The 448,865-nt window shown below is 64.1% G+C and carries 428 protein-coding genes, 6 tRNA genes, 3 other RNA genes and 2 pseudogenes (2 of these 439 only partly in view); 207 read left to right on the forward strand and 232 right to left on the reverse strand.

What is annotated here, in order from left to right; genetic code table 11:
• The 3 genes from BN69_RS01695 to BN69_RS01705 form a co-directional block, all read right to left on the reverse strand.
• Window positions 1–435: the 5' end (the start) of a pyruvate dehydrogenase complex E1 component subunit beta gene (locus BN69_RS01695; protein ID WP_014889808.1), read on the reverse strand. It extends 1,038 nt beyond the left edge of the window; only the first 435 of its 1,473 coding nucleotides appear in the window; the start codon lies at window positions 433–435; its stop codon lies off the left edge, out of view.
• A 12-nt stretch (window positions 436–447) separates the two neighbouring features.
• On the reverse strand, window positions 448–1,452 hold the full coding sequence (gene pdhA / locus BN69_RS01700) for a pyruvate dehydrogenase (acetyl-transferring) E1 component subunit alpha (protein WP_014889809.1): 1,005 nt from the start codon (window positions 1,450–1,452) through the stop codon (window positions 448–450).
• 96 nt (window positions 1,453–1,548) lie between these two features.
• Window positions 1,549–2,325 (reverse strand): DUF1499 domain-containing protein, encoded by a 777-nt coding sequence (locus BN69_RS01705; RefSeq protein WP_014889810.1) that lies wholly within the window; start codon window positions 2,323–2,325, stop codon window positions 1,549–1,551.
• A gap of 230 nt (window positions 2,326–2,555) precedes the next feature.
• Between BN69_RS01705 and BN69_RS01710 the strand changes: the two genes are divergently transcribed.
• Window positions 2,556–2,768 carry a hypothetical protein gene (locus BN69_RS01710; protein ID WP_014889811.1) on the forward strand — a complete coding sequence of 71 codons (213 nt, stop codon included), beginning with the start codon at window positions 2,556–2,558 and terminating at the stop codon, window positions 2,766–2,768.
• Between the two features lie 292 nt (window positions 2,769–3,060).
• Window positions 3,061–3,366 (forward strand): TonB-dependent receptor plug domain-containing protein, encoded by a 306-nt coding sequence (locus tag BN69_RS01715; RefSeq protein WP_014889812.1) that lies wholly within the window; start codon window positions 3,061–3,063, stop codon window positions 3,364–3,366.
• A gap of 47 nt (window positions 3,367–3,413) precedes the next feature.
• Here the strand turns inward: BN69_RS01715 and BN69_RS01720 are convergent, their stop codons facing one another.
• From BN69_RS01720 to BN69_RS01735, 4 genes are all read right to left on the reverse strand, one after another.
• On the reverse strand, window positions 3,414–3,983 hold the full coding sequence (locus BN69_RS01720; protein ID WP_014889813.1) for an NUDIX domain-containing protein: 570 nt from the start codon (window positions 3,981–3,983) through the stop codon (window positions 3,414–3,416).
• 106 nt (window positions 3,984–4,089) lie between these two features.
• Window positions 4,090–5,280 (reverse strand): elongation factor Tu, encoded by a 1,191-nt coding sequence (tuf, locus tag BN69_RS01725; RefSeq protein WP_014889814.1) that lies wholly within the window; start codon window positions 5,278–5,280, stop codon window positions 4,090–4,092.
• A 94-nt stretch (window positions 5,281–5,374) separates the two neighbouring features.
• Window positions 5,375–5,986 carry a hypothetical protein gene (locus BN69_RS01730; protein ID WP_014889815.1) on the reverse strand — a complete coding sequence of 204 codons (612 nt, stop codon included), beginning with the start codon at window positions 5,984–5,986 and terminating at the stop codon, window positions 5,375–5,377.
• A complete protein-coding gene (locus BN69_RS01735; RefSeq protein WP_014889816.1) occupies window positions 5,983–6,186 on the reverse strand; it encodes a hypothetical protein in 204 nt (67 codons plus the stop codon). The genes BN69_RS01730 and BN69_RS01735 overlap by 4 nt, the downstream gene beginning before the upstream one ends.
• A 132-nt stretch (window positions 6,187–6,318) precedes the next feature.
• Here BN69_RS01735 and BN69_RS18315 point away from each other — a divergent pair, with 132 nt between their 5' ends.
• Entirely contained in the window at window positions 6,319–7,428 is a 1,110-nt protein-coding gene (locus BN69_RS18315) for a DUF3611 family protein (RefSeq protein ID WP_014889817.1), read from the forward strand.
• Window positions 7,429–7,540: 112 nt separating this feature from the next.
• On the opposite strand, the gene pyrC is transcribed toward BN69_RS18315, so the two are convergent.
• Entirely contained in the window at window positions 7,541–8,842 is a 1,302-nt protein-coding gene (gene pyrC, locus BN69_RS01745) for a dihydroorotase (protein ID WP_014889818.1), read from the reverse strand.
• A gap of 135 nt (window positions 8,843–8,977) precedes the next feature.
• Here pyrC and BN69_RS01750 point away from each other — a divergent pair, with 135 nt between their 5' ends.
• The 5 genes from BN69_RS01750 to BN69_RS01770 all read left to right on the forward strand — a co-directional run bounded on the left by BN69_RS01750 (window position 8,978) and on the right by BN69_RS01770 (window position 13,636).
• A complete protein-coding gene (locus BN69_RS01750) occupies window positions 8,978–10,087 on the forward strand; it encodes a two-component system sensor histidine kinase NtrB (protein WP_014889819.1) in 1,110 nt (369 codons plus the stop codon).
• Window positions 10,088–10,341: 254 nt separating this feature from the next.
• Window positions 10,342–11,004: a cell division ATP-binding protein FtsE gene (gene ftsE / locus BN69_RS01755; protein ID WP_014889820.1), complete on the forward strand. Its 663-nt coding sequence runs from the start codon at window positions 10,342–10,344 to the stop codon at window positions 11,002–11,004.
• Between the two features lie 16 nt (window positions 11,005–11,020).
• On the forward strand, window positions 11,021–11,980 hold the full coding sequence (locus BN69_RS01760; RefSeq protein WP_014889821.1) for a cell division protein FtsX: 960 nt from the start codon (window positions 11,021–11,023) through the stop codon (window positions 11,978–11,980).
• 147 nt (window positions 11,981–12,127) lie between these two features.
• Entirely contained in the window at window positions 12,128–12,781 is a 654-nt protein-coding gene (locus BN69_RS01765) for a YdcF family protein (protein WP_014889822.1), read from the forward strand.
• Between the two features lie 66 nt (window positions 12,782–12,847).
• Window positions 12,848–13,636 (forward strand): lysophospholipid acyltransferase family protein, encoded by a 789-nt coding sequence (locus BN69_RS01770; protein ID WP_014889823.1) that lies wholly within the window; start codon window positions 12,848–12,850, stop codon window positions 13,634–13,636.
• A 25-nt stretch (window positions 13,637–13,661) separates the two neighbouring features.
• Here BN69_RS01770 and BN69_RS01775 read toward each other — a convergent pair whose 3' ends face one another.
• From BN69_RS01775 to BN69_RS01785, 3 genes are read right to left on the reverse strand one after another with little or no spacing between them, the layout of a single operon-like run.
• Complete coding sequence (locus tag BN69_RS01775; RefSeq protein ID WP_014889824.1) at window positions 13,662–13,946, reverse strand: hypothetical protein; 285 nt, start codon at window positions 13,944–13,946, stop codon at window positions 13,662–13,664.
• A gap of 25 nt (window positions 13,947–13,971) precedes the next feature.
• Window positions 13,972–14,541 (reverse strand): RNA 2',3'-cyclic phosphodiesterase, encoded by a 570-nt coding sequence (gene thpR, locus BN69_RS01780; protein ID WP_014889825.1) that lies wholly within the window; start codon window positions 14,539–14,541, stop codon window positions 13,972–13,974.
• Between the two features lie 30 nt (window positions 14,542–14,571).
• The gene (locus tag BN69_RS01785) at window positions 14,572–15,195 is read right to left on the reverse strand and encodes an arylesterase (protein ID WP_244435011.1); all 624 of its coding nucleotides are present in this window, start codon (window positions 15,193–15,195) and stop codon (window positions 14,572–14,574) included.
• Between the two features lie 98 nt (window positions 15,196–15,293).
• On the opposite strand from BN69_RS01785, the gene BN69_RS01790 reads away from it, so the two are divergent.
• Both BN69_RS01790 and BN69_RS01795 read left to right on the forward strand, forming a co-directional pair.
• On the forward strand, window positions 15,294–15,983 hold the full coding sequence (locus tag BN69_RS01790) for an ABC transporter ATP-binding protein (protein WP_014889827.1): 690 nt from the start codon (window positions 15,294–15,296) through the stop codon (window positions 15,981–15,983).
• Window positions 15,980–18,535, forward strand: coding sequence for an ABC transporter permease (locus BN69_RS01795; RefSeq protein ID WP_014889828.1), 2,556 nt, complete (start codon window positions 15,980–15,982; stop codon window positions 18,533–18,535). Before BN69_RS01790 ends, BN69_RS01795 begins: the two co-directional genes overlap by 4 nt.
• Here the strand turns inward: BN69_RS01795 and BN69_RS01800 are convergent.
• On the reverse strand, window positions 18,532–18,912 hold the full coding sequence (locus BN69_RS01800) for a copper resistance CopC family protein (RefSeq protein ID WP_014889829.1): 381 nt from the start codon (window positions 18,910–18,912) through the stop codon (window positions 18,532–18,534). The two genes, BN69_RS01795 and BN69_RS01800, sit on opposite strands and share 4 nt — an antisense overlap.
• 282 nt (window positions 18,913–19,194) lie before the next feature.
• Here BN69_RS01800 and BN69_RS01805 point away from each other — a divergent pair, with 282 nt between their 5' ends.
• The 3 genes from BN69_RS01805 to BN69_RS01815 all read left to right on the forward strand — a co-directional run bounded on the left by BN69_RS01805 (window position 19,195) and on the right by BN69_RS01815 (window position 22,569).
• Window positions 19,195–20,181, forward strand: coding sequence for a DUF2232 domain-containing protein (locus BN69_RS01805; protein ID WP_014889830.1), 987 nt, complete (start codon window positions 19,195–19,197; stop codon window positions 20,179–20,181).
• Window positions 20,182–20,233: 52 nt separating this feature from the next.
• On the forward strand, window positions 20,234–20,797 hold the full coding sequence (gene rplI / locus BN69_RS01810) for a 50S ribosomal protein L9 (protein ID WP_014889831.1): 564 nt from the start codon (window positions 20,234–20,236) through the stop codon (window positions 20,795–20,797).
• Between the two features lie 266 nt (window positions 20,798–21,063).
• The gene (locus BN69_RS01815; RefSeq protein ID WP_014889832.1) at window positions 21,064–22,569 is read left to right on the forward strand and encodes a replicative DNA helicase; all 1,506 of its coding nucleotides are present in this window, start codon (window positions 21,064–21,066) and stop codon (window positions 22,567–22,569) included.
• 148 nt (window positions 22,570–22,717) lie between these two features.
• Here the strand turns inward: BN69_RS01815 and BN69_RS01820 are convergent, their stop codons facing one another.
• From BN69_RS01820 to BN69_RS01850, 7 genes are all read right to left on the reverse strand, one after another.
• Window positions 22,718–23,209, reverse strand: a complete 492-nt coding sequence (locus BN69_RS01820) for a PRC-barrel domain-containing protein (RefSeq protein WP_014889833.1) — start codon at window positions 23,207–23,209, stop codon at window positions 22,718–22,720.
• A gap of 141 nt (window positions 23,210–23,350) precedes the next feature.
• Window positions 23,351–23,770 (reverse strand): PRC-barrel domain-containing protein, encoded by a 420-nt coding sequence (locus BN69_RS01825; RefSeq protein WP_014889834.1) that lies wholly within the window; start codon window positions 23,768–23,770, stop codon window positions 23,351–23,353.
• Between the two features lie 75 nt (window positions 23,771–23,845).
• Window positions 23,846–24,262, reverse strand: a complete 417-nt coding sequence (locus BN69_RS01830; protein WP_014889835.1) for a PRC-barrel domain-containing protein — start codon at window positions 24,260–24,262, stop codon at window positions 23,846–23,848.
• 48 nt (window positions 24,263–24,310) lie between these two features.
• Window positions 24,311–25,369, reverse strand: coding sequence for a MaoC family dehydratase (locus tag BN69_RS01835; RefSeq protein ID WP_014889836.1), 1,059 nt, complete (start codon window positions 25,367–25,369; stop codon window positions 24,311–24,313).
• Window positions 25,370–25,372: 3 nt separating this feature from the next.
• A complete protein-coding gene (locus BN69_RS01840; protein ID WP_014889837.1) occupies window positions 25,373–25,717 on the reverse strand; it encodes a DUF167 family protein in 345 nt (114 codons plus the stop codon).
• Window positions 25,710–26,006: a YggT family protein gene (locus BN69_RS01845; protein ID WP_014889838.1), complete on the reverse strand. Its 297-nt coding sequence runs from the start codon at window positions 26,004–26,006 to the stop codon at window positions 25,710–25,712. The genes BN69_RS01840 and BN69_RS01845 overlap by 8 nt, the downstream gene beginning before the upstream one ends.
• Before the next feature lie 92 nt (window positions 26,007–26,098).
• The gene (locus BN69_RS01850; RefSeq protein WP_014889839.1) at window positions 26,099–29,086 is read right to left on the reverse strand and encodes a type 1 periplasmic-binding domain-containing protein; all 2,988 of its coding nucleotides are present in this window, start codon (window positions 29,084–29,086) and stop codon (window positions 26,099–26,101) included.
• Window positions 29,087–29,426: 340 nt separating this feature from the next.
• Between BN69_RS01850 and BN69_RS01855 the strand changes: the two genes are divergently transcribed.
• From BN69_RS01855 to BN69_RS01875, 5 genes are all read left to right on the forward strand, one after another.
• Window positions 29,427–29,502, forward strand: a tRNA-Ala gene (locus BN69_RS01855).
• A 136-nt stretch (window positions 29,503–29,638) separates the two neighbouring features.
• Entirely contained in the window at window positions 29,639–30,073 is a 435-nt protein-coding gene (locus BN69_RS01860; RefSeq protein WP_014889840.1) for a universal stress protein, read from the forward strand.
• A 182-nt stretch (window positions 30,074–30,255) separates the two neighbouring features.
• On the forward strand, window positions 30,256–30,456 hold the full coding sequence (locus BN69_RS01865) for a hypothetical protein (RefSeq protein WP_014889841.1): 201 nt from the start codon (window positions 30,256–30,258) through the stop codon (window positions 30,454–30,456).
• 336 nt (window positions 30,457–30,792) lie between these two features.
• On the forward strand, window positions 30,793–31,275 hold the full coding sequence (locus BN69_RS01870) for an SH3 domain-containing protein (RefSeq protein WP_014889842.1): 483 nt from the start codon (window positions 30,793–30,795) through the stop codon (window positions 31,273–31,275).
• Between the two features lie 70 nt (window positions 31,276–31,345).
• Window positions 31,346–32,275 (forward strand): MBL fold metallo-hydrolase, encoded by a 930-nt coding sequence (locus tag BN69_RS01875; RefSeq protein ID WP_014889843.1) that lies wholly within the window; start codon window positions 31,346–31,348, stop codon window positions 32,273–32,275.
• Here the strand turns inward: BN69_RS01875 and BN69_RS01880 are convergent.
• The 5 genes from BN69_RS01880 to BN69_RS01900 all read right to left on the reverse strand — a co-directional run bounded on the left by BN69_RS01880 (window position 32,272) and on the right by BN69_RS01900 (window position 36,289).
• A complete protein-coding gene (locus tag BN69_RS01880) occupies window positions 32,272–32,601 on the reverse strand; it encodes an FtsB family cell division protein (RefSeq protein ID WP_014889844.1) in 330 nt (109 codons plus the stop codon). The two genes, BN69_RS01875 and BN69_RS01880, sit on opposite strands and share 4 nt — an antisense overlap.
• Before the next feature lie 36 nt (window positions 32,602–32,637).
• Window positions 32,638–33,237, reverse strand: coding sequence for a PopZ family protein (locus tag BN69_RS01885; protein ID WP_244435013.1), 600 nt, complete (start codon window positions 33,235–33,237; stop codon window positions 32,638–32,640).
• 207 nt (window positions 33,238–33,444) lie between these two features.
• Window positions 33,445–34,914 (reverse strand): TolC family outer membrane protein, encoded by a 1,470-nt coding sequence (locus tag BN69_RS01890; RefSeq protein WP_014889846.1) that lies wholly within the window; start codon window positions 34,912–34,914, stop codon window positions 33,445–33,447.
• Between the two features lie 112 nt (window positions 34,915–35,026).
• Window positions 35,027–35,731 carry a protein-L-isoaspartate O-methyltransferase family protein gene (locus BN69_RS01895; RefSeq protein WP_014889847.1) on the reverse strand — a complete coding sequence of 235 codons (705 nt, stop codon included), beginning with the start codon at window positions 35,729–35,731 and terminating at the stop codon, window positions 35,027–35,029.
• Between the two features lie 75 nt (window positions 35,732–35,806).
• Window positions 35,807–36,289 (reverse strand): RrF2 family transcriptional regulator, encoded by a 483-nt coding sequence (locus tag BN69_RS01900; RefSeq protein WP_014889848.1) that lies wholly within the window; start codon window positions 36,287–36,289, stop codon window positions 35,807–35,809.
• 168 nt (window positions 36,290–36,457) lie between these two features.
• On the opposite strand from BN69_RS01900, the gene BN69_RS01905 reads away from it, so the two are divergent.
• Together BN69_RS01905 and cysK are read left to right on the forward strand one after the other, a co-directional pair.
• Complete coding sequence (locus BN69_RS01905) at window positions 36,458–37,261, forward strand: sulfite exporter TauE/SafE family protein (RefSeq protein ID WP_014889849.1); 804 nt, start codon at window positions 36,458–36,460, stop codon at window positions 37,259–37,261.
• Between the two features lie 30 nt (window positions 37,262–37,291).
• Window positions 37,292–38,275 carry a cysteine synthase A gene (cysK, locus tag BN69_RS01910; RefSeq protein WP_014889850.1) on the forward strand — a complete coding sequence of 328 codons (984 nt, stop codon included), beginning with the start codon at window positions 37,292–37,294 and terminating at the stop codon, window positions 38,273–38,275.
• A 201-nt stretch (window positions 38,276–38,476) separates the two neighbouring features.
• Here the strand turns inward: cysK and BN69_RS18320 are convergent, their stop codons facing one another.
• The 3 genes from BN69_RS18320 to BN69_RS01925 form a co-directional block, all read right to left on the reverse strand.
• A complete protein-coding gene (locus BN69_RS18320; RefSeq protein WP_014889851.1) occupies window positions 38,477–39,850 on the reverse strand; it encodes a pentapeptide repeat-containing protein in 1,374 nt (457 codons plus the stop codon).
• 184 nt (window positions 39,851–40,034) lie between these two features.
• A complete protein-coding gene (locus BN69_RS01920; RefSeq protein WP_014889852.1) occupies window positions 40,035–40,448 on the reverse strand; it encodes a hypothetical protein in 414 nt (137 codons plus the stop codon).
• A 35-nt stretch (window positions 40,449–40,483) separates the two neighbouring features.
• The gene (locus tag BN69_RS01925; RefSeq protein WP_014889853.1) at window positions 40,484–41,434 is read right to left on the reverse strand and encodes an aspartate carbamoyltransferase catalytic subunit; all 951 of its coding nucleotides are present in this window, start codon (window positions 41,432–41,434) and stop codon (window positions 40,484–40,486) included.
• A 242-nt stretch (window positions 41,435–41,676) separates the two neighbouring features.
• Between BN69_RS01925 and nadA the strand changes: the two genes are divergently transcribed.
• The 5 genes from nadA (at window position 41,677) to BN69_RS01950 (ending at window position 46,733) form a co-directional block, all read left to right on the forward strand.
• Window positions 41,677–42,777 carry a quinolinate synthase NadA gene (gene nadA / locus BN69_RS01930; RefSeq protein ID WP_014889854.1) on the forward strand — a complete coding sequence of 367 codons (1,101 nt, stop codon included), beginning with the start codon at window positions 41,677–41,679 and terminating at the stop codon, window positions 42,775–42,777.
• Between the two features lie 38 nt (window positions 42,778–42,815).
• Window positions 42,816–43,436: a DUF4202 domain-containing protein gene (locus BN69_RS01935; RefSeq protein WP_014889855.1), complete on the forward strand. Its 621-nt coding sequence runs from the start codon at window positions 42,816–42,818 to the stop codon at window positions 43,434–43,436.
• Window positions 43,437–43,442: 6 nt separating this feature from the next.
• Complete coding sequence (locus BN69_RS01940; RefSeq protein WP_014889856.1) at window positions 43,443–44,987, forward strand: L-aspartate oxidase; 1,545 nt, start codon at window positions 43,443–43,445, stop codon at window positions 44,985–44,987.
• The gene (gene nadC, locus BN69_RS01945) at window positions 44,984–45,835 is read left to right on the forward strand and encodes a carboxylating nicotinate-nucleotide diphosphorylase (RefSeq protein ID WP_014889857.1); all 852 of its coding nucleotides are present in this window, start codon (window positions 44,984–44,986) and stop codon (window positions 45,833–45,835) included. Before BN69_RS01940 ends, nadC begins: the two co-directional genes overlap by 4 nt.
• 187 nt (window positions 45,836–46,022) lie before the next feature.
• Window positions 46,023–46,733, forward strand: a complete 711-nt coding sequence (locus tag BN69_RS01950) for a class I SAM-dependent methyltransferase (protein WP_041926759.1) — start codon at window positions 46,023–46,025, stop codon at window positions 46,731–46,733.
• Here BN69_RS01950 and BN69_RS01955 read toward each other — a convergent pair.
• Window positions 46,727–47,611 (reverse strand): ChbG/HpnK family deacetylase, encoded by an 885-nt coding sequence (locus BN69_RS01955; RefSeq protein ID WP_014889859.1) that lies wholly within the window; start codon window positions 47,609–47,611, stop codon window positions 46,727–46,729. The two genes, BN69_RS01950 and BN69_RS01955, sit on opposite strands and share 7 nt — an antisense overlap.
• 91 nt (window positions 47,612–47,702) lie before the next feature.
• Between BN69_RS01955 and BN69_RS01960 the strand changes: the two genes are divergently transcribed.
• The 3 genes from BN69_RS01960 to murJ all read left to right on the forward strand — a co-directional run bounded on the left by BN69_RS01960 (window position 47,703) and on the right by murJ (window position 50,846).
• Window positions 47,703–48,665: a glycosyltransferase family 2 protein gene (locus BN69_RS01960; protein ID WP_014889860.1), complete on the forward strand. Its 963-nt coding sequence runs from the start codon at window positions 47,703–47,705 to the stop codon at window positions 48,663–48,665.
• Window positions 48,666–48,858: 193 nt separating this feature from the next.
• On the forward strand, window positions 48,859–49,275 hold the full coding sequence (locus BN69_RS01965) for a hypothetical protein (RefSeq protein WP_014889861.1): 417 nt from the start codon (window positions 48,859–48,861) through the stop codon (window positions 49,273–49,275).
• A 41-nt stretch (window positions 49,276–49,316) separates the two neighbouring features.
• Window positions 49,317–50,846 (forward strand): murein biosynthesis integral membrane protein MurJ, encoded by a 1,530-nt coding sequence (gene murJ, locus BN69_RS01970; RefSeq protein ID WP_014889862.1) that lies wholly within the window; start codon window positions 49,317–49,319, stop codon window positions 50,844–50,846.
• A 3-nt stretch (window positions 50,847–50,849) separates the two neighbouring features.
• Here the strand turns inward: murJ and BN69_RS01975 are convergent, their stop codons facing one another.
• The 3 genes from BN69_RS01975 to BN69_RS01985 all read right to left on the reverse strand — a co-directional run bounded on the left by BN69_RS01975 (window position 50,850) and on the right by BN69_RS01985 (window position 53,109).
• Entirely contained in the window at window positions 50,850–51,230 is a 381-nt protein-coding gene (locus BN69_RS01975; RefSeq protein ID WP_014889863.1) for a DUF2267 domain-containing protein, read from the reverse strand.
• A gap of 133 nt (window positions 51,231–51,363) precedes the next feature.
• Window positions 51,364–51,795, reverse strand: a complete 432-nt coding sequence (locus BN69_RS01980; protein WP_014889864.1) for a hypothetical protein — start codon at window positions 51,793–51,795, stop codon at window positions 51,364–51,366.
• Between the two features lie 81 nt (window positions 51,796–51,876).
• Window positions 51,877–53,109: an aspartate kinase gene (locus BN69_RS01985; protein ID WP_014889865.1), complete on the reverse strand. Its 1,233-nt coding sequence runs from the start codon at window positions 53,107–53,109 to the stop codon at window positions 51,877–51,879.
• 263 nt (window positions 53,110–53,372) lie between these two features.
• Between BN69_RS01985 and ubiG the strand changes: the two genes are divergently transcribed.
• Together ubiG and BN69_RS01995 are read left to right on the forward strand one after the other, a co-directional pair.
• Window positions 53,373–54,143: a bifunctional 2-polyprenyl-6-hydroxyphenol methylase/3-demethylubiquinol 3-O-methyltransferase UbiG gene (gene ubiG, locus BN69_RS01990; RefSeq protein ID WP_014889866.1), complete on the forward strand. Its 771-nt coding sequence runs from the start codon at window positions 53,373–53,375 to the stop codon at window positions 54,141–54,143.
• Between the two features lie 75 nt (window positions 54,144–54,218).
• Window positions 54,219–54,860, forward strand: coding sequence for an invasion associated locus B family protein (locus tag BN69_RS01995; RefSeq protein WP_014889867.1), 642 nt, complete (start codon window positions 54,219–54,221; stop codon window positions 54,858–54,860).
• Here BN69_RS01995 and BN69_RS02000 read toward each other — a convergent pair whose 3' ends face one another.
• The gene (locus tag BN69_RS02000; RefSeq protein WP_014889868.1) at window positions 54,861–55,409 is read right to left on the reverse strand and encodes a cupin domain-containing protein; all 549 of its coding nucleotides are present in this window, start codon (window positions 55,407–55,409) and stop codon (window positions 54,861–54,863) included. It abuts the gene before it with no gap.
• A gap of 303 nt (window positions 55,410–55,712) precedes the next feature.
• On the opposite strand from BN69_RS02000, the gene BN69_RS19550 reads away from it, so the two are divergent.
• From BN69_RS19550 to BN69_RS18325, 6 genes are all read left to right on the forward strand, one after another.
• Window positions 55,713–55,877 carry a hypothetical protein gene (locus BN69_RS19550; RefSeq protein ID WP_014889869.1) on the forward strand — a complete coding sequence of 55 codons (165 nt, stop codon included), beginning with the start codon at window positions 55,713–55,715 and terminating at the stop codon, window positions 55,875–55,877.
• 134 nt (window positions 55,878–56,011) lie between these two features.
• Window positions 56,012–56,086 (forward strand) — tRNA-Gly (locus tag BN69_RS02005).
• 48 nt (window positions 56,087–56,134) lie between these two features.
• Entirely contained in the window at window positions 56,135–57,001 is an 867-nt protein-coding gene (locus BN69_RS02010) for a 4-(cytidine 5'-diphospho)-2-C-methyl-D-erythritol kinase (RefSeq protein ID WP_014889870.1), read from the forward strand.
• A complete protein-coding gene (locus tag BN69_RS02015) occupies window positions 56,998–57,810 on the forward strand; it encodes a TrmH family RNA methyltransferase (RefSeq protein WP_014889871.1) in 813 nt (270 codons plus the stop codon). The genes BN69_RS02010 and BN69_RS02015 overlap by 4 nt, the downstream gene beginning before the upstream one ends.
• Window positions 57,811–57,916: 106 nt before the next feature.
• Window positions 57,917–57,992, forward strand: a tRNA-Thr gene (locus BN69_RS02020).
• A gap of 67 nt (window positions 57,993–58,059) precedes the next feature.
• Entirely contained in the window at window positions 58,060–59,550 is a 1,491-nt protein-coding gene (locus BN69_RS18325; RefSeq protein WP_014889872.1) for a rhomboid family protein, read from the forward strand.
• A 265-nt stretch (window positions 59,551–59,815) separates the two neighbouring features.
• Here BN69_RS18325 and BN69_RS02030 read toward each other — a convergent pair whose 3' ends face one another.
• From BN69_RS02030 to BN69_RS02040, 3 genes are read right to left on the reverse strand one after another with little or no spacing between them, the layout of a single operon-like run.
• Window positions 59,816–61,399, reverse strand: a complete 1,584-nt coding sequence (locus BN69_RS02030) for an efflux transporter outer membrane subunit (RefSeq protein WP_244435014.1) — start codon at window positions 61,397–61,399, stop codon at window positions 59,816–59,818.
• Window positions 61,396–64,563 carry an efflux RND transporter permease subunit gene (locus tag BN69_RS02035; RefSeq protein WP_014889874.1) on the reverse strand — a complete coding sequence of 1,056 codons (3,168 nt, stop codon included), beginning with the start codon at window positions 64,561–64,563 and terminating at the stop codon, window positions 61,396–61,398. The genes BN69_RS02030 and BN69_RS02035 overlap by 4 nt, the downstream gene beginning before the upstream one ends.
• Window positions 64,556–65,722, reverse strand: coding sequence for an efflux RND transporter periplasmic adaptor subunit (locus BN69_RS02040; protein WP_041927091.1), 1,167 nt, complete (start codon window positions 65,720–65,722; stop codon window positions 64,556–64,558). The genes BN69_RS02035 and BN69_RS02040 overlap by 8 nt, the downstream gene beginning before the upstream one ends.
• A 1,397-nt stretch (window positions 65,723–67,119) precedes the next feature.
• On the opposite strand from BN69_RS02040, the gene BN69_RS02045 reads away from it, so the two are divergent.
• Complete coding sequence (locus tag BN69_RS02045; RefSeq protein WP_014889878.1) at window positions 67,120–67,938, forward strand: hypothetical protein; 819 nt, start codon at window positions 67,120–67,122, stop codon at window positions 67,936–67,938.
• Window positions 67,939–67,995: 57 nt separating this feature from the next.
• Here the strand turns inward: BN69_RS02045 and BN69_RS02050 are convergent, their stop codons facing one another.
• The gene (locus tag BN69_RS02050; protein WP_014889879.1) at window positions 67,996–68,268 is read right to left on the reverse strand and encodes a YccJ family protein; all 273 of its coding nucleotides are present in this window, start codon (window positions 68,266–68,268) and stop codon (window positions 67,996–67,998) included.
• 170 nt (window positions 68,269–68,438) lie between these two features.
• Between BN69_RS02050 and BN69_RS02055 the strand changes: the two genes are divergently transcribed.
• The 4 genes from BN69_RS02055 (at window position 68,439) to BN69_RS02075 (ending at window position 71,020) form a co-directional block, all read left to right on the forward strand.
• Complete coding sequence (locus tag BN69_RS02055; protein WP_148277000.1) at window positions 68,439–68,846, forward strand: hypothetical protein; 408 nt, start codon at window positions 68,439–68,441, stop codon at window positions 68,844–68,846.
• A 203-nt stretch (window positions 68,847–69,049) separates the two neighbouring features.
• Complete coding sequence (locus BN69_RS02060; RefSeq protein WP_014889880.1) at window positions 69,050–69,712, forward strand: arylesterase; 663 nt, start codon at window positions 69,050–69,052, stop codon at window positions 69,710–69,712.
• A gap of 757 nt (window positions 69,713–70,469) precedes the next feature.
• A complete protein-coding gene (locus BN69_RS02070; protein WP_014889882.1) occupies window positions 70,470–70,742 on the forward strand; it encodes a hypothetical protein in 273 nt (90 codons plus the stop codon).
• A gap of 188 nt (window positions 70,743–70,930) precedes the next feature.
• A tRNA-Ser gene (locus BN69_RS02075) sits at window positions 70,931–71,020 on the forward strand.
• Window positions 71,021–71,134: 114 nt separating this feature from the next.
• Here the strand turns inward: BN69_RS02075 and BN69_RS02080 are convergent.
• The gene (locus BN69_RS02080) at window positions 71,135–71,518 is read right to left on the reverse strand and encodes a YidH family protein (RefSeq protein WP_014889883.1); all 384 of its coding nucleotides are present in this window, start codon (window positions 71,516–71,518) and stop codon (window positions 71,135–71,137) included.
• 116 nt (window positions 71,519–71,634) lie between these two features.
• Here BN69_RS02080 and hflK point away from each other — a divergent pair, with 116 nt between their 5' ends.
• The 3 genes from hflK (at window position 71,635) to BN69_RS02095 (ending at window position 75,248) form a co-directional block, all read left to right on the forward strand.
• Window positions 71,635–72,774 carry an FtsH protease activity modulator HflK gene (gene hflK, locus BN69_RS02085; RefSeq protein ID WP_244435015.1) on the forward strand — a complete coding sequence of 380 codons (1,140 nt, stop codon included), beginning with the start codon at window positions 71,635–71,637 and terminating at the stop codon, window positions 72,772–72,774.
• Window positions 72,771–73,697 carry a protease modulator HflC gene (hflC, locus tag BN69_RS02090; protein WP_014889885.1) on the forward strand — a complete coding sequence of 309 codons (927 nt, stop codon included), beginning with the start codon at window positions 72,771–72,773 and terminating at the stop codon, window positions 73,695–73,697. Before hflK ends, hflC begins: the two co-directional genes overlap by 4 nt.
• 63 nt (window positions 73,698–73,760) lie before the next feature.
• The gene (locus BN69_RS02095) at window positions 73,761–75,248 is read left to right on the forward strand and encodes a Do family serine endopeptidase (RefSeq protein WP_014889886.1); all 1,488 of its coding nucleotides are present in this window, start codon (window positions 73,761–73,763) and stop codon (window positions 75,246–75,248) included.
• A 63-nt stretch (window positions 75,249–75,311) separates the two neighbouring features.
• Here the strand turns inward: BN69_RS02095 and serB are convergent, their stop codons facing one another.
• Window positions 75,312–76,214 (reverse strand): phosphoserine phosphatase SerB, encoded by a 903-nt coding sequence (serB, locus tag BN69_RS02100; protein ID WP_041926761.1) that lies wholly within the window; start codon window positions 76,212–76,214, stop codon window positions 75,312–75,314.
• 27 nt (window positions 76,215–76,241) lie between these two features.
• Here serB and miaA point away from each other — a divergent pair, with 27 nt between their 5' ends.
• Entirely contained in the window at window positions 76,242–77,183 is a 942-nt protein-coding gene (gene miaA, locus BN69_RS02105) for a tRNA (adenosine(37)-N6)-dimethylallyltransferase MiaA (RefSeq protein WP_014889888.1), read from the forward strand.
• Here the strand turns inward: miaA and BN69_RS02110 are convergent.
• A complete protein-coding gene (locus tag BN69_RS02110) occupies window positions 77,146–77,970 on the reverse strand; it encodes an RMD1 family protein (protein ID WP_041926762.1) in 825 nt (274 codons plus the stop codon). The genes miaA and BN69_RS02110 overlap by 38 nt on opposite strands.
• 121 nt (window positions 77,971–78,091) lie before the next feature.
• Here BN69_RS02110 and fdxA point away from each other — a divergent pair, with 121 nt between their 5' ends.
• The gene (fdxA, locus tag BN69_RS02115) at window positions 78,092–78,430 is read left to right on the forward strand and encodes a ferredoxin FdxA (RefSeq protein WP_041926763.1); all 339 of its coding nucleotides are present in this window, start codon (window positions 78,092–78,094) and stop codon (window positions 78,428–78,430) included.
• 289 nt (window positions 78,431–78,719) lie between these two features.
• Here the strand turns inward: fdxA and BN69_RS19010 are convergent, their stop codons facing one another.
• Entirely contained in the window at window positions 78,720–79,418 is a 699-nt protein-coding gene (locus tag BN69_RS19010) for a hypothetical protein (RefSeq protein WP_041926764.1), read from the reverse strand.
• Here BN69_RS19010 and BN69_RS19015 point away from each other — a divergent pair.
• Window positions 79,369–80,244, forward strand: a complete 876-nt coding sequence (locus tag BN69_RS19015; protein WP_244435016.1) for a CarD family transcriptional regulator — start codon at window positions 79,369–79,371, stop codon at window positions 80,242–80,244. The genes BN69_RS19010 and BN69_RS19015 overlap by 50 nt on opposite strands.
• A gap of 43 nt (window positions 80,245–80,287) precedes the next feature.
• Here the strand turns inward: BN69_RS19015 and BN69_RS02130 are convergent, their stop codons facing one another.
• From BN69_RS02130 to BN69_RS02140, 3 genes are all read right to left on the reverse strand, one after another.
• Window positions 80,288–81,169 (reverse strand): RNA polymerase factor sigma-32, encoded by an 882-nt coding sequence (locus BN69_RS02130; protein WP_173370385.1) that lies wholly within the window; start codon window positions 81,167–81,169, stop codon window positions 80,288–80,290.
• 114 nt (window positions 81,170–81,283) lie between these two features.
• Window positions 81,284–82,756 carry a M48 family metalloprotease gene (locus BN69_RS02135; protein WP_014889893.1) on the reverse strand — a complete coding sequence of 491 codons (1,473 nt, stop codon included), beginning with the start codon at window positions 82,754–82,756 and terminating at the stop codon, window positions 81,284–81,286.
• On the reverse strand, window positions 82,734–83,537 hold the full coding sequence (locus BN69_RS02140) for a hypothetical protein (RefSeq protein ID WP_014889894.1): 804 nt from the start codon (window positions 83,535–83,537) through the stop codon (window positions 82,734–82,736). Before BN69_RS02140 ends, BN69_RS02135 begins: the two co-directional genes overlap by 23 nt.
• 146 nt (window positions 83,538–83,683) lie before the next feature.
• Between BN69_RS02140 and ybgF the strand changes: the two genes are divergently transcribed.
• The 3 genes from ybgF (at window position 83,684) to ftsH (ending at window position 87,831) form a co-directional block, all read left to right on the forward strand.
• The gene (gene ybgF / locus BN69_RS02145; protein ID WP_014889895.1) at window positions 83,684–84,670 is read left to right on the forward strand and encodes a tol-pal system protein YbgF; all 987 of its coding nucleotides are present in this window, start codon (window positions 83,684–83,686) and stop codon (window positions 84,668–84,670) included.
• Window positions 84,671–84,704: 34 nt separating this feature from the next.
• Window positions 84,705–85,739 (forward strand): tRNA lysidine(34) synthetase TilS, encoded by a 1,035-nt coding sequence (gene tilS / locus BN69_RS02150; RefSeq protein WP_014889896.1) that lies wholly within the window; start codon window positions 84,705–84,707, stop codon window positions 85,737–85,739.
• A gap of 178 nt (window positions 85,740–85,917) precedes the next feature.
• A complete protein-coding gene (gene ftsH, locus BN69_RS02155; RefSeq protein ID WP_014889897.1) occupies window positions 85,918–87,831 on the forward strand; it encodes an ATP-dependent zinc metalloprotease FtsH in 1,914 nt (637 codons plus the stop codon).
• 56 nt (window positions 87,832–87,887) lie between these two features.
• Here ftsH and arsC read toward each other — a convergent pair whose 3' ends face one another.
• Window positions 87,888–88,250, reverse strand: a complete 363-nt coding sequence (arsC, locus tag BN69_RS02160) for an arsenate reductase (glutaredoxin) (RefSeq protein WP_014889898.1) — start codon at window positions 88,248–88,250, stop codon at window positions 87,888–87,890.
• A gap of 174 nt (window positions 88,251–88,424) precedes the next feature.
• Here arsC and glmM point away from each other — a divergent pair, with 174 nt between their 5' ends.
• Window positions 88,425–89,771, forward strand: a complete 1,347-nt coding sequence (glmM, locus tag BN69_RS02165) for a phosphoglucosamine mutase (RefSeq protein ID WP_014889899.1) — start codon at window positions 88,425–88,427, stop codon at window positions 89,769–89,771.
• A gap of 185 nt (window positions 89,772–89,956) precedes the next feature.
• Entirely contained in the window at window positions 89,957–90,190 is a 234-nt protein-coding gene (locus tag BN69_RS02170) for a hypothetical protein (RefSeq protein ID WP_148277001.1), read from the forward strand.
• Between the two features lie 79 nt (window positions 90,191–90,269).
• Here the strand turns inward: BN69_RS02170 and chrA are convergent, their stop codons facing one another.
• Complete coding sequence (gene chrA / locus BN69_RS02175; RefSeq protein WP_014889901.1) at window positions 90,270–91,490, reverse strand: chromate efflux transporter; 1,221 nt, start codon at window positions 91,488–91,490, stop codon at window positions 90,270–90,272.
• Window positions 91,491–91,696: 206 nt separating this feature from the next.
• Between chrA and xseA the strand changes: the two genes are divergently transcribed.
• A complete protein-coding gene (gene xseA / locus BN69_RS02180; protein ID WP_014889902.1) occupies window positions 91,697–93,274 on the forward strand; it encodes an exodeoxyribonuclease VII large subunit in 1,578 nt (525 codons plus the stop codon).
• A gap of 1 nt (window position 93,275) precedes the next feature.
• On the opposite strand, the gene BN69_RS02185 is transcribed toward xseA, so the two are convergent.
• Entirely contained in the window at window positions 93,276–93,725 is a 450-nt protein-coding gene (locus BN69_RS02185) for a hypothetical protein (protein WP_041927097.1), read from the reverse strand.
• 393 nt (window positions 93,726–94,118) lie between these two features.
• On the opposite strand from BN69_RS02185, the gene pal reads away from it, so the two are divergent.
• The 4 genes from pal to BN69_RS02210 all read left to right on the forward strand — a co-directional run bounded on the left by pal (window position 94,119) and on the right by BN69_RS02210 (window position 97,553).
• Window positions 94,119–94,643: a peptidoglycan-associated lipoprotein Pal gene (pal, locus tag BN69_RS02190; protein ID WP_014889904.1), complete on the forward strand. Its 525-nt coding sequence runs from the start codon at window positions 94,119–94,121 to the stop codon at window positions 94,641–94,643.
• 74 nt (window positions 94,644–94,717) lie between these two features.
• Window positions 94,718–94,793: transfer RNA gene (locus tag BN69_RS02195), tRNA-Trp, on the forward strand.
• Between the two features lie 751 nt (window positions 94,794–95,544).
• Window positions 95,545–96,117: an isochorismatase family protein gene (locus BN69_RS02205; protein WP_014889906.1), complete on the forward strand. Its 573-nt coding sequence runs from the start codon at window positions 95,545–95,547 to the stop codon at window positions 96,115–96,117.
• 107 nt (window positions 96,118–96,224) lie between these two features.
• On the forward strand, window positions 96,225–97,553 hold the full coding sequence (locus BN69_RS02210) for a nicotinate phosphoribosyltransferase (RefSeq protein WP_014889907.1): 1,329 nt from the start codon (window positions 96,225–96,227) through the stop codon (window positions 97,551–97,553).
• 100 nt (window positions 97,554–97,653) lie between these two features.
• Here BN69_RS02210 and BN69_RS02215 read toward each other — a convergent pair whose 3' ends face one another.
• Together BN69_RS02215 and BN69_RS02220 are read right to left on the reverse strand one after the other, a co-directional pair.
• A complete protein-coding gene (locus tag BN69_RS02215) occupies window positions 97,654–97,902 on the reverse strand; it encodes a hypothetical protein (RefSeq protein ID WP_014889908.1) in 249 nt (82 codons plus the stop codon).
• 61 nt (window positions 97,903–97,963) lie between these two features.
• The gene (locus BN69_RS02220) at window positions 97,964–98,368 is read right to left on the reverse strand and encodes a BLUF domain-containing protein (protein ID WP_014889909.1); all 405 of its coding nucleotides are present in this window, start codon (window positions 98,366–98,368) and stop codon (window positions 97,964–97,966) included.
• Window positions 98,369–98,786: 418 nt separating this feature from the next.
• Between BN69_RS02220 and BN69_RS02225 the strand changes: the two genes are divergently transcribed.
• The 8 genes from BN69_RS02225 to BN69_RS02260 all read left to right on the forward strand — a co-directional run bounded on the left by BN69_RS02225 (window position 98,787) and on the right by BN69_RS02260 (window position 106,932).
• Entirely contained in the window at window positions 98,787–99,062 is a 276-nt protein-coding gene (locus tag BN69_RS02225) for a hypothetical protein (RefSeq protein ID WP_148277002.1), read from the forward strand.
• A gap of 33 nt (window positions 99,063–99,095) precedes the next feature.
• Window positions 99,096–99,671: a DUF2585 domain-containing protein gene (locus BN69_RS02230; protein WP_041926765.1), complete on the forward strand. Its 576-nt coding sequence runs from the start codon at window positions 99,096–99,098 to the stop codon at window positions 99,669–99,671.
• A 96-nt stretch (window positions 99,672–99,767) separates the two neighbouring features.
• Entirely contained in the window at window positions 99,768–100,898 is a 1,131-nt protein-coding gene (gene proB, locus BN69_RS02235; protein WP_014889912.1) for a glutamate 5-kinase, read from the forward strand.
• 166 nt (window positions 100,899–101,064) lie between these two features.
• Complete coding sequence (locus BN69_RS18650) at window positions 101,065–102,687, forward strand: DUF262 domain-containing protein (protein ID WP_014889913.1); 1,623 nt, start codon at window positions 101,065–101,067, stop codon at window positions 102,685–102,687.
• 40 nt (window positions 102,688–102,727) lie between these two features.
• Window positions 102,728–103,507, forward strand: coding sequence for a PIN-like domain-containing protein (locus BN69_RS02245; protein ID WP_014889914.1), 780 nt, complete (start codon window positions 102,728–102,730; stop codon window positions 103,505–103,507).
• Window positions 103,508–103,662: 155 nt separating this feature from the next.
• Window positions 103,663–104,094, forward strand: a complete 432-nt coding sequence (locus BN69_RS02250; RefSeq protein ID WP_014889915.1) for an Rrf2 family transcriptional regulator — start codon at window positions 103,663–103,665, stop codon at window positions 104,092–104,094.
• Between the two features lie 93 nt (window positions 104,095–104,187).
• The gene (hcp, locus tag BN69_RS02255; protein WP_014889916.1) at window positions 104,188–105,852 is read left to right on the forward strand and encodes a hydroxylamine reductase; all 1,665 of its coding nucleotides are present in this window, start codon (window positions 104,188–104,190) and stop codon (window positions 105,850–105,852) included.
• A gap of 51 nt (window positions 105,853–105,903) precedes the next feature.
• Entirely contained in the window at window positions 105,904–106,932 is a 1,029-nt protein-coding gene (locus BN69_RS02260; protein ID WP_014889917.1) for a 2Fe-2S iron-sulfur cluster-binding protein, read from the forward strand.
• A gap of 50 nt (window positions 106,933–106,982) precedes the next feature.
• Here the strand turns inward: BN69_RS02260 and BN69_RS02265 are convergent, their stop codons facing one another.
• Complete coding sequence (locus tag BN69_RS02265) at window positions 106,983–108,296, reverse strand: DUF2254 domain-containing protein (RefSeq protein ID WP_014889918.1); 1,314 nt, start codon at window positions 108,294–108,296, stop codon at window positions 106,983–106,985.
• 174 nt (window positions 108,297–108,470) lie between these two features.
• Entirely contained in the window at window positions 108,471–110,171 is a 1,701-nt protein-coding gene (locus BN69_RS02270) for a bifunctional metallophosphatase/5'-nucleotidase (protein ID WP_014889919.1), read from the reverse strand.
• 118 nt (window positions 110,172–110,289) lie between these two features.
• Here BN69_RS02270 and BN69_RS02275 point away from each other — a divergent pair, with 118 nt between their 5' ends.
• Window positions 110,290–110,952, forward strand: a complete 663-nt coding sequence (locus BN69_RS02275) for a response regulator (RefSeq protein WP_014889920.1) — start codon at window positions 110,290–110,292, stop codon at window positions 110,950–110,952.
• On the forward strand, window positions 110,949–112,301 hold the full coding sequence (locus tag BN69_RS02280) for an ATP-binding protein (RefSeq protein ID WP_014889921.1): 1,353 nt from the start codon (window positions 110,949–110,951) through the stop codon (window positions 112,299–112,301). Before BN69_RS02275 ends, BN69_RS02280 begins: the two co-directional genes overlap by 4 nt.
• A 102-nt stretch (window positions 112,302–112,403) precedes the next feature.
• Here the strand turns inward: BN69_RS02280 and BN69_RS02285 are convergent, their stop codons facing one another.
• A complete protein-coding gene (locus tag BN69_RS02285; protein WP_014889922.1) occupies window positions 112,404–113,315 on the reverse strand; it encodes a LysR family transcriptional regulator in 912 nt (303 codons plus the stop codon).
• 96 nt (window positions 113,316–113,411) lie between these two features.
• On the opposite strand from BN69_RS02285, the gene BN69_RS02290 reads away from it, so the two are divergent.
• The 5 genes from BN69_RS02290 to BN69_RS02310 all read left to right on the forward strand — a co-directional run bounded on the left by BN69_RS02290 (window position 113,412) and on the right by BN69_RS02310 (window position 119,801).
• Window positions 113,412–114,590, forward strand: coding sequence for a TDT family transporter (locus BN69_RS02290; RefSeq protein ID WP_014889923.1), 1,179 nt, complete (start codon window positions 113,412–113,414; stop codon window positions 114,588–114,590).
• A 316-nt stretch (window positions 114,591–114,906) separates the two neighbouring features.
• The gene (locus tag BN69_RS02295) at window positions 114,907–116,901 is read left to right on the forward strand and encodes a hypothetical protein (protein WP_014889925.1); all 1,995 of its coding nucleotides are present in this window, start codon (window positions 114,907–114,909) and stop codon (window positions 116,899–116,901) included.
• 145 nt (window positions 116,902–117,046) lie between these two features.
• Window positions 117,047–117,781: a DUF2076 domain-containing protein gene (locus BN69_RS02300; RefSeq protein ID WP_014889926.1), complete on the forward strand. Its 735-nt coding sequence runs from the start codon at window positions 117,047–117,049 to the stop codon at window positions 117,779–117,781.
• A 139-nt stretch (window positions 117,782–117,920) separates the two neighbouring features.
• A complete protein-coding gene (locus BN69_RS02305; protein ID WP_014889927.1) occupies window positions 117,921–118,268 on the forward strand; it encodes a hypothetical protein in 348 nt (115 codons plus the stop codon).
• Window positions 118,269–118,289: 21 nt separating this feature from the next.
• Window positions 118,290–119,801 carry a L,D-transpeptidase family protein gene (locus BN69_RS02310; RefSeq protein ID WP_014889928.1) on the forward strand — a complete coding sequence of 504 codons (1,512 nt, stop codon included), beginning with the start codon at window positions 118,290–118,292 and terminating at the stop codon, window positions 119,799–119,801.
• On the opposite strand, the gene BN69_RS02315 is transcribed toward BN69_RS02310, so the two are convergent.
• The 6 genes from BN69_RS02315 to BN69_RS02340 form a co-directional block, all read right to left on the reverse strand.
• Window positions 119,802–120,518, reverse strand: coding sequence for an HD domain-containing protein (locus BN69_RS02315; RefSeq protein WP_014889929.1), 717 nt, complete (start codon window positions 120,516–120,518; stop codon window positions 119,802–119,804). It abuts the gene before it with no gap.
• A 49-nt stretch (window positions 120,519–120,567) separates the two neighbouring features.
• Window positions 120,568–122,784 carry a CHASE2 domain-containing protein gene (locus BN69_RS02320; RefSeq protein ID WP_014889930.1) on the reverse strand — a complete coding sequence of 739 codons (2,217 nt, stop codon included), beginning with the start codon at window positions 122,782–122,784 and terminating at the stop codon, window positions 120,568–120,570.
• Window positions 122,785–122,848: 64 nt separating this feature from the next.
• Window positions 122,849–124,213 carry a FecR family protein gene (locus BN69_RS02325; RefSeq protein ID WP_014889931.1) on the reverse strand — a complete coding sequence of 455 codons (1,365 nt, stop codon included), beginning with the start codon at window positions 124,211–124,213 and terminating at the stop codon, window positions 122,849–122,851.
• Window positions 124,214–124,225: 12 nt separating this feature from the next.
• A complete protein-coding gene (locus tag BN69_RS02330; protein ID WP_244435017.1) occupies window positions 124,226–125,545 on the reverse strand; it encodes a tetratricopeptide repeat protein in 1,320 nt (439 codons plus the stop codon).
• Window positions 125,546–125,849: 304 nt separating this feature from the next.
• Window positions 125,850–126,251 carry a hypothetical protein gene (locus BN69_RS02335; RefSeq protein ID WP_014889933.1) on the reverse strand — a complete coding sequence of 134 codons (402 nt, stop codon included), beginning with the start codon at window positions 126,249–126,251 and terminating at the stop codon, window positions 125,850–125,852.
• Between the two features lie 105 nt (window positions 126,252–126,356).
• Window positions 126,357–127,046, reverse strand: coding sequence for a Crp/Fnr family transcriptional regulator (locus BN69_RS02340; protein WP_014889934.1), 690 nt, complete (start codon window positions 127,044–127,046; stop codon window positions 126,357–126,359).
• A 105-nt stretch (window positions 127,047–127,151) separates the two neighbouring features.
• On the opposite strand from BN69_RS02340, the gene BN69_RS02345 reads away from it, so the two are divergent.
• Complete coding sequence (locus tag BN69_RS02345; RefSeq protein WP_014889935.1) at window positions 127,152–128,117, forward strand: endonuclease/exonuclease/phosphatase family protein; 966 nt, start codon at window positions 127,152–127,154, stop codon at window positions 128,115–128,117.
• Between the two features lie 47 nt (window positions 128,118–128,164).
• Here the strand turns inward: BN69_RS02345 and BN69_RS02350 are convergent, their stop codons facing one another.
• Window positions 128,165–128,485, reverse strand: coding sequence for a hypothetical protein (locus BN69_RS02350; protein WP_014889936.1), 321 nt, complete (start codon window positions 128,483–128,485; stop codon window positions 128,165–128,167).
• 398 nt (window positions 128,486–128,883) lie between these two features.
• On the opposite strand from BN69_RS02350, the gene BN69_RS20010 reads away from it, so the two are divergent.
• From BN69_RS20010 to BN69_RS02365, 3 genes are all read left to right on the forward strand, one after another.
• The gene (locus tag BN69_RS20010; RefSeq protein ID WP_051013220.1) at window positions 128,884–129,123 is read left to right on the forward strand and encodes a DUF938 domain-containing protein; all 240 of its coding nucleotides are present in this window, start codon (window positions 128,884–128,886) and stop codon (window positions 129,121–129,123) included.
• Window positions 129,124–129,252: 129 nt separating this feature from the next.
• The gene (locus tag BN69_RS02360; protein ID WP_014889938.1) at window positions 129,253–129,696 is read left to right on the forward strand and encodes a four-helix bundle copper-binding protein; all 444 of its coding nucleotides are present in this window, start codon (window positions 129,253–129,255) and stop codon (window positions 129,694–129,696) included.
• A gap of 31 nt (window positions 129,697–129,727) precedes the next feature.
• Window positions 129,728–130,105 (forward strand): copper-binding protein, encoded by a 378-nt coding sequence (locus BN69_RS02365; protein WP_014889939.1) that lies wholly within the window; start codon window positions 129,728–129,730, stop codon window positions 130,103–130,105.
• On the opposite strand, the gene BN69_RS02370 is transcribed toward BN69_RS02365, so the two are convergent.
• Window positions 130,102–131,169, reverse strand: a complete 1,068-nt coding sequence (locus BN69_RS02370) for a M14 family metallopeptidase (protein WP_014889940.1) — start codon at window positions 131,167–131,169, stop codon at window positions 130,102–130,104. The two genes, BN69_RS02365 and BN69_RS02370, sit on opposite strands and share 4 nt — an antisense overlap.
• The gene (locus tag BN69_RS02375) at window positions 131,166–132,566 is read right to left on the reverse strand and encodes a glutamate-cysteine ligase family protein (protein ID WP_014889941.1); all 1,401 of its coding nucleotides are present in this window, start codon (window positions 132,564–132,566) and stop codon (window positions 131,166–131,168) included. The genes BN69_RS02370 and BN69_RS02375 overlap by 4 nt, the downstream gene beginning before the upstream one ends.
• 206 nt (window positions 132,567–132,772) lie before the next feature.
• Here BN69_RS02375 and BN69_RS02380 point away from each other — a divergent pair.
• Window positions 132,773–133,638: pseudogene (locus tag BN69_RS02380) on the forward strand (D-amino-acid transaminase).
• On the opposite strand, the gene BN69_RS02385 reads toward BN69_RS02380, so the two are convergent.
• Window positions 133,635–134,300, reverse strand: coding sequence for a DUF6629 family protein (locus BN69_RS02385; RefSeq protein ID WP_014889944.1), 666 nt, complete (start codon window positions 134,298–134,300; stop codon window positions 133,635–133,637). The pseudogene BN69_RS02380 and the gene BN69_RS02385 sit on opposite strands and share 4 nt — an antisense overlap.
• 153 nt (window positions 134,301–134,453) lie before the next feature.
• On the opposite strand from BN69_RS02385, the gene BN69_RS18655 reads away from it, so the two are divergent.
• Window positions 134,454–134,627, forward strand: coding sequence for a DUF1328 domain-containing protein (locus BN69_RS18655; protein ID WP_014889945.1), 174 nt, complete (start codon window positions 134,454–134,456; stop codon window positions 134,625–134,627).
• A 64-nt stretch (window positions 134,628–134,691) separates the two neighbouring features.
• On the opposite strand, the gene BN69_RS02395 is transcribed toward BN69_RS18655, so the two are convergent.
• From BN69_RS02395 to BN69_RS02405, 3 genes are all read right to left on the reverse strand, one after another.
• Window positions 134,692–136,725 carry an NAD(+) synthase gene (locus BN69_RS02395; protein ID WP_014889946.1) on the reverse strand — a complete coding sequence of 678 codons (2,034 nt, stop codon included), beginning with the start codon at window positions 136,723–136,725 and terminating at the stop codon, window positions 134,692–134,694.
• Between the two features lie 144 nt (window positions 136,726–136,869).
• On the reverse strand, window positions 136,870–137,250 hold the full coding sequence (locus tag BN69_RS02400; protein WP_014889947.1) for a type II toxin-antitoxin system death-on-curing family toxin: 381 nt from the start codon (window positions 137,248–137,250) through the stop codon (window positions 136,870–136,872).
• Window positions 137,247–137,465 (reverse strand): hypothetical protein, encoded by a 219-nt coding sequence (locus tag BN69_RS02405; RefSeq protein WP_014889948.1) that lies wholly within the window; start codon window positions 137,463–137,465, stop codon window positions 137,247–137,249. Before BN69_RS02405 ends, BN69_RS02400 begins: the two co-directional genes overlap by 4 nt.
• A gap of 203 nt (window positions 137,466–137,668) precedes the next feature.
• On the opposite strand from BN69_RS02405, the gene BN69_RS02410 reads away from it, so the two are divergent.
• Window positions 137,669–138,067, forward strand: a complete 399-nt coding sequence (locus tag BN69_RS02410; protein ID WP_014889949.1) for a nuclear transport factor 2 family protein — start codon at window positions 137,669–137,671, stop codon at window positions 138,065–138,067.
• Between the two features lie 110 nt (window positions 138,068–138,177).
• On the opposite strand, the gene BN69_RS02415 is transcribed toward BN69_RS02410, so the two are convergent.
• The 9 genes from BN69_RS02415 to glyA form a co-directional block, all read right to left on the reverse strand.
• Window positions 138,178–138,822, reverse strand: a complete 645-nt coding sequence (locus BN69_RS02415) for a glutathione S-transferase family protein (protein ID WP_014889950.1) — start codon at window positions 138,820–138,822, stop codon at window positions 138,178–138,180.
• A gap of 83 nt (window positions 138,823–138,905) precedes the next feature.
• Window positions 138,906–141,086 carry a sodium-translocating pyrophosphatase gene (locus BN69_RS02420; protein ID WP_041927101.1) on the reverse strand — a complete coding sequence of 727 codons (2,181 nt, stop codon included), beginning with the start codon at window positions 141,084–141,086 and terminating at the stop codon, window positions 138,906–138,908.
• 186 nt (window positions 141,087–141,272) lie between these two features.
• Entirely contained in the window at window positions 141,273–142,223 is a 951-nt protein-coding gene (thiL, locus tag BN69_RS02425) for a thiamine-phosphate kinase (protein ID WP_014889952.1), read from the reverse strand.
• Window positions 142,224–142,330: 107 nt separating this feature from the next.
• Entirely contained in the window at window positions 142,331–142,783 is a 453-nt protein-coding gene (nusB, locus tag BN69_RS02430) for a transcription antitermination factor NusB (protein WP_014889953.1), read from the reverse strand.
• Window positions 142,780–143,262 carry a 6,7-dimethyl-8-ribityllumazine synthase gene (gene ribH / locus BN69_RS02435; protein ID WP_014889954.1) on the reverse strand — a complete coding sequence of 161 codons (483 nt, stop codon included), beginning with the start codon at window positions 143,260–143,262 and terminating at the stop codon, window positions 142,780–142,782. Before ribH ends, nusB begins: the two co-directional genes overlap by 4 nt.
• 224 nt (window positions 143,263–143,486) lie before the next feature.
• Window positions 143,487–144,089 (reverse strand): riboflavin synthase, encoded by a 603-nt coding sequence (locus BN69_RS02440; RefSeq protein ID WP_014889955.1) that lies wholly within the window; start codon window positions 144,087–144,089, stop codon window positions 143,487–143,489.
• On the reverse strand, window positions 144,089–145,219 hold the full coding sequence (gene ribD / locus BN69_RS02445) for a bifunctional diaminohydroxyphosphoribosylaminopyrimidine deaminase/5-amino-6-(5-phosphoribosylamino)uracil reductase RibD (protein ID WP_014889956.1): 1,131 nt from the start codon (window positions 145,217–145,219) through the stop codon (window positions 144,089–144,091). The genes BN69_RS02440 and ribD overlap by 1 nt, the downstream gene beginning before the upstream one ends.
• A complete protein-coding gene (gene nrdR / locus BN69_RS02450) occupies window positions 145,216–145,716 on the reverse strand; it encodes a transcriptional regulator NrdR (protein ID WP_014889957.1) in 501 nt (166 codons plus the stop codon). The genes ribD and nrdR overlap by 4 nt, the downstream gene beginning before the upstream one ends.
• 166 nt (window positions 145,717–145,882) lie before the next feature.
• Entirely contained in the window at window positions 145,883–147,157 is a 1,275-nt protein-coding gene (glyA, locus tag BN69_RS02455; protein WP_014889958.1) for a serine hydroxymethyltransferase, read from the reverse strand.
• A gap of 372 nt (window positions 147,158–147,529) precedes the next feature.
• Here glyA and BN69_RS02460 point away from each other — a divergent pair, with 372 nt between their 5' ends.
• The 3 genes from BN69_RS02460 to BN69_RS19365 all read left to right on the forward strand — a co-directional run bounded on the left by BN69_RS02460 (window position 147,530) and on the right by BN69_RS19365 (window position 149,017).
• On the forward strand, window positions 147,530–148,138 hold the full coding sequence (locus tag BN69_RS02460; protein ID WP_014889959.1) for a hypothetical protein: 609 nt from the start codon (window positions 147,530–147,532) through the stop codon (window positions 148,136–148,138).
• Between the two features lie 11 nt (window positions 148,139–148,149).
• Entirely contained in the window at window positions 148,150–148,797 is a 648-nt protein-coding gene (locus tag BN69_RS02465; protein ID WP_014889960.1) for a TetR/AcrR family transcriptional regulator, read from the forward strand.
• A 76-nt stretch (window positions 148,798–148,873) separates the two neighbouring features.
• Window positions 148,874–149,017, forward strand: coding sequence for a hypothetical protein (locus BN69_RS19365; protein ID WP_158491289.1), 144 nt, complete (start codon window positions 148,874–148,876; stop codon window positions 149,015–149,017).
• Window positions 149,018–149,239: 222 nt separating this feature from the next.
• Here BN69_RS19365 and BN69_RS18330 read toward each other — a convergent pair whose 3' ends face one another.
• On the reverse strand, window positions 149,240–149,752 hold the full coding sequence (locus tag BN69_RS18330; protein ID WP_158491290.1) for an SH3 domain-containing protein: 513 nt from the start codon (window positions 149,750–149,752) through the stop codon (window positions 149,240–149,242).
• Between the two features lie 430 nt (window positions 149,753–150,182).
• Between BN69_RS18330 and BN69_RS02475 the strand changes: the two genes are divergently transcribed.
• Window positions 150,183–151,016 (forward strand): intradiol ring-cleavage dioxygenase, encoded by an 834-nt coding sequence (locus BN69_RS02475; protein ID WP_014889962.1) that lies wholly within the window; start codon window positions 150,183–150,185, stop codon window positions 151,014–151,016.
• A 155-nt stretch (window positions 151,017–151,171) separates the two neighbouring features.
• Window positions 151,172–151,312, forward strand: coding sequence for a hypothetical protein (locus tag BN69_RS19370; protein ID WP_158491291.1), 141 nt, complete (start codon window positions 151,172–151,174; stop codon window positions 151,310–151,312).
• On the opposite strand, the gene BN69_RS19695 is transcribed toward BN69_RS19370, so the two are convergent.
• Together BN69_RS19695 and BN69_RS02485 are read right to left on the reverse strand one after the other, a co-directional pair.
• Window positions 151,299–151,745 carry a DJ-1/PfpI family protein gene (locus tag BN69_RS19695; protein WP_014889963.1) on the reverse strand — a complete coding sequence of 149 codons (447 nt, stop codon included), beginning with the start codon at window positions 151,743–151,745 and terminating at the stop codon, window positions 151,299–151,301. The two genes, BN69_RS19370 and BN69_RS19695, sit on opposite strands and share 14 nt — an antisense overlap.
• Before the next feature lie 322 nt (window positions 151,746–152,067).
• Entirely contained in the window at window positions 152,068–153,651 is a 1,584-nt protein-coding gene (locus BN69_RS02485; RefSeq protein WP_014889964.1) for a peptide chain release factor 3, read from the reverse strand.
• 261 nt (window positions 153,652–153,912) lie between these two features.
• On the opposite strand from BN69_RS02485, the gene BN69_RS02490 reads away from it, so the two are divergent.
• Both BN69_RS02490 and BN69_RS02495 read left to right on the forward strand, forming a co-directional pair.
• Window positions 153,913–155,706, forward strand: coding sequence for a family 1 glycosylhydrolase (locus BN69_RS02490; protein WP_148277003.1), 1,794 nt, complete (start codon window positions 153,913–153,915; stop codon window positions 155,704–155,706).
• 49 nt (window positions 155,707–155,755) lie between these two features.
• Window positions 155,756–156,232: a hypothetical protein gene (locus BN69_RS02495; RefSeq protein ID WP_148277004.1), complete on the forward strand. Its 477-nt coding sequence runs from the start codon at window positions 155,756–155,758 to the stop codon at window positions 156,230–156,232.
• A 36-nt stretch (window positions 156,233–156,268) separates the two neighbouring features.
• Here the strand turns inward: BN69_RS02495 and BN69_RS02500 are convergent, their stop codons facing one another.
• The 7 genes from BN69_RS02500 to BN69_RS02530 form a co-directional block, all read right to left on the reverse strand.
• The gene (locus BN69_RS02500; protein ID WP_014889967.1) at window positions 156,269–156,859 is read right to left on the reverse strand and encodes a DUF3501 family protein; all 591 of its coding nucleotides are present in this window, start codon (window positions 156,857–156,859) and stop codon (window positions 156,269–156,271) included.
• A gap of 151 nt (window positions 156,860–157,010) precedes the next feature.
• Window positions 157,011–158,357, reverse strand: a complete 1,347-nt coding sequence (locus tag BN69_RS02505; RefSeq protein WP_014889968.1) for a heterodisulfide reductase-related iron-sulfur binding cluster — start codon at window positions 158,355–158,357, stop codon at window positions 157,011–157,013.
• 151 nt (window positions 158,358–158,508) lie between these two features.
• Window positions 158,509–158,928 (reverse strand): rubrerythrin family protein, encoded by a 420-nt coding sequence (locus tag BN69_RS02510; protein ID WP_014889969.1) that lies wholly within the window; start codon window positions 158,926–158,928, stop codon window positions 158,509–158,511.
• A 156-nt stretch (window positions 158,929–159,084) separates the two neighbouring features.
• Entirely contained in the window at window positions 159,085–160,095 is a 1,011-nt protein-coding gene (locus tag BN69_RS02515) for a methyltransferase (protein WP_014889970.1), read from the reverse strand.
• A gap of 42 nt (window positions 160,096–160,137) precedes the next feature.
• Window positions 160,138–161,538: a ribosome biogenesis GTPase Der gene (gene der / locus BN69_RS02520; protein ID WP_014889971.1), complete on the reverse strand. Its 1,401-nt coding sequence runs from the start codon at window positions 161,536–161,538 to the stop codon at window positions 160,138–160,140.
• Between the two features lie 37 nt (window positions 161,539–161,575).
• Complete coding sequence (locus BN69_RS02525) at window positions 161,576–162,361, reverse strand: tetratricopeptide repeat protein (protein WP_014889972.1); 786 nt, start codon at window positions 162,359–162,361, stop codon at window positions 161,576–161,578.
• Window positions 162,362–162,447: 86 nt separating this feature from the next.
• Window positions 162,448–163,782 carry a PQQ-dependent sugar dehydrogenase gene (locus tag BN69_RS02530; RefSeq protein WP_014889973.1) on the reverse strand — a complete coding sequence of 445 codons (1,335 nt, stop codon included), beginning with the start codon at window positions 163,780–163,782 and terminating at the stop codon, window positions 162,448–162,450.
• A 164-nt stretch (window positions 163,783–163,946) separates the two neighbouring features.
• Between BN69_RS02530 and BN69_RS02535 the strand changes: the two genes are divergently transcribed.
• Window positions 163,947–164,756 (forward strand): DUF72 domain-containing protein, encoded by an 810-nt coding sequence (locus BN69_RS02535; protein WP_014889974.1) that lies wholly within the window; start codon window positions 163,947–163,949, stop codon window positions 164,754–164,756.
• Here the strand turns inward: BN69_RS02535 and BN69_RS02540 are convergent.
• Both BN69_RS02540 and BN69_RS02545 read right to left on the reverse strand, forming a co-directional pair.
• Window positions 164,753–165,865, reverse strand: coding sequence for an endonuclease/exonuclease/phosphatase family protein (locus BN69_RS02540; protein ID WP_014889975.1), 1,113 nt, complete (start codon window positions 165,863–165,865; stop codon window positions 164,753–164,755). The genes BN69_RS02535 and BN69_RS02540 overlap by 4 nt on opposite strands.
• 162 nt (window positions 165,866–166,027) lie before the next feature.
• Window positions 166,028–167,623 (reverse strand): MFS transporter, encoded by a 1,596-nt coding sequence (locus BN69_RS02545; protein WP_371212424.1) that lies wholly within the window; start codon window positions 167,621–167,623, stop codon window positions 166,028–166,030.
• A gap of 157 nt (window positions 167,624–167,780) precedes the next feature.
• On the opposite strand from BN69_RS02545, the gene BN69_RS02550 reads away from it, so the two are divergent.
• The 4 genes from BN69_RS02550 (at window position 167,781) to BN69_RS02565 (ending at window position 170,768) form a co-directional block, all read left to right on the forward strand.
• Window positions 167,781–168,359 carry a TetR/AcrR family transcriptional regulator gene (locus tag BN69_RS02550; protein ID WP_244435019.1) on the forward strand — a complete coding sequence of 193 codons (579 nt, stop codon included), beginning with the start codon at window positions 167,781–167,783 and terminating at the stop codon, window positions 168,357–168,359.
• Window positions 168,356–168,847, forward strand: a complete 492-nt coding sequence (locus tag BN69_RS02555; protein WP_014889978.1) for a hypothetical protein — start codon at window positions 168,356–168,358, stop codon at window positions 168,845–168,847. The genes BN69_RS02550 and BN69_RS02555 overlap by 4 nt, the downstream gene beginning before the upstream one ends.
• An 81-nt stretch (window positions 168,848–168,928) precedes the next feature.
• Window positions 168,929–170,119: a dual-specificity RNA methyltransferase RlmN gene (rlmN, locus tag BN69_RS02560; protein ID WP_014889979.1), complete on the forward strand. Its 1,191-nt coding sequence runs from the start codon at window positions 168,929–168,931 to the stop codon at window positions 170,117–170,119.
• A gap of 25 nt (window positions 170,120–170,144) precedes the next feature.
• Window positions 170,145–170,768: an SGNH/GDSL hydrolase family protein gene (locus tag BN69_RS02565; RefSeq protein WP_014889980.1), complete on the forward strand. Its 624-nt coding sequence runs from the start codon at window positions 170,145–170,147 to the stop codon at window positions 170,766–170,768.
• Window positions 170,769–170,780: 12 nt separating this feature from the next.
• On the opposite strand, the gene BN69_RS02570 is transcribed toward BN69_RS02565, so the two are convergent.
• On the reverse strand, window positions 170,781–171,284 hold the full coding sequence (locus tag BN69_RS02570) for a disulfide bond formation protein B (RefSeq protein ID WP_014889981.1): 504 nt from the start codon (window positions 171,282–171,284) through the stop codon (window positions 170,781–170,783).
• Between the two features lie 17 nt (window positions 171,285–171,301).
• Entirely contained in the window at window positions 171,302–171,880 is a 579-nt protein-coding gene (locus BN69_RS02575) for a YqaA family protein (RefSeq protein WP_014889982.1), read from the reverse strand.
• Between the two features lie 132 nt (window positions 171,881–172,012).
• Here BN69_RS02575 and BN69_RS02580 point away from each other — a divergent pair.
• Window positions 172,013–172,097, forward strand: a tRNA-Leu gene (locus BN69_RS02580).
• A gap of 5 nt (window positions 172,098–172,102) precedes the next feature.
• On the opposite strand, the gene BN69_RS02585 is transcribed toward BN69_RS02580, so the two are convergent.
• The 3 genes from BN69_RS02585 to BN69_RS02595 form a co-directional block, all read right to left on the reverse strand.
• Window positions 172,103–175,744 carry an HAD-IC family P-type ATPase gene (locus BN69_RS02585; RefSeq protein WP_014889983.1) on the reverse strand — a complete coding sequence of 1,214 codons (3,642 nt, stop codon included), beginning with the start codon at window positions 175,742–175,744 and terminating at the stop codon, window positions 172,103–172,105.
• Window positions 175,745–175,913: 169 nt separating this feature from the next.
• A complete protein-coding gene (locus BN69_RS02590) occupies window positions 175,914–176,324 on the reverse strand; it encodes an ArsC/Spx/MgsR family protein (RefSeq protein ID WP_014889984.1) in 411 nt (136 codons plus the stop codon).
• A 133-nt stretch (window positions 176,325–176,457) separates the two neighbouring features.
• Window positions 176,458–177,180 (reverse strand): SIMPL domain-containing protein, encoded by a 723-nt coding sequence (locus BN69_RS02595; RefSeq protein ID WP_014889985.1) that lies wholly within the window; start codon window positions 177,178–177,180, stop codon window positions 176,458–176,460.
• Between the two features lie 132 nt (window positions 177,181–177,312).
• On the opposite strand from BN69_RS02595, the gene BN69_RS02600 reads away from it, so the two are divergent.
• From BN69_RS02600 to thiD, 8 genes are all read left to right on the forward strand, one after another.
• Window positions 177,313–177,996 (forward strand): glutathione S-transferase family protein, encoded by a 684-nt coding sequence (locus tag BN69_RS02600; protein ID WP_014889986.1) that lies wholly within the window; start codon window positions 177,313–177,315, stop codon window positions 177,994–177,996.
• Window positions 177,997–178,123: 127 nt separating this feature from the next.
• The gene (locus BN69_RS02605) at window positions 178,124–179,329 is read left to right on the forward strand and encodes a sensor histidine kinase (protein ID WP_014889987.1); all 1,206 of its coding nucleotides are present in this window, start codon (window positions 178,124–178,126) and stop codon (window positions 179,327–179,329) included.
• 28 nt (window positions 179,330–179,357) lie between these two features.
• Complete coding sequence (gene queG / locus BN69_RS02610) at window positions 179,358–180,512, forward strand: tRNA epoxyqueuosine(34) reductase QueG (RefSeq protein ID WP_014889988.1); 1,155 nt, start codon at window positions 179,358–179,360, stop codon at window positions 180,510–180,512.
• 130 nt (window positions 180,513–180,642) lie between these two features.
• Complete coding sequence (locus BN69_RS02615) at window positions 180,643–181,872, forward strand: hypothetical protein (RefSeq protein WP_014889989.1); 1,230 nt, start codon at window positions 180,643–180,645, stop codon at window positions 181,870–181,872.
• A 2-nt stretch (window positions 181,873–181,874) separates the two neighbouring features.
• On the forward strand, window positions 181,875–182,879 hold the full coding sequence (locus tag BN69_RS02620) for a WD40 repeat domain-containing protein (RefSeq protein ID WP_014889990.1): 1,005 nt from the start codon (window positions 181,875–181,877) through the stop codon (window positions 182,877–182,879).
• A gap of 89 nt (window positions 182,880–182,968) precedes the next feature.
• Entirely contained in the window at window positions 182,969–183,199 is a 231-nt protein-coding gene (locus tag BN69_RS02625) for a hypothetical protein (protein WP_014889991.1), read from the forward strand.
• A gap of 223 nt (window positions 183,200–183,422) precedes the next feature.
• Window positions 183,423–184,136: a DUF4336 domain-containing protein gene (locus BN69_RS02630; RefSeq protein WP_014889992.1), complete on the forward strand. Its 714-nt coding sequence runs from the start codon at window positions 183,423–183,425 to the stop codon at window positions 184,134–184,136.
• Window positions 184,137–184,168: 32 nt separating this feature from the next.
• Window positions 184,169–184,972: a bifunctional hydroxymethylpyrimidine kinase/phosphomethylpyrimidine kinase gene (gene thiD / locus BN69_RS02635; RefSeq protein ID WP_014889993.1), complete on the forward strand. Its 804-nt coding sequence runs from the start codon at window positions 184,169–184,171 to the stop codon at window positions 184,970–184,972.
• Between the two features lie 103 nt (window positions 184,973–185,075).
• Here thiD and BN69_RS02640 read toward each other — a convergent pair whose 3' ends face one another.
• Window positions 185,076–185,525 carry a GatB/YqeY domain-containing protein gene (locus BN69_RS02640; RefSeq protein WP_014889994.1) on the reverse strand — a complete coding sequence of 150 codons (450 nt, stop codon included), beginning with the start codon at window positions 185,523–185,525 and terminating at the stop codon, window positions 185,076–185,078.
• Between the two features lie 199 nt (window positions 185,526–185,724).
• On the opposite strand from BN69_RS02640, the gene carA reads away from it, so the two are divergent.
• Window positions 185,725–186,915 (forward strand): glutamine-hydrolyzing carbamoyl-phosphate synthase small subunit, encoded by a 1,191-nt coding sequence (gene carA, locus BN69_RS02645; protein ID WP_014889995.1) that lies wholly within the window; start codon window positions 185,725–185,727, stop codon window positions 186,913–186,915.
• On the opposite strand, the gene BN69_RS02650 is transcribed toward carA, so the two are convergent.
• On the reverse strand, window positions 186,912–187,574 hold the full coding sequence (locus BN69_RS02650) for a hypothetical protein (protein ID WP_014889996.1): 663 nt from the start codon (window positions 187,572–187,574) through the stop codon (window positions 186,912–186,914). The two genes, carA and BN69_RS02650, sit on opposite strands and share 4 nt — an antisense overlap.
• 85 nt (window positions 187,575–187,659) lie before the next feature.
• On the opposite strand from BN69_RS02650, the gene BN69_RS02655 reads away from it, so the two are divergent.
• From BN69_RS02655 to BN69_RS02665, 3 genes are read left to right on the forward strand one after another with little or no spacing between them, the layout of a single operon-like run.
• On the forward strand, window positions 187,660–188,229 hold the full coding sequence (locus BN69_RS02655; protein ID WP_041927107.1) for a DUF2975 domain-containing protein: 570 nt from the start codon (window positions 187,660–187,662) through the stop codon (window positions 188,227–188,229).
• Complete coding sequence (locus tag BN69_RS02660; protein ID WP_014889998.1) at window positions 188,229–188,447, forward strand: helix-turn-helix domain-containing protein; 219 nt, start codon at window positions 188,229–188,231, stop codon at window positions 188,445–188,447. Before BN69_RS02655 ends, BN69_RS02660 begins: the two co-directional genes overlap by 1 nt.
• A 15-nt stretch (window positions 188,448–188,462) precedes the next feature.
• Complete coding sequence (locus BN69_RS02665) at window positions 188,463–189,335, forward strand: hypothetical protein (protein WP_014889999.1); 873 nt, start codon at window positions 188,463–188,465, stop codon at window positions 189,333–189,335.
• Here BN69_RS02665 and BN69_RS02670 read toward each other — a convergent pair.
• From BN69_RS02670 to BN69_RS02680, 3 genes are all read right to left on the reverse strand, one after another.
• Window positions 189,332–189,652 carry a type II toxin-antitoxin system PemK/MazF family toxin gene (locus BN69_RS02670; RefSeq protein WP_041926767.1) on the reverse strand — a complete coding sequence of 107 codons (321 nt, stop codon included), beginning with the start codon at window positions 189,650–189,652 and terminating at the stop codon, window positions 189,332–189,334. The genes BN69_RS02665 and BN69_RS02670 overlap by 4 nt on opposite strands.
• Window positions 189,646–189,879: an AbrB/MazE/SpoVT family DNA-binding domain-containing protein gene (locus tag BN69_RS02675; RefSeq protein ID WP_051013222.1), complete on the reverse strand. Its 234-nt coding sequence runs from the start codon at window positions 189,877–189,879 to the stop codon at window positions 189,646–189,648. The genes BN69_RS02670 and BN69_RS02675 overlap by 7 nt, the downstream gene beginning before the upstream one ends.
• A gap of 79 nt (window positions 189,880–189,958) precedes the next feature.
• Window positions 189,959–190,711 carry a GyrI-like domain-containing protein gene (locus BN69_RS02680; protein ID WP_014890002.1) on the reverse strand — a complete coding sequence of 251 codons (753 nt, stop codon included), beginning with the start codon at window positions 190,709–190,711 and terminating at the stop codon, window positions 189,959–189,961.
• A 140-nt stretch (window positions 190,712–190,851) separates the two neighbouring features.
• Here BN69_RS02680 and dapF point away from each other — a divergent pair, with 140 nt between their 5' ends.
• Both dapF and BN69_RS02690 read left to right on the forward strand, forming a co-directional pair.
• Window positions 190,852–191,715 carry a diaminopimelate epimerase gene (gene dapF, locus BN69_RS02685; protein ID WP_014890003.1) on the forward strand — a complete coding sequence of 288 codons (864 nt, stop codon included), beginning with the start codon at window positions 190,852–190,854 and terminating at the stop codon, window positions 191,713–191,715.
• Window positions 191,712–192,890 carry a MiaB/RimO family radical SAM methylthiotransferase gene (locus tag BN69_RS02690; RefSeq protein ID WP_014890004.1) on the forward strand — a complete coding sequence of 393 codons (1,179 nt, stop codon included), beginning with the start codon at window positions 191,712–191,714 and terminating at the stop codon, window positions 192,888–192,890. The genes dapF and BN69_RS02690 overlap by 4 nt, the downstream gene beginning before the upstream one ends.
• Here BN69_RS02690 and BN69_RS02695 read toward each other — a convergent pair.
• Together BN69_RS02695 and BN69_RS02700 are read right to left on the reverse strand one after the other, a co-directional pair.
• Window positions 192,871–194,040, reverse strand: a complete 1,170-nt coding sequence (locus tag BN69_RS02695; protein WP_014890005.1) for a PQQ-dependent sugar dehydrogenase — start codon at window positions 194,038–194,040, stop codon at window positions 192,871–192,873. The genes BN69_RS02690 and BN69_RS02695 overlap by 20 nt on opposite strands.
• Before the next feature lie 101 nt (window positions 194,041–194,141).
• On the reverse strand, window positions 194,142–194,582 hold the full coding sequence (locus BN69_RS02700; RefSeq protein WP_014890006.1) for a PRC-barrel domain-containing protein: 441 nt from the start codon (window positions 194,580–194,582) through the stop codon (window positions 194,142–194,144).
• Window positions 194,583–194,803: 221 nt separating this feature from the next.
• Between BN69_RS02700 and BN69_RS02705 the strand changes: the two genes are divergently transcribed.
• Window positions 194,804–195,502 (forward strand): TerC family protein, encoded by a 699-nt coding sequence (locus BN69_RS02705; protein WP_014890007.1) that lies wholly within the window; start codon window positions 194,804–194,806, stop codon window positions 195,500–195,502.
• 63 nt (window positions 195,503–195,565) lie between these two features.
• Here the strand turns inward: BN69_RS02705 and BN69_RS02710 are convergent, their stop codons facing one another.
• Both BN69_RS02710 and rpsU read right to left on the reverse strand, forming a co-directional pair.
• A complete protein-coding gene (locus BN69_RS02710; RefSeq protein ID WP_014890008.1) occupies window positions 195,566–196,441 on the reverse strand; it encodes a tetratricopeptide repeat protein in 876 nt (291 codons plus the stop codon).
• Window positions 196,442–196,561: 120 nt separating this feature from the next.
• Window positions 196,562–196,786, reverse strand: a pseudogene (rpsU, locus tag BN69_RS02715) (30S ribosomal protein S21); the annotation flags it as partial.
• 266 nt (window positions 196,787–197,052) lie between these two features.
• Between rpsU and BN69_RS19375 the strand changes: the two are divergent.
• The 5 genes from BN69_RS19375 to BN69_RS02735 all read left to right on the forward strand — a co-directional run bounded on the left by BN69_RS19375 (window position 197,053) and on the right by BN69_RS02735 (window position 200,986).
• Window positions 197,053–197,220: a hypothetical protein gene (locus BN69_RS19375; protein ID WP_158491292.1), complete on the forward strand. Its 168-nt coding sequence runs from the start codon at window positions 197,053–197,055 to the stop codon at window positions 197,218–197,220.
• Window positions 197,190–198,002 (forward strand): metal ABC transporter ATP-binding protein, encoded by an 813-nt coding sequence (locus tag BN69_RS02720; protein ID WP_473086665.1) that lies wholly within the window; start codon window positions 197,190–197,192, stop codon window positions 198,000–198,002. The genes BN69_RS19375 and BN69_RS02720 overlap by 31 nt, the downstream gene beginning before the upstream one ends.
• Window positions 197,992–198,861, forward strand: coding sequence for a metal ABC transporter permease (locus BN69_RS02725; RefSeq protein ID WP_014890011.1), 870 nt, complete (start codon window positions 197,992–197,994; stop codon window positions 198,859–198,861). Before BN69_RS02720 ends, BN69_RS02725 begins: the two co-directional genes overlap by 11 nt.
• Window positions 198,862–198,865: 4 nt before the next feature.
• The gene (locus BN69_RS02730) at window positions 198,866–199,741 is read left to right on the forward strand and encodes a metal ABC transporter substrate-binding protein (RefSeq protein WP_014890012.1); all 876 of its coding nucleotides are present in this window, start codon (window positions 198,866–198,868) and stop codon (window positions 199,739–199,741) included.
• Between the two features lie 90 nt (window positions 199,742–199,831).
• Window positions 199,832–200,986, forward strand: coding sequence for a CobW family GTP-binding protein (locus BN69_RS02735; protein ID WP_014890013.1), 1,155 nt, complete (start codon window positions 199,832–199,834; stop codon window positions 200,984–200,986).
• Here BN69_RS02735 and BN69_RS02740 read toward each other — a convergent pair.
• Window positions 200,977–201,507 carry a DUF6101 family protein gene (locus BN69_RS02740; RefSeq protein ID WP_014890014.1) on the reverse strand — a complete coding sequence of 177 codons (531 nt, stop codon included), beginning with the start codon at window positions 201,505–201,507 and terminating at the stop codon, window positions 200,977–200,979. The two genes, BN69_RS02735 and BN69_RS02740, sit on opposite strands and share 10 nt — an antisense overlap.
• A gap of 218 nt (window positions 201,508–201,725) precedes the next feature.
• On the opposite strand from BN69_RS02740, the gene BN69_RS02745 reads away from it, so the two are divergent.
• From BN69_RS02745 to lpxK, 4 genes are all read left to right on the forward strand, one after another.
• Window positions 201,726–202,547 carry a 3'(2'),5'-bisphosphate nucleotidase CysQ gene (locus tag BN69_RS02745; RefSeq protein WP_244435020.1) on the forward strand — a complete coding sequence of 274 codons (822 nt, stop codon included), beginning with the start codon at window positions 201,726–201,728 and terminating at the stop codon, window positions 202,545–202,547.
• On the forward strand, window positions 202,544–202,804 hold the full coding sequence (locus BN69_RS02750; protein ID WP_014890016.1) for a DUF4170 domain-containing protein: 261 nt from the start codon (window positions 202,544–202,546) through the stop codon (window positions 202,802–202,804). The genes BN69_RS02745 and BN69_RS02750 overlap by 4 nt, the downstream gene beginning before the upstream one ends.
• Window positions 202,805–202,926: 122 nt before the next feature.
• Window positions 202,927–204,207, forward strand: a complete 1,281-nt coding sequence (locus BN69_RS02755; protein ID WP_014890017.1) for a 3-deoxy-D-manno-octulosonic acid transferase — start codon at window positions 202,927–202,929, stop codon at window positions 204,205–204,207.
• Between the two features lie 27 nt (window positions 204,208–204,234).
• Window positions 204,235–205,239, forward strand: a complete 1,005-nt coding sequence (gene lpxK / locus BN69_RS02760) for a tetraacyldisaccharide 4'-kinase (RefSeq protein ID WP_014890018.1) — start codon at window positions 204,235–204,237, stop codon at window positions 205,237–205,239.
• Here lpxK and BN69_RS02765 read toward each other — a convergent pair.
• From BN69_RS02765 to BN69_RS02775, 3 genes are all read right to left on the reverse strand, one after another.
• Window positions 205,236–205,457, reverse strand: a complete 222-nt coding sequence (locus tag BN69_RS02765; protein ID WP_014890019.1) for a DUF2093 domain-containing protein — start codon at window positions 205,455–205,457, stop codon at window positions 205,236–205,238. The two genes, lpxK and BN69_RS02765, sit on opposite strands and share 4 nt — an antisense overlap.
• Window positions 205,458–205,653: 196 nt before the next feature.
• Entirely contained in the window at window positions 205,654–207,552 is a 1,899-nt protein-coding gene (locus BN69_RS02770; protein WP_244435021.1) for an OprO/OprP family phosphate-selective porin, read from the reverse strand.
• A gap of 374 nt (window positions 207,553–207,926) precedes the next feature.
• On the reverse strand, window positions 207,927–209,585 hold the full coding sequence (locus BN69_RS02775) for a hypothetical protein (protein ID WP_014890021.1): 1,659 nt from the start codon (window positions 209,583–209,585) through the stop codon (window positions 207,927–207,929).
• A 1,029-nt stretch (window positions 209,586–210,614) separates the two neighbouring features.
• Between BN69_RS02775 and BN69_RS02780 the strand changes: the two genes are divergently transcribed.
• Window positions 210,615–211,265, forward strand: a complete 651-nt coding sequence (locus tag BN69_RS02780; RefSeq protein WP_014890022.1) for a Fe2+-dependent dioxygenase — start codon at window positions 210,615–210,617, stop codon at window positions 211,263–211,265.
• Window positions 211,266–211,527: 262 nt separating this feature from the next.
• Here BN69_RS02780 and BN69_RS02785 read toward each other — a convergent pair whose 3' ends face one another.
• The 3 genes from BN69_RS02785 to BN69_RS02795 form a co-directional block, all read right to left on the reverse strand.
• On the reverse strand, window positions 211,528–213,291 hold the full coding sequence (locus BN69_RS02785) for an OprO/OprP family phosphate-selective porin (protein WP_014890023.1): 1,764 nt from the start codon (window positions 213,289–213,291) through the stop codon (window positions 211,528–211,530).
• Between the two features lie 285 nt (window positions 213,292–213,576).
• Entirely contained in the window at window positions 213,577–217,350 is a 3,774-nt protein-coding gene (locus BN69_RS02790; protein ID WP_014890025.1) for an AAA family ATPase, read from the reverse strand.
• Entirely contained in the window at window positions 217,347–218,552 is a 1,206-nt protein-coding gene (locus BN69_RS02795) for an exonuclease SbcCD subunit D (protein ID WP_014890026.1), read from the reverse strand. The genes BN69_RS02790 and BN69_RS02795 overlap by 4 nt, the downstream gene beginning before the upstream one ends.
• A 375-nt stretch (window positions 218,553–218,927) precedes the next feature.
• Between BN69_RS02795 and BN69_RS02800 the strand changes: the two genes are divergently transcribed.
• From BN69_RS02800 to BN69_RS02815, 3 genes are all read left to right on the forward strand, one after another.
• Window positions 218,928–219,500 (forward strand): HNH endonuclease, encoded by a 573-nt coding sequence (locus BN69_RS02800; protein ID WP_173370386.1) that lies wholly within the window; start codon window positions 218,928–218,930, stop codon window positions 219,498–219,500.
• A gap of 27 nt (window positions 219,501–219,527) precedes the next feature.
• Window positions 219,528–220,040, forward strand: a complete 513-nt coding sequence (locus tag BN69_RS02805; protein ID WP_041926770.1) for a hypothetical protein — start codon at window positions 219,528–219,530, stop codon at window positions 220,038–220,040.
• Window positions 220,041–220,403: 363 nt separating this feature from the next.
• Entirely contained in the window at window positions 220,404–221,594 is a 1,191-nt protein-coding gene (locus BN69_RS02815) for a hypothetical protein (protein ID WP_014890030.1), read from the forward strand.
• A gap of 38 nt (window positions 221,595–221,632) precedes the next feature.
• Here BN69_RS02815 and BN69_RS02820 read toward each other — a convergent pair whose 3' ends face one another.
• From BN69_RS02820 to hemN, 3 genes are all read right to left on the reverse strand, one after another.
• Window positions 221,633–222,727: an ATP-dependent DNA helicase gene (locus tag BN69_RS02820; protein WP_014890031.1), complete on the reverse strand. Its 1,095-nt coding sequence runs from the start codon at window positions 222,725–222,727 to the stop codon at window positions 221,633–221,635.
• 72 nt (window positions 222,728–222,799) lie between these two features.
• Window positions 222,800–223,189 (reverse strand): hypothetical protein, encoded by a 390-nt coding sequence (locus tag BN69_RS02825; RefSeq protein WP_014890032.1) that lies wholly within the window; start codon window positions 223,187–223,189, stop codon window positions 222,800–222,802.
• Window positions 223,190–223,213: 24 nt separating this feature from the next.
• A complete protein-coding gene (hemN, locus tag BN69_RS02830; RefSeq protein WP_014890033.1) occupies window positions 223,214–224,560 on the reverse strand; it encodes an oxygen-independent coproporphyrinogen III oxidase in 1,347 nt (448 codons plus the stop codon).
• A 174-nt stretch (window positions 224,561–224,734) separates the two neighbouring features.
• On the opposite strand from hemN, the gene BN69_RS02835 reads away from it, so the two are divergent.
• Entirely contained in the window at window positions 224,735–225,121 is a 387-nt protein-coding gene (locus tag BN69_RS02835) for an AprI/Inh family metalloprotease inhibitor (protein ID WP_014890034.1), read from the forward strand.
• A 122-nt stretch (window positions 225,122–225,243) separates the two neighbouring features.
• Here BN69_RS02835 and BN69_RS02840 read toward each other — a convergent pair whose 3' ends face one another.
• Window positions 225,244–225,639, reverse strand: a complete 396-nt coding sequence (locus tag BN69_RS02840) for a hypothetical protein (RefSeq protein ID WP_014890035.1) — start codon at window positions 225,637–225,639, stop codon at window positions 225,244–225,246.
• Window positions 225,640–226,195: 556 nt separating this feature from the next.
• Between BN69_RS02840 and BN69_RS02845 the strand changes: the two genes are divergently transcribed.
• Entirely contained in the window at window positions 226,196–226,672 is a 477-nt protein-coding gene (locus BN69_RS02845; protein ID WP_014890036.1) for an integration host factor subunit alpha, read from the forward strand.
• A gap of 97 nt (window positions 226,673–226,769) precedes the next feature.
• On the opposite strand, the gene BN69_RS02850 is transcribed toward BN69_RS02845, so the two are convergent.
• Complete coding sequence (locus BN69_RS02850) at window positions 226,770–228,278, reverse strand: acetate--CoA ligase (RefSeq protein WP_014890037.1); 1,509 nt, start codon at window positions 228,276–228,278, stop codon at window positions 226,770–226,772.
• Window positions 228,279–228,443: 165 nt separating this feature from the next.
• Between BN69_RS02850 and BN69_RS02855 the strand changes: the two genes are divergently transcribed.
• Window positions 228,444–228,956: a DUF1697 domain-containing protein gene (locus BN69_RS02855; protein ID WP_014890038.1), complete on the forward strand. Its 513-nt coding sequence runs from the start codon at window positions 228,444–228,446 to the stop codon at window positions 228,954–228,956.
• 123 nt (window positions 228,957–229,079) lie between these two features.
• On the opposite strand, the gene BN69_RS02860 is transcribed toward BN69_RS02855, so the two are convergent.
• Window positions 229,080–230,012 carry a ribose-phosphate pyrophosphokinase gene (locus BN69_RS02860; RefSeq protein WP_041927112.1) on the reverse strand — a complete coding sequence of 311 codons (933 nt, stop codon included), beginning with the start codon at window positions 230,010–230,012 and terminating at the stop codon, window positions 229,080–229,082.
• 247 nt (window positions 230,013–230,259) lie between these two features.
• On the opposite strand from BN69_RS02860, the gene mnmA reads away from it, so the two are divergent.
• From mnmA to BN69_RS02880, 5 genes are all read left to right on the forward strand, one after another.
• Window positions 230,260–231,492, forward strand: a complete 1,233-nt coding sequence (gene mnmA, locus BN69_RS02865) for a tRNA 2-thiouridine(34) synthase MnmA (protein ID WP_014890040.1) — start codon at window positions 230,260–230,262, stop codon at window positions 231,490–231,492.
• A complete protein-coding gene (locus BN69_RS02870; RefSeq protein WP_014890041.1) occupies window positions 231,489–232,211 on the forward strand; it encodes a class I SAM-dependent methyltransferase in 723 nt (240 codons plus the stop codon). The genes mnmA and BN69_RS02870 overlap by 4 nt, the downstream gene beginning before the upstream one ends.
• Window positions 232,212–232,264: 53 nt before the next feature.
• Window positions 232,265–232,419, forward strand: a non-coding RNA gene (gene ssrS, locus BN69_RS18660) — 6S RNA.
• 26 nt (window positions 232,420–232,445) lie between these two features.
• Window positions 232,446–233,048 carry a 5-formyltetrahydrofolate cyclo-ligase gene (locus BN69_RS02875; protein ID WP_014890042.1) on the forward strand — a complete coding sequence of 201 codons (603 nt, stop codon included), beginning with the start codon at window positions 232,446–232,448 and terminating at the stop codon, window positions 233,046–233,048.
• A 183-nt stretch (window positions 233,049–233,231) separates the two neighbouring features.
• Complete coding sequence (locus BN69_RS02880; RefSeq protein ID WP_014890043.1) at window positions 233,232–233,612, forward strand: hypothetical protein; 381 nt, start codon at window positions 233,232–233,234, stop codon at window positions 233,610–233,612.
• 90 nt (window positions 233,613–233,702) lie between these two features.
• Here the strand turns inward: BN69_RS02880 and BN69_RS02885 are convergent, their stop codons facing one another.
• The 4 genes from BN69_RS02885 to BN69_RS02900 form a co-directional block, all read right to left on the reverse strand.
• Window positions 233,703–234,659: a LysM peptidoglycan-binding domain-containing protein gene (locus BN69_RS02885; protein ID WP_014890044.1), complete on the reverse strand. Its 957-nt coding sequence runs from the start codon at window positions 234,657–234,659 to the stop codon at window positions 233,703–233,705.
• A gap of 87 nt (window positions 234,660–234,746) precedes the next feature.
• The gene (cobT, locus tag BN69_RS02890) at window positions 234,747–235,769 is read right to left on the reverse strand and encodes a nicotinate-nucleotide--dimethylbenzimidazole phosphoribosyltransferase (RefSeq protein WP_014890045.1); all 1,023 of its coding nucleotides are present in this window, start codon (window positions 235,767–235,769) and stop codon (window positions 234,747–234,749) included.
• An 86-nt stretch (window positions 235,770–235,855) separates the two neighbouring features.
• Window positions 235,856–237,298 (reverse strand): cryptochrome/photolyase family protein, encoded by a 1,443-nt coding sequence (locus BN69_RS02895; protein ID WP_014890046.1) that lies wholly within the window; start codon window positions 237,296–237,298, stop codon window positions 235,856–235,858.
• 146 nt (window positions 237,299–237,444) lie between these two features.
• On the reverse strand, window positions 237,445–238,908 hold the full coding sequence (locus tag BN69_RS02900; protein ID WP_041926771.1) for an amino acid permease: 1,464 nt from the start codon (window positions 238,906–238,908) through the stop codon (window positions 237,445–237,447).
• 271 nt (window positions 238,909–239,179) lie between these two features.
• Between BN69_RS02900 and BN69_RS02905 the strand changes: the two genes are divergently transcribed.
• The 3 genes from BN69_RS02905 to BN69_RS02915 all read left to right on the forward strand — a co-directional run bounded on the left by BN69_RS02905 (window position 239,180) and on the right by BN69_RS02915 (window position 242,473).
• Entirely contained in the window at window positions 239,180–239,413 is a 234-nt protein-coding gene (locus BN69_RS02905; RefSeq protein ID WP_014890049.1) for a hypothetical protein, read from the forward strand.
• A 99-nt stretch (window positions 239,414–239,512) separates the two neighbouring features.
• Window positions 239,513–241,096 carry an OpgD/OpgG family glucan biosynthesis protein gene (locus BN69_RS02910; protein WP_014890050.1) on the forward strand — a complete coding sequence of 528 codons (1,584 nt, stop codon included), beginning with the start codon at window positions 239,513–239,515 and terminating at the stop codon, window positions 241,094–241,096.
• A 27-nt stretch (window positions 241,097–241,123) separates the two neighbouring features.
• Window positions 241,124–242,473 carry a glycosyltransferase family 4 protein gene (locus tag BN69_RS02915; RefSeq protein WP_014890051.1) on the forward strand — a complete coding sequence of 450 codons (1,350 nt, stop codon included), beginning with the start codon at window positions 241,124–241,126 and terminating at the stop codon, window positions 242,471–242,473.
• Window positions 242,474–242,717: 244 nt separating this feature from the next.
• Here the strand turns inward: BN69_RS02915 and BN69_RS02920 are convergent, their stop codons facing one another.
• The 4 genes from BN69_RS02920 to BN69_RS02935 form a co-directional block, all read right to left on the reverse strand.
• Window positions 242,718–243,848 carry a glycosyltransferase family 4 protein gene (locus BN69_RS02920; protein WP_051013223.1) on the reverse strand — a complete coding sequence of 377 codons (1,131 nt, stop codon included), beginning with the start codon at window positions 243,846–243,848 and terminating at the stop codon, window positions 242,718–242,720.
• A 197-nt stretch (window positions 243,849–244,045) separates the two neighbouring features.
• Window positions 244,046–245,434, reverse strand: a complete 1,389-nt coding sequence (locus BN69_RS02925; protein ID WP_041926772.1) for a glycosyltransferase family 4 protein — start codon at window positions 245,432–245,434, stop codon at window positions 244,046–244,048.
• A 162-nt stretch (window positions 245,435–245,596) separates the two neighbouring features.
• Window positions 245,597–245,905 carry a hypothetical protein gene (locus tag BN69_RS02930; protein ID WP_244435022.1) on the reverse strand — a complete coding sequence of 103 codons (309 nt, stop codon included), beginning with the start codon at window positions 245,903–245,905 and terminating at the stop codon, window positions 245,597–245,599.
• Window positions 245,906–246,259: 354 nt separating this feature from the next.
• Window positions 246,260–247,552 carry an adenylosuccinate synthase gene (locus tag BN69_RS02935; RefSeq protein ID WP_014890055.1) on the reverse strand — a complete coding sequence of 431 codons (1,293 nt, stop codon included), beginning with the start codon at window positions 247,550–247,552 and terminating at the stop codon, window positions 246,260–246,262.
• Window positions 247,553–247,718: 166 nt separating this feature from the next.
• Between BN69_RS02935 and BN69_RS02940 the strand changes: the two genes are divergently transcribed.
• The 3 genes from BN69_RS02940 (at window position 247,719) to BN69_RS02950 (ending at window position 249,173) form a co-directional block, all read left to right on the forward strand.
• Window positions 247,719–248,192, forward strand: a complete 474-nt coding sequence (locus BN69_RS02940; protein WP_014890056.1) for a DUF2892 domain-containing protein — start codon at window positions 247,719–247,721, stop codon at window positions 248,190–248,192.
• A gap of 154 nt (window positions 248,193–248,346) precedes the next feature.
• A complete protein-coding gene (locus tag BN69_RS02945; RefSeq protein ID WP_244435023.1) occupies window positions 248,347–248,727 on the forward strand; it encodes a hypothetical protein in 381 nt (126 codons plus the stop codon).
• A gap of 14 nt (window positions 248,728–248,741) precedes the next feature.
• A complete protein-coding gene (locus tag BN69_RS02950) occupies window positions 248,742–249,173 on the forward strand; it encodes a hypothetical protein (protein WP_014890058.1) in 432 nt (143 codons plus the stop codon).
• A gap of 16 nt (window positions 249,174–249,189) precedes the next feature.
• Here the strand turns inward: BN69_RS02950 and rlmH are convergent, their stop codons facing one another.
• The 4 genes from rlmH to BN69_RS02970 all read right to left on the reverse strand — a co-directional run bounded on the left by rlmH (window position 249,190) and on the right by BN69_RS02970 (window position 252,265).
• The gene (gene rlmH / locus BN69_RS02955; protein ID WP_014890059.1) at window positions 249,190–249,669 is read right to left on the reverse strand and encodes a 23S rRNA (pseudouridine(1915)-N(3))-methyltransferase RlmH; all 480 of its coding nucleotides are present in this window, start codon (window positions 249,667–249,669) and stop codon (window positions 249,190–249,192) included.
• Between the two features lie 66 nt (window positions 249,670–249,735).
• Window positions 249,736–250,164 (reverse strand): ribosome silencing factor, encoded by a 429-nt coding sequence (gene rsfS / locus BN69_RS02960; protein ID WP_014890060.1) that lies wholly within the window; start codon window positions 250,162–250,164, stop codon window positions 249,736–249,738.
• 423 nt (window positions 250,165–250,587) lie between these two features.
• On the reverse strand, window positions 250,588–251,559 hold the full coding sequence (locus BN69_RS02965; protein WP_014890062.1) for a quinone oxidoreductase family protein: 972 nt from the start codon (window positions 251,557–251,559) through the stop codon (window positions 250,588–250,590).
• Entirely contained in the window at window positions 251,552–252,265 is a 714-nt protein-coding gene (locus tag BN69_RS02970; RefSeq protein WP_014890063.1) for a CDP-alcohol phosphatidyltransferase family protein, read from the reverse strand. Before BN69_RS02970 ends, BN69_RS02965 begins: the two co-directional genes overlap by 8 nt.
• Before the next feature lie 131 nt (window positions 252,266–252,396).
• Here BN69_RS02970 and BN69_RS02975 point away from each other — a divergent pair, with 131 nt between their 5' ends.
• Window positions 252,397–253,674 carry an FAD-dependent monooxygenase gene (locus BN69_RS02975; RefSeq protein WP_014890064.1) on the forward strand — a complete coding sequence of 426 codons (1,278 nt, stop codon included), beginning with the start codon at window positions 252,397–252,399 and terminating at the stop codon, window positions 253,672–253,674.
• 33 nt (window positions 253,675–253,707) lie between these two features.
• Here the strand turns inward: BN69_RS02975 and BN69_RS02980 are convergent, their stop codons facing one another.
• From BN69_RS02980 to BN69_RS03010, 7 genes are all read right to left on the reverse strand, one after another.
• Window positions 253,708–254,214 carry an Hsp20/alpha crystallin family protein gene (locus BN69_RS02980; protein WP_014890065.1) on the reverse strand — a complete coding sequence of 169 codons (507 nt, stop codon included), beginning with the start codon at window positions 254,212–254,214 and terminating at the stop codon, window positions 253,708–253,710.
• A 95-nt stretch (window positions 254,215–254,309) separates the two neighbouring features.
• Window positions 254,310–257,426, reverse strand: coding sequence for a bifunctional proline dehydrogenase/L-glutamate gamma-semialdehyde dehydrogenase PutA (gene putA, locus BN69_RS02985; RefSeq protein WP_014890066.1), 3,117 nt, complete (start codon window positions 257,424–257,426; stop codon window positions 254,310–254,312).
• A gap of 34 nt (window positions 257,427–257,460) precedes the next feature.
• A complete protein-coding gene (locus tag BN69_RS02990) occupies window positions 257,461–257,676 on the reverse strand; it encodes a hypothetical protein (RefSeq protein WP_014890067.1) in 216 nt (71 codons plus the stop codon).
• Window positions 257,677–257,738: 62 nt separating this feature from the next.
• A complete protein-coding gene (locus BN69_RS02995) occupies window positions 257,739–258,548 on the reverse strand; it encodes a formylmethanofuran dehydrogenase subunit C (RefSeq protein WP_014890068.1) in 810 nt (269 codons plus the stop codon).
• Window positions 258,545–259,453 carry a formylmethanofuran--tetrahydromethanopterin N-formyltransferase gene (fhcD, locus tag BN69_RS03000; RefSeq protein ID WP_041926773.1) on the reverse strand — a complete coding sequence of 303 codons (909 nt, stop codon included), beginning with the start codon at window positions 259,451–259,453 and terminating at the stop codon, window positions 258,545–258,547. The genes BN69_RS02995 and fhcD overlap by 4 nt, the downstream gene beginning before the upstream one ends.
• Entirely contained in the window at window positions 259,441–261,078 is a 1,638-nt protein-coding gene (locus tag BN69_RS03005) for a formylmethanofuran dehydrogenase subunit A (RefSeq protein ID WP_014890070.1), read from the reverse strand. Before BN69_RS03005 ends, fhcD begins: the two co-directional genes overlap by 13 nt.
• Window positions 261,069–262,169 carry a molybdopterin-binding domain-containing protein gene (locus BN69_RS03010; protein WP_014890071.1) on the reverse strand — a complete coding sequence of 367 codons (1,101 nt, stop codon included), beginning with the start codon at window positions 262,167–262,169 and terminating at the stop codon, window positions 261,069–261,071. The genes BN69_RS03005 and BN69_RS03010 overlap by 10 nt, the downstream gene beginning before the upstream one ends.
• A gap of 347 nt (window positions 262,170–262,516) precedes the next feature.
• On the opposite strand from BN69_RS03010, the gene pqqA reads away from it, so the two are divergent.
• Both pqqA and BN69_RS03015 read left to right on the forward strand, forming a co-directional pair.
• Window positions 262,517–262,594 carry a pyrroloquinoline quinone precursor peptide PqqA gene (gene pqqA, locus BN69_RS20015; protein WP_083481414.1) on the forward strand — a complete coding sequence of 26 codons (78 nt, stop codon included), beginning with the start codon at window positions 262,517–262,519 and terminating at the stop codon, window positions 262,592–262,594.
• A gap of 237 nt (window positions 262,595–262,831) precedes the next feature.
• A complete protein-coding gene (locus BN69_RS03015; protein WP_014890073.1) occupies window positions 262,832–263,791 on the forward strand; it encodes a cytochrome-c peroxidase in 960 nt (319 codons plus the stop codon).
• A 44-nt stretch (window positions 263,792–263,835) separates the two neighbouring features.
• Here the strand turns inward: BN69_RS03015 and BN69_RS03020 are convergent, their stop codons facing one another.
• Window positions 263,836–264,456 (reverse strand): response regulator, encoded by a 621-nt coding sequence (locus BN69_RS03020; protein ID WP_014890074.1) that lies wholly within the window; start codon window positions 264,454–264,456, stop codon window positions 263,836–263,838.
• Between the two features lie 109 nt (window positions 264,457–264,565).
• Here BN69_RS03020 and BN69_RS03025 point away from each other — a divergent pair, with 109 nt between their 5' ends.
• Entirely contained in the window at window positions 264,566–265,897 is a 1,332-nt protein-coding gene (locus tag BN69_RS03025; RefSeq protein ID WP_014890075.1) for an ATP-binding protein, read from the forward strand.
• Here the strand turns inward: BN69_RS03025 and BN69_RS03030 are convergent.
• Complete coding sequence (locus BN69_RS03030; RefSeq protein ID WP_014890076.1) at window positions 265,891–266,256, reverse strand: SpoIIAA family protein; 366 nt, start codon at window positions 266,254–266,256, stop codon at window positions 265,891–265,893. The two genes, BN69_RS03025 and BN69_RS03030, sit on opposite strands and share 7 nt — an antisense overlap.
• 326 nt (window positions 266,257–266,582) lie before the next feature.
• Between BN69_RS03030 and BN69_RS03035 the strand changes: the two genes are divergently transcribed.
• The 7 genes from BN69_RS03035 (at window position 266,583) to BN69_RS03065 (ending at window position 274,726) form a co-directional block, all read left to right on the forward strand.
• On the forward strand, window positions 266,583–267,311 hold the full coding sequence (locus tag BN69_RS03035) for a DUF1614 domain-containing protein (RefSeq protein WP_014890077.1): 729 nt from the start codon (window positions 266,583–266,585) through the stop codon (window positions 267,309–267,311).
• Between the two features lie 302 nt (window positions 267,312–267,613).
• Window positions 267,614–270,013 (forward strand): TonB-dependent receptor, encoded by a 2,400-nt coding sequence (locus tag BN69_RS03040; protein ID WP_014890078.1) that lies wholly within the window; start codon window positions 267,614–267,616, stop codon window positions 270,011–270,013.
• A 91-nt stretch (window positions 270,014–270,104) separates the two neighbouring features.
• The gene (locus tag BN69_RS03045) at window positions 270,105–270,506 is read left to right on the forward strand and encodes an EF-hand domain-containing protein (RefSeq protein WP_014890079.1); all 402 of its coding nucleotides are present in this window, start codon (window positions 270,105–270,107) and stop codon (window positions 270,504–270,506) included.
• A gap of 65 nt (window positions 270,507–270,571) precedes the next feature.
• The gene (locus BN69_RS03050; RefSeq protein WP_014890080.1) at window positions 270,572–271,750 is read left to right on the forward strand and encodes an ABC transporter substrate-binding protein; all 1,179 of its coding nucleotides are present in this window, start codon (window positions 270,572–270,574) and stop codon (window positions 271,748–271,750) included.
• Between the two features lie 131 nt (window positions 271,751–271,881).
• Complete coding sequence (locus BN69_RS03055) at window positions 271,882–272,835, forward strand: YVTN family beta-propeller repeat protein (protein ID WP_014890081.1); 954 nt, start codon at window positions 271,882–271,884, stop codon at window positions 272,833–272,835.
• Between the two features lie 145 nt (window positions 272,836–272,980).
• Window positions 272,981–273,727, forward strand: coding sequence for an ATP-binding cassette domain-containing protein (locus tag BN69_RS03060; protein ID WP_014890082.1), 747 nt, complete (start codon window positions 272,981–272,983; stop codon window positions 273,725–273,727).
• A 150-nt stretch (window positions 273,728–273,877) separates the two neighbouring features.
• Window positions 273,878–274,726 (forward strand): ABC transporter permease, encoded by an 849-nt coding sequence (locus BN69_RS03065; RefSeq protein WP_014890083.1) that lies wholly within the window; start codon window positions 273,878–273,880, stop codon window positions 274,724–274,726.
• A gap of 28 nt (window positions 274,727–274,754) precedes the next feature.
• Here BN69_RS03065 and BN69_RS03070 read toward each other — a convergent pair whose 3' ends face one another.
• The 6 genes from BN69_RS03070 to BN69_RS18335 form a co-directional block, all read right to left on the reverse strand.
• Window positions 274,755–274,955: a hypothetical protein gene (locus BN69_RS03070; protein ID WP_014890084.1), complete on the reverse strand. Its 201-nt coding sequence runs from the start codon at window positions 274,953–274,955 to the stop codon at window positions 274,755–274,757.
• Window positions 274,956–274,985: 30 nt separating this feature from the next.
• Window positions 274,986–275,711, reverse strand: coding sequence for a hypothetical protein (locus tag BN69_RS03075; protein ID WP_244435024.1), 726 nt, complete (start codon window positions 275,709–275,711; stop codon window positions 274,986–274,988).
• 242 nt (window positions 275,712–275,953) lie between these two features.
• Entirely contained in the window at window positions 275,954–276,481 is a 528-nt protein-coding gene (gene infC, locus BN69_RS03080) for a translation initiation factor IF-3 (protein WP_014890086.1), read from the reverse strand.
• Window positions 276,482–276,661: 180 nt separating this feature from the next.
• Window positions 276,662–277,537: an alpha/beta fold hydrolase gene (locus tag BN69_RS03085; protein WP_014890087.1), complete on the reverse strand. Its 876-nt coding sequence runs from the start codon at window positions 277,535–277,537 to the stop codon at window positions 276,662–276,664.
• Window positions 277,534–277,758 carry an FmdB family zinc ribbon protein gene (locus tag BN69_RS03090; protein ID WP_041927117.1) on the reverse strand — a complete coding sequence of 75 codons (225 nt, stop codon included), beginning with the start codon at window positions 277,756–277,758 and terminating at the stop codon, window positions 277,534–277,536. Before BN69_RS03090 ends, BN69_RS03085 begins: the two co-directional genes overlap by 4 nt.
• 37 nt (window positions 277,759–277,795) lie before the next feature.
• Window positions 277,796–278,350 (reverse strand): hypothetical protein, encoded by a 555-nt coding sequence (locus tag BN69_RS18335; protein ID WP_014890089.1) that lies wholly within the window; start codon window positions 278,348–278,350, stop codon window positions 277,796–277,798.
• A 128-nt stretch (window positions 278,351–278,478) separates the two neighbouring features.
• On the opposite strand from BN69_RS18335, the gene BN69_RS03100 reads away from it, so the two are divergent.
• Window positions 278,479–280,218, forward strand: a complete 1,740-nt coding sequence (locus tag BN69_RS03100) for an acyl-CoA dehydrogenase family protein (protein WP_014890090.1) — start codon at window positions 278,479–278,481, stop codon at window positions 280,216–280,218.
• Between the two features lie 176 nt (window positions 280,219–280,394).
• Here the strand turns inward: BN69_RS03100 and BN69_RS03105 are convergent, their stop codons facing one another.
• Both BN69_RS03105 and BN69_RS03110 read right to left on the reverse strand, forming a co-directional pair.
• Window positions 280,395–281,861: a glycerol-3-phosphate dehydrogenase gene (locus BN69_RS03105; RefSeq protein WP_014890091.1), complete on the reverse strand. Its 1,467-nt coding sequence runs from the start codon at window positions 281,859–281,861 to the stop codon at window positions 280,395–280,397.
• Between the two features lie 36 nt (window positions 281,862–281,897).
• Window positions 281,898–283,226 carry a DEAD/DEAH box helicase gene (locus BN69_RS03110; protein WP_014890092.1) on the reverse strand — a complete coding sequence of 443 codons (1,329 nt, stop codon included), beginning with the start codon at window positions 283,224–283,226 and terminating at the stop codon, window positions 281,898–281,900.
• Between the two features lie 307 nt (window positions 283,227–283,533).
• On the opposite strand from BN69_RS03110, the gene BN69_RS03115 reads away from it, so the two are divergent.
• Window positions 283,534–284,247, forward strand: coding sequence for an MgtC/SapB family protein (locus BN69_RS03115; protein WP_014890094.1), 714 nt, complete (start codon window positions 283,534–283,536; stop codon window positions 284,245–284,247).
• A gap of 175 nt (window positions 284,248–284,422) precedes the next feature.
• Window positions 284,423–286,045: an ABC-F family ATP-binding cassette domain-containing protein gene (locus BN69_RS03120; RefSeq protein ID WP_041926775.1), complete on the forward strand. Its 1,623-nt coding sequence runs from the start codon at window positions 284,423–284,425 to the stop codon at window positions 286,043–286,045.
• A 59-nt stretch (window positions 286,046–286,104) separates the two neighbouring features.
• Here the strand turns inward: BN69_RS03120 and BN69_RS03125 are convergent, their stop codons facing one another.
• Complete coding sequence (locus BN69_RS03125) at window positions 286,105–287,616, reverse strand: hybrid sensor histidine kinase/response regulator (protein WP_244435025.1); 1,512 nt, start codon at window positions 287,614–287,616, stop codon at window positions 286,105–286,107.
• Between the two features lie 62 nt (window positions 287,617–287,678).
• Window positions 287,679–289,166, reverse strand: coding sequence for a DUF7125 family protein (locus BN69_RS03130; protein WP_244435026.1), 1,488 nt, complete (start codon window positions 289,164–289,166; stop codon window positions 287,679–287,681).
• Between the two features lie 280 nt (window positions 289,167–289,446).
• Between BN69_RS03130 and BN69_RS03135 the strand changes: the two genes are divergently transcribed.
• Window positions 289,447–290,520 carry a DGQHR domain-containing protein gene (locus BN69_RS03135; protein WP_014890098.1) on the forward strand — a complete coding sequence of 358 codons (1,074 nt, stop codon included), beginning with the start codon at window positions 289,447–289,449 and terminating at the stop codon, window positions 290,518–290,520.
• Here the strand turns inward: BN69_RS03135 and BN69_RS03140 are convergent.
• Window positions 290,479–292,491, reverse strand: a complete 2,013-nt coding sequence (locus BN69_RS03140; RefSeq protein ID WP_014890099.1) for a glycosyltransferase family 2 protein — start codon at window positions 292,489–292,491, stop codon at window positions 290,479–290,481. The genes BN69_RS03135 and BN69_RS03140 overlap by 42 nt on opposite strands.
• A gap of 73 nt (window positions 292,492–292,564) precedes the next feature.
• On the opposite strand from BN69_RS03140, the gene BN69_RS03145 reads away from it, so the two are divergent.
• Complete coding sequence (locus BN69_RS03145) at window positions 292,565–293,461, forward strand: transporter substrate-binding domain-containing protein (protein WP_014890100.1); 897 nt, start codon at window positions 292,565–292,567, stop codon at window positions 293,459–293,461.
• On the opposite strand, the gene BN69_RS03150 is transcribed toward BN69_RS03145, so the two are convergent.
• A complete protein-coding gene (locus tag BN69_RS03150; protein WP_148277012.1) occupies window positions 293,428–293,868 on the reverse strand; it encodes an Hpt domain-containing protein in 441 nt (146 codons plus the stop codon). The genes BN69_RS03145 and BN69_RS03150 overlap by 34 nt on opposite strands.
• 268 nt (window positions 293,869–294,136) lie before the next feature.
• Here BN69_RS03150 and BN69_RS03155 point away from each other — a divergent pair, with 268 nt between their 5' ends.
• Complete coding sequence (locus BN69_RS03155) at window positions 294,137–300,175, forward strand: apolipoprotein A-IV repeat region-like domain-containing protein (RefSeq protein ID WP_014890102.1); 6,039 nt, start codon at window positions 294,137–294,139, stop codon at window positions 300,173–300,175.
• 8 nt (window positions 300,176–300,183) lie between these two features.
• Here BN69_RS03155 and BN69_RS03160 read toward each other — a convergent pair whose 3' ends face one another.
• Window positions 300,184–301,737, reverse strand: a complete 1,554-nt coding sequence (locus tag BN69_RS03160) for an FAD-dependent oxidoreductase (protein WP_014890103.1) — start codon at window positions 301,735–301,737, stop codon at window positions 300,184–300,186.
• Window positions 301,738–302,090: 353 nt separating this feature from the next.
• On the opposite strand from BN69_RS03160, the gene BN69_RS03165 reads away from it, so the two are divergent.
• Complete coding sequence (locus BN69_RS03165) at window positions 302,091–303,713, forward strand: outer membrane beta-barrel protein (protein WP_014890104.1); 1,623 nt, start codon at window positions 302,091–302,093, stop codon at window positions 303,711–303,713.
• Window positions 303,714–303,765: 52 nt separating this feature from the next.
• Here the strand turns inward: BN69_RS03165 and BN69_RS03170 are convergent, their stop codons facing one another.
• Window positions 303,766–304,758: a hypothetical protein gene (locus BN69_RS03170; RefSeq protein ID WP_014890105.1), complete on the reverse strand. Its 993-nt coding sequence runs from the start codon at window positions 304,756–304,758 to the stop codon at window positions 303,766–303,768.
• Between the two features lie 8 nt (window positions 304,759–304,766).
• Window positions 304,767–305,483 (reverse strand): aldolase/citrate lyase family protein, encoded by a 717-nt coding sequence (locus tag BN69_RS03175; RefSeq protein WP_148277192.1) that lies wholly within the window; start codon window positions 305,481–305,483, stop codon window positions 304,767–304,769.
• A gap of 124 nt (window positions 305,484–305,607) precedes the next feature.
• On the opposite strand from BN69_RS03175, the gene BN69_RS03180 reads away from it, so the two are divergent.
• Together BN69_RS03180 and BN69_RS03185 are read left to right on the forward strand one after the other, a co-directional pair.
• A complete protein-coding gene (locus BN69_RS03180; RefSeq protein ID WP_014890107.1) occupies window positions 305,608–308,736 on the forward strand; it encodes a type ISP restriction/modification enzyme in 3,129 nt (1,042 codons plus the stop codon).
• Window positions 308,737–308,784: 48 nt separating this feature from the next.
• Complete coding sequence (locus tag BN69_RS03185; RefSeq protein WP_014890108.1) at window positions 308,785–309,192, forward strand: hypothetical protein; 408 nt, start codon at window positions 308,785–308,787, stop codon at window positions 309,190–309,192.
• On the opposite strand, the gene BN69_RS03190 is transcribed toward BN69_RS03185, so the two are convergent.
• From BN69_RS03190 to ispH, 9 genes are all read right to left on the reverse strand, one after another.
• Window positions 309,193–309,492 carry a (2Fe-2S) ferredoxin domain-containing protein gene (locus tag BN69_RS03190; RefSeq protein ID WP_014890109.1) on the reverse strand — a complete coding sequence of 100 codons (300 nt, stop codon included), beginning with the start codon at window positions 309,490–309,492 and terminating at the stop codon, window positions 309,193–309,195.
• Between the two features lie 5 nt (window positions 309,493–309,497).
• Window positions 309,498–310,301 (reverse strand): NAD kinase, encoded by an 804-nt coding sequence (locus BN69_RS03195; RefSeq protein ID WP_014890110.1) that lies wholly within the window; start codon window positions 310,299–310,301, stop codon window positions 309,498–309,500.
• Between the two features lie 128 nt (window positions 310,302–310,429).
• Window positions 310,430–311,356 (reverse strand): ROK family protein, encoded by a 927-nt coding sequence (locus BN69_RS03200; RefSeq protein ID WP_014890111.1) that lies wholly within the window; start codon window positions 311,354–311,356, stop codon window positions 310,430–310,432.
• A complete protein-coding gene (locus BN69_RS03205) occupies window positions 311,353–312,132 on the reverse strand; it encodes a pentapeptide repeat-containing protein (protein WP_014890112.1) in 780 nt (259 codons plus the stop codon). Before BN69_RS03205 ends, BN69_RS03200 begins: the two co-directional genes overlap by 4 nt.
• 34 nt (window positions 312,133–312,166) lie before the next feature.
• Window positions 312,167–312,955 carry a hypothetical protein gene (locus BN69_RS03210; RefSeq protein WP_014890113.1) on the reverse strand — a complete coding sequence of 263 codons (789 nt, stop codon included), beginning with the start codon at window positions 312,953–312,955 and terminating at the stop codon, window positions 312,167–312,169.
• 21 nt (window positions 312,956–312,976) lie between these two features.
• Window positions 312,977–314,725, reverse strand: a complete 1,749-nt coding sequence (locus BN69_RS03215; protein ID WP_244435027.1) for an OmpA family protein — start codon at window positions 314,723–314,725, stop codon at window positions 312,977–312,979.
• Window positions 314,726–314,917: 192 nt separating this feature from the next.
• Entirely contained in the window at window positions 314,918–315,394 is a 477-nt protein-coding gene (rnhA, locus tag BN69_RS03220) for a ribonuclease HI (RefSeq protein ID WP_014890115.1), read from the reverse strand.
• Window positions 315,391–316,356 carry a homoserine kinase gene (gene thrB / locus BN69_RS03225; protein ID WP_014890116.1) on the reverse strand — a complete coding sequence of 322 codons (966 nt, stop codon included), beginning with the start codon at window positions 316,354–316,356 and terminating at the stop codon, window positions 315,391–315,393. Before thrB ends, rnhA begins: the two co-directional genes overlap by 4 nt.
• Before the next feature lie 29 nt (window positions 316,357–316,385).
• Complete coding sequence (ispH, locus tag BN69_RS03230) at window positions 316,386–317,354, reverse strand: 4-hydroxy-3-methylbut-2-enyl diphosphate reductase (protein ID WP_014890117.1); 969 nt, start codon at window positions 317,352–317,354, stop codon at window positions 316,386–316,388.
• 297 nt (window positions 317,355–317,651) lie between these two features.
• Between ispH and BN69_RS03235 the strand changes: the two genes are divergently transcribed.
• Both BN69_RS03235 and BN69_RS03240 read left to right on the forward strand, forming a co-directional pair.
• Entirely contained in the window at window positions 317,652–318,569 is a 918-nt protein-coding gene (locus tag BN69_RS03235) for a DUF937 domain-containing protein (protein ID WP_014890118.1), read from the forward strand.
• Window positions 318,570–318,766: 197 nt separating this feature from the next.
• Window positions 318,767–320,155, forward strand: coding sequence for a glutamate--cysteine ligase (locus BN69_RS03240; protein WP_014890119.1), 1,389 nt, complete (start codon window positions 318,767–318,769; stop codon window positions 320,153–320,155).
• Between the two features lie 39 nt (window positions 320,156–320,194).
• Here BN69_RS03240 and BN69_RS03245 read toward each other — a convergent pair whose 3' ends face one another.
• The gene (locus BN69_RS03245) at window positions 320,195–320,518 is read right to left on the reverse strand and encodes a hypothetical protein (RefSeq protein ID WP_014890120.1); all 324 of its coding nucleotides are present in this window, start codon (window positions 320,516–320,518) and stop codon (window positions 320,195–320,197) included.
• Between the two features lie 259 nt (window positions 320,519–320,777).
• Window positions 320,778–321,680 carry a 16S rRNA (uracil(1498)-N(3))-methyltransferase gene (locus tag BN69_RS03250; RefSeq protein ID WP_014890121.1) on the reverse strand — a complete coding sequence of 301 codons (903 nt, stop codon included), beginning with the start codon at window positions 321,678–321,680 and terminating at the stop codon, window positions 320,778–320,780.
• On the opposite strand from BN69_RS03250, the gene BN69_RS03255 reads away from it, so the two are divergent.
• Both BN69_RS03255 and ubiA read left to right on the forward strand, forming a co-directional pair.
• Complete coding sequence (locus tag BN69_RS03255) at window positions 321,679–322,122, forward strand: hypothetical protein (RefSeq protein WP_014890122.1); 444 nt, start codon at window positions 321,679–321,681, stop codon at window positions 322,120–322,122. The two genes, BN69_RS03250 and BN69_RS03255, sit on opposite strands and share 2 nt — an antisense overlap.
• On the forward strand, window positions 322,119–323,075 hold the full coding sequence (gene ubiA / locus BN69_RS03260; protein ID WP_014890123.1) for a 4-hydroxybenzoate octaprenyltransferase: 957 nt from the start codon (window positions 322,119–322,121) through the stop codon (window positions 323,073–323,075). Before BN69_RS03255 ends, ubiA begins: the two co-directional genes overlap by 4 nt.
• A 33-nt stretch (window positions 323,076–323,108) precedes the next feature.
• On the opposite strand, the gene BN69_RS03265 is transcribed toward ubiA, so the two are convergent.
• The 4 genes from BN69_RS03265 to BN69_RS03280 are packed head-to-tail and all read right to left on the reverse strand — an operon-like array spanning window position 323,109 to window position 326,461.
• On the reverse strand, window positions 323,109–323,312 hold the full coding sequence (locus BN69_RS03265) for a hypothetical protein (RefSeq protein ID WP_014890124.1): 204 nt from the start codon (window positions 323,310–323,312) through the stop codon (window positions 323,109–323,111).
• A gap of 49 nt (window positions 323,313–323,361) precedes the next feature.
• Window positions 323,362–324,549, reverse strand: a complete 1,188-nt coding sequence (locus BN69_RS03270; protein ID WP_014890125.1) for an ABC transporter permease — start codon at window positions 324,547–324,549, stop codon at window positions 323,362–323,364.
• Window positions 324,546–325,475 (reverse strand): ABC transporter ATP-binding protein, encoded by a 930-nt coding sequence (locus tag BN69_RS03275; RefSeq protein ID WP_014890126.1) that lies wholly within the window; start codon window positions 325,473–325,475, stop codon window positions 324,546–324,548. Before BN69_RS03275 ends, BN69_RS03270 begins: the two co-directional genes overlap by 4 nt.
• Complete coding sequence (locus BN69_RS03280; RefSeq protein WP_014890127.1) at window positions 325,472–326,461, reverse strand: HlyD family secretion protein; 990 nt, start codon at window positions 326,459–326,461, stop codon at window positions 325,472–325,474. Before BN69_RS03280 ends, BN69_RS03275 begins: the two co-directional genes overlap by 4 nt.
• A 177-nt stretch (window positions 326,462–326,638) precedes the next feature.
• Here BN69_RS03280 and BN69_RS03285 point away from each other — a divergent pair, with 177 nt between their 5' ends.
• Complete coding sequence (locus BN69_RS03285) at window positions 326,639–328,315, forward strand: electron transfer flavoprotein-ubiquinone oxidoreductase (RefSeq protein ID WP_014890128.1); 1,677 nt, start codon at window positions 326,639–326,641, stop codon at window positions 328,313–328,315.
• A gap of 42 nt (window positions 328,316–328,357) precedes the next feature.
• Window positions 328,358–329,149, forward strand: a complete 792-nt coding sequence (locus BN69_RS03290) for a YdcF family protein (protein ID WP_014890129.1) — start codon at window positions 328,358–328,360, stop codon at window positions 329,147–329,149.
• Window positions 329,150–329,237: 88 nt separating this feature from the next.
• Here the strand turns inward: BN69_RS03290 and BN69_RS03295 are convergent, their stop codons facing one another.
• Complete coding sequence (locus tag BN69_RS03295; protein WP_014890130.1) at window positions 329,238–330,023, reverse strand: response regulator transcription factor; 786 nt, start codon at window positions 330,021–330,023, stop codon at window positions 329,238–329,240.
• A 791-nt stretch (window positions 330,024–330,814) separates the two neighbouring features.
• Here BN69_RS03295 and BN69_RS03300 point away from each other — a divergent pair.
• Window positions 330,815–331,207 carry a DUF1190 domain-containing protein gene (locus tag BN69_RS03300; protein ID WP_014890132.1) on the forward strand — a complete coding sequence of 131 codons (393 nt, stop codon included), beginning with the start codon at window positions 330,815–330,817 and terminating at the stop codon, window positions 331,205–331,207.
• A 16-nt stretch (window positions 331,208–331,223) separates the two neighbouring features.
• Here the strand turns inward: BN69_RS03300 and BN69_RS03305 are convergent, their stop codons facing one another.
• A complete protein-coding gene (locus BN69_RS03305; RefSeq protein ID WP_014890133.1) occupies window positions 331,224–332,060 on the reverse strand; it encodes a DUF3108 domain-containing protein in 837 nt (278 codons plus the stop codon).
• 100 nt (window positions 332,061–332,160) lie between these two features.
• Entirely contained in the window at window positions 332,161–332,577 is a 417-nt protein-coding gene (locus BN69_RS03310; RefSeq protein ID WP_014890134.1) for a hypothetical protein, read from the reverse strand.
• Between the two features lie 93 nt (window positions 332,578–332,670).
• Between BN69_RS03310 and sseA the strand changes: the two genes are divergently transcribed.
• The 4 genes from sseA (at window position 332,671) to BN69_RS03330 (ending at window position 336,842) form a co-directional block, all read left to right on the forward strand.
• Complete coding sequence (sseA, locus tag BN69_RS03315; protein WP_014890135.1) at window positions 332,671–333,549, forward strand: 3-mercaptopyruvate sulfurtransferase; 879 nt, start codon at window positions 332,671–332,673, stop codon at window positions 333,547–333,549.
• 174 nt (window positions 333,550–333,723) lie between these two features.
• A complete protein-coding gene (locus BN69_RS03320) occupies window positions 333,724–334,062 on the forward strand; it encodes a P-II family nitrogen regulator (RefSeq protein ID WP_014890136.1) in 339 nt (112 codons plus the stop codon).
• A gap of 110 nt (window positions 334,063–334,172) precedes the next feature.
• Window positions 334,173–335,582 (forward strand): type I glutamate--ammonia ligase, encoded by a 1,410-nt coding sequence (gene glnA / locus BN69_RS03325; RefSeq protein WP_041927125.1) that lies wholly within the window; start codon window positions 334,173–334,175, stop codon window positions 335,580–335,582.
• A gap of 288 nt (window positions 335,583–335,870) precedes the next feature.
• Window positions 335,871–336,842 (forward strand): PstS family phosphate ABC transporter substrate-binding protein, encoded by a 972-nt coding sequence (locus BN69_RS03330; RefSeq protein ID WP_041926778.1) that lies wholly within the window; start codon window positions 335,871–335,873, stop codon window positions 336,840–336,842.
• Between the two features lie 29 nt (window positions 336,843–336,871).
• Here the strand turns inward: BN69_RS03330 and BN69_RS03335 are convergent, their stop codons facing one another.
• Complete coding sequence (locus tag BN69_RS03335; protein WP_244435028.1) at window positions 336,872–337,612, reverse strand: extensin-like domain-containing protein; 741 nt, start codon at window positions 337,610–337,612, stop codon at window positions 336,872–336,874.
• An 83-nt stretch (window positions 337,613–337,695) separates the two neighbouring features.
• Here BN69_RS03335 and BN69_RS03340 point away from each other — a divergent pair, with 83 nt between their 5' ends.
• The gene (locus BN69_RS03340; RefSeq protein WP_041926779.1) at window positions 337,696–338,049 is read left to right on the forward strand and encodes a polyhydroxyalkanoic acid system family protein; all 354 of its coding nucleotides are present in this window, start codon (window positions 337,696–337,698) and stop codon (window positions 338,047–338,049) included.
• Here BN69_RS03340 and BN69_RS03345 read toward each other — a convergent pair.
• Genes BN69_RS03345 through hisC form a run of 3 tightly spaced genes read right to left on the reverse strand, consistent with a single transcriptional unit; the run spans window position 338,024 to window position 340,802 of the window.
• Window positions 338,024–338,719 (reverse strand): class I SAM-dependent methyltransferase, encoded by a 696-nt coding sequence (locus BN69_RS03345; RefSeq protein WP_014890140.1) that lies wholly within the window; start codon window positions 338,717–338,719, stop codon window positions 338,024–338,026. The two genes, BN69_RS03340 and BN69_RS03345, sit on opposite strands and share 26 nt — an antisense overlap.
• Window positions 338,720–338,755: 36 nt before the next feature.
• Window positions 338,756–339,679 (reverse strand): prephenate/arogenate dehydrogenase family protein, encoded by a 924-nt coding sequence (locus BN69_RS03350; RefSeq protein WP_014890141.1) that lies wholly within the window; start codon window positions 339,677–339,679, stop codon window positions 338,756–338,758.
• On the reverse strand, window positions 339,672–340,802 hold the full coding sequence (gene hisC, locus BN69_RS03355) for a histidinol-phosphate transaminase (protein WP_014890142.1): 1,131 nt from the start codon (window positions 340,800–340,802) through the stop codon (window positions 339,672–339,674). Before hisC ends, BN69_RS03350 begins: the two co-directional genes overlap by 8 nt.
• A 143-nt stretch (window positions 340,803–340,945) precedes the next feature.
• Here hisC and BN69_RS18340 point away from each other — a divergent pair, with 143 nt between their 5' ends.
• Together BN69_RS18340 and BN69_RS03365 are read left to right on the forward strand one after the other, a co-directional pair.
• Window positions 340,946–341,455 (forward strand): DUF7662 domain-containing protein, encoded by a 510-nt coding sequence (locus BN69_RS18340; protein ID WP_014890143.1) that lies wholly within the window; start codon window positions 340,946–340,948, stop codon window positions 341,453–341,455.
• Window positions 341,452–341,877 (forward strand): type II toxin-antitoxin system VapC family toxin, encoded by a 426-nt coding sequence (locus tag BN69_RS03365; RefSeq protein WP_014890144.1) that lies wholly within the window; start codon window positions 341,452–341,454, stop codon window positions 341,875–341,877. Before BN69_RS18340 ends, BN69_RS03365 begins: the two co-directional genes overlap by 4 nt.
• A 6-nt stretch (window positions 341,878–341,883) precedes the next feature.
• On the opposite strand, the gene BN69_RS03370 is transcribed toward BN69_RS03365, so the two are convergent.
• Complete coding sequence (locus tag BN69_RS03370; RefSeq protein ID WP_014890145.1) at window positions 341,884–342,756, reverse strand: chorismate mutase; 873 nt, start codon at window positions 342,754–342,756, stop codon at window positions 341,884–341,886.
• A 114-nt stretch (window positions 342,757–342,870) separates the two neighbouring features.
• Here BN69_RS03370 and BN69_RS19030 point away from each other — a divergent pair, with 114 nt between their 5' ends.
• From BN69_RS19030 to BN69_RS03390, 4 genes are all read left to right on the forward strand, one after another.
• A complete protein-coding gene (locus tag BN69_RS19030; protein ID WP_148277014.1) occupies window positions 342,871–343,167 on the forward strand; it encodes a CopG family ribbon-helix-helix protein in 297 nt (98 codons plus the stop codon).
• Window positions 343,106–343,492: a type II toxin-antitoxin system RelE/ParE family toxin gene (locus BN69_RS20020; protein ID WP_198408145.1), complete on the forward strand. Its 387-nt coding sequence runs from the start codon at window positions 343,106–343,108 to the stop codon at window positions 343,490–343,492. The genes BN69_RS19030 and BN69_RS20020 overlap by 62 nt, the downstream gene beginning before the upstream one ends.
• 214 nt (window positions 343,493–343,706) lie before the next feature.
• On the forward strand, window positions 343,707–344,807 hold the full coding sequence (locus BN69_RS03385) for a DUF262 domain-containing protein (protein WP_041927128.1): 1,101 nt from the start codon (window positions 343,707–343,709) through the stop codon (window positions 344,805–344,807).
• Complete coding sequence (locus BN69_RS03390) at window positions 344,800–345,429, forward strand: MAE_28990/MAE_18760 family HEPN-like nuclease (protein WP_014890149.1); 630 nt, start codon at window positions 344,800–344,802, stop codon at window positions 345,427–345,429. Before BN69_RS03385 ends, BN69_RS03390 begins: the two co-directional genes overlap by 8 nt.
• A gap of 172 nt (window positions 345,430–345,601) precedes the next feature.
• Here BN69_RS03390 and recN read toward each other — a convergent pair whose 3' ends face one another.
• Window positions 345,602–347,281, reverse strand: a complete 1,680-nt coding sequence (gene recN / locus BN69_RS03395) for a DNA repair protein RecN (RefSeq protein WP_014890150.1) — start codon at window positions 347,279–347,281, stop codon at window positions 345,602–345,604.
• Window positions 347,282–347,394: 113 nt separating this feature from the next.
• Here recN and BN69_RS03400 point away from each other — a divergent pair, with 113 nt between their 5' ends.
• The gene (locus tag BN69_RS03400) at window positions 347,395–348,291 is read left to right on the forward strand and encodes an alpha/beta hydrolase (RefSeq protein WP_041927129.1); all 897 of its coding nucleotides are present in this window, start codon (window positions 347,395–347,397) and stop codon (window positions 348,289–348,291) included.
• Here the strand turns inward: BN69_RS03400 and BN69_RS03405 are convergent.
• The 19 genes from BN69_RS03405 to rsmH form a co-directional block, all read right to left on the reverse strand.
• A complete protein-coding gene (locus tag BN69_RS03405) occupies window positions 348,288–349,172 on the reverse strand; it encodes an outer membrane protein assembly factor BamD (RefSeq protein WP_041926780.1) in 885 nt (294 codons plus the stop codon). The genes BN69_RS03400 and BN69_RS03405 overlap by 4 nt on opposite strands.
• A 155-nt stretch (window positions 349,173–349,327) precedes the next feature.
• Entirely contained in the window at window positions 349,328–350,254 is a 927-nt protein-coding gene (gene lpxC, locus BN69_RS03410; RefSeq protein ID WP_041926781.1) for a UDP-3-O-acyl-N-acetylglucosamine deacetylase, read from the reverse strand.
• 175 nt (window positions 350,255–350,429) lie between these two features.
• A complete protein-coding gene (gene ftsZ, locus BN69_RS03415) occupies window positions 350,430–352,067 on the reverse strand; it encodes a cell division protein FtsZ (RefSeq protein ID WP_014890154.1) in 1,638 nt (545 codons plus the stop codon).
• A 147-nt stretch (window positions 352,068–352,214) separates the two neighbouring features.
• A complete protein-coding gene (gene ftsA / locus BN69_RS03420; RefSeq protein ID WP_014890155.1) occupies window positions 352,215–353,525 on the reverse strand; it encodes a cell division protein FtsA in 1,311 nt (436 codons plus the stop codon).
• Window positions 353,526–353,529: 4 nt separating this feature from the next.
• Entirely contained in the window at window positions 353,530–354,447 is a 918-nt protein-coding gene (locus BN69_RS03425; protein WP_148277015.1) for a cell division protein FtsQ/DivIB, read from the reverse strand.
• 62 nt (window positions 354,448–354,509) lie between these two features.
• Window positions 354,510–355,433, reverse strand: a complete 924-nt coding sequence (locus BN69_RS03430; protein WP_014890157.1) for a D-alanine--D-alanine ligase — start codon at window positions 355,431–355,433, stop codon at window positions 354,510–354,512.
• 309 nt (window positions 355,434–355,742) lie between these two features.
• Complete coding sequence (murB, locus tag BN69_RS03435) at window positions 355,743–356,663, reverse strand: UDP-N-acetylmuramate dehydrogenase (RefSeq protein ID WP_014890158.1); 921 nt, start codon at window positions 356,661–356,663, stop codon at window positions 355,743–355,745.
• A gap of 28 nt (window positions 356,664–356,691) precedes the next feature.
• Entirely contained in the window at window positions 356,692–357,156 is a 465-nt protein-coding gene (locus BN69_RS18350; RefSeq protein ID WP_014890159.1) for a type II toxin-antitoxin system VapC family toxin, read from the reverse strand.
• Between the two features lie 136 nt (window positions 357,157–357,292).
• On the reverse strand, window positions 357,293–357,643 hold the full coding sequence (locus BN69_RS03445) for a ribbon-helix-helix protein, CopG family (protein WP_148277016.1): 351 nt from the start codon (window positions 357,641–357,643) through the stop codon (window positions 357,293–357,295).
• 167 nt (window positions 357,644–357,810) lie between these two features.
• Window positions 357,811–359,217, reverse strand: coding sequence for a UDP-N-acetylmuramate--L-alanine ligase (gene murC, locus BN69_RS03450; protein ID WP_014890161.1), 1,407 nt, complete (start codon window positions 359,215–359,217; stop codon window positions 357,811–357,813).
• Window positions 359,214–360,329, reverse strand: a complete 1,116-nt coding sequence (locus BN69_RS03455) for a UDP-N-acetylglucosamine--N-acetylmuramyl-(pentapeptide) pyrophosphoryl-undecaprenol N-acetylglucosamine transferase (RefSeq protein ID WP_014890162.1) — start codon at window positions 360,327–360,329, stop codon at window positions 359,214–359,216. Before BN69_RS03455 ends, murC begins: the two co-directional genes overlap by 4 nt.
• 13 nt (window positions 360,330–360,342) lie before the next feature.
• Entirely contained in the window at window positions 360,343–361,497 is a 1,155-nt protein-coding gene (locus BN69_RS03460; RefSeq protein WP_014890163.1) for an FtsW/RodA/SpoVE family cell cycle protein, read from the reverse strand.
• Window positions 361,494–362,921, reverse strand: coding sequence for a UDP-N-acetylmuramoyl-L-alanine--D-glutamate ligase (gene murD / locus BN69_RS03465; RefSeq protein ID WP_014890164.1), 1,428 nt, complete (start codon window positions 362,919–362,921; stop codon window positions 361,494–361,496). Before murD ends, BN69_RS03460 begins: the two co-directional genes overlap by 4 nt.
• A 2-nt stretch (window positions 362,922–362,923) precedes the next feature.
• Complete coding sequence (mraY, locus tag BN69_RS03470) at window positions 362,924–364,006, reverse strand: phospho-N-acetylmuramoyl-pentapeptide-transferase (RefSeq protein ID WP_014890165.1); 1,083 nt, start codon at window positions 364,004–364,006, stop codon at window positions 362,924–362,926.
• Between the two features lie 9 nt (window positions 364,007–364,015).
• Window positions 364,016–365,434, reverse strand: a complete 1,419-nt coding sequence (locus BN69_RS03475; RefSeq protein ID WP_014890166.1) for a UDP-N-acetylmuramoylalanyl-D-glutamyl-2,6-diaminopimelate--D-alanyl-D-alanine ligase — start codon at window positions 365,432–365,434, stop codon at window positions 364,016–364,018.
• On the reverse strand, window positions 365,431–366,882 hold the full coding sequence (locus BN69_RS03480; RefSeq protein WP_014890167.1) for a UDP-N-acetylmuramoyl-L-alanyl-D-glutamate--2,6-diaminopimelate ligase: 1,452 nt from the start codon (window positions 366,880–366,882) through the stop codon (window positions 365,431–365,433). The genes BN69_RS03475 and BN69_RS03480 overlap by 4 nt, the downstream gene beginning before the upstream one ends.
• Complete coding sequence (locus tag BN69_RS03485) at window positions 366,882–368,657, reverse strand: peptidoglycan D,D-transpeptidase FtsI family protein (protein ID WP_014890168.1); 1,776 nt, start codon at window positions 368,655–368,657, stop codon at window positions 366,882–366,884. The genes BN69_RS03480 and BN69_RS03485 overlap by 1 nt, the downstream gene beginning before the upstream one ends.
• The gene (gene ftsL, locus BN69_RS03490; protein ID WP_014890169.1) at window positions 368,654–369,067 is read right to left on the reverse strand and encodes a cell division protein FtsL; all 414 of its coding nucleotides are present in this window, start codon (window positions 369,065–369,067) and stop codon (window positions 368,654–368,656) included. Before ftsL ends, BN69_RS03485 begins: the two co-directional genes overlap by 4 nt.
• Window positions 369,067–370,068, reverse strand: coding sequence for a 16S rRNA (cytosine(1402)-N(4))-methyltransferase RsmH (gene rsmH, locus BN69_RS03495; RefSeq protein WP_051013377.1), 1,002 nt, complete (start codon window positions 370,066–370,068; stop codon window positions 369,067–369,069). Before rsmH ends, ftsL begins: the two co-directional genes overlap by 1 nt.
• 245 nt (window positions 370,069–370,313) lie before the next feature.
• Between rsmH and BN69_RS03500 the strand changes: the two genes are divergently transcribed.
• Entirely contained in the window at window positions 370,314–370,862 is a 549-nt protein-coding gene (locus BN69_RS03500; RefSeq protein WP_014890171.1) for a GNAT family N-acetyltransferase, read from the forward strand.
• Here BN69_RS03500 and rnpB read toward each other — a convergent pair.
• Window positions 370,862–371,241, reverse strand: an RNA gene (gene rnpB / locus BN69_RS18600) — RNase P RNA component class A. The two genes, BN69_RS03500 and rnpB, sit on opposite strands and share 1 nt — an antisense overlap.
• Before the next feature lie 326 nt (window positions 371,242–371,567).
• Between rnpB and BN69_RS03505 the strand changes: the two genes are divergently transcribed.
• Window positions 371,568–372,827, forward strand: a complete 1,260-nt coding sequence (locus tag BN69_RS03505) for an NAD(P)/FAD-dependent oxidoreductase (RefSeq protein WP_014890172.1) — start codon at window positions 371,568–371,570, stop codon at window positions 372,825–372,827.
• A gap of 18 nt (window positions 372,828–372,845) precedes the next feature.
• Here BN69_RS03505 and BN69_RS03510 read toward each other — a convergent pair whose 3' ends face one another.
• Window positions 372,846–373,337, reverse strand: coding sequence for a hypothetical protein (locus BN69_RS03510; RefSeq protein WP_014890173.1), 492 nt, complete (start codon window positions 373,335–373,337; stop codon window positions 372,846–372,848).
• Between the two features lie 99 nt (window positions 373,338–373,436).
• Between BN69_RS03510 and BN69_RS03515 the strand changes: the two genes are divergently transcribed.
• Entirely contained in the window at window positions 373,437–375,680 is a 2,244-nt protein-coding gene (locus tag BN69_RS03515; protein ID WP_014890174.1) for a primosomal protein N', read from the forward strand.
• Between the two features lie 156 nt (window positions 375,681–375,836).
• On the opposite strand, the gene hrcA is transcribed toward BN69_RS03515, so the two are convergent.
• The 4 genes from hrcA to BN69_RS03535 all read right to left on the reverse strand — a co-directional run bounded on the left by hrcA (window position 375,837) and on the right by BN69_RS03535 (window position 380,598).
• A complete protein-coding gene (gene hrcA, locus BN69_RS03520) occupies window positions 375,837–376,922 on the reverse strand; it encodes a heat-inducible transcriptional repressor HrcA (RefSeq protein ID WP_014890175.1) in 1,086 nt (361 codons plus the stop codon).
• An 84-nt stretch (window positions 376,923–377,006) separates the two neighbouring features.
• On the reverse strand, window positions 377,007–377,780 hold the full coding sequence (locus BN69_RS03525) for an outer membrane protein (RefSeq protein ID WP_014890176.1): 774 nt from the start codon (window positions 377,778–377,780) through the stop codon (window positions 377,007–377,009).
• A gap of 158 nt (window positions 377,781–377,938) precedes the next feature.
• A complete protein-coding gene (locus tag BN69_RS03530) occupies window positions 377,939–379,216 on the reverse strand; it encodes a glycosyltransferase (protein ID WP_014890177.1) in 1,278 nt (425 codons plus the stop codon).
• Between the two features lie 104 nt (window positions 379,217–379,320).
• The gene (locus BN69_RS03535; RefSeq protein ID WP_014890178.1) at window positions 379,321–380,598 is read right to left on the reverse strand and encodes a glycosyltransferase; all 1,278 of its coding nucleotides are present in this window, start codon (window positions 380,596–380,598) and stop codon (window positions 379,321–379,323) included.
• 170 nt (window positions 380,599–380,768) lie between these two features.
• Here BN69_RS03535 and BN69_RS03540 point away from each other — a divergent pair, with 170 nt between their 5' ends.
• Window positions 380,769–381,662 carry a hypothetical protein gene (locus BN69_RS03540; protein WP_051013378.1) on the forward strand — a complete coding sequence of 298 codons (894 nt, stop codon included), beginning with the start codon at window positions 380,769–380,771 and terminating at the stop codon, window positions 381,660–381,662.
• 104 nt (window positions 381,663–381,766) lie between these two features.
• Window positions 381,767–382,933 (forward strand): LptF/LptG family permease, encoded by a 1,167-nt coding sequence (locus BN69_RS03545; RefSeq protein WP_014890180.1) that lies wholly within the window; start codon window positions 381,767–381,769, stop codon window positions 382,931–382,933.
• On the opposite strand, the gene BN69_RS03550 is transcribed toward BN69_RS03545, so the two are convergent.
• Both BN69_RS03550 and BN69_RS03555 read right to left on the reverse strand, forming a co-directional pair.
• Complete coding sequence (locus tag BN69_RS03550; protein WP_014890181.1) at window positions 382,912–383,673, reverse strand: ABC transporter ATP-binding protein; 762 nt, start codon at window positions 383,671–383,673, stop codon at window positions 382,912–382,914. The two genes, BN69_RS03545 and BN69_RS03550, sit on opposite strands and share 22 nt — an antisense overlap.
• Window positions 383,663–384,487, reverse strand: coding sequence for an ABC transporter permease (locus tag BN69_RS03555; RefSeq protein ID WP_014890182.1), 825 nt, complete (start codon window positions 384,485–384,487; stop codon window positions 383,663–383,665). Before BN69_RS03555 ends, BN69_RS03550 begins: the two co-directional genes overlap by 11 nt.
• Window positions 384,488–384,690: 203 nt before the next feature.
• Between BN69_RS03555 and BN69_RS03560 the strand changes: the two genes are divergently transcribed.
• Entirely contained in the window at window positions 384,691–386,190 is a 1,500-nt protein-coding gene (locus BN69_RS03560; protein WP_014890183.1) for an NAD(P)-binding protein, read from the forward strand.
• 5 nt (window positions 386,191–386,195) lie between these two features.
• On the opposite strand, the gene glmS is transcribed toward BN69_RS03560, so the two are convergent.
• Both glmS and glmU read right to left on the reverse strand, forming a co-directional pair.
• A complete protein-coding gene (gene glmS / locus BN69_RS03565) occupies window positions 386,196–388,025 on the reverse strand; it encodes a glutamine--fructose-6-phosphate transaminase (isomerizing) (RefSeq protein ID WP_041927134.1) in 1,830 nt (609 codons plus the stop codon).
• 96 nt (window positions 388,026–388,121) lie between these two features.
• Window positions 388,122–389,483: a bifunctional UDP-N-acetylglucosamine diphosphorylase/glucosamine-1-phosphate N-acetyltransferase GlmU gene (gene glmU, locus BN69_RS03570; protein WP_041927135.1), complete on the reverse strand. Its 1,362-nt coding sequence runs from the start codon at window positions 389,481–389,483 to the stop codon at window positions 388,122–388,124.
• A 249-nt stretch (window positions 389,484–389,732) separates the two neighbouring features.
• Here glmU and BN69_RS03575 point away from each other — a divergent pair, with 249 nt between their 5' ends.
• Genes BN69_RS03575 through BN69_RS03590 form a run of 4 tightly spaced genes read left to right on the forward strand, consistent with a single transcriptional unit; the run spans window position 389,733 to window position 394,931 of the window.
• Window positions 389,733–391,277 carry an OpgD/OpgG family glucan biosynthesis protein gene (locus tag BN69_RS03575; RefSeq protein WP_014890186.1) on the forward strand — a complete coding sequence of 515 codons (1,545 nt, stop codon included), beginning with the start codon at window positions 389,733–389,735 and terminating at the stop codon, window positions 391,275–391,277.
• Window positions 391,265–393,493 (forward strand): glucans biosynthesis glucosyltransferase MdoH, encoded by a 2,229-nt coding sequence (mdoH, locus tag BN69_RS03580; RefSeq protein WP_041926783.1) that lies wholly within the window; start codon window positions 391,265–391,267, stop codon window positions 393,491–393,493. The genes BN69_RS03575 and mdoH overlap by 13 nt, the downstream gene beginning before the upstream one ends.
• 32 nt (window positions 393,494–393,525) lie before the next feature.
• Window positions 393,526–393,870: a DUF952 domain-containing protein gene (locus BN69_RS03585; RefSeq protein WP_014890188.1), complete on the forward strand. Its 345-nt coding sequence runs from the start codon at window positions 393,526–393,528 to the stop codon at window positions 393,868–393,870.
• Complete coding sequence (locus BN69_RS03590) at window positions 393,867–394,931, forward strand: quinone-dependent dihydroorotate dehydrogenase (protein ID WP_014890189.1); 1,065 nt, start codon at window positions 393,867–393,869, stop codon at window positions 394,929–394,931. Before BN69_RS03585 ends, BN69_RS03590 begins: the two co-directional genes overlap by 4 nt.
• Window positions 394,932–394,959: 28 nt before the next feature.
• On the opposite strand, the gene BN69_RS03595 is transcribed toward BN69_RS03590, so the two are convergent.
• A complete protein-coding gene (locus tag BN69_RS03595; protein ID WP_148277018.1) occupies window positions 394,960–395,565 on the reverse strand; it encodes a hypothetical protein in 606 nt (201 codons plus the stop codon).
• 73 nt (window positions 395,566–395,638) lie between these two features.
• Between BN69_RS03595 and fae the strand changes: the two genes are divergently transcribed.
• The gene (gene fae, locus BN69_RS03600; protein WP_014890190.1) at window positions 395,639–396,181 is read left to right on the forward strand and encodes a formaldehyde-activating enzyme; all 543 of its coding nucleotides are present in this window, start codon (window positions 395,639–395,641) and stop codon (window positions 396,179–396,181) included.
• On the opposite strand, the gene BN69_RS03605 is transcribed toward fae, so the two are convergent.
• From BN69_RS03605 to BN69_RS03615, 3 genes are all read right to left on the reverse strand, one after another.
• Window positions 396,151–396,990, reverse strand: coding sequence for an HvfC/BufC N-terminal domain-containing protein (locus tag BN69_RS03605; protein ID WP_014890191.1), 840 nt, complete (start codon window positions 396,988–396,990; stop codon window positions 396,151–396,153). The genes fae and BN69_RS03605 overlap by 31 nt on opposite strands.
• Window positions 396,987–397,832 (reverse strand): MNIO family bufferin maturase, encoded by an 846-nt coding sequence (bufB, locus tag BN69_RS03610; protein ID WP_014890192.1) that lies wholly within the window; start codon window positions 397,830–397,832, stop codon window positions 396,987–396,989. The genes BN69_RS03605 and bufB overlap by 4 nt, the downstream gene beginning before the upstream one ends.
• A 90-nt stretch (window positions 397,833–397,922) precedes the next feature.
• On the reverse strand, window positions 397,923–398,153 hold the full coding sequence (locus tag BN69_RS03615) for a hypothetical protein (protein ID WP_014890193.1): 231 nt from the start codon (window positions 398,151–398,153) through the stop codon (window positions 397,923–397,925).
• A gap of 558 nt (window positions 398,154–398,711) precedes the next feature.
• Between BN69_RS03615 and rpsA the strand changes: the two genes are divergently transcribed.
• From rpsA to BN69_RS03645, 6 genes are all read left to right on the forward strand, one after another.
• Window positions 398,712–400,457, forward strand: a complete 1,746-nt coding sequence (rpsA, locus tag BN69_RS03620) for a 30S ribosomal protein S1 (protein ID WP_014890194.1) — start codon at window positions 398,712–398,714, stop codon at window positions 400,455–400,457.
• A gap of 186 nt (window positions 400,458–400,643) precedes the next feature.
• Window positions 400,644–401,579: a hypothetical protein gene (locus BN69_RS03625; protein WP_014890195.1), complete on the forward strand. Its 936-nt coding sequence runs from the start codon at window positions 400,644–400,646 to the stop codon at window positions 401,577–401,579.
• Between the two features lie 115 nt (window positions 401,580–401,694).
• Window positions 401,695–402,033: a hypothetical protein gene (locus BN69_RS03630; RefSeq protein ID WP_014890196.1), complete on the forward strand. Its 339-nt coding sequence runs from the start codon at window positions 401,695–401,697 to the stop codon at window positions 402,031–402,033.
• 280 nt (window positions 402,034–402,313) lie between these two features.
• On the forward strand, window positions 402,314–402,931 hold the full coding sequence (rpsD, locus tag BN69_RS03635; protein WP_014890197.1) for a 30S ribosomal protein S4: 618 nt from the start codon (window positions 402,314–402,316) through the stop codon (window positions 402,929–402,931).
• 277 nt (window positions 402,932–403,208) lie between these two features.
• Window positions 403,209–403,412: a hypothetical protein gene (locus BN69_RS03640; RefSeq protein WP_014890198.1), complete on the forward strand. Its 204-nt coding sequence runs from the start codon at window positions 403,209–403,211 to the stop codon at window positions 403,410–403,412.
• A gap of 94 nt (window positions 403,413–403,506) precedes the next feature.
• Window positions 403,507–404,160, forward strand: a complete 654-nt coding sequence (locus tag BN69_RS03645; protein ID WP_014890199.1) for a DsbA family protein — start codon at window positions 403,507–403,509, stop codon at window positions 404,158–404,160.
• A gap of 207 nt (window positions 404,161–404,367) precedes the next feature.
• Here BN69_RS03645 and recR read toward each other — a convergent pair whose 3' ends face one another.
• The 4 genes from recR to ffs all read right to left on the reverse strand — a co-directional run bounded on the left by recR (window position 404,368) and on the right by ffs (window position 407,489).
• Window positions 404,368–404,973 carry a recombination mediator RecR gene (gene recR, locus BN69_RS03650; RefSeq protein WP_014890200.1) on the reverse strand — a complete coding sequence of 202 codons (606 nt, stop codon included), beginning with the start codon at window positions 404,971–404,973 and terminating at the stop codon, window positions 404,368–404,370.
• 155 nt (window positions 404,974–405,128) lie between these two features.
• Window positions 405,129–405,452 carry a YbaB/EbfC family nucleoid-associated protein gene (locus BN69_RS03655; protein WP_041926785.1) on the reverse strand — a complete coding sequence of 108 codons (324 nt, stop codon included), beginning with the start codon at window positions 405,450–405,452 and terminating at the stop codon, window positions 405,129–405,131.
• The gene (locus BN69_RS03660; RefSeq protein ID WP_014890202.1) at window positions 405,449–407,317 is read right to left on the reverse strand and encodes a DNA polymerase III subunit gamma/tau; all 1,869 of its coding nucleotides are present in this window, start codon (window positions 407,315–407,317) and stop codon (window positions 405,449–405,451) included. Before BN69_RS03660 ends, BN69_RS03655 begins: the two co-directional genes overlap by 4 nt.
• A 75-nt stretch (window positions 407,318–407,392) precedes the next feature.
• Window positions 407,393–407,489: signal recognition particle sRNA small type (gene ffs / locus BN69_RS18670), an RNA gene on the reverse strand.
• 183 nt (window positions 407,490–407,672) lie between these two features.
• Between ffs and BN69_RS18675 the strand changes: the two genes are divergently transcribed.
• The 3 genes from BN69_RS18675 (at window position 407,673) to hisG (ending at window position 410,933) form a co-directional block, all read left to right on the forward strand.
• Window positions 407,673–408,680, forward strand: coding sequence for a hemerythrin domain-containing protein (locus BN69_RS18675; RefSeq protein WP_083858678.1), 1,008 nt, complete (start codon window positions 407,673–407,675; stop codon window positions 408,678–408,680).
• A 130-nt stretch (window positions 408,681–408,810) separates the two neighbouring features.
• On the forward strand, window positions 408,811–409,962 hold the full coding sequence (locus tag BN69_RS03670) for an ATP phosphoribosyltransferase regulatory subunit (RefSeq protein ID WP_051013227.1): 1,152 nt from the start codon (window positions 408,811–408,813) through the stop codon (window positions 409,960–409,962).
• The gene (gene hisG, locus BN69_RS03675) at window positions 409,962–410,933 is read left to right on the forward strand and encodes an ATP phosphoribosyltransferase (protein ID WP_014890205.1); all 972 of its coding nucleotides are present in this window, start codon (window positions 409,962–409,964) and stop codon (window positions 410,931–410,933) included. The genes BN69_RS03670 and hisG overlap by 1 nt, the downstream gene beginning before the upstream one ends.
• Window positions 410,934–411,055: 122 nt before the next feature.
• Here hisG and BN69_RS03680 read toward each other — a convergent pair whose 3' ends face one another.
• Window positions 411,056–412,075, reverse strand: a complete 1,020-nt coding sequence (locus tag BN69_RS03680) for a histone deacetylase family protein (RefSeq protein WP_014890206.1) — start codon at window positions 412,073–412,075, stop codon at window positions 411,056–411,058.
• Between the two features lie 127 nt (window positions 412,076–412,202).
• On the opposite strand from BN69_RS03680, the gene ada reads away from it, so the two are divergent.
• Window positions 412,203–413,273: a bifunctional DNA-binding transcriptional regulator/O6-methylguanine-DNA methyltransferase Ada gene (gene ada / locus BN69_RS03685; protein WP_014890207.1), complete on the forward strand. Its 1,071-nt coding sequence runs from the start codon at window positions 412,203–412,205 to the stop codon at window positions 413,271–413,273.
• Between the two features lie 9 nt (window positions 413,274–413,282).
• Here ada and BN69_RS03690 read toward each other — a convergent pair whose 3' ends face one another.
• Together BN69_RS03690 and BN69_RS03695 are read right to left on the reverse strand one after the other, a co-directional pair.
• Window positions 413,283–413,894 carry a hypothetical protein gene (locus BN69_RS03690; RefSeq protein ID WP_014890208.1) on the reverse strand — a complete coding sequence of 204 codons (612 nt, stop codon included), beginning with the start codon at window positions 413,892–413,894 and terminating at the stop codon, window positions 413,283–413,285.
• 55 nt (window positions 413,895–413,949) lie between these two features.
• A complete protein-coding gene (locus BN69_RS03695; protein ID WP_041927137.1) occupies window positions 413,950–414,438 on the reverse strand; it encodes a hypothetical protein in 489 nt (162 codons plus the stop codon).
• A 64-nt stretch (window positions 414,439–414,502) separates the two neighbouring features.
• On the opposite strand from BN69_RS03695, the gene hemW reads away from it, so the two are divergent.
• Both hemW and BN69_RS03705 read left to right on the forward strand, forming a co-directional pair.
• The gene (gene hemW, locus BN69_RS03700) at window positions 414,503–415,672 is read left to right on the forward strand and encodes a radical SAM family heme chaperone HemW (RefSeq protein WP_014890210.1); all 1,170 of its coding nucleotides are present in this window, start codon (window positions 414,503–414,505) and stop codon (window positions 415,670–415,672) included.
• A 36-nt stretch (window positions 415,673–415,708) separates the two neighbouring features.
• On the forward strand, window positions 415,709–416,212 hold the full coding sequence (locus BN69_RS03705; RefSeq protein ID WP_244435031.1) for a GNAT family N-acetyltransferase: 504 nt from the start codon (window positions 415,709–415,711) through the stop codon (window positions 416,210–416,212).
• Window positions 416,213–416,334: 122 nt separating this feature from the next.
• On the opposite strand, the gene BN69_RS03710 is transcribed toward BN69_RS03705, so the two are convergent.
• Complete coding sequence (locus tag BN69_RS03710; RefSeq protein WP_014890212.1) at window positions 416,335–417,108, reverse strand: methane monooxygenase/ammonia monooxygenase subunit C; 774 nt, start codon at window positions 417,106–417,108, stop codon at window positions 416,335–416,337.
• 379 nt (window positions 417,109–417,487) lie between these two features.
• Here BN69_RS03710 and BN69_RS19035 point away from each other — a divergent pair, with 379 nt between their 5' ends.
• Together BN69_RS19035 and BN69_RS03720 are read left to right on the forward strand one after the other, a co-directional pair.
• The gene (locus BN69_RS19035) at window positions 417,488–417,706 is read left to right on the forward strand and encodes a hypothetical protein (protein ID WP_148277019.1); all 219 of its coding nucleotides are present in this window, start codon (window positions 417,488–417,490) and stop codon (window positions 417,704–417,706) included.
• A 331-nt stretch (window positions 417,707–418,037) separates the two neighbouring features.
• Entirely contained in the window at window positions 418,038–420,884 is a 2,847-nt protein-coding gene (locus BN69_RS03720) for an AMP-binding protein (RefSeq protein WP_014890214.1), read from the forward strand.
• A gap of 42 nt (window positions 420,885–420,926) precedes the next feature.
• Here BN69_RS03720 and aroC read toward each other — a convergent pair whose 3' ends face one another.
• Window positions 420,927–422,009: a chorismate synthase gene (gene aroC, locus BN69_RS03725; RefSeq protein ID WP_014890215.1), complete on the reverse strand. Its 1,083-nt coding sequence runs from the start codon at window positions 422,007–422,009 to the stop codon at window positions 420,927–420,929.
• Between the two features lie 93 nt (window positions 422,010–422,102).
• Here aroC and polA point away from each other — a divergent pair, with 93 nt between their 5' ends.
• Window positions 422,103–425,096 carry a DNA polymerase I gene (polA, locus tag BN69_RS03730; RefSeq protein WP_014890216.1) on the forward strand — a complete coding sequence of 998 codons (2,994 nt, stop codon included), beginning with the start codon at window positions 422,103–422,105 and terminating at the stop codon, window positions 425,094–425,096.
• A 169-nt stretch (window positions 425,097–425,265) separates the two neighbouring features.
• On the opposite strand, the gene cysN is transcribed toward polA, so the two are convergent.
• Genes cysN through BN69_RS03765 form a run of 7 tightly spaced genes read right to left on the reverse strand, consistent with a single transcriptional unit; the run spans window position 425,266 to window position 431,455 of the window.
• Window positions 425,266–426,894 (reverse strand): sulfate adenylyltransferase subunit CysN, encoded by a 1,629-nt coding sequence (gene cysN, locus BN69_RS03735; protein WP_014890217.1) that lies wholly within the window; start codon window positions 426,892–426,894, stop codon window positions 425,266–425,268.
• 1 nt (window position 426,895) lies between these two features.
• Window positions 426,896–427,813 carry a sulfate adenylyltransferase subunit CysD gene (cysD, locus tag BN69_RS03740; RefSeq protein ID WP_014890218.1) on the reverse strand — a complete coding sequence of 306 codons (918 nt, stop codon included), beginning with the start codon at window positions 427,811–427,813 and terminating at the stop codon, window positions 426,896–426,898.
• Window positions 427,810–428,559: a phosphoadenylyl-sulfate reductase gene (locus tag BN69_RS03745; protein ID WP_014890219.1), complete on the reverse strand. Its 750-nt coding sequence runs from the start codon at window positions 428,557–428,559 to the stop codon at window positions 427,810–427,812. Before BN69_RS03745 ends, cysD begins: the two co-directional genes overlap by 4 nt.
• The gene (locus tag BN69_RS03750) at window positions 428,556–429,062 is read right to left on the reverse strand and encodes a DUF934 domain-containing protein (RefSeq protein ID WP_014890220.1); all 507 of its coding nucleotides are present in this window, start codon (window positions 429,060–429,062) and stop codon (window positions 428,556–428,558) included. Before BN69_RS03750 ends, BN69_RS03745 begins: the two co-directional genes overlap by 4 nt.
• Window positions 429,046–430,770 (reverse strand): nitrite/sulfite reductase, encoded by a 1,725-nt coding sequence (locus BN69_RS03755; RefSeq protein WP_014890221.1) that lies wholly within the window; start codon window positions 430,768–430,770, stop codon window positions 429,046–429,048. The genes BN69_RS03750 and BN69_RS03755 overlap by 17 nt, the downstream gene beginning before the upstream one ends.
• The gene (locus BN69_RS03760; protein WP_014890222.1) at window positions 430,767–431,084 is read right to left on the reverse strand and encodes a DUF2849 domain-containing protein; all 318 of its coding nucleotides are present in this window, start codon (window positions 431,082–431,084) and stop codon (window positions 430,767–430,769) included. Before BN69_RS03760 ends, BN69_RS03755 begins: the two co-directional genes overlap by 4 nt.
• Window positions 431,084–431,455 (reverse strand): 2Fe-2S iron-sulfur cluster-binding protein, encoded by a 372-nt coding sequence (locus BN69_RS03765; protein WP_014890223.1) that lies wholly within the window; start codon window positions 431,453–431,455, stop codon window positions 431,084–431,086. The genes BN69_RS03760 and BN69_RS03765 overlap by 1 nt, the downstream gene beginning before the upstream one ends.
• Before the next feature lie 275 nt (window positions 431,456–431,730).
• On the opposite strand from BN69_RS03765, the gene BN69_RS03775 reads away from it, so the two are divergent.
• The 4 genes from BN69_RS03775 to BN69_RS03790 are packed head-to-tail and all read left to right on the forward strand — an operon-like array spanning window position 431,731 to window position 434,869.
• Window positions 431,731–432,567 carry a hypothetical protein gene (locus tag BN69_RS03775; protein WP_014890225.1) on the forward strand — a complete coding sequence of 279 codons (837 nt, stop codon included), beginning with the start codon at window positions 431,731–431,733 and terminating at the stop codon, window positions 432,565–432,567.
• 37 nt (window positions 432,568–432,604) lie between these two features.
• Window positions 432,605–433,318: a hypothetical protein gene (locus BN69_RS03780; protein WP_014890226.1), complete on the forward strand. Its 714-nt coding sequence runs from the start codon at window positions 432,605–432,607 to the stop codon at window positions 433,316–433,318.
• A gap of 10 nt (window positions 433,319–433,328) precedes the next feature.
• Complete coding sequence (locus tag BN69_RS03785; protein ID WP_014890227.1) at window positions 433,329–434,378, forward strand: aldo/keto reductase; 1,050 nt, start codon at window positions 433,329–433,331, stop codon at window positions 434,376–434,378.
• Window positions 434,375–434,869, forward strand: a complete 495-nt coding sequence (locus BN69_RS03790) for a GNAT family N-acetyltransferase (RefSeq protein ID WP_014890228.1) — start codon at window positions 434,375–434,377, stop codon at window positions 434,867–434,869. The genes BN69_RS03785 and BN69_RS03790 overlap by 4 nt, the downstream gene beginning before the upstream one ends.
• Window positions 434,870–434,877: 8 nt before the next feature.
• On the opposite strand, the gene BN69_RS03795 is transcribed toward BN69_RS03790, so the two are convergent.
• Window positions 434,878–435,528 carry a YqgE/AlgH family protein gene (locus tag BN69_RS03795; protein WP_014890229.1) on the reverse strand — a complete coding sequence of 217 codons (651 nt, stop codon included), beginning with the start codon at window positions 435,526–435,528 and terminating at the stop codon, window positions 434,878–434,880.
• 95 nt (window positions 435,529–435,623) lie between these two features.
• Between BN69_RS03795 and BN69_RS03800 the strand changes: the two genes are divergently transcribed.
• Entirely contained in the window at window positions 435,624–436,430 is an 807-nt protein-coding gene (locus tag BN69_RS03800) for a protein-disulfide reductase DsbD domain-containing protein (RefSeq protein ID WP_014890230.1), read from the forward strand.
• A 19-nt stretch (window positions 436,431–436,449) separates the two neighbouring features.
• On the opposite strand, the gene BN69_RS03805 is transcribed toward BN69_RS03800, so the two are convergent.
• Genes BN69_RS03805 through BN69_RS03835 form a run of 7 tightly spaced genes read right to left on the reverse strand, consistent with a single transcriptional unit; the run spans window position 436,450 to window position 442,099 of the window.
• A complete protein-coding gene (locus BN69_RS03805; RefSeq protein WP_014890231.1) occupies window positions 436,450–437,745 on the reverse strand; it encodes a glycosyltransferase family 2 protein in 1,296 nt (431 codons plus the stop codon).
• Window positions 437,746–437,753: 8 nt separating this feature from the next.
• A complete protein-coding gene (locus BN69_RS03810; RefSeq protein ID WP_014890232.1) occupies window positions 437,754–438,914 on the reverse strand; it encodes a glycosyltransferase in 1,161 nt (386 codons plus the stop codon).
• Window positions 438,911–439,768 carry an SDR family NAD(P)-dependent oxidoreductase gene (locus BN69_RS03815; protein ID WP_041927140.1) on the reverse strand — a complete coding sequence of 286 codons (858 nt, stop codon included), beginning with the start codon at window positions 439,766–439,768 and terminating at the stop codon, window positions 438,911–438,913. Before BN69_RS03815 ends, BN69_RS03810 begins: the two co-directional genes overlap by 4 nt.
• Before the next feature lie 33 nt (window positions 439,769–439,801).
• Window positions 439,802–440,206: a MaoC family dehydratase gene (locus BN69_RS03820; protein ID WP_014890234.1), complete on the reverse strand. Its 405-nt coding sequence runs from the start codon at window positions 440,204–440,206 to the stop codon at window positions 439,802–439,804.
• Entirely contained in the window at window positions 440,203–440,598 is a 396-nt protein-coding gene (locus BN69_RS03825; RefSeq protein ID WP_014890235.1) for a hypothetical protein, read from the reverse strand. Before BN69_RS03825 ends, BN69_RS03820 begins: the two co-directional genes overlap by 4 nt.
• Window positions 440,588–441,823 carry a beta-ketoacyl-[acyl-carrier-protein] synthase family protein gene (locus tag BN69_RS03830; RefSeq protein ID WP_014890236.1) on the reverse strand — a complete coding sequence of 412 codons (1,236 nt, stop codon included), beginning with the start codon at window positions 441,821–441,823 and terminating at the stop codon, window positions 440,588–440,590. Before BN69_RS03830 ends, BN69_RS03825 begins: the two co-directional genes overlap by 11 nt.
• Window positions 441,824–442,099 (reverse strand): acyl carrier protein, encoded by a 276-nt coding sequence (locus BN69_RS03835; RefSeq protein ID WP_014890237.1) that lies wholly within the window; start codon window positions 442,097–442,099, stop codon window positions 441,824–441,826.
• Between the two features lie 285 nt (window positions 442,100–442,384).
• Between BN69_RS03835 and BN69_RS03840 the strand changes: the two genes are divergently transcribed.
• Window positions 442,385–444,250 (forward strand): methylmalonyl-CoA mutase family protein, encoded by a 1,866-nt coding sequence (locus tag BN69_RS03840; protein WP_041926789.1) that lies wholly within the window; start codon window positions 442,385–442,387, stop codon window positions 444,248–444,250.
• Entirely contained in the window at window positions 444,247–444,666 is a 420-nt protein-coding gene (locus BN69_RS03845) for a hypothetical protein (RefSeq protein WP_014890239.1), read from the forward strand. Before BN69_RS03840 ends, BN69_RS03845 begins: the two co-directional genes overlap by 4 nt.
• A gap of 10 nt (window positions 444,667–444,676) precedes the next feature.
• Here the strand turns inward: BN69_RS03845 and BN69_RS03850 are convergent, their stop codons facing one another.
• The 3 genes from BN69_RS03850 to BN69_RS03860 form a co-directional block, all read right to left on the reverse strand.
• Complete coding sequence (locus BN69_RS03850; protein ID WP_014890240.1) at window positions 444,677–446,023, reverse strand: L,D-transpeptidase family protein; 1,347 nt, start codon at window positions 446,021–446,023, stop codon at window positions 444,677–444,679.
• Between the two features lie 166 nt (window positions 446,024–446,189).
• A complete protein-coding gene (locus BN69_RS03855; protein WP_014890241.1) occupies window positions 446,190–446,933 on the reverse strand; it encodes an arginyltransferase in 744 nt (247 codons plus the stop codon).
• An 85-nt stretch (window positions 446,934–447,018) separates the two neighbouring features.
• Window positions 447,019–447,462, reverse strand: a complete 444-nt coding sequence (locus BN69_RS03860) for an RDD family protein (protein WP_041926790.1) — start codon at window positions 447,460–447,462, stop codon at window positions 447,019–447,021.
• A gap of 205 nt (window positions 447,463–447,667) precedes the next feature.
• Between BN69_RS03860 and BN69_RS03865 the strand changes: the two genes are divergently transcribed.
• Window positions 447,668–448,865: the 5' portion of a DUF2235 domain-containing protein gene (locus BN69_RS03865; protein WP_014890243.1), read on the forward strand. 1,334 nt of this gene lie beyond the right edge of the window; 1,198 of the gene's 2,532 nt are visible here — the first part of the coding sequence; its start codon is at window positions 447,668–447,670; its stop codon lies beyond the right edge, outside the window.

The raw sequence follows: 448,865 nt of genomic DNA on the forward strand, positions 1-448,865 counted from the left end.
GCTGGTCGCCTTGGGCGCGGGCGTCGCGGCTTTCACCGCGGCTTTGGTCTGCGCCTTATTGGCTTCGCCGGGCTCGTCCTGCGGCGCGGTCTGGCCTGGAACCGGCGGCGCCGCCTCGGCCTGTTTTTGCGCCTTGTCCTCTTCGCCGACGCGATCGTCCGGCGCATGGTCGGCGGTGTCGGCGACCTCTTCGCCCTCCTCGGCGATCACCGCGATCGGCGTGTTGACGGCGACATTCTCCGTCCCGCCCGGCACGAGGATGCGCGCCAGCACGCCTTCGTCGACGGCCTCGACCTCCATCGTCGCCTTGTCGGTCTCGATTTCGGCGATGACGTCGCCAGCTTTGACCGCGTCACCTTCGTTCTTGAGCCATTTGGCGAGCTTGCCCTGCTCCATCGTGGGCGACAGCGCGGGCATGAGGACATTCACGGTCATTCAATCAATCTCTCACGCCAGCACGTCCGTCCACAATTCGCTCGGATCCGGCTCCTTGTCCGCAGTGGCGAAATCTGCGGCTTCGGCGACGATCTTGCGCGCATTAGCGTCGATCTTCTTGAGTTCGTCTTCGCTCACGCCGTCGGCGATCAGCCGCGCGCGGACTTGCTCGATCGGATCATGCTCCTCGCGCATCTTCTGGACTTCTTCCTTGGAGCGATATTTCGCGGGATCGGACATCGAGTGGCCGCGATAGCGATAGGTCTGCGCCTCTATGAGATAGGGGCCGTTGCCGTTGCGGCACCAGTCGATCGCTTCGTCCGCCGTCGCCTTGACGATGCGCACGTCCATGCCGTCGATCTGCTTTCCGGGGATCGCGAACGCCGCGCCGCGTTTCGAAAAGTCGATCTGCGCGGAGGCGCGGGAGATCTCCGTGCCCATCGCATAGCGGTTGTTCTCGACGATGAAGACGACCGGCAGTTTCCACAGCGCCGCCATGTTGAAGGCCTCGTAAACCTGGCCCTGGTTGGAGGCGCCTTCGCCGAAAAACGTGAGGGACACGCGCCCGTCGCCGCGATAGGCGTTGGCGAAGGCCACCCCCGCGCCGATCGGCGCCGGCGCGCCGACGATGCCGTGTCCGCCATAGAAATTCGCTTCGCGCGAAAACATGTGCATCGAGCCGCCCTTGCCCTTGGAATAGCCGCCGCGTTTTCCGGCGAGTTCCGCCATGACGCGCCTGGGCTCCATCCCGGAAGCGAGCATATGTCCGTGGTCGCGGTAGCTCGTGGTGAACTGGTCGCCGTCGCGCGCCGCCATCTTGACGCCGACGACGACGGCTTCCTGGCCGATGTAGAGGTGGCAGAATCCGCCGATGACGCCCATGCCGTAGAGCTGTCCGGCCTTCTCCTCGAATCGCCGGATGAGCAGCATGTCGCGAAAGGCGGTGAGCTCCTGCTCGCGGGTGAAGGGGGGAATCGTGGGCGCGCTTGCTGGAACGACGCCGCTTTCCTCGACCATATTCACCGCTCCCGTCGCTAAGCTTTGCCGTGCAGACTAATCCAAGACGCCGCCGAAAACGAGCGCCTCGCGCTGCCGTTCAATTTGGGGAGCGCGTCAGCGCGTGTCGAGCTGCGATTGGAGTTCCTCGGCGAAGGCGGCGATTCTTTTGGCGTTCACGCCAAAGTCATGGCGTCCGTAGCGCGACGCCGAGCGCAGATCGATGCGCGTCTGGCCGGGCAGCGGCTTGAAGCGGACGGTGATGTCGTCGTCAAATCCCATGACGAGCGTCTTGTCGATGAAGTCGATATGACCGTCGCCGCTGCGTCCGCCCGGCGGCCGCTTGTCGACGAGCGTCCAGCCGCGGGCTTTGGCCGTTTTCAGCACCAGAGCAAAGGCCTCGTCCGTATCCAGATCGACGACGATCGGTTCGACGTCCGGATAGGCCGGCCGCTGCGTCTCCCGCGCGCGGGATGGGAGGCCAGGAGGCTGAAAGCCGCCGCGCGCCTCGAAGGCGGCTTTGGAAAAGGAGAAAAATGGCGGATCGGCGACGTCCGTCGAAATGTCGGAAAGCACCGGCAGCCGCACCGCCTCGAAGGCCAGATAGGCGGGGTAGCCCAGCGTCAACGCCGCGATGACGAACGCGGTCGCCGCGGCGCCGGCTCCGCGCCGTCCTGTCCGCCAAATCACGCTGCAAGCGGCGCAAAACAAAAGCAGCGCGATCAGCGCCAAGGCCATGGCCCCGCCAAGCGAGGCGAGCGCCGACGCCGGATCAAGGGCGCCAAGTCGCCCCAGCAGGATCGCCAAGATCGCCACAGTCGCGGCGAAAATCGCGAACCGTCGGCTCCAAAGCGCGACTTTCGACCAGGGCTCGGGCGGAAGATGACGTCGCATCGGTTCAATGACTCGCGTGACCGCCGCCAAGGGGCCAAGGGGCCAAGGGGCCAAGGGACGGCTCGGGCGCATTTTTCGCAATTTCACGGCGAATGCAACGGCTCTCGCGCATTTGAAAAAAAGTCGGGCGGGCGCCGCCTTCGGGCCGGTTCCTTAGCAGGTCGTTAACTTGCCCAGGACAATCCTAGGAATACGCCACTTGAGTTCCCCTCCTGTCGTCGAGCCCGCCCATGTCCGACAAGTATTCCGTCGAGTTTAACGAGCCCCAATCCGGCGGCCATCCCCATGACCTTCTCGCGCGGCTCTATCGCGAGATCGGCATTTCCGCCGTCGCCGCGGCGCTGGAGGTCGAGCAATTCGCTCAGCAGCCGACGGCCTCGATCGAGCGCCTCGACGAGCGCCGCCTGCCCGCGATGCTTCTGGGCGACGACCTCGCCGCCTGATCTGGCGCCAAGCACGGCGGCCAGCTTACACGGCCCTTTCGGCCGCCATTCGCCGGCAGGGGAATCGGGTGACGGATTGTTTTCCTCGCCCTCATCCTGAGGAGCCGCCGAAGGCGGCGTCTCGAAGGACGAGGGCAAAAAACTACGCGAAGGTGGGCTTCCTCGCCCTTCGAGACGCGTGCTACGCACGCTCCTCAGGATGAGGAAGCCCTTCACCCGATCGCCCTGCGTTCGCCGGCCTGCTTCCTTGTGACCCCGGATCCCTATATGCTTCGGGCAGGAGGACACCGCCATGCGCAAGGCTGTCGCCCTGTTCCTGCTCATCGTCGCCACGGTTGGTCTGACAAGCGCCGCCGCCGCCGACGTGCGGGTGCGCGGCGCGCACGCACGGGTTCATCGCGTCGCGCCGCCGCCGCAATATACTGACGACAGCTATTTCTCGGACTATGTGACCGGACCGACGGGGGCGCCGACGCCCGTCATGCAAGTGCCGGGCTCAACGAGCGTCGTCACGCGCAAGATGATGGACGACTTCCAGTCGCGCAGTCTCTGCGACGCGCTGCGGCTCGCGCCGGGGGTCAGCGGCGGAGGCTGCTAGCGTTCACCGTCATTCGCATGTGTCGGCTTACGCCGAGTCGATCTGCGTCAGTCGAAGAATTCAGGGCGGCGAAGACGCAGCGCCTGAACGAGGACCAGCGTCTTCATGTCGACGACGCCTTCCGCCGCCATCAGCGCGGCGAGTTCTTTGAGGCCCAATTCGACGACGCGAACCTCTTCATCTTCATGCGCGACGCCGCCGCCCTCGCCGACGCGATCCTCGGCCCGGTATTCGGCGAGATAAAGCGTCATGCGCTCGGTCGAGACGCCCGGCATCGACCAGGCGGTCGCGACATGTTCGAGCGCGCCGAGCCGCAATCCGCCTTCTTCGAGCGCCTCGCGTTTCGCCGTCGCGGCCGCATCGTCCTCACCCTCGACGCGACCGGCGATCGCTTCGAGCGACTGCGTCGCGCCGACGGCGATCAGCGCCGGGGCGCGCAGCTGCTCCACGAGCAGCGCCGTCCTGCGCGCCGGATCGTAGGGCAGCACGGCGGCCGCGCAGCCATGGTCCTCGACGTCGCGCTGGAAGGTTCTTCCGTCCGGCATGCGGATGGTCGCGATCGACATCGTCGCCCAGCGCTTGTGCGTGCGTTCAAATTTGACGACGGAAGGCTTCATGGCGGAGCTCAATCTCTTGCCGCGATCTAAATCGGGTCACTCCAAAAGCAAAGGGGCAAGAGCGCGGCTCCTGCCCCTCTGCTAAATTCTTAGCGCGCGTCAGCGGTCATTCGATGATGCTGGCGACGACGCCGGCGCCGACCGTTCTGCCGCCTTCGCGGATGGCGAAGCGCAGCTTCTCCTCCATGGCGATCGGCACGATCAGCACGACGTCCATCGTCACATTGTCGCCCGGCATCACCATCTCGACGCCGTCGGGAAGCGTGACGATGCCGGTCACGTCCGTCGTGCGGAAGTAGAATTGCGGACGGTAGTTGGTGAAGAACGGCGTGTGGCGGCCGCCCTCTTCCTTGGTGAGGATATAGGCCTCGGCCTTGAACTTGGTGTGCGGCTTCACCGAGCCCGGCTTGCACAGCACCTGGCCGCGCTCCACGTCCTCGCGCTTCGTGCCGCGCAGCAGGCAGCCGACGTTGTCGCCCGCCTCGCCCTGATCGAGGAGCTTGCGGAACATCTCGACGCCCGTCACCGTCGTCTTCGTCGTCGGACGGATGCCGACGATCTCGACTTCCTCGCCGACCTTCACCACGCCGCGCTCGATGCGCCCCGTCACCACCGTGCCGCGGCCCGAAATCGAGAACACGTCCTCGACCGGCATCAGGAAGGGCTGATCCTTCGGCCGCTCCGGCTGCGGAATATATTTGTCGACCTCCGCCATCAGCTTCAGGATCGCGTCATGGCCGATCTCGGGATTCTTGCCCTCGAGCGCGCACAGCGCCGAACCCTTGACGATCGGAATGTCGTCGCCCGGGAACTCATACTTGCTGAGCAGCTCGCGCACTTCGAGCTCGACGAGCTCCAGAAGCTCCGGATCGTCGACCATGTCGACCTTGTTCAAGAACACGACGAGCGCCGGCACGCCGACCTGGCGGGCGAGCAGAATATGCTCGCGGGTCTGCGGCATCGGGCCGTCGGCCGCCGAAACGACGAGGATCGCGCCGTCCATCTGCGCCGCGCCGGTGATCATGTTCTTCACATAGTCGGCGTGGCCGGGGCAGTCGACGTGGGCGTAGTGACGGTTCTGCGTCTCATATTCGACATGCGCCGTCGAAATGGTGATGCCGCGCGCCTTCTCTTCCGGCGCCTTGTCGATCTGGTCATAGGCCGTAAAGGTCGCCCCGCCCGTCTCCGCCAGAACCTTGGTGATCGCCGCCGTCAAAGACGTCTTGCCATGGTCGACGTGCCCAATCGTCCCAATGTTGCAGTGCGGCTTCGTGCGTGAAAACTTTTCCTTGGCCATGATCCTCGTTCCGAGTGGTCACGAGCCCGTCGCTCGCGCGCGGCGAGGCTTTAAGGGCAATGACGGCGGAGGGCAAGGGGTCGCGGCTCTCCGGTCACGGATCGCCGTTGTCCGCCACGATCCAGTTCGCGGCGAGCATATGAAAGTCCTTGAACGTCAATTCCTGCGGCTCCAGCTTCCGGACCCGCAATATGTCCGGCAAATCCGCTTGAAATCTTTTGAATTCGGCTGCTATCGCCCGACCCCCCGGGACGCGCGCATCCCCGGCCTCGTCCCGAAACCAAGTCGCGATCTCCTCGACAAGCCGGTCGATTTTCCCCTCATGCGCATGAATATCCTGCCCGGCGATGTCCGAGATGAATTGCTGATAGCGATATTTCTGTCGGTCGAAGATGAGCGCCTTCTTTCTCGAACGTTTAGGTCCGAAATTGCGCGCGCCCAGGAAAAGGCCCAGTTCAAGGGGCATGTTGAAGCGCGGTAAACCCGACGCCGCGTCCAGTTCAGTGTTGGAAATATCATGGACGCCATATCGGCATTCGCCAATAATGCGGCATATCTTCTCGATCCGCGCTTCGCCGCCATCGTCGTTTTCTCTAGCGCAACGCGGCGTATAGCCGGACCTCACGACAGTGAAGACGATGGCCTGAAAAAACTCTTCATAGTCCGGCGAAAACGGACAATTGATAAAAACGTCCTTATCCTTCATCCAGCCCGCTTGGCGGCGCGCACCATGGCGATGGCGTCGCGGATTTCCTTGGCCGAGAAATGCGTCGCCCCGCTTTTCGGCTTCAATATGCGCACGCCGTCTTTGGTCACGCCAAGAACCTTGGGCGTGTTTGTGAGCGCGCTGGCCGCAAGCTTGCGGACTTCGCTAGCGCCGAGGGTTTTCTTGGAGCCTTTCGCCATGAGGAGATAATGGCCCGCCTTCCCGCGCTTCGCAACCGGCCCCGCGCGGCCGCGACTAAAGCGCTGCGCGTTGAAATCGCCGCCGCGCGCGCCAACTGGTTGTGTGGCGGGGCCTAAATGCGGCGTTAGAAATTGCGCTACGATTTCTTTGACGATCCGGTCGATTGGGCGTTCGCCGCCCTCTTCGCCTTGCTCACCCTCGCCGCGTGGGGAGTGCGGCTTTGGGAGCCGTCGATCGGCGGTCCGTTCACACAACTGGCGCTGAACTTCGCCGCGCTGATCGTCATCCTGCTCGCCGCGCAATATCTGTGGCGCGCCTGGTTTCCGAATTACCCTTTTGGCGTCGGGCCGGCCTGGAGGCGGTTCGCCGCCTATCCGCTGCGCCAATTCATCTATGCGGCCGCGGGCCTGCTCGTCGTCAGCAGCGGAGTCGAAGCGATATTCAGCGGCGTTTCGTTTGACGTCATGGGCGTCTCGACAGGATCGCCGGGTCTGGCGGACGAAGGCTTCGCCGACGCCGCACGCGCGATGAACCGGATCGCCGCCTTCGCGCTCCCGGCCGGATTGGTCGCCTATCTGGGCTTCGTCGCTTTGGCCGGACCGGCGCGGCGCGCGACGTCCACGGCGCTTGTCGCCGCCGCGCCGCAACGGCGGGCGTTGGCGCTCTCGCCGGAGTCGGCTCTGGTCGGGCATGATCTTGGCCGTCGCATCCGCCTTATGGGTTGGATCGGATTCTGGCTGGATTTCATCCTGGCGTTCCTGACCGCCCCGCTCCTCGCCTTTGGCGCGGTAGGCCAATCCATCAGCTCCACCGTCTGGGTGAGCGATCCGATCCATTGGGGGTATTTCGGACTGGGACTCCTATTCGCTTCGCTGTTCCTGGATCTCTTTTCGACGATCGCCTCCGGCAGGCTGATGCGCGATCCGGCGAGCATGCTCGCCGCCGATCAGCCGGCGGCGCTCTGGTTTCTGGGCGCAAGTTCGCTCGTCAATGTGCTTGGCTCGGTGGTCTCGTTCATCGGCGTCGGCTTGAGCATCGCCCTGCTTGTCGCCAAGACCGTGTCGCAGCCGCCGGGGATCGCGATTACCGATCCGGACAGGATCGTGCGCGCGCTCGACGTCTTCATCTTAATGGCGAACTTTAACTTGCTTCTTGCTCATTTCATTGGAGCTGGGGCTGCGGTCTGGCTCAGCATGCAGGCGCTGAAGGCGCGGCACAAATTCGCTTTCGGACTGGGATGAGGAGCAAGCGACCGGCAAGAAAGCGCCCGACGGAGCCCCGATCGATCGCCGCGACTGAAGGCGAGCCGGGATTTAACGAAGGAGAGCATCCTGGCTCGCGCCCGCCTGGAGCCTATTCTTCGTAGACGACTGCGCCCCCGACGATGGTCGTCCTGACCACGCCCTGCAGCAGCGCCCCATCGAACGGGGTGTTCTTGGAGCGCGAGTGGAGCGCTCCGGGATCGACGACGAAGGGCGCGTCAGGATCGAAACGGATGATGTCCGCCGGGGCGCCTTTCTGCAGCCTGCCCTGCCGCAATCCCAGAATTTCCGCCGGGCGCGACGTCATCGCTTCGAGCAGACGCGTCAGCGGGACGTCGCCCGAATGCACGAGCCGAAGTCCCGCCGCGAGCATCGTTTCGAGGCCGATCGCCCCATATTCGGCTTCCGCGAAAGGCAGCCGTTTGGTTTCGACGTCCTGCGGGTCATGGTCGGAGACGATGACGTCGATCAGGCCTTCGCCCAGCGCGCCAACGAGCGCCTTACGTTCATCCTCATGGCGCAAGGGCGGTCGGAGCTTGAGGAAGGTGCGGTAGTCGCCGATGTCGTTCTCGTTCAGCGTCAGATGATTGATCGAGGTCCCGCAGGTGACGGCCAAGCCCTCGTCCTTGGCTCTGCGCAATGCGTCCAGCGCAAGCGTCGTCGTCACGATCGCCGAGTGATAGCGCGCGCCGGTCAGCGCGACGAGCCGCAAGTCGCGATCGAGCATGATCGCCTCCGCTTCACGCGGCGCGCCGGATAGGCCGAGCCGAAGCGCAAATTCGCCTTCGTTCATGACGCCGACGGAAAGGTCGGGGTCTTGGGCGAAATGAATGACGAGCGCATCGAAATCGCGCGCATAGGTGAGCGCGCGCCGCATGACGAGCGCGCTTCGCACCGAGCGCGCGCCGTCGCAGAAGGCCACCGCGCCCGCCTGCCGCAGCAGCCCCAGCTCGGCGATCTCCTTGCCCTCGCGGCCTCTGGTCAGCGCCGCCATCGGCGCGACGCGGACGCGCCCGGTGTCGCGCGCACGGCGCAAAACGAAATCGACGACGGCGGGGTCGTCGACGGGCGGCGCCGTCGCCGCGGTCGACACGATTGTCGTCACGCCGCCCGCCGCGGCCGCGAGAGTCGCGCTGGCGATGGTTTCGCGATGCTCCGCCCCCGGCTCGCCGACGAAGGCCTGCATGTCGATGAGGCCCGGCGCGACCACGTCGCCGGCGCAGTCGATGACGCGCGCGCCTTCGGGAGCGTCGCCCTGTCGAACGGATTCGCCGAGCTCCGCGATGACCCCGTTTATCGTCGCCAGACCGCCGCGCATTTGGCGACCCGAGCCGGGATCAATCAGCCTTGCGTTGAGAAGGAACAGCGGCGCTGGAGCTTGTGGCGGCGACATGGCGTCTGCTTAGGCCATTTCTCGGACGTTGAAAATGCGCCCGGGCCACGGGATATTGGGGTTGAACTCGTCCCGGCAGCGCCTAGCTACCGCGAGTTGGGGCTACGAGCGGCGCGTGCGCCCCTGGGAGAACGTATGCGTTCCCTCAGCCCTCCAGAATCTCCTCTCGCGCCAAATTTGGCGGGAGGCGAAGGACGCCCTGATCTTCCGGCGATGATGAACGCCGCCTTCGACGGAATCATCGCGCTCGACGAGCGCGGCGCGGTGCGCTCCATCAGCGCCGAGGCGGCGTCGCTGTTCGGCTACGCGCCTGGCGACGTCATCGGACGGGATTTCAGCATGCTGACGGCGGAGGCGAGCCAACGTCGCCGCGACGATCTGCGCCGGGGACCGCCAAGCATTCGCCGACGGATCGACGGCTTGCGCGAGGACGGCTCCGTCTTTCCCGTGGAGCTCGTCGTCAGCGAAGTCGCCTGCGACGGAGAACGGCTGTTTATCGCTTTGGTCCGCGATCTCAGCTCCAGGCGCAGCTTCGAGCAGGGGGTTCAGGAGCTTCAGGCCAACCGCCTTGAACTGATTGAGAATATGGCGGCCGGATTGGCGCATGAGCTGAAGCAGCCTTTGACGGCCATCGGCGCCTATCTCAATTTCGCGCGTCGGCGTCTGAACGAAAAAGTCCTCTCGATCGAGAAGGTCGAGGAGATGTTGGACAACGCCGATGCGCAAGTCTTTCGCGTCGCGGAAATCATGGACAATCTTCGCCAGTTCATCGCGCGCGGAGAAACCTCGAAAGCTCCCCAAAGTCTGAACGCCGTCATCCGAACCGCCTGCGAATTCACCGATGCGCTGGCCAAGGAACATCATGTCAAAACCGCGATCGACCTCGAAGCGTCGCCGGACACGGTGGTGATCAACAAAGTTCAGATTCAGCAGGTCGTCGTCAATCTTAAGCGCAACGCCGTCGAGGCGATGCAAGACAGCGAGCGGCGCGAGATGAGGGTGTCGACTCGGCTCGTTGGAGGCAATCTCATTCGCGCCGATGTCGCGGACACCGGGCCTGGATTGCCCGAGGAGATCAAAGACAGGCTCTTCGAGCAGTTCACGACGACGAAGCCGCACGGTCTGGGCGTCGGACTCTCCATTTCGCGCTCGATCGTCGAAGCGCATAACGGGAAGATCTGGGCGGAGCCCAACCCCGGGGGCGGAACCATCTTCAGCTTCGTATTGCCTCTGGAACATCGCTGACCGGTCGGTCAGGCGGAGCGGCGGCGCCGCCGGATCGGCGGCGCCGAGGCCGTCGCCGGCGCTGGCGCAGTCGGCGCGCTTGCCTCCTGCCGCGCCGCGCAAAAAAGCGCCGAGGCCGTTCTGAAAAAAACAAGAGATCGTTAGGAGTCGTTATGGTTAAGCACGGATGAACTGCTATTGTCGTGCGTTGCGCATCCGTTCAGAGCGTCATTCGAACCCAGCCGTTGGGGCCAGCTTCGGGGAGAGACGGCGTCGTGTTGAGCTTTGAGAATGTCGGCTTGCGCTATGGCGTCGGCGCCGAAACCCTCCGAGACGTGAATTTTCAGATCGAACCGCGTTCTTTCCAGTTCCTGACCGGCCCGTCAGGCGCTGGCAAGACCACCTTGATGCGATTGATCATCATGGCGCTGCGGCCGACGCGCGGGTTGATCAACATCTTCGGCAAGGACACGGCGGCTCTCAGCAATGCAGACGTCGCGGCGACGCGCCGCAAAATCGGCGTCGTCTTCCAGGACTTCCGCCTTTTGGATCATCTGACGCTCTACGAAAACGTCGCCCTGCCCCTGCGCGTGCTCGGCCGCGAGGAGTCGACCTATCGCGCCGAGGTGGTCGAACTGTTGCGCTGGGTGGGCCTCGGCGAGCGCGCGCATGCGTTCCCGACCATCCTTTCGGGCGGCGAGAAGCAGCGCGCGGCGATCGCCCGTGCGCTGATTTCGCAACCCAAACTGCTGCTGGCCGATGAACCCACGGGCAATGTCGACCCGACTCTCGCGCGCCGGATCCTGCGCCTCTTCATCGAGCTCCACCGATCCGGAACCGCCGTCATTATCGCCACTCATGACTTGAGCCTCATGGACCAGTATGAAGACGCGCGGCGTCTTGTGCTTGCCGACGGCCGGCTTCACATCTTCGAATGAGCAGACGATAGCCCTGATGCGATTTTGGTCCTCGATTCGCCCGGCCGCGTCCGATGTCGACGAAGACGCCGAAGAGATTCCGTCGCAAAGCGCGCTGGTGCCCGCCGATTCCGTCGCCGGCCGCTCGCTCGTCATCGTCATCGCGATCATGACCTTCCTCGCCGCGCTCGCCGCGAACGTCGCCATTCTCGTCGCGGATGCGAGCGTCGAATGGCGCGGCGACGTCGCGCGCGAAGCGACCGTGCAGGTGCGTCCGGTTCCCGGCCGCAACATCGAGACCGATGTTAGGGACGCGGCGGAGGCGATGCGGCGAGCGCCCGGCGTGCGGGAAGCGCGAGTCTACGCCAAGTCGGAATCCGAGGCGTTGCTGACGCCCTGGCTCGGCGAGGGCCTGAATCTTTCTGAGCTGCCCACTCCCCGCATGATCGTGCTGAAGCTCGACGCCGAAAATCGGGCGGATATGGACAAGTTGCGCATGGAGCTCGAGCGCGCCGTTCCTAACGCCGTGCTCGACGATCATCACGTCTTCATCGAGCGTCTCGGCGATATGGCGCGCGCGGCCGTGGCCATCGCCGCCCTCATCTTCGTTTTTATCCTCGCGGCCATGGCCGTCGCCGTGGCCTCGGCCACCCGCGCCGCCGTCGCGACAAACCGCGAAATCGTCGAAGTGCTCCATATCGTTGGCGCGGCCGACTCGTTCATCGCGCGCGAATTTCAGCATCGCTTCATGGCGCTCGGCTTTCGCGGCGCGCTGATCGGCGGCGGCGGCGCCATCGCTTTTTTCGCCCTGGCGCAGTTCTTCGTGCGGCGGTGGCGCGCGACCGGCGGCGGCGATCAGATGGAGGCCATGTTCGGCGATTTCACCATTGGCGCAAGCGGCTTCGTCGTCATCGTTCTGCTCGCTGGCGGCGTCGCCGCGCTGACCGGCTATCTCTCGCAGTTCATCGTGCTGCGCCACCTGCAGCGGCTCGGTTAAGCGCATTCGCCCAAATCGGCCTCGCCGATAACATCGGCGCAGAAATACCCCTATAGTCGCATCAGAATCGCGCCTCGCGCGTTCTGGTCAGAAAGCATGGGCGAAGGACTCCACGATTGTCGACCCCCGCACGTCAGGGAGTGAGGAATGGGTAGCGCCGTCCGCAAGGCCGCCTGCGCCATCCTCGCTGGCGGCGCTTTTCTCGCCGCGGCGCTCCTCTTGGGTTTTGTCGGCTTCGCGCTGTCGCTGCCGCGAGAGGAGTTCTCCATTCCGGTGCAGGCCGAAGGCGTGGTCGCGCTGACCGGCGGCTCGGATCGCGTGCTCGACGCGGCGACCCTTCTCGCCAGCGGCCAGGCGCGCCGCATGCTGATCACCGGCGTCAATCCCTCAACGCGCAGCTCCTTGCTGGCGAAAATACTGCCCATGTCGCGCGAACTCTTCGATTGCTGCGTCGACCTCGGCTACCAGGCGCTCGACACCGCCGGCAACGCCAAAGAGACGCGCGATTGGGCGCGCGAGCACAATATCACCCGCACGCTCATCGTCGTCACCTCGAACTACCACATGCCGCGCGCGCTGGTGGAAATCTCAGCCGCCTTGCCGAAGGTCGAGCTCTATCCCTTTCCGGTCGTCAGCGAACATATCGACGTCGCCGACTGGATCAGCGATCTGCGCGTCGCCCGTTTTGTCGGGAAGGAATATATGAAATACATAGGATCGCTGCTGCGCACCAAGCTGTTCAAGGAATATGAGGAGTCGGAGCCTCCCCCGCAGCTTCGCCACAGCGTCGCATCTGAGTGAAATCTTGTTTCAACGCCACTTGGCGCCGTAAAAGCGCGCCACGCCCCTTCACCCAGATCTCGCCCAATGCTCCTCCTGCGCTCCCTCATTTTCCAGATCGTGTTCTTCCTGAACATGTTCACGCTCATGATCGTCTGGCTGCCGGGCCTGTTGATGCGGCGCCAGATCAACCAGGAGCTTGGTCGCACCTGGGGGCGCACGACGCTCTGGCTGCTCGACAAGATCTGCGGGGCTAAGATCGATTGGCGAGGTCTCGAGAATATCCCGAAAGGCGCGGTGATCGTCGCCTGCAAACATCAGTCGATCTGGGAGACCTTCGTTCTGCCGATCCGGTTTCCCGACTTCAGCTATATTCTGAAGCACGAACTGATCTGGCTGCCTTTTTTCGGCTGGTACCTGCTGGCGGCCGAGCAGATCGCCATCGATCGCGCCAAGGGCGGCAAGCTGCTGCCGCAGCTGATCGCCAAATCCAAGAAGATTTTCGCCCAGGGCCGGCAGCTCTTCATTTTTCCCGAAGGCACGCGCCGCCCGGCCGGCGCGCCGCCGCAATATAAGTTCGGCATCGCGCATCTTTACGCGGCGACCGAAACGCCGGTGCTTCCCGTCGCCGTGAATTCCGGCCTGTTTTGGCCGCGCCGCTCGTTCCTCGTCCGGCCAGGAACCATCGTGATCGAGTTCCTGCCCTTGATCGCGCCGGGCATGGAGCCGCGTGAATTTTTCGACAAGCTCTCGACGGAGATCGAGACCGCGTCCGACCGATTGATCGCCGAAGCGCTGGCGAAAGACCCGTCGCTTGAGCCAGTCGTCGCAAAAGGCCGTGCGAGCGCTGAAAGTATGGCGCCGGCGCAGGAATGAAGGACGCGGCATTCTCCGGCCGACTCTAAAGAGTGTCCTGTTCAAGGTTGAGACGCCGCTCGACCCGCCGAAGACGCGCTTCAAATTCGCTGATAAGGACGCCGCGGCCGATCGCGGACGGATGATGTTCGATCACCGCTCGGCGCAATCCGACGATCTGCTCGCTTAGGTCCTTTCGCGTTGCATCGATTTTGGCGTCGAGCGACGTCAGATCCGAAGCGACATCGGCGCGCAAGGCGCGCGATTCATCAACTTCCGCGCGCATGTCGCGAAGCAGCTGCGGGATCGGACTTTCGGGCGGCTCGGCCAAAATATTTGCCCGTTTCTGCGTGCGCCTAACCCCCCGCCGTGCCCGTCAGCGCTTGCGGCGCCACAAGCAGCGGATATTCCGCCTCGACGATGTAGGGGCCGCCCCCCACGGAATCGCGCGACGAATAGAGCACGAAGCGCTCCGCGGTGAAGCGCAACGGCGGGAAATAGCCGCGCGCGCCGAGATAGGCGGCGACGGCGCCGGCGCTGGCGCCGCGCAGACGCGCGAGCGTCACATGCGGAATGAATTTGCGCGGCTCGGGCGGCGCGCCGAGCCGGCGCAACAGCCGCTCCTGCTCCGCCTGCATGTCCATGAGACTCGGCTCCAGCCGCGCGCGCGCGACGATGGCGCGGGGCTTGTCGCCGCCAAACGACGTCAGCTGGTCGAAGGTGACGACGACTTCCGGACGGCGGATGAAGGAGAGCGCATTCGCCGCGTCGCGCGCGAAAGCGTCGTCGACGTCGCCGATGAAGCGCAAGGTGACATGATAATTCTCAACGTCGATCCAGCGGGCGCCGGGGATTCCGCCGCGCAGACGCGCGAGGCTTTCGGCGATTGAGCGGGGAATCTCCAGGGCCGTAAATAGTCTGGGCATCACATCCTCCCCAAGCGGGATCGCGCAGCCTCATTGCGCGCGCGAGGTCCTACGCGCCCCCATGGAAACGAGCGTTCTTTCAACATAGGGTGCGATTTTTTTGACGATCTTCGCCACGCCGACGGCGTTGGGATGAATGCCGTCCGATATGAGGAGCGCGGGCGAGCCCCAGACGCCTTCCAAGATAAAGGGCACAAGCGGCGCCTCATGTTTGGCGGCAAGATCCGGATAAATCGAATCGAATTCCTTCTTGTAAGCTTGCCCGTGATTCGCGCTCGAGACCATCGCCGTCAGCACCGGGCGAACGCCTTTCTGCTTTAAGGTCGCAAGAATCCGATCGAGATTGGCGCGCGTAATTTTTGGATCGTGCCCGTTCAGCATGTCATTCGCGCCGAGCTCGACGACGGCGATGTCGAACGGCCCGGCGCCAAGCGTATAGTCGAGGCGCGCGAGCCCGGTCGTCGTCGTGTCGCCGGAAACGCCCCCCTGGACGACCTCGACATTATATCCGTCCTCGCTCAGGCGTCTCTTGAGTTGCGCCGGAAGCGAATCCGCGGCGTCGATGCCGGGCCCCGCCGTCAGGCTGTCGCCAAACGCCAGGATTCGCACGGGTTCGGCGCGCGCGGGCGTCAGCGCGATGGTCAGCAGGGCCAAGGACGCGAGAGCCGCGGCTTGGAGAGGACGGCGGAAAGCGCAATAAGGCGACTGGACTGTGGGCGTCGAACGCGGCGCATCAATCAAGGTTTTACTCCGTGCGGCGACAAGTCATCGAAGTTGAAGGCGTTGATCTCACGCTCGGCGAAGGCGCCGCCCGCGTGCATGTGCTCAAGACCGTCAGCCTGAGCGTTGCGCGGGGCGAAACTGTCGCTCTACTGGGACCCTCCGGCTCGGGCAAATCGACTTTGCTCATGACCCTCGCCGGATTGGAGCGACCCGACGCCGGAAGCGTCAGGATTGACGGGCGCGATCTTGGCGCCCTTTCGGAAGACGCGCTCGCGCGTTTCCGCGGAGAAAACATAGGGATCGTCTTCCAGTCTTTCCAGCTGATCCCCACCATGACGGCGCTGGAGAATGTCGCCATTCCACTGGAGCTCGCCGGGAAATCAGACGCGATCGCGCGGGCCGAGGCCGAGCTTGCGGCGGTCGGGCTCGCCGAGCGCATCGCCCACTACCCGGCTCAGCTTTCCGGAGGCGAGCAGCAGAGGGTCGCGCTCGCCCGGGCGCTCGCGCCCGACCCGCTGATTCTCGCGGCGGACGAGCCCACGGGCAATCTCGATTCGGAAACCGGGGCGGCGGTGATCGAACTCATTTTTGCGCAACAACGCCGCCGCGGGGCGACGCTTGTGCTCGTCACCCATGATGCGGCGCTCGCCGCGCGCTGCAGCCGACGCGTTCTGCTGCGCTCGGGCCGCATCGAGGCGGGCGAGCGGGCGCCGTCATGAAGCCGATGCGCTTCGCCGCCCTGCCCTTCGCCTTGCGCTTCGCCCTGCGCGACCTGCTTGGCGACCCGCGCGGCTTTGGCGTCTTCATCGCCTGCATCGTGATTGGCGTCGCCGCGATCTCCGGCGTCTCCGGCCTTTCACGCTCATTGGCGCAGGGGCTCGCGCGGGAAGGCCGAACGATCTTGGGCGGCGACGCCTCCTTCAGCCTCGTTTCGCGGGAGTTTTCGCCGGAGCAACGCGCCTTCTTCGAGGCGCGCGGCCGGCTTTCCGAAATTTCGCTGATGCGGGCGATGGCCCGGCGCGACGACGGCGAGGCCGCGCTGGTGGAGATCAAAGCCGTCGATCCGGCGACTTACCCAACTTTCGGCGCGGTCGCGCTCGATCCCGACATGCCCTTGGCGGAGGCGCTGCAGGAACGAAACGGGCTGCCGGGCGTCGCGGTCGATCCGATGCTGCTCGCGCGCCTCGACGCCAAGCTCGGCGACGCCGTGATGATCGGCGTTTCGCGCTTCACGCTGCGCGCAGTGCTGCGCAGCGAACCCGACAAGCTCGCGGGCGGCATCGGCTTCGGGCCGCGCGTTCTAATGACGCGCGCCGCGCTCTCAGACGCGGAACTGGCGACGCCGGGCTCGATCGTGCGGCATGTCGTTCGCGTCACGCTCCGCGAAGGCGCCGACGCCGACCTCAAGGCGTTCGCCGCCGACGCCGCCAACGCCTTTCCGCAAGCCGGATGGGAGTCGCGCACGCGGGACGCCGTCTCGCCGCAGTTCTCGCGCAATCTCGACCGGTTCGCCCAACTGCTCACCCTCGTTGCGCTCACCGCCCTCGTCGCCGGCGGCGCCGGCGTCGCGAACGCGGTACAGGGCTTCGTCGAGCGCAAGCGCGCGCAATTCGCGATTTTGAAGGCGCTCGGCGCCGAGGGCTCTCGGGTCTTCAGGATCGCCCTCGCCCAGGTTCTGGCGGCGGCGTCTTTCGCCATCCTGCTGGGGCTCGTCGCCGGCGCGGCGATTCCCTGGGGCGCGGCGCAAGCGCTGCGCGATCTCGCCGACCTCCCCGTGTCGGCGTCGCTCGACGCGCAAGGCGCGCTCTATGGCGCTCTGTACGGGCTGCTCGTCGTCCTCGTTTTCGCGCTTGTTCCTCTCGGCCGCGCGCATGAAGTTCCGGTAGCGGCGCTGCTGCGCGACGACCGGCGGGGCGCGACGCTCGCACGCTACCGCGCCGGCGCAGGGGCCGCGGCGATCGCGCTCGCCGTCCTCGTCATGGCCACGTCCTTCGACATGAAGCTCGGCGCGGCCTATGTCGCCGCCGCTGTCGCGGCCTTCGCCCTGCTGCGCGGCGCGGCTTGGGTCGCGATGCGGCTGGCCCGCGGCCTTCCGCGTTCGCGCGACGCGCGGCTGCGGTTCGCGCTCGCCAATATCTGGCGGCCGAAAAGCCTGACGCCGGCGCTGATGATCTCGATCGGCCTGACGCAAACCCTGCTCGTTTCGCTCGCGCTGGTGGAAGGCGCGATCCACAAGGAGCTGGCGCGCGCCGACGCCGGCGAGATTCCCAATTTCTTCTTCATCGACGCGCCGAAGGCGCAAACCGAGGCCTTTGTTGATTTCCTCTCCGCGGAGGCGCCCGGCGCCCGCATCGAACATGTGCCGATGATGCGGGGGCGCATCGTCGCGGTGAAAGACGCGCCGGTCGAGAAGATCGCCGTGGCCGACGACGCCAAATGGGCGCTCGAAGGCGACCGCGGCGTGACGTTCTCCCCCACAATTCCGACGAACTCCGCGCTCGCGGAAGGCGAATGGTGGCCGGCGGATTACGTCGGTCCGCCGCTCGTGTCGCTGGAGCAGAAGGTCGCCGAAGGATTGGGCCTGACCATCGGCGACTCGATCCGAGTCAATGTGCTCGGCCGGGAGGTGACGGCGAAGGTCGCCAATCTGCGCCGGGTGGATTGGCGCAGTTACGCCATCAACTTCATCATGGTGTTTTCGCCCAATGTTTTTACCGGGGCGCCCTACACCGAGCTCTTCACCGTCGCCTATGGCGCGCCATCGGTCGCGGCGCGCGACGCTAAAGACGCGCGGCTCGCGCGAGAGACGGCGAAACGCTTTCCGAGCATCGTTTCGGTGCGCGTCAAGGACGCGCTGGCGGCGATCGACAAGATCGCCGGACAATTGGCGCTGGCCGCGCGCGCCGCGGCAGGTCTCGCCATCGTTACGGCGGCGCTGGCGCTGGCGAGCGCGTTGGCGAGCGGCCAGCGCGCAAGGCTGCACGATTCGGTGGTGCTGAAGACTCTCGGCGCGACCCGACTCTGGCTGGCCACAGCCTACGCTCTGGAATTTGGACTCGTCGGCCTCGCCGCCTCGCTGATCGCGGTCGCCGCCGGATCCGCCGCCGCCTACGCGATGACGACGATCCTCATGAAGCTCGATTTCGCCTTCCTGCCCTGGACCACGGCGCTGATCTCGCTCGCCACTCTCGCCGTCACTATCGCCCTCGGCCTCGCCGGCTCCTGGCGGGCGCTCTCCAGACGTCCCGGACCGGAACTGCGCCAGCCTTAGGCGGAGAGCGACGGCTCGACGATGAAGGGAAACGCGCCCTCGACGATCGCGCCATCCGTCGCCAGCACACGGTAATCGACCTCATAAAGTCCGGGCTGCAGAACCGGCGTGTCGAGGATCAACTCTTTGGAGGCTCGCTTCTGCGTCGCTTTGGCGATCACCAGGCCGTTTCTGCTCTTGAGCGTGATCGTTGAGATGACGGCGTCAGCCTTCCCTTCAAACACCAGCCTGATTTGACGCACAGGCTTGATGACCCGCTGTCTTGACGCCGGGAACGACTCGACGAGGAACTGATGATGAGCCAGCGCGGCCGTCGCGGAGCACAACCCGAGCCCGGCGGCGAGGACCGCCGCCCAAGCGCAACTTGTTAACTTCATTGTCGTTCTCCTGGCCAGCGCACCGACGCCCGCCTTAGATGCCTGGAGAAATAACTTTCCCTCGCGCGATTTGTTCGAGCGCGAGCGCACGCAAAAGGCGCGGCGGCGCGACAGAAAATTTGCGCGAAATTCGTCAACGGCTACGCCGCCTTGCCCTTTGCGCTGCGCCGCCTTGCCCTTTGGGCTGCGACCTCCTAAAACGCTTCAGCGTCGACGGTCCGCCGGGCGGCGCCTATTGCGTCATGCGCCACATGCGCGACGCGCCGTCAGCGGAACCCAATCTTGTCCGACAAGAACGCCCTCTCCTGGCCGAATTTCGCGGTGTCGATTCTCGGCGGCGTCGCAGCGGCCGTGATCTTCGCCGTCGTCGCGCGCGGCGGCTTCGGCGGACTCCTCATAGCGCATCTCGCGCCCCTGCCGATCATGATCGTCGCCTTCGCCTTCGGCCTGATTCACGGGGCGACGTCGGCGATACTCGCATCGATCATCCTGACCTTCTGGCCGCATCCGGTGATCGGCATGGGATATGCGCTGCTGATCGCCGCGCCGGCCTGGTGCGCCGTCTATGCAGCGCTTGGCGCGCCGCGTGGCGGCCGGGACAGGCTGACGCGCAATCTGCCGGGATGGGCGGCGCTCGCGCCAGCGACCTTTCTGGCGATGGCGATCATTCTCTGGCTGATCGTCGCCACCCTCGCGTTCGGATCGCTCGACGAAGCGCTGAATCCGATCCGGGCGCGCGCCTTCATCCTGCTCGACATTATGGTGAAGGAGCGCGACCTTAGCGATAAGATCGATCCGACGACGCTTTCCGGGTCCGTCGCGCGCGCCGTTCCCGCCTTTCTCGCCGGCTACGGCCTGCTGATCCACGTCATGAATTTGTGGCTCGCCGCAAGAATCGCGGAAGCGTCCAAGCTGCTCGGCCGGCCCTGGCCGGACATCGCCAATGAATTCCGTCTGCCGAAGCCGGTGGGCGGCCTGTTTCTGAGCGGAATCGCACTGGCCTTCTTCCAGGGACTCGCCGGCGCGATCGGACTGGTGCTGGCGACGACCATGGGGCTGCTCCTTGCATTCCAAGGGCTCGCCGTCGCGCATGTCTACCTGCGCGGCTCGCGCTCAAGCGCCCTGGTGCTGGCGATCATCTATTTCACGCTCGGACTTTTGGGGTGGCCCCTCCTGTTTTTCGCCGCGCTCGGCGTCGCCGACCTGATCTTCAACTATCGCGTCCGAAAGACGGACGCCGGGCCCACCGCGATGCAAAAACCGGATTGACTTTCTCCCGGTTTTTCTCGACATAGCCCGCAATCTCGGAGAAGTAGCAAAGATGGACGTCATTCTGCTGGAACGCGTGGCCAAGCTCGGCCAGATGGGCGAGACCGTGCGCGTGCGCGATGGCTACGCCCGTAATTTCCTGCTGGCGCGCGGCAAGGCGCTGCGCGCGACGGAAAACAACAAGAAGCATTTCGAGACGCAGCGGGCGCAGATCGAGGCGCGCAATCTCGAGGCTAGGAAAGAAGCCGAAGCCGTCGCCGAAAAGCTCAACGGACAAAGCTTCAACATCATTCGCCAGGCGGGCGAGAGCGGCCAGCTCTACGGCTCGGTTTCGGCGCGAGATATCGCCGAGGCGGCGACCGCGGGCGGCTTCTCGGTCAATCGCGATCAGATCGTCCTGGTGCACCCCATCAAAACCCTCGGCCTTCATCAGACGCCCGTGCATCTGCATCCGGAAGTCGATGTGAAGATCACGATCAACGTGGCCCGCTCGGAAGAAGAGGCCGAGCGGCAGGCGCGCGGCGAAAGCGCGACGATCAGGGAAGAGACGTCGATGGACGATCTCGGCCTCGAGGTCGGCGCGGCGCTGGCGGAAGCCGGCGACGTCGAGATGTAAGCTCTCTAAGCGCCCACGCGTCCATCGCCGGCGGCCCTTCGGCCGCCGGTTTCGTTTTCCCGGGCCCTTCTCTGATTCTCTTCAAATGCAAGAAGAGTCGGATGCGCGCCGAACGAATCTTTTTCACCATGTGGAAAAGACTCGCTTCTCGCTGCGGCGGACAAAAGGCTCTGGCGGCGCCGACGCGTTAATGTATTGTTAACGGCGTCTCAGGCTCGCGCGTCGCGTTCGCAGCCCGGAACAGTCTCAAACAAGTCCGATCATCGATGCCACCAATCGAACAATTGGCGGGCCGGCGCGCGTTTCAGGTCGCGCAGCCGGACGCGCCCGCCTATCGCGCGCCGCCGCACAATATCGAGGCCGAGCAGGCGCTGCTCGGCGCAATTCTCGTCAACAATGACGCGTTCGACAGAGTCTCGGACTTTTTAAGGCCCGAGCATTTTTCCGAGGATTTGCACCGGCGCATCTATGAAATCGCGGCGCAGCTCATTCGCGCCGGCAAGCTCGCGACCGTCGTGACGCTGAAGACGTTCCTCGCCGACATCGAGCTTCCGGCCGGCGTGACGATCCAGGGCTATCTGGCGCGGCTCGCCGCCGAGGCGACGACGATCATCAACGCCGAAGACTATGGCCGCACCGTTCATGATCTCGCGGTTCGCCGGGAGCTCATCGTCATCGGGCAGGATATCGTCAACACGGCCTATGATTCGCCGATCGATTCGCCGCCGCGCGCGCAGATTGAAGAAGCCGAACGGCAGCTCTATTCGATCGCCGAGACGGGACGCTATGACGGCGGCTTTCAGCGATTCGCCGAAGCGCTCACCACGGCGCTCGACATGGCGAGCAGCGCCTATATGCGCGACGGGCATCTGTCCGGCGTCGCCACGGGCCTGCTCGATCTCGACGAAAAGATGGGCGGCCTGCAAAAATCCGACCTCATCATCGTCGCCGGGCGACCGGGCATGGGCAAGACCGCGCTCGCCACGAATATCGCCTTCAATGTCGCGCGCGCCTATCAATTCGAAGCTGAGCCCGACGGAACGCATAAGACGATCAATGGCGGGATCGTCGGCTTCTTCTCTTTGGAAATGTCGGCCGAACAATTGGCGACGCGCGTCATCGCCGAGCAGTCCGGCGTGCCGAGCTATAAGATTCGCCGCGGCGACATCAACGAAGACGATTTTCGCCGCATCGCCGACGCCGCGCGGGAGATGCAAAGCATTCCCTTCTACATCGATCAGAGCGGCGGCATCTCCATCGCGCAGCTCACCGCGCGGGCGCGGCGCCTCAAACGCCAGAGAGGCCTGGACCTGCTCGTCGTGGACTATCTGCAATTGCTCGCCGGATCGCGCTCTCGCAACGACAATCGCGTGCAGGAGCTCACCGAGATCACCACTGGCCTCAAGGCGCTTTCCAAAGAGCTCAATGTGCCGATCATCGCGCTGTCGCAGCTCTCGCGCCAGGTGGAGAACCGCGACGACAAGCGGCCGCAGCTTTCCGATCTGCGCGAGTCAGGCTCGATCGAGCAGGACGCCGACGTCGTCATCTTCGTTTACCGAGAGGAATATTATCTGCGCAATCGCGAGCCGCGCGAAGGCACTGAAGAACACATCCAATGGATGGCCGAGATGGAGCGCGCGCATGGCCGCGCCGAAGCGATCGTCGGCAAGCAGCGTCACGGTCCGACGGGAACGGTGCAGCTCGCCTTCGAAGCCGAGGTCACCCGCTTCTCCAATCTTGCCGATGAGGACAAGCTGCCGGCGCGCATGTGACGTGAATTCGCATTCGCGGCCTGTCATTCCCGGCAGGCCGGAGGCCTGACCGGGAATCCAGTGCCGATTCAAGAACGCTGGTTTTGCTCAGACTCCCGATCGCGCTCCGCGCGTCGGGAATGACGGCAGGCCAGCTTCGAGCCGCCTGTTACTTGCTGCCGAGGGTCCAAAGGCCCCTGTTCTTATCGAAGCGGAAGCCGGTCGCGTTCTTCAGCTCATCCTTGGTGGCGTTCACGGTCAGCCACCATTTATTGTTGCGTTCAGTGGCCTGCAGATCGCTGAAGGCGACGGCGACATCCTTTTCGCCGATGCCGAGAAAGCCGCCGACCGAGATGATCGCCGCGCTGACCTTGCCGCCGCGATCCAGAACAAGATCCTTGACTTCGCCAAGCTTATTTTCCTGCGGATCGTAGACGTTCTGATTGTGGATGTTCGAAACGAGCAGCGCGTTCTGCGGAAGCGTGGTCAGAAATTGCGGCTGTGCGCCGGCTGTCCCCGTGGTCGAGCGATCCATAGCGCCGGTCGTGGAGCGGTCCATGGCGCCGGCGGGGCGATCGGTCGTGCGATTCATCTGCTCGGCCAAAGCAACGCCTGACAGAGTCGCGATCAGCGCGCCTGCGAGGATGTAGGACTTGAGCATGGCTGTCTCCGTACATGTTGTTAGCGCCACAACGAACGGCCGTTCGTGTGCGCCTAGAACAAGCATCGAAGACCGAAGTTCCAAGCTTCGCGGCAGATATCCAAGGATTCCGGCCCGCGCGCGCTGGAACAGTTCAGCCGATCAAATCGGGTCCCACAGACCGGTGGCCTTGTCGAACTTATACGCGAGGGCCTTCTTCAGCAGCTCCTTCGTCGTATTGAGCGTGAGCCAGGTCTTGTTGTTCTTCTGAGTGATGGTGATCGCGGATACGGGAATCGCAATATGCTTCACGCCGATGCCGAGAAAGCCGCCGACGTTCAGCATCACGGCGTTGATGGAGCCGTCGGCGGAAAACAGCATGTCCGCAATCGAGCCGAGCTTCTTTTCATTGGGATCATAGACCGGCTGCTTGTACCAGGCGGAGACCACCGAACCATAGACCGGCAGCCTCTCGAGCGGCACGACCGCAACGGTTTCGGTTTGCGCTCCCTGCGCGCCGGCCGGAAGCGGCGCGAAAGCGGCAAGAGCGAGCGAGGCTGCGACGATGACGGGTTTCAGCATAGAAAAGAATCCTTCTTGGAACGAGCGGCAGCCGGACTGCGCGCTGCGCGAAACTCTCACGACGCGGCGCCCTTGCTACTTCACCTTCCAGGCGTGTTCGGCCGCATCATATTTGTAGCCGGTCGCCTTCTTCACGATGTCCTTCGTCGTATTGATGGTCAGCCAAGTCTTGTTGTTCTTTTCTGTGACGCTGATGTCGTTGGCCGGAATGGCGACGTGCTTCGCGCCGATGCCGAGAAAGCCGCCGACGTCGAGCATGACGGCGTTGATCTCGCCGCCTGAAAACAGCATGTCGGTGATCACGCCGACCTTCTTATCGTTCAAATCATAGACAGGCTTTTTGTACCAAGCGGAAACCAGCGAGCCATAACGCGGCAACGCTTCCATAGGCACGACGACCTTGCTGTCCGGCGCCGCGGGTTCCGCGCGGACAGGATGGGCGACGGCGATGGCCATGCAGAATGAGAGCGCGACAAGCAAAGTTCTGTTCATTCGACCAATCTCCCCAACGTCCCTGATACGACCGCGATCATAGCTGATTCATCGCGGCAGCACGCCCCAATAATCAAGATCCAGCAGCACCGCCGGGTCGGGCTTGCCGTCGGCGCCGTGGAGCGGAAAATCGGCGCAGGGCTTGTCCTTGGTGGCGACGAGCCGCAGCCGCAAAGCGCCGATATCCTGACGCCCGGGAATCTCCGCCTTCTCCAGAACCTCCGACCAGGCGAAGACCGTGCCCCCGGCGAACAGCGGATTGACGTGGCGTCCGCCGTTCACGGCCGAGATATGGAAGACGTTCTCCAGGCCGTTGAAGGACAACGCCCGGGCGAGGGAAATCACATGGCCGCCGTAGATGATCCGCTTGCCGAAGCGGCCCTGCGCCTCATAGTACTGATTAAAATGGACTTTCGAGTTGTTCTGGTAGAGCCGGGTGGCGAGCTGGTGCTCCGCCTCCTCGACTGTCATGCCGTCGATATGGTCGATTTTCTCGCCCTGTTCGTAATCCCCCCAAAAATAGCGGGAGCCGGCGAGCGCCTTGTCATAGGCGGCGACATTGATCGCCGGCGCCGCCCTGCCAAGCTCGGAAGGGGCGACGGACTTCGGCAGATCGGGCACGACCTCCGGCCCCACGGGCGCGTCGCGGTCCCGCTTCTTCACCATCACCCAGCGCGCATAGCTCAGCACGGTCTCGCCGCGCTGATTGGCGCCCGTCGTGCGCACATAGACGACGCCGGTCTCCTTGTTGGAATTCTCTTTAAGGCCGATGACTTCCGAGGTCGCCGACAGCGTGTCGCCCGGATAGACGGGGATCAGAAATTTGAAATCGGCGTAGCCGAGATTGGCGATGGCGTTGAGCGAGACGTCGGGCACGGTCTTGCCGAGCACGAGATGGAAGACGAGCAGATCGTCGATCGGGGCGCGCTCATAGCCGATCGCCTGCGCGAAGGCGGTCGAGGATTGCACGGCGAAACGCGGCAAATACAGCGCCGTATACAGCGCGACCTCGCCAACCGTGACCGTCCGCGGCGCCGCGTGGCGAATGACCTGGCCGATTTTGAAGTCCTCGAAGAAATTGCCGACGTTGATCTTCGACTTGCTCATGTCCTAACCGTTTGTTGGCGCCAGCTTGCCCAGCGCGTCGAGATAAAGCGCGGGCGCGCCCGCAACGAAAACTGTTTTGACGCGGCCGGTCGCGCCGGCGCGGATCGAAACCGCGCTTTTAGGAGTTCTGAGCGTCGCGGCGATCAGCGCGATCAGCGCCGCATTCGCTCGGCCGTTCTCCGGCGCGGCGCGCACCCGCGCCTTCAGGACGCTGCGGCCGTCGGCGAGAGTCTCCACGCCTTCGACGGCGTCGCGTCCGCCTTTCGGCGTCAGCCGCACGTAAACGGCGACGCCGCCCGATTCGATCGTCCAGGCGCAGGATGGTTTCTCCGCGCCTCCTTCACCCAAGCGCGTAGGCGCCGGCGCTGCTGGCGATGAGATCGCGCAGGAACTGCATGAGCAGCAGCAGAATAAGCGGAGAGATGTCGAGGCCGCCGACGCTGGGCAGCACCGAGCGGATCGGACCCAGCAGCGGCTCGGTCATGGCGTTCAGCCATTTCCAGATCGAATAGGCGACATTCGAGCGCATATTGATGACGTCGAAGGCGGTGAGCCAGGACACGACCACCGTGGCAAGCAGAATCCACCAGTAAATATCGATGATCGTGAGAAGAAGTTTGACCATAGCGTAGGACATGACCGGCTTCCAGCGGATGAGGTTCCGCCCTGTCTAGCCCTCCTGCCGCGTCGCGGCAATCCTTGGCCGCCCCTCCTTCGAAGCCTGCCCTGCTACAGTCCCGGCAGGAGCCGATAGTCGAGCAGCGCCGTCCAGCCGAGTCCGCCGATGGGCAGCAGCAGCGCGCGAATGGGCGGCTGCTGCGAAAGCGGCACGAACGAGCCTTGGCGCAGTCCGTCGACGAGTTTGAGAAGCGTTTCGAGCTGGGAGACCTTCTTACCAGATCCATCAGCCCCCTTCATGGCGACGAGCCTTTTCGTCAGACGCGTCCTAACGGTTTCCCGCGCCTTTTCGGCGCTGAAGCAAAGCGCCATCGCGCACCCAAAGACGATCGAAAATCCGAAGATTTGCGTCGCGATGATTGGGGGGCTTAGAGCGAAATCCGCAAATGCAGTGCTGCGAGACACGATAAGCAGAGCAAATATCGCAAAAGGGAAATAAATCAGTTTGCTGATGCATTTCGTGCGAAGCGCAAGGAAATCGAGGTCCAGCCACTCGTCCAGCAGCGGATCTTCAAATTCGAGCTTATCTTTGAAAATTCTATGCGTGTTGGCAGGCCAAACGGTCTTGTGCTTGCGCAAAGCGTCGACGAAAAGCAGGCAAAGCAACGTTGAATCGAACACAAGGAAAACCAGCACAAGCGTAAACGTCACGACCGGCAGCGTGACGAAGCTGTATACGTCGCCGAGCTCGCCGCGGACAGGCACATTGGGACGATCAAAGACCAAGGTCAAAGACTTAAATAGCGTGAACATCAGAATAATAAAAAACCCGATACGCACAGCAACTGGCGCGAGCGCGCTTTTTGCGACATACGCTTCCCAGATCTTATCGACTTGGACCTTGTCGTTGCTGTCCTTCGGCTGGGGCAGACGGTATGAAACGAGCGTCCAGAAGCTTCCAGCATCCATTAAAGACTTTAAACCCTCAGCAGGTGTATTGTTCTCGGGAGTCTTTGGCGCGCCTTTGAAGAATCTGTCCTGTAGTTTGCCGAGGTTGCGTTGCAGCTCGCACCAAGCGTCGAACGCCAAGCACAGGGCCAATACGCCGGCGATCGCTCGCAATGAGATCGGCGGCCAGATGCTAACGCCCTGCGTCCAGGCTATCGGCTCACCCATTCCGCTTTCGGTGGCTGCATCGGCGTAAAAGCCCCACCCCATAATCAATACGATCCCCATCAAAAGAATTCCGCCCAGCCCTAAACAAGTGGATCGCAAAAAGGGGAAGAGCGACTTGCTTTGATGGAAGAACGCCAGGATAGCCGTTGCAAGCGAAAAAATGGCGACCATCCCGACTGCGCTCCATCCGGAGAGTTTCGCATAAAGCGGCGGTATGACAGGGTGGATTTCATCTTCCGCCAACAGTGCGCCGGCGTTCGGCGCCGCTTTTATCGGCAAGGCCAAAAACGCGCCGCGCCGATCGATTTCAAACGCCAAAGGATATGCGGTCCCATTCATGATTTTCTTGCGCAGCGCTATGCTCTCCGGCGAACCTTCTTTCATCGCCGCCAGACGGGCCGCCAGAAACGCGGAGGTTTGATAGGTCGATCGAAAGGGTGGAATGTCCTTCTGCAGATCCTCCGCTAGCGTTGGTCCATAGCTCGAAGCGACGATGAGATTGCGGGTCCACTGCAGTTCGTCCTGCCCTGCAAGCGCGCCATCGTAGTCGGTCGTGAAAAACACCGCCTCGGGAAATAGCGGTTTGAGCGCGCGCAGGACAAGCAGCTTGTCGAAGACATCGTTGCCCAACACGCCGATCGCCCTGATCCCCTCCTCGCCTCGGCGCCTGAATTCTTCGTCCTTCTCCTTCAGTCTCGCCGCAAGCCTACGCAAATAATCAAATTGATCCTGCCCGAAAGCTTGCTCGAAGGTTCCCGAACCGTCTCGCGATTTAGAGGATTCTTTCGAGTCTCTGCCGCTTTCTTCTTCTTTTTTTGTTGACCGGACGCTTCGGTCGCCCGCCGGCAAGACTCCATCGAGACCCCGAAGATAGGTAATGCGTTCTGTCGAGAGGTCAGTAAAAGCCTTTTCAAAAGTCTGCGCGATCATGCGACCGTATAGCGTGTCGCGATCCGTCACCAGCGCGATATGCGGCTTGATATCGCCGTGTCTCTTTACTCTTCTAAGCTTCAACTCCTCCGCGATCGCACGCGCAAGAACGACATCTTCGCCGATTGTCCTGAAGACGTTTTCTGGCAAGCCCTGCAAACCGGATTCGCTCGCCGTGGCGCCGTACGAATAGAATTGCATCTCCTGTTTGGCGTCCACACTCTTTGCAAGTTGCTGCGTCAAATTTTTTAGAACGCCCGATGAGTAAGGACCCAGTATTCGAATTTTAAAGCCCTCGCATATCGAAACTGCGCTATTTTCGCAGAGCTCCCGCCGCAACTGCAGAAGTTTGTCCAACGGCGCGTCGTCGTCGGAAAGTACGTCCTCGTCGATCCATAAAAGAAGGAGCGGCCCCGAACCATGGCGTTCGTCGTTAAACCATTCGAAAGGAACCGCGAGCGGCAGCCCGTTTCCAAGTTGGTCTTCTGGTCGAAAATATCCGATATGCTGCTCGTTGCGCGGTTCATAGCCCTCGAGATGCAAACCGCTCAGCACGGCGTAGCGCAGACGCCGGCGCATCTCAGCGTCCTCGAAATAAGGCGCGCCAGGAACCGTAACGCCGATAACGCGCACGCCGTTCGCGTCGGATCGGAATTCACCGTTTGCTTTGATCAGAGGCGACCGGCAATGCAAAGGCGCCACAAGCGCGCGAGATTCCTTCCTGGCCGACCACGCCCGTTCACAGTCCTGTTTTTCCTTCGGGTCGGCGTTCTTGATCTGACGCGCGACCGTATCGAAAGGGTCCTGCCATAGCCGGGCTTCGACGTCCTGCGCGCTAAACCTCTCCTCGATGCGGGTTTCCAACGGCGGCGGCCGCAGCGCCGTCAGGGGCGCATTCTGAGTGTAAAGATATGCGCCGGTAGCGACGAGGGCGACGAAGATTGCGCTATTGGCGCCAAATCCCTGGGGGCTTTTCTTCTCGTCTTCAGCCATGACGCCACTCCGAAATCACTTTTGCGCCATGCGGCGCCAACATTAAAAAACAGGTCTCGCGTAGCCCGGCGCATCGGTCGGGAATCGGACGCAAATCGTCCGCGAGAAAAATCCCTTCAAGCGCCTGAAGGGCGCCATGGCGATCGGCGACGCTCAAAAAAAGCGTGAGTCGATTTCGATCTTCTCCTTGGCCGACGCGTGGCGGGGTTAGCCTTCGCCGAACACGCAGCTTCAGTCGTCAACCCAAACATTATGCAACAAGAAACCGCTGTGGCAAGCGCTTGGCGGGGCCAACCCGATTGACAGGATATCGCCCCCCGTGTACCCCACGCGCCGGAGCGGGGCTGTAGCTCAGATGGGAGAGCGCTGCAATCGCACTGCAGAGGTCCGGGGTTCGATTCCCCGCAGCTCCACCAGCCATTCAAAACCATGCGGAGGGCGCGCTCTCGCCGCGCAGGGCGCCGTCACCCGCGAGCGCGCGGGACCCGGCCGCCTCATTGTTTCGAGGGGGGCCCGCGCCATATCCGGTGAGAGAATTCCCGGAGCGCGCCCATGTATCGCAAAATTCTCCTGCCGATCGATATCACCGAATCTGACATGACCGACCGGGCGATCTCCGTCGCTCAGGAATTGGCGAAGGCCTTCGACAGCGATATGCGCGTCGTCAACGTGCAGTCGCTCCTGCCCATCTCATTTCTCGACTATGTGCCTGAAAATTTCACCGTTCAGGCTCGCCGCGGCCTGGAGAAGGAAATAGCGGCGGTCGCCGCCAAGATCGACCGCGCGCCGGAACGCGTGTCCACGACGCTGCTGTTTGGTCCGGTCTATCAGAAGGTCTTGGCCGAGGCCGAGGAATGGGGCGCCGATCTCATCGTGCTGTGCTCGCACCGGCCGGGCATGGACCGTTTTCTCATCGGCTCCAACGCAACGACCATCGTCAATCACGCGCAATGCTCGGTGCTGGTGGTGCGCGGCATGGCGCCGTAAGGCCGCTGTAGCTTCCGCGGCGCTGTTTTATTCGCCATCCACGACCGCGGCGACGCCTCGCGCATGTGAACCTAAAGTGGCGCCTCGGTGACGCGGCCTTCACGAAACTCTCATCACGCTCTCACATGATTTTGCTACCGACGCGGCGATGCGGCGATCAGTAATGTTCTCGCGAGGATGCCATGTCGAAAGAGGCGATGCAGAACGCCGGCGGTTCGGCGACGGAAAAACCTGAGAGCAACACCGGCAAGATCGTTGGCGGCGCGATCGCCGCGGCGATCGGCGGCACGATCGGCGCGCTGCTGATGGGCGGCTACGCCATCCTGCCGGCGGCCGTCGTCATCGGCCTGCTTGGCGTCGCGCTGGGCGCGGTGTTCGACTGACCTGAATTTCGCGCCGGGCGTCGCACGTACGCGCGTCCGGCACGGAAGCGTGCGTTTCGAGTTCGCGCGTGAGAAACTTGGCGGCTGAGTCTCCTTAACAGGCGGGCGAGGCCGCTTTTTTGCGCGCCGGCTCTCGTCCCTGCCCCGAACGTTCTTGATAACGCTAATGGAATTTGATCGGCGGCCGGCTCGGCCTTTCGCTTTTCTAAAGCCAAGCGTAGGAATATGACTGATTTCGTGGACTGCGGCCCTGGGCGGAACCGTTTCGCTCGGATTTCGTTAGTCCTCGGAACCGGGCCTTGTTACCGGCCCAGTTTTCATCTGGGGAGGATAGAAATGAAGAAAATTATCGGATTCGCTACGGCGGCCGCCGTCCTGTTCGGCGCTTCCGCTTTCGCCAGCCCGCTGACCAGCGCCGCGAATGTCCGGTCCGGCCCCAGCCCAAAGTGGCCCGTCATCGGCCAGTTGCCCGCTGGCGTCGACGTGACGGTGCTCGATTGTGGCGGCGGCTGGAAACGCGACTGGTGCCAAATCCAAGCCGGCGACATGAAGGGCTTCGTGGCCGCGGGCGTGCTCGGCACGCAGGGCAACAATGTCGTCGTCGCGCCGGTGACCACCAACAATGACGTCGCCATCTACAAAGGCCCCGGGGTTAACTACAAGATCCTCGGCAGCATCCCCGAGAACACGACGGTCAACATCGGCGGCTGCGTTCTGGGCTGGGGCGAGACGACCTGGTGCAAAGTGAACTACGGCGGAAAAAAGGGCTACGCTCTGCAATCCGAGCTGCAGCGTCAGAACTCGCTTTTCCCGATGTAATCCGCGCGGCGCGGCGGAGGAACGTCCCACCGCCGCGCCGCTCTTTCGAGCGCGCCTGCGACGCCATATGATGAGGCGCGGCCCCCTCGGTCGCGATGAGGGCGCGGTCATTCAAGCGGGACCACACAAAGCCGTTTCGGCGCGCGTCTCGCCGCTGACGCGACGCATGGTCGCGCCAAATCCCGGCCCGTTCACCTACACCGGAACATGCAGCTATATCGTCGGAAATGGCGATGTGGCGATCATCGACCCCGGACCTGACGACCCGCGTCATATCGAGGCGATGCTTGCGAGCATCGGCGGCGAAAGACTGCGTTACGTGCTGGTGACCCACACGCATCGCGATCACTCGCCGGCGGCGCGCGCCTTGAAGCAGGCGACGGGCGCAATCATCGCCGGCTGCGATCCCTACATGCCCAGCGGGTCGCAACGCCTCGGCGCCCCCAATCTCGACGCCGCCCACGATCCGACCTACGCGCCGGATATCGTGCTGCGAGACGGCGCTGCGCTCGAAATCGGCGACGCTACTCTTGTGGCGCTGGCGACGCCGGGTCACACGGCGAACCATCTCTGCTTCGCGCTTGCGAAGGAGCGGGCGCTCTTCACCGGCGACCATGTGATGGGCTGGGCGACCACCGTGATCGCGCCGCCGGACGGCTCCATGGGCGCCTATATGGCGTCGGTCGAACAGCTGCGCGGGCGCGATGACCGCATCTACTGGCCGGGGCACGGCGAACCGGTGCATGATCCCCAGCGATTTCTGCGCGCCTTGCTTCATCACCGGCGCGCGCGCGAGGCCGCCATTCTTCAGCGTCTCGAACTGGGCGACGAAACGATCGCTGAAATCGTCGCGCATATTTACGAGGGCGTCGACAAACGTCTCCACCTCGCGGCGGGGATGACCGCGCTCGCCCATCTCGAAGATCTGATCGCGCGCGGCCTTGTCGACTGCGCGGGACAGCCGGTTTTGCAGGCGCGTTTCTCGCCGCGCCGAGATTAGGGCGCGCCCGGCGCCGGCAAAAAGATCACGACGTCGTTCTTGTGCGCCCGCCCCAGTCGCTTGCGCGCCTCCTCCTCGAGGATGTCGGCGTCCACGGTTTCGCCCTTGATGAGCGCCAGGCGGCTTTCCCAGAGCATGCGCTGAAGCTTGAGCAAGTTGCGCTCCAGACGCAACTGCTCGAGCTTCTGCTCAAATTCTTCGCCGGTCTTCAGCCCGCGCTGGCCGTTAACGCCGTGCCAGATGAAATAGGCGGCCATGACCCCAGCCACTGCGTAGAGGCTGAGCGGGAACACGAGCGTATGAATCAGGACTCGGAGCCGATGCATGGCCGCGAGGATAGCTTCGACCCGTTTAAAGCGTCGTTAAGGCTGACTCGATTTGCGCGCCGCGGCCGCCATACGGTTTGCTGGCCGCGCCAGCCGCTCGATTTCGGCGCGCACCAGCTGGTCGACGAGCGCAGGCAGATTCGCCTCGAGCCATTGCTGCAGTATCGGCTGCAGCATCTCTCTTGCGCATCGGTCGAGAATGTCGCTCTCGCTGAACGCTACGCCGGCGGCGAGCGCTTGGAATTTCGACGCGACCGTCGCAGCGGAGTCATCCGAAAGCAACGCCCTATCCTCGACCGGCGAAACATCGCAGATCTCCATGCCGGGCTCCTGACGCTCAACCACGTCTTCAACCTCCGATAATTCTTCGGCGTCCGCCCGTTCGGCGCCCTTCTCCTGAGAAGCGTCGCCGGCGACATACACCAGCCGAACGTCCCTTGCTTCCTCGATCTCGTCGAGGTCGTCGTCAATGAGCGACAACGGCGGTTCGTCCTCGCGTCGCTCGAGCACCGGCGCCGGATAGGCGCGGCGCGCCGCGTCGCTATCGCGCGCACGGCGGCGATCATCGCGACGCGCGTCCGGCAGGTTGTCGTCATCGGCGATGATGCGCCGGATGGAAGCGAGAATTTCCTCCATTGACGGCTCGTTCGCGCGCGCTTCGTCCTGCAACGAGTGCGACGGGGCGGATGCGTTCGCTGCGCTCATGGAGTTCTGCCGCTTTGCGCGGAAAGGCCGCGCATGAAGGTGGACCGGATCTCTGACCGCAGCAAACCCGCGAATCAACTTGGTCCCGACGAATTCCACACTTTTCGCGCTATGATGTCACCCGCATTCGCAAAATTCTTATCGGCCGTCGGGCGTGTCGAGACCGAACCACAAGTCGTGCACCTGATCGAGATGAACGCCCGGATCATAGAGCGCGACCGCGAGGTTGAGTTCTTGCGCCGACAAGCGCCCGATCGATCCCAGCGCCGCATAAGACGCCACGACGCGATCGCGTTGCGACGTCACCAGATTGACCCTGGCGTTGAGCAGAGACTGCTGCGCGTTCAGCACATCCAGGGTCGTGCGTTGCCCGACCTTGGCCTCTTCGCGCACCCCGGCGAGCGCCGTCTCCGCCGCCTTCACCGCCGCCTGACCGGAGATGATCGACGCCTTGGCGGTGTCGAGAAGCCCGTAGCTCGACACGACGCTGGCGCGGACGCTCTCGCGCTGAACATCGGCATTGAGCCGCGCCTGGCCGAGTTGCTCCTTGGCTTGGCGAATCGAGGCGTATTCGGCGCCGCCCTGATAGAGCGGGACATTCAACTGCGCGATCGCTGACGCCGTGAACTGCCTCGATCCCGGCAATCCGAGAAAAGAATCATATTGATTCGACACCTGGCCGTTGACCGAGAGATTGGGCGCCAGCGCGCTTTCCGCGACCTTGACCGCGAGCGCCGCCGCGTCCACCTGATGAAAGGCCGCGGTCACGCCCGGATGCTCCACCAATGCGATGGCGATCGCCTGCTCCACCGACTTGGGCAACAACGGCTCGAGGCTGCGCCCCGGCTCAAGGTGTTTTGGCTCAGCGCCGATGATCTGGCGGTAGTTCGCCATGCTGTTCTTGAGCTGCGCCTGCGCGGCGTAGAATTCCGAACGCGCCAGCGCGACCGAGGCTTCCGCCTGGGCGACGTCGGTTCGAGTCACTTCGCCGACCTGGAACCGGTCGCGGCTCTGCTTGAGCTGTTCCTCAAGCACCGAAATGTTGTTTTTGCGCAGCGACACCACCGCCGTGTCGCGCAGCACGTTCATATAGGCGGTTGCGCCGTTCTGAAGGGTCGCCTGCTCGGTCAGGCGCATCGTCGAGCGCGCCGCAAAAACCCCCGACTCCGCCTGACGCACGGAATTTTCCGTGCGGAAGCCGTCGAAGATCGTCTGCGACATGTTCAGAGTCGCGCCGCGCGGATACCCCACGTAGGTGTCCTGAAAATCGCCGCTCCCGCCGGCTGCGGCGCCGGCCAGTTGGCTGCTGTTGCCGCCGAAGGGAATCTTGATCGCGGCGTATTGCGCGCCGTACTGCGCGGTGATGCTGGCTTTCGGTCGAAGGCCTGATTTCGCCTTCGGCGCGTCCTCGTCGCGCACCCGCACATTGGCGCGGCTTTGGTTGAGATCCGGGTTGCCGTAATAGGCCCGCGCCAGAGCCGACAGAAGGCTCTCCGCAGAGGCCCGGCCCGGCCAAAGAGCCACCGCCGCAAGCGCCAATGCTGCGGACGCGCAGGACAGGACGTTGGCCGACCGCCGCCACCCGACGCCAAACCCGTCACTTCTCATTGCTCTCAACCTATCCCGCGTGTCGACATTCGCGCCACACTACGGCAGCGACCAGTCTAAACGATGACACCGAACGTAACGGTAGAAACGCGATTGAGGCGAAATGGCGGCGCTAGAGGTTGAAGGCGGGCGCCTCTTCGAAGCCATCGAGCACCGGCGCCGTCGCCGAGAACAACGGCAGTTCGCCCGCCGCGCGGCCGTCCTGGCGCTCGAAGCGTACGACCTGCTGGCCGGCGCGCGGCTCCGGCGTGACGATCGCCAGCAGCCGACCATCGGGCGTCAGCTGTTCGAACAACGCCTCGAGTCCCGCCTGAACGCGGCCGTGAATGATGATGACGTCGTAAGGGGCGCCGCCGGCGTAGCCCTTTTCCAAAGGCCCCAGCTCGAGTTGCACGTCGGCGCAGCCCAATGCCGCAAGCCCAGCCTTGGCGCAGGCGGCAAGACCGGAATCGCATTCCAGCGCGACAATCTTGTCGGCGAGGCCGCAGAGCAGTGCGGACGAATAGCCCACGCCGCCAATGTCGAGCACTCTATCCGTCGCTCTGACGTCGGCGCTCTGAAGCATCCGGGCCAGCACCAGCGGCGGCAGCAGGCTGCGTTTGCGTCCGCTGGCGCCTTTCACGGAGATCGCCATATCCGAATAGGCGAGCGCGGCGAGGGAGTCCGGCAGGAAAATCTCGCGCGGCGTCTCGAGGAAGCGCTCCAGCAACGGCACATCCGTCACGTCGAACGGACGAAGCTGGCGCTCGACCATGGTGTGGCGCAAAGTCGCTGTCGCCTCGCCCGTCTTCGTCACTTGCGCCACCCTGTCCAACATTCGCTTTCCGGCTTAGCCGGCCCCTTGGAGGAGATGCTGCGGCGCGGAACCGCGCCGGCGTTTATAGGCGCCGACTCACGCCATGTCCATGGCTTGGCGCGCAGCTTCTCCGCCGACGAGCGGACGGACGCCGTCGCCGCTCTCGCCCAATCCGCGCATCTGCTCAAGCGACGTCTTGTCGAGCACTTCGGCGATCGCCTCTCGCGCTCGCAGCATGACGAGGCGAACCGCGCATCGCGTCTCGTCCGTGCAGTCGTCGCAACGACGGTAAACGGTTTTGCTTGCGCATTGGATCGGCGCCAGCGGTCCGTCGAGCGCGCGCACAATATTGCCGACGCCTATGTCTGAAGGCGGCCGCGCCAGCATATAGCCGCCGCCCTTGCCCTTTTTCGAATGGACGAAGCCGGCGTTGCGCAGCTCGCCCAAAATCGCGTCGAGAAACTTCTTTGGAATCTGATTCGAGGCGGCGATATCCGCGACCAATGCGGTTTCTCCCGGCCGCACCCCCGCCAAATGCACCATGGCCTTGAGGCCATACTTAGCTTTTTTCGTCAGCATTCCCGTTATGACCTTCAGGGCTAGGTCCGAACCGGACGCCCTTTTGCGCCGGCATACTACTGCAGTCGACCGGCATATTCACCTTTTCCCAAAATCCGGCGCGCGGCAGAATTGACAAAGTCGACTAGATTTATAGAGTAAAAAGACCATTGTCGACGAAAGAGAGAAATGCCCGCCTTGTCGGACGCGCTCGGCGCGATCAATCTCCTCTATTCCGCTTCTGGTTTCTTCGTCGGCGCGCTCGTCGGCTTCACGGGCGTCGGCGGCGGCTCGCTGATGACGCCGATCCTCATGCTGGTTTTCGGCGTGCCCCCGACGACCGCCGTCGGCACCGACCTGCTTTACGCCGCCGTAACCAAGACCAATGGCACGCTCGTTCACGCCCTGCACGGCACCGTCGACTGGCGCATCACCCGCCGGCTGGCCTATGGCAGCGTGCCTGCGAGCATCGCGAGTCTTCTCGTCCTCTCTTGGCTCGGCAAGACCGGCGGCGATGCGGCCAATGGGCTCATCACCTCGGCGCTTGGATTCGCGCTGCTGCTGACCGCCTTTTCGATTCTCTTCCGGCGCTGGATCCTGGATCACATCTCGAGACACACGAACGACATGAGCGATCGGCGCCTGCTGTGGCTGACGGCGATTCTCGGCGTCCTTCTCGGCGTGCTGGTCTCGATCTCTTCGGTCGGCGCGGGGGCGATCGGCATGACCGTGCTGCTGGCGCTGTATTCGCACACGCCGACCGCGCGTCTGATCGGTTCCGATATCGCCCACGCCGTGCCGCTGACGCTGATCGCGGGGTTCGGGCACTGGCTGATGGGCGGCGTCGACTGGTTGCTGCTTCTATCGCTCCTCATTGGCTCTCTTCCAGGCATCGCCATTGGCGCCCATTTCGCTACTCGGGTTCCCGACCGCTATTTGCGGCCGGCTCTTGCAAGCGTCATGGCTCTGGTCGGAATCAAACTCTCAATCTAGACCTCATTCTTCTTTCCCTGGGGGCGAAACATGTCGCAGGCAGCACCGAGCTTCACGCCGCCGGCCAAACCTGGCCGAGGCCGCATCTATGATTCCATCACGCAGACGATCGGCGATACGCCGCTCGTCCGGCTGGATCGCTTGGCGCGCGAGCGCGGCGTAAAGGCGAATCTCCTCGCCAAACTCGAATTCTTCAACCCGATCGCGAGCGTCAAAGATCGAATCGGCGTGAGCATGATCGAAACGCTTGAAAAGAGCGGCGCGATAACGCCCGGGAAATCTGTTCTGATCGAGCCGACCTCCGGCAACACCGGCATCGCGCTCGCCTTCGTCGCCGCCGCGCGCGGCTATCGACTTATTCTTGTCATGCCGGAATCGATGTCGATCGAGCGGCGCAAGATGCTGGCCCTGCTCGGCGCCGAGCTGGTGCTCACTCCGGCGTCGCAGGGCATGAAGGGCGCGCTCGCCAAGGCCACTGAACTTGCCGCCGAGAATCCCGGCGCCGTCATTCCCCAGCAATTCGAGAATCCCGCCAACCCCGAGATTCACCGCGCAACGACGGCCGAGGAAATCTGGAACGACACGAATGGCGAGGTCGACTATTTCGTGTCGGGCGTCGGCACTGGCGGCACGATCACCGGCGTCGGCCAGGCGCTGAAGGCGCGCCGGCCCGGCCTCCGCGTCGTCGCCGTGGAGCCGGAAGATTCGGCGGTGCTCTCCGGGCGCCCGCCCGGTCCGCACAAGATTCAGGGCATCGGCGCGGGCTTCGTGCCGCCCATTCTCGATCGCAGCGTCATCGACGAGATCATCACCATCGGCAATCAGACGGCGTTCGAGACGGCGCGGCTGCTCGCGCGCGTGGAGGGAATTCCGGTGGGCATCTCGTCGGGCGCCGCCGTCGCCGCAGCCTTGGAGATCGCCGGCCGCCCCGAGGCCGAGGGCAAGAACATCGTCCTGATCATCCCGTCCTTCGCGGAGCGCTATCTCTCGACGGCGCTGTTCGAAGGGCTGTGACAGTCACGGCGCGGGCGGGCATTCATAAGCGGAGCCCGCCTTCGCCCTGCCGAGTTTGCAATATTCGGACAGATAAAGCTCGATCGCATTGGCGCAGTCGTTCTCGAGTTTGTTCGAGGCGCCGAGCGAGGCGAACTCTCGCGCAAAAGCGAGATCGAGGATTCCGACCGCTACTCCCGCTCGGGCGATGAGCGGCCTTTCCTACGGGCATGCCTGCGTGCGAATGAGCGCAAACCTCGAGCCGTCAAACCCCTCGGGAAATTTTGTCGCGCAATCCACCGACGCGTTTTTCAAATTCGCGCCGGACAGATCCGCACGCGACAGATCGGCGCCGCGCAAGTCGACGCCGCGCAAATCGGCGTTGCGAAGATTGGCGCCGCGAAGCGACGTTCCGTCTAACGTCGCCTCCCGCAAATTTGCTTCGGAAAGATTGGCGCCGTCGAGTTTCGTGCCAGCCAGCCGCGCGGCGCGCAGGTCGGCATTGCGCAGATCCGCGTCTTCCAACTTGGCGCGGGACAGATCGGCGCGAGTGAGCCCGGCGCCGAAGAGGGACGCCTGCGGCGCGACGAAATCGCGAAGATCGGCCCCGGCGAAGACGCATAAAACGCAAGTGAACTCTAGGGCTTCGACGCCTGACAGATCGGCGGCGTTGAATTCGACGAACTCGAAGAACGCCTTGTTCAATCGAGCGCCGACGAAATCACCCCCCTTGAAGCCGACATCGGCGAAGCGCGCGCCGGTGAAATCCGAGCCGCGCCCATCGAAATTAGGACTAAAAAGGGCATGGCTCAAAATACTGTTCGATAGGTCGGTGCGGCTGAAATCATTCCTGCCGTTGAGCGGGAAAAAGCTGGTCCTGGCGCCTTCAGGCGTCTGCTTATTCACCTGCTCCATCGTTATTCCCAGCAATCTCGCTCGCGCGCGCAGATCGCGCGAATCCCACGCCTTGCTTTTCGCGGCGTAAGCTTCCTTGGGCTTTCCAGCCGCCGTAAGCGCTTCCGCGAGACGCAGCTGAGCCAACGGACGGTCGGGCCAGCGGCGCGCGACCTTTTTCGCGAGAGGAAGGGCGAGCGCAGGCTCCTGCCAATAGAGAAGATGGGCGAGGAGCGTGAGCTGCGCGTCGCCGTCATCCGGCGCGGCGCGCGCTTTCGCCTCCAGAGCTTCGCGTTCGGCGGCGAAATTCTCGACAACCGACGCCGACATGCCGCCAAGACAGATGGGCGACAAATAGAGAGCCACGCGAGTCCGTTTCAGCAGAATTAAGGGCGCCTTTTGGGCCGTCTCGCCGATCTGGGGAATGGGTGTCGGGCAGCTGTCTTCGCCGCCAAATTCGACATCGAGGCGCGCGCCGGTTTTCACGCCCTTCCAACCCCGCGTGACTCTGACAGTCGCGACTGTGTACAAACGGTCGGAGCCCGGCCGCAGCTTCTCGACGACGTAATCGACGACGACATCCGCTTGGCGCAGATTCCCGGCCCAGTCCTTCACGACCGGCGACCGGCAGGAGCAGGCGCGCGCCGAGGGCGCGGCCAGCAACACGAGGAGAAAAGCGAAAGTTCTTAGAAAATACGTCATGGCGCCGCCCAAAACGTCAGACGCCAAACCAAACGACGATTGAGCGCGTCAGGGTCGGCGTCGACAACAGCTTACAAAGCGAAGCGTCGACGTCGCAAGCCTCCCTCTTTCGCCGAAGGCTATCTTTCCACGGCGCTGTTCCAAGGGCTGTGACGGAAACGCGCCGAAAACCGGCGCGCATTCCTCAGGCCTTCGACGATCCGCTTTTGTTGCGCTTTTGCGGCTGCTTGGCCGCCTGCGGCTGCTGAGCCGCCTGACGAGGCGTCGCCTGCGCGATCTTGCGGCGATGCACCGCCGCGCGCGCGTAGGCGCCTGTGACATAGCCGACGGCGACAATGATGATGTAGACGATCACCAGGAAGCCGCCACGCTGATTGGCGGACGCCGCCCTTTCGAGAAGACTGACGACTTCGGTCTGGTCAATGAATTTGTCAGCGATGATTCCGCAGACAATGCCGACGATCGGCACGAGCCAGGACGGCAGCCGAAAATAGCCGAGCGCTGCGGCGAGAAGAAACGCCACGAGGCCGAAGACGTGTATAAACTCGATCAAGATTGACTGGATGATGAGCCCAACAAAGCGGATGAGCTTGATCATTTCTACTCCCCTACGATCATTGATTTTGGAGAAGCTTACACATTTGGCAGGTGCTGCGCGAGCGCTTCGAGCACCGCCATGCGCACCGCGACGCCCATCTCGACCTGTTCGCGAATAAGCGAGCGCGCGCTGTCGGCGACGGCGGTGTCGATTTCCACGCCGCGGTTCATCGGCCCGGGATGCATCACCAGCGCGTCCGGCGCCGCATAGGCGAGCTTCTCTTCGTCGAGCCCGAAGAAGTGGAAATATTCGCGGGCGCTCGGCGTCATCGCGCCGGCCATGCGCTCGCGCTGAAGGCGCAGCATCATCACGATGTCAGCGTCCTCGAGTCCGCGCCTCATCTCGTGAAACACCTCGACGCCCAGCCGCGAAAGACTGTCCGGCGCAAGCGTCGAAGGCCCGACGACGCGCACCCGCGCGCCAAGCGCGCCAAGCAGCAGGATGTTTGAGCGCGCGACGCGCGAATGGAGAATGTCGCCGCAAATCGCGATCGTCAGCCCCTCGATGCGGCCCTTGTTCCGCCTGATCGTCAGCGCGTCGAGCAGCGCCTGAGTGGGATGTTCATGGGCGCCGTCGCCGGCGTTGACGACGGAACAGTCGACCTTTCGCGCCAGAAGATGCGCCGCGCCGGCGTGCGCATGGCGCACGACGATGATGTCGGGGCGCATCGCGTTCAGCGTCACCGCGGTGTCGATCAGCGTCTCGCCTTTCGACTCCGAGGAGCGCGCGACCGACATGTTCATCACGTCGGCGCCCAGGCGCTTGCCGGCGATCTCGAAGGACGCCTGCGTGCGCGTCGACGATTCGTAAAACAGATTGATTTGCGTCCGCCCGCGCAAACTCGAACGCTTCTTGTCGACCCGCCGCGACACTTCGATCGCCTCCTCGGCCATGTCGAGAAGGGTGACGATGTCAGGACGGGTCAATCCTTCGATGCCGAGAAGGTGGCGGTGCGGGAAAGAAGCTGGCGGCGCCCCTGATTGCATGCGCCGTCTATAGCAGCTTTGACCAGCGCCGAAAGCGTCATCCGCCAAAGCGCAGAGCAGTCGCTCGCCCGTCCTTCCCTTGACATATACTCGGGCCGAGCACATGTCTTGCGTGACGAGGTTGCGAGATCCTCATCCGCGGCTTAGTCTTGAAAGCTTGAGCGCTCCGAGCGGCATCCGTCTCGGAGATTTTATGGGGGCTACTTATACTCAATCTGAGTATAAGAGAGAGACGCCAAACAATGACACTCCTGACCAGCGACGTTCGAAACGCGCCGAGCGCGAGGCGCGAGCCTCCGGCGAGCGCCCTTGGCGTCCGCCCCGCGAGCCGCTTTCCCGTGCTGCCACGCCCTGATCTGGAATGGACGCCCGAGGTTCAAGCTGCGACCGCGCATCTTTACGAACGCGTGGCGCGAGTCATTCCGCCCGTCGAGTGGCCGTTCCACGCCCCTTACGTGAAGGCGATCAACGATCTCAAACTTGTGCGCAACGCCACCATCCTTGCGCATAACTACATGACGCCGGAGATCTACCATTGCGTCGCCGATCACATCGGCGACAGCCTGCAGCTCGCCAAGCTCGCCGCGAAATCCGACGCCGACATCATCGTTCAGGGCGGCGTGCATTTCATGGCCGAAACGTCGAAGCTGCTCAATCCGAACAAGGTTGTGCTCACCCCGGACATGAAGGCGGGCTGCTCGCTCGCCGAGTCGATCACCGGCGCCGACGTGCGCGCCCTGCGCAAGCAATATCCCGGCGTTCCGATCGTCGCCTATGTCAACACATCAGCCGATGTGAAGGCCGAGGTCGACATCTGCTGCACGTCGTCGAACGCGGTCAAGGTCGTCGAGAGTCTCGGCGCCGAGCGCGTCATCATGGTTCCCGACCGCTATCTGGCGCAGAACGTCGCCGCGCAGACGAAGGTGGAGATCATCGCCTGGAGCGGCGCCTGCGAGGTGCATGAGCGCTTCACCGCCGAGGAGATCGAGAACTATCGCGCCGATCATCCCGGCGTGCAGGTGCTTGCGCATCCGGAATGTCCGCGCGAGGTGATCGAGGTCTCAGATTTCGCCGGCTCGACGGCGGCGATGATCGATTTTGTGCGCAGCAGGAAGCCGGCCCGCGTGCTGCTCGTCACCGAATGCTCGATGGCCGACAATGTCGCCGCCGAGACGCCGGACGTCGAATTCGTGCGACCATGCAACTTCTGCCCGCATATGAAGCGCATCACGCTGCCGAAAATCCTCGACAGCCTGCTTTACGTCCGCGAAGAAGTGACCGTTGACCCCGCAGTGGCCGAGCGCGCGCGCCGCAGCGTGCAACGCATGATCGATCTAGGCTAGACTGTGGGCCGCTTGGCCTGACTTGGACAGGGCGGACAATGCTGGCGCTCGATGCGACGATTGCGGCCATCGACGCCGCCAATGCCGACGATCCGCGCCGCGTCGAGGGCCGAGCCTTCGAGCTGGTTTACGCCGCGCGCATGAGCGCGCGGCTTGCGGCGCTCTATCCCGACGCCTCCGATCTCCTCAAGATTGCGACGCGCGCGCAACATCTGCGGCGCTGGGAGATCGCGCGCGGCGATTATGAGGAGGGCCGTCGCGGCTACAACGATTGGCGGCGCGCCTGCCGCATCCACCACGCCGATCTTGCTGCGCAGATCATGCGGGCGCATGGCTATGACGAAGCGGCCGTCGCGCATGTCGGCGCGCTGATCCGTAAGGAGCAGCTCAAGAAAGACCCGGAGTCGCAGGCGCTCGAAAACATCGCCGCGATTGTCTTTCTCGAGCATTACTTCGACGAATTTCTCGAAAAGCATCGGGATTATCCCGACGACAAGCTCGTCGACATTCTCGGCAAGACATTGTGCAAAATGTCGCCCAAGGGCCATGCGGCGGCTCTCGCCCTGCCCTTGCCGCCGCGCGCGCGCAGCCTGGTCGAAGCGGCGGTCGCCCGTGAGGCCGCCGCGCTCGCGCGGCTCGCCGCCGTCGCGGTCGACTAGGCGTCGATGCGCGAGAATTTGCCTCCCATCCTCATCGTCGGCGGCGGGCTCGCTGGCGTGTTCTGCGCGCTGAAACTGGCGCCGACGCCCGTGGCGATCTTCGCGCCGACGCCCGTCGGATACAGCGGCTCGTCCTTTTGGGCGCAGGGCGGCATCGCCGCCGCCGTGGAAGAAGGCGACACGCCGGAAAGCCATGCCGACGACACGGCGGCGGCGGGCGGCGGCCTCGTCGACCGCGACGTCGCGCTCGGCATGGCGCGAGAAGCGCGCGCGCGCGTCGAAGATCTCGCGGCGATGGGAACGCCCTTCGATCGGTCGGCGCTCGGCGGCTTTCTCCCATCGCAGGAGGCGGCGCATTCGCGTCGGCGCATCGTGCGTGTCCAGGGCGATGTCGCGGGGCGGGCGATCATGGACATTCTGGCCAAGGAAGTCGCCAGAACCCCATCGATCCATATCGTCGAAGGCTATTCCGCGCAGGAGATCGTGGTGCGCGGCGGTCGCGTGGTCGGCGTGTGCGCGCGCGATAACGCCGGCATGATCCACGAGACGCCCTGCGCGGCGCTCATCCTCGCGACGGGCGGCGTCGGCCATCTGTACCGGGTCACGACCAATCCGTTGGAGGCGCGCGGCGTCGGCGTCGCCATGGCGGCGCGGGCGGGCGCGCTGATCGCTGACGCGGAATTTGTGCAGTTTCACCCCACGGCGATCGACATTGACGCCGATCCGGCGCCGCTGGCGACCGAGGCGCTGCGCGGCGAGGGCGCGACGATCGTCGATCGGGATGGCCGCCGCTTCATGCTCGACATCGACCCCAAGGGGGAGCTTGCGCCGCGCGACATTGTCGCCCGCGGCGTTTTCGCCAGCGTCAAGGCTGGCAAGGGCGCCTTTCTCGACGCCCGTTCGGCGATCGGCGCCGAATTCCCGACGCGCTTTCCGACCGTTTACGCAAGTTGCATGAGCGCCGGGATCGATCCTTCGCGCGAACTTATTCCGATCGCGCCCGCGGCGCATTACCATATGGGCGGCGTCTGGACCGACGAGCGCGGACGCACCAACCTCGATGGCCTCTGGGCGGTCGGCGAAGTCGCTTCGACCGGCGTTCACGGCGCGAACCGGCTCGCCTCCAATTCTCTTCTCGAGGCGATCGTTTTCGGCGCCCGCGTGGCTGCGGACCTGCGCGCGACGCCGCTCTCGCCGGTCGAATGGCGCCCGAAGGCGGAGCGCCTCGAGCCGGCGCCGCGCGACAAGGATTTCGCGGTGATCGAAGAGATGCGCGATCTGATGTCGGCGAATGTGGGCGTCATCCGAAACGGCGCCGGGCTTGCGGTCGCGGTACGGTCGATCCGCCGCATGATCTCGCGAACGAGCGATATTGAGGCGCGCAATATGTTGACGACGGGTCTGTTCATAGCGGCGGCCGCGCTCAAGCGACGCGAGAGCCGGGGCGCGCATTTCCGCTCCGACTTTCCGCAGCCGGACCCCGCGCGCGCGCGCCGCTCGCTCACGACGCTTGACGCCGTCCTGCGCGTCGCCGACGAGGTGGACTCATGATCCCCGATTTGCCCCCGATGCTGATCGAGGACGCGGTTCGCGCCGCGCTCGCCGAAGATTTAGGCCACGCCGGCGACGTCACGACGCAGGCGACCATCCCCCGGCGGGCGCAGGCCCGGGCGGGGATTGTGGCGCGCGACTCGGGCGTGGTCGCCGGGCTGCAGGCGGCGCGCGCCGCCTTCGCGCTGATGGATCCTCAGATCATCTTCGAAGCGCAGGCGACCGACGGCGCCCGCGTCGAGCCGGGAACGCTCGCAGCCATCATCTCCGGCCCGGCCCGGCCCATTCTCTCCGCGGAGCGCGTTGCGCTCAATTATCTTGGCCGGCTGTCCGGCGTCGCCACGCTCACGGCGCGCTACGTCAGCGCCGTGGCCGGCACCTCCGCGCGCATCTGCGACACGCGCAAAACGACGCCCCTGTTGCGCGCCTTGGAGAAATACGCCGTGCGATGCGGCGGCGGCGTCAATCATCGCTTCGGCCTCGACGACGCCGTGCTCATCAAGGATAACCACGTCGCCGTCGCGGGCGGCGTCATTCCGGCGCTCAGCGCCGCCAAGCGGAATATTGGCCATCTCGTCAAGATCGAGGTCGAAGTGGATACGCTCGACCAGCTGCGCGAGGTCCTCCACGAGGGGGCGGACGCGGTGCTGCTCGACAATATGACGCTCGACGATCTGCGCAGCGCCGTGGCGCTGGTCGGCGGCCGGATGATCTGCGAGGCCTCCGGCGGGGTCACGCTGGCGAGCGTGACGGAAATCGCGAAAACCGGCGTCGACTTTATTTCAGTTGGCGCGCTGACGCATTCCGCGCCGGTCTTCGATTTCGGTTTAGATATTGAATTCGTTTGAAATTATTCGGCGCTGGGATAAAGCGGCCGGCTGCCGCCGAGCGCTTCCTTGTCAAGGCGCGCGCTGCTATAAGCCGTCAACCGCTTCCGCGGACTCTCGAGAAACATCCTGAGCCATGCCCTCATTCTTCGCCCGCAAGCTGATCAATCGAGTGCGGCGAAGGCTTTGGAGCTCTCCCCTCTCGTCAATGCCGTCGCCCCTGCGGGCCCAGGCGACGCGCGATAAAAATATCGCCGCCGAAATCGGCGACTATGAGCGCGCCTTCGGCTTCGCCCACAGCGCGGGCTCGATGCCCCTGCGCACCTTGCTGCGCATTGAGCGGCTGCTGACCGGATCCGAAATCTTCTCGGCCGAAACGGGCTGCGGAAAATCCACGATTTTTTTTTCGCGCATCGCCCAACGGCACAAGGTTTTCTGCTTTGACGACCGCGGACAGAAAGCGTCCAGCGTCGACTATTTCCTCAACTGTCCCGCGACGCGTCCGGACCGCCTTGACCTTGTCTTTGGGCCGACTCAGCTCACGCTGCCGCGACACGAAGACCATTTTCGCTACGACCTCGTCCTGATCGACGGTCCGCACGGATTTCCGTTCCCCGAGCTCGAATATTACTACTTCTATCCGCACCTGAAGACGGACGGGCTGCTCGTCATCGACGACATTCATATTCCAACCATCAGCCGGCTCGCGGACTTCCTGAGCGAAGATCACATGTTCGAAAAGGTGGAGTTTGTCGGCTCGACCGCGATCTTCCGCCGAACCGACGCGCCGGTCTTCGATCCGCTGGGCGATGGCTGGTGGCTGCAGGCCTTCAACCGCCGACGCGCGTCGTTTTTGAAAGACATCTATCTGGAGGACGGCAAGAAACGGGCGCCGATCTCCTTCGAAGGAATCTACTGAGCCGCCGCGCGCTCGGCGCTGAGGTTCCGGTCGGCCTGCGACAGACGACCCAAACGCAGGCCGCGCTTCTCCAGCATCTCCGGCAGTCGCGTCGACAGCAGGAAAGCAAGCTCCTGCTCACGCGTGATCGTCACCGGATCGAGCTTGCACAGCTCTTCGTCGACATGGCCTGGATGGCACATGATGAGATGTCTGCGGCCCGGCGCTCGAAGATAGCTTTGAAAGATTCTCGCATAGTCAAAGCTCGGGTGAAAATTCGAGAATCCCGCGAAGCCGTCGTTGACGCCGAAGCCGCGCTGGCGCGCCTCTCGGCGAAAGCCGCCAGCCAGCGAGAGCGCAGAGAGCGCCTTGCGGGCGTTGACGCCGCGCAAAAGAATGCGATGCAGCCCATCCCCGGCGTCGCGAACCCAGGCCCGGCCGCCGAGCCTTCGCGCCTCCATGGCGTCAAGCAGCGCCGTCCTGATCCCAGGAAGCACGTGAATATGCTGATGGCCGTCGACATGGTCCGGCGGGCGATCCATCACCGCTTCGAACCGGTCGAACTGCCGATCAATCTCGGCGCGGATCTCGTCCATTGGCAGACGCCGGCCGAAGGCCATCTGAACAACTTTGGCGAGCGGGGGAAACTCTCCGTTCGGCGCGAACTTCGGCATCGACGTTAGAGGCCGCCCCAGAGTGAGGTTGAAATGCAGGCCGACGTCCGCGGTTCGACTGCGGCGAGACAATTCGAGTCCCATGGCGGGCCAGCGGCGACCATTCACCAAAGCCGACACCGCAGTGAGCCTCCCCGCGTCAAGCGCTTCCAAAATGCCGGCGCTAACTCCATAAGACAGGCTGTAATCGTCCGCGCATACGGCAACAATCTGGTTATCAACCATCGCCCGCTCCTCTGCGCCGCACAGGCGACTTCGCCTCCGCTGCGCCCGTTAATCCTATGCTCCGCCTATAAATATTGGTTTAAACGCCGCCATGAACAGGCCCGATGTATCGCTCGTGATCCCCGTCTTCAACGAAGCGCAAAATCTTCGCTCGCTCGCAGCCAGACTCGCCTCGGCGGTTGACGCATGCGACGTCTCCTATGAAGCGATCTTCGTCGACGACGGCTCGAGCGACGAAAGTCTGGAGATATTGCGCGACCTCTGCGCCGAGGAGCCGCGCTTTCGCGCCCTGTCGCTTTCCCGCAACTTCGGCAAAGAGGTGGCGATCGTCGCCGGACTCGACGAGACGCAGGGACGCGCGGTCGTCATCATGGACGCCGACCTGCAGCACCCGCCGGAAGTCATCCCACAATTCATCGAGAAGTGGCGGGAAGGCTACAAGAACGTCTACGGCCAGCGCATCGACCGAGCGACCGATCCCAAGCTGCGCACAGCGTTCACACATGTTTTTTACCGTTTGTTGGAGAACTTTGGCGACGTGCGCCTGCCGCCGGGCGCCGGCGACTTCCGCCTGCTGGACCGGCAGGCGGTCGACGCGCTGCTGACGATGCGCGAGCGCGCGCGCTTCAATAAGGGTCTCTTCGCCTGGATCGGCTTCAAATCGATCGGCGTGCCCTTCGACGTGGAAGGCCGCGCCGGCGGAACGTCAAAATTCAATTTTGTTCAGCTTGCGCAATTTGCGCTCGACGGGCTGATGTCGTTCTCGTCGATTCCGCTCAAGGTGTGGACCTATGTAGGCTTGGCGATCTCCGCCTTCGCGATCGCCATGGCCGTCTATTATTGGGCGCGCACCATGATTTTTGGCGTGGATACGCCGGGCTTCCCCACTCTGGTGGTCTCGATCGCCTTCTTCTCCGGCGTTCAGCTGATTTCGCTCGGCGTGCTCGGCGAATATGTCGCGCGCATCTTTAATGAGGTAAAGGGAAGGCCGCTCTATCTCGTCGCCGAGAGGCTGGGCGAGAACGAAGCGGCCAACGGCAAAGCGGACGACTAGAGCGCTTCCCGATCACATGGAATCATGTGATCGATAAGGAATCGCTCCAAATCAAAACGTTGGAGCAGGTTCTCATCGAAAAAGTCTGTCAACTTTTTCGGAACCTGCTCTAGGGCGTCGACAAACTGAGCGGGCGGGCTTTCGCAGATGCGTCATGCGCTGCAGCGGCACACAGGGGACGAGGCGCGAATTCATGAACACCGATGCCCGCCGTTCGCCCTTGCGCGGCAGAAATCTCCTGATCGCCGCGGCGCTGATCGCGCTGTTCGGCGCATTCGGCGTCCGCCTGTGGCGCTTCGCATCGCCCCCGGCGCTGCCGACCCTGCTCGCCGGCCTGCCCGAATCGAAAACCGAGGCCGACCAGCGGCTCTTCCAGGACCGGCTGACGCAACGCTTCCATCCCGGCTCCACGGAAGTCGAAGATCTCATCGGCGAACTGCGCGACGACGGATTCACCGTGGATGCGGATCAGGGCGTCGCCACATACGAACGCCGGGCCGACATTTCCGACAAGTGCCGTCGCAGCGCCAACATTCACTGGTCGCGAGGCGAGGGCGACGAGCTTGCCACGATCACTGGCGGATACTCCCTCCACTGCCCGCAGCACTGACAAGAGCGCTGGCTTAACCAAATCCTGCTAGGACGATTGTGATGATTCGCAATCTGCTCTCGGTCGGCGGCTTCACCCTGCTCTCGCGCGTGACGGGATTTCTGTCGCTCGCCATGCAGTCGGCGATCATGGGCGCGGGCGCCGTCTCAGACGCCTTCTTCATCGCCCAGCGCCTGCCCAACAGCTTTCGCGCGATCTTCGGCGAAGGCGCTTTCAGCGTGGCCTTCGTCCCGACCTACTTAATGGCGATCGAAAAGGAGAGCGACGCCGCGGCCGAGGAATTCGCCGGCGAAGTCTACACGCTGCTCCTCGCCTCGCAGATCATCTTGCTCGCGATCGTCTGGGCGTTGACCCCACAATTCGTCTCGTTGATCGCGCCCGGTCTCGACGACCGTCCGGAAAAATTCGCGCTGGCCGTCAATCTCACCCGCATCACCTTTCCCTATTTGCTCTTCATCACCCTTTTCGTCTTGCACCAAGGCGCGTTGAACGCTCATGGGCGCTTCGCGCTTCCGGCCTTCGCGCAAAATTTGATGAATCTTACGGTCATGGCGGCGCTCGCCGTCGCCTTCCTTTTTCCCAACGCCGGCTATGCGGCGAGTTGGGGCGTCACCGTCTCGGGCGTTCTGGAACTCGGATTACTGATGTGGCAGGCGCGGCGCATTGGCGTCCTGCAACGCTTGCGCAGGCCGCATTGGTCGCGCGTGCGCGATTTCTTCATCCGCCTCGGGCCGGCGATCATCGGCTCGGCCAGTCCGCAGATCGCCGTGCTCGCCGACACGATTCTCTCGTCGATGCTTCCCGACGGCGGCGTGTCGTCGATTTCTTACGCGGAGCGGCTGTACCAGCTTCCCGTCGGCGTGATCGGCATCGCCGCCGGGACTGTGCTGCTGCCCGAAATGAGCCGCCGGCTCGCGGCGGGCGATGAGGCGGGCGCGCTTCACGCGCAGAGCCGAACCATGGCGCTTACCGTCGCGGCCACGGCGCCGTTTTTCATCGCCTTCGACACGATTCCCGAACTGATCGTCGCGGGGCTCTTCCAGCGCGGAAAATTCTCGGCGGCCGACGCCTACGCCGCCGGAGACGTGCTCGCCGCTTATGGCGCCGGTCTGATGGCGCTCGTGCTGATCGCCTCGGCCCGCGCGAGTTTTCAGGCGCGCGGCGACACCAGAACCCCGATGCTCATCGCGCTGGCGGCGCTCGCCGCGAATGTCGCGTTGAAGATCGTGCTGTTTGGACCGCTCGGCGCGGTCGGCCTCGCGACGGCGACGTCCGTCGGATTGTGGATCAACCTCGCCGCGCTCGTCGGACTCGCGCTCGCCCGGGACGGCATGCGATTCGACGCCATTTTCGTGAAGACGCTCGGCGCGACGTTCGTCGCCAGCGCCTGTCTCGCCGCCGTCGCCATTTTCGGGCGTTCATCCGCCTTGGCGCTTGGCGCGCATTTCGGCGCTCTCGCCAATCTCGTCGCGCTCACCGCGCTCGCGGTCGTCGGCGCGCTCGTCTACGCGGGCGCCCTTCTCGGGGCGCTGCGCGCGAGCGGCGTGACGATCGCAAGCCTCAGACGATAGGGATCAGACGAACTGCGCGATGCCCGGGATCGAATCGACGATCGCCCGCAGCTTTTCCGGCCCGACTTTCTCTTCGGCATAGCCGAAAATCTCATGACCCAGTTTTGGAACCTGGCTCATATCGACGCCGGCGCCGTTCAGCTTGGCGGCAAGGCCCATCAGCCCGCCCATACCCCCCATCAAGCCGGCAAGCCCGCCGCCGCCGCCCGCTGATTCGGCGGACTGGATCGCCTCAGGGGCGCCGGGAAGCTGAGCGAGCAATTCCGATACGGCGCCGTCACGCGATTCCTTTTGAAGGAATCCCAAAACGAGGCCCACCGCGGTCCTGGCGACCTCTGCGTCAACGCCAAGGGCCGCCGAGACGCGCGCCACCAGTTCATCCATTGCAGGCCTCCCCTTCGCAAACCGAAAGACGCCGGACTGTCGCCGCCACAGAAAGGAAAATCAAGCGCGTTTCGTTTGCGCTTATAAGTCCGCCGGATGGCTGACGCGCGCGACGGGCGCGTCAGCCAGATCATTACGCCGAGTGACGCAGATCCGTCGGCGAGTCGGTGCGCTCACGCAGGGCCGGCAGAATGTTCCTGATCTTCTCGGCGCCCTCGGCGCCAAGGATATTTTCGGCGCGCCTTAACACTTCGCGCACCAAAGCATCGGTCTGAGCTTCGCTGATTCCGAGCTTTTCAAGCTGTCCGGCAAGAATGTTCACATCGGCGCGGCCGTGTCCGATAAAGCTCGTCATGCCTTCGATGACTTGCGTGACGCCGCCGTCGCCAACCGACTGCGCCGTTTCGATGTCTTGCTGCGCGCGCGGCATCTTGGCGATCATGACCTGCATATTGCCGGTCGTGTCCTTGTCGCGAAGAAAACTGAGGACGAGGCCGATGGCCGCCTTGGCGACCGTCGGATCGAGCTTCGTCTGGGAGACGACGTTATTGGTAAGTTCTTCCATGGGACATCCTCCACGCGAACCATTGTGGTTGCGGTAGATGTCGCGGCGACGCTGGCGTTCAAGCGTGGCTATGCCACCCAGCTAAGCGGCGTCGAGGCCGTAGAGCGAGTGCAGCGTGCGAACGGCGAGTTCGGTATAGGCCTCGTCGATCAACACCGAAAATTTAATCTCCGACGTGGTGATGGCGCGGATATTGACGCCCTTCTGTGACAGAGCGCGAAACGCCTCGGCGGCCACGCCGGCGTGGCTGCGCATGCCGATTCCGATCGCGGAAATTTTGGCCACGTCCTTTTCGCCGGTTATGCTCGCGAAGCCGATCGCGTCCTTGACCTTTTCGATGATTGCAAAGGCGCGCTCGTAATCAGCGGTTCCCACGGTGAAGGTCATGTCGGTCATGCCCTCCTCGGAGACGACCTGCACAATCATGTCGACGTTGATTCCCGCCTCGGCCAAGGGCATGAACACCGCCGCCGCGACGCCCGGCTTGTCGGCGACCCCCCGAAGCGTGATCTGCGCTTCGTCGCGCGAGAAGGCGATGCCTGTGACGACCTGGGCTTCCACAATGTCCTCCTCGTTGCAGATCAGCGTCCCCTGCCCCGGATTTTCCGGATCGTCGAAGGACGAGCGCACATAGGTCTGCACGCCGTGGACCATCGCGACCTCGACCGAGCGCACCTGCAGGACCTTCGCGCCGAGCGACGCCATTTCCAGCATCTCTTCAAAAGCGATCTTGTCCATGCGCCGCGCCTTCGGCACGACGCGCGGATCGGTGGTGTAAACGCCGTCAACGTCCGTATAGATGTCGCAGCGCTTGGCTTTGATCGCCGCCGCGACGGCGACGGCGCTCGTGTCCGAGCCGCCGCGTCCGAGGGTCGTGATCCGCCCGGTTTCACGGTGCACGCCCTGAAAGCCCGCGATGACGGCGACTTCGCCGCGGCTGAAGCCTTCGACGATGCCCGACCCGTCGATTGATTCGATCCGCGCCGCGCCATGCGTGGCGTTGGTGTAGATCGGCGCCTGCCAGCCGAGCCAGGAGCGCGCGGGCACCCCCGCCTTCTGCAACGCCATCGCGAGAAGACCGGCCGTCACCTGTTCTCCCGAGGCGACGACGGCGTCATATTCGCGCTGGTCGCAAAGCGGCGCCGCCTCCTTGCACCAGGCGACAAGCTCATTGGTCTTGCCGGCCATCGCCGAGACCACCACAGCCACCTCACGCCCAGCATCCACCTCGCGCTTCACATGGCGCGCGACATTGTGGATGCGTTCGACGGTGGCGACCGAGGTGCCGCCGAATTTCATAACCAGGCGTGACATGGAGACCGAAAATGGGCGAGGCGCTCGCGTCCCGCGGGAAGCGGCGCTATATGTGTCCGCGTCGGCGGGCCTGTCAACGGCGGCGGCGCCAAGGAATCTTGCTTAAGCTCCTCGTCCTTCGAGACGCGCGCTTCGCGCGCTCCTCAGGATGAGGAGCTTTCGCATCGTTCCCCTGACTTCATCCTGAGGAGACGCCGCAGGCGGCGTCCTCGAAGGACGAGGACAGGGGAAGTAACTTCTCAAAAATTTCGCGAGGCTCCCTCTTGCCCCAACGCTCCGCTCCCCACTCCGCCAGCGTCGATCCCGAAGACGTCGCGCGTTTCAACCGCCTGGCCGAACTTTGGTGGGACAAGAACGGCAAGATGGGGATTCTCCATGAGATCAACCCCATTCGGGTCGCCTATATCCGCGATCACGTGCGCCGCTTCATCCGACATGACGCCGGCGCGCTAAACACGCCCGGAGACCGACCGCTGGCGGGCGTGCGCATCGCCGATATCGGCTGCGGCGGCGGCATATTGAGCGAGTCGCTGGCGCAGCTCGGCGCGCATGTGACCGGGGTCGATCCCGCGCCCAACAACATCGCCATCGCGAAACGGCACGCCGAAACCTCCGGGCTGGACATTGATTATCGCAATATAACCGCCGAAGACCTCGACGCGGCCGGCGAGCAGTTCGACGCCGTGGCGGCGCTCGAAGTCATCGAGCATGTGGAAGGGCCCCGGGAATTCGTCGCCATGCTGGGGCGGCTGCTGAAGCCCGGCGGCCTGCTCTTTCTGGCGACGATCGACCGGACGACGAAAAGCTATCTGCTGGCCATCGTCGCCGCCGAATATGTGCTCGGCTGGGTGCCGAAAGGCACCCATAACCATGACAAATTCATCCGCCCGGACGAACTCTCGTCGTGGGTGCGTCAGGGCGGCATGCGGGAAATCGATCGTGTCGGGATGAGCTTCCAGCCGCTGACCAGACGCTGGCGAAAAAGCCACGATACGGACGTCAATTACTTGATGGCGGCTCGAAAACAAGGCTAGGCTCCGGTCGGCCGGGTCGCGAGAATGCGCTGAAGCTCTTGTTCGCGCCCGCTGTCCTCGGTAAAATCTGAGCCTATGCTTAGAGATTCTCGCACGCGCTCCCGTCTTCTCGTCGCTGTCGCCGCCATCGGCCTGGCGATCGCCTTCGCCGTCAACGCCGCCGAAGCGAAACCCAAGCCGGGCGCCGAAGACGCCCCGGCCGAGGATGCAAACGCCAAAAAGCGAAAGCCGGCCAAAAACGAGAAAGCCGAGAAGCCGGCGGACAAAGGCGCCGACAAGCCGGAGCAGCTCGGCAGCTATGGGGAATGGGGCGCCTACGCCGCGCAGAGCGGCCGCAACAGGACCTGCTATGCGCTTGGGCAGCCGAAAGAGCGGACGCCGAAAGCGAAGCTCAAAGACGCCTCCGCCTATATTTTTATCTCGACGCGGCCCGCGGAAAATATCCACAACGAGGTCGCGATCAATCTGGGCTATCCGACCAAGGACGGCTCGGCCGCTGTGGCCGACATCGACGGCGACAGCTACGAATTGATCACCAAGGGAACCAACGCCTGGGTGAAGGATCAGGCGCGGGAGCGCGAATTCGTCGGCGCGATGCGCGGCGGCGCCAAGCTCATCGTCAAGGCCGCTTCGTCTAAAGGGACAAGCACCACCGACAGCTATTCGCTCAAGGGATTGTCGGACGCGCTCGCCCGCGCCGTGCAGGAATGCAAGTAGTCATCGCGGCCGGACCGCGGTTGGCGGGACGTCCTTGACCGACTCCGCGATCGAGCGGATCTGCGTCGCCACGCCAGGATATTTCGACGCCAGTTGATCGATATCGCCGATTTCAACGTCCTGCGGCGTGACGCCCGGCCATTCGGTGCTGGCGCCGAAAAACCAGCGTCCGCCGCCCAGAAGCCGCGCCGTATGAAAAGTGTCGCCGGGAATCAGCAGCTGAACGCTCTGGCCGGCGCGCAGATCCGGTCCGACCACCACGCGCGCGGTTGAGCCGTCGCCATGCAGCATGAAGAGCTCCAGCGGATCGCCCAGGTAGTAATGATAGAGCTGATCGTTGCGGATTCGGTGCAGCCGAACCGGCGCGTGCGGCGTCACCAGAAAGTAGAGCGCTGAACCCGCTGGCCCGCTGCGCGCGAAAGGCGGCGGCAACGCGTCCGCGCCAAAGAACAGCCTGCTCGTATAGGTGATGCGGACAAAGCCGCATGTCGCGTTGGGCTCGAGCGCCAGCAGATCGACGATCTCTTCATAGCTCAGAGATTCGGACATGGCGAACCCTTCGGTTTGAGCCAATGGCGACGGCGGAGATTTTGATAACACGCGGGCGCGCCGAACGGCGCATCGGGCGACGCCTGGGTCCACCAAGTATAAATCTTATGATACCAAGTATTTGACCAACAGAAATACTGTCTGTGGTCCTTGTTTTCATGAACCGTTTCCGCAGACTACGCCCAGCCATGGCAGTCCCCCTGTAGCTGTCCTGGTGGACGGCGACGGTTTTCATCGCTGCATCATCCGTCGCCGTCCCTGTCCTTCCGGCGAAAGCCGAACAACATAAAATGGGAGAGGCAAATGGCCGTGAATGTTCACGACGGCGAAGTCGGCAAGATCCTCATGTATCTGATTGGCTTCACCGCTTTCGTCATCGTCGCTCTGACCTGGGTGCCGCATTGGATCTCGCCTGACAGCGCGAACATCACCGGAAACACCGGCAATACGGCGCGCATGATCGAGTGACGTCGCGCGACGCTCCGGGAGCCGTCCCTTCCGGAGCGTCGACGCGGGCGCGTCGCGCCAGTTGCAAAGCAAATTCGTTTCCGGCATAACGACGCCGCGACGGTTCGGCGACACGCTCAGCCGGCGCGACGGATGCGGGTGTAGCTCAGGGGTAGAGCACAACCTTGCCAAGGTTGGGGTCGAGGGTTCGAATCCCTTCGCCCGCTCCAATTCAACGCGCTCCGCGAATTCGCCCCCACTGCGGAGACCGGGGTTAGATGCTGACGACGCGCGCCCCCGCGAAAATCAATCTCACGCTTCATGTCCTCGGCCGTCGGGAAGACGGCTATCACGCGCTCGAAAGCCTCGTGGCCTTTTCCGGCGCGGGAGACACATTGTCCCTCACGCCGGACGACGCGCTGTCGCTCGACATTTCGGGCCCCACCTCCTCCGCCGCCGGCGCCGGCGACGACAATCTCGTGCTGCGCGCCGCACGGCGCCTCGCCGAAGAGATCAAGGGCCTGCGGCTCGGCCGGTTTCGACTCGAGAAGCGCCTGCCTGTCGCGGCCGGCATAGGCGGCGGCTCGTCGGACGCCGCCGCGGCGCTGCGCCTTTTGACCAAGGCGAATCATCTCGCGCCCGACGACCCGCGCATCATCGAGGTCGCGCGCGCGATCGGCGCGGACGTGCCGGTCTGCCTCGAGGCGAGGGCGCGCATGATGCGCGGCGCCGGAGAGATTCTCGGCGCACCGATTCGCCTGCCGCTCCTGCCGGCCGTGCTGATCAACCCCGGGGCGCCGGTGGCGACGGGCCCGGTCTTCGCCGCGCTCGGACTGCGGCCCGGCGCGACGCGCGAAGACGCCGCGCATGCCGACGTCGCCGCCCGGCCAAGCGCGGAAGAACTCCTTGCGGCCTTGGCGAGGGGGCGCAACGACCTCGAAGACGCCGCCTGTCTGCAGGCGCCCGTGATCGTCGACGCGCTCGCCCTGTTGCGCGGCGCCCGCGGCTGCAGGCTCGCGCGGATGTCCGGCTCGGGGGCGACATGCTTCGCGCTGTTTTCGACGCGGCGCGAGGCTGTGCGCGCCGCCGGCGTCATTCGCGCCCAGCATCCGGGATGGTGGGTCAAGACGGCCGTGCTTAGATGACCCGCCGGCCCCCGCCCAGGGACCGCAGCGCGCATGAGAGGGGCCGGCGCGCGGCGGCCGCTCAATCCGAGACGCGCAGCCCGTTCCGCTCCGCTGCGCCCGACCTTGTCACGCTTTACGGCGCGCATCCGGTGCGCGCCGCGCTGACCGCGCGCAGGCGCAAGCTGCTGACGCTTTACGCGACCGAAACCGCGCTGCCGCGCATCAACGAACTCGCGCGGGCGGCGGGGCTTGAGCCGCGCCTCGTCGACGCGCGCGATCTCGAGCGGCGGCTCGGTCCCGAGGCCGTGCATCAGGGCCTGCTGCTCGAAGCGCGGCCGCTGCCGGAGGCGGACATTTCCGACATCGTCAGCGTCAGCGGCGTCGTGCTCGCGCTCGACCAGATCACCGATCCGCACAATGTCGGCGCGATCCTGCGCACGGCCTGCGCCTTTAACGTCGACGCGGTGATTGTCACGGAACGGCATAGTCCGGAGTTTTCCGGCGTGCTCGCCAAAGCGGCCTCCGGCGCGCTGGAATTCACGACGATCGTCTCCGTCGTCAATCTGGCGCGCGCGCTCGACGAACTCGCCGATCACGGCTACGCCCGCGTCGGACTCGATTCGGACGGCGCCGAATCGCTTTCGATCATTCCGCTGTCCAAGCCGCTGGCGCTGGTTCTCGGCGCCGAGGACAAGGGATTGCGGCGCCTGACGCGCGAACGCTGCGACGCCGTGGCGCGGCTCGATCTTCCCGGGCCGATCAAGAGCCTCAACGTGTCGAACGCCTGCGCCGCGGCGTTGAGCGTCGTGACGACCCGGCTCGGGTGAGCGTGGGGCTGGGATGAGGCTCGGGTGAGCGCCCGACGCGGGATTGACCTCTCCGCCGGCTTGGACGCATAGAGAAGTCGCGCGATGCGCCTCGATGACGCCACGGGCCGGTTTAGCTCAGCTGGTAGAGCAACTGATTTGTAATCAGTAGGTCGCGGGTTCGAATCCTGCAACCGGCACCAAGCTTACGCCAAGTCGACGACGGCTTCGCCGAAATTCATTTAACGGAATTGCATCGAAAGAATAGGAATGGTCTCGACCACGCAGCAGGCCGCGCCTGTGGTGCAAATTGAAACCGACCAAACATTCCTCACACTGCGCGAATCACGCGGCCGGCTGTTGGGATTTTTTCTCATCAGCCTGCTTTTCGCCACGATCGGCGCGGCGATGCTCGCAAGTCCGCGACCAGGACAACCCGACGCAACATTCGGAATCATGATTGTCGTTTTTTTCGGGCTGGGCGGCCTGGTGTTCTTACGTCGGCTCATCGCGGCCCGGCGCGCCACAGCCATTTTGACGAACGAAGGCGTCACTTGTCCTGCGGCTTATGACGGCGTGCTTCCATGGAGCGCCGTGCAGAGTTGCGAATATATAGACCGCGGCAGCGCCCGCGTCCTTTGTGTGACGCCTTATCCCGACGTCGCCGACGATATGTGTTGGAAGGGCTTCACCCGCTGGGCGCTATTCCTGCGGGGAAAGACGGCGGCGCGTTTCGCCATCCCGCTCAATTCGACTCCCAAAGACGAGGCCAGATTCGTAGACGCCTTCATCGCGCAGGTGAACGAAGCCAAAGCAGATCAGCCTGAAAACTCGCATTTACGTCAGATCGATGCGAGCCAGGCCAATTTCGCCGCGCAGGCGCAGGCGCATGAGGCGCAAAGCGAAGACGCCACGACTTTCCCCTATGTCACAGCGGGATTAACCGCACTGCTCGTCTTGATTTATTTCGCCGAGCTTGGCGCAAACAAAGGTTCGTCAGGCGACGCGAAAACGCCTTCGATTGAGACGCTGGTGCAATTTGGCGGCGTCTTCAGACTGGCGGTCGACCAAGGAGAATGGCTGCGCATATTTTCCGCGCCGCTGCTGCACGCAAGTTTCGAACACCTGCTGTTGAATTGCATTGCGCTGTGGATCGTCGGCGTGCGTTTTGAACGCTATGTTGGCTCGGGGTGGTTCGGAGCGGTTTTCGCCGGCAGCGCCATTGCAGGATCGCTGATGTCGCTGGCGTTCAATCCCCCCAATCTCGTCAGCGTCGGCGCGTCGGGAGGCATCGTCGGGCTCTTCGCGGCGACGGCGCTGGCGAGCCGGCATTTTCCGCCGGGTCGGATGCGGGCGCTGATGGTGACGACGGCGGCGCAGACCCTCGTGCCTTCGCTGATCCCGCTTCTCACTGCGCCCGGTGGTGGCAAGATTGATTACGCAAGCCATTTTGGCGGCGCTCTCGGCGGCGCGGCGCTGGGCGCCGCGCTACTCGCGCTGTGGCCGCAAGCGCTGATCCGGCCACGCTATGGGAAAGCAGCGGCGATCGGCGCGGCTCTATATGCGCTGATCGGCGTCGGCGAGGTGATCTCGAACAATGATGTCCCCGCGCAGCCCACCGCGCGACCTACTCATGTGCAATCTCTGCCGCGCCCGCCGCAGAGCAACCTTCCCCATTATACGCTCCCCGAATCTATGACGGGACGGCGGGCGCCGCTCAAGCACGCGGGACCCAGCGCGCCGACGGCAAGAAAGAACTGAGGCCGATCCACGCGCCGCCGACGTCGCGTCGAACTGTAAATACCATCCACCCTAACAGCCGCAGGGCGCCGGCGGCGTGTTCGGCTGCAGGGCATGAGTTTCGATGGCGCCAACACCCGATTCACTTGGCTTTGGGCTCGCGCCGGTCACCCTAGAGCGCTTCCCGATCACATCGAATCATATGATCGATAAGGAATCGCCCAAAATCAAAAACGGTGGAGCAGGTTCTCATCGAAAAAGTCTGTCAACTTTTTCGGAGCCTGCTCTAATGAGGCATGTCCGGAGCGCGATTCCACCAGCCGCCGCCGAGCGCCATGAAAAGCGCCGCGGTGTCGGCGAGACGCGTCGCCTCGGCCTGCACGCGCAACAATGACGCGCTGAAGTAGATCCGCTGTGCGGTAAACACGGCGATCTGCGAGACCTGGCCGTATTTCAATTGCATGCGCACGATATCAAGGCTGCGCTTCGCGGCGTCTTCGCTCTTGCGAGCGGTTTCGACCGCTCGGGCGTCCGCCTGCAGGGAACGCAGCGCGTCGGTGACGTTCTGAAAGGCGTTGATGACCGTGCTGCGATATTGCGCGTCCGCCTGCTCCAACGCCGCGACCGACGAACGTTCCTTGTTCAACAGAGTCATGCCGTCGAAAAGCGGCTGCGCGGCGCCGGCGGCGAGCGTGTAGAAGCCTGTGCCGGGCGCAAAGAGCTGCGCGACATGAAAGGCGCTGGCGCCGAGATTGGCCGAGAGCGTGATATTCGGCAGCCGGTTGGCGCGCGCGATGCCGACCGCGGCGGTCGCGGCATGAAGATTGGCCTCCGCGGCGCGGATGTCCGGGCGTTGCGCGACCAGCGTCGAGGGCACGCTCAGCGGAACTGTTCCGGGCAGCGTCAGCTGCGAGAGCCTGAATTTCTGTTCGATCTCGTCAAAGGAAAACCGGCCGGCGAGCGCGGTCAGGAGGTCGCGCTGAAGCGCGAGCTGCTTTTCAAGCGGCGGCAGCGCCTGCTCCGCCTGCGCGAGCGCCGCCTCCTGCGCAACGACATCGGCCTTGGCGATCGAGCCGAATGAATATTGCCGGTTCAGGATTTCGAGCGAGTCCTTCAGGATCGTAATAATGTTTTTCGTCGCCTCGATCTGTCCGCGGATCGACGCCTCTTGAATGGCGGCGACGACGACATTCGAGGTAAGCGCAAGCCGCGCCGCCTCCAACTGAAACCCCGCCTGTTGGGTCTGCGCCTCAAGCGATTCCAGCGTTCGTCGGTTCAGTCCCCAGATGTCCGGCGCGTAGCTGATCGAGAGCTGCTTCAGAAACAGGCCGTAAGGCGCGTTTGGATTGTTCGTCGCGGGGCTGGGGGTCGCCTGTCCGGTGACGATGTTGTAGGGGCTCGGGTAGAACTGGTTGAACAGCGACTGGTTGATGGCGCTGAGCGCGCGGTTGTTCGACTGAAGATTCTGGCTTTCGTTGGCGAGGATCCCGACCTGAGGCAGAAGCGCGCCGCGTTGCGCTTCGGCGTTGAAATAAGCGACGCCAATCGCCGCCTCCGCCGCTTCGAGCGAGGGATTGTGCTCCAGCGCGTCGCGCACGAGCGTGTCGAGCGGCTTTGAGCGATAAAGCGCCCACCAATCCGCCGGAATGTCGCGTCCTTCGACGAAACGCTGGCCCGAGCCAGGGGACGCCGTCCCTTCCGGCGTGAAATGCGGCGCGTTCGGGCCAAGCGGCTGGACGAAGTCAGGGCCGACCATGCAACCGGCGAGCGAACTGGCGAGCCACGCAAGAGTCGCGACGCGCCTGACGGACGCGGCGCCGGGTCTTTGCCTGCAGATGTCGCTCGTCTTGCCCATGCGCCGGATGATCAAACTCGTAGGATCTCGTTGGCGCTGCCGCTCGCGCGCTTTTCCACGAAGCGCTCGATCACAAAATGCAACGTCGGAATGACGAAGAGGATCAAACCGGTCGCCGCCAACAGTCCGCCGACGATGACCGTGCCGAGGCCGCGCTGAACGTCGCTGCCGACGCCTGTCGCCAGCGCCGCCGGCAGCATGCCCACCATCGGCACGGCCGACGTCATCAGCACGGAACGGAAACGTTCCGCCGCGCCTTCAAGAACCTGATCGCGAAAGTTCGCCCGCTCATCGCCGCTGCTTTCGCCGCCGGCGGCGTCCGCGCCCAGCCGGCGCGCGCGCGCTGACGCGACATGCACCGCCGTGACGCGATTGAGATGCGACACCATGATGATGCCGTTTTGCACCGCGACGCCGAAAAGCGCCAAGAATCCCACGCCCGTCGCGACGTTCAGCGTCTCTCGCGTCATGATCAGCGCGACGAGACCGCCGAGCGCCGACAGCGGCACCACCCCGAGAATGAGCAGCGCGTTTCGCAGCTTGGCGAAGCCAATGTAAAGGATCAGCAGCATCAACAGCAGCACGACGCCGACGATGATCGAGAGCCGCGCCTGCGCGCGCTGTTGATTTTCGAATTTTCCGCTCCAAACGACGCTGTTCATCTGCTTGTCGTACGAAACGGTCTCGGCGACCTTCTTTTGCGCCTCCGCAAGATAGGAGCTGAGATCCCGGTCGGCGTAGTCGAGTCGAACCGTCAGCACGCGTTTGGTTTTCTCGTGCGAAATGGCGCTTTCCCCGTTCTGCAACGAGATCTTTGATATTGCCGATAAGGGGATCTGCACGCCCGACGAGGCCTTCACAAGAAGATCGCTAAGCTCTTCCGGACTGCTGCGCGACTGAAGCGGAAAGCGCACCGTCATGTCGTAGCTGCGGTCGTTCACGTAAATCTGTCCGATCGGGGCGCCGCCCACTCCGATCTGGATCATGTTCGACACGTCGGAAACATTGATGCCGTAGCGCGCGGCTGCGGCGCGATCGATATGGAAGGCGATCTGCGGAATCGGCGGCTCCTGCACAAGCGACGTCTGCGTGGTGCCCTTCACCGTCTTCAGAGCGGCGACGATCTCATTGCCGATGCGGCGCGTCTCCTTGAGGTCTTCACCGAAAATCTTGACCACCATGGCGCTGTGAGCGCCGCTGACGAGATCATTGACGTTGTCGATGATCGGTTGGCTCACGCCGACGTCCATGCCTGGAAGCTTACTGAGGCGGTTGGTCAGCTTGGCGATGAATTGTTCCTTCGTCTCGCGTTCGGGCCAGGAGTCGTAGCGGTTCAGTCCAACGGGCGCCTCGATATGGCTCGTGGTCCAGGGGTCCGTGCGATCGTCGTTCCGGCCGATCTGAGTGATGACGTAGGAGACTTCCGGAAACTCCATCACGGCGCGACGTAAATCGCTCGCCATGTCGGACGCTTTTTCGAAGGATATGCCGCTGGGCAGCTGCACTTGCAGCCAAAGCGAGCCTTCGTCGAGATTGGGAAGAAAGTCGCGTCCCACCGCGCCGCCGGCCATGACGACTCCCCAAACGCCGACCGCTGTCGTGACATAGACGATCGCCGGTCGCTGCAAGCAGCGATAGAGCAGTTCCTTGTAGCGCGCCTCCATCCATTCGAGCGCGCGGTTGTGAAAGGGCTTCGAGGGATAGCGCAACGCCATATAGGCAAGGCTGGGCACGAGCATCAGCGTGCACAGCAGGGCGCCGATCAGAGCGTAGGCGATCGTATAGGCGACCGGCGCGAAAAGTCGGGCCTCGACGCGCTCCAGTCCCAAGAGCGGCACGTAACCGGCGATGATGATGACGGTGGCGAAAAAGATCGGCCGCACCACCTGGCCGACGACGAATTGAACGTCCTCGACCCGAAGCTCGCGATCGGGATTGTGCTCCCGCAGCCGGAGAATCGATTCGGTGACGATGATCGCGCCGTCGACGATAATGCCGAAGTCGATCGACCCGAGGGACAGAAGATTCGCCGGCAGCTTGGTGAAGTTCATCATGATGAAGGCGAAGGCCAGCGACAGCGGAATTGTCGCGGCCACGACCAGCGAACTCCGCGGGCTGCCGAGAAAAAGCATCAACACGATCACGACGAGGACGATGCCTTCCGTCACCGTGTGCGCAACCTTCGAGACCGTGAGCTGCACGAGCTCATTGCGGTCCATGTAGGGAACGATTTTTACCTCCTGGGGCGCAAGTTGCGCATTGAGTTCGTCAATCCGATCGTGCAGCGCCTTCAAAACGACCGTGGCGTTCTCGCCTTTCAGCATCTGCACGACGCCCTGAATGGCGTTCGAGTTGTAGTCCTTGCCCAGCATGCCTTCGCGTTCCTGGGCGCTGTACCGCGGCGTCCCGACGTCGCGGGTCAACACGGGGACGCCGCCATGCTCGGCGATGACAATGTTTCCCAGGTCCTCCTTGGTGCGGACGAGGCCAATGCTGCGAATGACATAGGCTTGTTCGCCGCGCGTGATGCGGCTGCCGCCGGCGCTGGCGCTGTTTGCAGCGATGGAGTTGGTGACGTCCGTAAGTCCGAGCCCATAGCGCTGCATGGCGACCGGATCGAGCTGGAGCTGAAACTGACGCGTGACGCCGCCGAAATTGGCGACGCTGGCGACGCCGGGGACCTGGTTGAGCGCCGGAATCACGATCCAGCGCTGGATCTCCGAGAGTTCTTCGACATTCTTGGCGTCGGACTCGAGAGTATATCTGAGAATTTCTCCCGTCGGACCCGTCAGAGGTCCAAGCGCCGGCTGAATGTTGGCGGGAAGCGACACCTGCCCGATGCGCTCCAACACGCGTTGACGCGCCCAATAGTCCTCGACGCCGTCCTTGAACACCATGGTGATAAGCGACAACGCGAAGGTGCTGGTCGAGCGGATCGTGAGCAAGCCTGGCGTGCTCGCCAGCGCGCGCTCCAGGGGAACGGTGATCTGCTGTTCCACTTCCTCGGCGGCAAGGCCCATGGCCTTGGTCGTGACGATGACCGTCACGTCGCCGATTTCGGGATAGGCTTCGATCTTGAGCTGTGTCCAGGAATAGACGCCGCAGGCGAAGATGATCGCCGTCGCCAATATCACGCCGGCGCGGTTCCTGAGGCAAAACTCGACGATGCGCTCAATCATTCAAGAGCACCCCGCCCCGCACGACGATCCGCTGGCCGGCGTTAAGTCCCTCGACAACCGCGCCGCCGTTGATGTCGGCTTCGGGGTCGACGGGCCTCCGCTCGAAGGTCCATGGCGCGACCTCGAGGAAAACATTCGACGCATCGTTGACCATCATCAGAGCCGAAGGGGGAATAACCACGCGCTGCGACGGCGGCGAGAAGAAGCGCACGGTCGCGAACATGTTCAACTTGAACATGCCGTTCGGGTTGTCGAACGCGATGCGCACCTTGTTGCGGCGCGTGTCCGCCTCGAGCAACTGGCTGATAATCTCGACCTTGCCGACGAAGATTTCGCGAGGATAGGCGACGAGCGAGACTTCGACCCTTTCCCCCTTCTGCACAAAGGAGAGATCTTTCTCCTGTACGCTTGCGGTGACCCATACGCGATCGAGATTGGAGATGGTCATCATCGGCGATGTGGTGTTGTCGATGAAATCGCCAGGAGCCGTATCAAGCGCCGTAATCGTGCCGTCGATCGGCGCATTGAGGGTGATCTTCCGCTGGCCCGTGAGCTTGCTGTTGTCGCCAATCACGTCGAGCCGGGCTTCGGCGCGCTTCAATTCCGACGTCGCCTGCAGAAAGTCGTTCTGCGCCTGCTCCAGTTCTCTCAGCGCGAGACCGCCCGCCTTATTCAGTCCCGTGGCGCGATCGAGCGCGCTCTTGGTCAGCTTCGCGGTGGCTCGGGCCTTTTCGGCATCGGCCACCGCCTGCGCCAAATCGCCTGAATCAATGGTCGCTAGCGGCTGGCCCCTCTTTACGTTGTCGCCCAGTTCGACGTTGAGCTCGCTCACCCGTCCGTTGACGGGCGCCAAAACTCTCACCGTCCGCGCCGGATCGGCTTCGACCGCGCCGGGGACGATGCGGCTCAGGCTGACGTTCCGGGTTTCGACCGGGGCGACGGCGATGTGACTCCGGTAGGGCGAACCGGCCGGAATGAAGATCGTTTTACCTTTGCGCAAGAGCGGCGGCGCGCGTCGCCCTTCTTGCAGCGGCCCTGTCTCGTGGCGGGAGAAAATCCTCTCCGTAGCGAAGCGATAAATCAGCGTGCCGAACAGGACCAATGCGGCGGCCATTGCGGCGCTGCAGATTTCGCGCCGGCTCAAAGCAAAACGGTTCATGAGACCCAGCGCTCGTTTTACGTCCAGTTTGTCGCTCAACAGACTCATGCCCGAGGGCCCGCCGCATTCGCAAGGGAAGGGAACAGTCAATTCGCTCCAGCTTAACGACAGCGAACTGCGACTGAATGGTGACTGACCACTTTGCCAAGTGACTTAGATGCGACTGGTTTGTTTCTAGAATATTGCTGCAACGCCAGTTCCCCGATTCGGGACTGTTTCATGAGCGCAGTTGGCGCCACGAAACTAGGCAATGCAGCAATGGGCGAGCACGCAATGATCGCGCCTGATGAGGCGCGCGCGGGATGAGGCCGACTCGCTTTCTTGCCGGACGCCAGCATCGGCGCCGACGCCGCGCTACAGGGGACTGAATCGGAGGCTCCGGCGGGCGCGCGTGAAAACAAACAATTGTATAAACGCTTACGCGCGCATCAAAAAAGAAGGGCGAGACGGCCCGCGTCTCGCCCTAGACATACGCCGCGATATTCGGTCCGATCAATGAGACCGAGCCGCAGCCCACTGCAACTGTTGTGATTGCCGCAATGTTTAGATCAACGGGTTCTTCCTAGCCTTCGACGCGGCAGTGCTCCACCTGTGGAAAATACCTAGTTGATAAGGGGTTAGACGAAACCGAAGTCGCGCTCCGCGCGCCAAGTCCTTAAACCGCTGGCGCCCTGCCCTCGCCGGATCCGCGCGCCGACGTGATGTCGACGAAGGTGTCGGCGAGGAGGCGATCGGCTATAAGGCTGGATCGAACCAAGAACGGCGACGCCGCACTGACCGACACGGAATTTCGAGAGGAACATCGTGAGGATCTCGTTGAAAAGCACTCGTCTCGCGGACGCAGCGCTACGCCGCCGAAATCGGCGCCGAAGCGTATGCGCCGGATTCAACAGAGGCGCACTCGCCATTGCGATGTTGGCCGTCGCGCTCTCCGCCGCCGATGCGAAGCAGAAGCATGCGGTTCCTCCGCCCATCCCGGCGGGCGCAGAGCCGGCGCCCCCTTTGGATAAATGCGGCCATCCGATCGTCACGGACAGCGTCGGAAAACCATATATCGACCCTGTCTGCCTCGCCCTCTCCGATCACCTGCAACCTCCGCTCTATATTCCCCAGCCTGAGTGCAATAGAGGCGTGGAGCCCTATGATTCGACTTGCTTCTTTGAGCGACTCTTTACGGTGATGACGGCCTCGCCGGGCCCGCCGCCGCTCGACAGGCCTCCTCCTGCTCCCTTTCCCTATAAATAATCCTTGAGCGATTCACGCCGGGCGACGCTCTCATCGGACGCCCGGACCGCCTCCGCATCAGGCGCGGCGGGACGCGTGAATCGACGCCATTTCGCCGCGATTCAGGCGCATGTACAAAATCTCCGCCCTATTCCGAAGGTGGGTTTATACGCATGCACGACCTCATCATTCCCCCGGAGCCGCCTCAGCCGAAAAGGAACGGCCCGCCGGCAAAACTGCCGGTGGAGATCGTCATCGACCGCCGCGGCGCTCGGCCGGTCCGCTATGGTCTGATCGCCGCGTTGATCGGTCTTGCCGGACTTGCGGCCACGCATTTCTATGCGCCCGACCGTTCAAAGGACGCGGAAACGAGCAAGGCCGAGGCGCAGGCGCCCCAGCAGGTCACGATCCCGGTGCTGGACGAAGCGTCGAAGCGTCGGATCGCCGCTCTTCAAGATGAAGTGCAGGAGCTGCGCACGAAATTGGACGCCGTAGAGAAACGCCAACAGGCCGACAGCCTTCGCGCACAGCCCGCCAGCCCCCCTCCGCCCGCCGTCGAAAACCAGGCTGCTGCGGTCGCCGCGAAAGCTGCGCCCGTGTCGCGTTCGCCCGAAAAGGGGCAGGCCAAAGTTGCGCGCACGGCCGGGAAGGAAAACGCCACAGTCGACATGACGCCCGTCCAGACGATCGCGCCGGCGCCGAAAGTCGTCAGCGGCTACAGGGTGCGCGACGTTTATCATGGCGCAGCTCTTATCGAATCGGACAGGGGCATGATCGGCGTCGAGCCCGGCGAAGTCGTGCCAGGCGTCGGTCGAGTGATGGCCATTCAGGAACGCGGCGGCCGTTGGGTGGTCGTCACGGAGAGCGGAGAAATTCTGGGGAGCCCGCGCGGACAGTTCCGCGCTCCGATTCCGCGTCAGCGCCAGTTCGCGCGAGAGTTCTACGGCTTTGAGCCCGGCCCCTTCGAACCGCCGATGTTTCCTCGCTACTGATGATCGGCGCACGCAGCTGCGAGGCGCGCGGTCGGTGAGAGGCGCGCGCGATCGCAATCAGTTGCGACGCGCCGGCAAGAGGCGAAGCGTTTCGAACGGTCCCCACGCGAATTTGCCGGTGTCGACGGCGAAATCGCCGTCGGCGACATATTCCACGACGAGTTCGGAAATCTTCCGCCACTCTTCTGGCGTAGGCGCTTCCCAAATCGCTTCCGGCGTTCGCTCGCCATTGCACAGCGCAAAGATCGCCTGAGCGATGGCGGGATGGGTGCGCCGCTTGACGCTCCATCCAACCGGCGGCGGGACGCAAGAGCATATTCGATTGTTCATCGTCGCCTCCTCGGGCTCGTTTCGCCCGGCGCGAGGCGCGCCGTATTGAATGTTAGCATGGAAGGCGGCAGGCTGGAGAGAACTTCGCCAATAATTTCGTTGGCGCGATCACAGCGGCGCCTTGTCCGATAACGGCGGGCGCGGCGATTCCGATGACGTGAAGGAAGACCATGAGCTCTGCACTCTATGCGGTCTTAGGCGCATCTGCCGCGAGGCTTCACATGCGAAAACGATCGGTGATCGCCGCGGCGATCGCGGCCGTGAGTTTGATCTCAGAGACCGCGACCGCAGGGGCGATGAGCGCCAATAATTTCGGGATTCCCACAAAAGACGTCGCGCTCAAATGCGCGCCGCTGAACTATTCCATACATTGCACGATCTCTTTGCGAGCCAATCCACAATTCAGTTCTTATTGCTTCTATGTCGCGGCGGGCCAATCCTATCCTATGAAGACCGACTACCGCTTTGGATTCTATAATAATATTATCAGCATCCATCTCAATGACAGTTCCCCGGTAACGGCTCAGCTAAGGGATCTGAGAACGGGCGCCCATGCGCGGTGTTTTGAGGCCGGGTGATCGTCGCAACGGCGCCGCCGTCCCTTCGCTCGCGAGGCGCCCTGCAGGGGCCGCGGCGCGTGGACGCGGGAAAATGAAGACGGCGTCTCTCCATCAACTCGGTCCTGCCGACTTATTTTAACCTGTCGCTCTACTTCCGACGCTACGCTGGCTCAAGCGTCACGTCGCCCTAGCTGAGATTGGGCGGCGTTTGGAGGTGAGGCATGTCGAAAACTCTGTTCACTTCATTATCGAAAGTCGCCGCGCTCGCGTTTCTCTTCGCCGCTCTCGCCGCGCCGGCCTTGGCGCAACCGGCCAACGTGCTGATTTTCGGCGATAGCCTCACGTCTGGCTTCAACCTTCCCGAGGCGCAAGGATTTCCGGCGCAGCTCAAACGCCGGCTGCTCGCCGATGGCTATAACGTTGTCGTGTGGAACGGCTCCAACCCCGGCGACACCAGCGCCGACGGCTATTCGCGCATCAACGAGGCGCTGCAATACAATCCAGATCTCGTCCTTGTCGAGTTCGGCGCCAACGACATGCTGGACCATACCGATCCGCGCGTCACCTACCGCTATCTCGACGCGATCATCCGCATCTGCAAGGCGCGCGGCGCGCGCGTGATCCTTGCCGGCATGCTCTCGCTGCCGAAGAACGGACCCAATTACATCGTTGGCTTCAACAACATCTATCCGACTCTCGCGCATAGACATCGCGTCCCGCTCTATACTTTCATGCTGGCCGGAGTCTATGGTCACCCGGCGCTCATGCAGAGCGACAACGAGCACCCCAACGCGCTTGGCACGGCAGTCATGGTGGCGGGCGTCGCGCCCCTGATCGAGGCCAATCTACGCCAGCTCCGTCTCGTCGCTCACGAGGCGCGCTAGCCTCCGACCGATCGCTCGCCGCAGACGCTTCGCCGTCATCGGACCGCCGTTCGACGCATCGACGCTTCGTCGGCGGCGGGTCGCGGCGACTCTGTCGCGGCAACACGAGAGACACATTGCAGAAAATCGCCCAAGCCGCGGCTCTGCTAAACACGGTGGGCACTCAGATCGTGCGTTCAGCGACAGGCGCCGCTTCCAAGCGGCGGACGTCTGCCGCCAACTTGAGGCGGGCTCTTCGCAGCCCGCCTTTTTCTCCTGACCGGCGGCTCGACCGCGTCGCCGGCCAAGGTTGGGGAAGGCCTGTGCTCAAATTGCAAGATTTTATGTTCAGCGAGGATGATGCGCAGGCGAGACATTACCGCGATGGTCGCTCGTATCATCTTTGGGAAGCGCGCCACCTCACGGAAGTCATCAGCGTTTACGTCGCGCGCACAGCGATACGCGACATGTCTGGTCCCGACCGCGGCGAGGGTCGAGAGCGCCTATTGAGATCGCGAAAAAAAATTCAGGAGGCGGCGAACAGAAAATGGCGGCCTGGAGACGACCGGGTCTTTCTTGAGGAGAGCGATTTTTTGTTCTCGCCTGACATTTAAAAATTGAATTGAGGACGAGGCCCGCTGCGCGCCCGCTGATCATTCATGATCGGGGCATAATCCTCGCGGCGCCACAAACTTCGTCGCTGAGCGGTCGCCGATCGCCCTTTCCTGTCCGGCGCTCTGCTATTATCCCGAGAGCGCGCCAATGATGCGCCCGGACGATGGAGGGGACGATGCGGATATTTCGGCTGGCGGTTCTTCTGCCCCTTGCGCCCGTGTTTGTTTCCCCGGCGTCGGCGCAGGCCACGGCCGCGGACATTGTCGCGGCGCATATTCGAAGCCAGGGATATCCCTGCGATGCGCCGCAAGCGGCAAAGCGCGACTCTCGTGCTTCCAGACCGGACGAGCAGGTCTGGGTGCTGACCTGCGCGAACGCCCGCTACCGCGTGCGTTTGGTCCCCGATATGGCCGCGGCAGTCGAGCAAATTCATTAAGGCGACGCAGATTGCCCGTCGCGCGGCGGCCGCGCTTTGGCGAAGACCCCGCGCTCGGGATCGTGTGACGCCGGGGCGCTCGGATTTTCGCCTCACGGCTCGGCGCGCGCCGCCACCGGCGTTCTCTTGCCATCGCGCCGGGGCTTTGGCATATGTCTTTCGCGCTTCGCCCCATTATGCGGGCGCATGGAGACGTGGCCGAGAGGCTGAAGGCGACGGTTTGCTAAATCGTTATAGGGGAAACCCTATCGTGGGTTCGAATCCCACCGTCTCCGCCAGTCGATATTGTCCCGCCGCGCCTGCGCATCGACGGCTCCAGCGGGCGTCGATTGCTCCCGCGTCGCGCCGCGGACGAATGAGCGCATCCCTCCGCCGCTACGTCGAAGCGAGTCTCACAGGATCGCGAGATAGGCGCTGAACGCGGCGATGGTGAGCAGCAGCAGGGCGAGGAAAAACAGGCTGACGCGCGTCGCGCGCGCCGTATAGGGCTCCTCGCGCGCGAGCAACCGAGCGGTATGAATAAAACGGATGGTCGAAATCACGATCAGCATGACGCCAGCGCCGATGAGCGCCTCGCCTCCGTAACGGCCCGCCGGATGTTCCAAACGATGGATGTGCAGTCGCTCGGCGTCGACGGTCACCGCGCCGGCGATGGTCGACAGGAAGAGATTGAATCGCTCAATAACGAAGCCGAGAGCGATGACCGCAATGCCTGTCCGAACCCAAGCGAGGAAGGTCCGCTCATTGGCCGCGATATTGGTGTAATCGCGAATCATGCCTCTCTCCTCCGCGCGAGCGCCGCGCCCCGCGTCATTGCCGCAGCGCCGGCGAATGCCTATAACATTGCCAAGCGCGGCGGGAGCGCCGCTCATTCCTCTTAATGCGAGACGACATGCCCTGGAGCGATCAAGGCGGGCCGCGTAATCAAAATAACAATCCGTGGGGTCAGCCCGGAGGTCCCTGGGGTCAGGGCTCCGGCGGGCAGCCGCCGGACCTCGAGGAGATGCTGCGCCGAAGCCAGGAGGGGCTGAAACAGATTCTGCCGAGCGGATTCGGCGGACGCGGGCTTGCGATACTCGTGCTGGTCGCCGTGCTCGCCTGGCTGCTTTCCGGGCTTTACACCGTCGGCCCCAATGAGATCGGCCTCAACCTGATCTTCGGCAAATATATGGGAAAGACCCAGGCCGGCCTGAACTACAATCTTCCAGGTCCGATCGGATCCGTCGTCAAGCTTGCGGTTACCGATCGTAACATCACCGACGTCGGGTTCCGCGAAGAGCCGAACGTCGTCTCCGATGGGCGTCGCCGGGGGTCGGTCTCCGCGCCTCGAGGGCCGGAAGCGCCTGAAGAAAGCCTGATGCTGACCGGCGACGAGAACATCGCCGACGTCAAGTTTCGCGTCATCTGGCAAATTGATCCGGCGAAGCCGGAAGACTACGCCTTCAACGTCGCCAATCAGGCGGGAACCGTGAAGGCCGTGGCCGAAAGCGCCATGCGCGAGATCGTCGGCCAAACGCAGATTCAAAAGATTCTGACCGCCGATCGCAAGTTGATCGAGCCCGCCAGTCAGGCCTTGATGCAGAAGGTGCTCGACGACTATCACGCCGGCGTGCTGGTGCTGCAGGTGCTCCTGCTGTCGGTCGATCCGCCGCAGCAGGTGATCGCGGCCTTTCGCGACGTGACCGCCGCCCAGCAGGATCTGCAGCGTCTCGGCAACGAGGCCGAAGCATACGCCAACCGCGTTGTTCCGGAAGCGCGCGGCGGCGCCGCCCGCATTCTGCAGGAGGCTGAAGCCTACCGCGAACAGATCGTCGCCGAGGCGCGCGGCCAAGCGTCGCGTTTCGAGCAGATTTACGCTCAATATAAAAACGCGCCCGCGATCACCCGCCAGCGTCTCTATCTTGAAACCATGGAGCGCGTGCTGGGCGGCTCGGAGAAAGTCATTCTCGACGATCCATCGAAAGCCGGCGGCGGCGTGACGCCGTTCGTGCCCCTGCCCGCCTTTACGCCCTTCCAGGGAGGCCGCAAATGAAGTCCGGCCTTCTCTTCGCGCTCGCCGTGGCGCTCCTTATCGGCGTCATCGCCGTCGGCGGAGCCCTCTTCACCGTTTCGCAAACCGAACAGGCGGTGGTGCTGCGCTTTGGCGAACCTGTGGCGGGGCGCGGCCTCATCACCGAGCCTGGCCTCCACTTCAAGTTTCCGCTTGTCGAAAATGTCGTCACCTTCGACAACCGCATTCTCGACGTTGAGAGCCCGAATCTGGAAGTGCTCGCCGCGGACAATCAGCGACTCGAGGTCGACAGCTTCATCCGCTATCGCATCGTCGACGCGCTGCGGTTCTATCAGACCGTCAACAGCGTCATGGGCGCGAACAATCAGCTTGGTTCGGTGTTGAACTCGGCCGTCCGACGCGTGCTGAGCGAAGCCAACCAGCAGCAGATCGTGCGCGACGAGCGCGCCGGGCTGATGGTGAAGATCAAGGAGCAGGCGGACCGCGAGGCGCGAAAATTCGGCGTGCAGGTCGTCGACGCGCGCATTCGCCGCGTCGATCTCCCGCAGCAGATCTCCGAAAAGGTTTTCGGGCGCATGCAGACCGAGCGCCAGCGCGAGGCCGCCGAATATCGCGCCCAGGGTTCCGAGCAGGCGCAAAAAATCACCGCCAGGGCCGATCGCGACGTTATTGTGCTGAAAGCCGAAGCCCAACAGAAGGCCGACCAGATGAAGGGCGAAGGCGACGCCGAGCGCAACCGCATCTTCGCCGAAGCTTTCGGCCGGGATCCGGATTTCTTCGCTTTCTATCGGTCGATGCAAGCCTATGAGAGCGCGTTCAAGCCGGGAGAGACGCGATTCTTGATCAGTCCGCGTTCGGAGTTCTTCCGTTTTTTCTCAGCTCCGGAGGCGAGCGCCGCGCCGAGCGCGGACCAATCCGAACCGGAGCGAAACCCAAAAAAATGATCCGCAAGCGCGCGCGTTGAGCCGCGCCCGGGCATATTTGTCCCTCGACAGGAGACATAACGCATGACGTCCGCACTTCGTCGCGCCGCGAGAGCGATCCTCGCGACCGCGCCCGCACTCTACCTCGTCATCGCTCCGGCGCAGGCGAAAGGTCCCGATTCGCTTTCAGAACTCTCCGGCCAGGTCTCGGACGCCGTGGTCAACATTTCCGCAACCACGGTGGATGCGAAACGCAGCTCCCGTAACGACGGCCCCAACCTGCCGCCTGGAGTCGGGCCGGGCGCGCCCTTTGACGATCTCTTCGAGGAGTTCTTCCGGCGGCGCGGCCAGGGAATGCCGGAGCTGCCGCGTCAGCGCAGATCGAGTTCGCTCGGCTCCGGCTTCGTGATCGATCCCTCCGGCATCGTGATCACCAACAACCATGTCATCGCCGACGCCAATGAGGTGACGGTGATCCTCAACGACGGCCAGAAGCTCAAGGCGGAAGTCCTGGGCAAGGACCAGAAAGTCGACGTCGCGGTTCTGAAGGTGAAGCCGGAAAAACCGCTGAAAGCGGTCAAGTTCGGCGACAGCGACAAGGCGAAGGTGGGCGACTGGGTGCTCGCCGTCGGCAACCCGTTCGGACTCGGCGGCTCGGTGACGGCCGGCATCGTTTCGGCGCGCAACCGCAATATCGATAGCGGTCCATACGACAACTACATTCAGACCGACGCTTCCATCAACAAGGGGAACTCCGGCGGACCGCTGTTCAACATGGACGGCGAAGTCATCGGCATCAACACCGCGATCCTGTCGCCATCGGGCGGCTCGGTCGGCATCGGTTTCGCGACGCCGGCGAACACCGTGGAGCCCGTCATCGAGCAGTTGAAGGCGTTCGGCGAGACCCGCCGCGGCTGGCTCGGGGTCCGTATCCAGAATATCGACGACGCCATCGCTGAAACGCTCAACCTCGGCGCGACGCGCGGCGCGCTTGTCGCCGGCGTCGACGACAAGGGCCCGTCCAAACCGGCGGGGCTGAAGGTCGGCGACGTGATCGTGAAATTCGACGGCAAGCCGATCAAGGAGTCGCGCGACCTGCCCAAGCTCGTCGCCGCGACTCCGGTCGGCAAGGATGTCGAACTCGTCGTCGTTCGCGGCGGCAAGGAGCAGACCAAAATCGTCAAGCTCGGCCGGCTTGAGGATGGGGAGAAGGTCGCGTCAAAGGACGGCGACGACAAGGAGAAGTCCGAAGGCGGCGGCGACGGGTCGTCGCAGAGCGTGCTGGGACTGGAACTGTCGCGTCTGTCGGATGCGTTGAGGACGCGCTATCAGATCAAGGACACCGTCAAGGGCGGCGTCGTCATCATCGCCGTCGATCCGCGGTCGGAGGCGGCCGAGAAACGCCTGCAGGCGGGCGAGGTGCTGCTTGAGGTCAATCAGGAAGCGGTGAGCGATCCGGCGGACGTGCTCAAGAAAATCAAAAGCCTGAAAGGCGCGGGCAAGAAGACGGCGCTGCTGATCGTCGCGAACGGCCAGGGCGACGCGCATTTCGTGGCGTTGCCGGTGGAGTGATGAATGCCTCTTCCGCCTGCGGCGGGAGAGGCGTTCGACCGGAAGGGAGAAGGCGGGAGGCTGTCACTCGACAAACTCCTCGCGCCTATAGCCCTGCGCGTAGAGCGCCGCGGTGAGATCGGCATGGTCGACGCGCGCATCCGCCGCCTGCGCCACTTTCGGCTTGGCGTGAAAGGCGACGCCGAGGCCCGCCTCGCGCAGCATGCCGAGATCATTGGCGCCGTCGCCGATCGCCAGCGTCATATGCTGCGACAGCCCTCGCGCCTCGCGCAATTCGACAAGCGCCGCGCGCTTGGCTTCGCTTCCCAGGATCGGCGCGACGACCGCGCCCGTCAGCGCGCCTTCGGCGATTGCGAGACGATTGGCGCGCGTCTCGTCAAAGCCGATGCGCTCGGCGACGGGCTCTGTGAATTGCGTGAAGCCGCCCGATACGAGCGCCGTATGGGCGCCATGCGCCCGCATGGTGCGCACAAGCTGTCGCGCGCCGGGCGTCAGAGTGATGCGCGTCAGCAGCGTCTCGATCTGCGCGAGGGTCACGCCCGCGAGCAGCGCGACCCGCTCCCGCAAGGCGCCCTCGAACGCCACCTCGCCGCGCATGGCGCGCTCGGTGATCGCCGCGACATGCTCGCGCAAGCCGACGAGGTCGGCGAGCTCGTCGACGCACTCCTGCCCGATCATGGTCGAATCCATGTCGGCGACCAGCAGTTTCTTGCGCCGGCCCGTCGTCGGCTGAACGATGACGTCGATCGGATCGTCCGCGACCGCCACCTGCAGCCGCGCGCGCAGGTCGGCGAGGTCATGCCCCGCCCCCGACAGGAACGCGTCAACGGCAAGATCTGGCGCGAGCCAGTCACGCCCCGCGTCGATCAATCCAGCGTCGTAGAGCGCGCCCGACACCGCGCGTTCGTTGAGCGCCGCGCCCCGTCCGGCGACGAAGGTCGCGACGTAGCCGATGGGCTTTGACATCTCCACCGTTTCAGCGGCAATAGCGCCATGCGCGCACGCGCCATTCTCATTGCAGGTCCAACGGCTTCGGGCAAGTCCGCGCTCGCGCTCGCGCTCGCGCGCCGTCGGCGCGGCGCGATCGTCAACGCCGATTCAATGCAAGTCTATCGCGACCTGCGGATCGTCACCGCGCGCCCGACGATCGAGGAGGAAGCCGCCGCGCCGCATCTTCTCTTCGGCCATGTCGATGCGGCGATCAACTATTCCGTCGGACGCTGGCTCGACGATCTCGCCCGCGTTCTGCGCGATCTCGATGCGCGCGAACTGACGCCGATTCTCGTCGGCGGCACGGGGATGTATTTCCGGGCCGCGCTTTACGGGCTTTCGGACATTCCGGCCGTCCCCGGCGACGTGCGCGAAGCCATGCGCGCATGGGCGCAGGACAAGACCCCGCAGCAGCTCCATGCCGAACTCGCCGCGCGCGACCCGGCGACGGCCGCGGCGCTGCGCAAGACCGATCCGCAGCGGCTGCTGCGGGCGTTGGAAGTCCTGGAGGCGACCGGCAAGCCGCTCGTCTCATTCCAAGGTCCGCGCAGCCCGCCGCTCCTGAACGCGTCGGAATGCGCCGCCTTTTTCCTCGCGCCCGAACGGGAGACGCTTTACGCGCGCATCGACGCGCGCTTCGAGAGGATGACGCAAACGGGCGCGCTCGACGAGATCGCGGCGCTCAAGGCGCGCGGCCTCGATCCCGCATTGCCCGCGATGCGCGCGCATGGCGTCCCGCATCTCATCGCTTATCTCGACGGGCGGCGGACGCTTGCGGAAGCGATTTCGCGCAGTCAGCTCGATACGCGCCGTTACGCCAAACGGCAGTTCACCTTCGCGCGCCACCAGCTCCCGAGCTTCGAATGGATTGCGGGCGAAGCGCCGCTGGGCGACGTCGAAGACGCGCTCAGCTCATGCGCGCGACCCACATCTGGAACAGGGTGAGGACGATCTCCATCGCGATCAATATGATGATCGTCCACTCGAGCCGAACGGAACGCGCCGCGTCGATGAGATCGGTCAGCGCGCGCGCGGTCTCGCCGATCACGTCGATCTTGGCGTTGAGCGTGCGCGCCCGCGGCGTAAGTTCGTACTCATCCTCGAGACGCGCATAGAGCCTTTCAAGGTCAGGCCGATCCCAGAGCACATCCGGCTTGTCGTCGACGGCGACGCGGCCCGAGACGCGGTGCCGCACGAGCAGAGTCTGGCCCATGAGCTCCAACATGGATTTACGCTTCCATGGCGGGCTGCCCCTCGCCGCAAGCTCGGCCGCGAAGGGCTCGATCGTATCGAAAACGGCGTTGACGCGGCGCTCGTCGCGCGCGAGGGCGACGCTTTTCGCCAGAACATCGGCGATCACCAGCAACCGTGCTTCGGAAAGGTCCTTTACGGCGAGGCGTCCGTCCGGCAGCGCCTTCTCCTCGCCGTCCGGCGTCGCTTCGATGACCAGCGTCTCGTCGTCGCCCCGCGACGCGCCCGCAACGCGAAGGCCGATCTTTTTGACGATCTCATCCTCCTCCAGCGGCGAAAGGCCGAAGAGAACGGCGACGCCGAAGCGGTAGAGCACGGCGAATCCGCTCTGCCCGGCGTGGAAGGCGAGCGGCGCCGTCGAAACGAGATCCGCCCGTTCGAGCCCGTCGGTGTCGATCCGCTCCCCAAGCAGCAGGGCGCGCGCCGTCAGCGCCTGCCGGCTGATCGCGGTCGTCGCGGGCGAATTTATCGTTTCGACCATTTGCTGACCTTGTGGGTTGCACGCGCAATTATATCTCTGACGCGCGCCCTCGTTCTGCTCGCCTTGCGTGACGCTGGCAAAAAAGCTAGCAAGCGGCAAGGTCGCGGGAGAGATCACCCTTATGACTTATGTCGTCACGGAAAACTGCATCAAGTGCAAGTATATGGACTGTGTTGAAGTGTGTCCGGTGGACTGTTTCTACGAAGGCGAGAATATGCTGGTGATCCATCCGGACGAGTGCATCGACTGCGGCGTCTGCGAACCCGAGTGCCCGGCGAACGCCATCAAGCCCGATACGGAAGAGAATCTCGAACAGTGGCTGCAACTTAACGCCGAGATGGCGCAGAACTGGCCCAACATCACCATCAAGCGGGAGCCGCCCTCCGACGCCAAGGAATGGGACGGCAAGCCGGACAAATTCGAGCAATTCTTTTCGCCGGAGGCTGGCGAGGGAGACTGAACAGCGTTCAACGCCGATTTGGCGCCTAACTTGCACATGATGAGTTTCCACATCCTTAATTTATCTAAAACGTCAGAACCCATAGTAAGTTAGCGTCGTTCGCGGCCTCGGCGCGGGCGCCGCTCGCGCGCATATGCCTTTGATTTTCACGCTTGGGCGTGTTATAAATCACACACTAAATGCACGCCTTGTCGAAGGGCGATCCGGCGCCAGTCACCGTCTCGCAACCAATTCGAAAGCCTCTCTTTCTCAAGGGCCGGCCCGTTGGCCGGCTATTGAGTATGCGGCGCTAGCAAGGTTCCCACGAGCCGCCTTCGCGGCGCCGCCGCGGCTTTTTCGCCGACGGCGTGCGCGATTCGTCAGGCGGCGATGGTCCCGTCTCCACAGCGGGACAGCATAGGAGTAGCCCGCGTATGCCCTCCAACAAAACCGAGAAAAAGTCGCCTGCGACTGCCTCCACCGCAGCAGCGCGCGCCAAGGGCTCGGCCGCTCGCTCCAAGACGCTCGCCAAGCGAGCCGCCAAGAGCGGCGCCACCAAGAGCGGCGCCACGAAAACCGCCGCAGCGAAGAGTTCAACATCGGCGTCGAAGAAGCCGGCCAGCCGCTCCGCCGCGGCGGGAAAGTCCGCGCGGGCCGCCGCCGCTTCGAACCGCAAGACAAGCGCAAAAACCTCCGCAAAAGCCGCGAGAACGATGACATCAAAAACAACGACGACGAAACCGAAATCGACTGCAAAAGACAAGACCGCCAAGACCTCGGCGCAGGCCACGGCGACGCGGCGGACGGCGGCGGCGAGTTCTCGCAGCGTCGCCCGCGCCTCGGCCGCCAACTCCGCCGCCAAGACGGCGGCGAAGCCGACCGCCAAGACCGCGGCCGCAGGCAAGAGCGTGACGAAGCGCGCCGTGGCTGCGAAGGCGGCCAAGACGGCGGCGGAAAAGGTGAGCGCCAGCGCGGTGACGCCTGCGGCGAAGCCTGTCGTCGCCAGCAAGACCGCCGCGGCGACTCCCGCGCGCGCGGCGACGCCGCCCGCCGCGGCCAAGCAGCCGGCGATCAAGTCAGTCGAGCAGCAGAAGCCGGCGGCGTCAGCTGCGCCGGCCAAGCCGCGTTCGCTCGTGGAGGCGGAGCCGAAATCCATTGACGGCGCGGCCGCGCCCCAGCCGGGAACGTCTCAGGAGGCCTCGGCGGCGACGGCCGGCGTCGGCGCGCGGGCGGCCATTTCAGCCAAGCCGAAACCGGCGACGCCGTCGGCCAAGCCCGCCTTCAAGCTCCACGAATACATCGTCTACCCCGCGCATGGCGTCGGGCAGATCATCGGCGTCGAGACGCAAGAAGTCGCGGGCTTCAGCCTTGAGCTGTTTGTCGTGAACTTCATCAAGGACAAGATGACGCTCAAGGTGCCCACCAGCAAAGTCGTCAGCGTCGGCATGCGCAAGCTCGCCGATACGGGCGTCGTTGACAGGGCGCTGCAAACGCTGAGCGGCCGCGCGCGCGTCAAGCGCACCATGTGGTCGCGCCGCGCTCAAGAATATGAGGCGAAGATCAACTCGGGCGATCTCATCACCATCGCCGAGGTGGTTCGCGACCTCTACCGGTCGGACACTCAGCCCGAGCAGTCCTATTCTGAGCGCCAGCTTTACGAGGCAGCCTTGGATCGCATGGCGCGTGAAGTCGCCGCCGTCCGCAAGCTCATCGATTCGGAATCGCTGAAGCTGATCGAATCCTTTCTGCTGAAGGGTCCCCGCCGCGGGCCGAAGGCCGAGGGGGACGCGGGCGACGACGGCGGGGATGAGGCTGACGTGGACCGAGCAGCCTAATCAAAGCAAAAAACCCCGGAAGTCGCTTCCGGGGTTTTTTTCGCTACACTCTCGCCGGCTCGTCAGGCGTCGCCGTCTCTTGCATCCGCGACAGCGCGCGCCTCAACTTGACCAGCGCGCGACTTTCAATCTGCCGCACCCGCTCCTTGGAAATGCCAAGGCGATCTCCGAGCGTCTCAAGCGTCACCAGATTTTCCGCCAGCCGACGCTCGCGCACGATGCGCAACTCGCGTTCGGAGAGAATGGCCAGCGCATCCTTGAGCCAGCGCGCGCGCCGATCTGAATCCAGCGTCTCTTCGACGACCTCGTCGGGAAGCGGCTTCTCGTCGACGAGAAAATCCATCCTCTGCGCCGAGCCGGACGTATCGTCGTCGACGAGCTGGGCGTTCAGCGACACGTCGGAACCCGATAGACGCGAATCCATCATCTCCACGTCGGCCCGCGAAACGCCGATCGCGTTGGCGATCGTCTGATAGGCGTCGACCGAGCTTCTGCCGTGATTTTCGCGCGCCAGCCGCGCACGCAAGCGACGCAAATTGAAGAACAGCGCCTTTTGCGACGAGCTTGTTCCTCCCCGCACGATCGACCAGTTGCGCAACACATAGTCCTGGATCGACGCTCTGATCCACCATGTGGCGTAAGTGGAGAAGCGTACGTCGCGCTCCGGCGCGAACCGCGCCGCGGCCTCTAACAATCCAACGTGGCCTTCCTGCACGAGATCGGAGAGCGGCAATCCGTAATGTCTAAACTTCGCCGAAAGCGCGATCACGAGGCGCATGTGTGCGGCGGCGAGCTTATGAAGCGCCGTCGCATCGCCCCGTTCGCGCCAAGCGACGGCGAGCTGCTTTTCTTCGTCGCGTTCCAGGAAGGGCGCCTCAGCCGCAGCCTTGATCAATTCGCGCCCGAGTCCAGGCATATAAGCCATGACGCCCTCCATACGCGACCCCACTAATGGTGGGATTCCACGCGCCAAGATTTGCCTTGCTTTGGATAACCGTCAGGCGCGGCGGTTGTTCCCAAAGCGAGCAAAAACCGGGCTTCACTCGGTTACGATTTTGTAATGTTCGCCGGCGGTGAGGGCGTCGCCGGCGGACAACCCGTTGAGAAGCATGAAATGTTCGACTGGCCTATTGGGAACCACCATCCGCGCGGCCATCGTTTCGATCGTGTCGCCATGGACGGCGACAGCCACCGCAATCTTCAAGGGCCGCGCGTCAGTGGTTTCGTCGGGGCCAAGCCGGCGGAACGATCTGATCGACTCCATGAAGAGCGCGTCGGCCTCGTCGCTCAATTTGCGCGCCGCAAAAATCAGGCGGTAGAGAAAATCGCCCGACCGGATCACCGCCAGCCGGAAATTCCACTCTCCCGCCCGAGCGACGGCGATCACGGCGGGGAGCCCGTTGATGTCCATCTTGCGCACGGAGGAAGGAAGCAGACCGTCGACCCAACCGGAGCCGACATAGGCTTCGAGATTCTCGTCCGAGGGCAGACGCACGCTGTCGAGCCGCAAGGCTTCATTGTCGGCTTCGCGCACGCCGAATACCGCTTCGTTGGAATTCTCCAGAAGAAAGCCCTCAGGCGCGGTGAAGGCGAAGCGCAGTCGCGGATGGGTGAATTTGCGGTCGCGAACGTAGCCTTCCATGGGATCGTCGCCGAAGGCGACGCCTTTGATGGCCTCCAGATAGCCGCTGCGGTCGACGACGCCGATCCCCGGCGCTCCGATTTGTCGCGCTGCGGCGACGGCCCTTGTGATGCGGTCGGGGGTGGAGGGATGCGTCGAGGTAATGTCGAAGTCGAGCGACTTCTTCTTTCCATAGAGCGCCGCGCGCAAATCCGTCGACCGACCCAGCGCCGTCAGGAAGCGCGAGGCGCCATAGGGGTCGAAGCCGGCTCGGGCGATGACGCGGACGCCGGCGGCGTCGGCGTCGAGCTCCTGCTGACGGGAAAAACTCGCGACGGAGAGCCGCTGACTGGAACGCACCTCGTCGCCCTTCTGGCGATTCTGAATCACCGCCGCGGCTTGCGAGATGATCGCGGCCTCCCGCTCGCGTTCGGCGCGGAGCGCGCTGTGGCGCAAGGAGACATGGGCGATTTCATGCGCCATCACCGCCGCCGCCTCCGAAGCGTCTCCGGCGAGCGCCAGCAGCCCGCGGGTGACGTAAAGATTGCCGGAGGGCAGCGCGAAGGCGTTGACGACAGGCGTATTGAGAATCGTCACCTTATAGGTCGGCTGGCCGGGCGTATCGCTGACGCTCGCGAGCTTGGCGAGAATGCCGTCAAGATAATGCTCTGCGCCCGGAGCCTCATATTCGCCGCCGAATTGGGCGACGAGCTCCTTATGCTGAACCGTGCTGCGATTATCGGTTCGCGGGCCGGCCGGCCGCGTCGGAGGCAAGGGGGCGGTAAAGATCTGTCCTTGCCGCTCGAGCTCCGCGCAGCCTCCGACCGCTGCGCCGATGACGACGGCCAGCCAGGCGATCGCCGTCCGCCTAGTGAGAGGCGACGCCGTCAACAAATTCGATCTCGGCTGGCGTAGCGATTTCGATGCGAGCCCCGGTCTCAATAAGTCCTCGTACGCGCGCTCGCCGCCCAACGAGCGAGCGGGGCTCGATTTGTCCGAACATAGCCAAATTGCGCCGCTGAATCACGACGCTAAAGCTATCGCGCCATTTGTCGCCAAAATTAAGGTAGAAGGCGCGCCGCGACTCGCCGACCGAGCGGATCGCGCCGACGACGACGATCATGCCCTTGCGCCGCTTCAGATCATCCACCGCGCCCGGCGCCGAGACGTCGATCTGGCGGAACTCCGGCCGCGACCAAACCCCGACGCCCGAGTCGCGCGCCGGGGCCTCGGCGGCCAAATACGCCTTGGCGCAGGCGGCGGCCGTCGGATCCGGACGAAAGCGCGCCTCGCCCGCCGAGAGCAGCGCAGCCGCCACGGATGCGAGGGGCGCCGAAGCGCCTCCCTCGGCCGGGCTTGCGTAAACTCTCGCCGGCGCCCTGCCCCAGCGGTCCGCTGTCGACGCAAAGGCCCCCAGGAATATGTCCCGGCCGGCGAGCCACGCGGACAGACGGCTGCGGATCGCGGCGCGCAGCGCCGCCATTTCAGGCGGCGGAAAATCAAGGCCCGCGAGAGCGGCGCGACGGCCATCGTCGAGCAGCAGTTCGAAGTCCTCATCGACGGCGGCGACGGTCGCCGGAACGGCGCCCTCGAGCGAGCATTCGCCGGTTTCCGCGGCCGGGGGAAACGACTCGGCGGACGACGGCCAAGCCGCCGCCATAAACGAGGCCATCGCCATTCTTCTAACCCAAACGATTCTCAATGATCGCATCATGATCGCATCGCCTAATTTTAGCCGAATGGGCGCCTATGGTAAGGCGATGTCGCGCCGCATCGAATTGAGCGGCGCCCTTAGAGCAAGTCTCGGCCTTCGCGACCATGTTCCCACGTTACGCCCTCATCTTCGCCCTGCCCTTGTTTGCGGCGGGCGCCGCCCAGGCGTTCGACGTCTATGGCGATCCCCGGCCGGAGGGAGACCTCCGCCATGTTCAGACCTACAATGTTCCGCCCGCGGATATTTATGAAGGTCCTGACGCGGGACCGTCGGACGCGGCCGCGGCGATGCGGATCGATCGGCTGGAGCGCGAGCTACGCCGATTGACCGGACAGAACGAGGAGCTGCAGCACAGGGTGCAGCTTTTGGAAGAGCAGCTGCGCGTCGCAAAGCCCGAGCCGCATGCGGAGACTGCGCCGCATGGGCCGACGAATCCGTCAGCTGTCGCGCAGGCGGCCCCCGAGACGAGCGCCAGCGCCGGCAAGCGCGGCGACGCCTTTGATCCCGCGACACAGCCGACTGCGCCCGGCGCGCCGCGGCCGCTCGGCACGACGCCTCCGTCAGCGCCGCTCGAAAGCGCCGTCCGGCCGACGGGTTCGGTGACGACGGCCCCTGTGCGCGAAGCCGGCCAGCCGCTGGATATCGCCCACGGCCGCCTTGTCGGCGATCAGCCGGCGCCCGCGGAAATCGCCGTCGCGCCGCCGGTCGCGGCCCCCAAGGAGCAATACGACGAGGCGGTCGGCGCGTTGCGCGCCGGCAAATATGAGGAAGCCGAGAAGTCGCTCTCGACGTTTCTGTCTAAGAACGGCAAGAGCAAGCTCGCCGCCGCCGCGACATTCAACCTGGGCGAAAGTTTCTTTTTGCGCGGACGGCACCGCGAGGCCGCCGAAAGATATTTGGAAATCTCGACGAAATACGGCGACTCGCCGCAGGCGCCGGAAGCGCTGTTGCGGCTTGGCCAATCGCTGAGCGCGATGGGCGCGAAGGAGCAGGCCTGCGCCTCCTATTCCGAGATCAATGTCAAATTCCCGAAAGCGGCGATGCGAATCCGCGAAGCGGCACAGCGCGAAAGCAAGAAAATTCAATGCTAGCCGCCCGCGCGGCGGTCGGCGCCCCTCCCTAGGCATGCCGCGCAGGGAGCCGGAAGACCGCGCCGCAATCGACGACGACCCGCTCGAAGCGAGTCGCGAACGCGCGCTCGATCTCCTCGCGCCCTACCCTTCCTTGCTGCTCGCGGTTTCGGGAGGCCCGGACTCCGTCGCCTTGATGCTGCTTTGCGCGCAATGGCCGTTACGCGGGTCGCGCCACATCGCGGTGGCGACGGTCGATCACCGCCTGCGCGAAGAGGCGCGCGCGGAGGCCGAAGAAGTCGGCCGCTGGGCGCGCGCTCTTGGCTACGATCACCATTTATTGACGTGGGAGGAAGAAAAGCCCTCGACGCGCCTCCAGGAGCGGGCGCGGCGCGCGCGCTACGCGCTGCTGACCGCATGCGCGCGGCGAATCGGCGCATCCGCCATCGCGCTTGCGCATCATTCGGAAGACCAGGCGGAAACGATCCTGTTTCGTCTGACCCGCGGCTCCGGAGTCGCCGGACTTGCAGGCATGGCGCGCATCGCGCGCCACGAAGACATCTCGCTGCTACGGCCGCTGCTCGACTTTCGCAAAGAGGAGCTGGAGGCGGTTTGCGCGCGCGCGGGTCAACCGTTCTTTCGCGACCCGTCCAATGAAGACGAATGCTTCGCGCGCGTGCGGCTGCGCAGGCTGGCGCCCATGCTCGCCGCGCAGGGGCTTAGCCGAGATGCGCTGCTGCGGCTTGGATCGCGCGCGGCGCGCGCCGACGCCGCGCTGGCGCATTGCGCCGCCGAAATGCTGGCGCGCGCGCTGCGTCGCGACGAAGCGTCATGCGTCGAGTTCGACGCCGCGGCGCTGTGCGAGGCGCCGCTGGAACTTCTCCAACGCGTGCTCGCAAGCGCGATCCTGCGGATCGCGCCGGCGGCTGTGCTTCGCCTCGAACGCTTGGAGCGCGCCAGCGCGCGCGTGGCCGCCGCCGTGGCTGCGCGCGGATCGGTCCGAATGACGCTTGCCGATGTCTCGATTGAAGCGAAAGGCGGACGAATTCGGCTGCGTCCGGCGCCGCCTCGCCGCTCAAGCTTGACTTAGCAAATTCGCGTTGTTCGGGAGGAACTTGTCCGAAACGGCCAAGTCCCCACGCAACAACGCTTGGAATCACGGGCTTTTCCGAGACTTGGCAACGCGTCCAGGTGCGCCTAAATTAAGCACATCAGCGGAGCGCTTCGGGGGATAAGCCCGACCGAGCGGCTCCCGACAGGCTTCCCACATGAACCCACACTTCAGAAACCTCGCGCTCTGGGCAATCATCGGGTTGCTCGTGGTTGCGCTTGTCATGCTGTTTCAGCAGCCTGGCCAGCGCACGCCGATCCGCGACATTTCATATAGCGAACTGCTGACGCAGATCGATCAGGGCCGCGTCCATGACGTGACGATCGCGGGCAATGAGATCGTTGGGCACTTCAACGACAATCGGCCGTTTACGACCTATGCGCCGGACGACGCCAATCTCGTGCCGCGCCTACAGGCCAAGAACGTCTCAATCAGCGCCAAGCCGAATAATGAAGGCGGCAGCTTCCTGGTGACGCTCCTGCTCAACGCGCTGCCGCTCGTCGCATTCCTCGCGGTCTGGATTTTCCTGTCGCGGCAGATGCAGGGCGGCGCGGGCCGCGCGATGGGGTTTGGCAAGTCAAAGGCGAAGCTTTTGACCGAGACGCAAGGCCGCGTCACCTTCGAGGACGTCGCCGGCGTCGACGAAGCGAAAGAGGATCTGCAGGAGATCGTCGAATTCCTGCGCGATCCGCAGAAGTTCCAGCGGCTCGGCGGGCGCATTCCGCGCGGCGTGCTGCTGGTCGGACCGCCCGGCACGGGTAAAACCTTGCTCGCCCGCGCCATCGCCGGCGAGGCGGGCGTGCCCTTCTTCTCGATCTCGGGCTCCGACTTCGTCGAAATGTTCGTCGGCGTCGGCGCGTCGCGCGTGCGCGACATGTTCGAACAGGCGAAGAAGAACGCGCCCTGCATCATCTTCGTCGACGAAATCGACGCGGTCGGCCGCCATCGCGGCGCCGGCCTCGGCGGCGGCAATGACGAGCGCGAGCAGACCTTGAACCAGCTGCTCGTCGAGATGGACGGCTTCGAGGCGAATGAGGGCATCATCCTGATCGCCGCGACCAACCGTCCGGACGTGCTCGATCCGGCGCTGATGCGCCCCGGCCGCTTCGACCGGCAGATCCAGGTGCCGAACCCGGACTTCATCGGCCGCGAGAAGATTCTGAAGGTCCACGCCCGCAAGGTGCCTCTGGCGCCGGACGTTGATCTGAAGGTCGTGGCGCGCGGCACGCCGGGCTTCTCTGGCGCCGATCTGATGAATCTCGTCAACGAGGCGGCGCTGCTCGCGGCGCGGCGCTCGAAGCGGATCGTCACGAACCAGGAGTTCGAGGACGCCCGCGACAAGATCATGATGGGCGCCGAGCGTCGCACGCTGGTGATGACGGATGAGGAGAAGAAGCTCACCGCCTATCACGAAGGCGGCCATGCGCTGGTGTCCTTGAACGTGCCGGGGTCGATTCCGATCCACAAGGCGACGATCATTCCGCGCGGCAGAGCGCTCGGCATGGTGCAGGGCCTGCCCGAGCGCGATCAGATCTCGCAGAGCTACGAGCAGCTCGTGGCGATGCTGGCGATGGCGATGGGCGGCCGCGTCGCCGAAGAATTGATCTTTGGGGCGGCGAAGACGACCTCCGGCGCCGCCTCGGACATTCAGCAGGCGACGCGCATCGCCCGCGCGATGGTCACCCAGCTCGGCTTCTCGGACAAGCTCGGCACGGTCGCCTACGCCGATCCGCAGCAGGAGCAATTCCTCGGCTATTCGCTCGGACGCACGCAGACCTTCTCCGAACAGACGCAGGAAACGATCGACGCGGAGGTGCGCCGGCTGGTGCAGGAGGCTTACGAGAAGGCCAGACAGATCCTCGTCGACAAGCGTTCGGATCTGGATACGCTCGCCAATGCGCTTCTCGAATTCGAGACGCTGTCCGGCGACGAGATCAAGGGTCTGCTCGCGGGCAAGCGGCCGGTGCGCGAGGAATCGTCGCCGACGCCGCCGCCGCGCGGCTCGGCGGTGCCGACGACGGGGCAGAAGCCGGAGCCCGACGTCGGCGGCCTGGAGCCGCATCCGATCTGATGGAAAAGCCCAGCGGCCCCGGCCGCTGGGCTTTTTTGCGTTCAAACCCCGGCGATCTATGTCTTGGACCGCGCGATCAGATCTTGGAGCGTCTCGGCGGGTCGACAGAGCGCCGCCTTGTCGCCCATCGAAACGATCGGCCGCTCGATCAGAATCGGATGCTGTTCGATGGCGGCGAAAATCTCCTCGTCCGACAGGGCGGGATTATCGAGTCCCAGCTCTGCATAGGGCGTCCCGCGCTTGCGCAGCACGTCGCGCACGTTCTTGCCCATGCGGCGCAGAAGCTCCTTCAAGGCCGCCCGGTCGGGCGGGTTTTTGAGATAGTCGATCACCTGCGGCTCGTAGCCGGCCCCGCGGAGGGCGGCCAACACGTTGCGCGAGGTCCCGCAGGCGGGATTGTGGTAGATCTTGACTTCCATGTGGACATCCGTTCAGACGATGTGCGAGTGTTCATTAGCTGTTCATTAGACCGACGAAAATACGCATTTAACATTGTGGCGTTATGCCCATAGATGCGCCGACTTGGCGCGACGGATGGCGTGACAGATGGCGTGAAGGTTGCGCGATTTGGCGCCGCTCGCTGAGGATCTTCGATGACCCGCACCTATTTCGGCACAGATGGCATTCGTGGCCTCGCCAACGAGAAGATCACGCCGGAGCTCGCGCTCAAGGTTGGGCAGGCGGCCGGGCTGATCTTTCACCGCGGCGAAGGTCGGCACCGCGTCGTTATCGGCAAGGACACGCGGCTCTCAGGCTATATGATCGAATATGCGCTTGTCGCCGGCTTCACATCCGTCGGCATGGATCCGCTGCTGCTGGGGCCAATGCCGACGCCCGCAGTCGCCATGCTCACAAGATCGATGCGCGCCGACGTCGGCGTGATGATTTCCGCCTCTCACAATTCCTTCGAGGACAACGGCATCAAGCTGTTTGGACCGGACGGCCACAAGCTTTCGGACGAGATCGAACACGAGATCGAGCGTCTCATCGACGGCGACATGTTGCGCAAGCGCGCGGGACCGAAAGATCTCGGACGCGCCCGCCGCATCGACGACGTGCGCGCCCGCTATATCGAGTTCGCCAAGCGTACGCTGCCGCGCAATCTGAGCTTGGAAGGGTTGCGCCTCGTCGTCGATTGCGCGAATGGCGCGGCGTATAAAGTGGCGCCCGAGGCGCTGTGGGAGCTTGGCGCCGAAGTGATCGCGATCGGCGTCGATCCCGACGGATTTAACATCAATCATCGCGTGGGCTCCACAGCGCCGCAGGCGCTGCGTGACAAGGTCCGCGAGCTGCGCGCCGACGTGGGCATCGCGCTCGACGGCGACGCCGACCGCGTCATTATGGTCGACGAAAATGGGCGGCTGATCGACGGCGATCAGCTGATGGCGGTCGTCGCCGAAAGCTGGCGCGATCAGGGGCTGCTGTCAAAGCCGGGGATCGTCGCGACGATCATGTCCAATTTTGGATTGGAGCGCCATCTGAATTCGATCGGGCTCGCGCTCGAGCGAACGCCCGTCGGCGACCGTTATGTGATCGAGCGCATGCGCGAAGCCGGATACAACATTGGCGGCGAACAGTCGGGCCATATCATTCTCTCTGACTATTGCACGACGGGCGACGGGCTCGTGACGGCGATGCAGGCGCTCGCCGAGGTGAAGCGTCAGGATCGTCCGGTGAGCGAAGTTTGCCATCGGTTCGAGCCGCTGCCGCAGGTGCTGGAGAATGTGCGCGCCCATCGTCGCGAATTGGAGCGCACGGCGGTGGCGTCTGCGATCGACGATGCGCGGGCGCGACTCGGCGGCTCCGGCAGACTCATTGTGCGCCCCTCCGGCACTGAACCCGTGATCCGCGTCATGGGCGAAGGGGACGACCGCGAACTGGTCGAATCCCTCGTCGCGCAGATCTGCAGCGTCCTGAAGGAATCCGCCGAGGCGGCCTGAGCCGGCGTTTTGGCGACGCCACGAGAAGTTGCGGCGTGCGACGCGAATACGCTCTGCAGGCGCGCTGGGTTAAGGAACTTGGTTAAGCAATAGGGTTAACCCGCCCTTAACTGTTATCGTCCATGCTTTCTTTTCGGCGCTGCGCCATTCGCAAGCAATGGCGCACGCGAAAATGGGAGCACATCATGCGCCGCTCCATCGCCCTCCTGTCGTTCGTCCTGATTGCCGGCGCCGTGAACGCGCGCGCCGAAAATTTGCCGGCGCCGCCCCTTGATGTCAGCGGCTGGTATCTTCGGGGCAATGTCGACGCGCCCGAGCAGTTGACGGAAGGGCGGTCGCGGCTCGCGCCCAACCTTCTCGCCGACCTGGCGAACGGCCCCGCCCGACCAACGCATTATTCGATGAGCGAAATGCGCTAGCTTTCAAATACGCGAGCCACAACGTTTCATGTTCAGCAATGCGCAAGACGCGGACGTGCTGCGAGCGCCGTAATCGGCCTTAGGCGACCATGGCGATGAGCGTTGCGCCGAATGCGCCGAGGATGACGACCAGCCACGGCGGCGTCCGCCAGAGCGCGAGCAAGAGGAAAGCAAGAAGGCCGAGCCCGAAATCGGCCGGGCCAAGGATCGCGCTCGTCCAAACCGGGGTATAGAGCGCTCCGAGCAGAATTCCGACGACGGTCGCGTTGATCCCTTTGAGCGCCGATTGCGCCACCGTTCGATGACGCAAAGCGTCCCAAAAAGGCAGCGCGCCGACGACCAGCAGAAAAGACGGCAGGAAAATCGCGACGAGACAGATCAGCCCGCCAACCCAGCCGTTTGGCTCGGACGTCATCGCCGCGCCGAGATAGGCCGCGAAAGTGAACAGCGGGCCGGGAACCGCTTGCGCCGCGCCATAGCCGGCAAGGAATGCGTCACGGTCGATCCAGCCTGGAGATACGAAGGTCTGCTGCAGCAGCGGCAACACGACGTGCCCGCCGCCGAAGACGAGCGACCCGGAGCGATAAAAGCCGCTGATAAGCTCGATCGTCGGATTGGGGTTTGCGGTCGCCAGGATGGGCAACCCGACCAGCAAAACGGCGAACATCGCGAGCGAGGCGACGGCCGCGGCCCGGTTGATGGGGATTGACAGAGGCGTCGTGGCTCCGTTGGTCTCCCCCGAGAGGAACAGCCAGCCAACGACGCCCCCCGCCGCAATCGCGCCAATCTGACCGCTGGCCGTGGGGACCGCCAATGTCAGCAGCGTCGCCGCCACGGCGATGGTCGCCCGCTCCCGATCCGGACAAAGGTTTCGCGCCATCGCCCACACCGCTTGCGCGACGACCGCGACAGCGACGACTTTGAGGCCGTGCAGCCAGGCGACCTGCGAGAGATCGCCGAGGCGCCCGACGCCATAGGCGAAGCCGATCAACGCGAGCGCCGAAGGCATGGTGAAGCCGATCCATGCCGCCAATCCGCCGGCGAGGCCGGCCCGCAACATGCCGATGATGATGCCGACCTGACTGCTCGCGGGGCCGGGAAGGAACTGGCAGAGCGCGACGATATCCGAGTAGGCGGGCTCATCGAGCCATTTGCGGCGCGTGACGAACTCAGAATGAAAATAGCCAAGATGGGCCACCGGCCCGCCGAAACTCGTGACGCCGAGGCGCAGAAAAACGCCAAGCACTTCCAGAATGGAGCCACGCCCCGATTTGAGCGTCCTCCCGCGATCCGCGCTCACGGCGAGCTCTGCGCTTCAGAATGTCCATAGGCTGCGCCGAACAGCCGCTCACTCAGCGACCACCGTCGCGAAGCGCTGAGCGGCACCAATGGGAGTGCTGTTCTTTTGCTGGCTTTGAGCATTTACATGATGGTCGTTGGGGGCCGTTCGCGCCCGCCTATCATGCTGCTACACCACTGCGCGGACAGTTCAATGTTTGCGTGAGAATGACGCAAGACGCAAAGCGTGAGCATATCTCATCCATGCCCGACCTCACCGAAATCGGCGGAGACGCGCCTCAGACCAATACGCCTGAGATCAGCGTCTCTGAACTCGCGAACGCGCTGAAGCAGACGATCGAGGATCGCTTCGGGCGCGTGCGCGTGCGCGGCGAGATCTCCAACTATCGCGGCCCGCACGCCTCCGGCCACGCCTATTTCTGCCTCAAGGATCAGAATGCGCGACTCGACGCGGTGATCTGGCGGTCGACGTTTCTGCGCCTGCGCACGCGGCCGCAGGAGGGACTGGAAGTCGTCGCGACCGGCCGCCTCACAACGTTCCCAGGAAAGTCGTCCTATCAGATCGTCATCGAGTCGCTGGAGCCTGCAGGCGTCGGCGCGCTGATGGCGCTGCTCGACGCGCGCCGCAAGGCGCTCGCGGCCGAGGGCCTCTTCGACGAAGCGCGCAAGCGCCCCCTGCCCTTCCTGCCGCGCGTCGTCGGCGTGGTGACCTCGCCGACCGGCGCCGTCATCCGCGACATCCTGCACCGTCTCAACGACCGCTTCCCGCGCCGCGTGCTGGTCTGGCCCGTGCGCGTGCAGGGCGAGAGTTGCGCCGAGGAGGTCGCGGCGGGCATTCGCGGTTTCAATGCGCTGCCTGTCGGGGGGGCCATTCCCCGCCCCGACGTGCTGATCGTCGCGCGCGGCGGCGGCTCGCTCGAGGATCTGTGGGGCTTCAATGAGGAACTCGTCGTTCTCGCGGCGGCGGAGAGCGCCATTCCGCTCATTTCGGCGATCGGCCATGAGACCGATACGACGCTCATCGATTTCGTCGCCGACCTGCGGGCGCCGACGCCGACCGGCGCGGCCGAGAAAGCCGTTCCGGTGCGCGTCGAGCTTTTCGAACATCTCGCGATACGCACAAGCCGGCTGGAGGGCGCGCGCCGCCGCGCCATGGACCAACGTCGCGTCCAGCTTTCGACCTACGCACGCCTGCTCCCCGCTGGCGACGCCCTGCTCGCCAATCCGCGCCAGCGTTTCGACCGGGCGGCCGAACGGCTGCGCGCCGGCGCCCGCGCCGCCCGAGACGGACGGCGTCTGCGGCTGTCGCGCGCCGCAACGCTGCTCGCCCGCCACTCGCCGCAGGCGGAGCTGGCGCGCGTGCGTGAGCAGCTGCGCGGTCTTGGCGCGCGGCTGCAGCAGGGTTATCGCGCCAGGCGCGTTCTCGCGGGCCAGGAGAACGCCGCCGCCAGGCAGCGCCTCGCCGGCGCGGCGCAGCGTCTCGACCGCGCGATCACCGGCTTGATCGGCGGCCATCAGGACAGGATCGACCGACTGGCCCGGCTGCAGGAAACGCTCAGCCATCGCTCGGCGTTGGCGCGAGGCTTTGCGCTAGTGCATGACGACAGCGGCGCGCTGGTGCGCAGCGTCGCGCAGGCTCCTCCTGGAACGGGTCTCGATATCGAGATCGCCGACGGCAGAATCCAGGCGCGCGCTGGCATTGCGATTCCAGATCCGCCGGCGCGCCCGCGCCCGCGGCGCCGCCTAAAAAGCGCCGACAGCGACGATCAGGGATCGCTGTTCTGACCTATTCGAATCGCATCTGCCACGCGACGATGCTGCGCTGCATGGCGGCCCGCGGCAGATAACAGAATACATTGGTCGAGATCGGCGCCTCGACGCAATGATAGTGCTCCTTGCTCCAGTCGTAGCCGAGCGTATCCATACAAGCGACGATCTTGTCGTGAATGAGCTTCGGGTTGGATCGCCGCTCCGCCGGAAAATCCCGCTCCGCCTGGTATTCGCAGTCGGTGACGTCCATCTTCTGGCCTTCGAAATAGCGGCCGCTGGCGCCGCTGGTGACGAACATCGCCTCGGTGGCGAGAATGAAGACCAGCCCGACCGCCAGCGCGAGCTTGCCCTGCCACTTGGTCTTGAAGAAGTGCAGATCGAGTAGCGACAGCAGTCCGACCGCCAGGAGACCGCCGCCGAGAAGCAGCGTCAACGGCGATAAAAAAGGCGCGATGCCTTCATTCATGTCACGCTCCTGACCGCGCGCGCCGCCGCTCCGCACGTCATTCAACGATATTAAGAGCGAGACTCTCCGCAAAGCAACCGCGCGCATCGCTTCGCCGCGGGCGCAGGTTCTTTTCTCGGAGCCGGAGCCCTCCCGGCGCCGCCCGTAGCTTCAAGCCGTTCACACGTTCCTGACGCTGGACGCGCGCGGACGCGCGCCGCGCCGAAGGACGTCTAATTCCCGCCGAAACAGGGTGTTAAGCTTCTGTTAACCAATTAACCGCTTATTAACGAAGGGGCCATTTTGCTCAAATGCAACAGGCCGAAGATACCTGCGATCAAGGTTGACGGAACCTTCGCTTAACCGTGGAAGCCTAGGACTATCGCCAGTCGGTGGTCGTAACAGGAGTTCTTCATGCTGCATTCGAAACGCGCCTGCGGCGCCAAATTCGTCGTCGCGCTGACGGCGGTCATGGCGGCCCTGGCGCTCTCGGCCTGCGCCAAGAACAGCGCGGATGAAGCCGCGAATGATCTAGCGGGCGGACGCTATGGACGCGGCGGCGTCGCCAGCCCCGGAAGCCATCAGGATTTCGTGGTCAATGTCGGAGATCGCATCTTCTTTGAAACCGACTCCACTGATTTGACCTCCACCGCGCAGGCCACGCTCGATAAGCAGGCCGAATGGCTCAATCGTTACTCTCGCTACAGCTTCACGATGGAAGGCCACGCCGACGAGCGCGGCACCCGCGAATATAATTTCGCGCTCGGCGCGCGACGCGCCGAAGTGGCCAAGAATTACCTCATCGCGCGCGGGGTTTCGGGGTCGCGCATCCGCACGGTGAGCTATGGCAAGGAGCGTCCTGTCGCCGTCTGCGACGACATCTCCTGCTGGTCGCAGAACCGTCGCGCCGTCACGGTGCTTTCCGGCGGCAATTCCTGATAGGAGGCCCGACGCGCCCCTTGCGTCCGGGGCGTCGTTGCGGCAATGAAGGCGCGCGCCTTTTGGGCGCCCGCAGGAGTGTAGCTCAACTGGTAGAGCACCGGTCTCCAAAACCGGGGGTTGGGGGTTCGAGCCCCTCCACTCCTGCCACTCGTGAAACTGTATTTTAGCTAAATTTCAGCTCCAGATTCAGCAGCGCTCTTCCACAATGCTCCTGCGCGAGGGGTGGCTTATGCGCGCAATGGTTCTCGTGAAAGCGACGCGGGAAAGCGACACCGGTATGCGCCATGGCGCAATCTTCAGCTGGGCTGCAGCACGGCGCAGCCGGGCTGCAAACTTGCGCGGCAGAACCGACGATCGCCGCCTAACAGGCTGCGCCGCCGCATCCGATCCACGGCTTTGGCCCTGCTAAGGCTTTAATTTTAAAACATTTTGTAGGGGAACAATGCAAATGTGACGCAGTTTCCATCCCTTCAAGGAGGATGCGTCATGCCGGACAGAGCGCCGGGCGATTGGCGGAAGGCGGCCGCCGGCAAGATGGGAGCGCGGATTGACGCCGCGATGGGATCGATCAGCGAGCATCTGAGGTCCAAGTTCGACAACGTCCTCACGGAGCCGCTGCCCGAGAAGATCGTGGACGTTATGGCCAAATTGGATTGTGGGCGCGCCGGTGGGAGCCCGACGCGCAGCAACGGTCAACTTCCCGCCAGCGCCAAATCTCGGCGACCCTAGCGAAGTCGCTCTTTGCGGCGCCATCGGCGCATCCATCACGTGGAAATCGCTGAGCCGCCTCCAACGCTCGCGCTGGGCCGCGCCCGCGGCTAGGATCATCCCCACCGAACGCGCCCTGCTATGCATTCAGCACGACGGGCGAGCGCGCCGTCTCTCGCGGAGCAACATCATGGCCGGCGAAGCGATGCGCCTGAACCCTGGCGACGCGCTCATCGTCCTGGACGTGCAGCGCGATTTCTGCGCCGGCGGCGCCTTAGAGGTTTCCGGAGCCGACGAGATCGTCTCCGTGGTCAATGAAATGATCGAGGAAGCCGCGGACGCCGGCGTTCCCATCGTCGCGTCGCGGGACTGGCATCCAATCGGCCATGCGAGTTTTCGCGACTGCGGCGGACCATGGCCGGCGCATTGCGTTCAGGACAGCGCCGGCGCGCAGTTCCATCCCGATCTGCGCCTGCCTGAGCAGGCCGTCATCGTCAGCAAGGGAGCGACGCTCGAGCGCGACCAGCTTTCGGCGCTCAACGGAACGGGGCTCGCGGAACGGCTGCGGCGTCTTGGCGTGCGTCGCCTCCTGATTGTCGGACTGGCGCTGGACGTCTGCGTGCTCGAAACGGCGCTGGACGCCGTCGCGGAAGGATTTGAAACGCATGTGCGGCTTTCCGGCGCGCGCGCCATCACGCCGGAAGGCGGAAGAGACGCCGTCGAAAAGATGAGAATGGCGGGCGTCTTCGTGGAGGAATGCTGAAACGTCGGGGCGGCGCAAATTTGCCCGGCCTCGGCCCCATGGTTACGGTCCCGACCGGCGCGCGAGCGCTTCCACCATAGCCAATCGCGACGTGAAAAGGAGCGATCGTGTCCAGCAGCGCGCTCTTCGCGGATCTCTATGAATTCACGATGCTGCGCGCCTATTTCGAATTAGGCATGAACGCGCAAGCGACGTTCAGCCTTTTCGTGCGCAATATGCCGCCGCAACGCAATTTTCTGATCGCCGCCGGCTTGAACGATCTTCTTCATGAGATCGAGCATCTGCGTTTTGAGCCGCAGCACATCGACTATCTGGGATCGCTCAAGATCTTTTCGCCGCCGTTCCTCGACTGGCTCGCCGGCTTTCGCTTCTCCGGCGACATCTATGCGATGCGCGAAGGCGCGCCGTTCTTTCAGAACGAGCCGATCCTGGAAGTGGTTGCGCCCATCGCCGAAGCGCAGCTCATCGAAACGCTGGTTCTCAATCAGATCGGATTGCAAACGATACTGGCGTCGAAAGCGGCGCGCGTCGTCGCCGCGGCGCGCGGCGCCAGCGTCGTCGACTTCGGCGCGCGACGGGCGCACGGCATGGATGCGGCGACAAAGGGCGCGCGCGCATTCTACATCGCCGGAGTCGATGCGACCTCCAATGTCGCGGCCGGCCAAGCCTATGGACTGCCCGTCGCCGGCACGATGGCGCACAGCTTTATCGAAGCCTGCGCCTCCGAGGCGGACGCCTTTCAGTCCTTCAGCGAAGTCTTTCCCGACACGACATTGCTCGTTGACACCTATGACACGCTCGACGGCGTCAAGAAAGTCGTCGCGCTCGCGAGGGCGCGCGGGACGAACTTCAAAGTCCGCGCGGTGCGTCTCGACTCCGGCGATCTCGACATGCTGTCGCGCCAAACGCGCCGCATCCTCGATGACGCCGGCTTGACCGACGTGCAGATCGTCGCGAGCGGCGGCCTCGATGAAATCAAAATCGACGCTCTGACGTCGCGCGGCGCGCCCATCGACGTCTTTGGCGTCGGGACGGATATGGCGGCGTCGAGCGATGCGCCAGCCATCGACATCGCCTATAAGCTGACCGACTACGCCGGCAAGGGACGCATGAAACTGTCGGCGGGCAAGCGCTCGCTGCCGGGCCGCAAACAGGTTTTTCGACAGTTTAGCGACGGCGTCGCGTCGAGGGACATCATCGCCCGGGAGGGCGAAACTCCGCCGGGCGTCCCCTTGCTGCAGCCGTTCATGCTGTCAGGTCGCCGGGTCGCGGCGCAGTCATGCGACCTTCCGCAAATACGCGATTACGCGAAAGAGCAGCTCGCTGCGTTGCCGTCGCATCTGAAAGCTCTCGGATCGCATGCGCGCTATGACGTGGCGATCAGCGACGCGCTCGCCAGCTATGAGCGCGAAACTCGCGCGCGGTTGATCGACTGACGGTTGGCTCAATCGGCGCGGCCGAGCGCCAGGCTGCGAGACAGGACCCTCTCCCGCCGACGGCGCTTGCCCGCCGACGGAACTTCGGCGCAAGCGGAGCCTAGCGCCGATCCTTCCGGTCGATGAATTCTGACGTGAACCGCTTCAGCGCGACGCGCAAATCGTCGGCGTATCCGACCGCCCCGAGCGACTGGAACCTTTCGATGTCCGCGAGCATCAGTTCTCTCACCGGCGCCGCGCCGCGATGCAGATTGACCAAATAGCCGGATAAAAGCCGGCCGTCGCGGCCCCTCGCAGCCACCTTGTTCTGGGCCTCGGACGAGCAGATTTTCTTGGCAATTCCTATCATGAGTAACTCCGAAGCGGACGCCGCGCCAGATGTCCGCGACCTGCCTAAGCAAGAATTGCGCTCACCTATGTTCGGCGAAGGCCGCCGCCTGTCCAACGCTGAAAAAACCGTCCACCATCGCGGAAAGACCGCCCTCGCGCGGCGCCGTTTCCCGCGCAACGGCCACATATTCCGGCGCGCCGCACACGAGCTTCATGCCCCAATCGGGGAAACTGCGCATTGAAATGCGTTCGTGAACGAGCTTGACGACGCCCGAGTGCCGGGAATCCATCCGGATCTGCAGATAGAGCGGGGTCAGCGCTTGCCGCGGACCCTCCAGAATCTGCAAAAAATTGAGGCCGTTGTAGAGGAGCGCGCCGCTGATGCGCCGCGGACGATTCCGCTCCGCCGACATCTCGACCATTCCCTCGATCGCGGAGAGGTTCAGATCAAGATTTGCGTTACTGAAATAGACAAGTCGATGCATCAATGGCCTCCGAAACAGGGCGATCGGGTGAAGGGCTTCCTCATCCGGCGTGCGCAGCGCGCGTCTCGAAGGATGAGGAAGCCCGCTTTCGCGTATTTTTCCTCACCCTCGTCCCGATCGCCCTGCCTCCAACGCAGCCCGCCCCGAGAATTCCGCCTCGCGAGTCGCCCGTCAATCGCCACAGGCTGAGATAGGGATAGAGCTAAAACTAAAATTATGCAATAGTTTCATATAGTTGACCTAACTCAAACCCCCGCGCCAGAATCCATCGCTCCAGTCATAGGTTCGTATCAAGCGGACGCTATTTAGAGCGCATATTCGATCACTTTTCAGTGGCGAGGGAGGCGTCGGCGCGGCCGCGTCTCCCTATATTTTTTGGCGATGGGCGCCCACAGGCCGGCAACTTCAGAGGAATAAGATGATGTCGCCAGACCCTTCCCCGATCCTCACTTCGCTCAAGACCTGTCAGGACTGCGCATCGAGAGTCATGGACTTCGGCCTGATCAACACGCGGTCGGCGCTGCAGTTCGGGCAAGATGTATGGGCGGCGAGATCGCCGCACGACGTCGCCGAAGCCATCGTTGACTACGGCCGCCGGCAATTCGAATATTGGACCGAGGAACTGGAGGAGTTCTCGAGTGTGGCCGGCGGCAAGAAGACCCCAGACGCCGAGGTCGTCGGACTCGGAGACTAGTTTTCCATCATCCGATCTTCCAGTTGAGAAGATATGATGATGAGCGCAACGACGGCGTGCGGCGTGGCGGCGGCGGCGATCGCCGCGCTTGTCGTTCAGGCCGGCGCGCTTTGGGCGCTCGGCCGCCCGTTTCTCTGCGCCCGCGGCGAATTCAAGCTGTGGGAGGGCGACGCCGCCTCTCCCTGCCTCTCCCAGCATCTCACCGACTGGTACAGCTTCACGCATGTCATCCACGGCGTGCTGTTCTATTTCCTGGTTTGGCTCGCGGCGCCGGGACTGTCGTTCGCGCAGCGCTTCCTGATCGTGCTGGCGGTTGAAGTGGGATGGGAGATCCTCGAAAACACGCCCTTCGCCATCCGTCACTATCGCAAGCAGCCGCCGGCGCAGGACTATGCAGGAGACAGCATCGTCAATTCGCTCGCCGATACGCTGGCGATGACGCTGGGCTTCGTTCTTGCGTGGCGGCTGCCGATCTTGGGCGTTATCGCAATCTCTCTGCTTCTTGAAGTCGTGGTCGCGCTGAACATTAGAGACAATTTCACGCTCAATGTGCTCGGTTTCATCCATCCGTTCGATGTCATCCGCCGCTGGCAAAACGGCGCGCCATAGGCGCCGATTTGCGGTCATTGGCGGGCTGGGCTAACTCAAGCGTCCCTAGGCCGCGCTCGCAAACGCCCTACCCCTCGGACATTTCGCCACGCCCGCATGACCAAGCGCGCTCCCGTCCTCGCTGACTTCAAACGCATCGTCGTGAAGGTCGGCTCGTCGCTCATCGTCGACCCCAACAAGGCGTCCGCGAAACGCGCCTGGCTGAAGCGGCTCGCCGACGATGTCGCGGGTCTCCATCGCGCCGGCGCGGACGTGCTGGTCGTGTCGTCCGGCGCCGTGGCGCTGGGACGCAGCGTGCTCGGCTTTCCGCGCGGCGCGCTGAAGCTCGAAGACAGCCAGGCGGCCGCCGCCGTCGGCCAGATCGCCCTGGCGCGGCTCTGGGCCGAGACGCTGCACGATCGCGGCCTCGTCGCCGGACAGGTGCTGGTGACGCTCGGCGACACGGAGGAGCGCCGCCGCTACCTCTACGCGCGCGAATGCCTAACGCGGCTTTTGTCGCTGCGCGCGGTGCCGGTGATCAACGAGAACGACACGGTGGCGACGGCTGAAATCCGCTATGGCGACAATGACCGCCTCGCCGCCCGCGTCGCCACCATGGCGAGCGCCGATCTCCTGATCCTGCTCTCCGACGTCGACGGGCTCTACAGCGCCCCGCCCGACTCCAATCCGGACGCCGAGCACATCGCGATCGTGCCGCGCGTCACGGCGGAGATCGAAGCCATGGCGGGGGGCGCCGCCTCGCAATATTCGCGCGGCGGCATGCGCACCAAGATCGAGGCGGCGAAAATCGCCACTACCGGCGGCGCGCATATGGTGATCGCCGACGGTCGCGAAGAAGCGCCGATTGCGCGCATCGCCGCGGGCGGGCGCTGCAGCTGGTTTCTGACGCCGTCCAATCCGGTGACGGCGCGCAAGAAATGGATCGCGGGCTCTTTGGAGCCGAAGGGCGCCGTGCATATCGACGACGGCGCGGCGAAGGCGCTGCGCTCAGGCCGGAGCCTGCTGCCGGCGGGCGTGACGCGGATCGAGGGCGGCTTCGCGCGCGGCGACTGCATCGTCATCCGCAACGCCAAGGGCGGCGAGATCGGCCGCGGCCTCGTGACATATGACGCGTCCGACGCGGCGAAAATCGTGGGGCGCTCGACGAAGGACATCGAGGCGCTGCTGGGTTTTAAGGGGCCGGATGAGATCATCCATCGGGACGATATGGCGCTGGGCGGAGGGTGAGGCGCATCAGACTGATGCGCAAACGAAGATCTGCTTGGCACGCGACCTTTTGTGACGCACTATCACGCGCAGGTACGATTTTCCTGCGTTTCGCGCGCTGTCCGATTGGTCGCACGTGCAGTCTTTCTTTTGCTATTGCGGAGCTTCATAGGAAAGTGGTCTCAACGTGTACACACCTCTTAATGCCTCTGCGAGCACAGCTGGTGCTTTGTTTTCCAGTTCCACGTTTGAAGTTCCGCAGTTCCAGCGCGAGTACTCTTGGCAGGTCGACGAGGTCGAAGAGTTTTGGGACGATCTAAGAAAAAGCCTTTCATCCAGTTCGTATTTTCTAGGTCTAATTATCCTCACTCAAGAAAACGGGAGAAAACATGTTGTAGATGGCCAACAGCGGCTAGTGACATTAACTTTGCTTGCCAATGCCCTCTACCACGAGGCGCTTCACCGCGGCAGAAAGGCTTTAGCTGACCGTATACAAGCGGATTTCTTGCGTTCAATCGATTACGCATCAGACGCAACCGACCCTCGTGTTAGCTTATCGGATCAAACCGACAACGAGACGTTTCAAGCTATTCTGGCAACCGGGCAAGCGCCCAGCGTGGCCGAGAAAGGATCGGTTTCATACCGGCTATCTGAGTCGTATCGGAATATCAGCAAAAAACTGCGAGACGATCTTAAGGTAGACCCGTTTAAGCGGCTTGGCGTGTGGACAGAATTTTTGACTAACCGAGTTTATTTCGCGGTTTTCGTTCATCCCGATCCCACTTCCGCATACCAAGTATTTGAAGTGATAAATACACGGGGAAGAGAGCTTACAACTGCAGACCTATTGAAAAATTACGTCCTCAGTCAAACACCTCCAGTTGAGCGTGAAGCGCGCTACAGACAGTGGCAAACGATTTCAAAGCAATTTTCTGCAGATGCCTCTAACACATTCGTCCAATATATCAGGCACGTCGTAACCGTACGTTGCGGACATATTCTGCCCAAAGATCTGTTCGGGTTTCTCGCGCAGCGTCGGGGGCTGCCAGATCGTAATGATACAAACGCGCCTCCATCGACGGAAGTGTTGATGAAGTTGCTCCAAGAGCATCTTCCTTTGTACGCGCAAATGGTAGATCCGACTCTTGCCGGCCCAGCTGACCCCGAGGCGTTAAGAATTTTCGCGGCACTCAACAGCCTGGGGGTCATTGCGGTTAGACCGATTCTTATGGCTATGGCCAGTGTCCCACAGTCATTGGAAGGCATGAAATACATCCTCCGCCTAGTAGTGCGACGAATAGTCGTCGGAAATCTTGGAACAGGAAATGTCGAAAGGCGCTTTGGAGAAGCGGCCAAACACGTCTATGAAACCGGTCGTTGGAACGTTGTAGTAGATGACCTCAAGGATCTGAATCCTACCCGTGAGGACTTTATTGAGCAAGCCCGGAAGAGATCATTCAACAAGGGGGTGCTGGCTTTCCTGCGCCGCTCAATTCTTGCAAAAACCATCACTCCAGACGCTCAGGGGGTCCTTCACTTTATATGGACGCGCCAAACCCCTGTTTCTTTTGGCATGAGCGAAGAAGATGGAGCGTACTGGTTCGCCACGATCGGAAATACATTTCTTTCGACTCTGGACCGCCGGCCCAAAAGCGCTTCTGACTGGGACGGTTTCAAGCGACATATGCTTCCCTTCGCTATTGATGGGGAGTGGAAGATAGAATTAATGGCGGTCGAGGAATGGAATGCGAGTGCCATTGAAAACATGGGCCAAAAACTTGCTCAGGCGGCTGGCGACATTTGGTTCTGATACCAATCGACCTAATCGCAGGCGAAACCGGGAAATCCAGTTGATCGATCTTCTCGACCGCCGAACGGATTTGGACGTTCTTGGAGCATTGGCCGATGCTATCCATCCTCTAGCCGAGGGGGACACATTTGCCATAGAGCATACCGCTATTGCTCTAGATGCAAATGTCTTTTTGCGGCTGAGCGGCCATCCAAAGAGCGCAGATATCATCGACTACCTTGGCTCGCGCCATTCTGCGCCCTTGATCTTACCTGGCCAAGCAGTTCAAGAATTTTGGAACAATCAATTGCAAGCTGTTGACACAGTTAGTTCCAGTCTAAAAAAGAAATTTGATGGGCTAAAGACCGACTTTGCAAGAGTTGATTCGAATTTTGGGCCCTATGCATCGGAAATTGGAGATTTGCTTGAACAATTTAGTTCTGAGCACGGTCACGTTTATGACGAGGCGACGGTGCGAAAGACCGAGGCGCTTTTTGAGGTTCTTCAGAAGAGAGCTTTAGTCCCTTACGTATCTCGACAATGTTTTCGTGAGATTGCAGACCAACGAAAAAGAACAAAAACGCCGCCCGGATTTAAGGATGAAGGAGACGGAGATTTTTTCATTTGGGTCGATATGCTTGCCGGGCTGTTGCAAGCGCAACAAAACGGAAAAGAATTCGCACGAGTGGTCCTTGTATCACAAGACAAGAAAACCGATTGGAGCCGCGCGGGAAAAGCACATCCAGTCCTCGTGGCCGAGGTTAAATCCCTCGTTAGAGTACCCTTCGAGATTTGGACAACCGATCAACTCGCCCAAGAGATAGGTGGAGCGGTCATGTAGAGTTTTAGTTCCGCGAGGGCAAAGCGTTCCAGTGGAATGTCGATCAAATATCCAGCGTCGACAATCGGCAGGCAACATTGGTGCTGCGCACTTATAGCGACTGATCGGCTTGGATGAACATTTCAGGATTTGAAATACCGTGTTAGATTGAGTTCATGCGGCTCACGACCTTCACCGACTTTGGCCTGCGCGCCCTCATCCTCCTCGCCGACCGCAATCCGCAAGTGATGAGCGCGGCGGCGATCGCCGATCATTTTGACGTTTCGCGGCATCATATGGCGAAAGTGCTGCAGGAGCTCGCCGCCGCCGGATATGTCGAGGGCATCCGCGGCGCGCAGGGCGGCGTGCGACTGGCGCGCGATCCGCGCGACATTCGAATCGGCGAGGTGGTCCGCAGGCTTGACGATCAGCCGCTGGTCGAATGTTTCAGCCCGCAAGGCAGCAACTGCGCGCTTTTGCCGCGCTGCCGACTGAAGGGCATGCTGGCGCGCGCCGAACAGGGATTTATGCGCGAACTCGATCGCTACACCCTGCACGACTGCCTCGAAAAAACCGCCGCCTTTCCCCTCGCCGATCTCTCCGCCTGAACATTCACTGCGAGCATCGCTCGTCGCGGCTTGACTTCTGAGCTTTTTAATACGCATTCTAAATACCTATTAAGGGAGCCAGGAGGGAGCGACATGTTCTGTTATCAATGCGAGCAGACCTACCGATCTGACGAAGCCGCCGGTTGCGCGGGCGCAAAGGGCATGTGCGGCAAGGACGCGACGACCGCCGATCTGCAGGACATTCTGCTCTATGTCTGCGAAGGCGTCGGCCAATATCTGCATCGGGCGCGCCTGCTTGGCGCCACCGACATCGAAGCCGACCGCTTCATCCTCTTCGCCTTCTTCACGACGCTCACCAACGTCAATTTCAACGCGGCGAAGTTCGTCGAGCTGATCCAGCAGGCCGCGCAAATCCGCGACCGCGCCAAGGCGCTGTACGAAGACGCCGCGCGCGCCGCCGGCAAGTCGCCCGAGACTCTCTCCGGCCCCGCTTCTTTCGCGCCAGCCGACAACATGGCCGGACTTTCCGCACAGGCGTCGGAGGCCGCAGTACGCAAAGACGCCGCGATCCTCGGCGAAGACGCGGTCGGCGTCCGCGCGCTCATTCTCTACGGCCTCAAAGGCGTCTGCGCCTATGCGCATCATGCGCGCGTTCTGGGCGAAGAGCGCGAAGCGATCTATGCGACGGTCGAACATGCGCTCGACATACTGGCGCGTGAAGAGCGTGACGTCGCGACGCTGCTCGACGAAGCGCTGGCGCTCGGGCGCGCGAATTTCCTCGCCATGGAGGCGCTCGACGCCGCCAACACCGGCGCCTTCGGCGCGCCGACGCCGACGAGCGTGCGCGTGACGCCGATCAAGGGCAAGGCGATCCTCGTCTCCGGCCATGACCTGAAGGATCTGCACGCGATTCTCGAAGCGACGAAGGACAAGGGCATCAACGTCTACACGCATGGCGAAATGCTGCCGGCGCATTCCTATCCAAAGTTCAAAGCCTATCCGCATCTCGCCGGCAATTACGGCGGCGCGTGGCAGGATCAGCAGAAGGAATTCGCCGAATTCCCCGGCCCGATCGTCATGACCTCGAACTGCCTGATCGAGCCGCAGCCGCGCTACCGCGGCCGCATCTTCACAGCGGGTCCGGTCGGCTGGGCTGGCGTTCGCCACATCGCCGACGAGAATTTCGCTGTCGTCGTCCAGGCGGCGCAGGCCCTGCCCGGCTTCGCCGAAGACGCGCCGGAGAAGACCATCACCATCGGCTTCGGGCGCGACGCGGTGCTCGGCGTCGCCGACAAGGTGATCGACGCGGTAAAGAGCGGCGCCATTCGCCACTTCTTCCTCGTCGGCGGCTGCGACGGCGCCGCGACGGGCCGCAACTACTACACCGATTTCGCCGACGAAGCGCCGAAGGACACGGTCATCCTGACGCTCGGCTGCGGCAAATATCGCTTCAACAAGCACGACTTCGGCACGATCGGCGGGCTGCCGCGGCTTCTCGACATGGGCCAATGCAACGACGCCTATTCGGCGCTGGTCGTCGCGACCAAGCTTGCGGAGGCCTTCGGCGTCGGCGTCAATGAACTGCCGCTGTCGCTCATCGTCTCCTGGTTCGAGCAGAAGGCGGCGGCCGTTCTGCTCACGTTGCTCGCGCTCGGCGTGCGCAATGTGCGCATCGGCCCGACGCTGCCGGCCTTTCTCACGCCGGCGCTGGTTGACGTGCTGGTGGAGAAGTTCGGCGTCCAGCCCATCGGCGACGCCAAATCCGACATCGCCGCCTCGCTCGCCCGCGCCGCCTAGCCATACAGCGGACGCCCGCCATCGGGCGTCCGCACGTCGCGGGAATCCGCCATGTACAAGGTCAGCCTTCTCACGCGCGACGGCGCGACGATCGCCTTCGACGCCGAACCGTCCGACACGCTACTGGACGCCGCCGAACGCGCGAGCATTTATCTTCCCTCCTCGTGTCGGGAGGGCGGCTGCGGCGCATGCCGCGTCGCTCGCGCAAGCGGAGAGGTCGAACTCATGTGCTACAGCAGCGCGGCGCTCAGCGAGGATGAGCGCATGGCCGGCGACATATTGCTGTGCCGCGCTAAGGCGCGCAGCGATCTCGCTTTGCGGGCGCCTTTCGACGAAGCGGCGGTCGGCTTTGCGCCTGTTCCCGAGCGGCGCGCGACGCTTGTGGCGATTGAACCAGCAGGCGCCGGCATCATGCGCCTGCAACTGCAGTATGAAGACGATCCGACATTCGGACGCGCGGCGCAGTTCACCGCCGGCCAATTCATCGAACTCACGCTTCCCGACGGCTCGGCGAAGCGCTCCTATTCGCTCGCCAATGCGCCGAACTGGGATGGGATGCTCGAACTCTTTATCCGCCTTCAGCCGCACGGCGCTTTTTCGGATTATCTTCGTGAGCGCGCCGCCGTCGGCGACACGCTGCTTGTCCGCGGTCCGCAGGGGCAGTTCACCCTCGATGAGTCGAGCGCGGCGCCGCGCTGGTTCGTCGTCGGCGGCTCGGGCCTCGCGCCGGCGCTCTCCATGCTGCGGCACATGGCGGAATTCGCCGACCCGCGCTCATGCCGTCTGTTCTTCGGGGTCAATCAGCTCGACGAGTTTTTCGCGCTCGACGCCATCGACGCGCTCAAAGCCGCTTTGCCGCAGCTCGTCGTGACTCTCTGCGTGTGGAAACCGGAACAGGAATGGCGGGATTTCGTCGGCACGCCGGTCGAGGCGCTTGCGCAGGCGCTGTCGAGCGCGACCGAGACGCCGGACGTTTACGCCTGCGGTCCGCCGGCATTGATCGCCGCAACGGAAGAGACCGCGCGTTCTTCCGGCGTCCCGCACGACCGCATCTTCAGCGAGAAATTTACGGCCGCGTGAGCGGCCTAGGCTGACGGTTACGCGCATGGCCGGGCTGCGGCATTACGAGATCATCCCGTCTCCCCTGGCCCGGCGAGGATCGCTTCGAGCTTCCTGCGATCCTCCGGCTCGTTGATCTGCGCGATCGTCCAACGAATGCCCTGCAGCTGAGCGAGCAAAGCCTCGCGCTGCTCTGGCAGTTCTACGCTGTGCAGCAGATCCTGGATTCTTTCAGCGAGCACGCTGAGAACTGCCGGCTTTCCCTCGGCCGCGGCGCGAATCTGCGTGAAGGCCGTATCCACGACGGGCCCATAGCCGCCGTTCGTCGTAACGACCCGCAAACGACCGGCTCTATCGCGGTAGTATTTCGCCGATAGTTCGCGTGCGCGGGCGTTTTCCAGCGAGGCGGAGAGCCGGTTGATGACGGCCGTTGCGGTGTAAGGATCGTTGACGCTCGGCGACAGGGCGCGCAATGCGATTTCAACCAATTGGCGCACGGAATATTGCAGATCTTGCGTGGAAGTGCGCACGGCGCCGATCACAAAGCAATCCCGAATTTGTCGCTCCACTCGCTTGTCGACGAGCGCTTTCGAGCGAACTTCGACCGTGTCTCCCTTCTGCAAAAGGAACGCGCCCGGTTCCGTATGAATGATCAACATGAGGTCGTGACGCCCGGCGGTTTTGACCAGCGCGTCATAATCGATGAACTGCACATAGCCGCTTCGATTGATTCCTATGTAGCGCCGCGTCGTGTGCTCTCGGCTTTCCTCGTCGACGTCGATCTTTTCGTCGGCGTGATCCGAGCGGCAGGGACATTCGCCGATGGCGGCGTCGAGATTGTCGCCAACTTCGCGGACGACGGTGTCGGAAACGATCGAATGCGCGAGCTTGCTGATATAGGCGAGCAGCGCAAACAGGCATGCGACGGCGAGGAGGCTCGCGAGCGTCACCGCGTAGCGCGGCACGCCTTGTGGCCCGAGCTGCTCATTGATGCTCCGCAAGATGAAGAGGCAATAGAGGATCGTCGCCACGAAAAGACCGAGAGCGGCCTGGATGGAGCGATCGCCAATGAAATTATAGATAAGCCGAGGGCCAAGCTGGCGCGCCGCCTGCGCCAGCACGAGGATCGTTAAGGACACGACGAGCGAGGTCATCGTAATCATTCCGGAAACGATCGTAGAGAGAAGGCCGCGCGCGGTGGCGGGGTCGCCGCTGAACAGCCACAGCGAACCGCTGGCGTCGATCGGCATCTTGAAGCTGTAACGCACGAGCGCGTAACCGAAGCCGAGCGCGAGCGCGCTCATGCCGACCGGAATCAGCCAAAGCCGGGATTTGAACCAGCTCATCGCGTTTGAGAAGCGACCCGCTTTTCCTCTGCGCGCCATCCGTTCCTCGACCTGACTGAGACGCTAGCGCAAGCGACCTCCCCCGCCGCCGGATATATAGCGCGGAACATGCCTCAGCCGCCGGACCGAAGGCGACCAGCGACGCCCCGCCGGCTTAAGCGCCTACTCTTCCGCTCAGGCGGGTTTAAGGATCGGCGCAAATGCGCCGATCCTTCAGCCCGGCGGCAGGCCGGAGGGGATGGTCGCGGCCGTATCAACGTCGCCCGCCAGCACGGCGTCCTGGCTAAAGACGGAAGACGCCAAGTCCAATGCTTTCTCGCGCCCCTCGCGACGTGGCGCGATGGTCGAATGCGTCTTGAAATATTGGTGGAGGGCCTGATGGACAGTGAGAGGGAGAAGCTGCGCGTCATGGCTGCCCGCGTGCCGACAAATGACGTCCATCGGTTCGCCGTCGCGCTCGCAGCCGGCGATCGTGTAGCGTTTGTCATCATCGATTTCGGCGCCGTCGACCTTCAGGGAGACGAGGCGTCGGCCTTTCTCCGCAAGCGCGTTGAACAGGATGGTCAAGCCCGCGGCGCGCGGGCCCCAGCCGCCATTGAGCCTCCACGGATTGCTGGCGAAAACCAGCTCCAGCTCATCTTCGAGATAAGCGCGGAGTTCTTTGCCGGTGACCCAGCCTGTCTTTAGCCGCGCATCCATCGGCAACAAATTCCACAGATCGCCTTCCGTTACTGTCGTCGGCGGAATGGGAACGCCAAACCGGAAGCCGTTCGAGAAAGCGATGTCGGCTTTTGACGCCTCCCGAACGGCGTCGGTGATAAAGTCGTCAGCCGTGCTCTCCAATACGTCATAACGCATGATGAGCGTCTGCGTCTCACCCACGGGTTTGGTCATTCGCTCCCGGTATGGCGCGAGCGACGCGTCGACGAGGGCCTTGACCTTCGGATCTTCGTCGTAGCGACTTTCGAGGATCGGAATCAGGCGGAAAGCATGGCCCGCGACGCCGCCGTCCGCAGCCAAGTGAAGGTCCAGCCGCGCCAGAAAGGAGCCGAATGAACCGGGTTCCACAATGATGACCTTGCCTTCCAGGATCGGCCTGGAGGTCCGCTCGTGGGAATGGCCGGACAAAATGACGTCAAATTCGGGCATGTCCCGCGCGATCTGGCGGGCGATCGACAGGCCTGTATGCGTCACGGCGACAAGCAGGTCCGGCTGCTGCCGAGCGCGCAAATCCTTCACGAAATCGTGCAAACCGTCGAGCCGGGTCGTGTCCATGCCGCGGAACTCAGCGGGCGGGTGACGCTTGCTGGCGCTGATGTCGGTGATGCCGACAAAAGCCACTTTCACGCCCTCTCTTTCAATGGTCACTGAAGGGGCGAAGAGCGGTTGGCCGCTGGCGGTGTCATGGAAATTATAACAGATCACCGGGCACTTGAGCCCCGCCATGGTCTCTTTGAAACGTTCGGGACCATAGGCGGCCTCCCAATTGCCTGGAACGAAGGCGTCGAGCCCCAGCGCATTGAGCGGGTGGAGAACAACCTCGCCTTTTGACCAGGTTGCGGGGCCGGAGCCCTGGAATTCATCGCCCCCGTCCAGCAGGAAGCAGGGGTGATCGTGAAGCGCTCGCTCGCGGTCGATCGCGGTCTTGAGGCGCGCGTAGCCTCCCATCATTTGGATTTCGGGGCTTGCGCCGGGCAGATATTCGGGATGCGTTTCGAGGAGGGCGTGCGTATCGGTGAAATGCAGCAGGGTCACGCGCTTGCCTGACGGCGGATCGCGTTGCGGAACATTCGCGAAGGCGACGCGAGCCCCGGAAGCGCCTGCGCCGATCTTCGACATGGCGAGGGACGACTTGGCGATCGTCGACATGGCGATGGAGGACATGAAACGCCGACGACTCAGCGGCTTTATCATCTGTTCTTCCCTTTTTACTCGCGCAAATGGCTGGCGACGAACGCTCTCGGGATGAAAAATCCACCTTAAGCCAGCCTTAAGCGCAGTAGGGGAGTGAGCGACAGGAAGGGAGAGGTCGATGCGCGTGCTTACCGTGGAAGACGATCCGATCCTGGCGGACGGTCTTGCCGCCGGGCTGAGACTGGCGGGCGTCGCTGTCGACACGGTCGCCTGCTGCGCCGACGCGCGCGCGGCGCTCGAGACGACTTCATTCGACGCCCTGGTCCTGGATGTGATGCTTCCAGACGGATCGGGGCTCGATCTCCTGAAGGAAATGCGCGCGGCCGGCGATCGCACGCCGGTGCTTCTCCTGACCGCCCTCGACGAGGTGAGAAACCGGATCGAGGGTCTTGATCGCGGCGCCGACGATTATCTCGGCAAGCCCTTCGACCTGGACGAATTGGCCGCGCGCCTTCGCGCGGTGGCGCGGCGGGGAGAAGGCCGCGCGGCGCCGTGCTTGAACGTTTGCGGCGTTGTGCTCGATCCGGCGCAGTTAAGCGTTGCGGTGAACGGCAGGCCCGTCAGCCTTTCGCGGCGGGAGTTCGCTGTGCTTTCGACTCTGATGGAACGGCCGGGCGCCGTCCGTTCGAAATTCGAAATCGAGGACCGCCTGTACGGATGGCAGGAAGAAGTCGAGAGCAATACGATTGAAGTGCATGTCCATAATCTGCGGTCGAAGATCGGACGGGACACAATCGAAACGGTGCGAGGGCTCGGATACCGAATGAGGATCGGCGCATGACCTCGCTCCGCGCGCGCCTGTTTCTCATCCTTCTATCCGCAACAGGGGCGATCTGGCTCGGGGCGGCAGGGTGGATCTATCTCCGAACGGAATCCGAAATCGAGCGCGTGCTTGACGCCCGCCTTCAGGAGGCCGCGCGCATGGTCAATTCGCTCGTCGCGACCAGCGACGCCGCCGAATTGGCGGGCGCGATTCCTGTTCCCGTCAGTCATCCCCAAACCATGAACTATCAGCGTCAGCTCGCCTGTCAGATCTGGTCGCTGGACGGGCGTCTGGTCGGGCGCTCAAGCGGCGCTCCCGACGCTCATTTGTCGGACGCGGCCGCCGGTTTCTCTGAAAAAATAGTCGAGGGAGAGCCTTGGCGGGTCTACGCGTTGGAAGACGCGGACAAAGGCTTTCGCGTATTGGTCGGCGACCGGATTGGGATGCGCGACAGGCTTGTCGCCGACGTCATCACAGGATTGATGGCTCCCGCCGCCCTCATCATCCCGCTATTAGGCGCCCTCATCTGGATCTGCATCGGACGCGGACTGCGCCCATTGTCGAACATGGCTGAGGAGCTGCAAAACCGCCGAGTGGACGACATGAGCCCGATCAAGCTCGACGACGCGCCGTTCGAGGTTAGGCCGGTCGCGGACGCCCTCAACAGCCTTTTCGCTAAGGTCGAAACCGCCCGACGGCGCGAGCGCGATGTCACAGCCTTCGCGGCGCATGAATTGCGAACCCCGCTTGCAGGTCTGAAAACTCAGGCTCAGGTCGCGATCGCCGCAACCGAGCCGGAGGTCAGGCAGGGCGCGCTTCGGCAGATTCTTTTCGCTGTGGACCGTACCTCAAGATTGGTGAGCCAGCTTCTGACGCTCGCTAACCTCGACGCCGACCTAGACCTTGACGACAAAGAAGAAATCCGCGTGTCGGAAGCGCTCCAGGAAACAATCGACGCGCTGAAGCTTGCAGCCGGAAAGCGCCGAGTCGAAATCGATCCGGCTCTCGCGTCGGTCATTGTCCGAGCCAATCGCGCGCTTTTCCTGCTGGCGCTAAGAAATCTGCATGAAAATGCCCTCCTGCATGCCTCGAACGGCGGCGCGATCCGCTGGGGGCTCGCCGGCGGCGCGACGCTTTTCGTCGAGGACGAGGGTCCGGGAATCCCCGAGGAGGAATTGCCGCATGTGGCGCAGCGCTTTTTCCGTGGGCGGCATCGAAACGCCAATGCGCCGGGCAGCGGCCTTGGTCTTGCCATCGTCGATCTCGCGGTCAGGCGCAGCGGCGCAACTTTGAAGCTGCGCAACAGGTTGGATCGCCGCGGCCTTCGCGCCGAGATCGGGATGCAAACCGTCGCGGCGGACGCGTGATCTCGGAGCCGCCCGGAACTGCGCCTCTGCGCGCCCGATCGCGCCCGACGGCCGGCGCGTGCTCTGGCTTCTCGAAGGACGATGCCTTTGTTGAGAGCGAGCCTAAGAACCTCGGCTGGCGAGGCGCTGGGGGGCCGCGCGCTCGATGATCGCGAGCAACGCGTTCGCGGCGCGGCTACGATAGCGCTGCTTGTGCCTGAGCGCATAGAATGCGCGTTCGGGCAGCGCAAATCCGACGCTGCGCAGCAATCCGGCTTCGATGCTGGGCGCCGCGACCGTCGCAGAAATTGCGGCCGCCCCCAAGCCGGCCTCGACCGCAGCGCGCACCGCCTCGTTCGACGGTAGCTCCATCGCGATGCGCAGACGCTCCGGCGAAATCCCCAGGCTTGCGACCGCGCGTTCGAAGGCCGACCTGGTGCCAGAGCCAAGCTCGCGAAAGACCCAGTCGCCGTCGACCAGATCGCGCGAGTCCAGATCGCGCCGGTCCGCCCAGCGATGCTGCGGACTGACGACGAGCAGCAACTGGTCGCGCGCCACAGTCGCGCTGTCCAGGCAATCGTCGTCAATTTCGTCCTCGACGAAGCCGATCTCGGCCACGCCGCTCTCCACGGCCTTTGCCACGTGGGCGGAGTTGTTGATGGCGAGATGAATATCGACTCGCGGAAACGCATTGCGAAACGCCACGAGATGGCGCGGCAGCCAATAGCTCGCGATCGTCTGGCTCGCGTGGATGGTCAGGGTTCCCCGCTCGAGCTTCCCAAACTCGCTCAGCATTCTTTCTGCGTGCTCGACCTGGGCCAGGATGGCGCGCGCTTCGGCCAGGAAGGCCCCGCCGGTCTCGGTGAGCGCGATACGGCGACCCACCCGGTCGAAGAGCCGGACGTTATGGCGCGCCTCCAGCGCCGCGACGGCATGGCTGGCCGCCGATTGCGCGAGATTGAGCGCGGACGCAGCCCGCGTCATGTGCTCATGCTCGGCGACCGCAACGAAAATTCGAAGTTGGTCCAGCGTCATTAATCTGCAGATTAGATCAATTTCATAGTCAGTATCAATTGGACTGATCGATCGACGCGGCGCTATGTCCATTGCAGCGCAATCAGAGGCTCGACAATGACCATTCTGCCCGGCGACGCCGATTCAAAAGCCCCCGCTTCGCCCAAACAGTTGCTCGACATCGTCCGTAACTTCACGCCGAACTGGTTCACGGTCACCATGGGCACCGGCGGTCTCGCATTGTGTTTAAACCAATTCCCGATCCATATTCCTTGCGCGGGCGACGCCGCGGCAATGCTTTGGCTCGTCAACATCATCTTATTCGCCGTGTTCACGCTCGTTTATGCGGCCCGATGGGCGATATTCCCGCACGAAGCGCGGCGCATCTTCGGCCACCCCGTGATGTCGATGTTCTTCGGCGCGGCGCCGATGGGATTGGCTACGATCATCAACGGATTCCTGGCGTTCGGCCCTTCTCTGATCGGCGACGCTGCGGCGGTAGCGACCGCCCACGCGCTCTGGTGGATCGACGCCGCGATGTCGTTGGCCTGCGGTCTCGCAATTCCCTACTTCATGTTCACGCGCCAGGATCACCGCATCGAACGGATGACCGCCGTCTGGCTGCTGCCCATTGTCCCTGCCGAGGTCGCCGCCGCTAGCGCCGGGTCGCTGGCGCCGCATCTGGCGACGCCTGAAGCGTTCAACGTGCTGACGCTCGGCTACGCGCTCTGGGCCTATTCGACGCCGCTGGCGATGAGCGTGCTCGTGCTGCTGTTCCTGCGGCTTGCGCTTCACAAGCTGCCGGAAAATGACATGGGCGCCTCCGCCTGGCTGGCGCTCGGCCCCATCGGAACTGGCGCGCTTGGCCTTGTTCTGCTTGGCGAGGACGCGCCTGCAATTCTCGCCGCCAATGGCCTTGCGGACGTTGGCCGGACGGCGCAGGGCGTCGGCGTCGTCGGCGGCGTGATCTTCTGGGGCTACGGCGCCTGGTGGCTTGGACTCGCCGTGCTGAAGACCATCCGCTACATCCGCCAGGGCCTGCCCTTTAATCTTGGATGGTGGGGCTTCACCTTCCCGCTTGCGGTCTATGCGATGGGCACGCTCGCGCTCGGGCGTACGACGCATCTCGCCCTGTTCGACGTGGCCGGCGGCGTTCTGGTCGGCTGCTTGGCGGCGTTCTGGGCTATCGTGGCGAGCCGCACCGCACATGGCGCCTGGCGCGGCTACCTTTTCGTTTCGCCTTGCCTCAAAGGCGCATATCCGTCTCCGGTCAAATTCGAATCCGACGTCGTGTGATCGTCGGCGAGCGGCCGCCAAAGGGGCTGCAGGAGCGCGAGGAAGCCCGCCGGCGGCGGCGTGGATGTCGGGGCCGCCCGCTCGGGCGCTCCGGCTCAACATGGCGCCGCGTCGAGAGCGTGGCGGTCGTATGTCGCCATTTTGACCCATTTCTTTCAAACAATGCGCCGCGCGCAATGGGCCGCTGAGCGAAATCGCGTCTCAAGTCCCAAGCCGGATTGCCGCCAGCTCCGTATCCTGCGAACCGGCCTCTGACGAAGAAACCAATCAGGGCGGTCCAAGAAACAAAGCAGAGCTGTCCAAGAGAGGGTCACAAATGTTTCCAGCGCGCCGTTTCGCTGCATCCTTGCCCTTCGCAGGCGCTTTTTTCGCAGTTCTGCTTCCCTTGTCGAGCGCCCAGGCTCAGGATTCGCCCTGCGAGGCGTCGGCCGAGGTCGCGGTTTTGCCCTCGCCCGCCGCGCCTTGGACGGGCGCGCCCCTGCGCATCCTCGTCGCCACGGAAAAGCCGCTCCAAGGCGAGCTTTCGCTGATTGCGCCTGACGGAAGGATCGCCGCCAAATCGCACATGCAGCGGGGCGGACCGCCCTATGTCTGGTTCGCCGAGGTCGCCTCGCCTGCCCCCGGCGCGTGGCGCGCCGCGTTCGACACGTCTTCGTTCGCTTGCGGCACGATAACGAAGGAGATCGACGTAAGCGCGCGCAAGCCGTCGTCTGCGCATTCGGCGGAGGGCGCCGTCTGGCGCCTGCACAACAGTTGGGACCGTTCAACCGAAAATCTGTATTCCGCCTGGATCGCCAAGCTCTTCGACGCGCCGCTCGAAGCCGAGCAGTCATGGAAGACCTGGCATGAGGTGCTGCGCAATCCGTCGCGCAACGTGCTGTTCAATCATCTGGGAACGAACGAAGACAGCCTCACCCTGGCGCTCAAGCCCGACTGCGCGGATTTCGTCTATTTTCTGCGCGCCTATTTCGCCTTCAAGATGGGGCTGCCCTTCGCCTATTCGAATTGCTCGCGCGGCGCCGGCGGCGCGCCGCCGCGATGCAATGAACGATTCGACGTTATGCATCCCCAAGTGACCCGACCTGCGCCGCCGCCGGAGCAGGCCATAGCGTCCGCCGCGGCTGCGCCGGCGCCGACGCCCGCAGCGGCGCCGACGAACATCTTGCAGCAACTGTTTTCACAGCCGCAGCAGGTCCAGCCCGGCGCGCCGGCCGCCCCCGCGGCGGCTCCCGCGAAACCGCCTGCGCCGAAGCGGCCGGCCGGCGTCGCCGGATATTTTCGGGCGGTGGGCGACGTCGTTCATTCCGGTTCGGTGCGCGCGCCGGCGAACAGCGACAAATCCGATTTTTACACCATCCCCTTGACGCAGGAGACCCTGCGTCCCGGAACCGCCTACGCCGATCCCTACGGGCACGTCATGATGCTCGTGCAACGCGTTCCGCAGACGGCGGACGCCGCCGGCGTCTTTCTTGCCGTCGACGCCGAGCCGGATGGCACGGTCACCCGCAAACGATTCTGGCGCGGCAATTTCCTATTCGCGAACGGACCTTCGCTCGGCAGCCCCGGCTTCAAGCGCTTCCGGCCGATCGTGCGGGAGAACGGCGGACTGCGGGCGCTCACCAATGCGGAGATCGCCAAGAATCCGGACTATGGCGACTTCTCGCTCGAGCAATCGCAATTCAGCGCCGAGGAGTTCTACGACCGCATGGATGAGGTGATGTCGCCCGAGCCGCTCGATCCGCAGCGCGCCATGATGGCGGCCATCACGGCGCTTGAAGAACAGGTGAAGACGCGCGCGGTTGCGGTCGAAAACGGTCGAAAGTTCCAGAACGGCGGGCGCGGCGAGGCGTCGATGCCCGACGGTCCGGCGATCTTCGCGACCTCGGGCGCTTGGGAAGATTTCTCGACGCCGGCGCGCGATCTCCGCCTGCTCATCGCCATCGACGTGGTGCGCGGATTTCCAGACCGCGTCGCTCGGCGCAGCGATCGCTACGCCATGCCGTTTGGCAGAGGTCCGGCGGGCGTTCAGGCCCAACTGCAAAGCGCGCTCGCGGGCGAACTCGCGGCCCGCACATTTACCTATACGCGCAGCGACGGCTCCGCCTGGACGCTTTCGCTGAAGGACGTCATGGACCGCGCGGCGGACCTCGAGATGGGCTATAATCCCAACGACTGCGTCGAACTGCGGTGGGGCGCTTCGGACGGGAGCGCCGAGGCGGCGACATGTTCGCGGCGCGCGCCGGCCGCCCAGCGCGCGAAGATGACGGACTATCGCAGCTGGTTCCGGGAGCGCCACTGGCCGCACGCTTAGCGCGGAGATCGAGCTGATCCGGCCATACAGCGATATTTCGAAAGTTTAATCGGCCGCGTTTGCGCTTGGGGCTTGGCGGCGTTTTGCAGCGGGGCCATATCTTGCTGCGCCGCGCCTTCGAGGGCGGCGACTATGGAGAAACCCTATGTCACCGGAAGAACGCCAACTCATCGCTGGTCTGTTCGAGCGCACCAAGAGCGCCGCCTCGACGCCGCGCGACCAGGAGGCGGAGGCTTTCATCAGCGAACAGATCAAGGCTCAGCCTGCGGCGCCCTATCTCCTGGCGCAGACCGTGATCGTGCAGGATCAGGCGCTGCAAGGCGCCAATGCGCGCATCGAGGAGCTCGAGGCGCGCGTGCAGGAGCTTGAGTCGAAGCCCGCCGGCGGTTTCCTTGGCGGCCTGTTCGGCGGTGGTCCCCGTCCGGCGCCGCCGCGTCCTCCTCAGCAGGCTCGTCCGAGCGGCCCCTGGGGCGCGCAGCAGGGCGGCATGAATCCCGTGGCCGGCGGCTACGCGCCGCAGGGCTGGGGACAGCAGCAGCCCCCCGCGCCTGAAAGCGGCGGATTTCTGAAGGGCGCGCTCGGCACCGCCGCGGGCGTCGCGGGCGGCGTGCTGCTCGCCGACGGCATCCGCAACCTGTTCTCGCATGGCGCCGGCTATGGCGGGATGGGGAATCTCGGCATCGGCTCCGGCTTTACGCCGTCCGGCGGCGACACGGTGATCAACAACTATTACGGCGACCAGCCGGGCGCCGCCGACGCCGGCTACGACTCCGGCTATGACAACGCCGGCGGGGTGGAGGACGCCGATTATGGCGCCGACCCCGGCTTCGATGACGGCGGCGGCTTTGACAGCGGCGGCGACGGCGGCTTCGACGTCTAACAAGATTAGGCTCCCGGCCCTACAAGGCCGGGAGTTCGCGCATTTGGCGCCCTGTGCGCCAGCGCACCGCGACTCCCCGGGCGGCGTTCTAGGGTCCGATCATCCGCTGATCGAGCGGACGGACCACGGGGAACTCGCCATGAACCGTTCGATGAACAACACGACGAACCGCACGACTAAGACCAGCTTCGCTTCGCGACCGATTCGCATCGCGCTGGCCATGAAGATCGCCTTCGCGATCCTCGCCGCCAATGTCAGCTTCGCCGCCGCCAAGGCGCTCCTCGTCAAGCCGGACTCGCAGCCCGCGCGCGTCGCCGCCGACGCCTCGCCCGTAAAGCCCTTCATCCTTCCCATCGACTGGCAGGAGTCGACCGCCGTGGCGCAGTCGGATCCGACGCAGAACTGCCATGGCGTCACCGTCGAGACCGACGAGGGCTATGGCGTGCGCGGACAAACGATCCGTTTCGTTTGCCGCAAGGCCTTGTAACAGGCGCACAGGAGTTCGAGCATGTTCCGAGTTTCGCTCCTCCCGCAGACTGCTCCTTTCGTCATCGCAGGCGCCCTGCTCGCCGCCCCGGCCATCGCGCAAATGTCGAGCGCGCCAAGTGACGCGCCCGATTCGCCAGCCGCCGCCGAGCGCAGGGCGACGCCGGCGCGCGCGCGCGAGAATTCCGACCGGCCGCTGGCCGACGCGCCGCGGGAAGCCGACGAGCGGCGGAGGATCGATGACCGACAAGCGACCGATGCGCGCGAAAGCCTCGCGCGGGCGCTGCGCGACTGGTCGAATGAGGAGCCCCGCGTCAACGAAGGCGTTCAGCGTTCGGAGATCGCCGCTTATTACAAGAAGCGCGATTATGCGCCGATCTGGCGCGACGCCGACGGCTTCTCAGAGTCGGCGAAAAGCGCGCTGGACGCTCTGCGCGACGCCGACCGCGACGGCCTGCGCGTCAACGCGCCTGCGCAAGACTCGTCCTGGAGCGCCGCGGGCGAACTGGCGCTGTCGGAGGCCGTCGCCGATTACGCCGCGCAAGCGAGCGGCGCCCGGGTCAATCCCGCAACGATTTCGCCCGACATTGAGGAGCGGCCATCGGTGGTGAAGCCGGCGCAAGCGCTTGACGCGATCGCCGAGGCTGGAGACGGGGCCGGCGCGCGGCTTGCCGCGTTCAATCCGCCGCACCCGGCCTACGCCGCCTTGCGCGAGAAACTCGCTGAACTGCGCGCCGCGCGTGGCCATCCGCGCCGCGAGGCCGCTGCGTCTCACGAGTCGGACGCCAAGCCCATCACCAATTTTGCGTCGCTGCCCGAAGCCAAGGCGAAGCGCGTCGAAGCGGAGATCATCGCCAATATGGAGCGGTGGCGTTGGGAGCCGCGTGAAATGGGCGCGACGCGCCTTGAAGTCAACATTCCGCAGTTTGAGACGACATTCACGCGCGACAACCAAATCCTATTTCGCGGGCGCGTCGTCGTCGGGAAGAAGACGTCGCCGACGCCGGTGTTTTCCGACGTGATGCCCTACGTCATCGTCAATCCCACCTGGACCGTTCCGGAGTCGATCATCGAGAAGGAGCTGGAGCCCAAAACCGGCGGCAAGCTCTCCAAGCTCCGCGCGCGCGGATACAAAGTGACGTACCGAAACGGCCGTCCGATCGTTCAGCAGGAGCCCGGCGAGAAGAACGCGCTTGGCCGGCTCAAATTCGTATTTCCGAACGATCTCTTGATTTACATGCACGACACGCCGCAGAAGAAACTCTTCGCCCGCGCCAAGCGCGCATACAGTCACGGATGCGTGCGTGTCCAAGATCCGTTCAAGCTCGCGGAAGAAGTCATCGGGCGTCCTGGCTTTGATGAAAAGCGCCTGAAGGCTCTGATCGGCAAGAAGGAGCGGCGCATCAATCTGGCGAAACCCATTCCGGTGCACGTCGAATATTTCACGGCCGTGGTCAACGACGACGGCGCGCTGAAGCTTTACGACGACATCTACGGCTATTCAGCGAAAGTGCGCGCGGCGCTCGCTCTGTAGTCACGCCGATGAGGCGAGCTGCGCCACCTGCCGGCGCAACTGCTCCTGCGCGCGCGCGAGATTTTGTTGCGCCCGCGCGGACCACAACTTGCGCGATTCGTTGCGACGATAGAGCGCGTCTCCGTGCGCGGCGAATGTGTCGATCATCTGCAGCCGCCCAAGGCAAAAGAGCGGCTCGGGCACCCAGGCGTATTCGAAGCGAAGCCGCCCCAGATTTTGCTCGAATTCGGACCAGGACGCGCCGAGCGAGGAAAGATCGAGGTCGAGGAACAGGTCCAGATCGCGTGAAAAGCCGGGATAATGCTCAGTCGGAGCGCGCGCGTTGAGGTGATTGGCTGTCGCCATGATCAGATCATGGATGGCCTGCGCATCTGTTGCGTCGAATTTCGAGTGACGCTCGAAGAGCGTCGCGCTGGCGCGAACATTTTCGGCGTCGGGACGAAGCAGACCGTCGGCGTCGCGCGTCACATAGACAGCGTCATGCCAGAAGATCGCGGCGGCGATCAGATCGGGCCGGACGGAGAGCGCCTTCAAGGCGTCGAGCTTCGTCAGCAAATCGACGATATGATCCCAATCGTGATACCTGCGTTGCGGTTCGCGATAGGCGGCGTCGATGACCGAAAACGCATCCGCGTCATGACGCCCTGCGATCAGGGCCCAATAATTCTGCACCGGATTTGCGATCATGCGCGAGTAGCGATCATAAGAGAATCCCATACGGCGTGCGGCTACACGGCAGGACGGCGGTCGCGCTCGGACGAAAACGTCACTTGCTCGAAAGATTCCATACCGAAGACCAGTTATCCTGCGACCCTTCCCTGGCGAGACCGCGATACCGCTGCTCCAAGACGACATAGAGCGCGGGCCAGGGCTCGGGAACCGATCGGGCCAACGCCGAGGCGCCCTCGGCGGCGGCCTCGAATCGGCCCGACTCATATTCCTTGCGCATGAGGTCGTGCGACTTGCGCCAGCGCACATACGAGTCCGAGACCGCCGCCTCGCTGTCGCCGGCCAGCGCGAAAACCCTTGTCGGTTCGCTCTTTCCGACGACGCGGACACGGCCAAGATCGATCCAGGCGAAGTCGGGCGCGGCGTCGCGCACCGCCCCAGAGGCGACAATGTCCGTCTGAAAGGCCTTGCTCGCCCCTTCGAGCCGCGACGCGAGATTCACCGTGTCACCGAGAATCGAATAGTCGAAGCGGCGAATCGACCCCATGTTGCCGACGCTGCAAGGGCCAAGATTGAGGCCAAGCCCCATCGCCGCCGGCTGCGCATCATTGCCCGACGACGCAGCGGCCGCGGCGCGCCTATTGTTGAGGGCGGCGAGAGCCTCGCGCATCCTCAGGGCGGCCCGAACGGCCTTGCGCGGATGGCCGTCGATATCGAGCGGCGCGTTCCAGAAGGCGAGCACCGCGTCGCCCATATATTTGTCGATCGTGCCCTCCTCTTCGAGGATGGCGTCGGTCATCGGGGTCAAATATTCGTTCATGAACTGCGTGAGTTCGCGTGCGCTCATGCCTTCCGAAATCCCCGAGAAATTGCGCAGATCGGAAAACAGCACGGTCAATTCGCGCGTCTCGCCGCCCAGCACCAGCCGCTCCGGATGTTCGGCGAGGCGATCAACGACGGCCGGGGCGACGAATTTGCCGAAGGCCTGACGCACGTGGCGGCGCGCGGATGTTTCGGCCCGCCAGAGCGTCACCGCGCCGAAGAGATAGCCGCCAATGATCGCGAGGCTCGGATAGGACGGATCGAGCAGCACGCCGCGGCGATCGAACAGATAAAAGGCGCCGGCGAACAGACCTGCGACGGCGAGCGGCGCGGCCGCCGCCGAGACCAGCGGCGGCGCGACGAAGAGCAGGCTCATGATCAGCAAAAACGAGAACGCGGCGACGACGAACTCCAGTCCGGGCGCCCAGTCCGGGCGCGCGAGCAGCGAGCCGGAGGCGATCGATTCGACGATCTGCGCATGCACGTCGACGCCGGGAACGACCGGCTCCAGAGGCGTCGCGCGGACGTCGCCGAGACCCGTCGCCAACGCGCCCACGAAGATGATGCGCCCCTCGATTTCATCGCGCGCGACACGGCCCTCGAGCACGTCCTTCGCCGAAATGTCTCGCGCTGCGTCGCCGTGCGAATAGCGTGGCCGGACTTCAGCGTTCGGGCCGGTCGCAATTTCGAAGGCGCCGACCTTGATCGCATTGACGCCCGTCTGCTTGCCGAACGCCGTTTGTCCGCTGGCGTTTGAAGACCGAATGATGATGGCCGGCTCGCCCTGGGCGACGCGCAGGGCTTCGAGCGCCAGGGAGGGCATGAGAACGTCGCCGGCGCGCGTCACCAGCGGCACCCGACGGACGATCTGGTCGTGATCGGGCAGCCAGTTTGTCGCGCCCAGCCCTTGCGCCGCTTCCGCAAGCTTGCGTTCCGGGCCGACCGCGCCGGCGAAGGCGGCGAGGAAGGGCGCCGGATCGTCGCCGGCGGTGACCAGCCCCGACTTCGCCGGCAGCGGCGCGGACACCGCGTCGGTCAGCGTGACTCCGAGCGTCGCGGGCGCCTTCGAGAGCGCCTGCGCCAAGATTTGATCGCCGCTCGGCGTTTTCGCGATCAGCTTCGCCACCTCGGCGCGGGCCCGCGGGTCAGGAATCGCCTCGATGAGCTGGGACGCGCCGGCGCGATCCGCCTCCGCGAAGATAAAGTCGAATGCGATGGACGCAGCGCCGAGTGCGCGCAGTCGGTCAAGGAGTTCGGCGAGCCGGGCGCGCGGCCAAGGCCATTGCCCATAGGCGCTGAGACTTTTCTCGTCGACGCCGACGACCCGCGTCGGCGCCTCGGGATCATAGGCGCGCGGAGCCAGACGCTGGAAGGTGTCGAAGACAAAGTTGCGAAGATCGTCGAGCGCCCGGGGCTGAATGACGCCCCAGGGAAAAATGAGAGCCGCAGCGGCGACGAGCGCGAGAAGGTAGGCGCGGCGCCGCTTCAACATCTCCACCTCGCATGACGGTCACGCCGCCACCGTGGCGATCGGCGAGGCGGGCGCCGCCGCAGAACTAGTCGCCCGGACCGTCAATCGCAACAGGCCCGCCTCCGTGGCTGCTTCCATGACCGCCGCTTCCATGACCGCCGCCGCCGCTTCCGTGACTCCCTTGGCCGCCGCCGTTGCCGTGGCCGCCCCCCGAGCCGCCGTTCCCGAACAGGCCTCCACCGCCGCCTTCGCTTCCGCCGCCGTACTGGCCGCCGCCGCCCTGGCCTTCGCCGCCTTCATAGCCGCCGCCATGGCTTCCTTCGCCGTGGCCGCCTTGGCCATGACCGCCTTCGCCATGACCGCCACCGTTCCCGCCGCCATAACCACCGCCGTGGCCGCCCTCGCCGCCGTGACCGCCCTCGCCGTGGCCGCCATGACCGCCACCGTATCCGCCGCCATAACCACCGCCGTGGCCGCCCTCGCCGTGACCGCCTTCTCCGTGGCCGCCCTCGCCGCCGTGGCCGCCCTCGCCATGACCGCCGTGACCCCCGTGGCCGCCGTGACCCCCGTGGCCGCCCTCGCCGCCTTCATGACCGCCGTGATCATGTCCGCCGTGGCCGCCGTGATCATGATCGTGGTGGCCGTCATTTCCGCTCTGGCGCGCCGGCGTCGGCAGCGGAGCGGGCTGATTGTCGACATTGGCGCGGCTCTGCACCAGCGCATTGCCAAACCAAACCGGGCCCAGCGCGTCGAGTCCCGGCGGACTGACGACGTCCGGCGGACGATCGTTGCCGAGCGCAAGATTCGCCTCTTCGTTTGTCGGCGCGCGCCTGGCGCCGCCACGCTGCGTTTTGCCGCTCTCCAATGCGGCGATGATTTCCGCGATCGTCTCAGGCGGCACGAGGAAAGGCTCCGACACCGGCCCGCCGCTCGGCGCGCAAACGCCATAGCCCGGACGCGTGAGCGCCTGGCCGCCAACGTCGATGAAGCCATATTGGTGGACGACGAGCGTGCCGCAGGAGCCGCCGACACGAACCAGCGCCGTCCCGCCGCGCACGCCGATCGACGCCGTCGGGGTCCGCAGCCTCGTCCCGCCTTCGTGGCTGACGCCGCCGCCGACAAAGCGCATGACGCCCTTCGCCATCGACACGCCCTGCTGACCGCCTCCGCCTCGTGAATAGACGAAGTCGTCGACGGTGACGGCGCTGTTGCGTCCGACGGTCATCGTCGATGTGTCGTTAAAGACGATCTGGGCGCTGCCGTAGGGACTCGTCTCGATGCGTTCGCGCCGCTGCACGCCAAGACCGACCGATAGCGAGCGCTTCGCGGCGCCCGGCGGCGTGCCGTGCGCGCTTTGATTGACCGCGCCGACGTTGCCGACGTTGTCGGCGAGCGCTGGACCTGCGACGAGCGCGAGAGCGGTTGTGGCGGCCGCGGAGAACTTTTTCATCTGTCGTCTCCGTCAGAACTTTGCCGTTGGCCCGAAACTGACGGACACATTGTCAGTCTTAAAATTCGGCAGATTTGAATCGTTACGCGCATATTCGACGTTGCCGGCGAAACCGAAATACGGGGTGATCGGCAGGTCCACCATCAGGCCGCCGATCCAGACGGTGTCTCGACGCGCGACGAAGGAATTGATCACCGGATTGGCGGCGTCGAAGGCAAGATGCGTAAAGCGGCCATAAGGCGCGAGCGTCCATCGGCGCGGAATGATCGGGAATGGCGGATCGACCTCGAGCCGCAGCATCGCCTGAACGTCCACCTGATCGGAAGATTGCTGCGGATTGCCCGCAAAGGCGCGCGTATAGGCGACGCGACCTTCAAGCCTCAAGTCGTTGGTCAGTCTGTAGGAGCTGCTCACGTAACCGGTGACGACGTCGCCGGTCGCCAATGTCGACACCGTCGAATAGGGCGAAAAGCCGGCATAGCCGAGGAAGCCCGGCGTGGGATCGACCCAGATCGCCCGCCATTCGGCGCCGGGCTCGAACCACAGGTCGGGATTGAGTTCCGCGCCGAAGCTCATGCCCGCGCCGCCGGCGTTCAGATAATTGCTGCCGCCGAGCAGCGCCACCGCGCCGGTCAGGTAGGGCTTGATCGAGAGGCCCGGATAAAGATCGGGCGCGATATGGATGCGCGGCCCGATGGAGCCGGCGAACAGCGCGACGCTATATTGCGGCAGGCGAAACTGTTCGGTGGCGTAGCCCGTCACGCGCGTCTCGAGCTGGTCGCCGCGCCCATTCTGAAAATCCAGATCATGCGCGGCCTGCACCAATTGGAAGCTGTTGATGTCGCCCTTGCGCGAGGCGGCCGACGCGACGCCGACGCCGCCGACCTGGAAGAGATTATTGGTCGGGAAGAAATTGGCGTTCGATTGCCCCCGCAGGCCGACGTGCATCCGCAGATAAAGCCTGTTGGCTTGCGTGCGCTTCTCGATATCGGGCAGCTGCGCTTCGACCTGAGCCACCTGAACCGGATCGAGGCCGCCTTCGGCGAGCGCTTTGCGCAAATGCTGCGCCGAGAGTTCATAGGCGCCGAGCCGCGCATAAAGGAAACCAAGCTCCTTTCGGGCGCGGGACAAATTGGGGTTGAACATCAGCAAGCGCTCAAGCGCGCCGATTCCCGCTTCATAGTCGCGCAGCTCCGTCGACAGCAGGACGTAGCGATAGGTCGCGTCATAGTCGGTGGGATTATGCTGAATATAGGCGGCGAGGCGCAGCTGTTCGGCGCGCGGATCCTCCTGCGCCAGAGCCGGACTGAAAAGTGCGAATGCGGCAAACAATGCGCCCAAAAGCCTCGGCGCCGCTCTATATGCGAACATAAATGGCAAGCCCCCGTAAAAAATCGGAAAACGGCGATCGAAGCCCTGACCGTCAGTTGAACCGGAAGCTGACTCATGTCGCCTGGAGTAGCAAGCGAGCGACGCACGACGCGGCGAAGAGAACGAAGCGACGGCGCGATGCGTCTGCTGCAAATTAACGCTATGCGGCAATGGCTTATGGGCGTTTCCGCCCATTCTTGGCGTGCGAACGGCGGACACAACAAATTCTCGGGTGTTGCCTTGAAACCACAGGCGCGGCGCGCGGCTAGCGCCGGCGCCCGCCATCGAAGAGCGAGATGACTTCGCCGCTTTCGGTCGACGACTGCTCGGCGACCGGCGACGGAATGACGCCCCTGCGCCAGCGCGCCGAGAACGCGCGGCGGCGCGGACGCGCGATCGCGCGTGAATCGTCGCAGGACGCGCCCGGCGCGAGGAGCCAGCGCAGCACGATCAGCAAGTCGGCGGCGCGGCGCGACGCGCCGATCTCCACCGCGTTGCGGATGTCGGCGACGACTCGCCCGCGCGCGGCGTCGAGCGACACGGCCCGGCGGTATCGCGCCAGCATGCGATGGTGCTTGTCGCTGGGGCTTACGCCCAGGATGAGTTCATGACCGCGCAGACCCGCCACTTCGGCGCAACGCTCGATCGGCGTCAATTCGGGAATCATTCGGGTTCTCCCAGTCGCTTGCTCTGCCGGTCCTTTGCCTTCTGTCGGCAGCATAGCGACGGTAGCGCGACGTCCCTCATCTGTTTGTGCGAGAACGCACAAGTGTCATTCGGCTTCGTTGAGCGCCTCTTGAACCCGCTTCTCCAGGACCGACGGGCGCAACAACACGAGACCGCCGCGAATTTTTTCGGCCAGGCCTTCGTCGATCATGGCCGAGAGTTCGCGGCTGACCTGTTCGCGCCGACACCCGATTCGGGCGGCGAGATCATGCTGAAACGGCGGCGGCGAGACGATCGACTGCCCCGTCGACCCTTTGCGCGGCGCCGACATGCGCAACAATTCGGAATAGAGCCGATGCTTGAGGTCGAGCACCGAGCGCTCGAACAGGCGCGTATTCAGCTCCCGCACCCGCGCCGTCAGCAGACGCAACAGCCGTTCGCAGATCTCCGGCTCGCCGAACAGGATTTCCTTGAAGACCGCCGGCGGCACCAGCAACAGTTCCGCGTTGGTGAGCGCCGTCACATTGGCGGAGCGCTTGGCCCCGTCGACCGCCGCCATCTCGCCGAAGAATTTGCCCGGTCCGAAATCCCCAAAGATCATCTCCTTGCCGGCGGCGGTTCGTATCAGCACGCGAACGTCGCCGCTGACGATGAAATACACATCCGTCGAAGGATCGTCGAAGTCGAGGACCAGCTCATGCTCGGCGTAGCGCCTGCGCACGCATTGCCGCGCCAGCTGTTCGCCGCGCGTGGGGTCAAGGCCAACAAAGAAAGGAATCCCGTCAAATAGGGACACATCGCGCTCCTGGATTGGAAATAGTCCCGATATTGCCGCTAAACGTCGACCTCGTCGAGGCGCAATCTACTGGCGGATGCGGACTCTTCGGGCGAGAATTGACGAATGCAAGCGTTCCGACTGGCGACCTTTAATCTAGAAAATCTCGATTGGTCGGGGAGCAAACCGGAGGCGTTTGCGCGCCGAAGCGATGCGTTACGCCCACTGCTGGAGGCGCTCGACGCCGATATATTGTGCCTGCAGGAAATCCATGCGCAGAGGCTTCATAAGCACGGCGCGCGGCAATATATCGCGCTCGATCAGTTGCTGGCGACCACCAGATACGCGAACTTTCATCGGGCGACGACCGTCAGGCCGGGCGGCGACGCCCCCGCCGACGTGCATAATCTCGCAATCCTTTCTCGATGGCCGATGCGCGCGCAGCGTCAGATCCATCACGATATTGTGGCGCGATGGGTCTGGCCCCCGCCGCGCGACGCCGACGGCTCCCAGCCGGAGCCGGTCGAGATCGCCTGGGACAGGCCCCTGCTCTACGCGGCTGTCGCGCTTCCCACCGGCGGCGCGCTCCATGTCGTCAATCTGCATCTACGCGCGCCGCGCGCCATTCCGATCGCGACGGCGCGCGGCTTCGGATCGAGCCGCGCGCAAATCGAGGGCCAGTTCGTGGCCGCGCTCAAGCGCGAAGGGCAAGCGCTGGAGGCCCGGCTGTTCGCCGAGACTCTCTTTGACGCGGAGCCGGAGGCGCGGATCGCGATCGCCGGCGACTTCAACGCCGACGAGCATGACGCGCCGACCCGACTCTTGCGCGGCGGCGGAGACGAAGCGGCGGAAGGGGACCGGGCCCTCGTCGCCTTGGAGGAGCGCGTCGAGCCGTCGCGGCGCTTCACTGTGATGCATGCGGGACGTCCGACGCTGATCGACCACCTCCTTGCCTCACGCGCATTGGCGGCCGACTGGCGCAAGACCACGATCCTGAACGAAGGGCTGCAGGACGAAGTCTACGCGAAAGACCCTGTCGAGGGCTCGCTTCATGCGCCCGTGGTCGCGCAGTTTCAGTTCGTCGCAAAATAGACCGCGGCGCCGCGGTGAACCCGAGCGCGCCGCTCAAGCGTAAACCGTCACACGGAGGCGAACGCTTTCAACTGTTCGGCCAGGGCGCGCGCTTCGCTCCAGTCCAGTTTGACGTCTCCGTGACCTTCGGAGGAGAGGACAACGCCGCTCTCTTCGACTCTCGCGTCGAAGTCATGATCGCTGGCGATGGGGCTCATATAGATCTGCTGTTCGCCGCGCTCGCCCGTCGCGACGGAGTCGAGGGCCCGCGAAAGGATCGCCGCCTCTTCTTTGGTGAAGCGCCGCAGGGGGTGACCGGGAAGACGGAGCGTCGCCAATGCGACAAACGATCGATGCGTCGAGGCGACAAGTTCGAAGCGCTGAGACATTTTCGGGACCCACGGCAGTTCGACACGGCAGGCGACGGGATTTTGCTCGGTCGCGGGCGCCTCTCTTGGACGACAACGACCATCTGACGCGCGCCTGCGCCACGAGGCGCATCAAATTTCATGCCTGCGAATGGCCAAGGGCTTCGCTTCGAGTGAGATGACGCTTGGTGAATCGCTGCGTTTCGACGTAGCTTAAGCTCGCGTCATGAGTGTGCAATTTGGACACCATAGAGCTTCTTTAGCGTTGCTCCTGCAACCGAGAGAAAAATATGACTGACGAGCGGCTCTTCGCGCGGCATTCGCCCGGGCTGACATTCTGTCCGTCGCGCCCGAGCGCTGAAGCGCCCGAGAGCATGTCCGCTCACATTCGCCCTGGAGCGCGACAGAAGCCTGGTTCAATGGCGGAGTCAGGACCTTGTCGGCGGGAGCGCCGCTCTATTTATACGCTCCATACAGGCGCGGCGGCGCGCATAGCGTCGATCCGCGCCGAATTCGATGCGAGCCTTCGGGCGCGCAACGCCGCGTGGGGCGTCCGCGATCTGGAAAATGTCGCGGACGGCGCGCGCGAAAGATTTGGAGAGCCTCAAATCGTGGACATGCCCGCCCATAATCTCAGCGTCGTCTTTCGCCGCATGTGAGACGTCGATGCACAACCGCCTTCGACGGTCACTACCGAATCCCCGAAGATGACATGAGCGCAGCCATCCCGATGGAACCCGCGAGCGGGTCCCCTCGGTAGGTATAGGAACCCCACCTGGAGAAAGACCATGGAACGTCGCGAATTCATTGCAGTCGGAACCGCCGCCGCCGTCGTGTCCGCCACACAAGCCTTTGCTCAGGCGACCGGCCAACAGGACGGCGCGGCCAAAATGGAGGATATGCATCCGCCGCTCTACAAGAACCTGCAAAATGCGAGCCTCGAATGCGTCGCCACGGGCAACGACTGCCTGCGTCACTGTTTCGGCATGTTCGCCATGAAGGACACCAGCATGGCTGAGTGCGCGGAAGCCGCTTACCAGCTTGTCGCCGCCTGTAACGCGCTGGCGTCGCTTGCGGCGGCCAACTCCTCGCATGTCGGTCCGCTGGCGAAAACGGTGGCCATGATCTGCGAAGACTGCAAAAAACAATGCGACAAATTCCCCAAGGTCAAAGAATGCGTGGAGTGCGGCAAATCGTGCCAGAAATGCGCCGACGAATGCCGTAAGGTCTAGCCGACTCCAAGCAGCAAGTCAGGGAGCTTCGATGAAGACCACGCGATACGCATTCGCGCGCGTCGTTGCTTGCGCCGCCATCCCTGTCGGGATTGGCGGCGCCGCGGCCAGCGTGGCGGTCCAAAACCCGCCGCGCGACACTGTCGCCCAGGCGACGGAAGGGGCGGAGAAGACGACAGGACAAGGCGAGGGCGTCGTCAGGGCGGTCGACGCCGACGAGCGACGGATCATGATCACGCATGGTCCGGTCTCGGGTCCCTTGGAAATGTCGCCTATGACAATGGCGTTTCGCGTCGCGCCAAGCGTCGACCTCTCCAGCCTGTCGAAAGGCATGAAGATCAAATTCACGATCAGTCGCGATGCGAAAGGCCTCTACGTCATCGAGGACGTGCGGCCGGAACAGCCCTAGCGCGCGTTCGCGTCAGTGCGGCTAAATCCCAGACCGTCCATGCCGATGCGGTGCATCAAATAGCATAGACAATCCTGCTGCACTGCGCGGCGATCAACCGTCAGCATGGCCGGGATGGCGGGGCGCGCGAGCCTGATTTCGCCGCCCGCATAATCGAAATAGTTGATCGGCGGCGTATCGAATCCGTCGCCGGAGAGGACTTCGAGGCGCGCGTCTTCGTCGCCCAACGCGCCGAACGAGGCCCCCGCGCCCAATTCGCTAAAATTCAGATGGTCGATATCGGGGCGGAAGACAAAATCCGCCGGCGTTCCGTCGAAAGAAAAGCTTGCGCCGGCGGGCGGCTTCACGATGGCGCATGTGCGCAGCAACTCGATGTCCTGCGGGGCCGGCGCGTGGTCTGGAAGCTCCGCGATCGAGAGGCAGGCCTCGAGCAATTCGACTGCATGCGCCACGCCCGCATCGGCGCCCGACTTGCCGCATTCGACCGTGATCGCCGGACACAGTTCGGCGAAGGCCGCCGCGCTGGTGCCGCGCGGGCGCTGAAAATGCACGACAATGCGGGAGAAAAGCTGCGCAAGCGCGACATATTTCGGCTCGAGCCTGGTGATGCAGCTGTAGTGAGGATTGAAACCGGTGTTGTTATGGATGTCGATGGCGGCGAACGCTCGGCGCTTCTCGACATATTCGTATATCCACCGCGCCATATGCGCGAGCGGATCGTCGGGAAAGGCCGTGCCGCGCCACACCCGGTTGAAGTCGCGCTGGCTTGGGAGCGTGCGCACATTCGCCGCCGCGGCGTCGACATTGCCGATGAACAGAATGAGCGATCGATTGAGACCGCGCGCGGCGTGACGGCGCAGAATCTCCTGCACGGCGGCGAGCCCGCTCGTCTCGTTTCCGTGCAGCAACGTCGACACGAACAGCGGCTGCGGGTTGCGGCCCGGAAGGTCGAACAGGGTCGGTCGGGGAAGGATGTCCTTCAGGCGATTGGCGGGACAGTCGAGAAATCCGTCGGGCGGCCGGTCGAGCAAGGCGCAGGGCGCGTCGGTCACTGTTCTCCTCATATTTCCCACTGATGGACGGGCGCGCCGCTCCGTTGGCGCTCGCAATAGGCCGCCATTAGGCCATAAAGGTCGCCGCCGCGCGCCTCAAGGGCTTTTCGCTGCCAAGAGGCCCCGGTCTGCCGGGTCTGCACCCGAGCTTCGATGATATCGAGGAAATCGGCTTCTACGACGCCCAGGTCGCGCAGCCCGGCCCGCGCGTCGGGAATGAGCCGATCGAGCAGCAGACGATCGGCGGCGATCTCCCCTTCGCCCGGCCATTCGAGCCTGGCGTCGAGGCCAAAACGCGCCGCGGCGTAAAAATTTCGTTTGGCCTCAGCGAAGCCGACGCCGCCGGCGCCGCAGGTCCCGCTCATCGCGATGGCGCGCGCGAGACCCAAATAAAGCGCGGCGTTCGCCATCATGTCGATGAAGGTCGGTCCCGAGGGCAGAATGCGGTGTTCGACGCGCAGATGCGGCGCGCCGCTTTCGTCGAAGCCGATCAGCGGACGATTCCAGCGCCAGATGACGCCGTTATGCAACCGCAGGTGGCGCATAGCCTCGGGCGGATCGTCATAGGCCACGGGAAGCAGCGCCTCATAGGCGCGTAAATTTTCCTCGAAGACCTCGATGAGGGATCGGTCGGCGTAGCCTGAGCCCATGCAGACCCTGGCCGGCCCCGGCATCTTCACCGCTTGTTCAAACAGCGGGATGCGCGTTTCCTCCCATAGCGCCTTGCCGAAAAGGAATGGCGCGTTGCCGCAGGCCGCCAGAATCGGGCCCGACGCCGCCACCGAAGCGTTGTAGTAGAGATGCGCCAGATCGGCCGGGGTCTTGAGATGGATTTGAAACGAGGTCGTCGCAGCCTCGAGCATCACATCCCTGTGCTGGGACGCAAGGCGGTCGCGGCCGGCGATGTTGACGTGCAACGGCTGCCCCCCGCGCAGACGAAGCACTTCCTGGTTGAGCGCATAATAGCGGTTGAGCGGCGACATATTGGCGAGCGTCAGATCGGCGTCGCGGATCGTGGGCAGCGTGCCGATCATCACGAGATTGGCGTCGAGCTGATGGGCCACGTCGTTGCATTTCGCCCATAGATTCGTCAGCGAATCATGCGCCTGCGTCAGCGCGTCGCCTGTGAGGCGGAAGGGCGCGCAATTCAGCTCGACGTTAAAGCGCGACAGCTCCGGCACGACGAGCGGATGGTTGAGGGTTTCGAGGAGATTTTGATTGATCGAGGACGGCGCATAATTGTGATCGACGATCCAGGTTTCGATTTCGAAGCCGACCATGTGGCCGTCACGCGAAAATTTGTCCTGTTCAAACAGGGTGCGGGCGAGATGCGTTTCCTGCGCGAGCCGCCCGGCGAAGCGCGCCTTGTCGGCGGGCGTGAAGCCCGTGGTCTTGATTTCCTCGCCCAAGCAACCCCCTTTCCGCCCGTAAGCAGCTATCCACTTCTCAAACGCGCCAGCGCGACGGCGTCCCGACCGAGGTCGTGAGGAGCCCGGCGATCCGCCGCAGATCATTCTATTTAGGCGTCCCCCGCCCTATCGATAGCGTCCGAAGCGTCGGCAGGACAAGCCGCAAGCGCTGCTGTAGATTGCGCAGCCCTCGCCCGGAGCCGAACGTGTCAGACATCGCTTACGTGAACGGAGCTTACATCCCCATCGACGCGGCGCGCGTGTCGATTCTCGACCGTGGCTTCCTGTTCGCCGACGGCGTCTATGAGGTCGCCGCCGTCATCGGCGGAAGGCTGATCGATAATCAATCGCATCTATCGCGCCTCGAGCGCTCCCTTGCCGAACTGCGCATCGGAAGCCCATTCCGGTGTCGCGCATCGCGGAAGTTGAGGCCGAACTTGTCGCAAGAAACGGTTTGAGCGAAGGCCTCGTCTATCTGCAGATCACCAGAGGCGCCGCCGCCGAACGCGAGTTCGGGTTTCCCGCGGAAGCGGCGCCGACGTTCGTCGCCTTCGTTCAGAAGAAAAACATCATCGCCTCGCCCGCCGCCGAAACCGGCGTCAAGGCGCTCACTGTTCCGGATCTGCGCTGGGCGCGACGCGACATCAAGAGCACGGCGCTGCTCGCGCAGGTTCTGGCGAAGCAAGCGGCGCTCGAGGGCGGCTGCCAGGAGGCCTGGATGGTCGATCAGGATGGTTTCGTGACCGAAGGCTCATCCTCGACCGCCTTCATCCTCACCGGCGCGAACGTGCTCGTGACGCGTCTAAACTCCACAGCAGTTCTTCCCGGCTGTACACGCAAAGCCGTGCAGGTGCTCGCAGAGCGGGAAGGATTGGCGGTCGAGGAGCGCAGTTTCTCGGTCGCCGAGGCCTATGAGGCGAAGGAAGCCTTTCTCACGAGCGCCTCCAATCTTGTGCTGCCGGTCGTCTCGCTCGATGGCCGCCCCATCGGATCTGGCGCGCCGGGCGACACGAGTCGCCTGCTGCGCCGGCGCTACATCGAATGGGCGACGAACGCGGCCAGCGCTCGCTAGCGCTGCATTTCCAGTTCGTCGAAGTCGGAGCTGCGCTCTTCCTCGATGCCAAGCGCGATGACGAGGCTGAAAACCGCCGCAGCGAGACACCAGACTGAATACCAGGCCGGACGATTGGCGGCGAGCGCCGCGACAAAGGTCAAGAACACCGCTGCGCCGAAAATATTGATCGCCCTTCGCTCGCTGAAAACGAGCGGCGAGACGGTGAGCACCAGATAGAGCAAGTCGGTCACGAGCGGCGGCCGCTCAAACAGCGGGTCATAGGCGAGAGAATGCCGATACACCGAGAGATCGATGCCGTCCGCGCCGGCAAGTTGCGCGGTCAGATAAGCGGCCAGGACGAAGCCTATGCCGCCCATGGTTCGCCATAGACGCCTTCGTTCAGGATCAGACTCTGCATAGGCGGCGGCGATGGGCGTCAGGACGGGCCAAACCGTAAACGCGATCAGCGTGTAGAGATAGCGATAAGGCTGGCCGGCGATGGGATCGGCGCGCGTGAGCCACACCGCAGCCTCGACGAACTGATGCGCGGAAAACACCAGCGGGAATGCGGCGAACAGCAACATGCGCCGGTCGTGGCGCAGCGCTTTTGAGACCATGCCGTAGCCCGCCAATCCCAGGCCGAGCCCAGCCGTAATGCTTGCCTCAAGCGAATAGCACATAGCATTTCAGCCCGAACGGACGTTAACGCTTCGAACTATTCTAATTGCGGATTTCGTCCGCGTCGAGACCTGAGCAATAGCCGGGATGACTCGCGCCGGAACATGTGTGGAGCAGACGCGTTCTAGGACGTGAGTTCATAAGCGGAGGTCAAAATGGGCAACCTTATGTATTGGGCCGTCGTGTTTCTGGTCGTCGCCCTCATCGCCGGCTTCCTGGGCTTTGGCGGCGTCGCCGGCGTGGCGGTGGACGGCGCCCGGATATTGTTCTGGCTGGCGCTGGTTCTGCTCGTCGTGTCGGTCGTTCTCGGCCTTATTCGGCGCGCTTGAGCGGTCGTCGCTCGTCCGCAACGTCGCGAGCCGACCGCTTCCGTGAGCGGCCGGCTCGTCGGCGTCAGGGTATGTCGTCAAGCGAACGCACCCAGACGTCCGCAACAGAATCCGAAGGCGCGCGCCAATCGCCGCGCGGCGACAGCGATCCTCCCGAACTGACTTTTGGTCCATTGGGCAGCGCCGACCGTTTGAACTGGCTTCCCTCAAAGAATCGCTTCACGAAAACGCCGAGCCAATGTTTGATCGTCGAGAGGTCATAGGCGACCTTGTCCTCTTCGCGCACGCCGACAGGCCATGACCCGGCGGCCGCATGCCGCCAAGCGCGCCAAGCAAGAAAGGCGATCTTCGCGGGCGAAAATCCGTATCGCGTCGTATAGTAGAGATTGAAGTCCTGCAGCGCATATGGCCCGACCGTATCCTCGGTCCGCTGTCGCGCCTCTCCTGGCACGAGCTCGGGGGAAATTTCCGTCGCGAGAATGTCCTCGAGCACGGTTACCGTCTCAGCGCCGAAGCGCGCGTCGCGCGCGCACCAGCGAATGAGATGTTGAATGAGCGTCTTGGGGACCGAGGCGTTGACGTTGTAATGCGACATCTGATCGCCGACGCCATAGGTCGACCAACCGAGAGCGAGTTCGGAAAGATCGCCAGTGCCGATGACGAGCGCGCCATGTCGGTTCGCGAGACGAAACAGCAGCGAGGTGCGCGCGCCGGCCTGCACATTCTCATAAGTCGTGTCGTAAACCGCTTCGCCGCGCGCAGCCGGATGATCGATGTCGGCGAGCATTTGCTTGCAAGCGGCGGTGACATCGATTTCCTGCGCGGTGACGCCGAGCGCGCGCATCAGCCGCCAAGCGTTGGCTTTGGTGCTTTCGCTCGTGGCGAAGGCCGGCAGCGTGAAGCCGAGCACATTTTCGCGCGGCAGACCGAGCGCATCCATCGCCGTCACGGCGACGAGCAGCGCCTGAGTGGAGTCGAGTCCGCCAGAGACGCCGATCACCGCCTTTTTGATTTTCGTGGCGCGCAGCCGTTGTTCGAGACCATGCGATTGTATGTTGAACGCCTCGAAACAAAGCTCGGCGAGCCGCGTTTCATCCGCCGGGACAAAGGGAAAGCGTCCGACCTCGCGCAGAAATCCGAGATCGCGGTCGCAAGCCGCGGCGAGTTCGAAAGCGATGCGCCGATATTGCGTGGCGCCCTGCTCAACGTCGGCGCAGGCGCCGAACGTCCCCTGCCGCATGCGCTCGGCGAGAAGACGACCAATATCAACGTCGGCGAGCGTCAGCTGCGGCTCGTTTGAAAAGCGCGGCGCCTTGGCGAGAACGTCGCCCTTCTCGCAGATCAGCGCTTCGCCGTCCCAGGCGAGGTCCGTCGTCGACTCTCCCTGCCCCGCGGCCGAATAGAGATAGGCCGCAAGGCAGCGCGCCGAATGCGCCGCGCAGAGAGTCTCGCGATAGTCCGACTTGCCGACGATCGCATTCGACGCGGAGAGATTGAGCAGCACCGTGGCGCCCGCGAGCGCCGCCCGCGCCGACGGAGGGATGGGAACCCAGACGTCCTCGCAAACCTCGGTGTGGATCACAAGGCCGGGGAAATCCGTCGCTTCCAGAAGCGTATCGGAGCCGAAGGGCGCGGTTTGTCCCGCGACCTCGATGTCCTCGCCGGAGATGAAAGCGCCCGAAGCGAAATGGCGCTGTTCGTAAAACTCGCGATAGTTCGGCAGATAGATCTTGGGCGTCACGGCGAGCGCGCGGCCGCGCAGGATCGCGACGGCGCAATTATAGAGACGGCCGCGATGGCGCAGCGGCGCGCCGACGACGATCAGCGGATGAATGCCGCGAGACGCCTCGACAAGTTCGACGAGCGCCATGTCGACGGCGTCGAGCAGCGCCTCCTGATGCAGGAGATCGTCGATCGCGTAAGAGGAGATCCCCAACTCGGGAAACAGCACGAGCGAAGCGCCGTGGTGATCGGCCTCGCGCGCCAGTTCGATCGTCCGCGCCATATTGAACGCCGGATCGGCGACTCGCACGTTCGGCGTCGCGACCGCGACGCGGACAAAGCCATGCGTGTGGAGGCAATAGAAGGGGTGGGTCATGTCGTCCGCCTGCGCCCCCCAAGCTGCGACGGGAGCGCTCCTCGGCCGCGATAATGCAGGACGCTCCCCGGAAAGTCACATGCGCAGGCCGGCCCGCGCCAGTCGTCTGTAGCCGCAGGTCGTCGCGCCGTATGCTGAACGCTTTCATTGGCAGTTCTGGCGCAACCACGCCTCCAGCGTCTCGAAGCGAAACGCGTCTTTCTCGTAGAGCGCAGAAGCGAAGCTCCACGCTTCGTCCGCATTCGCGATAAGTGAAATTCCGTTGATCGTGAGAAAGGCGAACATCGCCGCGAAGGCGACGCGCTTGTTGCCGTCGACGAAGGCGTGGTTCTGTGAAAGACTTTCCCACAGGGCGGCCGCTTGCGCGATCTCGTCGGCATAATAGCCCGTTTGCGGGCGAAACAACGCCGCTTCGAGCTGACCAGGATCGCGCACGCCCGCCGCGCCGCCATATCGTTCGATCAGATCATCGTGAATGGCGAGTATCTCGGCGACCGTCGGATAGTCGGTTCGCCTGCCGCTCACTTGGCGAGCTTTTCATAAAGCGCGTCATAGCGCGACAGGCTCGTACGATAGGCCTCCATCACATGTCGCCGCGGCTTCGCCTTGCTGCGCTCCTCGACATGCGCGCGCAGCGCGTCCTCGATGACGGACTGAAGTTGCCGGCCCTCATCCTTTGCGATCTTGCGGATCTCGGCGAGCAGATCGCTGTCGACCTGGGTGGCGAATTTTTCGCGCATCGCGGCTTTCCTGCGGACTGAGATATCTATCTTGTTTCATCAAGAAACGTCAAGATGCGCCAGTGGATCGGCTGGAGTTCCAGCAAACGGAAAGCGCAAGCTCCGCTCTGCAAGCGGCCGCAACATTCCATTCGGGACGCGAGACAGGGGCGTTAACGACCCGTCCGGTTTGTGGAGCAGTCAGTCTATGATGGCGACCGGCGATGGAGACCGGATTGGACGCGGAAGCCCTCTGCAAACGCTACTTGAACGCGCTGAACAAGGGCGATCTATCCGCCGTGTGCAGCCTTTTCACCGCCGACGCTGTCGCTCACTCTCCGCTTTATGGCGTCCGACCCGCCAGGGAGTTCTACGCCGAGCTGTTCGCGGATACGAACCGTTCCGAAACCACGCTCCTGAACCTCTTCGACAGCTCCGCCAACGGCTCTGCGCTGGCGCTTCATTTTCGCTATGTCTGGACATTGAAGAGCGGCAAGGCGGTCGCTTTCGAATGCGTAGATGTTTTCGAGCTTTCGGAAGACAGAAATCAGTTCACGAAAATCGTGATCATTTACGACACGGCGCATCTTCGGGCGGATTTTGAAACACATAGAGGTGAATGAAGAGGACCTTCCCATAGCAAAAGGCGGGGTCTCCCCCGCCCTCTCGCATCAGCGTCGTGCAGCGCGCCATCTCGAAACGTCACAACCGTCACGGCGACTTGGCGTCGCGCTCAGTCGCGCTCATTTTGTGGCAGGCACCATTCCTCCCTCCGAGCGGACAGGCTCCACTCCTTCCAGGACGCAAGCGATTTGATTGTGCGCATATAATGCTGCGCTTCATCCGACACGGAGACCATGTAGCTTTCGAATCGCTGGACGACGGGCGCAAACATGGCGTCGGCGGCGCCAAATCGCCCGAAAAGAAATGGCCCGCCGTAACGCGCCAGCGCGTCTCGCCACGCCGCGCCGATGCGGTCGGCGTCGGCGCGGGCCGCCTCCGTCAATGAGGCCGGCCGCGGCGATCGACCGAAATTCATCGGGCATTCGCTGCGCAGCGCCGCGAAGCCCGAGTGCATCTCGCAGGCAAGCGCCCGCGCATGAGCGCGGGTTTCTCTGTCTTGAGGCCAGATGAGAAGATTGGGATATAGGTCGGCGAGATATTCGACGATCGCCAGCGAATCCCAGACGTTCGTGTCGCCGTCGCGCAGGATCGGAACCTTCCCCGCGGGAGAATGCGCGAGAAGCGCGCTTTTAGATTCCTCACGGTAGAGCGGGATGACGACCTCCTCGAAAGGAAGACGAAACTCCTTCATCAAAATCCATGGCCGCATCGACCAGGAAGAATAGCGCTTGTTGCCGATGACGAGTTTGAGCATCGACCGATCCTCCATCTACCCTAAATGAAAAAGGCGGGGTTTCCCCCGCCTTTGCGTGTTCGTCGCTGCCGCGCCGTTCAGCCTCAGTGCGCCAGGATCGCCAGCATCAGCAGCGCCACGATATTGGTGATCTTGATCGCCGGATTCACGGCGGGGCCGGCGGTGTCCTTATAGGGGTCGCCGACCGTGTCGCCGGTCACCGCCGCCTTATGGGCCTCTGAGCCCTTCTCATGCTTGACGCCATCCTTGTCGATAAAGCCGTCTTCGAAGGATTTCTTCGCATTGTCCCAGGCGCCGCCGCCCGATGTCATCGAAATGGCGACGAACAGCCCATTGACGATGACGCCCAGCAGCAACGCGCCCAGCGCCGCGAAGGCGTTGGCCTTGCCGCCGAGGATCCAGGCGACGACGAAGGCGACGATCGGCGCCAGCACCGGCAGCAGCGAGGGCACGATCATTTCCTTGATCGCCGCCTGCGTCAGCATGTCGACGGCGCGGCCGTAATCCGGCCGGTCCGTGCCCGCCATGATGCCGGGCTTTTCCTTGAACTGCCGGCGCACCTCGACGACCACCGAGCCGGCGGCGCGGCCGACCGCCGTCATGGCGATGCCGCCGAAGAGATAGGGAATGAGGCCGCCGAAGAGAAGGCCGGCGACGACGTAAGGGTTCGACAGGTCGAAATCCACCTTCGTGACGCCCTTAAAGAACGGCACGCCGTCATCGATGAAATGCTTCAGATCGTTCGTATAGGCGGCGAAGAGCACCAGCGCGCCGAGGCCCGCCGAGCCGATGGCGTAGCCCTTGGTGACCGCTTTCGTGGTGTTGCCCACGGCGTCGAGCGCGTCGGTGTTGCGACGCACCTCTTTCGGCAGGCCCGCCATTTCAGCGATGCCGCCGGCGTTGTCGGTGACGGGGCCGAAGGCGTCGAGCGCCACGACCATGCCGGCGAGGCCGAGCATCGTCGTCACCGCGATCGCCGTGCCATAGAGGCCGCCGAGCTCATAGGTGAGGATGATGCCGAGCACGATGACGAGCGCCGGGGCCGCCGTCGATTCAAGCGATACGGCGAGGCCCTGGATGACATTGGTGCCGTGGCCGGTCACCGACGCCTGAGCGATCGACACCACCGGACGCTTGCCGGTGCCGGTGTAATATTCGGTGATGTAGACGATGGCGCCCGTGACGATCAGGCCCAGCACCCCGGAGAGGAACAGGCCGTAGCCGTGAATGGCTTCGCCATTCGCCTTGCCGATCTCGCCCCAGCCGACGGTAAAGGTCGTCGCCAGGAAGAGCCCGCCGACCGACAGCGCGCCCGCGGCGATGAGGCCCTTGTAAAGCGCGCCCATGATGGAGTCGTCGATGCCGAGCTGCTTGAAATAGGGCGCGGCGAATTTGCCCCATGCGGTGTCGTCGTCGCCCATCTTCACGAAATAGGTGCCGGCAATCGAGGTGAGGATCGACAGGCCGCCGATCGCGAGCGGATAGATCATCGCCGACGACAGTCCTTCCTGACCGGCGAAGAAGATCGAGGCGAGCACCATGGTGGCCACGACCGTCACCGCATAGGTCTCGAAGAGGTCGGCCGCCATGCCGGCGCAGTCGCCGACATTGTCGCCGACATTGTCGGCGATCGTGGCGGGATTGCGTGGGTCGTCCTCGGGAATGCCGGCCTCGACCTTGCCGACGAGGTCGGCGCCGACGTCAGCGCCCTTGGTGAAGATGCCGCCGCCAAGACGGGCGAAAATCGAGATCAGCGACCCGCCAAAGCCGAGCGCCACGAGCGCGTCGACGACAGTGCGATCCGAGAGCGCATAGCCGAGGAACCAGGTCAGGATCGCGTAATAGACGGCGACGCCAAGCAGCGCGAGGCCGGCGACAAGAAGTCCGGTGACCGCGCCGGCCTTGAAGGCGATGTCGAGGCCGCCGGCGAGCGATTTCGTCGCCGCCTGCGCCGTGCGGACATTGGCGCGCACCGAGACGTTCATGCCGATATAGCCGGCCGCGCCGGAGAGCACCGCGCCGAGCAGGAAGCCGAAGGCCACCGCCCAACCGAGCAGAATGACGAGGATGACGAAGATCACGCCGCCAACCATGGCGATGGTTCTGTATTGGCGATTGAGATAGGCCTGCGCGCCCTCGGCCACGGCGCCCGAAATCTCCTGCATTCGGGCCGACCCCGGATCCGCCGCCAGCAATTCCTGCGAGGTCTTCACGCCGTAGACGATAGACATCAATCCGAAGACGATGGTTAGAAACAGAACCATTTTGGCTTCGCCTTTTCGTTCTTCGACCCCGAATTGGCCGAATTGGTCGCGTCGCCGCGAACGGAGTCGCGCAACAAAAAAAGGAGCAGCGGCCCCGCCGAGCGAATCGGGCGGGGACAGCAGCTTTCCAGCGGGCTTTCTGCCAGAAACGTGGCCGCGCGGCAATGCTGCGCGACGCCGTATTCTTCAGAAGTGTTGGAAGGACAATTTTTTGAAAGAAACCGGCTTTTTGTGAGCGTCGCGCCAAACCGGCGGGGCGCTTCCCGCTACAAATTCGCCGATCCGACAGGCGGGCGCGGCAGGCGGCGCCCGGCATGCTGCGGCGATGAGGATTTCATAGTCGTCGCCGCCGGTTATCGCCGTTTCGAATAAGGCGGGATCGATGCCGATGGCCTCCCGCGCGGCCTTCGACAATGGCGCGGAGGCGAGGTCGACGACCGCGCTCACGCCGGACGCGCGGCAAAGCTTGGCGAGGTCGCCCGCGAGTCCGTCGGAAATGTCCATGGCGGCGCTGGCGTTGGCGCAAAGCCACGCCGAAAGATCGACGCGCGGCTGCGGCAGCAGATAGCGCCCGATCAGATAGTCGCGCGCCTCATCGGACAGTCGTCGCGCCAGCGCCGGGTCGCGGCGCAGCGCAAGACCCAGCGCCGCGTCGCCGATCGGTCCCGAGACGAAGATGGCGTCTCCAGGCTTCGCGCCGGTGCGGGGCACGAAACGCGGCGCGCGCCCGAGCGCCGTAATCGAAATGGTCAGCGGACCTGGCGTCGCCCCCGTGTCCCCGCCGATGAGCGGCGCGCCATAGGCGCGGGCGTCCTCGGCGAGCCCGGCGGCGAAAGCGTCGAGCCAGTCGTTGGTCCAGTCGGCGGGCAATGCGAGGCCCAACAAAAAGCCGATCGGCTCGGCGCCCTTGGCGGCGAGATCGGAGAGATTGACGCGCAGCGCCTTCTTGGCGATCAGCGCCGGCGCGTCGTCTGCAAAAAAATGCACCCCGGCGACGATCATGTCGGTGGTGACGACGAGCGGCGCGCTTTGCGGAGGGAGAAGCGCGGCGTCGTCCTTCAGCCCCAGCGCCGCCGCGCCCGCGATCGGCGCGAAGATGCGGGCGATGATGTCGTCTTCGCTATAGCGTTGCGGCATGCGGAAGCCTTCCACTGCCCGCGAAGCGGGGTCGGGTGAGGGCCCTCATCCGTCGTCACTTCGTGACGACACCTTCTCCCGCAAGCGGGAGAAGGAAGAAACAAATTCTAACTCAGCTCCTCGGCGCGCTCCTCATGCGCGATCCTGTCGAGCACGGCGTTCACCATCCCCGACTCGGTCGGTCCGAAAAAGGCGCCGGCGACGTCGACATATTCCTTGATAACGACGCGCGCCGGAACGTCCTTGCGCGAGCGCAGCTCATAGGCGCCGGCGCGCAGGGCGGCGCGCATGACCGACTCCAACCGCGACAGCGGCCAGCCGCCGGACAGCGCGCGATCGATCTGCCGGTCGATGGCGACCTGATCGGTGAGCACGCCTTGCAGCACGTCGCGAAAAAAAGCGGGGTCCGCCGGCTTATATTGCGCGCCTTCGATCTCGCGCCCGATCCAGTGAGACTCGAACTCGGCGAAAATCTCGTTGAGTCCTTTGCCGGCGACTTCCATTTGATACAGCGCCTGCACGATCGCCAGACGCGACGCCGAGCGTTGATCGACGCTCATACGACGCCCCGTTTGAGGCGCACGAGCGCGAGCGCCGCGCGCGCGGCGTCGGCGCCCTTGTCGCCCTGCTTGGGATCGGCGCGCACGATCGCCTGCGCCTCATTCTCGACAGTGAGCACGCCATTGCCGAGCGGCAGGCGGCGCGAGACGGAAAGATTCATCAGCGCCCGCGTGCTTTCATTGGCGACAAGTTCGAAATGATAGGTCTCGCCGCGGATGACGCAGCCGAGCGCAACGACTCCATCATATGGCGCGCCGGCAAGCTCCGCATCGTCCAGCGCGATCGCGGCCGCTGTGGCGATTTCCAGCGCGCCGGGGACTTCGATCACCGTCGCCTGCGCCTGCAGCGCGCGCAACGCGTCAAGCGCGCCGTTACGCAGCATCGCGACAATGTGGGCGTTGAACTTCGTCGTGACGACGAGAATGCGCGCGCCGGGAACGGGCGCAGAGTCAGCGTCGTCGGGTGCAAAACCAGCCATGGGGACTCCAGGAATGCGTGCAACCCTCTCCCATCGGGAGAGGTCAGGGCGGTCGGGTGAAGGGCTTCCTCATCCTGAGCAGCGTGCGCAGCACGCGTCTCGAAGGACGAGGAAGCCCTCCACCCGATCGCCTGCGGTCCTTCCTCTGCCAAAGGGAGAGGGTTGTCGCGCCCTTCTTTGTTCGGTGCGCCTTATCTCACAGCGCGCTGCGCCTGTCAGCTACGCTAACCCGCTACGCTCAATCTTGCCGCATAGCGCGCCATCAGATCGACTTCGATATTGAGCGCATCCCCTGCTCTGCGTCCGCCGAGCGTCGTAACGCTCAGCGTATGCGGAATGAGCAGCACGGAGAAGCGATTCTCTTCGACCTCATTCACCGTCAGCGACACGCCGTCGAGCGCGACCGAGCCCTTCTTGGCGATGAAGCGCGACAGTTCTCGTGGCGCCTCTATCCAGAATTTCGACATGTCATCGAAGTCTTCGCGCGACAAAACTTTCGCGATCCCGTCGACATGACCGGTGACGATATGGCCGCCAAGTTCGTCGCCGATCTTCAAGGCGCGTTCGAGATTGATGCTGGTTCCTACAACCCATGTTCCGACTGTGGTCACCGCAAGCGTTTCGGCGGCGGCGTCGACGTCAAAAATCGTTCGCGCGCCTTCACGCGCGACGGCGACGACCGTCAGGCACACGCCCGAGCAGGCGATCGAGGCGCCTAGCGCGATGCCGTCGGCATCGTATGAACATGCGATGCGCAGGCGGCGCAATTCGCCGCGCGGCGCGATCGAAACCACTTGGCCCACATCGGTGACGATGCCGGTGAACATCAGTCGACCCGCGCGTAACGGGTCATCGCGTCGGCGCCGAGCGCGCGCGTTTCGATCAAACGGTAACGCGAGTCGTCTTCGAGCGCGGCGCGCGCCGCCGGAGTCAGCGCCGGGCGCCCTGCCCGCCCCAAGGGTTTGACGGCCGTGTGCAGAATCACTTCATCGGCAAGCTCGGCGGCGAGCAGGCTTTCGGCGACGCGCGGTCCGCCTTCGCTGAAGACGCGGGTGACGCCGCGATCGGCGAGAAGTCTGAGCGCGCTCATCAGATCGATGACGCCGTCCCGCGTCGCGACGCGGACGACCTCCGCGCCAGTGGCGTCTTCAAACGCTTTGGCCGCTTCATCGGCGACGGCCGCTCCGGCGATCACGAGCAGCGGCGTTTCGCGCGCCGTCGACGCCAGGCGCGATCGCGGCGAGAGCGACAGTTTCTCGTCGAGGACAAGACGAAGCGGCTTATATTGTTGCATCCCCGGCAGGCGCACGGTCATCAGCGGATCGTCGTCGCGCGCCGTGCCGGCGCCGATCATGATCGCGTCATGCAGCGATCGCTGCACATGGGTGAAGGCGTCGGCGACAGGTCCGGTGATATGGAGGCGCGGATCATGCGCGGCGCCGGCGGCGTAGCCGTCAGCCGTCCGCGCGAGCTTGAGCGTAATCATCGGGCGGCGACGGGTGACACGCAAAATATGCCCAAGATGATCGGCGCGCGCAGCGGCGGCGCCGGGACCGACGAGGACTTCAATTCCGGCGTTGCGCAGCCGCGCATGGCCGTCGCCGGAGACGCGCGGGTCGGGGTCCTCCAGCGCGGTGACGACGCGGGCGACGCCGCCGGCGATGATCGAGTCGACGCAAGGCGGCGTCGCCCCATGATGCGCGCAGGGCTCCAGCGTCACGTAAAGCGTTGCGCCGCGCGCCGCCTCGCCCGCCGCGGCCATGGCGATCGCCTCGGCGTGCGGGCGCCCGCCGGGCGCGGTCCAGCCGCGCGCGATGACGACCCCGTCGCGCACGAGCAGCGCGCCGACCGCCGGATTGGGCGCGGCGCGGCCCAGATTGCGCCGCCCAAGCGCCAACGCCGCCGCCATATAGGCGTCGTCGGTCGCAGTCTGGGGAAAGGCTTCGCGGATCGTCATGCCTTCTCGGAGTCGTCGGCGTCCGCTGCAAGAGCCGCGCCGTCGCCGCCGCTCTCCAATTCATCGATCACCGCGGAGAAGTCGCGGACCTCGCGAAAATCTCGATAGACCGAAGCGAAGCGCACAAAGGCGACGGCGTCGAGCGAACGCAGGCCTTCGATGACCAATTCGCCGATGCGCTGGCTTTCCACTTCGACTTCGCCCAGGCTCTCGAGTTGGCGCACGATGCCGGAAATCATCTGCTCGACGCGTTCCGGCTCGACCGGGCGCTTGCGCAAAGCGATCTCGACCGAACGGGTCAGCTTGTCGCGATCGAAGGGCGCGCGCTTGCCCGACTTCTTCACGACGATGATTTCGCGCAGCTGCACGCGCTCGAACGTCGTGAAGCGGCCGCCGCAGGTCGGGCAGACGCGGCGCCGGCGTATGCAGGACGAATCCTCGGCAGGACGCGAGTCCTTCACCTGCGTGTCGGCGGAGCCGCAATAGGGACAGCGCATCAGTCGTCCTTCGAGCTGCGCGCGATACCCTCCCCTCGAGGGGGAGGGTCGAGCCCGCGCAGCGGGGTCGGGGTGGGGCGACAAACCAACTCGACTCGGGTTTCACCCCCTCCCGGTCGCCTCCGGCGACCGACCTCCCCCCTCAAGGGGGAGGTGGCGCGCCCGATCAATAGATCGGGAACTTCGCGGTGAGCGCGTGAACCTTATCCTTCACCGCCGCTTCCGTCGCGGCGTTGCCTTCTTCGCCCTTCGAGGAGAGGCCGTCGAGCACTTCGACGATCATCCGCCCGACCTCTTTGAACTCGTTCTGGCCGAAGCCGCGCGACGTCGCCGCCGGCGAGCCGAGACGAATGCCCGAAGTGACGAAGGGCTTTTCCGGATCGAAGGGAATGCCGTTCTTGTTGCAGGTGATATGCGCGCGGCCGAGCGCGGCTTCCGCCGCCTTGCCGGTGATCTTCTTGGGGCGCAGATCGACGAGCATCAGATGGTTGTCGGTGCCGCCCGAAACGATCGCGAGGCCGGCGTCGACCAGCGTCTGCGCGAGCGTCTGCGCATTGTCCTTGACCTGCTGCTGATACGTCTTGAACTGCGGGGTCAGCGCCTCGCCGAAGGCCACCGCCTTGCCGGCGATGACATGCATCAGCGGGCCCCCCTGCAGGCCAGGGAACACCGCTGAGTTGATCTTCTTGGCGAGGTCCTCGTCATTGGTCAGCACCATGCCGCCGCGCGGGCCGCGCAGCGTCTTATGCGTCGTGGTGGTGACGATATGGGCGTGCGGGAACGGCGACGGATGCAGTCCCGCGGCGACGAGGCCGGCGAAATGCGCCATGTCCACCATGAAATAGGCGCCCACGCTGTCGGCGATCTTGCGGAAGCCTTCGAAGTCCCAGATTCGCGAATAGCCGGAGCCGCCGGCGATGATCATCTTCGGCTTGTGCTCCTTGGCGAGCGCGGCGACCTGCTCCATGTCGATGCGCTGATCGTCCTTGCGCACCGTATAGCTCACCGGCTTGAACCAGCGGCCCGAGACGTTGACCGGCGAGCCATGCGTCAGATGACCGCCGGCGGCGAGGTCGAGGCCCATGAAGACGTCGCCCGGCTGCAGCAGCGCGAGGAACACCGACTGATTGGCCTGGGAGCCGGAGTTGGGCTGCACATTGGCGAAGCCGCAGTCGAACAGCTTCTTGGCGCGGTCAATCGCAAGATTCTCGGCGATGTCGACGAATTGGCAGCCGCCGTAATAGCGCTTTCCCGGATAGCCCTCGGCGTATTTGTTGGTGAGAACCGAGCCCTGAGCCTCCAGCACCGCCTTGGAGACAATGTTCTCCGAGGCGATCAGTTCGATCTCGTGCCTCTGGCGGCCGAGTTCGAGTTCGATCGCCTTCGCGATTTCCGGATCGGAAGCGCTGAGGGAGGCGGTGAAGAAACCGGATTGGCTCATTGGAATGGACCTCTATGCCGAACGGCGCTGAACGAAAACAAAAACCGGCTCCCGGTCTTAATCGGCGAAGCCGGTCCTTAGGACGCGCATCGTGAGACGCGTCGCTTATCACGGCGAGGCCGCGACGGGAAGAGCGGCAGATCGGCACGGTCTGAGGCGAAGCCAAGTCTCGCTCTGGCTAAGGAGCGGCGTTTGGTTCGGGAGGCGTTTGACCGGCCGTGCTTCGCTTGCCAGCGTCTTCGTTTCCTCAAGCGCCAAAATGACGCATGTCGCCCTCGACCGATGGGCGAAAAACTGCGTCACCAACGCGCCATATTTTCGCTTGAAACGCGCGTTTGAATTTCAATCAGTCGTTTGAAACGGAGGTTCGTCATGAGCCATCATCTGGAGACAAAATTTGCCGCGCTCGGCGCCAAGTCACGCCGGCTGCTCGTCGACGCCGCGGTCTGTTTCGTCGCGACCTGGCTCATCGCGTTCCTGCCTCCGCAATGGAAGAATGTCGAAGCGCTGAAGGAAATCGTTTTCACGACCGACCCGGTGAGCGGCAAAATCATCGACCGGATCGAATCCGCGGAGACGGAGCGCCCATCCGTCGAGTTGAAAAACGCTTCGCCGGCGCCGGCGCTCTTCGCCGTCTATCCGCAGGAGCGCATCTCGGATTGGTCGAACGACGCCGCCGCTGAAAAGACGGAGACGATCACCGTCAGGTCGATGAAAGTCGTCGCCCAGCGCAAGTCGTCTCCGGAAAAGAGGCCCGCTGTCGAGTCGACGCCGCTGGCGCCCCCGACCGCCAACGCCGAGCCGCCCGCCTCTCACGGGTCAGTGGGCGAGAACGCGGAGCAAGCGGAACGGAGTCTGTTGGCCAAGCTCGACCCAATTGGGCTCTCATCCAAATTGGCGCCGCTGGGCCGCAAAGCCTGGAATAGCGCGGCCTCGCTCGGCGGCGCAGTGTCGAGCCTCGTCAACATCTATCCTTTTTGAGGATCATCGCTTTGCATAATCTGGATCAGGCGCGCGTCGCCTCTCGCTCGACGGAGACGACGCGCGCCGCGCTCATCAAGGCGGCGACGTCGGTCTTCGCGGAATATGGGTATGACGGCGGCTCGGTGCGGCTCATCACCCAAAGGGCCATGGCCAATCAGGCGGCCGTCAATTACCACTTTGGCGGCAAGGACGGACTTTATCGCGAAGTGCTGGTCGCTGCGACGCTGGCCTTCGAAGAGAATGCGTTCCTGGACCCCGAAGAACTCGATGCGCTTTCGCCTGAGGACGCGCTCCGGCGCTATCTGCATCAATTTCTGCTGCCGCTCGTCAAGCGCGATCGCGTCAGCCGCTTTCTGCGCATCTTCGCTTGGGAAAGCGTCCAGCCGAGCGAAGTCTTCAGCGCCTTCATCGCGCATTCGCCGCCCCGCATCTTCCGTTTGGCGGAACGGGTCATACGGCGCTTTCTGCCGCGCGACGCCTCTGCGGAGACCGTCACCTTCGCGATGCTGTGGCTCGCGCAACAACCCATGTTCTTCGTGCGTGAAGCGGAGCGGCTGGCGCAACCGCCCTTCTCGCTCAAATTCGACGAAGACGCGCTCGAGCGGCTCGTTGAGACGCTCGCGGGCTTAAGCCTGCGCGGCCTCGCCGCAGTCTGAACCGTCACCACGTGGCCGCCGACATGGCCGCCGACATGGCCGCGCCAGCTAGTGCGCGCGCTTTAGGGAAAAAAACATGACCGCTCTGCTGCACAGCAACTATTTTTCCGCAGTTCTGACGGAGACCCAAAAGGCCCTGGAGTTCACCGCGAACGCGCTCATTCTCGCCGCGACCGTGGCGCTCATCGGCGCATTCTTCGCGTTGATCAGGGGCGCTTGAGCCCCTGCGCTGCGACGCAAGATCGCCGCCGCAGCGCGCCTTTACAGCAAGCCATAAGGCGTTTGCGACGCGCATGTTCTTCGGCCAGAGCGGCGCTTCCAACAGCCGTCGCGGAACATAGTGGCGGGGGTGGCGCGCGCAGGGATCAGTCCCCCCACGCACCGGTCCGATTTCGCGAAAAATCTTCCCCCTGGATGTTTGGCTAGCCCCGACAGGGCAGGCTCATTGGGCGGCGACGCCCCGCTGGAGGGATTCGGATCTGACGAAACCGGTCCTTCCGTCCAAATTAACTTTGCACCAGCCGCGGAGCCAGCCGTGAGTGCAGTGTGCAATATGCACTTGGACTGACGCCGGGATCGTCGCCACCACGGCCGAACCCGCTCCCGGCCGCTTTCTCAGTTGGACGGGGGCGCCCGTAACGACCGGCGCGACGAAAATGTGATCTCCCGACGGGGCGAGCGCGCCTTCGTGAACGAAACCCTCGATCCCCAAAGAGCTGACTTTGCACCAGTCATGCTGACCCCACCCCCTGACACAGTCCGAAACCGAGACCTCGTCCCCTGCGTGGAGTTCCCCGATCACCGGCCATTTCGGTCCTGGACCCGAGTGAACGCTCACCGCGCCGCCGAAAGGATTTGCCGAAACGCCGCCGATGGCGAAAAGCTCAACACCCAGTAAGACGACGGCCAGTAAAACTGAGAGCGCCGCGCGCATGTAATTTCTCTCCTGATACATGAGTGAGATCCACTTAAGTTCATCCCTGTCGATCAAAAGCAGGGACCACACCAGCAACGCCAAGGGCCGCATCTGCGCACCAATCCTGGCGGACAAAACGGACCCCAACCAAAGCATGCGGCTTTCTCTGGTCTCACGGAGTATTGTTGAGCCAGCGCGTTAACTGCCGAAGATCCGCGTGAAGATTGCGCCTCCGCGACCGAAAAGGCGCTCCCCATCAGAAACAGAACAGTGAAAAACGATACCCTTGCTCTATGCATGACCATCCTCCTTGAGCGTGAGCGTAAAAAAACGCCCAGTTCCCGCAAAGGTTCCACGGACCCGTTCACCCCAAACGAAAATTAGTGGATCTGTTTCGGGGGAGCGCCGTATTTTCTAAAGCTGGGCGACGTCCGCTTCGACGTAAAATGTTCAAACGACAGGCTCAGGCATGAATGACGAAAGAAGATGGCCGGATCGGCGCGACCTCTTGGGAATGATCGCCGCTTTGGCGGCCGGAGGAACCACGCGCGAGAGCTTCGCTCAGACGCCGACCGAGGACTTGGGGCCTCCCCTGCTTGGGGCGCGGGCGTGCCTTTTGACGCCGGAAGCGGTGCAGGGCCCCTATTACAACGATCCAAAACTGGTTCGCTACGACATTCGCGAGAACAAGACGGGCGTTCCGATCATGTTGCGCCTTCAGATCGTCGATGAGGCGTGCCGGCCGATCGCCGGCGCGCGAGTGGACGTCTGGCATTGCGACGCGGTGGGCCTCTATTCGAACTACCCGGGACAGGGCGACGACCGCGCGCACCCCGTCAGCACGATAGGCGAATCCTTCCTGCGCGGCTCGCAGTTCGCAGACGCCGCCGGCGTCGCGACCTTCAAGTCCATCTATCCTGGCTGGTATCCAGGACGCACGCCGCACATCCATTTCAAGACGTTCCTTAACGACGCCAACATATTGACTGGACAACTCTTCTTCCCGGACGCGCTGAGCGAATTCATCTATCGCGAGATTCGTCCCTATTCGGAGCGGACGGCCAAGCGCGACACGTTGAACAAGGATGACTTCATCGCGATTGGCGCGGGACCCGGCTCCTTCGCGAGCGTCACCGAGGAAGATCGGCGCTACCTCATCACGCTTGTCATCGGCGTCGATCCCGCCGCCCGATCAAAGGCCTCGGCGAGCATGCCCCCGGAAGGATTCGGGCCGCCGCCGTCCAGCGCGCCCCCTCTGCGCGACCCAAAGCGGGTTTCGCCGATCGTTCCGGGGATCGACTGACCCGTCAACTGTCTCGATCGCCCAGCAAACGGGGACGGGAATGCAATCGCTATCGCATAGCCGCCCTTAGTCTGCGGGGACTTGCCGGAGTCTGATCTTTAAGACTTGGCGCCTATCGTCCGTGCTCGATTATTGTCAGCGTTTGAGGAGTGATCGTGGCCATTCTGCGCAGCGAAGACTTTTTGACAGTTCTGGCCGGCGCCCAGAGAGGCCTCGAACTCACGGAAAACTTTGTCGTTTTCGCCGCGACCGCGGCGCTTGTCCTTGCTTTCTTCGCACTGATCAAAGGCGCTTGAGCTTTTTGGCCGCCGTCATGGCGGCGTCCCGCGCCGCGACAAGCTCCGCCCGCCGCGTCTCGCATAGATGTTCGACGACGGCTGGCGGCGCTCTTTCCGGCGCGCCGGCGTCGAACGGCGGCTGCGGATCATATTCGACAAGGAGCTGTAGGGTTTCGGCGCGCTCCTTGCCGCACAGCGCCGCCGTGAGCGCGAGCGCGAAATCGATGCCTGCCGTGACGCCGGCGCCGGTGACTCGCGTGCGGTCGACGACCACGCGCTGGTGGACGAACTCGGCGCCGAATAGCGGCAGCATGTCGCGCACCATCCAATAGCCGGTCGCCTTGTAGCCGTTCAGCAGTCCCGCAGCGCCAAGCAGCAGCGAGCCGGTGCACACGCTCGTCACATAGCGCGCGCGAGCCGCGATCCGCAAGAAATTCGAGCGTCGCGTCATCGATCATCGCCGCGGTCGTGCCCTTTAATCCGCCGGGAACGAAGAGAATGTCGAGGTCTTTCGGGCAGGACCTAAAATCGTGATGCGGCGCGTAGGCGACGCCGAGATCGCTCGTCACCGATTCGAGACCATTCCAGACATAAATGACGTTTGCGTCTTCGAGCCGTTGGAAGAATGTCAACGGTCCCACGAGGTCGAGATCGAACATCTTAGGGTAGATGAGAACGCCGATCTGCAACAAGCTCAGTCTCCCCGATCGTTCTCGGCCCGGACGCATCCGGCGCCGTCCGCTCGTCGCCCCCTGCCCGCATGCGCCGGCGAACTACGCCGCGCGCTTCTGATAGTCCTTCACATCCGAAAATGTGATCGCCGGATTGCGCTCGGCGTCATAGTTCAGCTGGAACGCCGACGAACTCATGAACACCGGCGCGCCGTCGAGATCGTCGGCGATGCTGGAGCCGTTCGCGTCGATGAAGCTCTTCAGCTTCGCCGGCTCGTCCGAGGCGATCCAGCGACAGACGGTGAAGCGGGGCTGCTCGTAGCGCGTCTGCAACCCATATTCCGCCTCGAGCCGCGTCGCCAGCACGTCGAGCTGCAACGCGCCGACGACGCCGACGATCGCGCCAGAGCCGTCATGCGGCGTGAAGACCTGCACGACGCCCTCTTCCGCGAGCTGCTGTAAGGCTTCGCGCAGCTTCTTCGCCTTCATGGCGTCGCCGATGAGAATGCGGCGCAGGATTTCCGGCGCGAAGCTCGGCACGCCGCGAAAGACGATCTCCTCGCCTTCGGTCAGCGTGTCGCCGATGCGCAGTTGGCCGTGATTGGGCAGGCCCACAACGTCGCCGGCGTATGCTTCGTCGGCGATCGAGCGGTCGCGCGCAAAGAAGAATTGCGGCGCATTGATCGGGATATTCTTGCCCGTGCGAATGAGCTTCGCCTTCATGCCGCGCGTCAGCCTGCCCGAGCAGACGCGCATGAAGGCGATGCGGTCGCGATGGTTGGGGTCCATATTCGCCTGGATCTTGAAGACGAAGCCGGTCATTTTCGGCTCCTGCGCCTCCACCAGACGCTTGTCGGCCTCTTGCGCACGCGGGCTTGGCGCATAGTCCGCCATCGCGTCGATCAGATCGCGAACGCCGAAATTGCGCAGCGCGCTGCCGAAGAAGACGGGGGTGAGATGGCCCTCGCGGAAAGCGGCAAGGTCGAACGGCTTGTTGCCTTCCTCGGCGAGCATCGCCTCATCGCGCCATGCATCCGCGCCGCCCGGCAGAAGCGTGTCGAAGAGCGGATCGTCAAGCCCGCTGGTTTGCAGCAGCTCGGCGTCCTCGTCGATCCGCCGCACGGTTTTCGTGGCGAAGCGGTAGGTTCCGGCGAAGCTTCTGCCCGAGCCGATGGGCCAGGTGATCGGCGTCGCGTCGAGCGCCAGAGTCTTCTCGATTTCGTCGAGGAGCTCGAAAGGATCGCGCGCCTCGCGGTCGAGCTTGTTGATGAAGGTGACGATCGGAATGTCGCGCAGCCGACAGACTTCGAACAGCTTGCGGGTGCGCGCCTCGATGCCCTTGGCGGCGTCGATCACCATCACCGCGGCGTCGACGGCGGACAGCGTGCGGTAGGTGTCTTCCGAAAAGTCCTCATGGCCCGGCGTATCCAGGAGATTGAAGACGCAGCCGCCATATTCGAAGGTCATCACCGAGGTGACGACCGAAATGCCGCGCTCGCGCTCAATGCTCATCCAGTCGGAACGGGTCTGCTGGGCGTTGCGCTTGGCCTTCACCGCGCCGGCGAGCTGAATCGCGCCGCCGAACAGCAGCAGCTTTTCGGTGAGCGTCGTCTTGCCGGCGTCGGGATGCGAGATGATCGCGAAGGTGCGTCGGCGGGAAACGGGATCGTTGGCTGGGGTATGCAAGTGGGCTCGATTTCCAAAGGAATTCACGCAGGCCTTACCGGCAAGGGACTGAGACTGCAATACCAGGCTCGTCCTGCCTCAGGCTTCGCTGAGCGTTCGAGAGTGTTCGCCGGCTCACCTTCGCCCGGAGAGCGGACGAGCCCGACCTGAACCATCGCGCGGCCGCCAGCGCCGATCATCTTCCGCAATGCCGGAACCTGACGCGTCGCGCGGGGTTGCGCTCACGGGGCGAGCTCCAGATGTCAGCTCGAGGAGCAAAGCATGATCCGCCGAGTCGCATACGGTAAGGCGGTCTTCGCCGGCATGGCGGGAGCGCTCGCCCTGGAGATCGTAGCGCGGCTACTGCTCCTGGCGGGAGCGCCAGTTTTTGACATCGTTGGCACCCTCGGCGCTCTCGCGCAGCCCTACGCCAGCGGATTGGCGTCCTGGTCGGTTGGCATGGCGCTGCATCTGACGGTCGGGGCGATCTTCGCCGCGTTCTACGCCTATTTTTTCTGGTCGACCCTGCCCCTTCGGCCCGTGTTTCAGGGCGTTGTGTTTGCGGTCTTCCCGATGGTCCTGGCGATCGTCATCATGGGCCCGCAGTTCGAGCTTATGAATCCGCTCGCCGTCAGCCGCGAACCACCCCCCTCTGGCCTCTTTGGCTTAGCTGGAGGCCTAAGCGGGCCGATCTCCATAGCGGTTGAGCATGTGATCTGGGGCGCCACGCTGGGCCTCCTCTATGTCCGGCCGGTCGGTTACCCTGCCGATAGACAGCCAGACCTCCGATCCGCGCGGCGCCGCAAAGCGACCCTTCCCGCAAACCCCGATGATCCCGCTGTGGACAGGTTCATGTTCGCAACGGGCGTCGAATGCAGCTATCCGACTCTCGGAGGCGGACGCTGGCGCATGGATGAGATGGCCGCCTGCGACCACTATCGGCACTGGCGCAAAGATCTCGAACTCGTCCGGCGATTGGGCATTCGCTATCTCCGCTATGGGCCGCCGCTGCATCTGACCAACCCGCACAGGGGGCGCTACGACTGGGATTTTCTCGACGAGGTCGCCGCCGAGATGCGGCGGCTGGGGATCGTTCCGATCATGGATCTTTGCCATTTTGGCCTGCCGAACTGGCTCGAAAACTTCCAGAATCCGGAGACGCCGCAGGCGCTCGCCGATTACGCCCGGGCTTTCGCCCGGCGTTATGACTGGGTGCGCTTTTACACGCCGGTCAATGAAATGTACGTCTGCGCGAAACTCAGCGCGCTTTTAGGATTGTGGAACGAGCAAGCGCATGACGAACATGCCTTCGTCACCGCCGTCCGTCACCTCGCCAAGGCCAATGTGCTCATGATGCGCGCCATTGCGACTGAGCGGCCCGACGCGATCTTTGTGAACAGCGAGAGCGGCGAGTTCTTTCAGTCCTGCTGTCCGGATCCGAAACTTTGCAAAATAGCCGACTTCGAGAACCAGCGGCGCTTTCTCGCTCTCGATCTGCTTTACGCCCATCCGGTGCGCGAAGACATGCGCGACTATCTCTACGAACATGGCATGCCGCCTGAGGAATACGCCTGGTTCATGCGACAGGACGTCGGGAAGCGCGCCATTCTGGGCGTCGACTATTACGAATGGAACGAGAAGCTCGTCGACTCCGAGGGCCACGTCCAGGCGCTCGGCGAATTATTCGGTTGGCATGTTATCGTGGAGCAATATTACCGTCGCTATCAGCGCCCGATGATGCATACCGAAACCAACTGTCTGGACGCGCGCGAAGCGCCGCGCTGGCTCTGGCGGCAGTGGCACAATGTGCAACTCATGCGCCGAAGCGGCGTCCCGATCGTCGGCTTCACCTGGTACTCGCTCACCGACCAGGTGGACTGGGACATCGCGCTTCGCGAGCCTCTTGGCAATGTCAATCCGGTTGGGCTTTTCGATCTCAATCGCGATCCTCGTCCCGTCGGGCAGGCCTATCGCTATCTCATCAGCCTTTTCTCTGCGGAGATGCGCGACACGCCTCCGATCGAAGCGGTCATAGACCACTGCCAACGCTCTGACGCGAGGCGGCGTCATGCTTAGCATGCTGCGTGCGCATGGACTGGACGCCGGCCCTACGCAGAGGCCCCTCTTGGCCGGTCTTTTTGCGAGCCTGCCAGCCGACATTCCGGCGATCGCTGTGTTGCATGCATTCGGCGCGCTCGACGCGTTGGCAAAAGCAGCCAACGTCTCGACCACCTTAGCGGCGCAGGCCTTTGTCGCCCTTATGCTGGTCGGCGGCCTGCTCTACGGCTGGCTGTTTCGCAGAGCCGCCAACGACCCGCGCGGCGGCTGGCTCTTCGGTCTCTCCTTCGGCTACCTGCTGTGGATGTTGGCGGCGACGCCGCTGCTGCAGTGGGTCCCAGAGCAACCGATCATGCGCGGTTATCCGGCGATGGGACTTTTCCTCGGGCTGTTGGCTTGGGGCCTGACGCTCGGCGTCGCGTTTCCGCTCATCCACAGGCGGTTTCTGCTGAGACTCGGCGAGGAGCCAGCGCAGCGCTCAGAGTCGACAGGTCCGCAAGCGGCCGCCGACCCTCATTTGAAGCGCAGTCTTTCTGGAAGGTGAGACGATCGACATTGGCGCAGAGCGCAGGTTATCGAACTAACTGAAATCCTGCGCGAGCGATGCGCGCGTCGCTTCCGACAACACGGCCATATGGCTGTAGTTGGGATGCGACAGGCCCAAAATCACGCGCGTGTTCGGCTCCCTGAACGCCGCAATCTGCGCCTCCGTAAAGGGAAAGTGCACGAATTGCACGCTGCTGGCTTTGCCTTCAGCCGTGGTGCGATCCTGATCCTGTTCGGCCTTGCCGGCGACGCGCTCGCCGCCGACTTCGATGGACGCCGTCTCCTCGACGCCGCCGAGTTGCGACAATACGCGCGCCCGCCGCAACGCGTCATCGATCTCGATCATGAAGGTCGCGACGAGTTCCTTCCCCTTGGGGATGAGCGGATTATAGGCCGCAAGCTCGTCGGCGACCTGCGCCTCGCCGCCTTTTTCGATGTGCAGCATCTCCTGCACCTGTATCCACATCGTGTCGAAATTCTCGAAGTAGAAGGTGACGTAGGGGCCGACCTCGACCCGGCGGTTGCGCTTGATCGCGGTGAGGCGCTTGCGGTGCTCGGCGCGGTCCTTGGCATATTCCGCCCAGGGGAGGATATCGGCGCGGGTCAGTTCGTGACGGCTCGTCATCTTCTTGGTGCTCCATCGACCTGCGCCCTCATGCCAAGGAGCATCCAGGGGACGCGACTCGAAGCACGAAGGCGAGGCATCCTACGCAAATTCCTTGTCCTTCGAGACGCAAGCTTCGCTCGCTCCTCAGGATGAGGGAAAAACCCGCCGTTTACGCGCCTGTAAGTCCATAAGCTCTCGCCATCAGCACGATCGGATGGCCGACGCGTTCCGGCTTCGGCGTCTCGCCGCCGAGCGTCTCGATCTCCTGTTCGATGTGCAGTCCGGCGAGCGGGCATTCGGAAACGACATGCTTCTTGTCGGCGTTCTGCAACTGCCGCGCGGCGGGCTTGCCCACCTTCATCGCGGTTTCGAAATTGCCCTTCTTATAGCCCCAGGCGCCGCCATGGCCCGAACAGCGCTCGACCACCGTGACATCGGCCTCGGGGATTAGCGCAAGCAGCTCCGCGCCTTTCTGACCAATATTCTGGGCGCGCGAATGACAGGAGACATGGAAGGCGACGCCGCCATCTAGTGGGGCCATACCCTCGGCCAGCCCCTCTTTGCCGGCGATGTCGACGACATATTCGGAAAGGTCGAAGGTCGCCTCGGCAAGACGCTTGACGCTCTCGTCCTCCGGCAGAATCAGCGGCCATTCGAATTTCAGCATGAGGGCGCAGGACGGCACCGGCGCGACAATGTCGTAGCCCTCATCGATATAGGGCGCGAAGGCCGCGGCGACCTTGCGCGCCGCCTCCGCCACTTCGTCGAGCATCCCCTGTTCGAGCTTCGGCATGCCGCAGCAGGCCGGGTGCGCGACTTTGGTCTCCACGCCGTTTCTCGCGAGCACGGCCAGCGCCGACATGCCGATCGACGTGTCGTTATAGTCGCCGTAGCAGGTGGCGTAGAGCACGGCCTTGCGCGCCTTGGCCGGCGCCGACTCGTCGCGCATCGGCGGATGCGACGCGGCCTGCGCTTCGAGCGTCTTGCTGGCGTATTTTGGCAGCTCGGCGTTGCGATCGACGCCCGCGACTTTCTCTTCGAGGCCGCGCATCATTGTGTTGTCGCGGCGCGTCGCCCAATTGGCCGCGCCTGAGATCAGCGTCGCCCATTTGCCGTTGCGGTCGGTGTCGGCAAGCGCGCGATCGACGGCGGGCACGCCGTTCTTCTTCGCTTCGACCGCGCGGTAGCGCAGGATCAGATGCGGAAAGTCGATGTTGAACTCATGTGGCGGCACATAGGGGCACTTCGACATGAAGCACATGTCGCAGAGCGTGCAGGCGTCCACGACCTGCTTGAAATCCGCGCTGGCGACAGTGTCGAGCTCGCCGCTTTTCGACTCGTCGACGAGATCGAACAGCCGCGGGAAGGAGTCGCACAGATTGAAACAGCGCCGGCATGTATGACAGATATCGAAGACCCGCCGCATTTCCGCGTCGAGTTTCGCCTCGTCGTAAAAATCCGCACTCTTCCAATCCAGCGGATGCCGGATCGGCGCCTCGAGGCTGCCTTCTCTCATGATGGTCCTGTGGTGGGAGCGCCGCACGCCCCTCTCCCGCGCGCGGGAGAGGGTGGCTTGCGAAGCAAGCCGCGGGTGAGGGCGACCCTCATCCGTCCCTTGCTACGCCAGGGCCACCTTCTCCCGCTCCGCGGGAGAAGGACTCACGCCCTTACTTCAGTTCGTCCAGGGCGCGCTGGAAGCGGCCGGCGTGCGAACGCTCAGCCTTGGCGAGCGTCTCGAACCAGTCGGCGATTTCCTCGAAGCCCTCATCGCGGGCCGAGCGCGCCATGCCGGGATACATGTCGGTATATTCGTGCGTTTCCCCGGCGACGGCCGCCTTGAGGTTATCGGCGGTCTTGCCGATGGGCAGGCCGGTTGCAGGATCGCCGACCGACTCGAGAAATTCGAGATGGCCGTGGGCGTGACCCGTCTCGCCTTCGGCGGTGGAGCGGAACACGGTGGCCACGTCATTGTAGCCCTCGACGTCGGCCTTTTGAGCGAAATAAAGATAACGGCGATTCGCCTGCGATTCGCCCGCAAAGGCGGCCTTCAAATTTTCTTCGGTCTTGCTGCCCTTGAGCATAGCCATTTTCTTGCCTCCAAGTATTCGAGTCGGCGCGGCCGTCAGGCCCGCGACGCGAGAATTAGAATAATTCAAAACTAGCTTCTGTCCAACCAAAATCCAGCGCGGCGGCGCGGGGATTCGTCGCAGGCGCCGTGGAAGCGTTCGCGCGCGCGGGCGGCTCTATTTGACGCCGACCACCATGGAATCCGGCCCCGTCAGATGCTCGACGCGACAGCTGGAGAACCCGGCTTCCTTCATCCAGCCTTCGCAGTCGGCCCCCGTGAAGTCGAAGCCGCCGTCGGTCTCGATCAGCATATTCAGGCTCATCAGCAGGCCGAAGGCGTTCTCGCGGCGATCATTGTCGATCATGGCTTCATAGACGATGAGCGCGCCGCCTTCTTGGAGGGCGTTGAAGGCCTTCCTCAACAGCAGCCGCTTTTGCTCAAGATCCCAGTCATGTAGGATGTGCCCCATGACGATGACGTCGGCCTGGGGCAGATCGTCCTTGAAAAAGTCGCCGGGATAGAACCGCAGTTGCTCCGTGAGGCCATTGGCGGCGACAAATTCCTCGAATATCGGACCGACCTGAGGGAGATCGAAGCCGCCGCCCGAAAGATGCGGATGCGCCCGCGCGATCGTGACGGGGACCATGCCCTGCGCGGCGCCGACGTCGACGAAGGTGCGATGGTTCCTCCAGGAGAATTTCTCGGCGATCGCCTGGGCGGCGCCGGCGCTCACGCCGCTCATCGCGGAGAGGAAGCCGCGCAGACGTTGCGGATCGGCGTAGAGGGCCGCGAAAAGATCGCTGGCGTCCTGATCCTCGCTCTGTCGGCGACCAGTTTTCAGCGCCTCCGACAAGCGGCCCCAGCTCTCATAGAGACGCGCATTGGCCATCTCCAGCAGCCCGCCGACATAGCTCGGCCGACCGCGCACAAGAAAAAAATCCGTCTCGGGCGTATTGGCGTAACGTCCGGCCGCGTCGCGCTCCAAAACTTTCATCGCCACGAGCGCGTCGAAAAAGTCGCGCGCGGAGCGCTTGTGTAAGCCGAGCTTCGGCGTCAACGTCGCAGGGTCGGCGGGGCCGTCGGCGAGAGCGTCGAACACGCCGAGCTCCACTGCCGAAAGCAGCGCCTTGGCGTTCCAGAACGACATGCCGAGAGCGAGAAGTTTTTCAGGAGAGGGCTTGAGCATGGCGCCACAATCTCGCGAGCGGCGTCATGACACAAGAGTCGCTCAGCCCTTGTGACGTCCTTCGAACGGGTTCTCCCCCGCCTTTTTCGAAATTCGGATCGGCACGCCCGCAAGGTCGAAGGTCTTGCGCAGACCGTTGATCAGGAAGCGCTCGTAGCTCGTCGGCAATTCGTCGAGCTGATTGCCGAACAGCACGAAATGCGGCGGCCGCGACTTGGCTTGCGTCATGTAGCGAATCTTGATGCGCCGCCCGGAAACGGCCGGCGGCGGCGTCTCCTCGATCTGCGTCAGCAGCCACCGATTGAGCCGCCCGGTGCCGATGCGCTTGTTCCAAATTTCATGAACCGCGACGATCGCCTGCATGAGCTTGTCGAGCCCCTGCCCCGTCGCGCCCGACACCGGAACCACCGGACAGCCGCGCAGCTGCGCCAGCAGGCGTTCTGCGTCTTCGCGCAGCTTGATGAGCGTAGCGCCGGGGTTCTCGACGAGGTCCCATTTGCCGAGCGCGATGACGACGGCGCGCCCTTCGCGGGCCGCGAGATCCGCGATCGAAAGATCCTGCTTCTCGAAGGGGATCGTCGAATCGACAAGCAGCACGACGACTTCCGAAAAGCGCACGGCGCGCAGCGCGTCGGCGGCCGACAGTTTTTCCAGCTTGTCGACGACGCGGGCGCGCTTGCGCAGGCCGGCCGTGTCGAAGAGCTTCATCTTCCGATCGCGCCAAACGAAATCGACAGAGATCGAATCGCGCGTGATTCCCGCTTCGGGTCCCGTCAGTAGGCGCTCCTCGCCGAGAATGCGGTTGATCAGCGTCGATTTCCCGGCGTTGGGCCGTCCAACGACCGCGATGCGCAGCGGCTTCGTGACGTCGAGGTCGCTGCCGTCCTCATCGTCGTTCCGCAGATTTTCTTCGATGGCGACGTCGTCTTCGAAAGGCTCGGCGGTCTCCTCGGGCAGCGCCTCGCGCAGCGCGTCATAGAGTTCGCCCATGCCTTCGCCATGTTCGGCGGAAAGCGGCACGGGATCGCCGAGACCGAGCGAAAAGGCGTCGTAAACGCCCGGCTCGCCGGCTTTTCCTTCCGCTTTATTGGCGATCAGGATAACCGGCTTGCCGGCGCGACGGACGAGATCGGCGAAATATTTGTCGTCGGGCGTGACCCCGGCCCGCGCGTCGATGAGAAAGAGAATGGCGTCGGCGGCGAGGATCGCGCTCTCGGTCTGGGCGCGCATCCGCCCTTCCAGGGTCGGGCCCGGGCCTTCCTCCAGCCCGGCCGTGTCGACGATGGTGAAGCGCAGATCGGCGAGCTTGGCTTCTCCCTCGCGGCGATCGCGGGTGACGCCGGGACGATCGTCGACAAGCGCCAGCTTCTTGCCGGTCAGCCGGTTGAACAGCGTCGACTTGCCGACGTTCGGACGGCCGATGATCGCGAGCGAAAAGGACATGACTCGTTTCTCGCTGCGCCGCCGCGCCCCGACGCCACTATTTCGAGGGCTTCACCTCGAACGGCGCCTCGCCGGATGATGCGGCGCCTTCCTGTTCCGGCTCGATCACCGGCGTCACCGTGACATTGCCGCCGCTCGGAGCCGCTCCGGCCCCGGCCGCCGGCGCCGCCGCCGGCTTGGGTCCGCGCTTGGCGTGCAGCAATCCCTGATAGGCCGCGGCCCGCTGGCGCATGGATTGCGGCGCGTCGCGATCGCTGATCAGAATATTGAAGTCCCTTTCGGCCTCTTCGAAATCGTCATTGGCCAGCGCGTCGAGACCGTTCCATTCTTGCGCCGAGAAGCGAAATGCGCCGTTCGACGTCATCATGGGTCCGAGCGCGCGTTCCATTTTCTGGCGGTCTCCGCTCTCGATGATGATCAGCGCGGCGCGCAGCTGAGCGACTTCCTGATTCAGTTTGTCGACGTTCTTGTCCTCGGCGATCGCCTCCAGTTCTTGGAGCGCGCGCGCTTTATCCTCGCGCAGTTCCGCAGCGCGGATGCGCGCGAGCGTCGCATAGCCTTTGGGACCGTCCTTGGCGAGCGCGTCGAAAGCTGCCGCCGCCTCTTTGGCCTTGCCTTCGCTGGCGAGCGCGACCGCGGCTTCAAAACGGGCGTTCGCCGCCTCCGCCATTTTCTGACGGTTGGTCTGGTAGTAGCTCCACGCGCCGGTCGCAGCGACGATCAGCACGGCGAAGATCAGAATCGGCGTGTGATAGCGCCGCCAAAGCTCCGCCGCCTTATCGCGCCGGACGTCTTCATCGACCTCGTGGAAAATATCGGACATGTGCGCCAGACCCTTGACTCCGCCCGAGAAAACCGGACTGACCGCAGCCGTTAGCACAGGCGGCGGCCAAATGCGAGCGAAGCCGGCTATTCCGGTTGCTTCTTGGCGGCGCGCGCCCGCCACACGACGCCGCCGACGTCGTCGGCCACCAGCAGTCCGCCGCGCTTATCGACGATGACGCCGACCGGCCTGCCCTGCGCTTCGCCGCGCTCGTTCAGAAAGCCGGTCATCACCTCTTTCGGGGCGCCGACCGGCGCGCCATTCTCGAACTTTACGAAAATGACGCGGTAGCCCGCGCGGGGACTGCGATTCCACGATCCATGCTGACCGATGATGGCGCCGTTCTGGAACGGCCCGAGGTCCGCGTCGCCGACGAAGGCGAAGCCGAGCGAAGCCGTATGCGAGCCGAGCGCGTAATCCGGCCGGATCGCCTGTTTGACGAGGGCCGGATCTTGCGGCTGCACGCGCTCGTCGACATGCTGTCCGTAGTAGCTGTAGGGCCAGCCGTAAAAGGCGCCCTCTTGGACCTTCGTCATATAGTCGGGCACGAGGTTGTCGCCAATCTCGTCGCGTTCGTTCACCGCGACCCAGAGGTCGCCCGTCGCGGGATTCCAATCCATCCCGACGGGATTGCGCAGTCCCGAAGCGAAAACCCGCGTGTCGCCGGTCGCCGGATCGATCTCCAGAATGTCGGCGCGGTTATGCTCTTCCTCCATGCCATGCTCTGCGGCGTTGGAGTTGGACCCGACGCCGACATAGAGACGCGAACCCACAGGATCCGCGACAAGGCTCTTCGTCCAGTGAAGATTGCGTCCCGCGGGCAAATCCGCGACCTTTTCGGGCGCCGCTTCGATGCGCGTATCGCCTTCCTTATATGGAAAGCGCACAAGCGAATCGGCGTTGGCGACATAAAACTGATCTCCCACCAGCGCCATGCCGAAGGGCGAATTTAGATTTTCCAGAAAGGGCTCCTTCATCTCGGCGACGCCGTCGCCGTCTGCGTCGCGCAGCAGCGTGATGCGATTGGCGCTTGGCTTATCGGACCCGGCCTGACGCATATAGAGGCCCATGAAGAAGCCGCGAACGCCGCCGCCGCCTTCGTTTTCGGATTTCGGCGGCGCATCGGTTTCCGCGACAAGAATGTCGCCGTTCGGCAATTCGTACAGCCAGCGCGGATGATCGAGCCCCGTCGCAAAAGCTTCAACGCCCAGCCCCTCGGCGGGCGTGGGCTTTCCGGCGCTTGGCCAGCCTACCGCGCGAGCGATATTCACGTAAGGAAAGGCGCCGGTCGGATGCGGCGCCGGCAGCGTCGGATTGGGTCCGTAGCCGGCGCTCTCCGGCAGTTCGGGGCCGCGATCACAGGCGGCGAGCGCGATTGCGGTCAGCGCGAATAGAAATCTCCAGAAAAACTTCGCCGCCATGGCGCCCCCCTCCTTAAACGACTCCGGCAGATGCGATAAGGCGCAGCTTCTCACGATCGACAGCCGGCGAAGAAGACAAATATGTTGTCGATGACGCCGCTAAGATGGCGCGGCGGGGACAAGTCTCAAGCCCTCGCCAGCCGACACGCGAGGCTGCAGCGCAAATGAGTCAAAAGGCCGGACGCATCTATGTCGGCGTCGGAGGCTGGAGTTACGCGCCCTGGCGCGAAGCCTTTTATCCTGCCGGCCTCCCGCATAAGCGGGAACTCGAATATGCGAGCCATAAGCTCACCTCGATCGAAATCAACGCCACCTACTATCGCACGCAAAGCGCCGCGAGCTTCGCCAAATGGCGCGATGAAACGCCCGAGGGTTTCATCTTCAGCGTCAAAGCGCCGCGCTTTGCGGCGATGCGCAAGACGCCGAAGGAGGCGAGCGAATCGATCGAGCGCTTCCTTAAGAGCGGCGTTATGGAGCTTGGAGACAAGCTCGGACCCATCTTGTGGCAGTTTCTCCCGACGAAGAAATTCGACGCGGCGTTCTTCGACGCCTTTCTTTCGCTGCTGCCAAAGAACATCGGCGGCCGACCGCTGCGGCACGCGATTGAGCCGCGCCATAACAGCTTCAAGACGGCTGAATTCGTCGCGCTGGCGCGCCGGCATGGGGTCGCCATCGTCGTCGCCGGCGATGCAAAATATCCGCTTATCGCCGATCTGACGGCGCCCTTCGTCTATGCGCGCATCATGGGAACGCTGGAGGCTGAACCACAGGGCTATGACGCCAAGGCGCTCGATGCATGGGCGCGGCGCGCGCGACAATGGGCGAGCGGCGCATCGCCGAGCGGGCTCGACTATTTTGCGGAAACGCAACGGAAGGCGGCGACGCCCCGCGACGTGTTTCTCTACGTCATCAGCGGCGCCAAGGAACGCAATCCGGCGGCCGCCATGGCGCTGATCGAGCGACTCTCCCGCTAAAGATCGATATCCGCCCATATCGCCGCATGGTCCGACGCTGCGTCCTCCTTGCGGGCGACTTCCGGATAGGCCTCCCAGCGTTTGGCCCGCGCGCCCGGCCACATGCCTTTGCGAAACACGCCGCCGCTCGTGACCCTGTCGAACAGCGCCGGCGACAGCAGGATGAAGTCGATCTTGTTGTCCGCGGCGCAACTGCCGTAGGTGCCTGGGAAACCGCCGTCGTCAAATTTCGGATGCAAGAAGATGTCCTTCAGATCCGTCCCGTCGATGAGAGGACTCAAAGGTTCGCTGTCCGGCGTGTCGTTGAAGTCGCCCATCACGACGATGTTCTTGATCCCCATGGCTACGCGTTCGTCGTAGATTTCAGCGACGCGTTTGGCCTGCGCGCGGCGTTTGGCGTTGGATGATTGCTGCGAGCCGAAACCCTTGCTCTTGAAGTGATTGAGCATCACCAGGAGGCGCGCGCCGGACGGCGCCGTCACCTCGAACTCGGCGCAGTCGCGCGAAAAGATCGGATTCCGCTCGGTCAACATCTCGTCGACATGGCTGCGCAGCGCGCCGATCGGAAACCCCTGTCGGGTCAAGAGGCCGACGTCGATGCCGCGCGTATCGTTGCCGTCGATCACCATCGCATGGCGGAACGTCTCGCCGCCGAGCGCAGCGACGACGTCCGCGTTGAAATCCCGCAGCACCGGCCGGCTCTCGACTTCGACGACGCCGAGAACGTCCGCCTCGACGTCTCGCATCACCCGCGCCGTATTCCGCATCGCCTGTTCGTCGACCGGCTCGTCGCGCAACTCCAGGGAGCCGACCCAATCGGCGCGCCCGCTCGCGACAATTTGAACGCCGCCCGACTTGGGACGCTTGATGAGTCCGCCCCTGTTACGCCGCAGAATGACAAAATCGCCGACATCGGATTTTTCCAAGTCAAGCTCGATGACAAGTTTCGCCATGCGCGTCTTGTCGGCGGCGCTGTAGGAAGGCTGCGCCAACAGCGCGTTCAGCTCCGCGAAGCGTTCGAGAATAGGTTTGCCTTGCGAAAGGCTCTTAAGATTCATTGCGCGCGCGCGGTCGAAAAGATTCTCAACATTGTATGCGGCGAGTCTCATGAAATCCCCCAAGCGCAAAAAACAACAGAATGCGCTGCAGGCTAAAGCTCGACGCGCGCTGTGACAAGCGCATGACGGACGCAGGCCATCGCGACAGGCGCGGCCATGACGCGGCGAGACGATATTCGTTAACTTAGACTCGGCGCCCCGACGGGCGACGGCCTACGCCGGGGCTGAACGCGGCTTTTCGCCTGCGCCTTGCGGAGGACGCGCTTGCTTGAGCGCAATCTTAGTCGCGAACGCGGCGCCGACAAGCCCCAAGCCGCCCAACAGCGCGGTCGCCTGAAAGCCGGCGCAGAAGGCGTCGCGCGCGGCGGAGAGCGTCCGCTCGGCCTGCTCCGCAGGCAAGAATTTGACCGCATCCGCCGCGCCGCCGAGCGTCGCGCCGGCCGCTCGCGCGACGTCCGCCGGAAGCCCCGCGACGACGCCGGCCATTTTCGCGCGATAGATCAGCGTGCCCAGACTGCCGAGCGCGGCGATGCCGAGCGCCCCGCCAAGTTCAATCGCCGTTTCCGACAAGGCTGACGCCGCGCCGGCGCGCTCGGGCGGCGCCGATGTGACGATGATTTCCGTCGTCAGCGCGATCACCGGGGTGAAGCCGACGAGAAGCAGAGAAGATAAAACCACCGCGTAGAATCCATCGGCCAGCGCGAGGCCGACGAATCCAGCCGCGGCGACGATCAATCCGCCGGCGAGCAGATTGACCGGTTTGAAGCGGCGCGCGAGCGCGGGCGTGGCGAAGGAGCCGATCATGAAGACGATCGCCGACGGCGTCGACCACAGCCCTGCGCCGAGCGGCGTCAAACCGGCGACGAGCTGAAAATATTGGGCGAGCAGAATGAACGCCCCGAACATGAAGAAGACGCCGAGCATGTTGATGCAAAGCGCCGTGTTCAGCGACCGCGAGCGAAACAGCGCGAGATCGATCAACGGATCTTCAAGCCGCGCCTGTCGGCGCAAAAACAGAAGCGCGAGCGCGGCGCCTGCCGCCATCGCCCCGATCGAGTCGGCGCCAAAACCCGCTTCGGCGGCGCGCTTCAATCCGTAAATGAAGGACAGCACCGCCGCGAGCGACAGCAGCGCGCTGGCGAGATCCAGCCGGCCGGCGTCGGGATCGCGATATTCCGGCAGTAGCATCGGCCCGAGCGCAAGCAGAAGGACCATCACCGGGACGCCCGCAAGAAAGACCGAGCCCCAGCCGAAAGACTGAATGAGCGCGCCGCCGACAAGGGGCCCGATGATGGCGCCGGCGGAGAAGCTCGAAATCCACATGCTGACCGCAAAGGTGCGTTCCGACGGATCGCGAAACATGTTGGCGAGCAGCGACAGCGTCGACGGCGCCAGGGTCGCGCCCGCCACGCCGAGCGCGGCGCGCGCAAAAATCAGCATCTGCGCCGACTTCGAGACAGCCGCCAGGATCGATACGGCGCCGAACGCCGCGGCGCCCAGCAGCAGCACCTTCCGCCGGCCGATGCGATCGCCGAGCCCGCCCATGATCATCAGGAAGCCGGCCACCATGAAGCCGTAGATGTCGATGATCCACAGCAGTTGCGACGCGCTCGGCCGCAACTCCGCCGCTAGCGCCGGAATGGCGAGATTGAGCACGGTGAAGTCCATCGCATAGACCAGACAGGGCAGTGCGAGGACGGCGAGCCCGATCCACTCCCGGCGCGTGGCCTTGAGCGAAGGATCGGATGCGTCTGGCGCGGCGCTATGCAAGGAGTCGCTCCATCGGCCCTCTTGGCCGTGAGCGCGCAGCGTTTATCGGTTTCGGCGCGCGACATCAAGGAACGCCGCGCCCGGATCGAACTGGGCCGGCCGCGGATTGACGGGGCGTAATTGAGGTGTCATACGTAATGACATGAGTTCAGTTGAACTGACATCGCTCCGCGAGGCGCATAGGGACCAAACGCGCATGCGCATTCTCGACGCCGCGATCGACGAGATGCGAGAAGGCAGCCTGGACGCGCTCACCATCGCCAAAGTGGCTGAACGGGCGAAGGTGACCGAACGAACGGTCTACCGCCACTTCCAGACGCGCGAGGACCTGCTGAAAGCGGTTTGGCCCCGCATGCAGGCGCGTGTCGGAAGTTCCGGCTTTCCGCAGACCGCAGAGGAATTGATCGCCACGCCGCTGCGGCTCTTCCCGCGCTTTGATGATGAACAGGCGTTGATCAGAGCGTCGATCTCTTCCGAAACCGGACGCGAGGTCCGCTTGAGCTCCAACGAGCGGCGCCAGGCGGCGATGCTCGCCTGCGTGGAAGACGCGCTGCCCGGCTTAGGCGACCCCGCCAAACGCCGGCGCGCCGCGATCGCCCAGCTCATTGACAGCGCCTACGGCTGGTCGGCGCTTAGGGATTTCTGGGGAATGGACGGCGCCGAGTCCGGGCGCGCCGCCGCTGAGGCGATCGCCGTTCTGCTCGGGCGCCGCGCGGCGGACGATGAACGCGATGTTTCACCTGAACGCGATTTTTCACATGGAGAAGAAATATGACCTGCATCGCCCATGCTTCCATCCCGGCCGACAATCCGGAACTCGTCGCCAAAGTGCTTGCAGAGATCATGCAGGGAGAAGCGACGCCCTTCCCTCCTGCGGGGCCGAACTCCTGGATGGCCTGGTCGGGCGACGGCGAGGTCGAGCTTGAGATCGCGCCGCGCGGCCATGTGCTCGCCTACGGCCCTGAAGAGGCTTACTGGACCCCGCAGAATCAGGGAACGCGCCTCTCCGAAACGCATCTCGCCATTTGCGTGGCTCGGCCGGCGGAGGAGATCATCGCCATCGCCGCGCGCGCAGGCTGGCCGGCGCGGGCCTGCGACCGTGGCGGCGGGTTGTTCCAGCTTTCGGAAGTCTGGATCGAAGGCGCCTTCATGCTGGAATTTCTGGACCCTGCGCAGACCGCCCGCTATCGCGAGGCGGTGACGCCCCAAAACTGGAAGCGCTTCCTGCAGTCGATACAGGGCGCGGAAGCCGCCGCGCGCTGACCGGCGTGCCGGCGGCGCGTCCAGCGCCCCTCAAAATATCCTGCGCAGGCATGATATAAGAGGCGCTGTTCCGAGGACTTCATGAGCCTGACCAATCTTTCCGCTGCGCCCACCATGACGCTTCAGCCTTCGCTCGCCGGGATGACCCGCGCCGAGATCGGCGACGCCTTGCGCGCGCTCGCCCTGCCGGAGCGCGAGATCCGCATGCGCGTTTCGCAGATCTGGCACTGGGTCTATTTTCGCGGCGCCCGTGATTTCGGCGAGATGCTGAATGTCTCCAAGGCGATGCGGACCCAGCTCGCGGACGCCTTCGCGCTGCGTCTGCCGGAGATCGTCGAGGAGCAGATTTCCGTCGACGGCACGCGCAAATGGCTGCTGCGGCTGCAGCCGGTCGACGCCTTCGACAAGGGCGCCGAAGTTGAATGCGTCTATATTCCGGAAAGCGACCGCGGCACGCTTTGCGTCTCCTCGCAGGTCGGCTGCACCTTGAATTGCAGCTTCTGCCATACGGGCACGCAGCGGCTCGTGCGCAATCTGACGAGCGCCGAGATCGTCGGGCAATTGCTCGTCGCAAGGCGACGGCTCGGCGATTTTCCGGGTCGCGAGCGGCCGACCGACGGACTCGTGCCGTCGGGCGAAGGCGTGCGCGCCGTCTCCAACATCGTCTTCATGGGCATGGGCGAGCCGCTCTATAATCTCGACAATGTCATGGCGGCGGTCGAAATTATGGCGGACGGCGACGGGCTGGCGCTGTCCAAGCGCCGCATCACCGTCTCGACCTCGGGCGTCGTGCCGCAGATCGAGCGGCTCGGCGCCGAATGCGGTCCGGCGCTGGCGATCTCGCTGCATGCGGTGCGCGACGGGTTGCGCAACGAACTCGTGCCGCTCAACAGGAAATATCCGATCAAGGAGCTGCTGCAGGCCTGCCGCGATTATCCCGGCGCGTCGAATGCGCGCCGCATCACCTTCGAATATGTGATGCTCAAGGGCGTGAATGATTCGCCCGCCGACGCCAAGGAACTGGTGCGGCTCCTCAAAGGTCTGCCCGCCAAGATCAATCTGATCCCCTTCAATCCCTGGCCCGGCGCGCCTTACGAATGTTCGGATTGGGAGACGATCGAGCGCTTCTCCGACATCGTCTTCAACGCCGGCTACGCCAGCCCGGTGCGCACCCCGCGCGGGCGCGACATTCTCGCCGCCTGCGGTCAGTTGAAGAGCGAAACGGAGAAGCTGCGGGCGAGCGCCAGGATGGCGCTCGGGGCCGCGCAGTAGGGACGCCGCGCCGCGGCGTGAGCTGATGCCGCATGCAGCCCTTCTGGGCGATTCAATTTTTGACAACGGCGCCTACACCAAGGGCGGCCCCTCGGTCATCGAGCAGTTGCGCGAGAAGCTTCCTCCGGGCTGGCGGGCGACGCTCGCCGCGCAGGACGGCGCGACCACAGCCAATGTCGCCGCGCAGCTCGCAAAGCTCTCCGGCGACGTGGATCGGCTTGCGCTCAGCGTCGGCGGAAACGATGCATTAGGGCATGCGGAAATTCTCGACAGGCCCGTGTCAAACAGCGCCCAGGCGCTGCAGCTCATCGGGAATGCGGTCTCGGGCTTTGAAGCCGCTTACCGCGCCGCGCTGCGCGCCTGTCTCGAAGTTGACCCCCGCATGGCGGTCTGCACGATTTATTGGGGCAATTTCGACCCGGAATTCGCCCGCGTCACCAGGATCGCGATCGCGCCTTTCAACGACGCCATCATTCGCGCCGCAGTGGAGTTCGGCTTGACCGTCGTCGAGCTCCGGCTCGTCTGCGACGCTCCGGCCGACTACGCCAATCCGATCGAGCCGTCGTCGCAGGGCGGAGCAAAAATCTCCGCCGCTCTTCTGCGCGCGATGACCGACGACGTCGGGCGCTCGGCGCGGATCATTGGATGAAATCTGTCGAGTTCAGCGCTTCGCCGCAAAGCCGGCGAAGGCTGCCAGAGCCGCCGAAATCGCGACATTCCAGTTCGCCAGCGTCAGGCCGAAGATCCACAAACCCGGCTCGTCGCAGCGCACGACTTTCGTGGTCCGGAGCTGCTTCATGAAGTCGGCGACCGACGGCGCGGTCGACAGCGGCCCCGAACAGTCGGACGGCCCGGCGAAAATCTTCCACTCGACGCCAGAATGATACAGCGAAAGGAGGGCGTCGCCGGCGAAGAGCAGCGCCATCAGCAGGAAGGCCGCGCGGGCCATTCCCCTCCGCCCGGTCTGCGCGGCGAAGGCGGCGAGCGGCGCGAGCGCGAAAGCCGCGTAATAGGGAATGCGCTCCTTGTAGCAGAGTTCGCATGGCAGATAGCCGAGCGACTCATAGGCGAAGGCGCCGCCGATCGCCGCAACGGCGGCGGCGAGGATGAGGAGCGAGGCGTTGCGCGGCTCCAGCGCGCAGTCGAGGGCGCCGCGCCAATCCATTCGGCCCACTCTCGGGCTCAAAACATCTTCGCCGCAAGAGCGAAGCCGGCGACGACGATCACCGCGAGCGACCCCATGAACAATCCAAAGTGGCTTTCGAGCTTCGAGCGGATCGGATCGCCAAAGCGATTGATCGCCGCCGCCAGCACGAAGAACCGCGCCCCCCGCGTCAGCATCGACAATACGATGAACAGCGGGAAATTATAGGCGAGAAGCCCCGAAACGATGGTCACGAGCTTATAGGGAATGGGCGTGAAGCCCTTGACCAGAATGAAGATCGCGCCCCACTGGGCGTAGAAGGCGCGCAGCGCCTCCATCTTCTCGCCGTAGCCGTAGAGATTGATCAGCCACTGGCCGATCGTATCGTAGAACAGCGCGCCGAAGGCGTAGCCGAGCGCCCCGCCCGCGACGGAAGCAAGCGTGCAGATGCCGGCGAAATACCAGGCCTTCTTCGGCTCGGCGAGCGTCATCGGCACGAGGATCACGTCTGGCGGCACCGGGAAGAAGGAGCTCTCGGCAAAGGCGATCGCGCCAAGCGCCAGGGGCGCATGCCGGCTTGCGGCGAGCGACATGGTCCAGTCGTAAAGCTTTTTCATCTGTTCCCGGGGGTTGGCGCGGCGCGCCTTCCGCGCATAGCACGTAAGCGTTGAAGAAAGAAGTTTCGCGGGTTGACGGGCGCCGCGCCGCCGCTAATATCCGCGCCGCTTCGCCGGCTTCGCGCCGGCCGGGCCCCTGTGGCGGAATTGGTAGACGCGCTCGACTCAAAATCGAGTTCCGCAAGGAGTGCTGGTTCGACTCCGGCCAGGGGCACCAAGGATTCACCAAACGGCGCGGTCCTCGAGGTCAATCCGCACCGAAGCCGCCATTCCCGGTCGAAGCGCGAGGTCGGGATTCTCGAACTCAACCACCGCGTCGACCCGTGCGCCCGATTGCGGCGCCGCAGGCCGGCGCACCTCGGTCACCTTTCCTGAAAATGTCCGGCCAGGGACGGCCTCGCTCGTCAGCAGCGCCGTGGCGCCCGGCGCGATCGTCAAAGCGCCCTCCCCCTCCGCCTTCCCCCGGAGGCGGATGGTCCTGGCGTCGCCGATCATGAACAGCGGCGCGCCCGTTTCAACGCGCGCGCCGACAGCCGCCCTTCGCTCCAAGACGAAACCTGCGAACGGCGCGACGATCGCCGCGCCGGCGCGATCCGCCTGCGCCTTCGTCGCCGCCTCCCGGCGCAGAGCGACTTCCGCTTCGGCGCGTGCAACTTGCGCCTGCGCCCGCGCCAGCGCGCGACGCGCCGCGCTCAGCGCCTTGCGGCTAGCGGCGCGACTTGCCGAACGCGCCTCTAATTTTTCGAGATTCGCCTGCGCCTTCGCCTGCGCGCTCTGGCGCTGCGCCAATTGCCGCTCCGCCGCCGCCAGCGCTCTTTTCTCGCGCGCCAGAGCCGCGTCGGAGGAAGACGGCGCGAGCGTCGCACAGGTTTCGCCGGCCTCGACTTTCGCGCCGACGTCGCAAGAGAGCGTCGCGACCACGCCTGCCGCAGGCGCATGGATCGGCGTCTGCGCGACCTGGGCGATCACGCCGCTGACGACGACCGTTCGACCAGCCGACGCTTCTTCGCGCGTGAGACTGACCCGCGTGTGAAGATAGAACGCGCCGCTTACGCCAATGATGAGCAGCCCCAACAGACCGGCGACGACCGGTCGGACCCACTCGCCGGGCGCGACGACGGCGGCTGCGCCGCCCGTCGGCGCCGCAGGAACGCCACGAAGCGCGGGAGCCGCCGCGGGCGAACGGAAAATCGCCTTCTCGACCTCGACGAGCAGGAACAGCACCACGCTCGCGCCCGCGATATGCCACCATATCTGCGGGTCGAGCGGCGTGGTGTTGAACAGCGCCTGCATAAAGGGCGCGTAAGTGAACATGGCCTGCAGCACGATGACGATGGCGACGGAAATCAGCACCGCGCGGCTGCCGAACAGACCCTTCAGCGAGAGCGACGACTCGGAAAGGAACCGCGCGTTGAAGAGATAAGCGATTTCGCAGGCGACGAGCGTGTTGACCGCGACCGTCCGCGCGCTGTCGAGCCCCATGCCCCGCGCCTTCTCCAATTCATAGAGACCGAAGGTCGCGAGCAGCATCAGGAACGAGACGAAAACGATACGCCAGACGAAATAGCGGGAGAGGATCGGTTCGCCCGACGCGCGCGGCGGGCGCAGCATGACGCCCTTGGTCGGCGGCTCAAAGGCGAGCGCAAGGCCCAGCGTGACAGCGGTGATCAGATTGATCCACAGGATCTGCACCGGGGTCACCGGCAGGGTCTCGCCCATGGCGATCGCCGCGATCACCGTGAGGCCCTCGCCGCCATTTGTCGGCAAGATGTAGAGGATGGTCTTCTTCAAATTTTCATAGACGACCCGGCCCTCGTGCACCGCATGCACGATCGATGCGAAATTGTCGTCGGCGAGCACCATTTCCGAGGCCTCCTTCGCCGCCTCGGTGCCTTTGACGCCCATCGCGATGCCGATGTCGGCGCGCTTTAATGCAGGCGCGTCGTTGACGCCGTCGCCGGTCATCGCGACCACTTCGCCGCGCTTCTGCAACGCCTGAACGAGTCGCAGCTTATGTTCGGGACTGGTGCGCGCGAACACTGTCGTGGCGCTTGCCGCCTCGCCGAGTTCCTCGTCGCCTATGGCGTCGAGGTCGCGGCCGGTGAGCACTGACTCCGGATGGTTGAGTCCGAGTTCACGGGCGATGGCGATCGCGGTCGCGGCGTGGTCGCCCGTGATCATTTTGACGGACATGCCGGCGATCGCGCATGCGCGGATCGCATCGACGGCCTCGGGGCGCGGCGGATCGATCAGGCCGATGAGACCGACAAACACGAGCCCGCTTTCGACGTCGCCGAACGCGAGTTGCTGCTGCCCCTCCGCCGCCTGTTTGGAGGCGACCGCCAAAACCCGCTGCCCGCGCGTGGCCATCTCAATGATGCGGTCGAGCCAGCAGGCGCAGTCGAGCGGACGCTGCTCTCCTCGCGCGCCCTGCTCCCAAAAGCACATTTCGAGCAGCCTCTCAGGCGCGCCCTTGACGAAAATGTAGCCCGCGCCGTCATGATCGTGATGCAGCGTCGCCATGAAGCGATGCTGCGACTCGAATGGAATCTCATCCGTGCGCGGCAGCTCCAGCGCCAGCTTTTCCAAATTGACGCCGCCTTTGACGGCGGCGGCGAGCAAAGCGCCTTCGGTGGGATCGCCCTCGACGCTCCAGGCGCCGTCAGTTTCGCGCAGCGCGGCGTCGTTGCAGAGCGCAAGAGGGCGCAAAGCCGCGGTCAGGTGAATGTCCTCGCGCACCACGACATCCTTGCCATTGCGCAGGAAGCCGCCATGCGGATCGTATCCCGACCCGGTCGTGTCGTAGATGCCGCCGGAGATGACGATCGAGCGCACGATCAATTCATTGAGCGTCAGCGTGCCCGTCTTGTCCGAACAGATTGTCGTCACGGCGCCGAGCGTCTCGACCGCCGGCAGTTGGCGGATGATCGCCTTGCGCCGCGCCATGCGCTCCACGCCGATCGCCAGCGTGATGGTGATGATCGCCGGCAATCCTTCGGGGATCGCCGAAACCGCGAGCCCGACCGCCGCCATGAACATCTCGCCGGCGTCGAACCCCCAGACCAGCGCGCCAAAAGCGAAAACGGCGGCGCACACCACCAGAATGACGACCGTGAGCCAGCGCGCGAATTCATCCATGCGCTGCAACAAGGGCGTGGAGAGCGTCTCCACTTCCGACAGCATGGCGTTGATGCGTCCGATCTCGGTCGCGGCGCCCGTGGCGACGACGACGCCCGTCCCCTGACCGTAGGTCACCACGGTCCCCGAATAGGCCATCGGCGCCCGATCTCCGAGCGGCGCATCCGCCATGACCGGCGCCGGGTCCTTGTCGACCGGCAGCGACTCGCCGGTGAGCGCCGACTCCTGCACTTTCAGAGATTTGACCCGGATGAGACGGATGTCCGCCGGAATTTTGTCGCCTGACTGCACATAGACGATGTCGCCAGGCGCGACATCGGTCGCGTCGATGACGACGCGCCGCCCGTCTCGAATGACCGTCGCATGCAGCGACAGCATGTTGCGCACGGCCTCCATGGCCTGTTCGGCCTTGCCCTCCTGAATGAACCCGATGATCGCGTTAATGACGACGACCGCGACGATGACGGCGGTGTCGATCCAGTGCTGCATGAGCGCTGTCACGACGGAAGCTGCGAGCAGCACATAAATCAATACGTTGTGGAACTGCAGCGCGAAGCGCATGAGCGCGCTGCGCCGCCTGCCGGCCGGGAGGCGATTGGGGCCATGCACGGCGAGCCGCCGTTCCGCCTCAGCCTGGCTCAAGCCCAAACGCGTCGCACCCAGGCGCTCGAGCGCCGCATCGGCTTCGATCGCCCAATATTCCGTTCCTTCCGCCGAAGGCTGCATGCTTAGGGCTCCTCCTCGCCGCTTCCCCCACACGCGCCGCCGGCCGCGTTCACTCAAATGGCCGCCGGACGGCCGAACCGGCGCCATTTACATATTATGGTTCGTCGGGAAGGGTTTGCAGCGCCCCATTTATAGCGGAGAAGCGCCGCCGAGGAGGCTCGCGAGGAGGCTAAAAGGCGTCGTTGGCGATGGAGCGCACGCAAACATCGCTGACAGTGTCGTCGGTCCGCTTCAATCCGATCCACGCGTCGACCGCGGCCGAGTCGAAACCCGCCTCGCAATGGTCGCCTATGCGCATCAGCGGGCGACGGATGAGCACCGGATCGACGATCATCATCACCAGCGCTTCTTGAGGCGTGACTTTGTCCGGGTCGATCTCGCCGGATTTTATGCGCGGGGACGCGGCGTTGAACCATTGAGGCACGGGCTTGGCGCCGAAATAAGGACGCAGGCTGGACATGCTCCAAGGCTCGGTCAGGAGGTTTCGCGCCTCGACCTCATGTCCGGAGGCGACGAGCAGCGCCTTCTGACGCGCATTGCCGGCGCAGCCCGGCTTTTCGTAGAAGATGACATGAGCCATCCGCGACCCCTCACATTGCGGCCCACCAGTCGCGACGCGAGCTTAGCGCGAAATTGTGCAGCGCGATACGGCTTCAGGCGAGCAAATTGCGAGCAGCCGCGCGGGCTTTCGCCGCTTCAACAGGCAGAGGGAGCTAGCGCGAGAGTCCCCAGACCATGTTCACGCGCGCCGAGAGACGCTCCCGGCCCGGACGCAAAGGAATCGCGGCGGCTCCCAGAGCCCCGGCGGCGTTCGCCGCATAGGCGCGCGGGCGCGCCTCGATCTCCTCGAGCGGACGAATTTCGATCACGCGGGATAGCCGCAATCCGGCCGCCTCCGCATAGATCTTCGCCTGCCGCTCCGCATCCTTGACCGCTTCGCGCCGCAATGCGTCAAGCCGTTGCTTGGGATGCGCGATTTGGAAATCGACGCCTTCGAAGCTGTTGACGCCCTTGTCGATCAGAGCGCCGGCGATCTCGCCGGCCTTGTCGACCGGCGTCACGCGCACATGCAGATCGTTTCGCGCGCGGAAAAACTTTTGTGATGTCTTGGGTTTGCCCGTCTTGGGGTCTCGCTCTTCGACAGTCACGGGCGCGAGCGTTACGCCTTGCGTCTGCACTTCAGCGTCGGGAACGCCTAATTTTTTGAGTTCGGCGAGAACAGCTTCGACCGCGCGCGCATTTTCCGCCGCGGCGTCGGCGGCCAGCGGCCGTTCGGTGACGACGCCGAAGCGCAAGATCGCCAGATCGGGCGCGACGTCCTCGTAAGCCTCGCCAATGACGGAGAGATTTGGAACGCCGTCCTTCAGCGTATCGGCGTTCCCCGCGGCCATGAACGACATCAGGCCGAGCGAAAGTGCGAAGAGCGAACGAATCATGGCATATCCTAGCAAAAGCTGCGCGCTAATAGCGCGTCAAAGCCGTAAAACCGCCGGCTAGCGGCGCTAACCCGAACCAGCATACAGAAGGCGGCGCCCGACCGTCGCCTCGCGTCCGCTCGAAAAGGCATCATGCCCACGCTTTATCATCACCCGCTCTGCCCCCATTCGCGATTTGTCCGGCTCGTCCTCTCCGAATATGGAATAGACGCAACGCTCATCGAGGAGCGCGTGAGCGACCGCCGCCCAGAATTTCTCGCGCTTGATCCCGCCGGCCGCACGCCGGTCTTCGTCGACGACGACGGCCTCGTCGCGCCCGGCGCCAATCTCATCGCCGAATATATAGACGAGACCTATGGCGCCGAACGTGGCGCGCAACGGCTCCTGCCGCAGGAAATGGCGGCGCGCATTGAAACGCGCCGACTCGTCGACTGGTTCAACGTCAAGTTTTTCGACGAAGTCACCAACTGGCTGATCACGGAGAAGGTCTACAAGCGCTTTGCGCCTCCGGGCGGCGCGCCCGACATGGACGTGGTGCGTGTGGCGCGCGCCAACATCCGGCACCATATGCGCTACATTGGCTATCTCACCAATGCGCGCAACTGGCTCGCGGGCGATCGTTTGACCTATGCCGACTTCGCAGCGGCCGCGCATATTTCATGCGCCGATTATCTTGGCGATGCGCCGTGGGACGAGGATGAGGCGGCGAAACACTGGTATCAACGCATCAAGTCACGCCCCGCGTTTCGTCCGCTGCTGTCCTATCGGGCCCCAGGCCTGACGCCCGGGCGCTACTATGCGGAGCTGGATTTCTAAGCGACGCTGTTTGATCGGCCGCGCCTGATCCGAAGGCTCAAGCGCCGCTGTTGCGTGCCGCACTGCGGCCGCGCTTGACAACCATCGGGTGGAATGAGGCAAGTAGCCGTCAATACGGGAACATCGTATGAGCGCACCCAGCGACCGCGAGAATGAGAAAGTGCGGTCGACGCCCGCCGAAGGCGGCGAACCATCGCCCGCGCTCCAGCGTCGGATCCGGCAGCAGGAAATTTTGGCGGAGCTCGGCGTCTCGGCCCTCCAAGGCGCTTCGCTCGATCAGCTGCTGACGGATACAGTACAACTTACGGCGCAAGGACTGGATGCGGACTTCTGCAAAGTGCTGGAGCTGCTCCCGTCCGAGAACCAGTTTCTGGTGCGCGCCGGCGTCGGCTGGAGTCGCGGCGTGGTGGGCGTCGCGAAAGTCGGCGCGGATCTCGATTCGCCTGCCGGATATGCATTACGCAGCGGCCAACCGGTCATCTCCAATCACCTCGAAATGGAGACGCGGTTCAGGACTCCGGAATTGCTGCGTCAGCATGGCGTTCGCCGGGCGATGAACGTCATCCTGCAGGGTGACGGAAAGCCCTTTGGCGTCCTCGAAGTCGACAGCCGCTCGCCGGCCGATTTCAGGGAGCAGGATATCGCCTTTCTGCAGGGCGCGGCGAATCTTCTTGGCATGGCGATCGAACGCGAGCGGGAAGAGCGCAAGCTAAGAGCGGCGCTCGCGCGCAACGAAGCGCTGCTCAAAGAAATGAATCATCGCGTGAAGAACAGCCTTTCCATCGTCAGCAGCATGCTCCGCCTGCAAGCCAACGACGCCGGCGACGAAGGGGTGTCCGAACTTCTCAACGAAGCGTCTCACCGCGTCGAAGCGATCGCAAAGGCGCACGACCAGCTGTCTCGTGGCTCGGACGTCGAGTGCATGGACGTTGGCAAATATATTGAAGCGCTGTGTCACGATTTGGATGAAAGCGTCGCGCAGTGCGACGTGCGCACCGAGATCGAAGAAGGGATCGTCATCGCAACCGACCGGGCGGTTTCGACTGCGCTGATCGTTAACGAGCTCATCGCCAATGCGGCGAAATACGCTTATGAAAGCCAGTCGGGAATCATTTCGGTGACGGTCGCGCGCCAGGGCGCTGAGAATTTCACTGTTTCCGTGGGCGACGAAGGCGCAGGAATGCCCGATGACGTCGCGCCGCTCGATCGCAAAGGGCTCGGCATGCGGATCATCGCGTCGTTTACCCGCCAACTCAGTGCGACGATCGAAATGAAAAAGCATGATCCTGGCGCCGAGTTCATCGTCTCGATCCCTCTTCAAGCGCCCACCTGACATGCACGCGCCTGTCCCGAACGCAACGATGGGTTCGCCGGCAGTTTATGATGTTCGATCGCCTGCGGCTCCGGCGCTGGAGGAGGAAATTCGCGCCCATGCGTTCAAGCTTGGCTTCGACGTCTGCCGCTTCGCGCGGGCGGATGTTGCGCCGGAGCAGGGCGAGCGGCTGCGCGAATGGCTGCGGAATGGCGCGCACGGCGACATGGCCTGGATGCGCGAGACGGCCGAGCGGCGGGCCGCGCCGCGCGCGCTCTGGCCCGAAGCGGCAAGTCTCGTCATGCTCGGCCTGAACTATGGGCCGGACGGAGATCCGCTCGCTTCGCTGACGAAACCGGCTTGCGCGACGATCTCAGTCTATGCGCGCAACCGCGACTATCACGACGTCATCAAGGGCCGGCTGAAACAGCTCGCCGGATTCATCCTCGGCCGCGCCGGCGCCGGCGACGCCAAGGTTTTCGTCGACACCGCGCCCGTCATGGAAAAGCCGCTCGCGCAGACGGCCGGCGTCGGCTGGCAGGGCAAACATACGAATCTCGTGTCACGCGAATTCGGCTCGTGGCTCTTTCTGGGCGCGATTTTCACAACTCTTCGCCTCGAAGCGGACCCGCCCGAGCGCGATCATTGCGGCTCATGCGCCAAATGTCTCGACGTTTGCCCGACGGCGGCCTTCCCCACGCCGTACCGGCTCGATGCGCGGCGCTGCATTTCCTATCTGACGATCGAGCACAAGGGCCCTATTCCCCTCGAATTTCGGGCCAAGATCGGCAATCGCATCTACGGCTGTGACGATTGTCTCGCGGTCTGCCCCTGGAACAAATACGCGCGCGCCGGACGCGAAGCGAAGCTTGCCGCGCGCCCCGAATTCGACGCCCCGCCGCTTGCAGAATTGGCGCGCCTCGACGACGCGGCGTTCCGAGCGCATTTTTCGGGTTCCCCCATCAAACGCGTCGGACGGGACCGCTTCTTGCGCAATGTTCTGATCGCCATCGGCAATTCGGCCCGGCCCGAGCTTGCTGCAGAGGCCGAGCGGTTGACCGAGGACTCCGCCGCCCTTGTTCGCGGCGCCGCCGTCTGGGCGCTCGTCAGACTGGCGCCGACGCGAGCGGCGGAGCTGCGTTCCCACCGACTGGCGGCCGAACCCGAGACGGCGGTCCGCCAGGAGTGGCGCCAAACGGCTTGAAACAGGCAAAAGCGCCACAGTCGCCTAAAAATCGGGGTCTTTCCCAGGTTTACTGCGTTGCGGCAGGCTACTCGCCGGCGATTTCGTTCTAATCTCTATCGAAGATCCCCTACTCAACCGCACCTTCGCCATGTCTGTCCTTTCGCGCCGCAACGCCGACGAACCCGCAGAGGAGGCTTCCCGCCTTCTGCTGCGGATTGGCGTGTTTTTGCTGTTCGTGATCTCGCTCATCGCGCCCATTTTGGCGCGTCAGACGGTTTATGTGCTGCTGCCGATCGGCGCGGCGTTGCTGCTCGCCGCCGCCACATTGACGCCGGAGGAGGGGTCGGGGCGCTCGATGCGCTCGATCTTGCTCTCGCCGCCCTTTCTCGCCGCTCTGTTGCTCGCCGCCTGGACGGCGCTCTCGCTGCTCTGGACCCCGTTCGAGGGACCGGCGGAACGCTTCGCAAAAATCACGGCGACGCTCGCCCTGGTTGCGCTCGCCACCGGATTTCTGCCGCTGCGCACCAAAACCTCGAATCTCAACCTGTTGCCGATCGGCGTCGCCGCGGCGACGATTGCGCTTGCCGCCGTCACTTTGCTGGTGAAGCCGCAATACACGCTCGACGACATTCTCGATGTCGGACCGCTTGGCCGCGCCGGACTCGGACTGGCCCTGCTCGTCTGGCCGGCCATGGGCGCCCTCGCCGTCCGCGGCCGGTGGTATTCGGCGGCCGCCCTCGCGGCGGCGACGGCGATCGCCTGCTATCTTTCCGGCGCCCCGAACGGCGTGCCGGCGCTGGCCATCGGAGCGGCTGCTTTCGCGGCCGCTTTCGGCCGGGCCCGGCTGATGTCCATCGTCTTTGCGACGCTGATGGCGGCGATCGTGCTGCTCGCGCCGCTGACCGCCTATGCGGCGCATCTGATCTGGCCCGAACGTACGCCCGGCTTCTTCCGACATCTCGCCTTTTGGGGCCAGATGATCGAAGCGGACGGCTGGCGGACATTGATCGGACACGGCTTTGGCGCGGCCACCTGGGGCGTGCTCGGCGGCTATCTGACGCCGGCGACGCCGCGCAGCCTGATCTTCAAGATCTGGTTCGACCTCGGCGCGCTCGGCGCCGCCGCGGCGGCGCTCGTCGCGGCCCGCACCAGCCTGTTCGTCGGCCAATCGCGTCCGGCGCTCGCGCCCTTCCTTCTGGGCGGGCTTGGCGCGGGATTCGCCATTTGCCTGTTCGGTCCCGCGGCCGAGCAGCTGTGGTGGCTGACCCTCGCCGGGCTCGACGCCATCGCCTTTGCGCTCGTGATGCGCGGACAATTTCGGAAACGTCGCCCGCGCCTGCCGATCGGCTGGAGCGCGCCTGCCGAGGACCAAGCATAGAAGTGACGCTGTCTTCAACGCTCGTCGACAAGGTCGAAACTCTCGGGCTTCATGAGCCTGTCGCCGCCGCGGCGTTCCTCTGCGGCGCGCCGGTTTTCGCGCTCGCCGACGGGACGCTGCATTTCGGCGACGGCGCGGCGGGACGCCGCATTCCGGCCCATCAAGACGCGGCCATCCTCGTCGTCGCGCAGGACGGCGACCGGCTCATCACCGGCGGAGACGACGGTCGGGTTGTGGCGACCGACGCGAGAGGCGACGTCAAGGTCTTCGGCGACGAAAAGGGCAAATGGATCGACGCCGTCGCCGCGCGTGGCGGCGCGGTGGCGTGGACAGCCGGAAAGGTGGCGCGCGCACGCTCGGCCAAGGGCGAGGAGAAGTCGCTGGATCTGCCGTCAAGCGCGCGCGGCCTCGCCTTTTTCCCTAAAGGCTACCGGCTGGCGATCGCCCATTACGGCGGCGCGACTTTATGGTTCCCGAACGCCGGAAAGCCGGAGGCGCTCGCCTGGGCGGGCTCGCACCTTGACGCGACGATCTCTCCCGACGGGCGCTTTCTCGTCACCTCGATGCAGGAGAACACGCTGCACGGCTGGCGCCTCGCTGATTCCAAGCACATGCGGATGGCCGGATATCCCGGAAAGACGCGCAGCTTCTCCTGGTCGCATGACGGGAAATGGCTGGCCACCTCGGGCGCCGACGCCTGCATCGTCTGGCCGTTTTCGGGCAAGGATGGGCCGATGGGCCAGGCGCCGCGCGAATGCGGCGTGCGTTCGGCGATCGCGACGCGCGTCGCCTTCCATCCCGCCGCGCTGGTCATAGCGATCGGTTACGACGACGGCCTTGTCATGCTGGCGCGGCTTTCCGACGGTTCCGAAATTCTCGTCCGCCGTCCGGCGCGGGATGAGGGCCGCGCGCGGATCAGCGCGCTCGCCTGGGACGAGAAGGGCGCGCGGCTCGCCTTCGGCGCGGAGAACGGCGACGCGGGCGTGCTGAGCCTGCCGAAGGGGTAAGCGGAGAGCCGGCCAAGGCAGGAACTCCCGTCGACAGAACAGGTTAAAGCCGTGTCCCCTCGCGCCGCGCAACGGTTAGGAAGACGGCAATGACCCTGCACACCGACAGCGATCCGCACCAGCACGTTCAGAGAATTCAGAATCGCCTCCAGGAGACGATCAACCACCTGCGCGAAGACATCGCGAAGGTCGAGGAGCCGCAGCTCAAGGCCATGTTCGAGACCTCCGCCGAGGTTCTAACGGGGTTGAAAAAGGCCTACAGCGACTACGAGGAAAAGAAGGAGCCGGCCTGGCCCGGCGGGCGCGAACTGCACAGCTGAAGAGCTGAAGAGAGCGGTTTGCATTGGCGGCGTGAAGCGCGGACATTCCTGTCATGACCGCGCCGAAACTTCTGTCGATCGCCGGCTCCGACCCTTCGCAAAGCCTCACCTTGCGCTGATCGGCATTCGGTTCGAGCCGTGCAAGCGGCCGGGGCGGCGTCTTTGCGCCATGTTGAGCCGCTATCAGACATCGGGTTCGAAAACAGCGAACCGGAAGACGCCAATGGGTCTTGAGCAAATCGGCGACTCGCTCTGGCTCGCCGACGGCGACATTGTCGACTTCTTCAGCTTCCCCTACCCCACGCGCATGCTGATCGCGCGGTTCGCCGACAGCGCGCTTTGGGTATGGTCGCCGGTGAAACTTTCCGCCGAGTTGCGCGCCGAGGTCGATGCGCTAGGCCGAGTGGCGCATCTCGTCAGTCCCAACAAGCTCCACCATCTCTATCTTGGCGAGTGGAAGGAAGCCTATCCCAACGCGAAGCTCTGGGGGCCGCTTTCGACAATAAGGCGCCGTCCCGAACTCGCCTTCGAACCCCCGCTTCAAGATTCGCCGCCGCCCGAGTGGGGCGACGCCATCGATCAGGCATGGTTTCGCGGCTCTGTCATTATGGATGAAATCGTCTTTTTTCATCGTCCGTCAGGCGTCGCGATTTTCGCCGATTTGATCGAAGCCTTCAGCGACCAATTCCTCTGCGCGCATTGGAGCGCTTGGCGGCGATGGCTCGCGCGTCTCGACGGGATCACCCTCGCCGCTCCGCATGCGCCGCTCGAATGGCGTCTCTCTTTCCTCTGCCGCGGCCCGGCGCGCACCGCCCGCGACAAAATCCTCGGCTGGCCGATCAAACAGGCGGTCATCGCGCATGGCGAGCGGCCGAGCGCCAACGCGAGTGAATTTGTGCGCGGCGCTTTGGCTTGGCTCGGCCCCGAGCGAAGGTGACGGCGCCTGTCGCGCCGCGCTAATCTGCTGGGATGGCGCATATCCAGAAACTGCTCTCCATCGCCGGCTCCGACGCCTCCGGCGGCGCGGGCGTGCAGGCGGACCTGAAAACCTTCTCGGCCTTCGGCTGCTACGGCATGGCGGCGATCACGGCGCTGACCGCGCAGAACACGCAGGGCGTGACCGCCGCCTACCCCGTCGCGCCAGAGATTGTGGCGGCGCAGATCGAAGCGGTGCTGTCGGACATCCCCCCCGACGCGATCAAGATTGGCATGCTGGCGACGCCGGATATCGCTCTGGCCGTCGCCACAGCGCTGGCGCGCCACGGCGGGCGCAACGTCGTGCTCGACCCAGTCTTAGTTCCGACGCAGGGCGTCAGCCTCGCCTCGGCCGGGCTGGAGGCTGCGCTGGTCTCGAGCCTCCCGCCCTTGGCGCGGCTCGTAACGCCCAACCTCCATGAGGCGAGCGTGCTGACGCAAACGCCCCGCGCCACCAGCGCCGAGGAGATGGCGGCGCAGGGGCGGCTCCTCTGCGCAGCCGGCGCCCACGCGGTGCTGGTCAAGGGCGGCGACCTCGAGGGCGAACCTGTCGACGTGCTCGTAGAGGGCGGCGAGACTCGCGTCTTTTGCGGCCGCCGCATCGCGACGCGGCATACGCATGGAACCGGTTGCGCCCTGTCCTCGGCCATCGCCTGCGAACTCGCCAAGGGCGCGCCGCTCATCGACGCGATCGCGACGGCGAAAGCCTGGTCGGAGGGGGCGCTCGAAGCGGCGGACAGTCTGCGGCTTAGCGACGGCCGCGGCCCGCCGCATCACTTCTATGCGCTCTGGCGCTAACCCCCTCCCCAGCCCTCCCCCGCTTCGCGGGAGAGGGGGAAGGTTGCGCCCTTCCGCGACGCGCGCGAAGCGCCGGAAGGGGGCACATGCGAGTCGGTCGCCTCTAGCCCGACAGCGCCGCCTTCACCGCCGCGCTCGCCTTACCGAAATCCATCCGTCCCGTATATTTCGCCTTGAGCGCCGCGACGACCTTGCCCATGTCCTTGATCGACGTCGCGCCGGTCTCGGCGATCGCCGCCTTCACCGCCTCGGCCACCTCCGCCTCGGAGAGCTGCTGCGGCAAATAGGCGGAAATGATCGCGATCTCGCCGCGCTCCTTGCCCGCGAGGTCCTCGCGCCCTGCTTTTTCGTAGATGTCCAGAGACTCCTGCCGGCTTTTGATCATTTTCTGGAGCAGCGCGAGCTCGTCATCCTCGCTGAGCGTCTTGCCGGCGCCGCGCGCCTCAATGTCCTTGTCCTTCAGCGCGGCGTTGATGAGCCGCAGCGCGTCGACCTTGGCGCGCTCGCCCGCCTTCATCGCCGCCTTGAGGTCCGCCGCTATCTTCTCGCGCATGTTGTGTCCTTGGGGTTCCCTTTTCGAGCCGAAATCGTCTAAGTATCGGCATCAATCGACGCAGCGCGCTCTCACCCTCCCCTTGAGGGGGAGTGTCGAGCCGCGCAAGCGGCTCGGGGTGGGGTGAGCGTCACCCCCTTCCCCTCAAGGGGGAGGTAAGCGCGCGTCCGCGACATAAGCGACCGGGCATAGAACGGACATGACCCTCAATCAAGACAATGGCTGGAAGAAACCCGTCCACACCGGCGTGCTGATCCTCGCCAGCGGCGAAGTGATCGAAGGCTATGGGCTTGGCGCCGTCGGCGAGGCGGTCGGCGAAGTCTGCTTCAACACCGCCATGACCGGCTATCAGGAAATCCTCACCGACCCGTCCTACGCCGCGCAGATCGTCACCTTCACCTTTCCGCACATCGGCAATGTCGGGACGAATGACGAGGACGTCGAGACCGTCGATCTCGACAAGAGCGCCGGCGCGGTCGGCGCCATCTTCGGCGCGCCCTGCACCGACCCATCCAATTTTCGCGCCGAGAAGCCGCTCGAGGATTGGCTCGCCGCGCGCGGCATTGTCGGCATGTGCGGCATCGACACCCGCGCGCTGACGACGCTCATTCGCGAGCGGGGCATGCAGAACGCCGTCATCGCCCATGCGCCGGACGGCCATTTCGACATCGCCGCGCTGAAAGCCAAGGCGGCCGCCTGGCCGGGCATCGACGGCATGGACCTTGTGCCGAGCGTCGGCTCGAAGGAGCGCTATGACTGGCGCGAGACGATCTGGCGGCTCGGCGGCGGCTATGGCGCGCGCAATGGCGCGCCCAAGTTTCGCGTGGTCGCGATCGACTATGGCGTGAAGCGCAACATCCTGCGGATTCTCGCCGAACAGGAGTGCGAAGTGGTGGTCGCGCCGGCGACCGCGACGAGCGCGGAGATATTGGCGCTGAACCCCGACGGCGTGTTTCTCTCAAACGGCCCCGGCGATCCGGCCGAGACCGGCAAATACGCCGCGCCGGTGATCCGTGATCTGCTCGAAGCGAAGGTGCCGACTTTCGGCATTTGCCTCGGCCACCAGATGATGGCGCTCGCGGTCGGCGCGAAAACCAAGAAAATGCCGCAGGGCCATCACGGCGCCAATCACCCGGTCAAGGATTTCACCACGGGGAAGGTCGAGATCGTCTCGATGAACCACGGCTTCGCGGTCGATCGCGACAGCCTGCCGGCAAACGCCGTCGAGACCCATCGTTCGCTTTTCGATGGGTCCAATTGCGGGATCGCGCTCACCGACCGGCCGGCCTTTTCGGTGCAGCACCATCCCGAAGCCTCGCCCGGCCCGCAGGACAGCCATTATCTTTTCCGCCGCTTCGTCGCGATGATGGAGAAGGCGCGGGCGGCCTAACGGGCAACGCCAGTCGCCGACTCGGCCCGATCGGCGAACTTCTCACAGGGCGGCACTAGCTCATCGAGCGACTTTTCCTTCGTGGGCGCCTCGCGCATATCGATATCCTTGACCACCGTGAGATAGGCGCCGGACGGCTGCGTGCGCAAATAGGTCGTCAGCAGCAGCGGCCCTCGAGGGAAGTCGCCGCGCCGGCAGGCGTCGGCGCTCACGTTAAACGAGCCATGCGTCTTTCCGGGATTGCGCGCCTTCTCTTCGAGAAATTCCTTCTGCCTTGCGCGGATCGCGGCATAATCGGCCGGGTCGATGCGATAGGCGAAAATGCGCGTTCCGGCCTTCTTCTCGCCGGCGAGCGGCGCGACGTCGTCGGGCGCGGTCGTGTCCTTGAGCGCCAGCTTCAGCTCATGTTTGGCGTTTTCCTCGCCATCGCGCCACCAGCCGATTTTTAGAGTCACGCCGCCCTTTTGCGGCTCGAATGTTTCGGGCAGGCGCACCGCCGCGCGCAGCACGGCCGGATCGAAGGCGGCCGCGTCGAAATTGCGCAGCGCCCAGATGGTCGAAACCGGCACATGGCTGCAGGCGGCAAGCGACGCAGCAAGCGACGCAGCAAGCGACATGGCCAGCGCCGGGGCGGATAGACGACAGAGAATGGACGGCATGGAAAGCCTCATGTCGAGTTATGATTTTTTAATGTTTGACATTAAAATTTTATCGTGTCAACGTAAGCGACACAAGGAGACCGCCATGACCGACTTCCCTGCCCTTTGCTTTGAGGACCGCCGACTTGACTCGCTACGCCGCCGCATCGGCTGGCTCTGCCAGACGCTGCGCGTCGCGCTGGTCGCCTATTGCGTCTGGATGTTGGTTTCGATCGCGACGTTCTGGAGCGACGAGGCCAAGATCGTCTCGCGCTTTGCGGCGCTCAGGGTCGATGTCGAAGGCCTGTCCGCCTATCAGCGCCTCGCGGCCTTCGGCCTCAGCTTCGCGATCTGGGTTTTACTCGTTCTCGCCTGCTACGCCGGCTGGAGACTGTTCTCAGCCTATCTCGAGGGGCGCATCTTCACCGTCGACGCCGCCGGATGGCTGCGCGCGCTTGCGCTAATGGGCCTCGGCGCCGCGCTTGTCGATATCGCCGCAAGGCCGCTGACATCGCTGATCCTTACGGCGCATAAGCCGGCCGGCGGGCATTTTGTGTCCATCTACTTTCGATCCGAAGATCTTTCGACGCTGATGCTGCTCGCGACGCTTCTCGCGCTCGCCCATATCCAGAAGACGGCGGCCGACATCGCCGACGAACATGCGCAGATCGTCTGATGCCGATCATCGTCAACCTCGACGTGATGCTGGCGAAGCGCAAGATGCGCTCGCGCGATCTCGCGCAACAGATCGGCATCGCCGAGCAGAATGTGAGCCTGCTGAAGTCGGGCAAGGTGAAGGGCGTGCGCTTCGACACGCTCGAAAAAATCTGCGACATTCTGCAATGTCAGCCGGGCGACATTCTCGAATATCGGCCGGACGGCGAATCCGCGTGACGAGGCGCGACAGGCATGCCGCATATCATGGCGAAGGCTTGGGGCGTCGGGCTGGCGTGCATCGCAGCCGCCATGTTGGCGCTGGCGCTGCGGCCGGACCTTCGTCTCGCCGCGCGCGCCGCCTGGAACGATCCGCGCCTGCTTCGCGCTCTCGCCGACGACGCGCGCATCCATTACGAGCCCGAGGCGCTCGCCTGCGCCGAGGCCGTGGCCGAAATCACGCCGCGCGCCGTCGCGCAAATCGAGTCGGCGCACGGACGCCCCTTTGCGCAGCCGCCGGCGGTCGGCGTCTACGCGTCCTATGAAAATTACGCGCGCGCCAACGCCATGGGCGATCCCGGCATCGCCGCCGTGACGCGCGCCGGCGCCGCGCTGTTGTCGCCGACGCTGTGCGGCGCCGAGCGCAAACGCCTCGAAGGCGTCCTCACGCATGAATTGTCGCATGTGCATCTTTCGGGCTGGCGCCCGCTTGGCGCGCCGCGCCCGCCGCAATGGTTCACCGAAGGGCTCGCGGTGATGGCGTCGAACGGCGGCGGCGCCGAGGGCGTCAGCGAGGAGGACGCCGCGCGGGCGATCCGCGACGGCTACCGGGTCGTGCTCGACGGAAGGCGATGGATCGATTTTGCGGGGCTCGGCTTTGAGCGCGACCCGCCGCGCGATCCGGCGAAGGACGCGCTCACCCAGCGCCAGCGGCTCGCCTATCGGCAGGCGGGCATGTTCGTCGGCTGGCTGCGCCTGCGCGACGAGACGGCGTTTATGCAGCTTCTTCGCGCGCTCGAAGCGGGCAGGCCTTTCGAAGGCGCGTTCCAATCGGCCTTTGGCGAAAGCGCGCCGTCACTTTGGCACCGCTTCGTTTCGTCGTTTCGGCGAAACGACGCTGACGGCTAATCCTCAAACGCCTCACGAAGGCCCGCGAGAACGGCCGCGAGCGTAGCCTGTGACGCTTTGCCCAAGCGCTCGACGAGCCGCTGCTTGTCGATTGCGCGAATTTGATCAAGCAGCACGAGCCCGCGCTTGCCCTTGAACGTCAGCGCGACGCGAAAGCCGGCGGGGCGGCTTCCCGTCGTCAGCGGCGCAACGATCGCCGTGCGCAAATGATCATGCATTTCCGGCGGCGAAACGATCAGGCATGGCCGCGTCTTCTGAATTTCGCTGCCGACCGTCGGATCGAGCGCAGCGAGCCAGATTTCGCCGCGCTTCACCACGTTAGTTTTTCGTCGCCTTCGTTGCCAAACTCCGGCCATAGAAGCGCGTCGTCGCCATGCTCGGCGATACGGCGGGCGTCATCGCCCCAACCCTCGCGAACGCGCTTCTTGAGCGGCGTGACGACAAGACGGCCTTTCTCGACAGTCAATTCGACGTCGTCGTCGACATCCGCCCCAATTTCGGCGAGGAACGGCTTGGGGATAATCAAACCAGTAGAGTTTCCCATTTTTCGAAACGCGCTACGCATGGCACACCCCACGATGTTATAACTTAGTTATAACATCGATGGTTGGAGTCGCAACCGCTTACTTCAAAAACACATAGATATCGACGTCGACCGTCGCGTCGTCGCCCTTAAAGTCGGTGAGATATTCCTCGAGGATGAGATCCTTCGTATCGAGCCCCTTCTCGTCGAGATAGGCGGCGATCGCCTCATAGGTGGCCTCGATCTCGTCATAGGCGCCGCGATGCTGGAATTTGAGCGCCTTTCCGGCTGGCGACGCGCCGATGCTGACGCCCTCAGGCAGCTTGGGCTTGCCTTCGGGCGCCGCCGCGAGCGGAACCATCGCCTCGAAGGCGAAGCCGGCGTCGTCGGTCTTGGTGAAAACGGCGATCGGCCGGCCGTTGACGGCAAACCCGGACGCTGTGACGGCGCCCTCGAGCTTGCCGAGCGCCTCGCTGATCGTCTTCGCCGCGTCCTCCCACTTGCCCTGCCCTTTGACGACGGCGGCGGGCCGGGCCTCGACGGCGACGGTCTGGCTCATCATGGCCTGCGTCGCTTCGTCATGGGCGGTGGGGGGGGCCGCGTCGCCCGGCTTTGCGTCTTCCGGCTTCACATCGCCAGGCTTGGCGTCGCTCGTCTCGTTGGATTTCGTCTCTGGCGCCGCATTTGGGGCGGGCTGTTGCGGCGCGGCGGATTTTTCCGCCTCCTTAACGCCGGCGACCGGAACCAGCGACCGTTCGGAGTAGATCGCCGCCCCGGCGATAAGAACTGTGAAGATCGCCAGAGCGCGCCAATAGCGTCGCAGGCTGTCCAGTAAGCCCGGTTCTTCTTCCATCGTCGAGCGTCCCTAAACGGCCATCATGGCCTTTTCGCGCGCACATGCGACGCGCGTTCGGCGGGAGCCGCAGTGGCGCTTCGGCGCAGCCTTCTCTATATACGAGCGCGTCTCCCGGAGAATAGGCGAAAAGCTGCCCCATGGCGCATCCGCTCGACCATCTTCCGATTCTGCGCATGAATGGCGCCGGAAACGAAATTCTCATTCTCGATTTGCGCGGGAGCGACCACGAGCTTGCGCCGCAGGAAGCGCGCGCGATCGCCAATGCGCCGGGCCTGCGCTTCGATCAGCTGATGGCGCTCCACAGGCCGCGAAGACCCGGTGATGACGCCTTCCTGCGCATCTACAATGTCGATGGATCGCTCTCTTCCGCTTGCGGCAATGGAACCCGCTGCGTCGCCTATGTTTTGGCGCGCGAGGGCAAGGACGCGCTGCGTCTGGAGACCGACGCCGGCCTCATCGAAACGCGCCGTCAGGCCGATACGGTTTTCACCGTCGACATGGGCCGACCGCGGCTGGACTGGCGCGAGATACCGCTCGCCCACGCGGTGGAGGATACGCGCGAGGTCGCGCTCGACCCGCCGGTCGCGCGCGCGCCGGCGCGCTTTTGCGCGGTGAGCATGGGCAATCCCCATGCGGTGTTCTTCGTCGATGACGCGACGCTGGTCGATCTGGAGACGCTTGGCCCGCGCATCGAGCGCCATCCGCTCTTTCCCGAACGCGCCAATGTCTCCTTCGCGCAGATGCTTTCGCGCGACGATATATTGCTGCGCGTCTGGGAACGCGGAACCGGCGCCACCAAGGCCTGCGGCTCGGCCGCCTGCGCGACGCTCGTCGCGGCCGCCCGTGCAGGGCTCGGCGCGCGCGCGGCGCGTCTGCGCCTGCCCGGCGGCGATCTCCAGATCGAGTGGCGGGCGGACGATCATGTGCTCATGACAGGGCCGGTCGAATTCGAATTTGAAACCAGGCTCAATCCCCAGATCTTTCAGAGCGTCGTAGCGTGAACGCGCCGATTCGCGACGCCGAGGCGGTGACCTTCGGCTGCCGGCTCAACGCCGTCGAGTCGCAGGCGCTCGCCAAAGCCCACGCCAGCGCGCGCGAGACGGTGATCGTCAACACCTGCGCCGTCACTGGCGAGGCCACGCGACAAGCGCGTCAGGCGATCCGCCGCTTGCATCGCGAGCGGCCCGAGGCCGAGATCATCGTCGCCGGCTGCGCGGCGCGGCTCGATCCTCCGGGTTTCGCGAATATCGAGGGGGTGACGCGGGTCCTCGCCGAACATGCGCCAAATCGCGCGCTTGCGAGCGTTGAGGGCACGCGCGGGCTGCTCGCCGTGCAGAACGGCTGCGATCATCGCTGCGCCTTCTGCATCATTCCCTTCGGACGCGGCGCGGCGCGCTCGGCGCCGCCAGGCGAGGTCGTCGCGCAGGCCGGCGCGCTTGTAACGGGCGGCAAGAAGGAGATCGTGCTGACGGGCGTCGATCTCACGAGCTACGGCGTCGACCTTGGCGAAGGTTGGACGCTCGGACGGCTCGTGCGCCTGCTGCTGCGCGAACTTCCAGAACTTGAACGGCTACGTCTCTCGTCGGTCGATTGCATTGAAGTCGATGCGGATCTCGTCGAGGCTTTCGCGGAAGATTCGAGGCTTTGCCCGCATCTCCATCTGTCGCTGCAGTCCGGCGACGATCTGATCTTGAAGCGCATGAAGCGCCGCCATTCGCGACGGAGCGCCATCGAGGTCTGCCGCGCGCTGCGCAAGCGGCGGCCCGACATCATCTTTGGCGCCGACTTCATCGTCGGCTTTCCGACCGAGACCGAAGCGATGTTCGACGCCACGCTCGACATCGTCGACGCCTGCGGCCTCACCCATCTTCATGTCTTTCCCTTCTCGCCACGTCCGGGAACGCCGGCGGCGCGCATGCCGCAAATCGCGCCGCAGATCGCCAAAGAGCGCGCGGCGCGCCTGCGTGAAAAAGGCGACATAGCGCTGCGCCGCCATCTCGATGCGCAGATCGGCAGGACCTTGCAGCTCTTGAGCGAGCGCGGCGGAATGGGCCGCGCCGCCGATTTCACCCTCGCGCATACGCCTGGCGTCGACGCGAGTCTGATGATCGAGGCGCTCTGCACGGGCCACGATGGGCGGGCGTTGACGACGCGCCCTACGGCGCTCGATAGGTGATCCGATAAATGGCGCCGTTCTGATCGTCGGTGACGAGAAGCGATCCGTCCGCAAGTTCCGCAACGTCAACCGGCCTGCCGAGATAGGATTCGGAGCCGACGTTCCAGCCTTCGGCGAATGGCGCGCTCGCGGTCGTTCCGGCGCGCGTGACCATCACGCGCGCGCCGATCGGCATGCTCCGGTCCCACGATCCGTGCTGCGCGTAAAACATCGCGCCCCGATATTCCTTCGGAAACATGTCGCCGCGGTAAAACATCATGCCAAGATCGGCGGCGTGCGGCGCGGTCTCCACGACAGGGAAGACGACGTCTTTCGGCGGCTCGGCGCGCGCATATTCATTGGTGCGCACATGACCGCCGCCATACCAGGGGAAGCCGAAGTTCAATCCTGCCCGGTCGGCGCGATTGATTTCGCCAGGCGGGCGATCGTCGCCCATGGAGTCGACCTGATTGTCGGTGAACCAGAGCGATCCGTCCGTGTCGAAGGCCATGCCGACGGAATTGCGGACGCCGGTCGCGAAGACTTCGCGCTGCGATCCGTCGCGATTCATCCGAATGACGCCGCCGATTCCCGTTTTCTCGTAAAGCGCGAGCTTGTCTCGCGGCGCGACATTGTTCGGCTGGCCAAGAGAAATGTAGAGCTTGTCGTCAGGTCCGACGCGGCAGACCCGCGACGCGTGGCCGCGACTCTCCTCGCTGCGCGGAATGAGGTCGCCCGCCTTCACCACGACCGTGGCGTGCGCCGCCGCGTCGCGCCAGTTTTTCTCGGCGTCGTCGAAACGAGTGACCCGATTGCGCTCGACGAGAAAGAGCGCGCCGTCCTTTGAAAAACACAGGCCGTGAGGCATCGTGAATGTCATCGACGGCGCGAATCGCTCGACCGACGCGGCCTTGCTCTCGCCGGGCGTGATCACAAAGGCGTGCGTTTCCGCCGTGCCGACAAAGATCGCGCGTCCTTCTCTGCCGACGGCGAGCGTGCGCGCCTCGGGAACGAGCGCATAAAGCGCAATCGAAAAGCCCGGAGGCAGCTTGATGCGCGTCAGGGTGGATTCGATCTCCGCGCCCCTACGGTGCTGAGCAACCGGCTGAGCGGCGGCGACGCCCTCGCCGAAAGTGCAGAAGAGCAGAAGTGCGGCGGCTCCCACGCGCATTTCGCAGACCTTTCCGATAATCTTTCGACGCCATATAGGCCGCAAAAAGGGCGGGGCCAGTTAAGGCTCCGCCCTGCCGCGGGTTCCCACTTCGGTCAACGTCACATCGAGGTCGACTGGTCTCTCGACGCCGTCGACGTCGCCGTGTCTTCCCAATACGGGGAAGACCCGTAGTTCTTGTGCAGCCTGGTTTCCCAGTCGCGGTCGCTCCAATTCTCGTCGCCCGCATATTCGGGAGCATTCTGCAGCTGCTCTTCGGTCACGTTTGCGATATACCCGCCGAGGTTGGTGTCGTAACGGAACGCCTTCCAGGGCAAGGGATGCTCGCCTTCGCCGATGCCCAGAAAGCCGCCGAACGTCATGATTGCATACCGAACCACACCGGAGACGCGATCGATCATCAGGTGATCAATTTCGCCAATCTTGTTGCCGGCCGCGTCATACACATCCGTGCCTTCGACCTTATCGCTGGAGATAAGGTTGGCGTTTGGCTGTGCCATGCCCATAGTAACCTCCTGCAGCGCGCGCTTAACCGACGCCATTGTCGAACTCGCCGCGCCTTTCCCAAAACAACACAGGGGTGAAGCCCGTTGTTCCGAATGAAAAAGAAAAAACGGCGGCTGCATAAGCTTAGCGACGTCTTCCTTCTTCGATAAAATGCCGCTAATGCAGGTGCGTGATGCGCCGGCGACGGCGCCGTCCTAGCGACTCCGCTCGTCGTCAATCGCGGCAATGGGCTTCGCCCGGCAGGTAAGACGCACGCATGTCTCCGGAATTCAGCCTTGGCTGGGAAATCTTCGAGATCATCTGGATCAACCTGCTGCTCTCGGGCGACAATGCAATTTTGATCGCGCTTGCGTGCCGGCAACTGCCGGTGCGTCAGCGGCGCTGGGGCGTTTTTCTGGGCGCGCTTGGCGGCGTCATTCTGCGCATCGCTTTCACGCTCGTCGTCGTCGAGCTTATGGCGATTCCCTATCTGAAAATTGTCGGCGCCATTCTGCTGCTCATCGTCGCCGTGAAACTGCTGATCGACGAAGCCGAGCATTCTGACGTCAAGGCCAAACCCAACCTTTGGAGCGCGGTCGGCGCAATCATTATGGCGGACGCCGTGATGTCGCTCGACAATGTGATCGCCATCGCGGCGGCGGCGCATGGCTCGACCAATCTCATCGTTTTCGGACTACTCGTTTCGGTGCCGATCGTGATGTTCGGCGCGGGCGCGCTGCTGAAGGTGCTGGAGAGATTTCCGGCGCTGGTCTGGGCGGGCGCAGGCCTTCTCGGCTGGGTCGCTGGCGACATGGCGGGCGCCGATCCGGCCCTGCCCACCTTCGTGCATGTTTCGAACCACGGCGCGCTCGAACTTGGACTTTCGATCGCCGGCTGCGTCCTAGTGCTGGCCGTCTCCTTGGCGATTGCGATTTACCGGCAGTGGCGCGAGGACCAGCGCGTCTCGCGAGACTAAAGCGCGTCCCGATCATGTTGGAACAGATTTTCAGCGATAGCGTCCGTCAGTTTTTTCGGAACGCTAGCCGCGCGCCATGCCCTGTTTGGCGAGGGGCTGCTGCGGATCGAGCGTGAGCGCGCGCTGAAAGGATTCGCGCGCCTTGGAGCGGTTGCCGCTCTTGTCGTAAGCGACGCCGAGCCAGGCCCACGCGAGCGCGCTCTTGCTGTCGACGTTGAGCGCGGCGTTGAAATCCTCGACCGCCTTGTCATATTTGCCGAGCGTGACCAGGCTTTCGCCGCGCGCCAGGTAGGGGGCCGCCGCAAAGGGATCGCGGTCGATGGCGTTATCGAAATCAGTCACGGCGCGCGCATCATCGCCGCGTTTCTGATGGATGAGCCCGCGCGCATGAAACGCCTGCGCGCTTTCGGGATTGAGGCGAATGGCCTGGTCGAGATCGGCAAGCGCCTGATCGAGGTTGCCCTGGGCGCGCAGCAGGTTGGCGCGGCCGACGTAAGCCGGCGCATGTTTGGGATTGACCTCGATCGCCCGGTCGAAGTCGGCGCGGGCGGCGTCGCTCTGGCCCATTTGGCGGAGCGCGAGCGCACGATTGGTGTAGGCCGCCGAATTATTCGGCTCGAGCTTGATGGCCTGCGTGAAGTCGGCGACCGCCTCCTGGAACCGCCCGACCCGAGCGTAAGCGACGCCGCGGGTGTCGTACGCCTCGGCGCTCGACGGATTGCGCCGAATCACTTCGGTGAGCGAATTAATGTTGACGGAGGCGGAGTTCGGGTCGGTGTCGGCGATCTCGGCGATGCCGCGTCCCGGCGGCCGGATGCCGCTTGCGGTTTCGCAGCCGGCCAAAGCAATGATGGCGAGCGCCGCTGCGCCGCGCGTTAGGGCCTGACCAGATCGGAGCGAAGCTTGGCGACGCGACGTCGCCGCACGGCAAAAGCCCATGCCTTCAGATCCTTCCCAGCCGCAATGCGTCTTCCCCGTCTATCATCTATGCGCAGTTTTTTAAAAAAGCGCTTGCAATCCGGCGAGAATTCGACGGCTCTAGCCGGATCAGCGTGCGCCGATCGGCTTCGCCTTCACCGGCAGCAGGCCTTCGCGCTGGAGCTTCTTGCGGGCCAGCTTGCGGGCGCGACGGACCGCCTCGGCCTTCTCGCGCGCGCGCTTCTCGGACGGCTTTTCATAGTGACCGCGCAGTTTCATTTCGCGGAAGATGCCCTCGCGTTGCATCTTCTTTTTCAGAGCCTTGAGCGCCTGATCGACATTGTTGTCGCGAACGAGAACTTGCACGTATCCATCCTGTGTTTTGGACCCGCCGCGACGGCTCCGTCGTTGAGCGGCCTTAATAGGGAATAGGTCTCCGGGCGCTGACGGAGCGCCTGACCCGTGCGGCAGGGGATAACAGAATCGCCTTCCCCTGTCCACGGCCGATTGGCGCGAAGCCGCCTCAACCTATACTTAACGCGGCTCTCACCGGCGCCTATCTATCGCGCCGGCGAGGCGCATGACTGCTTGTTCAATCCCAGCGTTATAATATAACATCGGTTATGTTCGACATGACGACGCAAGAACGCGCCCTGCCCCAGCATGTGCGCGCCGGCGCAGCCGCTGGCGCTCGACAGGCGCGGCTCACAGCTCTCGGAGCTTCCGCCGGCGCCCGGATCATCGTCGCCGCGCTGCTTCTCGCGGCCTTGTGGGCAGGCGCCTATTGGGCGCTGCATTGAGCGCGGCCGCCCATGCGCCGGCGATCCGGCTCGTCAATCTCACCCTCGGCTATGATCGTCGCCCCGCGGTTCATCACCTTGACGGCGAAATCGCCCCCGGAGAAGGACTCGCCGTCTGCGGCCCGAACGGCGCCGGCAAGTCGACGCTGCTCAAGGCGCTCGCCGGGCTGCTGACGCCGCTTGGCGGAGACATTCATTTCGGCGGCCTGTCGCCGCGCGCCGTCGCCTATTTGCCGCAGGTCGTCGACATTGACCGCGCTTTCCCGATCAATGTGCGCGATTTCGTGGCCATGGGCGCTCTGGCGCGCGTCGGTCTTTTCGGGGCGCTGAACGCGGCCGAGCAGGTTCGGGTGGGCGCGGCGATCGAAACGGTCGGACTCGTCGGCTTCGAATCGCGAACGCTCGAAACCCTCTCCGGCGGACAGATGCAGCGGGCGCTGTTCGCCCGGCTGATCGTCCAGGACCAGCCGGTCATTCTTCTCGACGAGCCTTTCGGCGCGATCGACGCAGCGACGATCGACGATCTCTTGGCCTTGATCGCGCGATGGCGCGCCGAAGGGCGCACCGTCGTCGCCGTTCTTCACGAACTGGACATCGTCCGCCGCGCCTTCCCGCGCACGCTGCTGCTTGCCCGCGAATGCATTTTTTGGGGCGACACGCGCGACGCGCTTTGCGAAAAGAATCTCGTCCGCGCGCGCGCCATGTCGGAGGCCTTCGACGAGCGCGCGCGCGAATGTCTTCGCGATGAGTTTGACGCCCAAGATCGCCTGCATGTTCACTGACGTCTTCGTCACGCCATTCGCCGATTACGAATTCATGCGACGGGCGCTTGTCGGCTCCCTGGCGCTCGCGCTTTCAGGCGCGCCGCTCGGCGTCTTCCTGATCCTTCGGCGCATGTCGCTGGCCGGCGACGCGCTGTCCCATGCAATTCTTCCCGGAGCCGCCGTCGGCTATCTCGTCGCCGGCCTGTCATTGCCGGCGATGACCTTCGGCGGCCTCTTCGCCGGGCTCGTCGTCGCGCTCGCCGCCGGCGCGGCCTCGCGATTTACGACGCTGCGCGAGGACGCGTCGCTCGCGGCCTTCTATCTCGTCTCGCTGGCGCTGGGCGTGACGCTCGTATCGCTGCGCGGTTCAAACGTCGATCTGCTCCACGTGCTCTTCGGCTCGGTCGTCGGACTTGACGACGCGGCGCTTCTGCTGCTTGTCGGCGTCTCGACCGTCACGCTCATTCTGCTGGCGGTTTTCTACCGAGCGCTGGTGTTGGATACGCTCGATCCTCTGTTCTTGCGGCAGACGAGCGCCTTCGGCGAATTCACGCCCTTCCTCTTCCTCGCCCTGGTGGTGCTCAATCTCGTCGCGGGCTTTCATGCGCTGGGCACGCTGATGGCCGTCGGCGTGATGATGCTTCCCGCCGCGGCGGCGCGGTTGTGGACGCGCGATCTCGCCATAGCCCTGCCCCTTGCCGCGGCGATCGGCGCCCTCTGCTGTTACGGCGGTCTCGTCTTCTCCAACGAGACCAGCGCGCCGACCGGACCCGCCATCATTCTCGCCGCGGGCGTCGTCTATTTCTTGTCGATGATCTTTGGCCGCGCCGGCGGCGTGCTGCGGTTAAAAAGGCCGCGCCGGCATCTCGAAGGATAGAACGATGCTTACACGCCGCAGCGCGCTCGCGCTTTCATTCGCCGCATGCGTCGCGCCCGCGATGGCGCAAGGGCAGAAAATTCCCGTCGTCGCCAGCTTTTCGATTATCGGCGATCTTGTGCGGCAGGTCGGCGGCGACCGGGTTTCCGTCGCCACCATCGTCGGTCCCGACGGCGACGCCCATGTCTACCAGCCCAGCCCGGCCGACGGCCGCAGCATCGCGCAAGCCCGGTTGATTTTCGTCAACGGGCTCGGATTTGAAGGCTGGCTCGACCGTCTCGTCACCGCCGCCAAAAGCAAGGGCGAAGTGTTCACCTTGGGCAAAGGCGTCACTGCGCGAAAGGACGAAGAGGGGCAGGATCCGCACGCTTGGCAGGACGTCGCCAACGCCAAAGTTTACGTCGAGGCCATCCAGCAAGCGCTGACGGCCGTCGATCCTGAGGGCGCAAAGACCTATAAGGCCAACGCCGACGCCTATATCGCCAAGCTCGACGCGCTGGACGCAGAGATCCAGCAGGCGATCGCCGCGATTCCCCAGGAGCGTCGCCGCGTCGTCTCGACTCATGACGCCTTCGGCTATTTCGCCGCCCGTTACGGGGTCGAGTTCATCGCGCCGCAAGGGGTTTCGACCGAAGCGGACGTCAGCGCCCGCGACGTCGCCAAGATCATCGACGCAGTCAAAATGCATAAGGTCTCGGCGGTCTTCATCGAGAATATCGCCGATCCGCGCCTCGCCAAGAGGATCGCCAGCGAGACCGGCGCCCGGATGGGCGGCGTGCTCTATTCCGATGCGCTGTCCGACTCGAAGGGCGATGGCGCGACCTATATCGACATGATGCGCCACAATGTAAGACAATTGACCAAAGCCTTAGCGCCGTGAGTGCGGCAGTCGGCAGTGGCCAGTAGGCGATCGGAGTTCCGACTGCCCAATGCCGACTGCCGACCGCCCGGCTTCTCCGCAGGAGAAAAAATGACCGACAAAATTCCCGTCACCGTCATCACCGGCTATCTCGGCGCCGGCAAGACGACGCTTCTCAACCGCATTCTCACCGAGCAGCATGGCCGGCGCTACGCCGTCATCGTCAATGAGTTCGGCGAGATCGGCATCGACAACGATCTCGTGGTGGGCGCCGACGAAGAAGTCTTCGAAATGAATAACGGCTGCATCTGCTGCACCGTGCGCGGCGATCTCATTCGCATCATCGAGGGCCTGATGCGCCGACGCGGCAAGTTCGATGCGATCATCGTCGAGACGACGGGGCTCGCCAATCCGGCGCCCGTCGCGCAGACCTTCTTCATGGACGCTGACGTCAAGGAGGCGGCGCGGCTCGACGCGGTGGTGACGGTCGCCGACGCCAAATGGCTCAGCGAGCGGCTGAAGGACGCGCCGGAAGCGAAGAGTCAGATCGCCTTCGCCGATGTGATCGTCCTGAACAAAACCGATCTCGTCTCAGACGAAGAGCTCGCGGACGTCGAAGGCCGCATCCGCGCGATCAATCCCTACGCCGCCTTGCATCGCGCGGTGAGGTCGGGCGTTCCGCTGCAGGCGGTCTTGGAGCGCAACGCCTTCGACCTCGACCGGATTCTGGAGATCGAGCCGGCGTTCCTCGACGCCGAGGAGTCGAGTCACGATCACGACGACGTTCACGAATGCGGTCCTGATTGCGGCCATGATCATCACGAGCATGATCATCCCGACCACGACCACGACCACGACCACGATCATGGCCATGCGCATGAGCATAAGCATGAAAATCATCACGCGCCTCGCGCTGGGATGCAGCATTTCCATGACGACGAGATGCACTCCGTCTCGATCCGCCACGACGGCCCGGTCGATCCTGAACGGTTCGTCCCTTGGCTGAACGAGCTGATTCAGCGCGACGGACCGGACATTCTGCGCAGCAAGGGGATCATCGCCTTCAGGGACGAGCCGCGGCGGTTCGTGTTCCAAGGCGTCCATCAGATCCTCGACGGCGATTTGCAGCGGGAATGGAAAGAAGGAGAGAAGCGCGAATCGCGCCTCGTCTTTATCGGCAGGAAGCTCAAGGAGCAGGAGATCCGCGAGGGCTTCGAAAAGATCGTCCTTGGCGCGTCGGCCGCGCAGGAGACGTCTCATTCATAAGAAATGATCTCGCGCTCCGCGCCATACACGACCTTCGCGCGACGGGAGTCGCCGGCCTTGCGGCGCATGAGAAATCGCGGACGACGCTTGCCCAGACTGGTCTCGCAGCGCCGGCGCACGAAGGCGGCGGCGATCTCTTCGCCGACGCTCTCGCGCGACCGCAACGCGCCGTCCTCCTCGGTGACCCGCGGCAGCCCAAGCCAGGCCGCCCAGTGACGCCAGTCTGAGGCGGCGGCGGCGCAGTCTTGAGTCTCGCCGAGAAGAATGTCGAGGTCGGGGTCGCTGTGCGCCAGCGAAAGAACGTAGCGCGCCGATCCGTCGTCCGCGGGCTGCACCTCGAGAGCGACGCCGCAATAGGCGGTGACGGGCACCGTGATGACCATGGAGATGCCGCTGAAGCGGCGGGAGATTAAAACGTCGTTCCGAGTGACGCGGATGCGCCGCGCCCCGCCGTCGGCGCGGCGGTCACGCTGAACAAAGACTCCTTCTTCGATCCTGCGCGCTGCATTGGCCTCAACCATCGATCGCTCCTTGCGGCTTGAATTGCGTCTCGGCTCCATATTGCCGCAGCCTGCCCGCGAAGGCGCTAAAAAGCCTGGTGAACAGCACGTAAATCATTGCTTCTACGCATGATTTAGGCGATGAGGGTGAAGTCCATGAAAACGAATTCGTTCAAATTGCTTCTATTCCGCGCAACGCGCCCGCTTGCGGCCCGCCGGCGCCTCGCCTACTCCTCTTCATGATGGGCTCCAGCCAAGCGGAACTCGCCGCTTTTCTTCCAGAACTCGAGAACGTCACGCGCAGGGCCGGCGAGATCGCCATGGCGTATTTCCGCGCGGGCGAGCGGACGACCGCCGCGGTTTCCTACAAATACGGCGGCTCGCCGGTCACCGAGGCCGATTTCGCGGTCGATCGGTTCCTGTTCCATGAGATGGCGCGGATCGCGCCCGAGGCGGCGTGGCTTTCTGAAGAGAGCGTCGACACCGCCGAGCGTCTGGCGCGCGACGCCTTGATGGTGGTCGATCCGATCGATGGAACGCTGGCGTTCTCGCGCGGCGACGCGCGCTGGTCGGTTTCCATCGCTCTGGTGGTTGGCGGCCGGCCGGTCGCCGGGATCATCCACGCGCCGGCGCTGGGCGAGACTTATGTCGGCGCGCTCGGGCTCGGCGCCTTCCTCAACGGCTCCCCGCTCATCGCGCCGCAGCGCGCCGAAATCGCCGGCGCCGCGCTCGTCGCGCCTCGCGCCATGCAGGACCGCTTGGCGGCGTCGCCCCGGGGATTCGTGATGGCGCCGCGAACGCCCTCGCTCGCCCTGCGGCTTGCCGATATCGCCTCCGGCCGGCATGATATCGTGGTCGCCGCGCCCAATGCGCGGGACTGGGACATCGCCGCCGCGGATATTCTCCTCGCAGAAGCGGGCGCCATGTTGAGCGAGCCGGAGGGCGTCGCGCTCACCTATAATCGCGTCTCGCTCGTCCGCGACATGCTCATCGCGGCTCCGAATTCGCTGTTCGACGATAGCCTCGCGGTGGCGCGGGAGGTCTTGGAAGGAAAATTATGAACAAGACGACGCAAGCAACCTCGGCCAAGAAAGAAAAACAGCTGCTGCATCTTGTATTTGGCGGCGAGCTGGAGACGCTCGACGGCGTCGCGTTCCGCGATCCGAGCAAGCTCGACGTCGTCGGCATCTATCCGGACAATGATAGCGCGCTCGCCGCGTGGAAAGCGAAAGCGCAATCCACGGTGGATAACGCGCATATGCGTTATTTCGTGGTGCATCTTTATCGGCTGCTCGATCCGGATGTGGAGGAGCTATAGGCGGCCTTCCAAAATTCGCCGGTTTTGCCAGGCATGGAAGCGTCGTTCCGGTTGGCCGGACGCGCGCGGACAAGACGCCGTCGGATGGCGCATGTGGGCCGGATTCTTAATAGATAGGAAACATGTCGCTTCTGACAGTGTACCGGCTGGCGACGATCGCGGCGACGCCCTTCGCCAGCGCCGTGCTCAATTGGCGCGCCAATCATGGCAAGGAAGATCCAGCGCGACTGGCCGAACGCATGGGCGAGTCGAATCGCCCCCGACCGCGCGGACGGCTGGTCTGGCTGCACGGCGCGAGCGTGGGCGAAAGCCTGTCGCTGCTGCCGCTCATCGAGCGTTTCATTCAGCGCGGCCTTGACGTGCTCGTGACAAGCGGCACCGTCTCGTCTGCGCGCGTTCTCAGCGCGCGCTTGCCGGCGGGCGCCTTTCACCAATACGCGCCGATCGACGCCCCGAAATTCGTCGAGCGCTTCCTCGACCATTGGCGTCCCGACATCGCGGTCTTCGCCGAGTCGGAGCTTTGGCCCAATATCGTCGCGGGCGTGCGCGCGCGCGGCGCGCCGCTGGTTCTCGCCAACGCCCGCATCTCTCGCAAATCCGCCGAGCGCTGGCGCGCGGTTCCCGGCGCCGCGAAATCCGTCTTCGGCGCCGTCGATCTTTGCCTCGCGCAAGATTCCGACAATGCGGCCCGCTTTCTGGCGCTCGGCGCGCGTTGCGTGCGCATCGCCGGCAATCTCAAATTCGACGTGCCGCCGCCGCCGGCCGATTCTGCAAAACTTGCCGCGTTCAATGGCGCGATCGGCGCGCGGCCAGCCTGGGCGGCGGTCTCCACCCATCCCGGCGAAGAAGACCTCGTGCTCGACGCGCATCTCGACATGGCCGCGCAAACCCCGTCGCTGCTGACGATCATCGCGCCACGGCGTTGGGAGCGCGGCGTCGAGATCGTCGAAGCCGCGCGCGCCAGAGGATTGACTGCGGCTTTGCGTTCGCAGGAAAGCGAACCGCGACGCGACGTCGACGTCTATGTCGTCGACAGCGTCGGCGAGCTTGGCCTCATTTTCCGCAGCGTCGGAGTCGTGCTGATGGGCAAGTCGCTGTTGCCCGGCGGCGGCGGACAAAATCCAATCGAGCCGGCGAAGCTCGGCTGCGCGATTCTTCATGGCCCGCATGTCGAAAACTTCGCCGAAGCCTATGGCGAACTCGCAGCCGCAAAGGCGGCCGCGCGCGTTGCAGACGCCGCATCGCTGGCGCGGGCCGCGCAATATCTCCTCGCCGAACCCGCGCGCATGCGCAAGATGGGACGCGCGGCCGCGGAAACGGTCGAGAGATTGGGCGGCGCCTCGCGCGGCATCATGACCGCCGTCGAACCCTATCTCGCGCAAATGGCGGTGGCCCAGCAATGACGGTCGCGCGCGGCGCCGCTTTTTGAGATGCGCGCGCCCGCCTTCTGGCGTGAAGACGGCGCGGCGGCGCGGCTGCTGTCTCCGCTCGGCGCGCTCTTTGGCGACATTGCGCGCAAGCGGCTCGCTCGCGACGCGCCGCGCGCCAGCTTGCCGACCATCGTCATCGGCGGACCGACCGCGGGCGGCGACGGCAAGACGCCACTCGCCCTCGCCCTCGCGCGCCGTCTCGAGGCGGCGGGAGAGCGCCCCGCCCTTCTCACCCGGGGCTATCGCCGCAGGCGCGGCGGAACATCCTCCTTCGTCGCGGACCTGACGCGTCACGGCGCCGACGACGTCGGCGACGAAGCGCTGCTGCTTGCGCGCGCCGCGCCGACGATCGTCGGCGCAGACCGACTTGCGAGCGCAGACCTGGCGCGGCGCCTCGGCGCCACCGTCGTCATTCTCGACGACGGCTTCCACAGCCGTCGCATCGCGCCCGACCTGACGCTGATCGTGATCGACTCGGACTATGGAGCCGGCAATGGCCGTTGCCTCCCGGCCGGTCCTTTGCGCGCGCCGCTCGATGCGCAGCTTGCGGCGGCGGATATTCTGGTCGTCATCGGCGACGGCGCGCCCGGACGCGACATCGCCGCGCGCGCGAACAAACCAATTATCGCCGCGCATTTGGCGCCCGACGCGAACGCCGCCGAAGCGATGCGAGGCGCGCGCGTCGTCGCTTTCGCGGGAATCGCGCGGCCAGAGAAATTCTTCAGCTTATTGGAGGCGTCCGGCGCCGACGTCGCGGCGCGGGTCTCATTCGCCGATCACCGCCGATTCACGCAAAGAGATTGCGCGAGCCTATCGAAGTTGCGGCAGGAACAGGGCGCGCGGCTCGTCACGACGGAAAAGGATGCGGCGCGAATGGGCGGTCAGCTTGCGACGCTCGACGTCGATACGCTGCCCGTCACTCTCGTTTTCGATGACGCCGCCGTTCTCGACAGGGCGCTTCGCGGGCTGCGCAGGGCGGATGAAGCGCGCCTTTGCGATCCTTAATCGGGCTTCTTGACGCCAAGACGCATCAGCTTGGCGTGCGGCCCGCTGTACGGCTCCTGCAGATCGACATTCCAATAGCGCAGATCCTCGAGCGGGATCGGCTCGCCGGTGACGGCGCAGCGCACATAGGCGCCGGGCTTGCGCACGCGATATTCGCCGTCAAGATATTCGACGACGGCCTCTTCAGCGGGCTGAGGCTGGCGGTCATAGCGGTTCATGCGCGTTCTCGACCCGTAGCGCCGGGGAAATGGACGCCCCACAAGGCGCCTGAGCGTCGTCACAAGCGACCTCATCGGCGAAGCCGAACGCTCCCTTTCGGCGGATTAGATTCCGAAAGATATAGCATCGCAGGGCGTACAGGGAAACGCCAGGAAAGGCCCAGAAACGCCCGCCGTTTCCTCCGAATGGCGCCGCTTACCAATAGACCTTGGCGCGAACCTCAAACAGATTGGGATGCGCGCCGGTATAATTGGCGCCGATAAGCGTGGGGAATGGACCACCATTGTAAAGATTCAATGGCGCGACGATGTTCATCACGCGCGTCCAGTTCGCCTGGATTGCGACGCCCACGTCCGGGTACCAGTTGACGCCGATCGTAAGATTCTGCTGACGGCCGCCGTTTATCCCGGCGTTGGCGATGTAGGTCCGGGCGAATGGATTTGGCGCGACGAAGGTCGTCAGCGCGAGCAGATTATAGAGGGTGTTCCCGTTGTAGGGCCCGTTGTTGAGGTCAACGGAGCTGAAGCGCGCAGCCAAGCCCCAGGCGCCATAACCGCCTGCGCTGAGCGGATTTTTGATCTTGAGCTGATTAAAGGTCGCGCCGTTCTTGTCGCGGATGTCGTAGGACTGCGCGCGCTCTTCGCCGGTGATCCAATAGGTGCCCTGGATGTAATAGCCGTCGAAATAGGCCGACCGTCCTCCCGGATTGAACGGAACCAGAGAGCCGTTGACGGGAATGACGCCGGTCGCCGCCGAAGCCGCCGTCAGATAGGTCGCACGGTTGATCGCGTTTTGATCGCGGTTGTAGAAGGCGCCGAAATATTCCGCCTGGACGCCGAACGGCCCATGCGACGCCGCCAATTCAACGCCGAAGGATTCGACATTCTTGGTGCATTTTCCGGCGAAGGCGGAGCTGTTGAAGAGGTTTTGGGGGACCGGTCCCACGATCGTGCCGCAGGAAAGATCCGGCGTGCCAATGAGGCCCTGCCCGAGAATATTGGCTTCAGATCTGATGCGGTTGCCGAGCGCAAGGACCCGGTCGTCGTTCGCCGCCGTGGAGTCGTTTGGCTGATGATATCGGCCCGAAACGCCGACATGGAGAAGATCGTGCTCGGTGTGGATCGGCGCATAGGTCAAGCGGCCGGTCAGGTCGAAATACTGCCCGCCGCCTGTGGCTTGGTACCAAGTCGTGTTGGACGGGAATGGCGCGCCGCCGCCGGCGTTGGGTATGTAAAGTCGCGGAATGCCCCAGGTCGCCGGATAACCGCGCGCGGGGTTGAGGCTCGCGTCGCCAAAGCTGGTGCTGAAGATGCCGCCCTTGAAGGTCCAGTCGTCGCCATAGGCGCCCATCGCAAGGCCGATATGACGATCCGGCTGGAAGGTGTCGACCGCAAGCGAGCGCTCGATAAAGTCGCGGTATTTTGAGGAATTGATCGCCTCGACGCTGAAGGGCTCGAACATGCTGCCGACCATGACGTAGGCCGGCTCCTTGGCGAAAGGCAGCGTCAACAGCGGGCTTTGGACGCCAAAATAGGCGTCGCGAACGCCGCCGTACACGTGATTGACGCCGGTGATCTGGCTTGTTCCGGTGAAGTCGTATTGCAGCTTGTAGAAGTAGATCTGCGCGGCCTTGCCTTCGACCTCGAGCCGAAGCTGGCGCCCGCCGACCTGATTATCGAAACCGTTGAGCGGCAGAGCGATGCCGCCGCCGTCGATGAGGATGCGGCCGCCGACCTTGAAGCTATACGCCTTGTCTTCGGTCTCGACGAAGAGGCCGTTCTTGAAGCTGACGAACACCGGCGGCCGCGGGGGCGTATCGGAGGACCCCTTGGACGCAGCGCCATTGGCGATATTCGTCGCGCTTTGCTGTGAGCGGTCCTTCGAGTTCGAACTTCGCGACGCAGATTTCGACCGCCGCGCCTCCTGACGAAGCTTGGCGACCTCGGCTTCCAGCGGACGAAGCCTGGCGATCTCCGCTTCCAGCATGCGCAGTCGCGTCTCGATGGCGCTCTCGGATGCGCCGGCGGTGGTCGAGAGCAACGCCCCGAGCGTCGCCGCCAGGACGGATGCTTGCTTCGCCCGCCGAATCGTCAAGTCCGCCCCGCACATCCCGTTATGTTCGGCCACAGGGTGGGGCGTTAACCTTAACGAATGGTTAGCGACATGCGTCGCCGCCGACAGCTGGCGCGCAGAAAGGCCAGCCGGGCCTTTAGCTCGGCGGGCGGAAACAAAGCTCGGCGGCGTCGCGCATCCGCAAATTTTTGAGTGGAACCGCGAGCAGGTCGGAGGCTCATGGGCGAACTTCTTCAAGCGTCCGCTGCGACGGATTCAAGCCACGCTGAGCATCGCGCGTTTTCCGCCGAAGCGGACGCCGGTTCGAAATGGGAAACGGCCCCATTTCAGGAACGCGTTCACGAACCGAGATTCATGAACGCGCTCGACCCGAAGCGTCTTCGTCGATCCTTTGATCAGAACCTGGAGACGACAGGGGCGAGAACGCCGGAGGGGCCGTCGAACGGATAATAGCGAAGGCTCGTGAAGACCATGTTTTCGTCCCCACGCGGCGCCCCGCCCCAGCCGGCGAAGCCGTTTCTCACACTATAGGAATACTGCGCGCCGGCCTTAATCTTTCCGGCAGGACCGCTATAGAGCGTATGCCAAATGCCCCCCGTGATCTGACGCAGGTCTTTTGTCTGGCTCGAACACGGAAAGATCGAGGCGTTCGTAGCCACCGCGGCGGCCGCCACGTCGTTTTCGAGGCCGCAGCCGGTAGTGTTGTAGGCCCAGTTTCCGAGGCCGCCGACGAAAAGCGTTCCGCCGATATTGCTCCATTGCGGTTGCTGCCCGGCAAATTCGCCGCCGACGAAGGCATAGACGTCCGTTTGCGGCGTGGCGTGCAGGGTCACGCCCGCCATAGCGATGCGCTCGGCGATCCACTGCGGCGCGCCAGACAATTGGAAAGTGGCGTCCGGCAGACCGCCCGCGCCGTAACGGCCGATGCCCTTGCCGATCATGCCGGTGAACTGGAAGTCGAGCAGATTCGGCCACAGCTGCACAACGACGCCGCCGCCGCCGCCGCCGCCCCACTGGCTATGATTGCCCCAGTAGGAGCGGTCCGTCACGTCGCGCAAAATGCCGAAGCCTTCGACATGGATCTTGCGGTCTATGACCTGGCCGTCCCAAGCTAGCTTGCCGATCACGTCGGGGATGCGGTTGAAAGAGTAATTATTGCCGGAGAAGAACAGGCCGCCGCCGGTCGGGGGCGCCAAGAGGATCGGCGAGCCCTCGAGCGGGAGAACGGTCGTGCCGAACGCCGTGGGGCCCGGCGGGGTGAAGGTTGTGGCGCCGCTTTCGATGGCGAGCGAGGCCCAAATCTGCTTGTTGAAGTCCTTGGTGAGGCGGAAGCCAGGTTGACGCGCCCAGTTATAGCCCGGAAGGTACTGGTGATCGATGACGGGCGGCTGCAGGGACGTATCGGGCCGGATGCCGACCGAATTCATCGTCACGAGCGACCACATCTGGCCAGCCGCAACGTGCACGCCGTATTCGTCGAAGTCGACGTTGCCATAGGCCTGACGCAGGCGAACATTGTAGGAATTGCTCAGGTTCGAGTTCGCCGTCTGCGCCGCGCCAAGGAAGTCGACCTCGCCATACGCCATGAGATGGGTCTGCTTGTCGAGATCGGCCTTGATCATCAAGGCCGGACGCGACGGACGAGCGCTCGCGCGCCATTCTGACGTGTGCGTGCCGGGTATGAAGCCGTATGGAATATTTTGGAACGGCGTATTGATGTCGGCGCCCATCCAACGGCTGCGATAGACGCTTTCCGCCGCGAAGAAGCCGGCGGGCGTGATTTCCAGACCTTTGAAATACAGGTGATCCGGGCCGGGGAGTCCGGAGGACGGCGGCGCGACAGCCGCTTGTTCGACGTGCGCCGGCGCCGCCTTGCCCGCGCGCCTGTGGTGCGCGCCGCCGTTCGCATCGCTCCGAAGTCTGGCGAGTTCCGCCTCCAGCGCCTGCACCCGCAGCTCGAGCGCGTCGTGTCCCGCCGCATTCGCGCCGGTCGCCAAAAGCAGAACGCCAAGCGCCGCCCCGGCAAGCGCTCGTTTCTTCGTCGATATTCTCATGTCAGCCTCGCGCCTTCATTAGCGTTAGAAAACAACGCGCGACTTATGGCCATCACAGGATGACAGCTCCATGACTTATAAAGTACAAGCTTAGTATTTTGAAGATCTAATTAATGTGTTGCCTGCGTACCACACCTTTAAGTACATATTTATACAGCACCAAATGCCATTGATTGATCAAACAAGACTTATAACTACACAACTATTTTAGTACGCAGCATATAACTTTGCGTACGTGCTTATACTTTTTATGACAACAATCGCACTGTGCCAAGCTTTATCAATTCCAGCAAACTTTCAGCAATATTATTGCTGCGTTATACGCTGCGTAAACATTACAGAAACACAGCTCCATTTTCAGAAATACCTCAGCAACAGACGCCTGCGACTATCGGTTCGGGTTAGGCGAACGCCAGGGCGCGTCGCCTCCCTGCGATGGACAACAGAGCCCCAACCCCAAAAGCGATGGGGCGCTACAAACGGGCCCTGTAAAGGGACCGCGACAGCTGCAGGCTTCTGACCTGCCGGCCGTGGGCAAAAGCCCGCCGACCACGGTCGATCCACCGGGCGCAAAGCTTATCGCCGCAGGGGCGTGGTGGCGGACTTGGCTGAACGGGGCTGAAACAATCCTCGTCGATCAGCCGCTCGCAGGATCGAAGCCTGCGAGCGCTCCCGTGAGCGAAAGATCGGGTCCGAGATCACATTCAGAAAAGACGTGAGTCGAAGGTGGATTCGAATGAGAATGTTCCCGATATCCGGGACGTTCTCATTCGTCGTTCACGAACCTTCAGCCGGGAATCCCTGCTCTGGATTCGAGTGGACGCTTCGTCTCGCTAGGTCAGTCTCGTCCTAACCGGCGGACTTGCCGCAAAGACTATCTTTGGGCATGTTGGACGCGAACTTCAGCAACCTGGCGAGGCGCACACGCCTCGCTCGCCCAATCAAAACGACGCCGTCATCGGCGCTATCCCAACGGCGTCTCGTTGGCGTAGCGCGGGTTTATCTCGCTTATTTTTGAAAGCGACGAACGTGCTGCTCATCGATGATTTTCTCGACGACGACCAATGCGCGCGCTTGCGCCAGCGCATTCTCAACGCGCCCTTTGTTTCGGGAGCGTCGACGGCAGGCGGAATGGCGGCGAACGTCAAGAAAAATCTTCAGCTTGACGAGCGCAAGGCGGGCAAAGTCGTCGACGAGATCAAGTCGCTCATCCTTGCGCACCCGGGCGTCGATCTCTTCGCGATGCCGGAGAAGCTCGTCGGCGTGATCGTCAATCGCTACGACGAGGGAATGGAATACGGCAATCATTCGGATTCGCCGATCATGGAAGGCGTGCGCTGCGATTTGTCCTTCACTTTGTTTCTGGAGGATCACAGCAACTATGATGGCGGCGAACTCGTTCTCGAGCAGGAGCACGGGCTCATCAAGGTCAAACCGAAAATCGGCAGCATCTTCGTCTATTCGACCGGCCTGACGCATCGCGTCGCCAAGGTGACGCGCGGCAGCCGTCTCGCCTGCGTCGGCTGGATCAAGAGCCGCATCCGCGACGAAGGCCGCCGCAAAGTTCTACGAGATCTCAACGCCGTTCTTGGCGCCTATATGGAAAAGAACGGACATGACGCCGTCGCCGATCTGCAGCTCAAAATCATCGGCGATCTGATCCGGATGTGGCACGAGTGATATGGATTCCAGCTAATTCGTTCGCTTGGACGGCGCCATTCCCCGCAGGCCAAAGGCCTGACCGGGAATCCAGACCCAATCCAAAAACGCTGGTCTTGGTCTTGATTCCCGATCGCGCGCGTTGGGAATGACAATCCGAGCCGTTCGAACGGCTTTCGTGTAAAGCCCCCGCCCCTGCGCGGTTCCCGCAAACGTAGATCAAAACAAAAATCCCGCCGGGAGAACCCAGCGGGATTGCTTGAGAGTCAGACGTGAGAGTCTCTTACCACCAGACTTCCGCGCGGGTGAGGAAGGAGTTGGTGTCGTTCGAGTTGAGCCAAGGCTGGTTGTAGGGCGCGACATTGGCGAGGACGCGGCCGTAGTTGAACAGGAAGCGGTAGCCCTTTTCCGGATACCAGTTCAGGCCCAGCGTGATCTTGTTGACGCGGCCGCCGGTGAGCCCGACCGAATTCGCGGCGAGAGTGGCCGGGATCAGTCCCGTAGGAGTGGCGACGCCGGGAACGAGGCCAAGCGCGCCATAGGCCGGGAGATAGCTCCAGGCGCCTTGCGCGCCGTTGTCGAGATTGATCGAGCTCCAGCGCGCCGCGACTTCCCAGGCGCCATAGCCGCCCTTGCTGATCGGATTGAGGATCTTGGGCGCCGTCGAGAAGGTGTAGGGCGTGTTGATGTTGTGCTCGATGTCCGTGTAGCCGGTGATGCGCGTTTCGCCCGTCAGGAACAGCTGAGCCTGCGCATAAAAGCCGTCGAATGACGCGGAGCTTTGCAGACCCTGTCCCGCAGCAAGGCGCGCCGCCTGAAACGCGGGGACGCCCGTCAAGGCGGTGGGGGTGATCAGCAAACCCGCCGACGTGTAGGAGTCGCGGCTATAGTAAGAGCGCGAATATTCGGCCTGGATGCTGAAGGGGCCGTGTATGGCGACAAACTCCAGGTTGAAAGCTGCGACGCTCCTCAGACAGTTGTTCTGGACGAGTTGGCCGTTGAGAGTCGTGTTAGCCGCCCAGCGTGAGCCGGCGAGACTGAACGGTCCGCCCGGATTGCACGACATGTCCGGCGTGCCGAGCAGGCGCGTGTTGAGCGCATTCGCCTCGTTGCGCACGCCGCGACCGACCAGCAATTCGTCGTTCGAAGCGCTGCTCGCGCCGTTGTTCTTATAGTATCGGCCCGTGGCGCCGATATGGATCAGATCCTCTTCCGTACGGATCGGCAGGTAGACCGCGCGGCCGTCAACTTCCCAATACTGGCCGAGCTGATTGTTGAATGGACGGTTGGCCGTATCCTGCGGGCTGGTGCTGTAGATGCCCGTCTTGACGCCCCAATTATGATCGCCGGTGGAGATCGACGCGCCGAGATGTCGCCGTGGCGTGTTGAACGCGTCAGACATCATCGAACGCTCGATGAAGGTGATGCCGGAATTCGAGGTGCTCATCGCCTCGAGACCCAAAGGCCTCAACTGATTGGCGAGCTGAATGACGATATCGCGCTCATAGGGCAAGCCGAACTTCGCCAGAATCGGATATTTGAACGCCAGCCAGGCGTCGCGAACGTTGGCCGCGCTCACAGCGCCGCTGCTTCCGCCGAATTCAAACTGCGTCCGGTAATACCAATATTTGAACGCCTTGCCGGCGATGTCGAGACGGGCGCGGCGCAGCAGCACATTGCTCGCGTCGCCATTGGCCGGATCGCTCTGCCAGCCGCCGTCGGCGTGAACGCGGCCGCCGACATGGAAGGAGAAGGCCTTGTCTTCGGTTTCGACGAAGAGGCCGTTCTTGAAGCTGACGAAGACCGGCGGCGGCGGCGGATGGCCATGGCCGTCCTTGCTCACATGCGCCTGAGCGGCGTTCGCGACATTCGTCGCGCGCTTGACCTCGGCGCGCTGCTTGGCGACCTGCGCTTCAAGCTGCTGCAGCCGCGCCTTCAATTCGCGAAGCTCGGACGCGGTGTCGGCCGCGGCCGGAGTGGCCGAAGCCGAAGTAAATAAGCCGAACGCAGCGATGGCGAGCGCGCGTTGTCCAACTCCAAGTTTCATAATTCAATCCCCCGGTTAGCTTTCGGGCGACAGTGAAGCCGACGCTGGATGACAGGCCCGTGACAAACTTTGCCCTAGCCGTAATGTGACGTTGCGAGTGAGAGCTGGTGTGGCGCCAGCGCCACAGTCCTGGCGACTGATCATTGTTTTTTGTGGCTTTGCCGTCACAGCAGAAGTTTTTTTCCGAAAGCGTCATCGCAAATTTGCGGCTTTTTCGACGCAACTCATCCGCACCGGAAGAATCGATCGGCTACTTCTTTCGTGGTCGGCGAGTGGCATTACGCGTCACGCGTAATTCGGCGCGCGCAGCCGCACCACGCTGACTCCGCCGCCTCGTCGCTCGACGCAGATTTTCGTGGCGATGCGCTGCTGGAGCGAATCGACATGGCTGATCACGCCAACCCGCCTGCCCTGCCCCTGCAGCGTCTCCAACGCGTCGATGACGACGTCGAGGGTCGCCGAATCGAGCGCGCCGAATCCTTCATCGATGAACAGCGTGTCGACGAATGAATCGCGCCCCTCGAGTCCGGCGAGCGCCAAGGCGAGCGCCAGCGACGCGAGGAAGCGCTCCCCGCCGGAGAGCGAACGCGTCGAACGGCGCTCGTCGCCAAGATCGCGGTCGATGATCTGGAGGCCCAGCGACCCGGCCTCGCCCGAGCGCTCGAGCGCATAGCGCGGCGCAAGCAGCGCCAGGCGCTGATTGGCGAGCCCGACGAGATGCTGCAGCGTCGCGGCCTGCGCGAAACGGCGGAACTTGTCGCCGCTCGCCGAGCCGATGGCGTCATTGATCTCGCTCCAGAGTTTGGCGTTGATGCGCGCCCGTTCGAGCTCGTCGGCGAGCGCTGTCGCGCGTTGTCGCGCCTCATCATCCTTCGCGCCGCGCTCGCGCAGCCCGCCGAGCCGCGCCGACAATTCGTCGAGGCGACCCGAGATGCTCTTCTCCTCCGCGGCGAGCTGCTCACGCGAAACGTCCGCCGGAGCGACGGCCTGGGCTTCATCGAAATCCACCTGCCGCGCGTTGACGGCGGCCTCGGCGGCGGCGCGCCCGGCTTGCGCCGCTTCGACGGCGCGGCGCAGCTCCGCCTGCGCTTCGCGCGACATCGCAAGAAGAGGCGCCGCAGTCGCCTCGTCGAAGCCGGCGCCCTCGAGCGCCGTCGCAAAGGCCATGCGCGCTACTTCGGCGCGCGCCGCCGCGCTTTCCGCCGCGCTGGCGCAATGGGCGTGACGCGTCTCGCAGGCGGTTTTCCACTGCTGGGCTTCAGCGAGAAGGTCGCGCGCCTCGTCCCGCGCCGCAAGAGCCGCCCGGTGGCCCGCCTCGATGCGCGACCGATGCGCGGCCGTCGCTTCTCCCTCCAGAAGCAGCGCGCGCGCATCGCGGGCCTCTGCCAGGCTCCTTGCGCGCGCCTGATGATCACCCTTCGCTTCAGCCTCGCGGGCGCATGCGCTGTCTGCTTCCGCCGCAATGCGCTCCGCGGTCAGCCCGATCGCGGCGAGTTTTGCGGCGATTTCATCCGACCGCGCCAGCGCCTCCCGATATTGCGCGCCCGCCGCCTCGAGCCGGCGGCGGGCAGAAGCGGCGTCGCGATCGAGATCCGCGGCCGAGAGGTCGCAAAGCTGGAGATAAGGCGCGAGCGCGCGATCGAGCGAGTCGAGACGCTCGATCAATCCCGCGCCTTCTGCTTTCGCGCGGGCCCGCGTCTCGCGCGCCGCTTCGAGCGAATGGGCGAGCGCCGCGCGCTCCTCCTGCCGCGCGTCGAGCGCCAGCCGAATCGCGTCGCGCTCTTCGCGCAGCCGATCCCGCTCCTCTCGCAGCCGACGCGCGGCGAGAAGCTTTTGCGCGACGCCATCGCGCGCGGTCGCAAGCTCCTTCGCCAACGCCTGCAGTCGCGGCGAGGCTGATGGTATCGTCGTCGGCGGCGCCAGCTCCGGCGTCATATCTCGCGCGCGATCCGCAGTCAGCAGCGACGCATATTCAGCCTCGGCGCGCGCGCGAGCCGCTTGCGCTTGCGCCGCGCGACGCGACGCGTCTTCGTGAAGCGCATGCGCCTGCGCCGCCCGCGCGCTCAAGGAGACAGCCTCCTCGTCCAATCTGCTGAGCGTTCGCCGCGCCTCGTCGCGCCGCGCCCGCAGCGCTTCGATTAACGCGCGCGCCGCGTCATGCGTCTCGGCGAAAGGATGTTCGCGCGCGCCGCACACGGGACACGGCGCATCATCGGTCAACGCCGCGCGCAATCGCAGCGCATGGGGATCCGCCGCGGCGTCCGCCAATTCGCCGAAGCGTTCGGCCTCGGCGCCTTGCGCCGCCTGTCGCGCGCGCTCCGAATGCAATCCTTCAAGCTTCTGTCGAACCGCCGCTTCGTCCTGAGCGTAGCGGTCGATGTCCTGATGCGCGGAAGCCACCGCGACGTCCGCCTCGTCAAATGCGCGCGCGCATCTGCGCAAAGCTTCGTTCAGCTCGACGGCGCGCGCCAAATCGTCGGCGCGCGCGAGCGCGGCCGGTTCGTCGAGCGCGGCGAGCGCGCCGTCGCGGTCGGTGATTTGCCCGGCCAGCTTTTCGCAGGCGGCTCTGTCCTGCGCGTCGCGCGCGTGAAAGTCCGCAAGCGTGGCGTCGCCTCGATCGATGTCGGCCAAGGCCGCAACGAGCGCGCGATCGCATTCCCGCCTAGCCTGCGAGATTTCGGCGCGCTTCGTCAGCCAATCGTCGATGTCTCGCCAGCGTTCGCTGAGCGCCCGCGCCGGCTCGAGGCGCGCAAGATCGGCGAGCGCCCTCTCCTTCTCGCGTTCGATATCGGCGCGCCGTTCGCTTGTTTCGGCGCGTTCGTCCCGCTTCGCCTGCGCGCGCGACGCGGCGTCCTGAGCGACGCTCCGCGCCTTCGCCTCCTCCTGCGCCAGGTTGGCGATGCGCGCGTCGAGCGCCGCGGCTTCGGACCAGATCGGCGCGAACCGGGCGATCTCCGCTTCCGAGGCGGCCACCGCCTCCGCAGCGGAGCGCGCTTGCGCCTCAAAAGCGGCGAACGCTTCCTGCGCGGCGCCCGCTTTCGCTTTCGCGTCGGCGTCGTCTTTGAGCGCCGCCGTTTGCGCTTCCTCGGTGCGCCGCATCTCGTCCCGCGGCGCGCACAGCGGCTCGACCCGCGCGAGCGCCGCAAGCGTTTCGCGCCGCGGCGCCATCTCGTCAAACGCCCGCAAGGCGCCCTCGCGCGCCGACATCGCCTGCGCGAGTTTTGCGTGCGCCTGAGCCAAGGCGTCGAACCGGCGCAGCGCATCAGCCGTCGCGGCGCGCCTTTCGGCGACCTGCGCGCGTTCGGCTTCGGTCGCTGCGACGTCCGCCTCGACTGCGGCGCGCTCCTCTTCCGACATCACGCCGATTTCGGCGCGACGGCGTTCGATAAGCGTCGTCGCCTGCTGCGCCTCGCGGGCGCGCTCAAAGGCCCGCTGCGACAGAACGCCATAGATTTCTGCGCCGGTGATTTTTTCGAGAAGTTCGGCGCGCTCCTTCGCGTCGGCGCGCAAAAACGCGTCGAATTCGCCCTGCGCCAAAAGCGCCGTGCGACGAAACTGGTCGAAGGTGAGATCCGTCAATTCGACGACGCGGGCGTTGACGGGCTCTATGCCGCTCTCGACCGGCGCGACGATTTCGCCGGCCTCGTCGATTCGCCACAGCGACCTGACGCGCTTTTGCAACGCCCCCGACGCTCTGCCGCGCGCGCGCTGCAGGTCGCAGCGCGACCGGTAGCGCAGCCCGTCCATGCCGATAAAATCGACTTCGGCGAACCCGCGTCCGGCGCCGCGACGAAGAATTGCGCGCGGGTCGCCAGAGCCGAGCGTCTCTCCGGAGGGATCTGGCGCGCCTTCGCTCGCGCCAGCTGCGACGACGCGCGGGAATTTGTCATAAAGCGCGAGACAGATCGCGTCGAGAATCGTCGACTTGCCCGCCCCGGTTTCCCCAGTGATAGCGAAGAGCCCCGCCGAGCGCAGCGGCTCGCTGTCGAAGTCGATGGCAAAGCCTTCGGCGAGACTGGCGAGATTAGCGCCTCTGATCGCCAGAATGCGCAATGTCACGCCTCCTGCAGAAGACGCTCGAAACAGTCGAAATGATTGTCGGTCGGGGCGACGCCGTGCGCCTGCTCAAAAGCTTCGCGAAACAAATCCGTCGGTTTGCGCTCGGCAAGGCGCAGCGGCGTCGGGGCCGCCGCCGGCGCTTGCGTCCGCTCGACGCTGGTCGAAACGACGCGCAGCGGGAATTTCTCGCAAATGGCGTCGAGCTCGGCTTTTAATCCAACGGCTGGGCCGTCGACACTGACCGCGAGATGCGCGAAGGGCCAGGCGTCTATCGGCGCCGAAGCGTCCAAATCGAGCGCCGCAAGCGCGGACTCAAGTTCAGCAAGGCGCAAAGCGCCGCTCGCCGGCGCCCGCAAATGACGGACGGGGCGGATGATCGGCGCATGTTCGACGACAACGGCGCCGCTGTCATCGACTTCGACGATGCTGACCCCATGCGCATAGCCGATCTCGGTCTTCGACATGGGAATGAGCGAGCCGGAGTAGCGGATCGTCTCGCGGCCAATGGATTGCGGACGATGCAGATGGCCAAGCGCAACATAAGCGATATCGGGCGAAAACATGTCGGACGGAAGGGCGTGTTCGCCGCCGACGAGAATCCGTCGTTCTGACCCTTCCGATTCGAGCGCGCCCGCGACATGAAGATGGCCGGTGACGATGAGCGGCGCCGCGCCGATGTCGCGCCGCGCGCTTTCGACCGCCTCGCGATAGGCCTCGCGCACGGCGCTGGCGGCGCCGCCTCCGCTCGTTACGGGCAGATCCACCGCGCGCGGATAAGGCAACGCGAGCAAATATGCGCCAATTCCGCCGCTGGCGTCGCGGATCGGCGAAAGATGCGCGCGGGCGTCGAAGGCGCCGTCGCGACGCGCAAAGGCCCCGATCGAAACGACGTCCGCCATCTCGAACAAGGCGCGCGGCGCTTCGAGTCGCGCCGCCGGGTCATGATTGCCGGCGACGAGCGCGATGCGCGCATGCGGACAGGCGACGCGCAAGTCGCGCAATGTGTCATAGAGCAGCCGCTGGGCGTCGGCGGAAGGATTGAGGCTGTCAAAAACGTCGCCCGCCACGATGACGGCGTCGACCGCCCGGTCCCGGGCGATGGCGACAAGCTGCGCCAGCGCGTCGCGGTGCTCGGCGTCGCGCGACCAGCCCTGCAGCGTCGCGCCCAAATGCCAGTCGGCCGTGTGAAGAAGGCGAATCACTCCAGCAGTAGGCAACAGGCCGTCGGCGGTGGGCAAGGGCCAGGCTTGGCCGCGCTGGCGTGGGGCGAATAATCCGCGGTTTTCGCCTCGATCTCACAGCCAGGGACGAGCGGCGAAGCGGCGCGCGGCGATAGATCAGCATAGCAGTCGTCGAAACAAAGACATACCGATTACTTTTGAGATCCCGGCCGCTTCTTGCAGCTTACTGTTTCACCAGCGTTTATCGCGTTCAGAAGGCGAAGCCGTCCTCCGCGGCGGACGGCGCGGCGCGGGCCTTCACAAGCCTGTCGTCGTGCCTGTAAAATATGCGCCATCGCAAAGGGCTGGACCTTGGCGCGGTCCGACAGGCCCCTCCTCAATCCGAGAGGAAGCAGGGTGACTGCACACTTTCGTCAACAGACCGTGTCGCCACAGGCGTGCCCCGCGCTCGTGCTCAACGCCGACTACCGGCCGCTGAGCTACTATCCGCTCTCGCTGTGGGGGTGGCAGGACGCGATCAAGGCGGTCTTTCTTGATCGCGTGAACATCGTCTCGGAATACGACAAGACCGTCAAAAGCCCCAGCTTCGAGATGCGTCTGCCCTCGGTCGTGTCGCTCAAAGAATATGTGCGGCCGACCCGTCAGCCGGCGTTCACGCGGTTCAACGTGTTCCTGCGCGATCGCTTCACCTGCCAATATTGCGGAGAACATGAGGAACTGACGTTCGATCACGTCATTCCTCGATCGAAGGGAGGCGCGACGACGTGGGAAAACGTCGTCGCGGCGTGTTCGCCGTGCAATCTGCGCAAGGGCGACCGCCTGCCGAAGGAGGCGCATATGTCGCCGGCGCAGGCGCCCTTTCAGCCGAGCGTCGCCGACCTGCATCGCAACGGCCGGCTGTTTCCGCCCAATTACCTGCACGAAAGCTGGATGGACTATCTCTACTGGGATTCGGTGCTCGAACCATAGCTTGGCGCGCCAGGAAAGACGGCTCCAATGATGCGCCGAATCGTGATCATGGCTTTCGGCTTCGTCCTCGCCGTCGGCGTCGGGGCCATTTTTCTTATCGTCTCGGCGCTTGTCGACCCGGCGACGCGGGAAGCGGGGTTTGCCGCCGCGACGTCCGGCCTCTTCGCCTTCGTCGAAGAAGATGCGCGCGCCGGCGGATGGACCGATCCTCTGGCGACATTCGGATTCATCGTTTGGTCGATGATCATCGCCACCTGCGTCGCGCCGCTCGCGGTCGCGGCGTTGATCGGCGAGATCGCCGGCGCACGCTCGCTCCTCTGGTATTCGGGCGCGAGCGCGACGCTCGCCGGCGCGTCGCCGTGGATCGCCCGCGCGGCGATGGGACTTGATCGCGCCCGCGAAGCGAGCCCGCTCGAATTAAGAATCGCGCTGCTGTTTTTTCTGACCGGCGCGATGGCGGGGTCGATTTACTGGTTGATCGCCGCGCCGCCGCCCGCTCGTCGGATGGCGCGCCCCAATCCGCCGCTCGGCGACGTTTAACGCGCAGCATGCCCGGGGGAAGCGGCGCGAATAGACGCGAGCGCCTCGCAATTATTTTCGCGCGAGACATCCGGCAAATCGCCGGCCATCTGAACCAGCGCCCAGTCGCAAGACTCCTGCATGCTCGAGATCTTATCCATGCTCATGGCGCGCGCAGACGCGCGAATGAAGCAAGCGAACGAAGCAAGAATGAGCGCGGAAACGATCATTGCGCCAGGGAGCGCGTGATCTCCATTTGTCAATTCGTCGAGTGAACTGAGGGGCATAGGCGATCATGACGCGGACGCCGGAAGTCCCCGGATTTTCTTGGACTCCGGCGGCGTCAGGATTGACGCCAAAAGCCGGAAGTGCTCTTAACCGACCATGGCAGACTACCATTCTCTGATCGCGAGAGCGGTCGCCGCTCTGCCGCAGTCCACGCCGGACACGCGCCAAGCGGTCTATGAACGCGCCCGCAAGGCGTTGTTCAATCAGTTGCGCGGCATTCAGCCGCCGGTCGCGGAAGCCGACATCGCCGCCGAGGGCCGCGCGCTCGAAGACGCGATCCAGCAAGTCGAAACGGAGCGCGCCGCAAAGGAGGCGCAAGCGACACGGCCTCTCGATGGGATGTCTGCGCCGCCGCGCAAGCCACATCCGATCAGCACGGCCAAACCCGTCGAGCGCGCGCCGAGCGATGGCGCAGAATCGACCAGGCGCGATGCGCCGCACTCCTCGGTCGCGGGCGACGACGATGTCCCGCTGCGCGAACCTCAGAGGCCGCCAGCGCCGCTGCCGCCGGCGCCGAGGCCGCAGCGCTCGAAGCGTCTCATTCTGTCCGTCGCCGGCGTCGTCGTGGCGCTCGTGGCGGTCGTCGGAACGCTCGCCTGGCAGCTTCGCGAGCAGCCCGAGGATTTGGCCAAGCTGAAACCGGAGCAGTCGCCCTCCAACGGACCTGAAAGCGGCAAGATCAACGATCGCGTCGGACGCGAAAGGGAGCCGGTCAAAGCGTCGACTCCGCGCGCTCCCGCCGTGCCAGTGGCGCAAAAGGCGGAGATGTGGGTCGGCTCGCTCACCGAGCCCACGAAAGTCGATAAAATCTACAACGGCTCCGCCGTCTGGCGCCTTGAGAACGTCGGCGGGCCCGGCGAACCTGTCGGATCGGCCATCCGCGGCGACATCGACGTCCCCGACGCGAAGCTGAAGATGACTCTGCTGTTTCGCAAGAACACCGACGCCACCCTTTCGGCCTCGCACACCATCAACGTGTCGTTCACGGTGGCGCCCGGCAGTCCCATCGGCGGCGTCAAGGCGATCGGCCCCATCCAGATGCGCCGCTCCGATGCACAGTCGGGAGAAAAAGTCGCCGGCATTCCCGTGCCGATCACCGAGAATAATTTCCTCATCGGCCTGATGCGCGGCGATCACGAGGCGCGCAATATTCTGCTGTTGCGGTCGCTCGCGGCGATCGACCTGCCGATGCAGCTCACCGACGGCCGCGCGGCGACGATCAATATGGAAAAGGGCCCCTCCGGCGAGCGCGTCTTCGCCGACGCCATCGACGCCTGGGGAAAATAAATTCCAGCTTCGCTGCAACGCCGCCCGCGCTCCGTAATTCACATGACGAGCGTCAGCTTTTTCGCGGCGCGCGTCACGCCCGTGTAGAGCCACCGCGCCCGATGTTCGCGAAAGGCGAAGGACTCATCGAAAAGCGTCACGTCGTCCCATTGCGAACCCTGGGCCTTGTGGACGGTCAGCGCATAACCGAAATCGAACTCGTCCGAGTCCTTGCGAAGCGCATAAGGAATATCGCTTTCCGCGCCGAATAGTTGCGGCACGACCGCCACGCGCTGAAATTTAGCGGCTTCGCCATCTTCCGGCATCACCAGCATTCTCACCTTGCCGCGGCGCAGGGCGCCGGCGCTCTTTACCGTAAACAGCGCGCCGTTCAGAAGTCCCTTCTTGCGATTGTTGCGCAAGCAGACGAGCTTCTCGCCGGACTGCGGCAACTCACCCGAAAAGCCGCGCAGCTGGCGCAGGCGTCCGTTATAGGCGCGCCGCGTTTTGTTCAGGCCGACGAGCACCTGATCGGCGCCGGTCACGAGCGCGGGATCGAGCGAGTCGCGGCTGATGACGCGCGTATCGCCGAAGACGCCGCGCTCGACGCCCTCGCCGGCGCGGATCGCCATTGACAGGCGGATGATCGGATTGTCCGCCGCCTGCCGATGCACTTCTGTCAGCATCACGTCAGGCTCGGCGTCGGTGAAGAAGCCGCCGCCTTTCACCGGCGGCAATTGCGCCGGGTCGCCGAGCACCAGCACCTTCTTGCCGAAGGAGAGGAGATCGCGGCCGAGCTCCTCGTCGACCATCGAGCATTCGTCGACCACGATGAGTTTCGCGCGCGCCGCGGCGCTGTCGTCGTTGAGAACGAAGGACGGCTCTTCGGTCTCCGTGTCGGTCGCACGATAAATGAGGCTATGAATCGTGCGCGCGTCCTTGCATCCCTTGGAGCGCATGACGAGCGCCGCCTTGCCGGTGAAGGCGGCGAAGGCGACGTCGCCCTCGACATGTTCGGCGAGATGCCGCGCGAGCGTCGATTTGCCCGTTCCAGCGTATCCGAACAGCCGAAACACCTGCCGCGCGCCGGGCGTTTCAAGCCAGCGCGCGACGGCGGTCAGCGCTTGATCCTGTTCGGGCGTCCAGATGGGCATGGCTACGGCGTCGAATCCAGGCGTCACGATGGCGGAGGCGACGCTGGCGAACAAGCGCCATTTTTACGCTTGTCAGGAGCTGAAGCCTGCGATCAGCAGCGCGCCGCCGAGCGCGAAGGACAGGAGCGCAAACACGGGATAGCGCTTTTCATATGCCATTCGGGCGAAAATGTCGCGCACCGTCTGCGGCGGCAGAAAGAGCGTCAGGAAACCGCTGATCAGCGTGATCCAGCCGACAAGCGAGACGAGCGCCGCGACCATGTCGCTCCAAATGTCGTGGCCGATCACAAGGGCGAGACCGATCGCGAGGCGCATCATGCCGACAAAGGCGATGGCGACGGGCTCGCGCGAAACGCTCTCGATCATCTGCAGCGCCACGTCCCTGCGCACCAGCATCCAGGCGGACATGATCAGAGCGTAAGCGCCAATCAGCTTTGCGAGAAAAAGCGTAAGCGGCGTCATGAGCGCCTCCTTGCCGAATCGCCTTCACACCACCGAAGAATGGCGCGCTGGCGTTGACTGCAGGTAGGCGTCAAAGGCCGCTGCGACAAGCCGAACGAAGGGCCTTCCGCGTTCGGTGACGGCGAGTCGTCGGTCCCGTAGGTCGATGACGCCATCATCCGCGAGAGCGTCGAGCGACGCCTGCGCCGCGTCGAAGGCGTCTTCCGCATAGCCATGGCGCACAGCCACCGCGCCGTAGTCCACGTCGAAATCGCACATGAGACGCTCGATCAGATCCGCGCGGGCGATATCCTCGCGCGTGAAGGCGAGGCCGCGCGTCGTCGCAAAACGTCCTGACTCGATCGCGCGGCGCCATCCCGCAAGATCGGTGGCGTTTCCGACATAGCCCTCCGGAAGGCGCCCGATGGACGAGACGCCAAACGGCAGCAGCGCGTCGGCGGCGTCAATCGTGTAGCCTTGAAAATTGCGGCGCATGCGCTTCTCGCGCGCGGCGATCGCCAGCGGGTCCTCGGGACGCGCGAAATGATCGAGTCCGATCGCCTCGAATCCCGCGCCTTCAAGAGTCGCCCGCACCGCCGCCGCCTGCGCCAGACGCTCGCCGGCGCCCGGCAGCGCCGCGGCGTCGATCAGCTTCTGGTGCGACTTGAACCAGGGCACATGCGCATAGCCGAAGACCGCGAGCCTCTGCGGCGCGAGCGACGCCGCGCGCGAGGCGGTGCGCTGGGCGTCTTCGACGCTCTGCTTCGGCAGTCCGTACATCAGATCGAGATTGATGGCCGTGATCCCGGCGCCGCGCAGCAATTCCACGGCGCGCGCCACCGTCTCATAGGGCTGTATGCGGCCGGACGCCTCCTGCACATGCGCGTTCAGGTCCTGCACGCCGAGCGAGGCCCGCGTGACACCGGCGCCGGCGAGCGCCTCGACGAGATCGGCGTCAAGAATGCGCGGATCGAGTTCGATCGCGTGCTCCGTTTCGGCGGAAAGATCGAAATGATCGCGCAGAACTGCAACGATCGCGCTGAAACGCGTAGGACCGAGGATGCCCGGGGTGCCCCCGCCCCAATGGATGCTGGCGACGCGCCGCGCGCGCATCGCCGCCGCGGTCAGCACGATTTCGCGCTTGAGCGTGCGCGCATAGGCTTCAAGCGGGGCGTCCTGGCGCACCGCCTTCGTGTGGCAGCCGCAATAGGCGCAGATTTCGGTGCAAAACGGAACGTGGAAATAGAGCGAGAGCGACGAGGAAGGAGCGAGGTTCGCGAGCCACGCACGCGCGTCGTCGTCGCCGATCGACTTGGAGAAATGAGGCGCCGTGGGATAGCTCGTGTAGCGCGGCGCGGATCTTTCGGCCAAGGCCAGGGACGCTGGGTCCATCCTACTGACTCCCTCGCCGCCGCGCGGCGCCGCTAAAATTGATAGCGCGCCTCGGCCTGGCGCGCAAAAGCGGCGTCCTGCCGCACTTTGACGCGGACGCGCGCGAATCGGCTGGACGCAGGCCGCGAAAAAGGCAAAGTGAGGCGATTTCACGAGTGTGGGAGCATAGCGCAAATGGCGATATTTTTTGAGCGACGACCGCATTGGCTGAGATTCTGCCTTGTCGCCGCCGCGAGCGCCTCGGCGCCGCTCGCCTATGCCGCCGGTTCGACGGACGCCTCTGGCCGCTACTCGATTCTTCGCGAGGGAGACAAGGATACGGGCTGCATGCTGACGCTCGACGCGCGCACGCGCGGCCGCGCCGGCCTGAAGGCGCAGCTTGCGCCGGCCTGCCGGGACAATGGCGTGGTGATTTTTGATCCGGTCGGCTGGGGGCTCGACCGGGGGCGTCTCGTGCTCACCGCCCGCAAGGGCCATAAGGCGCATTTTGACAAGGGCGCCGACGGCGTTTGGCGGCGCGACGACAAGGAAGGCAAGGCGCTCGGCCTTCGCCCCCTCTAGCAACCCTCATCCATGAGAGACTTCTGCGAAAGAAGCCTCCCGGATTTCTCCGGGAGGCTCTCCGCCGTCGCCGCGCGAGAGGGGCGGGGTGCCGGCGACGGGTCGTGTGGCGCGGTCGTCGGCTAATCGCAAACTCGTACCCGGCGATAGTCGACGATCTCGCCCCACTGCCCAAGAACCGGCTCCTGGAGGAAATGGCATTCTCCATAGCCGTAATAGGCGTCGGCGTGATCTGACCAGGATCCGCGATAAGGCTCCGGCGCAAACCAGGCTTCGCGACCGTCATCATAGGGATCGTAGCCATGGCCAAAGCTTTCGCTTTGGTAACGGCCATAACCAAAGCCTTCGCTTTGGTGGCGGTCATGACCAAAGCTTTCGCTTTCGTAGCGGCCGTGGCCAAAGTCTTCGCTCTGGTAGGGAGCGCGGCCTTCAGCGGAGTCGTCGCTCAGATCCTGCGCGACGACGGGGGAAGCCGCGAGCGCCAGGATGACTGCGAGGACGAAAGGCTGGCGCGACATGCTTGGCTCCGATCACTGGGGCAGAGCAGGCGTCGGGGAGAACGGCTCGCGTGCCCAATACGCATAATCTGACGCACATTAGCTGAACCGGACATGGCCGCGTCGTTCATCCGGCAGTCAGCTTTGCAGTGGGGCCGCTGACCTCGACCAACGTCTGAGGTTATGGCGTCCAGCTGTTTCATTTTGGTTCATGACCATCATTTCTTGCCTGCGCTGTTTCAAGATTGGACGCTTTTTTACGTCTCGGCGCCGGCGTCGCCATCCAGGCGTCCCCGGAATCGCTGGGCATGCAGCGTCCCGCGAAGGCGCGGCTCACGCGCCGCGCGTTAGCACGCAATCTGCAGAATAACGAAGATATTGCGCCGAGTTGCGTCAAATTGGAACGTGCGGCGGCTTCTTGTCGATGCCTGAGATGCGCATTGAGAAGCGAGTCAATCGGCAATGCGAATTGCCGCACTTCTGAGCAATCAGGTTCCGACGCAAGTTGAGCGCAAGCCCTCGGCCAAGCGGGAAGGCAAACCCCGCTTCCGGCCCAAAACTGGGGATTAGAGCGCTGATGTCGATCGCGAATCCAAAAGAGATGCTGAAGCCCTTCGTCGCGCGCGCCAATGGCGACGAAGTCGAACATGAATCGACATCGCATGAAGACGGCGGGCGCGGCACGCTCACGCGCGAGGACATCGCCCTGGCGATCCATCGCCGGCTTGAAGGCATGTCCCGGCGCGAAGCCAAGCGCCTGACCGACCTAGTGATCGAGGAAATGGCGGCGACACTGGCGTCCGGCGAGTCGCTGAAGCTTCACGATTTCGGCTCGTTCATCGTGCGCACGAAACGCGAGCGCGCGGGCCGCAATCCGCGCACCGGCGCGCCGGTGCCGATCGAAGCGCGGCGAGTCATAACGTTCAAGGCGTCTCCCAATATGAAGGCGGCTATTAATGGCAAAGTTCCCGTGACGAAGGTCAAGAAGCGCGCCCGCGGCCGCCTCGCGCCGCAGAACGGCGGCGCCGAAGTCGTGAGAATCTTCGCCCCATGAACATCCGGTAGTCCGCGCTCCTCCCTGTGAGCGGACGTGGGGCCCGATCGTTCGCCGCTCGCCCCGGCGAACCTTCGGGCCCTCTCTCTTTACGGCTTTACGGCAAGGCCGCGCGGTTGAGCTTGCCATTGGCGTTGCGCGGCAGCGCATCGAGGAACATGACAGCGCGCGGACATTTGTAGGCGGCAAGATGCGCGCGGCAGTATTCGAGGATGGCCGTCTCGTCTCGCGCCGCGCCGTCGCGCATCACCACATAGGCCTTGATGATCGTCGCCGCTGCGTCGCGCCCCGGCCGCTCCGCCGCCGCCGCTTCGACGACGCCGTTGATCTCGAGCAGCCTTTTCTCGACTTCCGCGGGCGAGACCCGGTAGCCTCCCGCGTTCATGAGCTCATCGACGCGGCCGTGGCGCCACATGTAGCCGTCGGCGTCGAATTCGACGAGATCGCCGGAGACGAACCACTCGCCGCGAAACGCCTCGCGCTCCTCTTCTTCACGGTTCCAATAGCCGAGCATCATTCCCGGATCGTCCCGGCGCACGGCGAGGAGGCCGGTTTCGCCCGGCCGAAGCGGAGTCTCGCCGCTCTCTTGCGCCAGCGCCGCCACCGCCCTGCCCGGCTGCGGCCTGCCGGGCGAGTCCGGACGCACCGGCGCCGTCGGCCCGCTGGAGACGAAGGTCGAAATTTCACTCATGCCGAAGGCTTCGAAGATGTCTTTCCCCGTACGGCCGCGCCAATCGGCGAGCAGGCTCGAGGGCAGCGCCGCGCCCGCCGAGAGCGCGTGGCGCAGGCTCGATAGATTGGCCGCTTCCGGCGCGCCATATTTGAGGATCTGCCGAAAGACGCCGGGCACTGCGGCGAAGATCGTCGCGCGATAGGTTTCGATGAGACGCGGCCACGCGGCAGGATCTGGATGCCCGTTGTAAAGCACCGCGCTCGCTCCCGCCGACAGCGGATCGACGACGCCGACGCCAAGCGTATAGGTCCAGTTGATCGCGCCGGCGTGCAACATCACGTCGCCGGGGCCAAGCCCGGTCCAATGCTCCCGCATCGGCCTTCGGCCCCAAGCGGCGCGATGCGCATGCAACACGCCTTTCGGCCGGCTGGTCGTGCCGGAGGTGTAAACGAGATAGGCGGGGTCGTCGGCGGCGGTGTCGACGTAGTCCGGGATGGGCGCGCTCTCGGCGAGCCGCGCCAGATCGGCGCCGCGCAAGACGTGGAAGTCTCCGCTATGCGCCTCGTTCTCGAACGATGCGCCCAAGGCCAGCGCGGACGCGCCGCAGTCGCGCGCCATAAACTCGGCTTCCTCAAAAGTGAGCTGAGAGGACGCGAGCAACGCCACATAGCCGGCGGCGATTGACGCGAAATAGGCGAGCGCCGCATTTGCTTCGTTGCCCATGCGGATCATCACGCGCGCGCCGGCCGGAAGGCCGAGCGACTGCAATCCGGCGGCGAGACGCCGCACTTTCAGATCGAGTTCAGCATGGGTCCAGCGCTGCGCGCCCGAGTCGCCGACGACGGTGAGCGCCGTGGCGTCGGGCCGCAGCCGCGCGTTTTCGGCGAGGCAATAGCGCGCGAGATTGAAGCGCGGCGGAACGGGGTCGAGCATGAGAGAAATCTTCGCAGTCACATGGCGTTCTGGCATTCGACGCCAGCTTGGGCAAGAGCGCCGTCATTCGACGCCTGGCGAGTCGGATGGCCGCGCCATTAGGGAGCGGCGACATCATATCGATTTGAGATTGACGCGCGCCAGGTCGAGGTGCACGGCTGTGGCATGACCCGCTATGTCGCGCTGTTACGCGCCGTAAATGTTGGAGGAAACGGCAAAGTCGCCATGACCGAACTCAAGGCGATGTGCGTCGACGCTGGTTTCGATCATGTCCAAACATATATCGCGAGCGGAAACGTCGTCTTTGAAAGCAAAGCCTCTTCAAGAAGGGTAAAGTCGGAGCTGGAGGCGAGACTGCTCGCCTATGCCGGAAAACCGGTCGCGGTTTTTGTGCGCACCGCCGATGAAATGCAGGCGGTTCTCGATCGAAATCCCTTCCCCGAGAAACCGGTTAATTTCACCGTGGCCATTTTTCTCGATGATCCGCCGCCGCCCGACGCGTTAGATCGCGCCAAAGGCAAAGCAGACGAGGAAATGCGTTTGGGATCACGCGAGATTTATGTTCACTATGGCGCAGGGATGGGCCGCTCGAAACTCAAAATTCCGGCTGCGATGCATGGGACGGCGCGCAATATGCGCACGATCGCAACACTCGTCGATATGATGCGCGAAATTTGAGAGTGCGCCGATGCGGACGCGAGGTGAAGGGCAGTCCTATTTGCTGCCTGCACGCGCCTCGCGCGCTGAGCCATAAGTTTTCGTCCGAAACCCTCGTGAATCTGACTTAGTTCAGCGCAATGTCTAATCGAACAGGCTCGAGACGCTTTCCTCCCGCGCCGTGCGGGCGATCGCCTCGCCGATCAGATGGCCGATCGGAATGACGCGAATGTTGGGGGCGGCTTCGACCGCGGCCGTCGCGCGGATCGTGTCGGTGACGACAAGCTGCTTCAGCTTCGAATTGGCGATGCGCTCGGCCGCCGCGCCCGACAGCACGCCGTGGGTGATGAAGGCGTAGACGGAGCCGGCGCCCGCCGCGAGCAGGGCTTCGGCGGCGTTGCACAGCGTCCCGCCCGAATCGACGATGTCGTCGATCAGGATGCAATTGTGGCCGCTGACGTCGCCGATGATGTTCATGACCTCGGAGTCGCCGGCGCGCTCGCGGCGCTTGTCGACGATGGCCAGCGGCGCGTCGATGCGCTTCGCCAGCGCCCGCGCCCGCACCACGCCGCCGACGTCCGGCGACACGACCATGACATTCTTAAGCTCAAGGTGCGACTTGATGTCCGCGACGATGACCGGCGCGGCGAAGAGATTATCCGTTGGGATGTCGAAGAAGCCCTGAACCTGGCCGGCGTGCAGATCCACAGTCAGAACGCGGTCCGCGCCCGCCCGCGTGATCAGATTGCTGACAAGCTTGGCCGAGATCGGCGTCCGCGGTCCCTGTTTGCGGTCCTGGCGGGCGTAGCCGAAATAGGGAATGACCGCCGTGATGCGACGCGCCGAGGCGCGGCGCAGCGCGTCGATCATGATCAGGAGCTCCATCAGATGGTCGTTGGCGGGCGCAGAAGTGGACTGGATCACGAACGTGTCCTGCCCACGCACATTCTCCAGGATTTCGACCCAGATTTCCTGGTCGGCGAAGCGGCGCACCTGGGCGCGACAGAGCGGAACGCCGAGATGGGCGGCGATCGCCTCCGCGAGCGGCCTGTTTGAGTTGCCCGCCAGGAGTTTCATCGCCGCCATTTAGATCCATCCCCGCGCCTTAAACGCCGCGGCGTCATAGCAGCGATGGCGGCTGCGAACAATATGACGCCAGGATGGCGCCTTTCTCCGTCGAAAAATATCGCAAGGATTGCCTCTTGGACGGGTAATGCTCTAAATGGTGACAGCGGCCTCACCGATGCGCGGCGGCCGGGCGCTTGATTTTCGCGCCTCCACCCATCTCGCCCACTTCCGTGCCAGACAGGCGTCGCTTCCGTAAATGACGAATAGCGTATCGGATCATGCGTCGCAGCCTTCCTCGCCGCGCGAGACGCGCGTCGTCGTCGCCATGTCGGGCGGCGTCGACTCGAGCGTCGTCGCCGCGCTGCTGCAGGAGCAGGGCTACGACGTCGTGGGCGTCACGATGCAGCTTTATAATCACGGCGAAGCCACGCACCGCAAGGGCGCCTGCTGCGCCGGGCGCGACATTCACGATGCGCGAAATGTTGCGGCGCGACTCGGCGTTCCGCACTTCGTTCTCGATTATGAGAGCAAGTTTCGCGAGAAGGTGATTGACGAATTCGCCGCGAGCTACGCCAGCGGCGAGACGCCCGTGCCCTGCATCGCCTGCAACCAGTTCATCAAATTCGCCGATCTTATGGAGACGGCAAAGGACCTCGGCGCGCATGCGCTCGCGACCGGCCATTATATTTCCGCCCGCGACGACGGAGCCGGCGGCCGCGCGCTCTATCGCGCCAAGGACGCCTCGCGCGATCAGAGCTATTTCCTGTTCGCGACGACGCGGGAGCAGTTGCGGATGCTGCGCTTTCCGCTCGGCGACTATACGAAGGCCGAAGTTCGAGACATGGCCCGCCGCTTCGGACTCGAGGTAGCCGACAAGCCGGACAGCCAGGACATCTGCTTCGTGCCGACCGGGCGCTACACCGACATCGTCGAAAAGCTTGCGCCAGCCTCCGTCGTGCCGGGCGAGATCGTGCATCTCGACGGTCGGGTGCTGGGGCGCCACGCCGGAGTCATCCACTACACCATCGGGCAGCGCCGCGGCCTGGGGCTGGGCGCAAAAGTCGCCGGCCGCGACGCGGAGCCGCTTTACGTCCTGCGCCTCGACGCCGCGAAGGCGCAGGTCGTGGTTGGCCCGCGCGAGGCGCTGGAGACCCGCGCGGTCCGGCTGCGCGACGTCAACTGGATCGGCGCGGGAGCGCTCTCTTCCCTGCCCCCCGAGGGCATCGACATTATGGCGCGCGTGCGCTCGACGCGGCCGCCGGTTCCGGCGCGGGTGATCGCGGACACGGACGGCGGCGCGCTGGTGGTCTTCGCGGCAAGCGAATTCGGCGTCTCGCCGGGGCAGGCGTGCGTCTTCTACGACGCCGACGAAAACGAAGCGCGCGTGCTCGGAGGTGGATTTATCGCCGCGATCGAGCCCGCAGCGATGATGATGGCATCAAAGGCGCCGCCGCTGCGCGCCGAAGAAGTGCGAAGGGCGCCTCGATGAGCGAAGCCAGGAATTTTTTGCGCGAAGTCGAAACGCTGGACAACGGCAATGTCGAGGCGGCCTATGCGCGCTGGGCGCCGATATATGATCTGACGTTCGACATTTTGTTGAAGCCAGGCCGTCGCGCCGCCGCCGCGGCCGCCTCCAACACGCCTGGACCGGTCCTCGACGTCGGCGTCGGCACGGGACTCGAACTACCCATGTTTGCGGCCGATACGCAGGTCGTCGGCGTCGATCTGTCGGAGCCGATGCTGCGCCGCGCCGCGCAGCGCGTGCGCCGCGAGCGTCTCTCCCATGTCGCCGGCCTCGTGAAAATGGACGCGACGCGAATGGCCTTCGCCGACGCGAGTTTCGGCTGCGTCGTGGCGCCTTACGTCCTGACGGTCGTGCCCGAGCCGCAGGCCATGCTCGACGAACTCGCGCGCGTGCTGCGGCCGGGCGGCGAGATCGTGCTCGTCAATCATGTGAGCGGCAAAGACGACGCCATCGCGCTGTTCGAGGCGTGGCTCGATCGCCATATGGCGCCCAAGCTCGGCTGGCGTCCGCAATTTCCCTGGTCGATCATCGGCGACTGGATCGATCGGAACCCGCAGATGAGGCTCGTCGAGCGGCGCCCGCTCGCGCCCTTCGGGCTGTTTACGCTGACGCGGATCGCGCGCCTCCACCTGGATAGAAAAGATCGGGGAAAGTCCGCGCCGAAGGAGTTAGCGCTCGCTTAGCGAAACTCTCAACGCCACTGGCGCCGCGCCCCGCGTAGCGCTACATTCATCAAGCGGCGCTGCGGGGTGCGTGCAGGACTATTATTCCCCGGGGCCTTATCGATCCTTATGGGAGCTGTCCCTGGCCTCGCCCGTGGGCTTGGTCATATGGCGCCCACCTACGTTGTAGGTTCCCGGGATCGATGTCCCACGGCTCTTGTGGCCCGCACTCTCCTTCCCTGTTATTGCTCTCGCATGAGCGATTTGAAAGCCGAGCTGCGGCGCCGTTCGCTGGCGCGCCGCGATCTCATCGCGCCGCACGAAGCGCATGAGGCGGCCGCGTCCGTCGCGCGCCAGGGCGTCGCGCTGGTCGCCGACTTTGCGCGCGATGCGAAAATGAGCGCGCCGCCTGTCGTTTCCGTCTATTGGCCGATCCGCAGCGAGTTGAACACGCGTCCGCTCATCGATGCGCTCGCCGGCGAAGGCTATCGCGTGACCTTGCCGGTGATGCACAAGGTGCGTCACCCCTTGGTCTTTCGCGCCTTCGCGCCTGGCGACGACCTCGTCAAAGGGCCGTTCGGCCTGTCGGAGCCTTCGGACGATAAGCCGGCATATGACCCCGACATCGTGTTTTCGCCGCTCGCCGCCTTCGATCGGCGCGGTTTTCGGCTGGGCTATGGCGGCGGCATCTATGACGCGACGCTCTCTGCGCTTCGCGCCAAAAAGCCGGTCGTCGCCGTCGGCGTCGCCTATTCCTGCCAGGAGGCCGACCATGTGCCGATCGAACCGCATGACCAGCGGCTCGACGCTGTCATGACCGAGCAGGAGACGCTGCGGTTTGCAACCGCGGTCGCCTAGCGCCCGCTGCAAAAAACGGGAACCGGGGTAGAGCGCGCTCTAAACTTTGGAAGTCGCTTACCTTATCCGCATTTGGGCGTTTCCGCGCAAATGCGGCGTGATCCAGGACGCGGAACCAATCAGATCGCGGCACGTTAACCGGGAGATGCGGACTATTTAAATTTCTTTTTCGGAGAGTTTGAGATGAAGGCTTGCTATACGGCGGCCGCCCTCACGGCGGCCCTCTTGTTTTTTCCGGCCAGCGCGCAAGCGACCTGCCGGATTTTCCAGCATCGAGACTATGGCGGCTCCGGCTACACGCTCCACAATTTTGAGCGGATGAAGATGGTGCGCGGCGAAAGCCTCGGATGCACCACGAACGGCCACGGCGGCGGCTGCGAGAGCACGATTTACAATCCGTCTTGGAACGATCACGTCTCGTCTTTCCGCGTGAAGAACGGATGCACGCTCACGTTGTGGCAGCACGTCAATCAGGGCGGCGCGAGATTTCGCTCCAACCGCAGCTACCGTTACGTCGGCGACCGCTGGAACGATCAGGCCTCAGAAGCGCTCTGCACGTGCTGATTTGGCGGTGAGCCGATCGGCAAGCGCATCTTCAGAAGACCTCTCGGCGGTTCGACAGGAGCCGCCGAGAATTCGCCTCATTATCCCGCCTCACCGCGCCGGCGCCGCCGGTAGGTTGACGAGTTGACCGGCGCGCAGCCTTTTCGACTTCAGGTCGGGATTGAGTTCGGCGATCGCGCGCCATTTGCTCGTTGCGCCATAGAGACGCTTGGCGATGGATTTGAACGTATCGCCTGCGCGCGCCGTGTAGATTCCTGGGTCCTTCGCCGCGGTCGGCGGGGACTGGACAGGCGTATGGCCCGAGGGTTGCGCGGGTTCCGCCGCTGCGCTTTCCCGGTTCTCTGTCGTCGGCGCTTCGTCGGTCGCGGATGGAGCGGCCTCTGAAGCGGCCTGCTCGCTGTTCGTCGTCACGTCGCGCGCCGCAGTTTCGTCGGTCTGCGGCTCCTGCTGCTGCGCCGAATCTGACTCCGAAGCGATATGCGCCGCTTGCGGGCCCGCGACGAGCAGAAAGGCGATGGCGAGCGCCGCGGCCGCCAGCGAAGCTTCTGCGAATCCGCGACGGCGCACGGGCGGGAACAGCGGCGGCAGCGCGCGATCGCTCGCTCCCCGGGTCTCTACCGGCTCCTGCGCCTCGCGGCCGCGCAGCCAGACGAGCGCCTCTAATATGAAATAAAGGAACAGCGCCGCCGTCATCGGCGGCTTTCGAAACGAATCCGGCGCAAACATGTAGGCGACGACGCCGAGCTGGATCAGCGCCGAAAGCCAGGGCAGCCCGATCGCGCCGAACATCATGCGCCGACGCGCCGCGACGCCCGCCACGAGTAGAAAAAGCGCCAGATAGACCCACAGCAGCGCGCCCTGCCAGTCGAACGTCCAGCCGAAGGCGGTCGCGCCCAGCAGATAAAACAGCCCCAGGGCGGCGGCGGCATAGGCCGCATGAAGCAGCCGCTGCGGGCCCAGGATCCGACTGAGATGAAATGGCAGCGCCGCCGCGAGCGCCGCCATCAAGATCACGGCCGCGTAGGCTGATGTAGGATAGGAGTTCATGCAACCGCGCTCCTCAGGGGTCGGTTTTGACTTCAATGCGCTGCGGATGTGACAGTTTCTTGAGAGCCGGCGCTGGCCATCCACGAATCATTCCGATTTTTCCGAAACGCCCGCGCTCTCGAAAGTCGCCATGTCCCTGTGACAGGCGAGCGCGGCTTTGATCAGGCCGATGGCGAGCGCGGCGCCCGAGCCTTCGCCAAGCCGCATATCGAGATCGAGCAGCGGGCGCTTGCCAAGCCGCGTCAGAACGTCGCGATGCGCCCCCTCCGCCGAGACGTGGCCCGCGATGCAATGCGCGATCGACTCGGGCGCGATCGCGTGGAGCAGCGCGGCGGCGGCGCAGGCGACATAGCCGTCAAGCACCACGGGAATGCGGTTGAGACGGGCGGCGGCGATGGCGCCCATCATCGCCGCGATTTCCCGCCCGCCGAGCCGGCGCAGGATTTCCAGAGGATCGGCAAGATGCGGGGCATGCAACGTCAGCGCGGCGTCGATCGCGGCGTTCTTGCGCAAAAGCCCGGCGTCGTCGAGGCCCGTGCCGCGTCCTGTCCAGCGCGACGCCGGCCCGCCGTAAAGCGCGGCATAGATCGCCGCCGCGCTCGTCGTATTGCCGATGCCCATCTCGCCAGGGGCGAGGAGATCGATATCGCCCTGGATCGCCTCCATCCCATAGGCGAAGGTCGCCGCCGCTTCCCGCTCGTCCATGGCCGGCGCCACAGTAAAGTCGGCGGTCGGCCGTTCGAGCGCCAGCTCATAGACCTTCAGGCCGACGCCATAGGACTTGCAGATCTGATTGATCGCCGCGCCGCCAGCAAGAAAATTCGCCACCATCTGCTGCGTGACGCTCGCCGGAAACGCCGAAACGCCCTGCGCCACGACGCCGTGATTGGCGGCGAAAACCGCGACGAGCGGGCGCTCGATCGCCGGCGCCGCCCTGCCCTGCCAGGCGGCGAGCCATTCGACGATCTCTTCCAGTCGGCCGAGCGCGCCCGGCGGCTTGGTGAGCCGGCCGTCGCGCGCGCGGACCGCGGCCGCGGCTTGCAGATCGGGGCCGGGCAGAGCCGCCAACAGGATACGGATTTCTTCGAAGGGATGAATGGCGTGAGACATGCGCCGGCTTTACCGGGTCGCGGCGACATTGGCGAGCGGCTGAGTCATTCCGGCGCAGCGAAGCGAAGCCGACGCTCGCAAAGCCGCTATGCAGGCCGCAACGACGCCTCGCTCCGCATCGACTCGAAAGCGGCGAGCGCGCGCTCGCGGGCTTCGGCGTGATCGACGATCGGATGGGGATAGGTGACGCCTAACTTTACGCCCGCCGCGCGCAAGACGTCCTCCGGCGCGGCCCACGGCCGATGGATGTAGCGGACGTCGAGCGACGCGAGCTCCGGCACGTAACGGCGCACATAGGCGCCGTCCGGATCGAATTTTTCGCCCTGAAGCGCGGGGTTGAAGATGCGGAAGTAAGGCGCGGCGTCCGCCCCGCAGCCCGCCACCCACTGCCAATTGGCGCTGTTGTTGGCGAGATCGGCGTCGACCAGCGTGTCCCAGAACCAGCGCTCCCCCTTCCGCCAGTCGATCAGCAAATGCTTGATCAGGAAGCTCGCCGAAACCAGCCGCGCGCGATTGTGCATCCAGCCCGTGATCCACAACTCGCGCATCGCCGCGTCGACGAGCGGATAGCCGGTCTGACCGTTCCGCCAAGCGTCGAGCGACGTCTCGTCGTCGCGATAGGGAAAGCGTTCGAAAGTCCTGTCCAAAGGGCGCTCCGGCAGGTCCCAGTTGGAGATCAGCAGGTGATGGCAGAACTCCCGCCAGCCAAGTTCCCTCAGATAGGCCTCGCCGCCGATGCTTTGAGGTTCGCTGATCGCGTGCCAGACTTCGCGCGGCGACAATTCGCCAAAGTGCAGATGCGGGGAAAGCCTGGAGACGCCGACTCGGCCCATGAAGTCGCGTTCGACCTTGTAGTCGCCGACATGGTGGCGCGCGAAGTCTGCAAGCTCGGCGCGCGCGGCCGTCTCGCCGACGAGCCAGACCTTGCGCATCCCGATCGCCCAATCAGGGTTCTGAGGCAGCAGCCGCCAGGCGTCGAGATCGTCGCTGTCGGGCGGAAGCGGCGCGGCGTGCAGGAATTCGGGCGCCGGATGGGGCCGCTCAGGCGGCGGCGCGGCGAGGCAGGCCCGCCAAAAGGGCGTGAATATCCGGAAGTTCTCGCCCTGTTTGGTGCGAAGCTTTTCCGGCTCAAAGAGCACCGACTCGTGGAAGCAATGAGTTTCGACCGCGTCATCGCGCAGCTGCGCCTCGAGTTCCGCATCTCGCCGGATCGCCCAGGGCTCGTAAAGCTTGTTCCAGAAGACGGCGCCGGCGCCGGTTTCGGCGATGATCTGCTCGAAGACGTAGGGAGCGCGTCCGCGGCGCAGGATCAGCGACACGCCCCTGGCGGCGAGGCTCTGCGACAGCGCCCTGAGAGAGTGGTGCAGCCACCAACGCGCCGCCGCGCCGGTGCGCCATTCTCCAGGACTTTCATCGTCCAGGATGTAAAGAGCGACGAGCGGCGCGCCCGTTCGCGCAGCCGCCAATAGCGCCGGATTGTCAGAGATGCGCAAATCATTGCGAAACCAGACGATCGCCGGCGCATTCATATCGTGAGAACCCCGATTGACGTTCCGAAAGGTCACGCCCGATCGCTTCGCTGCGGCGAAGGATCGGGACTAAGTCGTAACCTCGCCGGCGGCCAAGGGTTCCCCCGTCCGCGCTTTCACGACGTCAATACGGTTGCGCCAACCGCCTAATGGAGGCGTTTGGCGTGCTTGACGCCATAAAAAAGGTAGATGGCGACGCCGATGACGGTCCAGATCAGCAGCCGCAGCCAAGTGTCGAGCGGAAGCGCGGCCATCAAGGCGAAACAGGACAAAATGCCGGCGACCGGCAACCAGGGGATCCCCGGCGCGCGGAACGGGCGGCGGAGTTCCGGGTGCATTCGACGCAGGCGCAGCAACGACAAGCAGACGAGCGCGAAAGCCGCCAGCGTCCCGATGCTCACCATTTCGCCGAGAATATCCAGCGGCAACAGACCCGCCGCGAGCGCCACGACCACGCCGACGAGAATCTGGCTTACGGCGGGCGTGCGCCATGCCGGGTGAAGCCTCGCAAAGATCGGGGGCAGCAGACCGTCATGCGCCATGGCGAAAAAGATGCGCGTCTGCCCATAGAGCAGCACCAGAATCGCGGTCGTCAGTCCGGCCAGCGCGCCGAGCTTCACCGCCCAGGCGAGCCACGAGACGCCGGTGCGATCCATGACCAGCGCCATCGGGTCCGGAACGCCCAGCTCCTTGTAGTTGACGACGCCCGTCGCCACCGCCGCCACGGCCACGTAGAGTATCGTGCAGATGATGAGCGAGCCGACGATGCCGATCGGCACGTCCCGCTGCGGATTATGCGCCTCCTGCGCCGCGGTCGAAACGGAGTCGAAGCCGATATAGGCGAAGAACACCACCGAAGCGCCGCGCACGACGCCGCTCCAGCCGTAAGCGCCGAACTCGCCGGTGTTTTCGGGGATGAGCGGCGACCAATTGGCGTGATCAATATGCGCAGCGCCAACCACGATCACCATCAGCACGACGGTGACCTTGATGGCGACGATGACGTTGTTGAACAGCGTCGATTCGGACGTGCCGCGCACGAGCAGCGCGGTGAGCAGCAGGATGATTCCGGCGGCGGGAACATTGAACAGCCCATGCACGGCGCCGGGCGGCGCCCCATGCGCGGTCGGATCGGCAAAAAAGGCCGTCGTCAGTTCGGGCGGCACATGGATGCCGAGCCCTTGCATGACGCGATTGAAATAGCCGGCCCAGCCGACGGCGACCGTCGCTGCGCCGGCTGCGTATTCGAGCACGAGATTCCAGCCGATGATCCAGGCGAAAATCTCGCCGAGCGTCACATACGTATAAGTATAGGTGCTCCCGGAGACGGGAATGAGCGACGCCAGCTCGGCGTAGCAGAGCGCGACGAAGGCGCAGGCGAGCCCCGACAGTATGAAGGAGATCATGACGCCGGGCCCGGCGTAGTTCGCCGCCGCCGTGCCGGTCAGCACGAAAATGCCGGCGCCAATGATTCCGCCGACGCCGAGCGACATCAAAGACGCCCAGCCAAGCGCGCGCTTGAGGCCGTCTCCTTCGGCGGTGGCGTGATCGGCAATGATCCTGTTGACAGACTTGCGGCTCAGATAGCTCTTGCTGGCGGCTTGGAACAAGCGTCACCCCTTCGAATTCGCGACGTGGCGAGCGCGCCGCGCCTTCGGCGGGCCGATTATCATCGCGATCGCAAAACATACAAGCGGAAAGGCTGCCGGAAGCGGCGCCAGAATCCAGCGCGCGTCGATTCGCGTTCCAGATCCAGGACTTCGCGCTCGTCGGCGCGCCGCGGCGGGACCTGTCCGGCTTGCCTTGCGGCTGTGTTTGCTATAGCACGACGTGAGCGCGGCGTTGGCCGCCGGTTAAGGGGTTGAGCTCGAGAATGACGTTATGAGCCAGAAGCCCATCAATTATCTGCGCCTGTCGACGCTCGTCGCCGTGGCGATCTTGGTCGGCACCGAGCTTGTCGGCGCATCCTGGGCCGCCGGCTGGGCGTTGGGCGGCCTTTTTCAGCTCGATCCCCTCATCAGCCGCTCGCTCGAAATTATCTTCTCCCTCGCGGGGTTGATCGGACTCTATTTCTTCATGCGGACCGCCATCCGCAATGAGCCGATTCGCGGCTAATTAAGGTCCTGCGCCTTAATGTCTCGCGTCCCCCGACAGGCTCGCGGCGGCGGCAGACCCAGGCGCGCATCCGCCAAACTTCGCAACAAGGACGCCGAGATGGTCGAGAAGCAGGATCGTCGCTCGTTTATCAAGGCGGCGGCGGCGACGAGCACCTTTGGCGCCGTAAGCGCGCCCCGCGGCGCGGCGGCGACGAGCGTCTCCAATCTTCGGCTCGGCGAACCGCGGCCATTCTCCTTCGAGACGCTCAAGCAGATCGCGCAGCGCCTCATCAAACAGCCCTACCGCAAGCCGAATATCCCTGCCCCCGAGATCACCTCGCAGATCGACTATGAGAAGTGGGGGCAGATCACCTACAACACCGATCATGCGCTTTTCGCCGACACCAAGGAACGCTTCCCCATAGAATTCTTCCACCTTGGGATGTTCTTCAAGAAGGCCGTGCGCATGAATGTCGTTGAAAACGGCGAGGCGCGCGAGGTTCTTTACGATACGAGCTACTTCAATATGCCGGCGGATTCTATCGCGCGCCAACTGCCGCCCGGCGCCGGCTTCGCGGGATTTCGCATTCAGGAGGCGAAGGACGGCGCGCTCGACTGGAAGAAAAACGACTGGGTGGCGTTTCTTGGCGCGTCATATTTCCGCGCGATCGGCGAATTGCGCCAGTATGGCATGTCGGCGCGCGGCGTCGCGCTCGACACCTGGCAGGCGGGATCGAACGAGGAATTCCCCGATTTCACTGAAATCTACATCGGCCCTGAGACCGCCGACGGCGTCGTCCTGCATGCGCTGCTTGAAGGGCCGTCGATCGTCGGCGCCTATCGCTTCCTGATGACGCGCGGCAAGGGCGTGGTCATGGACATCGACTGCGCGCTGCATCTGCGCGGCGCCTTCACGCGCTTTGGCGTCGCGCCGCTCACCTCGATGTTCTGGTTCTCGGAGACGATGAAGCCGACGGCCATCGATTGGCGGCCGGAAGTGCATGATTCCGACGGGCTGAGCATGTGGACCGGCGCCGGCGAGCGTTTGTGGCGGCCGCTGAACAATCCGAACCGGGTCATGGCGTCGGCCTTCGGCGACACCAATCCCAAGGGCTTCGGCCTGATGCAGCGCGACCGCAATTACGATCATTATCTCGACAACGTCTTCTACGATCGCCGTCCGAGCGTGTGGATCGAACCCAAAGGCGAATGGGGCAAGGGCGCGATTCAACTCATCGAAATTCCCACGGACGACGAAATCCACGACAATGTCGTCGTCGTCTGGGTTCCCGAGAAGCCCGCCGTTCCCGGCGCCTCCTTCGAATATTCCTATCGGCTGCATTGGCTCGCGGACGAGCCCTATCCGACCAAGCTCGCGCGCTGCGTCGCGACGAGGCTCGGCAATGGCGGCCAGCCCGGCAGGCCGCGGCCCAAGGGCGTGCGCAAGTTCATGGTGGAGTTTCTGGGCGAGCCCCTCGCCAAGCTCCCCTTTGGGGTAAAGCCCGAACCCGTGTTATGGGCGTCGCGCGGAACATTCTCCTACGTGTTCACCGAAGCGGTTTTCGACAATGTGCCGGGCCATTGGCGGGCGCAATTCGACCTCACCGTCGAAGGTTCTGAACCTGTGGAGATGCGCCTGTTCCTCAAGAACGGCGATGACGTGCTTTCGGAAAATTGGCTGTATCAATATCATCCGCTGTAACGTGAGTTATTTTCTTCGGAGACAATTATGGACAAAAATAGCGCTGTTAGCCGCTACTTTTTAGATGTCTTATACAGAGAGTATTTTTATCTGAAGAAAGACAAGTCGCCGAAGAAGAATTGGCTCAGAGATTTTTTTTTCAAGCGTATGCTCGAGCTCTATTGGTCGATAACCAGAGTTATCGGGTTAGGTTTTTTGCATGACGGCCGACGGCAAACGACGAACCGCGTCGACCAGATCCTTCGCCAACGCCCGTCCATCCCACAGAGCTCCTGCATTCAGACGCCAGAACATGGGAGGATGTTGATCGATGTGACGTCTACCCATCTGTCGGGTAAGGAAACCGGAATTCAGCGGGTCGTGAAGGAAATTGCCTTCGCAGGCGCTGAAATGGGCGCGGCTCTCCCGATTCTTCGCATTGAGGACAGGTTTTTTCCATATTTCAGAAATGCGGTCTCCTCGGATTCCATTGAATTGAGGCCCGGCGACATTTTGCTGCTTTTGGATGCGCCCGCGGCGGATTTGGAGAGCTATTCCGCGGCTATGAAAGCCGTCAGAAGCCTAGGCGGCCATAATGTCGTCTGCATCTACGATCTGCTGCCGAAAACGATACCTTGGTCGTTCAGTCCCGAGCAGCTGCAGCATTATGAAGGTTGGTTCAGGGCAATCGTTTGCGAGTCCGACGCAGCGGTGTGCATCTCCGAATCCGTAGCGCATGAACTGAAGGCGCACTTGACGGGCCTGCCGCAGCCCGTGCGAATGCCGGTCGGCTGGTTCCAGCTTGGAGGCAATTTCCGCTACTGTAAAACATTGCCCGTAGGCGCTGACGTCGCCGCCATCGCGCGAACATCATCTCCGTTTTTCTTAAGCGTCGGAACGCTCGAGCCGCGCAAAGGGTACCATATTTCGCTCGACGCGATGGAGGAGTTGTGGAGACAAGGGATCGACGCTCATTTCGTCATCGTTGGCCGTTACGGCTGGATGAGCGATGTTTTGCAACGAAGAATTCTTGAACACGAGGAGCATGGAAAGCGTTTGCACTGGTTGCAGAATGCAAATGACGCAGAATTGCACTGCTTGTACAGTTCCGCGCATGCGCTGGTCTTTGCTTCGATCGCAGAAGGATTCGGTCTTCCCATTATCGAGGCCGCCAATGACGGGCTGCCGGTGATTGCGTCCGACATTCCCATTTTTCGAGAAGTGGGCGGCAAAAACATCTCCTATTTCAGCGCTTTAGATAGCTCAGACCTCGCGCGCAAATTGCTGGAGGCCCTGACGAAGGAGAGGCAGTCCCAAAAAATCGAAGTTCCCGGTTGGAAACAGTCGACGCAGCAGCTTCTCGATATGGTGCGAACACAATCTTATCAGTTGAAATAGGTTCGTCCGCTTCATTCGGATTCGGCAAGCGCGCTCCTTGCTCGTCGATAGCCGATATTCAGCGGCGCCATGAAGCATCGCTAAGCGGTCATCAAGAGTCGCCCCGGCCTGCGCATATTCACGGGCGTTCCGATTCTGGAGCAGGTTGCGAAAAAGCTGACAGACTTTTCGATGAGAACCCGCTCCAACGTTTATTTGAGCGTTTCCTTATCGATCACATGATTCCATGTGATCGGGAAGCGCTCTAGGAAGCGGCCGAATGGAGATCATGCCGTATCAATCCGAGTAGCGCCTGCGACGATTGTTTCCATGAGAGCACCGGCAGCGGTCTTCCGCGTCTTCCTGATGCAAGCGACTCGACAATCCGCGTCCCCAATGAGTCGGCGTCGAGCATATCGAAATAGGCGATCGACTCGCCTCCCACTTCACGGAAAATTTCAATGTCGCTTGCAATGACGGGCGCGCCGGCGCGCGCCGCCTCCACCAGCGGCAAGCCAAAACCTTCAGCATAGGACGCGCAGATGACGGCGTGAGCCTTCTGATACAGGCAACCCAGTTCCGCGTCGCTCGCATCGCTGAACCAAAACAACCGGCGGCCGTGCTCGACATGCTCGCGCAAGCGCCGCTCGAGCGCCGCCGTGTTCCATCCACGTCGGCCGACGATCACAAACGCCACGTCGATTCCCCGCGCCCACAGGCGCTCAAACGCCGTCAGCGCGAGAGCCTGACCTTTATTTGGCGCGAGCGTTCCGACGCTTAGGAAAAAAATACGAGAACCGTCACAGATCATTCGAACGCGCGCCGTGGGATCTGTTTTTTCCTCATCCGTAAAATCCGCTCCGAGCTTCCATACGCCGACCCTCTGTCCCTGCTTTCGCGCGAGAGCGCGTTCCTCGCAATACTGCTCAAATTCCTTCGCGACGCTGCTTGAAATTGCTGCGACGGAATCGCACGCCAGCACGATCTCCTCGAACCATCTGCTGAAGCCGCTCCGCAGCCACGCAGAAAAGCCCGCCGCGTAAAGAATGGGAAAAAGATCGTAGAGACAGACGACGTTTCGACCGCCATTGGCCCAGACCAGGTCAACGATCGGTCGATATTCCGAGACGTAAATCCAGCCGGCGTCGAGCAGAAGAAAGATATCCCCGTTTCGAATATCGATCGCGACAGGCTCGCTGGCGTCCACGGTATGGAAACAGAGGCGGCCGTCGATAATCGTTACGGGAAAGCCTTGGCCCGACGCGATCACCGCTTTCGCGACTTCCCGAACGACGCGTTGAATGCCAGTGCCGACGTCGCTGCGGTAGGTCGGCGTTACGTCGATCAGCAAGCGTCCGCAGTCCGCGTTGCTGACTATGTTCTGATCGACCAACATCCATGACGGCGGCGCCTTTTGTCGCTCCGCACCCCCTCCAATGAATTTCCAGCCCCGCCGCAAAAGCCTGGATATCGTCCAATATAGTTCACGCAGCCGATCGTAAATCGCCTTGAAGCGCGCGTCGACGCATTGGCGATCTCGTTCACAGACCTCCTCATAAAGCTGCCCAAGGAGGTAGGAACGTATGGCGTCTTTCACTGCCCTACCTCCACGGCGGCGTTCTTGGATGACAGGAGTCGCGCCGCTTCGGCGTCGATTTGATAGGCGTCGTCCCGCAACATGCCAGCCAAGGCGTCAGCCGAAGCCCGCCAACTGACGAATGACATCCTGTGAGGCGCCTTCTTTACGGCCAGTTCGGCTCGCACATGCGTTGCGAGCGAATGGGAATCGAGCAGGTCGAAATAGACATGGCCCTCGCCGCCAATTTCACGCAGCACCGGAATGTCGCTCGCGATGGCGCGCGTCCCATAATATGCGGCTTCCGTCAGCGGCATGCCGAACCCCTCGGCGAAAGAGGGAAAAATCAGCGCCCGGGCGCGCGGATAAAGATATGCAAGATCGACGTCGCTGGCGTTATCAAGCCAAAAGAGCTTCCGGTTGAATTCCGCGTGTTCGCGGATACGGCGTTGTAACGCGCGTGTGTTCCAGCCACAGCGGCCAGCGATCACATAACGCGCATCGCACCCTTGCGCCCAAAGCGTTTCGAATGCGTCCAGAGCGATGGGATACGCCTTTCGCGGCTCGAGCGTGCCGACGCTGATGAAGAACGGCGTCGGCGCTGAAGCGATGCGCTCAGCTGCTCTCGAGGGCGCTTTCTCAGCGCTCGCGCGAAAATCCGCGCCAAGCGGCCACCAGCCGATCCGCATGTTGGCGGGGGGCGCAAGACGCTCCTCACCCATATATGCCGCAAGATCCAGCGCCACGCTGTGCGAGATGCAGACGATCGCATCACAGCGCATCAGAACATCGTTAAACCAGGGAACAAAGGGAGCGCTGTTTTTCGGCGCCGTGGCGGCCGGGTAACGTAGCGGAATAAGGTCATAGAGGCAGCCGACGACTTCGGCGCCGGCATCATGCGCCGCGCTCAAGAGCGGCGGATATTCCTCGACGAAGCCCCATCCTGAATCGAGCAAGAGCAGTTTGTCGCCCGATTGCAGTTCAACCGCGTCGGGCAAATTGTCGTGTTTGAAATGTCCGTAGAGCCGACCGTCTTCAAGATAGACCGGAAGCGCTTCGCCGCTTTCAACGCAGGCGCGGGCGATTTCGCGCACGACGCGCTGGACGCCCGTGTGGCCGCGAAAGCGATGCGTCGCGGTCATGTCGATGAGCAGACGATCGCGCGCGGCCGGCGTCGGGATGTCGCCCTCAAGCGGCGTGCGCAGCGCCTGCGCTTTCGCCGCATCCGGCTTGCGCCAGCGCCCGTCATGCAGGCGGCCAAGACCAAAGAGGCGCGAGAGCGTCCAATAGAACTCCAGCGCCCTCACGTAAATGAAACGCGTGCGCGGATCGACGTCATACTGCTCGAATTCGCTCAACTCGCGATGCATTTCCTCCAGCAGATAGGCTTCGATCTTTTCCTGCATTCCCGCTCTCCACACGTAGCTCGCGCCGCCAGTCGTACGGCGGCGCGGCGACGGTGACAAGGCTGCTCCGCGCGACTGCCGGCTCGCTTCGGAGCGCTGACTGACCGTGCGCTTTGAGCTGGCTCCGACGCAGCCGGATGCAGATGGAATCTCGCTGGAAAGCTATAGCGTTCGGCCGACGGCCACTCTGCTGGAAGGCATGGGAAAAATCACGATATTTCCGCCCTGCCCCGATGCGGCGATCACCGCCGCCGCCGCAATCTCCGCCGACGCTTCGCTGACACAGCGCCCGAAAAACGCATGGGCGGCGCCTTCGTAATTCATGCTCAGCAAGTCATGGGCGCATTGTTCCGCGCGCACGAGCGAGACTTCCGCCAATGGCGGCACAGGATCAGCGCTCGACAATTTGGAGAATGCGTTTAGTTCGCTTTCGAGCGCTCGGCGCGCAAAATCGGGCAGCGTCGCGAGCACTTGGCGCTCGAAATGGGTGCGAAGTTTATTCGCTGCGTCTTCGAAGAATGCGCACGCTCGGCTGTCCGTCAAAAGCTTAGCATTGTTCGCATTCATCCTACACCCTTCCCGAAGCGCAAAGTCTAGGCTTTATGACGCAAGCAAGACGGTAGCCTTATTGCTCAGGCATCTACCTCAAATACATAATTACGGCAAACAAAAGGAGACCCTAAAATCGTTGAGTCAGCCGGCGCTTAGCATATCCAAGCGACGTATGGTCTGGAATCCGCATTTGCTCTTTCAGCCCCCTGAACGCGCGATCGAGAACGGAAAGGCGTGCTCCAGGCCGAACCCGCGTGACGGGAGAGGGCATGCTCAATCCTGAAACGGATTGTGCACGAGGATCGTGTCGCCGCGTTCGGGACTCGTCGAGAGCAGAGCGACCGGCGCCTCGATCAGCTCCTCGACGCGACGCACATATTTGATCGCCTGCGCCGGCAGATGCGCCCAGGAGCGCGCGCCGCTCGTCGATTCCCTCCAGCCGGGGAAGCTCTCATAAATCGGCTGCACCCGCGCCTGCGCCGCTTGCGACGCCGGCAGACGCTCGATGCGCTTGCCGTCGAGCGTGTAATGCGTGCAGATTTTGATCTCGTCGAAACCGTCGAGAATGTCGAGCTTCGTCAGCGCGACGCCGTTAATGCCGGACGTCTTCACCGCCTGTCGCGTCAACACGGCGTCGAACCAGCCGCAGCGCCGTCGCCGTCCGGTGTTGGTGCCGAATTCGCGGCCGCGATCGCCGATCAATTGGCCGATCTCGTCGTGAAGTTCGGTCGGAAATGGGCCGCCGCCGACGCGCGTCGTATAGGCCTTGGCGATGCCAAGCACATAGCCGATGGCGCCGGGACCGAGTCCCGAGCCGCTCGCGGCCGACGCGGCGACGGTGTTGGACGATGTCACGTAAGGATAGGTGCCGTGGTCGACATCGAGCAGCACGCCCTGCGCGCCCTCGAAGAGGATGCGCTTGCCGGCGCGGCGATTGTCCTCGAGCAGCTCCCACACCGCATCCATGAACGGCAGAATGCGCGGCGCGACGGACAGCAGCTCCTCGCGCAAGGCGCGAGGATCGACCGGGGGCAGGCCGAGGCCCCGCCGCAGCGGATCGTGATGCGCGAGCGCGCGCGCGATCTTGTCATCGAGCAGATCGGGCTCGGCGAGATCCATGAGGCGGATCGAGCGGCGCCCGACCTTGTCCTCATAGGCGGGTCCGATGCCGCGCTTGGTGGTGCCGATCTTCGCGCCGCCGCCGGCCTCCTCGCGATGCGCGTCGAGTTCGCGATGCAGCGAAAGGATCAGCGGCGCGTTTTCCGCGATCTTGAGATTCATCGGCGAAATCTCGACGCCCTGCTCGCGCAGCCGGTCGATCTCGCCGACGAGGAAATGCGGATCGACGACGACGCCATTGCCGATGACGGAAAGCTTGCCGGGCCGCACGATGCCCGAGGGCAGCAGCGCGAGCTTATAGGTCACGCCGTCGATGACGAGCGTGTGCCCGGCGTTATGACCGCCCTGAAAGCGCACGACGACGTCGGCTTCAAGCGACAGCCAGTCGACGATTTTGCCCTTGCCCTCGTCGCCCCACTGGGCGCCGACCACCGCCACATTCGCCATGGCCGTATCTCGATCTCCAAATAAAAAAGCCCCGCGCGGTAACGCGGGGCTCGTTACCGCCGGGGTTTAGCGCATGCCGTTCGGACCGTAAAGGCCGTCGGCGGCCCGACATCAGGAACTTCGGCCGGCCTTTTCGGTTGGAAATGAACAAGGGGAGGTAGAATGCATGCCGACCACGGTCGCCCGCGTCGCACAAAACACCGATGAAGACATCAATCGCGCCATCCGCAAGGAAACGCAGGCGCGGCTGTCTCACTTCGCCAAACACCCGGACAAGATCGACGAGCGCTTGGAGGAGCTCGACCGGGAGTGGGACATCGAGCGCGCGCTCGAGGCCAATGCATCTTCCATAGCGCTCGTCGGACTTGCGCTCGGCTTGACGTCGGATCGTCGCTGGCTGGCGCTGCCGGTTCTCGTCAGCGGCTTTCTGCTCCAGCACGCGCTGCAGGGCTGGTGCCCGCCACTGCCTCTCTTGCGTCGGTTGGGCCTGCGAACGGCGGAGGAGATCGGCCAGGAACGCAACGCGCTCAAGGCGCTGCGCGGCGATTTCGACAAGGTGAAAAAGGCCGGCAACAGGGTGCAGGAGGCGGCGCGCGCCGCCGGACTTGGCTGCGAGATGCAGGGACGCACCGTGCATTAAAGCTAGCGTAACCGTCGGGAGATTGGCGAGGTTCCCAGCGCCGGCGAAACCGCCGGAACGCGAGCGGCGCGGCCGCGCATGTACCAAGAGATACAGACATTTTAACTTGCCGCGAAGATTGCGATGCTGTTAGCCTGACCGGCGACGCGCGAAAGTGTCGCTCGTCGGCATTGACCATATTCAGAATTTTTCAATTAGCGGGGGTTTCAGAATGAAAAAGCCCGTCTCGATTTCCATGAGCAAGTTCACGGAGTCCGTTCAAGCCGCCGTAAAGGCCGCGACCGCAAAACATCCCAAATTCAAATTGGAAGTTCCAAGCGCCGTTTCGGTGTCATATCTGATTCGCGGCATTCCAGTTCCGGAGTCCGTCGCTTCGCAAGTCACGCTGAGCGAGACGCAGGCGCTCGCCAGCGACATCGCAAGCCATCTGGGAGCATTCGCGGGCGAACAGGGCGGCGCGGTCTATTCGATTGGTCGCCACATCATTATCGGCATCCCCGTTCCTCCGGAAATTCTACAGTTCGAGCAAAAATAGCTGAGTCATAGGCCATGTCGAAACTCTGTCCGAGCGCACAGCCGGGCATGGATCGAGCGATGGTCTTGGGCGTCGTTCAGCAGGACGGACCGAGTCCTGTCGTCCAATATTTGAACGAGCAGCTCCCTGCGACGCCCGAGATCCTCGCACTGTCCGCGCCCTTGAAGCCGACCGAAGTGTTTCGGCTCGCGGCGACCTGCGCTGAGCACAAATGTCCGCACTTCGACGGCGCGGATTGCCGATTGGCGACGCGCGTCGTGAAAATGCTGCCCACTGCAGTCGACAGTTTGCCGCCATGCGCGATCCGAAAGGAATGCCGCTGGCATGCTCAGGAGGGCGAGGCCGCTTGCAGACGCTGTCCGGAGATCACCACCGTGAGCTACGACTTGTCGCAACAGACACGGGACGTTTCGGGGCTGCCAGTCATGGAGGACCCCGTAGGATAGCCGCTTCGAGGCCGCCTCATCCCCGATGGTACGGATGGCCGGACAGGATCGTCATCGCCCGATAAATCTGCTCGGCCGCGAGAATGCGCGCCAGCTGATGCGGCAGCGTCATCGCGCCGAAGGAGAAGACGGCGGCCGCTCGGGCGCGCACGCTTTCGTCGAGGCCTTCGGCGCCGCCGATGGCGAACCATAGCGCCTTGCAGCCCCTGTCGCGCTCGGAGACGATGAATTGCGCGAAGGCTGCGCTGGTCTCCGCCCTGCCCCGTTCGTCGAACGCCGCAAGCCGCGCTTCGGCGGGCAGCGCCGCAAGCAGTTCCATCGCTTCGCGCGACGCCCGCTCGGCGCTGGCGGAGGCCCTGCTCTCGTCGATTTCCTTGAGTTCGAGACCTTCGAGGCCCAGCCGCCGCAGGGAGCGGACGCGTTCGGCGTAGCGCGCGAAAAGCTCTCTCTCGGGACCCGCCTTGAGGCGGCCGACGCAGATCAGTCCCAGTTTCATTCGACGCTAGGCGAGACGAGAAGCGAGACGGCCAAGCGATCCCAGGGGCGCTTGCGCCTGCTCTCGTCAGACCAGGCGAATCTCCAGCGGTCGGTCGCCGCCCCACATCTTTTCAAGATTGTAGAACTGGCGCACCTCAGGACGGAAGATGTGGACGATGACGTCGCCGGCGTCGATCAGCACCCAGTCACACTGGGACAGGCCCTCGACGCGGGGCGCGATGACGCCCGCGGCCTTGAGGGCCTTGATCGCCTTGTCGGCGATAGCGCCGACATGCACGGTCGAACGGCCCGTCGCGATGATCATGTCATCGGCGAGCGCCGTCTTTCCGCGCAGATCGATGGAGACGATGTCCTCGGCCTTGGTTTCGTCCAGGCTGGCGAAAACCTTTTGCACGATTGAGCCGGTCAATTGGGCGCTTGCGCCAATTTCCGGTCGGAGCGGACCAGGAGCCGCACCCGGATGAACACCTGTCGACAGCGTTGCAACCCTCATGCTTCGCGGCCCCACGCCCGTAAGAGAGCCGGCCGCCAGACAAGGATGGGGCGCTTATCGAAAAATTGCAATAGAAACTGAGGGGTTGTCGAGAGGGGCTAAGAAAAAAGCCCGGCTCGAGCGCCGGGCTTTGGAAGGCGGTTCGGGCTAATCGAGAGGCGGGAGGAACCTCAAAGCCGGAACAAGGAAAGCATAATCGATTTGCGCCAAAAGCGTAGGGCGAAATTGTCGCCTCGCCGGGCCGCGGCGCAAAAAACGGGGAAAAACTGCTGAACTCGCGCCCCGAGAGGCGCGCAGACGGCGCATGATTCGGCTAAGTTAACAAAGCCTTGCGAAGCGCATCCGTCGCCCTAGTGCTCAATTTGCAACACAAGTCAAGTTTGTCGTCGGAGCCCTGCTTGCGCCGGTCCCTTTAAGGCGAAATCATGGAATTAGAACCATGGAGCCGCTGGTGGCGCGTGATTCGAGCGCCTCATGCACTTTGGCCGCGTCGGCCAGCGGGAACCGCGCCGGCTCGGCGAGGTCCACGTAACCGCGCTTCGCCGCTTGGACGAGATCGTCCATCATCTCCTCATAATCGCGGCGGCGCGCGATATGGGTGAAGAGCGAGGGCCGGGTCGCGTAAAGCGAACCTTTCAGCGCCAGAAGGCCGAGGTCGAAAGCCGCAATCGGACCGGAGGCCGAGCCGAAGCTCACGAACATGCCGAACGGCTTCAGGCAATCGAGCGAAGCCGGAAAAGTCGCGCGTCCGACGCCGTCATAGACGACGTCGCACAGCTTGCCTTTGGTCAAGTCGCGCACCCGCTCGACGAAGTTTTCCTCCCGATAGAGGATCGCGTGCTTGGCGCCCGCGGCTTCCGCGATCTTCGCCTTTTCAGGAGAGCCGACGGTGGCGATGACCTTCGCCCCGAGCGCGTTCGCCCATTGGCAGAGGATCTGCCCAACGCCGCCGGCGCCGGCGTGGACGAGAACGCGATGGCCTTTCTTCACCTTGAACGTCCGGCGCAGCAGATATTGCGCCGTCAGCCCTTTCAGCATCATCACCGCGCCTTGCTCATAGCTGAAGGATTTCGGCAGATGGACCACTGAGCCGGCGGCGATGTTGCGCGCCTCCGAATAGCCGCCAAGCGCGCCGACGTAAGCGACCCGATCCCCGACCTTGAAGTTCTTCACATTCTCGCCGACGGCGATCACCTCGCCGGCGCCTTCATGTCCGGGGATAAACGGATATTCCGCCGGGTAAGCGCCGGTACGGCGGTAGACGTCGATGAAATTGACGCCGATCGCGGCGTGGCGGATTTGCACGTCGTCGGCCGTCGGAGCCGGCAGATCGACGTCTTCCATGACGAGCGCATCCGGCCCGCCGGGCTGATGCACGCGAATCGCCTTAACCATCATCTTCCCCTTTCGCGATCGCGCCGCCCTCGCGAAAAAGCGGCAAAGCCAGAAAATAGCACCCCGTCATGACTAGAGCCGCCTTTACCGTGAAGGAGGCCGCCGCAAGATTCTGTGCGAGCGCCGCGATGGCCGCCGCGCCCCAGACGCCGGTGACGACGAGCGTTATCGGTCGTCGCCGCTGAACGCGCAGCGGATGGACAAAGGCCACCGGAACAAACATGAACGCCGCCGTCACGAGAACCAGCGTGAGACTCGCGGCGGCCGTCGGCCGCAGCACGAGAAGATAGAAGACCACGATGTTCCACAGCGACGGAAATCCGCGAAACCAATAGTCCGCCGTTTTCATACGCCGATCCGCGAAATAGAGCGCCGAACCGGCGCAGACCGCGGCGCAAACGGGCGCGGCGAGCGCCGGATCCAAGAGGCCCGAGCGCCACAGCGCCACAAGCGGCGTGACGACATAATTGAGAAAGTCGACGACGAGGTCGAGCGCGACGCCGTCGATGAAGGGCGCCGTTTCCGTCACTCTGAAACGCCGCGCCAACGTTCCGTCGACGGCGTCCACGACGAGCGCCGCGCCAAGCCAGGCGAACATCGCCGCAAAGCGGCCGTCCGCCGCGAGGAACAGCGCGATCAGGCCGAGCGCCGCGCCGCTCGCGGTGAACAGGTGGACGGAAAGGCCGATGAGGCGAGAAGACGTCACGAGCGCGGCGACTGGAGAAGCGGGACGTCAGCCTAGCACCGCCTCACGCCGAGCCAAAGTCGTCCGCTCGCGCCGGTCCTGCTCGCGCTCTCAAGAGTCTCCCGCTATAACAGGCGCAGGAGACAGACGAGATGACAGCGGCGCACGAAAACATCAGATCCGACATTCTCGTCGCCGGCGCCGGCGCGACCGGCCTTGCAGCGGCGCTGGCCTTCGCGCGCGCGGGATTGAAGACGGCGCTCGCCGGGCGCATTCCGCCGCCGCTGCCCGGACGCACCGTCGCCTTGTTCGAATCATCCGTCCGATTTCTCGATGCGCTCGGCGCGCTGGAGCGCGTCAGAGCGCGCGGCTGCGCCGTCGAAGCCATTCACATGATCGACGACACCGATCAGTTTCTGCCGGTGCCGGAACTCAATCTGCGGGCGCGCGAAATCGGACTGTCGGCGCTCGGCGTCAATGTGTCGAACGACGACCTCGTCGCCATTCTACTGGATCTTTGTCGCGGCCGCTCCGAAATCGCGTTCGTCGACGCCGACATCGCCGATTACGAATTCAACGGCGACGGCGCCGTCGCCATTCTCGCAGACGGACGCCGGCTCCAGGCGGACTTCATCGTTGCGGCGGACGGGCGCAACAGCCGCGCCCGCGCGGTCGCCGGCATCGACGTGAAGGAATGGACCTATCCGCAGATCGCGCTCACCATGATGCTGCGCCACGAGTTTCCGCACGAAAATGTCTCGACGGAATATCATACGCGCTCGGGCCCTTTCACGCTGGTGCCCCTGCCCGCGCGAGAGGATGCGCCGAATCGTTCGAGCCTCGTCTGGCTGATGAGCGTCGCCGACGCGCGGCGGCGCCTCGCCAAGCCGCGGGAGGAGCTCGAATATGAAATCGAGGATTTCGCCAAGTCGGAACTCGGCGCGATGCGCATCGAAGGCGACATCGGGCAGTTCCGCATGGGCGGCATGCAGGTGTCGAAGCATGCGACAGGGCGCCTCGCGCTGGTCGGCGAGACCTGTCACATCTTTCCGCCGATCGGCGCGCAAGGACTGAATTTAAGTCTGCGCGACGTCGCGGATCTCGAGGATTGTCTCGCCAGCGTCGATCTCAAGAATCCGCGCGAATTGTCGCGGGCGCTGGCGCGCTACGATCGCCATCGGCGCGCCGACATCGGCTTCAGAACGCATGGCGTCGATCTGCTCAACCGCTCGCTGATCATTCCCTATCTGCCGGTGGATTTGCTGCGCGGCGCAAGCTTCATCGCGATGGCGGCGCTCGGGCCGCTGCGGCGCGCTGTCATTCGCGAGGGCGTGCTGCCGCATCTCGTGCTGCCGCGTCTGATGCGCCGGCCAGCGCACAAGCAAAATATCGCCGGCGCTCCGCACGGACGCGCCGGCCTGCGATCTTAAAGGCTGCGCTTGAGCGCCGCGTCTAACGCGGCGCTACTTGGCTGCGATCTCGATCTTCTTTTCTTCCTGCTTGGATTCCGGCGTTTTCGGCAGCTTGATTTTCAGCACGCCCTTTTCAAAGTCCGCAGTGATTTTATCCGCGTCGACTCCTTCGGGAAGCCTGAAGGCGCGCCGGAACGAACCGTATCGGCGCTCTGAGCAGTAATAGCCCTCCTTCTTTTCTTCCTTTTCTTCGCTCTTCTCGCCGGAAATCGACAAGACGCCGTTCGACAGCTTCACATCGACGCTCTTCTCATCGAGCCCCGGCAGTTCGGCGGTGATCTCGTATCCGCCGTCCTTCTCGACGAAATCGACCGGCGGCGTCGCCGGCAGCTGCGACATCAGACGGTCGAACGGCTGGAAGTCGGCGAGGCTTCTACGCGACGGAAAGTCGTCAAAGAGCCGATCGAACTGGCGCCGGAAGGATTCGAAAGGATGCCAGTCGAAAACGCTGGCCGGCGTGGACTCTCGTGACGCTGGCAGCTTGCTTTGTTCGCCCATGCTGATCTCCCTCTTTTCGGACGATCGCCAAGCAACCGGAAATTCAGCAACGATGGCGCTGACGATCGATATGGAAACGTTAGTGAAGTGGAGCGTCAGAGGTGTGACTTCAACGGGCGCGTTTGCGCCAATTTGTCGCGATCAAGCTCGTCAGAGTCTCCGAGCGACAAGAGTCCTGCGTCGCCGCCCGAAGACGCGGTGTTGATCGTCAGCGTCGTCTCATGAAGAAAGCGCAGGAGATAATCCGGCCCGCCCGCCTTTGGGCCGGTGCCGCTCAAGCCAAATCCGCCGAAAGGCTGACTGCCGACGACCGCGCCGATCATATTGCGGTTGACGTAAATATTGCCGGCGGACGCTTTGCGCGACAATGCGCGAATGCGCTGTTCGATGCGCGTATGCATCCCGAGCGTGAGGCCATATCCGCTGGCTTCGATGTCCGTGAGCAGTTGCGGCAGACGCTCGGACCGCCATGTCGCCACATGCAGGACGGGCCCAAAAATCTCTTCCTGCAAATCCTCGACGCGATCGAGTCTGACGATATGCGGGGCGACGAAAGTTCCCGTCGATGGCGCGACGCCGGCGTAAAGAAGTCGCCCGGCTGCGCGCTGACGTGAAAGATAGGCGTCGAGCTTGCCCTTCGCCTCTGCGTCAATCGCCGGTCCGACATGAGTCCCGATCTCGCGCGGATCGCCGACGCGCAATTCGCGCGCAGCGCCGATCAGCGTCTCGAGACAGGCGGGCGCGATCTCCTCTTGCAGGCACAACAGCCGCAAGGCTGAGCAGCGCTGTCCCGCCGATCGGAAGGCTGACGTCATGACGTCGTCGACGACCTGTTCGATCAGCGCCGTCGAATCGACGATCATCGCATTGATGCCGCCCGTTTCGGCGATGAGCGGCGCGATCGCGCCGTCCCGCTCCGCGAGCGTGCGATTGATCCGATGGGCGACGTCGACGGAGCCGGTGAAAACGACGCCGGCGGTCAGCGGATCGGCGACAAGCGCGGCGCCGATGGCGCCGTCGCCCGGGGCGAACTGCAGCGCATCTTTGGGAACGCCGGCCTCGCGTAAAACTTCGACCGCCATGGCGGCGACGAGCGGCGTCTGCTCGGCGGGCTTGGCGACGACCGCATTTCCGGCGACGAGCGCCGCAGCGACCTGGCCGATGAAAATCGCCAGCGGAAAATTCCACGGCGAGATGCAGACGAAGACGCCGCGTCCGTGGCGACGCAGGAAATTGGTTTCGCCCGTGGGGCCCGGCAGCGGCATGTCGGCGCAGAGAATTCGCGCCTGACCCGCGTAATAGCGGCAAAGATCGGCCGCCTCGCGCACTTCCGCGAGCGCATCGTCGAGAGTCTTGCCGCCTTCGCTTTGCAACAAGGAGATCAACGGCCCGCGCCGCGCCTCGATGAGATCGGCCGCGCGTTCGATCATCCGCGCCCGCGCTTCGAATGGAGTCCTGGACCATTCTGGGAAAGCGCGCGCGGCCGTCGCGACCGCAGCATGCGCCGCGGCTTCATCGGCCTCGATCACTTCGCCGACGACGGCGCCGTCGATCGGCGACAGGACCGGGCGCGCCGGCGCGCGCATCGCGACGCTCGGGCGCGAGCAAGGCGGCGGAACCGGCGCGCGCGTCTCCTCAACCAGCGCCGCAAGCGCCGTCCGATCGCCAAACTCCACGCCTTTCGAATTGGCGCGTAGCGGCAGGTAAATCTCGCTTGGCGACGGGAGACGCGGGTGGCGCGCGCGATTGGGCGCGCCAAGCGCTTCATAGGGATCCGCGACAAGCGCGCTCTCCGGCGTCTCGGGATCGGCGGCGCGTGCGACGAAAGAGGAGTTGGCGCCGTTCTCGATCAAGCGCCGCACGAGATAGGCGAGAAGATCGCGGTGCGGACCGACCGGCGCATAGATTCGAACCGCGGCGTCGCTCATTTCCGCCAGTGATTCATAGAGCGACTCGCCCATGCCGTGCAGGCGCTGAAACTCGAAGTCGCGCCGCCCGGCCGCCATCGTCAAAACTGCGGCGACGCTGCGCGCGTTATGCGTGGCGATTTGCGGGAAGAGACGCGGTTGATCGAAGAGCCGCGCCGCGCAGGCGTCGAAATTAAGATCGGTCATCGTCTTGCGGGTGAACACGGGATAGTCGGCGAGACCGCGCTCCTGGGCGCGTTTGATTTCGCTGTCCCAATAGGCGCCCTTGACGAGACGCACCATGAAGCGCCGATGGTTCGCTTCCGCGAGCGAGGCGACATAGTCGATCGCGGCCATCGCGCGCTTCAGATAGGCCTGCACCGCGAGTCCGAATCCGTCCCATCCGGAAAGAGACGGGTCGTCGACGACGCGCGCGATTACGTCCAGCGAAAGTTCGAGACGGTCCCCCTCCTCCGCATCGATGGTGAAAACGAGATCGCGCTCTTTGGCGAGGCGCGCGAGGTCAAGCAAACGCGGCGGCAATTCCCGCAAGACGCGTTCGCGCGAAATCGCCTCATAGCGCGGATGCAGGGCCGAAAGTTTGATCGAAATTCCGGGGCGCGTCGGAAGGCGGGAGGTCCCGGCCGAGTCGCCGATGGCGCGAATGGCGTGGGCGTAGGCCGTAAAATAGCGCTCGGCGTCCTCCGCCGTCCGCGCGCCCTCGCCAAGCATGTCGTAAGAGAAGCGTTCGCGCCGTCCCTGCTCCCGTCTGATCGCCGCTTCGATGGTTTCGCCAAAGACGAAATGCGCGCCCATCAGCCGCATCGCCTGGCGCGCGGCGGCGCGCAGCGCCGGCAGGCCGAGACGCCGGGCGAGGTCGGCGACGACCCCGCGCGGCTCCCTGACGTCGACGATGCGCGCCGAAAGTCCCAGCGCGAAGGCGCAGGCTTGAACGAGCAGCGCGTCGCTCGATGTCTCGTGATGGGAGAAATCGCCTTCGGCGAGCTTGTCGGCGAGGAGTTGGTCGGCCGTGGCGTCATCGGGGACGCGCAACAGCGCCTCGGCGAGCGCCATTACAGCGAGACCCTCTCTCGATGAGAGGGAAAATTCGTGGAGGAAGTCTTCGACGCCGCCGAGCGGATCACGTTGTGCGCGAATGCCGCGCACGAGTTTCAGCGCAGTTTCCTCGACAAGCCGTTGCGTCGCGGCATCGGGGCGCGAACCGAGAAAGGCTTCAGCGAAGCTCTCGTCGGGGGACGCGTAAGGCGCCGCAAAGGGCGCCGGCCGATCGTCTATTCGATTCATTCGCCATCGAACCGACCGCGCCCGCAGGGCTCGATCAGATCTTGTCGCCTTCCGCTCCCGGCCGCGCGCAACGCCACTTCGTCACCGTCAGCTGCGGGTGTTCGCCGCACCATTGAGCGATATATGGCATCGCCTGCATCACGCAATTGCTGGTCGAGCCCGTGGTCGATTCGAGGACGAGCTTACGCTCGTCGCAGGCGGCGGGCTGCGCCAGCGTACAGACGGTTAGGATGAGTTCGACGAAATTCATCGCAATCTCCTTGCTCAGCGCCCGCTCGAGGGCGTTTGCTTTCTGAGCAAGGGTAAGGCCGATCAGTCGGGGGTCAATATCTCGCCCTTGCCAAAGACCGCCGTGTCGCCGCCATAGCGGCGGAGTTTGCGCGACAGAAGATCGGCGGCGGGGGCGCTATGATCCCTGAGAGAGCGTGCGAAAAGCCTTGCGAAAGTAAGCTCATGCGCGCCGCAGTCGACATAGGTCGAACCGAAGCAGCCGCCGCGCGCAAGCACGATCGAGCCGCGTTTGTTAAGATAGCCGACGCGTCCCTTGGCCTCGCCCAAAACCAGGATGGTGCCGGCGATGACGCGCGCGCCGAGATCTTCGCCGGCGTCGCCCTCGATGACGAGAACGCCGCGGCGCAGCCGGTCGCCGGCGCGTTCGCCCGCCTTGCCGCGGACGATGACGCGCCCGCCGGCCATGCCGGCGAGTTCGCCCGCGAGCGGACCGGCGAGGAAATCGCCGACGTCGCCCCCGATCTCCATCTCGGCGCCAAGGTTGCCGGAAGCTGCGTGCGGGCCGGCGTTTCCGGCGACGGTGATCTTCCCGCCCTTGGCGAGACGGCCGCATTGCGCCCCGACGTCGCCTTCGACATGAATCGCAAAGCCAGGCAGAAGCTTCGCGCCGAGAAGATCGAAGCGCGAGCAGCCGCCCTCAAAGCGAACAGTCTTCAGATCGCCTTCCGAGACTTTGAAAAGGTCGCCGACTTTCGTCGAAATCCGCGTCACGCCGAGTTCGATCGCTTCGATCTGCGCGACGGATTTTCCCGCCAGGCGGTCGGGCGTCAGCGCCGAGAGATCGACGCGCTGCGGCGGCTCCTGGCGAAGCGTGAAGGTAAAGGGCTTCACGGCAGCAATTCCTTCAGATGATAATGGAACGGTCCGAGCTTGCCGCCGTAATTGCCGGCGCCGACGCGCTTGGCGCCCTGCTCCGGCCCCATCTCGATGATCGCGTGAAGTCCAGCGCGCATCGCTTCGCGCACGGCGTTGTCGGTCAAGCCGTCGATGACGATTTCGAGCACGCAGCCGATATCCGCGTCGAGCTCGCTTTTGGTGACGCCGCGCAATGTCGGACAATAGGCGTCATTGGTCGATGCGCTCATGCCCTTGTATTTCGAACCGACCTTCGAGCCCGAGCGCACGATGCCGCCGGGGAACGGCGCAATCGCGTCGGCGACGTCGTCGATGGCTGAGACGGCGGCCTCGGTCGCGCGCATGGTCTTTTCCCAGTCCGCGCCCATGATCAGAAGATTGCCGCCGCCGACGGATTTCTTCGTCAGGCCGACTTTGCCTTCGCAGAAGAATTCGCCATCCATCACCGGCACGCGCCAGTAGCGCCGCCCGTCGACGACCTTCGACATCTGCCATTTGTCGCCGAATTGGCGCACCGCGTCGCCGACCTTGATTTCGAATTCGCCGGCGACGGTCGAATAGACCGCGGAGCCCGGGCACGTCAGCACGCATTGGCCGAGTCGGTTGACGAGCTGCTTCTCGGCGTCCTTCGACGACATGGCGAAGAGCAGCGCGCGCACGCCCGGACGTCCGTCCGGCGTTTCTTCGGGCGGCACTTCGCGATCAATCCCGGCCTCGCAGCCGCAGCCGATGACCGACGTGGCGAAGCCCGTCATGGTCAGCGCCGCCTGCCGCGCCCATTTGGCGTTCGGCGCCGTGATCAGTATGCCCGTCCCGCTCATCGGGAAGGCTTCGGCGAAATTGTCGTCTATCGTCACGCCGTTGCGAATTATATCCGGCATGGAACCTCCGCAAAGGCGTCCTTGTGCGGCAGCGCGGCGTCAGGCACGTCGAAAATGCTGCGCGGCAGGCCGTAAAGATCGTCGTAGTAGGAATCAAGACGCTTCGTAATCTGCTGATCGTAGCGCGGGCGAATATGCAGCGTCTTGCCGCGCGTGTAATGCGAGACTTGGCCATCGCGCACGACGAGGACGCCATCCTTGAAGACCAGAGCCGCGCGACGGAACATGCCGGCGACGTCACGTCCGGGCTTATAAACGGCGATGTCGGCGACGGCGCCGGGACTGAGCCGGCCGCGATCGACAAAGCCAAAGAGCTTCGCGGCGCCGGAGCGGCTCATCTGCGCGATTTCGTAAAGCGTGTATTCGCGCGAGATCGACGGCAGCGTCGTCTGCTCCAGCACCTCAGCCGGAAGGCGCGCAAGATGCTGCGCGCGAAGATCGGCGCTCATCAGCAGCGCAAAGAGTTCCGGATAGGTGGTGAAGGGACCGCCGTTCGGATGGTCGGTCGTAAAAAACACCTGCTCGGGATTATCGATCAGCAGGAAGAGCTCGAGCCCCGCCGCCCATTGAATGGCGTTGTAATAGTTCGAAATCTTATAGACGTAGGGAACGATGCCGCCGCCATTGGCGTCGCCGTCGAAGATCGCGCCCTTCTTGGGGATCGCGCCGGGCAGGCTGTTGAACTGTTTGAGAACGTCGGACGAGATCGTCACCGTGTCGGAGAACATCACCTGGCCGACGTCGACCGAAACATTCGGATTCGCGTTGATCTTCTCGGCGAAGAGCGCGCCGGCCGATGAGAAGCCGTTCTTGCCTTCCTTGCCATAGGCGTAGAACTGCACATGCGCGAGATGGAGCGGCAGCCCCTGCGCCGCGTCGATGGTGGCGAGCGCCGTGTCGATATTGCCGGCGAGCCCGAGATTGTTCATGTGCAGATGCAGCGGATGGGCAATGCCCACCGCCTGAGTCGACTTCTGCAGCGCCTGGAAGATCTGGCGCGACGTCAGCCCGTAAAATGGCACGACGTCGTCGAGCCCAAAGGCGCGCATGTTGTCCTTGAAGGCCTCGACCCCGCCGGGATTGATGCACTTCAAGCCGAGCGAACGGGTGTTCTCGACGGTCTGCGCGACATAGTCGTTGATCGCGCCGTCGGTCTCGCCGTCGCGCAGCATGCCGAGCAGAAAGTCATCGTTGCCGAGCACGGTGAGCGCGCCCTTGTCGATGATCGGTACGTCGTTGAATTCGAGATGGGTCTGCAGGGCGTGATGCGGCGCCATCGCCGGTTCGACCACCGTGGTGAAGCCCATCTGCGCGTAGAGGCGGCCGGTCTCGTAGCTCGACCATTTGGCCGTCGACAGCGGCGTATCGGCCAGCCGGGCGCGAATCGCGCGATGCAGCTCCGGCAGCAGCAGTCGCGCCGTGTTCACATTGCCGCCGGCGATGTGCGAATGGATGTCGATCGCGCCGGCCATGACGATATGGCCGGAGACGTCGATCTCCTTGTCGGCGCTGCGCCCTTCGGGCCGTTCGACGATGCGGCCGTCCTCGAACCACACGTCCCCGATCGCGTCCTGGTCGGTCGCCGGATCGACGACATGGCCGCCGCGCAAAACTGTCAGCGCCATGCGCCCTCCGAAACTTCCGCTAAGATGGCGCCGATCGCCTGCGCGACGCTCGGCGCGTCGGTCGGCGCGCTGGCTTTACGCAGCGTCATGCCGCCGGTCTCCTGACTCATCAGCACCGAATCATGCGTGACGCCGGGCTGACCGACTTCAATGAACAGCCCCCGCGACGGCGCCGCCTGGGCCGGCGCCAGCGTGATGAGCGGGATGTCGGCGCGGGACCAGGCGGGCTTCTCGCCGTCAAAGGCGGAAATCCACATCGCCGCATCGGCCTCGCCGCTGTCGACAAGCCGAGAGGCTTCGAAACGCCAGGGGTCGTGCTCGGGATAGCCGCGGCCAAAACCCGTGCGCGGCGGAAAGCCCGTCATCCAGCCGGCGGCTTGCGTAACCCCCGACGCGCCGCTGCGGCCGCCGATATGAACGCCGGTGAATCGGGTCGTGGCGTTAAGCTCGATCACCAAAGCCTGCAGCATCTCGATCGCCAGCGGATCGAGCGTCGACGCCGACCAGACGAAGACGCCAAAGCGGGCGTTGCGCAGCGTCTCGACGAGGCCGTCGATGAGCGCGATTTTTTCGGCGCCCAGCGCCACCGGCCGTCCGCCGAAGCGGGCGCGCCACGCCGCCAGCACGCCGGAAAGTTCCTGCTCGGAGGCCGGAATGACCTTTGCGCCAGGGACGGCCTTCGCTTCGTCGCCGTCCGGTCCGACCCAGATCACCTTGCGCGGCTGCTGCGCTTGCGCTCCGCGGCGCGGCGGCTCGGCAAGCGCAAGGCGCTCCAGCATTCCAGGCCAGGCGCGCGTCAGCCCCGGGCCGATCATTACGACGCAGTCGCCGCGAAGCCGCGCTTCGTTCGCCGTCGTCGTGAACATGCCGAAGGAACGCTTGACGTCGAGATCGGCGAGCGTTTCACGCGACGCGAGATGATCGAAGGCGCCCTTCAGCCGCTCGGCCAAAAGGATCGCGGCGCGCGCGCCGGCGACGTCGGCGCCAAGGCCGGCGATGAGCGGAAAGGCCGCCTCCTTGAGAATTTTGCCGGCGTGTCGATAGGCGTCGCCAAGCGCAATCGCCTTGCCGTCGAGCGTCGCTGTCTCCATTCCTACCCCGATTTGCGACCTGCCCTGGCCAAGCTCAAAAGCTTAACGGCGAAATGAACGCTATCCATTTGTTTTTTAGCGCCTACTCGCCGAGCCGGGCGGCTCCTCCCGTGTTTTGCTTATGCCTAGCAGCCGTCACGGCGACTGTCGAGACGTTCGGCTGCGTCATTTGCATTCGAGGCCCCGCGGCAGCGCTCGGCTGTCGTCGCCAGCGGCCGATATTGTGCGCCGCATCCCATTTGCGAAGCGGCGGCGATCATGCTAAATGCTGCGCCGAGCTTAAACCTGCGGGCGCGATGCGCCGCATAAGCAGGCAGAGCCGTAAGAGTCCTAATACGGAGGAAAAAATGGCCTGGACGACTCCCGTGATTGTCGAAGTTTGCGTCGGCATGGAAATCACCAGCTACGAGTCCGCCGAGATCTAATTTCGGCGCGGCCTTCGCTTCGCCGAAGCCGCCAACGAATTCCCGAGTCGAGCCGGCAAGAAGAGCGCTGCGCAAAGCGGTTGCGCTTTTCCTATCGCCGGCTCGAATCATTTTGGTCGACGTCGGCGAGGCGGACGGCCGGGAACAGGAGCGTCGACTTTGCGCTCGCCTTCTATTTTTATCAGCCTCGTCTCTCTCCTATTCATCGCTGCGACCGCCCGCGCGGAACCTTCGAACGTGAAGACGCTTCTGGAGGACGCAAAACAGAATTTCCGGCCGATCGCCGTTCCCTCCGCTGCCAATGATTCGGCGACGGCGGCGCGAATCGAGCTTGGTCGCCGGTTGTTTTTCGAAAACCGCGTGTCGATGGACGGCAACGTCAGTTGCGCGCATTGTCATTTGCCGGACAAGCAGGCGAGCGACGGGCTGCCGAAGGCGATCGGCGTGTTCGGCAAGGAGAATCCGCGCAATGCGCCGTCGGTCTTCAACGCCGCGCTGAATTTCAAGCAGCATTGGCGCGGCGAACGCGAATCGCTCGAAGACCAGGCGGAGAAATCGCTGCTCGGCCCCGCGAGCTTCGGCAATCCTGATCAGGCGACGGCGATGAGCAAGCTGAAGGCGGTTCCCGCCTACGCCGGCGCCTTCGCCAAAGCGTTCCCCGGCGATCCGGACCCCATCAATTCGAAGAATTGGGGCGTCGCGGTCGGCGCCTTCGAGCGCACCCTGCTGACGCCCTCCAAATTCGACGCTTTCCTTGCGGGCGACGTCTCGGCGCTCACGAAGCAGCAGCAGGCGGGCTTGCGCAAATTCATCGATCTCGGCTGCGCCTCCTGCCATAATGGCGCGGGCGTCGGCGGCGATTCCTTCCAGAAATTTGGCGTCGTGAGCGACTACTGGAAGGCGACAGGAATAACGACGCCGGACAAAGGCCGCGCCGACGTCTCCAAGAACGACGCCGACCTTTATGTCTTCAAGGTTGCGAGTCTGCGCAACGTCGCGAAAACCGCGCCCTATTTTCATGACGGCTCCGTCGACGATCTGAGCAAAGCCGTGAAAATCATGGGCAAGACGCAGCTCGGACAGGATCTCCCGGAAAAGGACGCGGCGGACATCGTCGCCTTTCTCGGCGCGCTGACGGGGCCGGTTCCGGCGAATTATTCGCCGCCGGAGCCTTTTCCGGACGCGGAGGGAAAGTAGGGCGCGCGTCCCCTCTCCCGCATGCGGGAGAAGGGATACGCCTCTCACGTCAGTTTGTGTTCGAGCGCGATGCGCATCAGCTCCATCGGCGTGCGGGCGCCAAGCTTTCGTTTCATGATCGAGCAGCTGTTGGCGACGGTCTTATAGGAGACTTGAGTCGCGTCGGCGATCTCCGTCGTTCCGAGCCCGCGCCCGAGCATTCGCAAAATCTCCAATTCGCGCGCGGTCAAAGCGGACAGCGGACTGGCCGAAGCGCCGCTCTTTTCGAAGGCGAGCTGGTTGGCGATTTTAGGCATGAGGAAAACGCCGCCGGACGCGACCTCGCGCACCGCCGTCAGCAAAAGATAGGGATCGTCGTTCTTCGTCACATAACCCCTGGCCCCCATCTGAATCGCGCGCGCCGCGAAGATCGGATCGTCGTTCATGCTGAAGATGACGATGCGCGCCCGCGGATCAGCTGCGAGAATCCGCCGCGTCAGTTCGAATCCCGAAACTCCCGGCAGGCCGATGTCGACGACGGTCACGTCCGGCTTTTGCGCCACGAAGACGGCAAGACCCGTCTCCGCGTCTCGCGCGTCGACGACGTCGATGTCGCCTTCACCGGCGAGCATCGCCGCGCAGCCAGAAACGATGATCGGATGGTCGTCGACGATAAGAACGCGCATAATTCAACGTGGCTCCAAGTCTTCCGGGCTTGCCGAAGGCAGGCGGCGAAACATTGCCGGCATTTGGGGCCTTTCGTAAAGTCGCACGCTTCTCTAGAGAATTGGCCCCATGCTTCGAAGGCTCTCCCTGCGCCTTCGCCTGTCGCTGCTGCTCGGCGTCGTGCTTGCGCTGGGGTTGGCGCTCGGCGTCGGCCTGCTCGTATTGCATGCGGGCGCGCGCGTTCGCGCCGAGGCCGACGGCGCGACGCGGCTTGCGCGCGAACTCATAGAAGCGACGCTGACCCGGCTTGACGCGGCGCCCGATCCGCAGGCGGAGATCGCGCGACTTCTCGCCGACGCGCGGCGGCTGCGCCATGTTCGCGTCGCGCTCGCCGGAGAGGAGACGCCCGCTCGGGAGGACGTCGACCGCTCGCCGCAGTGGTTCACCCGGCTCGTGCTGCCAAACGACGCCGTGACCCGAATCGAAACCGGCCGCGGCGCCGCGATCATGATCGCTCCCAATCCCGCGGATGAGATCGCCGAAATCTGGCAGGAGATCGTCTGGCTCGCGATCGGCGGCGCGGGAATCGCCCTCGCCGCCTTCGCGCTCGTTTCGCTCGCCGTGTCGCGGACGCTGCGTCCGGTCGCGACGCTCGCGGAGGGACTGAAGCGTCTGGAGCGCGGCGAACATTCGATGCGCGTTCCCGCCGACGGGTCTCCGGAATTCGTCATCATCGCCGAACGAATCAACGCGCTCGCCGCGACGCTGCAACGGCTCGACGATGAAAATCGCAAGCTCGTGCGGCGCATGATCCATGTGCAGGACGAAGAGCGAAAAGACATCGCCCGCGATCTGCATGATGAAATCGGCCCCTTTCTGTTCGCGGTGCGCGCTGGCGTCGGCGCGTTGGCGCGACGGGCGACGGCGTCGGGCGCTGACCCGAACCGGCTCGCCGCGGACTGCGCCCGCATCGACGCGCAGATCGCCGCGCTGCAACAGGTCAACAGGCGCATTCTCGGCCGGCTGCGTCCCGCCGCGCTCGAGGAGATGGGACTCGCCGACGCGTTGGAGGCGCTGGCGCAAGGCTGGCGCGAAACCAACCCGACGGTCGCCATCGCGCTTTCGCTCGACGGCGCCTCAGCGGAGATCGAAGAGGCGACCGCGCTCACCGCCTATCGCATCGTGCAGGAAGCGCTCGCCAATGCGCTTCGACATTCAGGCGCCGATCGAGTCGAGGTCGCCGTCAAGCGGTCAAAGGACGCATTGCATATCGTCGTGCGGGACAATGGGGCCGGTCTCCAAGCGACTTCTTCCGCGTCCTCGGGCGGTCTCGGCTTGCGCGGCATGAGCGAACGAGTCGGCGCGCTCGGCGGCGCGCTCACGCTTGCGAACGACGCAAAGGGCGGCGCGCGGCTAACAGCGTCGCTGCCGATGCGCGAAGGCGGAGCGGCGCGTCACTGAGCGATAATCCAGTCGCGCGCCTGATCGGCCTGCGCGGTCGAAAAGGCCTTCATTTCGCCGGGCATCATGAAGCTGAAAAACTGCATCGTGTGCTTGATCCACTCAGCGTCCGTGACAAGCGCGACCCGTTCCCAGCGCGTGAGATGCTCCATTCCAACCCTAAAGTCCTCCCACATCGCGCCCGGATCAAATCCCGAAAAATCAGGCGCGATTTCGTAATAGATCCTGATTTTGTCATGTTTCTCGAGCGCATCTCGAACCGCCGGCGCCAGAACCGCGTCATAATCCGCTTTCGTCACGCGTCCCTTGCAGACGATCGCAACGACGTTCTCGGGAAAGTTCGAGAGCTGCTCGATCACCAGCATTCTCCTCAAAACTTCGCCGCGCAGGATGCGGGGATGCGCAGGATTCCATTTTGGACGCCATATCGACGCTCGAACGCCCGACATCGCGTAATTGCGCCGTCCGCCAGGGATTTGAAGACGACCGCCAAAATTTAGATCGGGCGATCATCCGCTCCGGCAGGCGTCGCCAAGTCCCGTGAGGGTCAAGCGAAGCGCGCGCTCCGTTCCGCTTCGGCTCGTCCCCTTCGCCCAGCTGAGACTCAACAACCCAACTCGACTCGCATCGCTTCGCCCCTATATGCGGCTTAACGGTCGACGCACCGCAATGCACGGGGTGGCGCGTGAACTCACAACATGTCGACTATCTCCCGCTGCCGCCGATCCTCTACGCGGTCTTCCTCGGCGCGCTCATTGCGCTGTTCCTGCTGATCCAGTTCGGGGTGCTTCGCTATGCTTTCGGCCGCATCGGCCTGAGTTCGAAATATGCGACGCTCCTCTTGCTCGCGTCGCTTCTGGGAAGTTATGTGAACATTCCGATTGCGCACTTCGCCGACGAACGCGTCGTTCCTCAGGAGATGATCGACTTTTTCGGGAGGCGCTATGTCGTCCCGGTGGTCGTCGATTGGCCGGGAATGATACTGGCGGTCAATGTCGGCGGCGCCGTTATTCCGCTGTTGCTTTCGATCTATTTGCTCGCCCGCAATCGCATCTGGATCGTGGCGGCCTTGGCGACGGCGATCGTTGCTGTGGTCGTCCATTACTTTGCGCGGATTGTGCCCGGCGCCGGCATTAGCGTGCCGATCCTGGCGCCGCCGCTGTTGTCGGCGGCTCTCGCGATTCTGCTGTCGCGCGATTTCGCTGCGCCGGTCGCCTATGTCAGCGGCAGTCTCGGCACGCTCATCGGCGCCGACTTGCTCAATCTTGACAAGATAGAGGGCATCGGGACGCCGATCGTCTCGTTTGGCGGCGCAGGAACGTTCGACGGCATTTTCATCACCGGAATTCTTGCTGTTCTGATCGCGAGCCTGCCCTTGCGGCGGAAAACCACTGGCGTTTCGGCGACGACTTAATCCGATCTGCGCCGCGCCGACGGCAGCGTGCGCGCCCGCGCGTTCGACGCGCACGGCGGCAGCGTCGCCCGCCGGTATTCGGCTGTTGACGCTGGAGCGCACGGCCGTTCGCCTGCGTCGCATGAGTCGGGATATTTTCCCGACTCATGCGGGATCGCATCCGCATTTTTGCGTTATTTTTCAGAAGTGTAGCTGTCGTACAACAGACGTGAAATATTGCCGGTTTGTCGCCTCTGGCCACTACCGGGTGCGCGCCGCCTCGATATAACTCATTCAAACACGGTTCGAATTCCAGGTCTCTCATGCGCTACGTCAAACAGGTCTCGCTGCTCGCGCTTTGCGCCTCCATCGCCACAACGGCTCGCGCGCAGCAGGCGCTGCCGACGATCGAGGTGGGTGGCGCGCCTCTGCGTTCGACCGCGCGACCGCCTGTTCAGACGACGCCCTCAACCCAGCGCGCGCCGGCGGGTCGGGCGTCGGTCACGTCAGCGCCGGCGACGCCCGCTGCGCCGGCGTCGCCCATCGTGCGTTACGCTGTTCCAGCGGCGACCTACACGATCACCGGCAATGAGCTGCAGAACACGCGCGCGTTTAATCTCACGGACAATCTTCTTCGTCAGGCGCCCGGCGTCACCGTCAATGACGTAGCGGGCGGCCCCTTCCTGCCGGAAGTCGATTTCCGCGGCTTTGTCGCGTCGCCCATCGCCGGAACGCCGCAAGGCCTCGCTGTTTATCAGAACGGCATTCGCGTCAACGAAGCCTGGGGCGACAACGTCTACTGGGACATGATTCCGAGCGTGGCGATCGATCGCTTCACGCTCGTCACCGGCAACCCGCTGTTCGGCCTGAACGCCATCGGCGGCGCGGTGACTCTCGACATGAAGACAGGTTTCACTTGGCAGGGCTTTGAGCTCGACGGCCGCTTTGGCAGCCGCGGCCGTCGCCAGGGAACGATGCAGCACGGACTGATTTCCGGGCCCTTCGCGACCTACATGGCGATGGAGGCTTTAGGCGACGACGGCTATCGCCAGTTTTCCGGCGCGCATATCAAGCGCTTCTATGGCGACGTCGGCTATCGCGGCGAAAGCGGCGAGATCCACGCCAATGTGACGCTCGCCAATAACAAGTTCGGCGTGTCTGGGCCGGCGCCGGTCGATCTGACCAATCTCGACGAAAGCGCGGTGTTCACCACGCCACAGACGATCAAGAACACGCTCTCGATGTTCGACATCAACGGCGTGTTCCAGGCGACGCCGACCTGGAAGCTCTTTGGCGATATGCATTACCGCGCCTTCGATCAGGCGAGGGTCGACGGCAATACGACCGAATTCGAATGCGAAGAGGGCGAGGAATTCTGCGAAACCGACGCCGGCGACACGAACATCCCCAATTTCTTCAACGGGCAGGTCCCTCTGGGGGCGGTCGATAGAACCTGGACGCGTTCGCGCACCGTCGGCGGCACGGTGCAGGTCACGAACGACGATCTCTATTTCGGCTTCCATAACAAGATCACCTTCGGCGTCAGCTACGATCATGGTTGGACCGCCTTCTCGGCCAATGAGGAGCTGGGCATTATTCAGCCCAATCTCGTCGTCGGAGGCTTCGGCTACATCGTCGAGGAGCAGGCGACCGGCATCTCCAGCGTTTCCGTGCGCGCGGCGAATGACTATCTCGGCGTCTACGCGCTCGACTCGCTCGATCTGACCGATGATTTGAAGGTCACGGCGGGCGCGCGCTTCAACCGCGCCGGCATCTCGCTCTACGACATGAGAGGCACGACGCTGAACGGCAACGGCGTTTTCACCCGCATCAATCCGGTGGCGGGCCTGACCTACAAAATACTGCCGAACGTCTCCGCCTACGCCAGCTACTCCGAGGCCAACCGCGCGCCGACGCCCCTCGAACTCGGCTGCGCCGACCCTAACCGGCCCTGTCTGATCGACAACTTCCTCGTCGCCGACCCGCCGCTGAAGCAGGTGGAGGCGCAAACGATCGAAGCTGGCTTTCGGGGCGATCTCGTCATGCCCACGCTCCTGCCCGCCTATGCCGACGCGCTTCCCGGCAATCTCAACTGGAGCCTTGGCGTCTACCGCACCTACAGCTTCAACGACATTCTGAGCGTGCCGAGCGCGATCAACGGCCGCGGCTATTTCACCAATGCCGGCACGACGCTGCGCCAAGGCTTCGAATCCTCCTTCCGCTACACGACCGAAAGGGTGAACGCCTATCTCAATTACACGCTGACGGACGCCACCTTCCGCTCGACCATCGTGCTCGGCGCGCCCGACAATCCGGTGACCGGGATTTTTGGGACCGGCGGGTCCATCCTGGTGACGCCCGGCGCCAATCTCACTTCGGTGCCGCGCCACCGCTTCAAGAGCGGTATCGATTTCGCCGTTAACCCGCTGTGGAAGATCGGGGCGGACGTCGTCTACTCCTCCGGCCCATGGATCCGGGGCGACGAAATCAACATCGCCGGCACGCTGCCCTCCTATGCGATCCTCAATTTTCGCACATCCTATCAGCTGGGCCCGAACATCCAGGTCTACGGCCTGCTCGAAAACGCCACCAACACCCGCGCGCGCAGTTTCGGCACGTTTTTCGACACGAACGACATCTCCTTCCTCGCCTTCAACAATCCGCGAATGGTCTCGATCGGGCCGCCGCTCGGCGTCTATGGAGGCGTGAAGATCACCTACTGACGCCAGAGGGCGGGATCGGCGCGGGCCGCTAGCCGGCTCGTCGGCGCCCGCGCTATATTGCGTGCGATGGCCTTACTCAAAGGAGTCGCACATGAAGAAAGCATTGCTATTCGGCGCCCTCGCGCTTGCTGGCGTCACGGCGCTGCCGGCGACGTCCGCGCTCGCCAAGGCGACCGGCCCCGTCGCCGCGCTTGACACTGACGACGACGGAACCGTCGATCTCAAGGAAATCAACAAGTCTGCGAGCGATCTCTTTGCGAGTCTCGAGAAGGACGCGGACGGAACGGTCGACCTCAAAGAGATGAAGGGACGCGTCTCCAAGAAAGATTTCAAAACCGCCGATCCCGACAATGACGGCACGCTTTCAAAGGACGAATTTATGACGATGGTCTCCGCCATGTTCAAGGATGCGGATCCCGACAATGACGGAACGCTCGACGCCAAGGAGCTCGCCTCCAAGAAGGGCAAGGCGCTGCTGCGCGTGACACGGTGAATCGAGGAAGGCGCGCGGGCTCTGAAGAACTTGATCCTGCGCGCCAAAGCGGCCATCTAGGCAGCATGAAAAGCTTGGTCGCCGCCTTCTGTTTCGCGCTTTTCGCCGCGCCGGTCGCGGCCGAAACGGTTAACGTCAAAGTCGGCGTCTTGCGCGAAACCCACGCCCGAGAAACCCTCTCCATTCTCGATATTCCGGCCGCCGACGATACGCTCGCTGGGGCGCTGATGGGCGCCGCCGACAACAACACCACAGGCAAATTCACCAATCAGACGTTCGAGGCGGTCGACGCGAAGCTCGAGGATGGCGATGACGTCGCGGCGGCCCTCGACGCGCTCCTGGACAAGGGCGCGCTGTTGATCATCGCCGATCTTTCGCCCGAACGTCTGCTCGCCGCTTCCGAGCGCGCGAAGCCGAAAGGCGCGCTGCTTTTTAACGTCTCCGCGACCGACGACAGGCTTCGCGAAGGCGACTGCCGCGCCAATGTCATCCATGTCGCGCCGACGCGTTCGATGCTCGCTGACGGTCTCGCGCAATATCTCATCTGGAAGCAATGGCGCCGTTGGCTCCTCATCAAGGGCTCGCATCCCGAAGACGAACTTTTGGCGCAAGCCTTCCGCAACAGCGCCAAAAAATTCGGCGCGAAGGTCGTCGAGGAACGCGTCTATGAAGACGCCGGCGGCGGACGCCGAAGCGACTCCGGCTCCGTGCAGACCCAAAGGCAGATCCCGGTCCTGACGCAGAACGCGCCCGCCTATGACGCGCTCATCGCCGCTGATGAGAGCGAGGTCTTTGGCGGCTATCTGCCCTATCGCACCTGGGACCCGCGTCCGGTGGCAGGCTCAGGCGGCCTGACGCCGACAAGCTGGGACCCCTCCCATGAGCAATGGGGCGCGCGACAATTGCAGAACCGCTTCACTCAGACGTTCAGGCGCCTGATGAATGCGCGCGACAATTCGGCCTGGACCGCCATGCGGATGATCGGCGAAGCGGCGACGCGCACCGGTTCGAACGACCCCGAGAAGCTCCGCCTCCATCTGCTCGGCGCGGATTTCTCGATCGCCGCATTCAAAGGCGTTCGGCTGACGCTGCGGCCCTGGAACCAGCAACTGCGCCAGCCGATACTGCTCTCCGACGGGCGGATGATCGTCTCGGTTTCGCCGCAGGAAGGCTTTCTCCATCAAACGAGCGAACTCGACACGCTTGGAGTCGATCAGCCGGAGTCGAAATGCAAATTGAAATGAAGAACGCCCCCTCCCCACCCCTCCCCCGCTGCCGCGGGAGAGGGAGCAGATTCGGCCTCTCGCTCCTTTTCGCGAAACGCCGATCGTTGGCGTCCCCTCTCCCGCGAAGCGGGGGAGGGACAGGGAGGGGGTTGTGGGTCGCGGCGCTGCTCGCAACTTTGATCGCGCCCGCCCACGCCTACCAGGCATACGTCAGCAACGAGAAGGGCAATTCCATCACCATCCTCGATACGGAGAAGCTGGAAGCGACAGCGACCGTGAAGGTGGGCCGCCGCCCGCGCGGCATTGCGCTCAACAAGGACGGCTCCGAACTCTATATCTGCGCCGGCGACGATGACGCCATTCAAGTGCTCGACACGAAGACGCTCAAGGTCACCGGAAAGCTGCCCTCGGGCCCGGATCCCGAGCTCCTGACGCTCAGTCCCGACGGCGACGTGATTTATGTCTCGAACGAAAACGACAATCTCGTCACGCTGATCGACGTGAAAAAGAAGGAGATGATCGGCGACATTCCCGTCGGCGTCGAACCCGAGGGCATGGCCATCAGTCCCGACGGCAAGCTGCTCGTCAACACCTCGGAAACGACCAATATGGCGCATCTCATCGACACCCAGTCGAAAGAGATCGTCGCGAATATTCTGGTCGACAGCCGCCCACGTTTCGCCGAGTTCAAGCGGGACGGGTCGGAGCTGTGGGTGTCGTCGGAAGTCGGGGGCACCGTCGCGATCATCGATCCCGCGAAACGTGCGTTGAAGCAGAAGATCAGCTTCGACATTCCGGCGATGTCGAAAGAGGCGATCCAGCCGATCGGCATTTCATTCACGCGCGACGGAAAGCGCGCCTTCGTCGCGCTGGGGCCAGCCAATCGCGTCGCGGTGATCGACGCCGAGACGAAGAAAATCGAAAAATATCTGCTGGTCGGCCAGCGCGTCTGGCACCTCGCTTTCACGCCGGACGAAAAATATCTGCTCACCGCCAATGGCGTTTCGAATGATGTGTCGGTGATCGACGTCGCATCGCTCAAAGTGGTGAAGTCGATCCCGGTCGGCGCCTTCCCCTGGGGCGTCGTCGTGGCGCCGCAATGACCATGAGTCTTTCCGTTTGTCATTCCCGACGCGCGAAGCGCGATCGGGAATCCAGAGCCGCGATCGGCGCTGTTGGCCGCAGCTCTGGATTCCCGGTCATTCGCTTCGCGAACGCCGGGAATGACAATCCTGTCGGAGCGCCCCAATGACCCCCGCGCTCGCGATCAGAAATGTCAGCCACGCCTATGGCGCGCGCAAGGCGCTCGACGACGTCAGCTTTTCCGTGCCGGCCGGCAATTTCACGGTGCTGCTTGGATTGAACGGCGCCGGCAAGAGCACGCTGTTTTCGCTGATCACGCGGCTCTATGCGGCGCGCCACGGCGAGATCGACATCTTCGGCCATGACGTCATGCGCGAGCCAGGCGCCGCGCTGCGCCAGCTCGGCGTCGTCTTTCAGGCGCGCACGCTCGATCTCGAACTCAGCGTCATGCAAAATCTCCTCTACCACGCAGCGCTGCACGGCATTGGCCCGATCGACGCGCGCCGCCTCGGACAGGCGGCGCTGGCGCGCGCGGGTCTCGCCGACCGCGCCCGGGACAAGGCCCGCGCCCTGTCGGGCGGACAGATGCGCCGCGTCGAAATCGCCCGCGCGCTGCTGCATGATCCGCGGCTGCTGCTGCTCGACGAGCCGACGGTCGGACTCGACATCAAGGCGCGCGCCGATCTCCTCGCGCTTGTTCGCGATCTAGTGCGCGATCAACATCTCGGCGTTTTGTGGACCACGCATCTCGTCGACGAGATCGCCGACGACGATCAGGTGGTCATTCTGCATCAGGGCAAGGTGCTCGCAACCGACCGGGCGCGGGAGATCGTCGCGGCGCAAGGCGCGAAAAATATTGGCGACGCTTTCGCGCGCATCGCCGGGATCGGTCAGGAGAAGCTTTCGGCATGAGCGCGCTCGTTCAGCTCCCGACATGTCGTTTCCGACAGGCCGAAGGCCTGATCGGGAATCCAGCAATACGGCGACCAAAGGCTGGATTCCCGATCGCGCGCGATGCGCGCGTTGGGAATGACGGCCGCGCCTTCATAAGAGCGGGAGCCGATGACTGACGCCGCTGCCCCCCTTACCGCAGGCGACAAAAAAGGCTTCACCCTTCGCCAATATCTCATCTGTCTCGCGGGAGTCGTCTGGCGCGAGGGCCTACGCTTTCTGCATCAGCGCGAACGCTTCGTCTCGGCGCTGGTGCGCCCGCTCGTCTGGCTCTTTATTTTCGCGGCGGGCTTCCGGCAGGTGCTCGGCGTTTCGATCATCCCGCCCTACGAAACTTACGTTCTCTACGAGGTCTATATCGCGCCCGGGCTGATGGCGATGATCCAGCTCTTTAACGGCATGCAATCCTCGCTCTCGATGGTCTATGACCGCGAAATGGGCAATATGCGCACGCTGCTCGTCTCGCCCTTTCCGCGCTGGTTTCTGCTCAGCTCCAAACTTCTGGCGGGCGTCGCCGTCTCGATACTGCAGGTCTACGCCTTCCTGCTCATCGCCTATTTCTGGGAGATCGAGCCGCCGACGAAATGGGGCTATCTTGCCCTGCTGCCGGCGCTCGCGCTCAGCGGCCTGATGCTTGGCGCGCTCGGCATGCTGCTGTCATCGCTGATCAAACAGCTCGAAAACTTCGCCGGGGTGATGAATTTCGTGATTTTTCCGATGTTCTTCGCCTCCTCCGCGCTCTACCCGCTGTGGCGCGTCAAGGAGTCGAGCCCCTGGCTCTATTACATTTGCGAGGTCAATCCGTTCACCCATGCGGTCGAACTGATCCGCTTCGCCTTCTATGAAAAAGTCGCGTGGACCTCGCTCGCGATCGTCTTCGCCTACACGAGCGCGTTCCTGGTCGCGGCCATCGTCGCATATGATCCAGGGCGCGGCATGTTGATGCGCAGGGGCGGCTGAACGATGGCTTACGCTGGCGTCGTCGGGGTCAGCGCTGACGATAATGGTGGCGTTGCGTGTCGCGATGCGCGCGACCTTCAGGACATTTGCCGTAGCAGTCCCAGCGCCCGTGCCGCGCGCCATGCCTGAACCACTCGGCCTGTCCCTCGGTCCAGGGGCTCGCAATAGCGGCAGGCGGCGAGAGGAGCATCGCCAGAACGATTGTCGTCATCGCCGTTGATTTCAACATTGCGCCCCCTCCGGCGAAACCACGCCGCGGCTATTTCTTCTCGTCCTTCTTCGTGTTCTCCGCCGCGACCTCTTCGGCGACCCCCGGCGGCAGTTTGACGCCCGTGGCGAGCTGCGCGCCAAGCGCGATGGCGCGGGCTTCCGTCAGTCTCAAGGCGCAATAGCCGAAATCCGGCTCGCGCGCATAGGACCGGCACACTTCCTCGCGCCAGGAGGAGAAGCCCGCCTGCTCCTTCACGATGAAGTTGCGGATGGCTTTTTCCTTCTTGTACTGATCGTAAAGCGCGCGGAACGTGCTTCGCACCGTCTTCTCGACGCGCGCGCGGACGCCGAGCATCTCTTCGCCCTTCTTGGGGTCGATTTCATCCGCGCTCATCCCCCAGAGTCCCTCGGGATCGGCGCGGCAACCGGCGTCCTTCAGTTCACACGCCTTGCCCTCGTTGGTGACGAGTATCGCGCCGTCGAGAACGTCGAAGGTGAAGGCGCAGGCTGGAAATGCGATCTGATAGCGACGCAATCCGGTGTCGCTCTGGCGGGCCGAAAGCTTCAACGGCGTTCCGGCCACTTCGACTCGGCAGGCTTCGCCGGAGCGCCGCAAATCGTCGCCGACGAGCGTGAGCTTGGCGACCTGCAGGTCAGCGCCGGCTCGGGAGAATTCTATGGCGCTTCCCTCGCCGTCGCGTTTGAGAATCTTTCCGACAAGCGCGTCTTCGGCGGGGGCCTTGGGCATGATGGCCGGCCCCGCGGCCGCGCCCATCTCGCCGCCAATGGACCTTTTCTTTGCTTGTCCGGGACTGGCGACCGTCCCTTCCGGAGTCGGGGCGACCGCCCCAGGAAGCACAAGCTGTGCTTTGGCTGGCGGGACGCCCGCAGCAATCAGCGCCGCTGCGGCGAGTGCGCAAGCGCGGCGCGCGGTCAGAGTGCCAAACCCAGATCCAAACATAGCGATCGCCACCCCTCGGCCGCAGCGCGGCCCCTGCCCTTGCGGCGAGACGCGCGCTATCGAGGCGCCAGCACCATCACCATCTGCCGTCCTTCCATGGACGGTTCGAGTTCGACCTTGGCCAGCGTGGCGGTCTCAGCCTTCACGCGGGATAGAAGCCGATAGCCAATGTCCTGATGCGCGATTTCGCGGCCGCGAAAGCGAAGGGTGACCTTAACCTTGTCGCCTTCTTCGAAGAAGCGGCGCACCGCCTTCATTTTCACGCCGTAATCGTGGTCGTCGATGCCGGGCCGCAGTTTTATTTCCTTAACCTCGACGACTTTCTGTTTTTTCCGGGCCTCGGCGGCCTTCTTTTGCTCGGCGAAGCGAAAACGCCCGTAATCAAGAATTTTGCAGACGGGGGGCGTGGAGTTGGGCGCTATCTCGACGAGATCGAGTCCCGCCGCTTCGGCGATGCCCAGCGCGTCCGGCAATTGGACGACGCCGTGATTTTTCCCCTCGGAATCGATTAGCTGCACTTCTCGCGCGCGAATTTCCCGATTGATGCGCGGCCCTTCCTTCTGGGGGGCTGCGATGCTCTTCATTGGACGGCGAATGGATCATCTCCTTCTCTTGGCCAAAAGCCGGCCGCTGAGCCAAAGGCGCAAAACAGCGACCGCCGGACGCGGGGTCCGGGACCATTGAACAGATTCCCACGCCAGCGCGCCAAGTCAACCGTTACTGGCCCCGACACGCCGCTTTTTGCGACGGGAACGTCGAATATTTTAAACGAATCCCAAAATCAGCTCGTTAACTTTTTCCGGCGCGTCTTCGGGCGTCCAGTGCGACACGCCTGGCAGCCGCTCGATCCGCAGATCTCGGACATAGCGTTCCGTGCCGTCAAGACAGGATTCGCCGAGCGCCACGTCCTCCCGCCCCCAGACGACCAGCGTCGGCGCATCTATTGGCGCGTCGAGGTCTTCCGCCGCCAGTATGTCGCGACCCGCGGCGCGATACCAATCGAGCATTGCGCTGGCGGCGCCCGGCGCCGCGACATTGGCGCGGTAGATGTCCATCGCCGCTCTTGAGAAGACGCCGTCCCGGCCTGCGGCGCGGAGCATCAGCCACGCGGCGCCGGCGCCGCGCCGCGCCGACAGAAGTCGCTCAGGCAGCCAGGGCAGCTGAAAGAAGGCCGTATAGGCGGATTTCAGCTTCTGTCTCCATTCCTGCTCGAGCGCGCGCCGGAAGCACAAGGGGTGCGGAATGTTCAGAACGACGAGAGCGTCGATCGGCCGCAGCTTGCGAATGGCGACGACCCAGGCGACGAAACCGCCCCAATCGTGGCCGATAAGCGAGACCGAGGCGGGAGTCGCGGCGTCGATCAATCCGGCGACGTCGGCTGTCAGCGCCGCGAGCGAATAGGCGTCTTTCTCCGCGGGGCGCGTCGTGGCGCCATAGCCGCGCTGATTGACCGCCCACACCCGATATCCGGCGGCGGCGAGCGGTCCGACGAGGTGGCGCCACATGACCGCGTGCTGGGGAAAGCCGTGCAGGAGCAGCGCGAGCCGATCGCCCGCGCCGGCTTCAAAAACCTCGAATTCTATTCCATTGGCTGGAACGACGATGCGACGCGCCCCCAGAAGCGTCGCCGCCGACGTCACATCTGGCCTGCTAACGCCGGGCAACTCGGACAGGGCGACCCGCCCGCCATCGCGGCGCAGCTCTCCACGGACTCGCCGCCCGCGGCGGGTCGGGCGATCAAAGACAATTGGCGCTCGACATGGGCGCCGCCGCACGCGGGGCACTCGGGAATCTCGTCGAAACGCGACAGAGTCTCGAACTGATGCGCACAGTCACTGCAGCGATAGGCGAAAAGCGGCATGATTCCCTCGGATCCGCCGAATTGAGGTCCGCCCATTTTACCGGCCGGCGCGCCTCGCGCAAGGCGGCGATTCGACATAGGCGAGCATCCAGCGCGCCCGCCGCGCAACGGCGGGATCGCCGCACGCCGCCCGAATCCGCAGCGCCTCTCGCAAAGCTGGGTGGTTGACCTTTGCGGCCAGTCGGCAATAGCGCCGAAATTCCTGCGACGCGCGCCGCTCGACGATCGCGAGCGCAACCGCGCGCAGGCGCGCCGCCTGATGCTCGGTCAGCGGCATGCGGTTGATGAAACGAATGAGATCGGCCTTGGCGTAGCCGGAGCCGAAAAACATCGGATCAGCTTCAAGAAAGCGAATCACGCCCTCGAGTCCACGCGGATCGCCTGCTTTCAGCCGTTCGATATCCTCTCCGAAATCAGCCGGATAGGCGAGGCGCAATGCGTCATGAAAGCGGGCGATCGCCGTCTTCCAGGCGATCGTCGCAGGATCTTGCTCGTCATTGCGATTCCTGAGTCGCGCGAAAGTGCGGCCGATTTCCTGATGCGCCGCGCGCGCCGCCGCCGCCCGCTCCTCGTAATTGAAGCGCCATTTCATCCCCATACGTCTGCAAATGCCCGACCCATGAGGCCAAAGATGCGTTTTGACGCACATGGACGAGACGGCCCACGCGCCCAAGCCGCCGCGCTAGATTCCGTGCAACGATTCGGATTGGAGAAAATCGGATGACCTATCGCGCGCCGCTCGACGACATTGTTTTTGCGCTTCGCCTCGCGGCCGGCGAAGGCGCGATCGAAGCGGACGGCGTTTATCGCGATCTCGCTGACGGCGTCGCCGAACAGACGCTGGCCGAGGCGGCCAAATTCGCCGAACAGGTTCTGCTGCCGCTCGATCAGATCGGCGATCGCGTGGGCGCGACCTACGCCAATGGCTCCGTCGCGACGCCTCCGGGCTGGCGAGAGGCCTATGCGCAATGGAAAGAAGGCGGCTGGAACGCCATCGCGGCCGGCGAGGATTATGGCGGACTGGACCTCCCTGCCCTGCTCAACGCCGGCTGCACGGAGATCTGGAACGCCGCCAATATGGCGTTCGCCGTCTGCCCTTTGCTCGGCCATGGCGCGATCGAAGCGATGGAGGCTCATGCCAGCGACGCCCTGAAAGAGACCTATCTGCGCAGAATCGTCTGCGGCGAATGGACGGCGACGATGAATCTGACCGAGCCCGGCGCAGGATCGGATCTCGGCCTAATGCGCACCCGCGCCGAGCGCGCCGACGACGGCTCCTATCGTCTCTTCGGCCAGAAGATTTTCATCACCTATGGCGAGCATGATCTAGCGCCCAATATCGTGCATCTCGTGCTCGCGCGTCTTCCCGACGCGCCCGCCGGCACGCGCGGCATTTCGCTGTTTCTGGCGCCGAAATTCCTGCCCGACGAGACCGGCGCCTTCACGCGCCGCAATGATGCGCGCTGCGCCGGCATCGAGCACAAGCTCGGAATCCACGGCTCGCCGACCTGCACCATGATCTATGGCGATGAGGACGGCGCGATCGCTTTTCTTATCGGCGAGGAGAACAAGGGCCTCGCCTGCATGTTCACGATGATGAACAACGCCCGCCTCTCCGTCGGGCTGCAAGGCGTCGCGCTCGCCGAACGCGCGACGCAAATGGCGCTTCACTACGCCCGCGAGCGCAAGCAGGGACGCGCGCCGGGCGCCAAGGAGACGAGCGCGATCATCGAGCATCCGGACGTCGCGCGCATGCTGCTGACCATGGCGAGTTCAACGGTCGCCGCTCGGGCGATCTGCTACGAGACGGCCGCCGCGATCGATTGCGCGCATCGCAAAAGCGATCCCGCGCGCGCGGCGGCGGCGCATGAACGCGCTTCTCTCCTGACGCCCGTCGCCAAGGCGTTTTCGACCGATATCGCCAATGAGACGACGTCGCTCGCGGTGCAGGTCTTCGGCGGCATGGGCTATATCGAGGAGACCGGCGTCGCGCAGCTCATGCGCGACGCGCGCATCTGCGCGATCTACGAAGGAACGAACGGCATTCAGGCGATCGATCTCGTGACGCGCAAGATTCGCGGCGGCGACGGCGCGGCGCTCGCCCGCGAGATCGACGAGATGCGCGCCATCGCGGGCGAAGCCGATGTTTCGCGCGAAGCGCTGCGCGAGTCTGTCGAGACGCTGGCGCAGGCGAGCGCGTTTCTCACCAAAGCCGAACTCGCCGGCGCGCTCGCCGGCGCGACGCCCTATTTGCGTCTCTTCGCTTTGGCGCGCGGCGCGACGCTGCTCGTCAAAGGCGCGAAGGTCGCTCAGCGCGAGGCCGATCCGAATGCGGCGCGCTACGCCGCGCTCGCCCGCTTCTTCGCCGAAAATATCGCTATCGCAGCGCCGGGATTGGCGAAATGCGTGATCGACGGCGGCGCATCGGTGAATGAATCGCATGCGGCGCTTGGGGAGTGAAACGGCCGTCGCTGTGAGCGCGAGCGGCGCCCCCTCCCCAACCCTCCCCCGCTTCGCGGGAGAGGGAGCAGGTGGCGCCCGTCATCAGCCTTTCGCGAAATGCACGGGACGATCTTACGAACGGTTGATCATTAGGGTCCCCTCTCCCGCGAAGCGGGGGAGGGACAGGGAGGGGGTCAGGCGCCGATAAACTCCCGCAGCGCCCGCTGCCGCGCGTCGCTCATATGCAGCCCGAGCTTGGAGCGGCGCCAGAGAATGTCGGCGGCGGTCCGCGCCCATTCCTTCTCGCGCAGATAGGCGATCTCCGGCTCGGTCAGTCCGCAGCCGAAGTCGCGGCCGAGATCGCCCATGCTCCGCGCATCCTTCAAAATCTCGAAAACGCGCGTTCCATAGGCGCGCGCGAGGCGCAGCGCCAGATCGTCGCCGAGAAAGGGCTTGTCGCGCTTAAGATCGTCGAGAAATCTGTCAAAACCCTCCGGCATGTCGCCGCCGGGAAAGTTCGCGCCGGCCGTCCAGGCGTCGCCATGCGCGGGAAGAAAGCGCGAGAGTTCGCTCAGCGCATGTTCGGCGAGTCGGCGCGCCGTGGTGATCTTGCCGCCGAAGATCGACAGCGACGGCGCCGAATCTTCCGGCGCATCGAGATCGAAGGCATAGTCGCGCGTCACGACCGAAGCCTTCAACGAGCCATCGTCGTAGAGCGGGCGCAGGCCCGCGTAGCTCGACGCGATGTCCTCGCGCGTCGCTGGAACGCGCAAGAAATGATTGAGGGAATTGAGCAGATAATCCGTCTCCTCTTCGCTGATCGCCACGGCGCCGGGCGGGCCGTCATAGGAAACGTCGGTCGTGCCGACGAGCGTGAACTCGCGCTCATATGGAATCGCGAAAATGATGCGGCCGTCGGGATTTTGCAGAATATAGGCCTGCGCGCCGTCAAAGAGCTTGCGCAAAACGAGATGCGAGCCCTTCACCAGACGCACATGCTTGCGCGAAGGAATGCGCAGCGCGTCTTCGATCACCTGCGACACCCAGGGCCCGGCGGCGTTGACGAGCGCGCGCGCCTCGATCGTCTCTCCGCCCGCGAGCGTCGCGCGCCAGCGCTCGCCCTGTCGCGCTGCGTGAACGAGCTTGGCGCCGACGCTGATCGTCGCGCCGCGCTCCGCCGCGTCACGCGCGTTCAATACGACGAAGCGGGAATCATCCACCCAGCAGTCGGCGTAAGTGAATCCGACGCGGTAAGTCTCGCGCAGCGGCGCGCCGAGCGCATCCTGCGAAAGCCTCACCATATGTGAGCCTTCAAGGCGCTTGCGGCGCGCAAGGTGGTCGTAAATGAAAAGTCCGAGACGCAGCAGCCAGACGGGCCGCAGCCCCTTCTCATAGGGCAGAACGAATTTCAGCGGCCAGATGATGTGCGGCGCGGCGGCGAGCAGCAGTTCGCGTTCGGCGAGCGCTTCATGCACGAGGCGAAATTCGTAGAGTTCGAGATAGCGCAGACCGCCGTGGATCAGCTTCGTCGAGGCGGACGACGTGCCCTGCGCGAGATCGCCCTGCTCGACCAGCCTGACGGCGAGGCCGCGGCCGGCGGCGTCGCGGGCGATGGCGCAGCCGTTGATCCCGCCGCCGACAATGAGAAGATCGTAGATCATGGCCGCCCTCGATTCGAAGCGGCCATGACTATAGCCTTATCCCTGCGGACGGTTCGCCTGCTTGTGACGCGCGCCGCCATTTGCGGGGCGCTTCTGACCATTGAACGAGGCGCCCGGTCGCTTCGCGGCGGGACGCTGTCCATCGCGCCGTGGGTGCTGCGCGCCGTTTCGATGCGGCGCCGGCGAATTCGCCCTCTTGGGCGCCGGGCGCGCGGAGTCGCCGTCATCCTGGCGGGCGCCTTCGGCGCGCCGGTCAGTGAATTCAAGCGTCTGACGCGTCAGCTTTTCAATGGCGCGCAGCAACGGCCGTTCGCCATTGTCGCAGAGCGAAATCGCCTGGCCGGTCGCGCCGGCCCGCGCCGTGCGGCCGATGCGATGCACATAGGCTTCGGCGACTTCCGGCAATTCGAAATTGACGACATGCGTCACGCCGTCGACGTCGATGCCGCGCGCGGCGATATCGGTAGCGACAAGCACCCGCGTGCGGCCCTTGCGGAAGCCGTCGAGGGCGCGCAGCCGCTGGCTCTGGCTCTTGTTGCCGTGGATCGCGTCGGCGCCGACGCCGGCGCTCTCCAGATGCTGCGCGACGCGATCGGCGCCGCGCTTGGTGCGCGTAAACACGATCGCGCGCGAAATCTCGCGGTCGTTCAGCAGTTCCACCAGCAGGTCGCGCTTGGCGCCGCCCGACACCAGATAGACATGTTGCGCGACGCGCTCGGCGGTGGTCGCCGCCGGCGTCACCGAGACTTTCGCCGGATCGCGCAGCATATCGTCGGCGAGCGCGGAGATCTCGCGCGGCATCGTCGCCGAGAACAGCAGCGTCTGGCGTTGCTTCGGCAGTTTCGCGACGATCTGGCGGATCGGAACGATAAATCCAAGATCGAGCATATGGTCGGCTTCGTCGAGAACGAGCACTTCGGTCGTCGCGAGCCTTAAACGGCCGCTGCCGAGATGGTCGAGCAGACGCCCGGGCGTCGCCACCAGAACGTCGAGGCCGCGCGCCAGCATTTCATTCTGCGGACGATGCGACACGCCGCCGACGATGACGCCGACGCTTGGACGAAAGAAATGGCCGTACGAGCGGAAACTATCGGCGATCTGCGCCGCGAGTTCCCGCGTCGGCGCGAGAATCAGCGCGCGCGCCGTGTTGGGCGCCGGGCGCCTTTTATCGGCGAGCAGCCGGTGCAGGATCGGCAGAGCGAAAGCCGCCGTCTTGCCGGTGCCGGTCTGGGCGACGCCGAGAAGGTCGCGACCTTGCAGGAGCGCAGGAATGGACTGCGCCTGAACCGGCGTCGGCGTGGTGTAGCCTTCGCGCTCAAGCGCGCGGAGCAGGATCTCGTTCAAGCCGAGATCGGAGAATGTCATCACTTCAGTTGTTGCTTTCAGTTGTCGATTCGAGCCACGAGGACCGGCGAGGAGAGCGCCAGCTCAGGACCAAAAAAGAGTCGGCCCCGCGTAACGGGCCTCGGCGTGGGAAAAGGGGGCGCTCGACAGCTCGTCGACGGAAACGTCGACCTACGCGGCTGGAGCGCCTCATGCTGCGGCGCAGCGCAGTCTTCATACAGGAGCGCCGCCTCAGGGTCAACAATTCCGCGAGACGGCGGCGTCGGCCGCGACAAGCTTCATCCGGGCTTCTATAAGCCGGGAAGCGGAACGCCGATGGATTTAGCCCATGAACGCCATTGCAAATTTCGACGGCGCGGAAATTCTCAATACGTTTGTGTCGCTGCTCGTGGCGTTCGTTCTCGGGACCGCGATCGGCGCGGAGCGCCAGTATCGGCAGCGCAGCGCCGGGTTGCGGATTAACGCTCTCGTCGCGCTTGGCGCGTCCGCTTTCGTCGATCTCGGCATGCGGCTCATGGGCAATCAGGGCGCGACCCAGGTGCTGGCCTATGTGGCGTCGGGCGTCGGCTTTCTCGGCGCTGGCGTGATCATCAAGGAAGGCATGAATATCCGCGGACTGAGCACAGCGGCGACCGTCTGGTGCTCGGCGGTGACGGGCGGCTTCGCGGGGGCCGACCGTCCGGCGGAAGCCTTGTTGCTCACGGGTTTCGTGCTCGCCGGCAACACGCTCCTTCGACCACTCGTGCGTCTGATCGAACGTACGCCGATCGACGAAACTGCGACGGAAGCGGTCTATGACGTCCGCGTCGCGGCGAGCGGCGCCCGACGCGACGTCATTCGGGACACTTTGATCGAGCGGCTCGAAGCCGCCTCTTATCCGATCCAGGACATCACTGAGAACGCACGCGAAGACGACGTCGAGATCGTCGCGACGCTCGCGACGTCGAGCGCGACGGGCGAACAGCTTGACGCCGTGGTCGAGGCGCTTGCCGCCCTCGACGGCGTCTCGCACGCGACCTGGTCCTCCCGCACAAGCGACTGAAATCGCGCTGCGATGACGCAGCGCCGGCATCGCCCCGTGGTTCATGATTTTGACCCAGAGCGGATTATTCCGTCGAGGTTTCGGCAAGATCGCTTGCGGTTCCGAATGGTCTTTCGCCGGCGCGCCGCATGGCCTAATGGCTACGCAAACTTTCCCTCCCCGGTCCCCTGCACACATGATTCGTCTCGAAAACATCAGCAAACAGAATGGTCATCAGATCCTCTTCATCGAAGCCTCCGCGACGCTCCTGAAGGGCGAGAGAGTCGGCCTCGTCGGCCCCAACGGCGCCGGCAAGACGACCCTCTTTCGGATGATTGCGGGACAGGAGCATCCCGACGAGGGCCAGGTGGCCGTCGATCGCGGCGTGACGATCGGCTACTTCAATCAGGACGTCGGCGAGATGTCGGGCCGCAGCGCTGTGTCCGAGGTGATGGACGGCGCGGGTCCGGTCAGCGCCGTGGCTTCCGAGCTGAAGCAGCTGGAGGACGCCATGGTTGATCCTGACCGGGCGGGCGACATGGAAGAAATCATCGAGCGTTACGGCGAGGTGCAGGCGCGCTTCGAGGAACTGGACGGCTACGCCCTGGAAGGCCGCGCGCGCGAAATCCTCGCGGGCCTGAGCTTCACGCAGGAGATGATGGACGGCGACGTCGGCGCCCTGTCGGGCGGCTGGAAAATGCGCGTGGCGCTCGCCCGCATCCTCATCATGCGCCCCGACGCCATGCTTCTCGATGAGCCGAGCAACCATCTCGATTTGGAAAGCCTGATCTGGCTGGAGGAATTCCTGAAAGCCTATGAGGGCGGGCTGCTGATGACCTCGCATGACCGCGAGTTCATGAACCGCATCGTCACCAAGGTGGTGGAGATCGACGGCGGCGCGCTGACGACCTATTCGGGCGATTACGCGTTCTACGAGCAACAACGCGCGCAGAACGAGAAGCAGGCGCAGGCGCAGTTTGAGCGTCAGCAGGCGATGCTCGCCAAGGAGATCAAGTTCATCGAGCGGTTCAAGGCGCGCGCATCGCACGCCGCGCAGGTGCAGAGCCGCGTGAAGAAGCTCGAGAAGATCGACAGGGTGGAGCCGCCCAAGCGCCGCCAGACGATCTTGTTCGAATTCCCGCCGGCGCCGCGCTCCGGCGACGACGTGATCACCCTGAAGAACGTGCACAAGAGCTACGGCGCGCGGAGAATTTACGAGGGGCTGAACTTTCAAGTGCGCCGCAATGAGCGGTGGTGCGTCATGGGCGTCAACGGCGCGGGCAAGTCGACGCTGCTGAAATTGGCGGCGGGCGCCTCGCTGCCGGACGACGGCGCCGTCGCCCAGGGCGGCAGCGTCAAAATGGGCTATTTTGCGCAACACGCCATGGAGCTGCTGGACGGCGAGCGCACCGTGTTCCAGTCGCTGGAGGACTCGTTCCCTCAGGCGGGACAGGGCTCGCTGCGCACGCTGGCCGGCTGCTTCGGCTTCTCCGGTGACGATGTCGAGAAGAAATGCCGGGTGTTGTCGGGCGGCGAGAAAGCGCGACTCGTCATGGCGAAAATGCTTTACGACCCGCCGAACTTTCTCGTGCTGGACGAACCCACGAACCATTTGGATCTGGCGACCAAGGAGATGCTCATCACGGCGCTGTCGCACTATGAGGGCGCCATGCTGTTCGTCTCGCACGACCGGCGCTTTCTGGCGGCGCTATCCAATCGGGTGCTGGAACTGACGCCCGACGGCGTTCATGTTTACGGCGGCGGCTACACCGAATATGTGGCGCGCACCGGCCAGGAGGCGCCTGGTCTGCGTCGCTGACCACAGCACGGCCGGCGACAGGACGCGCACGGCCAATCGCGACGCCCCGACTCATGCGCTCAGCTTGGCGACTCCGAGGCGAACAGATTTTCCAACTCTGAGATCTTGATCGGTTTGACAAAATGCCGGTCAAATCCAGCCTCGGCGCTTCGCTCGTAGTCCTCGGCCTGGCCCCAGCCCGACAGCGCTGCGATGAAGAGAGAATCTCCGCCGGGAAGCCGTCTGATCCTCCGGGCGGTCTCGTAACCATCAATCCCGGGCATGCCGAGATCGACAAAGACGATGCTGGGATGGAATTTCGGGATGACGTCCAGCGCCTCGGCGCCGCCAGGAACGACCTGCACCTCCATCCCAAAGGAGGCGATCAGCTCGCCAGTCAGTTTGCCGACAAGCTGGTCATCGTCCACGACCAACACCCTTGTCCGGGACGCGCGCCGCTCCTTCGTATCTTGCGCGGGTTCAACACGCGCCGCAACGGGCGCTTCGCTCAATGGAAGCCGGACGATGAACTCGCTGCCCTTATCCGCGCCGTCGCTTCGCGCTTCGATTGCGCCTCCGTGCAGCGTTACAAGACTGCGGGTGAGCGATAGACCGACGCCAATTCCGCCTTGCGCCCTTCCGAGATTGCGATCGACCTGGGTGAAGATGTCGAAAACCCGCGTGATCATTTCGGGCGGAATGCCGACGCCCGTATCCTTCACGATGACCACCGCGGAGCCGCCGTCCCGCGTCACCGTTACGTCGATCGCGCCGGCGTCCGCCGTATATTTTGCGGCGTTGTTGAGAAGATTTACAAAAACCTGACCCAGACGAATGGGGTCGCCCTCGATGAAAAGCTCCGTGGAGGGCGCGTAAAAATGTTTGCGATGTTTCCCTGCCTGAAGTTTGTCGGCCCCATGTTCAAACACGTCGCGCACGAGCGAGACAAGATCCAGGCGCTCCTTGTGGAGCTCCAACTTGCCGCGGCTGATTCGCGAAACTTCCAGAAGGTCGTCGACGATACGCGTGAGCTGTTGCGTTTGCCTCTCGATCGCCGAGAGCATGTCGTCGCCGTCGCCGTCGGCTGAGCGCCGCCTCTTGATGTGAATCGCCGCGCAAATCACAGCGAGAGGATTGCGCAACTCGTGGGCCAGCACGGCGAGGAACTCGTCCTTGCGGCGATTGGCGGTCTGCAGCGCGTCCAGCGCATCGCGAACGGCGTATTGCAGACGGCGGGCTTCAATCGCGTTCTTGAGCGCGCTGATCAGCGCGCGCTTTTGCGCAGGACGTTCGATGAAACCTATGCTCGGGCGCTTTTCGATCGTTCGCAGGAAAGCTAAATCCTTTTGAGCGTGGCCGCGGGCGAGAAGCAACACCATGGGCAACTGGGACCACGCCGGTTCAGGACCGAACAGCTCGTCCCAGGTCGCCGCGCGATCGTGCGGCAACGCCTCCTCGGCCATAAGAACGCAGCCTGCGCCTTTCGCAATCTCCCGACGCAGCTCTTCTTCGTTGCTGCAAACGCAGCTGGAAAGACCGCTACGATTGAGCGCGTCCTCAGCGAGGGCGGCGTCGCGTCCCGTTGGCGTCATGATCAGAACGCGCAGACTATCCTCGGCTCCGGGCGCGACTTCGGCTGCGCTGCTTTCCACCATCATTTGATCGAAACGATGGGCTCGGGATGATACACGGGCGTCCCCGTCAGGACCCCCGTAAAGCCTGTAAGCGGTTCGCTGACGTCGACGCCTCCCGTTCTCATCGTCAGCTTCCGGATCGTATGCTCATGTTGGCCGCTACGCTTTTTGACGATCGACAAGGCCTTGTGCAGCGCGCCGTTCAGCTCGAAAAAACGAAGCAGGAATACATTGTCGGCCAGGAAGCTGAAGTCCATGGGCGAAGAGAGCTCCGTTCCGAAAATTCCGTGCTGCGTCAGCGTCATGATGGTGACAATCTGACGGCGGCTCAGATAGGAGAGCAATTCCCTGATGTGAAGAAAAACGCTCGGTTCTTCCATGGCGGACTGCATATAGCCGTTCAGCGTGTCGATCACGACGAGCTTCACGCCCTGCTTCTCGACTCGATCCAAGACCAGGGCGGCGATTTCGCCAACGCTCAGTTCGGCCGGATCGAGATGCCTGAGTTCAATGCGGCCGGCTTCGACTTCAGCGCGCATGTCCAAGCCCAATCCCTCGCCGCGACCGATATAGCTCTCCCTGGTCTCGTCGAACAGAAAAAGCGCGCAGTTCTCGCCGCGCTTCGCCGCGGCCATCGCGTAGAGCGATGATATGGTTGATTTTCCGACGCCTGCCGGCCCCGCGATGAGCGTGTTCGACCCCCGGGGCAGCCCGCCTCCGACAAGCGCGTCGATCTCTGCGTTGCCGGAGCCGAGCGCCGGCGCCGCCGCGAGGCTGGGAAAGTTCTGGGCGACGAGGCGAGGGTGAACGGTCAGCCCTCCGGTGGCGATCGTCACGTCGTGTGAGCCGCTCACATAGCTGCAGCCGCGCAGTTTGCTCACGCGCAACGGGCGTCGGTCCGCCCCATACGAAGATGGCTTTTGCCGCAATTCGATGATGCCGTCGGACAGCGTCTGGCTGCGAAGATCCTTTTCCGTCATCGACGCTTCATCCAGCATGACCGTCGTGCAGTCGCGCGCCGCCATGAAGTCGCGAATACGCTTCAGTTGACGCCGATGGAAGGCCGCCGTCGGGGCTAAAACGCGCAGACTCGAGATCGTATCGAGCACGAGCAGTTTGGGCTTCAACCGTTCGACTTCGGAAAAAAGATGGTCGAACGTCTCGCCGATCTCGACTTCCGCTTCCGGGAAAAGCGTGTAATCGAGTGCTTGGTCTTCCGCGCTGGATGGCTCCGACAGGCCCGTGATATTGATCCCGTCAAGACTCCATCCGTGCGACGCGGCGATCGACCGCAACTGTTGCGGCGATTCGGCGCTCGTCGCGAGCAGGCAGCTTTCCTCGGCGCGAACCGCCTGGATCAGGAGCTGGAGCGCCACGGTCGTCTTGCCGCTGCCGGGCGGACCTTCGACGAGAATGAGAGCGCAGCGCGGAAGTCCGCCGTGAAGAACCCTGTCGAGCCCCGGAACGCCTGTCGCAAAACGCGGGGTTGTCTTTATCGGCACGGACACTGTGGCGCTCCCGATCATCATGAGTGTTCAGCTTACAATACGGCAAGTATTCGACAACATTGCTTTGCGCAGCGTCTTCCCTTCCGGGTCCAAGGGCTCCATCTTAGCCGTGGCCGCAGTGGCGTTGAATAGGTATTCGGAAGATAAAACACGGCTTCGCGTCCTCAACCCGTCTTGCCCCCAAACATTTTCCCGCTTAGCCTCTTCGTCCGAGTTTCGGTCGATTCGTCGAGTCAGCTGTCGTGAACGCTGAAAGTTCACGCTTCCGAGGGATCAGAACATGGATCGGGACACGCTCAGCGATATCGCCGAATCCGCCCCGTTGCCGGACGCAGGGGCCGAATTGCGCGGCTCCTCCGCTTCCGCCGCCGGCACAACGACGATCAGCGCGCCGGCGCAACTCGTCTCCCAGGGCAAGCACCGCTTTTACGCGCTGGTGCTGCCGAGCAGTTTGCTCGCTGAAACCTGCACGGTCGAACCGCGGGTCGAAAATCCGGCGGAAGGCTTCCAGCGCCTGCTCGATGAAAAGCGCGCGAAGTCGATCGCCAAATATATCGACGCCGGGTTCGGCACGGTTCCCGGCGCCGTGGTGCTCTCAGCGCAGTCGCGCGCGCATATGCATTATGACGGCGCCGCGAGAACTCTGACGTTCCGGCAGGACCCCCGCGCCTTCCTGATCATCGACGGGCAACATCGCATTTTCGGCTTCAAGCTGGCGAAACGCGCCGTCGACGTGCCGGTGGTGATCTACAACAGGCTGAAGCGCTCGGAAGAATGCCGGCTGTTCATGGACATCAACACCAAGCAGCGGCCCGTGCCCAATGAGCTGTTGCTCGACATCCGCCGCCTCTCGGAAGTCGAGACCAAAGCCGACGCGCTGCTGCACGATGTCTTCGATCTTTTTCACACACGCGGCGACAGCGCGCTCAAGGACCTGCTAAGTCCGGCGGAACGGCGCAAGGGCACGATTTCGCGCGTCACCTTCAACGCCGCGCTGCGCTCGATCAAGGGCGCATTCGTCGACGCGCGGGCGGAGGAAGTCTACGCGGTGCTCAACGCCTATTTGCGCGCCTGCCGACATGGTCTCGGATTGCACAACGCCGATGAGCAGATCACGCATCCGGCGCTGTTCAAGGCGCTGGCGCTGCTGTTCACGAATGTCGCCGAGCGGGTCGCCGATCGCCACGGCGGAAAATACACGGTGGCGAATTTCGAGGACGTGCTCATTCCCTTCTTCAAACGATTGAAGAAATCGGATCTGCCGCGCGCCGGCATGAGCCATGTCGCGCTGCACGAGCATTACGGCAAGGCGCTAAGCGCCGGCTTCTTGATCAAACAGTGGCTCTTCTCTTGAGACGAATGGATCGACTTCTATTTCCGCTTCGACAGCGCCGCGCATGGTCAGCCCATGCTCGGTCTTTTCCCAGTGGAAAGGGCGCCGCCAGAGTTCATAAAGGGCGCGCCAGGCGGCGATGCTCAGCATCATCAGCCACATCGGCAGATAGATAAGCGCAGGGCGAAACCGCGTCAGGCGGCGCCGGCGCATTCCCATCGCGAGCGGCAAGATCAGGGAGACCGCGCCGGCGATCGCCAGACAGCACCACAGCGTGCTCAAGGCGATTTCTAATGGCGCGACCGGCGCCAACAAAGCCCCAAAGATCGCGTCATAGATCATCCGCGCCGCCAAGAACGGGCCGAGCAAAGGACCAAACAATCCGCTGGCGAACATTGCGAGCACCGCGATCGCGCGCCGGGAGCCGAGATCGACGAAAAGCCGCATGGGCCGACGGCAGTGCACGATGAACGTCTGCATCCAGCCTTTGAACCAGCGCGTGCGCTGTTTCACCAGCGCGCCGAAGACCGCGGGAGCCTCTTCGAAGGTTTGCGAGGCGAATGTCCGCACCTCAAAGCCCGCGCGCGCGAGCCGCAGCCCCAGATCGGCGTCTTCGGTGACGTTGAAGGCGTCCCAGAAGCCGATGTCGCGCAGAGCCTCGATGCGGAAATGGTTCGACGTGCCGCCGAGAAAGAGCGGCATTCGCATCGCTGCGAGGCCCTTGTTGTAAACGTCGAACAGCGCCGCATATTCAAGCGCGAACATCGCCGTCATCCAATTCAGCTCGCCGTTGTCGATGACAAGGCTCGCCTGCAGGCACGCGACGCTCGGCGGCGAGGCGGCAAAGAGCGTCGCCGCGCGCCGCAATTGGCGCGGCTCGGGCAGATCTTCCGCGTCGAACACCGCGACGAGCGATCCCCGCGCGAGCGGCATGGCGACATTGAGGGCGCGCGGCTTGGTTCGCGGAGCGCCCTCGGGCGCAACCACGATCTCATGCGGCGCATGCGGCGGATGCGCCTTCAACGCCGCCGCCGTTGGTTCATCATCGGCTTCGATAATGAATTTGATGTCGAGCTTGGCTCTCGGATAGTCGAAGCGGTCGATCGCGCGCGCGAGCTGGCGCGCCACGGCGGCTTCCTGGTAGAGCGCAAGCACGATCGTGTAGATCGGCAGTCGCGCCTCGCTTTCGAGCGGTTCCGCGTCTGCGCAGCGTTGACGGCTCGCCACGCAGGCGAAAAGCCTCAGAAACACGCCGCAAAAGAACGCGCCTGCGAGGAGCAAGGACGATGCAAGGCGCAGAAAGAAGAAGGGAGCGTAAAGGCTCGCCGCCAGGACGATCAGCGCGACGAGCAGCAGTCCGACCTGTCCGCGCCGCAAGCCGCCGCGCGCGCATAAGTCCCGATCGACGCGCTCGACGAGAAAGGCCGCGTTGCGGGCGACGCCGGCGGGATCAGCGCGGCGCACAGCCTCCAAAAACCGCGTTCGAGTGGTGATCGCGAACAGCGGCCGCCCTCTTGCCGCGCGCCGCGCGCTCATCAATCGAAAGACGCCGCTGCCGCTTGGCGCGAACAGCCAAAGAAAGCCGCTCGAGGGGTCCCGTATCCGCGCATAGCCGCATTCGACCGCCGCAACGCCTGACGCGGAGACGTCGACAGGACCGTCAATGAACTCGACGTCGAGATGCTTCGCCAGGGCCCGATAGAAGACATCCTCGCCGACGAGCCCTTCGGCGAGCAGCGCCTGGTCGGCGCAAACGCCCTGGCGGCGCGCCGTCGCAGCGGCGAATTGCAGCACCTGCTCCGGCACGCCGTAAGCCGAAAGAAAGGCGATTTCGACAGGAATGGATCTCGGCGCGGTCCCTCGCGGCGACGGCGACGCCCGGCGAACCGCCGAGGAGTCAGCGAACGTCCGGCGTCTGAAAGGCTGAGGAGGAAGTTCGTCCTTGATCTGCGAAGCAGAGGAAGCAACACTATCGATCGGCAGAAAATTCATGCAATACATCCGGCAAGCGCAAGCAGCCTTCGCGCGACTATCGACCTCCAGCAGGGGCCACGCAATTCTTATTATGCGCCGTCTCACTCAGCCGCGCCGAACCGGTCTTCTCGCCTCCCTGGGCGCGGCGCTCGCCGCGCTGTTCCTGACGTCCTGCGTGACAGCTGCGGCGGCTGACGGGGCGCCCCCCGCGCCGGCGCCGCCGGCCCCGAATGCGCCCTCATTTTGGGACCCCAACCGCACGCCGGAAAAGCCGGACGTCTCCGGACTGCGCCAGATCCGCTTCCTGACCGAGGACGATTATCCGCCGTTCAATTTCCTGCTTTCGGATGGGCAGGTCGCGGGGTTCAACGTCGATCTCGCCAGGGCGATCTGCGTCGAACTCGACACCGCCTGCACGATCCAGCGGCGGCGGTGGGATCTACTCATTCCCGCGCTCAACGACAATAGCGGCGACGCCATCATCGCTTCGCTGGCGATCAATGACGAGACTCGAAAACAGGTCGATTTTTCCGGACCTTACATGCTGACGCCCGGTCGTTTCGCGATGCAGGCCGATACGACCCTGACGTCGGCTTCTCCGGCCGCCCTCGCCGATCGCCCGATCGCGGTGGTCGCGGGCTCGCGACACGAGGCGTTTCTGCAGGCCTTCTATCCGCGCTCGACTCTGGTGACGTTCGAAACGCCCGCCCTCGCCCGCAACGCGCTCAAGAAGGGCCGCGTTCAGGCGACGTTCGGCGACGCGATCGCCCTTTCCTACTGGCTGAACGGCGCAGAAGCGGCCGGCTGCTGCGTCTTTCGGGACGGGCCTTTCACCGATCCGAAATATTTCGGCGAAGGCGTCGGCATCGCCGTGAAAAAAGGCAATGCGCCGCTGCGCCGGGCGCTCGACTACGCGCTCTCCCGCCTCGCCCAGCGCGGCGTTTTCGCCGAGCTTTATCTGAAATATTTCCCGGTGGGGCCGTTCTGAGCCGCGCCGCCCAGCAATAGGGCGATGGCGCCGCGCGCCCGGCCGATGGCGGCGCCGAGGATCTCGGCCTTCTCGGCGGCGCTCGCATCCGCGCTGCGCAGCGCCTGTTCGTAGGCCTCGGCCGCCTGCCCCACCTCGAAGGCGCCGATCGCCCGCGCCGACCCCTTGATGGTGTGCGCAAGCCCGATGCGCCAGTCGTCGCCCCGCGCGGCGGGCGCGCGCAAGCGTTTCGTATATTGCGCCGCCTGCGCGTCGAAAAGCGCCAGCAACTCCCGTTCGAGATCATGATCGCCGAAGGTCTGTCGGGAGAGATGAACGAGGTCGATCGGCGACTGCGCGTCGGCCTCGGAAAACGGCTGCGGTTGAGCTTCGCAGTTTAGAAACGTGGAGTCCGCCAGTTTCGCCATCCCCATTCCTGTTCCCCTTGATCTCTATCGCAAAGCGGCTCGCTTTGCAGCCCCGAGAAAGGCCTGCCAAAAGCGGCGCCCAGAGCGCAGACTGGCGCGTCGATCCTGAAGGGCGCGTTAACGAAGTTTCCCGATACGGTCCCGCCGGATGTTTCAATTGCCGGGGATGGGCTGTAAAGTTTGGTTAATCTTTATTCACTGGCGGTCGCTGAGCGGCGGGCCATGAGATCGGGCCGGGCGACGCGTCTGCGCCGGCTGGAGAGGGCGAATGGCGACATCGGGAAAGATCCAGGACGCGGCGTCCGCCGCTCTGACGGCGATCGAGGAGGCGCTCGATATCGGCGCGCCGCCGGACGCCGCGGGCGCCGCGGATGAGGCGAACAACCGGTCCGGCCCGGCCCAGAGCCGGAGAGCGGAAGCGCCCGCCGGGGAGAGAAGGCCGGCCTCGGCCTATGGCGAGCCGCAGAACCGTGTTCAACCGCAGCCCGGAGCGATCGCGCCCGCCCTTGCGCCCGCGAACGACGACCGCCGCACGGTCGGCGAGTTGCGGCAGGCGCTGCAGATCAAGCCCAACCGCTCGATCATGGCGCTCACCTTCGCCTCCATGGGGCTGTGGGCGGGCTGCTGGGCCCTGTACGTTTATTTCCATCAAGGCGAGATCATTGACTTCGACGGCTCGATGCTCGCGCCGAAACCGGTTTTGACGCTCGCGGCGCTGATCGCGCCTCTCGTCTTCCTCTTTCTCACCGGATTGATGGCGCGTCGCGCCCATGAAATGCGGCTCATCGCCAACTCGATGACCGAAGTCGCCATTCGGCTCATCGAGCCCGAAACGGTCGCCACCGAACAGGTGGTCTCGCTCTCTCAGGCGATCCGGCGCGAAGCCGCCTCCATGGGAGACGGCATCGAACGCGCGCTGGCGCGGGCCGGCGAACTGGAAGTGATCGTGCGCACCGAGGTCACCAACCTCGAACGCTCCTACACGGAGAATGAACGGCGCATTCGGCTTCTCATCGACGAGCTGACGCGCGAACGCGAAGCCATCGTCGTCAACGCCGACAACGCCCGTGCGGCGCTTTTTGGCGCGCGCGAGGCGCTGTCTCAGGAGCTCGCCACGACCTCGGTCCATCTCGCGGAAGCTGTGAGCCAGGCGGGCGCGCGCGTCGCCTCCTCGCTCGGCTCCAAGGGCGAAGAGATCCGGCTCGCGCTTGACGAAGCGGGCGACGCCTTTGAATCGACCTTGGCCAGTCACGGCGAAAGAGTGCTGATCGCCCTGACCCAGACCGGCGACGAAGTCGCGCAGAAAGTGACCGGCGCGAGCGACGACGTCAGCCGCCGTTTCGCCGATGGAGTCGAGGAAGTTGGCCGCAAGCTGGAAGCCGCGAGCGAAGCGATCGCCAGCGATTTCGGCGCGCGCGGCGCCGATGTGCTCGGACGGTTCGAAGAGCTCGGCGCGAGTTTTTCCGAGGCGATCGGCGGCCAGGGGGAGCGGATCGTCGCGCAGCTCACGGAGACCGGCGGCGCCATTCGCGACACGATCGAGACGCAGGGCGGAGCCTTTGAGCGCTCGCTCGCCGAGACTCAGGATCGGCTCACGACCCGCGTCGCCGAACATGTCGAAAACGCCAGGGCGACGTTCGAAACCGCGGAAACCCGGATCGTCGGCCTGCTCGAAGACACGCATCAGAAGGCGCAAAACGAATTTCAATTGCGCGGACAAGCGCTTCACGAGGCGATTGCGCGCAGCTTGAACCAGAGCTCAACGGCGCTTGTCGAACAGGTCGACGCCGTGCAGGCGCGTTTCGTCGCCGCCGCCAGCGAAGCGGTGTCGGCGATCGGCCAACATGGCGATCGAGTCAATGAAACGCTCGCCGACAACTTCCAGGCCTTCGAACAGACCGTGCTCGGCCGCGGCGGCGAAGTGGCGGAACGGATCGCCGAACGCGGGCTGCAGATCGAGACCACTCTCGCCGAGCGGCTCGCCGCCTTCGAAGACGCCGTGGTGCGCAACAGCACGGAAGCGGCCATGCGCGTCGCTGAACATGGCAACCGCGTCAGCTCCGTCATTTCGGATGGTCTTGCCGCCTTTGAAGACACATTCGCGCGCCACGGCGAGGAGGTCGTCTCGCGCGTCGCCGAACATAGTGAGCGGGCCGCGACGACTGTCGCAACGCAGCTCGCCGCCTTCGAGACCGCGGTCGCGCTGCGCAGCGAGGAACTTGCGCAGAGCGTCGGCGACCACAGCGCGCGCGCCGAGTCGGCGCTCGCCACGCAGCTCGCCGCATTCGAAGAGTCGGTCAATAGCCGCAGCGGCGAAATCGCCGAACGGCTCAGCGAACAGAACGAGCGCGCGACGGCGACATTGTCGGCTCAGCTCGCCGCATTCGAGGAAGCGGTCACGCAGCACAGCGACGACGTCGCGGCGCGCGTGAGCGAACATGGCGGACGCGCGACGGCCGCCATCGCAACCCAGCTCGCCGCCTTCGAGGACACGGTCGCCCGCCACAGCGGGGAAGTCGCGCAGCGCGTCAGCGAACATGGCGAGCGCGCCACCTCGACGCTGACGTCGCAGCTCGCCGCTTTCGAAGAGACCGTCGTTCGCCATAGCGACGACGTCGCCCTTCGGGTCAGCGAACAGAGCGAACGGGCGACATCGACGCTCGCGGCGCAGCTGGCTTCGTTTGAAGACGCCGTCGCGCGCCACGGAGAACAGATCGCGCAGCGTGTCGGCGAGCAAGGCGAACGCGCGACATCGACGCTCTCGGCGCAACTCGCCGCCTTTGAGAACTCCATCATCCGCCACGGCGATGAGGTCGCCGAGCGCGTCGGCGAGCGTGGAGAACGCGCCGCATCGACGCTCTCCGCGCAACTCGCCGCCTTCGGAGAGGCTGTCGAGCGTCACAGCGAAGAAATCACCCAGCGCGTCAGCGAGCACGGCGAACGCGCAACGGCGGCCTTTTCGCAGGGCGTGTCGACGTTCGAAGACGTCGTCGCGCGCCAGGGCGAAGATTTGGCGGCCCGGGTAGCGGCCCGCACCGAGCGCGCCGCCGCGGAACTTGGCGACAAGCTCGCCGCCTTTGAAGACAGCGTCGCGCGCAACAGCGGACAGGTCAGCGACGCTGTCGCCCAGAGTCTCGAAGCGATCGAAAACGTGCTTGTGCGCCAAGGCGGCGAGATCGCGCAGCGCCTGGCGGCGCGCGCCGACAGCGCCCAAATCGACATCGCCGAAAAGCTCGGCGCCTTCGAAGAGGCCGTCAGACGCCATAGCGAAAGCGTGGCGTCGGTCGTCGGCGAACATGCGACGCGCGTCGACGACTTGCTCGGCGAGCGGCTCAACGCGCTCGAGGCGGCGGGAATGCTCGTCGCCAAAACGATGGAGACGTCGCGCGAACTCGCGCTGCAGGAATTCGAGACGCACGGCGCGGCGTTGCGCGACAAGCTTCGCCAAAGCGTCGCCGAGGCCTCCTCGGCTCTCGCCGAAAACGCCGCGACGATGCATGAGCGCTTCGCAAATACGGCGAGCGACGCCGTTCTGGCGATCGCCACGCAGGGCGAGCGGCTGCATGAATTGGTGAACGATCGTTTCGGCGCCTTCGAGAACGCCGTCCTGTCCGAAAGCAAAGACGTCGTGGCGTCGCTGGCCGACCATGGCGAGCGCATCGCGGTCACGCTTGGCGAACAGCTCGCCCAATTCGAGAATGCGCTGCTGCGCGACGGCGGCGAACTCGCGGATCGGGTCGGCGCGCATGCCGAACGCCTCAGCGCCGAACTCACGCAGCGCTTCGCTGTCGTCGAAGACGTGATCGGCGGCCAGGGAACGCAGCTTGTCGACAGTCTGACGACGCGGACGGCGGACGCGGCCGCCCGACTCGACGCACAAGCGCAAGAGATCGCGCATCGGATCGACGACCGGCTGCAGTCGCTCGATGAGACCATCCGCATGCAGGGCGGCGCGCTCGTCGAAAGGCTCTCGGCGCAAGTCGAGCATTACAACGCCCGGATCGGCGACAATTCTCGCCATTTCGCCGATGAGATCGACGCGAGACTGGCCGAGATCGACGGCGCGATCGAGAGCAAAGGCGGCCATCTGGTCGAAAAGCTCGGCGCCCGCGCAATCGACATCGCGTCGACGATGTCCAACAAGATCGAAGCCTTCGAGAACGTCGCCAACGCCAGAACAATGGAGGCGGCGGACCGCATCGACGAACTGGTCGGCCGCGTTGATGCGGGCCTGGGCGTCGGCGGCCAGATGCTGCAGGAGGCGCTCTCCAAACATGCGGCTGAAGTCGCGCGAGTGATGGAGGACGGCGGGCGCCAGGTCATGCAAACGCTCGACGCAAAGATCAAGGACGTCGACTGGGTGCTGCTGTCGCGATCGAGCGAACTTGCCCATACGATCGCCTCCAGAACAGAGGAAATCAACGAAGCGCTGGGTGGACACGCGAAGGAGCTGGAGACGACCCTCGACGGACGCATCGCGCTGCTCGAGAACAATGTGATCAGCCGGCTCGGCGCCGTTTCCTCCGAGATCGACGAGGGCGGCCGACTGGTCGTGGACACGATCGGCGCCCGTCTGCAGGACATCAAAGACGTTCTGGCCGCGGCGCGGCGCGAATTCGATACGACGCTTCATGCGCGCGCCGGCGATCTCGGCCAGTCGCTCGCCGAACGCGTCGCAGAGATCAGCGACGCGCTGGATGCGCGCCTCACGCAAATGCAGACCGTGCTCGACGCCCGCGGCGGAGCCGTCGCCCAGGAATTGACGACGATCGGCGATTTGGTGACGACCGCCGTCGAAAATAGCAGCGCCGCCCTTGTCTCACGCCTCGGCGTCGAGCGCGACGAGCTGACGAATGCGCTGGACGCCTCCCGCGAGGCGCTGGCGCTGACGCTGGAGACCAGCGTGCAGACTTCGATTGCGGCGCTGCTGGAGACAAACGAAAGAATTCGCGCCGAGCTGCCCGCCCTGCTCGACACGCTCGGCGAGACGAACGCCTCGCTTCATGCGGTCATCGACAAGACCGGCGGCAATCTGGTCACGCTCGAACACGAACTTGGCAAGCGCCTCGCCGAGTTCCACGGCGCGCTGAACGAGGCCTCGACGCAAGTCGAACATATCAGCGCCGTCGCTGGCGGCACGATGCAGGACGCCAACGCCATCGTCGCGGCGCTCGACGAGAGACAGCACACGCTGGCGCAGAGCGCGCAAAAACTGGCGCAAAGCCAGGAGGCGCTCGACGCCGTGATGGCGGCCCGCCGCCGCTCGCTCGAGGAACTGGTGACGCTCATCGAAGGCCGGCGGGCCGAATTCGAAAGCGCCATGACGCAGTTCGGCGAATTGATGGACCGTTCGTTCCGCTCTATCGAGACGCGGTCGCGCGACCTTGGAGGCGAGCTGAGCGAAACCTCCAGGCAAACCGCCGATTTGATCGAGACGCGCTTTGCCGCGGTGCGCGCCGCCGCGGAAGGCGAACGCGAGCAGACTTCGGAAGCGCTGCGCGCCGCCTTCTCACAAGCCAATGAAGAGATCACCCGTCTGTTCGGCGACGCGCGCTCGAAATTCGACGCGGCGACAGACGAGATTCGCGGCCTCGCGCGCAACATCCATCGCGAGATCGAGGAGACCCGCGAGGAGGTGCGCCGCGGCGCGACCGAAATTCCGCGCGAAACCGCGGAGCAGGCGGCGGCGCTGCGGCGGGTCGTCGGCGATCAGGTGAAGGCGCTGAACGAACTCACCGACATCGTGGCGCGCTCGGGCCACGTCTATGACATCGCCGAACAAAGCGCTCCGCTCCGTCAGGCGATCCCGGATCAGGCGGCGCGCGCAGCGCCGCAGGTCGCGCAGAATCGCGCGGCGGAGCCGACGCGCGAGCCGCAGGGCGGATGGCTGAGCAACCTGCTTGCGCGCGCCTCCTTCGACGACTCCGCGCCGCAGCCGCCGCGCCCGGCGCGGTCGCTGGCGACGGCGGGCGCCCTCGACAGCCTGACGCTCGACATTGCGCGTATGGTCGACAACGCCGCCGTGGCGGAGCTGTGGCGCCGCTATCAGCGCGGCGAGAAGGGCGGGCTATTCGGTCGCCGTCTCTACACCGCGCAAGGCCATCAGACCTTCGAGGAAATCCGTCGCCGCTATCGCGTCGATCAGGCGTTTCGCGCGACCGCCGATCGCTACGTCGCGCACTTCGAGGATCTGCTCGTTGAGACCAGCCGCGGCGATCACGACGGCTCGAAAGCGCTCGACCTGCTGACGGGCGACGCCGGCAAGGTTTACACCATGCTCAGCCACGCCTCCGGACGCTTCGAATAGCGCTCAACCTATTCGATCGATTCCGGCGGCTCGGCGCCGATGCGCGCTTCAAAAGCGACTTCGGCGCGCAGATTGTCGAGGTCGCGGCCGATGGTCGCGACGGCCAGCAGCCGGTCGCCCTTGAAGTAGGAAACGGCGCAGTCGGCGGCGGCCGGATCGCCTGACATTTCCAGCCGGTCCCACGACGCGGCGTTTCCGATATAGGAAATCGCCTCATCGTAATGCTGGCTCCAGAAGAAGGGCGCGGCGTCGAACTTTTCCTTGCGGCCGAGAATGTTGCGCGCGGCCGTCTGTCCCTGACGCTCCGCGACAACCCAATGTTCGACGCGTATCCGCGCCCCCGTGATCTTGTCGGGCCAGCTGGCGATGTCGCCGGCGGCGTAGATATCGGGCGCGCTCGTCTGCAGATATTCATCGACGAGCACGCCGCGGTCCACCGCAAGGCCGGCTGATTGGGCGAGCGAGAGATCCGGCTTCACCCCGACGCCGATGACGACGATATCGGCGTCCAAGATCGCGCCGCTTTTCAAATTGACCGTGCGCTCGCCGATCTCCGTCGCCGTGTCCCCGAGATGGAAGACGACGCCATGGCTCTCGTGCAGCTTTCTCACATGCGCGCCGATTTCGGGGCCGAGAATGCGCGCCATCGGTATTTCCTCGGGCGCAATGACGCGCACGTCGAGACCGCGGCCGCGCAGCGACGCCGCCACCTCAAGGCCGATGAAGCTCGCGCCGATCACGGCCACGCGGCGCGCCCCGGCGCAGGCGGCGATGATCCGGTCGCAATCCGCGAGCGAGCGCAGATAATAAACATGGCTCCGTTCGGCTCCCGGCGTCGGCAGCTTGGTGGGGAATGCGCCCGTGGCGAGCAGCAGCGCGTCGTAGGACAGCGTCGTCCCGTCAGCGAGCGTCAGCCGCTTGTCCGCGGGGTCGAGCGACTCGACGCGCCGTCCCAGACGCAGCTGGACGCCGTTGTCGCGATACCAGGCGGGATCGCGCAACGGCAGCCAGTCCGGCTGCGCGCTTCCGGCCAGATAATCCTTGGACAGATTGGGACGGTCGTAGGGCTCGGCGGGATCGGCGCTGACCAGCTCCAGAAGGCCGTCATAGCCTTCCGCCCTTAACACCTGCGCGGCGGCGAAGCCCGCGGCGCCGCCGCCGACGATGACGACGCCGCGCGATTCGGCAGCGCCCCTACGCGCAGGGCGCGCGGGGTCGGGCAGCCTTTCGCGCGCAAACGCCTTTCCGTCGACCTGCTCGACCCGCCACCGCGGCAGCGGATCGAAGGCGGGGGCGCGCAACGCGCGGCCGCTGCGCAAGCTGAAACAGGCATGGTGCCACGGGCACCGGATCGAGCCGCCGACCACGAGGCCCTCGGCCAAGGGCCCATGATAATGCGTGCAATGCGCGCCGATGACGAAGAACTCGTCGCCCTGTCGCGCCATCACCGCGTCCTCGCCGGCCACATGGCCAAGCAACGGGCGGCCTTCGGAAACCTCGGCGGCGGCGACTCCCTGCGTGAAGTCGGGGCCCTCGGGTTGATTGCGCCCTTCTTCCGTCATGTCGCTCTCTCCCCCTCCGCGCCGTCGCGCCCGTGCGCCAGCCTATTGCCACGCTTACTAAAGAGGGCGGCGCTTGAAGAGCGGCAAGCCTCGATCCGGACGGAAGCGATCGTGATTCGTCAAGAATCGAACACTTTGTCACCTTTTGTATTATGAGAGGCGTTATGAAATGCCCATCGGCGGCTCTGGAACCATGAAAAATTGTGACATTGCCGCCACACTAATTAGAACAAATTTTCGTCAGGGCTTTTTTTGCCTAACAATTGGGCAGATGCGCGGACGTTGGGCTTGAACGGAACTTCGCTCGCGAGTGATATCAATCAGATCTCGCCTCCCAGACGGAGTTCCCAGCAATGAAATGGCCCTATCTTTCGACCGTCGCTGCACTCTCGCTAGCAACCAGCGTCACGAGCGCTGCCCATGCTCAGTCGAAGCTGATGGAGGTCGACCCGACTCTGATCGAAGAGAATCAACCCGCGCCGCCCCCTGCGGCCAAGCCCGTCAAAAAAGGCAAGATCGTCAAGGGTCCGGCCGTGGCCCCGACGCCCGCCTGGATCGATACGCTGACCATCGACGGCTACGTCGAAGGCGGCGTCGCCGTCAACTTCAATCAGCCGTTCAACAAGCTGAACTGGGGCCATCTCTACACCGACCGCGCCAATTGGCCAACCTTCAACGGCGCCCTCCTGACCGTGCAGCGTCCGCTCGATCCCAAGGCCGAAGGCTATGACTTCGGATTCAAGCTTCAGGGCATGGTCGGCGAGGACATGCGCTACAACCACTACCTCGGCATTCTCGACTATGCGATCGCCTCGCGCACGCAGATCGGACCGATCGAGGCCAATGTCCTGGCGCATTTTCCGTGGATTAGCCCGATCAGCGAAGGCGGCGTCGACCTCAAGTTGGGCATGTTCGTCACCTACAACGGCGCGGAAGTGATCCCGGCGAAAGACAATCTGTTCTACAGCCACTCCTACATCTTCAACTTCGGTCCGTTTATCCACACCGGCGCGATGGTCACCACCCACGTCAAGCCCTGGCTCGACGTCTATACCGGCGTGACCAGCGGCGTGAACACGAGCCTCGGCTGGCCGGGTGACAACAACGCCGCCGCGTCCTTCCACGGCGGCTTCGGCTTCAACCTGCTCGACGGCAATCTGACCATTATGGCGATCACCCACACGGGTCCGGAGAACCAGAGACAGACCGATCCGCTCGGCGTCGGCTGGCCTGTCGGTTTCACCGGCGTCCCGTTCACTCCGGGGGGGTGGCCTCCGCCGACGACGGCCGGCTGGCCGTTCAACCAGGGCGGCTTCGGCGCTCCTAGCCTCTGCGCCTGCGACGTCAACACGGCGATCCGTTCGTTCAACAACCTCACGACGACCTGGAAGGCGACCGAGAATCTGACGTTCATCACCGACATCAGCTTCATGCTGGAAAGCGGCTGGAACAATAGCTCCTTCGGCCTGCCGCAAAAGGCTTGGGCCGCGGCCAACGCCATCACCGGCACGGGATTCTGGGGCACGGCCCCGGCCTATCCGATGGGCGCGCGCGCCTTCGGCATCGCGCAATATTTCTCCTACAAGATCAACGATATCTTCAAGCTCAACGGGCGCGCCGAATTCTATCGCGACAACAACAACTTCTTCGTCAGCGCCTATCCGGGCTATTTCGACGCGGTCAATCTGGCGCATGGCTTCTGGTGTCCGTCCTGCATCAACCAGAACCTGGGAACGGGCCTTTATGCGAACAGGCCGGTCTATTCCGGCACGAGCTATCTGGCCTTCACGCTCGGTATGACGATTACGCCTGAACTGCCGGTCAAACTGCCCTACATCACCGGCCTGATCATCCGGCCGGAGCTGCGTTGGGACACGACGGTCAACGGCACCACGCCGTTCTTCAGCCGCAGCGGACTGAGCTCGAACCAGGGCATGTTCAATATGGACGTGATCGTTCCCTTCACGCTCCTTTAGCCGCAGTTTGCGAGAGCATACGAAGCAAGCCGCCCGGTCCGCCGGGCGGTTTTTATTGCGGAAGTTCGTCGTTCGCGTGATTGCGCGGCTGATCGCGCATGAGAATTTCGACGTCCGAGTCCTTGGTCGACTGCACGCGGAACGTGCCCTGGTAGGTTTTGCCCTCATGGCGCGCGATGGCGACATATTCGCCCTCGGCCAAAACCAGCGACGGGAAAGCGCCGATCATCTCGCGGATGACGTCGCCGCCGGGCGTGAGCACCGAGAAGCTGGTATTGGCGAGCGCCTCGCCGCCCGGCTGCTTGACGAGCTTCAAGGTCATGGTCGCCGCGCGATGGCGCAGGGTCGCTTCGATCAGTTTTCCGGCCGGTATTTTCAAATCCGCCGTAACCACGGAGTTGGTCTGGTTCGTCCCGCCCTGGGCGCCCTGCCCCGTGTCGAGCAAGGTGGAGACGACGTGATAGGCGCCCTCGGGGAGGCAGATCATTTGATCGGCGTTGGCGTTGGCGAGAATGAGCTTCGCTTCTGAATTGCCGCGTTCCGGCACATAGATCGAAATGGACAGCCGCTGCGCGGGAATTTGCGCGTCGCCCAGCTTGTCGATGAGCTTCAGCCCGCCGGCGTTCAGAACGATCCGCTCGGAGACATTGCCGCCCTCCATGGCGACGCGGCGCGTGACGCCGGCCAGCCCATAGGCGGCGTGGACGATATAGGAGCCGTCCGGCAGCGGCAGCGTCGGGATCGCCTCTTCGGATTGCGCCACGAGCTTGTGCGATCCGTCCGGCTGGGCGCTCTCCTCAAAGACGCGCCAGACGAGCCCTGAGTGGACCGGCTGCTGGTCACTGGCTGCAAGCGTCGCGCTCAGCCGCAGCGTGGCGCGTCTTTCGGTCGGCGGCGCGGCCGGCGCCGCCTCGCCGGCGCCATGCGGCGGATGGGTACGGCGCGGCGGCTGTTGCTGCGCTTGCGTCGGCGCGGGGAGAAGCGCTGCGCCGGCGAGCGCCGCCGCGGCGACCCGGCCAAGCGCGTCCAATCGGACTTTTTTCATCGACCTGTCTATGCCGAGGATTGCGGTCTTTGTCGATTCTCGCTCCGCGGGAAGACCTCATGGATGGCCGCGATCTCGCCGGGAAAAAGCGCCATCGCCCCTCGAAAACCGTCGCGGCGCGCCGCTGCATAGGCCTGCGTTTCCCCGGGTTGCGCGGGCGGCGCGAGCGCCGGAACGCCGGCCGAGGCCGCCGCGATCACGACCGCTCCGCGCGCCATTTGGACAGCGGCGCCGTTACCCTCGGCGAGCCCCAGCGCCGCGCGCAGCCCGGCTTCGTCGAAGGCCAGCGCCGCAAGACGCGGCGACGCGCCGGCAAGGGAATGCAACGCCAACACGGCGGCGGGATCGCCCCCCGCGAAGGCGCCGATCCTGGTCGCGCCGTCGGCGCGGCCGGCTTGCGCCTCGCGCACGGCGAGCTTCACGGCCATGCGCTGCAGGCTCGCGGCGCCGTCGCAGGATGGAAGAAAGACGCCGTCCGGCCCCGGGCCGAACAGCGCGTCGAGGTCGGCTTCGATGAGCTCGCTGTCGAGAGCGGCGACTTCCACGAAGAGCTTCGGCGCCGCGCTCTTGCCTCGCGCCTCATTGATCAGCGCGCAAGCGCGCGCGCGGACGCCGCGTCGCGCCGCGTCTTCCGCACAGGGGCCGAGCCGCAACAGGAGCGCATCGGCGCCGCACTCAAGCGCCGCTGCGACATCCTCATCGCTGGCGTCGGACTCAAGGATCAAACAAGAGCGCATGCGAGCTGAGTGGCTTTTCTCGGGAGACCTCGGGCCACTTCTATCATGCTCAACGGCCAGCGTGGCGAGGGCTGCGTTGACGGCCCGCGGAGCGGCGCGCATAAGCGCCTCGATGATCGATCGTTTTGAAACCTATCTATTGAAACTGCGCGAAACGCCGCTCGCGGAGCATACCGAGCATACGGGCCGCGCCGCCCTGGAATCTCTCTTGGGCCAATTCGCCAAGGACGCGCACACAGGTCTGCGGGTCCAGCACGAACCCAAGCGCGATAAAGACAAGGGCGCGCCTGACTTCAAGGTTTCCCGCCATGGCATGATCCTCGGCTATGTCGAGGTCAAGGAAATCGGCGCCAATCTCGACAAGATTCTCAAGTCCGACCAGATCAAGCGGTATCGCGAACTCTCAGCCAATATAATCCTTACGGACTATTTGCAGTGGATATGGATCGATGGCGCGCATGTGAATGCGCGCGAAGCGCTCGCCTTCCCGACCGACCTCGACGCGCGCAAAATTCGCATCGCGCCGGAGCGTGCGGAGGCCGTCGGCAAACTGATATCGGCGTTCTTCTCCGAAGCGCCCGAGGGCATTGGCCGCGCTCAGCAATTGGCGCTGGCGCTCGCAACGCGCAGCAAGTTGCTGCGCGAATTTTTAGGCGAAGAATTGGTACGACAGCAACGAGAACATCAAGAGGGCCGTTTGTTCGGCCTATTTCAGATTTTTCGCGACCAAGTCTTCCACGAACTCACGACTGCGGATTTCGCCGACGCCTTCGCGCAGATGCTGGCTTACGGTCTGTTTCTCGCGAAGCTCAACGCCGATACTGAACGCGTCACGCTGCATAATGCACGCGAGTTCGTGCCGGGCTCCTTCCGACTGATTCGCGAACTCGTCGACTTCCTGACCGTGCTCGATAGCGACGAATATCGCGAGGTGCGATGGGTCGTTGAAGAGGTGCTCTCCATCGTCAACGGGCTCGATCTGCCCGCGATTCACGAGGACTTATCCTTCCGGACCCGCAAGGCGATCAATCGCAAGGTCCGCGCGCAGGATGAAGAAGAGCATCGGCTTTTCGAGCGCGATCCCTTCATTTACTTCTACGAGGATTATCTGAAGGCCTACGACGCCAAGATGCGCAAGAGCCGCGGCGTCTATTACACGCCGCCGCCGATCGTGAATTTCATCGTCCGCGCGGTAGACGATGTTCTGAAGGACAGTTTCGGCATTCGCGAGGGGCTGGCGGATTCAAAGCGCGTCACCGTGCTCGATTTCGCCTGCGGCACGGGAACGTTTTTGCTCGAAGTGTTTCAGCGCATCTTCGACAATATCGGCGGCGCCGACAAAGGGCGCGCCGACCCGATCGTACGCGAACACATTTTGAAGAACATCTACGGCTTCGAATATCTCATCGCGCCCTACACCATCGCGCATCTGAAGCTCTCACAATTTTTGAAGGACCGCGGCCATGCGCTGAAGGATGACGAGCGGCTTCAGGTCTTTCTCACGAACACGCTGGAACCGATCGAGCCGCAGAAGAACTTCCTGCTGCCGGCGATCTCGGCTGAGGTCGAGGCGGCGCAGGCCGTGAAGGACAAGCCGATATTGGTGATTTTGGGGAATCCACCCTATTCTGGTCATTCCAAGAATAAAGGCGCATGGATAACGACCGCAATCGATGGATACAAATACACGATCGAAAAAGACGATAAGGGCAAGGAATTCGTTAAGCCGCTCGGTGAACGCAATCCGAAGTGGCTCAATGACGACTACGTGAAGTTCATTCGCTTCGCGCAGTTGAAAATGGACGCAGTCGATGAAGGCGTCGTCGGAATCATCACCAATCATTCATGGCTCGACAATCCGACATTTCGCGGCATGCGCCAGTCGCTAATGCGCAGCTTCGATCGAATTTACGTAATCGACCTGCACGGAAACGCCAAGAAGAAGGAAGTCGCGCCAGACGGCTCGAAGGACGAAAATATTTTCGACATTGAGCAGGGTGTGGCGATCAGCATCTTCGTCAAAAAGCCCGGCTTGGAACGCGGGGTTTGGCGCGGCGACTGGTGGGGGAAAAGGCTGGAAAAATATAAGGCCGGGGCCGAGCAAACTCTCAAGTCGTCCAAGGTTGAGAGACTTGAGCTCAACGAGCGAGACTTTTACTTTATTCTTCGAAATAGAGAGCTAGAAAAAAGCTACGGAAGCGGATGGGCCCTCGCGGAAATCTATTCCCTTGGAGGCGCGGGAATCGTGACTGCTCATGACGCGTTCTCGATTAGCTTTGAAAGTCGCGAGCTAATCGCTCGCTTCGAAAAATTCCGAAAGGCCAAAGGAGACGCCAAAGCTCTTCATCAGGAATTTGACGTCGAAGAAAAAACTGGCTGGGATATTTTAAGAGGATGGAAAGCTCTCTCACAAAGCCCGCGAAAGACCGCGGATTTTGTTCGAGAAATCGCTTATTCACCTTTTGACTCACGAAAAATTCTTTACGAAGATCATCTCGTTTGGCGTACCGTCAGAAAGCTCATGGATGAAATTGACGACGAAAATTTCGTCTTGCTTTCCAGTCGCGTCACGAAGGACGAAATATCTGCGATCATTGTGTCTTCCGCATTTCGGCATAAATCGGCTACTCGCTATGACATAACCTATGGTTTCCCATTATATACACGCTCAGATTCCCGCAGAATAGAAAACTTCTCTCCCCCCTTCCGCAGCTTCCTCGACGCTCGATATGATGGCCATCATTTCGAAGCCGAAGAAATTCTCGGATACATTTACGCAGTCCTGCACGCGCCGACTTACCGGCGCCGCTACGCAGAATTTCTGCGCATAGATTTCCCCCGCATTCCCTTCGCGGAAAAACGCGAGGACTTCGAGACGCTGTCGCGCATGGGCACCGAACTGATCGAGGCGCATCTTCTGAAGGACTTCCCGCGTCGCGGTCTCGGCGACTATCATGGGCGCGGCGACAACAGCGTCGAAAAGCCCCGCTATGTCGAAGCCGAGGAACGCGTTTTCATCAATGACGCGCAATCCTTCGCGCCCGTGCCGAAGGAGATTTGGGAATTCCACATCGGCGGTTATCAGGTGCTCGAGAAATATCTGAAGTCTCGAAAGGGGCGGACGTTTTCTCTCGACGAGATCAATCATGTCGCCGCGGTCGCTGACGTTCTGGCCTTCACCATCGAGCAGATGGAGAAAATCGACGACGCCTGGCGCAAGGCTTTCCCGGACAGGGGATAACTCTCCAAGACGCGAGACCCGCGCTGCTCACAGCGCTATATTTCCTCCATGTCGAGCCGCGCTGCGAAGCGATCATACGACCAGCCGGGACTGTTCCCGCCCGACCAGCCTGATCTCTTTGGCGAGGCGGCGCCGCCGCGCCGCGACGTCTATATCCCCAAGCCAGAGGCTGTGCGCAGCGGCGCCCTGGGGGCGCTCGAAAAATTAAGGGCCGTCAAGGCTTGGGCGGACGAGCGCGCCTGGGGCCGCGTCCGTCTCATCGAGAGCGCCGAATATTATTACGGCATCACCGCCGATGACGCCGAGGCGGAAGAATGGCGCGTGCGCTACGAGGCCGAAATGGCGCGGCTCGATGCAACCGGCCCCCGCGCGCCCGAGGGCGAACGGGCCGAATATATCAACTATCCTACCCGCGAATTCGCCCCCCGCTGGGTCCGTCGGCCGCCCGGCCGCTGATCAGTCCGGGGCCTCGATCGCCTCCAGCACAAAGCGGATCAGCTCGTCGGCCGACGCATAGCTGATCCATTTTCCGCCAGGATAGACGACCGCGACGGGGCCGTGCTCGCATTGGCCGAGGCAGCCCGACTGCGTCAGGCGCACGCCGTCGCGCTTGGCGAAGGGCAGCGCCTTGAGCGCTTCCTTCACCTTCGCCAGAGCCTCCTTTGCGCCGTGGTCCTCGCAGGCGGATCGGCCGTCGCGCGTGTTGACGCAGACGAAGACGTGGAGGCGGAACGGTTTGATCGCTGTTTCAGTCATTGGGTCTAGTATCCGAACTGCTCGCGCAGGATTCGTTCTTCCAGCGAATGGCCCGCGTCATGGAGCAGGATCAGACTGGTGGCGTGGTCCATCACCACGTCCACATAAGCAAGGTCGCGGAATTCGTCATGATCGGCGACGACGGAGACCGGCCGCTTCGCCGCTTCGAGGACCTCGATCCGCACCTTGGCGAGGTCCGGCAGCAAAGCGCCATGCCAGCGGCGCGGGCGGAAAGCGGAGATGGGCGTTAGGGCCATGAGCGGCGCATCGAGCGGCAGGATCGGACCATTGGCGGAAAGATTGTAGGCGGTGGAGCCAGCGGGCGTCGACACCAGCACGCCGTCGGTGACGAGTTCCGGCAGACGCTCCTGGCCATTGACCAGAATGCGCAGCTTCGCGATCTGCGACGTCTGGCGCAACAGCGACACCTCATTAATGGCGTGCGCCGAAAACTCGTCGCCGCGCACATTGACGGCATGCATCAGCAAGGGGTGAATGATAGAAGGCTTGGCCTCGGCGATCCGCTTGCGCAGCCCCGTCTCGCGATATTGGTTCATCAGAAAGCCGACCGAGCCGCGGTTCATGCCGTAGATCGGCTTGCCGGCGTCCATGAACCGATGCAACGTGCGAAGCATGAGGCCGTCGCCCCCGAGCGCGACGATGCAATCGGCCTCCTCAGGCGGGCAGTCGCCGTATTTTTCGATGAGGCGCTGGCGCGACTCCTCCGCCTCCGGCGCGCCCGAGGCGAGAAAAGCCAGATGGGCGCACGGCTTCTTCGCGTGATTCTGCCGATCTCCGGCGGCGCCCATCGCAAACTCCCCTCACGCTCGCCGCAGCCGCCGCGATTGCTTCCGCATACACCGGCGCGAGGCCGGAGGGAACGGCGCCGACGCGACCTCCGCGCGCGCCGCGCTTCGGCGGCCTCCAAATGAGCAACTCATTGGTGGGCCTCGCCGGCGCCCCACAGCCAGGCGGCGCCGCGCACGCCCCCCGAGTCGCCATGCGCATTCGGCAGGATTTTCGTATCGAAAGCGTCGGTGACGGCGTTCTCCCCCACGCGCGCCGCGAGTCCGTCATAGATCCGCGAGATGTTGGAAAGCCCGCCGCCGAGCACGATGACGTCAGGATCGATGAGATCGACGACCACCGCCAGCGCCCGCGCCAGACGGTCCTGATAGCAATCGAGGCTTGCGCGCGCGGCGGGCGCGCCGGCATCCGCCAGCGCGGCGATTTCGGCCGCATGGCGGCGCGCGCCGGCGCGCTTCTCGTAGTCGCGCGATAGGCCGGCGCCGCAAAGAAACGTTTCGATGCAGCCGCTGTGCCCGCAAAAGCATAGGCTGCCGGGATATTCCTCCGCGGTCATCCACGGCAGCGGCGTATGGCCCCATTCGCCGGCGACGCGATTGCGCCCCTCGAGGATCTTTCCGTTGACGATGACGCCGCCGCCGACGCCGGTGCCAAGAATGACGCCGAACACCACGCCGGCGCCGCGGCCGGCGCCGTCGATCGCCTCCGACAGCGCGAAACAATTGGCGTCATTGGCGACCCGCACCGGACGTTCGAGCGCCCGCGCGAGATCGACGTCGAGCGGCTTGCCGTTGACGGCGGCCGTGTTGGAGTTTTTCACGAGGCCGGTATGCGTCGAGATCGCGCCAGGCGCCCCGACGCCGACGACGCCGCGCCGCCCGATATTCGATTCGATATCGCGCACGAGAGTCGCGACGGCGTCGACGATCGCCGCATAATCGTCGGCGGGCGTCGCGACGCGGCGACGCGCCAGCGTCTCGCCCGCGGCGTTGAGCGCGATCGCCTCGATTTTGGTGCCGCCGAGATCGACGCCGATGCGGATAATGTCGCGCGTCATTTCACGCGGGCGCGATCGATGTTTTGCGCGCCTGCGAGCGCGCTCCCGGCGGCGGCGTCGATCTGCGCGGAATCGAGATCAAGACCGTCGGTCATGGCGCCGGTCCAGTTTACGCCGGTCAAATCCGCGCCGGCGGCGTCGGCGCCCTTCAGATTCGCCTCGGAAAAATCCGCGCCAGCGGCGCGCGCGAAGCGCAGGTCGGCGCTCGCGAGATTGGCCTTGTGAAAACGCGCGCCCTCGAGCGCGGCCGAGCGCAGCACGGCGCGCATCAATCCCATCGATTGGTTCTTCATGTCGGCGGAGAGATCCGCCTCGCTGAAATTGGCGCCGCGCGCCGATGCGCCGGTCAGATCGCCGGCGAGACGCGCATGCGCGAAGTCCGCGCGGTCGGCCCGCATGCGCTGCATTTGCGCAGCGAAGGCGTGCGCCCCCTTCAGCGACGCGCCGGTGAGGTCGGCTTCGATCAGCCAAGCCTGGTCAAGGATCGCGTCGTCCAGCCGTGCGCCGGCGAGCGATGTCTTGTTCATGCGGGCGGCGCGGAAATCGACGCCGTGCAGATCGAGTCCGGAAAGATCGAGTCCGTTGAGGCTCTTTTCCGAAAGATCGACCCTGTTCCCGCTCTTGCGATGCAGCAGCGCCGCTTCGACCTCGGCGCGCGTCAGTTCAGCCTTGGAATAGGCCGGCTGCGCAAGATCGACGCCTTGCAGCATATCCTGCGCGCGCAGGTCTTGGCTGGACAATGACGCGACGCAGATGAGGACGAAGCTCAGACCCATACGCATGCGCGCGAACTCGTCCTTTTGCCGACGCTTACGCCGCGTCGGCGTTGCGATCGGCGCGGGCGCCGCCGCTCAGCGCTTGCGCCTGCGCGATCCATCCGTTGCGCTTCACCCGCCCCGCCGCGCCGATCGACGCCTCGATCCATTTGACGTTGTCGTCGCTCCAGCCGGCGATCTGATCATAATGGAAAACCCCGAGCGCATGCAGCTTCTCGACGCTCTTTGGTCCGACGCCCTTTATCTTGGCAAGATCGTCCGCCGCGCCGTCACGCGGCGCGGACAGCGCGGCAGGACGCGCGCCCGGCGCCATTTTGCCGCCCGGCGCGCGCATTTGCGCGGCTTTTTCATTCAGCGCCTTGGCGGCTGAAGCCGCCGCCTCCAGCGCCGGCTCAACGCCCGTCGGCGTCCCTGGCTCCGCCGTCGCGAAAATCTCATCTAGCTCGTCTTGCGGTTCGGGCGACGGCGCGGCGGTCGGTTCGCAAACGTCGCGCGTCGCGCCGCGCAGCACGACGATCGGCCGCTTGGCGGCGAAAGCCGGCGCGGACTGCGTCATCTTGAGCGCGCCGCCGACCGGCAGACCGATGAGATAAGCGAGCGCCGCGATCAGCAGCACGTCCATCGTCAGCGCGGCGCGTCCGTCAAGGAGCCCCAGCCAGGAGGCGGCCGCGCCCGCGCCGAGCGTCGCGGCGATCGCGATGAGATTCCAGCCGGGCGCGGCGGGGGCGTCCTTCGCCCGCGAGGTCGTCACATAGCCGGCGAGCGCGCCAAGCGCACAGGCGGCGGCGAACCAAGGCCAGCCAAGCGTCAGCAAGTAGGACATCTTCCGTCTCCTTCTCTGGCGCTACTTGACGACGATTTCGACGCGGCGATTGCGCGCGCGATTTTCGTCGCTGTCATTGGAAGCGATTGGGCGCTCGCCGCCGTGGCCGACGGCGATTATTCTGAACGGGTCGACTCCGGCCTTCGCCAGCCGTTCGACGACCGCCTGCGCGCGGCGCTTGCTGCGCCCCAGATTCACTTCGGCGATGCCGATGTTGTCGGTGTGCGCCGCGATTTCGAGAGTGGCGCCCTGGCAGCGCAGCGCCGTCGCGGCGATCGCATCGACGAGAGGCGCGGATTCAGCGGCGATCGCCGAATCGTCGGACGCAAAAACGATCGGCGATTTGGCGAGAAGCTCGGAGAGCGCCGCGGCGCATCGGCTGGCGTCGAGCGGCGATCCGACGATGCGGGTCGACAGCTGCGCCTCGCCGCGGAAACTCTGCGGAAGCGCATCGGCGAAGCTCGCCGCGATTTCGGCGCGCGCGCTCTGATGACGCGCGACGCCCGCGAGCGAGATATTCGAGTCGCTGATCGCGAGCTTGCCTTCGTCGAGTCGCGCGAGCGCAGCAAGGGAATGATCCGTCGCTTCCGCGAAGTTCTGCGGGGCGCCTTTCGCGATCATGAGCCGATCGACGACCTTCGCGTCGAAGAAATTCCTGCGCGCGGTTTCGATGAGGCGATTACGGACGGCCTCGTCCGGCGCATAGCCGGTGAGCGTGACCTCTCCGCCGGCGCGCTGGGCGCTGAAAACATAGGGCGTCATCGGACCCGCCATGACGTCGAGCCGCGCGATCTCAAATCCGGAAGGCAACCGCGCTTTCGCATCGGCGCGGATCGTCTCGCCAAATATGTTCTGGCGCCCCTGCCCTTCGATGATGATCTTGCCATCCGATACGGCGACTTTGCCTTGCGACAATTTGCCGAGCTCGCCGACCGCGAACGCAAGCGCACCCGCGAAATCGCCAGCCGGCGCGCCGGCGCCGAGCTCGGTCGCATCGCTGACGGCGGCGCCGGCGCCGGCCGCGGCCGCCATGGCGACGACCTGTTTGCGCAGATCGTCGCTCGGCAAATGGCCGGAGAGGCTGATGACGCCGTCGCGCGCCGCCGCTGTAAACACATAGGGAGAAACGCGCGGCGGCGACACTTCCACTTTTACCGCGCTCTCAAACGGCGACGCCTTGAGCGCGGCGAGCGCCCGCTCGTAATCGGCCGCGCTGCGCGCTTCGCCGGAAACAGCCAGAGTCGCGTCGGTCATCGTCGTCGTCGCGGGATCAAGTTCGGCGAGGCGGCGCACGGCGAAGGAGGCGAGATCGGGGAAGGCGTGCGGCGCGCCGTCGGCGTAGGCGGCGGAGTCCGACACTTCCAAGCCTAAGGCGGCGATCTCGGCGCGCAGCCTTTCGCGCACGCCCGTCGGCGGGACGTTGCCCGAGATCATCGCCTTGCCGCCGCGGCGCTCGAGTCTCAGAACAAAGGGCGTCGCGCGCGAGAGCGGCTGCGTCGCGTCCATGATGCGCCGCGCTGGCGTCTCAACGCCTAAGGCCGTCAAAAGACTCGCTTTCGCTTCAGGCGACAGCGAAACGCCGGCAAGGACGACGTCGCGGCCGGAGACGCGGACCTCCGGCCTATCGATCGCGTCGGGAGAGCGTGCGACTCGCGACAAGACGGCGGCGCGCAGATCGTCCTCAAGACGAGGCGTCAACGCGCCCTGCGCAAAATAGCCCAGTCCTAAAAGGACCGGCAGTCCAATCCACCATTTTTTGGGAAGGTGCATCGACGTCTTGCCCTCCATCGAAGAGAGAATCAGCGAAGACGCGCTTAACTCAACCGCACAAGGTCGTTTTGCGCGGCGACGTGTCAATATGATGGCAAAGAAAAATGGGGAACGCGGCCGCGCCGCGCTCCCCAAAGGCGAAGAAGAGTCCTGGTCGACTGTGAGATAGGCGTCGCCCGCTCTTCGACAAGTCTATCTGGAGGAAAAGCGCGCGCTTGCAGGCGGTCTGCCGGGGAGGAAAGGCGCCATGCCGGCCCGCGCCAGCTCGTCGGCGCGCTCGTTCATGTCATGGCCCGAATGGCCTTTGACCCAATGCCAGTCGACCTCATGCCGCTCCGCCGCCGCTTCGAGCCTTTGCCACAAATCGACGTTCTTGACCGGCTTTCGGTCGGCGGTGCGCCAGCCGCGCGCTTTCCAGCCGGCGATCCATGAGGTGACCCCGCTGCGCAAATATTGCGAATCGGTATGCAGATCGACCGCGCAAGGACGCGTCAGCGTTTCAAGCGCCATGATCGCCGCCATCAGCTCCATGCGATTATTGGTGGTGAGCGGCTCGCCGCCGTTGATCTCTCTTTCGCGATCGCCAAAACGGAGTATCGCGCCCCAGCCGCCCGGCCCCGGATTGCCCGAGCAGGCGCCGTCGGTCCAGATCTCGACGCCGAGCGTCATGAACCGACTCCATAGACGCGCGCATCGGCGGCGGACTGGTGAAACCGGAGCTTGGCGAGATATTCGCGCGGATCCTTGGGACGCACCAGCGCGCCTGGCGGCACGTTGAGCCAGTCGACGTAGCGGGTGAGCAGAAAACGCAGCGCCGCGCCGCGCGCGAGCATGGGAAAGGCCTCGATCTCGGCGCGGGACAGCGGTCGAATCCGCTGATAGGCGTCGAGCAGCGCGGCGCCCTTGTCCGGTTGAAAGCGATGCTCAGCGTCAAAGCACCAGGCGTTGAGGCAGATCGCGAGATCGTACGCGTAGGCGTCGGTGCAGGCGAAATAGAAGTCGATCAACCCCGAGATCCGCTCGCCGAGAAAGAAGACATTGTCGGGGAAAAGATCGGCGTGAATGACGCCGCTCGGCAATTCCCGCGGCCAGTTCCGCTCCAGATGATCGAGCTCCGCATCGACGAGCGCGCGCAATCCCGTCGCGACCTCTTCCGCACGGGACGCGCATGTCGAAAAAAGCGGCCGCCATCCCTCGACAGAAAGCGCGTTGCGGCGGCGCTGCGCGAAATCGGCGCCGGCGAGATGTAGTTGCGCGAGATTTGCGCCGAGCGCGGCGCAGTGCGCGGTTTCCGGATGGTGGATCGAATAGCCGTCCAGAAAAGTGACGATGACGGCGGGTCGGCCGGCGAGGCGCCCCAGCGCCAGCCCGGCGCGGTTTTTCACCGGCAGCGGACAGGTCACGCCCCGCGCCGCGAGATGTTCCATGAGGTTCAGGAAGAATGGCAGATCGGCTTCCGCGACGCGCTTCTCATAGAGCGTGAGGATGAAGCTGCCGGCGCCGGTATGGAGATAATAGTTGGAGTTTTCGACGCCCTCGGCGATGCCTTTGCAGGAGAGCAGCGGCCCGAGATCGTATGTCGCGAGAAAAGCGATCAGCTCCTCGTCGTCAACCAGCGTGTAGACGGCCATGGGCGCCGACCGTTCACTGCGGGCCGCCCTCAGGCGATCGCCCGCAGCTCCTTGGGCAGAGGGAAGGACACGTTCTCGTCGGCGCTGGAGATGGTTTCGACGACAATGTCGTAGCGTTCGGCGAATGCGTCCATGATCTCCTCGACCAGAACTTCGGGCGCGGACGCGCCGGCGGTGATGCCGAGCGACGGTATGTCGCCAAAAATCTCCCAGTCGATCTCGCCCCGGCCCTGCACGAGCTGCGCCGGCGCGCCAGCGCGTTCGGCCACCTCGCGCAGCCGCTGCGAGTTCGAGGAATTGGGCGAGCCGACCACGATCACGGCCGCGACATGCGGCGCGACCTCCTTCACCGCGGCCTGGCGGTTCGTGGTCGCGTAGCAGATATCTTCCTTGTGCGGGCCGATGATCTTTGGAAAGCGCCGCATCAGCGCGCTGACGATCTCCTGGGAGTCGTCGAGCGACAGCGTCGTTTGCGTCACATAGGCCAGATTCGATTCGTCATCGAGTTTGAGCCGGTCGATGTCCTCCACGGACTCGACCAGCACCACCGCCCCGTCCGGCAGCTGTCCCATGGTGCCCACGACCTCAGGATGGCCGGAATGTCCGACGAGCAACACCCGGCGGCCGCGTCGCCTGTGAATTTCCGCCTCTCGATGCACTTTCGTGACGAGCGGGCAGGTCGCGTCGATGGCGAGGAGTCCGCGTCCCTCCGCTGCGGCCGAGACTGATTTCGCGACCCCGTGGGCCGAGAAGATCACCGGCGCGTTGGTGTCGGGGATTTCGTCGAGCTCCTCGACGAAGATCGCGCCCTTCGACTTAAGCGATTCGACGACGTAGCGATTGTGGACGATCTCATGGCGGACATAAACGGGCGGGCCAAACTTGGCCAGCGCCCGCTCGACGGCGTCGATCGCGCGCACGACGCCTGCGCAAAATCCCCGCGGCGAGCAAAGCAGAATCTTGAGCGGCGGCTTTGTCGGTCGGGGGTGAACGTTCATCTTCGCGCCTTTTGGCAGAGGCGGCGCCGAGCGGCGAGCCGCTCAAGCGCCAAACGCGGCCATCCGGATCACCCGGCTGAATGCCGGCAAGCAATGTCGCGCATGCGCGACGGTGTCAAGCCGCGGCGCAGCGCGGATCCGCTGCGGGAGGCTCCTCGGCGAACGCGGTCAATGCGTTGCTAACGCCGCCGCGGCGCAACACGTTTCCAGCTCCCCCGCCGATTGGCGCGACCGCCCGGACTGTGACACCATGACGGCGGGCTCGCCTTCCGGGCTCGCGTGAACGGAGCTGCGCGCATGTCCTATCTCGACGAGATCTTGCAGTCCGCGCAAGGCGGCCAGCTGGTGTCCAATCTCGCTCAGCGCTTCGGCCTCTCCGACGAACAGATGGACCGCGCCATCAAAGCCCTTTCTCCCGCGCTCGAAGTCGGCCTGAGCAACGCCGCCGAACAGCCGTTGCTGTTCGAAAAGCTCTTGGGCGATATCGCGTCCCCGCTGCGCGCGGCGGCCTTCGACGATCCCGGCGCCGCGCAGGATGCAGATTCTCTCGCCCAGTCGCGACAGCTGCTCGAAGATCTCTTCGGCTCGCCGGCGGCCGCCGGGCGCGTCGTGCAGGTCGCCTCCCGCGAGTCGGGGCTGCGTCCGGACATTCTCTCGCAATTGCTGCCGGTGCTCGTTTCCGTGCTCATCGGCGGATTGTTCAAAAATGTGAGCAACCGGGGCCTCGGCGGCGTGCTCGGCCAGCTCGTCAGCTCCGGCGCGCTCGGCTCCATTTTGGAGCAGATGCTCGGCGGCGGGCGGGCCTCGCCGCCCGAACCCGCGCCGGCGCCGACGTCTCGAGGCGGCGCAGCTGGCGGCGCAACTCGCGGCGGCGGCCTTCTGGGCGGGCTTCTGGGGTCGATACTGGGCGCGTTGCTCGGCGGCCGCCGGCCCGCGCCCGATCCCTACGGCGGACCTGTCGGCGGACCCTTGGGCGGGCCCATGGGCGGGCCCATGGGCGGACCTGTCGGCGGGCCGATGGGCGGGCCGCTTGACCTCGACCGAGGCGCCGGGCGCTCTCAAGACCTGCCCGATGATATGGATCAGGCGTCGATTCAGCAGGCGATCGAAGAGATCAAGCAGACGCTGCAGATCGGACGCGGCGGCGGCGGCGAAAACGCCGGCGCGCGCTCGGACTTTGAAAGCATTCTCGGCCAGATGTTCGGCAAGCGCTAGGCGCCGGCCGCCTAGCTCGGGACGACCCGCGACGTTCCAAACCCGGGACGCCCATCGGCGCGCCACGCCGGCGCCCGGCGCGGGGGTGCTTGCGCGACGCCCGCTTTCCTGCAATCCATCGGCGCGATTCATTCACCCGCGAGGCGCATCCCGCGCCGCAATCGCGCGTCTCCTCTAGCACGGAAAATTCCCCGTAGATGGCCCGCGACGTATCCGACACGACGCCGATCACGTCGCGCAACATGTTGGTCGAATGGCTCGAAGCCGGCTCCAAGACTGGCGGCGCCCCGCTGCTTATCGGCACGGAGCATGAGAAAATCCCCTTTTATGCGGCCGACGATGCGCCGGTCCCCTATGAGGGCGCCGGCGGCCGGGGCGGCGTGCGCGCGCTGCTTGAAGGCTTGCGCGACACGCTCGGCTGGGCCCCCATCCTCGACCGGGACGCGCTGATCGGCCTCTATCAGTCCGATGGCGGCGGCGCGATCTCGCTCGAGCCCGGCGGACAGTTCGAACTCTCCGGGGCGCCTCTGGCCGACGTCCACGCCACGCATGAGGAGCTCGACGCGCATTTCGCGGCGCTTGCGCCCCTGGCCCGCGCGCTCGGCGTGCGCTTCCTTGATCTTGGCTGCAGTCCGAAGTGGTCCCGCGCGGAGACGCCGTCGATGCCCAAGCAGCGCTACGCCATCATGCAGGCCTACATGCCGAAAGTCGGCGCGCTCGGGCTCGACATGATGTTTCGCACCGCGACCGTGCAGGTCAATCTCGACTTCGTCGACGAGGCCGACATGGTTCAAAAAATGCGTGTCGGCCTGGCTTTGCAGCCGCTCATCACCGCGATGTTCGCCAATTCGCCGTTTCTCGACGGCAAGCCGACCGGCCGGCTGTCGCAACGCTCCTATATCTGGCTCGACACCGATCCCGACCGAACCGGCATGCTGCCCTTCGCCTTCGAGGAGGGATTCGGCTTCGAACGCTATGTCGACTATGCGCTCGACGTGCCGATGTATTTCGTCAAACGTGGCGACGTCTACCACGACGTGGCGGGGGCGAGCTTTCGGGACTTGATGGAGGGCCGCCTTCAGCAACTGCCTGGCGAGCGCGCCACAATGTCCGACTGGGCCAATCACCTCTCGACGATCTTTCCGGAGGTGCGGTTAAAGACCTATCTCGAAATGCGCGGCGCGGACGCAGGCCCGCGCGCCCATTTCACCGCCCTTCCCGCGCTTTGCGCCGGCCTGTTCTATGACGCCGCCGGGCTCGATCAGGCGCGCGAACTGACGAAGGGGTGGAGCGCCGCCGCGCGTCAGGCGCTGCGCGCGGATGCGCCCGGTCTGGCGCTTGATGCGAGAATCGAGGGCCGCAGCCTCCGCGACGTCGGGCGCGACGTTCTTGCGCTGGCGAAGGTCGGCTTGCGCCGACGCGCCCGCCTAGACGTCAAAGGACGCGATGAGAGCGTTTTTCTTGCGCCGCTGGAAGCAATTCTCGAAGACGGACGCACCCTGGCCCAGCGGCGCTTGGACGCCTATTACGGCGCGTGGGGGCGGTCGATCGACGCCGCCTTCACCGACTGCGTGCTTCCGCAATAGAAATCGCCGTGGAATTTGGAGCCTGCGCCGCCGCGACGGTCAGCGCGGGAAGAGGTCGTGCAACCCGAAGGGCGCCATCGGCGGCAGCGAGGACCGCGCAGCGGCATGCTGCATGCCGTCCCGGCGCATATCCGTGTAACCCAATGGGGCGACGGGGGTGCGAGGCATGGAGACGCGGACGTGGCCGCCGAGCCGAACACAACCGTTTGACCCCGCGACTGCGACATAATCGGCGCCATATCGGGCGCATTGGCTGACATTATCGGCATGCGCGGGCGCAACGGCGATGGCCGCGAGCGCGATGGCGCCGAAAAAGCCCGCCGGCAGAAGACGGTTACTGCGGCTGATGTTGCCTAGCGTCATGAGTTTTGGGCCTCATTTCCGAAAGTTGCGCGCGCGTCGCGCGAGATTTCCGGAGCCTTGCGATCCCGACAATGTCTCGATACGCCGTAATCGCGCTGGCGGCGACGAGAACCTCCTCGCCTTCGAGCGGCGCATTCCGGCGCTGCAAATCCAACTAGAGCCAAACATCGTGGCAGGATCGTGTCTTGAACGCCCACGGGCGAAGCCAGTCGGCGCCACGTCAGAACTACCCTTTATTTTCTATTTATTTATTTTTGGTTTAGACGGCGTCCGTCCGAGAACGCCAATCGCCGATTGCGGCCTGGACGATCGCCAGAGCCGCGACGGCGGCGGTGTCGGCGCGCAGCACGCGCGGCCCGAGCGAAAGGCGCGCGACGTTCGGCAGACCGGCGACGGCGGCCCGTTCGGCCTCGTCGAAGCCGCCTTCCGGTCCGATGAGCACGCTCACGCCCTCCCGCGCCGTACGGCCCTCGAGCGCGTCCAAGGGGTTGGCGAGCGCGGCGCGTTCGTCACAAAACACGAGGAGCCGCCGCGCCGGCCAGCGCGCCAGAAACTCTGACAGGTCGACGGCGGCCGCGACTTCGGGCACGGCCAGCACGCCGCATTGCTCGGCGGCCTCGATCACATTGGACTCGAGCCGCCCCGAATTGAGCCGGCGGACCTGGGTTCGACGCGTGATCACCGGCAGGAGACGGCCGGCGCCCATCTCCGTGGCCTTCTGCGCCATGTAGTCGAGCCGCGCCTGCTTTAGCGGAGCGAAACAATAATCGAGGTCGGCGCGTTCGGTCTGGACGCGCAGCCGCTCGCCGACGCGCAATCTGGCGGAGCGCCGCGAGGCGTTTGCGAGCGTCGCGCGAAATTCGCCGTCGCGGCCATTGAACAGATGGATCGCGGCGCCCTCCCGCATGCGCAGGACATTGAGCAGATAGTTCGACGCCTCAGCTGAAGGCGCGAGTTCGACGTCCGGCGCGAGATCGTCACGAACGAACAGGCGCTGCGCAGAAAAATCATAAGCGGACACGACGGCTCCCAAGCGGAGACGCGAGCGCAGGGACCGTTCGCCATGAAGCCGCCGCTTTGTTGCGTGCAGGTTCGCCAAAACTTGCGTCGCCGGCAAGCCTGCTGGTAATGCTGCGAGCCTGATGAGCGGACCAAGACACATGATCATCGGCGCTGTCGATATTTCTCGCGCTGTCGCGCGACTTTCGCTGTTCGCGATGCTGCTCGCCTCTACCGGCGCGCATGCGCAAGCCTGTCAGGAAGACTTCAGGAAGCTCACCGAGAAGCGCATGGCGGGAATCGAGGCGCTCAATACGCTCGGAAAGGCTGGCAAGGGCAAGATGGATCCCGAAGCCGCCTGCCCCGCGGCGAAACGTCTCGTCGCCGTCGAAACCGAGATGATGAATTACATCACCAAGAACAAGGAATGGTGCAACATTCCTGACAATGTCGCCGACGGCTTCAAGGAAGCGCGCGCCAAAACTCAGGGCTTCGCGTCGCAGGCCTGCGCGGCCGCAGCGAAGATGAAAGAGATGCGCGATCAAGCGGCGGCCGGCGGCGGCGGCATGATGGCGCCGCCAAAGTTGCCCGCCGGACCGCTGTGAACTTACGGCGAAGCGGCGATTCGGCGGGAGCGACCGCGCTGCCCGACGCCATCGCGGATCATCCGGTACTGCGCCGCGCGCCGCCAGCATTCCTGCCTTACATCCAGCTTGCGCGCCTCGATCGGCCCATCGGCTGGTGGCTGCTGCTGCTTCCCTGCTGGGAAGCGAGCGCGCTCGCCTCCGCCTCGATGCGCGAAGGCCCCAACGTCTGGCACTTGACGCTCTTCTTTATCGGCGCCGTCGCCATGCGCGGCGCCGGCTCGACCTATAATGATTACGTTGATCGCGAGATCGACGCCAAGGTCGAGCGCACGCGCCTGCGGCCGCTCGCCAGCGGGCGCCTCTCGCCTGCGGCGGCGGTGGGCTTCCTCGTCGCGCAATGCCTCGTCGGCCTCGCGGTGCTCTTGTCGTTCAACGGCCTCACGATCGGTCTTGGGCTGATATCTCCGCTGATCGTGCTGATTTATCCCTTCGCCAAGCGCTTCACCTCCTGGCCGCAGGCGATCCTCGGATTGGCCTTCGCCTATGGCGCGCTGCTCGGCTGGACGGCGCGCACGGGCGAACTCGGCGCGCCGGCGCTATTTCTTTACGCGGCGGCGATCTCATGGACGATCGGCTTCGACACGATTTACGCGCTCCAGGACATGCGCGACGACGCGATCGTCGGCGTGCGCTCGACGGCGAGATTGTTCGGACGGCGCGTGCAATTGGCGGTCGGCGCGCTCTACGCCATGTCCGCCGCATGCGCGGCCTTCGCCGTTTATCTGGCGGGCGGCGGATGGTTCGCCTATGCCGGGGTCGCCGCCTATGCGACGCATCTCGCCTGGCAGACCGCGCAGACCCGGGAAGATGTCGCGCCGTTCACCGCCCTGCGCCTGTTCCGCTCAAATCGCGACGCCGGTCTGCTGCTGTTCGCAGGCTTTTTTGCGCAGAGCGTCGCCTTCCTTTTCTAGAGCGCCTCGGGCGATGCGCGATGCGGAACTGCGCTACTTCTCGAGTTCCTTTTTGCGATCGACGCAAGAATCGATTTGTTTCTTGTCGAGATCCCAATAGGAGCCGCCGCAGAGCGCCTCATAGCGACTGCTGACGAAAAAGGACCAGATGTAATAGCCGGTCAGCACCACCGCGGCGACGGCGGCGATTTTCATGATGAAGTTGAATCGCGCTTCCGCGTCCTGGGTGTCCGACATTGTTTGTCTCCGCGCCAAAGTTAAGCCGCCGAAAATTGCGCCGTCAACGTCAGTCCAGCGTCTGCCGGAAACGCATCACCGCGACGCTCATCGCAACAAGCGTAAAGGCCGCAAGCGCGCCGGCGTCGACGGCGAGATCGCCGAAGTTAGAGCCCTTCAACATCACCGAGCGCACAATGCGCAGATAATGGGTGAGCGGCAGCGCCTCACCCGTATATTGCGCCCACATCGGCATGCCGTGGAAAGGAAAAAGGAACCCCGAAAGAAGCATGCTCGGCAGAAAAAAGAAGAAGGTCATCTGCATCGCCTGCAGCTGATTTACCGCGACCGTCGAGAAAGTGTAGCCCACCGACAGATTTGCGACGATAAAAAGCAGCGTCAGCACGGTGAGCGTAAAGAGCGAGCCGACCACCGGCACCTGAAACAACAGGGAAGCGACAATGAGAATCGTCGACATCTGCACGGCGCCGACGACCACATAGGGCGCGATCTTTCCGAGCATGATCTCGACCGGGAGTATCGGCATGGCGAGCAACGCCTCCATCGTTCCCCGCTCGATTTCCCGCGTCACCGACATCGCCGTATACATCAGCATCGTCATGGTCAAAATCGTGCCGATCAGTCCGGGCACGATATTGCGGCGCGTCTCTCCAGCCGGATTGTAGCGCCGATGCACGCGGATCTCGTAAGGCGGCGCATTCTGCGCAAGCGACGCCAGCGGTCCGGTCAGTTCACGGTCGAGCGCCTGATTCGCGGCGCCGAGCGCGGCGGCGACCGCGCCCGAGGTCGCCGTCGGGTCCGTGGCGTCGGCGATGAGTAGCAGCCCCGGTTTTTCGCCGCGGACGAGCTGGCGAGAGAAATCGGGCGGAATTTGAATGACGAACTGCACCTTGTTCGAGAGGATCAATTTGTCGGCGTCGGCCTCGCCGCGCGCGACATATTTGATGTTGAAATAATCGGTGGCGCGCAAGGCGCCGATCAGCGCGCGCGCGATCGGGCTGTCGTCGCCCGTCAGCACCGCCGTCGGCAGATGTTTGGGATCGGTGTTGATCGCATATCCGAAAAGCATCAGCTGAATGATCGGAATGCCGACGATCATCGCGAAGGTCGGCCGGTCGCGCCGAAGCTGAATGAATTCCTTGACGAACATCGCGACGAAACGCTGCCAGGACTGCGCGAGCGCGCCGCGGCGCGCCGGACGCGAAACGACGTTCGGCCGGCCTTCCTGCGCGCTCACTGGTCGGCTCCAGCGCGAGTCATCAAATCGATGAACACATCTTCGAGCGATGGCTCGTCGCGCCTCCAATCTTGGACGCCCTCGGCGCTGTAGCGGCGCGCGATGCGCTCCATCGCCGCCTCGTCACGCCCGCCGACGTGCAGCGCCGAGCCGAAGCGCGCGACCATGTCTACGCCGGGTTGACGTTTCAATTCGCCGCCGAGCGGATCGAGGCCTTCGCCCGTCACCACCCAGGTCGAGAGATTCGCGCCGGCGATGATCTCCGGAATCGTGCCTGAAGCGAGCAGCCGCCCATTGGCGATATAGGCGATCCGGTGACAGCGCTCCGCTTCGTCCATGTAGTGCGTCGAGACGAGCACGGTTAAGCCTTGCGTCGCCAGATGATGGATCTCGTCCCAGAAGTCGCGTCGCGCCTTGGGATCGACGCCCGCGGTCGGTTCGTCGAGGAGGAGCAGCGACGGGCCAGGCAAAATGCATGCGCCAAGCGCCAGTCGTTGCTTCCAGCCGCCGGACAGTTCGCCGGCGAGTTGGTCGGCGCGCGCGACGAGGCCGAGCCGCTCGAGCGCGCCCTGAGCTGCTTTTTCCGGCGCTTCGAGGCCGTAGACGCGCGCGACGAACTCCAGATTTTCGCGAATGGTGAGGTCGCGATAGAGCGAAAAGCCCTGCGTCATATAGCCGACATAGCGCTTGATCTGTTCCTGCTGCCGGCGAATGTCGTAGCCAAGACATTCGCCCTCGCCCGAATCGGGCGTCAGCAGGCCGCAGAGCATGCGGATCGTCGTCGTCTTGCCGCTGCCGTTGGGGCCGAGAAAGCCCTGGATGTGGCCGCGCGCCACCTGCAGCGTGAAATCGTCGACGACTTTTTTGGCGCCAAAGGATTTGGTGAGCCCGCGCACATCGATCGCGATGTCGCTTGCAGCGCTCACGGCGCCGCTCCCGTCGACTCCGGCGCCGGCGCGACGGCGACCGGCATGCCAAGGGGCAACGCGCGCGCCGCGCCTTCGAGCCGCGCTTCGGCCTTAAAAACGAGTTTTGCGCGCTCCTTGTCGCTGAAGATCACAGGGGGCGTATATTCCTGCCGGCTGGCGATATAGCTGACGCGCCCAAAGAGGTCGTCGGCGCAGCCGTCGCAGGTGACGCGCATCCGTTCGCCCAGCGAGATCTTCGGCAGCTCCGGCTCGGAAACGAAGAAGCGCACTTTGCGATTCTCCGGCGGCAACAGCGCAACGACCGGCTGACCCGCGTTGACGATCTCGCCTGGTCGGAAAAAGACGTCCTGCACGACGCCGTCGGCGGGCGCGACGACGCTCTGGCGCTTGATGCGGACGTTCAGCGCGTCGAGTTGCGCGCGCGCCTGTTTCAGGCTGGCTTCAGCGGCTTCGATCTCCTGCGAGCGACTCGCCATGCGCGAAGCCTGAACCTGCCGGCGCGCTTCCTGCACGCTCGCCTCATCGCGCGCGCGGGCCATTTCGGCGCGATCGAGCGCGGCCTTCGCGACATGACCTTTGGCGTATAGTTTTTTTTGCCGCTCATAATCAGCGCGGGACAATTCGAGAGCGGCCTCGGCGCGCTCCAGCGCGGCCTGCAGAACGGCGATCTGCTCCGGGCGATTCATCGCCGCCCGAAGATTTTCGACTTGCGCCTCAAGTTGGGCGATGCGCGCCGATGATTCATCGCGGGCGCGATCGAGAAGCGTCGTCGATAAGGTGAACAGCGGATCGCCCTTTTTGACCTCGGCGCCGGCCGAAACCGCGAGGCTCGCGACCCTCTCGGTCTCGTAAGGGCCGATGTAGAGCATCTCTCCTTCGACATAGCCCAGAAAGACATCGGCGGGAGTCGCCGGACGATAGGCGACGCGCCAAACGACAGCGGCGAGGAGCGCCAGCGCAATGAAGACCGCGAGACGCTTCATGCGGCGGGGGCGGCGTAGAGCGGTTCGAGCATGGCCGGATTATGCACCTTCCCCGCCGCGCGACGAAACTTGCCGCGCGGCGCTGCCAACAAAGCCCCTCCCAAGGCGAAACTCCTTTTGCCGCAGCGGCGGCAAAAAGGCTAGAATGCCTCCAAGAAAAGGCAAAAGGGATTGAAAATGGCTGAAGAGACGGAGCTGCCGCCACGCGAATCTATGGAATATGACGTGGTCGTGGTCGGCGCGGGGCCGGCCGGCCTCGCCGCGGCGATTCGCCTGAAGCAAGTTGCGCCGGATCTCTCCGTCGTGGTCATCGAGAAAGGCTCCGAGCCCGGCGCGCATATTCTCTCCGGCGCGGTGATCGATCCGATTGGCCTCGACCGGCTGCTGCCCGATTGGCGCACGCGCGACGACGCGCCGCTGAAGACGAAAGTGCATGAGGACCATTTCCTGTTGCTGTCGGAACAAGCCAGCATTCGCATTCCTAATATGTTGATGCCGCGGCTGATGAACAATCACGGCAATTTCATCGGTTCGCTCGGCAATGTCGTGCGCTTTCTCGCGTCGGAAGCGGAAAACCTTGACGTCGAGATCTATCCCGGTTTCGCCGGCGCCGAAGTTCTTTACGGCGACAAGGGCGAAGTCGTCGGCGTCGCGACCGGCGACATGGGCGTCGGCCGCGACGGCAAACCCAAGGACAGCTTCACCCGCGGGATGGAGCTCAAAGGCAAATATACGATCTTCGCCGAAGGCGCGCGCGGTTCGCTCACCAAGCAGTTGCTGGCGAAATACGACCTTTGCGCAAACAGCGAGCCGCAGAAATTCGGCATCGGCTTCAAAGAGCTTTGGCGCATTCCGAAGGAGAAGCACAAGGACGGACTTGTGCAGCATTCCTTCGGCTGGCCGCTTGCCGCCGACACCGGCGGCGGCTCTTTCCTCTATCATTTCGACGACGATCTCGTGTCGATCGGTTTCGTCGTGCATCTCAACTATTCCAATCCGACCCTTTCGCCTTTCGACGAGTTTCAGCGCTTCAAGACGCATCCGATGATCGCGCCGACGCTCGAAGGCGGCGAACGTCTCTCCTATGGCGCGCGCGCGCTGACCGAGGGCGGGTGGCAGAGCGTGCCAAAGCTCGTCATGCCGGGCGGCGCGCTGGTCGGCTGCGCCGCGGGCTTCATGAACGTGCCGCGCATCAAAGGCTCCCACAACGCCATTGTTTCGGGCATTCTGTGCGCCGAACATATCGCGGCGGCGATCGGCGAAGGCCGCGCGCATGACGCGGTGGACGCCTATGACGCAGCCTGGCGCGCCTCCGAGATCGGCCGCGATTTGAAGCCCGTGCGCAACGTCAAACCGCTCTGGTCGAAATACGGCACCTATGTCGGCGCGCCGCTCTTTGGCCTCGACATGTGGACGAACGAACTTTTCGGCTTTTCCTTCTTCGGCACGCTCAAGCACGGCAAGGCCGATTACGAGACCTTGAAGCCGCTCTCGGAAGTCACGCCGATCGTCTACCCGAAACGCGCAGGCAAACTCGTCTTCGACAAGCTGTCCTCGGTGTTCGTCTCGAACACCAATCATGAGGAGGATCAGCCGGTTCATCTGAAGCTTGCCGATCCCGCGATTCCGATCGCGCGCAATCTGCCGATCTACGGCGAGCCCGCGCGACTCTATTGCCCGGCCGGCGTCTACGAAGTCGTCTATGCCGACGAGGCGACGCGCCGCGATCCGCGCTTCGTGATCAACGCGCAGAATTGCGTGCACTGCAAGACCTGCGACATCAAGGACCCGGCGCAGAACATCACCTGGGTTCCGCCGGAAGGCGGCGGCGGGCCGAACTATCCGAATATGTGATTGGCCGCCGCGCCATGACTCGCGAGGAGTTTGCGTGAACCGATGTTCTTCATCGTCTCGAAAATTTTCGCGTTCTTTCTGGCGCCGGTCCATTTTTTCATTTTCCTCGCCGTCATCGGCGCAGTGCTGCTGTTCACGCGCTGGCGAACTTGGGGACGCGCGCTCTCGACGGTCAGCGCGTTCGCGCTGCTGCTGATGGCCTTCGGACCGCTCGGCGGTCTATTGGCGGGTCCGCTCGAGGCGCGTTTTCCTCCGCCGCCCGACGATATGCCGGCGCCCGACGGCATCATCGTTCTCGGCGGAACGATCGACGAGCGGCTGAGCGCCAGCCGCGATCGTCCGACGCTGGTCGACGCCGCCGAGCGCCTCACGGCGCCAATTGCGCTCAAACGCAAATATCCCGATGCGCGACTCGTCTTTACCGGCGGCTCCGCCGCGGTGCAGGCTTCGCCCTACGCCGAAGCCGACGCCGTGCAGCGCTTCTGGCGTGAGATGGGGCTCGATCGTGGCGAAGTTCTCTACGAGCGCCGCTCGCGCAACAGTTACGAGAACGCCGTCTTCACGCGCGAACTGCTTGGCCCCAAGGCTGGCGCGCGTTGGTTGCTCGTCACCTCGGCGATTCACATGCCGCGCGCCGTCGGCGTGTTCCGTCAGGCGGGCTTCGACGTGATCGCCTATCCGGTCGACTATCGCACCAACGGCGACGCTGGGCTCGAATTCCCGCGCTTTCCGACCAAGGCGCTCAGCCTTGTCGAATTCGCCGCACATGAATGGGCGGGACTGGTCGCCTATCGGCTGACCGGAAAAAGCGACGCGTTGTTTCCCGCGCCATAGTCCGGCGATTGGGTAGAGCGGGCCGCCTATGCGCGTCCTGAGCGCGCTTATCTGCAATTTGGGCGATTCCGCCCGAATGCAGCGTGATCTAATCGGAACGGTGCCGTCTTCCGCGCGACGCGCCCGCCGGCTCCATGCTGCGCCCGCCGGCCCCGCCCGGATATGCGCCGTGCTTCATCTCCAGAAAGAGCGCGATCGCCTGCGCCCGGTTGCGCACATCGAGCTTCTCGAAAAGATTGCGCAGATGGAATTTGATCGTGTTGATCGAGACGCCGAAATCCTTGGCGAGCTGACTGTTGGTGTGGCCGGAGCCGAGCGCCGACAACAGGCTCCGCTCCCGCAGGGTTAGATTTTCCAGCGGGTCGCTGCGCATCTTGCGGATGTCGACGAAGGGAAACACCATGTCGCCCGCCGCCACCGCGGCCAACACATCCAGAAGCCGCTCCGGCGGCGCGCGCTTGGAGACGAAGCCTGCGCCGCCGAGCTGCAGAGTTTCGGCCGGCGCGGCTGGATCATTGGTGCCGCTGTAGACGACGATCTTGGGCGCCGCGACTTGCCGCGACAGCGCGCGCAAGACGTCGCGGGCGTGCAGCGTCGGCAATTGCCAGCCGATGACGGCGATGGTGAATTTCTGCTGACGCGCCGCTTCGAGAAACTCCTCGCCGTCCGTCAGCTTCGCCACAAGCGTGAACCGGCGGTCGTCCGACAGCAGCTTGTCCAGCCCCGCGAGGATCAGCGGGCTCTTATCGGCGATGGCGACGTCGATGCGGTCCGGCTCCGCCGCCGCGCGGGCGCCGTCGGCGCCATCGGGCCGAGCGGCGCGCGAGCCGTCCCTCTGGTCATTCGCGGCCCTGATCGAAGAGGTAGGAGCCATTCAGCCTCCGCCGCTGCGCGAAGCGCAGCGTATTGGTCGAGATCGCCCCACACCGGCCTTGGACGCGCCCCAATCCTGGTGCCCGGCGGGTCGGCGCGCCCTGCCCGTTAGAGGTGGGGGCGTAAGTCACAATACCGCAGGCTCCCGCGGATGCAAGCCTCTTTGCGCGCGCCACATGCGGGCGAGCAGACAAACAAAAACGGCGCGCTGACCCAAGGCCAGCGCGCCGCGTTTTGAATGCTGAAACTTGTATTAGTCGCTGAACACCCAGCGGGCGGCGAAATAAGCGGCCGCGCCGATGACGATGATCGCGATCATGCCGACCGGGGTCGCAGCATAGCTCGTCAGTTCAAGAATAGCGCCCATAGTTTCCTCCTTCTGTCACACACACTGCCGGTTTCGCCACAAGCCGAGATTCAGGCTGCAATCCGCGATCGCGGCGTTGCTTTCTTCGTCGAATTGGTCAAGTGGAAAGCATGGCTGACGTCGGCCCGCCCCGGTTTTGGTTCAACGTTGACCTCACCTAGGCGGGAACGCGTCTGCATCGCTTATTCGGCCCTAGCCGCGTCCGGAGAGCCATAATGCTCGCAGCTCTCGGCCGCGGTTCCGAAATGCGGTGGTTTCGGAGTATTGCAGACGCAAAGCGCTGTCAAGCGATCGACAGGGCCGCCGCTGCGCTGCATCGCCGCATGAAAGCTCGTACAAGAGCTGAGTTTACGCTTGCCGCCGCTGCGCGCCGACTACTATCTATCGGAGCGCGGCAACAGTCCATCTCGCGAGCGTGAAGTCCGATGTTCAAGTTTTTCATCATCGCTGTCGCTGTCGCGGCCGCTGGATTTTCAGCCTACTACGCGTTCCGGCGCTCGCCCGTCTGTTCCGCCGACGGCAAGTATATGGCGACGCAAAGCGACTGCGAGGCCTGGGGCTTCAACCCCGACGTCTGCAGGCAGGCGATCGAGAAAGCGCGCGCCGTCGTGGCGCGGGCGGCGCCAAAAAGCGAAACGATGTTTCAGTGCGAGGTGCGCTTCTCGGATTGCTTCGAGGCGCAGGACGGAGGCTTTTCGCCGCGCCCGTCATTCTGCCTGCGCCCGAATAAGGGCGCCGACCCTCTGGAAGTCAGATATCTCGAATATGAATCCGACCGCATGAACCGAAAAAAGACCAAGGAAGTTCGCGTCGAGTGAGATCGGCCGACGCCGGTCAGCGCCTGAAATCGGCGCGGCGCTGCTCGATCTGGAACTCCGACGCATCGATGACGAGCTTGCCGGCGGCGGTGCCGATCGCGATGTGAATCGGCACCACCACCCGCGCGTCGGGAAGCGGCGCGAGCCAGACGCTGATGTCGCTGTTGTTCGCCATATAGCGCGTCGCGGAGCTGTCGGGGCGATGCCCGGCGATCGGGGTGTAACGCGCCGAACATATGGTGACGGGGCCGGCGTATCCTCGCGTTTGCGCCATGTGATCGCCGGCATAGGCAAGCTCCACGTCGAAACGCGTCACGCCGTCAAAAACGGAAATGGTTCGGTTGCACGCCGAAGGACCCGTCAGATCCTGTCCAGGCGGCACGCGCATGATCAGCGCGCTGACCGGATCCACGATGTGGCGCTTGGCGCTTTCCGTCACGGGAACGCGCGCTTCGGCGTCCCAGGGCGCGGGCCTCACCTCCACCGCGCGCACCGCATTGCCGGCGAGCGACATGCGCACCGTCCGCGTCTCGTCGCTGTTGGAGGTGGTGTTGGCGTAATTTGCCGGCGATGGGCCGCCGGCGGTCAGGCCGCCGCTCGCACTGGCGGCGCCCTTGGCGTTGTTGATGAGATTGGCGAGCCCTGTCGTCCGCATCGAGATCTCGACGCGATAATTCTGCGCGTCGACGATGCCGGACGCGGATGCGCTGCCGATGGAGAGCCCCATGAGACTCAAAGCGTAGTGCGCCCTGAGCACCTCCGCGGCGGCGGGCGCGCAGAGCGCCGCCGACAACGCTGCGGCGGCGCAGCCGCCGCGCGACGCGAGGCGGAAAAGCTGGGCGGCCGCTCTCATGGCCATGAAGCGTCGCTTGGCGCAGACAGTTCCTCGGAATTCTCGTTCGAATTCTTGATCGAATTCTCGTTCGAATTCTTGGCGCGCGCGGCTGTGAGGCTCAGGCCCATTCTTGCCACCGTCCGTCTTCGAAAATGCGCCATGCCCGCAACCCCGCCTTTGCGACGACGAGCCGTCCCGCCTTCGCCTCGGCGACAAGATGCCTAAATACGAGAGGATTGCGCCAGGAAAACGGCTTTTCCGGGTCGCAGACGGCGTGGTATTCGTCGCTGTCCGGGTCATCCATCAACAGCGTGCCGACCTTGTCGGGTCGCAGTTGCGACGAAAAGCTGCGCTCATCTTTCCATCGGCAGTAGTAGTCGCGACACACGTCCGGACGCGTGTCATAAACGCCGCAGCCGCCCGTCAGCACGCAATGCTCGCAGAGCTTGCCCGCCGGCTTCTTGAATTCGTCGATTTCAAGAACCTTGCAGCAGAAGAAGCAGGAGCCGCAGGCCTTGCCTGGAATGTCGAGCATGTCGGTCAAGCGCCGATGGCGTGAGAATCGAATCGGCGTATTGTGAACGCCGGATCGCCGGATGCAAGCAGCGTCGGGCGCAGCGAGCGGACGATGTCGCCTAAAACTGATCCCGAAAGCCTTTTTGTCACCACGGCGTGGCTCGCAGAGCGTCTCGATGCGCCGGATCTCATTATCCTGGACGCGTCGTGGCACATGCCGGCGGCCGGCCGCGACGCCCACGCCGAGTTCCTTGCAGGGCATGTTCCCGGCGCGCAATTCTTCGATATAGACGCGATCGCCGATCCGTCCACCGACCTGCCGCATATGTTGCCCGAGCCCGAAGTCTTCGCGGCCGAGATGCGCCGGCTCGGATTTGGGGACGGCATGCAGGCCGTCGTCTACGACAGCCTCGGCATATTTTCCGCGCCGCGTCTCTGGTGGACGCTTACCGTCTTCGGCGTGGAACGCGTCTCGATCCTTGCGGGCGGACTTCCCGCGTGGCGGGAGGAAGGCCGTCCGCTCGAACAGGGCGAGGCGCGCAAGCGAGCGCCGGCGGTTTTTACGCCCCGTTTCGACGCAAGTCTGGTCGCCGACGCGCAGGCGGTGAGGCGCGCCCTTGATCTCGGCGGACCGCAAGTCGTCGACGCGCGCGGCGCGGCGCGTTTCCACGGCTGGGCGCCCGAGCCGCGCCCGGGCCTGCGCGCCGGCCACATGCCCGGCGCGCTGAACCTTCCGTTCGGCGATCTCCTCGAAGGCGGAAGACTAAAGGACAAGTCCGGCCTCGAAGCGGCCTTTTCCTCGGCGGGCGTCGATCCCGACGCGCCGGTCATCGCCACCTGCGGCTCCGGGCTCACGGCTTGTCTCATCAGCCTCGCGCTCGCAGCGGCGGGGCGTCCGCCGGCGACGGTGTATGACGGCTCCTGGTCGGAATGGGGCGCCCGGGAAGACCTGCCTGCGATCGTCGACGAGCAGGTATCGCCTATAGATTAGGCTTATCGCTGATAATATGTGCATACAGTATGTTTAATAGGCGCAAGACCTGGGTTGGCGCCGGAACTTTGGCCATGGCGCGACTAGGGCGGCAATGTTAGAAGCTCGGCGGCTCTTCAGCAGAGCCAAAGTCGCTAGCGGGCCGGGGCTTAAGCTAAGCGCGCGGGGGATTTGATGAAAAAGGTCGAGGCGATCATTAAGCCGTTCAAGCTCGATGAAGTGAAGGAAGCGCTGCAGGCGGCGGGCCTCCAGGGGATTACGGTCACCGAGGCGAAGGGTTTTGGCCGTCAAAAAGGGCACACGGAACTCTATCGCGGCGCCGAATATGTCGTTGATTTCCTGCCGAAAGTTAAAATCGAGATCGTTCTTGCGGACGACGCCGTGGAGCGCGCCGTCGAGGCCATACGCACGGCGGCGCAAACCGGCCGAATCGGCGATGGCAAGATTTTTGTTTCCAACGTCGAAGGCGCGATCCGAATTCGCACGGGCGAGACCGGCGCGGACGCCATCTAGCACTGAGCCCCCGCCCCATGAGCTTTCTCGCCAACATCTTCAGACGCTCCGCCGCGCCCAACGCGAAAACAACGAAACAGCAAGATCAGCAAAGAGAGGCATCGAACCACATGACAACGGCCAAGGACGTTCTTAAGCAGATCAAGGATAACGACGTGAAATACGTCGATTTCCGGTTCACCGACCCGCGCGGCAAGTGGCAGCATGTGACGTTCGACGTTTCGATTGTCGATGAAGAAGCTCTGACCGAAGGCATCATGTTCGACGGTTCGTCGATCGCCGGCTGGAAAGCGATCAACGAATCGGACATGACGCTCCTTCCGGATCTGAATTCCATCGCCATGGACCCCTTCTTTGCGGCGTCGACGCTCTCCGTCGTCTGCGACGTCGTCGAGCCCTCGACCGGCCAGCCCTACAACCGCGACCCGCGCGGCATGGCGAAGAAGGCGATGGAGCATCTGAAATCGACCGGCGTCGGCGACACGGCGTTTTTCGGTCCTGAGGCCGAATTCTTCGTCTTTGACGACGTGCGCTTTTCGACCGAGCCCTACGACACGGGCTTCACGCTCGACTCGACCGAGCTGCCCTCCAATAGCGGCACGGCCTATGAAGGCGGCAATCTCGGCCACCGCGTGCGCACCAAAGGCGGCTACTTCCCGGTGCCGCCGGTCGACGCCGGACAGGACATGCGCAGCGAGATGCTCGCCGCCATGGCGGCCATGGGCGTCAAGGTCGAGAAGCACCATCACGAGGTCGCCTCCGCCCAGCACGAACTCGGTCTGAAGTTCGAGACGCTCGTCACGGTCGCCGACCACCTGCAGATCTATAAGTACGCGATCCATCAGGTGGCGCATTCCTACGGCAAGTCGGCGACGTTCATGCCGAAGCCGGTGTATGGCGACAATGGTTCGGGCATGCATGTCCATCAGTCGATCTGGAAGGACGGCAAGCCGGTCTTCGCGGGCGACAAATACGCCGGCCTCTCTCAGGAGTGCCTGTGGTACATCGGCGGCATCATCAAGCATGCGAAGTCGCTGAACGCCTTCACCAACCCGTCCACCAACTCGTATAAGCGTCTGGTTCCGGGCTATGAGGCGCCGGTGCTGCTCGCTTATTCGTCGCGCAACCGCTCGGCGTCGTGCCGCATCCCCTTCAGCTCCAGCCCGAAGGCGAAGCGCGTCGAGGTTCGTTTCCCCGATCCGACGGCGAATCCCTATCTGGCCTTCGCCGCCATGCTGATGGCGGGCCTCGACGGCATCGCCAACAAGATCGATCCGGGCGGACCGGCCGACAAGGATCTCTACGATCTGCCGCCTGAAGAGTTGAAGGCCATCCCGACGGTGTGCGGCAGCCTGCGCGAAGCGCTCGAGAATCTCAAAGCCGACCACGCCTATCTGACGGCCGGCGGCGTCTTCAACGAGGACTTCATCAACTCCTACATCGACCTCAAGATGCAGGACGTGATGCGCTTCGAAATGACGCCGCATCCGGTCGAATTCGACATGTATTACAGCTACTAAAGAACAGACGCGGCCGCGCCTTCGCGCAGCCGCCGATCACGTCAGACCGGAAGGCGACGCCTCGCCTTCCGGTTTTTTTTGCGCTTTTTTTGCGCTGCGCATTGCGCGGCCACGCCGTCGCACAAGCGTCATGCGCCTGTCATTTCGGCGAGCGAAATTGCGGCGAAAGCAAGAACGACTCACCGAATTCCGCCTAGAGGGCGATTCCCCAGCCGTTCCACGTCGATCGCGAGCTTGCCGCGGAGAGGTGGCTTCGGCCGCAATTATTTGATGCAACGGAGTAAAGCCATGAAACTGCGAGCCCTCTCCGCCGCCGTCGCGGCTTTCGTGGTTATGGCCGCCGGGGCCGTCGCGCTCGATCTGGAGCTTTCTCCGTACAAGCGCATCGGCGCGCTGTCGGGAAATTTGAAGTCTGTCGGCTCCGACACCATGCTTCACGAAATGGAGCTCTGGGCCGAGGGCTTCCAGTCGATATACCCGAATGTGAAGATCGACATTGAAGGCAAGGGATCCAACACGGCGCCGCCGGCGCTCCTTTCGGGAGAGTCCCAGCTTGGGCCGATGTCGCGGCAGATGAACCCCGACGAAATCGGAGCCTTCCAAGCGAAATTCGGCTACAAGCCAACGGCGGTTCTGGTCGCGATCGACGCCCTCGCGATTTATGTCCATAAGGACAATCCGCTCAAATGCATCAGCATGGAGCAGATGGAGCGGGTTTTTGCGGCCGATCCGAAAAGCGGCGGCGGAAAAAGCATCCGCACCTGGGGCGAACTTGGCTTGACCGGCGAGTGGGCGGCCAAGCCAATCGCCATGTATAGCCGCAACACGCTTTCCGGCACGTACAAATTCTTCAAACAGCATGTCTTGAGCGGCGCCGATTTCAAGGACGACATCAAGATGCAGGTCGGATCGGAAGCCGTCGTGAGCGCCGTCGGCGCCGACAAATATGCGATGGGCTATTCCGGCATAGGCTACAAGACCGCCGAGGTTCGCGCGGTTCCACTGTCGTCGGGCAAGAGCTGCTATGACGCCTCCTTCGACAACACCTATTCGCGAAAATATCCGCTGGCGCGAGGTCTCTACATCTACCTGTTGAAAGATCCCAAGAAGCCGATCGACACGCTGAGCGGCGAATTCGTCACATATGTGCTTTCGAGAGATGGCCAGACCCAGGCGAAAAAAGGCGGCTACTATCCGATCACCCGCAATATTCGCGAGCACGAGCTGACGCGCCTCGGCCTCCTCGCATCGGCGAATTGACCGCGCGCAGAGTTGAACGCGCGGCCCGCTTACTGACAAATGCGGTAGTCGTCATTCGATCCATGGCGCGCGATGTCGAAATGCAGATGGCTTGCGTGATAGGGATCTGACCCAGGGCCAAGGACCGTGGTGAACCAGCCGCACGCCGCCCTTCTCAGCGTCTTGACGTAAGCTGTCGATTGAGGATCCGGCTGAGCGTCGACGCCGACTGTTCGACCGTTCGAGAAGTCAAATCCGGCGATGTCGAGAGCGAGCCCTTTGGCGTGCGCGCTCAGCTTGCCCCCGTTATCGCGATTGCGGCCGCGGCATTCATATCCCGAACCTGTGTCGATCGCGACGAGCGACGCGCCTATCGTCCCCGCGCCGAGCGGCGCCAACAGATTTTTCACGTAATCCGAAAACTGCAGCGCGAAACCACAAGCCAGCAGCGGCTTTGCATTGAGCGCAACGCGCCGTACGCCGACCGTGACCGAAAGGAGACGGACCGGCGCCTCGATCGCGCAACCGTCAAGCGCGCCGGCTGGCGCTTCGGCGGGTCCGAAGGCGACGCCGGCCGCGCGCAGTTTCGCCATGCAATCCTCGGCGGACTCGGTCTCCCCGCGCGGCGCCTCGTCCACGACCGAGGGCTTTGCCTCGGGCAAGGGCGCAGTTTGAACCGCCGGACGTCGTGGAGGCGACGGCGCGTCGCGCGCCCCAACGGAAGTGGCGACGACGTTGAGCGCCAGAGCGAGCGCAACCTCGACTGCGCAGCTTACAAGCTCGCGCGACATGCTCGTCCTCGTCATCGCCTTTAGCCGCGCCATTCTTCTAATCCCGCGGAGGGCGCCTACATTGGGGCAAGTGGAGGAAGCCTATGTCCAACGCCATCACCGTCACAGTGCCGCATGATCTCGGCGTCGAAACGGCGAAAGCCCGAGTCTCCGAACAGCTGGCAAGGATGCAGCGCGAATATGTGGACAAGGTCGCGCATTCCGAAGTCACCTGGGCCGGCGATGTCGGAACGGTTCGCGTGACGGCGCTAGGCCAGACGGCGACGGCGCAGATCACGGTGCTGAAAGATTTGCTGCGCATCGACGTTCAGCTGCCCTGGGTGTTGGCGGCCATTTCAGGCAAGCTGCAGCAAGTCATCTCGCGCAACGCCGGCGACGCCTTGCGCATCGGCCACGCGCCGCAAAACGACTCTAGCGCCGGGCGTAAAACACCGTAAAGCGATGGCGCTTCCAGCCGATGTCGGCGTCGCGGAATCCCGCGTCTTCGAGCCAGGCGATCTGATCGGCGAAGGTCGCGCTGCGGTCGAGCTCCGCGCGCTTTCTCGCCGCCGCGAAATCATCGGCGGCGATTCCCGAAGCTCGGACATCCGCTTCCCAGCGGCGCTGATAGGCGTCCTCGATCTCGCGCGTCGCGCCGAGCGATTGGTCGGCGTTGATGAAGACGCCGCCGGGTCGCAGCGCGTCATGAATCCGCCGGAAGAGGCGGCGTTTCGCCTCGTGATCGAGATGGTGGATGGAGAGCGCCGAGACGACGGCGTCGAGCGGCCCGATGAGCGGCGCGGTTGCATAATCGGCGAGCGACAGGCGCAGGCGCGCGCCGTAACTCGCGAGCCGTTCGCGCGCCGCATCGAGCATTTTCGGCGCGAGATCGACGCCTTCGACCTGCGCGCCGGGAAGCCGCTCGAGAATCATTTCCGATAAGAGACCGGTGCCGACGCCAAGGTCGACGCATCGACATTCTCCCGCGCCCACGGCCTCTTCGAGAAGGTCGAGCGCGGTCCCGTAGAAGGCGTCGAAGTGCGGAATGAGTTTGCGTCGCAGCGCGTCATAGCCGGGAACGGCGTTTTCGAAAGCGGCGCGCAGCGCGTCGAGATTCGATTCGGTCATATGTGATTCCCGTGAAGACCGCCCCGGCGAGACGGTTCACCGCCCTTCCGCCCGCCTTCCGAAGTCGGGCGCAGCCGTGTCCTGACCTTGCTCGACAATCGAGCGGCGGATGTCGCGGGTGCGCGAGAAAAATTCCAGCAGCCCCTGCCCGTCATTGCGCCTGATCATCCGCTGCAGCGCGCTGAGATCCTCGTTGAAGCGTCCGAGCATCTGCAGGACGGCGTCCTTATTGGCGAGGAAGATGTCTCGCCACATGATGGGATCCGACGCGGCGATGCGCGTGAAATCGCGAAAGCCGGACGCCGAGAATTTGATGACCTCGGAACGGGTCTCGTCGCCGAAATCATCCGCCGTGCCGACGATGTTATAAGCGATGAGATGCGGCAAATGGCTCGTGAGCGCGAGCACGGCGTCATGATGCGCGACGCTCATCGTCTCGACGTTGGCCCCCAAGCCCAACCAAAATTTCGTCAGCATTTCCACGGCTGCGGCGTCGGCGTTTTCCGGCGGCGTGAGAATGCACCAGCGGTTCTGAAACAGCGTGGCGAATCCTGCGTCCGGTCCGGAGAACTCCGTGCCGGCGATCGGATGGGCGGGAATGAAACGCGCCGGTTCGGCAAGATGCGGCGTCATCTGCGCGACGACGGCGCCTTTCACCGAGCCGACGTCGGAAAGAACGGCGCCTCTTTCAAGATGCGGCGCGAGCCTTTGTGCGACGTCGCCGCAAGCCCCGACAGGCGTGCACACGATGACGAGATCGGCTCCGCCAACCGCCTGCGCATAATCTTGCGTCGCGACGTCCGCGAGGCGGAGTTCGCCGGCGCGGCCGACGACCTGCGGCGATGAATCCATCACGGCGATATGCCGCGCCGCGCCGAATTCGCGCGCCGCGCGCGCGATCGACGAGCCGATGAGCCCGACGCCGATCAGCGCCAGGCGTTCGCACGCAGGATCAGCCATGAACGTCTGCTTGCGCGTCTTGCGGCGCCCCGGCGCCCTGCATGAATTCGGCAAGCGCTTCGACGACGCGCTCATTCGCCTCCTGCGCGCCGACGGTGAGCCGCAGGAACTCCCCCATGCCATAGGCGCCGATGGCGCGCAGCACCAGGCCGCGCGACATGAGGAAGCGGTCGGCGTCGATAGCCGTCAATCCCGGCGCGTCGGGAAAACGTATGGCGACGAAATTGGCGACGCTCGGCAGAACGTCGAGACCGAGCGCGGAAATTTCTCGCGAGAGCCACGGCAGCCAGCGGTCGTTATGGGCGATCGCCGCGTCGAGATGGGCGCGATCCGACAGGGCGGCGATCGCCGCTGCTGAACCCGCGCTCGAGACATTGAACGGCGAGCGGATTCGATTCAGCGCGTCGATCACATGCGCGGGCCCGTAGGCCCAGCCGACGCGCAGCCCCGCAAGGCCGTAGATTTTCGAGAAGGTGCGGGTCATCACGACATTTTCATGCGCATCCACCAGCGCGACGCCCGCCTCGTAATCCTCGCGTAGGACATATTCGGCATAGGCGGCGTCGAGCACGAGCAGCACATGCGCGGGCAGCGAACGCGCCAGCCGCGAGACTTCATTCGCGGGCAGGAAAGTGCCGGTCGGATTGTTCGGATTGGCGAGAAAAACGATCTTCGTTCTCTCGCTCACACAGGCGAGCAGCGCATCAACTTCCGCCGTGTAGTTCGTCTCGGGAGCGACGACGGGCGTTCCCCCCGCGGCGAGCGTGACGATCTTGTATTCAAGGAACCCATGCTGGCTGTAGACGCCCTCGTCTCCGGGCCCGATGTAGGCGAGCGCAAGCAGCTCCAGAAGATTGTCCGAGCCGGCGCCGGCGATGATCCGGTCCGGGTTCAGCGCGTAACGCGCGCCGATCGCCTCGCGCAGGGCGCGCGACGAGCCTTCGGGATAAAGCGCAATATGGTCCGCCATTCCGCGCAGGGCCTCTATCGCGCGCGGAGATGGCCCGAGCGGCGTCTCATTGGCCGACAATTTGAACACGCGCGCAGCGCCCGGCGCGGCGCTCCTGCCGGGCACGTAAGCGTCGATCGCGAGAACGGTTGAACGGGGGCTGGGCTTGGTCATCTCGTCTTTTTTCGGCGGCGCAACGCAGGGCGATCTCTCATAATCCTTGGCGCATCGCGCGCAAAGCCTTTCGAGGACGGGCTGAGAGTCTTTACAAACAGTGTGTGTGTATATTAAACACATACTGTTCGAAGGAGGAAGCCATGTCCAAATACGAATCCCTGACCGTCTATTTGCGCAAGCAGCCTTATCGCGAGGTCAGCTGCAGTTTTCGCGATCTCGAGAAGATTCTCGGCTTCGAGCTTCCCTCCTCAGCGCGCCAGCATCGGGCTTGGTGGTCGAACAACGGCTCGAATAATGTGATGACGAAGGCGTGGCTGAGCGCCGGTTACCGCACGCGCGACGTGGATATGGAAAGCGAGCGCCTGACATTCGAACGCACAGGCGCCGCCGCGCCCGATCCCGACACGCCGCCGACGGCTCCTTCGCCGCAACCGCCGGACGATCTCGCGCTCGTCCAGCGAGTGCTGGAAGTTCTGCGCGGCGATGACGAACATCAAGCGCAGAAGCTTCGCCGCGCGATCATCGCCGCGCTAGCGACGCCAAAGACCGAATCCGTTCTCGATATTTTTGCGTCCGACCTGCCAGACGACACGTTCGAAGGAGTCTTCCCGCAGAGACGTGAAAGCGGCTGGCGCGAGATCGATCTATGAAATTTCTGCTCGACACGAACGTCATCTCGGAACTGCGGAAAGGAACGCGCGCGCATCCCAACGTCGTCGCCTGGGCGCAGTCCATCGACCCGCGCGATCTTGCAACGAGCGTCCTCGTGCTCGCCGAGATTCGCCGTGGCGTCGAGTTGAAGCGACTGAAAGACCCGGCGCAGGCGGAGAGGCTCGACGCGTGGTTCGCACGCATGCGCGATAAATTGGAAGACCGCGTCCTTCCGGTCGACGAAGCCGTCGCTGATTGCTGGGCGCGGCTGAACATTCCCAATCCCCTGCCCTTCGTCGACGGCCTGATGGCGGCGACGGCTCTGGCGCGCGGACTCGTTCTCGTGACGCGCAATATACGCGACGTCGCGGTCACGGGCGCACAGGTCCTGGATCCTTTCGCCGGTCCAGGCGAGGCCTAGGCCGAGTTAGGGCGCGAAGACGCCGCTGCGCGCGTCGTTAAGCTGGAAGCGCATCGCATGGCTGCCGATCACGTCGACGCGCGCGCCCTCCACCCCCGCCTCGGCCAATGCTTTGGCGAAGGACTGGGCGTCGGCGTCGCCGGCGGCGGCGACAAGCAGCGCGAGCCCTTCCGGATGGGGCGCGCTCGCGAGGATTTCGCCTTTGAGCGTCTGGAAAGCGGCGGGCAGCGCATGCGTCCAGCGCGCGAGGCCGACCGCATAAAGCGTCACGCCATGCGCCATGGCCTCGGCCGGGAGCCGCGCGACGACGAACATCGGCAGACCCGCGGGATGATTGGGCCGCTCGACGAAAGGCAGGCGCGCGATGATCTTGGGGGCGCCTTCGCCAACGAGGCGCATCCACCAGGCGCCATCCGACAGCCCGCCGGTCGCGCGCAAGATCCCCAGATCGCCGGTCGACGCGGCGACCGCGTCGATCACCGCGCCGGCGCCGTGATGCGCGACATAGGGAACGGTGAAGCCGAAGTGGAAGCGCGCCGAATCGCGCATCTGCGCGTCGCCGCCGGAATCATCGGCATGCACCGAATAATTCGCCTGCACATAGGTGAAGGTCGAGACGATGACGCGCCAAACGCCTTCGACGGCGTCGAGCGGCAGGAGCCCCTGATGACGCTCGACCAGCGCGCGCATCATCTGCGCCTCGCGATCGGGCCTGAAGGCGCAGCCGACGCCCTGCGCGCGCTTCACGGCGATCAGCCGGTCGATGATCTCGCCGCGCTCCATCAACAGCCGATGCATGTCGCGATCGATCCGATCGATCTCGTCGCGCAATTCGGCAAGCGTGTCCGCGGCGGGCATGAGCAAAGGCGCATTCTGCATGGCGCACTCTCTTAGGCCAGCGCGGGACGGGAGGCAACGAAAGGCGATCCGCCGTCCTCCCGGATATTGCTGAACGACGATTGTCGCCGACAGGCGGTGTATTATGCTGTGTACATGCAATCACCGGCTGCAAAGATCAAGCGCACAAAGCGCGAAACATCCGAGACCTTCACCGTGCGGGTCGGTCCCGAGATCAAGAAACGGCTCGCCAGCCTCGCGGCGAGCACGGGCCGCCGCCGCTCCTTTCTCACGGCCGAGGCCATCGCCGAATGTGTCGACGCCAACGAGTGGCAAGTCGCCGGAATTCGCCAAGCCCTGGGCTCTCTCGATCGCGGCGGCGGCGTTGAACATGAAGACGTGCGCCATTGGATCGAGAGCTGGGAAACGCCTGACGAAACGCGTCGACCTTGAAGATAATCTGGGCGCCGAGGCGATCGACGATCTCGCCGCCCTACGCGCACAAATTTCACGGGACAATCCCGCGGCTGCGCGACGCGTCGCCCTTCACCTTCTCGAAATGATCGGGACGCCTCTTGCGGAGAATCCGCCTATCGGCCGCCCCGGCCGCGTGCCTGGAACGCGCGAATTCGTCATCGACAAGACGCCTTACATCGTTCCTTATCGCGTCAAGGAAACGCGCTTCAGATATTGCGCATCTATCATGGGGCGCGTCGCTGGCCGGAGTCGCTGTGAGGTCAGCCTGCGCCTTCCAAAAGGCGGTGGGTCATCGGTTTGAATTTCGGCTTGCGGCCCGCAGCAGTCGCCCCGCTGAGCGGATGATGAAGGGCTTGATTTGACCCTTGACGGACCTTCCTGTCTTCACTGTGCTCTCGGCCAGCTGAGCGCAAACCGCGACTTGCGGACGTTAATTGGTTTTCCAGCAAACCCAGACTTCCCGGATCGGCTACAAAGCCATACAGTTACTTAAAACAAGATTTGTGAGACCTCGAATGCTCAAAGACGAAATCGATGCAGCAAAGCGCGCGGTGAATACAGACACCGTTCAGATCACCATCGGAGAAGTGAGCAACATGTACACTTCCAGTGAACTGAATATTTTGCCTGACTTTCAAAGACTGTTCCGGTGGACAAACGAACGCAAGTCCAGTTTTGTCGAATCCATATTAATAGGCATACCCATCCCTCCGGTATTTGTTTACGAAAAAGAGGATGGCACTTGGGAGCTGATCGATGGGCTTCAGCGGATCTCCACGTTGCTAGAGTTCATGGGAGTTTTGAGGGATGTCGACTCTGGCGAAATTCTTCGATCCCGGCTTCAAAAGACTAAGTATCTGAGGTCACTCCAAGGCATGGTTTGGGAGCAGAAGGCAGAAGGCGAGATACAGATCGACAAGGCCCTCCAGCTGTTCTTCCGCAGAGCGCGACTGGATTTCCAGATACTCAAGCACCCCAGCGACCCAAAGACCAAGTTCGATCTTTTCCAGCGCCTCAATCGGGGCGGAGCGTACGCAAACGAGCAGGAAGTGAGGACCTGCTCGATGGTCTTGGCGAATGCCGAGTTCACTCAGGCCATCCGTCAAGTCGCCCAGCGGAACGACGTGGCTGGCATCTTTCAGATCACCTCCGAACAGAAGGCGGTTCAGCGGGACGTCGAGTACATTGTGCGAATGATTGTACATACGTTCGTCGACTATGACCGCAGCTTGGACGTGCAGGAGTTTCTTGACGCCGCAATAGTTGAAATCCTGACGGATAGAGATTGCGACGAAGTGATGCAAACAATCACTTGGACCCTAGAAACTCTTCATAGGATTCTTGGCGACAGAGCTTTGATGCCCCCGCAAGGCGCTGAGGAGGGCATTGCTAGGCGGTTCTCGCTGCGAGCGCTCGAGGCAATCGCAGTGGGGGTCGCGAGAAATAAGGCTGCGATAGTGGTTCACGCGAACCCTGACCAGTTTGTAAAGGACAGGATCGAAGGCTTCTGGCGGGAGCGCCAGGTCGCCGAGATGAGTGCATCCGGGCTCCGAGGGACCGTCAGATTGCAGCGGACAATTCCGTTCGGGGCGCAGTGGTTCAATCCCAATGCCTAAACCGGACGAATTTTTTGACGAGATCGACACCGCCAGGGTGCGCCGCGCGAAGGAGCTGTCCGAGATCAAGAGATCATTCGGACAGCTGGTCACGAACGACGTCTACGGAGTTGCATCGAAGGCCGTGGTCGTTCTCGCTTACGCCAACTGGGAAGGCTTCTACAACGAATGCGCTCGCGCGTACATCAGGTTTCTTACCCAGAAAGGAGGAAAGGTACGCGACCGAGACTGGATGCTATTGGTCGGCGCGTTTGATACCGATTTCGAAAGCCTACGAGACCGAAACCATTCGCTTGAGTCCCGTCTATCCTTCGTGAAGAATCTGCAGACCCGCATCGACTGCGGGTTCGACGCAGTCAATGGGAAAATTGTCGAGGCTCGTTCAAATCTGGATTTTGCCAGGTTGTCGGGGAATTACGGCCTTCTCAATTTTGATCTGTCAACGATGCAGAAGGTCCGAAACCGACTGGACAAGGAACTGGTAGGTTGGCGGCACGCCGTGGCCCATGGGGACTCTCCGAACCTGACGACGATGAACGTCGAGGCTCACATCAATTTCGCATCTTCACTTCTGATACTGATTGCCGATCAATTCCAGTATGCGATGCTGGAAAGAATTTAGCCGCAGGGTGTCGACTCACTGCCGTCCGGCCACTACTTTGCCGTCTCTGGCCGCCTAGGTTAATGGCTGCTTTTGGCGCAAACTGGCCATCCCGCCTGCCAGCCAAAAGTCTCCGCTTTCCCCCAAGGCCGTGATTCAAACGGAGGTGCCGCCCCGACAGGGCGGGCCAGCCCTACCCCGCCCCCTCCAACAACCGCGCCGCGGCGGCGCGCGCCTCCTCGGTGATGGCGGCGCCCGACAGCATGCGGGCGATCTCCTCGCGCCGTTCGCCCTCGGCCAGCACCGCGACGCTGGTCGCGACGCGCTTGTCCTTGCCGGTCTTCGCCGGCGCGCCCTTGCTGATGCGCAGATGCTGGCCGGCGCGCGCGGCGACCTGCGGCGCATGGGTGACGGCCAGCACCTGCGCGCGCGCGGCGAGACGCGCCAGCCTCTGACCGATGGCGTCGGCGACGGCGCCGCCGACCCCCGTGTCGATCTCGTCGAAGACGAGCGTCGGCGCCGAGCCGCGATCGGCGAGCACGACCTTTAGCGCCAGCATGAAGCGCGCGAGTTCGCCGCCCGACGCGACTTTCGTCAACGGTCCCGGGCGCGAGCCCGGATTGGTCTGCACCCAGAATTCGACGCGATCGATTCCTTCCGGCCCGGCGGACTCGACGTCGCTCGTCACTTGCGTCGTGAAATGCGCGCCCTCCAACCGCAACGGCTTCAACTCGGCGTCGACCAGCGCATCGAGTTTCTTCGCCGCTGCGCGGCGCGCGAGCGAGAGCGCCAAGGCGGCTTCGTCGAAATTCCGCTTCGCGTCGGCGAGCGCGCGCTCAAGGGCGAGCAGCCGCGCTTCACTTGCGTCAAGCGCCGCAAGATCGTCGGCGAATTTCTCTTCAAGCTTCGCAAGGTCGGCGACCGCGACCTGATGCTTGCGCGCGGCGCCGCGCAGCGCGAACAGCCGCTCCTCGACGCGCTCCAATTCCGCCGGATCGAATTTCGTCTCAGCGAGCGCGCGCTCCAGCGCTTCCTCGGCGAGACCCAAGGCGTCGACAGCCTGCGTCAAGGCGCGCGCCGGCGCGTCCAGCAGTTGCGGCGCCTGCGTCAGACGCCGCTCCAATCGCCGCGCCGCCTGAGCGATTTCCCGCGCCGGCGATCCGTCATTCGCGAAAGCCGAGAGCGCGTCGGAAATGTCCGCGGCGACCTTCTCGGCGCGCTGCATGAAGAGCCGACGCTCGGCGAGCGTCTCTTCCTCGCCCTCTTGCGGCGCGAGTTCCGAAAGCTCGGCGTGCGCATGGCGCAGATAGTCGGCGTCGGCGCGCGCCTTGGCGATGCGCGCTTCTTCTTCAACAAGCGCGCGGCGCGCCGCCTGCCACGCGCCATAGCGCGCGCGCACGTCATTCGCCTGCGCGATAAGGCCGCCATGCGCGTCGACGAGCGCGCGATGCGCATTCGGATCGACCAGCGCGCGTTCGTCATGCTGACAGTGAATTTCGACGAGTTCGCGCCCAATGGCGCGCAGCGCCTGCGCCGTCGCCGGCTGATCGTTCACAAAAGCTCGGGTGCGGCCGTCCGCCGCCTGCACGCGGCGCAACACCAGCTCGTCCTCGCTCGCGAGGCCGAATTCACGCGCCGCGAGATGCGCGGGGTGATTCGCCGGCGTATCGAACGCCGCCGTCACCTGGCCCTGTTCGCAGCCGGCGCGCACGAGCGACGCGTCGCCCCGCCCTCCGAGCGCCAGCACGAAGGCGTCGAGCAGGATCGACTTACCCGCCCCGGTCTCTCCCGTGAGCGTCGTCAGGCCCGGCGCGAACTCCAGGTCGAGCGCGTCGATCAGCACGATGTCGCGAATGGAAAGACGGACCAGCATGAGGCTTCGCTCAAATGCCCTGGGCGCGCACATGCGCCGGAAGCCGCGCGCCGGCGACGCGCGGACGGCCCTCGATTATAGTCGCCAGCGCCCTTTTCCAAACGGAGATTTTTATGGCCGATCTTGGCATCGACGACATTCGCGCGCTGCTGAGCGCAAAACCGCGACCCATCGGCTGGCCGGCGCGGCGCGCCCGCATCGAGGAAGTCGGCGCCGCTTGGCCGGCGGCGCCCGACATTTCGTTTGAGCCGGTTTCGATCGACGGCATGGCCGCCGAATGGTCTTGCGCGCCAACCAGCGACCCCGCGCGGGCGCTGCTGTTCTTCCACGGCGGCGGCTATTGCTCCGGCTCGATCCTCAGCCACCGCCGGATGGCCACTGAAGCCGGACGCGCCGCGCGCGCCCGCGCGCTCGCCGTCGCCTTCAGATTGGCGCCCGAGCATCCTTTTCCCGCAGCCTATGACGACGCGCTCGCGGCTTGGCGGTTTCTTCGGGAACAGGGGTTCGCCGCGCGTCAGATCGCGGTCGGCGGCGACAGCGCCGGCGCCGGCCTGACGCTTGCCCTGCTGATGCGGCTGCGCGACCTCGAGGAGGCGCTCCCCGCCTGCGCCTGGCTCGTCTCGCCTTGGACCGACCTCACGCTCTCCGGCGAAACGCTGGCGACCAAGGACGGCGTCGATCCGCTGCTGCATAAGGCCTATCTCGAGGAGCTCGCGCGGGCCTATGTCCCGGCCGAGGTCGATCGCCGTGACCCGCGCATCTCGCCGCTTTTCGGCGAGCTGAGCGGCTTGCCGCCGCTCATGATCCAGGTGGGCTCGAACGAAACGCTGCTCGCCGATTCGACGCGACTCGCCGCGGCGGCCGGCGCCGCCGACGTCTCGGTCACGCTGGAGATTTGGCCGCGCATGATCCACGCGTGGCCCTTATGGAATGCAAGGCTGGAGGACGGCCGGCGCGCGCTTGCGCAAGCCGGCGCTTTTATGCAGGCGCGCTTTTTAGAAGACGGCTAGATCGCGTGCAGCGTCTTGCCGATCTTGGAGAGCCATGAATCTGTGTATTCGTGCGGCTCGAGACCGTCGGTTTTCAGCAGCGCGTGAGCGTCCTTATACCACTGCGAATCCGGGTAATTATGCCCCAGGATGGCGGCGGCGGTCTGCGCTTCGTTGGTGACGCCCATCGCCAGATAGGCTTCAGTGAGACGATAGAGCGCCTCTTCGGTATGGCGCGTCATCTGATACTTGCCGAGAACGTCGTGGAAACGGTTGATCGCGGCGGGGTAGTTCTTGCGCAGCAGATAGAAGCGCCCGACGTTCATCTCCTTGGCGGCGAGCTGGTCGCGCGTCACCTGGATCTTGTATTTGGCGTCGTTCACATATTCCGACTTCGGGAATTTCTGGACGAGCTGCGTGAAAACCTCCAGCGCCTTCTCCGCCGACTGCTGATCGCGCATGACGTCGGGCACCTGATTATAGAAGGACATGCCCGCGATATAATAGACATAGGGCGTATCGGGGGAATTCGGATAAAGGCCGATGTAACGCATCGCCGACTGCACGGCGTCGTCATATTTGGGATGCTCGTATTGAGCGAAGGTCGTCATCAGCAGGCCTTTGCGGGCCCAGTCCGATGAGGGATATTGCTTTTCCAATTCGCCAAATTTCTTGGCCGCGCCCTCGTAGTCCTTGACCTTCAGCCGCGCCAGACCGGCGTTATAGAAATCCTCGGCCGGAATGTCGGGCGTGATCTCCGTCTGATATTTCGTCCCGCCGCTGCCGAAGAGACCAAAACCGCTGGTGATCGAGTCCATGAGGTCGGCGCGCGCCGGCGCTGCGCCTATCGACAAGGCCGACGCCAAAGCCAACACTTTGAATGAACGAACGAAAACCGACATGTGTTGCCCCATTGCGGCGCTGCGCGGTCCCGGCGCCTCTAAGCTCAATCAGCCAAATGGCGTCGCAGGACGCCCCTGCCCTGCCCAACGGCGCGCAGCGGCGCGCCGATTCCGCCTTTGCGGTCGGCTGAAAGAAGAACCTTCATCTGGCGAGATTATGGCGACAGGCTACGGCCTGTCGCGCTCATGCCTTCGTTACGCGCGTCGAGTTCGAGCGCCAGGGCGCCCGCGCGCGCCGCAGCTTCGAGCAGCGCGAGATTAAGACGATGCCCGCCGCGATAGGAGCGGAAGGCGCCGATGATCGGCGCCCCGGCCAGCGCCAGATCGCCGACGACGTCGAGCATCTTGTGACGCACGCATTCGTCGGCGAATCGCTCCCCCTGCGGATTGATCGCGGCGCGCGCGTCAAAGACCAGCGTATTGTCGAGATTGGCGCCAAGCGCCAGACCTTCACGCCAAAGCCGCTCCGCATCGCGCATGAATCCGAAACTGCGAGCCCCGGCCAATTCGCGCCGAAACGTCTCCGGCGTCAGATCAAGCGCCAAGCGCTGGCGTCCGACTGGACAGGGGAAGGCGATTTCCACATCCAGATGAAGGCCGGCTTCCGCTGGCCGCAGCTCCGCCCAGCCGGCCCCGTCGGATATGCGTGCGGGCTTTACGACGCGCAACGCGCGGCGCGGCGCGGGTAGCGTGACGACGCCGGCCTCGTCGATCGCCGAGACGAAGTCGCGGGCCGAGCCGTCCATCGCCGGAACCTCGTCGCCGTCGATCGCAACCAGCGCATTGTCGACGCGAAGCGCGGCAAGCGCGGCCATCACATGCTCGACCGTCGACACGCTTGCGCCGTCGCCGGCGAGCCGTGTGCGCAATGTCGACGCGTCGACGCGCGACCAGTGCGCGTCGATCTCGGCTCCGGCGACGCTGAAAACAATCCCCACGTCAGCGCCGGCCGGCGCGAGCGTCATGCTGGCGGGACGACCGCCGTGCACGCCCTGGCCGGTTAACGTGAAGCTTCGTGCGAGTGTCTGCTGAACCGCCGGCGCGGCCGCGCTTCCGGGTAGCGCAGCGCGGCGCGCGCGCAACGCATGTCGGCGTGAATCCGAACGAATGGCGCAACCCTCCCCTAAAGCCCGGACGAACGATAGCAAATCCGGGCGCCGACGCTCCAGTCACGCTTTCTTACAATTTGTTACAAACCCCTGCAGCCAAAATGAAAAGGCCCGCGCGAAGCGGGCCTTTCGCCGATTGTCGAGCCTCTCAGTGGTTGGCCTGGCGGCGCAGAAAGGCCGGGATCTCCAGATGATCCTCCTCGGACGGGCGCGGCTGCAGGGCGCGACGACCATGCGAATCGAGCGCGGCATGTCCGCCGGGAACAACCGGCGCCGGCGCGACCGGCCGCTTGCCATATTCGGCGTGCGTCGCCGAAGGCTGGCCTGGGGGAGCCATGTGCGGGCGCGGGGCCGGCGCCGCGGGCGCGCCATGCATCGAATCTTCCTGACGGCTCGCCCCGAAGGAGGCGAGGCGCTCGAAAATCGATTTGCGGCGAGGATCGCCGGCGCCCATCTGCTGACGCAGCTGTTCCTGGATGGGCTGCGGAAAATCCTCGATCTGAGGCATGCGCGGCGCGCGCGGCTGCTCCGGGGCCGGCGGCACATAGGCGCCGGCCGGCGCGTCGTGGCGCTCGGCTTCGAACCTCGGCTCGCCATAGGCGAGACGCGGCGGCGCCGGCTCGAGGTAGACGCCATGCGCCGGCGCCTGCTCCGAATAATAGCCCGCTGCGGCCTGCGGCTCTTCGCGATGACGCAGGACCGGCGCGGCCTCGACGGCCGGCGCGGCCTGCTGGGCGCGCGCCTGCTGCAATTGGGCGCGCAGACGCTCGGCGGCCTCGGCGAGACGCGATTCGCTCGTCGGATCATCGGCCGTGATTGCGGTCAGGTCGATGCCCGTCGCGACGACGGAGACGCGCACCACGCCTTCAAGCGACGAATCGAATGTCGCGCCCAAAATGATGTTGGCGTCCTCGTCGACCTCCTGGCGAATGCGGCTCGCCGCCTCGTCGACTTCATAGAGCGTCAGATCGTGGCCGCCGGTGATCGAGATCAGCAGGCCGCGCGCGCCCTTCATCGACACTTCGTCAAGCAGCGGATTGGCGATCGCGGCTTCCGCGGCGAGATTGGCGCGATTTTCGCCCGTGGCTTCGCCGGTGCCCATCATCGCCTTGCCCATGCCGCGCATGATCGAGCGGACGTCGGCGAAATCGAGGTTGATCAGGCCTTCCTTGACCATCAGATCGGTCACTGACGCCACGCCCGAATAGAGAACCTGATCCGCCATCGCGAAGGCGTCGGCGAAGGTCGTCTTCTCCGTGGCGATGCGGAAGAGATTCTGATTCGGGATGACGATCAGCGTATCGACGCATTTTTGCAGTTCGGAGATGCCCGATTCGGCGATGCGCAGGCGACGCTGACCCTCGAAATGGAAGGGCTTCGTGACGACGCCGACGGTGAGAATGCCCATTTCGCGCGCGATCTGCGCGATCACCGGCGCGGCGCCCGTGCCGGTGCCGCCGCCCATCCCGGCGGTGACGAAGCACATATGCGCGCCGGAGAGATGCTCGCGAATTTCTTCGCGCGCTTCTTCCGCAGCGGCGCGGCCGACTTCTGGCTGAGCGCCGGCGCCCAGTCCTTCCGTCACCTGCAGGCCCATCTGAATGATTCGCTCGGCCTGCGATGAGGCGAGCGCCTGCGCGTCTGTATTGGCGACAAGGAAATCGACGCCCGACAGACCAGAGGTGATCATATTGTTGACGGCGTTGCAGCCGCCGCCGCCGACGCCGCAAACCATGATGCGGGGCTTCAATTCCCTGAGTTCGGGAGCTTTAAGGTTGATCGTCATCTGCCAGGCCTCTCACCAATGCGTTCACAACTCGGCGCCCGTTGTCCTTCGCCCCTGGACGCCCGGTCGCCGAACGCGTCGTCCTTGGCAATCATGCTCGGCGCGTCGAACGGCGCGCCGGGTCGAAAGAATCACTTTCACGCGATACTAGAAGCTTTCTCTTAACCATCTCCCTACACGCGAGATGTATCCGTCAGTTCCCGTCGCCGCGCGCTCGACCCGGCGCGGCTCGAAATACTCATGCGCGGCGACTTGCGGATAAACGAGCAGCCCGGCCGCGGCCGCGAAGGCGGGGCTCCTCGACGAATCCGGCAAGCCTTCGACGCCGATCGGCCGTCCGACCCGAACCTGGCCGCCGAGAATGCGACGCGCCGCCTCGGCGACGCCGGTGAGCTGGCTCGCGCCGCCCGTCAGCACGATGCGGCGGCCGGGACCGCTCGGGTGGCCGGCCTTCGCCAAGCGATCGCGCAGGAACTCCAGCGTTTCCTCGATTCGCGGGCGGATGATGCGCACGAGATGCGATTTGGGCGCATGCGCCTTGTGATCGCTCTCGCCGACGTGATCGAAGGAAATGGTTTCGCGCTCGTCGGAGGTCGACGCGATCGCCGAGCCGTGAAAGGTCTTCAGCCGCTCCGCGTCGGAGAGCCGCGCGTCGAGTCCGCGCGCGATGTCCATCGTGACGTGGCCGCCGCCAAGCGTGACGGCGTCAAGGTGAATCATCTCGCCCCGGGCGAAGACGGCCACGGACGTCGATCCGGCGCCCATGTCGACGACCACGACGCCCATCTCGGCCTCGTCGGGCTCGAGCGTGGAGAGTCCGGCGACATATGGCGCGGCGGCCATGGCTTCGACGTTGAGATGGCTGCGCTCGACGGCGAGGAGAAGATTACGCGCGGCGGCCTGATCCCAGGTCGCGACGTGGAGATCGACCGCGAGCTCTTCGCCGATCATGTCCTTGGGTTCTCGGATGCCGGACACGCCGTCGAGCGAAAAGCCCGTCGGCAGCGAATGCACGGCGACGCGGCCGCGGTTGAGATGATGCGCGGCCGAGGCCTCGAGAACCCGATGAATGTCGTGTTCGGCGACTTCGCGGCCGCCGATGACGCGTTTCGCATGAAAATGCTGCGAAGACAGTCGGCCGCCCGACGCCGTGACAATGACGCGCTCCACCTGCATGCCGGCCATGCGCTCGGCGGCGTCCACGGTCTGCCGGATCGCGGCGTCGGCGGCGTCCATGTCGACCACGAGGCCGTTCTTCACGCCCAGAGAGCGTTGATGGCCAATGCCGACGACGCGAACGCGATGCGTGCGCCAATCGCCGGGCGCGACCGCGCCGAGCGGCGTGAGCCGCGCGATCAGGCAGGCGATCTTGGACGTGCCGACGTCAAGCGCCGCGAAAGTCGCCGAGCGACGCGGCGAGAGCGGCTTCATGCGCGGTGGGACACCAGGGGAAATCATGCTGCTAACCACCACTCTTGGTCGACTTGTGCGGCGCAAGCTGCGCTTCGCGCGCCGCTGCGGCCTCTTCCGTCAGCCTGACGCTGACGCGGTCGGGAATGCGCAAGTCGATGAACATGACGTCCTTGTCGAGGATCCGCGCCTCTCGCTGCAGCCGCGCGAGCGTCTCCAGCGCGCCGCCCGGATCAATCTCCGGCAGTTTCACCGTGACGCCGTTCGTCATCTCGAAGTTCCAGCGGCGTCCCGCGACGAACACGCCAGCCTTGATCCGATGCGCAAGATCGCCGGCCTTCGTCATCAGCATGAGAAATTCGAGCAGCCGTTTCTGCGCGCCCTCGCCGACGACGAACGGCAGACCGAGATAGCGCTGGTCGCGCAATTCATCGATCGGCACCCCGTCTTCCGAAATGACGGCGACGCGTCCGTCGCGCTGCCACAAGGCGCTTGGCTGCCGCTCCTCGATCGCGATGACCAGACGATCGGGGTAGAGCTTCATCACCCGCGCGGATTTGACGAGGGGGACCTGCATCAGCCGGTCGCGCACCGCCGTCGCATTGAGAAAGGGCAAGGAGTTTCGCGGCCCGACGCCTGCGGCGTCGAGGAGTTCGCGTTCGGTCAAACGCGATTGACCGGTGATGGTGACGGCGGAAATCGGAAAGCCGGCGACGCGCCCCGCTATGTCGTAGAGCTCGCCCTCGCTTGCGACGAGAGCGGCATAGCCGCCGTTCTCGACGAATCCCGCCGCGCCGATCGCGGCGAAGAGCGCAAGCGTCGCCAGAGCGCCGACGCCGGGACGGCCCAGCAAGGCGAGGCGCGACAGGAGTCGCTCGCCGCGGGTTCTTCGCGTAGAGGCGCGCGGCGCGACCGCGGCGGCGGCGGGAACGGCTGCCGGCGGGACGGTCGCAGCGGCCGCCGTCGCCAAGGCGTATGGGGCGTCTGCGGGAACGATGGGGACGAGCGCGTGCCGAGCCGTAAACGACTCTCTTAACGATCGCAGGATGCGTCTTCCACCATCCATCTGACCAACTCGCCGAATGAAAAACCTGCGTTTGCCGCCATTTCTGGCACGAGCGAGGTCTCCGTCATTCCCGGCTGCGTGTTCACCTCCAATACGACGAGCTCGCCCGTACCTCCGGGGCGGTCGTCGTATCGGAAGTCCGCGCGACTTACGCCGCGACAGCCGAGAGCTCGGTGAGCCTCAAGCGCCAAATGTTGGACCTCTTGGTAAATATTCTGTTTAAGATTCGCCGGAAGGACGTGTTTCGAGCCGCCCTTGGCGTATTTGGCGTGATAATCGTACCAGCCGCCGTCGGCGGCGAGAATTTCGATCACGTCGAGAGCCTTGTCGTTCATGACGGCGCAGGTGAGTTCGCGCCCGGCGATGAACTGCTCCGCGAGCATCATGTCGCCATGCGCCCAATCCTCGCGCCACAATTCCTGCGGCGGATGCTCCTGCCCCTCGTTGATGATGAACACCCCGAAAGAGGAGCCTTCCGATATGGGCTTGAGCACATAGGGAAGCGGCAGCGCATGCGCCTTCGCGGCCTCCAGCCTGTGCACGAGGCGTCCTTTCGGAACAGGAACGTCAGCAGCCGCCATGACCGTCTTGGCCACGTCCTTTTTCATCGCCACCGAAGAGGCGAGCACGCCGGAGTGCGTATAGGGGATGCGCAGCAGCTCCAGCACGCCCTGAATGCAGCCGTCCTCGCCGAACCTGCCATGGAGCGCGTTGAAGGCGACGTCCGGTTTGAGCGCCGCAAGGACAGTCGCGACGTCATGCCCCGCATCGACGCGGGACACTTGAAATCCCTGCTCTACGAGGGCTTTCGCGCAGGCCTCGCCCGAGCGCAGGGAAACTTCGCGTTCGGCGGAAAGTCCGCCCATCAGAACGGCGACGTGCTTGGTCATGTGCTCTCGACTTGAAAAATGCCAACTAGAGATCCGAATAGGCGGCTTCGTCGGCTTCCGAAGCTCATTCGGTAAACGTGGCGAAAGGACAGAGGGAGTCGCTTAACGCGCCTGACGCTCGCGAAACTCGATCTTCGTCCGAAGGACTCTCCTTCGGTCCCAGCTCGTCGCCGCTTTTCGACGTGGCCGCCGCTTCAGTAGCGTCCGATGATCTGTGCGATTTTTTTCGAGGCGGCACGGCGGGAATCTCCTCAAGCGTCCACGCTAAGATCTCAGCAGCGAGGACGCAATCTTCTCGCGCCATTCATCTCAAGCGACGCCGATCCGCTTGATCTCCCAATGCAGCTCGACGCCGCTCGTCTCATACACGCGCCGGCGCACTTCTTCGCCGAGCGACTCAATGTCGGCGGCGGTGGCGCGCCCGCGGTTGATGAGAAAATTGCAGTGCATTTCGCTGACCTGGGCGTCGCCGACGACAAGGCCGCGGCACCCGGCCGCGTCAATCAACTGCCACGCCTTGCGGCCGTCCGGATTCTTAAAGGTCGAGCCGCCGGTTTTTTCCTTGATCGGCTGGGAGGCTTCGCGCGCCGCGGTGATGCGCTCCATCTCGGCGAGGATCATCCCCGGATCGCCCGGACGGCCCTGATACAGCGCCTGGGTGAAGATCACATCATCCGGCGCGGAGCAATGGCGATAGGAATAGCCGAGATCGGCGTTGGAGAAGACATGGATGTCGCCGGCGCGGTCGACGCCGCGCGCTTCGATCAGCGCGTCCTTGGTTTCGCCGCCATGGGCGCCGGCGTTCATCCGCAATGCGCCGCCGATCGCGCCGGGGATGCCGCGATAGAAGGCGAGTCCGTCGACGCCTGCGTCGGCGGCGGCGCGCGCCGCCTTGACGTCGGGAACCGCGGCGCCGACTCGAAGCCTGCAGCCCTCTTCGACGATGATCTCGCCGAATCCCTTGGCCGAAAGCCGAATGACCACGCCTTCGACGCCGCCGTCGCGCACGATGAGGTTAGAGCCAAGCCCGATGACGGTGACGGGAGTTTCTCGCGGCAGCCGGGCGAGGAAATAGGCGAGATCGGCTTCGTCGGCCGGCATGAACAGGATTTGCGCCGGCCCGCCGACGCGAAACCATGTGTAGGGCGCGAGCGGCTCATTGGCCGTGATGCGCCCGCGCAACTGCGGCATGGCGGCGGCGATGTCGGCGGAAATGTCGGGGAAGATCATGTGCGGCTTTCGGCGTATCGACGCTAGGTCACAGCTCGGCGATTTGGACGACGCGCAGGCCGTGGCCCGAGCGGAATCGGCGATCGTTGGTGACGAAGATATCGCATTGCGCGGTCAACGCCGTTCGAAAATGCACCGCATCTATCAGTCTTAGGCCGAGATCAGCGCCGAGGCGCGCCGCTCCAATGAGCGTTTCGAGGTCCACGGGCCGAATGTCGAAGCTCCTCTCCTCAAAGAACAGGCGGTCATAACCGTTTTCGAGCACCTGACTCTGACGTCTGAACGCGCCGTAAAAGCATTCCGCAACGCAGAATTCACTCGTGACAAAGCTCGTGTTTTGTTCGATGAGGGCATACCAGAGGCTGGATATTTTCGAATAAAACGCCGGGTTCGCTTCGATAAAATAGATGACCGAGTTTGAGTCGAAATAGGCCCGCCCGCCTTCGACCGGAAGCGTTTCATACGGCATCCGCTTGAATGGCTCGGCTGTCATTCTCGACGCGCGCAACGCGCGCGATCGGGAATCCAGAGCAAGACCAGCGTTCCTGGATCGGCTCTGGATTCCCGGGCAGGCCTGCGGCCTGCCGGGAATGACAAGGTCCGTGCGAACGGATCAGGCGGAATTCGTTTCATTCATCGCCGCGGAATTCACGGATGCGTGCGTCGATCTCCTCAATGGATTGCGGTCCGACGAGCCGATAGCCTATGCCCTCAAGCTCCTTCAGGCGACGAATGCGCTCCTGAGGCGAAGGCTGGGTTTCCTTCTGCACGATGCGCGGAAGAAATTGCTTCAGCGTTTCCTCAACGAGATAAGAACGCGAGCGCCGCGTGCGCCGCGCCGCCTCGTCGAGTATTTTGCGCGTTTCGTCGGTCAGACGAACGGATGTCGGCGTGGATGGCGCAGGTTTCATGACGAAGATAGGGCTGACTACGATGTAGTCAATTGTAGTAACAATCCTGCGGAAGTCAAATTGCGCCACATAAATTCACGACGCTTCGTCACAAGCTACGAAGCGTCCGACCCTCCCCCGCGTCGCGGGAGAGGGAGCGGGTCGCGCGTTTCGTCCAAGCCCCGCGAGCGCCGCTCGTTAGGGTCCCCTCTTCCGCTTTAGCGCGGAGGGACAGGGAGGGGGCGAAACCAACGCCATCACCCCTGCCCCGCCGCCAATTGCTCCGGCAGCGCATAGGCCCATTGGGTGATATTGCCGGCGCCAAGACACACGACATAATCGCCCGGCGCGACAATCTCGCGCACCATCGCCGCCAGCACTTCGGGAGAAGGCAGCCCCATCGCGCGGCGATGGCCATGCGCCTTGATCGCGGAAACGAGCGCGTCGCGATTGACCCCATCGATCGGCTGCTCGCCCGCCGGATAGACATCGGCGACGATGACCACGTCGGCGTCGTTGAAACAGGTGGCGAAAGCGTCAAAAAGCGACTGCAGCCGCGTATAGCGATGCGGCTGCATCAGCGCGACGACCTTGCCCTTGGTCGAGGCGCGCGCCGCGCGCAGCACGGCGGCGATTTCGACCGGATGATGTCCATAGTCGTCGAAAATCTGCACGCCGTTCCATTCGCCGGTCTTCGTGAACCGCCGCTTGACGCCGCCAAAGCCGGCGAGCGCCTTGCGAATCTGTTCGGGCGACAGGCCGAGCTGATTGGCGACGGCGACCGCCGCCGTCGCATTCAACGCATTGTGATGGCCCGGCATCGGCAGGACGAGATTTTCGAGATAGATCGCCTGCGACGTCTTGCGGTCGCGCAGCAGCACATTGAATTTCGACACGCCGCCCTCGAGATCGACGTCGAGCAGACGCACGTCGGCCTGCGGATTTTCGCCATAGGTGATGACGCGGCGGTCCTCGATGCGGCCGACGAGCTCCTGCACGGTCGGATGATCGAGGCACATCACCGCGAAGCCGTAGAAGGGAATATTCTCGACGAAGTTGCGGAAGGCTTCCTTGATGGCGTCGAATGTATGGAAATGGTCGAGATGTTCGGGATCGATATTGGTGACGATGGCGACGTCCGCCGGCAGTTTGAGAAACGTGCCGTCGCTTTCGTCGGCCTCCACCACCATCCAGTCGCCGGCGCCAAGACGCGCATTCGTGCCATAGGCGTTGATGATGCCGCCGTTGATCACGGTCGGATCGAGGCCGCCGGCGTCGAGCAGCGTGGCGACGAGCGAGGTCGTCGTCGTCTTGCCATGGGTGCCGGCGATGGCGACGCATTGCTTGAGGCGCATCAGCTCGGCGAGCATTTCGGCGCGGCGCACGACCGGCAGACGTTTTTCGCGCGCCAAGACAAGTTCGGGATTGTCGCGCTTTATTGCGGTCGAGACGACGACGACTGCGGCGTCGCCAAGATTTTTCGCGTCATGTCCGATGCTGACCGTCGCGCCCTTTTCGATGAGACGCTTGACGTTGGCGTTTTCGGCGGCGTCCGACCCCTGCACCTTGTAGCCGAGATTGAGCAGCACTTCGGCGATTCCAGACATGCCGATGCCGCCGATGCCGACGAAATGGATTGGCCCGAGCTCCCGCGGCAGTTTCATCCCTGTCTCCGTTGCGCGACGTCCACTCCCGCGACGCTGATGATCAGATCGGCGAGACGATCGGCGGCGTCGGCGACGCCGACGCTTTTTGCGGCTGTGGCGCGCGCGGAAAGCTGCGTCGGCGCATTGATGAGGTCGCAAAGCCGCCGCGTCAAAAATTCCGGCGTGAAGTCGCTCTGGCGCACGGTTTCCGCGCCGCCGGCCGCTTCGAGAAAAGCGGCGTTCGCCGCCTGATCCTGGTCGAGCGCATGCGGCAGCGGCACCAGCATCGCCGGTCGCCCGACGACCGCAAGCTCCGAGACCGTCGACGCGCCGGCGCGGGTGATGACGAAATGCGCCGCCGCGAGCCGCGCCGGGAAGTCGGCGAAAAAGGGCGCAATCTCGGCGCCGACCCCGGCGCCGGCGTAGATCGCCTCGACGCGCGCGATATCTTCGGGACGCGCCTGCTGCACGACGGCGACTTTCGCCCGCAGCGCGTCGGGCAGCGCCGCGACGGCCGCCGGCGCGATGTCCGCCATGACGCGGGCGCCCTGCGAGCCGCCGGCGACGAGCAGCCGGAACATTCCATCGTCGAACGAAGGATAGGGAATCTTGGCGGCCTCGAGCACCTTGGGGCGCACCGGATTGCCGGTGACGACGAGCTTGCTTTGCAGGGCCGCCGGCACGGCGAGAGTCGGTAGGCCGGCGGCGATCCTGTCGACGCGGCCGGCGAGAAAGCGATTGGCCTTGCCCATGACGCCATTCGCTTCGTGCAGAGCGCTCGGCACGCCGAGATAGGACGCCGCAAGCAAGGGCGGGACGGTGGGGTAGCCGCCGAAACCGATCACCGCGGCCGGTTTGACCTGACGCAGCAGCGCGGCCGCTTGCGCCGTGCCGAGGGCGAGACGCGCGACCGCCTGGGCTTTGGCCAGCAGCGAGCCGCCCCGCGGCGTGCCGGCGGGAATCACATGCATGGCCCGCGCCGGAAAGGCGCCGCCGTAGCGCAGGGCGCGCTCCTCGGTGACCAGCTCCACCGCCAGCCCGCGGGCGCCGAGCGCATGCGCGAGCGCCTCGGCCGGAAAAAGATGGCCGCCGGTGCCGCCGGCGGCGAGGAGAATCGGCGAATCGCTCATACCGAAGCTTTTATCATGCGGCGGCGGGCGCGCCCGTCGCGGCGAGCTCGCTCAGCACGCGGGACCGCGGCCGCTTACGCGTGACGGCGAGCAAGAAACCCATGCCGAGCGACAGCGAAATCAGGGAAGAGCCGCCATAGGAGACGAAGGGCAGCGTCATGCCCTTGGCGGGCATCAGATGCACGTTCACCGCCATATTGATGCAGCTCTGCAGGCCAAACAGCATCACCAGTCCCGCCGTCGCAAAACGGCAGAAGGGATCGCTGTTGCGCGCCGCCGAGAATAACCCCCGCACCACGACGAAGGCGAACACCGCGGCGAGCGCGATGCAGATAAGAACGCCGAACTCCTCGCCGATGACCGCGAAGATGAAATCCGTGTGCGAGTCGGGCAGGATGCGCTTGATGACCCCTTCGCCCGGGCCCTTGCCGAACCACGAACCGGCGATGAAGCTCTCGAGCGCCGTCTCCGACTGGAAATTCGCCGGCACGCCTGCGACCGGCGGCGGCGGCTCCAGAAAGGATTCGATGCGCGCATGGACATGCGGCACGAATTTATAGGCGAGCAGCGCCGAGACGCCGCCTAGCCCGCCCAATCCGACAACCCAGATCCAGTGCAAGCCGGCCATGAAAAACAGCGCCGCCCACACAATAGAAATCAGCATCGTCTGGCCAAAATCAGGCTGCAGCATCAGCGGCGCGATCGCGATCGGCAGCAGCAGAAGCGCGATCAGATTGCCTGGAACATCCTTGCGACGCGCCCCTTCGGAGAAGGCCCAGGCGACGAGCACGACGAATGCGGGCTTGAGAAATTCGGACGGCTGGATCCCGAAAATCCATCGCCTCGCGCCCTTCACTTCCTGGCCGTAGAGGATGGTGGCGAAGACGAGCGCGAGAGAGACGACGAAGATCACCAGCGCCAGTCGGCGCACGTGACGCGGCGAAAGAAACGAGGTCGCAATCATCAGGACCAGCGCCGGCAGAAGATAGAGCACCTGCCGGTTGACGAAGTGGAAGGTCGCCAGATGCAGCCGCTCCGCGACGGGCGGACTGCCGGCCATGGAAAAGACGAGACCGGCGACGATCAGCAGGGCGAGGCTCGCGAGCAGCCAGCGATCGACGGTCCACGCCCAGTCGGAGAATAGCGTTCGTTCCGCGCGGGAGATCATGTCAGCCCTCCTTTTCGCGCCGCGATCACGGCGGGAAGCCCTTCGACGGCGCCGCGAAACGCATCGCCCCGCGCCTCGAAATTGGCGAACTGGTCATAGGAGGCGCAGGCCGGCGACAGCAGCACCACCGGCTCGGGCGCGCCTTCGGCAAGCGCGTCGAGCGCCGCGCGCGTCGTCGCGACGTCAAGCGTTCCGCACTGTTCGAAAGGCAGCGCGCCTTCCAGCGTGCGCGCAAAATCGTCGGCGGCCTCGCCGATCAGATAGGCTTTGCGGATGCGCGAGAAATGCGGACGCAGCGGTTCGACGCCGCCCTCTTTCGATCGGCCGCCGAGAATCCAGTAGATGTCGGTATAGCTCACCAAGGCCTTTTCGGCGGCGTCGGCGTTGGTCGCCTTCGAATCATTGACGAAGACCGCACGCTCGATGCGCCGGACTTCCTCCATCCGATGCGGCAGGCCAGGAAAGCTCAACAGGCCGCGCGCGATCTCGTCGTCGTCCAATCCGCACTCCCACGCGGCGGCGGCGGCGAAGGCGGCGTTCTGCGCATTATGCGCGCCGCGCAGCGCGCGCGCGCCGTCGAGCGAACCGATCAGCTCGGCTTCTTCCGGCGGATGTCCCTGCTCGCGGAAATAGACGCTTCGATCCTCGACATAAAATCCCCAGTCGAGCGCGCGCTTCCCGGAGATCGGCACGACGCGCCGCTCGGGGGTCTCGGCTTCGCTAAGACGCGCGCCGATCGCATGGCAATAGGCGTCGTCGACGCCGACCAGCGCCACTTCGGCCGCGGCGACGAGGCGCTCCTTGATGGCGGCGTAATTCTCAATCGTCCCGTGGCGGTCGATGTGGTCCGGCGTGATGTTGATCAATACGCCGACCGTCGGCGCCAGCGAGGGCGCGAGATCGATCTGGAACGACGAGCATTCGATGACGTGAATGCGCTCGTCCGATGGCGGCTCGAGGTCGAGAATCGGCACGCCGATATTGCCGCCGAGCTGCACGTCGCGGCCGGCTTCGCGCAAAATATGCGCGATCAGCGCCGTCGTCGTCGATTTGCCGTTTGTGCCGGTGATGGCGATGAAGGGCGATCCTCCGGCGCGCGCTTCACGTTCGCGGCAGAACAATTCGACGTCGCCGATGATTTCGACGCCCGCAGCCTGCGCCGCCAGCACCGTCCAATGCGGCTCGGGATGGGTCAGCGGCACGCCGGGAGAAAGGATGAGCGCATCGAAGCCGCTCCAATCCGCCGCAGCAAGATCCTCGAGCGCGACGCCTTGCGCAACCGCCTTCAGGCGGCCCGCCTCGCCATCATCCCAGGCGGCGACCTGCGCGCCGCCGGCGATCAGCGCGCGCGCCGTGGAGAGGCCCGACCCGCCGAGGCCAAAAAGCGCGACCCGCTTGCCCTTGAATGTCTCGACCGGCGTCATCGTCACCTCAGCTTCAAGGTCGAGAGGCCCATCAGGGCGAGGACAAAGGCGATGATCCAGAAGCGGATGACGATCTGCGGCTCCTTCCAGCCCTTCTGCTCGAAATGATGATGGATCGGCGCCATCAGGAAGATGCGCTTGCCGGTGAGCTTGTAATAGACGACCTGGATGATGACCGACGCGCCTTCGATCACGAAGAGCCCGCCGACGATGACGAGCACGAATTCCTGCTTCACCGCGACGGCGACGGAGCCCACGAGCCCGCCCAGCGCCAGCGAGCCGGTGTCGCCCATGAAGATTTGCGCCGGCGGCGCGTTGAACCACAGAAAGCCGAGTCCCGCGCCGATGAATGCCGAGCAGACGATCGTCAATTCGCCGACGCCCGCGACGTAATTGACGCCGAGATAGTTCGAAAAGATCGAATTGCCGACGAGATAGGCGAAGATCGCAAAGGCGCCGGCGGCGATCATCGACGGCACGATGGCGAGCCCGTCGAGGCCGTCGGTGAGATTGACGCAGTTCCCTGCGGCGACGATGACGAAGGCGCCAAAGAGAATGAAGAGCGGACCCAGCGTCGCGACATAGCCCCTCACCATGGGGATGGCGAGCTTCGTCATGTTGTCGCCGCCGGTTTCCATCAGCGCGTAGCAGGCCAGTCCGGCGATCAAAAACTCGAGCGCCAATCGCATCTTGCCCGAGAAGCCGGCGTGCGACTGCTTGGTCACCTTGAGATAATCGTCGTAAAAGCCGATGAGTCCGAAGCAGATGGTGACGAAGAGCACGATCCACACATAGGCGTTGCGCAAATTCGCCCAGAGCAGCGTCGCCGCGACCAGTCCCGAGACGATCATCAGGCCGCCCATCGTCGGCGTGCCTTTCTTGGTCACAAGATGCGACGCCGGTCCGTCCTCGCGGATCGGCTGGCCCTTGCCCTGTTTGATGCGCAACGCGGCGATGACGCCCGGTCCGAAGAAAAACACGAAGAACAGCGCCGTCGCCGCCCCCATGGCGGCGCGAAAAGTGATGTAGCGGAAGATGTTTAGCGGACTGTATAGATAAGAGAAGTCCGCAAGCAGCGTTAGCATCGTCTCTCCTCAGTTCGCCATTTCGCGAGCGAATGCGCTTTTCAAGGCCGAGACGATCCGCGCCATCCGCGAACCATTGGAGCCTTTCACCATCACCACATCGCCGGCGCGAACCGCTGCGAGAACGGCCTCTTCCAGCTCCAGCGGCGTCGCCCGATGCGCGGCGCGCATCGAATCAGGCGCAGCGTAACTCAAGCGCGACATCAACGGTCCCGAGGTGAATAGCAGATCGACGCTGGCGTCGATAAGATCCTGAGCAAGGTCGGCGTGCAGTTCGGCCGCCTGGGGCCCGAGCTCCAGCATGTCGCCGAGCACGGCGATGCGCCGGCCTCCAGGCCCTGTGGCCGCGCCGCCGAGCAGCTGCAGCGCCGCCCGCATGGAGGTCGGGTTGGCGTTGTAGCTTTCGTCGATAAGCGTAAACTCGCCGTCCGGCGTCGCTATTTTCTCGCGCCGGCCGCGTCCGGACGGCGGCGTGAATTCGGCGAAGGCCGCCGCGGCTTCCTCCAGATCCACGTCGAAAACCGCGCCCACGAGCAGCGCCGCGAGCGCGTTCACGGCGATATGCTTGCCGGGGGCGCCGATGCGAAAGCGCAGCCGCCGCTCGAGAACTTCCGCCTCGATCAGCGCGCCTTCGCCGGCAGGCTCGTAAGACAGGAGCCGCGCATGCGCGCGTTCCGTCTCGCCGAAACCGAAGACATGATTGGCGGTTGGGCCGGCCGCCGCGGCGAGACGCTCGTAAAATCCGTCGTCGCGGTTGATGATCGCGACGCCGCCATCGAGCGCGGAAAAAACCTCGGCCTTGGCGTCCGCGATCTTCTCGATTGATCCGAAATATTCGAGGTGTACCGGGGCGATACGGGTGACCACGGCGACGTGGGGGCGCACCTGCGCGACGAGGGCGGCGATCTCGCCGGCGTGATTCATGCCCAGTTCGAACACGCCGAAGCGCGCCTCCGCCGGCATGCGCGCAAGCGTCAACGGCACGCCCCAGTGATTGTTATAGGACGCCGCCGAGGCATGCGTTTCGCCAAAACGCGACAGCATGAGCCGGATCATGTCCTTCGTCGAGGTCTTGCCGACGGAGCCGGTGACGGCGGCGATGAAGGCGGCGCTTCGCTCGCGCGCCCGCGCGCCCAGCGACTCAAGCGAGCGTTGCACGTCTCTGACGACGAAAAGCGGCCCGGCGCCGGAAAGCTCGGGCGCATGCGCTTCATCAATGACCGCCGCCGCCGCGCCTTTCTCAAACGCCATCCGCACGAAGTCGTGACCATCGCGCGTCTCGCCCTTGATGGCGAAGAACAGATCGCCGGGCTGAAGCGTCCGCGTGTCGATGGAAACGCCGTGGGCTTCGCGCGCAAGGCCGCCGCTCGCGCGCGCCCGCAGCGCGCCGACCAGCGCCAATCCCGACCATAACGGCCTCTTGGTCATGGATGATTCTCCTTGAGCGCCTGCGCAATCGCCTCATGATCGGAGAAAGGCAAAACGCGGTCGCCGACGATCTGCCCGGTTTCGTGGCCCTTTCCAGCCACGACGAGCGCATCGCCCGCTTCAAGCCCCGCGACGGCGTTGGCGATCGCCGCGCGCCGGTCTCCGATCTCGATGATGTGCGCCGCGCCGCCGCGGGTTCCTTCGAGAATTTCTGCGCGAATGGCGGCGGCGTCCTCGCTGCGCGGATTGTCGTCCGTGACGATGGCGACATCGGCCGCGCGGGCGACGATGTCTCCCATCAGCGGGCGCTTGCCACGATCACGATCGCCGCCGCACCCGAAGACGACAATCAGGCGTTTTTTTGTCAGCGGCCGTAAAGTGGCGAGCACTTTCTCCAGCGCGTCGGGCTTATGCGCGTAATCGACGAAAATCGGCGCGCCATTACGCTGACCGACGAGTTCGAGCCGCCCCGGCGCGCCGCTGAGCGCTTCGAGCGCCGCAAAGACCTGCGCCGGGTCATCGCCGCTGGCGATCGCCAGCCCGGCGGCGACGAGCGCGTTCGAGACCTGAAACGCGCCGGCGAGCGGCAGATCGACCGCATAGGCGACGCCATTGTGGCGGAGCCGCAGCGACGTCGCCAAGGCGGACGGCGTCGCCGACAGGAGCCTTATCGTCTCCCCCTTCGAACCGACGCTCAAAATTGTGAGGCCCCTGGCGCGGCAGATGTCGATGACGCGGGACGCAACGTCGCTGTCCGCGTCGATCACCGCCGTCTGGCCCGGGTGCAGCAGCGTGTCGAAGAGCCGCATCTTCGCCGCGAAATACTCCTCCATGTTGGCGTGATGGTCGAGATGGTCGCGCGAGAAATTGGTGAAGCCGGCGACATCGACGCGCATGCCGTCGAGCCGCCGCTGATCGATCCCGAGCGACGACGCCTCCATGGCGAGATGCGTCACGCCGCGTCCCGCAAGTTCGTCCAGCGTTCGGTGCAGTTCGACGGGCCCGGGCGTCGTCAGCGCGCCGTAATGCGCGCCGCGCGAATCGACGATTCCGACGGTGCCGAGCGACGCCGCCTCATGTTCAAGCGCGGCCCAGATCTGGCGCAGGAAGGCCACGACCGAGGTCTTGCCGCTCGTTCCGGTGACGGCCGCGATCGTCGACGGCTGGCGAGAAAAGAAGCGCGCCGCGGCGAGGGCCAGGGCGCGCCGAACGTCATCGACGACGACGAGCGGCAGCGGACATTCGGCGCGCCGTTGAGCGACGACGACGCAGGCGCCGCGCGATTTCGCGTCGGCGACATAGGACAGGCCGTCTCCGGCGTGGCCCGGGATGGCGAAAAAGGCGAAACCGCCGCGCGCCATTCGACTATCCGCCGTCAGGCCAGAGACGGCAAGCCCGCGCAAGGCGGGCTCAAGGTCAGGCGTCGCGAGCAGTTCGGACAACAGCATCAATGCCCTCCCCCGCCGCGGGCGGGAACATTGGCGTAGCCATAACCCAATTTGGCGAGAAGCGGGAAAGGCTGGTGCGGCGGCTCGAAGCGCGGCGCGAGGCCGAGGATCGGACCGACGCGCTCAATGATCTCGCCCGTGACTTGGCCGGCGTTATAGGCCGCCGTCGCGTAGCCGCCGGTTTCCGGCAAGCCCTGCGGTTCGTCCATGATGGTCAGGAACAGATATTTCGGCTTGTCCGAGGGCGCGACGGCCATGAAGGTGTTAAACAGCTTGGTCTTCGAATAATGACCGTTGACGACCTTTTCCGCCGTGCCGGTCTTGCCGCCGACGTAGTAGCCGGGGACATTCACCTTCCGCGCCGTGCCGATTTCGGCGTTGAGGCGCATGAGATAGCGCATCGCCTCGCTGGTCTCCGGCCTTATCACGCGTTCGGCGCCCGCCTTCGCTTCCTCCTCGCTGCGTTTGATGAACGTCGGCGTGATCAGATAGCCGCCGTTCATCAACGCGCCGACCGCCATCATCGCCTGCAGCGGCGCCACCGCGAGGCCATGCCCGAAGGCGATGGTCATGGTGTTCAACTCGCCCCAGTTTTTCGGCACGATCGGTTCGGCGCTTTCCGGCAGTTCGGTGCGCATGCGGGTCAGCTGGCCCATCTTGCGCAAAAACGCCTTGTGCCGCTCCACGCCCTGTCCCATCGCCATGCGCGCGGTGCCCACATTGGAGGAATAGGTGAAGACCTCCGGCAGCGTGAGCGCGCGATTTTGCGCGTGATAATCATGGATCTTGAAGCGCCCGAAAGAGAGCACGCCGCGCGCGTCGAGCCGTGAATTCAGATTGACCTTGCCGGAGTCGAGCGCCATCGCGATGGTCAGCGCCTTGAAGGTCGAGCCCATCTCATAGACGCCGACGCTCATGCGGTTGATGTGGAGAGGATCGAGCGCTTCCGTCGGCTTGTTCGGATCGTAGTCGGGAAGCGACGCCAGCGCGATGACCTCTCCGGTGTTGACGTCCATGATCGCCGCGGCGCCCGCCTTCGCTTTGAAATGAGTTACGCCCTTTTCGAGTTCGTCGCGCAACGCATGCGTGGCCCGAATGTCGAGCGAAAGCGACACGGGCTTGAGCTCCTCCGGCGTTACGCCGAAGCCGGCGCCGTGCAAATCGGCGAGCCCCTGCCCGTCGATGTATTTCTCGATGCCGGCGATGCCCTGATTGTCCACATTGGCGAAGCCAAGCACATGCGCGCCGATCGGTCCGTTGGGATAAACGCGCTTGTTCTCGGCGATCAAGCCGACGCCCGGCAGTCCGAGATGGAAAACCTCGTCGCGTTGATGCGACGTCACCTCGCGCTTCACCCAAACGAAGCCCTTCTTGGAGCCGAGCCGCTCTCGCAATTCCCGGGCGTCAAGGCCGGGCAAGACCGCGGTCAACAGCTCGGTCGCTTCGTCCTTGTCGATGATGCGGCGCGGCTCGGCGAACACCGACATCACCTTGACGTCGCTGGCGAGCGCCTCGCCGTTGCGATCGATGATGTCCGGGCGGGACGCCGCGACCGCCTCCGCCGCGGCGCGCCGCGACGTCGCCGCCTCCGGCTTAAAGCCGAGATAGACGAGCTTGATCGCAATCACCGCATAAAGCACGAGAAAGCCCAGCGCAGCGAGCCGCATGCGCGATGCGCTCAGCGCGAGACTCGTCGAAAACAGGGCGCGCAGCATCGCGCCTATCTTGCCTTCCGACCGTGGCGAGGGTTGCGTGTCGCGCATCGTCTGCGTCATGGCTTGCGTCGCTCTTGGCTTTGTCCCTGCGCTTTGGGCGTGGTCGTCGGCGCGCTGCCGGGGACGGGCGGCGTCGCGGGCATGCTCAATCCCAGCGCGTCAAGCTTATTGCCGATGGAGTCGACGCGCGGCGATCTCTCGGGAAGCGATTGCGCGGCGACGATCTGCGTCGCTTCAAGCTGTTTCATGCCGGTCAGATAGGCGTCGGCGAGCTGCTGAATGCGCTCCGGCCGGGTCATATAAGCCCATTCGGCGCGCAGCACCGCGATGGCGTCGCGCTCCTGCCTGATCTCGATCTTGGTCTTTGCGATCTGCTCGGCGCGATAGCTCGTCTGATATTTGATCGAATAGGCGTAAACCGCCGAACCGACCAGCAGGAGAACCGCAACGATGTTGAGGAGCCGCAGCATCAGGCTTTTCCCTTGTCGCGATCCGGCAGGCGCGCGAGTCGCGCGAGCCTGTCGTCGAGCGGATGGGGCGCCGCCGCCGTGCGCGTGGCGTAGCGCAGTTTGGCCGAACGCGCGCGCGGATTGGCCGCCGTCTCGGCGGGCGCGGGCGTCACCGGTTGGCGACCTTCGCAGACGAAGCTTGGCGGCGGCGGCGGCGTTTCGCCGGGAAGCCGGCGCGAGCCGGTTTCGCCGCGACCGCAGCGTTCGGCGAGAAACTGCTTGACGATACGATCCTCAAGCGAGTGGAACGTCACGACGACGAGACGACCGCCCTCAGTGAGAAGCCGTTCCGCGCCAAGCAGCCCCTTCAGCAATTCCTGAAGCTCGTCGTTGACGGCGATGCGCAACGCCTGAAAGCTTTTGGTCGCCGGATGAATGTCGCTGGCGCGATTGGGAGCGACTCGAGCGATCATTTCGGCCAGCGCTCTTGTCGTTGTGAAAGGCGCGATCTCACGGTCATGGACGATAGCGCGGGCGATACGCCGCGCGGCGCGCTCCTCGCCGTAGACATAAAGGATATCGGCGAGCGTCTCCACATCCGCTTCATTGACGATGTCGGCGGCGCTGCGCCCGCGCCCCTCCATGCGCATGTCGAGCGGCCCGTCGGCGCGGAAGGAAAAGCCGCGCGCGGCTTGGTCGAACTGCATCGACGAGACGCCGATGTCGAAGACGACGCCGTCCAGCGGCGCAAAGCCTTGCGCGCGCGCAACGTCCTCGATTTGAGAAAAGCGCGCTTCAACGAGCGTCAACCGTCCGCGCATCTCATCGACAAGCGCCTGGCCGGCGCTCACCGCGGTCTGATCGCGGTCGAAGGCGAGCACGCGCGTCTCCGGCTGCGTCAGCATGGCGCGCGTATAGCCGCCGGCGCCGAAGGTGGCGTCGATATAGCGGCCGCCGCGATGGACGCCGAGGGCGGCGATCGCCTCCTCGCGCAGCACCGGGATATGCGGCGCCGACGTCATGATCATGCTCCTCACCAGGCGGCGCGCGACGCAAGGCCGGCGCGATCCTGTGCGCCCAGCGAGCGCTGGCTCGCCAAGACGGTTCGATTGCGGCTGAGCGGTCTTGGTCGACATGAAACCCGCGAGGCGTCGAAAGCAGGCTGGTCGCCACGCGCCTTCGGCAACCGCCTTCATTAGGCTTTTTTATCGTTAAGGGAGCGTTTACGGTGGCGCGAATTTGGCGGCCTCAAGGCGGCGCAAGCAGGATGAATCACAGCTTTCTAGTCCGGCCGACGCCGCTTTTTCGCGAAAGCTATCTCGACGCGCTGCGGGAAGGCCTGTCCGTCGGCGGCGGGCGCGGTTACGACGCGATGGAAATCGCGGCCGTAGAGCAGGATTTCGCGGGCCACCTCGCGGGTCTCGACCGCGACGGACAAAACCCCGTCGCATTCGGCGAGCGAAAGCTGCCCAGCGTTCCCGCCAACGCCTTCTGGCTGACCGATGGAGAGAGATTCATCGGAGCCATTACGATCCGCGCGCGCATCGACACCCATTTGCTGGCGCATTTCAGCGGCCATCTCGGCTATGGCGTGCGGCCGTCGATGCAGGGGCGCGGATATGGCAAGCGCCAGCTCGCGCTCGCACTGGATATCTGTCGCGGCATGGGGATCGGAATCGCCCGGTTAAGCTGCGACGTCGACAATGTCGCTTCGCGCCGCGTGATCGAGGCCAATGGCGGCGTGCTCCTGCGTCGATGCGCGCCGTCCTGGTTCGCCGAAGCCGCTTATCTCCTCTACGAAATACCCCTGATCTAAACGCCAGTCGGCCTGTAAGCCGGGTTCTGTACGTTCTATGCAGAACGTGACGACCATTCCTCTGGGACGGACGTTGCCGCCCGCCTCTAGCAACCAACCCGGGCGACAGTCCCGGAGACAGGTTGAAGGCAAAAGCTCGCGCTTAAGGCCTTCCGTCGCCCCTATTCGGTCTTGCTCCCGGCGGGGCTTGCCGTGCCCCGAACGTCGCCGTTCGGGCGGTGCGCTCTTACCGCACCCTTTCACCCTTACCGCTTGCGCGGCGGTTTGCTTTCTGTGGCGCTATCCCTGGGGTCGCCCCCGCCGGACCTTATCCGGCGCCGTGTCTCCGTGGAGCCCGGACTTTCCTCTGCATTTCGGCAGCGGCCGTCCAGCCGACTGGCCTCTTGAGGGATAGGCGCCCGCGCGACGGAATGCAAGAAGGGCGTCAAAACGTCGCCTTGGACAGCTCGGCGATCGTCGTCAATCTCATAAACTGGTTCTTCGTCGCCTGACGGCGCCGCAGAAGCTCCGACAGTTGAAATGCGCAATTTCGGCGCGACCCGCGAAGCGTCGCGCCCTGCACTGGCTGAGTTTGTCGCCTTGCCTAAGGATGTCGGCGGAAGGCGTCGCGCGGATTGGAACCTTGGCGCCTTTGACGGCTTAAATCCTTAGTCGCGACGCGTGGCTGGCCCAGTCGACGACTCGCCCCGATCATGGATGGTTCATATGCAGCAGCACAGCAGCGCCGCCGGGCGTAAACCTCGCGTCGTCATCATCGGCGGCGGTTTCGCCGGGATTGCGGCTGCGCAGGCGCTTGCCGGCGCCGGAGCGCGCATATTCATCCTCGACAGCAACAATCATCATTGCTTTCAGCCCCTGCTCTATCAGGTTGCGACGGCGGCCCTTGCTTCGCCCGATGTCGCCTGGCCGATACGCCACATCGTGCGGCGCCAAGAGAACGTGACGGTGCTGATGCTCACGGTTGAGAGCGTCGACGCCGCCCGCAAAATCGTCAAGACCGACAAATGCGAGATCGGCTATGATTTCCTCGTCGTCGCGACAGGAGCCACCCACTCCTATTTCGGCCACAACTGGGCGAGCTTGGCTCCGGGGCTGAAATCCATCTCGGACGCGACGCTCATCCGCCGCAAGCTGCTCCTCGCCTTTGAACGCGCCGAAGTCAGCGTCGACCCCATCGAGCGCGAGAGGCTGCTGACCATCATCATTGTTGGGGGCGGTCCGACGGGAGTCGAACTCGCCGGCGCGATTTCCGAACTCGCCCGGCGAACGCTTCCGCCGGAGTTTCGACGCGCCGATCCACGGAAGGCGCGCATCATTCTGCTCGAGGCGGGGCCCCGCATTCTCGCAAGCTTTCCTGAACGGCTGTCGCACTACGCGCGCAATGCGCTGGAAAGCAGCGGCGTCGACGTGCGCACGAATTTGCCTGTCGATCAGGTCTTCGAGGACAGAATTGTCGCTGGAGAGAACGAGATCCCCGCAGGCGTCATCCTCTGGGCGGCTGGCGTGCGAGCGTCCCCCGCTGCGCATTGGCTGGGCGTCGAAGGCGATGGCGCCGGACGCATTCCGGTCAGCGAAGACCTGACCGTTCCTACGCTTCCCGACGTATATGTGATTGGAGATCTCGCGCTCCTGATCGGCCCTGACGGCGCGCCGGTTCCGGCGCTCGCCGCTTCCGCCAAGCAGATGGGCAAATACGCCGGACGCGCCATCCGGCTGCGTCTGCAAGGGCGCTTTCCGCGCAAACCCTTCCGCTATCGCGACTACGGCAATTTGGCGACCATCGGCCGCAACTCGGCGATCGTCAAACTCGGCCGACTGGAGTTGACCGGCTTTCCCGGTTGGCTCTTCTGGAGCATCGTGCACATCTATTTTCTGGTGAATTTGCGCAGCCGCTTCTTCGTCGCGATCAGTTGGATCGCGACCTATCTGACGGGCAATCGAGGCTCGCGACTGATTACGCGCTAATTCGTTTGGCCGGAGTCGCTAGCTCTGCTCCATCTCCGCTTCCCCCAGAAGCGCGCGAGACGTCGCCGCGCCGCAGGCCAGACCGACCGCCAAGGCGGCGAAGGCCGCGATCATCGAACGGTCCGACAAGGCGAGCTCCCAGCCCGGCGTGATTCGCTTGGGCGCGACGCCATAATCGACCGTGGCGGCGATTCCCGACATCATCGCCGCATCGCCGATCAGTTCGAACGTTGAGCGGGGCGGCTGCATCGCCAGCCAGGCCTCGAACGGGAAAGCCCAGAAGACGGCCGATGCGTGATGCGTCGCGTAGCCCACCGCCGTGTGTGCGGTGTCGACGTCGCGCCGGCCGCGCGATTTGCGCCCCCAAAGCCAATGGCTGGTGGCGTTGGTGGGCTCAAGCGCGCCCCTGCCCTCAAGCTTCGCCAGCGCCGCCAGGGCGGCGGTCGAGATGACGCTTGCGACGCTTCCCGTCACAAGCGCTGACAGACCGATGCGCGACATCTTTTCCATCGAAGGCTCCGTGGAGACGTTGAATACTTCGAACCGGCGGCGCGCCGCTTCGTTCCAGAAAATTTTTGCTGGGGACCGGAAATGGATTAAGCCCTCGGCATGAGCGCGGCGCAGGACGAGGACGAAAGAGCGCGAGTCGTCGAGATCTTGGCGCCCGTCGCGGTCGATTCGACCTATTCCTATCTCGCCCCGGCGGCGATGCGGCTTTCCCCCGGCGACAGCGTCACGGCGCCCTTGGGGCGACGCGAGGCTTATGGCGTCGTTTGGTCGATCGACGGCGACTCCGGCCCGGGCGGGAATCTCAAAATGGTCAGCGCCCGTCTCGACCGGCCGCCGCTTTCGCAAGAGCTGCGCGGCTTCATCGACTGGCTGGCGCGCTACACGCTCACCCCCCGCGGCATGGCGCTGCGGCTCGCCACGCGCGCCGCGGAAGAGGCCGGGCCCGAGGCGCCGCGCATTCTCTATCGCGCGACGGGCGAGGTCCCGGCAAGGTTGACGCCGACCCGCGCACGCGTCCTCAAAGCCGCGGAAGGCGGCGTCGCTTTCGCCAAGAAAGCGCTTGCCGAAGCCGCCGCCTGCTCGACGGGCGTCATCGACGCGCTCGTCGACGAGGGCGCGCTGGAGACGATCGCAGCATCGCCGACGCCGATTTCGCCGCCGCTCGACCCGCTGTTCGCTGCGCCGGCGCTGGAGCCCGCGCAGCAGGACGCCGCCGACGCGCTGAAGGCGTCGCTTTCCCCGCGGGCGTTCAAGCCTTTTCTCCTCGAAGGCGTCACCGGCTCGGGCAAAACCGAGGTCTATTTCGAAGCGATCGCCGAGGCGCTCAAGGCGGGCGGACAGGCGCTCGTCATGATGCCGGAAATCGCGCTCACGACTCAATTTCTTGAGCGTTTCGCGGACCGTTTCGGCGAAAAGCCGGCGGAGTGGCATTCCGGCGTCGGGGCGCGCAAACGCGCGCGCGTCTGGCGCGGCTGCGCGACGGGCGACGTGCGCGTGGTCGTCGGCGCGCGCTCGGCGCTGTTCCTGCCCTTTTCGGATTTGCGGCTGATCGTCGTCGATGAGGAGCATGAAGGCGCCTACAAGCAGGACGACGGCGTGAGCTATCACGCGCGCGACATGGCGGTCGTGCGCGCGCGGATAGAGGAAGCCACGATCGTTCTCGCCTCTGCGACGCCCTCCATCGAAACCCGCGTCAACGCCATGCGCGGGCGCTACGGCTACCTCAAACTCGATTCGCGGGCGCGCGCGCGGCTGATGCCGACGCTCGAAGCGATCGACATGCGCAAGGAAGGTCCGCCGCGCGGCCGATGGATCGCGCCGCGCCTCGCTCTGGCGGTCGGCGAAACCATCGCGCGCGGCGAGCAGGCGCTGCTCTTTCTGAATCGGCGGGGCTATGCGCCGCTGACGGTTTGCCGCACATGCGGCCATCGCTTCCGCTGCGAAAACTGCGACGCCTGGCTCGTCGAACATCGCTTCCGCCGCGCGCTGATGTGCCATCATTGCGGCCATGTCGAGCGCCGTCCGACCCTGTGCCCGGAGTGCGGCAGCGAAGATTCGCTCGCCGCCTGCGGACCGGGAGTCGAGCGACTTGCGGAAGAAGCGGCGACGCTCTTTCCGGATGCGCGCCTACTCGTCCTCTCGTCGGATTTTCCTGGCGGCGCCGAGCGGCTGCGGCGCGAATTGGAGGAAATCGCGAAGGGCGGTTTCGACATCGTCATCGGCACGCAGCTCGTCGCCAAGGGCCATAATTTTCCTTATCTCACGCTGGTCGGCGTGATTGATGCGGATCTGGGCTTGGGCAGCGGCGATCCGCGCGCCGCCGAGCGCACATTTCAGCTGCTCAATCAGGTCACAGGGCGCGCCGGGCGCGGCGACAAGCCCGGCCGCGCGCTGATCCAGACGTTTCAGCCGTCGCATCCGGTGATCGCGGCGCTTCTCTCGGGAGACGCGGAAAAGTTCTACGAACAGGAGATCGCCATCCGCGAACGCGCGGGACTGCCGCCCTTCGGCCGTCTCGCGGCCCTGATCGTTTCCGCCAAGGACGCCGCCACGGCGGAAGACCATGCGCGCGCGCTCGCCCGAGCCGCGCATGAACTGCCGCCGTCGCCGCGCTACAAAATCGCCTCCCACGGCGCCTGGCCAGAGCAGAATGAAATCGCGCTGCTTGGTCCAGCGGAGGCGCCCATCGCGCTCATCCGCGGCCGCTATCGATTCCGCTTGCTCGCCAAAGGACCGCGCAGCGCCGACATGCAGGCGTTTCTGCGCGACATGCTCGCGGCCGGACCGAAGGAGCGCGGCGGCGTGCGCGTGCAGGTGGACGTCGACCCGCAGAATTTTTCGTAAGCTGTCGCTGTTCGCCGATTAGAGCAGGTTCCGAAAAAGTTGACAGACTTTTTCGATGAGAACCTGCTCCAACGTTTTGATTTGGAGCGATTCCTTATCGATCACATGATTCCATGTGATCGGGAAGCGCTCTAGAGACGGACCCGGCGCGACGCTTCACCCTCCGATGACTCGCGCCACGACCCTGGCCGTATAGTCGACCATGGGCACGATCCGAGCGTAGTTGATCCTTGTCGGGCCGATGACGCCGAGCGCGCCGATGATCCGACGTTCGCTGTCGCGCAGCGGCGCGGCGATCATCGACGAGCCGGAGAGCGAGAACAGCTTGTTCTCCGAGCCGATGAAGATGCGCACCCCTTCGCCCTGTTCGGCGCGCTCCAAAAGGTCGATAACCTCGGTCTTCGTTTCCAGATCGGCGAACAGCAGCCGGACGCGTTCGAGGTCGACGGCGGCGGTCAGATCCTCAAGAAGATGCGCCTGGCCGCGGACGATCAGCTGCCGCGATTCGCCCATTGCGCCCGCCCAGGTCGCGAGCCCCGCTGCGACAAGCCGGGCGGCGAGTTCGTCGAGCTCCATTTGCGCGGCCTGACGCGAGCTTTCGATGCTTGCGCGCGCTTCCGCGATGGTTCGTCCGCAAACGCGCGCATTCAGATAGTTGGCGGCTTCGGTAAGCGCCGAAGCCGGTAGATCGCGCGCGACGGGAATCACGCGGTTCTCGACCGATCCGTCATCCGCGACGAGAATGACCAACGCCCGCTCGGGCTCGAGCCGCACGAAATCAATCTGCTTTAGACGCACATTGTCCTTGGAGGCGACGACGACGCCGGCGACGCGCGTCAGTCCCGACAGCAGACTCGTCGCTTCCGCCAGGACGCCGGGGAAATCATGGTCTTTCGAAGCCGCTTCAACTTCGGCGGCGATGCGCGCGCGCTCATTCTCCTCGACGTCGCCGATCTGCAGCATGGAATCGACGAAAAAGCGCAGGCCAAGCTCGGTCGGAAGACGTCCGGCGCTCGTATGCGGCGCATAGATGAGGCCGAGCTCCTCCAGATCCTGCATGACATTGCGCACCGAGGCGGGCGACAGCATCATCGGCAGCAGCCGGGCGAGATTGCGCGAGCCGACCGGATCGCCGGAGGCAAGATAGCTGTCGACGATATGCCGGAAGATTTCGCGGGCGCGCTCGCTGAGCTGCGCGAGGCTCAGGGCTGAAGGGTGGGCAAGCGGGGCGTTGCGGATCATTCCACGAGAATATCGCATCGGAGCGCAAACAAAAAAAGCCCGGCCAAGAGGCCGGGCTTCGTCGACGTCGGGGAGGACGGTCGATCAGAGGCCGAGTTCAGGCATGCCGATCAGCGCGCCGATGTTCTTGACCTGGTAGTTGACGCCGATACGGGCGATGTTCGTATCCAGGTAATTGCCGCTGGCGGTGCGGTAGAAGGGATAGACGACATTCGCGCTGGTCGCTCCCTTCATGCGGGTGAAGATATACTCCGCCTTGATGGTCCAATTATCGAGGACGGCGTATTCGATGCCGGCGCCGATGGCGAAACCTCCCTGCCACACGGACTGGTTGGTGGGGAAAATTCCGCCCCACTGCTGACCATAGGGACGCACCTTGCCATAGGCCAGGCCGCCAGTGATGTAGGGCAGAAACCGGCCGTAGGCGTAGCCGAAACGCAGGCGCTCCATGCCAAACCACTGCAGACGGCTGCCGGCGTTGGCGCCTCCGTAATAGACTCCCGTATTTGTCGGGCGAACGTCGGCGTAGTTGAATTCGCTTTCATAGCCAGCGACGAGACCGTTGGCGAACACCCAGTTGTAGCCGTTCTGGTAACCAACCAAATATCCGCTCGTGCCGACCGAACTGGACGTCGGAATCGCCAGCAAGGGTCCGGGCGACAGCACATAGGTCTGCGAATATTGGCTGGAGACGCCGCCGGCGTAAGAGCCGCTGATGCCGATGTGGAAGCCTTCCCAGCTGAAGACCGGCCGCGGCGGCGGCGGCGGAGCCTTGTAAATCGGCAGGTCAGCCGCCGAGACGGCGCTCGCCGCCAGCACCGACGCGAAGGCGCCAACAATACAGGTTTTGAAAGTCATTCGAGGCGCCTCCAATAAGCTCGCCCGCCTGGGACGAACGGCAGTTTCGAATGCAAAGTATCATCATCAAACCTAAGACGTAATTACCGCGAAGGCATGCAACGGCGTTTTTCCGGCGCCGTTGCCGATGGGACACACCCTCGCGCAACATGATGATTTTACTGGAATCTACCCCCTGATCCGGCGCTGATCAGCGCCGCTGCGAGGATGCCGAGGCTCGCCTTATAGGCCGCAAGCGAAAACCGCGACTCGTAATAGCGGCGCGCCGGGCTGCCGCGCCGCCCCGCTTCGTCCAATAGCGCGCCGGCGGCCGCCCGGCGCAGCGCGTCGGCGAATTCTTGAGCCGAATCGACGATGACGACGCCAGGAAGGCGCAACGCTTCCTCATCCATCCCGCGCATCGCCTGCCTGGTGGCGATCAGCGGCAGTCCGCTCGACAGCGCTTCGACCGCTTTGATCGAGAGTCCCGTTCCGCTGATCGTCGGAAGCAGCGCAAGGCGGGCGTTCGCGTAGGCGGCGCCGGGATCTTCGACCCGGCCCAGAAACCAGTCCTCGTAGGCGGCGTATTGCTCCGGCGCCTTTGAACGCACCCCGGCGTCGACGTTGCCGACGATCTTCACGGCGACGCCGGGCGCTTTCGGCGCGACTTCGCGCAAAAACCAGACGACGCTTTCGACATTGGCGGTGTTGTTGCTCGCGACAAGAATGATGTCGGGACCGCCAGGGCCGGTCGGCGCCTCAGGCGTTGCCGGATAGAGCAGCACATGCGCCTTCTCGGGAACCAGAGCGCGAAAGTCTTCCGCCTCCTGCGCATTGAGATGCAGCAGCAGATCCGCGCCGCGCATCGCCTCAAGCTCCTGCGCCAGCATCGATTCGTAGGAGACGCGCGGGGACAGCCACGGCATTGTTTCGTTGATCAGCGCGAATTGCCGCGCCTGCAGATCATGCGTGTCGAGCAGGATCGGCGCGCCGCTGCGCGCGAGACGGCGCGCAATCGGCATCAGAAAAAAATGATTGCAGTGGACGAGATCGAACGTCGCGCCCTCGATCGCGCGCGACAGCCGCGCGCGCTCCGCCATGGCGAGACGCACCACCGCCTGATCGCCATGGAGATAGGGCCACAGCACATGACGCAAAAAACGAGGCGAGAGCATCGCGTGGAACGGCGCGCCGCCGTAATAGCGCGCGCCGCCGTCAAGTTCCGGAGTCGCCTGGTTGAAAGATTTCCAAAGCCAGCTCCGGCCCGGAATGAAGCCCGGATCGGAACTGACCGCGATCGGAAAAACTTCGGCCCCCAGCGCGCGATAGGCGGCGATCTGGCCAAGGACGACGCGATAGGTGCCGCAGGAGTGCCAAGCCGGGTGGATCAGCGCGACGCGCCGGCCAAGAAGCGGACGCTGCGCGCAGGCCAAGCAATCACTTGATGCAACGCTCAACCCGTTCCTCCAGCTGGCGCGAGCCGCAGCCTAAGCAGAGTTCAACTGTTCCGACAATCGCCTTTGCGCGGAACTGTTCGCAACGGCGCGTTCGGCGCAAGTTTTCAGAGCGTGGCGGCGGCCATCGCCAAAGCATGCGCATAAGCTTCGGGGCTGAACGCGTTTTCATACAGGCGGCGCGTGTCGCTCCGCTCCGGCTCGGCGGATTCTCCGCTCGCCGCCCGCGCCTGAGCGTCGCGCCATAACGACGCAAACTGCCTGGCGTTTTCGGCGAGAGCGACATTTCCCAATTTGGCGGGATTGACCTGCATGCCGCGGAACGCCAGCGGCGTCGCGACGAGGGGCGCGCCGCAGGATAGCGCCTCGACCGCCTTGATCGACAGGCCGTGGCCCTCGACGGTCGGGAGCAGCACGCAGCCGGCGTTGGCGTAAACCGCGCCGATGTCGTCGACGCGGCCTTTGAACAAGGCGCGATGCGATTCATAGAGCGCCGCGTCGCGTCTCTTCACGCCGCCGTCGATATTCCCGTAGATCGCGACGCAGGCGCCGCCCGCAAAGGGCGTGACCTCCTGCAAGAACCAGCGAAGGCTCATGTAATTGGCGTAATTGTCGCTCGCCACGATGATGATGTCGCGTCCGCGCGCCAAGGGCGCCGACGCCACCGCCGGATAGATGAGCGCATGTCGCAACTCCGGCAGCAGCTTTTGAAAATCGCGATGCTCCTCCTCGTTGAGATGCGCGCAAAGATCGGCGCGGCGCATCCACGAGAGTTCGACCTCGAGCATGTCGTCGTAAGTCGCATGGGGCGAAATGAAGAACCCGCCCTTGTTGCGCAACACATATTGGCGCGCCTGAATGTCCTGCGTCTCCAGAACGACAGGAACCTTACGGCCGCGCATCAGCCTTTCCGTGAAGGGCAGCGTGAAATAATGATTGGCGTGAATGAAGTCGATCGACTCGCTCTCGAATCCTTCGGGCAAGGGCGCGCGCTTTGCGAGTTCGATGAGCCACGACGCCTGATCGCCGTGGATCAGTCGCCACCAGCCATCGACGAGCAGCCGCGACGCCAAAGCGGAGAACGGCGCGCCCGAATAAAAGCGGCGATCGGCGCCGATGTCGTGCGACGCCTCAAGATAGGTCGTCCAGCGCCCGCCGCGCGGCGGACGGCGCGCGAGATCGTCCATCATCGCGACAGACACGACGCGCGCGCCAAGCGCCTTATAGGCGGCGATCTGACTGACGTTCACCTGATAACTGCCGCAGCTGTGCCAGGCGGCATGAACAACGGCGACGGTTTTGCCGGCGAAAGGCCGCGCCTGCGGAACGGCGGTCTCCGCCCGCCGCGCCGCGGATGACGAAGTGTGGCCCATCGCATCAGACATTGTGCTGCAACATGGTCGATCGTTCTCAAATAGCTTACGAAAATCGCGCGCTCGGCCTCTCAGGCGCGCCGACTCGCTGCTGTTTCACATTGAGGCGTTCCGACCCGCATCTTCCCTGAATGCCGAGCCGCCCCTTGCTTTTGGCCGCCATTTTCAAATACATCCCCTATATGAGGCTTCGCATTCCAAATCCAGTCTTATCGCCCGAGGGCGCCTCGGCGCCCAGCCCCGCCCCCGCCAAGCGATACGGCGTCGCGATCGTCGGCAATGACAAGATCATCGACTGGCTGCTCCCTTTTCTCGAAAGCTACCGGGACACGAATTCCGCGCTGCCGCTTTATCTCATTCCCTATGACGACAATGTCAGCATGACGCGCCGCGCCGCGGACATTTACGGGGCGCATTACGTCGGCGAGGAGCCGACCGAAATCGACAAGCTCTCGCATGAACTTTATCCCGGCATCTTCAACGCCAATCGTCGTCGGCTGCGAAAGCTGCAGGCGCTCGCGCTGCCGCTTGATGAAGTGGCCTATGTCGACGTGGACGTGATTCTGTTTCGCGACTTCACGCCGCTGTTCGGCCGTCTGGACAAGGGCAAGACGGAGTTCATCGTCGCCTCGCCCAGCTTCGAATATGTCTATAACGACAGACGCGACCACTATCCGTTTCTCAAGGACGCGCTCCTCTTCAACGACGGCTTCTGGATCACGTCGAACCAATATCTGAAGCTGTCCGATTTCATCGAGACGATCCGCGACGACGCCGCCATTTTCCATGACGTGCGCAAGCGCGGCCAGCTCTTCGCTCAGCCGCTCGTCAATTTCGTCACGCACCGCCGGGGCCTGAAAATCGAGCTTTTGCCAAACGTCATCGCGGGCGCCTCCCACGAAAGCTTCTACAAGGCGCCAGGCGTCGAATTTAAGAACGGCAAGCCCGTCGACTATGAAGGCAAGGAGATCTATTTCGCGCATTGGGCCGGCGCGACGGCGCTGCCGAAGCATGGCGTGTTCGACGAGGCGTGGACGCACTATTCGCAGGCCGCCTGGGCGAGGTTCAAGCGATGACGCGCGGCGTCCCGCATCGCGCGCGGCTCTTCCGCTCAAGCGGCGCGACGCGAATTTGCTTTGCCGCTCGGCGCGACGCCGAGCGATAGCGCGGAGCCCCCGCCATGCCGCGCCTGTTGTTCCGCTATCTGTTGAAGCGCATCGGATTCGGCGTGCTCATCGTCCAGTTCGCGCTCTCCATTCCGGTCGTCCTGTCCTATCTGCTGTACCAACTGCCGCCGGCCGCCGTGCGCGGCGGCCTTGTCATTCCCGCTTTGATCGGGGTGACGCCGACGGTGGCCTATGTGACGCTGCCGATGGCGGTTGGCGTCGCCACCGCGCTCGAATTCGGCCGCATGGCGAGCGAGGGCATGATCGCCGTTCTCTACGCGCTGCGCCTTTCCGTCTGGGCCATCTGCCGCCCCGCGCTGGTCTTGGCGGCCGGCGTCGTCGTCCTCGGCTATCTGCTCGCCAATTTCGCGGCGCCCTATTATTCGAGCGGCATGCAGGATGTGCTCAATGTCGTGCGCAATTCGCTCAACCACCGCATGCTCGACGCGGCGCATTTCTACACCTTCGACAATGGCGTGAAGACGCTCTACATCGAGCGCTGGGAGACGCCCGACCTTGCGGTCAATCTGTTCGTTCGCCAGCTTTCGGTCGAAAAGATGCAGGAGGAGACGGTGACCGCGGCGCGCGCCGAATTTCGACGCAATGAATCAGGCGTCATCGTCGCGCTCTCCAACGGCAGCATCCAGACCCGCTCATTGACGACAGGCGACGTGCGCATCGCCAATTTCGATGAATACGCCATGGCGCTGCCGATGCAGGGCAGCGCATCGCTGCCCGACCGGGGCTGGCGCGGCGTCTATGAATTGTCGGCCGGCGCCTTTCTCGCCAATTATGCTGCGGCGCGGGGCGATCCGCGCCAGCTTGGAGAGTGGACGGCCGAGGCGGCGAAGCGCTTCGGCGTGCCGGCGCTCGCCTTTGCCCATACGCTGCTCGCCATGGCGCTCGTCCTGACATTCGGGAACATCACCGGCCGGCGCGGCGCGGCGGGAGGCCTCACCACGATTGCGGTTCCAGCCGTGCACATCGGCTTTCTCGTCGCGCTTGAATCGCTCCTGCGCATCAATGGGCTGTTCGTCTTGCTGCTCGCCGCGCTCGCCCTCGCCGAAGTCGGCGTTTCGGTTTGGCTCCTCGCCCGGCTCAACCGCAGCCCAAAGCCCAAGCGCCTTCGCGGCCAACGCGCGGCATCCGGGCGGGACGCCTACGCGGCGCCGCTCGCCTGAGTTTCTTCGGCGCGCATCGCCTTACGGTAGTCGGCGACCACCTTCTCCGGATCGCCAATCTCGCGCACGACGCCGTCCTCCAGCCAGAGCACGCGGTTGCACAAAGAGGCGAGAAAGTTGAGATCGTGCGACACCATCAGAATGGTGCCGGTTTTGGCGAATTCGGCGATGTATTTCTCGCACTTGCGCTGAAATATTTCGTCGCCGACCGAAAGCGCTTCATCGACGATGAGCACGTCGGCGTTGGCGTAGGCGCAGATCGCGAAAGCCACTCGCGCGATCATGCCCATCGAATAGGTGCGCATCGGCTGCTCAAAAAATGGCCCGATGTCGGCGAAGGCGGCGATGTCCTCGATGCAGGCGTCGACCTCCTTGCGCGACAGCCCCAGGATCGCCGCGCCGATGCGGGCGTTTTCGCGTCCCGTCAGCAGGCCGTCGAAGCCCGAGCCGAGCGCCAAAATCGGCGCGATGCGGCCGCCGACCCTGAAATCGCCCTTCGTTGGCTGGGTGATGCCGCACAGAATTTGCAGCAGCGTTGTCTTGCCGGCGCCGTTGCGTCCCACGATGCCGACGCGCTCGCCTCTCTCAACCGTGAAATTGACGTCATGCAGAACCCATTTGTCCTTATAGAATTTCTTCCATAGGCCAAACAGGATCTGCTTGAGCTGATCGTTCTGATGCGCATAGAGCTGGAAAGCCTTGCCGACGCCCGCGCAGCGGATAGTGGGCTCAGATGACATCGACGATGACCGATTTGTAGCGCATGAAAAACTGATAGCCGCCAAGGAACACCGCATAGGAGATCGCGACAAGCGCGAAATAGCCGAAGACGTTTGGAATTGTTCCATCGAGCGCAAGGCCGCGCAACATCTCGATGTAATCGCCGACGATGTTGAGACGCAGCCACCATGCGACCGATCCGGACATGGCGGCGATCTGGTCCAGGCGATAGAAGATCGGCGTCGCGAACATGAGCACCGGCACGACAGAGGCCATGATATGGGCGACGTCGCGCGTGAACGCCCCGAGCGCCATCAGAAACCACACGATGCCGATGGTAAAGAGAAAAAAGGGCGCGATCAGGAAGGGCGTCAGCACGATCGTTAAGGGAATCGTTCCCGCCGTCAGCAACCGAAAGACGATGTAGACGGCGAAGCCCACTCCACCGTAGGTGAACGCCCGGATCGTCGCCGTCCAGGCGATGGTTTCGCTGGGGAAAATCGACTTCTTCACGAAGTTGACATGCTCGTGCAACAGCATTGGCGCCCGATAGGCGAGTTCGCTAAATAGATTGAAGACAATAAGCCCGATGAAAATCGAGCTTGCATAGTCGGTGACGCTCACGCCGGCGGAAAGCTGCGGAACCGTGATCGAGAACAACGCGGTATAGGTGAGCAGCATGAAGAGCGGCGAAAGCACCGCCCAGAGCGGTCCAAGCGCCGAGCCGCGAAATCGGGAAATGAACTCGCGCCGCACGACGGCGCGGATAAGCTCCCGGTTGCGCCAAGCCCGTTCGAAGGGCGCGACATAGACAGGAGGGATCGAGGCGAGCAAGTGTCGGCGCGTCCTTTCGGGTTCAGAACTTGGTCTCGAACAGCGCGAGACGTCCCTCGACAGGATCGTGCGCCGATCGAAGCTATCGCGCCTGACGCGGCGCCGCCCGCATAGACCAGTTCAGCCCGCCCCCTGTCAATGGCGACGCTCACCCTCCGTGGTACGGCATGCATCATCGAACTCATTGTCTTGAGAAGCGGCCAATGGTGACGCGTCGCGCGACGATCGCGGGACTGGGCGCCCTGGCGACCCAGTTGATCCTGCCGAGCGTGGAAGCGGCGCAAGAGCCGCCCTATCGGCTGGGCGAATGGACGGGCGACAGTTTCGCGCCCATGCACGCGATCCGCGACGGGCTCTGGCGCGCTCCGCTTCCGGCTCCTGAGCGGCGCGTCGACGTCGCGGTGATTGGCGGCGGTCTGGCCGGCCTCGCCGTCGCGGCGCTGCTACGGGAGCGCGACGTGCTCGTCCTAGAGCGCGAGGCGGAGCCTGGCGGCGTCGCCAAATCCGAGCGTTGGCGCGATGTCGAATATGCGCTGGGATCGGCCTATATCGTTGACATATCTCATCCTTTCATTGCGCTTTACGAGACGCTGGGCCTCGCGCCGCACCCCGTCAGCGAACCGGTCGACAGAGCGCTGTCAGGGGCGGCCGGCGCGGGAGATCCCCGGGAGCGGGAATGGCGCGGCGGCTATGAGCGGCTAAAGGCGCTTTTGCGCCGCCTCGGCGGGAGCCCGGACTTTCCCAAGATTCCGATCGGGGAAGCGTCGGCGCCTGCGCTTGCGCTGGACCAGCTCTCCCTGCAGGAATTCTTGCGGCGCGAGCATGTCGACGCCGAACTCTTCGGCCTGCTCGACGCCTACAGCCTCTCGGCGCTCGGCGCGCCCACGGCCGAAATATCCGCCTATGCGGGCGTCAATTTTCTTTCGGAGATCAACGCGCCGATCTACGCCTTCCCGGGAGGCAACGCGGCGATCGCCCGCGCCTTGGCGGCGCGCCTCGCACGCGCCGGCGAGGGACGCATCGTCTCGAGCGCCGCGGTTTACGCGATCGAGCCGGCGGAAGGCGGCTACGCCCGCGTCGGCTGGTTCGATGCGCGACATCCAGAAGCGCCCCGCTGCCTCGAGGCGCGCTGGGCGGTGGTCGCCGCGCCCTATTTTTTCGCAGGCCGCATTCTGCGCGGCGTCGATCCCGCCGCGACGGCGCAAATGACCGGGCTGCGGCAGGGCAGCTATCTCGTCGCCAACTGCTGTTTCGAGGGACCGCCGGCGGCGCTGCCCTATGACAGCTGGGCCCTGGGCGCCCAGAGCTTCAGCGACGCGATCAGCGCGACCGCTGTGCTGCCGGACGCCGAGCGGCCCAAGGATCACAGCGTCCTGACCGTCTATGCGCCGTTTCGAGACCCTCGCGCGGGTCGCGCCCGCCTGCTCGCGGGCGAACGCGCCGCCTTCGCCGCGCCGATCGTCGACGAACTGCGACGTTTCATGCCGGAGACGTTCGGCACGGCGCGGCTCGCCGAGGTGCGGCTGACGCGCTGGGGCCACCATCACCTCATCGCCGCGCCGGGGATCGTCGCGACGATGCGCGCCTTGCCAAAACGCTTCGGCAACGTTCTGCTCGCCCATTCGGACGGTCAGGGCATGCCGGCGGTCGAGAGCGCCCTGGTCGAGGCGCAGAACGCCGTCGAGATCATCACGAAGGGCTGAGCGCCCTATTCCACCGTGACGCTCTTGGCGAGATTGCGCGGCTGATCCACGTCTTTGCCCATGAAGGTCGCGACGTGATAGGCGAGGAGCTGCGCCGGAACGGCGTAGACGAGGACCGCGAAGGGGCCCGCGACGCTTTCCGGCATTTCGACGAAACCGGCGAGCTCGGCGGCCGCGGCGTCCCGGGCGTGCGGCGAACCGATCAGAATCAGGTGCCCGCCGCGCGCAGCGACTTCCTGGAGATTTGAGACGGTTTTTTCCAGGCTTGCGTCCGGGGGCGCCAGCACGATCACCGGCATGGCGAAGTCGATGAGCGCGATCGGCCCATGTTTCAGTTCTCCCGCCGCGTAGCCCTCCGCGTGGATATAGGAGAGTTCCTTGAGCTTCAGCGCGCCTTCCAGCGCCAGAGGAAAGGCCGGTCCACGGCCGAGGTAGAGCACGCTTGAGGCCCGCGCCACGTCGCGTGCCACGGGTTCGATCTGCGCCTCGCGCGCGAGCGCCTGCGCCATCTGCCCCGGCGTGGCGACGAGCTCGGCGACCAGTTCACGTTCGCGCTCCTTGCTCAGCACGCCGCGCGCGCGGCCCAGCGCCAGCGCAAGACAGGCGAAAACCGCGAGCTGACAGGTGAAGGCCTTGGTCGAGGCGACCCCGATCTCGGGTCCCGCCAATGTCTGCGCCACCGTGTCGCTCTCGCGCGCGATCGTCGAGGTCTCGACATTGACGATCGAGAGAATGTGCTGGCCCTGTTCGCGGGCGTAGCGCAGCGCGGCGAGCGTATCGGCGGTTTCGCCGGACTGCGAGACCAGAATCGTCAAGCCGTTCTCGGGCAGCGGCGCTTCGCGGTAGCGAAATTCCGAAGCGATGTCGATTTCGACTGAAAGGGCGGCGAAGCGCTCCAGCCAATAACGCGCCACGAGACCGGCGTAATAGGCCGTGCCGCACGCCGAAATGGTCACCCGCGAGAGCGTCCGCGGATCGAATGTGAGGTCGAACGGCAGGCGCACGACGCCCTCGGCCAGATCGAGATAATGCGCCAGCGTGCGGCCGACGACCTCCGGCTGCTCGTGGATTTCCTTGGCCATGAAATGGCGGTAGTTGCCCTTGTCGACCAGGAAGGATCCGGCCGTCAGCGGTTGAAAGCGCCGCTCGACGAGAGCGTCGCTCGCGTCATGGAAGCGCGCGGCGTCGCGCGTCAGCGTCACCCAGTCGCCCTCGTCGAGATAGGCGATGGACGTCGCGAATGGGGCGAGCGCGAGAGCGTCGGAGCCGAGATAGGCGCCTTCGTCGCTCCAGCCGACGGCGAGCGGCGACCCGCGCCGCGCGCCGATCAGAAGATCGTTTTCGCCCTCAAAGAGAAAGACGAGCGCAAAGGCGCCCTTCAGGCGCTTTAACGCCGACGCGACGGCTTGTTCCGGCGTCGCGCCATCGCCCAGCGCGTCGGCGACAAGATGGGCGACGGCCTCGGAGTCGGTCTCGCTCGAAAAGATATGGCCTTTCGCCGTCAGTTCGGCGCGCAGCTCGCGGAAATTTTCGATGATGCCATTATGAACCACCGCGACACGGTCGTTGGCGTGCGGATGGGCGTTGTTCTCGGTCGGGCGGCCATGGGTCGCCCAGCGCGTGTGGCCGATGCCGATGGCGCCGGAGAGCGGCGCGGCCGCGAGCTTTTCTTCGAGGTTCCTGAGCTTGCCGCTCGCCCGCAAACGGGTGAGCCGCCCGTTCTCCAGAGTGGCGATCCCGGCCGAATCATAGCCCCGATATTCTAGGCGCTTGAGCGCGTCGACGATTTTCCCGGCGACCGGAGCCGTGCCGATGATTCCCACAATGCCGCACATGACGACCTCCAAAAGCATAATAGCAAGAGCGCCGCCACAGGCGGATGGACGAAAAATGTCGTCAAATGATGATGCGCGTGCTTAACGGCGCCATTATTATTTTCTTTCCGCCTTTTTCGCCGCCTGCGCCAGACGGAACGAGACCGCCCAGCCCGCCTTTTCCATCTGCCGGCCGCGGGCCACCGCGAGCGCGTCGGGCGCAACATCCTTGGTGACGACGGAGCCGGAGCCGACATAGGCCCCCTGCCCGATGGTCACCGGCGCGACGAGCGACGAGTTTGAGCCGATGAAGGCGTTTTCGCCGATCGTCGTGCGATATTTGAGGAAGCCGTCGTAATTGCAGGTAATGGTTCCTGCGCCGATATTGGCGTTGGCGCCGATGTCGGCGTCGCCGATGTAGGACAGGTGATTGACCTTGGCGCCCGGCGCGACATTGGCGTTCTTGATCTCGACGAAATTCCCGACCTTGGCTTTCTCGGCGAGCGCCGCGCCCGGCCGCAGTCGCGCGAAGGGACCGACGCTCGCGCGCGCGCCGACGCGCGCGCCTTCAAGATGCGAGAAGGCGTGGATCACCGCGCCGTCGGCGATTTCAACGCCGGGGCCGATGACGACATGCGGCTCGATCGTCACGTCGCGGCCGATCACGGTGTCGGCGGAGAGAAAAACCGTCTCCGGCGCGGTCATCGTCGCGCCCGCGGCCATTGCGGCGCGGCGCAGACGCGTCTGCGCGAGGGCCTCAGCCTGCGCGAGCTGGATACGGTCGTTGACGCCGAGAACTTCGGTTTCGTCGGCGATGACGACTGTCATTTCGCGTCCGTCGGCGCGCGCGAACTCGACCACGTCGGTAAGATAGAATTCGCCCTTGGCGTTTTTATTGTCGATCTTTTCCAGCAGGCGCAGCGCCTCTCCGCCGTCGATCGCCATCAGACCGCCGTTGCAGAGCGTGACCGCGCGTTCTTCATCGGTGGCGTCTTTTTCCTCGCGGATGGCGACGAGACGCCCCGAGTCGTCGCGCAGCAGCCGTCCGTAGCCGAAGGGGTTGGTTGCCTGAAACCCCAGAACGGCGACCGCGGCGCCACCGGCTAGGGCGGCGCGCAAGGCGCCGATCGTCGGCGCCGTCACCAGCGGCGTATCGGCGAAGAGCACCAGCAGGTCGTCGCATCCTTCCGCGATGGCGGCGCGCGCGGCGAGAACGGCGTGCGCGGTGCCGAGCCTTTCGCTCTGCACGAAGATGTCTGCGTCGGCGATCGAGCGGCGCGCTTCAGCGCCGACGTCGTCGCATCCGGGGCCGACGATCACCGCGACGCGGCCGACGCCCGCCGTCGCGGCGCTCGACAGCACATTGGCGAGCATGGAGCGGCCGGCGACCTCGTGCAGCGCCTTCGGCCGGTTGGATTTCATCCGCGTGCCTTCGCCGGCGGCAAGGACAATCGCGAGCGCGCTTCTGGATTTCGGCATCGGGCGCCCAAAGGCTAGACGTTGGCGAAAGGAGCCGGCGCAGCGACGCCGCTCAGGCCGCGGTTCTGGCAGATTCGAGCGGCGGAGCGCAAGCCGCCGCGGCTTTCGCGCGCAGTCCTCAAAAACCGCCAAGAAAACCATGTTGTCTCCTTAGCTTTCTTGTATAGAGGGGCTGTCGCCTGCCGAGCGCCGCAAAAAGGCTCAATCACCCGTTCATGGACCGCGCGGATCGGCCTCCTTCGGTAGCTCATGTTTGAACGTCGAGATGTTTTGAAAGCGGGTTTGGGCGCTATCGCGGCGGGAATCGTTCCGCAGCCGTCAAGCGCGGGGATGGCCAGTCAAGTCGCTCCCCCGACCGTTCACAAGTCTGCGCCATTCTCGCGCGACATGGTCGTCGAACTTGCCCGCGCGCTGGCCGCGAAGCCTTATACGCCGCCGCGAACCGACCTGCCGGAACCCTTCGCCAATCTCTCCTACGAACAATTCGTCGGGATCAAGACGAAGCCCGATTCGGCGATTTGGCGTCACGACAACACGGGTTTCAGCATCGAGCCGCTTCACCGCGGCCATATTTTTGCGGCCGCTGTGGATATCTACGTCGTCGAGAACGCCGCCGCCGCGCGACTGCCGTATGAGGCGAGCCGATTCGACTATGGCGCGCTCAACGTCCCGGAGACGCTTCACGACCTCAGCTTTTCGGGCTTTCGGGTGCTTCACGCCCAAAATGGCGGCGCCGAAGCGGAGCTCGCCATCTTCCAGGGGGCGAGCTTCTATCGGGCCGTCGCCCGCGGGCAGAATCTGGGCGTCACGGCGCGCGGCCTTTCCATTCGAACAGCCGATCCGCGGGGCGAGGAATTCCCGGCCTTCCGCAGTTTCTGGATCGAGAAGCCCGCGCTCGGCGACAACGCCCTCGTCATCCATGCGCTGCTCGATTCGCCCAGCGTCGCCGGCGTCTATCGCTTCACGCTGCGGCCCGGCGAAGCGACGCTCATCGACACGGAGTTGACGCTCTATCCGCGGACGGCGGTCGATCATTTGGGAATCGCCGGCTTTGCCGGAGCTTCGCTCTTTACGCCGCTCGACCGCCCCAGGGTCGACGATTGGCGGCCGATGGTCGCCGACATCAACGGCATTCAGATGCTCAGCGGCCAGGGCGAATGGCTCTGGCGACCCGTGTCGAACCGCGAGATCCTGCAGTTCTCCTCTTTTGTCGACGACGGTCCGCGGGGCTTTGGCTCGCTGATCCGGCAGCGCGACATCGACGACTATGAGGACGACCAGCAGCACTGGGAGCGCCGTCCCTCGCTATGGGTCGAACCGCTCGGCGAATGGGGCGAAGGCGCTCTGCAGCTCGTCGAAATACCCTCGGAATCCGAAATCAACGCCAATATCGTCGCCTATTGGCGGCCCAAGACCGCTCTCGTCGCCGGCAAGGAGGCGTCCTTCGCCTATCGGCAGTTCTGGTGCTGGGAGCCGCCGACGCGGCCGCCGCTGGCGATCGCCATGAACGCGCGCTCGGGCCGGGCGCCCGGCGCCAAGCTCCGCCGTTTTATTGTCGTGTTTTCCGGCGACGTGTTGGCCGACCCTCAACGCACAACGCAGCTGAAAGCGGCGTTGACGACCTCTCCGGGATTGGCGACGAATATTCGAACCTATTTGAATCCGTCGGCAAAGTCCTGCCGCGTCGCCTTCGACGTAGACCCCGCCGGCGAGAACTACTGCGAGCTTCGGCTCGTTCTGCAGTCCGACGAGCGACCGATCAGCGAAACCTGGCTTTATCGATGGACGTCGTGACCCTCGCTCCTTCAGACGATCCGCCGCGGGCGATGGAATGGCGGACCGGCAGCGCCGATCCCGCCGCCGCCCCGCCGACTCCGATCGAGAGCCGGCTGTCGATGCCGGCGCAAAACCTTTTTAAATTCGACAAGCGGCAGCGGCGCAAAGCCGAAGCGCCCTGGCTGTGGCGCACCCCGTGGCTTGCGAGGATTGTCACCTTTGGCGGCGGCCTTGCGCTGACCGCCTATGGCGCTCACGAAATGTATAAGGTCGTCGACGTCGGCGGGGTGACGACCTTGAAGTGGGCGCTGCTGGGGTTGTTCGTGCTGAACTTCTCCTGGATCGCGCTGTCCTTCACGAGCTGCGTCGTTGGCTTCGCCCTGCTGATGCGCCAGCGCCGGCGCCCCACGCTGCCGACGGCGCTCGCCGAGACCACCGCCGTCGTGATGCCGATCTATAACGAGGCGCCGAGCCGGGTCTTCGCCGCCTTGCAGACGATCTACGAAGACGTGCAAGCGACCGGCCTTGGCGCGCATTTCGATTGGTTCTTCCTCTCCGACACCACCAATCCCGACATCTGGGTCGCCGAAGAGCGCGCCTTCATCGGCATTCGCCGCCGGCTCGGCCCACAGGCGCGAATCTTCTACCGCCGGCGTGAAAAGAACACCGGACGCAAGGCGGGCAATATTGAAGATTTCGTCTCACGCTGGGGCGGCGCCTATAAGCATATGGTGGTGCTCGACGCCGACAGCCTGATGAGCGGGCCGACCATCGTCCAGCTCGCCGCCGCCATGGAGGCCGACCCCGACAGCGGCATCATCCAGACGCTTCCGCTGATCATCAACCGCAACACGCTGTTCGCCCGGGTGCAGCAATTCGCCGCGCGCATCTATGGCCCCGTCATCGCGATGGGCCTCACGGCCTGGATGGGCCGCGACGGCAATTATTGGGGTCACAACGCGATCATTCGCACCGAAGCCTTCGCCCGCTATTGCGGCCTGCCCGACCTGCGCGGCCGCCCGCCCTGGGGCGGCCATATCCTGAGCCATGACTTCGTCGAAGCCGCGCTTATCCGCCGCGCCGGATATGCGGTCTACATGACGCCGACGCTCGGCGGCTCCTATGAAGAAAGCCCGCCGTCCCTGATCGATTTGTCGATTCGCGATCGCCGCTGGTGTCAGGGAAATCTGCAGCATGCGCGCGTCTTGTCGGGCAAAGGCTTCCATTGGGCGTCGCGGCAGCATTTTCTCACCGGCATCTTCGGCTATCTGACCTCGCCGCTCTGGCTGCTGCAACTTCTCATCGGCATCGTCATCGTCTTCCAGGCGAGCTATTTCCGGCCGGAATATTTTACCGGCGAATTTGCGCTCTTTCCGACCTTCCCGCGGTTCGACGCCGAACGGTCGCTCGAACTCTTCGGACTGACGATGGGCATTCTGCTCGCCCCCAAGATGTTGGGTCTGATCGTCGCCATCTTTGAGCCGGAGACGCGCAAGGGCTCCGGCGGTGTGATCATGCTGCTGATCTCGACCCTTTTCGAAGTCGTGCTGTCCGCCCTGCTCGCGCCGATCATGATGCTGATTCAGACCGGCCACGTGCTGCACATCGTCTTCGGTTTCGACACCGGCTGGGATCCGCAGCGGCGCGACGACGGCTCGGTGCCGTTTACCGATATCGTCCGGCGCCACATATGGCACGTAGCGCTAGGCCTCTTAAGCCTCATCGCAGGCTTCATGATTTCGCCCTCGCTTGTCGCCTGGATGTCGCCGACGATCGCCGGCCTCGTGCTCGCGATTCTTATCTCGTGGGCGACCAGTCAGCGTTGGCTCGGCCTGATGTTTCGTCGCGCCGGCGTGCTGACGACTCCCGAAGAAACCACGACGCCGCCGATCGCCAAGCGCGGCAAGGCGCTCTCGAAAGCGCTGGCGCGCGCCGGCGAAGATGACGTCAACGGTCTGCTCGCCATCCACGCCGATCCGGAATTGCGCGCGCTGCACGAAAGTTGGCTGCCGACGCGACGGCCGAGGCAGCGCGGGCAGATCAGCGCGGACCGCGCCTTGGCCGAAACGAAAATCGCCGACGCCGAGACGATCGAGGATGCGGTCAATTGGCTGAATCGCGGCGAACGGCTTGTGGCGCTCTCCGACCGCGCGCTCATCGGCATGATCGCGCGCCTGCCGCGCCGCGCCGCGCTGGCGGTCGCTACGCAGAGAACCCCGCGCGCCGCGGAGTGACCCGCCGGGCGTGAGACAAGGCTGATCGGCTCGTGACTCATGTCTACAAAATCGTTTCGCAATCCGAGTGGCGCGCGGCGGAAGCGGCGGGCGTCTTTAGCGGCGCGGCGGTCGACCTCGCCGACGGCTTCATTCATCTTTCGGCCGCGGATCAGGTCGAGGAAACAGCGGCGAAATATTTCGCCGGCCATACCGAACTGCTGCTCGTCGCGGTGGACGCGGCCGCCCTCGGCGACGCGCTCAGATGGGAGGTTTCGCGCGGCGGCGCGCTCTTTCCGCATCTCTATGCGCCGCTTCCTCTCGAGTCGGTTGCGCGCGTCCATCCGCTGCTCTTGGGCGCGAACGGCCGGCACGATTTTTCCGCCGTCCTGAAATGACGGACGCCTTCGCGATCGCAGCGCCGCTTTTGCGACTGCTCGACGCCGAAACGGCGCATCATGCGACGATCGCCGCGCTGAAACTGCTGCCTGCTCGTGCGCCGCCGGGGAATGATCCGCGTCTCGCGGTCCACGCCTTCGGTCTCGACTTTCCCAATCCGATCGGGCTCGCGGCAGGCTTCGACAAGAATGCGGAAGTCGCCGACGCCATGCTCGGCTTTGGATTCGGCTTCGTCGAAGTCGGCACGCTGACGCCGCGCGCGCAGCCCGGCAATCCGCGTCCCCGCGCCTTTCGCCTTGTCGAGGATCGCGCCGTCATCAATCGCTACGGCTTCAACAATGAGGGCCATGCGCCGGCGCTGGCGCGCCTGTCAAAGCGCGCGCGGCGAGGAATCGTCGGCGTCAATATCGGCGCCAACAAGGACGCGGCTGATCGCGTGGCGGACTACGTCGCTGGCGCGCATGCCTTCGCCGACGTCGCGAGCTATTTCACGATCAATGTAAGTTCGCCGAATACGCCGGGCCTGCGCGATCTGCAGGAGCCGGAAGCGCTCTCCGATCTCCTCGCGCGCGCCATCGAAGCGCGCGACGCCGCGCCCATCCGGCGCCCGATGCTCCTGAAAATCGCGCCCGATCTTTCTCTTGCGCAGCTCGACGGCGTCGTGCGCGTCGCGCGCGACAAGCGCATCGACGGCATGATCGTTTCGAATACGACGATTTCGCGGCCTGCGACGCTGCGCTCGCCTTTAGCGAAGGAGAGCGGCGGCCTTTCCGGCGCGCCGCTGTTCGATCTTTCGACGCGCATGCTCGCGCAAACATTTTTGCGCGTGGAAGGACAGTTCCCGCTCATTGGCGTCGGCGGCGTCGAGAGCGCGGAAGCGGCGCTCGCCAAGATCGAAGCCGGCGCGACGCTCGTGCAGCTCTATTCCGCGCTTGTCTATGAGGGGCCAGCGCTGGTCGCGCACATCAAGCGCGGACTGCTTGACGGACTGGCGAAGGAAAAAGCGACGCTAAGGCAGATGACTGGTCGAAAGGCGGAAGACGTTGGACGCAGCGTCTGAAAGAAAAGCCGATCTGAAGACTCTCGGCCTATTGGGCATAGAAGTCTTCGTAAACTAGGTAGAAATGGCCGATCATATGTCTCGCGCTGGCGTGGCTCCCTAGACTTTCAACGTAGGCGTCGATCGCATCGCTTTCATCATAGACGAGAATCCTCCCGTGATAGCCATCGGTAACGAACAACGCCGCGTCTCCCCAGTCGAACTTTAATCTGCGAGGAGGAGTGTCACGATTTGAGTGAATGACATAGGCATAACGGGGGTAAAACAAAAATAGGTGCGCGTAATCTCCTGAACCGAGCGCCGGCAGGAAAAGGAAAAGAACGATTACCAAACTCAAGGCATTCTTTTTCGCTATGCCCCAGCGCCCGTTAAATAGAGCGATCGCAATCCGTACCAACCAACGAAGGGCAAGATACCCGACGGTCATTACAACGATCAGCAGCGCAAGGGCGCCAAGAGGGCCGGGAAAGATGGAACTTACAGCACCTGCTGCAATCAATGCGACGACCGCCAGAAGAGGGCTCGCGTAAGGCAATGCCAAAAGGCGCTTGAGGTGAAACATCATTGATACGAAGTGTCCGCGCAGATCGAGGTCGTTGGACTTATACGCTAATCCGTCTAGTGAGTAGATCACTCACGGAAAACACCTCTTCCCCGCTTCCCGCCTCAATGCTATTTCCCAGCCACTACATTGCAGGGGATGGAAAATGACCGAGCATATCTGGCTGGCGACGGGCGAAGCGACGGTTCTGGCCGCGGACGGACAATACACCGACGCCATGCCGGAAGTGATGATCGGCAACGTCAAGGGACCGGTCGGGCACGCCTTCGCCAGCATGGCGGGTCAGGTCGCCGGCCATCCGCGCATGTTCGTCATCCGCGACCTTAACCAGCAGGTGCGTCCGGCGACGATGATGACCACCAAAATGACGGTCAAATCGGAAGATTACGTCGAGCTTCTCGGCGGCGTGGTGCAAGCGGCGACCGGCGACGCCATCGTCGACTGCGTCGCCGAGGGGATTCTCCCCAAGGATCAGCTCAACGAACTCTGCATGATCATCATGGTCTGGCTCGATCCGCGTTGCGCGACGCATACGGAGCTCGACAAGAAAGATCTTTATCGCACCAATTACGAAGCGACGAAGCTCGCGATCTCTCGCGCCATGAAGGGCGAGCCGACGGCCGACGAACTCATCGCCAACCGCAAGAGCGTCCAGCATTACGCGCTTGAGGGCGTATTCGAAGACTGATCGTCCTCGCGCACGCGCACGCCGATGATCATGCCGTCCTCGAACCAGCTCGATAGCGATTGCGCCAGGCGTTCTGGCGCAATCTCGCCCGCCTGCTGAAAGGCGGTCATCTGACAGATGTCGCCGAAGGCGTGGCCGGCGCACGCTTCGGAAAGCGCGACATATTCGTCGGGCTCGAGCTGGCGATAGGCGGATTCATAGTCGACTCGCCATACGGCGGCATATTCGATGCGATCGCCCGCCGCGGGCTTATCGACGTTCGCCGGCGCCTCCTCGCTGATCGCCGCGCCATAGGCCTCGACCGTGCCGGCGACGAGTTCGAGCAGCGTGAGACTTGGGTCGAAGTCGAAGGCGAGCCGCGCCCAGTCGTCGGGCGCAAAACCCGCCAGCGCCTGCACCGTCAACGGCGTTTCGTCAGCGGAGTCGAAGGCGTCGACCATGGCGCGCTCAAACAGCGCCATGGACACGGCCGCGGCATCGTCGCGCCAGCGCGCATTCTCGCGCATGAAGTCCGGCAGTCCGGTCGTAAACCAGCGGGCGTTCGGATCGCGCGACGGACATTGGTCGATGTAATCGTCGACCAGCGCGTCAAACGCCTCGTCGCCAAGAATCGCGCGCAGCCCCGGGTGATCCTGCGAGACAAAGTCCGCCAGACGTATGCGGTAGCCCGTCTGATAGACGTCCAGCAGCGTTTCCGGCGTGGCGCCGCGCGGCGAGGGCCGCAATTTCTTCAGGAGAGGCTTGTCGGCCTCTCCTGAGCCGGCCAGCACGCGCTGCTGAAACAGAGACTGAAAATCGGCGAGCTTCATGCCGCGCTGAGCGCTCGCTCTTTTAAGACGCGGGCGTCGATATCGCGCATATTCTGGAGTTCGTCGAGAAGCTCCGCCAGCGGCGGATAATTGTCGTCGCGCTCGATCATGGCGGAGACGTCGCCGCAGCGACGTCGCGCGTGCTCATAGAGCGCCCAGACCTCATCACAGACCGGCTGATCGTGTGTGTCCACGCGATGCGTCTCGTGATCGGTGTGGCCCGCCATGTGAAATTGCACGACGCGCTCGGCCGGAACGCCATCGATGAAAGCGACCGGATCGAAGCCGTGGTTGAAGCTCGACACGAAAACATTGTTGACGTCGAGCAGCAACAGGCAGTCGGCGCGCTCGGCCATTTCGCGAACGAACTCGTGTTCGCTCATCTCGGAATCGACGAAGGACACGTAGGTCGAGGCGTTTTCAACGACCAGCCGGCGCTTGAGAAAGTCCTGCACGCGCTGGATGCGCTCGACGACATGCGCGAGCGATTCGCGCGTGTAGGGAATGGGCAGCAGATCGTGGAGCGTCACGCCATGAACGCCTGTCCAGGCGACGTGATCTGACACCCATGCCGGCTGGACGCGTTCGGCGAGCGCCTTCAACTGCCGCAAATAGTCGAAGTTGAGCGGGTCGGTCGACGCGAGCGACATCGAGACGCCATGCATGACGACGGGATAATCGGCGCGTATCCGTTCCAACATCGCCAGCGGCCGGCCGCCGGCGAGCATATAATTTTCAGAAATAATTTCGAACCAGTCGATCGGCGGGCGCGACGACAGGATCTCTTCATAATAGATCGGCCGCAGGCCCAAGCCGTAGCCAAGCGGCGGGGGCTTTTCCATGACGTGTTCCCTCTCAGGCATCGCCGCTCGTGCCGGAGCCGCATCAGCGAGGCGGGGGACGGCCATAGGCGCCGCCCCCGCGCAAGGCGATTACTTGGTGTGGCAGCGGCTCTTCATATTGCAGTGGCCCTTGTGATGGTGGCACTGCGCCTTGTGGTGGCATTTGGCCATGCCGCGGCAAGTTCCCTTGGCGCCGCAATGGGTCTTCGCGTGGGTCGACTTCGCGGAATGCGCGTGGGCGGGCGCAACCGACGCGCCGCTCAGCGCAAGGGCGACGGCGGCGGCGGCGAGAGCCGAACCTGAAATAATATTCGTCTTCATCTCTTTCTCCTCTTTATATCCCTATCGCAACGACGGGAAGTCGACGCTCTCGCCGCGTGGACGGCGAGCGCGAAGTTCTAGCGGGCTTCGGCCAAGCGGCTCGGCGCGCCAATGTTGCTCCAGGCGGCGGGCGCGCCGCCGCCGACGCCTGGCGACGCGCCGAAGCGTGACAGTAGGACGCAGACTAAGCGTGCGGCTGCGATTCCGCTAGCGAGAAATTCGCCAACAAACGCGCGTTTTTGCGTTATGATTATTATATTAAATCAGTATATTGTTAACTTATTGCGGCGCAATATCATGGCTTTGCGCAGCCTGCGTCGACTCTTTTCTTTTTAGCGCGCTTGCGACGGCGGCGCGCCGCTGATAGATAGGCCCCGCCTCGGCAACCAAGCCGGGGCATTCGCTTTGGTTTTCGACATCGGGCCGCGCCGGCAGTTCGTTTAACGAACTTTTCGTCCAGCCTCGCGTTTTAGCCGCGGGGGACGTCCGATCGCCGAAAGCCGATCTGCAACGCTAACCCTTGCCGGCGCCGCCCTCTCTGGGCTCTCGGGAGAACAAATGTCCGCCACGACCGATCGCGCGCCTACGCGCGAAGATTTCGCCGCTCTGCTTGATGAGAGCTATGGCCAGAACGAGGCCTTCGAAGGCTCCGTCATCAAGGGCCGCGTCGTCGCCATCGAAAAGGATGTCGCCGTCATCGACATCGGCCTCAAGACCGAGGGCCGCGTCGCAATCAAGGAATTCACCGGCTATGGCCGCGACCCCGCCCCCCAAGTGGGCGAAGAGGTCGAAGTCTACCTGGAGCGCGTCGAGAACGCGCTCGGCGAAGCCGTCATCTCGCGCGATAAGGCGCGGCGCGAAGAGAGCTGGGTCAAGCTCGAAAAAGCCTTCGAGACCAATGAAAAGGTCGAGGGCGTCATCTTCAATCAGGTCAAGGGCGGCTTCACCGTCGACCTCGACGGCGCCGTGGCCTTTCTGCCGCGCAGCCAGGTCGACATTCGTCCGATCCGCGACGTCGGCCCGCTGATGAACGTGCCGCAGCCGTTCCACATCCTGAAGATGGACCGTCGCCGCGGCAATATCGTCGTCTCGCGCCGCACCGTGCTTGAAGAGAGCCGCGCCGAGCAGCGCCACGAGATCGTCGCCAACCTCGAAGAGGGACAGGTGATCGACGGCGTCGTGAAGAATATCACCGACTACGGCGCCTTCGTCGATCTCGGCGGCATCGACGGCCTGCTGCATGTCACCGACATCGCCTGGCGGCGCGTCAATCACCCGTCCGAGGTGCTGACCATCGGCCAGACCGTCAAGGTGAAGATCATCAAGATCAATCACGAGACGCACCGCATCTCGCTCGGCATGAAGCAGCTGCTCGAGGATCCCTGGCAGGGCATCGAGGCGAAATATCCGATCGGCGCCAGATTCCACGGCCGCGTGACCAACATCACCGACTATGGCGCTTTCGTCGAACTGGAGCCTGGCATCGAAGGCCTCGTCCATGTCTCGGAAATGAGCTGGACGAAAAAGAACGTCCATCCCGGCAAGATCGTCTCGACGAGCCAGGAAGTCGACGTTCAGGTGCTCGAGGTCGATCCGGTCAAACGCCGAATCTCGCTGGGTCTCAAGCAGTGCCTGCAGAATCCGTGGGAGGCCTTCGCCGAGAAGCATCCGATCGGCTCGACCGTCTCCGGCGAAGTCAAGAACAAGACCGAGTTCGGACTCTTCATCGGCCTCGACGGCGACGTGGACGGCATGGTCCATCTTTCGGATCTCGACTGGAACCGTCCCGGCGAGCAGGTCATCGAGGAGTATAAGAAGGGCGACACGATCAACGCCCAGGTTCTCGACGTCGACGTCGAGAAGGAGCGCATCTCGCTCGGCGTCAAGCAGCTGGCGGGCGATCCGTTCGCTTCCGTCAGCGCCGAAGAAGGCGGCGAGCTCAGAAAGGGCCTCGTCGTCACCTGCGAGGTGATCGAGGTGAAGGAGTCCGGCATCGACGTGAAGATCGCCGGCACCGATCTCTCCACCTTCATCAAGCGCAGCGAACTCGCGCGCGACCGCGCCGACCAGCGCCCGGAACGGTTCGCCGTCGGCGAGAAGGTCGACGCCCGCGTGACGCTGTTCGACCGCAAGGCCCGCAAGGTCTCCGTCTCGATCAAGGCGCTCGAAGTCGCTGAAGAGAAGGAGGCGATCGCGCAATATGGCTCGGCCGACTCCGGCGCGTCGCTCGGCGACATTCTCGGCGCGGCGCTTAAAGCCCGCGAAGAGACGCCCAAGAAGGGCAAGAAGGACGAGGAAGAGTAAGATCTCCTCGACCGGCGGTTTCAGGCCCGCGCCGCAAGGCGCGGGCCTTTTCTTTGGCGTCGCGTAAACCTTTCATTCACCATGCCTCAATTCGCACGGGGCCGTTAACGCTAACTTCTGAAACTCCTGGGCAAACTCGACGCGTTTTCCGCCCGCGGCCGCCGCGGGCCGCCGGAGTCGCGTCCTATGAGCGTTGCCGAAATCGACCCCAACTACAGGCGTTATGCGCAGCCGCTGCGCGCCCGCCCGGTGGGCGCTTGCGCAGCGATCGGCATGGGCGTCGGCGCGACGCTCATTCTCCTCGCCGCACTCGTCCTTCTTCCGCGGGGACCTATGATCGCTGAACCGAAAATCGCGGCGAACGTCGAGCAACCCAGCGTCGCTGTCGCGCCATCGCGCAAGATTTCCGCCAAGGTTTCCGTCGAAGCCATCGAGGCCTCGGCGCTGATGGCGAAGCCCTTCAGCGCATTCGACATCGCCGCGCCGGAATTCGACCGGGAGAAGAAAACGATCGCCGTGCGCGACAGCGAAAACGGCTCCGGCCGTATCGACACGATCGCCGTCGGGCAATTCGCCATGGGCGCGCCGTTCATGCGCGTCGATATTCATCAGGACATCGTCGACAAGGAAAAAACATCCGATTTCTTCCTCGACATGACCCGACACGCCGCCCAGGCGGGCCTCAACGTCGCGAAGATCGGCCACCCGAGCGCGCTCATCACCAAATTCGGGGCGTTTGAGACGGCCGACATACGGCTCTCGCAAACCGCATCCGAGGGCGTCGCGGCAAGCGAGCGCAGCTGCATCGCGGCGCGTTTCATCGATGGGAAGCTCGCGCTCGAAATCGCCGGACTGGCCTGCGGCGAATCGGCGAAACCGATCGACCGGGTCGCGCTCGGCTGCCTGCTGGACCGCATCAACTACACGGCCAGTCCGGATAATCCGGCGCTGAACGACTTCTTCGCGCAAGCGGCGTCGACGCGCGCCATTGGCTGCGGCGACATCTCGCGCGACGACCTGACCGCGACGATCCCAGCGCAAAAGAACGCCGCGCGTCCGGCGCAGGGCGCGCGCCGCGCGCATGCGCGGCCATCGCGCCAAGGCGCGCAGATCACGCGCTAAGCGTTCCGCATTCACCCTGTCGGCGGATTGCGGTCGGGAAAAGCCGGCTTTAATTCGCTTTTGCAAAACGATCCGCTATTATGAGATACGGCGTTCAGTCCGAAAGGGGATCGTGATGCGCAGGAATAAAGTGCTGTCGGCGGGGCTCGCCTGTCTGGTGTTGTTCGCGGCGGGCGATGCGCTCGCCAAGTCCCGCTATCGCGTCGCCTCGAGCGACGCGTGTTGCGGCCGCGGTCCGATCGACATCCAGCGCCGCAGCTGGCTCGATCCCGGCACCCAGGTGCCGGTCGGCAGCACCAACCGCTACATGGTCCAGCAGACCTACCTCAATCACGATCCGATCGAGCGCAACCAGCGCAGCTGGTATATGCAGGAGACGCTTCCGCAGCGGCCGCCCTACAACGCGAGCATGATCGTGCCCTACGACGAGGGTTTCCCGTTCTGGTGGCCGTAAGTCGGCCTTTCTCAAGAAATCTTGACTTAGGGAGCGCATTCCTTTAGCTCCCCACGAGCCTGACGCGGCCCGTTCGCGCCAGGCCAGCACCCGTGGCGTTTGCTGCAAACGCCTGTCGGCCGGTTGACGGCAGAGGAGGGCGCGTTCTTGAAGCCCCGGCGCTGGCCGGGGGCGGCGAGAGACGCGAATCTGGACGACGTCCGAGCGCATCGCGCCGGGCGACTTTCGTCTGTCGCCTCTCGCACGCCGCAAACGCGACCATGAGAGGACGAGAGTCAAAGTGACGAAGCGCGCAGAAGCAAAATATAAGCTCGACCGACGCCTGGGCCAGAACATCTGGGGCCGGCCGAAGAGCCCGGTCAACCGCCGCGAATATGGACCCGGACAGCACGGACAGCGGCGCAAGGGCAAGCTCTCCGACTATGGCACGCAGCTGAAAGCCAAGCAGAAGCTCAAGGGTTACTACGGCAATATCTCCGAAAAGCAGTTTCGCAAATATTATGCGGAAGCGATCCGGTTGAAGGGCGACTCCGGCGACAATCTGATCGGCCTTTTGGAGCGGCGCCTCGACGCGATCGTCTATCGCGCGAAATTCGTTCCGACGGTCTTCGCCGCGCGCCAGTTCGTCAATCACGGCCACATCCGCGTCAACGGCAAGCGCGTCAACATTCCATCTTATCAGGTGAAGGTCGGCGACGTGATCGAGGTGAAGGAAGCCTCGAAACAGGCGGTGACCGTGCTCGAGGCGGTTCAGCTCGCCGAACGCGACGCGCCGGAATATTACGACGTCGACCACTCCAAGATGACCGCGAAGCTCATCCGGGTGCCGCATGCGACGGAGGTGCCCTACCCCGTGCAGATGGAGCCGAACCTCGTCATCGAGTTCTATTCGCGCTAACCTCGACGCGCAGCAATGTAAAGGAGACAGCCGCGTCGAGCGGCTGTTTTTATGTCCGTTCTTGACTGTCGGACCGCAATCGGAAAGTCTAGAGCGCCTCCCGATCACATGGACTCATGTGGTCGAAGGAACCGCTCAAAACCAAAATGGGAGCAGGTTCTCATCGAAAAAGTCCGTCAACTTTTTCGCAGCCTGCTCTTCCGCAAAAGCGCCGTCATCGCTTGCAAGCAAGCTGAAAGACGGCCGCAGCATCAAGGGAACGCAGAAGGAGAGGCGCGTGTCCGGGCTACCGAAGAAGCGGCCGGCGGAGAAGGAACGCAGTCAGCGCCCCCTCTGGATCGCGATCGGCGGCTTGCTGATCAGCGTTCTAAGCTACACCATGAGGGACCTGATGCTCGGCGACGTCGTCTTCTGGTTCGGCGTCGTGCTCGCTTTTATCGGCGTGCTCTACTGGTTCATTCGACCGAAACACGGGCTGTAGCGCCCGGTTAGCGGCGCCCTCCTCGCCAGATTTGATTTGCCACAATTGTCGAAGACGTTATGGTCTTCGCCGTCGCAACAGGTACGGACCGCACATGCCCTTCGCTTTTTTGCCCCGTCGTGGTTTTCTTGTCGGCGCCGCCTGCGCGCTCATCGCCGCGTCGCCCGCCTTCGCCGACAAGTCGCCTTCGGGCAAAGTCGCGGTCGACGAGCTGATGGCGCCCAACGCCCTGCCGGACGTGGTCGAAGGCGCGGAGAACGCTCCCGTGACGATCGTCGAATATGCGTCGATGACGTGCAGCCACTGCGCGGCGTTCCATCACGATGTGTATCCGGAGCTGAAGAAGAAGTATATCGACACGGGCAAGGCGAAATTCATTTTGCGGGAGTTTCCGCTCGATCCGCTCGCGACGGCCGCCTTCATGCTGGCGCGCGAACTCGGCGACAAGCGCGACGCGACGGTCGATCTGCTGTTCTCGCAGCAGAAGAACTGGGCCTTCTCCGACAAGCCGCTTGACGGTCTCGCCAATGTGTTGAAACAGGCTGGCCTCGGTCAGGAGAAGTTCGAGGCCGTCTTGAAGGATCAGGCGCTTTACGAGAACGTCAACAAGGTCCGTAATCGCGCCGCCGAGAAATTTGGCGTGAATTCTACGCCGACGTTCTTCGTCAATGGCGACAAATACACCGGCGAGATCGGCCTCGAGGACTGGGACAAGATCATCGCGTCGAAGACGACCGCGGCGAAGTAATACGCATTCCGGCCGATCCGCTCGGCCGTCATTCCCGACGCTTCGCGCGAGCGAAGCGATCGGGGATCAAGGGCGAACCGGCATTTCCGCATCGGCTCTTAATTCCGGGTCCTGCCGTCGGCCTGCCGGGAATGACGCGCCCAGCAGACAAATCGCCCGGAATTCGTATCTTACAATTTCCGCCTGAACGGCGCGCATGTCGTTCCGCTAAAAGACTGTCCGCCGCTCCAGCGCCGCCGCAAGCGTTCCCTCATCGAGATAGTCGAGTTCGCCGCCGACCGGCACGCCATGGGCGAGACGCGTCACCTTGACGCCTGACGGCGCCAGCACATCGGCGACGTAATGCGCGGTCGTCTGGCCGTCGACGGTGGCGTTGACCGCGAGCACGACTTCGCGCGTGTCTCCGGCGCGCACGCGCGCGACGAGGCTGGCGATGGCGAGATCGTCCGGGCCGACGCCGTCCAGCGGCGACAGCACGCCGCCGAGCACGTGATAGCGCGCATTGAGCAGCCCCGCCCGCTCCAGCGCCCAGAGATCGGCGACCGTCTCGACGACGACCAGAATCGATTCGTCGCGGCGCGCGTCGCGGCAGATCGTGCAGGGATCGCTCGTATCGATATTGCCGCAGACCGAGCACACGACGATGCGCTCCTGAGCGACGCGCATCGCTTCCGCGAGCGGCGCCAGCAGTTCTTCGCGTTTGCGGATGAGGTGCAACACCGCGCGCCGCGCCGATCGCGGGCCGAGCCCTGGCAGCTTGGCCAGGAGCTGCACGAGCTTTTCGATTTCGGGACCGGCCACCTTTTCCGCCATAGCCGGATCAACGCCTCATGCGGTTTCGCGTCATGCCCGCGCTTGTCGCGCGCGTACGCGTCAGAATGCTACGCATAATTGGAAGCTTTGGGCGGCGTCATCACCTGGACGGCCGGTTCAAGGCCGGCCAGGACGCGAGAACTGCGCCAATCGCATCAAAACGGCAGTTTGAAGCCCGGCGGCAGCGGCAGCCCGCCGGTGAGCGCTTTCATTTTTTCAGCCATCGCCTCCTCCGCCTTGGCGCGCGCCTGCATATGCGCCGTGAGGATCAGGTCTTGAAGAATTTCCTTCTCGTCGGGAGTCAGCAGACTGGGGTCGATGGAGATGCTTTTCATCCCGCCTTTCGCAGTGAGCGCGATCCTCACCATGCCGCCGCCCGCCTCGCCTTCGACGACGGTCTGTTCGAGCTCAAGCTGCGCTTCGGCCATTTTGGCCTGCATCTGCTGCGCCTGCTTCATCAGGCCCATGAAGTCCATCATTGCGCTTCTCCGTCGTCTTCCTCGATTGGCGACGCGTCATCATAGAGCGTTTCGGCGGACGCTGCGCCCTCGTCCCTGCCCCGCACGGCGACGATCTGCGCGCCGGGAAAACGCGCGAGCACGCTCGCGACGAGGGGATCCGACTCAAGCGAGGAGCGCCGCTTGCGCTCTTCCGCTTCGCGCTGTTCCTTGAGCGTCGGCGCGCCGCCCGAGGCGACGACCGACACCATCCAGCGCTCGCCGGTCCAAGCCTGAAGCCTCTGCGTTAGAGTCGACGCCAGTTCACGCGCGCCGCCGGGCGCGAGTTCAAATTCGATCCGTCCATGTTCGAACCGCACCAGCCGCACTTCGGATTCGAGCCCGATCTTGAGGCGCATGTCGCGCTTTTGCGCGGCGAGCGCGACAAGCGCATCGAAGCTCTCGATGACGATGCTTGGCTCGGGCGCTGCAGACCTTGGCGCCGGCGCTGCAGAAGGCTGAGGCGCGGCGGAGCGCGGCGCGGACGCGAGCGCCTGGCCGCCGCCGCCTGCCCGCGGCGCAACGCCAGATCCGGCTGGCGCTGCGCCTCGCGTTGAGGGCGATCCAGTCTCGCTCGATGCGTTCTCGCCAAAGCCCAGGCGGCGCAGCGCCTCCGATGGCGCAGGCATGTCGGCCGCATAAGCGAGCCTGACGAGCACCATATCGGCCGCCGCCAACGGCCGCTGCGCGCCGCGCAATTCCTCAACGCCTTTCATCAAGATTTGCCAGGCGCGCGTGAGCGCGGGAACCGAGAGGCGCGTCGCCGCGTCTTCGCCGCGACGTTTCTCTTCGGGCGTCAGCGCCGCCGACTGGGCGGTCTCCGGCGCAAGCTTCAGGCGCGTGGCGAGATGCGTGAATTCGGCAAGTTCGAGCAGCACCTGCGCCGGATCGGCGCCGCCATTATACTGATCCTCGAGAATGGCGATCGCCTTGGCGATATCGCCCGACATCGCCGCTTCGAAGAGATCGATGATTCGCGCCTTGTCGGCGACGCCGAGCATCAGCCGCAAATCCTCGGCGGCGATCGCGCCGCCCGCCGAATGCGCCGCGCCATAGGCGATCGCCTGATCGAGCAAGGACAGCGCGTCGCGCGCCGAGCCTTCCGCCGCGCGCGCGATCATGGCGAGCGCTTCCGGCTCGATGGCGACGCCTTCGGCCTTGCAGACCCCCAGCAGGTGATTGGCGAGCAGACCGGCGTCGATGCGGCGCAGATCGAAGCGCTGGCAGCGCGAACGCACCGTCACCGGCACCTTGTCGATCTCCGTCGTCGCGAAGATGAACTTCACATGCTCGGGCGGCTCTTCGAGAGTTTTCAAGAGGCCGTTGAACGCGGCCTTCGAGAGCATATGCACTTCGTCGATGATGTAGACTTTGGTGCGCGCCATGACCGGGCGGTATCGGGCGTTGTCGATGATCTCCCGGATGTCGTCGATGCCCGTGTGCGACGCGGCGTCCATTTCGAGCACGTCGACATGGCGCGAATCGATGATCGCCTGACAGTGGACGCCGAGTTCCTCCATATGGATCGTCGGCTGATTGATCGCGGGGCGGCCTTCTCGCGCCGGCAGTTCATAATTGAAGGCGCGCGCGAGTATGCGCGCCGTCGTCGTCTTGCCGACGCCGCGCACGCCGGTCAGCAGATAGGCCTGATGAATTCGGTTGAGATCGAAGGCGTTTTCGAGCGTGCGCACCATCGGCTCTTGGCCGATCAGGTCTGCAAAGGTGGTCGGTCGGTATTTGCGCGCCAGCACGCGATAGGCCGATGGCGGCGTCTGATCGGCGCCAAACAGCGATGGTCCGTCGTCAGGCGCCGGCGATGGCCTCGGCGGATCGTGCTCGTGGTCCATCTGCATCCATCCGGCGGCGGACGAGCGACGAACGGCGCTTCTATTGCGCCACGCCATTCGCTGCTCGCCGAAGAAGGTGGGAGGCTGAACGAAGACCCGCCCAAGCTCGTTAGGGCTGCTTCCTTCCGGACCTGACCCGGTTGGCGAGTGAAGCGTCCACCGCCAACCTCCCGGCCCCTTATTTGGCAGACGAGCGCGCGGGATGCAAGGCTTCTAACGCATTGAGCTGTGAGCGCTGGCGCCGCTGTGAGATTCCAGCATGACAATGAAGCGTTTGAGTTTTCCTGCCCGCGCCCATCGGAACAGACCAGACCCCCGCCGCGTTTGAGGATCATCACAGACCCGGAGAACGGCAATGGTCAAGCGGGAGGCTAGAACGCCAAGAAGGCGGAGCAGCGGCTCCAATGAACCGAGCGCACGAGACACCGCCAGTGAGGCGAGAGGCGAAGCGGAGAAGCCGGTCGACGCGATCGCGATGTTGAGCGCCGATCACCGCAAGGTCGAGAAGCTTTTCGAGCAGTACAAGCAGGCAAGAAGGCGCGCCGAGAAGTCCAAGCTTGCTGGCGAGATCTGCAAAGAACTCACCGTTCACTCCGAACTCGAGGAGGAAATCTTCTACCCCGCCTGCCGCGAACACGTGGAAGATTCAAAAATCGACGAGGCGATGGTCGAGCATGACGGCGCGAAAATCCTGATCAGCGAAATCGCCGTCGGCTCTCCGTCCGACGAATTCTTCGACGCGAAGGTCGCGGTCCTGACCGAATATATTCGCCACCATGTCGAAGAAGAAGAAAAGAGCGCCGAAAGCATCTTCGCCGAAGCAAAGGCCGGCGGCCTCGACATGGCGGCCCTCGGCAAGAGGATGCAGGAGCGCAAGACGCAACTGATGCAGAAAATGGAGGAAGGACTGTTTCTGCCGCAGCCGCTCACGCTGGACATCACGATTGGCGAAGAGGACATGGAGGATGACATGGCCGGCCGCGGCGAGTCCGGCCGCGGCCGCTATCAGGAGGAGGCCCGAGGGCGGCGCGGCGACGAACGCGAAGAGCGCGGCGGCCGCATGCCTGAGCGCGACGAATACGGCCGCTTCATGAACGAGGAGCAGGACGCGCGATCCTCCCGTGGCGGTCGGGGCGAGACCCATGAGGGCGGACGAGAGGATGAACGGCGCGCGGGCGGCGGCCGCGGCCACGGCGGCTGGTTTGGCGATCCCGAAGGCCACTCGCAAGCCTCGCACCGGGGGTGGGAGGAGCGCGAAGGCCATCGCGGGCGCGCTGATGAGAGCGAGAGGCGCACCTCCGGCGCACGTGGCCGCCAAAGCCGTTCCGGCGCCGCGCACCGGGGCGGAGAACATCGGCGCTAAGGCAGCTTCTTAATCCAGATGGCCGCGGCTTCCGAGCTGCGGCCTTTGCTTTGGCGCGTTCACCTTTCGCCCGGAGCAGGGGTGCGCAGGAGCGGCGCAGTTGCTAAAGAGAGCGCAAATTTCGAGGGATTTGCGCTTGAACGCCGTCACCGCCACTTCAGCAGAACGCGACGCCGCCAGCCTTGCGGCCATTCTTGCGCATTTCGCGCGCGAGGGGTTCGCACGCTGCGAGCCGCGCCTCCTGCAGCCGGCCCATGTATTTCTGGATCGATCCGGAGAGGATTTCCGCGGCCGGCTTTATCTGACGAGCGATGGCTCGGGCGCTGAATTTTGCCTGCGGCCGGAATATACGATTCCAGTCTGCCTCGACTATCTCGCCTCCGCTCGGGCGGGCGGTACGGCCGCATATGCATATGGCGGCTCGATCTTTCGCGCGCCCGAACATGGCGCAAGCGGCGACGGCGAGTTTCTTCAGGCGGGACTGGAGAGTTTCGGCCGCCCGGACCGCGAAGCGGCGGACGCCGAAATTCTGGCCGCTTCACTCGACGCCGCGGCGGCGGCCGGCGCGACGGCGCTCGAGGTCCTGATCGGCGACGCCGGGCTCGTCGCCGCCTTCCTCGAACGGCTTGAGTTGCCGCCGGTCTGGCGCCGGCGTCTGGCGGCCGGGCACGCGCGCGGCCAAAGGATATCCGATATTTTTGCGTCGCCCGAGCGCAATGGCGGATCGGAACAGTCGGGCGTCTTGGCGGCGCTGACCAAAGTCGACCCGTCGGATGCGCGCCGTCTCGTCGAGGATCTGCTGTCCATCGCCGGCATCGCCGCCGTCGGCGGCCGCAGCGCGGCTGAAATCGCCGAACGTTTTCTCGATCAGGCGACGCTCGCCGAAGGCGCGGGCGTTTCCAAGGAGACGCGCGCGCTGGCGGAGACTTTTTTCACCATCGAAGGCGCGCCCGAGTCTGCTTCCGCAGCCATGCGCCGGCTGGCCGTCGACGCGCAGCTTGACCTCTCCGCCGCGCTTGACGCGTTTGACGCGCGCGCACAAGCCATCGCCGCGCGCGACCTCGCCGCTCACGAGATCCGCTTTTCGGCATGTTTTGCGCGTCATCTCGACTATTACACGGGCTTCGTTTTCGAGGCCCGCCACTTCAGCGACGGCGCGCCGGTGATCGGCGGCGGGCGCTATGACCGACTGCTCAAGACGCTCGGCGCGGCGTCGGACATACCGGCGGTCGGCGCAGCGATCTGGATCGACCGACTTTCGCCGAGCGCGGGAGAAGCATGATGGCGCCCGCGCAAAAACTCATCATCGCCTCCCCGTCGAAAGGCCGGCTGCAGGAGAACGCCGCCGCCTTCTTCGCGCGCGCCGGCCTGGAGCTGACGCAAGGCCGCGGCGCGCGCGACTATCGCGGCGCCGTCGCCGGAGTCGAAGGCGCGGAAGTCGCCTATCTCTCCGCGTCCGAGATTACGCGCCGTCTGGCCTTGGGCGAAGCCCATCTCGGCGTCACCGGCGAAGATCTGGTGCGCGAGGAGATCGCCGACGCCGACAACAAGGTGGAGCTTCTCGCCCCGCTCGGCTTTGGCGCCGCGAATGTCGTCGTCGCGGTTCCGCAAGCCTGGATCGACGTGCGCTACATGAGCGATCTCGCCGACGTCGCCGATGGATTTCGCGCGCGCCACGGCCGCGGACTGCGCGTCGCGACGAAATACGTCAACACGACGCGACGCTTCTTCGCCGCGCAGGGCGTGTCCGACTACCGCATTGTGGAAAGCTCCGGCGCGACCGAAGGCGCGCCCGCCGCCGGCTCCGCCGATCTCATCGTCGACATTACGACGACAGGCGCGACGCTCGCGGCGAATGCGCTGAAGATCGTCGACGACGGCGTCATTTTGCGCTCGCAGGCCAATCTCGTCGCCTCGCTGACGGCGCCGTGGGACAATGCGGCGCGCGAAGCGGCGCGCGTCATTCTCTCACGCATCGCCGCGGAAGAAGAAGCGCGCACGACGCGCGACGTGCGCGCCAGCCTGCCTGCGCCGAGCGAACATGTTTTGAGAGAGGCCGAGGCGAATTTCGGCGCCGGATTGCGCAACTTCGACGCCGAGTCGGCGACCTTCTCCTGTCCGGCGAAAAAGGTGGCGGCGCTCGCCGATTGGCTGATCGCCCGAGGCGCCAAGAGCGTCACCAGCGCGCGGCTGGATTATATCTTTCAGGCGGAGAACGCCTTGTGGAGCAAACTGGCGGCGCGGCTTGGGTAATAATGTCATTCCCGGCAGGTCGAAGACCTGACCGGGAACCCAGAGCCGCTAAACCGAATCCAAGATTTTTCTGGATTCCCGATCACGCGCATCGCGCGTGTCGGGAATGACAAACCGCAAACTCAGGCTTCCATCAAGGCTCCGACATGCGCCGCAACGCTGCGCGCGAGATCTTCCGGGCGATAACCGCCTTCAAGCAGCGAGACGATGCGACCCTTGCAGCGTCGCGCGGCGATCTCCATGACGCGCAGCGTGACGTCCCCGAAATCTTCGGCGACGAATCTTAGTCCGCCGAGCGGATCATGGAGATGAGCGTCGAAGCCGGCGCAAAGAATAATCAGATCGGGCGAAAACGCGTCGAGACGCGGCAGAATGCGGGACGCCAGCGCCTCGCGAAATTGCGCGCCGCCATCGCGCTTTGCGAGCGGCGCGTTGACGATATTGTCATGCGCGCCGGTTTCGCTCACCGCTCCCGTGCCTGGATAGAGCGGCATTTGATGCGTCGAGGCATAAAGCGCGTTTCGATCGCTCCAGAAAATCTCCTGCACGCCATTGCCGTGATGCACGTCGAAATCGACGATCACGACGCGCGACGCGCCATGCGCCGCGCGCGCATGCAGCGCCGCCACGGCGGCGTTGTTGTAAAAGCAAAAGCCCATCGGCGTGTCGCGCGTCGCATGATGTCCGGGCGGCCGCATGGCGACAAAGGCGTTCTTGGCGTCGCCGTGCATCACCGCATCGACGGCCGCCAGCGCGCCTCCGGCTGCGCGCAACGCCGCTTCTTGCGTGGCGCCGTTCATGGCGACGTCCGGACCTATGCGCGCATATCCCTCTGAAGGCGCCGGTTTCGCGAGACGCGCGAGGTGTTCGGAACTATGCGCACGCAGCAGCGCGTCCCGCGCCGCTAAAGGCGCTTCGGCGCGCATAAGCTCTGCGAAGCGCGCGTCGTCAAGCGCGCGCAGAATTGCGCGAAGGCGCTCCGGCCGCTCGAGATGAGTCGGTCCCATGTCATGCGCAAGCGCAGCAGGATGTGTGACGAGCAGGGTCGAGGCCGTCGCGGCGCGCGCGCCGAAGGCGAGGCATGCGCCGGCGCCGGCGATCGCTTCTCGGCGCGTGACGGCGGCGCGACGTTCTTCGGCCATTTTCCCGGTCCGTGGCTTCACACATACAGCATAGGATCGCCCGTCGAACGTGTCAGCCGCATTTGGATTTGACAGCAAGAAACGCATTGCGGCGATCCTCGCAAAAGTTGGATGATGCGGCATGCAGATGAACGACGTGACGCAGACACATTCGCTCGACCTCGACGAGACGCGCTGGGCGGCGGTCGTCGCGCGCGACGCGCGCCGCGACGGCGACTTCTACTGTTGCGTCGAAACGACCGGCGTCTATTGTCGCCCCTCCTGCCCGTCTCGGCCGGCGAAGCGAGAAAATGTCCGCTTTTGCGCCACGGCCGCCGAAGCGGAGGCGGCAGGTTTTCGCCCCTGCCGCCGCTGCCGGCCGGAGGCGTCCTCTCAGCAAGAGCGGGACGCGGAGAAAATCGCCCGCGCCTGCCGAATGATCGAAGCGGCCGAAACGCCGCCGACGCTGGCGCAGCTGGCGCGCACGATCGGACTGAGCCCCTATCATTTCCACCGACTGTTTTCACGCATAGCGGGCGTGACGCCCAAAGCCTATGCGCAGGCGCACCGACGCATGCGCCTGCACGAAGAACTGAAGGAAAGCAGCGCCGTGACCGATGCGATCTATGATTCTGGCTATAATTCGAGCGCGCGGTTCTACGCGACGGCGAATGAAACATTGGGCATGACGCCGAGCGCCTATCGCGCCGGGGCGCCGCGCGAAACGATCCGCTTCGCCATCGGCCAATCGTCTCTGGGCGCGGTGCTCGTCGCGGCGAGCGCGAAGGGCGTCTGCGCCATTTCGCTCGGCGACGACCCTGAAGAACTGCTGCGCGATCTGCAACATCGATTTCCGCGCGCGAGCCTCATCGGCGGCGATGAGTCATTCGAACGCTATGTCGCCGTAGCGGTGGGCATGGTGGAGCGGCCGCAATCATCTTTCGATCTTCCGCTCGATATGCGCGGCACGGCCTTTCAGCAGCGCGTCTGGGCGGCGCTGCGCAACATTCCGGCGGGAGAGACGGCAAGCTACGCCGAGATCGCGCGCCGCATCGGCGCGCCGAAGGCGACGCGCGCGGTCGCGGGCGCCTGCGCGGCCAATCCGGTGTCGCTCGCGGTTCCCTGCCATCGCGTCGTGCGCAGCGACGGCGCGCTGTCCGGCTATTATTGGGGAGTGGCGCGCAAACGCGAGCTGCTCGAACGCGAACGCAAACCGTGAACGGGCGCTCTATATGCTTCGAAGCGCCGCATATTCTTCATTGATCGCGTCATGCAGCTCTTTCCACAGAGCATTGACGCGCACGTCCGGCCCCCAATTGTAGAGCGCCTTGGCGACCTCCGCGATCGTCTCATTGATGGGTTCGCTGTCCCCCTCCTCCAACTCGAGAGAGAAAAGCTTCGGCGGCGCCTCGCCTTTCCAGGCGTCCCAATGTTCGTTCGAATAATTGGAGACGCCGCGCTGCGCCGCGAGCAGTTCCGGCGCATATTTGGCGAAGCGCCGATGCAGCGGCCCATCCGTCTCCTCTGCATGATACGCGTCGCGAACCCTGAAATAGCGCACATGCTGCAATTCATGCGCGAGGCAGCAGCCGAGCCGCGCGTCGCTCATCCGCGGATCGTAGTAGATTTCGATGCGGCCGTCGGAGAAAGACTGTCCCTCCGACGTAAAGCTCTGGCCAAGAAAGTTGAACGTCTTTTTCTGTGGGCTGAGGGTCACTTTGCTGACGTCATAGCCGAACTGCGCCACGAGGGCCGCGAGCGTTCGCCGCTTCCTTAAGAAATCGGGCGCGTTTTCGATCTCGCTCACCGTCTGCGCGGGCGCGGGGTCGGCATGCGGCATGCGCCGAGCGGCCAGCCTTGAGCGAAGGAAAAACAGCGCGTCAAAGCCCCGCCGCTCACGTCCTAGGCCCACTTCCGAACGGCTCCTCATGCGTGATCACCCAATCGAATTCGGGATGCGCCGCGGCGACATGCTCCCACCATCGCCGGCCGTCCTGCAAGCGCGGCGAGAGATCGTTGACCCGCAGCCGCCGGAACGCGCCGGGACGCTCCTTTACCCCGGCGATGACGGCCTCCACCATCGCCCGCCCCAAGCCGCGCTGCAAAGAATTGATCTGTTCGAAAACCAGCGACGGCGGCTCATAGGCGCCGGCGAGCAGAAGCGCGATCCCGGACGCCTCCGTCCCGTCGGGCGTCGTAATGAGTTTTGGCGAGGTCGAGGCTTTGATTTCAAAGAAACCGCGCCCGTAGGGCCGCGAATCGACGTAAAGGCCGAGGGCCGCGAGATTGTCCGAGATGGCCTCGCCGATCGCCAGCAGGGCTGGGTCCGGCTGTCGAACCGCCGGCTTCATCCGCCAGAACCGCAAGACCTCCCAAAACGCCATGCCGCCTCCTAGAAGGGGGGCCAGATCGCCGTGCCCTTCCCGCCATTCCATGCGATAAAGGACCATGGCGACACCGATTCGCAACGCTTTCGACCCGGGCTTTGGCGTCTATGTCCATTGGCCGTTTTGCCTGTCGAAATGCCCCTATTGCGACTTCAACAGCCACGTGAGACGCGGCGACGTCGACGAGGACCGCTTCGTCGAGGCCTTCAGCGCGGAGCTTGCGCATCGCGCCGCGCTGACGCCCGGGCGCGAAGTCCGCTCGATCTTCTTTGGCGGCGGCACGCCGTCGCTGATGGCGCCGTCGACCGCTCAAGCCATTCTCTCCCAGATTTCGAGCCACTGGCCCCTCGCCAAGGACTGCGAAGTCACGCTCGAAGCCAATCCAACGAGCGTCGAGGCCTCGCGCTTCAAGGGGTTCAAAGCCGCCGGCGTCAACCGCGTCTCGCTCGGCGTGCAGGCATTGAATGACATTGACCTTCGCGCGCTCGGCCGGCAGCACTCGGTCGCGGAGGCCCTGATGGCGCTCGACGTCGCCAATTCGGTTTTCGAGCGCACGTCCTTCGATCTGATCTATGGCCGTTCGGGCCAGACGGCCGCCGCTTGGCGAAAGGAGCTGGAGCTGGCGCTCGCCCGTTCGCCCGAGCATGTCTCGCTCTATCAGCTGACGATCGAGCCGGACACGATGTTCGAGCGCATGGTCAACACCGGCAAGATGGCGTTGCCCGACGCCGATACGCAGCGCGCGCTCTGGGACGTGACTCAGGAAGTCACCGCCCGCGCCGGCCTGCCGGCGTATGAAGTCTCCAATCATGCGCGGCCCGGCGCCGAGTGTCGGCACAATCTGGTGTATTGGCGCTATGGCGAATATGTCGGCGTCGGTCCCGGCGCCCACGGACGCGTCGTCACGCCGCGCGGACGCCGCGCCCAGGCCGCCGAGCGGCATCCCGAGATGTGGCTCACCTGCGTCGAGACCGAAGGGCACGGCATCATCGAGGACGAATTGCTCTCGTCCGAGCAGGAAGGCGACGAATTCCTGCTGATGGGGCTGCGGCTGCGGGAGGGCGTCGATCCGCAGCGCTATTTCCTGCTCACCGGCAAACGCCTGTCGCAGTCGCGCATCAGCGAGCTGATCGGCGACGGGCTGGTCGAATTCACCCGCGAGAACAGGCTGCGCGTGAGTTCGGAAGGCTTCCCGGTGCTCGATGCGGTCGTCGCCGATCTCGCGGCCTAGCGGCGCGCCGCCGGTCTTGTCGCAATGGGCGCGACCGTGTCCTACGTCGTAAGGCTGTCAACTCTTTCTGACGCAGAGGCGGTGAGCGCCCTTCTGGCGGCGAGCTACTCAACTCTGTTGGCGTCGCATTACGAAAAGGCGCTGCTCGATCGAGCCTTGCCTTTCATGACGAGAGCGAATCCAACGCTCCTCGCATCCGGCGCCTTCTACGTCGCGCAGAGCAGCCATGGCGAACTCATCGGATGCGGAGGCTGGTCGCTTGAGAGTCCAGGGACCGCCAAGATCGTCCGAGGGGAAGCCCATATCCGGCATTTCGCCACCCATCCCGCATGGACCCGCTTGGGCGTCGCGCGTTCAATCATGAATCGGTGCTGCATGGACGCCAAGGCTCGAGACGTAAGCGAACTTCATTGTTGCTCGACCTTCGCCGCCGAAAATTTTTACAAGGCGTTAGGCTTTAAAACTATAGCGAGGGCGGACATCCCTCTCGACTCGCAGCTCTCGTTCCCGGCCGTGCTGATGCAGCGCGCAGCGCCGTGAGACAGATGTCAGTCACATGCAAGCGTCGGCTTCTGCACATGCGCCGAACCTGAGAATGCGACCGGCGCCGCTCCAAGGAGTCGGCGCCGGCCCCGCAATATGCGGCGGATGGCAGGGCGAACCTAACGTCGATAGAGCTGTTCCAGCGCATCCGCGCCGAGGAGTTCGCGAAGACGGCCGAGGATCAGCAGCACGACGCCAAATACTGCAAGCGACATCCAGCCGAAAAAGACGAAGCCCCAGTGCAGCGGACCTGCGAAGCCTTCGTCCATCGCCCAGAACGTGTGACCCCATTCATTGAATCCCACATTCGGGATCGTCATGAAGACGCCAACGACTAGAACCACGAAGGCGAGAGAATATCCCTTTGCGAAGGTCGGCAGACGCGTTTTGGCGTAGAAGAACGCGCCGAGCCCGATGATCGCAAAGAGCGGATATGCAATATAGAAGGTGATGATATTGCTCGGCGTGAAATCCGTGTCGCGCACGGCGGTCATGTGCCAGACAGCCGTCTGCTCCGAAAAGAAGCTTAAGCCCCAAAACAGGGCGAGCGAGAAAACGAGCAGCCACTGGACGAGATAAACGAGCCGTCGCGTTTCGGCTGCGGCTCCCAAATTCGCCAGATCACGATCGCGCGTGCGCCACAGAAAGCCGACAAGGCCGACCGCGCCCAAGCACGACGCGAGAATCGCAAATTGCAGCAGGCCCATCCAGTAGAGCAGAAACTCGGGGGAGAAGGAATCGAGACCAAATCTCCAGGCGAAGACTTGTTCGTAGAGGCGCAGGATGGCCACGAAGAACATCAAGACCGCAACGCCGATAAGAACGGGCCTGGCGTCGATGATTCGTTCGGCGCTTCGGGCGGCGGAACGGGCCTCTGCTTTTGTTATGCTCATAAGTCATCTCCAAAATTCTGGTTATGCGGGGCATGAACGCCCCCTCGAATGGTTTGATGCGCGCGCTCGGCGGTCGCCGCGTCCGCTCTCGCAGACGTGGCGACAGGATCCGTTTGAAAGATTTTTCGCGAGCGCGCTCTCGCCGCATCATTTCGCAACGATGGCGGCTGCGTTGAATTTCAGCGCAAGAAAAACGTCAGCCCTGTCGGGGAGGCGCTCGTGGCGATTGCGGCGCGCGCTTTGGCTCGATGCGCGGCGCGTGACTGGACGTCTCCAGCGGCGACGCATGCGCCGCCGTGGGAAAATTCAGAGCGATCGAAACAATTGGCTTGGAAGGAGGCGCGTCCAACGCGACACTGTGAACAACGCAACAGAATCCATGGCGGTGGCGTTCATTTGGGAAAAGCGGCGGCTCGCCGCTCCCCGAATCCTGCGGCGCGCAGACCGTTCCGAAGGCGCCTACTCCCAGCGGGACGGCGACCGCGGTCTGCAGGAGCATGAGGAAGGCGACGAGCGCCGCAAAAATGCGCGCGCGCTGACGTGTCCGCTGGAAGATTGGATCCACCGCCGCCTCTCGGGTTCCAAGCGCCGAACTTAGGTTTCAATCCTGGGCGCGGTCAAGCGAGGTGACGAAAAACCGCTGTGCGACGAAGCGACGCGTCAATTTTGATGCAAGACAAAGCGAATGCGCGACGCCGCTTCGCGCCTAGTTACATCGCTCGCGCTTGATCCCATTTGGTCGGACTCTGGAACAGTGAGACTTGCTTCTCGAATTAGCCTTCCGGCTTCGCCGTCGCTGTGCGGCGACGCGCAATCTTCGATCGCCTTACGGGTTGAACATGACGTTCCCCCGGGCAGACTCGCCGAGTCGCAGGCGCGACCATAGTTCTATCGGGTGACGCGTTATGCGGCGCACGAGTGGAAAACCTATGCCGGAGGCGAAACCAGGCCTTGAGCGGGCGTCGATGCGCTCCGTGGAAGACGCCCAGGAGATCGTTCTTGAGGTCGTCCGCGGTCTCGTCATCGAGTTGCATCCGGATATGGTCGAGTCGCGTCTCGTGCAGCTCGACAGCGACCTTGATCGCGATTTGGCGCTGGATAGCCTGACCCGCGCCGAGCTGTTGCTGCGGCTCAACCGCAAATTCAAGGTGCAGCTCTCCGAACGGCTCCTCGGCGAGGTCAGCCGTCCCCGCGATCTCCTCAACGCCGTTCTTGCGGCCGGCGCCGCGGTCGCCCCCGCGACGACTCATCCGGCTCCCCATTTGACGCTCGAGTCCGTGGACGAACCGCTCGAGGCCAAAACGCTGGTCGAGGCGCTGGCTCGACACGCAGAGCGGCACGGGGCGCGCGAAAATGTTCTGCTTTGGCGCGCTGAAGGGCCTCCGGAGCCTTTGACGTATCATGACCTCTATCACGCCGCCCGGGCCGCGGCTGGCGGCCTCATCGAACGAGGCGCTGGCTCTGGCGACCGCATCGCAATCATGTTGCCGACGAGCCGTGATTTCTTCGTCGCCTTTTTCGCGGTTTTGTTCTGCGGCGCCGTTCCCGTTCCGATTTACCCGCCATTTCGTCTCTCGCAGATCGAGGATCATCTGCGCCGCCAGGCCGGCATATTGTCGAACGCTGAGGCCTGTGCGCTGATCACGAACGACGAGATCAGAATTGTCGGTCGCTTGCTCTACGGGCTGGTCGGCGCGCTTCAGCACATCGTGACGATTCCTGAGCTGAGCTCTGCGGCGCCTTTGCCCGCGCCATTGCCGTCGCCGCCCGACGCGACGGCGCTCATTCAATTCACCTCGGGCAGCACGGGCGATCCGAAGGGCGTCGTGCTGACGCACGCCAATCTTCTCGCCAATATTCGCGCCATGGGCGCCGTGTTGAAGGCCTCGTCGGCGGATCGGGTCGTCAGTTGGCTGCCGCTCTATCACGACATGGGGCTGATCGGTTGCTGGCTGGGCAGCCTCTACTATGGAGCGCCCGCGCTGATCATGTCGCCGCTGTCTTTTCTCGTTGATCCGGCCCGTTGGCTGTGGGCGATCGACGCTCATAAGGCGACGATCTCGGCGGCGCCGAATTTTGCGTACGAACTCTGTCTGAAGGCCATCGACGATACGAAGATCGCCAATCTCGATCTTTCTTCGCTGCGTGCGATCTTGAACGGCGCCGAACCGGTGAGCCCGACCTCAATTGCGCGCTTTGTACAACGGTTTTCGGCTTATGGCTTTCAGCATCAGATGATGACTCCCGTCTACGGCCTCGCGGAAAATGCGGTGGGGCTCGCCTTTCCGCCGCTCGGCAGAGGACCGCTCATCGATCGCGTCGATCGGAAAGCGCTCGATCGGGACGGCGTGGCGCGCGCGGCGGGCGCCAGCGGCGGGGATGTCATTTCCTTAGTCGCCTGCGGGCGCCCTCTGCCGCATCACGAGATCCGCATCGTCGATGACTCCAGTCGCGAATTGCCTGAACGCCAGGAGGGACGCATCCAGTTTCGCGGGCCATCTGCAACGCGAGGATATTTCCAAAATCCGGAAAAGACTCGCGCGCTGTTCGATGGCGATTGGCTCGAGACGGGCGACCGCGGCTATGTCGCCGGCGGCGACGTCTTCGTCACCGGCCGCATCAAGGATTTGATCAAGCGCGCAGGGCGCAACATCTATCCGCAGGAGCTCGAAGAGGCTGTCGGGTCGCTCGAAGGGACGAGAAAAGGCTGCGTCGCGGTGTTTCCCGCGCTCGACGCGCGCGCCGGGACGGAACGACTCATCGTGTTGGCCGAAACGCGCCTGATCGAAGACGCGAAACGGGAATCGCTGCGCAAAATGATCGTCGAGACGTCCCAAGCCTTGCTTGATCTCGCGCCGGATGAAGTCGTCCTCGTTCCGCCGCACACTATCCCGAAGACTTCGAGCGGCAAGATACGGCGCTCGGCGGCGCGCGCCATGTTCGAATCCGGTCGGCTGCGCGTGAAAAGCGAGAGCCCACGATTGCAGCTTGTCCGCGTCGCCCTTGCGGGCGCCGCGCCGCGGCTGCGCAAAGCCCTCGCCAACCTCGCGACCTCGGCATACAACGGCTATGCGTGGAGCGTGCTGGCGTTCATTGGCGTTTGCGTGTGGCCATGCGTGCTGGCGACGCCAAAGCGGTCATGGCGTCACCGCCTTGTCAGCGCGGCGGCTCGATCTTTTTTCCGCATGATCGGATGCCCCCTCTCGGTCACGCACGACGCGCCGCTCCCGCAAGACAATGCGATCCTCGTCGCCAATCATTCCAGCTACCTGGACAGCGCGGTGCTGGTCGCCGTCTGTGCGGGAGAGCTCTCCTTCATTGCGAAGGAAGAGCTTGCGCATCAGCGCGTCGCCGGTCCCTTCCTGCGGCGACTCGGCGCGATTTTCGTTCGCCGCTCTGATCCGGCAGGCGGCGTCGCCGACGCCAGGGAAGCCTTGAAGTCGGCGCGCGCCGGCGTGCGTCTGGTCTGGTTTCCGGAGGGCACCTTTTCGCGCATGCCGGGACTGCTGGGGTTTCATATCGGCGCGTTTTCCAGCGCCGCGCAGTTGGGGCTTCCAATTGTGCCGATCACCATACGCGGCACGCGCTCGATTTTGCGCAGCGATTCATGGCTGTTCAGGCGAGGCCCGATCGCCGTGCATATCGGCGCGCCGATCGCGCCCGAGGGCGACGATTTCCAGGCGGCGATCGCTTTGCGCGACGCCGCCCGCCAAAGAATATTGGAGCGCTGCGGCGAACCTGACCTCGGTCACGAACGTGTGGCGTTGACGGGATGACTCGACTCGCGACAACTCGCGATCAGCCCCGCGACGCGGCCATCACCCCACCTGCCCGCGATGACGCAGGAAGTGGTCGGCGAGCACGCAAGCCATCATCGCTTCGCCCACCGGAACGGCGCGAATGCCGACGCAGGGATCGTGACGGCCCTTGGTGACGATCTCAGTCTCCTTGCCCAAGCGATCAATCGTGCGGCGCGGCGTCAGAATCGACGACGTCGGCTTCACTGCAAAGCGCACGACGATGGGCTGGCCTGTCGAAATGCCGCCGAGCACGCCGCCGGCGTTGTTGGACAAAAACTGCGGTCCGTTTGGTCCGGCGCGCATCTCGTCGGCGTTGTCTTCGCCGGTCAGCTCGGCGGCGGCAAAGCCCGCGCCGATCTCGACGCCTTTCACCGCATTGACCGACATCATCGCCGCGGCGAGATCGGCGTCGAGCTTGCCGTAAACCGGCGCGCCCCAACCGACCGGAACGCCCTCGGCGACAATCTCGATCACCGCGCCGACGGAGGAGCCGTCCTTGCGCACGCCATCGAGATAATCCGCCCATAATTCCGCCGCGCGGGCGTCCGGACAAAACAGCGGATTGCGCTCGACCTCCGCCCAATCGAAGCGCGCGCGGTCGATCCTGTGCGGGCCCACCTGCACCAGCGCGCCGCGAATCGTCACGCCGGCGATCACCTTGCGCGCGACGGCCCCGGCGGCGACTCGCGCCGCGGTTTCCCGCGCCGAGGAGCGCCCGCCGCCGCGATAGTCCCGGACGCCATATTTCGCGTCGTAGACGTAATCGGCGTGGCCGGGCCGATATTTGTCGGCGATCTCGCCATAATCCTTGGAGCGCTGGTCGGTATTTTCGATCACGAGCGCGATCGGCGTTCCGGTGGTCACCTGTCGGCCGTCGCGGTCGGCGAAGACGCCGGAAAGAATCTTCGCCTCGTCCGCCTCCCGCCGCTGCGTGGTGAAGCGGGATTGTCCCGGCTTGCGCTTGTCCAGAAAGCCCTGGATCTCCTGCGCTTCCAGCGGGATATTCGGGGGACAGCCGTCAACGATCGCGCCGAGCGCCGGCCCGTGGCTCTCGCCAAAGGTGGTGACGCGGAAAAGATGGCCGAAACTGTTGTGGGACATGCGATCTTCTAGGCTTGGCGCCGGCGACGGTCAAACGCCGGTTTCGGGGTCCGGCGTCATGACGCGGCGCGCGCGCGCCGCTAAGATGGGCGCATGACCCTCACGCATAAGCCCGTCGGCCCCGGGAGCCACGTCTTCCTCGTCGACGGCTCCTCCTTCGTCTTTCGCGCCTATTTCCAGTCGATCCGACAGGATGCGAAATACAACTATCGCTCCGACCGGCTGCCGACCGGCGCCGTGCGGCTGTTCTGCACGAAGCTGTTGCAGTTCGTGCGCGAAGGCGCGGCCGGCGTGATGCCCACGCATCTCGCCATCATCTTCGACAAGAGCGAGCACTCCTTCCGAAAAGACCTTTATCCCGACTACAAGGCGCACCGCTCCGAGCCGCCGGACGATCTCATTCCGCAGTTCCCGCTGATGCGCGCCGTCGTGCGCGCTTTCGGCCTCACCCCGATCGAACAGGACGTCTACGAGGCCGACGATCTCATCGCCACCTATGCGACGCAGGCGCAGGCCAAGGGCGCGGACGTGCTAATCGTCTCGGCCGACAAGGATCTGATGCAGCTCGTCGGTCCCGGCGTCAGAATGTACGACCCCGCCTCGGGCACGGCGGGAACGAAAGGCGCGCGCGAAGAACGCCTCATCGGCGAGGCCGAGGTCGTCGACTATTTCGGCGTTACGCCGGACAAGGTCGTCGACGTGCAGGCGCTCGCGGGCGATTCCACCGACAATGTGCCGGGCGCAAAAGGCATCGGCGTCAAGACCGCCGCTCAGCTCATCAATGAATATGGCGATCTCGAAACGCTGCTCGCCAGGGCGCCCGAGATCAAGCAGCCGAAGCGCCGCGAGGCCCTGACCGAGCCGGATGCGGTCGCGCGCATCCTTCTTTCAAAGAAGCTCTGCGAACTGGTGCGCGACGCGCCTGTCGTAACCCGGCTCGAAGACCTCGGCCTTCATCAGCCGGACGCGGCGAAGCTTATCGCTTTTCTGCAGGCGATGGAGTTCACGACCATCACCCGCCGCGTCGCCGAGATGTATGGCGTGCAGGCGCAGGACATCGAGCCCGATCCCCGATTCTTGGGCGCGGCCGGTTGGCGCGGGCGCGACGGCGAAGTGTCCGAGATCGCGGCGCCCGCTTCCGAAGCGCCGAACCGCGCCGAGAAAGCGACAAGCGACGCGCTCACGCCCGCGAACCTCGTCGCCGCGCGCCGCGCCGAAGCGAAGTCGGTCAAGATCGACCGCTCGACCTACGAGACGGTCGTCTCGGCGGAGCGTCTGGACGATTGGATCACCGAAGCCGCTGGCGCAGGACTCGTCGCAATCAATGTCGAAACGACCTTGCCGGACCCGATGCGTTGCGAACTCATCGGCGTCTCCCTGGCGACCGCGCCCGGACGCGCCTGCTATATTCCGCTGCAGCATCGCTCCGGCGACTCGGCTGATCTTTTTTCCGGCGCCAATTTGGTCGAGGGACAGATCCCGCTCGACGTGGCCCTCGCGCGATTGAAGCCGTTGTTTGAGGACGCCGCGATCCTCAAAATCGCGCACAATATGAAGCATGATCTGCTGGTTCTTTCCCGCTACGGAATCGACGTCGCGCCGATCGACGACGCCATGCTCATGTCCTACGCGCTGGACTCGGGGCGTGGCGATCATCGTCTCGAAGAGCTGGCGCGCAACTATTGCGGCCATGACGCTCTAACCTTCGCCTCCGTCGCTGGCGCGGGCCGCAATTTTCTCGGCTTTGCCCGCGCTGCGCTCACAGCGGCGACGGAATACGCCGCGGAACAGGCCGACATTGCCCTGCGCCTTTGGCGCGTGCTGAAGCCGCGGCTGTCGGCGGAGCGCATGACCACGGTCTACGAGACCTTGGAGCGGCCGATGGTCGCCACGCTCGCGCGCATGGAGCGAAGGGGCGTCATGGTCGAGCGCGCGACCCTGTCGCGGCTCTCGGGCGAATTTGCGCAGGACATGGCGCGGCTCGAAGCCGAGATCTTCGAACTTGCCGGCGAGAGTTTCAATCTTGGCTCGCCCAAGCAGTTGGGCGACATACTTTTCGGCAAGATGGGATTGCCCGGCGCGAAGAAAACGGCCACCGGCGCCTTGTCGACTTCCGCCAGCGTTCTCGAAGACCTCGCCGTCGCCGGCAATGATTTTTCGCGCCGCATTCTCGATTGGCGGCAGCTCTCCAAGCTCAAGAGCACCTACGCCGACGCCCTGCCCGGCTATATCAACGCCGAGACCGGTCGCGTGCATACGAGCTATGCGCTCGCCGCCACGACGACAGGACGGCTCTCTTCATCCGAGCCCAATTTGCAGAACATTCCCGTGCGCAATGAGGCCGGCCGCAAAATACGCAAGGCCTTTGTCTCGGCGCCCGGCCATGTGCTGATCTCGGCGGATTACTCGCAGATCGAGTTGCGGCTGCTCGCCCACATCGCCGACATTCCTCAGCTCAGACGCGCCTTCGCCGAAAATCTCGACATTCACGCGATGACGGCGAGCGAGATGTTCAATGTGCCCATCAAGGACATGCCGCCCGAAACGCGCCGCCGCGCCAAGGCGATCAACTTCGGCATCATCTACGGCATTTCCGCCTTCGGCCTCGCCAATCAGCTGAGCATTCCGCGCGAAGAGGCGAGCGCCTACATCAAGCGCTATTTCGAACGCTTTCCCGGCATTCGGGACTATATGGACTCGACGCGCAAGACGGTGCGCGAGAAAGGCGCAGTCTCGACCATTTTCGGCCGAATCTACCACTTCCCCGGCATCTCATCGGCCAATGCGTCGGACCGCGCCTTCTATGAGCGCGCGGCGATCAACGCGCCGATCCAGGGCGCGGCCGCGGACATCATCAGACGCGCCATGATACGGATGGACGACGCGCTCATTCGCGCCGGTCTTTCGGCGCAGATGCTTCTGCAAGTGCATGACGAGCTTGTCTTTGAAGCGCCGAACGAGGAAGCAGAGGCGACGATCGAACTCGCGCGCCGCGTCATGGAGCAGGCGCCCGCGCCCGCCGTCCATCTCGCCGTGCCGCTGAAAGTCGATGCGCGCGCCGCCGCCAATTGGGACGAAGCCCACTGACGGCGCGTCCGGCCGATCCGTTCGCTCGGGCCGCGTCGTTCCCGGCAGGCCGAGGGCCTGACCGGGAATTTAGAGCCACAACAAGAATATCGGGTGTCGCTCTGGATTCCCGATCGTGCGCGTTGCGCGCGTCGGGAATGACACCCGAGCAGTTCGAACTGATCTCTTATTACAGGCTCGGATCATTCCCGCTCTGCGAGTCTTTCGTGGCGAGTCCGAAGTTCAATCGCGACCAGAACCGTTCGTGGAAATAATAGAGCGCGAAGATCGCGATCATTTCAACGCCGGTGATTTCGGCGGCGAGCGCGGCGCTTTGGACGAAGGCGTAAACGATCAGGAACGTCGAAATGCTCGCCGGCAGGAGCCAGGACAGCGCCTTCACCAGGCTGCGCGTCGGAGTCGGTCGAAACGACTCCCGCGCCAGCGGCAGTCCTTCCATGGACGCGTAGCTGAGCTCCGTCAGCGGCGGCGCGACGCGGCCATTCGATGCGGCGACGGCTTTGACCATGCCGACCGCGACCGTTTCATTGGTGATGCGGTCGATGAGAATGAATCCGCCGGTCTCGCGGTTCTCGCCATAGGAATCGCAGGCGATCACGGTCTCGAGCGACAGGCGCGCGCCGCCGATCTCGTTGAAGGCGAGCGTCGACCCTTCCGGGAGCGGCTGCGGCAGCCCGGTTTCGATATCGATGCGCGCATCGACCGCGGTCACGGCGGCCGGCGCAGTCTTCGTCCCGAGCTTCAAGAGATAGCTCTTGCCGACGACAAGCGGCTCACGCACCAGCCACAACAGCCTCGCTTCGAGACGATCCCCGGTCTTCGCCGGCGAGACCGGCGAACACAAGAGATCGCCGCGCGAAATGTCTATCTCTTCGGTGAGCGTGAGGGTCGCCGACTGACCCGAAACGGCGCTCTCGAGATCGCCGTCGAAGGTCACGATCCTGGCGACGCGCGTGTCGCGCCCTGAAGGCAGAACGCGCACGATGTCGCCCGGCTGAATATTGCCGCCGCTGATGAAGCCCGAGAACCCGCGGAAGTCGAGATTGGGCCGATTCACCCATTGCACGGGCATGCGGAAGGGCGCGATCCGCGTGGCGTCCTCCACCGCGACGCCCTCGAGATAGGAGAGCAGCGGCGGTCCATCGTGCCAAGGCATATTGGCGCTGTGGTGGACAAGATTATCGCCGTCCTTGGCGACGAGCGGCGCGACGTAAATGGACGCGAAGCGAAGATGGTCGGCGAAGGCATGAAAATCCGCTTCGATCTTGCGGAACACCTCTTCGCTGTAGCCGACAAGATCCATCTTGTTGACCGCGACGACGACGTGGCGGACGCCGAACATCGAGGTGATGACGCTGTGACGCCGCGTTTGCGGTAGGATGCCCTTTCGCGCGTCGACAAGCAGAATGGCGAGTTCCGCGGTCGAGGCGCCGACGGCCATGTTGCGGGTGTATTGCTCGTGGCCGGGCGTGTCGGCGACGATGAATTTGCGCCGGTCGGTCGCGAAATAGCGATAGGCGACGTCGATGGTGATGCCCTGTTCGCGCTCGGCCGCTAGCCCGTCGACGAGCAGCGCGAAATCCAGCTCTTCGCCCTGAGTGCCGTGCTTTTTTGAATCGCTTTCCAGCGCCGCGATAATGTCGTCCGGCGCAAGATCGGCGTCGTACAGCAGACGACCGATCAGCGTCGATTTGCCGTCGTCGACCGAGCCGCAGGTGATGAATCGCAAGAGCGGCTTTTCGCCGACCAACCGCGCTGGCGCGCGCGACGGCGATGCGGCAGCGACGGCGCCGTGCATGTTAAAAATATCCTTCTTGCTTCTTTTGCTCCATGGAGCTGGAGCCGTCGTGGTCGATGAGCCGCCCCTGGCGCTCCGAAGAGCGGCTTTCGCGCATCTCCGCAATGATCTCTTCGAGACTGGCCGCATCGCTTTCGATGCCGCCGGTCAACGGATAGCAGCCGAGCGTGCGGAAGCGCACCATCTTATGTTCGATGGATTCGCCGGGCGCGAGCTCCATGCGCGCGTCGTCGACCATGATCAGCGTGCCGCCGCGGCGCACGACCGGCCGCTCCTTGGCGAAATAGAGCGGAACGACGGGGATGTTCTCGCGCGCGACGTAGTCCCAGATATCCGCCTCGGTCCAATTCGACATGGGGAAGACGCGCAGGCTCTCGCCGGGCGCCTTTCGCGTATTGTAGAGACGCCAGAATTCCGGGCGCTGATTCTTCGGGTCCCAGCGGTGCTGCGCGGTGCGAAAGGACAGCACGCGCTCCTTGGCGCGGGATTTTTCCTCGTCGCGACGCGCGCCGCCAAAGGCGGCGTCGAATTTATACTTGTCCAGCGCCTGCTTCAGCGCCTCGGTCTTCATGATCTCGGTGTGAAGCTTCGAGCCATGAACGAAGGGGCTGATGTTCATCTCAATCCCTTTGGGATTGATATATTCGATGAGTTCGAGGCCGAGCTCTTTCATGCGACGGTCGCGAAACTCGATCATCTCGCGAAATTTCCACGTCGTATTGACATGGAGCAGCGGAAACGGCGGCTTCGACGGATAAAACGCCTTCATGGCGACGTGCAGCATCGCCGCCGAATCCTTGCCGATGGAATAGAGCATCACCGGCCGTTCGCACTCAGCGACGGTCTCGCGCATGATGTGGATGCTCTCGGCCTCGAGGCGATCGAGATGGCCGAGCGAACGCGTCGCAAGCGCCGTCATAGGCTCGCCTCTTGCGGCGCGCCACGACGCAGCACGCCGTCGTCGCCGACGTGAAGGCCGCATTCCTTCTTGTTGTCTTCTTCCCACCACCAGCGTCCGGCGCGCTCGTCTTCGCCGGGCAGCACCGCGCGCGTGCACGGCGCGCAGCCGATCGATAGAAATCCCTTGGCGTGGAGATCGTTGATCGGCACTGAAAACTCCTCGACCGCGGCGACGACCGCGTCGCGCGTGTAATCGGCAAGCGGATTAAGCTTGAGCACCCTGTGGGTCTCATCGAAGGCGATGAGCGGCGCCTCGGCGCGCGCCTGCGACTGGTCCGCTCGAAGCCCCGTCACCCAGCCCGAAACGCCGGCGAGCAGCCGCGACAGCGGTTCAACCTTGCGAACATGACAGCAGGCCTTGCGCGCGTCCACGGACTTGTAAAAGCCGTTGATCCCCTGCTCTTGGATCAGCGCTTCGAGCGGCGCGGCCTGCGCATAGACCGCGCGAATGCGCCGCGCATAGCGCGCCTCGGTGCGCTCCCACAGCTCATAGGTTTCGGGAAAGAGCCGGCCGGTGTCGATCGTCGCGACGTCGAAATCGAGGCCCTGCGTGAAAATCGAATGTGTGACAAGCTGATCCTCGACGCCGAAACTCGTGGTGAAGACGATCCGGCCGGGAATGAACTCGCGCACGAGCAGCAAACGATGATCGAGATCGAGCGGCGCCAGTCGCGGCGACAGCGTTTCGGGAATCGAAGGCTTCATGAACGCACCGCCTTTCGGCGCGCTTCAAGGATCGAGCCGCGCCCGACGTAGCCGCGCTGATAGCTCATGGAATAGGCGTTGAGCGCGGCGCGCCACTGTTCTTCGTCCTGCCGATCGGCGAGATCGTCGGGAATTTCGATCGTGTCAAAGCCGCAGCCGATCGCGTGAAGATATTGGTCGGCGACGAGACGCCCGCTGGCGCGCAACTCGCCTTTAAACGCCGCGCGCCGCAGCAGGCGCGCCAAAGAGAAGCCGCGGCCGTCAGCGAAAGCCGGGAAAGCGATCGAGATGAGGTCGAGCCGCGGCAAGGCCGAGATGAGCGCCGACGGCTCCGTCGTGTTCGGAACGATCACGCCGAACGTGGCCGTCGGCCCAAGGACCTCCACGGCATGTTCGAGTCGCGGCAATGACACGATGAACTTGCCGGTCTTGGGCAGCGCTTCCTCGTCGGCAAGTCGGCGCCATGTATCTTCAATGAAGCGGCCGTCAGATATCAGCGCCATCTTCGCCCTCCCGACGCAAAACGTCTTTGAAACGCGCATGACCGATGCGGCGCCAGGTGTCGATAAAGGCTTCGCCTTCCTCGCGTTCGGCGAGATAGTAATCAACGAGATGTTCGACGACGTCGGGCACCTGCTCGGCGGTGACGCCAGGTCCCAGAATTTCGCCGATCGACGCAGAGAAGGTCGGATCGCCGCCGAGCGTAATCTGATAGGATTCCTGGCCCTTCTTCTCCAGCCCGAGAATGCCGATGGCGCCGACGTGATGATGGCCGCAGGCGTTGATGCAGCCTGAGATCTTGACGCCGAGCTTGCCGATGCGCCGCTGCCTGGACATGTCGGAGAACCGCTTCGAGATCGCCTGCGCGATCGGAATCGAGCGCGCGGTGGCGAGCGAGCAATAGTCGAGACCGGGGCACGAGATGATGTCGGAGACGAGGCCGGCGTTCGCCGTCGCCAGCCCGGCGGCGTCGAGCATGCGCCAAAGCGCAAAAAGATCGTCCTGCTTCACATGCGGCAGGATGATGTTCTGCTCATGGCTGACCCGCAGTTCGCCGAAGCCGAAGCGCTCGCTGGCGTCGGCCAGCGCCCGCATCTGATCGGACGTGGCGTCGCCGGGGACGCCGCCGATGGGCTTCAACGAAACTGTGACGATGGCGTAGCCGGGGACCTTGTGCGCGCCGACATTGACGTCGACGAAATTGGCGAAAGCCGGCGACTCCAATTTCGCGGCGCGCAGCGCGGACGACGTCGCCGCCAGCGAGTCATAGGGCGGCGGCGCGAAAAAGGCGGCGATGCGCTCGAATTCCACGGAGTCGTGGGCGAACGCCGAGCGGTCCATCGCCGCGAACTCGGCTTCGACCGCGGCGCGGATTTCGTCAATTCCCTTCTCATGGACGAGAATTTTGACTCGCGCCTTGTATTTGTTGTCGCGCCTGCCGAAGCGGTTATAGACGCGCAGGATCGCCTCGAGAAAGGCGAGCAGATCCTCGCGCGGCACGAACTCGCCGACGACCTTGCCGATAAAGGGCGAACGGCCGAGTCCGCCGCCGACCACGACCTGATAGCCGATCTCGCCCGCATCGTTCTTGACGATGCGCAGGCCGATGTCATGCACGAGAATCGCGGCGCGATCATGCGTGGCGCCCGTCACCGCAATTTTGAACTTGCGCGGCAGGAACGAGAACTCCGAATGCAGGCTCGACCATTGGCGGAGAAACTCCGCCGTCGGCCGAGGATCTTCGATCTCGTCCGGCGCGACGCCGGCGAAATGATCGGCCGTCACATTGCGAATGCAGTTGCCCGACGTCTGGATGGCGTGCATCTCGACGTCCGCCAGCGATTCCAGAATGTCCGGCGTATCAACGAGCTTGGGCCAATTATATTGGAGGTTCTGGCGCGTCGTGAAATGGCCATAGCCCCTGTCCCACTTGTCCGCGATATCGGCGAGCCGGCGCATCTGCCGCGCCGTCAGCGTGCCATAGGGAATCGCGACGCGCAGCATATAGGCGTGCAGCTGCAGATAGAGCCCGTTCATCAGCCGGAAGGGGCGGAACTCCTCTTCGGTCAGCGCGCCGGAAAGTCGCCGGCGCACCTGCTCGCGAAACTCCGCGACGCGTTCACGCACGAAGGCAGAGTCATATTCATCGTAACGATAGGTGGTCATCGGCGCATTGGGCCGCTGCGCCACACGCAGATCGACCGCCGTCATAACGCGCCCTCGCCCGCCTGCTTGCCGAGATCAAGGCGAACGCTCGGTCCCTTCACGCGCATCCTCTCTCGATAATGCAACGGCGTCGGCGCGCCGTCGCTCCCGATCTCGACATCGGCGAGATAGACGTCGACCACGCGATTGGCTGAAATGTCGCGCTTGCCCAAGGCTTCAAGCGCGATCGCCTCTTCGGCCTTCCGGGCGACGCGCGCGCGGCGATGGTCGCGCTCCCAGCCCGAGGGGCCGAGAAACACCACTTCGCCGTCCGTCAAATTCGACGCGATCAGGATCTGGGGATGTTTGAAGACAGGCATCACGTTTCCTGCGTCAGCTTTAGCCGAAGGCCGCTCATCTCGTCGGACCAGATGATCTGGCAGGAGAGACGCGAGTTTTCGTAAAGCATCGGCAATTCATCGAGCTTTTCGACTTCCTCTTCGCGCGGCGGCGGCACGCGGCGGGCTGATTCGGCGTCGAGAACGACGTGGCACTCCGCGCATGCAAGAGCGCCGCCACAGGTGTTGTCCATGCCGACGCCATGGTCGCGCAAGATCTCCATCAGCCGCCAGCCTTCGACGGCTTCGAGTTCATGGACGACGCCGTCGCGATCCTCGACGTGCAGGGTCGGCAGACTCTGCTGCGACGATTCGGCGGGCCGCCGCGCGACGATATTGTCGATATTGCTCATGCCTTGACGCGCCGCCCAGGTCCGCGCCAGCGAGCAGCCACGGACGTTCTGTATTTCGAACGCATAAACCTCCAAACCGCACGAATGTCAATTCACGATCTTATTGTGGTGCTTGCGTTTAATAACATATTTCTTGTGTTGTTTAAGCGCCGTCACAATTGGAGCGCCATCCAAAGTTAGCTGAAACAGAACATGACAAGCGCTAAAAACCATGTTTGTTGACCGCTTGTCATTCACGAACAGCGGCGCCAGCGCGACATGCGATAGGAGCACCCATGGTTAAGAAGCCGGTCAAAATCACCAGGGAAGCGCCAGCGAAACGTGAGCCGGAAAGCCGGCCGCGTAAGGCCGAGGCTCCGGCCGCCGCCGCGAACGCCGCCGCTCGCCCCGCGGTCATCGTCGTTGGCGCGGACAAGGGCGGCGTCGGCAAGACCACGATCGCCAGAGCCATTCTCGACTTTCTTTCGCTGAACGACATCCACGCGCGAGCGTTCGACACGGAAACGCCGCGCGGCACGCTGCATCGCTTCCACCCGGACGAGACGATGATCGTCGATCTGACCGAACCCGCGGACCAGATGAAGATCATCGACACGCTGAATACGTCGCAGGCCAAGGTCAGCGTCATCGACGTGCGCGCCGGCGGCTTGAGCCCGGCGCTGGGGGCGCTGGACGAAATCGGCTTCTTCGATGCGGTGAAAGGCGGCGAATTCCGCTTCGTGCTGCTGCATGTGATCGGACCCTCCATCGCTTCGCTGGAGGAGATCGCCGAAATCGCGCCCTACGTCACGGACGCCAATTATTTCATGGTGAAAAATCACGTCAACGACACGACCTTCTTCGAGTGGGATCCGCAAACCCACGCGAAATATTTCGAGCATGTCGTCACCTCGGGCGAGATCACGATCCCCAAGCTCAGCGAACTCGCCTATGAGCAGGTCGAGCTATCCGGCACGCCGTTCTCGACGTTCATCGGCAATCAGGACGCGCAGGGCCGGCCGGCGGAGCATTCGTTCGTGTTGCGCGGCTACGTTCGCACCTGGCTGGCGCGAGTCGCCGATGAGTTCGAACGGGTCGGCCTTCTCGATCTTGTTGGCGAGAAGAGGCGATAGAGGGTCGCGGCGGCGCGCATCTCTTTGCGAAGACCACATGGCGCGTCGCACTCTTGCGTTCTTCGTTTGCTCGCCGCACTCGCGAACCGGCGTGACGACAGCGGCGCGTTTGCTGACTGATTATTACTTGTCGCGCAATGTCGACGTCGAAGGCTTTGACACGGATTTCCGGGAGCCGCTTTATGCAGTGTTCTTTCCGGAAGCGACGCGCGTCGTCGACCTCAGCGAGATCAAGGGACAGATTTCGCTCTTCGACCGCCTGCTCGTCGCGGACGAGACGCCGAAGATCGTCGACGTCTGGCATCGCTCCTACGAGCAGCTGTTCGCGACCATCGCCGAAATCGGCTTTCTCGAAGAGGCGCGGCGGCGCGGCGTTGAGCCGATCGTGCTCTTTCAGACGGACGTCACGGAGAGCGCCGCGAACAGCGCGCTCGTCCTTAAGACCACATGGCCGGATCTCATGATGAGCGTCATTCACAATTGCGGCGCCTCGCCGCTCGGCCGCGACTCCTTGGCGATTCTTGCGCGCTATCCGGCGAGCGGCAAATTCGTGATCCCGCGTCTTGAGGCGCCGATCGCGCGCGCGCTCGACGACGTCGATCTGTCGCTGTCGCGCTTTATGAGGGAGCCGCCGCCGGAAGCGTCGATCGTGGTTCGCGCGGCGCTTAAAGCATGGCTGCTGCCGATCTTCACTCAGTTTCAAAGCTTCGAATTGCGACTGGAGCTGCAGTCGAGCGAATGGCTTCGTTAAGGAGCGCCCTATGGAATACCGCAAACTTGGAAACAGCGATCTCTCCGTCTCCGCCATCTGTCTCGGCTCGATGACGTGGGGACAGCAGAACAGCGAAGCCGAGGGCCATGCGCAGCTGGATTACGCCTTCGATTGCGGCGTCAATTTCATCGACACGGCGGAAATCTATTCCGTTCCGCCAAGGCAAGAAACTCAAGGCTCTTCGGAGCGCATCATCGGCAGCTGGCTCGCCGCGCGTAAGAACCGCGACAAGGCGATCATCGCCACTAAGGTCGCCGGCCGCGGCGACGCCAACTGGCTGCGTCCCGGAGGCGCCGGAACGGTTCTCGACGCCAAGAACATCGACTCCGCGATCGAGGGATCGCTGAAGCGGCTGCAGACCGACTACATCGATCTTTATCAGTTGCATTGGCCGGATCGTTCGCTGCCGCTGTGGGGCGCTGGCGGCACGGTCTATCGACGCCCGACGAAGCGCGACGAAATCCCGATTGAAGAGACGCTGGAGGCGCTGGCGCGGCTCGTCCAGGCCGGCAAAGTCCGGCACATCGGCCTTTCCAATGAAACGCCATGGGGCGTGGCGCGCTTTCTGCGCGCGGCGGAACTCGGCCATGGGCCGCGCGTCGTCTCAATCCAAAACGCCTACAACCTCGTCAATCGCACCTTTGAGATCGGGCTCGCCGAGTTCGCTGAGCGCGAGCGCGTCGGATTGCTCGCCTATTCGCCGCTCGCGCAAGGATACCTCACCGGAAAATATCAAGGCGGCGCGCGGCCGCCCGGCGCGCGCACGACGCTGTTTGAGCGCGCGCAGCGTTATGAAAAGCCGGAAGTCGAACGCGCGGTCGCCGCCTATCTGACGCTCGCACAAGATATCGGCGTCGATCCGGCGCAGCTCGCCATCGCCTTCGTGACGTCCCAGCCCTTCGTGACGTCGAATATCATTGGCGCGACGACGATGGCGCAGCTCAAAGCCGACCTCGCGTCGGTGGAGTTCAGGATCACGCCTGAAATCGAGCGGCGTATCGACGCCATCCACCATCTCCACAGCAACCCTGCGCCATGACCGGACGCGCAACGCTTCGCGAGGAGACGCCGGAGGATCGTTCCGCCATACGCGGGCTGCTCGTTGCGGCGTTCGATCGACGCGGCGAGTCCGAACTCGTCGAGGCGCTGCGCAAGGAAGGCGATTTGGTTTTTGGCGGCGTCGCGGCTGTCGACGGCGTCATCGTCGGCTACGCCGCGCTGTCCAGGATGAACGCTCCCTTTCCGGCGCTCGGGCTCGGTCCCGTCGCCGTCGCAGCGGCCTATCGCGGAAAGGGGATCGCCAACGCTCTTTTGCGCTGGAGCTTGGCGCGTGCGCAGGACGACCAGTGGCGCGCGATTTTTGTGTTGGGCGACGGCGCCTTTTACGGCCGTTTCGGATTTCGACCGGAGCTTGCAGCCGGCTTCGACACGCCATATGCGGGGCCGCATTTCATGGCGCTGGCGCTTAACGGCGCGCTTCCAGCCAAGGAGGGAACGGTAGACTATGCGCCAGCCTTCGAACGTCTGTGAACAGACGCTCAGGCGTGTCCGGCGTGTGTCGACAGCCGTTCTGGATCGACGCCGATCGAGCGCAACGCGCGCGCATATTTCGTCCCGAGGTCGTGATCGAACAGCAAAGCGGGATCAGTCGGACAATTCAGCCATCCGTTGCGCTGAATCTCTTCTTCGAGCTGACCCGGGTCCCAACCCGCATAGCCGAGCGCCAGCAGCGCGCGGTTCGGACCGCGTCCCGCCGCGATCGCGCGCAGAATGTCGATGGTCGCCGTGAGCGAAACGCCGTCGTCGATCGGCAGAGTGGAATTGTCCAGGAAGAAATCCGGCGTATGCAGGACGAAACCGCGATCGGTCTGCACCGGCCCGCCGGACAGAACCTGGATGTCTTCGGCGCGGCTCGGCAGGCTGATGCGCTCCTGAGGCGCAATCACTTGCAGCTGAACGAGCAAATCGGGAAAATTGCGCACACGGGCCGGCTGGTTGACGATGATGCCCATCGCCCCTTCTTCGGAATGGGCGCAGAGATAGATCACCGAGCGCGCAAAGCGCTGATCCAACATGCTCGGCATCGCGATCAGCAATTGGCCGTCGAGAAAGCGGCGCTCCTCGGGACGCCCGCTGCGGCGCTCGCTCGCTCTCTCCGCGAAATCTTGCTTCTTTCCGCTCGGCCTCATAGGGTCATGCTACGCCCGCCGCGTGCTCAGGACAAGCGGCGCAGATCACGTAACTGACTGCCTTGACTGGGGGACGGGGTCGCTAAAGGGTCACGATGCGTTCAAAATTCTTTCTCTTCGCGCCACTAGCCGTCACGCTGGCGCAGAGCATGCCGGCGGCGTCGCTCGCCGAGACCACGGCCTTCGCCTCCGCGATCGTCAAGGGAACGGCGTCGAGCGCCCGGCTCTTGTCCGCCGGCCCTCCGCAGGACGGGGCTTACCGCGCCGCCGTCGAGATCGCGCTCGCGCCGGAAACCATCACCTATTGGCGCCAGCCTGGCGAGTCGGGCGCGGCGCCCGCGTTCGATTTCTCGAGATCGGTCAATGTCGCCAAGGTTGAACCCGCCTTTCCGGCGCCGAAACATATCGACGAGGCCGGAACCATCGTCGCCGGCTATGATGCGCGCGTCGTCCTGCCGTTGAAGGTGACGCCGCGCGATCCCAACGCGCCGGTGACGCTCAATCTCGTGCTCGACTACGCCTCATGCGGGAAGATCTGCCTGCCGGCGCGCGCCGATTTGTCTCTTGAGCTGCCGCGCGCCGGCGCATCGCCGCATGCGGCGGCGATCGCTGAAGCCGAACGGCGAGTGCCAAGAAAACTCAGCGCGGCCGAGGCCAAAAAGCGCTTTGCGGTTTCGCGGAATAACGCGGACGGATCGTGGCGGCTGCGCTACCTTGGACCCGGCAAGGCCGAGGACGTCTTTGCCGAAGCGCCCGAGCCGTTCTTCATTGAAAGCACGCGCGCGGGAGAGGGCTTCGAGCTGAAGCTCTTTTCCGGCAGTAAAGCAGCCAAGGCCGCCGACGCGACGCTAACGATCGTCACCGACGCCGATGCTTTCGAGGCGCCCGCGCGGCTGGAGTGAGCGCGACGGTCCCTTCGCCCTACTCCACTTCAGCGTCGATCGGCGTCGCCGCTTCATGGTCGAGCTTGGGCGTGCGCTTGAACGTCGATTTGCGCCCGCGCAGGGTCTGCAGGATCTTCGCGCCATTGGCGAAGGCGAGATAGATCATCAGCGGCGGAATCGATGCGACCGTTTTCACATAATCGGCGATGGTCCCGCGCTTGAGCGCCAGATAGGGCGGCAGCGTGATCCCGAGCGCCACCAGCACCGTCATGATTCCGATGATCTCCAACATCCCGGCGAAGGGCGCGAGCGATCCGTGCAAGATCACGCCAAGGACAAAGGCGATGAGTCCGATGGCGGCCGTGGGGAAGAAAATCTGATGGGCGATCAGCGAGATCGCCATGACGCGGCGCGTCAGGCTCCATGGCGAACGCCAGATCGGCAGGACGGTCTTTTGCGCGACCTGCACGAATCCGTTCGACCATCGCCTTTGCTGGCGGCGGAAATCCCGGATTCCCTCCGGCACCTGACCGGGAATCGGCGGCTCCGAGACAAACAGCCCATGCCATCCCTGGAGCGCCGCGCGCACGGTGAGATCGAGGTCTTCGCACAGTGAATAGTCGGACCAGCCGCCGGCGTCCTCGACCGTCGCGCGGCGCCAAATTCCGCCGGTGCCGTTGAACTGAAACAGCCAGCCGGCATGCGCGCGCGAGCGCTGTTCAACGAGATAATGGCCGTCCTGCACGAGGCCCTGGGCGCGCGTCAGCCAGTTCTTCTCGAAATTCTGGAACTCGCAGCGCGACTGCACGAAGCCGATGCGATCGTCAGTCAGAAAAAGCGGGACCGTTCGCTTCAGCCAATTGGGCGGCGGACGGAAGTCGGCGTCGAGCATTGCGATGAAGGGCTCGTCGGTGAGCGTCAGGCCATGCGCGCAGGCGCCCGCCTTGAAGCCCGAGCGATCGGCGCGCCGCACATGGTCGATCACGGCGCCGCCGATGCGCAGCTCCGCCGCCACCGCCTCCGCCCGCGCGCTCGTCTCGTCCGTCGAATCGTCGAGAAGCTGGATGCGCAGCCTGTCCTTGGGCCAGTCGAGGAGCGCGACGCATCGCAACGACTGCTCGGTGACGAGCGGCTCGTTGAAAACGGGGATCTGCAGCACGACCCGCGGCAGATCCGCGTCAGGGACGGCGGGCGCTTCCGGATCGCGCACGCCGCGGATCTGGTCGTAGCAGAAGCGGCCGATGACGATCAGATAGCCGATTCCGATCGCCATCAGGATTGAAGCGCAGACCATTGCGACCGCGTCGACGAGGAATTGAAAAAGCCCCAGCACCAAACGGCCTATCCTTCTTCGTGCGGAACCGGCGAGGGCTTCGCCCCGGCGCGCGCGTTCACGCTGTCCCTCGCCCAAACCACCTGGTCAGTGACCCAAGCGTTCAACCAGACCGCGAGCATCGTCGCCTCGCGGACCACAAACACCGCAGGCGCGGCCCATGATAACTGCCATCCTTTGGCCACAGAAAGCAATGTCTCAAGCGCAAACCACAGCATAAGCGTCGCCGACGCGGCGGCGATGGGCGCGATCCCGACGAGCGGCGCCGCGAGCGCCGAAGCGATAACTGCTGGAACCGCTTGGCATATTGGCTCGGCGAGGAAGGAGATGAGCTCGTCGTTGCGGCGGATGACCATCCAGCGCAACTGCCGCTGATAAACATCTTCGAACGCGCGCGCGCCGAGCTCCTGGCGCACGGGCCTGTGAGAAAAAACCGGTCGCTTGCCGATCCGCCGCATCGCCTTGGCCAAGGCGTTGTCTTCGCCCACCGTATGGGAAATCGCGTCAAAGCCTCCCGCGCGCAGGAAGTCCGAACGCCGAAACAGCATGATCTTGCCGATGCCATGCCCCTGTCCCAGCGCCGAGGCGAGAAACAGAATGCGGGCATGCGGACCGTTAATGATCGCGGCTTCGACATGCGCGGCGAAATTCTCAAGTCGCGCGCAATATGGAATGGCGCAGACGAGCCCGACTTCGTCCGTCAGCTGCCTGACGTGCTGCGCCAGCGCGTCGGGCTCGAGCAGCACATTGGCGTCCTTCATCAAGATGACGTCGTGCGTCGCCCGCATGAACGGCGCATAAAGATTATCGACCTTCGGACTTACCGCGAATTTCGCTGTCGAGTGGAGAATGCGCGACGGCACAGACGGGTGACGCGCGAGAATGGCGCGCATGCGCTGGACCGCCGGCGCATCGAGGTCGGTCGCGGCGACGGTCACGTCGAAATCGCGATACTGCTGCGTCAGCGCGGACTCTTGCGTGCGGTCGAACTGATCCTCCAGCATCTTGACGGGAAGCACGACCGAGATCGACGGCTGGTCTCGGCGCGTGGCGCGGCGCGCGACGAGCCAGGGCTGCGCAATGGTGGCCGCGACAGATATGAACAGCAAAGCGATGGCGATGAGCCAATAGCCGCCTGCGGCCCAAGTGAGGACGGTGTAAGCCGTCACAAAATCTCCCGTTCCGGCGTCTCCGGCACTTCGGCGGGAAACTGGCGCATGACGCCGTCGACGAGCGCCGCCGGCAAGAGGGAGAAGAGGCGCATCGCCCAATATATGTAACGCGGAAAGGCGATGACGTTGCGACGGCGGTCCAGCCCGTTTTTGATGATATGCGCCGCTTCTGAGTCGGACATGGCGCTGGGCTGCCAGGATTCGACGTTCGTCGACGCCGACGTCCTTGAGAAAGTGCGCGACAGGGGCGTCTTCACGATGGTGCGCGCCGACATGGGCGTCTTCACATAACCCGGCACGATCAGCGCGACATGCACGTCATGGGCCGCGAGCTGGGCGCGCAGCGAGTCGGCCCACATGTGCACGCACGCCTTCGCCGCACAATAGGCCGGCGAATGCGGGAGCGCGCGCACGCCGGCCATCGAGCCGACGATAGCGATTCTGCCGCTCTTACGGGCGCACATCGGCACAATCGCCGGCTCGACCGTGTTGAAGACGCCCTCGACATTGATCTTGAGCATTGCTCGGACCGCCTCGGGCGTTTCGAGAAGCTGGCCGGGCGAAAGGCCCGTGGAGACGCCGGCGTTGGCGACGAGAATGTCGATGGGACGCTTTGCATGCGCAGACTGAACGATGCGCGCCATCGCGTCGCGATCCCGCACATCGGCGACATGAGTCTCCGCCTCCTCTGCGCCGGCTGCGAGACAGGCGCGCGCGGCGGCTTCGAGCCGCTCGGCGTCGCGGCCGAGCAAGACGAGGCTCGCCCCTTCGCGCGCATAGGCGAGCGCCAAGGCGCGCCCAATGCCGCTTGAGGCGCCGGTGATAAGAACCCGAACAGCGCTCTTAGCCATATGCGCGCCCCGCCCCACGGCGCAGCCGATCATTCATGTGGCCGGCCTCGGCCGCAAGGTCGCTTCGCCGACGATGCCGGGCGCCCGCGCCGCGCCATAGGCCACCAGACGGACGAAAATCTCGTTTTCGGTGGCGCGCAGCACGCGCCCCGACAGCTTGACGGTCTCGCCGCGCAGGATCGGCTGCACGAACTTTCCCGCTATGGAGGCGATGACGAGGTCGCCGCGCCAGGCCCTCAGCATCGGTTCAAACGCGGCCAGAAGCTTCATGCCATGCACCGGCGGCGCGGCGAGCCCGATCGCCGCCGCCACGGCGTCGTCGAGATGCAATGGATTGGCGTCGCCCGAGACTTCGGCGTAGCGCGCGAGCGAAGGCGCGTCGAAGGGGCCAATGACGGTCTCCGGCAGTTTGTCGCCGACCTTGATGGGTTCGCTCATGACGCGCTCCCAAATCCCGCGCGCGGCACGAGCCGCAATATGGTTTCGATCCGTGCGCAAGGCTCGCCTTGAGGCGTCGCGACGGTCCCGATCATCGTCAGACGCGGCGGCGTCTCCTCGCTGCTCATGGTGACGCTTAAATCATAACTTTCGCCCGCGACGAGGGGCGCGTCATAGGAAAAGCTCTGCGACTCATGCACCGGCACGACGTCGCGCTGGTCGCAGAGGTCGCGCACGGCGGAAAAAAGCGAAGGCTCGGCGAGCCAGATCGCCGGATAGGCCAGCGGAACGCTCGCGCCGTCGCCGCCGGTTTCCTGCGCATAGGCCGCGGCGCGCGCCGGATCGACGCGCAGCCGAAATGGCCCCAGCGCAAGCGGCCGGTCAGACTGCATGACGCAGGATCAACACGGCGTTGATCCCTCCGAAAGCGAAGGAGTTCGACATGGCGGCGTCGATCTTGTGCTTGCGCGCCGCGTTCGGGACGACGTCAAGCGGGCACTTGGGATCGGCCTCCAGAAAATTGATGGTCGGCGGCGCGATCTGTTCGCGCAGCGCCTGTATGGTGATGGCGAGCTCCAGGCCGCCGCTGGCGCCGAGCGCGTGGCCGTGAATTGGTTTCGTCGACGACACCGGCACGACCCGTCCATAATCGCCGAACACGCGCAGAATCGCTTCGGCTTCGGTGATGTCGTTGGCGTGGGTCGCGGTGCCGTGCGCGTTGACGTAATGGATCTCCTGCGGAGCCATTCCCGCGTCTTCGAGCGCCAGGGCGATCGCATTCGACGCGCCTTCAAGATCCGGCCGCACGGGGTCCTTGGCGTCGCTCGTCGTGCCATAGCCGGCGAGTTCGCACAGGGGCGCGTGGCCGCGCGCTTTCGCCGCCTCCTCCGTTTCGAGGACGAAAACCGCCGCGCCTTCGCCAAGCGACATGCCGTTGCGGCCCTTGGAGAAAGGTCGGCACAAGTTCGGGCTCAGCACGCGCAGGCCCTCCCATGCGCGGATCGTCGCGTTGATGACGCAGGCCTCGGCGCCGCCGACGATCGCCTTATCCACAAGGCCTTGTCGAATCATCTGCATGCCAAGTCCGATCGATTGGGACGCCGAGGAGCAGGCGCTGCCGATCGCGAATGTCGGGCCGAGACAAGAATAGCGCATCCCCAGCGTCGCAGGCGCGGCGCTCGGGATGAGCTTGGGAACGCTCAACATCTCCGGCCGCGTTCCTTCAACATAATAGCGGTAGATGCCGTCTTCGATCGTCGTCATGCCGCCGATGCCCGAGCCGATGATGACGGCCGTGCGCGGCCCGGCGACGTCCTTGCGTCCGAAACCCGCCTGCGCCACCGCTTCGTCGGCGGCGACGATGCAGAACTGCGTAAAGGGATCGCAGAACGGAAGAACGTTGGATTCGATGTAGTCGGCGGGATTGAAGTCGGGCACCTGCGCCGCGATCTTGATGCGCCCGTCGTACGGGCGCTCCGTCTTGAGCGGACGAATTTGGGCGACGCCGTCGCGCGCCGCTTCCCATAGCTTTTGCGCGCCGACTCCAGAGGCGCAGACCGCGCCCATGCCAGAAATAACGACGCGGCGCCCCTCGGCCCGCGCTCGCGAGAATGCCATCTACTGCTTCTCGCGCTCTTTCTGGATGTGGTCCGCGATCGCCTCGATCAGACTTTTGACGTCTTTGGCTTCCTGCAGCGACCCGTCCATGGGGATGTAGACGTTGAACTTCTCCTCGAGCGCCGTGAGAATCATAACGATGTCGACGGATTTGAGGTCGAGGCTCTCGATTGACGCGTCGGGGGTGATCTTGCTTTTGTCGACCATGCCTTCCGACGCGATCACTTCGATGATCTCGTCGACGAGCTGATTCTTGTCCTGCGGATTATCAGTCACGAATCCCTCCGTTTCAGGCTCCTCGCCGCCGACGACGACCCGCGCTCGCGCGACCCATTGACGCGGCGCCGATCCGACGCCCTTAGATCGGAGCGCGTGGCCAGAACGCCCGCCGCCGGCTCTTCCGCTCCAGCGCCCCTTTTCCCGCCCTCGGGCGCAGTCGGCACTGGTTAAGGCGTTTGGCCTCGAAAATAAAGCCCGCCGCGCTCTCGGCGGATTTGCAGTGGCCCGGCGGAGCGCTTCATGCGAAAACGCCGCGCGAAACAACGGAGGGCGACAGCGAAAATGACGGGACAGGAGACGGCGTTGGCGGGGGTCTTTCCGCAGGCCACGGACGCGCAGTGGCGCGTCCTCGTTGAGCGGGCGCTCAAGGGCGCGTCCTTCGATACGCTCGTCTCCAAGAGCTATGACGGGCTTTCCATTGAGCCCATCTACGCGCGCGCCGCGGGCGCGCCCGTCCCGGTTCTACGCAGAAACCCCGGCCGCTGGGCGATTCTCGCGCGCGTCGACGTCCCCAACGCTGACGTCGCCAACCGCTTGGCTTTGCAGGATCTCGACGGCGGCGCCGACGGATTGCATCTCGTCTTCGCCGGCTCGATGGGCGCCTATGGCGGGGGTCTCGTCGGCGACGACGATGACGCCATCGCTCACGCGCTCGCCAATGTTCGCCTCGACTACGGCATTCCGCTGACGCTCGACTCTTCGCCGCGCGCGCCCGGCGCCGCGCAGGCGCTCATGCGTTTCGTCGACCGCCAACATATTGAACCGTCGCTCACCCGCGTGTCGATGGGCTTCGATCCGCTGGGCGCGCAGGCGCGGCACGGATTCGCCGCAGAGCCCTGGGCGCAAGCCTCCAAGAACTTCGCCCGGGAGGTGAAGGCGGCCGCCGACGCCGGCTTCGTCTACGCGACCGCGGTCGCCGACGCCCGCGTCGTGCATTCGGCGGGAGGGACTGAGTCGCAGGAGCTGGCTTTCGCGCTTGCTTCCGCGCTCGCCTATCTCCGCGCGCTGGCGGACGCGGGAGTCGACCTCGACGCCGCGCGCGGCCTCATCGCGTTCCGATTCTGCGCCGACGCCGACGAATTGCTGGGCGTCGCCAAATTCCGCGCCGCGCGGCGCCTGTGGGCGCGCGTTGAGGAGTCCTGCGGCCTCTCTCCCAAGCCGGCGCTGGTCTTCGCCGAAACCGCCTGGCGCATGATGTCGCGGCGCGACCCCTGGAACAATATTTTGCGTGGGACGCTCGCCGCGTTCTCGGCGGCGATCGGCGGCGCCGACGCCGTCTCTGTCCTCCCCTTCACCCAGGCGCTCGGCGCCCCCGACGACTTCGCGCGGCGGCTGGCGCGCGACACCCAGCTCGTGCTGCAGGACGAATCCCATATCGACGCCGTCGACGATCCGACGCGCGGCGCGGGCGGCTTCGAGGCGCTGACAGACGCGCTGTGCGCGCGGGCGTGGGGCCTTTTTCAGCAGATCGAGGCCGGCGGCGGCCTCCCCAACGCCTTGGAGACGGGGGTCTTTCAGGCGGGCGTCGCCGAAGCCGCCGCTCTGCGGGCGAAGAACGTCGCGCGCGCCAAGGATAAGCTCATCGGCGCAAATCAGTTTCCCGACATTCACGAGGGCGCGCTCGACGTTCTCGCGCCCTATGACGCTGCGGCTGAGACCGTTGACCCGCCAAAAGGCGCGCTGACGCGCGCTCCGCTCGCGCCAAGCCGTCTCGCCGAGCCCTTCGAGCGGCTGCGCGACGAGTCGGACGTCCGCCTCGCCGAATTGGGCGATCGCCCGAAGATTTTTCTCGCCAATCTCGGCCCCGTGGCCGCATTCACGGCGCGGGCGAATTTCGCCAAGAATTTCTTCGAGGCCGGCGGCGTCGAAGCGGTTTTTGGGCCCGAAACCGAGTCGATGACCGAGTTGGTCGACGCCTACCGGGCGTGTGGCGCCAAACTCGCTTGCCTCTGTTCGTCCGACAGGATCTACGGAGACTCGGCGGAAGCGGCGGCGCTGGCGCTAAAGGGCGCAGGCGCTGGGCTTTATCTCGCCGGCCGGCCGGGCGAACTCGAGGAGCGTCTGCGTCATGCGGGCGTGACGCAGTTCATCTACGCGGGCTGCGACATGCATGGCGCGCTGCGGCGCGCGCTTTCGGAGGCCAAATGAGAATTCTTGTGTTGGCGCTTGCGGCGTGCGTAGCAGCCCAGGGAGCGTCCGCCAAACAGCCGCGGAGCCAAAAGAAGCCGGAGAACGAACAAGCGCTGACCGGCCCCGTCGGCGATCCAAGCGGCAGATGGAACATCGAAGCGACGACGACCGTCGGGGAGTGTCGCAGTCTCATTCCGCCGTCCTTTGACATCGTCGGCAATAAAATCGCGGCCGCGCCGGGGCCGGCTGCCTCATTTTGGGGCTATGTCGACGACGACGGCACAATCGTCGCGCGATTCACCGGCGAGGGCGAGCGGGTCGTGCGCTTCCACGGAACGCTGCGAGGCGGCAGGGGCTCCGGCCCTTGGTCGTCGTCGACGGACCTTTGCGGAGGAACCTGGCGCGCCACGCGCAGCGACGCGGCGTCGCAATAGCGCGCCGCGATTACCGGGGACGCTCCTCGAAGTAGCTGTCGTCGTCGATCGGGAACTGCCCATCGCCGCGCATCGGACGCGCCGCCTGCACGACCGTCGAGGCCGCCGAATCCGCGGCTGAGCGCAGCCCGAGCCCGTCGCGCTGATAGATGTCGTCACGGAACTGGGTGACGCCGTCCGGCGCCGCCCACGCGGTGATATAGACCCAGTAGACCGGCACGGCGGGCGTGATCTTGACGTCCACGCGTTCGCCGGAGGCGATCACCTGGTCAATATGGTCGCGGTCCCAGCCGGGCGTCTCCTTCAGCAGCCAGGCGACGTAGTCGCGAACGTTCTGAAGCCGAATGCAGCCCGACGAGACGAAGCGGAAGTCGTCGCCAAATACGCCTTTAGCGGGCGTGTCGTGCATGTAAACGCCGTAGGGGTTGGCGATGTCGATGCGCACGACGCCAAGCGAGTTGAAATCTCCGCCGATGTCCTGTCGGAAGCGGAAATTGAGCGCGTCGAGCGAGCGCCAATTGATCTGCTCGGGCTGCAGCTCCTGATTGTCCTTGCTGTAGACGCGGATGTGATTGGCGCTGAGATAGTTTGGATCCGCCTGCATCTTCGGGATCAAATCCTTGCGGATCACCGAGGCCGGCACGGTCCAGAACGGATTGAAGTTGACCTGGATCGCCTTGGTCTGCATCACCGGCGACTGGCGGTCGATCTTGCCGACGCCGGCCATGTGATGGGTGACGACCTCGCCGTTCTCGACCGTCTCCACCGAAGCGGCCGGGATGTTGGCGGTGACGTAGCGGTTGCCGAGGTCGTGCGAAAAACTGCGCAGACGCACCAGATTGGTCTCGAGCTGCTTCAGCCGGGTCTCGGCCGGCACATTCATCGCCTGAATGGTCTGCTGATTGACGACGCCGGTCGGAATGATGCCGTGGCGCGCCTGGAAGCGGCGCACCGCCGCTTCGACATAGGAGTCGAACACCGGGCTCGCGCCGGTTTCAGCCCCAATGTCGCCGGAGATGATCAGGCGGCGGCGTAACGCTGAGACCACCGGACTGTTCGAGCCCAGCCTCAGCTGCTGGCCGGCCGGCACCTGCGGCCAGCCGCCGTCAGCGGCGATTTCGCGCAAACGCTCGATCGCCGCTTCCGTGGCGGCTACCGTCTGAGTCGAAAGTATGGGGGTCGTCGAGCGCGAGACGGTCAGGCGGGCGTCGGCGTCATAGCGCTGCGCCCACTCCGCCTGCCCGTCCTGGTCCCAGGCGGCTGAGGCGGGCGTGAGAGCGACCGCGCCAAGGACGAGCGCGGCGCAGCGGGAAAACTGGAAAATTGCGGATTTTCGCACAGATCGCTCCAATCGCATCGCCGAAGTGTGCTCCGGCGGTCAAGCCGAAAGACGACGCCGCCTAGAGGACCGCGCCGGCTCTTTCGATCGAGTTGTGCATCTTCGGCGTTAACAAGGCCCGAATAGTCCGGCGATTTTGTGGCCTGCCGGAGCGCGGCGAACGGCCGCCGCCAAGTCTTCGCTCTTAATTCTGCCGCTCGTCCACGCGGACCCAGCCGCTTATGCCCAGGCGCTCTTGAGGCAGAAAGCGCGACTTATATTCCATCTTGCGCGAACCTTCGACCCAATAGCCCAGATATACATGCGGCAGACCAAAGGCGCGGGCGCGCTCCGCATGGTCCAGAATCATGAAGGCGCCGAGCGATCTGTGCTCGAGTTCAGGCTCATAGAAGGAATAGACCATCGACAGCCCGTCGGAGAGCCGGTCCGTCAAGCAGCAGGCGACGAGCGCGCCGATCTCGCCATTGCCTTGGGCGAGACGATATTCGACGAGCCGCGTGTCGACATGGCTGTCTTCAATCATCATCTGATAGTCGATCATGCTCATGTCGGCCATGCCGCCGTCGGAATGGCGGGCGCTGACGTAGCGGCGAAACAAAGCGTATTGCTCAGGCGTCGCCCGCGCCGGCCGTGTTTCGGCGACAAGCTCGGCGTTGCGCCGGCGGATGCGCCGCATGCCGCGCGACGGCGTGAACTCGTCGATCTTGACTCGCACCGACACGCAGGCTCGGCACTGCTCGCAAGCGGGGCGGTAGGCGATGGTCTGCGAGCGACGGAAGCCGGATTGCGTCAGCGTGTCATTGAGCGCGGGCGCGCGCAGCCCGATCAGATGCGTAAAGACCTTCCGCTCCTCGCGACCCGGCAAATAGGGGCACGGCGCCGGAGAGGTCAGATAGAATTGCGGCGCGTCGCGCGGCTCTTTCGTCACGCTCTAAAATCCCAGATCCAAAACTAATCTAGAGCGCCCACGCGGCGCGCGCCAAGGGAGATTTGCGGCGTCGAAGTTGCGGATTTTAAGACGAGCGCCGTAAAACGATGACGTCCGCGAGCATGTCGTGCAGGCAGCGCTTGTCGCTGGTGAACAGCGAGAGCAGCAGCAGCGGCGGGAATAGCCAGGTGACATAAAACAGCACGGCGTGGACGGCCGCCTGCAGAAACGGCACCGGGTCTCCGTCCATGGTGCGCATCTCCAGGTCCATGAACGCCATGCCGGGCGTCGCCATTCTCCGCCCCGACACCGTCAGGCCATTGTAGAAAAAGGCGACGATCGGGAACAGCGGCGGCAGGATGAACGCCGACAATCCGGCGCTGAGGATGAAAAGAGCGACGAACAGCGCCGCCGACATGCCCGCGACAAGAATAAGATCGAGCGTGACGGCGATGATGCGGCGCGTCCGCACGCCCTCCAGCGCCTGTGGCGGAATGTAAGGCGCGGCGCGCGCTCCGATGGGGGCCATCGGGCGCTCACGACTGGAAAAGGGATCCCGCTCGGTCATCAATTTACGGCCTTTCTGGTGGCCCGCCAAAGATCGGCCGCGGTGGGCGGGGTTTCAAGTGCCGAAAACAATAGTTGCGGCGACAGCACACGCAAATTGAACTTGCGTCAGCCAGGGCCGCGAGCGTAACTTCCTCTTTTGCCTTCCCAGTCCTTTGGAGCAAAAAATGTTTAAGACGATCGTCCTTTTTTCGGACGGCACAGGCAACAGTTCGTCGTCACCTTTTAAAACTAACGTCTTTCGACTGTATGCTGCGCTCGACATGACGCCGGATAAGGGGCAGATAGCCTATTACGACGACGGCGTGGGCTCATCGCAGCATCGCTGGCTCGCCGCCATCACCGGCGCTTTCGGTTTCGGACTGAAACGTAATGTATTGGATCTGTACAAATTTCTGACACGTCATTACCGCGACGCGATGCAGACGCTGGATCTGCCCCCCAGCGAAACGTCTGGCGGACAACTTTATCCTCCTAAGATAGCCTGTTTTGGCTTCAGCCGCGGCGCATTCACCATCCGCGTGCTCATCGGCCTCGTGGCTTCTGAAGGCCTTCCGCTCAAAGCGGATTCGGAGGCGGAACTCAATAGGCTTGCCGAGCGCGCTTATCAGCAGTTCCGAGCACGGAATTTTCACACCGTTCTCGGCGTGGAGAATGTTTGGCGCTGGTTTCGGGATAAACTCGTCATCCCCTTTCTCGACCGCAACGAGGACCGCTACGATCGTGACAAGAATCGTCAAGTCGATGCGATCGACTTTCTAGGCTTGTGGGACACGGTCGGCGCCTACGGCATGCCGGTCGAAGAGCTGCGGGTCTTCATCGACAAATTCATCTTTCCTCTGACCTTCAGCAGTTACGACCTGCTGCCAATCGTCCGCGTTACACGTCACGCTCTTTCGATTGACGATGAGCGCGACGCATTCACTCCAATCCCTTTTGACGACGCCGACGTGCGTCACGAAGCCGCACGTCAGCGCAGTGAGATCATCGACAAGCTCGTCGAAAGCGGAATGAGCCGAGAGGAGGCGGAAGAAAAGGCTCATCAGGACGTCTGCGAACGTAGTCAGCAAATCTGGTTCGCCGGCGTGCATGCGAACGTCGGAGGCGGATATCCCGACGATAGCCAGGCGATTCTGCCTCTGCGCTGGATAATGATCGAAGCGGAAAAGCAGGGCGTGGTTTTTCTCGACGTCTTTAGGAAAGACGTCGTCGCTAAAGCGACCGCCTTTGGACAAAGTTACGATTCGCGCAGCGGGCTGAATGCGCTCTATCGGTACAAGCCCCGGGATATTCCCGAGATTTTAAAACAAGCCCGTCAGCTAACGCTAAGAAAACGCCAGAAGGGCTCTGCGGCGATAGCTGCCG

It is taken from the genome of Methylocystis sp. SC2, from assembly GCF_000304315.1.
Lineage (GTDB): Bacteria > Pseudomonadota > Alphaproteobacteria > Rhizobiales > Beijerinckiaceae > Methylocystis.

What these genes read in the sequence shown, in the direction of transcription:
- BN69_RS02395 (WP_014889946.1), bottom strand. Translation starts at nt 136,725, where the DNA reads ATGACCCACCCCTTCTATTGCCTCCACACGCATGGCTTTGTCCGCGTC.
- hcp (WP_014889916.1), top strand. Translation starts at nt 104,188, where the DNA reads ATGTTCTGTTATCAATGCGAGCAGACCTACCGATCTGACGAAGCCGCC.
- BN69_RS02130 (WP_173370385.1), bottom strand. Translation starts at nt 81,169, where the DNA reads ATGGCTTATATGCCTGGACTCGGGCGCGAATTGATCAAGGCTGCGGCT.
- BN69_RS03385 (WP_041927128.1), top strand. Translation starts at nt 343,707, where the DNA reads ATGCTCAAAGACGAAATCGATGCAGCAAAGCGCGCGGTGAATACAGAC.
- infC (WP_014890086.1), bottom strand. Translation starts at nt 276,481, where the DNA reads ATGAAGAGCATCGCAGCCCCCCAGAAGGAAGGGCCGCGCATCAATCGG.
- BN69_RS02845 (WP_014890036.1), top strand. Translation starts at nt 226,196, where the DNA reads ATGTCGATCGCGAATCCAAAAGAGATGCTGAAGCCCTTCGTCGCGCGC.
- BN69_RS03545 (WP_014890180.1), top strand. Translation starts at nt 381,767, where the DNA reads ATGCCGCGCCTGTTGTTCCGCTATCTGTTGAAGCGCATCGGATTCGGC.
- BN69_RS03115 (WP_014890094.1), top strand. Translation starts at nt 283,534, where the DNA reads ATGAACGCCATTGCAAATTTCGACGGCGCGGAAATTCTCAATACGTTT.
- BN69_RS03235 (WP_014890118.1), top strand. Translation starts at nt 317,652, where the DNA reads ATGTCCTATCTCGACGAGATCTTGCAGTCCGCGCAAGGCGGCCAGCTG.
- BN69_RS02285 (WP_014889922.1), bottom strand. Translation starts at nt 113,315, where the DNA reads ATGACGCTGGACCAACTTCGAATTTTCGTTGCGGTCGCCGAGCATGAG.
- BN69_RS02815 (WP_014890030.1), top strand. Translation starts at nt 220,404, where the DNA reads ATGGCAGACTACCATTCTCTGATCGCGAGAGCGGTCGCCGCTCTGCCG.
- recR (WP_014890200.1), bottom strand. Translation starts at nt 404,973, where the DNA reads ATGGCGGAAAAGGTGGCCGGTCCCGAAATCGAAAAGCTCGTGCAGCTC.
- BN69_RS03120 (WP_041926775.1), top strand. Translation starts at nt 284,423, where the DNA reads ATGATTCGTCTCGAAAACATCAGCAAACAGAATGGTCATCAGATCCTC.
- BN69_RS03790 (WP_014890228.1), top strand. Translation starts at nt 434,375, where the DNA reads ATGACCGGACGCGCAACGCTTCGCGAGGAGACGCCGGAGGATCGTTCC.
- murD (WP_014890164.1), bottom strand. Translation starts at nt 362,921, where the DNA reads ATGACGCCGGTCGAGACATTCAAGGGCAAGCGGGTCGCGCTTTTTGGC.
- BN69_RS01975 (WP_014889863.1), bottom strand. Translation starts at nt 51,230, where the DNA reads ATGGATGAACTGGTGGCGCGCGTCTCGGCGGCCCTTGGCGTTGACGCA.
- BN69_RS03045 (WP_014890079.1), top strand. Translation starts at nt 270,105, where the DNA reads ATGAAGAAAGCATTGCTATTCGGCGCCCTCGCGCTTGCTGGCGTCACG.
- BN69_RS02600 (WP_014889986.1), top strand. Translation starts at nt 177,313, where the DNA reads ATGCCCACGCTTTATCATCACCCGCTCTGCCCCCATTCGCGATTTGTC.
- BN69_RS03765 (WP_014890223.1), bottom strand. Translation starts at nt 431,455, where the DNA reads ATGAGCAATATCGACAATATCGTCGCGCGGCGGCCCGCCGAATCGTCG.
- BN69_RS19030 (WP_148277014.1), top strand. Translation starts at nt 342,871, where the DNA reads ATGCAATCACCGGCTGCAAAGATCAAGCGCACAAAGCGCGAAACATCC.
- BN69_RS03290 (WP_014890129.1), top strand. Translation starts at nt 328,358, where the DNA reads ATGTTCTTCATCGTCTCGAAAATTTTCGCGTTCTTTCTGGCGCCGGTC.
- glmM (WP_014889899.1), top strand. Translation starts at nt 88,425, where the DNA reads ATGACCCGCACCTATTTCGGCACAGATGGCATTCGTGGCCTCGCCAAC.
- BN69_RS02785 (WP_014890023.1), bottom strand. Translation starts at nt 213,291, where the DNA reads ATGAAACTTGGAGTTGGACAACGCGCGCTCGCCATCGCTGCGTTCGGC.
- ftsZ (WP_014890154.1), bottom strand. Translation starts at nt 352,067, where the DNA reads ATGACGATCAACCTTAAAGCTCCCGAACTCAGGGAATTGAAGCCCCGC.
- BN69_RS02665 (WP_014889999.1), top strand. Translation starts at nt 188,463, where the DNA reads ATGCCGCATATCATGGCGAAGGCTTGGGGCGTCGGGCTGGCGTGCATC.
- BN69_RS18325 (WP_014889872.1), top strand. Translation starts at nt 58,060, where the DNA reads ATGGTCTCGACCACGCAGCAGGCCGCGCCTGTGGTGCAAATTGAAACC.
- BN69_RS02925 (WP_041926772.1), bottom strand. Translation starts at nt 245,434, where the DNA reads ATGCAGGAAAAGATCGAAGCCTATCTGCTGGAGGAAATGCATCGCGAG.
- BN69_RS03250 (WP_014890121.1), bottom strand. Translation starts at nt 321,680, where the DNA reads ATGTGTCTTGGTCCGCTCATCAGGCTCGCAGCATTACCAGCAGGCTTG.
- BN69_RS02345 (WP_014889935.1), top strand. Translation starts at nt 127,152, where the DNA reads ATGCAAGCGTTCCGACTGGCGACCTTTAATCTAGAAAATCTCGATTGG.
- BN69_RS03215 (WP_244435027.1), bottom strand. Translation starts at nt 314,725, where the DNA reads ATGCACCTTCCCAAAAAATGGTGGATTGGACTGCCGGTCCTTTTAGGA.
- glmS (WP_041927134.1), bottom strand. Translation starts at nt 388,025, where the DNA reads ATGTGCGGCATTGTGGGAATCATCGGCACGGCTCCGGTCGCCGGGAAA.
- BN69_RS02040 (WP_041927091.1), bottom strand. Translation starts at nt 65,722, where the DNA reads ATGAACCGTTTTGCTTTGAGCCGGCGCGAAATCTGCAGCGCCGCAATG.
- BN69_RS03140 (WP_014890099.1), bottom strand. Translation starts at nt 292,491, where the DNA reads ATGAATTTTCTGCCGATCGATAGTGTTGCTTCCTCTGCTTCGCAGATC.
- bufB (WP_014890192.1), bottom strand. Translation starts at nt 397,832, where the DNA reads ATGGAAAAGCCCCCGCCGCTTGGCTACGGCTTGGGCCTGCGGCCGATC.
- BN69_RS02680 (WP_014890002.1), bottom strand. Translation starts at nt 190,711, where the DNA reads ATGGAAGAAGAACCGGGCTTACTGGACAGCCTGCGACGCTATTGGCGC.
- BN69_RS03365 (WP_014890144.1), top strand. Translation starts at nt 341,452, where the DNA reads ATGAAATTTCTGCTCGACACGAACGTCATCTCGGAACTGCGGAAAGGA.
- BN69_RS02730 (WP_014890012.1), top strand. Translation starts at nt 198,866, where the DNA reads ATGCTTACACGCCGCAGCGCGCTCGCGCTTTCATTCGCCGCATGCGTC.
- BN69_RS01770 (WP_014889823.1), top strand. Translation starts at nt 12,848, where the DNA reads ATGCTCCTCCTGCGCTCCCTCATTTTCCAGATCGTGTTCTTCCTGAAC.
- BN69_RS03840 (WP_041926789.1), top strand. Translation starts at nt 442,385, where the DNA reads ATGACGGGACAGGAGACGGCGTTGGCGGGGGTCTTTCCGCAGGCCACG.
- BN69_RS02510 (WP_014889969.1), bottom strand. Translation starts at nt 158,928, where the DNA reads ATGGCTATGCTCAAGGGCAGCAAGACCGAAGAAAATTTGAAGGCCGCC.
- rsfS (WP_014890060.1), bottom strand. Translation starts at nt 250,164, where the DNA reads ATGAGGGTTGCAACGCTGTCGACAGGTGTTCATCCGGGTGCGGCTCCT.
- BN69_RS01760 (WP_014889821.1), top strand. Translation starts at nt 11,021, where the DNA reads ATGCGATTTTGGTCCTCGATTCGCCCGGCCGCGTCCGATGTCGACGAA.
- nadA (WP_014889854.1), top strand. Translation starts at nt 41,677, where the DNA reads ATGACACTCCTGACCAGCGACGTTCGAAACGCGCCGAGCGCGAGGCGC.
- BN69_RS02880 (WP_014890043.1), top strand. Translation starts at nt 233,232, where the DNA reads ATGAAGGCTTGCTATACGGCGGCCGCCCTCACGGCGGCCCTCTTGTTT.
- BN69_RS03285 (WP_014890128.1), top strand. Translation starts at nt 326,639, where the DNA reads ATGGCTGAAGAGACGGAGCTGCCGCCACGCGAATCTATGGAATATGAC.
- dapF (WP_014890003.1), top strand. Translation starts at nt 190,852, where the DNA reads ATGGCGCATCCGCTCGACCATCTTCCGATTCTGCGCATGAATGGCGCC.
- BN69_RS01890 (WP_014889846.1), bottom strand. Translation starts at nt 34,914, where the DNA reads ATGAGAAGTGACGGGTTTGGCGTCGGGTGGCGGCGGTCGGCCAACGTC.
- BN69_RS02835 (WP_014890034.1), top strand. Translation starts at nt 224,735, where the DNA reads ATGGCGATATTTTTTGAGCGACGACCGCATTGGCTGAGATTCTGCCTT.
- BN69_RS02965 (WP_014890062.1), bottom strand. Translation starts at nt 251,559, where the DNA reads ATGGTTAAGGCGATTCGCGTGCATCAGCCCGGCGGGCCGGATGCGCTC.
- BN69_RS03825 (WP_014890235.1), bottom strand. Translation starts at nt 440,598, where the DNA reads ATGCAGTCTGACCGGCCGCTTGCGCTGGGGCCATTTCGGCTGCGCGTC.
- sseA (WP_014890135.1), top strand. Translation starts at nt 332,671, where the DNA reads ATGTCGCCTAAAACTGATCCCGAAAGCCTTTTTGTCACCACGGCGTGG.
- BN69_RS03780 (WP_014890226.1), top strand. Translation starts at nt 432,605, where the DNA reads ATGGCGCGTCGCACTCTTGCGTTCTTCGTTTGCTCGCCGCACTCGCGA.
- BN69_RS02360 (WP_014889938.1), top strand. Translation starts at nt 129,253, where the DNA reads ATGGAACGTCGCGAATTCATTGCAGTCGGAACCGCCGCCGCCGTCGTG.
- BN69_RS18350 (WP_014890159.1), bottom strand. Translation starts at nt 357,156, where the DNA reads ATGACAGCCGAGCCATTCAAGCGGATGCCGTATGAAACGCTTCCGGTC.
- hisG (WP_014890205.1), top strand. Translation starts at nt 409,962, where the DNA reads ATGGCGCCCGCGCAAAAACTCATCATCGCCTCCCCGTCGAAAGGCCGG.
- BN69_RS01920 (WP_014889852.1), bottom strand. Translation starts at nt 40,448, where the DNA reads ATGATCAAGCTCATCCGCTTTGTTGGGCTCATCATCCAGTCAATCTTG.
- ybgF (WP_014889895.1), top strand. Translation starts at nt 83,684, where the DNA reads ATGTTCCCACGTTACGCCCTCATCTTCGCCCTGCCCTTGTTTGCGGCG.
- BN69_RS02850 (WP_014890037.1), bottom strand. Translation starts at nt 228,278, where the DNA reads ATGCTCGACCCCGTTCCGCCGCGCTTCAATCTCGCGCGCTATTGCCTC.
- nadC (WP_014889857.1), top strand. Translation starts at nt 44,984, where the DNA reads ATGATCCCCGATTTGCCCCCGATGCTGATCGAGGACGCGGTTCGCGCC.
- BN69_RS03850 (WP_014890240.1), bottom strand. Translation starts at nt 446,023, where the DNA reads ATGCGATTGGAGCGATCTGTGCGAAAATCCGCAATTTTCCAGTTTTCC.
- BN69_RS03330 (WP_041926778.1), top strand. Translation starts at nt 335,871, where the DNA reads ATGAAACTGCGAGCCCTCTCCGCCGCCGTCGCGGCTTTCGTGGTTATG.
- BN69_RS01735 (WP_014889816.1), bottom strand. Translation starts at nt 6,186, where the DNA reads ATGGCGAAAGGCTCCAAGAAAACCCTCGGCGCTAGCGAAGTCCGCAAG.
- BN69_RS02070 (WP_014889882.1), top strand. Translation starts at nt 70,470, where the DNA reads ATGGAGGGGACGATGCGGATATTTCGGCTGGCGGTTCTTCTGCCCCTT.
- BN69_RS03500 (WP_014890171.1), top strand. Translation starts at nt 370,314, where the DNA reads ATGAATCACAGCTTTCTAGTCCGGCCGACGCCGCTTTTTCGCGAAAGC.
- rpsA (WP_014890194.1), top strand. Translation starts at nt 398,712, where the DNA reads ATGTCCGCCACGACCGATCGCGCGCCTACGCGCGAAGATTTCGCCGCT.
- pdhA (WP_014889809.1), bottom strand. Translation starts at nt 1,452, where the DNA reads ATGGTCGAGGAAAGCGGCGTCGTTCCAGCAAGCGCGCCCACGATTCCC.
- BN69_RS01885 (WP_244435013.1), bottom strand. Translation starts at nt 33,237, where the DNA reads ATGGAGGAAATTCTCGCTTCCATCCGGCGCATCATCGCCGATGACGAC.
- BN69_RS02500 (WP_014889967.1), bottom strand. Translation starts at nt 156,859, where the DNA reads ATGACGAGCCGTCACGAACTGACCCGCGCCGATATCCTCCCCTGGGCG.
- BN69_RS01715 (WP_014889812.1), top strand. Translation starts at nt 3,061, where the DNA reads ATGCGCAAGGCTGTCGCCCTGTTCCTGCTCATCGTCGCCACGGTTGGT.
- BN69_RS02305 (WP_014889927.1), top strand. Translation starts at nt 117,921, where the DNA reads ATGAACCGTTCGATGAACAACACGACGAACCGCACGACTAAGACCAGC.
- BN69_RS03820 (WP_014890234.1), bottom strand. Translation starts at nt 440,206, where the DNA reads ATGAGCGAACCCATCAAGGTCGGCGACAAACTGCCGGAGACCGTCATT.
- BN69_RS03575 (WP_014890186.1), top strand. Translation starts at nt 389,733, where the DNA reads ATGTTTGAACGTCGAGATGTTTTGAAAGCGGGTTTGGGCGCTATCGCG.
- BN69_RS02950 (WP_014890058.1), top strand. Translation starts at nt 248,742, where the DNA reads ATGTCGAAACTCTGTCCGAGCGCACAGCCGGGCATGGATCGAGCGATG.
- BN69_RS03310 (WP_014890134.1), bottom strand. Translation starts at nt 332,577, where the DNA reads ATGCTCGACATTCCAGGCAAGGCCTGCGGCTCCTGCTTCTTCTGCTGC.
- BN69_RS01860 (WP_014889840.1), top strand. Translation starts at nt 29,639, where the DNA reads ATGTATCGCAAAATTCTCCTGCCGATCGATATCACCGAATCTGACATG.
- BN69_RS19375 (WP_158491292.1), top strand. Translation starts at nt 197,053, where the DNA reads ATGACGACGCAAGAACGCGCCCTGCCCCAGCATGTGCGCGCCGGCGCA.
- BN69_RS03135 (WP_014890098.1), top strand. Translation starts at nt 289,447, where the DNA reads ATGGATCGGGACACGCTCAGCGATATCGCCGAATCCGCCCCGTTGCCG.
- thiD (WP_014889993.1), top strand. Translation starts at nt 184,169, where the DNA reads ATGGCGCATATCCAGAAACTGCTCTCCATCGCCGGCTCCGACGCCTCC.
- BN69_RS02805 (WP_041926770.1), top strand. Translation starts at nt 219,528, where the DNA reads ATGATGCGCCGAATCGTGATCATGGCTTTCGGCTTCGTCCTCGCCGTC.
- recN (WP_014890150.1), bottom strand. Translation starts at nt 347,281, where the DNA reads ATGCTGGTCCGTCTTTCCATTCGCGACATCGTGCTGATCGACGCGCTC.
- BN69_RS03760 (WP_014890222.1), bottom strand. Translation starts at nt 431,084, where the DNA reads ATGCCTGTCTTCAAACATCCCCAGATCCTGATCGCGTCGAATTTGACG.
- BN69_RS19695 (WP_014889963.1), bottom strand. Translation starts at nt 151,745, where the DNA reads ATGACGCGACGCTCGAATTTCTTGCGGATCGCGGCTCGCGCGCGCTAT.
- BN69_RS02260 (WP_014889917.1), top strand. Translation starts at nt 105,904, where the DNA reads ATGTACAAGGTCAGCCTTCTCACGCGCGACGGCGCGACGATCGCCTTC.
- ftsL (WP_014890169.1), bottom strand. Translation starts at nt 369,067, where the DNA reads ATGCTGCGGCTCCTCAACATCGTTGCGGTTCTCCTGCTGGTCGGTTCG.
- BN69_RS02550 (WP_244435019.1), top strand. Translation starts at nt 167,781, where the DNA reads ATGCGCATTCTCGACGCCGCGATCGACGAGATGCGAGAAGGCAGCCTG.
- BN69_RS03830 (WP_014890236.1), bottom strand. Translation starts at nt 441,823, where the DNA reads ATGGCATTCTCGCGAGCGCGGGCCGAGGGGCGCCGCGTCGTTATTTCT.
- BN69_RS01895 (WP_014889847.1), bottom strand. Translation starts at nt 35,731, where the DNA reads ATGTTGGACAGGGTGGCGCAAGTGACGAAGACGGGCGAGGCGACAGCG.
- BN69_RS03505 (WP_014890172.1), top strand. Translation starts at nt 371,568, where the DNA reads ATGCAGCAGCACAGCAGCGCCGCCGGGCGTAAACCTCGCGTCGTCATC.
- BN69_RS03255 (WP_014890122.1), top strand. Translation starts at nt 321,679, where the DNA reads ATGATCATCGGCGCTGTCGATATTTCTCGCGCTGTCGCGCGACTTTCG.
- BN69_RS02170 (WP_148277001.1), top strand. Translation starts at nt 89,957, where the DNA reads ATGCGCCGCTCCATCGCCCTCCTGTCGTTCGTCCTGATTGCCGGCGCC.
- xseA (WP_014889902.1), top strand. Translation starts at nt 91,697, where the DNA reads ATGACGCAAGACGCAAAGCGTGAGCATATCTCATCCATGCCCGACCTC.
- BN69_RS03070 (WP_014890084.1), bottom strand. Translation starts at nt 274,955, where the DNA reads ATGTTGAAATCAACGGCGATGACGACAATCGTTCTGGCGATGCTCCTC.
- cysN (WP_014890217.1), bottom strand. Translation starts at nt 426,894, where the DNA reads ATGCACGGCGCCGTCGCTGCCGCATCGCCGTCGCGCGCGCCAGCGCGG.
- BN69_RS02270 (WP_014889919.1), bottom strand. Translation starts at nt 110,171, where the DNA reads ATGATAAAGCCGCTGAGTCGTCGGCGTTTCATGTCCTCCATCGCCATG.
- BN69_RS02405 (WP_014889948.1), bottom strand. Translation starts at nt 137,465, where the DNA reads ATGCGCGAAAAATTCGCCACCCAGGTCGACAGCGATCTGCTCGCCGAG.
- BN69_RS01870 (WP_014889842.1), top strand. Translation starts at nt 30,793, where the DNA reads ATGAAGAAAATTATCGGATTCGCTACGGCGGCCGCCGTCCTGTTCGGC.
- BN69_RS03515 (WP_014890174.1), top strand. Translation starts at nt 373,437, where the DNA reads ATGAGCGCGGCGCAGGACGAGGACGAAAGAGCGCGAGTCGTCGAGATC.
- hflK (WP_244435015.1), top strand. Translation starts at nt 71,635, where the DNA reads ATGCCCTGGAGCGATCAAGGCGGGCCGCGTAATCAAAATAACAATCCG.
- BN69_RS01795 (WP_014889828.1), top strand. Translation starts at nt 15,980, where the DNA reads ATGAAGCCGATGCGCTTCGCCGCCCTGCCCTTCGCCTTGCGCTTCGCC.
- pal (WP_014889904.1), top strand. Translation starts at nt 94,119, where the DNA reads ATGCTGCATTCGAAACGCGCCTGCGGCGCCAAATTCGTCGTCGCGCTG.
- BN69_RS03320 (WP_014890136.1), top strand. Translation starts at nt 333,724, where the DNA reads ATGAAAAAGGTCGAGGCGATCATTAAGCCGTTCAAGCTCGATGAAGTG.
- BN69_RS01905 (WP_014889849.1), top strand. Translation starts at nt 36,458, where the DNA reads ATGCCCGCCTTGTCGGACGCGCTCGGCGCGATCAATCTCCTCTATTCC.
- BN69_RS01830 (WP_014889835.1), bottom strand. Translation starts at nt 24,262, where the DNA reads ATGAACAGAACTTTGCTTGTCGCGCTCTCATTCTGCATGGCCATCGCC.
- BN69_RS02220 (WP_014889909.1), bottom strand. Translation starts at nt 98,368, where the DNA reads ATGCATCGACTTGTCTATTTCAGTAACGCAAATCTTGATCTGAACCTC.
- proB (WP_014889912.1), top strand. Translation starts at nt 99,768, where the DNA reads ATGACCAAGCGCGCTCCCGTCCTCGCTGACTTCAAACGCATCGTCGTG.
- BN69_RS19365 (WP_158491289.1), top strand. Translation starts at nt 148,874, where the DNA reads ATGACCGCTCTGCTGCACAGCAACTATTTTTCCGCAGTTCTGACGGAG.
- BN69_RS03200 (WP_014890111.1), bottom strand. Translation starts at nt 311,356, where the DNA reads ATGACGCGCGACATTATCCGCATCGGCGTCGATCTCGGCGGCACCAAA.
- BN69_RS02230 (WP_041926765.1), top strand. Translation starts at nt 99,096, where the DNA reads ATGATGATGAGCGCAACGACGGCGTGCGGCGTGGCGGCGGCGGCGATC.
- BN69_RS01880 (WP_014889844.1), bottom strand. Translation starts at nt 32,601, where the DNA reads ATGCATCGGCTCCGAGTCCTGATTCATACGCTCGTGTTCCCGCTCAGC.
- BN69_RS03615 (WP_014890193.1), bottom strand. Translation starts at nt 398,153, where the DNA reads ATGAAGACGAATATTATTTCAGGTTCGGCTCTCGCCGCCGCCGCCGTC.
- ada (WP_014890207.1), top strand. Translation starts at nt 412,203, where the DNA reads ATGAACGACGTGACGCAGACACATTCGCTCGACCTCGACGAGACGCGC.
- ribH (WP_014889954.1), bottom strand. Translation starts at nt 143,262, where the DNA reads ATGGCTGGTTTTGCACCCGACGACGCTGACTCTGCGCCCGTTCCCGGC.
- BN69_RS02505 (WP_014889968.1), bottom strand. Translation starts at nt 158,357, where the DNA reads ATGAGAGAAGGCAGCCTCGAGGCGCCGATCCGGCATCCGCTGGATTGG.
- BN69_RS02415 (WP_014889950.1), bottom strand. Translation starts at nt 138,822, where the DNA reads ATGCTCAAACTCGTCATCGGCAACAAGCGCTATTCTTCCTGGTCGATG.
- BN69_RS02735 (WP_014890013.1), top strand. Translation starts at nt 199,832, where the DNA reads ATGACCGACAAAATTCCCGTCACCGTCATCACCGGCTATCTCGGCGCC.
- BN69_RS01955 (WP_014889859.1), bottom strand. Translation starts at nt 47,611, where the DNA reads ATGGTTGATAACCAGATTGTTGCCGTATGCGCGGACGATTACAGCCTG.
- BN69_RS03535 (WP_014890178.1), bottom strand. Translation starts at nt 380,598, where the DNA reads ATGTCTGATGCGATGGGCCACACTTCGTCATCCGCGGCGCGGCGGGCG.
- BN69_RS02565 (WP_014889980.1), top strand. Translation starts at nt 170,145, where the DNA reads ATGCCGCATGCAGCCCTTCTGGGCGATTCAATTTTTGACAACGGCGCC.
- BN69_RS02765 (WP_014890019.1), bottom strand. Translation starts at nt 205,457, where the DNA reads ATGAACCGCTATGACCGCCAGCCTCAGCCCGCTGAAGAGGCCGTCGTC.
- ispH (WP_014890117.1), bottom strand. Translation starts at nt 317,354, where the DNA reads ATGAACGTTCACCCCCGACCGACAAAGCCGCCGCTCAAGATTCTGCTT.
- BN69_RS02385 (WP_014889944.1), bottom strand. Translation starts at nt 134,300, where the DNA reads ATGTGCTATTCGCTTGAGGCAAGCATTACGGCTGGGCTCGGCCTGGGA.
- BN69_RS03210 (WP_014890113.1), bottom strand. Translation starts at nt 312,955, where the DNA reads ATGTCCTACTTGCTGACGCTTGGCTGGCCTTGGTTCGCCGCCGCCTGT.
- BN69_RS03480 (WP_014890167.1), bottom strand. Translation starts at nt 366,882, where the DNA reads ATGCTGTTGTCCGAACTGCTCGCGACGCCTGACCTTGAGCCCGCCTTG.
- BN69_RS02675 (WP_051013222.1), bottom strand. Translation starts at nt 189,879, where the DNA reads ATGGGAAACTCTACTGGTTTGATTATCCCCAAGCCGTTCCTCGCCGAA.
- BN69_RS03065 (WP_014890083.1), top strand. Translation starts at nt 273,878, where the DNA reads ATGACTGACGCCGCTGCCCCCCTTACCGCAGGCGACAAAAAAGGCTTC.
- BN69_RS02885 (WP_014890044.1), bottom strand. Translation starts at nt 234,659, where the DNA reads ATGAACTCCTATCCTACATCAGCCTACGCGGCCGTGATCTTGATGGCG.
- arsC (WP_014889898.1), bottom strand. Translation starts at nt 88,250, where the DNA reads ATGGAAGTCAAGATCTACCACAATCCCGCCTGCGGGACCTCGCGCAAC.
- BN69_RS01730 (WP_014889815.1), bottom strand. Translation starts at nt 5,986, where the DNA reads ATGAAGGATAAGGACGTTTTTATCAATTGTCCGTTTTCGCCGGACTAT.
- BN69_RS01875 (WP_014889843.1), top strand. Translation starts at nt 31,346, where the DNA reads ATGAGGCGCGGCCCCCTCGGTCGCGATGAGGGCGCGGTCATTCAAGCG.
- BN69_RS02050 (WP_014889879.1), bottom strand. Translation starts at nt 68,268, where the DNA reads ATGAACAATCGAATATGCTCTTGCGTCCCGCCGCCGGTTGGATGGAGC.
- BN69_RS02365 (WP_014889939.1), top strand. Translation starts at nt 129,728, where the DNA reads ATGAAGACCACGCGATACGCATTCGCGCGCGTCGTTGCTTGCGCCGCC.
- BN69_RS02045 (WP_014889878.1), top strand. Translation starts at nt 67,120, where the DNA reads ATGCACGACCTCATCATTCCCCCGGAGCCGCCTCAGCCGAAAAGGAAC.
- BN69_RS02575 (WP_014889982.1), bottom strand. Translation starts at nt 171,880, where the DNA reads ATGAAAAAGCTTTACGACTGGACCATGTCGCTCGCCGCAAGCCGGCAT.
- BN69_RS03300 (WP_014890132.1), top strand. Translation starts at nt 330,815, where the DNA reads ATGTTCAAGTTTTTCATCATCGCTGTCGCTGTCGCGGCCGCTGGATTT.
- pqqA (WP_083481414.1), top strand. Translation starts at nt 262,517, where the DNA reads ATGGCCTGGACGACTCCCGTGATTGTCGAAGTTTGCGTCGGCATGGAA.
- BN69_RS02280 (WP_014889921.1), top strand. Translation starts at nt 110,949, where the DNA reads ATGACCTCGCTCCGCGCGCGCCTGTTTCTCATCCTTCTATCCGCAACA.
- BN69_RS03180 (WP_014890107.1), top strand. Translation starts at nt 305,608, where the DNA reads ATGATCGATCGTTTTGAAACCTATCTATTGAAACTGCGCGAAACGCCG.
- BN69_RS01815 (WP_014889832.1), top strand. Translation starts at nt 21,064, where the DNA reads ATGCCACCAATCGAACAATTGGCGGGCCGGCGCGCGTTTCAGGTCGCG.
- BN69_RS02935 (WP_014890055.1), bottom strand. Translation starts at nt 247,552, where the DNA reads ATGGCGAATGTGGCGGTGGTCGGCGCCCAGTGGGGCGACGAGGGCAAG.
- rlmN (WP_014889979.1), top strand. Translation starts at nt 168,929, where the DNA reads ATGAGCCTGACCAATCTTTCCGCTGCGCCCACCATGACGCTTCAGCCT.
- BN69_RS03245 (WP_014890120.1), bottom strand. Translation starts at nt 320,518, where the DNA reads ATGACGCTAGGCAACATCAGCCGCAGTAACCGTCTTCTGCCGGCGGGC.
- BN69_RS03475 (WP_014890166.1), bottom strand. Translation starts at nt 365,434, where the DNA reads ATGACCAAGAGGCCGTTATGGTCGGGATTGGCGCTGGTCGGCGCGCTG.
- fhcD (WP_041926773.1), bottom strand. Translation starts at nt 259,453, where the DNA reads ATGCCGGATATAATTCGCAACGGCGTGACGATAGACGACAATTTCGCC.
- BN69_RS02895 (WP_014890046.1), bottom strand. Translation starts at nt 237,298, where the DNA reads ATGAATGCGCCGGCGATCGTCTGGTTTCGCAATGATTTGCGCATCTCT.
- BN69_RS03165 (WP_014890104.1), top strand. Translation starts at nt 302,091, where the DNA reads ATGAAATGGCCCTATCTTTCGACCGTCGCTGCACTCTCGCTAGCAACC.
- BN69_RS02320 (WP_014889930.1), bottom strand. Translation starts at nt 122,784, where the DNA reads ATGTTGAAGCGGCGCCGCGCCTACCTTCTCGCGCTCGTCGCCGCTGCG.
- BN69_RS03160 (WP_014890103.1), bottom strand. Translation starts at nt 301,737, where the DNA reads ATGACGGAAGAAGGGCGCAATCAACCCGAGGGCCCCGACTTCACGCAG.
- BN69_RS02140 (WP_014889894.1), bottom strand. Translation starts at nt 83,537, where the DNA reads ATGGCCTCGTTTATGGCGGCGGCTTGGCCGTCGTCCGCCGAGTCGTTT.
- BN69_RS03510 (WP_014890173.1), bottom strand. Translation starts at nt 373,337, where the DNA reads ATGGAAAAGATGTCGCGCATCGGTCTGTCAGCGCTTGTGACGGGAAGC.
- glmU (WP_041927135.1), bottom strand. Translation starts at nt 389,483, where the DNA reads ATGCCGAAATCCAGAAGCGCGCTCGCGATTGTCCTTGCCGCCGGCGAA.
- cobT (WP_014890045.1), bottom strand. Translation starts at nt 235,769, where the DNA reads ATGTCTCACGCCATTCATCCCTTCGAAGAAATCCGTATCCTGTTGGCG.
- BN69_RS02410 (WP_014889949.1), top strand. Translation starts at nt 137,669, where the DNA reads ATGGAGACCGGATTGGACGCGGAAGCCCTCTGCAAACGCTACTTGAAC.
- carA (WP_014889995.1), top strand. Translation starts at nt 185,725, where the DNA reads ATGACCCTCAATCAAGACAATGGCTGGAAGAAACCCGTCCACACCGGC.
- BN69_RS03190 (WP_014890109.1), bottom strand. Translation starts at nt 309,492, where the DNA reads ATGACTGAAACAGCGATCAAACCGTTCCGCCTCCACGTCTTCGTCTGC.
- glyA (WP_014889958.1), bottom strand. Translation starts at nt 147,157, where the DNA reads ATGAGCCAATCCGGTTTCTTCACCGCCTCCCTCAGCGCTTCCGATCCG.
- BN69_RS03150 (WP_148277012.1), bottom strand. Translation starts at nt 293,868, where the DNA reads ATGGCGAAACTGGCGGACTCCACGTTTCTAAACTGCGAAGCTCAACCG.
- thrB (WP_014890116.1), bottom strand. Translation starts at nt 316,356, where the DNA reads ATGGCCGTCTACACGCTGGTTGACGACGAGGAGCTGATCGCTTTTCTC.
- BN69_RS02060 (WP_014889880.1), top strand. Translation starts at nt 69,050, where the DNA reads ATGTCGAAAACTCTGTTCACTTCATTATCGAAAGTCGCCGCGCTCGCG.
- BN69_RS02630 (WP_014889992.1), top strand. Translation starts at nt 183,423, where the DNA reads ATGGGTCTTGAGCAAATCGGCGACTCGCTCTGGCTCGCCGACGGCGAC.
- BN69_RS02275 (WP_014889920.1), top strand. Translation starts at nt 110,290, where the DNA reads ATGCGCGTGCTTACCGTGGAAGACGATCCGATCCTGGCGGACGGTCTT.
- BN69_RS02530 (WP_014889973.1), bottom strand. Translation starts at nt 163,782, where the DNA reads ATGGCGGCGAAGTTTTTCTGGAGATTTCTATTCGCGCTGACCGCAATC.
- polA (WP_014890216.1), top strand. Translation starts at nt 422,103, where the DNA reads ATGACCCTCACGCATAAGCCCGTCGGCCCCGGGAGCCACGTCTTCCTC.
- BN69_RS03605 (WP_014890191.1), bottom strand. Translation starts at nt 396,990, where the DNA reads ATGAAGCTCGCCGATTTTCAGTCTCTGTTTCAGCAGCGCGTGCTGGCC.
- BN69_RS02110 (WP_041926762.1), bottom strand. Translation starts at nt 77,970, where the DNA reads ATGGTCGAAACGATAAATTCGCCCGCGACGACCGCGATCAGCCGGCAG.
- BN69_RS03105 (WP_014890091.1), bottom strand. Translation starts at nt 281,861, where the DNA reads ATGATCTACGATCTTCTCATTGTCGGCGGCGGGATCAACGGCTGCGCC.
- BN69_RS03400 (WP_041927129.1), top strand. Translation starts at nt 347,395, where the DNA reads ATGGCCGATCTTGGCATCGACGACATTCGCGCGCTGCTGAGCGCAAAA.
- BN69_RS03660 (WP_014890202.1), bottom strand. Translation starts at nt 407,317, where the DNA reads ATGGACCACGAGCACGATCCGCCGAGGCCATCGCCGGCGCCTGACGAC.
- BN69_RS18340 (WP_014890143.1), top strand. Translation starts at nt 340,946, where the DNA reads ATGTCCAAATACGAATCCCTGACCGTCTATTTGCGCAAGCAGCCTTAT.
- hisC (WP_014890142.1), bottom strand. Translation starts at nt 340,802, where the DNA reads ATGACCAAGCCCAGCCCCCGTTCAACCGTTCTCGCGATCGACGCTTAC.
- BN69_RS03695 (WP_041927137.1), bottom strand. Translation starts at nt 414,438, where the DNA reads ATGGCGTTTTGGGAGGTCTTGCGGTTCTGGCGGATGAAGCCGGCGGTT.
- BN69_RS03430 (WP_014890157.1), bottom strand. Translation starts at nt 355,433, where the DNA reads ATGACCAAGCACGTCGCCGTTCTGATGGGCGGACTTTCCGCCGAACGC.
- BN69_RS02695 (WP_014890005.1), bottom strand. Translation starts at nt 194,040, where the DNA reads ATGCGCGTGGGAGCCGCCGCACTTCTGCTCTTCTGCACTTTCGGCGAG.
- BN69_RS03860 (WP_041926790.1), bottom strand. Translation starts at nt 447,462, where the DNA reads ATGGCCCCCATCGGAGCGCGCGCCGCGCCTTACATTCCGCCACAGGCG.
- BN69_RS03795 (WP_014890229.1), bottom strand. Translation starts at nt 435,528, where the DNA reads ATGAGGCCGAGCGGAAAGAAGCAAGATTTCGCGGAGAGAGCGAGCGAG.
- tuf (WP_014889814.1), bottom strand. Translation starts at nt 5,280, where the DNA reads ATGGCCAAGGAAAAGTTTTCACGCACGAAGCCGCACTGCAACATTGGG.
- BN69_RS03335 (WP_244435028.1), bottom strand. Translation starts at nt 337,612, where the DNA reads ATGTCGCGCGAGCTTGTAAGCTGCGCAGTCGAGGTTGCGCTCGCTCTG.
- BN69_RS03170 (WP_014890105.1), bottom strand. Translation starts at nt 304,758, where the DNA reads ATGAAAAAAGTCCGATTGGACGCGCTTGGCCGGGTCGCCGCGGCGGCG.
- ftsH (WP_014889897.1), top strand. Translation starts at nt 85,918, where the DNA reads ATGAACCCACACTTCAGAAACCTCGCGCTCTGGGCAATCATCGGGTTG.
- BN69_RS03625 (WP_014890195.1), top strand. Translation starts at nt 400,644, where the DNA reads ATGAGCGTTGCCGAAATCGACCCCAACTACAGGCGTTATGCGCAGCCG.
- BN69_RS02755 (WP_014890017.1), top strand. Translation starts at nt 202,927, where the DNA reads ATGTCGCTTCTGACAGTGTACCGGCTGGCGACGATCGCGGCGACGCCC.
- BN69_RS03295 (WP_014890130.1), bottom strand. Translation starts at nt 330,023, where the DNA reads ATGGCTCCTACCTCTTCGATCAGGGCCGCGAATGACCAGAGGGACGGC.
- BN69_RS02540 (WP_014889975.1), bottom strand. Translation starts at nt 165,865, where the DNA reads ATGAGACTCGCCGCATACAATGTTGAGAATCTTTTCGACCGCGCGCGC.
- BN69_RS03540 (WP_051013378.1), top strand. Translation starts at nt 380,769, where the DNA reads ATGAGGCTTCGCATTCCAAATCCAGTCTTATCGCCCGAGGGCGCCTCG.
- BN69_RS03050 (WP_014890080.1), top strand. Translation starts at nt 270,572, where the DNA reads ATGAAAAGCTTGGTCGCCGCCTTCTGTTTCGCGCTTTTCGCCGCGCCG.
- BN69_RS03720 (WP_014890214.1), top strand. Translation starts at nt 418,038, where the DNA reads ATGCCGGAGGCGAAACCAGGCCTTGAGCGGGCGTCGATGCGCTCCGTG.
- BN69_RS01980 (WP_014889864.1), bottom strand. Translation starts at nt 51,795, where the DNA reads ATGGAAGAACTTACCAATAACGTCGTCTCCCAGACGAAGCTCGATCCG.
- BN69_RS02185 (WP_041927097.1), bottom strand. Translation starts at nt 93,725, where the DNA reads ATGAATGAAGGCATCGCGCCTTTTTTATCGCCGTTGACGCTGCTTCTC.
- BN69_RS02000 (WP_014889868.1), bottom strand. Translation starts at nt 55,409, where the DNA reads ATGTCCGAATCTCTGAGCTATGAAGAGATCGTCGATCTGCTGGCGCTC.
- BN69_RS03455 (WP_014890162.1), bottom strand. Translation starts at nt 360,329, where the DNA reads ATGAGCGATTCGCCGATTCTCCTCGCCGCCGGCGGCACCGGCGGCCAT.
- BN69_RS03195 (WP_014890110.1), bottom strand. Translation starts at nt 310,301, where the DNA reads ATGGGCGCCGCCGGAGATCGGCAGAATCACGCGAAGAAGCCGTGCGCC.
- BN69_RS02590 (WP_014889984.1), bottom strand. Translation starts at nt 176,324, where the DNA reads ATGGCTCATGTCATCTTCTACGAAAAGCCGGGCTGCGCCGGCAATGCG.
- BN69_RS02605 (WP_014889987.1), top strand. Translation starts at nt 178,124, where the DNA reads ATGAGCGCACCCAGCGACCGCGAGAATGAGAAAGTGCGGTCGACGCCC.
- BN69_RS18335 (WP_014890089.1), bottom strand. Translation starts at nt 278,350, where the DNA reads ATGAAATGGCGCTTCAATTACGAGGAGCGGGCGGCGGCGGCGCGCGCG.
- BN69_RS03185 (WP_014890108.1), top strand. Translation starts at nt 308,785, where the DNA reads ATGTCGAGCCGCGCTGCGAAGCGATCATACGACCAGCCGGGACTGTTC.
- BN69_RS02840 (WP_014890035.1), bottom strand. Translation starts at nt 225,639, where the DNA reads ATGTCGCGCCAGCCTTTCGTCCTCGCAGTCATCCTGGCGCTCGCGGCT.
- BN69_RS02095 (WP_014889886.1), top strand. Translation starts at nt 73,761, where the DNA reads ATGACGTCCGCACTTCGTCGCGCCGCGAGAGCGATCCTCGCGACCGCG.
- BN69_RS01995 (WP_014889867.1), top strand. Translation starts at nt 54,219, where the DNA reads ATGCTTAGAGATTCTCGCACGCGCTCCCGTCTTCTCGTCGCTGTCGCC.
- BN69_RS03785 (WP_014890227.1), top strand. Translation starts at nt 433,329, where the DNA reads ATGGAATACCGCAAACTTGGAAACAGCGATCTCTCCGTCTCCGCCATC.
- BN69_RS02700 (WP_014890006.1), bottom strand. Translation starts at nt 194,582, where the DNA reads ATGGCGTCGGTTAAGCGCGCGCTGCAGGAGGTTACTATGGGCATGGCA.
- BN69_RS03025 (WP_014890075.1), top strand. Translation starts at nt 264,566, where the DNA reads ATGCTTCGAAGGCTCTCCCTGCGCCTTCGCCTGTCGCTGCTGCTCGGC.
- BN69_RS03845 (WP_014890239.1), top strand. Translation starts at nt 444,247, where the DNA reads ATGAGAATTCTTGTGTTGGCGCTTGCGGCGTGCGTAGCAGCCCAGGGA.
- BN69_RS03100 (WP_014890090.1), top strand. Translation starts at nt 278,479, where the DNA reads ATGACCTATCGCGCGCCGCTCGACGACATTGTTTTTGCGCTTCGCCTC.
- BN69_RS03745 (WP_014890219.1), bottom strand. Translation starts at nt 428,559, where the DNA reads ATGAAGCCTTCGATTCCCGAAACGCTGTCGCCGCGACTGGCGCCGCTC.
- BN69_RS03815 (WP_041927140.1), bottom strand. Translation starts at nt 439,768, where the DNA reads ATGGCTAAGAGCGCTGTTCGGGTTCTTATCACCGGCGCCTCAAGCGGC.
- BN69_RS02460 (WP_014889959.1), top strand. Translation starts at nt 147,530, where the DNA reads ATGAGCCATCATCTGGAGACAAAATTTGCCGCGCTCGGCGCCAAGTCA.
- hemN (WP_014890033.1), bottom strand. Translation starts at nt 224,560, where the DNA reads ATGGACCCAGCGTCCCTGGCCTTGGCCGAAAGATCCGCGCCGCGCTAC.
- BN69_RS02870 (WP_014890041.1), top strand. Translation starts at nt 231,489, where the DNA reads ATGAGCGAAGCCAGGAATTTTTTGCGCGAAGTCGAAACGCTGGACAAC.
- BN69_RS02300 (WP_014889926.1), top strand. Translation starts at nt 117,047, where the DNA reads ATGTCACCGGAAGAACGCCAACTCATCGCTGGTCTGTTCGAGCGCACC.
- BN69_RS02010 (WP_014889870.1), top strand. Translation starts at nt 56,135, where the DNA reads ATGCTGACGACGCGCGCCCCCGCGAAAATCAATCTCACGCTTCATGTC.
- BN69_RS18655 (WP_014889945.1), top strand. Translation starts at nt 134,454, where the DNA reads ATGGGCAACCTTATGTATTGGGCCGTCGTGTTTCTGGTCGTCGCCCTC.
- BN69_RS03350 (WP_014890141.1), bottom strand. Translation starts at nt 339,679, where the DNA reads ATGGCTGATCCTGCGTGCGAACGCCTGGCGCTGATCGGCGTCGGGCTC.
- BN69_RS02910 (WP_014890050.1), top strand. Translation starts at nt 239,513, where the DNA reads ATGGTCGAGAAGCAGGATCGTCGCTCGTTTATCAAGGCGGCGGCGGCG.
- BN69_RS01820 (WP_014889833.1), bottom strand. Translation starts at nt 23,209, where the DNA reads ATGCTCAAGTCCTACATCCTCGCAGGCGCGCTGATCGCGACTCTGTCA.
- mnmA (WP_014890040.1), top strand. Translation starts at nt 230,260, where the DNA reads ATGACGAATAGCGTATCGGATCATGCGTCGCAGCCTTCCTCGCCGCGC.
- BN69_RS03750 (WP_014890220.1), bottom strand. Translation starts at nt 429,062, where the DNA reads ATGGCGCTGATATCTGACGGCCGCTTCATTGAAGATACATGGCGCCGA.
- BN69_RS02980 (WP_014890065.1), bottom strand. Translation starts at nt 254,214, where the DNA reads ATGGGCGAACAAAGCAAGCTGCCAGCGTCACGAGAGTCCACGCCGGCC.
- murJ (WP_014889862.1), top strand. Translation starts at nt 49,317, where the DNA reads ATGATTCGCAATCTGCTCTCGGTCGGCGGCTTCACCCTGCTCTCGCGC.
- ftsA (WP_014890155.1), bottom strand. Translation starts at nt 353,525, where the DNA reads ATGATTTCCCCTGGTGTCCCACCGCGCATGAAGCCGCTCTCGCCGCGT.
- BN69_RS02475 (WP_014889962.1), top strand. Translation starts at nt 150,183, where the DNA reads ATGAATGACGAAAGAAGATGGCCGGATCGGCGCGACCTCTTGGGAATG.
- BN69_RS02080 (WP_014889883.1), bottom strand. Translation starts at nt 71,518, where the DNA reads ATGATTCGCGATTACACCAATATCGCGGCCAATGAGCGGACCTTCCTC.
- BN69_RS18330 (WP_158491290.1), bottom strand. Translation starts at nt 149,752, where the DNA reads ATGTATCAGGAGAGAAATTACATGCGCGCGGCGCTCTCAGTTTTACTG.
- rsmH (WP_051013377.1), bottom strand. Translation starts at nt 370,068, where the DNA reads ATGACGTCGGCGCCGCATATCCCGGTGCTGCGCGAGGAGGCGATCGCC.
- BN69_RS03240 (WP_014890119.1), top strand. Translation starts at nt 318,767, where the DNA reads ATGGCCCGCGACGTATCCGACACGACGCCGATCACGTCGCGCAACATG.
- BN69_RS02290 (WP_014889923.1), top strand. Translation starts at nt 113,412, where the DNA reads ATGACCATTCTGCCCGGCGACGCCGATTCAAAAGCCCCCGCTTCGCCC.
- BN69_RS01835 (WP_014889836.1), bottom strand. Translation starts at nt 25,369, where the DNA reads ATGAGCAAGTCGAAGATCAACGTCGGCAATTTCTTCGAGGACTTCAAA.
- mraY (WP_014890165.1), bottom strand. Translation starts at nt 364,006, where the DNA reads ATGCTAACGCTGCTTGCGGACTTCTCTTATCTATACAGTCCGCTAAAC.
- BN69_RS02440 (WP_014889955.1), bottom strand. Translation starts at nt 144,089, where the DNA reads ATGTTCACCGGCATCGTCACCGATGTGGGCCAAGTGGTTTCGATCGCG.
- BN69_RS02650 (WP_014889996.1), bottom strand. Translation starts at nt 187,574, where the DNA reads ATGCCGTCCATTCTCTGTCGTCTATCCGCCCCGGCGCTGGCCATGTCG.
- ribD (WP_014889956.1), bottom strand. Translation starts at nt 145,219, where the DNA reads ATGACGATCCGCGAAGCCTTTCCCCAGACTGCGACCGACGACGCCTAT.
- BN69_RS02325 (WP_014889931.1), bottom strand. Translation starts at nt 124,213, where the DNA reads ATGAAAAAGTTCTCCGCGGCCGCCACAACCGCTCTCGCGCTCGTCGCA.
- BN69_RS01850 (WP_014889839.1), bottom strand. Translation starts at nt 29,086, where the DNA reads ATGGCTGAAGACGAGAAGAAAAGCCCCCAGGGATTTGGCGCCAATAGC.
- BN69_RS02875 (WP_014890042.1), top strand. Translation starts at nt 232,446, where the DNA reads ATGAGCGATTTGAAAGCCGAGCTGCGGCGCCGTTCGCTGGCGCGCCGC.
- BN69_RS02250 (WP_014889915.1), top strand. Translation starts at nt 103,663, where the DNA reads ATGCGGCTCACGACCTTCACCGACTTTGGCCTGCGCGCCCTCATCCTC.
- BN69_RS02750 (WP_014890016.1), top strand. Translation starts at nt 202,544, where the DNA reads ATGAACAAGACGACGCAAGCAACCTCGGCCAAGAAAGAAAAACAGCTG.
- BN69_RS03485 (WP_014890168.1), bottom strand. Translation starts at nt 368,657, where the DNA reads ATGACGCAGACGATGCGCGACACGCAACCCTCGCCACGGTCGGAAGGC.
- BN69_RS02625 (WP_014889991.1), top strand. Translation starts at nt 182,969, where the DNA reads ATGACCCTGCACACCGACAGCGATCCGCACCAGCACGTTCAGAGAATT.
- BN69_RS01825 (WP_014889834.1), bottom strand. Translation starts at nt 23,770, where the DNA reads ATGCTGAAACCCGTCATCGTCGCAGCCTCGCTCGCTCTTGCCGCTTTC.
- thpR (WP_014889825.1), bottom strand. Translation starts at nt 14,541, where the DNA reads ATGCCCAGACTATTTACGGCCCTGGAGATTCCCCGCTCAATCGCCGAA.
- BN69_RS02515 (WP_014889970.1), bottom strand. Translation starts at nt 160,095, where the DNA reads ATGCTCAAGCCCTCTCCTGAAAAACTTCTCGCTCTCGGCATGTCGTTC.
- BN69_RS01985 (WP_014889865.1), bottom strand. Translation starts at nt 53,109, where the DNA reads ATGTCACGCCTGGTTATGAAATTCGGCGGCACCTCGGTCGCCACCGTC.
- nrdR (WP_014889957.1), bottom strand. Translation starts at nt 145,716, where the DNA reads ATGCGCTGTCCCTATTGCGGCTCCGCCGACACGCAGGTGAAGGACTCG.
- BN69_RS03125 (WP_244435025.1), bottom strand. Translation starts at nt 287,616, where the DNA reads ATGACGCCAACGGGACGCGACGCCGCCCTCGCTGAGGACGCGCTCAAT.
- BN69_RS02310 (WP_014889928.1), top strand. Translation starts at nt 118,290, where the DNA reads ATGTTCCGAGTTTCGCTCCTCCCGCAGACTGCTCCTTTCGTCATCGCA.
- BN69_RS02595 (WP_014889985.1), bottom strand. Translation starts at nt 177,180, where the DNA reads ATGATTCGTTCGCTCTTCGCACTTTCGCTCGGCCTGATGTCGTTCATG.
- BN69_RS02640 (WP_014889994.1), bottom strand. Translation starts at nt 185,525, where the DNA reads ATGCGCGAGAAGATAGCGGCGGACCTCAAGGCGGCGATGAAGGCGGGC.
- BN69_RS03090 (WP_041927117.1), bottom strand. Translation starts at nt 277,758, where the DNA reads ATGCCGCTTTTCGCCTATCGCTGCAGTGACTGTGCGCATCAGTTCGAG.
- BN69_RS03110 (WP_014890092.1), bottom strand. Translation starts at nt 283,226, where the DNA reads ATGACATTCTCCGATCTCGGCTTGAACGAGATCCTGCTCCGCGCGCTT.
- BN69_RS03010 (WP_014890071.1), bottom strand. Translation starts at nt 262,169, where the DNA reads ATGGAGACAGCGACGCTCGACGGCAAGGCGATTGCGCTTGGCGACGCC.
- BN69_RS02975 (WP_014890064.1), top strand. Translation starts at nt 252,397, where the DNA reads ATGACAGCGGCGCACGAAAACATCAGATCCGACATTCTCGTCGCCGGC.
- putA (WP_014890066.1), bottom strand. Translation starts at nt 257,426, where the DNA reads ATGAATCGAATAGACGATCGGCCGGCGCCCTTTGCGGCGCCTTACGCG.
- BN69_RS03630 (WP_014890196.1), top strand. Translation starts at nt 401,695, where the DNA reads ATGCGCAGGAATAAAGTGCTGTCGGCGGGGCTCGCCTGTCTGGTGTTG.
- BN69_RS03775 (WP_014890225.1), top strand. Translation starts at nt 431,731, where the DNA reads ATGGTTAAGAAGCCGGTCAAAATCACCAGGGAAGCGCCAGCGAAACGT.
- BN69_RS02585 (WP_014889983.1), bottom strand. Translation starts at nt 175,744, where the DNA reads ATGCAGCCTTCGGCGGAAGGAACGGAATATTGGGCGATCGAAGCCGAT.
- BN69_RS02705 (WP_014890007.1), top strand. Translation starts at nt 194,804, where the DNA reads ATGTCTCCGGAATTCAGCCTTGGCTGGGAAATCTTCGAGATCATCTGG.
- BN69_RS02825 (WP_014890032.1), bottom strand. Translation starts at nt 223,189, where the DNA reads ATGACGCCGCTTACGCTTTTTCTCGCAAAGCTGATTGGCGCTTACGCT.
- pyrC (WP_014889818.1), bottom strand. Translation starts at nt 8,842, where the DNA reads ATGTCGCCGCCACAAGCTCCAGCGCCGCTGTTCCTTCTCAACGCAAGG.
- BN69_RS03655 (WP_041926785.1), bottom strand. Translation starts at nt 405,452, where the DNA reads ATGATGGACTTCATGGGCCTGATGAAGCAGGCGCAGCAGATGCAGGCC.
- BN69_RS03205 (WP_014890112.1), bottom strand. Translation starts at nt 312,132, where the DNA reads ATGGGTCTGAGCTTCGTCCTCATCTGCGTCGCGTCATTGTCCAGCCAA.
- BN69_RS02725 (WP_014890011.1), top strand. Translation starts at nt 197,992, where the DNA reads ATGTTCACTGACGTCTTCGTCACGCCATTCGCCGATTACGAATTCATG.
- cysD (WP_014890218.1), bottom strand. Translation starts at nt 427,813, where the DNA reads ATGACGGCGCTTGCGACGCGTTCGCTCGGCCATCTCGATCGCCTCGAG.
- BN69_RS03005 (WP_014890070.1), bottom strand. Translation starts at nt 261,078, where the DNA reads ATGGCGCTGACAGTTTTGCGCGGCGGCCATGTCGTCGATCCGGCGACC.
- BN69_RS02745 (WP_244435020.1), top strand. Translation starts at nt 201,726, where the DNA reads ATGATGGGCTCCAGCCAAGCGGAACTCGCCGCTTTTCTTCCAGAACTC.
- BN69_RS03710 (WP_014890212.1), bottom strand. Translation starts at nt 417,108, where the DNA reads ATGAGCATAACAAAAGCAGAGGCCCGTTCCGCCGCCCGAAGCGCCGAA.
- BN69_RS02775 (WP_014890021.1), bottom strand. Translation starts at nt 209,585, where the DNA reads ATGAGAATATCGACGAAGAAACGAGCGCTTGCCGGGGCGGCGCTTGGC.
- BN69_RS02205 (WP_014889906.1), top strand. Translation starts at nt 95,545, where the DNA reads ATGGCCGGCGAAGCGATGCGCCTGAACCCTGGCGACGCGCTCATCGTC.
- miaA (WP_014889888.1), top strand. Translation starts at nt 76,242, where the DNA reads ATGCGCGCACGCGCCATTCTCATTGCAGGTCCAACGGCTTCGGGCAAG.
- BN69_RS01750 (WP_014889819.1), top strand. Translation starts at nt 8,978, where the DNA reads ATGCGTTCCCTCAGCCCTCCAGAATCTCCTCTCGCGCCAAATTTGGCG.
- BN69_RS18320 (WP_014889851.1), bottom strand. Translation starts at nt 39,850, where the DNA reads ATGACGTATTTTCTAAGAACTTTCGCTTTTCTCCTCGTGTTGCTGGCC.
- BN69_RS01705 (WP_014889810.1), bottom strand. Translation starts at nt 2,325, where the DNA reads ATGCGACGTCATCTTCCGCCCGAGCCCTGGTCGAAAGTCGCGCTTTGG.
- BN69_RS02855 (WP_014890038.1), top strand. Translation starts at nt 228,444, where the DNA reads ATGACCCGCTATGTCGCGCTGTTACGCGCCGTAAATGTTGGAGGAAAC.
- BN69_RS02905 (WP_014890049.1), top strand. Translation starts at nt 239,180, where the DNA reads ATGAGCCAGAAGCCCATCAATTATCTGCGCCTGTCGACGCTCGTCGCC.
- BN69_RS02265 (WP_014889918.1), bottom strand. Translation starts at nt 108,296, where the DNA reads ATGGCGCGCAGAGGAAAAGCGGGTCGCTTCTCAAACGCGATGAGCTGG.
- thiL (WP_014889952.1), bottom strand. Translation starts at nt 142,223, where the DNA reads ATGCCGCAACGCTATAGCGAAGACGACATCATCGCCCGCATCTTCGCG.
- fae (WP_014890190.1), top strand. Translation starts at nt 395,639, where the DNA reads ATGACCGAGCATATCTGGCTGGCGACGGGCGAAGCGACGGTTCTGGCC.
- BN69_RS01925 (WP_014889853.1), bottom strand. Translation starts at nt 41,434, where the DNA reads ATGCAATCAGGGGCGCCGCCAGCTTCTTTCCCGCACCGCCACCTTCTC.
- BN69_RS20010 (WP_051013220.1), top strand. Translation starts at nt 128,884, where the DNA reads ATGGCGGAGTCAGGACCTTGTCGGCGGGAGCGCCGCTCTATTTATACG.
- hemW (WP_014890210.1), top strand. Translation starts at nt 414,503, where the DNA reads ATGGCGACACCGATTCGCAACGCTTTCGACCCGGGCTTTGGCGTCTAT.
- BN69_RS02940 (WP_014890056.1), top strand. Translation starts at nt 247,719, where the DNA reads ATGCCGACCACGGTCGCCCGCGTCGCACAAAACACCGATGAAGACATC.
- BN69_RS03060 (WP_014890082.1), top strand. Translation starts at nt 272,981, where the DNA reads ATGACCCCCGCGCTCGCGATCAGAAATGTCAGCCACGCCTATGGCGCG.
- BN69_RS02915 (WP_014890051.1), top strand. Translation starts at nt 241,124, where the DNA reads ATGGACAAAAATAGCGCTGTTAGCCGCTACTTTTTAGATGTCTTATAC.
- mdoH (WP_041926783.1), top strand. Translation starts at nt 391,265, where the DNA reads ATGGACGTCGTGACCCTCGCTCCTTCAGACGATCCGCCGCGGGCGATG.
- BN69_RS03680 (WP_014890206.1), bottom strand. Translation starts at nt 412,075, where the DNA reads ATGGCCGAAGAACGTCGCGCCGCCGTCACGCGCCGAGAAGCGATCGCC.
- BN69_RS02820 (WP_014890031.1), bottom strand. Translation starts at nt 222,727, where the DNA reads ATGCCCATCTGGACGCCCGAACAGGATCAAGCGCTGACCGCCGTCGCG.
- BN69_RS03560 (WP_014890183.1), top strand. Translation starts at nt 384,691, where the DNA reads ATGGTGACGCGTCGCGCGACGATCGCGGGACTGGGCGCCCTGGCGACC.
- murC (WP_014890161.1), bottom strand. Translation starts at nt 359,217, where the DNA reads ATGAAACTGCCGCGGGAGCTCGGGCCAATCCATTTCGTCGGCATCGGC.
- nusB (WP_014889953.1), bottom strand. Translation starts at nt 142,783, where the DNA reads ATGAGCGTCGATCAACGCTCGGCGTCGCGTCTGGCGATCGTGCAGGCG.
- BN69_RS03265 (WP_014890124.1), bottom strand. Translation starts at nt 323,312, where the DNA reads ATGTCGGACACCCAGGACGCGGAAGCGCGATTCAACTTCATCATGAAA.
- BN69_RS03345 (WP_014890140.1), bottom strand. Translation starts at nt 338,719, where the DNA reads ATGACCGAATCGAATCTCGACGCGCTGCGCGCCGCTTTCGAAAACGCC.
- BN69_RS01960 (WP_014889860.1), top strand. Translation starts at nt 47,703, where the DNA reads ATGAACAGGCCCGATGTATCGCTCGTGATCCCCGTCTTCAACGAAGCG.
- BN69_RS02335 (WP_014889933.1), bottom strand. Translation starts at nt 126,251, where the DNA reads ATGATTCCCGAATTGACGCCGATCGAGCGTTGCGCCGAAGTGGCGGGT.
- BN69_RS03145 (WP_014890100.1), top strand. Translation starts at nt 292,565, where the DNA reads ATGCGCCGTCTCACTCAGCCGCGCCGAACCGGTCTTCTCGCCTCCCTG.
- BN69_RS03280 (WP_014890127.1), bottom strand. Translation starts at nt 326,461, where the DNA reads ATGAAGCGTCTCGCGGTCTTCATTGCGCTGGCGCTCCTCGCCGCTGTC.
- BN69_RS20020 (WP_198408145.1), top strand. Translation starts at nt 343,106, where the DNA reads ATGAAGACGTGCGCCATTGGATCGAGAGCTGGGAAACGCCTGACGAAA.
- BN69_RS03155 (WP_014890102.1), top strand. Translation starts at nt 294,137, where the DNA reads ATGGCGACATCGGGAAAGATCCAGGACGCGGCGTCCGCCGCTCTGACG.
- der (WP_014889971.1), bottom strand. Translation starts at nt 161,538, where the DNA reads ATGTCCTTTTCGCTCGCGATCATCGGCCGTCCGAACGTCGGCAAGTCG.
- BN69_RS02370 (WP_014889940.1), bottom strand. Translation starts at nt 131,169, where the DNA reads ATGAGGAGAACAGTGACCGACGCGCCCTGCGCCTTGCTCGACCGGCCG.
- BN69_RS03340 (WP_041926779.1), top strand. Translation starts at nt 337,696, where the DNA reads ATGTCCAACGCCATCACCGTCACAGTGCCGCATGATCTCGGCGTCGAA.
- BN69_RS03040 (WP_014890078.1), top strand. Translation starts at nt 267,614, where the DNA reads ATGCGCTACGTCAAACAGGTCTCGCTGCTCGCGCTTTGCGCCTCCATC.
- BN69_RS01800 (WP_014889829.1), bottom strand. Translation starts at nt 18,912, where the DNA reads ATGAAGTTAACAAGTTGCGCTTGGGCGGCGGTCCTCGCCGCCGGGCTC.
- BN69_RS02490 (WP_148277003.1), top strand. Translation starts at nt 153,913, where the DNA reads ATGATCCGCCGAGTCGCATACGGTAAGGCGGTCTTCGCCGGCATGGCG.
- BN69_RS02655 (WP_041927107.1), top strand. Translation starts at nt 187,660, where the DNA reads ATGACCGACTTCCCTGCCCTTTGCTTTGAGGACCGCCGACTTGACTCG.
- BN69_RS02660 (WP_014889998.1), top strand. Translation starts at nt 188,229, where the DNA reads ATGCCGATCATCGTCAACCTCGACGTGATGCTGGCGAAGCGCAAGATG.
- BN69_RS02295 (WP_014889925.1), top strand. Translation starts at nt 114,907, where the DNA reads ATGTTTCCAGCGCGCCGTTTCGCTGCATCCTTGCCCTTCGCAGGCGCT.
- BN69_RS02570 (WP_014889981.1), bottom strand. Translation starts at nt 171,284, where the DNA reads ATGGATTGGCGCGGCGCCCTCGACTGCGCGCTGGAGCCGCGCAACGCC.
- BN69_RS01710 (WP_014889811.1), top strand. Translation starts at nt 2,556, where the DNA reads ATGTCCGACAAGTATTCCGTCGAGTTTAACGAGCCCCAATCCGGCGGC.
- queG (WP_014889988.1), top strand. Translation starts at nt 179,358, where the DNA reads ATGGGTTCGCCGGCAGTTTATGATGTTCGATCGCCTGCGGCTCCGGCG.
- BN69_RS03305 (WP_014890133.1), bottom strand. Translation starts at nt 332,060, where the DNA reads ATGAGAGCGGCCGCCCAGCTTTTCCGCCTCGCGTCGCGCGGCGGCTGC.
- BN69_RS02615 (WP_014889989.1), top strand. Translation starts at nt 180,643, where the DNA reads ATGTCTGTCCTTTCGCGCCGCAACGCCGACGAACCCGCAGAGGAGGCT.
- serB (WP_041926761.1), bottom strand. Translation starts at nt 76,214, where the DNA reads ATGTCAAAGCCCATCGGCTACGTCGCGACCTTCGTCGCCGGACGGGGC.
- BN69_RS18675 (WP_083858678.1), top strand. Translation starts at nt 407,673, where the DNA reads ATGGTCAAGCGGGAGGCTAGAACGCCAAGAAGGCGGAGCAGCGGCTCC.
- BN69_RS03370 (WP_014890145.1), bottom strand. Translation starts at nt 342,756, where the DNA reads ATGCAGAATGCGCCTTTGCTCATGCCCGCCGCGGACACGCTTGCCGAA.
- BN69_RS03800 (WP_014890230.1), top strand. Translation starts at nt 435,624, where the DNA reads ATGCGTTCAAAATTCTTTCTCTTCGCGCCACTAGCCGTCACGCTGGCG.
- hflC (WP_014889885.1), top strand. Translation starts at nt 72,771, where the DNA reads ATGAAGTCCGGCCTTCTCTTCGCGCTCGCCGTGGCGCTCCTTATCGGC.
- murB (WP_014890158.1), bottom strand. Translation starts at nt 356,663, where the DNA reads ATGATCTTCCCCGACATTTCCGCCGACATCGCCGCCGCCATGCCGCAG.
- BN69_RS02225 (WP_148277002.1), top strand. Translation starts at nt 98,787, where the DNA reads ATGATGTCGCCAGACCCTTCCCCGATCCTCACTTCGCTCAAGACCTGT.
- BN69_RS03690 (WP_014890208.1), bottom strand. Translation starts at nt 413,894, where the DNA reads ATGCCGCATGCCGACCCCGCGCCCGCGCAGACGGTGAGCGAGATCGAA.
- glnA (WP_041927125.1), top strand. Translation starts at nt 334,173, where the DNA reads ATGACAACGGCCAAGGACGTTCTTAAGCAGATCAAGGATAACGACGTG.
- BN69_RS01765 (WP_014889822.1), top strand. Translation starts at nt 12,128, where the DNA reads ATGGGTAGCGCCGTCCGCAAGGCCGCCTGCGCCATCCTCGCTGGCGGC.
- BN69_RS01720 (WP_014889813.1), bottom strand. Translation starts at nt 3,983, where the DNA reads ATGAAGCCTTCCGTCGTCAAATTTGAACGCACGCACAAGCGCTGGGCG.
- BN69_RS03525 (WP_014890176.1), bottom strand. Translation starts at nt 377,780, where the DNA reads ATGACTTTCAAAACCTGTATTGTTGGCGCCTTCGCGTCGGTGCTGGCG.
- BN69_RS03390 (WP_014890149.1), top strand. Translation starts at nt 344,800, where the DNA reads ATGCCTAAACCGGACGAATTTTTTGACGAGATCGACACCGCCAGGGTG.
- BN69_RS01965 (WP_014889861.1), top strand. Translation starts at nt 48,859, where the DNA reads ATGAACACCGATGCCCGCCGTTCGCCCTTGCGCGGCAGAAATCTCCTG.
- hrcA (WP_014890175.1), bottom strand. Translation starts at nt 376,922, where the DNA reads ATGATCCGCAACGCCCCGCTTGCCCACCCTTCAGCCCTGAGCCTCGCG.
- BN69_RS03020 (WP_014890074.1), bottom strand. Translation starts at nt 264,456, where the DNA reads ATGCGCGTTCTTATCGTCGACGACCATCCGATCATCGTTTCTGGCTGC.
- BN69_RS02525 (WP_014889972.1), bottom strand. Translation starts at nt 162,361, where the DNA reads ATGTCCGATATTTTCCACGAGGTCGATGAAGACGTCCGGCGCGATAAG.
- BN69_RS03590 (WP_014890189.1), top strand. Translation starts at nt 393,867, where the DNA reads ATGACGGACGCCTTCGCGATCGCAGCGCCGCTTTTGCGACTGCTCGAC.
- BN69_RS03645 (WP_014890199.1), top strand. Translation starts at nt 403,507, where the DNA reads ATGCCCTTCGCTTTTTTGCCCCGTCGTGGTTTTCTTGTCGGCGCCGCC.
- BN69_RS19550 (WP_014889869.1), top strand. Translation starts at nt 55,713, where the DNA reads ATGGCCGTGAATGTTCACGACGGCGAAGTCGGCAAGATCCTCATGTAT.
- lpxK (WP_014890018.1), top strand. Translation starts at nt 204,235, where the DNA reads ATGCGCGCGCCCGCCTTCTGGCGTGAAGACGGCGCGGCGGCGCGGCTG.
- fdxA (WP_041926763.1), top strand. Translation starts at nt 78,092, where the DNA reads ATGACTTATGTCGTCACGGAAAACTGCATCAAGTGCAAGTATATGGAC.
- BN69_RS02035 (WP_014889874.1), bottom strand. Translation starts at nt 64,563, where the DNA reads ATGATTGAGCGCATCGTCGAGTTTTGCCTCAGGAACCGCGCCGGCGTG.
- BN69_RS03755 (WP_014890221.1), bottom strand. Translation starts at nt 430,770, where the DNA reads ATGACGGCGGTCGATCTGCGTGTGGCGCAGCGGCCCAATGCGCCGATG.
- rplI (WP_014889831.1), top strand. Translation starts at nt 20,234, where the DNA reads ATGGACGTCATTCTGCTGGAACGCGTGGCCAAGCTCGGCCAGATGGGC.
- BN69_RS02055 (WP_148277000.1), top strand. Translation starts at nt 68,439, where the DNA reads ATGAGCTCTGCACTCTATGCGGTCTTAGGCGCATCTGCCGCGAGGCTT.
- cysK (WP_014889850.1), top strand. Translation starts at nt 37,292, where the DNA reads ATGTCGCAGGCAGCACCGAGCTTCACGCCGCCGGCCAAACCTGGCCGA.
- BN69_RS02315 (WP_014889929.1), bottom strand. Translation starts at nt 120,518, where the DNA reads ATGGGATTCTCTTATGATCGCTACTCGCGCATGATCGCAAATCCGGTG.
- BN69_RS03405 (WP_041926780.1), bottom strand. Translation starts at nt 349,172, where the DNA reads ATGTCGGTTTTCGTTCGTTCATTCAAAGTGTTGGCTTTGGCGTCGGCC.
- BN69_RS02555 (WP_014889978.1), top strand. Translation starts at nt 168,356, where the DNA reads ATGACCTGCATCGCCCATGCTTCCATCCCGGCCGACAATCCGGAACTC.
- BN69_RS01865 (WP_014889841.1), top strand. Translation starts at nt 30,256, where the DNA reads ATGTCGAAAGAGGCGATGCAGAACGCCGGCGGTTCGGCGACGGAAAAA.
- BN69_RS02420 (WP_041927101.1), bottom strand. Translation starts at nt 141,086, where the DNA reads ATGGTTCTGTTTCTAACCATCGTCTTCGGATTGATGTCTATCGTCTAC.
- BN69_RS03460 (WP_014890163.1), bottom strand. Translation starts at nt 361,497, where the DNA reads ATGATCTCCCGCGCGGAACGAACGCTATTCTCCGACTGGGCGTGGACC.
- BN69_RS02350 (WP_014889936.1), bottom strand. Translation starts at nt 128,485, where the DNA reads ATGTCTCAGCGCTTCGAACTTGTCGCCTCGACGCATCGATCGTTTGTC.
- BN69_RS02015 (WP_014889871.1), top strand. Translation starts at nt 56,998, where the DNA reads ATGACCCGCCGGCCCCCGCCCAGGGACCGCAGCGCGCATGAGAGGGGC.
- BN69_RS19035 (WP_148277019.1), top strand. Translation starts at nt 417,488, where the DNA reads ATGGCGGTGGCGTTCATTTGGGAAAAGCGGCGGCTCGCCGCTCCCCGA.
- BN69_RS02710 (WP_014890008.1), bottom strand. Translation starts at nt 196,441, where the DNA reads ATGGGCTTTTGCCGTGCGGCGACGTCGCGTCGCCAAGCTTCGCTCCGA.
- BN69_RS01940 (WP_014889856.1), top strand. Translation starts at nt 43,443, where the DNA reads ATGCGCGAGAATTTGCCTCCCATCCTCATCGTCGGCGGCGGGCTCGCT.
- BN69_RS02860 (WP_041927112.1), bottom strand. Translation starts at nt 230,012, where the DNA reads ATGAAACTCCTGGCGGGCAACTCAAACAGGCCGCTCGCGGAGGCGATC.
- BN69_RS02215 (WP_014889908.1), bottom strand. Translation starts at nt 97,902, where the DNA reads ATGATAGGAATTGCCAAGAAAATCTGCTCGTCCGAGGCCCAGAACAAG.
- aroC (WP_014890215.1), bottom strand. Translation starts at nt 422,009, where the DNA reads ATGTCCCACAACAGTTTCGGCCATCTTTTCCGCGTCACCACCTTTGGC.
- BN69_RS01900 (WP_014889848.1), bottom strand. Translation starts at nt 36,289, where the DNA reads ATGCTGACGAAAAAAGCTAAGTATGGCCTCAAGGCCATGGTGCATTTG.
- BN69_RS02990 (WP_014890067.1), bottom strand. Translation starts at nt 257,676, where the DNA reads ATGAATTTCGTCGAACTCATCCTAACCGTCTGTACGCTGGCGCAGCCC.
- BN69_RS01950 (WP_041926759.1), top strand. Translation starts at nt 46,023, where the DNA reads ATGCCGTCGCCCCTGCGGGCCCAGGCGACGCGCGATAAAAATATCGCC.
- BN69_RS03550 (WP_014890181.1), bottom strand. Translation starts at nt 383,673, where the DNA reads ATGTCATCTGAGCCCACTATCCGCTGCGCGGGCGTCGGCAAGGCTTTC.
- tilS (WP_014889896.1), top strand. Translation starts at nt 84,705, where the DNA reads ATGCCGCGCAGGGAGCCGGAAGACCGCGCCGCAATCGACGACGACCCG.
- BN69_RS03075 (WP_244435024.1), bottom strand. Translation starts at nt 275,711, where the DNA reads ATGGGCGCGGCCGCGGGGCCGGCCATCATGCCCAAGGCCCCCGCCGAA.
- rlmH (WP_014890059.1), bottom strand. Translation starts at nt 249,669, where the DNA reads ATGAAACTGGGACTGATCTGCGTCGGCCGCCTCAAGGCGGGTCCCGAG.
- BN69_RS02535 (WP_014889974.1), top strand. Translation starts at nt 163,947, where the DNA reads ATGAGTCAAAAGGCCGGACGCATCTATGTCGGCGTCGGAGGCTGGAGT.
- BN69_RS01845 (WP_014889838.1), bottom strand. Translation starts at nt 26,006, where the DNA reads ATGTCCTACGCTATGGTCAAACTTCTTCTCACGATCATCGATATTTAC.
- BN69_RS02920 (WP_051013223.1), bottom strand. Translation starts at nt 243,848, where the DNA reads ATGTTGGTCGATCAGAACATAGTCAGCAACGCGGACTGCGGACGCTTG.
- rnhA (WP_014890115.1), bottom strand. Translation starts at nt 315,394, where the DNA reads ATGACGCTCGGCGTCGAGATCTGGACCGACGGCGCCTGCTCGGGCAAT.
- BN69_RS02740 (WP_014890014.1), bottom strand. Translation starts at nt 201,507, where the DNA reads ATGGTTGAGGCCAATGCAGCGCGCAGGATCGAAGAAGGAGTCTTTGTT.
- BN69_RS01935 (WP_014889855.1), top strand. Translation starts at nt 42,816, where the DNA reads ATGCTGGCGCTCGATGCGACGATTGCGGCCATCGACGCCGCCAATGCC.